Source organism: Candidatus Accumulibacter contiguus, assembly GCF_036625285.1.
Classification (GTDB): domain Bacteria; phylum Pseudomonadota; class Gammaproteobacteria; order Burkholderiales; family Rhodocyclaceae; genus Accumulibacter; species Accumulibacter contiguus.
Map to the genome: position 1 here is coordinate 1,879,713 of NZ_JAZKUC010000001.1, position 454,393 is coordinate 2,334,105.

Below are 454,393 nucleotides of genomic sequence, written 5' to 3' on the forward strand. Positions count from 1 at the left end.
TTTATGAAGCAAGCGAACAAGCCCAACAACGAAATCGATCGAGTAGATTAATCCGCCGCTCGCTGCTACGAAAGTGCGTCCCGCAAACTGAATGCATCGGTTTGCGGGACGCCGACCTTAATCGCCTGTGCTCCCTGTTCCGTTAGTCGATCGGAACATTTTTCCCTTTGGCGCCAGCGGTCTTGGGAAGCGTGACTTCGAGGACGCCGTCCTTGAAAGCCGCTTTGGCCGCATCTGAATCGACTTCGGCGGGCAACCATATCGAGCGGGAGAAAGCGCTCGAACTGATCTCGCGTCGCTTGTAATCGCCTTTTTCTTCCGCGGCCTCCTTCTTGCTCTGGGCCTGGATGGTGATCGAATCCGCGGTGAGCGAGATTGAAATGTCCTCCTTCTTGACGCCCGGCAATTCCGCACGCACCAGAATTTCATTGGCGCGATCGATCAGATCGACCGCCGGCGCTCGAAGCTCAGCCAATTCAGGCCATTCGCGTTCGAAGGATCGCATCCAGCGGCTTGGGAAAAGACCTCCCATCATGCGATCCATGAAACGTTCCATCTGCTCAAAGCGATCTTCGAAACTCTTGAAAGGAGCGAGAGCGCCACGCTGAACTGCCACAGCCTTTCCGCCCTTCTCTTCTTTCGCTTCCGATTTGTTTTCCTTCTCGGTCATGACAATCTCCTTTATGAACACTGCCCCATCGCTCGCCGACGGGAACGAACAGCACGCTTATCGGCTGGTCTACCCGGCAATCTGTGAGACAAACGACGAAAAAACGACCTTCAACATCGCAAGATCTGCGCACCTCACAGGCTGCCCCCTGCAAACCCAGCATTCTTGCAGCGAGCAATCTTCCCCAAGCATCCTGCTTCGCCCTTGGATGTCTCCATATCAGGATAGTGGCGGAGATTCAGAAATCAAGTCCCGCAATGCGAATGCGTACCGACAGGGTGCGAAGTATTTCGTGTAGAATCAAGGTTTGATTTTCTTTCGGGTAAATTTCTCCTTCATGTCGCGCAAGCATAGACCACCATTGTCGCGTCCCACGCCAGCGAGCACTCCCGTATTACCCGAAACACACGCCAGGCAGGTTCTCGACGCGGGCCGCTATCGTGAGGCGGTCGAACTCTACAAGAACCTGCTCAAGCAAGAGCGTCGATCCGAATGGCTTGAAGGCTTGGCGGCAAGCTATGCCGGTCGGGCCAAGGAGCTGGCGAGCAAGGGCATGCTGCAGGAGGCGCTGGTGGTCTGGCGCAACCGCGCCAGTCTGTGCGGCAAATCGCTGGCCGAGGGCCCCTACCTCGACTGGTTGCTGCGTACCGGCGCGCATGACACGGCACTGCGCCTGCTGACGCCGACAGGCGATGCTGCGGGAACCGTCGACGCCGACCTGGAAACCCGTCTGGCGGCGGTGGCGCTGACCGCACATGAGAGCGTCCTCGCTCAGCTCGCCGCCGAAAGTCCGCTGCGCCGTCATCGCGCGGCAGCACAGGCGGCCATTGCCGCCTGCTGCCGGGCTGATCTGGCCGACCTGGACGAGCAATTGCGCGGCATTCCCTTTCGCTCTCCGTATCGTGATCTGCGCTTCATCCTCAAGGCACTGCTACTGGTCGGCAACGACGCTGCCCAGGCGGCCGGCCTGATCGCCCGCGTTACCGTCGACGGCCCCTTCGAGAATCTGGCAGCCGTCGTTCGTGCCGGCGTCCTGCCGGGCAAACGCTGGCTTTTGGCTCTGCTCGATCTCGACGAAGAGGGCCGGCACTTGCTGCTGGAAATCAAGGGTTGCCCGGAGAACCGGCGCTCGCTGCTGCTCGAAGTTGCCGAACTGGCCAGGACTGGCGTACCACCGACGCCGACCAGGGTGGTCGACCTCCTGCTGCGCCGCAGCCGCGGCCTGCCGGAAACGGCAGCCAGGCTTTGTCGCCGTCTGCTGCCTTATGCGGACAAACGTCTGGCGGAGTACCGGAATGCTTTCGGTCCGCTGGGCGAAGCAGAGAGCGAGTGCATCCTGGCTCTCGCCGCCGAATGCCGGGGCGCAACCAATCACAGCGAATCGCACTGGTTGCGCGCTGTCCGCCTGTTTTCGACGGAGGAAGCGCCGCTGCAGGCGGCCTTGATCCTTCGCCATCTCTTTGATCTGATCGTCGGCGATGAGGACGCTTCGGACTATGATGACGAGTGCACCACCTGGCTCGAACGCAGCCTGGAACTCGACCCGGACGACCGCGCCACGCATCTGAAGCTGATCCGCCTGCACCGCCAGGGACAGGACCTGAAGGCGGCGCGTGCGTCTGTCGAAACGGCTCTCGCGCGCTTTGCCAACGATCCGGCAGTGTTGCTCGAAGCCGTCGAAACGGCGCTGGCCGGCAATGCCTTCAAGAAAGCGGTGACGCTCGCCAAACGCCTGCTCGATCTCGATCCGATCAATTCGAAGGTGCGGGCGCTGATCGGTCGAGCGCACCTGTCGCATGCCCGCAAACAGATTCGGCTGCACCGACCGGAAGCGGCCGGCAAGGAACTCGACCTCGCCGACGAGTGGCTCGCTACCGCAGACGAACGCAGCGTCAGCAAGCTGTTGCGTGGGCTGAGCGCCACCGATGCGCGAGCGACCGTGCTGTTGCGGGAAGCCGTCGGCGAACTGGGAGGCAAACTGCTCGCTGCCTGGCACGTCCTGCTCGAAAGTATCCGGGTCGGCAGCCAGCCAGCGGGAGAACTGCGCCGGGCGGCGCCTGACCTGTCGGGAATGCCCGTGCCTCGAGAAGTGCTGACCGTCATGCACGCCATCAACGCCCTGGGCGGAAACGAGTCGAAGGCACTGCGGACCGTCCTCGACACCCTGCGGGCGCCGCTGAAACGCGCTGCTGCTGGCGATTTCAGTGAATCCGAACGAATCTCGATCTGCGAGACGCTGTTGAGCCGGGAAGAACTGGTGCTTCTGCAGGCCTACGCGGATGCCGGTTTGCGGCGCTGGCCCGAGCGGCCGCTTTTTGTCTATCTGGCGACCTTTGCCAAACACGGCAAAGCAGCGTTTTTCGCGATGTCGGAGCGCGAGCGACAGGCCCTGGAAGATGCGCTGAAGAAGGCCCTGGAGGACGGCGATCAACGGACGGTGCTGCGAATCCGCGATCTGATGGGGCCGCCAGGCTATTTCAGTGGCGATGATTCGGACGACTTCGACGACGACGATGACTTCGGCGATTCAGTAAACGAATTGCCTGCGAATCCACGGGATGTGTTCGATCTTTTTATGTCGATGGGTGGACACAACGAAGTGATCCGCATGGCCCGCGAGGTCCTCCCCGACAGCAAGTTTCGTCCGCTCGAGCGCGCTGCCGGCGGCAACCGGAAAAAGCTGGCCGAAATGCTGATCGAACTGCTGGTCGAAAGCCTTGCGGACATCGATCTGACTTCTTTCATCGCTTCCCCGTCGGGCGGACTGCCGAAGCCGAAGCCTCACCCGCCCGCGCCAAAGCAGCCCGTTCAGGACGATCGTCAGAAAGGGCTGTTCGATGATTGACCCCTACCGCGTTCTTGGCGTCGACCTGACGGCGGCTGACGAGACGATTCGTGCCGCTTACCTGACAGCGATTCGCGAATCGCCCCCGGAACGTGACCGCGAGCGCTTCGAGAGCGTGCGCACGGCCTATGAGGCGATCTGCAACCATCGTCGGCGGCTGGCGCACACGCTGTTCGACCATTCGCTGCCGAGCATCGATGATCTGTTGAGCGCCGTCAGCAGCGATTTTGCCCCGCAGCCACCGACCGAACGGCGGCTGCTGCGGTTATTGGGGGCGAAATGAACTCGCCGGTGATCGTCCTCGACCCCGAGGAAAGAGAGCGTCTGGTAGACGATTTCCGCAACGGTCTCGAGCGGGCCGCCAGGCATCGCGAGGCGTGGGGGCGGCCGGATGACGAGGCGGCCGGCGACGCAGAGACTTCGGTCGACCTGGCCACCCTGCTCAGCGAGATGGCGGTTCTGAAGAGCGAATTGCGACTGCAATCGCGCCAGTTCAAGAATACTCTCGATGAGTTGCGGGCTTTTGGCAACGACCTGCGTCAACACAGCGAACGCCTGCAGCGTGATCTCGAACGGGCGCGCGAGCAGGCGGCATCGATCCAGGGACAGACCGAGCGGCAGTTTCTGCTTGCCCTGCTGGATCTGCGCGATCGCCTGCAAAGCGGCGTCGACGCCGCCGCAAGGCCGCCGTCGTCGTTCCTGGCACGTCTGGTTCCCGGGCCGGCGCGTTTCGCGGCAAGCCTGGCGGAGGGCCAGCGGCTCACCCTGCAGCGCCTCGACGACCTGCTCGCCAGCCATCGGGTGCGGCCACTGCCGGTGCTCGGCGAGATCCTCGATCCGCAACGAATGCGTGTGGTCGGCGTTGAAGCTGCCGGCGGTTCGTCAAGCATCCCGGATGGCACCATCCTGCGCGAGGTCAAGCGCGGGTTTCTCCACAACGGCGAGTTGCTGCGTGTCGCCGAAGTCATTGTCAGCAAGAAAGCAACGAACACATGACGGAAATCATTGTCGGTATCGATCTCGGTACGACCAATTCAGAAGTGGCCGTCGTCCGTGAAGGACGTGTCGAGGTCATTCCGGTGGCACCCGGTGTACGCATTCTGCCCTCGCTGGTCGGTGTTGCCGACGACGGCAGCCTGCTGGTCGGCGAGGCAGCGCGCAACCAGTATGCGCTGCACCCCGAGCGCAGCGTACGTTCGATCAAGCGTCGGATGGGTGAGTTCACCTCGGTACAGATGGCCGGCAAGGATTACAGCCCGCAGGAAATCTCGGCGATGATCCTGCGCCGACTGCGGGACATCGCCGAGGCGCACCTTGGTGAGCCCGTGGGCAAGGCGGTGATTACCGTGCCCGCCTATTTCTCCGATGCGCAACGCCAGGCGACGCGCGAAGCCGGCGAAATCGCCGGTCTGGAGGTGGTACGCATCATCAACGAGCCGACAGCAGCGGCGCTGGCGTATGAAAGCTGCCACAGCGGCGCGCGCAAGGCTCTGGTCTATGACCTCGGCGGTGGCACCTTCGATGTCTCGGTGGTCAACCTGGAGAGCGATGTCGTCGAAGTGCTGGCCAGTCACGGCAACAATCATCTCGGCGGCGACGACTTCGACCAGAAACTGATCACCTTCGCGATCGATCATTTGCGCGAACGGCACGACATCGATGTCGGACAGCATCCACTGGCCATGGCTCGCCTGCAGCACGCCGCTGAAGCGGCCAAGATCGTCCTTTCCAGCGAACCTTACGCCACGCTCTCGGAAGAGTTCCTGCTCGAGAAGGACGGGGTGCCGATCCACCTGTCGGTCGAAGTCTCGCGCAACGAATACGAGGAGATGATCGAACCATATATCGCCGAGACCCTCGATGCCGTGCATATCGCCTTGAGTGGTGCCGGATTGACGGTCGCCGACATCAATGAAATCCTGCTCGTCGGTGGAGCGACACGGACACCGCTCGTCCAGCGCCGCCTCGAGCAGGAACTCGGGATGCAGCCGCGCGCCGAAGTCGACCCCGATCTCTGTGTCGCGATGGGCGCCGCCATCCAGGCAGCCGTCATCGCCGGCGGCCAGGCCCCGACCGTACTCATCGATGTAACGCCCTACACCTTCGGTACCAGCGCCCTCAATTATTTCAATGGGGAAATGTATCCCTTCTGCTTCGTGCCACTGATTCGCAAGAACACGCCGATTCCGGTCTCAAGGAGCGAGGGCTTCTGCACCATTTTCGACGGTCAGAGCAAGGTCGACATCCACGTCTACCAGGGCGAGGACCCGGACGCGCTGAACAACATCGAGATCGGGCGATTCACCATCGAGGGCCTGCGCGATGCGCCGGCCGGTAACCCGCTGATCACGACCTTTTCGCTCGATGTCAACGGCATCCTGCAGGTGACTTCGCGCGAGAAGGAAACCGGCCTGGTGCATTCGATTACCATCGACAATGCCATCAGCCGCTTCACCGGCGACAAGCTGGCGGAAGCGCGGGAACGCATCGACGGCTTGTTTGGCGAGCAGGAAGGCGCCGACAAGCGGCCAGCCGCTACTACCGCCGAGGCTTCACCTGCCGACGACAGCAGGCGCCTGCGCGTCGAAGCCGGCGCCCTGATCGAAAAGGCCGAGCGTCTGCTGGCCAAGGCGGGTACGGAAGATGCCGAGGATCTGGTGAATGGCATCGAAGCTGTCAAGGACCGAAACAATGGATCGGACGCCGACCTGAAAGCGGCGATGGATGCACTTGCCGACCTCCTGTACTACCTCGATGCCTGAACCGCTGAATCGCTGCCCGGCGTGTCGTGCGCGCCTGGCCGAAACGGCTGTCTGTCCGCGTTGTGGCTGTGATTTCTCGCTCGTCCGGCAGGCGATGACGCAAGCGGCGCGCCTGCTTGAACGAGCGCTGTGTTCTCTCGCCGTGGGTGATCGCGCAGCAGCCCGTCGTCAGGTCGAGGCCTCGTTGTCCTTGCACCGGCAGCGACTGGCGCAGGCCATCAGGAACTTCCTCGACGAAGACCATGCCGAAAGCGGGCCGGCGGAACCGCAGCTCCGCTTGCCATCGGCAGACCTTCAGGCGGTAGTCGATCCGGCCGGCGTCAGGGAAGACCAGTGTGTCAACCGGGATGCCGAAGTATTGCCGATGTAGCCGATCGGCAGGTCACCAAGGAGCCTCCCTGGCAGCCGCTGATCGAAGTGGATCCGGCTCGCGAAGTGCATTGCGGTGGTAATCGGCAAGAACGGTCAGACGCTGAGGTCCACCTGCTGAATGCTGCCGACACCGCCACTTTCCTGCAGGAAGACGCCGCTGCTGCGGATCTGCCCAAGGGTTTGGTTGCTGCCGTCGCGTAGATCGTAGGGGGTGGCGACGCGGGCCAGGCTGAGTGCGCCGACATTGGCTTCCTTGAGGCTCTGCACCTTGCCGCCGCCATTGGCATCGGGGGTCCAGACGCCGAGTTGGGCAAAGGCTGCGTCGTTTTCGTCGATCCAGCCGTTGCCATCGCCGTCGAGTGTGGCGAGGTCGGCAAAACCGTCGCCACTTCTGGTCCCGAAAAGTTCGCCGCCATTGTTGATCCGCCCGTCGTGGTTGCGATCCAGGGTCAGGAAACCGCTGCCGGAGGCGAGACGGTTGATGCTCTCGGCGGTCCCGTCGGCGTCGAGATCGAACTTGAAGCGCTGGTCGCCGAGTTGGGCGGCGGTACCCGCAAAATTGAGCACCAGCGGATCCTTCTTCTGGCGCGTCGCGTCGCCAAGGCGCAGGCTGACATCGCTTTCCTCGTGGTAACTGCGCGACATCTCCAGTTGCAGGTCGAAGCGAATTTCCTTGCCATCCGTGGTCTTGATCACCCCGTTGGCGGCGAACGAGGTCTGCTCGAATTCGCTGTGGGATGCGTGGTAGTCATATTCGACGCCGTAACCGGCCGGAGGCTGCGCAGCAGCAGCGCCTCCAGCCTGGGCGGCAGGTGCCACCTCGGCTGGCAGGTCAGTCGCTGGCGCAGACACCGAAGCCGCCGGCGCATGCAGCTCGGCAGCATCAAAGATGCGCACGTCTTCTCCGGTCAACATGCGAACGAGTGCTCTCATCAACAGCAGACGCGGATCGTTCTCGGTCTCGTCGGCGCTGTTTGCCAGTGCATCCGCCTGCGATGCCGCCTTGCCGGCATCGGAAAGAGTGACCTGATCAGCAGCAGCACGAGAATTAGTATCTGTCCAGAAATAACTTGTACAACTTATACGAGTAGGCGACGATCTCGTCATGAGTAATGACGAGCTAGTTGAAACGATCCGTAAGAAGTTCGAGCGCGTGTCCACGGTTTTGGATGAGCGGGGGCGTCGTGTGTGGGCGTTGGCGGAAGCCGAGGCGCTCGGTTACGGCGGACAAAGCATCGTCGCTAAAGCCACGGGGCTATCGCGAATGACGCTGTATTCGGAAAAATGCGGTCATGCCCAGGACGACCCGGCGGGTTCTCGTAGACACGTCCGAAAAGCAGGGGGTGGACGCAAGAAGCTGATCGAGCACGAGCCGACATTGCTCTCGGCGCTGGAAAGATTGGTGGAACCGACCACCCGGGGAGACCCTGAGAATCCTTTACGGTGGACCTGTCTGAGTACCCGTCAACTGGCGGCGGCCCTTGAACAACAAGGCCACCGGATTGGTCGTCAGACCGTAGCGGTTTTGCTGGATAAGTTGGGCTATAGCCTTCAGGGAAATCAAAAGACCAAGGAAGGCACCGTCCATCCGGACCGGGATGCTCAATTCCGTTACATTCACGGTCGAGTCGAGGATTTCCAACGACGGGGACAGCCTGTGGTTTCAGTCGATACCAAGAAAAAGGAACTCGTCGGGGACTTCAAAAATGGAGGCCGAGAGTGGCGCCCCAAAGGAAACCCCGAACCGGTTCGCGTTCATGACTTTATCGACAAGACCCTAGGCAAAGTGAATCCCTATGGCGTCTATGATCCAACGGCAAACACCGGTTGGGTTAGCGTTGGGGTCGATCATGACACCGCCGAGTTTGCGGTGGAAACGTTACGACGGTGGTGGGAAAAGATGGGACGAATTCGTTATCCCGGGGCTACCGAACTGTTGGTGACTGCGGATGGTGGTGGCAGCAATGGGGCGAGAGTACGGTTATGGAAGGTCGCTTTACAGCGTCTGGCCGACCAAACCGGCCTATGCATCTCGATCTGCCATTTTCCACCGGGAACTAGCAAATGGAATAAGATCGAACATCGGATGTTCAGCTACATCAGTATGAATTGGCGAGGAAAGCCTCTGGTCAGCCATGAGGTCATCGTCAATTTGATTGCTGCCACCACCACACAAGCAGGCCTAAAAATTGAGGCGGAGATGGATACCAACACCTACGCGAAAGGCATACACGTGACTGATGATGAACTCGATAAAGTTCACATAGAACGCTCCGAGTTTCATGGTGAATGGAACTACACCATCCGGCCATCGGTTTGAACTTGTACAACTTATTTCTGGACAGATACTTATCACCTCCCTCGAAGTCCGGCCGTTGAGCCCCGATCCACATGCGCGTCGATTCACGGACTTCCGTTTGTTGCGCTGCCACATGCGAAGAGAGCATTTGCATCTCGGAACTGGCGATTTTCATGGTGGCTGCCTGAGTAGATTGGGGGGTACTCCCTAGAACGGCAGACTGCGGGTTTTCTTAAGCAGAGATTCAGTTCAGATCGATCGCATAACGCTTGAGGTCATCGAGGCCGACGATCAGGAGTGCGGCTTCGTTGGTGGCGTTGAGAACGACGCGCGGCGCCTTGCCGGCGTGCAGGGCTTCGCGCCAACGGGCGGCACAGAGGCACCAGCGGTCGCCGGGGTGCAAGCCGGGAAAGCCGAATTCTGGCCGCGGCGTCGACAGGTCGTTGCCACGCGCCTTCGAGAATTCGAGGAAGTCGGCGGTCAGCAGCACGCAAATGGTATGGCTGCCGAAGTCTTCGTCGCTGGTATTGCAGCAACCGTCCCGAAAAAATCCGGTCACCGGCTTCTCGCTGCAGGATCCCAGAGGCCCGCCGAGAACGTTGCGCTGGCCGCCGCCCATGTCGTCGGGCTTCATGCCAGTTCGTCGATCCAGGCTTGCTGGATGGCCTCAAGGATTTTCTCGCCACAATGTCTGAAATCATCGTCAAAGCCGGGCAAGGCCAGCACCCAATTCATCAGGTCGACAAAGTTGATCTTCAGCGGGTCGAGCTCTGGATGCGCTTCGGCGAGTTCGATGGCTATTTCGTTGATGTCGGTCCATTTCATCGATGGCCCTCCTTGGTCATGTTGATCGAGTAACGCGGGATCTCGATCAGCAGCGGCGTTGCGTTGACGATCGCCTGACACGACAGGCGTGAATTCGGTTCGAGACCCCAGGCCTTGTCGAGCAGGTCGTCCTCGACCTCGTCGGAAGGTTCAAGCGCGGCAAAGCCTTCACGGACGATGACGTGACAGGTGGTACAGGCGCAGGACATCTCGCAGGCATGTTCGATGGCGATGCCGTTCTCGAGCAGGTTCTGACACAGCGATTCACCGGGTCGCGCGTCGATCACCGCGCCATCAGGACAGAGTTCGATATGCGGCAGAACGACGACCTGGGTCATACGGTCTCTTCCGTCTTCGCCACGACTGCTTCGCTGTCCAGCTCGCTGATGTTGCGACCGGCGAAAGCACGCCGGATCGATTTGTCCATGCGCCGTGCCGCGAAATCCTTGGTGTCGGCTTCGAGGTCGTCGATCGCCAGCATGATCTGGCGGCGCTTGTCGCCGCGTGCGGCTGCTTGCAGCTTGACGATGTCGCTGTCGATGCGTGCCAGTTCGTCGGCACTGAGCAATTCCCGGTCGTTGGTCAAGGCGGAACGTACCGCTTCGATCAGCCGTTCGGCATCGACCTGCATTTCCTTGAGCGCGCGCTGCAGCGCGTCGTCCTTGACGTGCAGCAGCGAGTCCTTGAGCATGCCGGCGATCTCGTCATCGGTCAGTCCGTAGGAAGGCTTGACGACGATACTGGCTTCGACGCCGGAAGTCTGTTCGCGAGCAGTCACTCCCAGCAGGCCGTCGGCGTCGACCTGAAAAGTGACGCGAATGCGGGCGGCGCCCGCGACCAGTGGCGGAATACCGCGCAGTTCAAAGCGCGCCAGCGAACGGCAATCGCTGACCAGTTCGCGTTCTCCCTGCACGACATGCACGGCGAGCGCCGTCTGGCCGTCGCGGAAGGTGGTGAACTCCTGCGCGCGCGCCGTCGGAATCGTCGAATTGCGGGGAATGATCTTTTCGACCAGACCGCCCATGGTTTCGAGACCCAACGATAGCGGTATCACGTCGAGCAGCAGCCAGTCTTCGCCGGCCAGGCCGTTGCCGGCCAACAGATTGGCCTGTTTGGCCGCTCCGATGGCGACGACCTTGTCGGGATCGAGATTGTTCAGCGGATCCTGGCGGAAGAAGTCACCAACGGCGCGCTGCACCTGCGGCATGCGCGTGGCGCCGCCGACCATCACCACGCCCTTGACCTCGGTAACCGACAGACCAGCGTCACGCAGCGCTTTTTTGACCGGCTGCATGGTCTTGGCGACCAGGGTCTGGGTGATCTCGGCAAAGATTTCGGTGGTGAGCGTCAGATCGACCTGCTCGCCACTGTTTAAGCGCGCGTTGATCTGGGCAAGGCCGTGAAAGGTCAGGTATTCCTTGGCTTCACGAGCGCGTGTCAGGAGCATCCGGGCATCCTCGACCGACAGGGGTTTGAGTCTGGCTTCTTCGAGGATCCAGCAGAAGATGCGATGGTCGAAATCGTCACCGCCGAGCGCCGAGTCGCCGCCCGTCGCCAGCACCTCGAAAATGCCGCGCGACAGTCTGAGGATCGAGATGTCGAAAGTGCCACCGCCGAGGTCATAGACCGCATAGACGCCTTCGGCAGCGTTGTCCAGCCCATAGGCAATCGCTGCCGCGGTCGGCTCGTTGAGCAGGCGCAGTACCGGCAGTCCGGCGAGTCTGGCGGCGTCCTTGGTGGCCTGGCGCTGCGCATCGTCGAAGTAGGCGGGAACGGTGATTACCGCGCCAACGATAGATCCGCCCAGTGAGGCCTCGGCGCGCAGACGCAAGGTGTGCAGGATCTCGGCCGAAACTTCGACCGGACTCTTCAACCCGGCAGCGGTGTGCAGGCGCAGCATGCCCGGTGTGTCGTCGAAAACATAGGGCATGCTCTTGTGATGAGCGACGTCCGCCAGCCCGCGACCCATGAAGCGCTTGACCGAGACGATGGTGTTGCGCGGATCGACGGCCTGCCTGGCCGCGGCTTCGTAACCGACTTCACTGCTGCCGTCCGGCCGATAGTGCACCACCGAAGGCAGCAGGGGACGCCCGAGTTCGTCGCTGAGGACGATGGCCAGGCCGCTGCGCACCGTCGCAACCAGGGAGTTGGTCGTCCCCAGGTCGATGCCGACAGCCAGCCGGTGCTGGTGCGGCACTGTGGATTCGCCTGGTTCCGCAATCTGTAATAAAGCCATGAAAAAGTCCTGGTACGTGTTGCTGGTGATTTGGCGCAGCAGTCTGGATGACGAACTACTCCTCGCAAGCCGCCATCGCGTCGTCGATCTCGCCGAGCAGCTTCTCCAGGAACATCAGTCGCCGCACGCGGTCGGCGGCCTGCTCCAGATCATGCTGATCGTCCAGTAGCCGGGCGACTTCCTCGTAACGTTCAAGCAGATCCCGCTGCAGACGATGGTGCAGATGCTCGAGTTCATGGTGTTCGCCAGCGCTGCGCGCTTCGGCAACCGCCTCGCGCCATTCCATCTGTTCGACCAGGAAATCGGCGGGCATCAGGGCATTGTTCTCGCTGCCGAGATCATGCGCCGCCAGATGCAACAGGTATCTGGCCCGCGGCAAGGGCTTCTTGAGCGTCTGGTAGGCTTCATTGACGCGCGTCGCCCATTGCAGCGACAGCCGTCGCTCGGCGTCACCGGCACTTGCAAAGCGATCCGGATGCACTCTCGTCTGCATCTCGATATAACGGCGGTCGAGCAGTGCCGCATCCAGCCGGAAGGCAGGCGGCAACTCGAACAAGGAAAAGTGGTCGGCGTTGAAGTCCATTATTTTCGGCGGCGCGTCTTCGCACAGGTAGCTGGCCGTCAAGCCTGTCGCATGCCCGGCTTGCCCAAGCTCAGACGTTGAAACTTTCGCCGCAGCCGCAGGCGTCCTTGACATTCGGGTTGTTGAAGCGGAACCCCTCGTTCAGCCCCTCACGTGCAAAGTCGAGTTCGGTACCGTCGAGGTAGGGCAGACTTTTCGGATCAATCAGAACCTTTACACCATGCGACTCGAACTCGATGTCGTCCGGGTGCGCGACATCGGCAAACTCGAGTTTGTAAGCCATTCCCGAGCAGCCACTGGTACGCACGCCGACACGCAGCCCGATCCCCTTGCCGCGCTTGAGCATGAAATTCGCAACGTGGCTCGCTGCCCGTTCAGAAAGCGTCACTGCCATGCAAAAACCTCCTGCTGTACTGTGGTCTGTCAAGCCGAAACCTGTTCGCTGTGCTTTTTCTTGTAATCGGCGACTGCCGCCTTGATCGCATCCTCGGCAAGAATCGAGCAGTGGATCTTGACCGGCGGCAAAGCCAGCTCGTCGGCGATCTGGGTGTTCTTGATGTCCAGCGCCTGATCGATGGTCTTGCCCTTGACCCACTCGGTCACCAGCGAAGACGAAGCGATCGCCGAGCCGCAACCGTAGGTCTTGAACTTGGCGTCTTCGATGACGCCGCCCTTGCCGACCTTGATCTGCAGCTTCATCACGTCGCCGCAGGCGGGTGCGCCGACCATGCCGGTGGCCACGCCCTCCTCTTCCTTGCCGAACGATCCGACATTACGTGGATTTTCGTAGTGATCCAGAACCTTGACACTGTACGACATGTTGTTTCTCCTTCAATACATTCATCAATGAGCGGCCCACTGAACCGAACTCAGGTCAACACCGTCCTGCACCATTTCCCACAGCGGCGAGAGTTCGCGCAAGCGGCCAATCTTGTCGTGCAGGAGCTTGATCGCATAGTCGATGTCCTCCGCACTGGTGAAACGGCCGAGGGTAAACCGGATCGAGCTGTGCGCGAGTTCATCCTCACGGCCAAGCGCACGCAGGACGTACGACGGTTCGAGCGAGGCTGATGTACAAGCCGATCCCGACGATACCGCGAGATCCTTGATCGCCATCAGCAACGATTCGCCTTCGACGTAGGCGAAACTGATATTCAGGTTGTGCGGCACCCGCCGTTCCATGTCGCCATTGACATAGACATGCTCGATGTCCGACAGCCCTTTGAGCAGGCGATCGCGCAGCATGCGGATCCGCTCGTTCTCGGCGCCCATCTCCAGGCGTGCCAAGCGGAAAGCCTCACCCATGCCGACGATCTGATGCGTCGGCAGCGTGCCGGAACGGAAGCCACGTTCGTGGCCACCGCCATGCATCTGCGCATTCAGGCGAACGCGCGGTTTCCGCCGCACGTACAGCGCGCCGATCCCTTTCGGGCCGTAAGTCTTGTGCGCCGAGAAACTCATCAGATCGACCTTGAGTGCCGCGAGATCGATCGCCACCTTGCCGGTCGCCTGCGCCGCATCGACATGAAAGAGGATTCCCCTGGCACGGCAGATCTCGCCGATCTCGGCGATCGGCTGGATGACCCCGATCTCGTTATTGACCAACATCACCGAGACGACGATCGTATCCGGGCGCAGTGCCGCCTGGAACATATCCAGGTCGAGCAGGCCGTCGTCCCTGACGTCGAGGTAGCTGACTTCAAAGCCCTGCCGCTCGAGTTCGCGGCAAGTATCGAGAACCGCCTTGTGCTCGGTCTTGACCGTCACCAGATGCTTGCCCTTGCCGGCGTAGAACTGTGCCGCGCCCTTCAGCGCCAGGTTGTTCGACTCGGTCGCGCCCGAGGTCCAGACGATCTCCTTGGTGTCGGCATTGACCAGCCTGGCCACTTCTTCTCGTGCTTCCTCGACCGCAGCTTCGGCCTCCCAGCCGAAGGAGTGCGAGCGTGAGGCAGGGTTGCCGAATTTCTCGACCAGATAAGGAATCATCTTCTCCGCCACGCGCGGATCGACCGGCGTCGTGGCCGAATAATCGAGATAGATGGGCAGTTTCAGCATTGCTCTTGCTCCGGGTTGTCCATGTTCTTGCAGATCATCAGTTGGTCTTCGGGCGCTCTCAGGCGCTCATCGCACTCAGCCGCTGCAAGCCCGCGATGGTGGCCTGCAGCGTATTCAGAAAGCCGGCGACCTGTTCCTTGCTGTTGCCGCGACCGAGGCTGACACGCACTGCGCCACGCGCCAGTTCGGGATCGACCCCCATCGCCCGCAGCACATGCGAGGGCTCGGGGTTGGCACTCGAACAGGCTGCACCGCTGGCTACCGCGTAGCCGGCACGGTCCAGATGTCCGACCAGAGTTTCACCATCGAGTTCAGGGAACGAGAAATAAACGGTGTTCGGCAGGCGTTCGGCAGCCTGGCCGAAGAGCGTCGCACCGAGGCCGAGGAGGCCGGCTTCGAGCTGCCCGCGCAATTCGAGCAGACGCTGTGCCAGCCTTACCCGGCGCTCTGTGGCGAGAGTACAGGCGACGCCGAAACCGACGATTGACGCGACGTTCTCGGTTCCCGAACGTAATCCGCGCTCGTGGCCACCGCCGGCAATCAGTGGCTCCAGTTCGACACGCTTGTCGAGCACCAGGGCCGCCGCACCCTTGGGGCCGCCGATCTTGTGCGCCGACAAGGTCAGCGCATGCACTCCGGCAGCATTGAGACGACGAAAATCGACAGCCAGCTTGCCGACCGCCTGCACCGCATCGGTATGAAACCAGGCGCCGGCCATGCGCGCGCAATCGGCGAGCGATTCGACATCCTGCAACACGCCGGTTTCGTTGTTGGCCAGGATCACCGAAACGATCTTCGGTTTTCGGGCCATCACCTCCGCGAAGTGGCCGACATCGACTCGGCCGTCGGCGTCGACCGCCAGTTTCTCAAGCATCCAGCCGCGTTTGCACAATTGCTCGGCGGGCTTGATCACACACGGGTGCTCAATCGCGCTGACGGCCAACAAGCCAGGCTTCAGACAAGCGGCGGCGCCCTTGATCAGCAGATTGTTGGCTTCCGAACCGCCACTGGTAAACACCACTTCACTGGCATGCGCACCGACCGCCGCAGCGACCTGACTGCGCGCCTCGTCGATCGCCCGCCGCGCCGCCCGACCATACTCGTGCCGGCTCGAGGCATTGCCGAACTGCGCCGAAAGATAGGGCAGCATCGCCTCGAGCACCGCCGGATCAGTCGGGGTACTGGCATTGTGGTCGAAATACACGGGCGCGAACATGGCGGTCGACACTCAACTTTCGAGGGCCACGGCCTTGGCACGTGCCCGCGGCCTGTTGCGGCGCGCATCATGGACCACAGCGACCTGGCCGCCGGTTTTCTGGAGTTGCTGATTGACCAGCTCGGCCAGCGTCACCGAACTGAGAAACTCGTACATCTTGTCGTTCAGCGTCGACCACAACTCGTGGGTCATGCAGCGCTCGTCGTCGCGGCAGTTCTCGCGGCCACCGCATTGCGTTGCATCGAGTGGCTCATCGACGGCACGAATGATGTCGGTGACCGTCATTTCACTGGTTGGCCGCGCCAGACAGTAGCCGCCACCGGGGCCACGCACGCTTTCGACGAGGCCGTAGCGGCGCAGCTTGCCGAACAACTGCTCCAGATAGGAAAGGGAAATTTTCTGACGATCGCTGATTCCGGCCAGAGACACCGGCCCTTCACTGCAGCGCAATGCCAGGTCGATCATCGCAGTCACTGCGAAACGTCCTTTGGTGGTTAGTCGCATGGCTCCTCCACGGGTATTAGTAGTTGATCAAGTTTGTACACTATAGAGACCATTCGAAAATTAGTCAACTATTTTACTCAAGTATTGGGGGTCAAACTGGTCTGTCGTGACCAATTCGCCCTTGACCTCGATGCCGGCCTCATCGAGTTTCCTGAGCAACAGCTCAAAACGCCGGTCAAGCTCGACCGCATGGTCGAGAAGTCCATGAATCGCCTTGGCCAGCGGGTCATCCTGATCGCCAGCCAGGGCATAAGCCGAGAAACCGAGTTGCCCGGCCATCTGCTCGCGCTTCTGTGCCTGCACGCTGTCGATGATACGCGCCGGATTGCCCACCGCGGTGGCTCCTGCCGGCACGTTCTTGACAACCACGGCATTCGAGCCGACCTTGGCCGACGCACCGATGATGATTGGTCCGAGCACCTTGGCGCCGGCGCCGATCACCACGCCGTTCTCCAGCGTCGGATGCCGCCGGCCCTTGTTCCATGAAGTGCCACCCAGGGTGACGCCGTGGTAGAGGGTGACATCGTCGCCGATGACGGCGGTTTCGCCGATCACCACACCCATGCCGTGATCGATGAACAGACGCCGCCCGACCGTTGCTCCGGGATGGATTTCGATACCGGTAAAAAAACGCCCGAGGTGCGAAACCGCGCGACCCAGCCAGCGCAAGCGGTGCACCCATAACCAGTTGGCCAGACGATGCGCGACCATCGCATGCACACCCGGATAACAGGTCAGCACTTCCCAGGAGGTACGGGCAGCAGGGTCACGGTCGAATACCGATTGAATGTCTTCGCGCAGGCGGCTGAACATGAGAGGGAAGTCCTTGAGCGAAAATCCTTGAGGGCAAGATGTAATCATACAATACCCTACTGATTTTATCTACTATTATGCGCGCAGCCGCTGGTACTGCCGGCCGTCCTGCGCTCCTCGGCGACCTGTCGTTCGATTGCATCGAGCAGTCCGCGCAGGATGTTGATCTCGTCGCGTTCAAGCTCGGCGCGTCCGAACAGGCGCCGCAACTTGGGCAGCAGCCGTCGTGGTCGCAAGGGGTCGAGAAAACCGCTGCTCACCATTACCCGCTGGAGATGCTCATAAAAGCGTTCGACTTCCTGATGGCTTGCCGGTGGCGAGGCAAAAGGAACCGCTTTGCTGAGCACCGGTGGACAGCCGTCGAAAGCCGCCAGGCGCAGCTCGTAACACAGCAGTTGCACCGCCGAAGCCAGGTTGAGTGAGGTGTACTCCGGGTTCGCCGGGATGAACACCGTACGCTGACAGCGTTGCACCTCGGCGTTGGACAGCCCGGCGGTTTCATTGCCGAACAACAGTGCCACTTCGCCCTCGGCGGCCCTGGCAAAAATCTCTGCCCCGGCCAGGCGCGCCGGCAAAGGCGGTGGCCCGAGGTTGCGATGCCGCGCCGAGATCGCACAGGCAAACACGCAATCGGCCAGTGCTGCGTCGATGCCTGTACACACCTCGGCAGACACGAGAATGTCTTCGGCGCCAGCGGCGCGGGCCACTGCCTGGTCGTCCGGAAAGCGCTTCGGATTGACCAGCAGCAGACGCGAGAGGCCCATCGTTTTCATTGCTCGTGCGGCGGCACCGATATTGCCGGGATGGCTGGTGTGCGACAGGACGACGCGGACCCGATCGAGTGGCGAGACCGAAGATTGAGACCTGGCAGGCCGGTTCATATTAGAATCGGGACTCCTCCACACCAATCGGGCCGCAGCAGCCACCCGTCAGGTTCTTCAAAAGCCATCCATGCATCCAGTTCTCAACATCCTCATCAAGGCGGCGCGCCGTGCCAGCAAAATCATCAATCAGGCATCAATGGACCTTGAGCACCTGCAGATCACCACCAAGCGCCAGAGCGATTTCGTCACCGAAGTGGACAAGAAAGCCGAAGCGGCGATCATCGAAGTGCTGCGCGAGGCGTATCCGGAATACGGCATTCTAGCAGAAGAGTCCGGCCAGACCGCCGGCATCGCCGCTGGCAGCGAGTATCAGTGGATCATCGATCCGCTTGACGGCACCACCAACTTCATCCACGGTCTTCCGCAATATGCGGTTTCGATTGCGCTCGCACACCGCGGCCAGATCACCCAGTCGGTGGTGTATGACACGGCCAGGAACGAGATGTTCACCGCCAGCAGAGGCGGCGGCGCCTTCCTCAACGAACGCCGCATCCGCGTCAGCAAGTGCCTGAGACTCGAAGACGCGCTGATTGGCACCGGTTTCCCCTACCGTATCTACGATCACATCGACGCCTACCTGGCGATCTTCAAGGAACTGGCACGCAAAACCGCCGGCATGCGCCGCCCCGGCGCTGCTTCCCTCGATCTGGCCTATGTGGCCTGTGGTCGATTCGACGGTTTCTGGGAATTCGGCCTCTCGCCCTGGGACATGGCCGGTGGTGCGCTGTTGATTTCCGAAGCTGGCGGTTTGATCAGCGATCTCGCCGGTAATGAAAACTACCTGCAAACCGGCAACATCATCGCCGGCACGCCAAAGGTCTTCGCGCAGTTGCTACAGGTGATCGACAGCCATCGGACGGCGGGTCTGGCGGCGTGATGCACGATATTACCCGATATAGCAGACGACTTCGCCAGGTTCGTCGATGTCGCGCGCCCTCAACGGTCTGCCACTGATCATTCGTACCCTCGACTTTTCCAGGCACCCCCGATCACGACCTCGGCCGATCCGATTTTTGCCGGCCTCGGAGCAACGATTTCGCTTTCAAACCCCGGCTGGGGGATTTTCTCGCAAGGATGGAATCCGACCGGCGGCGCGAGTTGCTTGGGGGGCCTGAGCAGCGGAGGTTGCGCAGTGATCCGGGGTAACTGTGGGAATACTTACCTCAATGGGCCATTGAACGACACCTACCTTCCCACTGCCGATGGCGAGCGCCTGCTGGCGAACGAACTCTTGCAGCTTACGCAAGTGCCCGAACCAGCATCTCTGGCTCTCTTTGGCCTCGGCCTCGCTGGCCTCGGCTGCAGCCGCCGCAAGAAGGCGTAAGGCCGCAACACGCTGAGCAAACCCCGCTTCGGCGGGGTTTGTCTTTTGTGAGCCCGGTGGCCTGCGCCCGACCCTTCAACGCCGCAGATACGACAGCGCCTTCGGCAGCACCACGTTGTTGCCGAAGCCATCCTCGCCGTAGCCAACCCTGGCCAGGGCGTCCACATCGGCCAGGACGCGCTTGTCGCCGATGAAGGTGACGGTCAGGTCGGTGCGGATGTCGAGTTGTCCCGTGGCCTGCAGGCGTGCGATCTCGGCGACGGTGTTTTCGAGGACGCCGCCCTCACGGCGACCGATCTCTTCGGAGATCTCAAGCGGCTGGCGGTAGAGAATCACCTTGCCCTCCCCGGCCAGCCGATGCACGATGGCCAGCACGGCGGCAGCGATGGCCGAAGGTTCCAGAGCGCCGTCCTGGTCGGGAGGGACGCGGGCGATTTCCGCCGCCAGCCAGCGCCGCTTGCGCGCATTGATGGTTTCGTTGGCGCGGAAAAGGTCGAGCGGCGAGCCGGCGTCAAACAATTTGCCGTCCAGATCCATCTGCACCTCGCTGCCGTAATGCGCGACGATGCGCGCCACCAGATTCGATGGCCGCACGTGGAAGCCCCGGTAGCTGGGCACCGGAACCTCCAGCCGCCCCGGCTCGGCGTAGCGGCGCAGGATGTTCTGGCTGAGGCGCTGGCCGCCGTCGAGAAAATCGCTCGAGAAAGCCATGGCGTAGGCGAACAGGGTGGCCATGATGGCGTCGGTATCGACCACCGGCCGTTCGCACAGCAGACCGTCGCCGGTCTGCGGGCTGACGTGCCGTTCGTAGTAGTGGGCCAGGTCAGTGGCGATCTTGAGCAGATGATAGATGACGCTGGCGTGGCCGCGCAGGAACGACAGATCCGGGTCCAAGGTCTCGACCCAGGTTCTGGAAACGTGGGTATCGTACAGTGACTGCAGATTGTGGAAACGGAAGCCGAGCTGGCGCAGACGTTCCTCGCTGACCGGATCCGGAAAACAGTGCGCATAGTCCTGCGGCGGCACGCGGGCCGAAGTGCGCAACAGCTCGCTTTCCGCCGCCAGATTGAGGAACTCCGTTGCCAGGTAGGTGACGGTGATGCTCACGTCGGCGGTGATGCGGTCGTCGCGGTTGCGGGCCAGGCGACCAGAAGGCAACTGTTCGGCAAAATCCTCTGGCGTCGGAGCGATGTCGGCGATGTCGACGCCGAGCAGCCGCGCTTCCTCCAGCAGACCGGCAGCGACCGCAATGACGACGCCACCGACCAGGCGCAAGCGTTCGCCAGTCGCCGCGTGGAAATCGGCGTCCACCGTCAGCAAGCTGTAGGTCGGCAGGCGACGCTGCACGTGGGCCAATACCCGGCCGATGCGCGCGAAGTTGCGCAGCGCCGCGACGATGGCCCGCAAGCGGCTCCAACGGAGGTTCTGGGAAGCACCGTACTCGTCGAGCAGCTCTTCCATCTGGCCCGATTCGAGCAGCAGCCGACCACTCAGCAGCCGCGTCAGGGCGACCTCGCCGACACCCCTGGCAGTCAGGCCGCGGGCGAGTTCGAGCAGTGTCCGGCCGCGTGCGCGGATCAGCTCGCAAAACTGCTGGTCGTCGATCAGCCGCTCTCCCGTCTCCGCGGCGGAGAAGTCGCGACCGCTTGCATCGTTCATGATGAGCTTTCCCTCTGCTGGCGCGGGAGTACGCGCGAATGTTCGGCATTTTCCGGGTTTCGCGCCAATGGGCAAGTCGCTTCAGCGCCTTGGGTGTGTCAGCGAGAGGAAGGGAAAATTCAACTACCGCTGACGCGACTTTCACAGGAAGGCTCATCACTTTTCCAGGCATTGCTGCGGCACGCCGTCGCAGTCCCTGGTCAATTCCTCGGATGGCGGGAACAACCGTTTGAGTCCGCTGATCATCAGCTTTGCGTCGCCTGTGTTTGACGTCTCGTACATCTACGACAACTATGGAGACTCCGGCGTAACAGGGTTCGCGAGTGCCTTTGACAGCAGCCACACGCTTCTGGAAACGATTGCATCGCCGGACAATGGATACGGGAACGATCTCGTTTCGTTCTCGGCATCCGGCATTTCGTCGATCGAGATTACCAACCCCTTCGATGGATGGTTATTCGCCATCGACGATCTGAAGTTCAGCGTTCCGGAGCCAGGATCGTTGGCCCTTCTGGGCTTGGCCCTGGTCGGGATCGCCGGTTCACGCAAGCGCAAGGCCGCTTGAGCTGTTTTCGCCCATTTCGCCCCGGTCTTGTGCCGGGGTTTTTCTGTGCCGGGAACTGACTCTGCACGCAAAGCAGTCAGGCAGCCACCTTACGCTGCCTCCGGCAACTTCGAGCAGCGACGCCACTGCAGTCGGCGTGCGCGCCTCATAGACCGGACGTACCCGGAAGAGCAGGTTCGTCAGCGCTGTCTGGTGTGCCAGGTCTTCTCTGGCGCTGCACGGCAGGCTCGTCACGCGCCCGGACGGCGCCAGCCAGCCGGCAGCCCTGTACTCTTCGCCCACTGTCGTCGCCGATGCCAGGGCCAAGGGTGCCGAGAACCCGATCATCCTCGTTTTTCTGCCGAAGGGACATAGCTACGCGCTCGGCAATGCCATCGTGAACCTTGAAGCGGCCAAGAACACCTTCAACCGCAAAGGGACGTCGAACACCGAAGAAGGACGCGACGTTCGATGGAAAGACGTCAGCGCAACGCCAAGAAAGAAATATTGCCCCGTGAACCCGTACGGCCGGCCCACAGAATCGCAACGCGACACTCGATAGCCTGATAATTGACGCTGGATTACGCGCGGCACATAATCCATAATGAATTCATTGCGGGTCGTCGCCCGACAGAATCGGCAGGCAATGGCTCTCCACGGTTGATCATTTGTTTGCACCACGATGGCGCGACTCTCCCATTCATCAACACCAGCCACACCCATTTTCGTCCAGCAGGAGCCGCCATGAGGCCTACCCCATCCCCCTTCACCTCTGCAGATCGGGCTTTCAGGTACACACTCGCCGGGCTGGCCGGAGCGCTGCTTCTGGTCAGCACGGCATGCGAGAAGGAAAAGGCGGCGCCGCCAGCGGCGCCGGCCGTAGAGATCGTCACCGTCTCGCAAAGGGACGTACCGATCTACCTGGAATGGATCGGCTCACTCGACGGCAACGTCAATGCCGTCATCCGTCCGCAGGTCACCGGCTACCTGATCAGGCAGAACTACCGCGAAGGAGAGCTGGTGAAGCAGGGACAGCCGCTCTTCGAGATCGACCCGCGCACTTTCGAGGCTGCCGTCGAAGAGGCGAAGGGACTGCGTGCCCAGCAGGCGGCGCGTTATGAAACGACGCGGGCGAACCTGGCCCGCATCAAGCCCCTGGCGGCGATGAACGCCGTCAGCCAGAAGGATCTCGATGACGCCACCGGCGCCGACCTCTCGGCCAAAGCCTCGCTTGAAGCCGCCGAGGCATCGCTCAAGACGGCCAGGCTGAACCTCGGTTTCACCCGAATCACTTCGCCAGTCACCGGCATCGCCGGCATCGCCAAGGCCCAGATCGGCGACCTCCTGAGCCCGAGCATGACGACGGAGCTGACGACGGTGTCGACCGTCGATCCGATCAAGGTCTACTTCAACATCAGCGAACGCGAATACCTCAAGGTCGCCGCCGCCGCAGCCGCTTCCGGCAAGAAGACGGAGCATGTCCCCTTGCAGCTCATCCTTGTGGATGGATCGATCTACCCGCATCAGGGCAAGGTCGCGGTGCTCAACCGGCAGGTCGATCCGACGACGGGCACCTTCAAGGTCGCAGCCCTGTTTGCCAATCCGGACAACCTGCTTCGTCCTGGCCAGTACGGCAAGGTCCGCGCCACGATGTCGGTGGACAAGGGCGCGCTGCTGGTTCCCCAGCGGGCCGTCACCGAAATGCAGGGCAAGTACCTGGTGGCGGTCGTCGGCGCCGACAACAAGGCCGATGTCCGGCCGGTGACGGTCGGTGAACGGATTGCTTCGGAGTGGATCATCAGCAAGGGCCTGCAGCCAGGCGACAAGGTGATCGCCGAAGGTACCCAGAAAGTCAGGCCGGGGATGACCGTGAATCCGAAGCCCTTTGTCCCGGCAGCGCCAACGGCCGCAGCAGACCCGGCCAAGCCCACCGAGAAACCGGCAGCCCCTGCGCCAGCCGCCAAGGATTAAGCGACCATGTCCAAGTTCTTCATCAACCGGCCGATCGTCGCCATGGTCATTTCGATCCTGATGACCATCATCGGCCTGGTCGCCATGGCGGGCCTGCCGATCGCGCAGTTCCCGAACATCGTTCCACCGACGATCCAGGTCAACAGCACCTACACCGGCGCCGACGCGCTGACCGTCGAGCAGGCGGTCGCCACGCCGATCGAGCAGCAGATGTCGGGCGTCGACAACATGGACTTCATGTACTCGATCAACGCCAACAACGGCCAATCGACCCTGTATGTCACCTTCGACGTGGCGACCGACGCCAATACCGACCAGCTCCTGGCCCAGATGCGGGAGGGCCAGGCCGAGTCACAACTGCCATCCGACGTGCGCAACTACGGCGTCACGGTACAGAAGTCGACCTCGTCGCCGCTGATCATGTTCGCGCTCTATTCGCCGAACGGCACCTACGACAACGTTTTCCTGGCCAACTATTCGTACATCAACATCAACGACCAGATGACGCGCGTCAAGGGGATCGCCAGCGTCACGGTCTTCGGCGCCGGCCAGTACGCGATGCGCCTGTGGGTGCGGCCCGATGTCCTCGCCAAGCTGAACATCACGATTCCCGAGATCGTCAACGCCATCAACGCCCAGAACACCGTCAATCCGGCAGGCCAGGTCGGTGCCGAGCCGGTACCGGCAGGTCAGGAGTTCACCTACGCGGTGCGTGCGCAAGGACGCCTGGTCAGCGAAGAGGACTTCGGCAAGGTCGTGCTGCGCGCCAACCCCGACGGCTCGATCGTTCGCGTCGCCGATGTCGCGCGTATCGAGCTCGGCGCGCAGACCTACAATATGCAGGGCCGCCTCAACGGCAAGCCGGCCGCCCTGGTGGCGCTGTACCAGATACCGGGCGCCAACGCGCTCGACGCGGCGAACGGCGCCAAGGCTCTGATGGAGAAGATCAAGCAGGGCTTCCCACCCGACCTGGACTACGTTATCGCTCTCGACACGACGCTCGCCGTCACGGAAGGCATCAAGGAAATCGAGCACACGCTGTTCGAGGCGCTGGTCCTGGTCATCATCGTCGTCTTCATCTTCCTCCAGGGCTGGCGTGCGACGCTGATCCCGCTGCTCGCCGTGCCGGTCTCGCTGGTCGGTACCTTCATGCTCTTCCCGATGTTCGGCTTCTCGATCAACACGCTGTCACTATTCGGTCTGGTGCTGGCGATCGGCCTCGTCGTCGATGACGCCATCGTCGTCGTCGAGGCGGTCGAGCACCACATCGAGCACGGCCTTTCAGCCAAGGACGCGACGCTCAAGGCAATGGACGAAGTCACCGGGCCGGTGATCGCCATCGCCGTCATCCTCGCCGCGGTTTTCGTGCCGACCGCCTTCATTCCCGGTATCACCGGCCAGCTCTACCAGCAGTTCGCGGTGACCATCGCCATTTCGGTGATCATCTCGGCGTTCAACGCACTGACCTTGAGTCCCGCCCTGTGCGCGCTGCTGCTCAGGCCGAAAGTCAAGGGCAGCGGTCCGTTACAGAAATTCTACGACGGGTTCAACCGCGTCTTCGGACGAATCACTAACGGCTACGTGGGGACCTGCCGGATCGCGATACGCAAGAGCCTGGTCAGCCTGATTTTCCTGGTCGGCGTCGCCGCAGTCGCCGGACTGTTCGGGAAGACCCTGCCGACCGGCTTCCTGCCCGACGAGGACCAGGGCTATGTCTTCGCTGGCGTCCAGTTGCCCGACGCCAGCTCGCTGCAGCGCACGTCCGAGATCGCCCGTCAGGCCGAGGAGATGATCATGGGCGTACCCGGGGTCAAGTACGTGACGACGGTCGTCGGCTACAGTATGCTGAGTCAGGTGCAGAACACCTATAGTGCCTTCTTCTTCATCACCTTCGAGGATTGGGCGCTGCGCAAGAAGCCCGAGGAACAGTACGCGGCGATCAAGGCCGAACTGACGAAACGACTGTCGGGCATCAGCGGCGCGATCGGCTTTGCCTTCCCGCCGCCGGCGATCCCGGGCGTCGGCGTCTCCGGTGGTGCGACCTTCGTCCTTCAGGATCGTGCCGGCAAGGATCTTGCTTTCCTCGCCGAGAACACGACCAAGTTCCTGGAAGCCGCGCGTAAGCGCCCCGAACTTGCTGGCGCAACGACCACCTTCCGCCCGGTCGTGCCACAGCTATTCATCGAAGTCGACCGCGACAAAGTCCTCAAACAAGGGGTCAACATCAGCGACGTGTACAAGACGCTGCAAAGCTTCCTGGGCAGCGGCTTCATCAATTACTTCAACCGCTTTGGACGCCAGTGGCAGGTCTACGTCCAGGCTGAAGGCGAATACCGTACCAACATCGAGAATATCGGTCAGTTTTACGTGCGCAACAAGGACGGCCAGCCGGTCCCGCTATCGGCGCTGACCTCGGTGCGCAGCATTGCCGGACCCGAGTTCACGATGCGCTACAATCTCTATCGGAGCGCCCAGATCAACGCCTCGGCGGCGCCCGGTTACAGTTCGGTGCAGGTGATGCGCGCACTTGAGGAGGTCTTCGCCGAAACCATGCCGAGTGAAATGGGCTACGACTACATGGGTATGTCGTTCCAGGAGCAGAAGGCGCAGAAAGGCATTTCGCCGGTCGTCATCTTCGCTTTCTCGCTGCTCTGCGTCTTCCTGATCCTGGCGGCGCAGTACGAGAGCTGGTCGCTGCCGTTCTCGGTCCTGCTGGGCACCCCGATCGCCATCGCCGGCGCTTTCGCCGCGCTGCTCTTGCGTGGCCAGGAGCTCAACGTCTATGCGCAGATTGGCCTGGTAATGCTGATCGGCCTTGCCGCCAAGAACGCCATCCTGATCGTCGAGTTTGCCAAGATGGAGTACGAGAAAGGTGAGCTGTCACTGGCCGATGCGACGCTCAAGGGTGCGCAGTTGCGCTTGCGACCAATTCTGATGACTTCTTTCGCCTTCATCCTCGGCTGTGTGCCATTGGCGATTGCCAGCGGTGCCGGCGCCATTTCGCGGCAAGTGATGGGCGGCGCGGTGATCGGCGGCATGCTGGCAGCGACCGGCATCGCGATCTTCCTGGTCCCGGTGACCTTCTACGTCGTCGAGAAACTCGGCCACAAGGGGGAAACCAATGTCTCTCACGCCGAGAGTGGAGAAGCCACTGCCCCGCACGCGGCCACAGAAGAACAGCCAGCCAGCACCGGCAAGGAGGGTAAGGACCATGCGTAACATCGTGATTGCCCTGCTGGCGCTGTCTGCCAGTGGCTGCATGGTCGGACCCGATTACCTGCGCCCGGCCGTAGACACCCCCACCGCCTGGCGCCTGAGCGATCAGACGGCTCTTGATCTGGCCAATACCGCCTGGTGGGAACAGTTCGGCGATCCGGTGCTCAATGATCTGGTCGGCACGAGCCTGCGTGAAAACAAGGACCTGCTGATCGCCAGCGCGCGCATCGACGAGTTCGTCGGTCGCTACGGCATCGTTCGTGCGCCGCTGTTCCCGCAGGTCGGCGCCAGCTTCGAAGCCAGTCGGCAGCGGAGTTCGATCTCGGCCCTGGACGCCGGCAGCAGCACCTACAACAGCTACCAGGCGGTATTCACTGCCAGTTGGGAAATCGACATCTGGGGCCGTATCCGCCGCCAGAGCGAAGCCGCGCGGGCACAGCTCCTGGCCAGCGAGGACGCACGGCGTGCCGTCATCCTTTCGCTGGTCGGCAGCGTGGCCGGCGCCTACGTCAACCTGCGCGACCTCGATCGCCAACTGGAAATCGCCAGGGCGACCGCGAAAAGTCGCGGCGATTCCTACGACATCTTCAAGCAGCGCTACGCCGGAGGCGTCATCTCGCTGCTCGAACTGAGCCAGAACCAGTCCCAGTACGAGGAAGCCCTGGCCACCATCCCGAGCATCGAAAAGTCGATCGCCCAGCAGGAAAACGGCCTCTGCGTGCTGCTGGGTCGCAACCCTGGACCGATCGCCCGCGGCAGGAACATCGATCAACTGAGCGTGCCTGCCATCCCGGCCGGTCTGCCATCCGATCTGCTCGAGCGCCGCCCTGACCTGCAGCAGGCCGAACAGAACCTGATTGCCGCCAATGCCCTGATTGGCGCCGCCAAAGCGGCCTATTTTCCGACGATCTCGCTGACCGGCCTGTTCGGTTATGCCAGCAGCAGTCTTGGCAAGCTGTTCGACAGCGAGTCGAAGGTCTGGCAGTACGCCGCGCCGATCAGCATGCCGATCTTCACCGCCGGGGCCATTGCCGGTCAGGTGCAGGCCGCGGAAGCGCAACAGCAGCAAGCACTGTTTGCGTATCAGAAAGCCATTCAGCAAGCGTTTCGCGAGGTCAATGACGCGCTCGTTGATCAGGACCGGACCGGTGTGCAGTTACAGGCGCAGAAACGCCAGGTAGGCGCGCTGCAAGAGTATGCGGGAACGGCCCGGCTGCGCTACGAGAATGGCTACACCAGCTACATCGAGGTTCTCGACGCCGAACGCAGCCTGTTCAATGCCCAGCTACAATACACGCAGACGCAGCAGACCCGTTTGCAGGCAATGATCAACCTCTACAAGGCCATGGGCGGCGGCTGGGTGGTCGAGGCGGACAGGATGGCCAGCGTGGGCAAGGCACAATGAAACGGCACCCCGGGGTAAGTGTTCACCGAGCAGCAGGCCGATTGCCTCGTGATTGGCATCTTGCGGAACCGTGAACGGTATTGCAGGGCTCGACCGAACGTTTGGGGATTCTCCGGCGCAGTGAAAGCAGATATCTCGAAAGGAATGCGAAATGGGCAAAAAAGGCAAGTCGGCAAAGAAAAGCAGGACCGAGCGGGTCGTCAATCCGGACATGCCGTCCGGGACGGTGGCGGAAGAAACGCCAGAAACGACCGAGACCCCGGAAAAACCGGTGAAGAGGATGTCCAACAAGATTTACCTCAAGGAACTCGAAAAGCTCGAGGCCGAACTGGCCCATCTCCAGTCGTGGGTGATCAAGCAAGGCCTCAAGGTGGTGATCGTCTTCGAAGGCCGTGACGGCGCCGGCAAGGGTGGCACGATCAAGGCCATCACCGGCCGCGTCAGCCCGCGCGTCTTCCGGGTTGTCGCCCTGCCGGCGCCGACCGAGCGCGAAAAGAGTCAGATGTACGTGCAGCGCTACCTGCCGCACCTGCCGGCCGCCGGCGAGGTCGTGATCTTCGACCGCAGCTGGTACAACCGCGCCGGTGTCGAGCGCGTCATGGGCTTCGCCAGCGAAGAACAGGTGGAGGCTTTCCTCAAGGGGGCACCACTGTTCGAAAAGCTGATGGCTTCGGGGCTCAACAATATCCTCCTGCTCAAGTACTGGCTGGAAGTCGATATGGACGAGCAAACACGCCGCCTCGAAGCGCGTATCACCGATCCGCGCAAGCAATGGAAGCTCTCGCCGATGGACCTCAAGTCCTACAGCCACTGGTACGACTACTCGCGCGCCCGTGACGAGATGTTCAGGGCGACCGATACGGAGTGGGCACCGTGGTTCGTTGCACGCTCCAACGACAAGAAGCGTGTGCGCCTGAACATCATCAAGCACATCCTGAGCAGCATTCCCTACGAAGTGGTCAAGCAGCCGAAGATCACCCTGCCCAAACGGCAGAAACCGGGCGATTACCAGGAAGTCAAGCTGCCGCTCAAGTATGTCCCGGAGGTTTACTGACGCCGGCCTGAGGGGTCAGAGAAGGACAAACATCGAAGGAACTCATCCATCCCCAGTATCGACAGGAGATAGCCATGACCGAACCACTCAACGATCCCGATGGCCCGGCGCTACAGCCGATCGGGATTCCTCAACAGCCGCTCGCCGGCAGGAAAGCGCTTGTCATCGGCATCGCCAACAAGGACTCAATCGCCTATGGCTGCGCACGCGCCTTCCGCGCCTGCGGGGCGGATCTGTCGATTACCTACCTCAACGACAAAACGAAGCGCTACACCGGCGAACTCGCTCAGGCACTGGGCGTTGACGACGCGCTTTACTTGCCGTGCGACGTGCGTCAGCCGGGCCAGCTCGAGGCAGTTTTCGAGACCATTGAGCGGAAATGGGGCAAGCTGCACGTCGTTTTGCATTCAATCGCCTTTGCACCCATGGAAGACCTGCATGGCCGGGTCGTCGACTGCTCGCGTGACGGTTTCCTGATGGCGATGGACGTCTCGGTGCACTCGCTGCTGCGCGTTGCGCATCTGGCCGAGCCGCTGATGGAGAAGGAAGGTGGCAGCATTTTCACGATGAGTTACTTCGGTGGCGAGAAGGTCGTCCCGCACTACGGGATCATGGGGCCGGCGAAGGCAGCGCTGGAGTCGGCTGCACGGTACCTGGCTGCAGAGTTGGGACCGAAAGGCATCCGCGTCAACGTCATCTCGCCGGGACCGGTGATGACCCGGGCGGCATCAGGAATCGATCGCTTCGACGAACTCCTGGCCAAGACCAAAGAAAAGGCGCCGACCGGAAAACTGGTTACCCCCGATCAGGTTGGCCTTGCGACGGCCGCTCTGGCGTGCGACTTCGCCTCGATCGTCACCGGCGAGGTTCTCTATATGGACGGCGGTTACAACATCATGGGTTAGTCGTTTCGCCCCTCCCGCCTCCACCCTCCAGCGCAAAGAGCACACAGATGAGCCCGGAAACCCTCCAGAACCGCTGCTTCGACGAAATTCACATCGGCGATACGGCGAGTATCAGCCATACGCTGACCTTGCAGGACGTGCAGCTTTTCGCTGCGGTTTCAGGCGAGATCAGTCCGACCCACCTCGACTCCGAACTGGACAAACAGCTCGGCCCCGGCGATCTGAGCGCGCACAGCATGTGGCTGGGCGCCCAGGTTTCCGGACTGCTCGGTAATCAGCTTCCCGGCCCGGGCACAGTGTACGCCGGGCAGGATCTCGAGTTCCACGCGCCAGTCACCATCGGCGAACAGATCACGCTGAGCATCACGGTGCGTGAGAAGCATGCCGAAACCCGTCGCGTCACTTTTGACTGCCGCTGCGTCAATGCCCGCGGCGAGACGGTGATGACCGGCTCTGCCCGCGTCATCGCGCCCAAGGTGAAAATCACCATGGAACGCCCGGACGCTGCACAGGTATCGATCCAGAGCCACGACAACCTGGAGAATTTTGTCGGGCGCTGCCGGCAACTGCCGCCGGTAGCCGTCGCGGTGGCACATCCCTGTGACGAATCTTCTCTTGGCGCCGCCCTCGAAGCCAGCCGCGAGGGCCTGATCGAGGCCATCCTGGTGGGTCCGCTGGCGCGCATCCGTACGCTTGCCGAACAACAGGGTTTCGACCTCACCGGCATCCGCCTCGAAGACGTGCCGCACAGCCATGCCGCGGCCTTCCGTGCCGTTGAACTGGTCCGCCTCGGACAGGCTGCAGCGTTGATGAAAGGCAGCCTGCATACCGACGAACTGATGGCCGAAGTGGTCAGCAGGGAAACCGGCCTGCGTACCGAACGGCGCATCACGCACGCCTTCCTGATGGACGTGCCGACCTACCACAAGCCATTGATCGTCACCGATGCGGCGATCAACATTTCTCCCGATCTCGACACCAAGCGCGACATCTGCCAGAACGCGATCGATCTGGCGCATGTCCTCGGCATCGCCCGCCCCAAGGTGGCGATCATCTGCGCGGTCGAAACGATCAATTCCCGGATGGCGTGCACCACCGACGCCGCCTCGCTGTGCAAGATGGCCGACCGCGGCCAGATCTCCGGTGCCATTCTCGATGGGCCGCTGGCACTCGACAACGCAATCAGCAAGGAAGCTGCACGGATGAAGAAAATCGATTCCCCGGTTGCTGGCGATCCGGATATCCTGGTCGTCCCTGATCTCGCGGCCGGCAACATCCTCGCCAAGCAACTGACCTTCATGAGTCATGCCGACGGCGCCGGCATCGTTCTCGGCGCGCGTGTGCCGATCATCCTGACCAGCCGTGCCGACAACAAGCGGACCAAGCTGGCTTCCTGCGCGGTTGCCTGCCTGATGGCCAGCGTGCCGATGGTGGATGGCTTGACGAAGGGCGGAGGCTGAAATGGAACAGGTGATTCTGGTCATCAACGCCGGCTCGTCAAGCCTGAAGTTCTCGGTTTTCGAGCTGCCGGACACGGGTGAGATGCGCGTCAGGGCGGTCGGCCAGGTAGAAGGTCTCGGCACGGCCCCGCGCCTGAAAGCGAAAGATGGCAGTGGCCGGAGCATCGCCGATGTGCGCTGGCCAAACAGCGAAATCACGAACCATGAAGAGGCTCTGCAGGAAATCGCCACGCTCCTGCGTTCACGCTTCGCGGGACAGGTTCTGGCCGGTGTCGGCCACCGCGTGGTGCATGGTGGGCCGGATTATTCGGCACCGCTCCTGATCACGCCACAGGCGATGGACGCGCTCGCGGCTTTCGTGCCGCTCGCGCCCTTGCACCAGCCGCACAATCTCGCCGCGATCCGCGCGGTGCAGGCCGTGCAGCCGGAGTTGCCACAGGTGGCCTGCTTCGATACCGCCTTTCACCGCACACAGGATATGGTCGGACAGTTGTATGGTCTGCCCTACGAATACTACGAGCGGGGTATCCGGCGTTACGGCTTTCATGGTTTGTCCTACGAATACATTGCGGCAACCCTGCCGACGATCGCGCCTGAAATCGCCAGCGGGCGGGTCGTGGTGGCGCATCTCGGCAGCGGTGCGAGCATGTGCGCGCTGCTCAACGGTCGCAGCGTCGGCAGTTCGATGGGCTTCACCGCGCTCGACGGCCTGATGATGGGTACTCGACCGGGCAACATGGACCCCGGAATCGTCCTCTACCTTCTACAGCAGGAGGGTCTCTCCGCCAGACAGATCGAAGACCTGCTCTACAAGCGCTCCGGCCTGCTCGGCCTGTCCGGCATCGGTAATGACATGCGCGTTCTGCTGGCCAGTGAGGAACCGCGCGCCAGATTGGCGATCGACCACTTCATCTACCGCATCAAGCGCGAACTCGGCGCGCTTGCAGCGGTGCTCGGCGGCCTCGACGCCCTGGTGTTTACCGCCGGCATCGGCGAGAACAGCGCCCGCATCCGGCAACTCGTCTGTGAGCAGGCGCAATGGCTGGGAATCGACCTCGACCCGGCAGCCAATGAACGGGGAAGCGCACGTATCAGCAGCGCCGGCAGCAGGGTATCGGCATGGGTGGTACCAACCAACGAGGAACTGATGATCGCGCGCCATACCCGCAAGCTCCTCGAACTGTGATCCACCTTCGCCAGGCAAGCACGAAGTAACGTCATTTTTGACCCCCACGCACTCAGTCGAGACAAAGGACTCGCATGACCACCTCACTTCCCCGACATAACGGTATTCTCTTGCATCCCACCTCGCTGCCCGGACCGCATGGCTCTGGCGACCTCGGCCCGGCGGCGTATCATTTCGTCGACTGGCTGGTTGGCGCCGGCCAGTCGGTATGGCAGGTACTGCCACTCGGCAGTGTCGGGCCAGGCAACTCGCCGTACATCAGCCCTTCAGCTTTTGCTGGCAATGAACTGCTGATCGATCTGTGCCAGTTGCGCGACGCCGGCTGGATCAGCGAGGCCGATCTCAGGTCGCTCCCCGCTTTTTCTACAGGGCGGGTCGATTACGACGCGGTACGGCACTTCCGGATTGCCCACCTGCGACGTGCCGCCAAACACTTCTTCAGCCACCAGAGCGTTGGTCAGCGCCTGGCCTTCGAAGGCTTCTGTGCCGCTGCGCGTGGCTGGCTTGACGACTATGCGCTGTTCATGGCACTCGACATCGCCCACGGCGGTGATGACCGGATGTGGCAGGATTGGCCTGCGCCGCTGGCTCAACGCCAGCCGGCAGCGCTCATTGAAGCCCGGCGCCAGCATGCCGAAGAAATCGACTTCTGGAAGTTCTGCCAGTGGCGCTTCTTCGAGCAATGGTCGGCGCTCAAGCACTACGCCAATGCTCGCCACATCGAACTCGTCGGCGACCTGCCGATCTTCGTCGCCGCGCACAGCGCCGATGTGTGGGCGAATCCACAGCTATTCGACCTCGACAAGAAAGGACATCCACGCGTGGTGGCTGGCGTGCCCCCGGATTACTTCAGCGCCACCGGGCAGCGCTGGGGCAACCCGCTGTACCGCTGGTCGGCACACGCGGCTGAAGATTATCGCTGGTGGGTCGAGCGGATGCGGCAAACGATGAGGCTTTGCGACGTCGTGCGCATCGATCATTTTCGCGGTTTCGAGTCATTCTGGGAAATTCCTGCCGCGGCCAAGACAGCCGTCAACGGGATCTGGCGGCCCGGCCCGGGCGAAGCCGTGTTCAACGCCATGCGCCGCGAGCTGAGCGACGCGCAAGGTCGGCTGCGCATCATCGCCGAGGATCTCGGCATCATCACCCCCGCAGTCAATGCCCTGCGCCTGGCCATCGGTCTGCCCGGCATGCGCATCCTGCAGTTTGCTTTCGACGGCGACGCCAAAAACCCCTACCTACCGCACAACTACGAAGCCAACACGGTGGTCTATACAGGCACCCATGACAACGACACCAGCCGCGGCTGGTGGGAGTCGCTCAGCCACCCGGAGCAGGATTATGTGCGCTCCTACCTGGGTGTCGGCGACGAAAGCAGCGAAGAAATACACTGGCAACTGATCCGCCTCGCCTGTTCCTCGGTCGCCTCGCTGTGCGTCATTCCCATGCAGGACGTGCTCGGCCTCGATTCGACACACCGCATGAACGCGCCGGGCCTCGGCGAGGGATCCTGGGAGTGGCGCTTCAGCTGGCAGCAGGTCGATGATACGCACTCCAGACGCCTTGCTGAACTGGCGCGGCTATACGGGCGACGGCGAGCTTGAGTGCTCCTCAACGACCTTCTTTTCATGCCGGCCGCATCGAAACGCTTGCCGATATCATCCGCCGGAAAGCCGCGTCCCCCGGACTTTTTGAGAAGTCAGCTCGTGCTCACAACGAGATGGGGAATGTTAGTCCAGTCTCGCCAGCGTCGACTTGGCCAGAGGGGGATTCTTGGCGAAATATTTCTTGATCCCCGAGAAAATCGCTTCGGCCATCTTGTCCTGGTAGGAGTCATCGTTCAGCCGCTTCTCTTCTTCGGGATTCGAGATGAAAGCGGTCTCGACGAGGATCGAGGGAATGTCGGGGGCCTTGAGAACGGCGAAGCCGGCCTGCTCGACGCTGGCCTTGTGCAGCCGGTTGATGCCGCCGATCTCGCCAAGAACGGCCTTGCCCAGCTTGAGGCTGTCGTTGATCGTTGCGGTTTGCGAGAGGTCGAGCAGCGTACGGGCCAGGACGGGATCCTTGACGTCGATATTCACGCCGCCGATCAGATCGGCAGCGTTTTCCTTCTGCGCCAGATAGCGTGCAGCGGAACTCGAAGCGCCACTCTCCGAGAGAACGAAGACCGACGAGCCGTTGGCATCCGGGCGGACGAAAGCGTCGGCATGAATCGAAACGAACAGGTCGGACTGAATTCGCCTGGCTTTCTGCACCCGTGCATGCAATGGAACGAAGAAATCCGAGTCGCGCGTGAGCACCGCGCGCATGTTGGGTTCGGACTCGATCTTGGCCCGCAAGCGCTTGGCCACCGCCAGTGTGACGTTCTTTTCCAGGCTGCCGCCGCTCCCGACGGCTCCCGGATCCTCGCCGCCATGTCCCGGATCCAGGGTGATGGTTACCAGGCGATCGACCACCGGCCGGCCATGACGCCTGGACGCAGCTTTCTGCTCGGCAACTGGCTGTGGCTCGGATTTCAACTCTGGTTTCAACTCGGATTTCAACTCGGATTTCAACTCGGATTTCGTTTCCGCCCTGGCTTCTGCAGGTAGCTCCGGACGGGTATCCGGTTTGCTGGTGGGCCGACTTTCGAGCGCTGCGGGTCGAGGCTCCTTGTTGTCAAGCAGCGAAAGCAGCGGATCGGGCGGGTTCAGGGGATACACGTCGACAACCAGTCGATGCCCGTACCCCCCCACCGGCGGCAGGACGAAAACCTGCGGATTGACCTCGCCTTTGAGTTCCATGACCAGGCGGACGACGCCGGGCTTGTAACGCCCGGCCCGCAACAGCTTGATGTTGGGATCGTTGGCAGCGACCTTGTTTCCCAGGCTTTCGAGCACATTGTTCAACTCGATGCCTTCGAGGTCGACGACCAGGCGCTCCGGGTCCTTGACGATGAAATGGGTATATTTCAGGGGGGATCCGTGTTCGATCGCCACCCGCGTATAGTCTGGTGCCGGCCAGATGCGTACCGCCAGAACGCCCGGGTTGCGGTTGGCAGCGGCGGTCGACAGCGGACTGACCGTCAGCAGTAAGGACGCACCGGTAAACTTGATCAGCTTGCGGCGTCCGGCCAGCCGCTCTGCAGCGCTTTCAGACATTCTTTTCCCTCCACGCTAGACGCAAAGACACCGAGCAGCCGCCCACGCTCGGCAAACTGGAAGCGAACGACCAGATCGGGGAGCGGTACGTAGCCAGCAGCCTTTTCAGGCCACTCGACCAAGCATATGGCATCGTCGCGGAAGTACTCGGCAAGCCCTGCATCCAAAAACTCTTCTGGAAAGTTGAAACGATAGAAATCAAAGTGATACCAGTATATCCTCGAAATCACATAAATTTCAACCAATGTATAGGTCGGACTTCTGACCGGCCCTGCATGATGGCGTGCACGCAACAGTGCGCGCACCAGCGTCGTCTTGCCGGCGCCGAGGTCGCCATCGAGCCAGACCACCATGCCAGGATGGAGCAGCGGTGCCAGTTGGCGGCCAAAGGCAGCGGTCGCCACCTCATCTGGCAGGTGCAGGGTCAGCGTAGATTGCTTATCATCCGGATCATGCACGCAGGGAACTCCCAAACAGGCGCGAGTCTGGCAGAAGGCCAGACCGATTATGCCCAGGTCGTCAGACGGATCAGGCAATGCGCACAGGAACTCGGCTTTGCCTCGATCGGCATTGCCCGCGCTCAGGTTGCCACGGCCACGCCGTGGCTGATGCGCTGGCTGGCACTCGGCCGCCACGGCGAGATGGATTATATGGCCAAACACGCCGCCTTGCGCGCCGCGCCAGAGCTCTTGTTGCCGGAGGTGCTATCGGTCATTTCGGTCCGCCTGCCCTACTGGCCTGCAGCCGCCGATGCGCAGGTGCAACTCGCCGACGGCGAACTCGCCTACGTCTCGCGCTATGCGCTGGGGCGCGACTATCACAGAACGGTTCGCAGCCGACTACAGAAGCTCATCGACCGCCTCCGTCACGAAGCCGCGTCGCTGGGACTGGCCGCGCCTTTTGCCTGCCGTGCGTTTTCCGATTCGGCCCCGGTCATGGAGACCGAGTTCGCAGTGCAGGCGGGCATCGCCTGGCGCGGCAAGCATACGCTGTCGTTGACGCGCGAGGGATCTTGGCATTTTCTCGGCGAGATCTACACCACCCTGCCGCTGCCACCCGACCAGGCGATCCATGATCACTGCGGTGACTGCCGGCGTTGCCTCGATGCCTGCCCCACCGCGGCGATCGTCGCACCCTACGAAGTCGACGCGCGCTTGTGCATTTCCTACCTGACGATCGAATTGCCGGGAGCCATCCCGGTAGCGCTGCGTCCCTTGATCGGCAACCGTATCTACGGCTGCGACGACTGCCAGTTATGTTGCCCGTGGAACCGCTTCGCCCGGATTGGCGATGCCGATTTTGCAGTTCGCAATGGTCTCGATGCGACGCCACTGACCACCCTCTTCGCCTGGAGCGAAGACGAATTCAACACGCGCCTGGCGGGCAGCGCGATTCGCAGGATCGGACACCAGCGCTGGCTGCGCAATATCGCCGTCGCGCTCGGCAACGCCCGCAGCTCGCCGGCGATCGTCGCGGCTCTGGCAGCGCGCCAGAACGACCCATCACCGCTGCTGCGCGAGCATGTCGCCTGGGCACTGGCCGAGCAGGCCGGTCGGCATCGTGAGCCGCTCGACGACGTTCACGGTCACGGCTGATTCGCACAGGCAGCGTCCTCACCGACCCATCCCAGCACTCACATATTGGGATAGTTGGGCCCGCCGCCGCCTTCAGGAGCTACCCAACGGATGTTCTGCGTCGGGTCCTTGATGTCACAGGTCTTGCAGTGCAGGCAATTGGACGCGTTGATCTGCAGGCGCGCGCCCCCGGCCTCCTCGACGATCTCATACACGCCCGCCGGGCAGTAACGCTGCTCCGGTGAAGCATATTCCTTGTAATTGATCGAGATGGCCTTGGTACTGTCGAGCAACTGCAAATGTATGGGCTGTTCTTCCTCGTGCGCCGTGTTGGAGACGAAGACCGATGACAGCCGGTCGAAAGTCAGCTGGCCGTCCGGTTTGGCGTACGGGATGGGCTGATAGCGGGCAGCCGGGGCGAGTTGCTCATGGTCGCTGGTCTTGTCCTTGAGTGTAAAGAACATGCGGCCACCGAAAAGATTCTGCTGAATCCAGTTGAATGCGCCGCCCATGAAAGTGCCGAACTTGTGCAGGGCCGGACCGAAATTGCGTGCCCGGTAGAGTTCGGCATACAGCCAGCTGTCCTTGAAGGCCTGCTCGTAAGCCACGAGATCGCTGCGCCCCTGGTCTCCGGTCTGCAGCGCCGCATGGACCGTCTCGGCGGCCAGCATTCCCGACTTCATTGCGGTGTGCACCCCCTTGATCTTGGCGAAATTCAGCGTACCAGCATCACAGCCGAGCAGCAACCCGCCAGGGAAAGTCTGTTTCGGCAGGCTGTTCAGCCCGCCCTTGGTAATCGCCCGCGCTCCGTAGCAAAGGCGCTTTCCCCCTTCGAGATACGGTCTGATCTTGGCCTGCGACTTGAAGCGTTGAAATTCCTCGAAGGGTGAGAGATAGGGGTTGGCGTAATTGAGATCAACGATCAGGCCCACCACGACCTGATGATCTTCCATGTGGTAGAGGAATGAACCCCCGGTCGCGCCGTGCTCGCTGAGCGGCCAGCCGGCGCCATGGACCACCAGCCCGGGCTGGTGTTTCGCGGGATCGATCTGCCAGAGTTCCTTGATCCCCAGACCATAGTGCTGGGCGGTTGCGTTGGCGGCAAGATCGTAGCGGGCGAGCAGCTCCTTGCCGAGCTGGCCGCGTGCCCCCTCGGCAAACAGCGTGTATTTGGCGTGCAACTCGAGGCCAGGCTGGAAACTGTCCTTCTCTGCGCCGTGCTTGTCACGGCCCATGTCGCCGGTAGCCACGCCTTTGACCGAACCGTCGTCGTGGTAGAGAATCTCGGCCGCGGCAAAACCTGGGAAAATCTCGACCCCCAGCGCCTCGGCCTGCCCGGCGAGCCAGCGACAGAGACTGCCGAGACTGATGATCCAGTTGCCGTTGTTGTGCATCGGTGCCGGGACGGCAAAATTGGGCAGCTTCACTGCCGAGGTCTCGCTGCGATAGAGATAGACCTGATCCTCGCTGACCGGGGTCTTCAGCGGGGCTCCTCTGTCCTGCCAGTCGGGCAGCAGTTCATCGAGCGGCCGGCTCTCGAAGAGGGCGCCCGAAAGGATGTGGGCACCGACCTCCGACCCCTTCTCCAGCACCATCACCGCCAGGTCTGGATTCAGCTGTTTGAGGCGAATCGCTGCGCTCAAACCCGCCGGACCCGCGCCGACAATCACTACATCATAGTCCATTGCTTCACGTTCCATCACCACTCCTCCAGGTTTCTCAATCGCTCCGGGCCTGACCGAAGGCCCCCCGATACCGGCTTGGTCGCTGGTCCGATGCACTCTCATCAGCCGGCGCACACCCCCTTGTATCGTATACCCCAGTCCGGGTATGTGGTCAACGTCTGGGCAGTGCAAGGAAAGGAATCGGCCTGGGGAAGCGGGAAACGGTCATGACTTTCATGATCGGGGAGCCTGGAAAAGTCATCACCGTCAGGCCAACGGCGGCAACCGCCAGGCCGGAAACTCGGCGCGGAAAGTGCTGCCCTCGCCGACCCTCGACTCGATCTGCAGGGCTGCCTGATGACGTAGCAGGATGTGTTTGACGATGGCCAGACCGAGACCGGTGCCGCCGGTATCGCGCGAGCGACCCCGGTCGACGCGGTAGAAGCGTTCGGTCAGGCGAGGCAGATGTTCGGCGGGAATGCCGACGCCGGAGTCATGCACGGAAAAGACGCCGACCCGATCGCGGGTTCCCCATTCGATGCGAATCTTGCCGCCGGCCGGCGTGTAGCGAATGGCGTTGGAAACCAGATTGCCGAAAGCGCTGTGCAATTCCTTGCGGTTTCCCCGCAAGGCCGGACCGTCGCAACGAACTTCGAGGCCATGCCGGCCTTCGCTGAGGCTCTGCGCTTCGGACAGCAACTGGGCCAGCAGTTCGTGCATGTCGACATTCTCTTCACTTGCTGGTGCATCCTCCGCTTCGAGCCTGGACAAAGTCAGCAGATCATCGACCAGACTCAGCATGCGTTTTGTCTGGTCACTCATGATGCGCGCGAAGTGCAGCCGCTGCTCGGCACTCATCGCGCCATCGTCGGTGAAGTGTTCCAGAAAACCACTGACCACGGTCAGGGGCGTCCGCAGTTCGTGCGACACATTGGCGACGAAGGTGCTGCGCATCGCTTCGACGCGGCGAGCATCGGTCACATCGAGGCTGATCAGCAGATGGCTGTGCTCCCCCAGGGGTACGGCCCGGATGGCATAGACGCGGCTGCGCACCGCCGGCGACTGGAGGATGAAGGGAGAATGGCCGTCGGGGCTATCGAGGTAATCGGCGAAGCCTGGTGTGCGCACCAGTTGCTCGATGATCGCGCCGCCATCGCGCGGCAGCTGAACCCCCAGATGTTCGCCGGCGGTACGATTGCTCCACTGGATCTGGTGACTGGCGTTGAGGATCACCAGGCCATCAGGAACGGCGTCCATGGCCTCCTGGAACGATCGCAGTCCGGCCTCGACCTCCTCGACCCGGCAGGCGTCCTGGTGCAACCTGTGCGACAGCTTGACGAAGACCTCGCCCCAGGCACCACCGGCGTCTGGCACATTGGCGTGCTCCGGGGCATCGAGCCACGCCGCCAGTATCGTCAGCCGCCGGGTCTGCATCAGAACGATCAGCAGCAGGCCGAGCGCCGCTGTCGCCCAGCCCCAGGTTGCACCATTGATCACCCCGAGCAGCAGCGCCAGGCCAACGATCGGCAGAACACCGGTCAGCAGGATCTTCGAGAAACCCGATCCGGCAGCTCTCACGGCACCTGTGGCTGGGATGCGGGCGAGGTGCTGAGCTTGTAACCGGTACCGCGCACGGTCTCGACCATCTGCTCGGCGGCTGGCCCGAGGGCGACACGTAGCCGCCGGATGTGGATGTCGACCGTGCGGTCTTCGATATAGACGTGATCGCCCCAGACGTTGTCGAGCAGTTGCTGGCGCGTGTAGACGCGTCCGGCATTGGCCATCAGGAAACGCAGCAGCCGGAATTCGGTCGGGGTCAGGGTGATCCGCCGGCCCGTAACGCGCGCTTCGTGGCTGACCGTGTCCAGCTCGATCGGACCAGCACTCAGCGTGCCCTTGACAAACTCTGGGGCGCAGCGGCGCAGTACCGCCTGCACGCGCGCCAGCAGTTCCTTCGGGCTGAAGGGCTTGACGATGTAATCGTCGGCGCCGCCTTCCAGCCCGGCAACACGATCTGCTTCCTCGCCACGTGCGGTCAACAGGATGATCGGCATGCTGCGCGTTCGTCGTTCGTTGCGGAGCTTGCCAATCAGCGCCAGCCCGGACTTACCGGGCAACATCCAGTCGATCAGCGCAATGTCGGGCAATGTTTCACGCAACACCGTTTCGGCCTCTTCGGCGGTGTCGGCACAGACCGGCTGGTAGCTGCCGCAGACGAGCGTGAAGCGCAGAAGCTCCTGAATGCCTTTGTCGTCCTCGACGACGAGCACCATTGGCAGGCTGGAAACCGAGGTGTTCATGCCTTCTCCGCTTTCCTGGCGGCGCTGCCGGTGTGCCGAACGTCGATGCCGCTGACGGTGTAGATGACGTTTTCGGCGATATTGGTCGCGTGATCGCCAACCCGTTCGATGGCCTTGGCGATCCAGATGATGTCGAGCGCTTCGCCGATCGTGCGCGGGTCTTCCATCATGTAGGTGACCAGTTGCCGCAGGATCGAGTTGAAGACGGCGTCGATTTCCTTGTCCGCCTGGATCACCTGGCGGGCAGCATCGACATCCATGCGGGCCAGCGAGTCGAGCGCACCCTGGAGCATCGTGGTGACCAGACCCCCGCAATGATGCAGGTCGGTCAGTCGCGGGATGCGCTGGCTGCCGGCGCGATGCAGCTTGCGCGACTTGTTGGCGATTTTGGCCGCCTTGTCACCACTACGTTCGAGGTCGGTCACGATTCGCGAGATGGCCATCACCAGCCGCAGATCGCGAGCGGTGGGTTGCCGGCGTGCGATCAGCAGCGTGCAGTCCTCGTCGATGTCGACTTCAAAAGCATCCACCTCACTATCGGTGCGGATGATCTCCTGCATCGCCTCGATATTGCCGGTGTTGAAGGCATCGATCGCTGCCATCAACTGCCTCTCGACCAGACCACCCATCTGCAGGATGCGGGTACGGATGCTTTCCAGTTCGAGATCGAACTGCTTGCTGAGATGACTGCTCATGGAACTGGCCTCATATTTTGAAAAAGTGGAGTCACGCATGCGGGATACGAAAAGCATGTGGCTGCAGGAAGGCAGGTCCGGCCTGGCGGCATCAACCAAAGCGCCCGGTAATGTAATCCTCGGTGTGCTGCTGTTTTGGCTTGACGAACAACTCCCGGGTATTGCCAAACTCGATCAATTCACCGATATACATGAATGCCGTGTAATCGGAGATGCGCGCCGCCTGCTGCATGTTGTGGGTGACGATCGCGATCGAGTATTCGGACTTGAGTTCGTTGATCAACTCCTCGATCTTGGCAGTGGACAGCGGATCCAGTGCGGAGGTCGGTTCGTCCAGCAGCACGACATCGGGTTTGACCGCAATGGTGCGAGCGATACACAAGCGCTGCTGCTGGCCACCCGACAGCGACAGGCCGCTCTGTTGCAACTTGTTCCTGGTTTCTTCCCACAGCGCCGCTTTGCGTAAGGCCCATTCGACGCGCTCGTCCATGTCGGATTTTGCCAGAGGTTCGTAAAGCCGCACACCGAAAGCGATGTTTTCGTAGATGGTCATCGGGAACGGCGTCGGCTTCTGGAACACCATGCCAATCCTGGCACGCAGCAGATTCACATCCTGCTTCCTGTCCAGCAGGTTACTGCCATGGAAGATGATCTGCCCTTCCGCGCGCTGGCCCGGATAGAGATCGTACATGCGGTTGAAGGTCCGCAACAGGGTGGACTTGCCGCAACCGGAAGGACCGATGAACGCCGTGACTTTGTTTTTCAGAATATCCAGGGAAACCTGGTTCAGACCACGGAAGTCGCCGTAATAGAAACTCAGGTCACGGACGGCCAGAATGGCTTCGCCGTCGACAGCTTGTTGAAGGGCGGACATTGATTGGAAACTCCGGGTCTAGTCTGAGGATTTCTTGCGGAACAGGACGCGTGCGACGATGTTGATCGCGAGCACCATCAGGGCAATCAGCAGCGCACCGCCCCAAGCCAGGTTCACCCAGTTGTCGTAGGGGCTCATCGCGAACTGGAAGATCACCACCGGCAGATTGCCCATCGGTTGTGACATGTCGGTACTGTAGAACTGGTTGTTCAGCGCGGTAAACAAGAGCGGCGCGGTTTCTCCGGTGACACGGGCGATGGCCAGCAGGATACCGGTCAGCACACCCGCCTTGACCGCGGGCAGGGTGACTTTCAAGGACACCTGCCAGTGCGGCGCGCCGACCGCGAACGCCGCCTCGCGCAGGCTGCCGGGGACCAGCAGCAGCATGTTCTCGGTCGTTCGCACCACCACCGGAATGGCGATCAGCGACAAGGCCAGCGACCCCGCCCAGCCGGAGAAGCCGCCCAGGGTCGCCACCGCCAAGGCATAGACGAACAGTCCGACGACGATCGAAGGCGCCGACAGCATGATGTCGGTCACGAAACGGGTGGTGGCGGCGAATCGGGATCTACTGCCGAATTCGGCCAGGTAAATGCCGGCGAGAATACCGATCGGTGTGGAGACCAGGGTGGTGACGCCAACGATCAGCAGGCTGCCGACGATGGCATTACGCAAACCGCCGCCTTCACTGCCGGGTGCCGGAGTGTCCTGGGTGAACAAATCCCAGCTCAGCGCCGCGAAGCCGTTATAGAACAGGGTCCACAGGATCCACAGCAGAGCGAGCAGGCCGAAGGTCATCGCCGCCATCGACAGGCCAATGCCGATGCGGTTGGTCAGGATGCGACGGGAATAGCGATTCATGGCAGGGCTCCTTGCTACCTTCTCATATCCCTTGCCTGGCAATGCCGCGCCGAACCAACCAGCGGGAGATTGCCAGCACGACAAAGGTGATGACGAAAAGGACCAGACCAAGGGCGAACAAGGCGGAAATATGCAGGCCAGGGTTGGCTTCTCCGAATTCATTAGCCAGCGTCGAGGCGATCGAGGTTCCCGGTGCGAACAGGCTGCCGACGATGCGGTTGGCGTTGCCGATCACGAAGGTGACGGCCATCGTTTCTCCGAGTGCCCGGCCCAGGCCCAGCATGATGCCGCCAATGACGCCGACGCGGGTGTAGGGCAAGACCACACCGGTGACGACTTCCCAGGTGGTGCAACCGATGCCGTACGCCGATTCCTTGAGTTGTGCCGGCACGGTTTCAAAGACGTCACGCATCACCGAGGCCACGAACGGAATCACCATCAGCGACAGTACGATGCCGGCGGTGAGAATACCGACGCCGATCGGCGGACCGGCAAACCAGCCGCCGATCACCGGCAGGTCGCCGAAGAGCGTTTGCAGATACGGTTGCACATGTCTGGCGAACAGCGGCGCAAAAACGAACAGCCCCCAGATGCCATAGATGATCGAAGGCACCCCGGCCAGCAGTTCGATGGCCGTGCCGAGCGGACGGCGCAGCCAAACCGGGCAGGTTTCGGTGAGGAACAGGGCAATGCCGAAACTCACCGGCACGGCGATGAACAGCGCAATGACCGAGCTCACCACGGTGCCGTAAATGGCGCTGAGCGCGCCGAACTGCTCTTCCGGCACGTTCCAGACATTGGTCCACAGGAAAGCTGCGCCGAATTCCCTGAACGCCGGTAGCGCTTCGAGAGCCAGGGCGATCAATATGCCTGCGAGTGCGGCCAACACAATCATTGCGAACAGCAGCGTCACCTGATGGAAGATCGTGTCCTGCAGCTTGAACTTCCTGACCTGTCGGGCCTGAAGATCAAGGCTTACTGGCTGGCTGGTCATCATCACGGCGCTCATGGCGATCATTCCTCACGTGGAGAGGCGGTTTCCAAAGGTCGCCGCCGCAACAGTTTGCGGGCAGGTTTCGCCCGACAACCTTATTTGATGTTCTTCATCTCGGTTTCGACCATCTTTACCACGCTCGCAGGTAGCGGCACGAAACCCAGATCCTCGGCCATCTTCTGGCCGTTGTTCAGTGCCCAGCCAAAGAAGTCGACCACGCCTTTTTGCTTGGCAGCATCGGCACCCTTCTCGTAGGCAAGAATGTAGGTGGCGCTGGTGATCGGCCAGGCGTCCTTGTGAGCCTGGTCAAGCAGGTCGGGAGCCATGCCCTTGACCTTGAAGTTGGCGCCGGCGGCAGCCGCCTCGATGGCGTCCTGGGTTGGGACGATGTAGTGGCCGGACTTGTTCTTCAGGGCCACGAAGTTCATCTTGTTCTTGGTGGCATCGGCGATGTCGACATAGCCAATGGCACCGGCAATCTTCTGCACGTTGGCAGCGACACCGGGGTTGCCCTTGCCGCCGACGCCGTTGGCAGGCCAGTTCACCGTATTGCCGGCACCGACCTCGCTCTTGAACGACGCTGACTGCCTGGCCAGGTAATTGGAAAAAACGTAGGTGGTGCCGGAGCCGTCGGAACGGAAAGCCACGGTAATGGCCAGATCAGGCAGTTTGAGACCAGGGTTCTGACTGGCAATGGCCGGATCGTTCCATTTCCTGATGGCACCGCGGAAGATCTCGGCGGCCAAGGGACCATCGAGTTTCAGTTTGCCAGACTCTATACCGGGAACATGGATCACGATGGTCACGCCGCCCATCACGGTCGGGACCTGTACCAGACCGGCAGCGTCAAGATCAGGCTCGCTCAGCGGGGCGTCGGTGCCGCCGAAGTCCACGGTCCTGGCCTTGATCTGCTTGACGCCGCCGGAAGAACCGATGCCCTGATAGTTCACCCGGTTTTTGGTGGCAGTCTGATAGGCCTCGGCCCACTTGGTGTACACGGCATAAGGGAAGGTGGCGCCGGCGCCGGTAATGTCGGCAGCCAGCGCGGAAAAGCTCAGAGACAGAGCTGCGGCCAGGGTAGACAGCTTGCACAGGGTGCGATGGGATTTCATTTTTCAATCTCCAGACAGTAAGGTCGTCAGTTGGGTATTGCGGCAGTCTATCGGTCGATCATTGCGGGATTGTGACGACGGCGATCAGCGGCAAACCCGAAACCAGCCGGTGTCATGCCTCGTCCGCTTGCCTGGGAGTCGTGTGCCGAATGTCGATGCCGCTGACGATATAGACGACATCCTCGGCGATGTTGGTTGCGTGATCGCCAACCCGTTCGATGGCCTTGGCGATCCAGATGACGTCGAGCGCTTCAGCAATCGTGCGCGGCTCTTCGAGCATATAGGTCAGCAGTTGCCGCAGGATGGCGTCGAAAGAGGTATCGACCGCCACGTCCATGCCGATGACCTGGCGAGCAGCATCGACGTCCCGCCGAGCCAAGGAGTCGAGCGCTGCCCGCAGCATGTCAGTGGCGAGCCGTCCGCAATGGTCCAGGTCGGACAGTCGCGGGATGCGTCGATCACCGGCCAGACGCAGCGCCCGCGACATGGTGGCAATCTCGCAGGCCTTGTCGCCGATCCGCTCGAGGTCGGTCACGATCCGTAAAATGGCCAGAATCAGGCGTAAATCGCCCGCCGCGGGTTGCCGGCGGGCGATCAGCAGTGTGCAGTCCTCGTCGATACCGACTTCATCGGCGTTCACCTGGCGCTCATCGTCAATCACCTGCTGCAGGGCCTCGAGATTTCCGCTGCTGAAGGCCTCGATCGCCGTCAGCACCTGTCTTTCGACCAGGCTCCCCATCTGCAGGATGCGGCTACCAATGTTTTCAAGTTCGAGGTCGAACTGTTTGCTGAGGTGATCACTCATGGGTCTGGGCTCGTGTTCGTGGGCGGGGTGAACGGCCAGAGAATAGGTCTGTCATGTTACGAAAAGATGACAGCCGCCCGAGGGAGCAGCAGAACGCTGGCGTGAGCCCTAGCTCATGTCTTGCCGCGTCGAGCACCGGCGTGCCATGGCGGCACGCGTAAGTGTCAGTCGTGCTTGAAGTCGAATTTGGCCTCGATCGCCTGCGAACTGCCTGGCTTGCGAACCTGCACCATGATCGTGTAGGGAGTTTTCTCTGGCATCCGGAAATAGTTGCCGTAACTTATGGCACTGCCGATCTCCATGAGTTCGAGTTTCTTCGTTTCGACCCCGGTTACCGGATTGGCGACGCGCGCCTCGACTTCGGCATCCTTGATGGCGGCTTTGTTATCGCTGTTACGCAACGAAATGTTCAAGTGGTAATAGGCCTTGCCGCTGGGGATACCCCCATGCATCGAACTCTCGTAGTCCGGAGTCGGATGCCGTGCGCGTATCGATTCCGCGGACACAATGCCCAGATCGATTTCGGTCCCCGCGATGACCTTGTGCATGCCATCGGCTCTCATCGCCGGCGCAGCCGCCACAGCCGCCGCAGTGCTCCCTGTTTGCACGGTGCCCTTGTTGAACATGTAGACGATCGCGCTGCGTATTTCGGCGTCGGTAAGGTCGGCCTGGCCGCCGCGGGCAGGCATGCCGCCATGCCCCTGGATCGCCGACCGCACGACGACATCGAGCCCCTCTTTGACGCGTGGTATCCAGGCTTCCCGATCGCCGATCCTTGGAGCGCCGCCCTCGCCCGTCTGGTGGCATTTGACACACCGTGCCTGCACGATCTGCTCGCCGGTACGCTCGGGTACCCGGGCCGTTCTGCTGACTGGCTCCGTCCAGTTGCCGCCCGATTGATTCACCATGTAGGTAATCGCGCGCTCGATTTCGGTATCCGTGAGATTGGTATTTCCGCCATGCGGCGGCATCTGCCGGATGCCATTGAGCGCATTTTTTGTGAGCCCGGTCAGGCCCTGGGATGCACGTTTTGCCCAAGCCTGCTTGTCACCGATCTTCGGCGCGCCATTCGCGCCACTGCCGTGGCAGGCGAAGCAGGATTCCTCCACCACATCCTTGCCACTGCGCTCGACGCCCTGCGCCGCAGCCGTGACGGGCGCGATGCTCGTAGTCAACGCGAAGATGGTGGGTATCGCAAATCGCTTCAGTACCGAGTCGAGCGTGCGATCAATTACCGCGTGAGTCCTGTGCGTCATGAGCATTCCCCTTTTCTTGACGATGCCCACCGGCCGCACTGCGATCCGGAGGACGAAAAATTAATCTGAAAGTCGTGTCAGCGACTCACAAATCCTGCCCTGAGCTTTGTCGAAGGGCTCCCCTCCCCCTCACGGGGGAGGGGAAAACGGCCATGACTTTCATGATCGGGGTGCCTGGAAAAGTCATGACCGCCAAGAATAACAACGCCAATTTCAAAAGTATAGCCAAGGGAAGACGGAAAATCCAACCGCATCGGGGATGCGAATCAAGGAAGGGTCGCGAGCAGCCGGGACCGCTATAATCGCGCTTCCGGCGGATCAGCCTCACGAACCGGACAAGCATAGGACAGTTTCTGTCTGGATTACACCGGACGGAAATTTCACCTTGACCTTGCCGCGCATGGCGCCGGGTCACGAGGTTCTGGCCTGAATGGTCCTGGTGCGGGCGGAATCTCTGGTGAAGATGCGGCATGCCGGCAGGCGGCGATTGACTTCGCTTGCCCGATGCGAGGATACTCTCAATGGCATCATTGAATTTCCGGATCCTGCCGCAGGGCAGTATCGGCCACGGCCCTCCGGCCGACATGCTGCCCATCTGGCATGGGATCAGGGAGTTACAAGTTTCGATCCAAATCACTGAACGACATCGGGGCTCAATCATGGCAATACTCAAGGAATTCGAAGAACTGGTGGTGACCTCACGGCCCGGCCAGGCGGCCGGCGGTCGTCTGCACGAGATGCGTGAGGCTTCGGTGTGCTGCCTGGGACCACATGGCCTGCACCGCATGGCGTACGTCGAGTGGGGCGACCCGGCGAATCCACGCGTGTTGATCTGCGTACACGGCCTGACCCGCAACGGCCGCGATTTTGACGTACTGGCCAACGCCCTGGCCAACGATTACCGGGTCGTCTGCCCGGATGTCGTCGGGCGTGGGCGCAGCGATCGCCTGTTCGTCGCCGACGACTACGGCCTGCCCATCTACGCCAACGACATGATGACGCTGATCGCCCGCCTTGCTGTCGACTCGGTGCACTGGTTGGGAACTTCGATGGGCGGCCTGATCGGCATGTTTCTTTCGAGCCTGCCGGGTTCGCCAATCAGCCGACTGGTGCTCAACGACGTCGGACCGACGATCGGTATCGACGCCCTGCAGCGCATTGGCGAATATCTCGGCAAGGCCCCGGATTTCGCCGATCTGGCCACAGCCGAAGCCTACGTGCGCACTGTTTGTGCGCCGTTTGGCGCCCTCACCGACGCGCAGTGGCGCTTCATGACCGTCGTCGGCACACGTGCGAAACCTGACGGTGGCTTCGAGATGAACTATGACCGCGCTATCGCCCAGCCCTATCAGAAGGCCTTCCTCGAAGCCAAGGAAATCAACCTCTGGCCGATGTACGACGCGATCCGCTGCCCAACGCTGGTGTTGCGCGGCGCGCAATCGGACATCCTGCTGCACGATACCGCCGCCGAGATGACGACCCGCGGGCCGCAGGCCCAGCTCGTCGAAGTGCCGGCGGTCGGGCATGCGCCGATGTTCCTCGAGGAATCACAGGTGCGCATCGTCCAGAACTTCCTGCTCGCCGATCCGGGCTGAGCGCAGACCTTGCCGTATACAGGGCGCCACCTACTTCCCATGAAAGTCGCGTCAGCGACTCACGAATCTCCCCTCTCCACTCGCAGGAGAGGGGTCGGGGGAGAGGGAAACGGTCAGGCTTTCATCATCCGGGGTGTCTCACCAAGCCATGACCGTTTGGGTATGGTGGCGCGCTTGTTCCCTGTGGTCTTCCCGCCATGAATCTCGCGCATCTGCTCGCCCGCACCGCCCGGGTCTTCCCGGAGCAGCCGGCGGTCGCGCTCGGCAAGAGCGAACTGTACTCGTACGGCGAATGGTTTCGCCGTGCAGCGACGATCGCCGGCGGTCTGCGCGCTTTGCCGGGTTTGCAGACTGGCGATCGGGTCGCGCTGTTCATGGCCAATTGCCCGCAGTACCTCGAACTGCTCTACGGCATCTGGCATGCCGGCCTGGTGGCCGTGCCGATCAACCACAAGTTGCACGCGCGTGAAGTCGCCTTCATCGTCGACGATTCGGCGGCTGCGTTGCTGTTCGTTGCTGGCGATCTGGGCGAAGAGGAGCGCATTTGGCGCGAGAAAAATCCGGACCTGCGCATCGTTTCGGTTGACGACGCCGCCTATCGGCGACTGACCAGCACCGACCCGATCGCCATCGTAGCGCGCGCACCCGACGATCTGGCCTGGCTTTTCTATACCTCGGGAACCACTGGCCAGCCGAAGGGCGTGATGCTCTCGCAGCGCAACCTGCTGGCAATGACCCTGACCTACTTCCCGGACGTAGACCAGGCCACGCCATCCAACAGCATCCTCTACGCCGCGCCGATGTCGCACGGCGCCGGCATGTATAACTTCGCGCATGTGCTGGTCGGCGCGCGCCATGTTGTCCCCGAATCGGGCGGCTTCGACGCGCAAGAGATCCTGTCGCTGTCGCGTCACTTCGGCCAGGTGTCGCTGTTTGCCGCACCAACGATGGTCCGCCGCCTGGTCGACCATGTCGCCGACCAGGACGCCGACTGCAGCGGCATCAAGACCATCGTCTATGGTGGCGGACCGATGTATCTCGAGGACATCCGGCGTGCGCTCGATGTTCTTGGCGACCGTCTGGTGCAGATCTACGGACAGGGCGAAAGCCCGATGACGATCACCGCGCTGTCGCGCCGGCACCTGGCAGATCGCGCTCACCCGCGCCATCGCGAACGCATCGCTTCGGTCGGTGTCGCGCATAGCGTCGTCGAGGTCGTCATCGCCGATACCGACGACCAGCCCTTGCCTGCCGGCACCACCGGCGAGGTACTCGTACGCGGCGAAACCGTGATGCAGGGCTACTGGCGCAACCCGGAAGCGACGGCAGCGACGCTGCGCAATGGCTGGCTGCATACCGGCGACATCGGCAGCCTCGATGCCGACGGCTTCCTGACGCTGAAGGACCGCTCCAAGGACGTAATCATCAGCGGCGGCGCCAACATTTATCCGCGCGAAGTCGAGGAAGTACTGCTGCGGCACGCAGCAGTGGCCGAGGTCTCGGTGGTCGGCCGGCCCAACGCCGAGTGGGGCGAGGAAGTGGTCGCCTTCATCGTTTGCCAGCCGGGCGTCTCGGCACCGATCGCCGAACTCGATCGCCTGTGCCTGGATTCGATTGCCCGCTTCAAACGGCCAAAAGACTACATATTTGTCGCAGCGCTACCCAGGAACAACTACGGCAAGGTGCTGAAGACCGCATTGCGGCGCCACTGGACTCAGCAAGGAGGAAACGGATCATGAGCGGACGCCTGCAGGACAAGGTGGCCATCGTCACCGGCAGCGGCTCGATCGGGCCGGGATGGGGCAACGGCAAGGCAATGTCGGTATTGTTCGCGCGCGAGGGCGCCAGGGTCGTCGGCGCAGACATCGATGCCGAAGCGGGCGCAGCGACGCAGCAAATCATCGACGATGAAGGGGGAACCGGCATTTGCGTCGTCGCCGATGTGGCTCGCGCCGCCGATGTCGAGCGCCTGGTGGCGACGGCACTCGACACCTACGGGCGCATCGACATCCTGGTCAACAACGTCGGTATTGCCGTCGTCGGCGGTCCGGCGGAACTCGACGAGGCGACCTGGGACCGGCTGATGAGCATCAACCTCAAGAGTGCCTACCTGACCTGTCACCACGTGCTGCCGGTGATGATCCGCCAGCACGCCGGCGCGATCGTCAACAATGCCTCGGTGGCCGTTCTCGGCTGGGCCGGCGTCAACTACGGCTTCTACGCAGCCAGCAAGGGGGCGATGGTGGCGATGACGCGGACCATGGCCATCCGGCACGCACCCGATGGCATCCGCGCCAACTGCGTCCTGCCCGGACTGATGAACACGCCGCTGGTACATGCCGCGCTCACCCGCGTCTATGGCGAGGAAGGCGACATCGCCAACCTGATCCGCACGCGCGACGCCCAGTGTCCGCTCGGCCACATGGGCGACGCCTGGGATACCGCGCATGCGACGTTGTTCCTGGCCTCCGACGAAGCCAAGTATATCACCGCCACCGAACTCGTCGTCGATGGCGGTCTGTCGGCGAGATTCGCTTAGCCGATGCTTCATCAGGACGTCCGAGGAGCGGTACAGGCACCTATGCGACATCGCGGCGAGGTCGACGTCGAGCAATTCGCCCAAGGCACTGTGCCACACCAGCCAGTTCCAGGTCGCCAGTTCAGAGCCGGGCCGCCCCATTCTCCCGATGTGATTGCAGGCGCGCGCTACTGCGCGACATGAACATGATCGAGCTGACGGCTGCGCTGCGGCGCAGCGGCGGCCAGCGCCTTTTGCAACAACTCTTTGCCCGCCGCATCCAAGCGGCTCTGCTGCCGGTAGGCCAGGAAAAAGCGCAGTCGTTGCGGGCGGGAAAAATAATACGGCGCTGCCGCATCCAGACACGCGAGGTCAGCGGCGCGTTCGGCCACGCTCAGCGGACGGACTAGCAGGCGGCCACGTGGGGCGTCAATGACTGAAAGCTGGGCGAGAGCATTGTTCGCGATGACGAGGTTGCGCCAGAACAGATCACGGTGGAGAAAATTTCGTGCGTGCATCGCGCCTACCAGCCGGGCGGTCTCCATCAATAGATCGCGTGTAGCGCGGTGCTTTTCGGCGATTGGCAAGAGAGGCAGTTGATCACGGATAAAAGTGTCGAGCCCGGTCGGTTCAGGAATGCCTGCCGTGATAAGAAACGAGCGCCACAGCCATCCCCAGCGGCGCTCTTCGCCGAAAGCGACAGGGTAGGCCCGGCTCAAGCCCCATTCGCACAAGCGGGACAGGTTGCGGAATTCGCGCTCGACCATGGACTCGCCAAACAGCATCCCGCGGAAAACCCGGCTGCGAAGCTGCGCCCAGCGAGTGACCCAATATTTCTTGAGGAACAAGAATTCCGGGCCGGAGGAGCTGGGGGCCTTTATTCGCCGCACTTCGCTGCTGCCGCTCGTGCGGACGATCGTGCCGGCGGTCAGGGCAAATATCGCCTCCACCGAGTATAAGTCGGCGGCGCGCAATGCTTCCTCCCACCCGGGTGCGAGGTAGGTGCGTTGGGTGCGAAGCATGGCGCGCTGGCTTCAGCGCGGCGCGCGCTCGAAGACGGCCAGATGCAGGTTGTTGATGAGGTCGAGCCGGAAATTTTTCACCAGCCGGAAACCATATTCCGCAAAGTAGGCGGACACCTCGGCGAGCGACGTGTTGAAGACCGTCAGTTTCCTTCCGCGCAACTTGCGGATTTCTTGCTCCAAGGCGCGCAAGGTCCTGGGATTGAAATACGACATCGCCACATGCCGGCGTGCGACCCGACACAGTTCGCCGACGACCTTACGGCGCAGTTCCGCGTTGGGCAGGTGATGAAAGAAACGGAAGCAGACGATGGCGTCGAAACTTTGATCCCGCTGCGAGAGTTGTTCGATATCCTCCTTGAAGATCTCGACCTTCAATCCGTTGGCAGCCGTGGTTTCGCGGGTGATCTGGCGCATCGGATCGGAGTAATCCCCCGCGCTCATTTCGTAACCGAGCTGGCCGAGCAACACCGTCACGCGTCCACCGCCACAGGGCACGTCTAGTACCCTGGCGGGTTTCGGAATCAGCTGGAAGGCGCGAGCGACGAGTCTTAATTCGGGGATATTGCGCCGCGCGTCCCGGTTGGCGTAGGCACGGGCCTTGACTTCGGTGTACTTGGACTTGGCGCCGTAGGCAACGTCGGATTCGGTCATGGAATTTCCAGCAACAATTCGTCGCGCTGGCATAGGACACCCCGCAGCACCCGCGGAGTATAGCTTCCCTCATCAACTGCGGTCAATCCAGGATTTGGCCGCTGGGCCGCGGCGAACCCTGACCTGGCAAGGACGGCTATAATCGTGCCTCCGGCAATTCTGCTTCATGAACCCGACAACCCACACCTTGCCAAGGCGCCTGCGAAATCGATTCTGCTGCTGTGCATGGCGGTGATACTCCGCATCGTGCTTTCGGAATAGTCCGCCGCCGATGAGATGACATGATTGACTGGACTCTGAATCCCGACTACGCGACAGGCGAAGCCGTCTGCCCGTTCAGCGACATCGATCGCGTCTTTGCGCTCGACGGCGAGCTGATTACCCACGATTCGTTGAGCCGCGTGCTGCGCGTCTCGATTGATGGGAAGCGCTACTACGTCAAGCGCTACACCGGCTCCGGCAAAAACCGCACACGCCGCTGGTTCGGCCTGCGTCGTTGGCTGGGCCCACCGCGCGTACGTGCCGAATGGCAGAACCTGCTGACCTTTCGGGCCTGGGGAATCCCCACGGCAACGGTGGTGGCCTATGGGCTGGAGCGTCGCTGCGGTGCTTTTACACGCGGCGCGGTGGTGACCGAGGAAATTCCCGACACCATGGATCTGGCACAGATGAACTATCGGAACGATCCTCGCCTGTCTGACCGACGCTGGGTTGCAGAGGTCTCCAGGCAGATCGCTGACATCGCGCGAACGCTGCACGCAGCGCGCTTCGCACACAATGATCTCAAGTGGCGCAACCTTCTGGTGGATGGCAGATCGACGGTCTATCTGATCGACTGTCCGAGCGGTGGCTACTACCGCGGCGTTGTTCTTGACTACCGGATCATCAAGGATCTGGCCTGCCTGGACAGGCCGGCCAGGCAGCGATTGTCGCGCACCCAGCGCTTGCGTTTCTATCTGGCCTATACGCAGAAGCCGCGCTTGACCGATCAGGATCGCAAGCGAATCCAGCGAATCGTCCAGTTTTTCGATGGCCGGGAGCAATTCCGCTGGCCGGCCGGCTCCGCAGATCGCTGATCAAACAACGATCGAGCCAGCCGCACCAACGGTCACGGCGAACGCAAAAAGGCCACTCCGAAGAGCGGCCTATGTGTTTGATTCGATTGGTCGGGGCGCCGGGATTCGAACTCGGGACCCCTTGCACCCCATAAAACACGTTTCCCGTTTCTTCCGGTTTCTGTACGTTCGCACATAACCTAGATTATCTATTCAAATCAACCTACAAGCGTTAGACTTGTGCGCACCGTGTTTCGCATGGTTTCACCGCTTGCCGGTGGGAAACCGTACCGCAAACCGTACCGCTGATCCTGGAACCGTACCGCGACCAAGCAGCCAAGGAGTCCAAATTTGACAGGAGTATCACCATGGTTGAAAACAAGCTCACCGACAAACATCTGAGGGTCGTAAAGCCTGGAGACACCGAGCAACTGTTCGGCGACGGTGGCGGCCTCTGGATTCGCGTTCTTCCCCACTCGAAGGGTGGCGCCATCAATTTCTACTATCGCTTCCTGTTCAACGGCAAGGAACGGCGCTACAACTGCGGCACCTACCCGGCCACCAGCCTGGCCAAAGCCAGGGAAAACCGGAACGCAGCCCGCAACCTGGTGAGGTCCGGCCTCGACCCCGTCGTCAAGGAGGAGCATGAGCGCTCCGCGCGCTCAGCAACACAGGCGATGGAAAGCATGGAAAAGACCATCACAGCGCTCTTCGAAGACTGGAAGCGAGTGTACCTCTGCGCTCACCGAAAGGACGGTGGCCGTGCGGTCGAAGCCGCCATCCGCCGCGATGTGCTACCGGTCATCGGAAACATGCGGGCCAAGGATGTCCACCTTCCCCACATCGTTCAGGTCATTGACCGGATTCTTGCGCGCGGCGCTCGGCGCACGGCCAATGTGGCCTTGTCCCTGATGCGCCAGATGTTCCGGCATGGCATGGGCCGCGGCATTGTCACCACGGACCCCACGCTCGCCCTTTCCAAGAAGCAGGCCGGCGGCAAGGAAACGCCTTCTGATCGGAACCTGTCTCCAGGCGAGATCCAGGAACTGGCGCACAAACTCCAAGAGTCTGACCTGCACCCGCGCATGCAAGCGGCGGTCTGGCTACTCCTGGCCACCGGGGCTCGCGTCGGAGAATTGCACAAGGCCCGCTGGACGGATATAAACGAGACGCAAGGGCTCTGGGTCATACCCAAGGAGAACTCGAAGAACGGCATCAGCCACACCATTCACCTGTCTCAATTCGCGACGGAGCAACTCAACACTCTCAAGAAGGTCAGCGCCGGTCCCTACCTCCTGACCGGCCGAAATACCGAGAATCCCCTGTCGGACAAGACCATCTCAAGGGCGATCCGCGACCGGATCGGCGCTGACTCGCTCAAGAATCGAAAGCCGAGGACTGCAAGCTTGTTGCTCGCAGGGGGTGAATGGTCGCCACACGACCTCCGCAGGACCATGGCATCCCGCATGGGCGATCTTGGTGTCGAGCCTCACGTCATCGAGCGCTGCTTGAACCATGTTCAGCAAGGCATTGTTGGCGTATATCAACGCCAGGAATACATGCAGGAACGGAAGGCTGCTTTTGAGCAGTGGGGTGGGCAATTGATAGAACTCACCCAAACTCTGGTGAGGGAACAGAAATGACGACACCAACAGATTCGTTGTCAACAGATCGCTTTCCAAGCAGCCTGCCAACATGGATAAAGAATTGGGCAAGACAGTGCCGGGACGGTGAGAAACCGGAGAACGATGATTTCCCCAAACTGATGGAGGATGACATCGGAAACCTTTGGCGACTCCTAAGCAACCCCGCAGTAGCCCTTGGTTTGGAGAAGTTGGACCGCGGTAAATCGGCTGACGATAGCAAATACCAGAGCCGCGTTATTGAGCTTCTAGAGGAAACCTTGCACTTCCACTGGGTATCCAAGCGACGTGTTGTCGAAAGCCCGAGCAGACAGAGAGAGAAGTTGACGCGCTTGGCCCAAGATGTCGACCACATCGCAGAAATGATCGAGAGCTTCAAGGATTTTCTAGGGCCAGCGCTGAACATTCGGTACTTGCTAAAGCGCTTCTCAATGGAGCAAGCAACTGGCTTTGTTAGGAAGCGAATGGGCCTTGGAGCACCCGCGTTATTCCCGACAGACGGCAGCCAGGTTCTGCTAACCGACCTTCTGGTTACGTTTTCCGAGGATGTGAGAGATGAACTTTCTTTTTGGCCAAGACGCATCAATGGCCTGGACGGCGGTAGAGATGCCCCAGTTCGCTACCAAGTCAAGCGGATAAAAAGATTGTACAGAGACCTCTTCGGTGGCGACAACAACGCGCTGATTGCAAGCATGCTCAGCGCCATAAACGATAAAGATATCGAGGAGGAGCGAGTCAAGAAAACAGCAATCTGAGAGGGAAAAATCTGCGCTGAGTAAGACAGGTTTTTCCCTGACCAGCGCGGCGCGTGTCAATAGTATTCCTACTGTTCAATCTCTTGGAGAACAGTGATGACCCACGAATACTGGCGCGAGCGTCAAGTCCGAGACGCTACCAAACTTTCTCGATCGACCCGTTGGCGGCTTGAAAGCCAGGGCAAGTTCCCCCGCCGACGCCAACTTTCCGCAAACGCGGTAGGCTGGCTCCGCTCCGAGGTCGAAGCCTGGGTGGTTTCCAGGGAGCCTGTGTGTGGGAGGCGGTCATGAGCCCATTGAACCCCACACGGCGCTATGCCGCTCAAGCGCATGTCAACACTCCCGTGCACCGCGCCTGCCGCATTAACCGCCACCTCGCCTGGCGCGTCAGCGATTTCCAGACGGACCTTCCCGGAGCCCTTGAGGTAAGTCGTTGATTCATGGCAAGAAACCAGAAAATCGGCAAAAATGTAGGCATGTAAATATAATAATAGCTATTTACAAACAATGTGCTATTGGCTATTATTGTCGGCATGTACATCGCCCGCGTCCCCAACCGAAAGTCCAGGCCGGCCATCCTGCTTCGCGAGTCCTATCGCGAGGGAGGCAAAGTCTGCACACGAACCATCGCCAATCTGACGAACTGGGCACCGGAACGAATCGTCGCCATGGAACGTCTGGTGAAGGGCGAATTCGACGACTGGTCGGGAGAGATGACCAGCGGCGAGATTTTTGGGGTGCTGTTTGCCCTCAAGCAGTTGGCCGACCAGGTGGGCCTCACGCGGGTGCTGGGCAGCGCTGCGGAAAGCAAGCTCAACCTGTTCCTGATTCTCGCGCGTATCGCGCATGGTGGCTCGCGGTTGTCGGCGGTACGCTGGGCGAAACAGCACACGGTGGCCGATGTGTTGGCGGTGGAGGCGTTCGATGAGGACGACCTCTATGCCGCGCTGGACTGGCTGGCGAGCCAGCAGGAACGCATCGAGCGGGAGCTTTACCAGGCCTATGTCAAGGCGCAGGGCCAACCGCCCGTGCTGGTGCTTTACGACGTCACTTCGAGCTACTTTGAAGGGGAATGCAACGAGCTGGGGCAATATGGTTACAACCGCGACGGCAAGCGCGGCAAGCCGCAAATCGTCATCGGTTTGTTGACCGCGGAGGACGGGGAGCCTCTGGCCGTGCGGGTCTTCGAAGGGAATACCGCGGACCCGACGACGGTGGCCAGCCAGATCACGATCCTGAAGGAACAATTCGGCATTGCCGAGGTGGTGATGGTCGGCGATCGGGGAATGATCAAGGCCAAGGGGAAAGCCGCGCTGTCGGTACAGGGCTTCCGTTATATCACGGCGTTGACGGACGCGCAGATACGCACCTTCCTCAAGGAGGGGGTGCTGCAGACGGATCTCTTCGATGCGCATCTGTGCGAGGTGGAGCACAACGATAAACGCCTGATCGTGCGCCGCAACGAGACTGTGCGGGTGCGCGAGGAGCGTCGGCGGGAGGACAAGCTGGCGCAGTTGCAAGCGAAGGTCGCCGAACGTAATGCCTTCGTCAAGGACTCCAAGCGCGCCAGCGCGGCAGCAGGCCTGGCCGCCTTGCAGCGCTGGACCAAGAGCCACAAGCTCAGCGCGTTTGTCACCCTGACGCTGAAAGAACGCGTCATTGTCTGTACCATCGACGAGGAGGCCAAAGAGCAAGACGCTCTGCTCGACGGCTGCTATCTGCTGGAAACCAATGTGCCGCTCACCTTGATGGACGCGAAGACGGTCGATGCGCGTTATCGCGATCTGCAAAAAGTCGAGCGCAACTTCCGCACCGTGAAAACCACCTTTCTGGAAATTCGCCCGATCTTCCTGCGCAAGGCCGAGCGGACCAAGGCGCATGTCTTCGTGGCGATGCTGGCCTTAAAAATCACGCGGCGGTTTGAAGCGGCTCTGCGGCAGACCTTCGGCAGCACCGAAGACGACCCCGCCGCCATCACCCCGGACGACGCCCTGGTGGCCCTCGGACGATTGACCTATCTCTACACCACCGACCGCAACGGTCAGCGTCACACGCATCTGCCACGCCCGGACGATCAACAGGCCAAAATCCTCAGCGCCATCGGTCTGTCCTTCCCGCTCAAGGCCAAAGCCGACAAGCTCGCCGCGTAGGCAGGCGCCGCTTTTGCGGCATCGGCTATTTTTTTAACAAAAACCGATAGTTACAGCATAACTGCGCTTGCTGGCTGGGGGAAGATCCGCCAGAATTTGCTGAACGGGGTGAAGCCATGAAGCGCGCCATACTCACCGACGAGCAAATTCGCTCAACCATGTTCGAGATTCCCGATCTTGGTCTGGTGCTCGCCTTTGGCCCGGAAATCGCCAGCACGATGATCGAGGCACGCCGCCTCGTGGCAGCGCATGGCAACCAACTCTGTTACTTCGGCTGGCCTGACGGCACGACTGTCTCATGGGAACGCACCAACCCTCAGCAGCCGCTCGACAGGGACGGCTTGGTTCGTGCCTACAAGCGCTTTCAAGAAACTGTCCGTCCGCTGATGGAGGCGCAAAATGGGAGCCACTGATCTACAAATGGCGCAGCGCTTCCTCGACTGTCTGGCGCCGGATGCTACCTTCACGTTTCAGACCTTCGACGACAGGAAGCCCGTTCGGCAGAACCTGGCCTATATACGACACGGGTCGCTTGAACAGCATGCCGACAAGCTGACGGCTCTTAACCAGGACGGTGCTGGTGTCTTCGTCACGGTGAATGAAACCGACGGCAAGGGGCGAGCGACGACCAACATCGTTCGAGTCCGCGCGACGTTCGTCGATCTTGACGGTGCGCCACTGGAGCCCGTCACGGCGCACCCCATTCCGCCCAACATTGTCGTCGAGTCGTCGCCTGACCGCTGGCATGCCTATTGGCTGACTGTCGACTGCCCCTTGAAGGATTTCAAGATCGCCCAGAAGCGCCTGGCAAGTCAATTCAATGGTGACCCATCAGTTTGCGACTTGCCGCGCGTCATGCGGCTTCCCGGCTTCCTCCATCAGAAGGGCGAGCCGTTCATGACCAAGATCATCTTCCCGAGTTGGTCATGATCGATCCACAAATCCAAAAAGTGAGGCTCCAAGATCTGATGGCTAGCCTCCAGCCACTACCCACGCCGAATCAGACGCCCCGCAATCATCGTCAGGCGGCAAACTCGTCATGGCCCCCTAGCCAAACCACTGATCCACGAAAAGTTTGCGTCGAAGGTGAGCGCAACAACCACATCGCCAGGCTGGCAGGCAAGTGGCTGCATGTTGGCAACACCGTTGAGGATGTGATCACCTTGGCTCTGGCTGCAAACGATAACTTCGACCCGCCGCTTGATGAGTCCGAGGTCATCGCCACATGCCAAAGCATTGCCAGAACGCACGGGCGAAACAACCCTATCGGGCCAAGCCTTGACGACACAGATCCAGAGCCACTGTTCGTGTTCAAGGACTTCAAGGCCTCACGCTACCTCTTCACGGACCCACCACCGCGTCGTTGGTTGTTCGCGGACGTCATCCCCTGTGGGAAGGTCATCCTCTTGGTCGCCCCCGGAGGTACCGGAAAGAGCATGTTCTCAATCCAACTCGGTGCCAGCATTGCGACGGGCCTCCCATTTGCCGACGTATGGGAAGTCGGCGAAACAGGCGGTGTATTGTTGCTGCTGGGCGAGGATGATGATGAAGAATTGCACCGTCGGACTTTCAACATCTGCAACCAGTTAGCTCCTCGTCAGGAAACTGACGCTATCCCAAGACTGGGCGAAAACCTTATCATCAAGTCGATGGTCGGTGAAGATAACCTGCTGACCACTGCCGACTCCCAGTCGAAAGAAGTCAGACAGACCCCGCTGGTGAATCGTTTGATCCTCGCGGCAAAGCAAATCCCAAACCTCAAGCTGATAGTGATCGATCCCGCTTCACGCTTTCGCGGTGGAGACGAAAACGCCTCGCAGGATGTCACCCGCTTTGTCGAGGCCGTCGAGCGCGTGGCACAGGCCACGGGCGCTGCCGTTCTGATCATCCATCACGCCAACAAGGGCAGTATGAGTTCCAGTGAACCAAGCCAGTCGGCGTCTCGGGGCTCATCGGCTCTGACGGATGGGGTTCGCCTGCAGATGAATCTGGCAACGCTGGATAATAACGGCGCCAAGAAACTCGGAATCCCCGAGGAGCAGCGAAAAAGTCACCTGATTCTTAGCATCACCAAGACGAACTACAGTGCGCCCCAGCAAGACATTATTCTGCGCCGCAGCGAGGGAGGTTATCTGACCAATGCCAAGCTGACACCAAGCAAAACCCCAACGACAGATGCAGTGGATGCCAGTATCATCCAACTTGTCCAGAGTGAAGCGGTGGCTGGGAAAAGGTACAGCAAGACAGGGTTTGCGAACACGTTCGGGGGTCTCAACAAGAAACTAAAGGTGGGCAACAACAAGGTGAGAGACCGCATTTCAGTGCTTATTTCATCCACAAGACTGGTGGAAGAAAACGGAAAGTTGGCGCTTCCAAAGCTCTGAGCACCAAAGGTGACACGGGACATCCACCGCAAGAGGGGGGATGGTCAGATATCCTGATGCATCCGGATAAACAGGAGTATCGGGATTTTAGGCTTTATAATCAGCGAGTTATGTCGGATGCCCCGATATCGCGCCATCACCTTTTTCCGCATACAAATCAATAGGTTATGACTGATGCCCCCTGTATATAGGCAGTGCCGCCATCAGGGCGGCACCCTATGCATCTATGGTTGGCCTCGACAGACGATCGATAGCAACTCGTCGTCCGACATGGCCGCATACTTTGCCTGAACCCGCGCAGCACTGCCGGACACCTCGATCCTGCGCACCTCTGGTTCATAGAAGCCGCAGAGCTTGGCCACCTGAACCAGGCCGCTGATCATCGCCGCTGGGTTCTGCTGCTCACGCGCCATCTCGATCGCGCTCAATATTCCGGCGATCACTTCTTCCTTCTTCCTTGGTGATCTCGAACTTTGCAGCGTTCTCGGCACGACGCAAGGCGATCTGAGCGGCAATGCGGTTATCTTTCGTTAGCCGGCAGGCCATCACCTTCGCAGACTTCTCGGCGTAGCCTGCGGCCCTCGCTGCTCGCGCTGCATTGCCGTCAGCGCAGTAGGCATCGACGAACGCGAGTTGCCTCGTAGTCAGCGGACTCATCGCCTGCCTTTATTGATGCATCCGAATCGACGCGCCCATCTCCTATGACGCCCACCCATTGACGTTCTCCAAGGTTACAGTAACTGTCATTTTATACAGTTTTCTTTCCGTAATTCTACTTTGCCACATTTCTAAAATGGTTGAAATACAGGCTATTGAGCTACATATCTAATGCTCTACCACATAAGGAGTATGACGATGAAATCGCCAAATTTATTTATTTGGGATCGGGCGTGCGGTGGCCAGCTGCTGCGAGAATCTGACCAGCCATTTTCAGTCGTTCCGGGAGTGTTTCCGCAGTAAAACGCGAAGCACGGCCGAGCAAGCTGAACAGTACTTGCGGGGCCTTTTTCAAAGCCCTCGTGCGAACCTGGAACAGATGAGCGAGACGGTGGCGGAGACCGAGTATTACAGCCTCCACCACATGTTGAGCGATGCTGCATGGGACTTTGAGAATGTGCGTCGGGAGACGGCGCGACAAGCGGACGAGTGGATCGGTGGGCCAGAGACGGGACTGTTGCTCGATGAGTCTGGGGTCCAAAAGAAGGGCGACCATTCAGCGGGCGTGGCCAGGCAGTACAACGGTCGCCTGGGTAAGGTCGAGAACTCGCAGGTTGGAGTGTATGCCGCCTTGGCACGAGGGTCGCAGGCGGCGATCATCGACTTCGAATTGTTCCTTCCAGAGCGTTGGGTTGAAGACGCCAAGCGTTGCCAGGAAGCGGGGATTCCGGAATCGGCACGGGTCTTTCGGACTAAGCCGCAGATGGCTGCCGAGATGGTCAAGCGGGCACGAGCCGCCGGGGTGCGCTTTGGCTTCATCGGTGCCGACGGCCTCTATGGCCACGCGACTTGGCTGCTGTTTGATTGGGACGATGCAGGTGAGGTATTCGCCACCGAGGTGCACAGCGACCAGCAGTTTTACTTTACCGATCCGGGAAAGGCGTGGGTACCGGCCTGGGAAGCCCGCGAATGGGCCGCGCGCCTGAAACGAAAGGAGTGGCACCCGGTGATCCTGCGCGACGGGGAGAAGGGTGAAGTGCGCGCGATGTTTGCCCATACCCGCGTGTGGATCAGTCATCCGAACAGCGCACAGGCCCGCCAATGGCATCTCCTGGCACGCCGCGATGGCAAGGAGGTGAAGTTCATGCTCTCCAACGCGGCGCCCGACACGCCACTTCGCGAGCTGGCACGCATGCAGGCACAGCGCCACTTCATCGAGCGCGCCTTCGAGAATGCGAAAGGTTGCTGTGGGATGGCCGACTACCAGGTACGCAAGTGGCGGGCTTGGTACAACCACATGGCGCTCGTCTGCGTTGCACTACTCTTTCTCGTCAAGGAGCGGCGGCAACACTCACCCTACGCCGAGTTACTGTCCTGTGCCGATGTCGTCGACATGCTCGTGGCGCAGCTCCCGGTGAAGATTCACGGTCGCGAAGACCTCGTGCGAATCATCGCCGAGCGTCATGCACGGCGACAAAGCGCCCGCGACAGCGCCTACCGAAGGCAGCCGCCAGCACCCAAAAATGCCATTAGAATCTGTTAATGTAGAAGTAATCAAAGGTGACTTTACAGTAGCTTTTTGGGTCGCTAGCGATGGTGCGGCAACAGATCGCCTGCTGTCGACAGTGCTGGCGCTGTCTGCCGCCTGCGTTGGGCCTCCGTATCTGGCTCGGATGCTCTATACCCTTGCTCCCCGTGATTCCAGTAAGAGGCCTCGGACCGGGTACCACGCTGTCATCTGATCGTCAGTCGATCAACACCCGAACGCCTTGGCCTTCCCTCCAAACCATCACCCCTACGCCGATTGTCTAAGCGCCCTCGGATAAGTTCTCCGATCTTCAGAAGGCTACGGGCCTCGGCAAACCGGGCACGGAAGCACGGAGAACTTTTTGATGACCGCTTAATCGGGTCGCTTCAAGCATAAAATAGCTTCCTATTGGCCATTGGTCGGATTGGAGGAGTTTACGCAGATGTTTGACTTCTTGAAGAGTGCGGAAGAAAGGCGCGCGGAGCAACAGTCAGACGCGATCACCCTGCTTCTCGATGCAATCAAGGCCGATGATAGTACGCGCGTCCGAGCCTTCCTACAAAACGGCTGGAGCCCCAACGCGTGCATCGAATATGACTGGGTAACAAACCTGTACTCCCTTGAAGCTGCCAATCCAATCAATACACGCTCTACAGGGGATCCTCTCCTGTTCTTGGCTATTCGACATGGCGCCTGTACGGTCGGGAACACTCTATTGCACCATGGTGCCGACCCCAATTACCCGGTGCTGGGTAGAAGCAGTGTCGATGTAATGGAGCTTTCGGCGGTGGTGCATAACCCGCATAATAGCTTTATTACACCGCTGCTGTGGGCACTCCGATGGAACAGCCCCGACAGCTTTATCAACGATCTGTTATCAGCAGGCGCTATTATTGAACCCGAAGGACCATGCGGCAGCCTCTCCGCACTGTGGCATGCGTGCTATTGGGGAAAGCCTAGCTTAGCCATGCTCTTCCTTCAAGGAGGAGCCAATCCAAACGGCTCTCCATTAGGCTATAGCACGCCGCTCCAGATTGCGCTTACGAGGCTTCTTTTTTCAGGCACACCACTTAACCAAGATAGCGCAGCGCAAATCACGGCTAGTTTGCTAGAATTTGGAGCCGACCCAAATCTTAGGGGTACCGATGACCCAACGATACCGATAAATAGTGCGATTGAAAACGGATGCCGTGGCGCTGCGCTCGCACTAATAAATCACCCTGAAATCGATTTGGATTGGTGGTTTGAACCCGAAGCAGGTGAGATTGTAAAGAAACCTAGTCGCAGGATTGGAGTTGGCCCTCTCACCCATGCAATCGAGAAAGACGATATTGATCTGGCCTCTTGTATCCTAGCTGCAGGGGCCAACCCAAATACTTGGTGCTCGGATGGAATTTCACCGCTGGTGGCGGCTATCAACAACAATTCATTGGACTCTATCCAATTGCTGCTTGCCAACGGTGCCTATCCCCAAGATGTCGGTTGGCACGGTAAATGTGCACTTGACTATATCGATGAGAGAACTTGTGAGACCGTCAAATGGGCCGTCCGCCAGTGCCTGTCAACAATACCGACCAGTTGGGGTAGCGCAAAGGATTTGTCAGAATGGGCAGAAAAACTTCGATCTGAGAGAGAAGGACGTTTCCAAGAGTTCTTTCGCAACAGGATAAGCACAGCCGAACAGGAAAGGCTGCGCCTTGAGGAGAGGCGTCTCCAGAGGGAAGCCTGGAACAGCGAAATTGAGAAAATGGGGCATTTATGGGTTCGTCGTATACGATCAAATGGACCTACTAATGGCAACATTATTGTTCATGATGAGTTTCTAGAGAGCGAGGAAAGCGATAAATTCTCAGTATTTGGAAGGTTTTCTGAATACACTGGCAATGTAAGCCGCAACAGTCATGGTGATCCGGTTCGCGAATTGATGTCGGTGAGCCAAGTGCGCCGATTCAACAAAATTTATATTCTACAATGTACATCTCCGGTCGAGTCTGAGATGGACCGTGACGATGCGTTGCAGGGTTATCTTCAATGGAAAAAGGAGCGGCGAGACGGGTTCGGCAATTTTCCCACGTTGGTTGTGGTTGATGACCCTTCGGTGTCAGCTCGAAACGCAGATAGCTACGAAACAAATGAGGTTTCTGACAATGAAGTACCGTCATGCGATGCCACTGAAGCCCAGTTTGCACTGGTCCGGAAGACCGTTGCGGACAGACTGAACAAAATTATTCTGGATATTCCTTACTCTTTTGTTTCCACTAAAAATCAAGTTTGGTTCTTCGTATGGCGTGATAAGCTTCACATTATTTCAGAATATCTTCCGGCCTGTTGGCATTTGCATACTTGGGAATACATCCATGTGAATTACAGCGCCATAGCAAGCGAACCTGGCACAAGCGGCTTGAGCAAATCGATACAGCGGTTTGATATCGCCGTTAAATCCTATGCAGACAACGATGAAATTGAGATGATTACTATATTGGAGAGAGATCTGGGGCTAAAGCGAAGATTATGGAAGCTAGGGCCGTTAATAGAGAATAGGGAAACGATGCACAGATGGCAATTACGTCCGTTTACTTTGGATCTTGCAACAAAACTCGATCTGCTAGGCTTTAGGTTGACACTGGCTCCAAGAAAACAAGACGGGAGCAGTTTAGGGTTTGAGAAAATAATCGTTAGTGACGTGTATTTCGGCGAGATTGAGATAAGCGTAGAGTATTTAGGTGGTTCACAAAATTTTTGTTCGGTTACGGCCGAACGTTTTCGGGATGGCTACCTAGAAAGATGGGAGGGATACCCAGGCGGAGATGACATCGGGGAAATGATTCAGAATCTTCTGATAAACGAAGCGGGCCTCAGAAGACTTTTTTTGAAGAGACGGGTTATGGATAGGCTCGGGAAGGCTCCTGCTGCGAGGTTTGAGGAAATCTATAGATAAGTCGTTCATGAGGGATGTTTGAAAACAAGCGATATAAATTAAACCCGATTGCGGTCACCACCTTCGCAGGGCGGACGAACTCAATAAAAAAAATTTTCCAGCCAGTTTCACCTAAAATTTTGAAATAACGGTTGTCCTCATGCAGATACAATGGGGTTTGTTCGCGATCGAATGCCTGTGTCTTTCCGCAAGTGCCACGCTATGAGCATACCCTTATACAGGACTCTCTATACCAGTCGGTTCCCCTTGACTTAGTGCGAGCCTGAAGCCGACCACGTGATAGAGGTTGTCGGTAGGCACATTCCTGCTGCGGGAGGCGCTACGAGCGCAACCGACCGGGTCCCAGCACGACCCGCCGCGCAGCACACGTTCTTTGCCAAACGGCGGGCCGTGCGGGTCGGTCTGCGGTCGCGCTTGGTATTTGGCATACCAATCCGCACACCATTCATTGGTGTTACCGTGCATTTCATAGAGACCCCACGGATTTGCCGGCAACGAGCCAACTGGGACGGTCCGCTCGCGGCTCCGCTCCTTCCGTACACCGGCGTAGGGATAATTGAGGTTGCAGTTGACTTGGTCCAGTGTGATGTTGTCGCCGAACGAGAATGAGGTCGTTGTACCAGCACGGCAGGCGTATTCCCATTCGGCCTCGCTTGGCAGCCGTGCCAGTAGCCCCGGCACCCGCCTGTTAAGTTCATCGATGAACGCCATCACGTCTAACCAACTAACACTCTCAACCGGGTTGCGTGGGTCATCCTGGAATTGACTAGGATTCCATCCCATCACTGCCTGCCAGAAAGCTTGTGTGGTGGCCGTGTCAGCCAGCCAGAAGCCCCGGCTTAACGTTACTTGGTGCAGCATTTCGTTGTCACAACGTTCTGTTGCGCTTTCTGGCGAACCCATCAGGAAACGCCCCGCAGGGATCCAGCGAAATACTTGGCGTAGGTCGTCAAGACCAAGCACCGCCCAACAGCCGAACTGATCGTTGCCCGACTCTTTTGCCCAGAACCCAGGTAAGCAATCAGCAAAGTGGGCTGCGTTGGTGTCGCGAGTCGGCAGGGTGAACATATGCAAAGGCCCCGAAAGTGAAGAAATTCAGATTCGTAATGCCGATTATCTTTGACTGCGGCACCCCCAGTCAATGCTCTATTGCTGCATTGGGATAGTCGCTTCTTTCATGGCCACGCCTGGGTTGCGCAAGGTTTTTCCATGCCCTCTGCTACGGTTCAGCATTGGTAACTTGAATTATAGATTTCTTGCCTAAGTTGTTTATTTTATAAAATAACGCTCTTTGTGGTGACACATTAAGGCATTAGAAGTCAATAAGTTATCTGCTATCTGTCGAACTCAGGTGGCAAGGACATAAATTAATTTTTGCAAAAATTAGGGCGCACCCGCTCGCGCCCTTACCCCAATGCTCTCAACGTAACGCGCCATTGTCATAATTTGATCAACGGTCAGATACCCGGTTGCACGTCGGGCAGGCTCCTGGCAAAATGCCTATCCCCTTGATACCCAGGTAAGATTTTATATGCCAAGATCTTTATGTCAATGTCGTTGACTCGTTCTCTAACTTCCTTTTTTCTCAAGCTTTTTTCATTCAGTCGCGTTTGACGGAGAAGGCTTTCTCCCGAACAGGCATCCTCAGTTTTCCCCGCCTGATCGCCTGCCTGCTCGGTGGGTACACGTCCAAAGTGCAGTCTGAACTGGACGCCTTCTTCGCCAACCTGGCGAACCGCGCCGACCTGGCACGAGAAGTCTCGGCGCAGGCCTTTGCCAAAGCCCGGAAGCAGGTGTCGGCCGCCGCCTTCTCGCTTCTCAACGATCATTTCCTCACCCTGGTCGATGCGCAGTTCGGCTTTCCTCTCTGGCACGGGCTGCGCGTCGTCGCCGGCGATGCCACGGACTTGCACCTGACCCTGTTCGGCAAGACCCGTGACGGCAAGCGCTCCGTCCGCCACAAGATCGAGGCCAAAGGCTTCGCGCTCTATCTGCCCGGGATCGAAATGACCCTGGCCGCCAGGCTCTACTCCACCGACGTCGGCGAGCGCCAGATGCTCTTCGAACACCTCGACAAACTCCGCCACAATGACCTCCTCGTGCTCGACCGCGGTTACCCAGCCTACTGGCTCTTCGCCGCCTTGTGGCAGCGAAAACTCCATTTCTGCATGCGGGTCGACAGCCTCAATTTCAACGTCATCAAGACATTCCGCCGATCCGGCCTGCTTGAGCAAATCGTCACCCTGCCAGCCCCCTGCAAACAGGACGCGCTCGATTACGAAATTGCCCGCACTCCTTGCCAGGTTCGACTCATTCGCCAGGTGTTCGGCCACAAGGTGCGCGTTCTCGTGACCTCGCTCCTCGATCTGGATGCCTACCCCGCCGCCGCCTTCGGGGCGCTCTATCACTCCCGCTGGAGAATTGAGGAAGCCTTCAAACGGCTCAAGCACCGTCTGGCCCTCGAACACCTGTCGGGCATGTCCTGGCTGGCCGCACAACAAGACTTCGGCGCAAAAATCCTCTGCGACAACCTCAATGCCCTGGCCGTCCATGCCGCCAGTGAATCCCTCGATCCCAATACCCGCGCACGCTACTTCATCAACCGCGGCGACACCTTCTCTCGCATCAAGCGCACCCTCGGACGCTGGCTCCTCCAGGGCATCAATGCTCTCGACAATGTCGCCTCCGTCTTCGACGAACTCATCAAGAACCTCGTCCAGATAAAACCAAACAGGTCATCTCCCAGAAATTTCACCAAAAAACCACATTTATCACATGCTTACAAAAACGGGGTATGACTATGTTCTGATAGGTTGAGAGCATTGGCCCTTACCCATCCCCCCTTCCCACAAACCCGCCCGCCGGTTCGGATTCGCTTTCTCTTCCCCGAAAAAGGAGTCTCTTTAGCCTCTAGATCAAGAGACTCCTTTTTCTTCGTCCGTTCTCCGGACAAACGTCGTTCCCCGTTGCGTCGGTCTGGCGCTGCGCTCAACGTAGCCGCCAGCCTTCCCCGTAGTCGAGGTCCAGGACAACCGCCCTGATCCTCACACCCGTAGCGGCATCGTCTCCTCTGGAGCGGTGCCGCTTTCCATTGGTACCTTCAAAAGGAGCAACCCCATGAAAACCCAGGTTCAACCCATCCCCCTCACGCCGACCGTTGCCGAGAGCGAAACGCGCCTCATCAAGAGCGCCGCGCTCGTGACCTTCCGCTTCGTGCGCGCGACGATAGCAGCCGCCAAGACGGTGCCCGGCATCGTCGGTCAAGCAGCCTCCGATGTCCGTGACGCGTGGGAGGAGTCCTCCCGCCCAAACGCCTGAAGGAGAAAGATCATGCTGACCACCGGTTTCACGATCTTTCTCGCGGGCGCACTGCTGCTGGCGAAACTCCCCCGGCGAACCATGCTGCGGGCACTCAAGCACGACCTGCTGCTCGACCTGGCGGTGACGCTGCTGGTCCTTCTGATTCACTGGGGCACCTTCAGCGGTGTGATGGCAGCGACGGTGGCGGGTCTGCTGACCAGCCTGGCGACCTCGGGCCTGAAACGCCTGATCGGCTACGCGGACGGCCAGAACTACTATCCGGGACGCATCCGCCTCGACGTGTGAAACGCGGCAACCAGTCGCTGCGCTGGGTCCTCCTCGCTGCCGCCACCGGTGAAGCCGGACGCCAGGGGGTCCGCCTGATCCTGCGTTACAGCCTGCGCCTGCTGAGATAGCCTGCAGGCGATCTTTCCCTTCCTTCCATCCCTTTCGCGCCCCAGTCCGGGTCATCCCCGGCTGGGGCGTTCCTTTTTGGAGACTCGCAATGAACGACATCTATCAAAGCATCACCGACAAGATCATCGCCGAACTGGAAGCCGGCGGCGACGATCCGTTCCCGCGCAATGCGCTCTCGCAGCGCCCCTATCGCGGCATCAATACCATCGTCCTGGGCCTGGAAGCGTTCTGCCGCGGCTACACCACTCACCAGTGGCTGACCTTCCGGCAAGCGCTGCAGCTTGGCGGCCATGTCCGCAAGGGCGAGCGCAGCTCGGCCATCATCTACTACGAATTACGGCAGGTCGAGAAGGCCGACAGCGAAGCACTCGCCGAGGGCGACGATTCCGAGAAGCGGCTCCTGCCGCTGCTCAAGGTCTTCCACGTCTTCAATCTGGACCAGGTCGATGGCTTGCCCAATGAATACCGGGCGGCGCCGGACACGGGACCCGCCTGGGAACCTTCCGAGATCGCCGAGCGGATCATCGAGTGTTCCAGCGCCGAGATTCGTCATGGCGGCTTCCGGGCCTTCTACTCGCCCCCCAACGATCTCATCTACCTGCCGCTCCGTTCCTCCTTCAGGGACCAGGCGAGTTACTACAGCACGGCACTCCATGAGCTTTGCCACTGGACGGGCCACGCCTCTCGCCTCGGCAGGAAGCTCGGCAAGCGCTTTGGCGAATCGGCGTACGCGATGGAAGAGCTGATCGCCGAGATGGGCGCGGCCTTCCTGGCCGCGCACTGCCGGCTTGAAGTTCAGGTGCAGCACGCGAACTACATCGCCAGTTGGCTGGAAGTCCTCAAGCGCGACAAGCGCGCGGTGTTCACCGCTTCCGCGCAAGCCCAGAAGGCAGCCGACTATCTGCTTGAACACGCCGGGCTGATCACCCCGGCCGACGCCATGCCGCTCGCTGCCTGAAGCGTACAGACGCTGTGGGCAATTCTGTGGACAAAGCTGAGGACAGGCTGTGGAGAGCCGGCTCATCCACAAATTCTGTGGATAGATCGTCGAAAAAGCCTGTGGAAACCTCCCGGATTTCCCGGCTGCGCTGATCTCCCGTCGGTGCTGCTGACGTATTGGGCAATCTCTTCACCGATACGCGATCTGTCCCTGCACCCCAGGGCGCTGGGCAGGCTCTGCCGGTGACCGGCATGGCTTCCCGCAATCACCACAAGACTGTTGGGCGACATTGATGCGGTCAATAAATCTGACAACGTCGCAACCCTGATCGCCGCCATTCCGGCGGTTCCCTGACAACGCCCGACCTGGCCCTGTGCCGGTCGGGCGTTGTCGTTTCTCGCGTTCCTTTTTGGAGTTCATCATGGAAAACACGTCCCATTCAACCAATCCCTTCCGTCGCCTGTTCCAGATCGATGTGTCGAAGCACGTCGAGAAGAAAGGCCTGTTCTCGTACCTGAGCTGGCCCTTCGCCGTGGCACAACTGCGGCTCGCCGATCCTGACGCCAGTTGGGAGGTGCGCCGCTTCGACGGGCTGCCGTACCTGTCGAGCGATCTCGGCTTCTTCGTCGAGGTCGCGGTGACGGTGCAAAGCGTGACACTGAGTCAGATTCATCCGGTCCTGGACAACAAGAACCGGCCGATCCTGGCGCCGACGCCGTTCGACATCAATACCTCGATCCAGCGCTGCCTGGTCAAGGCCATCGCGTTACATGGGCTGGGGCTTTCGATCTACGCTGGCGAGGACCTGCCTGACCTGGAGGATGCAGGCAACGCCAGCAAGACCGGCGAGGGAAGCCCCGAGGTTCCGGTACCTGTGGTCAAGCCCAGGCGCACCGCTACAGCGGCCAAGGTCACGAATCTGCCAACCAAGGAGGATCGTGAAACCCCGCAGCCGGGATCCGAGCATTTCCTGACCGCTGCCCAGAAGAAGTTCATCGAGCGGCTGATCGCCGAGACGGGCACCCAGGTCGCACAGTTGCTGGCGTACTTTGGCTTCGACTCGCTGGAGACCATTCCCAGGAGCGAGGTGACCCGTGTCATCGCGGCACTTGAAACGAAGAAGCGGAGGGCCGCGTGATGACCACCATCGTCAAACTGGTCCAGGGCAGCCCGGAATGGCACGAGCACCGGGCGAAGTATCGCAACGCCTCCGAAACCGCGGTGGTAATGGGGGCATCTCCGTGGCAGACGCCCTATCAACTGTGGGAACTGCGCACCGGTCGCCGGCAGCCCGAGGTCAATGCGGCCATGGCGCGCGGTACGGCGCTGGAGCCACAGGCCCGCGCTGCCTACGAGGCTCTCACCGGCCATGTCATGCAGCCGCTGGTATTGGCTGACGGTTTGTACTCAGCGAGTCTCGACGGGCTGACCTTCGACGGCGATCTGATTCTGGAGATCAAGTGCCCGGTGAAAGGATGCGCTTCAACCCTCTGGAAGGCCGTTGCCGATGGCCAGATTCCCGCACACTACGACTGGCAGATCGAACACCAGTTGATGGTATCGAAGGCGACAATGGCGCATCTGTACGTCTTTGACGGTGAGCAGCAGGAGGGCCTCCTGTTCGAAGTGGCGCCGGACCCCGCTCGCTGGAAGCTGATACAACAGGGCTGGGACGGCTTCATGCGCTGCCTGGAATCGGACACGCCACCGGAACTGACCGAGCGGGACAAGGTGATCCGCAAGGACGAAGACTGGCGGCTGGCGGCAGAGGCGTACGTGAGCTTGAAGCGTGACGCCGATGCACTGGTTGCACGACTTGAGTCAGCGAAGGATCGTTTGCTCGAACTGAGCACCCATCCGAGCGAGGCCGGTTTCGGTGTCTCCGTGACTCGCTTCTGGAAGCAGGGCAACGTCGATTACAAGCGGGTGTCCGAGCTACAGGGCGTCAATCTTGAGGCCTATCGGCAGAAAGGACGGTTCGAGACACGCGTATCAATCGGCCGGTAAATCGGGAAGCGGTACGGTAGCAGTTGGCAAACCGTACCGCCAACCGTACCGCAAAACAAGAAACCGGCACTTGGCCGGTTTCTTTCTTACTCTAAGCTCTTGATTCGATTGGTCGGGGCGCCGGGATTCGAACTCGGGACCCCTTGCACCCCATGCAAGTGCGCTACCAGGCTGCGCCACGCCCCGACAAGTTTTGATTATAACCGAAAATGCTTCACTACTCGCATGGACGCAGCAATTCTGCGATGCTCAACAGCTCGGCGCGCAGCACTTCAGGTGCCAGGAGAGATGAACTGGCACCTGACTCTGTCCCGGCATCGTCGAGCCGGTTGCGCGCGCCGCTGATCGTGAAGCCCTGGCTGTAAAGAAGCTCCCGAATCCGACGCACCAGCAGAACTTCATGATGCTGGTAATAACGGCGGTTGCCTCGGCGCTTCACTGGCTTGAGCTGCGAGAATTCCTGTTCCCAGTAACGCAGGACGTGCGGTTTGACGCCGCACAGCTCGCTGACCTCGCCAATCGTGAAGTATCGCTTGGCTGGAATAGCCGGCAAAGGCTCTTGCCCTGGTTCTTTATGACTGACTTCCATCATAAGCGTGCTCCACCTCGGCCTTCAGTTTCTGACTGGCATGAAAAGTAACCACTCGTCGTGCGGTGATCGGAATTTCTTCACCGGTCTTGGGATTGCGGCCTGGTCGCTGCGGCTTGTCGCGTAACTGAAAGTTTCCGAATCCCGAAAGCTTTACCCCATCACCACGCTCCAGGGCATTCCGGATTTCTTCGAAAAAAGCCTCGACCATGTCCTTGGCCTCACGCTTGTTGAGGCCGACCTTCTCGAACAACAGGTCGGCGAGTTCTGCCTTGGTAAGCGTCATTCCTTTCCCTTCTCAGACGCGCAGCTGCGCTGCAAATGCCGCTTGCAGATAGGTCACCAGTTGCTGCATGGCGGCCTCGACTTCGGCTTCGAGCAACGTTTTTTGAGTATCTTGCATCATTATGCGGAAGGCAAGGCTTTTCTTGCCGACCTCAACCCCGCGCCCGACATAGACATCGAACAGACGGATTTCCCGCACGATGGCTGGCCGATTGGCAGCCAATCCAGCGATCAGTTGCTGAAGTTCCAGTGCCAGATCAACGACTACCGCCATATCCCGTATGACCGGCGGCTGACGGGAAACCTCGGCGTATTGCGGAACCCGGGCCATCGTCACGGCATCGAGATCAATTTCGAAAAACACCGGCGGCAGCGGCAACTCATATTTCTGCTGCCACTGTGGATGCAATTCCCCGATAAAACCCACGGCCTTGCCAACGACCATCACCCGCGCACTCCGGCCAGGATGCAGCGCGGGATGCAGCGCTTTGTCGAAGCGGACGTCGATCGGCGCGAGCAGCAGTTCCAGGTCAGCCTTGACGTCAAAGAAATCGACGTTGCGCGCTGCACAGCCCCACTGCTCCGGAAAGGCAGTGCCGTAAGCCAGTGCGGTCAGCTTCCAGGGCTGACGAAAACCGGCGACCGGACCACCCTGCGGATCGCGGAAGAAACAGCGTCCGGTCTCGAACAGGCGAACACGGCTCTGCCTGCGCTTGAGGTTGCTTGCCAGATTGGCCAGCAGCCCCCCGAGCAAGGACGAACGCATGACGCTCAACTGGCTGGCGATCGGATTGGCCAGTCGAATGAGCTGATCGTTGCCGGCAAAATCGGCTTCCCAGGCTTCTTCGACGAAGGCGAAGTTGACCACTTCCTGATAGCCGCAGTCAGCCAGCATCTGTCGAACACGCGCCAGAGGCCGCGCCTGCTCGGTCTGCGGCAACATCGACAGCAAACCCTGCGGAGCCGGCGACGGAATGTTCTCGTAGCCATGCAGGCGGGCGATCTCCTCGATCAGGTCTTCCTCGATCTCGATATCGAAACGATGGCTCGGCGGCGTGACGATGAAATCGTCACCGTCGCGGGCAAACGACAGGTCGAGACGAGCAAACAGCTCGGCTATGCGCTCGCTCGTAAACGGCACCCCAAGCACCTTGGCAACCCGCGCCGGGCGCAGGCGAACCGGCTGGCGCACGGGCAAGGTAGCCAGTGCCTCACTGACTGGCCCGGCCTGGCCGCCGCAGATATCAATGACCAACTGGCTTGCGCGCTCCAACGCACGCCGTGTACCGCCAAAATCGACACCACGTTCGAAACGATGTGAGGCGTCCGAAACGAAGCCGTAGCGACGGGCACGGCCGGCGATCGCGGCTGGCGCAAAGAAGGCGGCTTCGAGGAACACCTCGGTAGTCGCCAGAGTAATGCCGCTTTCCTCGCCGCCCATGATGCCCCCCATCGCCAGCGGACGTTGATCGTCAGCAATCAACAAGACGTCGGCCTGCAGTTGCAGCTTCTGCTCGTTGAGCAGCAGGATCGTTTCTGCCGGGCGCGCCATCCTGGCGTGAATGGTCCCGCTCAGACGGGTATTGTCAAAAGCATGCAGCGGCTGTCCCACTTCGAGCATCACGTAGTTGGTGATATCGACCAGTGCCGAAATCGGGCGGATACCGCTGCGCTCGAGACGACGGCGCATCCAGTCCGGCGTCGCGGCTCTGGCATCGACCCCGGCGATCACCCGGCCGCAGTAGCGCGGGCAAGCTTCGGGGGCGTCCAGCAAGAGCGCGCGCGTGCTCTCGATGGTGGCTGCAACTGCCGTGACTTCGATAAAGCGGGCCGGAGTACCGGTCAGCGCCGCGACCTCGCGAGCAAGCCCTTCGAGAGACAGGCAGTCTGCCCGGTTCGGCGTCAGCTTGAGGGTCAGCAGACGATCATCGAGATCAAGATGGCGGCGGATATCCTCGCCTGGCGGCGCATCGTCGCCTAGCACCAGCAAGCCAGAGGCGTCTTCCGCAATACCCAGTTCCCTGGCCGAGCAGAGCATGCCAAACGACTCGACGCCGCGCACCTTGGCGACCTTGATCCTGAAGCCACCCGGCAATTCGGCACCGGGCAGTGCGCACGGCACCTTGATGCCAGCAGCCGCGTTGGGCGCTCCGCAGACGATTTGCAGCACCTCGCCGGTACCGACATCGACCCGGCAAACATTGAGGCGGTCGGCGTCGGGATGCTTGTCGACAGCGAGCAGATGGCCAACGACGACCTGGTCGAAGAACGGTGCGACCGTCTCTTCCTCCTCCACTTCGAGGCCAGCCATGGTCAGCAGGTGCGAGAATTCATGACCCGTGCAAGCGGGATCGACGAAACTGCGAAGCCAGGATTCAGAGAATTTCATGACGGCTCAATGTCCGGAGGAAGGTCATACGAACTGCCGCAGGAAGCGCAGGTCACCATCGAAAAACAGGCGCAGGTCATTGACCCCATAGCGCAGCATCGTCAGTCGATCGGGCCCCATGCCGAAGGCAAAACCGAGATACTTCTCGGGGTCGATGTTGACGTGCCGCAAGACATTCGGATGGACCATGCCGCAACCGGCAATTTCCAGCCAGCGCCCCTTCAAGGTACCGCTCATGAAGGCCATGTCGATCTCGGCCGAGGGTTCCGTAAAAGGAAAAAACGAGGGGCGAAAACGCACCTGCAGATCATCGTTCTCGAAAAAACGGCGCAGGAAATCGCTGATGACCCCCTTCAAGTCAGCAAAGCTGACGTTCTCGCCGATCCACAGACCTTCGACCTGATGAAACATCGGCGAATGCGTGGCATCGGAATCGACCCGGTACACGCGTCCCGGCGCAATGACCCGAATCTCCGGCATGCTTTCCCGACCGGCATGTCTGGCGACATGCGCCTGCATGTAGCGAACCTGGATCGGGCTGGTATGCGTACGCAGCAATACGCCCTCGGCTACCCCGCCCGCCTCATCCTGCAGATAGAAGGTGTCGTGCATCGAGCGGGCCGGGTGATCCGCGGGGGTGTTCAGCGCCGTGAAGTTCTGGAAGTCGGCCTCGATCTCGGGGCCGTCGGCGACTTCGAAACCGATCGAAGCAAACAGGGCCTCGATACGTTCGAGTGTGCGCGTCACGGGATGCAGGCCACCGCGTGCCTGTCCGCGACCCGGCAGGGTCACGTCCAGCGCTTCCTCGGCCAGACGCGCCTGCAACGCCATCTGCCGCAGCGCTTCGCGACGCGCAGCGAGTGCTGCTTCGACCGCGTCCTTGGCGTGATTGATGGCCGCACCAGCGGTCTTGCGCTGGTCCGGCGGAAGTTTGGCCAATCCCTTGAGCAATCCAGTGATCTCGCCGCTCTTGCCGAGGTAACTGGCCTTGACTTGCTCAAGCGCGTCAGGGTCATCGGTCGCCGCAAAGGCGGCCGACGCTGCGTGGACTATTTGATCGAGGTTGTGCATGGTTCACCGAAAAAAAGGAGGCTTGCGCCTCCTTTCTTGACGCTCGTACCGCCTAGGGGGCGAGTTGGGCCTTGGCCTGCACGGCCAGAGCAGCAAAAGCCGGCTTGTCGAAAACGGCCAGATCAGCCAGTACCTTGCGGTCGACCTCGATCTGCGCCTTCTTGAGACCATTCATGAAAGTGCTGTACTTCATGCCGAGTTCCCTGGCTGCTGCGTTGATGCGCGCAATCCAGAGGCTGCGGAACTGACGCTTCCTTTGCCGGCGGTCGCGGTAGGCATACTGCCCGGCCTTCATGACCGCCTGTTTGGCGACACGGTAGACGTTTTTGCGGCGACCGCGGTACCCCTTGGCCAGGTCGAGAATTTTTTTGTGGCGCGCGTGCGCCGTTACACCACGTTTGACGCGAGGCATCTTTGATCTCCCTAAGCGTAAGGCAGCATGGCACGAACCATGGCCTTGTCAGCGTGATGCACCTCGGTCACGCCGCGTAACTGGCGCTTGGTCTTGGTGTCCTTCTTGGTCAGAATGTGTCGCTTGTACGCATGCGAACGCTTGATGCGGCCGCTGGAACTGATCGTGAAGCGCTTTTTCGCTCCACTCTTGGTCTTCATCTTGGGCATTGAATGCTCCTGTTTATAAACATGCTGGCGGGTGTCCCCCGACGGGAGCACTTTCGACCCGGCAGCACTTGTGTTTCACCGTTTCTCTACAAGCGGTTGAATCGGTGGCTACTTTCTCTTGCTCGGGGTGAGCACCATGACCATCTGGCGGCCTTCCATCTTCGGCATCTGCTCAACCAACGCCAGTTCCTGCAGATCGGTCTTGATCCGTTCGATCTGACGCATGCCAATATCCTGGTGCGCCATTTCCCGGCCCCGAAAGCGCAAGGTCACCTTGACCTTGTCTTCTTCATCAAGGAAGCGAATCATGTTGCGCAGCTTGATCTGGTAGTCGTTCTCGTCGGTACCGGGACGAAACTTGACTTCCTTCACCTGTACCTGCTTCTGCTTGAGCTTCTGCTCGTGCTGACGCTTCTGTTCCTGGTACTTGAACTTGCCGAAATCGACGATGCGGCAAACCGGCGGCTGTGCCATCGGGGCAATCTCGACCAGGTCGACTCCCGCTTCCTCGGCCAGTGCCAATGCCGCCCTGACACTCATGACTCCCAGCTGCTCGCCATCTACCCCGACGAGACGAACTTCCGGTGCGTTGATTTCTTCGTTAACGCGTTGCGCCTTTTGCAGTGCGATGGGTCCACTCCTTGTTTCGACAAAAGTTAAGCCGTGCCACTTCGCGCCGCAACTTCATCCAGAAGTTGTCTGGCCAGAGCCTCGATGGACATTTGCCCGAGATCCCGACCCCCGCGTGTTCGCACGGCTACCAGATTGGCTGCCACTTCCTTGTCGCCGACGACAATTTGATAGGGCAACTTGTTCAAGCTATGTTCGCGTATTTTATAGGTAATTTTTTCGTTGCGCAAATCACACTCGACACGCAGACCAGCCTGACGTAGTGTTTTTGCAACATGCGCAGCGTAATCGGCCTGCTTTTCCGAGATATTCAGGACCACGATCTGCACCGGTGAGAGCCACAAAGGCAGCGCACCCGTGCAGTTCTCGATGAGCATTCCGATAAAACGCTCCAGCGAACCCAGAATAGCGCGATGCAGCATCACCGGCGTGTGGCGTGAATTGTCGTCGCCGACAAATTCGGCGTCGAGACGCTGCGGCATCGAGAAGTCGACCTGCATCGTGCCGCACTGCCAGGATCGCCCAATGGCGTCCTTGATGTGAAATTCGATCTTCGGACCGTAAAAAGCCCCCTCACCCGGCAATTCCTCCCACGCCAGACCGGAGGCCTTGAGTGCGGCGCGCAAGGCAAGTTCAGCCTTGTCCCATACCGCATCCGAGCCGACGCGCTTTTCCGGGCGCAATGCCAGCTTGACCGTCACCTCGTGAAAACCGAAATCGGCATACACTTTGCGCACCAGATCATTGAAGACAGTGACTTCGTCCTGTATCTGATCCTCGGTGCAGAAAATATGGCCATCGTCCTGGGTGAAGCCGCGCACGCGCATGATTCCGTGCAGCGCACCCGAGGGCTCGTTGCGATGGCAGGAACCAAATTCACCATAACGCAGGGGGAGGTCGCGGTAACTGCGCAGCCCGGTGTTGAAAATCTGGATGTGTCCTGGACAGTTCATCGGCTTGATCGCGTACTCGCGCTTTTCCGACTCGGTGGAGAACATGTGGTCCTTGAAGTTCTCCCAGTGCCCGGATTTTTCCCAAAGGGTACGGTCGAGAATCTGCGGACACTTCACTTCCTGGTAGCCATTGTCCCGATAGACGCCACGCATATACTGTTCGACTTCCTGCCAGATCGTCCACCCCTTTGGATGCCAGAACACCATTCCCGGCGCTTCGTCCTGAAGATGAAACAGGTCGAGTTGCCGACCGAGCCTGCGATGGTCCCGTTTCTCGGCCTCCTCGAGCATGTGCAGGTAGGCCTCCTGATCTTCCTTCCTGGCCCAGGCCGTCCCGTAGATCCGCTGCAGTTGCTCGTTGCGATGGTCACCGCGCCAGTAGGCGCCCGCCAGTTTCATCAGCTTGAACACCTTCAACCTGCCCGTCGAAGGGACGTGCGGGCCGCGGCAGAGGTCGACAAAATCACCCTCGCGATAGAGCGAGACTTCCTGACCGGGCGGAATGGCATTGATCAGTTCCGCCTTGTAGTGTTCGCCGATCGACTGGAAGAAAGCGATGGCGTCGTCGCGCTGCCAGACCTCGCGCTGCACCGGCAGATCACGCCTGGCGAGTTCTGCCATGCGCTTCTCGATTGCCGCCAGGTCGTCAAGCGTGAACGGACGCTCGTAGGCGAAGTCGTAGTAGAAACCGTCTTCGATGACCGGACCGATCGTGACTTGCGCCGCCGGAAAGAGTTCCTTGACCGCGTAAGCCATCAGGTGCGCCATCGAGTGACGGATGATCTCCAGGCCCTCGGGATCCTTCTCGGTGATGATGCCAAGCTGCACGTCAGTGGTGATCTGGAATGAGGTGTCGACCAGGCGACCATCGACCTTGCCCGCCAGGGCGGCGCGCGCCAGCCCGGCACCGATGCTCTGCGCCACCTCGGCAACCGTGACAGACTCTGCGAACTCCCTTTGTGAACCGTCAGGCAGTGTGACAACCGGCATATGATAACCTCAGCAAGAAATGAAAAAGCCAGAGACCCGGCCTGGCTTGCGTGTCTTCGACCGGCAAAGCCGGCTTTTCCGGCCAATCCTGCCAGCATGTCGCAAATGCTGGCCAGACAATCGATGCAGGCATCAGGACGGCCGGCGCTGCCGCAAGCCGCAACGGCCCCGCCCGCGAGCGCAGCAGTCTAACATACCCCAAAGGTGCCTGCCAAAGGAGCGAACCGATTGCAACAGGCAGAGTCCCCGCCGACTGCGAGCGCCTAACGGTCATGACTTTTCCAGGCACCCCCGATCATGAAAGTCATGACCGTTTCCCTCTCCCCCGACCCCTCTCCAGCAAGTGGAGAGGGGAGTTTCGTGAGTCGCTGACGCGACTTTCACATTAAGGGTCATGAGGAGCGTCGGGCCTGACCAGTTCGATGCAGAAATCGCTCTCATAGGGAGGCACATGCACTTCGATGATCGAGCCCGGGGCCACCTGCAGCCGCACCCCAGTAACATCGGCATGGACCGGCAGCAGGCTCACCCCACGGTCGACCAGGACCATGCTGCGGATCTCGGCCGCGCCTCGCAGCGCCAGGAATTGCGCCACCCGCAGCAGCGAATGGCCGCGGTACAGCACGTCGTCCACCACCACCACGGTTTTTCCCGAAAGGTCGGCAGCGGTCTCGGCAGGATCTTCCCTGAGCAGGGTTTGCGGGTAGAGCAGCGTGAGATCATCACCGTAACGCTTCACCTCCAGTTGCAGTCGTTGGGCAGGCCGGACTCCCAGCCGCAGCAGCCGTTCGGCCAGCAAACTGGCGAGTGGCACACCACGCCGGAGAATACCGATCAGGACCACGTCGCTGCGTCCATCGAGCAAGCCCAGCAGTCGACCGGCCATGCCATCGAGCACGTTCGCCAGTTGCTGCTGGTCGTAAAGACAGGTGTGATCGTTCATCCTGATTGCCTGCGCTCAGGACTGCCTGCTGGCGGAGCGGTCTGCGGCCAGCGCGAGCGAGTGCAAGGCCTGCGAAACCGTTACCGGATACGCCGGCGCCGGATCCAGACTGCGCAAGGGATCGGGCAAACGGGCGAGACCGTCGCACACGCGCGCGCGGATGTCCGCAAGAGCAGGCGATTGCTTGACTCTCCGCCCCTGCCGCATGGCCGGGATCAGCAGATCGTCCTGCTCGTGGCTGTTGCTGGCGACCGTCAGCAGGTCTCCGGACATCCTGCCATCCGCCCCGTACGCTCGCCGGATCTGTTTGCGCCCGGGCCAGGTGGCCTTGCCTTCCGAGCGTTTGCGACGCGGCGAACCGGCATATTCCTGCAGCTTGTAGGCGCAATCGAGATAGGGTTTGTCGGCGGAGGTATTCATGCGCGTTCCGACGCCAAAGCCGTCGATCGGCGCGCCACTTTGCAAGAGATCGCGAATCCGGTATTCATCGAGATTGCCGCTGGCAAAAATTCGCACCTCCGATAGCCCACCAGCATCGAGGATCGCGCGCACGCGTCTTGCGTGCTCACCCAGATCACCGCTGTCGAGGCGCACGGCCTGGATGCTCGGAGCAGCCAGTTTTGGCATCAGCGCCACCAGCTTGCGTGCCGCCTCTTCCGTGTCATAGGTGTCGATCAAGAGCGTCGTGCCGCCGGGCTGCGAACGGGCAAAATTTTCGAAGGCCTGCGTTTCGCTGGCATGCGCCTGGATATACGAATGCGCCATCGTCCCGAAGAGCGGAATTCCCCAGCGCATGCCGGCGAGCACCGTCGCCGTACCAGTGAAGCCGGCAAGATAACTCGCACGCGCCGAAAGCAGACCGGCCTCGGCGCCATGTGCGCGCCGCAAACCGAAGTCTACCAGCGTCCGGCCCGCGGCGGCGAGCACGCAACGGGCAGCCTTCGCTGCGACCATGCTCTGGAACTGCAGCAGGTTGATGATCCGCGTCTCGACCAGTTGCGCCTCGCGCATCGGCGCTATGATGCGCAACAAGGGTTCATCGGGAAATACCAGCGTACCCTCGGGCAAGGCATCAACATCGCCGGAGAAGCGCCAATCGGCCAGCGAACCGACGAAATCGCCCCGGAAACGACCGCAGTGCTGTAGCCACTGCAATTCATCGGCCGCAAAACAAGCCTGCTCAAGATACTCGAGAACTTGCTCAAGTCCTGCGGCAATCAGGAAATTGCGCTCCTCCGGCAGCTTGCGAACAAAGAATTCGAATACCGCCACCTCGTTCATGCCGCGCTCGTAATAGGCCTGCAGCATGGTGAGTTGATACAGATCGGTCAGCAGAACGCTCTCGCGGTTCATGGCTGCCCCTTGTCCAGCCTTGCCATGCCGGGTGCTCGCCGGGTGATCGTCGATCGTGCCCGCCAGTGTGTCCGGAAACCAGTCTGCCCTTTCTGGCAATCGATCATGGTCCATCCCTCCCGTCGGCAGTTCAGTTCGGCAGCGGCGCGAACAGTGCAGCAATGTCGTCGCGACCGAACTTGGCATCGACCCCGCGGTCTGCCGAGAGAATGCGTTCGGCAAGTTCAGCCTTGCGCTCCTGGAGGGCCAGGATCTTCTCCTCGATGCTGCCGGCAACGATCAACTTGTAGACGAAAACCGGCTTGTCCTGACCCAGACGATGCGCGCGATCGGTGGCCTGGTTTTCCGCTGCGGGGTTCCACCAGGGATCGTAGTGGATGACCGTGTCGGCCGCCGTCAGATTCAGTCCGACACCACCCGCGCGCAGGCTGATCAGGAAGATCGGCACTTCGCCGGCCTGGAAGCGGCGCACCTGCTCCTCGCGGTCGCGGGTATCGCCGGTGAGAATCACATAGTCGAGGCCGACCAGCTTCAATTCCTTTTCAATCAGTGCCAGCATGCTGGTGAACTGCGAGAACAGCAGGATGCGCCGACCTTCCTCGACCTGCTCCGGCAACATCGTCATCAACAGATCAAGTTTGGCCCGCTCCTTGATTTTCTGGGCGGCCTTGGCCTTGACCAGACGCGGGTCGCAGCACACCTGGCGCAGCTTCAGCAGCGCGTCGAGGATGACGATCTGGCTGCGGTTGAAGCCCTTGCTGGCAATTTCCTCGCGAACCTTCTCGTCCATCGCGACGCGCACGGTCTCGTAGAGATCGCGCTGGCTGCCGACCAGTTCGACCTTGCGCACGATGATCGTTTTCAGTGGCAACTCGCGCGCCACCTCTTCTTTCTTGCGACGCAGGATGAATGGGCGAACCCGGCGCGCGAGCAGGTCACGGCGCTGGGTATCCCCCTGTTTTTCGATCGGCGTCCGCCAGTACTTGGTAAAGGTCTGGTTGTTACCGAGAAACCCGGGCAACAGGAAGTCGAACTGACTCCACAGCTCACCCAGGTGATTTTCCAGGGGGGTGCCGGTCAGGCACAGACGATGCCGGGCGACGATCTTGCGCACCACTTCGGCACCCTGGCTGCGCGCGTTCTTGACCGTCTGCGCCTCGTCGAGAATCAGCAGATGATAGCGGTGCCGAGTCAGCTCCGCGGCATCGCGCCAGAGCAGCGGGTAGGTGGTCAGCACCACGTCGTGCCGCGTGATTTCGGCAAAACGGCTCTTGCGCTCGGGGCCGTGCAGCGACAGGATCGACAGACCCGGTGCAAAACGCGCCGCCTCGTTCTTCCAGTTGAAAATCAGCGAAGTCGGCAGGACGATCAGCGCCGGATGATCGAGCCGTCCGGATTCCTTTTCGAGCAGCAGGTGCGCCAAGGTCTGGGCCGTCTTGCCGAGACCCATGTCGTCGGCGAGGATTCCCGCGAGATTCTGTTCGCGCAGGAATTGCAACCAGGCCAGACCTTCGGTCTGGTAGTGACGCAGTTCCAGCCCCAATCCGGCAGGCGGATCGATGTGGCCGATTCCCTGTGCGGCCGTCAACTGCTCGGCGAGCGCCAGCACATCACCCTGTCCCTTGAACTGCCAACGACTGCTGTCGTTGAGTTCCGCCAGGCGCGGCGCGTCGAAGCGCGACAGACGCAGGCTGTTGCCTCCGGGAAAGTTGTCGAAGAGATCGATCAGCGTCGCTGCCAGCGGCTTCAGACGCCAGGCCGGCGCACACACGCGCAGGCTGCCCGGCGTCACCAGTTCGATCATCTCCTGGTCGGCGATTTGCGCCAGCAGACCGGCGTCGAGCCAGCGTGCGTCACGCCGGAACAGGGCGGCGAGCAGCGGTGCCAGCGGCAGACGTTCGCCTTCGACGATGATGCCCATGTCGAGGTCGAACCAGCCGCCCTCCGCTTCGACGAGATCCGCGTCCCAGGCCTCGACATCGAGCAGACGATGGCGAAAATCCTCGGCGAACTCGACCTGCCAGCCGGCTGCGCGCAGACCCGCCAGTTCATCGCGCATGAAGAGAGGCCACATACCCTCCTCAGCGAGGCCATAGGCATTTTCCGGCGGCCGTCCAAAGGTGTGCAGCACGTAGCCCGCGACTTTCTCGAGGCCGGAGTCGGCCAACTCGTCCATCCACTGCTCTTCGAGAGCTCGCCGACGCTCGACCTGGACCGTTTCCCCGCTGGCCAGCATCGTGAAATCGCGCGCGTCATCGGGGATTACCTCGACATCGGCATAGCGAAAAACCGGCAGGGCGACATCGAAAAGCCCTCCCCCGTAGTTCGCAGGGTATTCACGCCAGCTGCGGTTGCCATGCGTCTTCAGGGTCTGCAGACGCAACACCGGCAGCGGCTCGGCAACGATGCTGCGCATGCTGACGCTGGCCTGTTCGGGGTCGCTCGGCAACTCCAGCGACGATTCGGCGAGCGCTTCGCCAACCAGTGCCACCGCCGTCGCCGACAGCGGCGGCAGCGAGAACAGGCGCGCGACGACCGCCGGATTGCCACGCACCTGCAGCGGGCCGAGCTGGTGCTTTTCGAGATCGACGTACCACGGAGCCTGCAAGGGAACGACCAGGCTGGCTGCGGGTTCGGGCATCAACACCGGCAGCTGGCGCCCATCGCCGCTCGCTCGCCAGCCAACCGTAGCCGGACGCGCCGCCGCCAGCAGCAAGGGCGAAAAGTCATCCTCGCGGCACAACCGACCGGTCTCTGCCATCAGTTGCAGCGCCTCGCCGCCGTGCCGGGGCGTCAGGCCGAAGGCCCGCAAACCGGTGTCGAAGGAACGATCGGCCCACAACAGGCGGAGAATCGGACGATCGTCGTCACTGACGAAACGCGGTGGCTTGCTGAGTGCGCGATCGATGCTCCACAGTTCGTCCGCACCCTCGGGATCGCGGCCCTTGCGTACGGTGACCCCGAAGCCGCGCGCATCCGGCGTCCAGTGCAGAACGTAGAAGATCTGCTGGCGACTGCTGGCGGGATTGCGATCCTTCTTGCTGACCGCCACGGCCACCCGACGCAACTCTTCGGTCCACGAGAGCACGCCGGGATCAGTCTTGTCCGGGGTATCCGGGTCGTCGACCGGCTTATTCAGCATGCGCGCCCTGCCGGCAGCCAGTGCTACTGCGGTGCCACATCAGGAGGTGAGGCGAACTGGTCAAACATGTTTTCAAGATCAGTCGCGAAAATTGCCGTACTTGATCGGAAAATCGCTGATCGCCTTGGTGACCATGGCGATGCAGGCTTGCAGCTCATCACGCTTGGCGCCGCTGACACGCACTGCGTCGCCCTGGATCGAGGCCTGCACCTTGATTCTGGAATCCTTGATCAACTTGACGATCTTTTTCGCCAGTTCCGACTCGATGCCGATCCTGATCTTCAGTTCCTGCTTGACCTTGTTGCCGGAGACGCGCTGCACCGGCTGATCTTCGAGGCGCTTGGTACTTTCCTTCTCCTTCTTCTCCATCGCCGGAAAGAGCAGGTCCTTGATCTGGCCGAGCTGGAAATCGGAATCGCCGTAGAGGGTGATGAGCCTGTCTTTCTCGTTCAACTCCACCTGGGCACTGGTCCCCTTGAAGTCGTAACGATTGTCGATCGCCCGCTTGGTCACGTCTATCGCATTGTGCAGTGCAGCCATGTCGGCTTCTGAAGAAAAATCGAATGAAGGCATTGGGCATCCAGTGGAGAGTTTGTCGGGAAGATCGGTAGCAACAGGCGCGAGCCGCGGCGCATCCAGGTTCCGCAGTGGCAAACATGGTGAAAGGCAAGGCCGCGGTCAATCTGTCCATTCACATTTTCCAGAGTTTTTCCAGGATCGTTTTGGCAATGAAGCCGACCATACCGAAGGACAGCACGAAAAACAACACGATCGTTCCGGTCCTGCCGGCCTTGGCTTTCCAGGCAATCTCGCCAATGATGAAGAGCATGAAGAGCATGAATGCCCCGACCCCGAAGGTCATGCCAAAATCCGAAATCTGCTCTTCCGTCAGCCCGAACATGACGGTTTATCTCCTGATCATCTCTTGCGACTCGCCAGATTGGCGGCAATGCGCATGCGCAATGCGTTCAACTTGATGAAACCACCCGCATCCTTCTGGTCGTAGGCACCGGCGTCGTCCTCGAAGGTGGCGATCGTCGAATCAAACAGCGAATCGGTCTTCGAATCGCGACCGACGACGATGACATTGCCCTTGTAGAGCTTGACCCGCACCCAGCCATTCACCGACTGCTGCGTATGATCGATCAGCGTCTGCAGCGCCAGCCGCTCCGGACTCCACCAGTAGCCGTTGTAGATCAGGCTGGCGTAGCGCGGCATCAGGTCATCCTTGAGATGTGCGACTTCGCGGTCGAGGGTGATCGATTCGATCGCCCGGTGTGCCGGCAGCAGAATCGTGCCACCGGGAGTTTCGTAGCAGCCGCGCGACTTCATGCCGACGTAACGGTTCTCGACCAGGTCGATGCGGCCGATGCCGTGCTTGCCACCGAGCTGGTTGAGTAGCGCCAGCAGCGCATCCGCCGGCATGCGCCGGCCGTTGATCGCCACCAGGTCGCCCTTCTCGAATTCGAGATCGAGATACTCGGCTGCGTCGGGCGCCGCTTCTGGCGACACCGTCCAGCGCCACATCGATTCCTCGGCTTCGGCTGCCGGATCTTCGAGATGGCGGCCTTCGTAGCTGATGTGCAGCAGGTTGGCGTCCATCGAATACGGCGAACCGCCCTGCCGGTGCTTCATTTCGACCGGTATGTCATGGCGCTCGGCATAGGCCAGCAGTTTCTCGCGTGACAGCAGATCCCACTCGCGCCACGGCGCGATGATCCGGATGTCCGGGCGCAGCGCGTAGGCGCCCAGTTCGAAGCGGACCTGGTCGTTGCCCTTGCCGGTCGCCCCGTGCGCCACCGCTTCGGCGCCGGTCAGGTTGGCAATTTCGATCATCCGTTTGGCGATCAACGGTCGTGCGATCGAGGTGCCGAGCAGATACTCGCCCTCGTACACGGTGTTGGCGCGGAACATCGGAAAGACGTAGTCACGAACGAACTCCTCGCGCAGGTCCTCGATGTAGATATTTTCCGGTGCGATGCCGAACTTCAGCGCTTTCGGACGCGCCGCTTCCAGTTCCTCGCCCTGACCGAGGTCGGCAGTGAAAGTCACCACCTCGCAGCGATAGGTATCCTGCAACCACTTCAGGATCACTGAAGTGTCGAGTCCGCCCGAATAGGCGAGAACGGCTTTCCTGATGTCGCTCATCACTGCTCCCTGCTTGAATTGGTTTGCGAAGCGCCGCCCAGCACCAGATACTCCAGCAACGCCTTCTGCGTATGCATGCGGTTCTCGGCCTCGTCCCAGACGACGCTGCGTGGCCCATCGATGACTGCCGCCGCGACCTCCTCACCGCGATGTACCGGCAGACAGTGCATGAACAGCGCCTCGGGACGCGCGACGCGCATCATCTCGGTATCGACCTGCCAGGCGGCGAAGGCACGCCGACGCGCTTCGTTCTCGGCCTCGAAACCCATCGAGGTCCATACATCGGTGGTCACCAGATCGGCCAGGCGCGCGGCGTCCATCGGATCGGCGAACTGTTCGAAGTGATCGTTGCCATGCAGGCCAGCCCGGTCGGCAGCCACTTCGTAGCCCGGCGGAGTAGACACCTGCACCTTGAAATCGAGCACCTCGGCGGCCTGCAGCCAGGTATTGCAGACATTGTTCGAATCGCCGATCCAGGCGATGGTTTTCCCCTGAATCGGACCACGATGCTCGACGAAGGTGAAAATGTCGGCCAGAATCTGACAAGGATGATACTCGTTGGTCAGGCCATTGATCACCGGTACCCGCGAGTGGTCGGCAAAGCGCTGGATGATCGCCTGCTCGAAGGTTCTGATCATCACTACGTCGCTCATGCGCGAGATCACCTGCGCCGCGTCTTCGATCGACTCGCCGCGCTGCAACTGCGAGTCGCGGCTATTGAGGTAGATTGCCGAGCCGCCGAGTTGCTGCATGCCGGCTTCGAACGACAGGCGGGTGCGGGTGCTGGCCTTCTCGAAAATCATCACCAGGGTGCGATCGCTGAGCGGCCAGTACTTGCGATAAGCCTTGAACTCGGCCTTGATCCAGCGCGCGCGCTCCATGAGATGATCAAACTCCGCACGCGTGAAGTCCTTGAACTGAAGAAAGTGTTTTACGCTGTGCATGGAAGTCTCTAGGGAGTTTCGAGGAAATCGCGAATCAGTCTTGCCAGACGCGATACCAGCTCACGCGCTTCATCGATACTGAAGTTCAGTGGTGGCAACAGACGCACCACCTTGTCGGCAGTGACGTTGATCAACAGGCCGGCGTCCAGGCCACGCACCACCAGTTCGCCGCAGGGGCGATCAAGCTCGATACCGATCATCAGCCCCTGGCCGCGGATCGTCACCAAACCTTTGCAGCCGGCCAGCGCCTGCGCCAGATCTTCGCGGATGGCCGTGCCGACGGCAAGCGCACGGTCGATCAGCCCCTCTCGCTCGATGACTTCGATGGTCGTCAAGGCGGCGGTGGTCGCCAACTGATTGCCGCCGAAGGTCGAACCGTGATTACCCTGCTGGAACAGACCACTCGCCCGCCCGGCGACCAGACAGGCACCGATCGGCACACCGCCGCCGAGGCCCTTGGCCAGGGTCACCACATCCGGAGTAATGCCCGCGTGCTGAAACGCGAACCAGTGCCCGGTACGACCCATGCCGCACTGCACCTCGTCGCAGATCAACAGCCATTGCCGATCGTCGCAGAGCGCCCGCAAACCTCGCTGAAAATCGATGTCGGCGGAGTTGATGCCGCCCTCACCCTGGACGATTTCCAGCATCACCGCGACGATGTTCTTGTTGTACCGGGCAATTGCCCGAATCGCTTCGAGATCGTTGTAGGGAACCCGCACGAAGCCCGACACCAGCGGCTCAAAACCCGCCTGCGCCTTGCGGTTGCCGGTCGCCGAAAGGGTTGCCATGGTGCGGCCGTGGAAAGCCCGCTCCATGACGATCGTCGCCGGATCGGCAACGCCCTGCTGATGACCATACAGGCGCGCCAGCTTGATCGCCGCCTCGTTGGCTTCACAACCCGAATTGCAGAAAAATATCTCGTCCATCCCCGACAGCGCAGCCAGCTTGTCGGCGAGTTGCTCCTGCTGCGGAATACGGTAGAGATTCGACGAGTGCAGCAAACGCCCGGCCTGCGCAGCGATCGCCGCAACCAGCGCCGGATGATTGTGCCCCAGAGTGTTGACGGCAATCCCAGACAGGGCATCGAGGTAGACCTTGCCGTCGTCATCAGTCAGCCAGCTGCCTTGGCCATGGCTGAAGGCGACCGGCAAGCGGGAATAGGTATTCATCAGGTGCGACATGGACCACTCATTGCGGAGGCTGTTAAACTGAAACGGCGGCTTGCGCCGCCGGATAACGAGACACGCACTCGAACCCCAGACCTGTACGCCCCGGCAGACTTCACAAAGCCTGACTCGCCGGAAAACAAGTCTTGGATTCTACGGCAAAAGCATCCTCATGTACAGGACTTGGCAGTCGCGAGCGAGCCGGACGATCACGGCAACCGGCCATCAATGATCAACAGTTCAGCTTCGCGAGCGTAGCAATCAGCACTTCGTGCGTGCTGCATTTGCCGCAACGACTCTTGCCGGTACGGCCGCACGCCCAGCGGTCTGTACGCGTTCGGGCGGTGCGCCCCGCAACCCGGTCCCCGCCGGTTGAAAAAACGGAATCAGTTGCTTCCTGCCGTTGCCGATCAGGTCGGCGCGTCCCATCTGCTTCAAGGCTTCGCGCAGCAGTGGCCAGTTTTCGGGGTCGTGATAGCGCAGGAAAGCCTTGTGCAGGCGGCGCTGTCGGGCACCACGGACGGTTTCGACGAGATCGGAATCGCGGCCGACCTTCTTCAGCGGGTTCTTGCGGCTGTGATACATGGCGGTGGCAATCGCCAACGGCGTCGGCAGGAAGGTCTGTACCTGATCGAGGCGGAAATGGTTACGCTTCAACCACAATGCCAGGTTGAGCATGTCCTGGTCGGTGGTGCCCGGATGCGCGGCGATGAAATACGGGATCAGATATTGCTCCTTGCCGGCCTCCTTCGAAAACTTCTCGAACAGGATTCTGAACTGCTCGTAGGAACTCATTCCGGGCTTCATCATGTGCGCCAGCGGCCCGTCTTCGGTGTGCTCGGGGGCAATCTTGAGGTAGCCGCCGACATGGTGGCTGACCAGTTCCTTCACATACTGCGGGTCGCGCAGCGCAAGGTCGTAGCGCAGGCCGGAGCTGATCAGCACCTTCTTCACCCCCGGCAGCGCCCGCGCCTTGCGGTAGAGCTGCAGCAGCGGCGTGTGGTCGGTGTCGAGGTTCTCGCAGATGCCGGGGTAGACGCACGACAGGCGGCGGCACGCCGATTCGATCTTCGGGTCCTTGCACGCCAGGCGGTACATGTTGGCGGTCGGCCCGCCGAGGTCGGAGATGATGCCGGTGAAACCCGGCGTCTTGTCGCGAATTTCCTCGATCTCATGCAGGATCGATTGCTCGGAGCGGCTCTGGATGATGCGGCCCTCGTGTTCGGTGATCGAGCAGAAGGTGCAGCCGCCGAAGCAGCCGCGCATGATGTTGATCGAAAAGCGGATCATCTCGAAGGCCGGAATCTTCGCATCGCCATAGCAGGGATGCGGCCGGCGCTGGAATGGCGAGGCGAAGACGCCGTCCATTTCCGCTGTCGACAGCGGAATCGGCGGCGGGTTGAGCCAGACATCGCGCTCGCCATGCGCCTGGATCAGCGCGCGCGCATTGCCGGGGTTCGATTCGACATGGAAGGTGCGCGAGGCATGTGCGTAGAGCACCGGGTCGGCGGCGACCTCTTCGTAAGACGGCAGGCGAATCGCTGTGCGCGTCCGATCGAGCTTCGGCATGCGCAGGTGCGACTGGAACTGCATCTGGATCACCTGCGTCCGGGCTGCTCCAGAGCGACTCTCCGACAAAGCCGGCCGGGACGCACAGGCGGCTTCCTTGCCAGCCTCCGGGGTCATTGCGTACGGGTCGGCGTGGCGAACCAGCAGGCCCGGTGTATCGACCTCGCTCGCATCGATCTCGGCCCAGCCGGCGGCGGGCAGCCAGCCGCGCGGGACCATGAACGCAGTGCCACGCAAATCGCGGATCGTGGCGATGGGCTCGCCGGCCGCGAGACGGTGCGCGAGTTCGACGATCGCCCGCTCGGCGCTGCCGAAAATCAGCAGATCGGCTTTCGAATCCGGCAGCACCGAGCGACGCACCTTGTCCGACCAGTAATCATAATGGGCAATGCGGCGCAGGCTGGCTTCGATCGAGCCGATCACTACGTTGCTGCCGGGAAAGGCTTCGCGACAGCGCTGCGCATAGACGACGACGGCATGATCGGGCCGCTTGTTCGCTTCACCGTTCGGGGTATAAGCGTCGTCGGAGCGTGGCTTGCGATCGGCGGTGTAGCGATTGACCATCGAATCCATGTTGCCGGCGGTGACGCCGAAGAACAGATTCGGCTTGCCGAGCGCCCGGAAAGCCTTTGCCGACAACCAGTCGGGTTGACTGATGATGCCGACACGAAAACCCTGCGCCTCGAGCAGACGCCCGATCAGCGCCATGCCGAAACTCGGGTGATCGATGTAGGCGTCGCCGGTGACGAGGATGATGTCGCAGGAATCCCAGCCGAGGAGGTCCATTTCGGCACGCGACATCGGTAGATAGGGTGCGGTGCCGAAGCGGCTGGCCCAGTATTTGCGGTACGAAAAGAGATTCCGGGGTGCGCTGCTGCGCGAGGGGCAGCTGAGAGTATTCATGGGACGATTCTACAGGAACAGGCCGCTCCTCGCCCTGGTGAGGAGAGAATTCGGCGAGTAGCGTGGTCCGCCTTCTGCAAGGGCCGTGACGGATTGCTGCACTGCAGCTTGCCATGCACCAAATCTGTCTGTATGGTCGCTGCCTCAAGGTTATATCGTATACGATCTTCGGAGTTTTCACGCTCGCGCATGCCATCGCTCCTGGAACTTGTCGCTGCCCAGAAAATGCCACGCCTCAGCGCGTCGGATCACGTCGCGCAGACGCTCAAGAAGGCGATTGTCGACGGCTTGCTGCCGGCTGGAGAGTTGCTTCGCCAGGACGAGATCGCGATGCATTTCCACGTCAGCAAGATCCCCGTTCGCGAAGCACTCAAGCACCTCGAAGCCAAAGGCCTGGTGACCTTCCTGCGCAACCGCGGCGCCGTGGTGGCCTCGCTGTCGTCGGCCGAGATCGACGAGTACATGGAAATCCGGGCGATGCTCGAAGCACGCGCGGCGCGCCTCTCGGCGCCGCTGATCAGCGACCAGGCGATCGAACAGGCACGCCGGCATCTCGACGAATTCGACCAGGCCGGCGACGCCGCTCGCTGGGGCGAGCTGAACTGGCTGTTTCATTCGACGCTCTACACGGCCGCCGGAAGACCGATCCTGGTCGCCGAAATCCGTTCGCTGTACAACAAGGTCGAGCGTTACGTGCGCGCGCTCTTGTCGATGACCACCGGAATGCCCAATACCCTGCGCGAACACGCCGAAATCCTCGACGCATTCGTCCGCCGGGATCCCGACGCGGCGGCAGAACTCACTCGGGCGCATGTGCTCGATGCGGGTGCGTCACTTGTCAGTTACCTTACAGACCAACGTAGCAAAGGAGGAAACAAATGAACAAACAGATCCTGGCGGCCGGCTGCAGCCTGCTCTCCCTCGCGGTCAGCAATGTCTACGCCGATCACCTGGTGGCCATCGCCGGACCGATGACCGGTCAGTACGCCTCGGCGGGTGACCAGATCCGGAAGGGCGCCGAGATGGCGATCACCGACATCAACGCCAAGGGCGGCGTCGTCGGTGAGAAACTGAAGCTGGAAATCGGCGACGACGCCTGTGATCCGAAACAGGCCGTCGCCGTCGCCAACCAGATGGTGAACAAGAAGATCATCTTCATGCATGGCCACTGGTGCTCGTCATCGACGATCCCGGCGTCCGAAGTGTACGTCGAGGCCAACATCCCGGTGGTCACCGTGTCGACCAACCCCAAGGTCACCGACCGCGGCCTCAAGAACATTTTCGCCATTGCGGGTCGGGACGACCAGCAGGGCCAGGTGGCCGGGGCCTACCTCGCCGAGAAGTTCAAGGGCAAGAAGATCGCCGTGGTTGACGACAAGAGTGCCTACGGCAAGGGCCTCGCCGACGAAGTCGCCAAGGCGATGGAAGCCAAGGGCGTCAAGCCGGCCCTGCGCGAATCGATCACCGCCGGTGAAAAGGACTATTCCGGGCTGGTCAGCAAGCTCAAATCCGCCGGCGTCGAAGTCATCTCCTACGGCGGTTATCACACCGAAGTGGCGCTGATTCTGCGGCAGGCGCAACAGGCCGGCCTGAAACTGACGGTGATGGGCGGTGACACCATGTCCAACACCGAACTCGCGACCGCCGCCGGCCCCGAGGCCAACAACGTCCTGTTTACCTTCGGTCCGGACGCGCGCAAGAACCCGAGCGCCGCCGCCGTGGTCAAGAAGTTCCACGACGCCAAGATCGAACCGGAAGGCTACGTCCTCTACGCCTACGCCGCTTTCCAGCTCTTCGACCAGGCCGCGACCAGGGCCAAGAGCACCAAGTATGCCGACATCGAGAAAACGCTGCGCAGCGGCAGCTTCGACACCGTCATTGGCAAGCTGTCGTTCGACGCCAAGGGAAACAGTTCGGCGCCGGCCTTTGTCGTCTACCAGTGGAAGGATGGCAAGTACGACTACGTGAAGAAGTAATCCTGCAGCACCGGCAGGCCACCGGCAAGCGTCCGCCCCCGTCGGCGGACGTTTCGACAACCCCGCGCGACACCTGGTGTCGACGCCAAACCGACCGGAAGACAGCATGCGCGCCACTACCCACCTACTCCGCCAGCGTCTGCGCGAATATCACCGTATCGACGAAGCCCAGGTCATCGAGCAACTGATCCCTCTGGCGCGCTTCACCCCTTCCGAACAGCAGGGCATTCGTGAACGGGCAACGCCACTGGTGCAGACGGTGCGCGACAGTCGCCTCAAAAGCGGAGGCATCGATGCCTTCCTGACCACCTACGACCTCTCGTCGCGCGAAGGCGTGGTGCTGATGTGCCTCGCCGAAGCGCTGCTGCGCATCCCCGATGCGGCGACCGTCGATCGTCTGATTCGCGACAAGATCGGCAGTACCGAGTGGGAGAAGCGGCTCGGCACCTCGCACAGTACTTTCGTCAATGCCGGCACCTGGGCGCTGATGCTCACTGGCCGCATCGTCAATCTCGACAACGAGGACCGCAATCTGCGCGGCACCCTCAAGCGCCTCGTCGCGCGCACCGGCGAACCGGTGATCCGGCAGGCGGTGATTACCGCCATGCGCATTCTCGGCAAGCAGTTCGTGATGGGCCGCAACATTCATGAAGCGCTGGAGCGCGCCCGCAACGCCGAAAAAGCCGGCTACCGCCACTCCTACGACATGCTCGGAGAATCGGCGCGCAGCAGCGCCGACGCGCTGCGTTACTTCGAGTCCTACCGCGCGGCGATCCGGGCGATTGGCGACGCCGCCGCCGGCCGCCCGGCATACGAAGCGCCGTCGATCTCGATCAAGCTCTCGGCGCTGCATCCGCGTTACGAAGTCGCCAACGAGGGTCGCGTTCGCCACGAATTGTGGCCGGTCGTCAAGGAACTCGCGCTCCGTGCCAAGGCGCGCAACATCGGCTTCACGATCGACGCCGAAGAAGTCGATCGTCTGGAAATGTCGCTCGACCTGATCGAAGCACTCGCCACCGACGCCGAACTGGCCGGCTGGAATGGCCTCGGGCTGGCCGTCCAGGCCTACCAGAAGCGTGCGCTGCCGCTCATCGACTGGCTCACCGACCTGGCCCACCGCGCCGACCGACGTCTGATGGTTCGCCTGTGCAAGGGTGCTTACTGGGACGCCGAGATCAAGCTCGCGCAGGAGCGTGGCTTGCGCGATTACCCGGTATTCACCCGCAAGGCGTCGAGCGACCTCTCGTATCTGGCCTGTGCCCGACGCCTGTTCGCCCACCCGGAGGCCTTCTACCCGGCCTTCGCCACGCACAACGCACACACCCTGGCGGCCGTCGCCGAGATTGCGATCAGTGCCGGCGGCAGCGACGAATGGGAATACCAGCGCCTGCACGGCATGGGCGAAGAACTCTACGACCAGATCGTCGGCGGGGACCAGCTGGGACGCGCCTGTCGCGTCTATGCCCCGGTCGGCAGCCACGAAGACCTGCTGGCGTACCTGGTGCGCCGCCTGCTCGAGAACGGCGCCAACTCGTCTTTTGTGAACCGCATCGCCGACGCCAGCCTGCCGATCGACGCGCTGCTCAATGACCCCGTTGAAAGGACCGCCGCCCTGGCCGTCAAGCGCCAGACACGCATTCCCTTGCCGCGCGACCTCTTCGGCGCTGAACGCATCAATAGTGAAGGACTGGACATGAACGACAAAGCCACTCTCGAAGACCTGCGCAGCAGCATCGAACAGAGCCTGCGCGTCAGCTACACCGCCGCGCCGCTGATCGATGGCCGGCAGCGCAGCGGCGACAGCAAGGTCGTGCATTCGCCGGCCGACCAGCGCGACGGCGTCGGGCGCGTGATCGAGGCCAGCGTCGCCGACGTCGGTGAAGCCTTTGCTGCCGCGCAGGCGGCTTTTCCGGCCTGGGAAGGCACGCCCGCCAGCGCGCGCGCGTCACTCCTCGACCGCGCCGCCGATCTGCTGCAGGGACGCCTGCCGGAACTGGTCGCCCTGATCGTTCGCGAAGGCGGCCGCACGCAGGCCGACGCCGTCTCGGAAGTGCGTGAAGCGATCGATTTCTGCCGCTACTACGCGGCACAGGCCCGCGAGAAGTTTTCCGGGCCGATCCCGCTGCCCGGCCCGACGGGCGAGCAGAACAGCCTCTCCTTGCACGGCCGCGGCGTCTTCGTCTGCATCAGCCCGTGGAATTTCCCGCTGGCGATTTTCGTCGGCCAGATCGCCGCGGCGCTGGCCGCCGGCAACACCGTCGTCGCCAAACCGGCCGAGCAGACACCGCTGGTCGCCGCACTGGCCGTCGAACTGCTGCATATCGCCGGCATCCCGGCTGGCGCGCTCAACTTCCTGCCCGGTGACGGACGCATCGGCGCCGCGCTGGTCGCCGACCGCGCATGCGCCGGCGTCGCTTTTACCGGATCGACCGAGGTCGCGCGCCTGATCGCCCAGACGCTGGCCGGCAAGGACGGCCCGCTGGTGCCGCTGATCGCCGAAACCGGCGGCCAGAACACGCTGATCGCCGATTCGTCGGCATTGCCTGAACAGATCGTCCGCGACGTCGTCGCCTCGGCTTTCAACTCGGCCGGGCAGCGCTGCTCGGCGCTGCGCGTCCTGTATATCCAGGCCGACATCGCCGACCGCGTCTGCGAATTGCTCGCCGGCGCCATGCAGGAATTGTGCATCGGCAACCCGGCCGACATCGCCACCGATGTCGGCCCGGTGATCGACGAAGCGGCGCGTGCGCTCCTGGTGGCACACGCACGCTGGCTCGACAGCTTTGCGACGCCGATTTTCACCTGCCCACTCGACGAGGAAGCCACCCGGCACGGCACCTTCTTCGCACCGCGTGCCTACGAGATCGACAGTATCGCCCGCCTCGAACGGGAAGTCTTCGGGCCGATCCTGCATGTCGTGCGCTGGCGTGCCGAAGACCTCGACCAGGTCTGCGTGGCCATCGCCAATACCGGCTACGGCCTGACGCTGGGCATCCACAGCCGCATCGACGAAACCATCAAGCGCATCACCGACCGCCTGCACGTCGGCAACACCTATGTGAACCGCAACATCATCGGCGCCGTCGTCGGCGTGCAGCCCTTCGGCGGTGAGGGACTCTCGGGCACCGGTCCGAAGGCCGGCGGCCCGCATTATCTCTATCGCTTTGCCAGCGAGCGCACGCTCAGTGTCGATACCACCGCCGCCGGCGGCAACGCCGGGCTGATGGCGCTCGACGAAGGCGAGTGAACCACCCTCCGGCATTGGCAAGTTGCCTGCGCGCGTTATCTTATGGCACCCTGCGACCATATGACGACTCTATCGGGAGAAAGACATGTCCGCCACCGTTGAAGAACTTGAGGCCGAAGTGCTTGGCCTGCCTGCTGTCCAACGAGCTCGCCTGGTGGAGAAGCTCATCGCCAGTCTTGACGTTGAACCAGATGTTGAAAACGCTTGGGCGGAAGAAGTTGAAAGACGCCAGGGAGAGATAGAGCGTGGAACGGTGCCGCTGCTCCCCGGCGCTGAAACTCTCTCCCGCTTGCGGGCCGAATTTCAATGAAGTATTCGCTGCACCCTGAGGCGGAATCGGACCTTCGGGAAGCGGCTGAATATTACAGGGAGCGAGCCGGACCTGCTCTTTCGCAATCACTTCTTGCCGAGTTTGAGCGCGCGGTTCAACTGCTGATGCAGCGTCCGCTGCTTGGAGCACTGTGGCTCTACGGGAAGCGGCGATTGAATATGAGGCACTTCCCCTACGCCATCGTCTATATGATCGCCACAGAAGAAATTCGTGTACTGGCTGTCGCCCACCATAGCCGATCCCCCGGCTATTGGCGGAAGCGAAAGTCGCAGCCAAACCCTTAAACAGGTGAAGTTCGGACGCTGAACTATCTCATTACTGGACCCCCATGTTTGAACTCGATTCTGAGGTGCGATCATGACAAACAAAACCCATCTCTTCGTAAGCCTCTCTCCGGGAGCGATGCAGTTGATGAATACGCAACTGCTAGCAGTTCCATGCGGAACGGTTGACTTTCCCTTTCCTGATTACGTCATAACCTTTCGTCTGGATCGTTCAATCCCAGGGCAGGATTGCCGGCTGGACCATCTCGGCTCGCGAGACGAAACACGAGCCAAGATGGCGCATGAATTCCCGAGTGGCCTGCTTCCCGAGGACGTCACGCGGCTTGTCAATTTCGCGTACGAGGAAGCTTTGAGGTGTTTTGAACGGAATTGCTCCATGGCAGCCATTGGCATGTGCGGCCGCACGATTGAGACAGTCCTTGCGTCCTTGTACGCAAAGCAATTCGGCAAGCATCCATCAGAAGAGCAGAACCCTCCCGGACTCAACGCCATGATTAACAAGTTACGGAAGGAAGGGTACCGCTTCCCGGCCGGTATCAAAGAACGCATGGAAGTGATCGCTGTACATCGGAATATGGCAATCCACGGAAATATCGTGCTTCCAAGCCAGGATGAAGCACGAAGCACGATTTACCTTACGAAGGATGTTCTTCAACTGATCTCCCACAAGGCAACGAATGAGAGTGGGACCGATGAATCAAATACCTAACAGGTCCGTAAACCGGATCGCCATACAGCTACTCTTGTTGCCACTCCGAATTCCACATTCGCTTCATGCGCGCTACAGCTGCCTCGACTGAGACCATTCATCTCAATCGAGAGGATGCACTTGGTACGGCTCGTAGAAGCTTCAAAGAGTTACCGATAGCCCAGTAAAGCCGTGACCTGCGGTCACATCGCACGCAACAAGGAGGAGGACCATGGCTCTCGCACTTCAACAACTAATCAACGGACTGACCCTGGGGGCCGTCTATGGCCTGATCGCCATCGGCTACACGATGGTCTACGGCATCATCGGGATGATCAATTTCGCGCATGGCGACATCTACATGGTCAGCGCCTTCATCGCCGTGACCGTGTTCACGATGCTGGCCGGCTTCGGGATCAGTTCAATCCCGCTCTCGCTGCTGCTGGTGCTGCTGGTCGCCGTGCTGTTCACCTCGGTCTATGGCTGGACGGTCGAACGCATCGCCTACCGGCCGCTGCGCGGTTCGACGCGACTGGCGCCGCTGATCTCGGCGATCGGCATGTCGATCTTCCTGCAGAACATGGTGCAACTGACGCAAGGGGCACGTGTCAAGCCGATCGCGCCGGTTCTCGTCGGTGGCATCGATCTGCTGACGGTCGACGGCTTCACCGTCCGCCTCGCCTACTCGCAGATCCTGATCGTTTTCGTCACCGTCGCGCTGATGGCCGGCTTCACCTACCTGATCACCCAGACTTCCTTCGGCCGCCAGCAACGCTCGTGCGAGCAGGACCGGACGATGACCGCGCTGCTCGGGATCAACGTCGACCGCACGATCTCGCTGACCTTCATGCTCGGCGCAGCGCTCGCCGCCGTCGCCGGAGTGATGGTCACGGTCTATTACGGCGTCGTCGATTTCTTCATCGGTTTCGTCGCCGGCATCAAGGCCTTTACCGCCGCCGTCCTCGGCGGTATCGGCTCGCTGCCGGGAGCGATGCTCGGCGGCCTCCTGATCGGCCTCATCGAAGCATTCTGGGCCGCTTACCTGTCGGCCGAGTACAAGGACGTGGCCACCTTCAGCATCCTCATCCTGGTGCTGATGTTCCGCCCTTCCGGCCTGCTCGGCCGTCCTGAAGTGGAGAAAGTCTGATGTCCGCGCTCGTTCTCGCCCATCCCGGCGTCACCCCGGCCGAGCGCCTCAAGGACGCCGCGGCGCTGGCCCTGATCGCCCTGCTGCTCGGCATCCCGATGATCGGCCTGAGCACCGTCGACCAGGGCGGCGCGCTGCGCATCACCACCCGCTGGCCGGCGCTATTTTCATTCGTCGCCGTTTGCTTCGCCGGCCGCCTGTTGCTGCGCTATACCCTCGACCACCTGCGGGCACGCCGGCAGGCACGCGAACAGGCAGCGGAAGCGGTCAGCGCGCGCAGCCTGGCGAGCAGCCCACTGCTGACCTGGGTCGGCTGGATCGCACTCGGCGTCTCGCTGGTGCTGCCGATCGTTTTTTCCGAGAACCGCTACGTCGTCGATACCGCGACCACGGTGCTGATCTACGTGATGCTCGGCTGGGGCCTGAACGTCGTCGTCGGTCTGGCCGGCCTGCTCGATCTCGGCTATGTCGCTTTCTACGCGGTCGGCGCCTACACCTACGGCCTCTTGTCCACGCAATTCGGCTGGGGATTCTGGCAGGCGCTGCCGGTCGCCGGCGCCATGGCGGCGAGCTTCGGGATCCTTCTCGGCTGGCCGACGCTGCGCCTGCGCGGCGATTACCTGGCAATCGTGACGCTCGGCTTCGGCGAGATCATCCGCGTCATCCTGGTCAACTGGACCGAGCTTTCGGGCGGCCCGAACGGCATCCCCTCGATCCCGCGCCCCTCGTTCTTCGGCCTGCCTTTCAAACCGCCTGGCGACGATCCGACCTTCGCCTCGTTCTTCGGTCTCGAATATGCCCCCAACCACCGCATCATCTTCCTCTATTACCTGATTCTCGCGCTGGCGCTGCTCACCAACGGCTTCGTCTCAAGAATGCGCCGGCTACCGATCGGCCGCGCCTGGGAAGCGATGCGCGAAGACGAGATCGCCTGCAAGGCGATGGGCATCAACGCGCGCAACGTCAAGCTCTCGGCCTTTGCCATCGGGGCCATGCTCGGCGGTTTCGCCGGCGTCTTTTTCGCGGCCCGGCAGGGATTCATCTCGCCCGAATCCTTCACCTTCAACGAGTCGGCGATCATCCTGGCGATCGTCGTTCTCGGCGGCATGGGCAGCCAGCTCGGTGTCGTCCTCGCCTCCCTGGTGCTGGTGCTGCTGCCCGAACTCGGGCGCGACTTTGCCGAATACCGGATGCTGCTCTTCGGCGCGGCGATGATCCTGATCATGGTCTGGAAACCCGGCGGCATCCTCTCGCACCGCGAACCGACGCTGCGCTACCTCGCCGACGGCGGCCGCCGATGAGCGCCGCCCCGCTCCTGAGCGTCGAGCGCCTGAGCATGCGCTTCGGCGGCCTGCTGGCCATCGACGACCTGTCGCTCGACGTCGCCGCCCGCCAGATCACCGGCGTCATCGGACCGAACGGCGCCGGCAAGACCACCTTCTTCAACTGCCTGACCGGTTTCTACAAGCCGAGCCAAGGCAGCGTCCGCCTCAACCACCCGCAACGCGGCGTGATGCGCCTCGAACAGCTCGCCAGCCACCAGGTCGCGCGCACAGCCAAGGTGGTGCGCACCTTCCAGAACATCCGCCTGTTCCCGAAGATGACCGTCCTCGAAAACCTCATCGTCGCGCAGCACAACGCCCTGCAGCACGCCTCGCGTTTCTCGCTGGCCGGCCTCTTCGGCTTGCCCGGCTATCGCCGCGCGGAAGCGGCAGCGATGGACAAGGCGGTCGGCTGGCTCAAACACCTCCATCTGATCGACCAGGCAGACACCGCCGCCGGCGACCTGCCCTACGGCATGCAGCGGCGCATCGAGATCGCCCGCGCACTCTGTGTTGACCCGCTCCTGCTCTGCCTCGACGAACCGGCGGCCGGCCTCAACCCGCGCGAATCGGCCGAACTCAACGAACTCCTCAAACACCTGGCGCGCGACGAAGGCATCGCCATCCTGCTGATCGAGCACGACATGAGCGTGGTGATGAATGTCTCGGACCACATCTGCGTCCTCAACTACGGCCGCAAGATCGCCGAAGGCCCGCCGCTGCAGATCCAGCGCGATCCGAACGTGATCAAGGCCTATCTCGGCGAGGAAGATGCCGACGAACTGCAGGCCGACGAGTCGCATGCCAAGGAAGCCCTGCCTCCGGAGGCCCGGCGATGATGCTGCAACTGTCGGGCGTGCATGCCCACTACGGACACATCCATGCGCTGCACGGCGTCGACATCGACGTGCAGGTCGGCGAAGTGGTCACCCTGATCGGGGCCAACGGCGCCGGCAAGTCGACGCTGATGATGGCGATTTTCGGCCAGCCGCGCGCATCGGGCGGACGCATCGTCTTCGACGGCGAAGACATCACCAGTCTGCCGACGCATGAAATCGCCCGCCGCGGCATCGCGCTGGTTCCCGAAGGCCGGCGCATCTTCTCACGCATGACGGTGATGGAGAACCTGCAGATGGGCGCCGTGCTCGGCGAGGAGATGAACTTCGCGGTCGACTTGAAACGCATGTACACGCTCTTCCCGATTCTCGAGGAGCGCTGCCAGCAGCGCGCCGGCACGCTCTCGGGTGGCGAACAGCAGATGCTGTCGATCGCGCGTGCGCTGATGAGCCGGCCGCAACTCCTGCTGCTCGACGAACCCTCGCTCGGCCTGGCACCGCTGTACATCAAGAAAATCTTCCAGATCGTCCGCGAACTCAACCGCGAGCACGGCATGACCCTCCTGCTCGTCGAACAGAACGCGCACCACGCCTTACGCGTCGCGCACCGCGGCTACGTGCTGCAACATGGTCAGATCATCCTGTCGGGTAGCGGCCGGGAGCTGCTGGCCAACCCGGAGGTACACGCCGCCTATCTCGAAGGCGGTCACGCCGCGACGGCGACCTGAGCCTCATGGACAGCGGCAAGGCGCCGCCGCGCTGGCTCCCTTTTCTGATCCTCGGCGTCGGCCTGCTGGCGATCTCCTTCGGCGCCATTCTGGCGCGCTTTGCCCAGGGCTACGGCTTGCCGTCCCTGACCATCGCCACGCTGCGCCTCGGCCTCGCGGCGCTGATCATCACCCCGATCGCCCTCTGGCAGTCGAGCCGGACACTGCGTACGCTGAGCCGCGGGCAGATCCTGCTGACCTGCGGCGCGGGCTTCTTCCTGGCGCTGCATTTCGCCACCTGGATCACCTCGCTCGAATACACCTCGGTGGCCAGCAGTACCGCGCTGGTGACGACCAATCTGTTGTGGGTCGGCATCGCTTCGTTCCTGCTTTTTGGCGACCGCCCGAGCCGCCTGATGCTCGTCGGCATCGTGATTTCCCTGTCCGGCAGCGGACTGATCTTCTGGAGCGACAGCCGGGCAAGCGCCCCCGGCAGCAATCCACTGCTCGGCAACCTCCTCGCCATTGTGGGAAGCTGGTGCTTCTCGGCGTATCTCCTGATCGGTCGCCGCCTGCGCGCCAGCCTGCCGCTGCCGGCGTATGTCTGGCTCGCCTACGGCAGTGCCGCGATTCTGCTGGTTCTTGCCTGTCAGAGCAGCGGCACGCCCTTGACCGGATACAGCGACGCCGCTTATCTGGTGGCCCTGGGCATGGCGCTCGGCCCGCAGTTGCTCGGCCACACTTCGTACAACTGGTCGCTCAAACATGTTTCGCCGACCTTCATTGCGGTGGTGACGCTCGGGGAGCCGGTGGGAAGTGCGATGCTGGCGTGGGTCTTTTTCGGGGAAGCATTCGCGCTATGGCAGGGAGTCGGGTTTGTGATGCTGCTGCTCGGGATTTATCTGGCGGCGCGGGGGGAAAGGTAGCAAGCGAAGTCAGAGCCTCTGGAAACACGGCACGACGGTGTACCGTCCCAAACGGGTTCCCTTGATCATTGGATGCGCATTGGCGGTATGGGCAAATCTCTGCAGCCGAAGAAAAAAACGTGCGCGCTCCCTCGCTGCTCAACGCAGCGACCTGAGCATGTCGGAACCTGACCGGCCAAACTGCTCTCTGCCGGCTGCCTACGTACGCCAGTCTATACCAGGGCGTCGAACGGGCTCCGAACACCTCGCCCGCCGCGCCTGAGCACATGCGTGTAAATCATCGTCGTGCTCACATCCGCATGGCCCAGGAGTTCCTGCACGGTGCGAATGTCGTAGCCGCTTTCGAGCAGGGAAGTGGCAAACGAGTGGCGAAGCGTGTGTGGGGTCGCTGGCTTGCTGATTCCGGCATGGCGCAGCGCATCGCGCATCGCACGCTGGATGCTCTGCGCTCCCACGTGGTGTCGGCGCACTGCCCCCGAGCGCGGATCGACCGATCGTTTGGCGGCGACAAACACATACTGCCAGGCCCATTCACGCGCGGCGTTCGGGTATTTTCGTTCGAGCGCCCATGGCAAATACACTTCGCCAAAACCGTCAGCGAGGTCCGCTTCGTGCAGCGTCTTTACCCGCGCCAGATGCTCGCTGAGTGGAACAAGCAGCTTTTCGGGCAGCATCGTCACCCGATCCTTGAACCCCTTTCCCTCCCGCACCAGGATCTCCCCGCGAGCGAAGTCCACGTCCTTCACCCGCAACCGCAGGCACTCCATGATGCGCATCCCGGTACCGTAGAGCAGTCGGAGGATCAGACCCACGGTTCCTTCGATCGGCGCCAGCAGACGCTGAACTTCTGCCGGGGTCAGAACGACCGGCAGACGTTTCGTAGCCTTCGCCGACTCGACCTCATCCAGCCACGGCAGCTCAGTCTCCAACACTTCCTTGTAAAGGAACAATAGAGCGCTTTTCGCCTGGTTCTGGGTGGATGCAGAAACACGCCCCGCGACGGCAAGGTGAGTCAGAAACGCCTCCACCTCGTTTGCTCCCATTTCCCGCGGATGACGTTTGCCGTGGAAGAGAATGAAACGTCGCACCCAATCGCTATAAGCCTGCTCGGTCCGTATGCTATAGTGCTTGACACGGATGCGGTCGCTGAGCTGTTCCAGCAGCCGCCTGGGGGGGCGAGAAGCGCCGCCGGCATTGACGCAATTGCCCGAACTTTTAGTGAACGTGTCCATTGGGCACCTCCTTGTTTCGGTTGGAAATTTGCCGATAACTGTTCATGAGTACAGTATAATGACGCAAAGTAAATCGTGAAGTAGGATGTCCACTTCACGTTGGCGCGCGAGAACAAATGGGTCATTAATTAGTGTGAAGGTAGATTCCCTTATGACACTTTGTGCAGAACAGACCGATAACCGATAACCGACAACAGGAGAGGATAAATGAAAACAAAAAAGCTGTTGTATGTCGCTATTGTTTCCACATTACTTAGCACAGGATGCTCTACGGTGCATATAGCACCCGACGTTGCCAAATTCTCCACTGCTATGGAGTCCACGACGGGACAGGTAATCAAGCGATATGAAGGCGATGCGATCGAAGAAAAATACCGCGCCGAGCTAAACGAGGCCATGGTCGCCAACAATGTGACACTCATGCCAGTTGGGTGCATCGAACCTCTTCGATTCGATCAACGCATCGATTCGGAGAAACTCGATGACTTCTCCAAACATTGTGCGCTGAAGCAGGCGCGACGTGACAGAAGCGAGCCGAATCCGCCCATCAGACCACCCTCGGATGGCCCGGGTGCCCAAGGGTACAACGCGCGCCGGTTATCACTTGCGTTGCAGCGTTATTCCAAGTCTTTACTCGCCTTGGCGCAAGCAGACACCCCGTCCAAATTGGGCAGCAGTTTCACGAATGCGAGCACGGCCGTATTTGGCTTGATCGACGAAGCCAACAAATTTCAAGGTTCTCCCCCTCCGTCGGATCGCACCACAGCAATCCGTAGCGCCAATACCGACCTTATCGGTAGCCTGCTGACGGAAGTTTTCGAGGCGCGCCGCTACGCGATGCTGTCGTCCATCGTAAAAGATGCTGACAATTCGGTGGAGATCGCCGCGGTCGCCCTCGCCAGTTGGGCAGAAGAGACAGAACTCGCCGATCTGCAAGCACGCTACGATAGCCTGAAAAATGCTTTGGGCAATGCGGCTCGAGCCGAAGGGGCCGGCAACTCATCGCTTGCTAAAGCGGAACTCACCCGCGCACGGAGCGCCTACGATGCGGTTGTTGAAGGAGAAGGCAAAGCGACCTGGAAAATGTTCTTTGATATCGCGAGAACCCACAGAGCCATTCTTGACAGTTTTGACAATCCAGGAGATCCCAAACAACTGGCTGAAGCGAATGGGCGAATCAACAGTCTTGCCGAGAAAGTCGAAAACGCAAAGGCAGCCAAGAAGAAAAGCTAACTAGGAGGATAGGACAATGACGAACAATCAATCTATCGTTAAGCGGAAACTAGAGATTACACGGCAGTCCCAAGAGCGGTTCGACGCCTACGCTCGCGAGTTGAGCACGCAGATTTTCAATGCTCAGATCATGGGTGACACCGCAAGAGAGACCATGCTTGAAGCAACGCTAAAGAAAGCTAAAAAGGACATGGAGGACATGCGCCAAGCGTTGAAGAAGGCGCTATTGAGAGACGATTTAGTCGATGAACTAGAGTCTGGCCTCAAGGACAAGGCCGACGCAGCTGACAAGCTCCTAAAAGACATGGAACAACTGGGCGCGACACTAGATCGCATCGCAGAAGGCGCCCGTGTCTTGACTGGAGCTCTGAGACTCGTGAAAAGCCTGATCTGACGCCAACTCCTGCCGAAGGTCGGAAGCCCACAGCGGCGAGGATCATTAATAGCGCCAACAAAAGCCTACAACCGACCGCAAAAAGTGCCGCTCGCTACGCTCGCCGCACTTTTTGCGGCGGCTGAGGCTGGCGTTAGACCAATCATCATCAAAAAGGAGAATCGTATGTCCCTGATTACAGTAAGTCAGCTCCACACTGCGTTCCCGCGTTGCAAGAGTCCTGATGTTTGGGCGGCAGCGCTCATTCCAGCCCTTGAGAAATACAATATTAATAGCAAAGCACGTATCGCATCATTCCTTGGGCAAATTGCTCACGAATCTGGTCAGTTTAATACCTTGCAAGAGAATCTGTCTTATACGGCTGCAAGGTTAATGCAAGTATGGCCAAAACGATTTCCTACACTTGAGTTTGCTCAACAGTTCGAACGGAATCCCCAGAAGCTTGGTAGCTACGTCTACGCGAATCGAATTGGAAATGGGCCAGCTTCTTCTGGAGATGGATACAAATATAGAGGTCGCGGACTTATTCAGCTTACCGGGCGATCGAATTACGCCTCGGCATCCGCAGTTCTTGGTGTGGATCTGTTGACTATGCCCGATCGGTTATTGGAGGCTCCACTTGCCTCCATGTCCGCAGCTTGGTTTTGGGCGTCTCATGGCCTTAACGAGCTAGCAGATGACGAAACGGATGATAACGATTTGGAAGACTTTACAACAATTACAAAAATAATAAACGGTGGTACAGCAGGCATAAAGGAGCGATTCCAGCTATTCAAGGCGGCTGAATCTGCAATTGCGTAATGGTCTAACGTGCGCCTCCAGCGGACCCCGCGCCAAAGGCGCGCGGGTCCGCTGAGGCTTGGCGTTAGGTTCTCGAAGGGGACGCGATATGCAAGAGTTGTATGAGGCAATCCTTGGCGAAAAAAAATCGTATTTACTATCTCACCAAGTTTGAGCAGTTTGACCAGCAGCCTCTGGGATTAATAGCAAGCTGGAACTGGCCTGCATTTTTTTGCGGCGGGGTTTGGGCCATCTACCGCAAGATGTATGGTTGGTTCTTTGCGTTCTGGGGCATCGCCACGGTCTCCAGCGTTTTGGAGAAAGCAGGTTCACCGGGAATCGGTGCGCTAGTATTTTTTGGGCCGTGGATTGCTTTCACCGTCTACGCCAACTCCCTTTATCACGGCAGAGTGAAGAAAAAAATAGCGATGGCGCAGTTATCGATCAAGGACACTCCAAAACTCCTTGAGTACTTGAAATACAAGGGCGGCGTTCATACTTGGGTCATTTGGGTTTTTGGGTTGCTTCCCATTATCGGCATACTTGCAGCAATCATCATACCCATGCTGCAACCAGTCCCGACGCCACATTCCAGTTCATCCAAAAACCCAATTACAAGGCAGTCGCAGAGCGCGTCAAGTCCGAGCTACGAGTCTGAGGGCTGGACGCAGGAGAGCACTGGAAGCACCGAAGTAGGCCCATGGCTGGATTACTCCCCGCCAGGTACGCGTTTCTGTCGATATGCCGATCGGACAATCTATCGCGTCTACCCGCCCGGGGTTAAGCCCGATGCGGAGAAAGCCAATCCATTTTGTGTTGGCGATAGCACTCTGCGTTTTAGGGGACAGACCACGGTTTCCGAAAAAGGACCAACTTCATGAAGCGCAAAGTCTACGTTGAGACCTCCGTCATTAGCTACCTGACCGCACGCCCCAGCAAGACCATTATTGGCGCTGCCCATCAGCAAATAACGCTGGCTTGGTGGGAGCTATGCTCGGACTATGAACTTTTTGTTTCTCAATCTGTTTGGCAAGAGTGCGCCGCTGGCGATCCGGTGGCTGCGGAGAAAAGGCTTGCGGCACTTGAGGGGATACCCGTCCTCGCGGTAACGCAAGACATGATTCGCTTGGCCGGATCGCTTATCGAGCAAGCCATCATTCCTGCCAGGGCGATCGAGGATGCGCTCCATATTGTTGTTTCGACACTGCATCACGTTGATTTCCTTCTGACCTGGAATTGCCGTCACATTGCCAATCCAGTGATTCAGGAAAAGATCGCCGTGTATCTTGAACAGTTCGAATTGTTCCTCCCGATCATATGCACCCCCGAGGAACTTCTTGGAGGAAGTGACGATGACTGACGAAATCATGATGGAAGTCCATGGCATCAAGGATGCGATTGGCGCCAAGTATGGCAATAATCTGGACGCACTGTTCAAAGAGATACAACGTGGCGAGGCCAGACTGAAGGCGGCCGGCGTCCAGATTGTGCCTCCCCCCGCCAATCCAACAAATTTGCCCAACACTGCATTGCAGCGGACTCGCTTCGCTCACCGCTGAATTTGGACGTTAGATTTCGCCATGGACCATCGCGTACTCTTTCTCAGAACGCTGCAAGACATTGAGGAGCGATCGAAATCGCTCGACCCCTATGTCATTCTTGGAGTATCCGCGCTCGTCCGAAAATTATTCTTGGAGAAGCACTCCCTTGTCGATTCGGTCAACCAACACTATCGCCAAAAACTCAAGTTCCGAGTGGGCGCTGGGCTCGCCCCAGACGCGAATAGTTTTCCTCCGGGTTCCTTTTGGTCACAGCAAGACAGCCTTGACCCCGAAACTTCGCCCCCCGGCATTCCGACGCTGGAGCTTGGTCGCAAAGAGTTCTTTCAGCATGTAGTGGTCGTAACGTCTGGCCACGCTCACACGCTGAAGGAAGTAATTCGTTATGTAGCTCACGTGTCGGGAGGCGTCCACTTAGGTACGCCAGAAAATATCAAAGAGCAAGCGCTGCATAGCATCGACCAACTCTTTCTCGTTGGCGGCCACTCAATGGCTATACGGCAATTGCTGGCTGTTTCGCGCGTCATCGTAAAGACTCTCGAACCGCTGAAACTGGCGGTCGCGAGTGACCTCAAAATCTAACATGGCGCTCAACCTCGCTCCCTTCGGTCGCTGGACGCTGCGCGATAAAGCCGCGCAGCGCCGGTTAGCTTTACGTTGGGCGGCAGAGGAGCGGTAAGGTGGACATTGAGCCGTTGCTAGATCAGCTCCGAGCCGTTTCGAACGATGCGCTTCTCGCTGCGCTGCGCGACCACAAGCTCGTCATTGCAACTGACAAGTTTGCAACTGCATTTCAGTGCGTGGCAGCCTGCCATGAGTTGTCGATGATGGAGGGGCGTTCGGGTGGTCCTCCGGGAGTTCCAGATCTTGCACTCCGTGGGGGTCGGTTGCGCGCTGGAGTCGTCTTCATGGTCTTTACGACACTTTGCTACATGAGGAGTGAGCACCTTGAGCGCGGGCTGGATGCAGTCCCTCTAGATTCAGCTCTTCGGCCATTTCGCGACATCTACCGAGCGGGCTGCTTGAAGCTTGGTGAAGACACGCTGGTCCAGCATATCCGGAACTCCATGGCACATGGCAGCTTTCAACTCGGGAAAGCCTATGAGATCCAGTTCGTAGACAGGTCTTGGCGGGAGACGTTGCCCGTTCCCCAGCTCCTTGAGCTTTGCGAGCACGTACATCGGCTTTATCACGAGGCCTTCAGCAAGCCCGTTCCGCGCCCCCCTCATTGGTCAAAGTATGGTCGCCACTAGCTGCCGCCCAACAACCGGTTCCAGCGGACGGTCCGCTGCGCGGACCGCCGCTGAACCGGAGCGTTATGCGTCAAGGGATGCTCCGGAACACTGGGTAGGCATTCGCGGCAGCCGAGCACCGTCCGCTGTTCGCCGCTGATTGGGCAACGGCCGAGTGAACTGAATCATGATCAGGGAGGACACATTGTGAATTTCGTTCAGACTGCGAAGCTTGGCGCCTTCGGTGCAGTATTGTTTCTGTCGTATGGTCTATGTTTTGTTCAAGCCGCACCTATTGTGCTCGATTTTGAAGATTTATCTCCGAGCACCCTTGATGTCATCCCCGATGGATATCAGGGTTTCGAGTGGAGAGGGGTTGGCGAAATAGTCAACCTGAGCATGGCATTCTATGCGCCCACACTGCGTGGTGAATGTTCAACAACTGGTGGCATATTTGCTGGAGGTTACTGCAATGGCACTACGTCGGGCAAGTACGTGGCATTTCGAGGGACAGGCACTGGCGCTGCCACAATTAGGAGAGACCGAGCCTTCAATTTCGAAAGTGCTTTCATTACGTCACCCTGGAACGACGGGGAAGACTTGGTTGTTCGAGGGTTTCGAGACGGGATTGAACTGTATCGTGATCTTTTCGTTATAGACACGGTATCGCCAACCAGGATTGAGTTGAACTATCTGAACATTGACACCTTGACTTTCCAAGGAACTGGGGGCGTGAATGCTGGCTATGGCTCTAGTGGAGAAGGCATAGTAATCGACGACTTTGCATACAGTGATTACTCTGTTCCTGAGCCCAACACCGTGCCGCTCCTCGCCGTCTCACTTGCCGGTCTCTGGCTGGTTCGCCGCCGCAGGATTGTGCAAATTGGCGCATAAGCGCGCGCTGAATCGGACGCTCAACCAGCGACGCTGCGCTTGCCGGTTTCGCGGCGGTTTGCGCTGTCGTTATGCCTCTTGAGTTGCGCCAATGACCGCTCTCGTCTTCGCCCTCCAACCCGAGCAAGTTTGTATCGCCATGGACACCCTCGTAATCGGCGCCGATGACAGAATGCCCATGTCTTTTCAACGCAAGTTCTTGTCTGTTCCAGCGTCCGATTTGGTTGTCGCCGGCACAGGCCACGCAGGTTTCATCAACGGATGGTTTCAGCATCTTCAGGCCAATCTCCATGGAGCGACGATTGACGACCTGAACGAAGAAGCCCCGAGCATCTTTCGTGCATCTGTCAGTGCCGAAGGCGGTTTGGGTGGCCTTACTGCCACCATATATCACTTTGGCTACTCAGTCCGGGAACATCGGTATGCTGGTTATGCATATCGCTCAGAACATGGCTTTCGTTCCGACAGACTTCAGTATGCCCTTGGGTACAAGCCCGTTGTCTCAGTCACGCCAAACGACGACATTCGCTTCCCCGACTTTCTCATTGACATCATATTGGAGCAGCAGCGCCAAGATCGCCTTCTTCCAATAACCGAAAGAGTGGGCATAGGCGGCGAAATTGAATTTCTAGTTATGTCGGATCGCTCAATCCATGTTGAAACCGTACACCGTTTTTCGTCGTATGAAGCCGAGTCAATTCACATTGAACAACGCGCAGAGGCATAACCCTGCGGTCCACCGGACGCTGCGCGATAGAGCCGCGCAGCGCCGGTGACCTCCACGTTGGACGGCACGGTATTCGTATGGATAGGTCAGAGATCCTCGAAGCTATCAACCGTCTGGCCAAGGAAAACGGTGGCAAGGGACCAGGGAGTGCTTTGGTCCAGAATCGCACCGGAATCCGAAAGGCGGATTGGTACCCCCACCTCTGGCTTCGATGGGGTGACGCACTATTGGAGGCTGGTTACGCACCCAACCAATTCCAAACAGCTTTCAGCGACGAGTGTTACGTCGCGCGGTGATTCAGACTGTGTGGCCCAAGGTGTTCGAGGCTGAGACAGAGGCAAAGTCCCACGCTGGAGGGGGAGGAAGGTATACCTGGGGCAGCGTGGGACGGAGGGAGACTACGGAAGGTTGTAGGGAGGCGTCTTCCAGGGGGTTTCGGGGTCGTAGAGATTCATCTGCCGGTGGTGGTGACGGCGTAACTGCACGAGATAACGGGTCTCGCAAGCGGCGGCGAGCTGGTGAAGAAAATCGCTGAGAGCCGAGGCCGTTTCGTCGGAGAGGCCATCGGGGAAGAGGGAGTCGAAACGGCGGCGCTTCATCGCAATTCCTCGATGGCCAATTGCAGGAGATCGTCAGGCAGATGATTGAGTCCACGCGGCACCGCCAGGCGCATGGCGGTGCGCAGAATGCGCCCGGCGTGACGCGGCAGGCCCTTGCTGGCTTGCCGCAGGATCTCGAGACCCGAATCGGCGAGCAGCGTATGGGAGCACCCGGCGCTCTTGAGCGCGTGGGCGATCAGTTGCGCAAAGCGTTCGCGCTCGATGACCGGGCGCATCTGAACGCGCGCCTGAATGCGCCCGGCGAGCGCTGCATAGGGCGCCCGTTCGAGCGTCTGCGCCAGCGCCGGATGGCCGACGAGCCAGACGGTGATCAGATCGCGCGAATCGAAGGCGAAGTTGAGGAAAGCCGGGAAATCGCGAAAGAACTCGGGCGGCAGGTTCTGCGCCTCGTCGAGAATCCACAGCGGCAGGAGTTGCTTGCCGTCGGCCAACTGATGGATCTGCGCCTTGATGTCGCGCCACAGTTGCGCCCGGCGATAGCTGGGTGGCAGGCCCAGTGACAGGGCCAGACAGCGATAGATATCGAGGCGGCCGAAGTCGGTCTCGGCATGGTAGATGACCTGATAGCGATGCGGATTGAGCTTCGCGGTCAGGAGCCGCAACGCGGCGGTCTTGCCGACGCCGGCTTCGCCGGTCAGCAGGCCGACGCCTGGCGAGTGCAGGAGCCACTGGAAGCGTTCGGCGAGTTGCGCCAGCGCACCGTCATCCCAAAGATCGGTGGCTTCCTTGCCCAGCGGCGGATGGCGCAAACCAAAGTGTTGCAGGTCCATCTTTAATCTCCTTTCGCGTCGTAATACTGCTGATGGACCAGTTCGATCAGGTTCGCGCCGGACCTCTCGATCTTGCCGGCGTCCACCGGCCCGGGTTTGCGTCGCTGGCGATGGAGATTGGCCAGCGCATCGAGCGGCGTGGCCAAGCCGATCGACTCGCCCTGCTCGTCCTCGACACCGACCACGATTTCAGTATGCGGATCGACGACCAGGCAGACGGTCTTGCCGGACAGTTCGAAGGGCACCTCGAAGCGCTTGCCCTGATACGACACCGTGCCGTCCTTGCGGACGCGGCGGCTGACGCGATGGTGGAACAAGGCATCGAGCTTGGCGGCCAGCAGTCCGAGCGGGCGAATCTTCGACAAATCCTGCTGATAACGGGCCAATGGCGTGATCCCGTCCAGACCCTCATGCGGGCGGCGGTGATAGACCTGTTCCAGCCATGCCCACAGGCGCGCGTTGACGTCCTCAAGACCGGTGATGTGACGCTCGTCGAGTTCGGATAGAAACTCGCCGCGGCAGGTCCGGTGCCAGCGCTCCAACTTCCCCTTGCCTTCGGGCGCATAGGGCCGGCAATAAATCAACTGAATACCCAGGCGGGCGCAGATCCCTTGCAAGGTGTGGGCGCGGTAGGCGGCGCCGTTATCGACGACCAGTTTGAGGGGAATGCCACGTTTCAGGATCGCCTGCTTGAGCACGCCCTCGATGTCCAGTGCCGTTTCCCCGGGGCAGAAGGCGCTGTGGGCGAGCAAACGTGAGGCGTCATCGAACAGCGAGACGAGATACGCTTTGGCAAGCTTCCCGCCGATGGGGACCTGTGGGCCGTGCATCACGTCGCTGTACCAGATCGCGCCGGCCGAAGCGGCGACGAAACTGCGCCTCTCCTCGGGCAGGCTGGCCGAGCCGGTCATGCGGGAAAGACCGTGTTGCTGGAGCAGACGGTGGATCGTCGATCGCGACAGACTCCCGCGAGCGACGGTTCCAGCGGTTTCGAGCAACTGCCGGATCTGGCGAATCGAGCGCCGGGGATTATCCCGCTTGGCTGCCAGAATCGCGGCCTGGATGGCCTCGGAAAGCTTCGATTGCCCGCGGTCGGCGCGCGCCTTCGGCATCAGGCCATCAAGGCCTTGGGCTCGGTAGGTGTAGTACCACCCTTGAATCGTCTTCTCGCCCAGATGGCGCCGACGGGTGCCGGGAATGGCGTACTCCCGTTCGGCCAGCTCACGGATGATCTGCTGCAGTTCTCCTCGCTCCAGCCGCTCTCGGCTGACCAGCGGACCCAGGACGGACAGGCGAAACAAGGCTTTCGGGTCGATCGGTTTCATGCGGACTCCTTTGGGTGAATGGGAGTCGTGATGAGAACAGAACGGCCACGTTATGACCACGGCAAACTGTGTGGGGGCCCCGCCCGGGCGGGGCCCCCACTGTCCGCCACTCGTTCGGGGTCAGGTCATCAAGGGACGCTCAGCTCGTGATCAAGGATGGCCATGGCCCGCGCCAGACCCAGGCTTGCGAACACTTGGCGCCAGAGAGCGTCGAATCCTGCCGCCCGTCCGAGTTCGGCAAAGCGGGCGCGCAGATGAAACTCGAAGAGATCACTGCGCGCCTTCAACCACTGCCACCAGCGATCGACGGTGCGCTCGTCAGGTCCGCCGTAGTCCGCGCGATGGCCTGCCGAGCATCCTTTCAATCGTGGTTTCAGGGCCTCTTGCTGCACCGACCAGTCATACCAGCGCCGCGGTGCGATGCACTCCGGTAGGCGCGAACACGTGCGCTGGCATCCGCTGCAAAGGTAGCGGCAGATCGGCACCGGATTGAGCGACCGCTGCTCCAGTTGCCGACCGGCCTTGCGCTCATAGTGCCCGTGCCGCCAAAGGAGCTTGATGCCGCAGTGGGGGCAGCACCGCGGCCGGTAGTGCTCGGGGTTGGCCTTGACTGCCTCGATATGCTGCTCAAGACTGGTGATGCCGATTACAATTCGTCGCATGGGCTGGGCTCCTTTCTATCCGGGTGGTCTCGATAACTTCCCACGATAGCAGAGGTGTCCCAGCCCTTCCTCTTCCCCCTTCGTCCCGACCTCTTTCAGGCAGTGCTTCTTTCTTCTTCCCGACCGTGCGCGGGATATTTCGAGCCCTTAGACCTCAGCCAGGGGAGGACGTAACAGACGAGCGGCTGATCAAAAGCTACATTGATCTAACCAGGGAGTTGAAGCACCTTCCGCTTTCGGGCGAGCTTCGGCGCAAAGCGAGTGCCGATAAGGCTTTCCCAAATCACAGCGCGTTTGCCCGCTTCGGCGGAAAAGAGAACTTGCTAGACGCGGTTTCTCGTTACTGCGAGGCTCACGCCGGCCATGAAGATATTGTGGCGCTGTTGGGACATCGCGGTTCTGGAACTACCAGCCCTATCGATCGGGAAAAAACGGTGGAAACGGGTTTCGTTTACCTGATGAAATCCGGCCGGCATCATAAGATCGGCCATACCGTTTCGGTCGGAAGCCGAGAACGACAGCTAGCAATCAAAATCCCTATTGCTCCAACAACCATTCACACAATCGAAACAGACGACCCGTCCGGTGTCGAGGCGTATTGGCATCGTCGTTTTGCAGAAAAGCGAGGTCAAGGTGAGTGGTTCGATTTATCGCCCGATGACATAAAGGCATTCAAGCGGTGGAAACGAATCGTTTAGCACCGTCCAACCCGGCGTTCAAAGCGACCTGCGCGAAAAGCCGCGCAGGCGCCTCAACTCCACGTTAGCATTCTCAAGCCACCATATGATTGTCATCCTCGATTCAAACATTTGGCTCGCCGAGCTAGGACTAAATTCATCGCTAGGGGCTGTCACCCGCTTCTACCTTCGGCAACAGAGCGCACGTATCGCCCTTCCTGAAGTTGTCAGACTAGAAGTGCAACACAACTTTCGGAACCGTCTAAAGGAGTTCGTTTCCGAGATTGCCAAGAACCATCGACAGTTGCTTGCCATTTTTGGATCACTAACAGAGGTTGTGTTGCCGGATGATTCTCAAATAGATGAAAAGGTCGGGCAGATATTTTCCGATCTCGGCGTCAGCCTAATCGAGGTCCCGTTTTCTATTGAGAGCGCACAGAGCTCCTTCCTCAAAACGGTTAACAAGGTTCCCCCGAGTGACAAGACTCAGGAATTCAAAGACGGTGTTCTTTGGGCCGACTGCTGCCGCCTGCTTGAGGAAGACGACGTTAGCTTAGTTACTAATGACAAGGCATTCTTTGCGAACAGAGACTTCACCAAGGGGCTAGCTGCAAACCTTGCTGATGAAGTTTCTAGCAAGCCAAAGGCGTTCAAGATATTTGCGTCGCTCTCGGAATTGATCGCCGAGTTAAAGACCGAGTTAGGTATTGATAAGAAAGTTCTACTTGATGCCCTTTTTACCAACAAAGGGACGAGCATTGAGGGGCTGCTAACGCGCACGAACTACCGACTCGGTGAGACTTACCAAGTCGAGTATTCAGCCTACGTTACCGAGAATCCAAATCTGCTGTACCTGGAGTTCACAGTTGAAATCGTCGCCCACGATGCTACAGCGGAGGGCCGCCCGGATGGATCTCTAGTATTGCGGGGTGATGCCAACCTCAATACAGAATCTGCTACCTACGAAAGTATCCGCGTTTGGGAAGAGGAGCTTTCATACAACGAGCAAGACGGCGGGCATCGAACGTCAAACAAAACGCTTTACGCAGTCGGAAACATAGTGCTTGGACACAAGGAGGTTTCCCATAGTGTCAGACACAAGCTCGCGTGAGTATAAGAATGCTAACCCATCATTCCACCGGACCTGCGCGAGAAGCCGCGGGCAAAGCTTGGGTAGAGTAGAGGACAGGCTTTCGCCTGCCCTCCCTCATCAAACCGTGCATGCGATTTTCCCGCACACGGCTTTCCGATGCTCTTCACGCCACGGCATGCGCCGAGTTCCAGCCCGCCTTCGTAGGAACTTTGTATAGCCCGTAGCGCCCGTAGAGATGAGCACTTGGAAACCGGCGGAAACCAGTTCCTCGGTCCTTCACCTGATGACGCTTCATCAAATGGGTTCGCAACCGGTCTTCCGCGTGGTATCTGACTTTGCTCATCGCCAGACTTGAGTTTCGATAGTGGAAGTAGTTTGCCCAGCCTCGCAGGCTGCGGTTGACGTTTCCCACGATATCTCTCAAGGGGATGGGGGTCAGTTTCCGGCCCGTGAGTTCCGTCAGCCTCGCCTTGATTTTCTTCAGCGATTTGTCTGCTGGCCGGACATTCGGGTACGGTTTTCCAGTCTTGGCCCCTCGACTCATCTGAATCGTGAAACCCAGGAAGTTGAAGCTTGCTTGGGTGGCGTCCACGATGTGGGTCTTCGTCTCGTTGAGGCTGAGGTCCAGACGGTCCAGGACATGACGCACCACTTTCAGCGGTTCCTCTACCTCTTTTCGGCACAGGATGACAAAGTCGTCCGCGTAACGCACGAGATGTGCGGATAGCTTGCCCTTCAGGTGCTGCCGTTGCCATATTCGGTCGAGAATATGCAGGTAGCAGTTGGCCAAGAGCGGGGAGATCACGCCGCCCTGCGGCGTGCCTTTGCGATTGGCTTTTCCACCACCTACGGTCTTCTTCACTCCGTTGTCGTCTTCGCCGATGACCGGGGCTTTGAGCCATTGCTTGATGAGGTGCAGAATCCCCCCATCGACAACACGCTCGGCCACCACGGCCAGTAGCTTGGCATGCGGAATGCTATCGAAGTACTTTGATAGATCGGCGTCTATGACTTGAGTGTAGCCGGCCCATAACGTGTGGGCGATGTCATCCACGGCATCGTGGGCCGACCTCCTGGGCCGGAATCCGTACGAGTGCTCACAGAAGTCGGCTTCAAAGATCGGTTCGATGATGAGTTTCACCGCCATTTGTGCGACCCGATCGCGGAGCGTCGGTATCCCAAGCGGGCGCTGACTGCCATCCGCTTTGGGAATCATGACGCGCCTTACCGGCTGGGCGCGGTAGGTCTTGTCTTTCAGATCACGGGCCAGGTCCCGCAGAAACGTCTCTACCCCGATTCCGCTCTCGATGGCCTCGAAGCTGATCCCATCCATACCGGGACTGCCTCGGTTCGACCGGACAAGCCGCCAGGCATGACTGAGGATGTCTTCCCGGTAGAGCTTGTCGTAAAGCGCGTAAAAGCGATAGGCTGGTTCTTGCTTGGCCTTGGCATACAGCTTCCTCTGTAGCGTCCTGATCGTGTCCGGGGTGGTTAGCGACATGGCAATCCCTCGATCCTCCGCTCTTCGGTTGCACGAACAAAGTAGGGTCCCTTCCCTCGTCCGGGGTTATGTTGTCCCACGAACTCAGACGGTACTATGAACCCCTCCGACTCCCGCCTGCAGCCGCTGCGCTTTCGTTGCCTTATACGCAGCAGTCGGTGGTCTCCCCACCTCCGCAGACGGGCCTCCAGCACTGGGCAGTAAGTCTTCAAGAACATGCCATCCCTGCTACCCCGGGAGTCGATTGACGCCACTTCCGTTATTCCAGCGCCCATCCAACGGCCTTCCCCTTCTGACCACAGGGTCGGCTCCTCCACATAATTTACGAGGCTACTCATAGGTTCACTTGCGTTACGGCCTGCTCTCTTGCTGTTGGAAACTCACGACCCCGTGTCGCCACGGCGCCGCTTCCTCATGCTACCGGGGCGTACGGACAACTCCCCAGACGGGACTTAAACCCGCTAGACTTGCTGCTGTTACTGCGAACGGTCAAGTCTTGCAATCATGCATCCATGCCCAACCCTGCGCTCCAGGCGACCGGCCGCATAAAGCCGCGGCCATCGCCTGAGCTTTCACGTTAGCCAGCATCATTCGCCAATAGTATTGCGCCCGCACCAATCCAATCCAAACCATTTATTGGCCTGACGGCACATATTCTCCTGTAATGTGTCCGTCGTTACCTAGGAGAGAGCATGACTACCTCAGCCGAAAACATCACGTTCATTCTTGTGCGTGGCGTCATCGCGCTGGCTATTGTAGGTGTTGGCTTTTTCTGCATTAGCCAGGGGATTCATTATTTCGCGCTTCCTCGCCTTGAAGCTGAACAAATCCACCTGTCCTTTGTGGGGCTTGAACTTTCCGCCAACGGGTTAGGGGCAGTAATATTTAGAACCGGCGTCGCCCTTTGCTTTGTTGGAAAGAGGGCGGCGCCAGCGCGAATTGAGGCACGACGAAGTACCGAAACCGTTGGCTCGAACAGCGAGATCCCTCGTCCATTGCCAGTCCAAAGTGCAGTGGCGGCACCTTCAATTCTCTCCTCAGATTCGCCTGTTCCCTCTAAATATCTGCAGAAGGAGCCGATCACCGCTGGTACCCCGCCAACCGATCCACCTGAGTTGTTACTGCGACAGGTCGCTCCTCAGTCACGCTCGGGAACTGAGGTATCCCTTCTGGGAAGGGAATTTTCACCTGCGCCAAGTCTCCCTCTCTACCCCCGCCCACCGGAACATCAAACTTCGTCTACCTATTCCTCTACGAAAACAACGGATGAATCTGTGGTGTTCGGGGGTTTCGAAAACAAGGACCGCCGGAATCGCAGCGATTCCGAGCCCCCACCTCCTCTGGATCCTCTGGATGACATGCGCTTTTGACTAGCGCATCTGTCGAGCAATCCCCACGCTCCCTCTTGAAGGCAGCGAAGAGATTGAAAATGAAACGCGACGCTACCGGTGCCAATGGGCAAGTAAGCACAATGGCGGTAATCGTTCACTCCCCCTATGCTGCTGCCGGGATGGCTGGGAGCGGCGGGAGCGGCAAGCCCTTGCGCGCGGCTGCGATGACGGTGCCGAGGTAGCGCCAGGAGGATGCCCCACGACGGCGGCAGGTTTCGATGACGCTGGCCAGGAGCGCGAAGGCGCGAGACCCCGCTTCGGAGCGGGTACCGTGGCTGATGTGGCGTGCAATCACCCAGTGGCGCAGCGCCTGTTCGGCAGCGTTATTGGAGAGTGGCAGAGGGGGCTCGGCGACCGGGCGCAGGATCACGTCCCAGTCGTAGAGAAATTCGCGCACGACGCTGCGTAGCGCCGGGTGGGCATCCATCCAATGCGCCTCGCATAGGTGCCGGAGCCGCGCGATGTCGACCGCGTAGCGCACAGGCAGCCCTTCCGGCGGCGGATCGATCCTCGCCGCGTAGATGGCGTCCATCAGCGTTTGCATGAGGCCTTCCATTTCCTTGCCGACCCCGGCCACCCGTCTATCGGTCGATTCGGCCAGGCCTCGCAATTTGCGCATCAGATGCGGCCAACAGCGCAGGCGGTTTTTCCAGGCGCGGTAGACCCCGTAGCCATCGCTGATGAGAATGCCGTGATAGCCGTCTTGCAAGGCGTTCTCCAGAATTTCCGCGGTGCGCGGGCCAATGAGGAACCGCACCGTGTGGGTCGTGACCAAAGCCCACAGCCACAGCAGCAGGCCGGATTCCTTCCATGAGGTTTCATCCACATTCAGTTGCGGCGCCTGCACGAGGTCCGCTACCAACCTGTCCTCCAGCGGGAAACTGGCGCGCCCCGCTTCCCGGATCGTCTCGTCGATCACGCCGGTGCTCAGCATCAGGCCGAATAATTCCATCAGCCCCTCGCGAATACGCGCCCGCGACAGGCGCATGCGCAGCCCGAGGAAGACGAGGACTCCGGCCAACTGGGGGCCCACCAAGCGCCACTCGCCCAGCTCGACCTTCTCCCACTGGCTGTCCGGCGGCGCCCGCCAAGGCTGCGCACGGCTGACATGACCACAGGTACACTCCACTTCGAGCAGGAGATGACGCGTGACACGGAACAGCAGCCCTATCCTGCCTTCTGCCGGCGGGGCAATGTCGATTTCGTCCCAGCCCGTGTAAGCCTCTGACTTGGCGTCCGCCGCCAGCGCTAGCCCACACGCCGCACAGTTCTCCGGTCGGTGCTCGCAAGTGGCGGTGACCGTCAGTTTCTGGGTACGGCCAAAGCCCTGACTGCCGAGCGGCTTGCCGGCCTTCTTCTTTGCCGCCTTCGGCGCTGAGGGGGACTTCTCTTCCGATTGGGCCGTCTCTTCCCTTACCTCCCCGGTTTCCGTCTCCCCTTCATCCGCTTCTACCGGGTTGGTCTCGCTTGGCGAATCCTGGCCCACCTCCGCGTCGCTGGCTCTCTCCCAAGGGGCCTGGCTCGTGGGCGGGCGCGAGCTGTTGTCCGGGTTTTGGTTCAGCCGATCATGTAACTCTTTGACGTCGTCCAGCAAACGCTTCGACACCTCCAGCAATCGCTCCGCCGGCAGCTTCTTCAGCCACTCGTCGTTCATTTGCAGAAGGTCGTGCTTGCGCAGGTGCATCGCGTCGTGTCGTCGTTACGTTACGCCAATTATGACATAGAACTTGCCGCTGCGCGTGAATTTTTGCGGGGGTGTGAACGGTTACGAAAGCTCTCTATATTTAGGGGGCGAATCTTTACGTTATGGAATAGAGGCATGCCCCAACACCTCTTGCCCGGACACTACGTATAAAGTATCTCCATTCACTAATCGCCCTATTATTCCAATCTTTAGTGATCGAAAACACTCGCAGTTGGAGCGAAACCCAAAACGGTGAGTTCTAACATCAAGTACTAAAGTGGCTCGTCCATTTTTCTTAAGCGTCAGCCATGGCTGCTCCAAGTCCGCTTCACACGGAAAGTAATCCCGGATAGCAACAACAATGCCGTCAGCATCGTTACGCAGGGTAAACGTTGGATCTAACGAAGTGGAGTCGCAAGATGCAAAATCAATCAACGACACGCCTGACAACAGCGTTCCCGTAGATGAGACCGGTGACCGCTCTTCCTTGCACCCTAAGAAAAACAGCACCCCAAAAAGAAATACTACGCTCAGTCGCATTGCTATATTCAATTTGTTACCCGGCCAGATGGGGTAAATGTATCCCACCTACCGGGCTTCCCGATATCAGGAAATCGATTAAATGGAAAACCATCACCTACCGGAGGATATGGTTTATCAAGATCAGTTCCCCATGGGGTAGTCCAGGTTCGCTCATCCGGGGCGACCACAATGCCGTCTCTTTCCTTGGCTAGTCGCTCGGCAATAAGCGCTCAGCAAAAAGTCATCCGATATTTAGATCCGAAGCCGTCCAGAATTTCTGTGACGTCGGCCTCCAGGAGAGCGGCGCTCCTGGCTTTGAACGCCATCCACTCGTACTTCATCTTGTGCCAGAGCTTCTCGATGCGGTTCAACTCCGGGCTGTAAGGCGGCAGGAAGTAAAGCGTCAGGCCCTTGCCCTTCAGTAAAGCCAGCAGAGGCTGGATTTCCTTTGCCTTGTGGATCGAAGCATTGTCCAGGATGACCGTCAGAGGCTTTCCGCTGCATTCCAGAAGGAGACCGAGGAAGCCACCAAAAGCAGCCGCGGTCGTGGTCTCCCAGAACTTGGCGGTGAACAACGTCCCGTTCGAGATCAACGCACCGAGCACATTCAAGCGCTTTCCGCGCTCGGCCGTAATGAGGTGAACCTCTCCCTTTTCGGTCCACGCCGTCCGGTTGGGTTGCGCCTGTGCAAAGCCGGCCTCGTCCACATATGCCAAATTGGTTTCGCCAGTCCTTGATTTTTCAACCAATTGCTCTATTTCTGCCTGGGCTTCCCGGAATTTCATTTCGTCCCGTTTTTTTTAGACTATGACGGGTCCTTTTCCAGACGTAGCCTTTCTCTGTCAACGCGCTTTGCACCAGCCACACCGACACCTGTACGCCATGCTCCTCTAACAGCCGGTTCCTCAACTGAGGTGCCGTACAGGCCTCAGCCGTCGCCCAAGCGCAGAGCACCTGCTTATGCGTTTCCGATAGCTTGCGAGGTGCGCCGCTGCGCGGCAGGTCGCGCAGCCCGGTGACCCCTCGTGCCAGCCAAGCATCCCGGTGGCAGGCCACGGTCTCTTTATGAATTTTCTGCGCGGTCACTACGGCGCTGATCGACAGCCCCTTGTCGAGGAGGAGTACGGTCCGCGCTCGCCGGCGTTCGCGCCAGTCGCTGCCGCGCTCGTCGATCTGCGTCAACTGGCGGCGTTTTTCCTCAGTGAGGGCTAGGGTCTTGGCTGTGCGGGACATCGCGAGGCTTCCGGAAGGTGGGGGTGGCAAGTATACAGGCATAAAGCGGGGGACTTATCTGGAACCGCTTAGAGTTATCTCCTTGCCCTGTTCTACAAGCATCTAAGATCACAGGCTCTTTAGGTTTAGAGCGTGTTAAAAAACCTAACCTCTTGATTTATAATGATGGCTCATCCGGAAGGCGGGAAGAGAGGCCTGTCTGACCCGGGAAAATATTCCATCCGTTTAAACACGCCATTATCTATCCATTATATGAGCAGAGCAACCTACGATTCCGATCTGACGAACGAACAGTGGAAAATAATAGAACCGTTCTTGAATGAACGCCATCCGCTCGGGTGGGGGAGACCTCGTCTCGTGAACACACGAGAGGTGGTCAATGCTATTTTTTATCTCCTGAAGACCGGATGTCAATGGCGGAGTTTGCCTCATGACTTTCCCCCATGGCCGGTCGTATTTTACTACTTCAAGAAGTGGCGTAACCAAGGGACCTGGGCGCAATTGAACCAGGCGCTGACCCAGCAGTGCAGAGAAACTGCGGGACGCGATCCCGAACCGACTGCTGCCACGATCGACAGCCAGAGTATCAAAGGAACCTCCGAATCGGGAGGGGAGGAAAGCGGCTTTGACGGCGGGAAAAAGGTCAAAGGGCGAAAGCGTCATATCGTAACGGATACAATGGGTTATGTGATTGGCGCCACGGTTCACGCGGCCAACAAAGCGGATACGACAGAGGCCCCGAGTGTGGTCACACCGGTTTTCGCCGTGCATTCAAAAATACGAATTTTATTCGCTGATCTTGGCTATCAGGAACCTTTTCGAAAATGGTTGAAGGACACTCTGAATATCAAAACGGAGGTGGCACCGAAAGAGCCCGGCTTCAAGCCGGCGCGTAAGCGTTGGGTAGTAGAAAGAACATTCGCTTGGATTAGTCGGCAACGACGAATGTCTCGTGACTACGAGCGTACCACGGAATCTAGCGTGGCGATGATTTATATTTCTATGATTAGAATTATGTTAAAGCAGCTTTCACCTGTTCCAAGTCCTTGGCATAGCGCGTCTTCCATTGTTAAAATATAAAACATAATCAAATATGGTTTTTTAACACGCTCTCAGTCGTCAGACGCTGCACAACTATCGCGAGAGCTATCGGCTATTTGGGGTGAATGGTCTGCTGCATGGCTACAGCCCGAGCCGCAGTGTGAGCAAAGAGCGGCAAGGTCGGCTGCATGTCGGCCAACGTCGGCCCGGCTCAAAGGCTCGCGAACTCGAAGCCTTCCGACGTACCGAGAAGAGTCTGACCGAGGAAGTGACCCAAGAGGAACTGGCGTGGGATGGCGAAGCGACGGCGAGCTATGCGCTGGAGGAGACGGCCATCGAAGAGGTCGTGCGAGTCGATCGGCCGACTACAGAAGAGGTCTTGGGTGTCGATCCGCCGACTGGCGAAGCGATGCCGGTGGGGGATGAGCCGATCAGCTCGGCAGCAGCGGAGCAGCTCTCACCGGAACGTGCTCCCGCACCCGTGATCGAGCTTCCCTATGCGGATCACCATGACTGGGAAGCCAGCCGCTATGCCGGCATTTTCCCTGTCTTGCTGGTGCTGATGAGCCAATGGCAGTGGATGGAACGGCTCTTTCGGCTGTTCGGCCACGGTTGGCGGATTTTTCACGTGTTCGTACTGATGGCGGTGCGCAACATCCGTTCCATCGAGCAGCTCAAGCATGAGCGGCGTGAAGAGGCGGGACGGCTCCTGGGTTTGGGGCGGCTACCCGCTCTCGACACGTTGTGGACCTGGTTCCATGAGGTCGCCGACAAGTCTCGGGCCGGGGCGCTGCTGAAGGAATTTTTCGCTGACCAGATCCGCTGCGGACGGGTCGGCGCCCGACTGTGGTTTACGGACGGCCATCTCTTGCCTTATACCGGACAGGAGAAGGTGCATGCAGCCTGGAGCACGCAGCGGCGGATGCCGATGCCCGGACAGACCAATCTGGTCCCCTGTGACGAACGGGGGCGCATCGTCACTTTCGAGATTCAGGAAGGCAAGGGAGACCTGCGCGCCCAGATTCTGAAGCTCAGCGAGTATGCGCGAGAACAGTCACTGGGAACCCCGCCGGTGCAGGTCTTCGACCGGGAGGGCGACGGCCTGGAATTTTTCAGCAAACTGGTGCGCAGCCGTACGCCCTTCATCACCTGGGAGAAGAACGCCAATCAAGCGCGGCTCATGGCCTTGCCGGCGGCAGACTTCACCCACCGCGTGCAGATCAACGGCACGGAATATCGCCTGCTCGAAGAGACTCGAGCGTGCCTCTACTCACCCGAAACCGATCCCGACACCGGCACGGTCGAGCCGGCGCACGCTTTCGACCTGCGCCGGCTGGTGTTGTGGAATCTGCGCAGCCATCACCGCATCAGCGTGCTGTGCTGGGAGGGTGACCTTCAGCTCTCGCCGGAAGTAGTGCTCACCGCGATGCTCAGTCGCTGGGGCGCCTCGGAGAACACCTTCAAGCACATCAAAGCGCGCCATCCCTATCATTACCATCCGGGTTTTGGGCTCGCCGAGAGTGACAAACAGGACATTGCCAATCCTCGGATCAAGGCGCTTGCGCAGCAGATCGCGACTATCCAGGGGCATCTCGCCAAACTCTACAAGCAACAGGCCAAGACTCAACCCCGCTTCAATCAGGATGGCAGTGAGCGCAACAACAGTCGGCACCGGCGACTCGCTGAAGCCATCACCGTGAGCGAAACGCAACTCAAACCACTCCAGTCCGACAAGGCCCAGTTGCCCGAGCGCGTCGATGTCGCGGGGCTGTCCGATTACCGCTCCTTCAAGGCCATCGACAACGAAGGGAAAAACCTCTTCGACTTCGTCACCAGTTCGGTATGGAATGCGCGTCGCCAGCTTCTCGATTGGCTTGACGACAGCTATGCCAAGGAGAGCGATCGGGTGGACCTCCTCTACGCGATCTTCAACTGCCATGGCTGGATACGCAGCGACGAGCGCTGGGTGGTCGTGCGCCTGGAGCCGCTACAGCAACCCGCTCGCCGCTATGCCCAAGAACAACTGTGCCGCAAGCTCACCGGCCTCGGTGCCAGAATCCCCGGCGGAAAATGGCTGCGCATTGAGGTCGGCCACTCTCCGGTATGAGTTGCCCATCGCCTACGCATTGTCCAAAAATCGAGGGAGGTTTGAGCCGATTCCGGGAGGTCTGAGCCCTGGGTCTTGAGCGTATTGTTGTTCTCATTTTCGATCTTCCAGCGACTGCGCCCGGCCGCGACGAGGGAGACCACGTTTTGCTCACTGACTCGTTCGGAGGTGGCCCAGGCGTTGCGGTACAGTACCTTGCCTTCGGCATTCGTGGTGGTCAGTTCACACCAACCCACGAGCAGGGCGTCCTGCCCATCGCGCAGCGGTAAGTCATTGAGCCAGCGATAGGTATCGGTCAGGCGCTGTTTTCCGGTCCAGCGCGTACTGACCTGCGTAGGGATCTGCCCAGTGCGTTCGAAGTCGGCGATCCACTCGTAGAGCAAGGGATGCGAGGGGGGCAGGCAGACGAAGACAAACGCGCAGCCCTGGGCAAGCACTGCTTTGCAGAACGGCGGATGACAGTACAGATCGTCGCCCAGCACGGTGGTGCCCCAAGCGGCGATCTGTGGCCCCCACTGTTGCAGCCAGCGGGTACCCGCATTGAGTTCGCAGTCCTGCTTGACCAAACCGTCTTGAGGCCGGATGAATTCCGGGGGCAGCGCAAATACCGCCGATTGTCCCGGGGCCACGATCACCGGTGTGAGCGCGCTGTGGTGGTACTGGGTCTTGCCGTTGGCCAGTGTCCGCGTCGAGCACCCCGGACAGTGGATCGACTCGGAGCAGTGATATTCGGTCCCGTCCAGCGCCACGAGCAGTCGTCCATCGGCCGCGGTAGGGTTCCAACGAACCGTGCTGGTGCAGTGCTTCGACGAGATCGACAAACACCGGCGCGAGATGAGCGGGCGACACCGGATCGAGCAGGTTGCAGATCTGCTGGGTACTCGGAATCTGATGCACGCCGAATAGCGAACTGGCGTTGTTGCACCCGAGTTCCTTTTGCATCCGCTGCTGATCGTCCAGAAACGACGGACTTTGCATGAAAAACACGGAAAAGGCGCTCAGCCCGGGGTCTCCCATCACGTAACGCTGGTGGTTGCCACCCCGGCGTGTGTCCGGCAGGCTGAACAAGGCCTCGCGAATCCGTGTCACCACGTCAGACACCGAGAATTCAGGGGTATCCGAGGTCGCAGAAATAGCAGGTTTGAGAACCATAGGGGAGTCTTCCAGTACGCTCAAAAAAGCCTTCATAATACTACGGGATTAAATTTGGAACTGCTGCAGCCGGAGCGTGGGAAGGGATAGTGTTTGTCTCTTGTGGCATAATGAGTGCTCCTTGTTGTAGAAGTTCTTGAAGCCGCGCGGGCAGACCGGGCGGCTTTTTCTTTTGGGTGGTCGTCAAGCCCTGGCCAGCGCCCGCACGGCGTCGGTCAGTTCGCGCAGCAGCGCGTTGGTCTCGTCCTGCCGGCGTGTGACTTCGGTTTCCAGGTTTTCGATGTGGCAGACCACCAGAGTCATGTTCTCGGCGATCTGCTCCACTTGGTTCAGCAAGAGCAGGCCGACCTGGAGCGAAGCCGGGCAAGCGGCCACCCCTTTGTTTTCGACCCTCGCGGCAAGTGAATCTTCGGCGGCTTCCAGTAGGTGATGTGATAGCCGTTGAGCAGCCCGGCCATCTCATTGATGCCACCGTTTGGAAAAACATGGTTGTCCGGCATCGAAGCTCCGCCTGTTGCCGGGGCGCGGGGGGTTTTTCCGGGTGCGATCATGCCGTCACCTCGCCGGCAATCAGGCGATCTACTGCGGCTTCGTCCCACAACAGCCGCCGGGAAGGCAGCTTGACCGGCACCAGTTGAAAATAATGCCCGTGTCGGCAGAAACTCGCGCGCAGAGTCTGCGGCTTGACGGCCAGCCGGCGGGCGGCGGCTTCGGTAGAAAGCTTTGCACCAGCGCGGGGGCTAGGTGCGGCGGTTAGGTTCATTCGACGACTCCGGTTGGGTGAAGTCGTCGTTTTATTTCAATACATTAATCATATTTTACCGTGCGGGAAACGGGAACACGTGCGGGAAGCTTTCTTTTCACGCGGGAAGCTTCCCAAGCCTTCGCCACTCTGCGCAGCGGTTCCCGATGCTGCCAAGAGTCACGGTATGAGGGTTTGCATCGCCGTCGATCCAGCGCAGCGAATCGCGGTTAGGTTGCGAGGCTGAAATCACGTCTCTCCGTCCGTTTTTCTTGAGCCAGGCCATGATGCTCCTCGCGGTAGGCTTTGCCCCGTGGTCACTGACGATTCGCTGCCAGTTCTCCAGCACCTCAGCCTGCCAGGCCACCAGCCCAGTAGTGGCTGGCGTCGTCGTCAGCGGCGCGGCTTCCCCGAACGTCCGAACTTCAAGGAACGCCCACGAAATAACTTCCCGGTTTTATGCTGTTGAATTTGGCAGGATGGTGTAATTCCATGGGGGCAGTAGTGCATCGGCGACGATGCGCAGGGATGCCTTGAGATCAAGCGCCGCTTTCCGTCCGGTTTCGTAGACGCGATCGATAATATCGACGGTGACCTGAAGTCCAGTTCGAGTCTGGGTACGCTCGATCAGTTGTTTGACCAGAGGCACGCTTTCAAATACGACGCCTTCGCAAGCGCGCGTGACATGGGGGAAGACGCGGTGCTCAATCGGATTGTGCTTGGAGCAATACGGCGGGAAGTGGGCGATCCGAATTTCCAGCTTGAGCCGATTGGCAAGCGCTTGCAAGTCCTGCTGAAACAACGGCGAGCGTGAGGGGTTGCTGCCACCGCCATCGCACAGAATCAATATCTTATCGGCATTGGGATGATCGTGACGTCCGTGCAAAGACCACCAACGTTCCACGCTGTCACACGCGAACTGCGTGGTGTCATGACTCGTGCCCAGATTGACATGGGCTTTGTTCAAACCGATGTCGTACAAGCCATGCGGTACGACTTTGCCTTCGCTATAGCTGGGAAAGTCATGATCCAGCACGGCCAGGGTCTCTCGGGTCGGATCTTCCCCCAGCCAGCAAGCGCAGTTATGCTGTAACTATCGGTTTTTGTTAAAAAAATAGCCGATGCCGCAAAAGCGGCGCCTGCCTACGCGGCGAGCTTGTCGGCTTTGGCCTTGAGCGGGAAGGACAGACCGATGGCGCTGAGGATTTTGGCCTGTTGATCGTCCGGGCGTGGCAGATGCGTGTGACGCTGACCGTTGCGGTCGGTGGTGTAGAGATAGGTCAATCGTCCGAGGGCCACCAGGGCGTCGTCCGGGGTGATGGCGGCGGGGTCGTCTTCGGTGCTGCCGAAGGTCTGCCGCAGAGCCGCTTCAAACCGCCGCGTGATTTTTAAGGCCAGCATCGCCACGAAGACATGCGCCTTGGTCCGCTCGGCCTTGCGCAGGAAGATCGGGCGAATTTCCAGAAAGGTGGTTTTCACGGTGCGGAAGTTGCGCTCGACTTTTTGCAGATCGCGATAACGCGCATCGACCGTCTTCGCGTCCATCAAGGTGAGCGGCACATTGGTTTCCAGCAGATAGCAGCCGTCGAGCAGAGCGTCTTGCTCTTTGGCCTCCTCGTCGATGGTACAGACAATGACGCGTTCTTTCAGCGTCAGGGTGACAAACGCGCTGAGCTTGTGGCTCTTGGTCCAGCGCTGCAAGGCGGCCAGGCCTGCTGCCGCGCTGGCGCGCTTGGAGTCCTTGACGAAGGCATTACGTTCGGCGACCTTCGCTTGCAACTGCGCCAGCTTGTCCTCCCGCCGACGCTCCTCGCGCACCCGCACAGTCTCGTTGCGGCGCACGATCAGGCGTTTATCGTTGTGCTCCACCTCGCACAGATGCGCATCGAAGAGATCCGTCTGCAGCACCCCCTCCTTGAGGAAGGTGCGTATCTGCGCGTCCGTCAACGCCGTGATATAACGGAAGCCCTGTACCGACAGCGCGGCTTTCCCCTTGGCCTTGATCATTCCCCGATCGCCGACCATCACCACCTCGGCAATGCCGAATTGTTCCTTCAGGATCGTGATCTGGCTGGCCACCGTCGTCGGGTCCGCGGTATTCCCTTCGAAGACCCGCACGGCCAGAGGCTCCCCGTCCTCCGCGGTCAACAAACCGATGACGATTTGCGGCTTGCCGCGCTTGCCGTCGCGGTTGTAACCATATTGCCCCAGCTCGTTGCATTCCCCTTCAAAGTAGCTCGAAGTGACGTCGTAAAGCACCAGCACGGGCGGTTGGCCCTGCGCCTTGACATAGGCCTGGTAAAGCTCCCGCTCGATGCGTTCCTGCTGGCTCGCCAGCCAGTCCAGCGCGGCATAGAGGTCGTCCTCATCGAACGCCTCCACCGCCAACACATCGGCCACCGTGTGCTGTTTCGCCCAGCGTACCGCCGACAACCGCGAGCCACCATGCGCGATACGCGCGAGAATCAGGAACAGGTTGAGCTTGCTTTCCGCAGCGCTGCCCAGCACCCGCGTGAGGCCCACCTGGTCGGCCAACTGCTTGAGGGCAAACAGCACCCCAAAAATCTCGCCGCTGGTCATCTCTCCCGACCAGTCGTCGAATTCGCCCTTCACCAGACGTTCCATGGCGACGATTCGTTCCGGTGCCCAGTTCGTCAGATTGGCGATGGTTCGTGTGCAGACTTTGCCTCCCTCGCGATAGGACTCGCGAAGCAGGATGGCCGGCCTGGACTTTCGGTTGGGGACGCGGGCGATGTACATGCCGACAATAATAGCCAATAGCACATTGTTTGTAAATAGCTATTATTATATTTACATGCCTACATTTTTGCCGATTTTCTGGTTTCTTGCCATGAATCAACGACTTACCTCAAGGGCTCCGGGAAGGTCCGTCGGGTGTAAAGCGTGCCGTTCCGGTAAAAATTGCCGAGCATCTCTTTCTTCTTGGTGTCCATGGAGAGTACGGGCTGACCAGCCGCCAGGTACGCGGCCTTGAGCGCTGTGATGTTTTCAAACTGCGGGTTGCGCTCAGGGTGCTGCTTGAACGACGTCTTCTTCTGCGCCTGACGGCGAACAAAGCCATGCTGCTTCAGCAACTGGCGAACAATCCGGCAACTGACCGGGGTTCCCGTCGCGCTAATGCGCCGGGCAATCTCCGGCTGGCGCAGATGGGTCCAACGAATGGCGTGCTGCGGACAGCCCGCCGTATGCTCTCGAACGACGTCCAGAAACGTCGTCGATAATTCGGGCGTCAGGTCGAGCTTACGCTTCCGCCCACCGCCTTTTTTCGGAGCTTATCCCCCGTCGCCTCTTCCGCTATGTCCAGGTCGGCCAGTCCTTGTCGGATCGTCTTGCTATCGATCTCAAACAACTGCGCGATGTACTGCTGGCCCCCATGCCCCAACTTGTCAGACTCCACCGCCGCGTACCGGCGACGATCCTTTTCCGATAGTCGCCGATAGAATTCCTTCATTCGCCGCTCTACGTCTTCCCGGTAATAGCCCACGCTGCATTCCCTTTGGAACGCCCACGAAATAACTTCCCGGTTTTATGCTGTTGAATTTGGCAGGATGGTGTAATTCCATGGGGGCAGTAGTGCATCGGCGACGATGCGCAGGGATGCCTTGAGATCAAGCGCCGCTTTCCGTCCGGTTTCGTAGACGCGATCGATAATATCGACGGTGACCTGAAGTCCAGTTCGAGTCTGGGTACGCTCGATCAGTTGTTTGACCAGAGGCACGCTTTCAAATACGACGCCTTCGCAAGCGCGCGTGACATGGGGGAAGACGCGGTGCTCAATCGGATTGTGCTTGGAGCAATACGGCGGGAAGTGGGCGATCCGAATTTCCAGCTTGAGCCGATTGGCAAGCGCTTGCAAGTCCTGCTGAAACAACGGCGAGCGTGAGGGGTTGCTGCCACCGCCATCGCACAGAATCAATATCTTATCGGCATTGGGATGATCGTGACGTCCGTGCAAAGACCACCAACGTTCCACGCTGTCACACGCGAACTGCGTGGTGTCATGACTCGTGCCCAGATTGACATGGGCTTTGTTCAAACCGATGTCGTACAAGCCATGCGGTACGACTTTGCCTTCGCTATAGCTGGGAAAGTCATGATCCAGCACGGCCAGGGTCTCTCGGGTGTAAAGCGTGCCGTTCCGGTAAAAATTGCCGAGCATCTCTTTCTTCTTGGTGTCCATGGAGAGTACGGGCTGACCAGCCGCCAGGTACGCGGCCTTGAGCGCTGTGATGTTTTCAAACTGCGGGTTGCGCTCAGGGTGCTGCTTGAACGACGTCTTCTTCTGCGCCTGACGGCGAACAAAGCCATGCTGCTTCAGCAACTGGCGAACAATCCGGCAACTGACCGGGGTTCCCGTCGCGCTAATGCGCCGGGCAATCTCCGGCTGGCGCAGATGGGTCCAACGAATGGCGTGCTGCGGACAGCCCGCCGTATGCTCTCGAACGACGTCCAGAAACGTCGTCGATAATTCGGGCGTCAGGTCGAGCTTACGCTTCCGCCCACCGCCTTTTTTCGGAGCTTATCCCCCGTCGCCTCTTCCGCTATGTCCAGGTCGGCCAGTCCTTGTCGGATCGTCTTGCTATCGATCTCAAACAACTGCGCGATGTACTGCTGGCCCCCATGCCCCAACTTGTCAGACTCCACCGCCGCGTACCGGCGACGATCCTTTTCCGATAGTCGCCGATAGAATTCCTTCATTCGCCGCTCTACGTCTTCCCGGTAATAGCCCACGCTGCATTCCCTTTGCTGTTTTCAGAACAACCAAGCAAGCAAGTGGCATGCCCGAGCGCACAGTCAAAACGGGAAGTTATTTCGTAGGCGTTCCTTTGCTGTTTTCAGAACAACCAAGCGTAACTACTCAGGAGTCCTCCGCCAAGCGGACAGGCTGAAGCGTGGCGACGCTCAGGTACTGGAATTTTTGCTCAGAGCGAACGTCCAAGCTTTCAAGAGAACCCAGCATTGACCTCGCAATGGATAGGCTTCGTACAGGTGAGTGGGCATGGACGAGATTCCCGACCTTGAACGACTGAGTGTTGCCGAGAAGGATGATCTGATCCGCGAGCTTTGGCCCTTACGTGCGCTGGTGCGGCAGTTGAGGGGAGAAGTGGAGAAGCTGCAGGCGAAGGTGCAGGAACTGGAAGGTCGAGGGGCCAAGAATAGCCACAATTCGAGCAAACCACCGTCCTCGGATGGGCTGGCCAAGCTGCCGGCCAAGCCCCGTTCGCTGCGCAAACCGGGGCAGCACCCGAATGGCGGACAGCCGGGGCATACTGGACACACGCTCCAGAAGGTAGAAAAGCCGGATCGAGTCGTCGTGCATTTGCCCGCGGCCCACTGCCACGCGTGCCAAGGCCCCTTGGGGGAAGCGACGATGGCCGAGAGCCGGCAGGTGTTCGATCTGCCGCCGTTGCGCTTTGAGGTCACCGAGCATCAAGTTTGGGCGGCGACCTGCGCCTGCGGCGAGGTGTGCCGTGGCGAGTTCCCGGAAGGCGTTTCTTCGCCGGTCCAGTACGGGCCGGCGGCGTTGGCGGCAGCGGTGCATCTGACGCAACACCACATGATGCCGGTGCAACGCACGTCGGAGCTGATGGACGATTTCTTCGGACTGCCGATGGCCGAAGCCACGGTACTCGCCGCCTCACAGGAGGCCGGGGTCCGGCTGACGCCGACGGTGAGCACCATCGGCCAGGCCCTTCAAGTCGCCGATGTCGCGCACGCCGATGAGACCGGGCTGCGTGTCGCCGGCTCGCTGCACTGGATGCACGTCCTGGCGACCACGCTGCTGACCTGGGTCGCCTGCCATGCGAAACGCGGCAAGCAGGCGTTCGATGCCCTGGGAATTCTGCCCGGCTTCCTGGGCACCCTCATTCACGATGGCTGGAAGCCTTATCGTGACCTCCTCTGCAAGCACGGTCTGTGCAATGCCCATCACTTGCGCGAGCTGACCTACCTCTTTGAGGATCTCGGGCAAGCCTGGGCCGGCCGCATGATCGATCTCCTGCGGACGGCCTGTCATGAGGTCGGTCAGACCGGCGCGCCGCTGCCGGAATCCCGCCGGGCGTTCTTCCTGTCCCGCTACGCCGACATTCTCAGTGAAGGGGAAGCCCTCAATCCCCGGGCTCCACCCTCGGGCAAACGCGGGCGTCCCCGGCAAAGCAAGGCGACGAACCTCCTCCTGCGCTTGCGCACCTACACCGACGATGTCTGGCGCTTTGCCACGGATCCCGGCGTTCCGTTCACCAACAACCTGGCCGAGCAAGCCGTGCGCATGTCCAAGGTCAAACAGAAAGTCTCCGGCGGCTTCCGGACCAAGAAGGGGGCCGATGCCTACTGCATCATTCACTCGTATCTCGCAACCATGCACAAGCAGGGCGCCAATCTCTTCCACGCCCTGATCCTCACTTTCCAGGGCCAGCCCCCTCAGCCTCGCCTCGCTTGAGCTTCGGCGTGGTCGCCCTGAGTAGTTACAACCAAGCAAGCAAGTGGCATGCCCGAGCGCACAGTCAAAACGGGAAGTTATTTCGTAGGCGTTCCCAAGTGCACAGCCAAGCTCCGAGAGAAAAGTTCGCGCCTCGCCTTGGGTCAGCTTGAAGTCTTCCGAGCTTGCGCCTCAACGCGGCCGTGATACTGCGCTCACATTTCAAGCGCTTGAGCATGAACCCATCAGACGCCGGCCAATCTGCATCCCTTGGGGGATGCGGGTACACGGCAGCCGCTATGGTCCCAGGCAGCAGCGCGGCGTCAATCATTCCTTCGTCACCCGGCAACCAGACGATTGCAGTTCTTCTTGGTTTCACTGCGGCATTCCTTCACTGCGCTCCTTCGTTTGGGGTGCCGCACCAGCCGGGTGAAGGGTTCCCGGTTTTCTCCCCGTCGAGATAGGCGCGGCAAAACTCGGTCAGGCCGGATGTTCTCTTCGAGCCACAGCCAAGCGCAGGCCGGCGGCAGACAGAACGGCCAGCAAGGTTTCGAGTGTCGGGTTGCCTTTGGGGGAAAGTGCTCGGGAAAGGCTTTCGCGGCGCAGGCCAGCGCGTGCAGCTACCTCTTGCATTCCTTGGGCATGGGCGACGTGGCGCAAGGCGCGCAACAGGGCTTGCTTGCCGCCGGGTTCCTCTGCTTCCTCCAGTGCTGCGGCGAGGTATTCATCAGCAAACGCCGGGTCTTGGCGCAGCAGTTCCACCATTGCATCATCGTGGGGGCGGGCGGCTTTCATGGTGCATTCCTCCTTTGCCAGTCCTGCCAGTAGCGGACGGCGGTTTCAATGTCGGCTTGCTGGCGGCGCTTGTCGCCACCGATCAGGAGCAACAGCACTCGCCGGCCGGCTTGGGCGTAATACACGCGGTAGCCGGGGCCGTGGTCTATCCTCAATTCCCATACGCCATCGTTCAGGGGCTTGTGGTCACCAAAATTGCCGGCAGCCATTCGTTGCACCCGGACGGCCACCCGTGCGCGGGCATTCCTGTCCGCCAGCTTTGCCAGCCATTCCTGGAACGGGTCACGTCCGTCTGCCGTCTGATAGTCGAGAAGATCGAACACAGGTTCGTAACGCATATGTTACAAAAGTTCCGCAGTGGAGTAAAGCTCAAACCACGACACGTAAGCGCGCCTCGGCTTCGGCGGGCTGCTCGATACCTGCCTCGTTGAGAATCCATGCCTCAATCTTGGTGTGCCACATGCGCAGCAGGTCGAGCGGGCGCACACGGTAATGCTTCTCGGCGGTCGCGCTTGGCTTGTGGCCCATGATCTGCGCCGAGACTCCAGCCGGGCATTCCACCCATTCGGCGAGGGTGCCAAAGGAACGGCGCAGGCCGTGAATGCTGAGTCCTGGCAGACCGGCAGCGGTCAGGGCCTGTGCATGATGCGCGGTTCCTGAAGCCTTCCAGATGCCGCCGTGGGGCTGCTGAATACCCATTCATTGCGACGGGGCAGGGCGGCCAGTAGCGTGGCAACGTAGGGCATAAGCGGGATAGTGCGCTCGCCCTCCACCTTGTCCTTGATCGTCATCGCCTTCCACTGGAAGTCCACATCTTCCCATTGCAAGCCGGCCACCTCTTCACGGCGCGCGCCAGTCAGCAGCGCAGTCTGGAGATAGGCGGCGATGACGGGATTCTGAATCTGGCGCACGGCGGCGAACCATGCCGGCAACTGCTCACGCTGCAAGCAATCGTCCTTGGCGGATTTCTTCGGCAGTTCGTCGCGGGCCATGCGGGTGATGCAGGCGTCGGGCCGTACTTGGTCCCGGTACTCGGGGCGATCGCTGCACCAGTTCAGGAAAGCGCGCAGCAGAGAAAAGGCAAGGCGGGTATGGGTCGGGCGCTTGGCGGCTTCATCCTGAAGCCAGACGCGTACCCGGTCAGCGTCGATCTGCTCCAGAGGAAGCGTTAGCAGCGGGCGCAGAATGCCCGGCAGCGTCTTGTCACTGTCGCCAGGGTGCCGCCCTTTGGTGCGTGCTGACGGTCGCATGGTCTCCGATATGGCTCTGACTCCAGCGCGGGGCGCGCGCTGCAAGGTAGGCTTGCCAGGCGTCGAGTGCTGGCGTTGCGATACGCTCCGACTCGATACGCTTCGCCTCTGCTTCGGCACGCTTCGTTTCTGCTTCAACGATGCGGTCGCGCTTCTCTTGGCGCGGGTCGATGCCTTGGTCAATCATCGTTTGCAGCCGGCGCGCTTCGTCGCGTGCGGCTGAGAGTGTCCATGTGCGAATGTCGCCGATGGTCACGCGGACAGTTTGCCGGTTCAGCTTGGATTCAAAGATGAACGACTTCGCGCCAGCGGTCACACGAACGGCCAGCCGCGGCGCGTCGGTATCCCAAAAGAAGGATTGTGCTTGCCCCTCTGGCAGCGTCAAACGGCGGATTCATTCAGGCGTCAGGCGTTCGCGGTTCATGTCATCGGCTCCGGATTTGGCTCCATGGGTGATTCCATGTAGCCACTATCTAGCCATTTTACAGCAATCCGCTTCAACGTCAAGCAACGCCTATTTACCTAACTTGCTTGTTTTTAAGCTGTTTTCTGTATTTCATGAGTGCCGTTCAACGTCGAAAAATGCCTAGACCGATGGATTGTGATTCCAGTGGTCACGGGTTCGAATCCCGTACATCGCCCCATCAAAGCCTGATGGTCGGCCGCAGCACTTCGCGCGGCCAGCCAGTTTCGGAATGCGGTCAGGCTGCCGAAATCGGCCAGCACGTTGGCGCGTCCCGGCCTTTTCCAACAGCCTGTCGACTTCGCTCCCTACATCGTTGCGGTCCCTGATTCCTTCCAGCTTGGCCATGCGACGTTCCAGTGCAGCAATTCTCATTTTGGCAAAGGTGGCCTTCTGTTCTCCTACCGAGCACCTGCAAATGAGCCAGATTCAGGGAGTGGCCCCCACTTATGGCCGGCAGAAAGGCACTTTCCGGCGAACTCGCTCCATTGCTTGAGTCAAAATGAGAATTGTTGACCCTGGCGGCACCGTCAAATCTCCTATCCATCCCATGCCGTCCCAAGATACAATTGCCGGATCATGTTCAAATGGCATTGCTCCGATCAAACACCACCTCAGCACCCTATCCGCTACTTTTCTCGTCGTGGCCAGCATGTTGGGCACGGGGATCCTTACCACCACAGGGATCATACTGTCCCTTCTCAAGACGCCGGAAGCGGTAGTCCTGGTCTGGGTGATGGGTGGCATCCTGGCCTGCTTCGGCGCCTATTGCTACGGGGTCATCGTCAAGGTTTTGCCCAGGAACGGTGGTGAGGCGATCATCCTGCGGGAATTCTTCTCCCCAGTCCTGGGAGAAATAGCCGGCTGGACATCCTTTGTCGTCGGTTTCGCCGCCTCCAACGCAGCCACATCCCTGGCACTCTCTGCTTATCTGGACGCCGCACTACCCCAATTTGCGCAGCCACCTGCGCTGGTAGCCTGCTGCGCTCTGGTCCTGGTGACAGCGTTGCACAGTGTCGTAGGGCCGTCAGGCATACGAATCCAGACCTTGCTGGCCATCATCAAATTTTCTCTCTTCGCCGGCCTCGGCTTTTATGGATTGATGTTGGCCTCGCCCCCCACTCCGGTCGATGTCGGATCGGCCTCCCGAATGGCGAGCTTCGGCCCCGAATGGGGAGTGGCCATGATGCTGGTCATGTTCGCCTATAGCGGTTGGAACGCTGCTATTTATGTCGCCGAGGAAGCTGCCAACCCGGGGCGCACGGTGCGCAACGCCATGATCATTGGATCGATCATCACTCTTCTCCTTTATGTTACCCTCAACCTGGCTCTACTAAATAGCCTGCCGACGCACGAGATTGATGGTGTCATCCCGGTCATGGCTATCCTGGTCAAGTCTCTCTTTGGTATTCAGGCCTCAGCCTGGTTCTCCGGAATCGTCGCCTTCGCGCTGCTCTCCTCCCTCGGCGCCTCCGCCTTCATCGGACCACGGGTACTGGCGACAGTGCTCTCCTGGATGTCACCGCAGCGAAATCTGAGTTCTTCGCCCCCCGCCCAGGTTTCTCCGCAGCTTTGCTGGCTTCAAGCGGGGCTCTCCATCCTGATGGTGATCACCGGCACCTTCGAGCAGATCCTCACGATAATGGGCTTCCTTCTCGGCGTTTTCCCGGTACTCTGTGTACTTGGCATGTATCGCATCAGAGAAAAGACGCCCGCCGTCGCCCGCTATCTATTTGGCCCTTTGTTTGTTGGCGTCATGAGCGCGATCCTGATCCTGGGTGCAGTGCAACGTCCCGCGGAAGTGAGCATTGCGCTGCTCCTGGTGTTCGCTTTTTCTCTCTTGCGCTTCGGGAAGTACCGATTCGCCTGATTCCCTGATTCCTGGAGTTTCCTGCCCATGCCTCGCTCACCACTCTGCCATCGCTGTCTGGTATTGATCGCGCTCTTCTTGGCGCTGTTGGGTGCCGGCGGATTTGCAAGCGCCCGTCCTGTCGATTCGCTGGCCCGTGCCTACGCTGGCCTGCCGGACCCTCGGCAGCCCACCTTGAACAGCGTCCCGGAGGCCGGCGCCGCCTACCGACAGGCAGTAGACAAGTCATGGACCGCTTACCGCAGCAGAACCGGTCAACCGGCGGCAACCTGGGCAGCCAAACACATCACCCCGGCGGCGGGTGGCACGGTTTTCTACCCATTCGCTGGCCCAGACCTGGTGACGGTTGCCCAGTTATTCCCGGAAGCTGACCGCTACGTTCTAGTGGCCATGCAGCCTGCACAGCCGCCGCTAGACCCATTGCAGTTATCGGAAGCCGCACGCCGCAATTTCTACCGGAAGTTCAGCAGCGAGTGGCAGAAGTTCGGCCGCCTTGGTTTCTTTCGCACCAACGATCTGGATGCCGATGTCCGCGACAAGCAGGCCAGAATAGGTCTCACAACCACCCTGATGGCCTTTGCTGTCCGCTTGGGATATGAAGTGATAGAGGTATCTCCTATCTCTCTGAACCCAGAAACCGGGGAATTCGAGCCTCTCGTGAACGCACGCACGGAGGCGTGGAATTCCGTCCGGCTCACCCTCTCCCGGGCCGGGAAAACCGTTCGGGTAGATTATGTCCGCATGGACCTTTCCAATTCCTACCTGGAATCCCACGAGTCATCGCGAGTCTGGATGGCGCGCATGACACGCCATCCCGTCTTCCTCAAGGCAGCCTCCCACCTGCCTCAGAATTCCGGCTTCTCGATCATACGTGATGCCATTGTGATGAACGCCCCACTGCTTGTGCAGGATGAGACAGGTATTGACTATCGCGAGTTGGGCAAGATCGGCGACGTGGCCTTGTATGGCCATTTCGAACGGCCTCATCCCCTGTTCAATCCGAAGTCCCAGCAATCCCTGGCCGCCGCTTATCGTGTCAGCAAGATCAGCGGCGAACTACCCTTTTCCTTTAGTTACCAGAAGGCTAGCAGCCAGCGATGTCTCCAGGTGGTTCGGCGACGGGTCGCGGCGACTACGGCGCAAGCTTACTGAAGACCCGGAGAGAGAAGTCCCGAACCAGAGTATTGAAATCATCGGCAGCATCGAAGAAAAGTGCGTGACCGGCGTTCTCAAATACTTTTATTTCAGCGAGATCAGGCCCGCGCTTCCGGCTCAGAGCGGCTGCCTGTTCCCGCAGACGGGGCGTCACCGCGTAGAGGACCGGGACCACCTGCCGGCTGACGATATCTCGCCAATAGGTGCGCGGATAGGGCTGGGCGATCAATTCCATTGCAGCCTTGGGCGGGACCCCCAGGGCTGAGGCCAGTACCACCTGGCGTAATGCTGGCGGCAGTGGCTGGTGGAAGATGGAATCGCAGAAGCCGGTGAGATAAGGGACACGTCGTAAGGGATCGGTCAGATGGTCCTGGCGTCTGGAGGGCCGAGACGGCGGAGGATTGCCCTCGCCTATCGAGTTGTCTATCAGGATCAGGCCCCGCAACCGGGCAGGCCGAAATTGCTCGATAAAATCAAGGGCTTCCAGCACACCCAGAGACCAGCCCGCCAGGATGAAATCTCCCACACCAGCCGCCACCAGCAACTCATCCATATCGCGGAGGCGAATCTCGGGGCGATGCGACCCTTGGTACACCTGGGAAAGCCCCTGGGAACGAGGGTCAAAGGCAATCACGCGGAACTCTCCGGACAAACCAGCCATCTGCGCTTCGAAAACCGCCGCAGGCATGAGCCAACCGGGAACAAACAGCAGGGTACGCTCCCCTGAACCGGCTTCCAGGTAGTGGAGCCGCAAACCATCGGAAGTCTGAAAGTACCTGTCCATGGAGGCTGCCAGACCCATCGCGCTGAAAACTCCCAAAGAAATAAACACCCACAGCCGCCTCAGAGCCACGCTGAGGGCTGTTCTGGTGATGTGATGGCGAAAGTCTCTCATGATCTCCCTTCGCGCCGCCCGGCCGATAGGCGGACGGATTGATTCCTCTGGGGGAAAACGACATGCCGTCAATGGCCACAGGCATGGCCACAAAGGGTCACGCGGTCCAGGAATATGAGTGAGCTTGCCGCGCTCGATGCGCAGCTGCTGCAGCGAAAGTGGCGCGCTCAAAGCTGGTACTCGTCTGCTGGGCGGGCGCCGGCCATGGCCATGTCCACCGCCTTCCTGGTCAGGTGCGATGCAAAAAGCTCGATGAAATCGTATTCGAAGCGACGGATGTGGGTTCCCCGCCGCAAGCCGATGCGCGTCGTATTCGAACCGAAGAGATGCTCGGCGGGCATCGCCTGCAGGCCGGTATCACGGGTCGGATCAAAAGCCATGCGAGCGATGATCCCCAGTCCGAGGCCGAGTCCGACGTAGGTCTTGATCACATCCGCATCGATCGCGGTGAGTACCACATTGGGGGTCAGCTCGGCCAGTTCGAAGGCCTTGTTGATGCGCGAGCGCCCGGCAAAAGCCGAGTCGTAGGTGATCAATGGCCAGCGTGCCAGCGCTGCCAGCGACACCGGCTTCTCGGCAAGGATCGGATGCCCATCGGGAGCGATGACACAGTGTACCCACTGGTAACAGGGCAGCATCACCAGTTGCGGATACTGGTCGAGCGCTTCGGTGGCGATGGCGATCTCCGCCTCACCTTGCAGCGTCCACTCGGCGATCTGGGTCGGATGTCCCTGGTGCAGTGACAGGCGAACCCTGGGATGCCGGTCGACGAAGTTCTTGACGACGGCTGGCAGCACGTAGCGCGCCTGGGTATGCGTGGTGGCAATCACCAGGCTGCCGGAATCGCCGTCGGCATATTCCTCGCCAACTCGGCGGATGTTCTCGGCTTCGCGCAACATGCGTTCGGCAATCTCGAGCACTGCCCTGCCGGGTTCGGTGATCGCCGTCAGGCGCTTGCCGCCCCGCTCGAAAACGGTCACCCCGATTTCCTCTTCGAGCAGCCTGATCTGCTTGGACACCCCCGGCTGCGAGGTATACAGCGCCTCTGCAGCCTCCGAAACATTGAGACCACGACGCGCCACTTCGACGAGATAACGGAGTTGCTGGAGTTTCATGGCCATTGCACGAACCAATTGGTTATAAGAATCTAACCGAATATTCTTATTCGATCAAATGCTGCGCTGTTACCATGCGCGAGTTACTTATTTTGCGGCGCGCCATGGACTGGATGTACACCTTGTCGGGTTTTGCCGTCGGCGCCATCGTCGGTCTCACCGGCGTCGGCGGCGGCTCGCTGATGACGCCCTTGCTGGTGTTGCTGTTCGGCATCCACCCGGCGACGGCGGTCGGTACCGACCTGCTCTATGCGGCGATCACCAAGGCCGGCGGCACCGTCGTGCACACCCGCAAAGGGCACGTCGACTGGCGCATCACGCGGCTGTTGGCGAGCGGCAGCATGCCGGCAGCGCTGCTGACGATCTGGGCGCTGTCTTTTCTGCCCAAGCAGAGCGCGTCCGTCTCGCAGATCATTTCGGTATCGCTCGGTGTCGCCCTGCTGCTGACCGCTGCTGCGATCATCTTTCGCAACCAGCTGCAACAGCAAGCGCTGGCACAAGCCGACGATGTCGCACACACCCGCTTGCGGGCGCCGATCACGGTTGCCTTCGGCGCCCTGCTCGGGGTGCTGGTGACCATCTCCTCGGTCGGTGCCGGTGCGCTCGGCGCCGCCGTGCTGTTCTACCTCTACCCCAGGCTGCCGGCGATCCGCATCATCGGCAGCGATGTCGCCCACGCGGTGCCGCTGACGCTGCTTGCCGGCCTCGGTCACTGGCTGATCGGCAGTGTCGATTGGTCGCTGCTCGGCAGCCTGTTGCTCGGATCGCTGCCCGGCATCTGGCTCGGCAGCCACGCCTCGGCGAAAGTGCCTGACCGCATTCTACGTCCGATTCTCGCCGGCATGCTGGTGCTCATCGGCAGCAAGCTGATTGCCCAGTAGGCCGACCAGCGCCTCATTGACCCAAGGAGCGAGCGATGTATCGCTACGATAGTACCGACCAACAGATCATCGACGAACGCGTCACCCAGTATCGCGACCAGATCGCCCGCCATCTGGCTGGCGAACTCTCGACCGACGAGTTACGCCCCTTACGCCTGCAGAATGGTCTCTACATTCAGCGGCACGGCCCGATGCTGCGCATCGCCATCCCCTACGGCATGCTTGCCGCAGCGCAGCTGCGCAAGCTGGCTGAAATCTCGCGCCGCTACGACCGCGCCGTCGGGCACTTCACGACGCGCCAGAACATGCAGCTCAACTGGCCGCAGTTCGAGGAAACCCCGGCGATCCTCGGCGAACTGGCGAGCGTGCAAATGCATGCCGTGCAAACCTCGGGCAACTGCGTGCGCAACATCACCAGCGACCATTTCGCCGGCATCGCTCCCGACGAACTGACTGACCCACGCCCCTATTGCGAACTGCTGCGGCAATGGTCGACCTTCCACCCGGAATTCGCTTTCCTGCCGCGCAAGTTCAAAATCGCCGTCAATGCCGCGGCAGAAGATCGGGCCGTGATTCGTGCGCACGACATCGGCCTCGACCTCGTCCTCGATGACGACGGCGAAATCGGATTCCGGGTCTTTGTCGGTGGTGGTCTCGGCCGCACGCCGATTCTCGGCAAAGTGCTTCGTGACTTCCTGCCGCGCCGGCATCTGCTCTCGTACCTGGACGCCATCCTGCGCCTGTATAACCGCTACGGTCGTCGCGACAACATGTACAAGGCACGCATCAAGATTCTCGTGCAGGCGCTCGGCATCGAGGAATTCAGCCGTCAGGTCGAAGCCGAGTGGGCGCAGCTCAAGGACGGCCCGACAACCGTGCCAGACGCCGAGTTCACGCGCCTTGCCGGACATTTCAACCCACCCGCCTGGGACACGCTGCCGGCAGAAGACCCGGTACACGCCGCCCGGATCAGCACCGACCTGGCCTTTGCCAACTGGGTCAGGCGCTGTGTGCATGCCCACAAGACGCCGGGCTACGCCGCCGTCACCCTTTCGCTGAAAGCGCCAGGGGTTGCTCCCGGCGACATCAGCGACGCGCAGATGATCGCCGTTGCCGATCTTGCCGAACGTTTCAGTTTTGGCGAAGTGCGCGTCAGCCATGAACAGAATCTGGTCCTCGCCGACGTTCGCCAACGCGATCTCCACGAAATCTGGCAGATCGCTCGCAGCCATCGCCTGGCGACCGCCAACATCGGCCTCTTGACCGACATCATCTGCTGCCCCGGCGGCGACCTCTGCGCGCTCGCCAACGCGCGCTCGATCCCGATCGCCGAAGCGGTCAACCAGAAATTCGACGACCTCGACTACCTCCACGACATCGGCGACATCTCGCTGAACATCTCCGGCTGCATGAATTCCTGCGGCCACCACCATGTCGCCAATATCGGCATCCTCGGCGTCGACAAGAACGACGAGGAGTGGTACCAGATCACGATTGGCGGCCAGCAAGGCAATACTGCGGCGATCGGCAAGGTCATCGGCCCCTCGTTCTATGCTCAGGAAGTGCCCTCGGTGATCGAAGCGCTGATCGCCGTTTATCTGGAAAACCGGACCGCCAGCGAGCGTTTCATCGACACCTTGCAGCGGATCGGCATCGAGCCGTTCAAGGTCCGCGCTTACGCCGGTCGCGATCGGCGCAGATCCGCCAAGGTCGATAGCCGGGAAAGGGAGGTCATCCATGCCTAGGATCATCAAGAACAGGTGCATCGTCGAAGACCACTGGCAGGTCCTCACCCTCGCCGACGGTGAAACGCCGGAAGCGATCACTCTGCCCGCCGCGCCGGTGCTGCTGCCGCTCGCGGTCTGGCGGGCACGCCGCGACGAAATCATCGCCCGCGACCAACCCCTCGGGGTCTGGCTCGACAGCGACGAAGGGCCGGAAGCGCTGGCTGGCGACATCGACCGCTTTGCCGTGATTGGCGTCAACTTTCCGAAGTTCACCGACGGCCGCAGCTACTCCAGCGCCCGCCTGCTGCGCGAACGCTATGGCTACGGCGGTGAAATCCGTGCCCTTGGCGACGTCCTCCAGGACCAGCTCTTCTACATGCAACGTTGCGGTATCGACGCCTACGCACTACGGGCCGACAAGGACATCGAGAAGGCGCTGGCTGGTTTGTCGGTTTTCAGCGAGGCCTACCAGGCAGCGGCCGACCAGCCGCAACCGCTGTTCCATCGGCGCGCAGCGCAGGCATCGGCATGAACGTCCAGCTCAAGCTCGACGACCCGGCGCTGCTCGACGCGCTGGCCGCCCGCGTCGATGCGGCCAGCGCGCTGCTGCACGAGATCGCCGACAACTTCTCGCCGGCGGCTTTCGCCAGCAGTCTCGGCGCCGAAGACATGGTGCTGACCGACCTGATCGTCCGCGAAGTTCCAAAGATCGAGATCTTCTCGCTCGACACCGGTCGCCTGCCGGTCGAAACCTACGATCTGATTGCCGAGGTCAGGAAGCACTACGGTCTGGCGCTACGCCTCTACTATCCACGCCACGATCTCGTCGAGGCCTACACCCACGCGAACGGGATCAACGCCTTCTACGAGTCGGTCGAACTGCGCAAGGGCTGCTGCCTGGTGCGCAAGGTCGAGCCCCTGCAACGCGCGCTGGCTGGCCGGAAAGCCTGGATCACCGGCATGCGCGCGCAGCAGGCCCCGACCCGCGACGGCCTGCCGATCCGCAGCGTCGACACCGCCAACGGTGGCCTGGAAAAGTTCAACCCGCTCGCCGACTGGAGCGAACGCGAAGTGTGGGCCTACCTCAAGCTCAACGAGGTTCCCTACAATGCCTTGCACGACCGATTCTACCCGAGCATCGGCTGCGCGCCGTGCACGCGGGCCGTCACGCCGGGAGAAGATGTCCGCGCCGGCCGCTGGTGGTGGGAAAACCCGGAATCCAGGGAATGCGGCTTGCACATCAAGCGCATGTAAAAAATCCAGAAAGAACGAGCTTGCCCGGCAAGCGTGCTGAGAACCCCGAAGGTCAACCATGCGTACTGAAACTCTCTCGAAAGTCACCCCAGTCAAGCTTTCTCACCTCGACTGGCTGGAATCCGAGGCCATCCACATCATGCGCGAGGTCGCCGGCCAGTGCAGCAACCCGGTGCTGCTCTTCTCCGGCGGCAAGGATTCGATCTGCATGCTGCGCGTCGCCGAAAAGGCATTCCGCCCGGGCCGCTTTCCGTTTCCGCTGCTGCATGTTGACACCGGCCATAACTACCGGGAAGTCACCGACTTCCGCGACCGGCGTGCGCGCGAACTCGGCGAGCGGCTGATCGTTCGCTCGGTCGAGGACTCGATGGCACGTGGCACCGTCGTCCTCAAGTCACCCGACGAACCGCGCAACAAGCATCAGTCGGTGACACTGCTCGAGGCGATAGAGGAATTCGGCTTCGACGCCTGCATCGGTGGAGCGCGTCGCGACGAGGAAAAGGCGCGCGCCAAGGAACGTATCTTCTCGTTCCGCGACGAGTTCGGCCAGTGGGATCCGAAAAACCAGCGACCCGAACTCTGGGATCTCTACAACGCACGCAGCTTCAAGGGCGAGAACATCCGCGTCTTTCCGATCTCGAACTGGACCGAGATCGACGTCTGGCAATACATCGAACGTGAGCATCTCGAACTGCCATCGATCTACTTTGCACATCGCCGCCCGCTGGTGCGCCGCAGCGGCGGCCTGCTGCCGGTCACCGAGGTGACACCGGCAAGATCCGGCGAAACGATCGAAAACCTGATGGTCCGCTTTCGCACCGTCGGCGACATCACCTGCACCGCGCCGGTGGAATCCGACGCCGATAGCGTCGCCAGGATCATCGCCGAAACGGCAATCACGACGATCACCGAGCGCGGCGCTACCCGCCTCGACGACCAGACTTCCGACGCATCCATGGAACAACGCAAGAAGGAAGGATATTTCTGATGTCCGCGATCGAAAGACTTCCCAGCGCCGCCGTCCCCGACAATGGCCTGCTGCGCTTTCTGACCTGCGGCAGCGTCGACGATGGCAAGAGCACCCTGATCGGCCGCCTGCTGTTCGACAGCAAGACGATTCTCGCCGATACCCTGCATGCCATCCAGCGGACCTCGGCAAAACGCGGCCTGGATGTCGTCGACCTGTCCTTGCTGACGGACGGCCTGCAGGCCGAGCGCGAACAGGGAATCACCATCGACGTGGCCTATCGTTACTTCACCACCGGTACGCGCAAATACATCATCGCCGACGCTCCCGGCCACGAGCAATACACACGCAACATGGTCACCGCCGCCTCGACCGCCGACCTGGCCATCATCCTCATCGACGCTCGCAAGGGGGTGTTGACGCAGACCCGCCGCCACTCCTATCTGGCGCATCTGCTCGGCATTCCGCATATCGTCGTGGCGGTCAACAAGATGGATCTCGTCGACTACTCACCCGCGACCTTCGCACAGATTCGCAGTGACTATCTGACGTTTGCTGCCGGGCTGGGTCTGACCGACGTACGCTTCATCCCGATGTCGGCGCTGCAGGGCGACATGATCGTCGAGCGCGGCGAGCGCCTCGACTGGTACAACGGCCCGACGCTGCTCGAGATTCTCGAAAGTGCGCCGGCCATCCACAGCGCCCACGCCGAGAAATTCCGCTTCCCGGTGCAATACGTCTGTCGTCCACAGGATTCTGCAAACCCGGAACTGCACGATTATCGTGGCTTCATGGGCCGCGTCGAATCGGGCGAACTGTGCGTTGGGGATGCGGTCACGGTGCTGCCTTCCGGACGGGAAACGCGCGTCAAGGACATCCAGGTGCTCGGCGAATCGCTGGACCGAGCCGTGGCCGAACAGTCGGTGACGATCCTCCTCGAAGACGAGATCGACATCTCGCGTGGCGACATGATCGTCAAGAGCGGTGAATTGCCGAAGGTCGCCAAGCAGATCGACGCGATGCTCTGCTGGCTGTCGGAGTCGCCGCTCGATCCTCGCCGCAAGTACCTGCTGCGCCACACCACCCGCGACAGCAAGGCGATGCTCGCCGGCATCGCTTTCCGCGTGGACATCAACAGCATGCAGCACGAAGTGGCCGAGCGGCTGGTGATGAACGACATCGCGCGCGTCCGCTTCAAGCTGGCGCAACCGATCTTCGCCGACCTCTACACGGAAAGCCGTGGTACCGGCGCTTTCATCGTCATCGACGAGTCCTCGAACAACACCGTCGGTGCCGGCATGATCGTCTGACCGCTCGTACCTACCATGGACATCCACGGCAAACCCATCGCGGAACGAATCGACTGGCTGTTCGGCCTCGCCGACCGCCACAGCACGATTTTTCGTAGCCCGGAAGCCTGGCTGGCGCGCGAACGCTATCTGGCCGAGCACCCAACGGCGATCGCCGTGCTCAAGTGCATGGACGGCCGCATCAACATTCCGATCGCCACCAACACTCCGGTCGGTATCCTGATGCCCTTCCGCAACCTCGGCGGCATTTTCGACCTCGGCTGGCCACATCTCGGCGAGGTCCTCGCGCACCACGTGCAGCGCGTGGTCAGTGCCGGCCGTCATGTCGTCTTCCTGGTCACTTACCACTACTCGCAAGGCGATCCCAGGCGCGGCTGCGCCGGTTTCCAGTACGACACGGCAGCGGCGGTCGCGCACACCTACGAGATCCGCCACCAGGTCGAACACATTTTCGGGAGCGATCATGGCACCGTCTATCCGCTGGTCTGCGGCTTCGAAACCGACGAGGATGCGCTGGTGATTCACGGCACAGCCGGCGACAAACTCGACCTGGCAACCTTGACTTCGAGCGACCGGGCGACCCTCGAACTGCGCCTCGCCGCCCTGCTGCCGGACATGCCGGCACGCATGCGTGCCGACCTGCTGCCGCTGCTGTACGGCAACCTGGCCCATATCGAAGAAGTACGCGCGCAAATTCGCCGTAACGAACGCCTGCTCGACATTGAACACCGCGAGTGGATGATCTGTCTCGGCCGTGGCTTCGACTTCCTGCACACGCCCAACATCGCCCTGATCATCGGCCCCTATAGCCCGAATCTGGATGTCCCGATCCGCCGCGCGGCCGGCATCATCGAAGCCAATATGCAGGCTGGACGCATTCCGGACGACGGTTTTCTGCTGCTGGCCTCGGTACCCTACGATGAAATCGGCGTGGACCGCGCCCGCGCCGAACTCAAGTCGCGCTTCCTGTCGAGTTTCGCGGCAGACGTCATTCGCGCCGAATTTCCCAGGCTTGGCGAGCAAATGAGCATGCGTACGGCGGTGCTCGACTGGCGCTCGCGAACCCTGGAAACGATCGCGACCGGACAATGAAGGCCATGTCCGCTCATGCCCGTCTGATTTTCGGCTTTCATTCGGTTCTCGCCAAACTGCGTCACGACCCGGCTGCGGTGCGCGAGATCTATGTCGATTCGGGTCGCCACGATGCGCGTCTGCGCGACCTGCTTGGTCACGCAGAGTTCGCCAGGGTACGCGTACTGCCGGTGGAGTCTGCCCGCCTCGAAGCGATCGCTCCCGGCGCCAGGCATCAGGGGGTCATCGCCAGCGTCGATGCAACCCAGCGCCACCTGGCACTGGACGATGTTCTCGATACGCTCGATGAACCGGCCTTCCTGCTGATCCTCGATGGCATCCAGGATCCACACAATCTCGGGGCCTGCCTGCGCGTCGCCGATGCCGTCGGCGCGCACGCGGTGATCGCTCCCAAGGACCGTGCTGTCGGTCTGACCCAAACGGCAGTCAAAGTGGCCAGTGGGGCTGCCGAGACCGTACCGTACATCACGGTCACCAATCTGGCTCGCACCCTGCGTGCACTCAAGGAACGCGAGATCTGGGTGGTCGGTACCGACGACGAAGCAACAGAAGATCTGTATGGCGCACAGTGGCCAATCGCCTGCGCCTGGGTGTTGGGCGCCGAAGGCGATGGCCTGCGCCGCCTGACTCGGGAAACCTGCGATCAACTGGTACGCATCCCGATGCTCGGGTCAGTGGCCAGTCTCAACGTCTCTGTGGCCACCGGCGTCTGCCTTTACGAAGCGCGGCGGCGTCGGAGCAGCCAGGAAACCGGCAGGAAGTAGCCCGCCGCCACTTCCTGGCGCTCAGGTCTTGTACGAGTAACGGTAGACGTAGCCCTTGTAGCCATATCGATAATTCTGGCGGCTGACGTTGAGGTCGTTGAAAACGAAGCCCTTGACCTGGACGCCCGCCTGATTGAGCCGTTTGACCGCCTGTTCGAGCTCGCGAATCGGGTGTTTGCCAGCTCGGGCAATCATCAGCGTCGCTCCGACATGACGCCCGATGATCGCTGCATCAGAGACGGCAAGTACCGGCGGCGCATCGACGATCACCGTGTCGAAATTCGCAGCGAGTTCGGCCAGCAGCACCTCAAAACGCGGATGCATCAGCAACTCGGAGGGATTGGGCGGAATATGCCCAGTCGTGACCGCCGACAGCATGGGCACCGCAGTGGTCTTGAGAATTTCTTCCAGCGATGCCTGTCCGGCAACATACTCGGACAGGCCAGGTGCACGCTCGATGCCGAATTCCTTGTGGAGGTGCCCCCGGCGCAGGTCGGCGTCGACGATCACGACACGTTTGTCGACCTGTGCGAGGACGGCGCCCAGGTTCTTGGAAATGAAGCTCTTGCCCAGACCCGGACTTGATCCGGTGATCAGCAAGGAGTTGCGCTGCGCGTCGAGGAGCGCGAAGTGAAGCGTCGTGCGCAGTCCGCGCAGACTCTCCACTGCGTCATCCTCCGGATAGACGACCGCCAGAAGTTCGCCGGCGCCGCCGCGCGCCTTGCGATGCAACTCGACCTCGGTCTTGCTGTGTGGCACCGTTGCGTATACCGGCAGACCGAGTTGTGCTTCGATGATCTCCGGGTCTTCGACCACCACGCGCAGCGAACGCAGTACCCAGATCACCACCATGCTGACCAGCAGGCCGAGCAATAGCGCGATGGCCAGAATGGCGATCGGACCGGCGCCAACCGGCTTGCGGCCGACCGCAGCTGGGTCGATGACGCGAACGTCGCCGATCGTTCCCGCCTTGGTGACCCGCAACTGTTGGGCGGTATTGAGCAACTCGGTATACAACCGGTTGGAGACTTCCACGTCACGAGCGAGGCGCAACACCGTCTGCTGGGTATCGGGCAAGCGCGCAACCTCGGCGTCGAACTGCTTGCGGCGTTCATTGAGGCGCTGCAGCTTGTTTTCCACCGCCTCGATCCGCGGATGCTCCGGCTTGAATAGCTGACGCAGTTCGTCACGCTCCTGCTTCAGTTGTACAGCGGCGTTTTCGACGTCAACCAGCGACTTCAGGATCGCTTGGGTCTCGAGGCTCAGATCGAGAGAACCGCGGCTCTGACGATAGTTGTTGTACGCCGCTTCAGCGCTGTCCAGTTGCGTTTTCAGCGCGGGCAGCTGGGTTTCGAGGAACTTCAGCGTTTTCTCGGCTTCGGCCGATCGCCGCTCGACATTCTGGCGAACATAGGTGTTCTGGATGTCGTCGAGGACGAGACCGATCTCGGCCGGGTCCTGCCCAAGCAGGCTCAGTTCGAGGACACCCGACTTCTTGCCGCGTTCCTTGACCGAGTAGTTGCGACGCAGATCGTCAATCGCCGTTTCCGCGGAGAGCTTCCTGAGCCGGAACTGCGTACCCGGCCGCGCCCTGAGTTCCGCGACGAAGATCGCGTAGCCCTGCTCACTGGCACGCGTCCCGGCCTTGCCTTTGAGGACCAGTTGATCATCCTGATCGAAGACCTCGAAAGCCCCGCCTTCCCCGGCGATCAGGGTGTGTTTCTGGTCCAGTTGCGGCCGCGGGACATCGAGCGAGTCGACCTGAATGCGTTCCCCCCCCCAGGCGAAGCTGGAGAGACCCAGCCACGGGGAATTCGGTTCATCGCCCTCGTAACGCCTGGCCAGCACGCTGCCAAGCAGGGGTAGCGTCCTCGGCACGGCAACGATGTCGAGCTTGAGCTTGGCTACCACCCGTCCGAGGACCATCCGCGAGCTGAGGATTTCGATCTCGGCAGAAACCGTCGTATCGTCACCCAGAAGGGGTTGCAGGGCCTTCAGCGAACCGACCCCGGAGCTTTTTTCTTCGACCTGCAGCAGACCGTCCGCCCGGTAGATCGGCTTGCTGACAAACACCCAGGTCAGACCGATGGCCAGGGCCAGCAGGCTGATCGCCGCAATCAGCCAGCGGTAGTCCATGAGTACGGCAATGATCTCGCCAAGCGCCAATCCTTCATCCACCTCTTCGGAGGAGATCTGCGGCAGCGGCTGCATTGCGGCTGCGGTCATGCCAGGAAGAGCGTTGGTATTGGCAGAGAGTCTTGACTGGTCGTTGTCCATTGGTCGTCCGTGGTCGCAGCCGCCCGACAGCGGGCTTGGCGGTTAAGCAGGGTGAGCCGGCAGTCGCTCGCCGCCGACGCGTTTAGTCAGCGAGCCACCCGGAAAGCGGCCCGGTTCAGGATCAGCGTGTCGGTTGTCGCCCGCCGAAGAGTGGGTAATAGGTCTGGCTGGTCAGATTGAGCATCTGCGCCGTCGGCAATATGTTGGCGATCACGCGCTGCCAGCGAACAATCGGTGCGGTGTCGACGTAAATGATGTCGCGAGGCCGCAACGGAAAGCGATCGGCGAGCAGCATCGCGTCCGGCAGGCTGGCATCGAGATGAAACAACTCCGGTGTATCGCTGTTGCCGCGCATGACATAGACCCAGCGCGGATCGGCGGTTGTCTGATTGATGTAGCCGGAATCGCTGAGCGCTTCGGCAAGCGTCGAACGTTTCTTGTTCATCACCAGCGAACCCGGTTTGGCGACTTCGCCAAGCACGAACACCTTGTTATAGCTGCGGTCGGCGACGTTGACGATGTCGCCCTGCTCCAGCAGCGCGTTCTGCTCCCTGGCACCGTAGTCATACATGGCCTGAATATCGACCAGGTAGGTTGTGCCGCGCCGGGTGAGCAGCACGCGGCTGTAGTCCGCATCGGGCGTGAAGCCACCGGCACGATTGACCGCATCGAGAACGGTCATCGGAATGTCGGTCACCTGCTGAATACCCGGCTTGGCGACTTCACCGACGACGTACACCTGCTGGCTGCGGAATGCCACCATGCGCACGTCGAGCTGAACCTTCTCGATGTATTTGGCCAGTTTGGTCGACAGAATCGACCTCACCTCGCTGGTCGTCTTGCCGGCAACCTTGATGACGCCCGCGTAGGGAAAGAAAATGGTCCCGTCTTCGGCGATCACGGTGCCGGCCTGCTCCGCCGTACGAAAGCTGCCGGCAGGAATGGTCAGTTCCGGGTGGTCCCAGACGATGATCGAGATGATGTCACCAGCGCCGAGTCGGTATTCGGGCACCGGACCTGGCTGATCGCCTGAAAAGCGAGGATTGTTTTTCTCCGCCACCTTGGCTGAGCTGGTGCCGTCACCCACTGGCGGCCGAGCCGCCTTGAACATGTCGATGATCAGTTCGGCAGTGATCTGCTTGATCTTGACGTTGGCGGGAGCCAGCGTGTCACCCTGCTGTATCGGCAGTCGGACATCCGACTCATCGCGGTGACTGTACGCCTGGTTACCGGGAATGATCGTGCAGCCCGCCAGTGTACTCACGGCAAGACACGCCAGGATCTGGTGGATCCTGGCAAGTGGGGCCGGAGACACATTCATGCTGAAGCTCATATCTGATCCTAAATTCGGTTCTGATCCTCAATTCGGTTTCTAGGCCGCTCTCGACAACAGAGCGCCGCGCAGTGTACATCGGGCGACACTCTCCCGCCAAGTCATCAGCGTTCGCTGCCGGAGCAGTCCGCTGCAACAGAGGCTCTCCGAGCGCACCAAAAAGTGACTGAACGGGAGAGGGATGAGGGTGCTTCCGGGGATCTTCCCAACCACAGAGCAAGGATAAGGATAAGGATAAGGCCAGTCGACGCGCCTGCCCGTACTATATTTTACATTCCTGCGAATGTACGGAATGTACGATCGATCAAGCCATTCAACCGAGCTTGCCGACCCAGGGCTCGAGGGCTTCCTCGATCAGCTGCAGCGCTTCGGCGTGTGCCTCGTCCCCTCGCCGATACGGGTCGGGAATCTCCGTCTTCGTCCAGTGCCCGAGCAAGAAGGTCTTGCCACGCGCCGTTGGGTCCATCGCCAGCACGGCATCCCGGTGATGTGTTTCCATCACCAGAACCAGTTCGGCCCAGCGGAGTCGCTCGCGAGTGAGCTGACTGGCACGATGTGTACTGAGGTCAACACCACGAGCGTTCATCATCGCGCAGGTTGCTTCTTCGGCCGGGTGATTGACCAGCGCGCCGATGCCGGCCGAGCGTGCTTCAACCCGCTTGCCCACCCTCTCGATGCGCTGACGCAGAAGGAACTCTGCCGCCGGGCTGCGGCAGATGTTACCGGTACAAACGGTGAGAATCCTGTTGAACATGTCAAATCACCCATACCCTGGCGGCAGGCTGAGTCCAAAGCCAGCTCCCTCGTTGTGGACCATGCGCTGGCCGCGCTCCATCGAGCAGATCAGGGTGCTTCGCACGCCACGACGTTCCGCCCGTCGGCTGCCTCCCCCAATCATTGCCGAGTAGGAAGTCCGAAGGTCGTTCTCGACTTTGCGACCGAGGAACAGCCTCACCTCGACACCCTGCTGTTTGGCGAGGCGTCTTTTGATGCGCAGCGCATCGCGCTGGATTCTGCCGATCAAGGGATCATCGCCTTCGGCAGGAATGTGCACCACACAGTAGACCCGGCATTCGTCGCCGCCCGACGTGCCCATCTGGTGAACACTCACCTGGTAATCATAGTCATTGCCGAGTCCCTCGGTAATCACGCCAAGAACTTCCCGACATCTCTCCTTGCGCAGATAGCCAATGAAGATACCGCGTGTCTGGACCGACGGCAGGCCCAGCGAGCCATTGATCCGCCGCAGCCAGGGCACCATCCGCCATGGCCGCAGAATCCCCAGGAAATACGCGCCGAATACCCCGAGAAACAGCCAGAACATCAGATACTCGGGCACGCCGATCAACAGACCATAGATGCCGATCAGACCCAGGACCAGTTGTATGGCCACAGCCAACGCCACCACGTCACTGACGCGATACCCGGCGCGAACGAAGAGGTGATGCAGATGGTGGCGGTCGGGACGAAACGGCGACTTGCCCAGCCAGATGCGGCGGAGCATGACACCCACGGTGTCCATCAGCGGCAGTGCGAACAACCACAGGGCAGTGACCGGAGTCATCGCCGCCCGGCCCGCCTCCTGTGACTGCACGATGAACAACCAGGCAAACAGGAAGCCCAGCAGCATGCTCCCGTTATCCCCGAGAAAAACTCGCGCCCGGCGGTTGCCGGGGTAGCGCAGATTGTAATAGAGAAAACCACCGACACCACCCATCAGGGCAATGATGAAAAAAACATGGGCATTATTGCCACTGCCATGGGCAACCATGGCGGCAAGCGCCAGACTGACCAGACTCACCGAACCGGACAAACCATCAATGCCATCGATCATGTTGAGGGCGTTGATCAGGCCGATGGTTGCGAAAATTGCCATGGGAACGGATAGCCAACCAAGTTCAACGTGCACGCCAGGAAAAAGCTCTCCAAGCGTCCTCAGCTCAGCGCCGCCGATCAGGACCATCGACAGGGCAACGAGGGCTTGAATCAGCAAACGGGGCTTGAAGCCGAGACACCAGATGTCGTCGGCAAGACCGGTCAGAAAAATGGCTACGGCGCCGACCAGAAGCCCTGGCAAGGGAAGAATGCTGAAATCCACGAAAAACCATTTGCCCAGCAGAGGCATGCTGATGACCACCGCGATCACGCCAAAGCCGCCAACGAACGGTGTGCTGGTTTCGTGCTGCTTGTGCCCGCCGGGTCGATCCATGATCCCCAGATGACTGGCGAGCGCGGCACTCAGCCAGATGGCCACACAGGATATCAACAGACACACAGCGAATAGAAAGGCCAATTGCATGACCACCTCCACAATATTCCGACAGGATGCCAATCCCGGCGGGACAAGCCACTCCCTCATTGGTTCCAGAGTCTGGACACAAACAGAGCCCTCGCGGGCTCTGTTTTCACACCCCGATGGCGCTCTCGCGCCGAGAAGTCCTCAGACTGGCTCAGACACGACGACGGCGACCCAGGAACAGACCGACGAGGCCGATGCCTAACAGTGCCAGCGATGCGGGTTCGGGGATGATCTGTACGTTGTAGTTGCCTGTGTACGATCCATATGCCGTGAAAACAAGCGATGGGTCGGCACGAAACCCGTACAGATACTCATGCTTGGAGCCAAGAGTCACCTCGACTACCTCACTCACCTTCGAACCTGCAGGGACCGTCACGCCCGGAAACAGGATTTGAAGGATTGCCGTCGCGTCAAGGAAGCCCGCCAGTCCGATATCGACCGTGTGACCATCGATTTCCACATAAGAAATGTTGGGATCACTTACAAATTGCCAGGGTTTTAAACCGCTGCCAGTCGGCACATTCAGGAAGCTATTGACGATGGCGTTCAACTGAAGCTGGGTCAAGGAAGCACCTACCGATGCCGCTGCATCCCCGACATAACGAAAGGTCAGTTCCGTGGCGCTCCCATCCGGGTTCTTCCAGTCTCTCTCATCCAGGCTGCTCAGTGTAATGGGCTTGCCATTGACTGTACCAGTCAACTGGCCCTGAGAAACACCAAACTTCCCCAACTCGACGTTGCCACCCGGGGCTGCCGCATTGCCGGCCAACGCCTGTGCAAGCGTTCCTGTGTTCTTGGTGAGCAAACCCGTCGTAATGGAAGGGTCAGGCGTATTGAAAAGAGCCGTAACCCCTCCCGTACTGTAGCCACTAATCGGAACCGGCGCTGCCCACGACACTGCCGAAGCGGCCATACCGAGAACGGCCAAAGCCACCTTTGTCTTGCCATGCGATACATTCATTGATAACTCCTTCACTTCAGTCACCACCCTTTTCAGAAACTGGTTGATGAGGGTTTAAATGGGCTTCACAAGTCTTGGTCTCCGGGTATTTCCTGGGAGATTCCCCATCCCATCAGCAAAACCTGACCTGTATATATCGTAGCAAAATTCGTGCCAGAAAACAAATACCCTTATAAACCAGACACTTAAGAATTCAAAACTTGGCTGAAGTCGCTGAAGTGTAAGAAAAACTGACACTCCGCACCGCCATTTCTCCTCTCTTCCCATCAAAGAATCCAACTGTCCCCCCAGTGCTCACCTGCCTGACCCCTGTATGTCTACTATAGTACCAGCCAAGGCGTTTTGCAGGAAAATCGGTGTCCCCGCCGTCAGGCAGGATTCCGTCTGAAGCACCCGAACTGGCCCCGAACGTCAGCGTTGCGAAGTGTGCAGCCGAGCGCTTCTTCCTGCGCCGCGACGACCACGGTGACCTTGCGAGCAAGGCGCTCCGCGCGCTATAGTGACGGCGCGAATGGGAGAGCGCGGCAGGAGGTCGCCGCCGAAGGCGCAATCCACCCGGAAACGCTCAGGCAAAAGGACCGTTCGTGAATGGAACTCTGGAGAGCGGCGCACGCGTCTGGCGAAGCGCCCACCGATGGGGCAGGCTGCTACTCACCGATTCACGGTGGCAGCCGGATAATCTCTCAGGTACATGGACAGGGGGTGAACTCGATACGGGTTCGCCCCTTTTTTGTTTCCGGCATGCCCTTCGATCCATCTTACCGACAACTTGAGACAATGATGAAGAAAACGGTCCTTAACGAAAGCCACCGCCGCAGCGGCGCAAGAATGGTCGATTTTGGCGGTTGGGAGATGCCTCTCCACTACGGTTCGCAAATCGAGGAACACCACGCCGTCCGCCGTGACGCCGGCATGTTTGATGTCTCGCACATGTGTGCCGTCGATGTCGAGGGCACTGATGCCGGTGCTTTCCTGCGGCGTCTGCTCGCCAACAACGTCGAGCGCTTGAAGATTCCCGGCAAGGCCCTGTACAGCGCCATGCTCAACGAAAGCGGCGGGGTCATCGACGACCTGATTGTCTACTACCTCGACGCCAGCCGTTTCCGTGTCGTGATCAATGCCGGTACTGCCGATAAGGATCTCGCCTGGATGCGTGCCCGCCTCGACGACTGGCAGTTGACAGTCAGCATCACGCCGCGTCGTGAGGGTGCCCATGCGCTGGCGATGCTTGCCGTCCAGGGACCGAACGCCCGCCAGCGCGTCTGGCAGGTGCTGCCGGAATGCCGTGCCGCCAGTGCAGCCCTGAAACCGTTTTTTTCCACCAGCGTCGGTGACTATTTCATCGCCAGTACCGGCTACACCGGTGAAGACGGCTACGAGATCACCCTGCCCGCCGAACAGGCCGAGAGTCTCTGGAGGAGGCTCAGCGAGGCCGGCGTGCGGCCATGTGGCCTGGGTGCCCGCGATACGCTGCGCCTCGAAGCCGGCATGAATCTCTACGGCCAGGATATGGACGAAACCGTTTCACCGCTCGACGCAGGCCTCGCCTGGACAGTGGACCTCGTCTCGGAACGCGACTTCGTCGGCAAGGCCGCCCTCCTCGCGAGGCCACAGCAATACCAGTTTCTTGGCCTCTTGCTGCTCGATCGCGGCGTGCTGCGTGCCCACCAGCCGGTCCATACGGCGTACGGTGCCGGTGAAATCACCAGCGGCAGTTTCTCCCCGACGATGCAGCAATCGATCGCCCTGGCCCGCCTGCCGCTCGCCGTGGCGATTGCTGATACGGTTCAGGTCGCGGTTCGCGATAAACTGCTCAGCGCCCAGGTAGTCAAGCCCTGCTTCGTCAGAAATGGCAATATTCTCGTTTGATTGCCGATCGCCAATCGCAAGACTTCAGCAAGACTTCAACCTCTCAGGAGAACAGATGAACATCCCCGCCGACCGCAAGTACACCAGCACTCATGAATGGATCCGCAGCGAAGCCGACGGCACCATCAGCATCGGCATTACCGGGCATGCACAGGAACTGCTCGGCGACCTGGTATTCATCGAACTGCCCGAAGTCGGCAGCGAGCTGGCCGCCGGACAGGAAGCTGCAGTCGTTGAATCGGTCAAGGCCGCCGCCGACGTCTACGCGCCGCTGGCGGGGACCATCGTCGACCTCAATCAGGCGGCGGTAGACGCACCCGAAACGGTCAATCAGGACGCCTATACGGTCTGGCTGTTCCGGATGCGGCCGGCGGCAGCCAGCGACATCGATACCCTGCTCGATGCTGCCGCCTACCAGCAGATCATCGACGCCGCTTAGGCCAGAACCCTACCGGAAAACACCATGGATGCCCATTCCCTTTCTCCGACGCTCGCGGCGCTCGAACGGCGCGACGATTTCATCAGCCGCCACATCGGCCCCAGCGCGAGTGACATCGCCGCCATGCTGGCCAGCATCGGCGCCAGCAGCATGGAACAGTTCGTCGAACAGACCATCCCGGCGACGATTCGACTGGCGACGCCACTGGCTCTCGCCGAGCCGCGTCCGGAAAGCGAAGCGCTGGCGGCCCTGCGCGCCATTGCCGGCCGTAATCGCGTGCAGCATTCGCTGATCGGAATGGGCTACTCAGACACGCTGACCCCGGCGGTGGTACTGCGCAACGTGCTTGAAAATCCAGGCTGGTACACGGCCTACACTCCCTACCAGGCAGAAGTCGCGCAGGGGCGCCTCGAAGCACTGCTCAACTACCAGCAGATGGTGATCGACCTCACCGGCCTCGAACTCGCCAACGCCTCATTGCTTGACGAGGCAACCGCGGCAGCCGAGGCAATGAGCATGACACGCCGGGCCAGCAAGTCGAAGTCGAACCTCTTTTTCGTTGACGTGGCCTGCTTCCCGCAGACCATCGACGTGCTCCAGACTCGCGCCGGTTTCTTTGGCTTCGAACTGGTCTTTGGTCCACCGGACGAGGCGGCGCAACAGGAGGTCTTCGGTGCGCTGTTCCAGTATCCGAACGATCACGGCGAAATCAGCGACCTGAGCGGTCCGATTGCTGCCGTCAAGTCACGCGGCGGCATCGTTGCCGTCGCCTCCGACCTGATGGCCTTGGTACTTCTCCGCTCGCCGGGCGAAATGGGCGCCGACATCGCTCTCGGATCGTCACAGCGTTTCGGCGTCCCGCTCGGTTTCGGTGGTCCGCATGCCGCATTCTTCGCCACCAGGGATGAATACAAGCGTGCGGTCGCCGGCCGCATCATCGGGGTATCCGTTGATGTCCGCGGCAAGCAGGCGCTGCGCATGGCACTGCAAACCCGCGAACAGCACATCCGTCGCGAAAAAGCCAACTCGAATATCTGCACCGCCCAGGTCTTGCTCGCCAACATGGCCGGCATGTACGCCATCTATCACGGCCCGCACCGCCTGCGCAGCATCGCCGCACGCATCCACCGCCTCGCCGCAATTCTTGCCGAAGGCTTGCGGCGTGCCGGAATCACCGTCCTCACCAGGTACTTCTTCGACACCCTGCGCGTCGACCTGGGCAGCCGAGCGCTGATCGCCTACCAGGCCGCCAGCGAGGCAGGCTACAATCTTCGCCAGGTCGCCCCAGGCATACTCGGCATCGCCATCAACGAGAAAACCTCGGCGACCGACATCGCCAGGCTGATCAAGCTGATCACCGGGGTCAACGCCGACCTCAAACCACTCGACGAGCAACTGCGACAGACCGACCCGACCTTGCCGGCAAGCCTGCTGCGCCGGGACGCGATCCTCACGCATCCGGTTTTCAATACGCACCATACCGAACATGCGATGCTGCGCTACCTCAAGAAGCTGCAGAACCGGGATCTGGCGCTCGATCACTCGATGATCCCGCTCGGGTCCTGCACCATGAAGCTCAACGCCAGCAGCGAGATGATTCCGATCAGCTGGCCGGAATTCGCCGACATCCACCCCTTTGCCCCGCTCGATCAGGCGCAGGGTTATCTGCAGATGATCAGCGAGCTGGAATCCTGGCTCAAGGCGATCACCGGTTTCGACGCCATCTGCATGCAGCCGAACTCGGGGGCGCAGGGAGAATACGCCGGCCTGGTTGCCATCGCACGTTATCACGCCAGCCGTGGCGAAGCTCAGCGCAAGGTGTGCCTGATCCCGAAATCGGCGCACGGCACCAATCCCGCCACCGCGCAGATGTGCGGGATGCGCGTGCTGGTGGTCGATTGCGACGATGCCGGCAACATCGACCTTGCCGACCTCACGGCCAAGGCGGCGCAGAACGCGGCCAATCTCGCCTGCCTGATGATCACCTACCCTTCGACGCATGGCGTCTTCGAGGAAGCGGTGAAGGATATCTGCGCCATCGTTCACGAACATGGCGGCCAGGTGTACATGGACGGCGCCAACCTCAACGCGCAGGTCGGTCTGAGCTCGCCGGCACGAATCGGCGCCGACGTCAGCCACATCAACCTGCACAAAACCTTCTGCATCCCGCATGGTGGCGGCGGTCCGGGGATGGGACCGATCGGTCTCAAGGCGCATCTCGCGCCATTCATGGCCAACCACCGCGTGCAGCCGATCAGCGGTCCACATGCGGGTCAGGGCGCCGTCGCCGCAGCGCCCTGGGGATCGGCTTCGATCCTGCCGATTGCGTGGATGTATATCGCCATGATGGGCGGCAGCGGACTGACCCGTGCCACCGAAGTGGCCATCCTCAACGCCAACTACATCGCCAGCCGCCTGCAGGCACACTACCCGGTGTTGTACTCTGGCAGGAATGGACGGGTGGCCCACGAATGCATCCTCGACATTCGCCCGCTCAAGGCGGTGACCGGAATCTCCGAGATCGACATCGCCAAGCGGCTGATGGACTATGGCTTTCACGCACCGACGGTCAGCTTCCCGGTCGCCGGGACGATGATGGTCGAGCCGACCGAATCGGAAACCAAGGCCGAACTCGACCGTTTCATTGCCGCAATGGTCAGCATCCGCAACGAGATCCGCCAGATCGAACGGGGCCACTGGCCGGCCGATGACAACCCGCTGAAGCACGCACCCCATACCCAGGCCGACCTCGTCGACCGCCACTGGAACCGGCCGTACACCCGACAGGAGGCCGTTTTCCCGCTGCCACAGGTGGCCGAGAACAAGTTCTGGCCGAGCGTCAATCGCGTCGACGACGTATATGGCGACCGTCACCTGTTCTGTACCTGCGCCCCGATCGATGAAATCGGCGAGCGCAACAACCCACATCCGGAGACATGAGCATGCGCGCACCCATCCATGAGTTCAGCGTCAAACTCCTCACAGGAGGCCAGCAGTCGATGGCCGACTACACCGGCAAGGTTCTGCTGATCGTCAACACCGCCAGCCATTGCGGCTTCACGCCACAGTACGCGGGTCTCGAAGCGCTTTACCAGCGCTACCGGGAGCGCGGCCTGGTGGTTCTCGGTTTTCCCTGCAACCAGTTTGGATCGCAGGAACCAGGGGATGCAGAGGAAATTGCCGGCTTCTGTCAGAAGAACTATGGCGTCAGCTTCCCGATGTTTGCCAAGATCGAGGTCAACGGCGACGACGCCCATCCGCTCTACCAGTATCTGAAGAAGGCCGCACCTGGCCTGCTTGGCAGCGAAGCAATCAAATGGAACTTCACCAAGTTTCTGGTCAATCGCCAGGGGGAAGTGAATGAACGCTATGCCCCGGCTACCGCCCCGGAGTCCATCGCCAACGACATCGAGAAACTGCTCTGATGCTGCTGGCTGCAGCGAATGACGAAGATCGGCAGGCCTGGCCTCATGCCCGCGCCTGATTTCAGCGCCATGCTGCGCTGGCCGAACGTGCCGGCCTGCTACGGCTGGTTGTCGCTGGACCGGCGTGGCCGCTGGCGACTGCGCGGCGAGGCGCTTGGCCATGCCGGCCTCAACGACTTCCTGAACCGCCAGTACGCGCATGACCAGGACGGCAACTACTTCGTGCAGAATGGCCCACAACGGGTGTTTGTCGAATTGGAGTACACGCCGTGGGTACTGCGCCTGGTTGCGACAGACCGCCTGGAAACGCATACCGGCGAGGATGTCAGCACGATCCGTGGCGCCGCCCTCGATGACGAAGGGAATCTGCTGATCGAGATCCCGGAAGGAATCGCCTTGCTCTGCGACCGGGATCTGCCTGCCCTGCGCGACTGCCTGCACTTGCCGAATGGCGAGTCCGCTGACGATGCGAGCTTGTTCGAAATCATTGCGCAGCCGCTTGCCGGCCGGACCGCGCTGACCCTCGACTGGGTAGGCCAGCGCGTGCCGGTGGTCTCGGTACGCCGGTCCGATGTGCCCGGACGCTATGGCTTCGTGGCTTCCCCGCAAACGGTCATGACTTTGCAAGACACCCCCGATGATGAAATTCATGACCGTTTCCCCTCACCCCTGACCCCTCCCCCGCGAGGGGGGAGGGGAGATTCGAGAGTCGCTCGCGACTTTCATAGTAACGGCGATGGCGGGAGCAACGGCTGCGATAAACCCTGGCGGGATGGACTAATGATTGATGTTGGCGAATAATTGCGCGCTGTCCGCCAACCGCGGATCCGACATTCCTGTGTCGGGCCGTTTCTTAGCCGAGGTTTGTGATGCGCTACCAGGTTTTTGTGGAAGAAGAGGAAGGCTCCGACACTGGGGGGGATCTGGGCAATTTCGATCAGTTGGATGAGGTCTGGGCCTTCATCCAGAGCCGCCTGCCTACCGGGGTTTTCAGTGATCGCCGCCTGGTCTGGGTGAAGGATCGAGAAGCCGATGCTGACGTTTCCTTTTCCTTGACGACCGAGCTATGGGCCGAGCATTGCGAAACACCGCTGGCCTTCGCTCGCTGCTTCAAGATGTTTCTTGCCTTCAAACACGAGTAGGCCTTGCTAACCAGAGAGACCACGCCCAGCGCGATCGTGAGGTATCTCGATCAGTATGTCATTGGCCAGGATGAAGCCAAGAAGATTCTGGCCGTTGCCGTCTACTCGCATTACCGGAAAATCGCCACCTTCGCCAAGGACAAGGGGTCGTTCGCCAAAAGCAACGTCCTGCTCGTCGGACCTTCCGGAACCGGAAAAACCCTGCTCTGCGACACCTTGTCCAGGATGCTCGATGTACCATTCGTGACTGCCGATGCGACTTCGCTGGCGCAGACCAAGTATGTCAATGAAGAAATCGAGGCGGCTTTGCAGCGGCTGCTGGAGAAGGCGGACGGGAACGTCGAGAACGCCCAGCACGGAATCATCTTCATCGATGAAATCGACAAGCTGAAAGCGACGCCAGCCGAATCGCGGGCCACTTCCGGCGAGAGCGTGCAGCACGCGCTGTTGAAAATCATGGAAGGTTCGCCGGTAAAGCTGAAGAACAATCAGTACATCGATACCAGCAATGTCCTCTTCATCTGCGGTGGAGCCTTCGTCGGTCTCGAAAAGATCATGTCCAAGACGCATGGTTTCGGGTTTATCGCCACCTCGACTGACGACAACCAGAACATCCTCGACCGACTGAACCAGCGGGTGAAACCGACCGACCTGTTCGAATTCGGGCTGATTCCGGAATTCACCGGCCGCCTGCCGGTGATCGCCAACCTGCACCCGCTGAGCAAGGCGATGCTGGTGAGCATCATGAGCGTGCCGAAGAACTCGATCTATCGACAGTACATCGAAATCTTCCGGGGCGAGGGCGTGGAGTTGAGTATCGGCCAGCGGGTGTTCGAGCAGATTGCCGAAATCGCCATCGAATACAAGACCGGCGCGCGCAGCCTGCGCGGCATTTTCGAGGAACTGATCACGCCGATTCTCTACGTCGTACCGGACAAACCCGAGATCTGCAAGGTTGAAATCCGCTCGCTCTTCGAAGATGCCCGTTTTTTCAGAAGGAAGTAAGCACGGCAGCCGGCCAGCGCCTGCCTGCCGACGCACAACGATTTTTTCCGGATCGCGGCTGCGGCCCCGTTGCTGGCGGATTCCGAAGCTCGCGGTGTTCAGCGTGCTCGCTTTCTATCTGATCGAACTCATTGGAATCAGCATGTTCCAGGACAATCTGCTCTACTACCCAAGGCGAGCGGTCGATTGGCCGCATTCGTCGATTCACCGATACCTACGGCTGGGATTGCTGAATCCGGACTGGGCATCGGCTGCGCGCGACGAGGGTGGGTTCGGCGAGTGATGGCGAGGTGTTGGGGTTCGCAAGTTCACCCCAACCTACGGTTTCTCAGCCTACGGCACGAGTTGCAGGCCGTTTTCCTCACACCATTCCCGCAGTGCCGCCTCGGTTGCCTTGGTCTCGTAGTCGTACCAGGCTTGCAGACAAGCTTTCCGTTCGAGGAAATCCTTGAAGCGCGCATACGCGCCGCGGCGGTCGAAGAATGCGGCGATGGTGTCCGACGATTCGGGGAGTACTTCGTCCGCGAAGCGCCAAACCAGGTCCTTCCCGAGGTCGAGGTCGTACTTGTGCGGGACGGCGACGTACAGCGTGGCATCGTCGATGTCCTCGGGCAGTTCCTCTTCGAGGTGGTGGCTGGACGAAGCCCAGTGCAGGCGTCCCGTCTGGCGCGAGACGAACGCGGAGTGCTCAGATGGCGCGGCGGCGCTGACCCAATCGAAGGCGGAGAGGAGATCGTCGTAACGGATGCAGGTACGAGATTTCGGTTCGGCAGGCGGTGATTTAGTCATGATCGGTCAGCGCCTTTCTCTGACCGCCATCTGCTCGTGCAAGGTCCGCTTTGCCGGCTTGAGCGGCGTGCGGCTGACCGTCCAGCCGGACTGCATCGGCGGTGTCAGCGCCCGGAAACGCGTTGCCAGCCAGCCAAAGGCACGATACAGCGCGGGGCGCGTATACAACGCCGCCCAGCCTGACCAGACGGCGTCCACCAGTCCGCTCTTTGCTGCGCCCTGACCGAGCATGGGCGTGTGACCAGGGCGTGCGTCGTGCTGTGCCTCAGCCCGCAGACGGATCAGCAGGTCGGGAATCGGAATCTTGACCGGACAGACCTCGCCGCAGGCACCGCAGAGACTCGAAGCCGTCGGCAGGACATGCGTGGCGGCGAGACCGAGCATATGTGGCGAGATGATTTCACCGATCGGACCGGGATACGTCGTGCCGTAAGCGTGGCCACCGATGCGGGTATATACCGGGCAATGGTTCATGCAGGCGCCGCAACGGATGCACTGCAGTGTCGATCGCATCTGTTCGTCGCTGTAGGCCTGGGTGCGACCATTATCGACCAGTACCAGGTGCATTTCGCGCGGCCCATCCTTTTCACCCGGTTTGCGCGGGCCGCTGATCATGTTGAAATAGGTGGTAATCGCCTGCCCGGTCGCCGAGCGCGTCAACAACCCGAGCAGCGGTGGCACGTGTTCGAGCTTCTCGACGACTTTTTCGATGCCGGTAATGGCGATATGCACGTCGGGAACGGTGGTGCACATGCGGCCGTTGCCCTCGTTCTCGACCAGGCACAGGGTGCCGGTTTCGGCGACGGCGAAGTTCACTCCCGAGAGGCCGATCTCGGCAGTCATGAACTTCTCGCGCAAGACGGCGCGGCCGATGCCGATCAGTTCATCGACCGAATCGGTGTAAGTGGCGCCCGGCACTTTCGCGGCGAACAGGCGGGCGATCTCCTCTTTGGTTTTGTGGATCGCCGGCATGATGATGTGCGAGGGTTTTTCGCCATCCAGCTGGACGATGTATTCGCCCATGTCGCTCTCGAGGGCCTCCATGCCGGCGTCGGCCATCGCGTGATTGAGCTCGATCTCTTCACTGACCATCGACTTGCCCTTGACCATCAGCTTCGTTGAATGTCGCCGGGCGATGTCGATGATGATCCGGTTGGCCTGTTCCGCGTTCTCGGCCCAGTGCACCTGCACACCGTTCTCGGTCAGCTTGCGCTCGAGTTGTTCGAGCAAGTCGGGTAGCCGAGCCAGGCTGTACTTGCGGATATGCTCGGCAAGCGCACGCTGCTTCTCGAACAGTGCGGCGTCGGGAAATTGCACTGCGCGTTTGTTGATCAGGAAATCCATGGCGCCGCGGAAGCTGCGACGCAGATGCTCGTTGGCGACTGCCGCCGCGGCGCGCTGCTTGAATTCACTGGCGGGAACGAACTGTAGTGGCTTGGCGTTCATTGCAGTTTCTCCTCTTCGCCTTCTTCTCCCTCTTCGAGCAGCAACAGGACGATCAACTCTTTCGGGCCATGCGCACCGTAGGCGAGCGTCACCTGGATGTCGGCGGTCTTCGACGGACCCGAGACGAGCAGTGCGTTGGTCGGCATGTGCTCACTCCAGCCCTGCTCGGTCATTGCCGCAAAGAGATTGTCGTACAGTTGCCTGGCGTCCAGCAGAGCAAAATGGATCGGCGGCACCAGCGACATCAGACGCGGTTCGCTGGCGTCCGGCCAGATGATCAGCGTACCGGTCTCGGCAATGCCGCCGCGCGTCGAGGTCAGACTGGCGTCGGTGTCGTGGAAGAGTTCCTTCTTCCACCCATCGACTGCTCGATCATAAGCTTTCAGCCCGCCAATCCCGGCGGCCTGCAGCGCCGCCGCATGCGGTTCGGCATGCAACAAGGAACGAACCCCCTTGGCCACGCACAACTCGCGCAGTTTATTCGGCCAGTCGGCGTGCGTCGTCGGAAGCACCTCTCCATGCCAGAAAGCCATCTTCTCGCAGAACAGTTCGATACGCTCGGCACGACTGCTGTCCGGCCTGCCGGCACGGCTCGCGGCATGGAAAGCATGCACGTCGGGCAGCAGTGGTGCCTTTCCCTGCGGTGCCGCACGCAATCGTTGCAGGATATGGTCACGCGCACTCATTGCCGCCCCCTCTCGCCAGCACTGCGTTGCCACAGGAAAGTTGCCAGATGCTGGCCCTGCAGGCCATTCCCCCGCTTCTGCAGAGTGTGGTTGAGGTTGAGCATGCAACCGCAGTCCGCCGAGACGAAGGTCTGTGCACCGGTTTCCTGGATGGCCTCGACCTTGTCGCTGGCCATCGCCGACGAGATCGCCGGGTGCTTGAGCGAGAACGTGCCACCGAAACCGCAACATTCGGATTCGTGGGCATGCAGGGCGACTTCGACTCCTGGCAACTGGCCAAGCAGTGCACGTGCATGCAGGTGCGTACCCATTTCGCGACGGGCGGCGCAGGAGGTATGCAGCGCCACACGAGCCGGCGCGCCCTGATCGCTCAGTCGAACCTTGACGACGTGCAGAAGAAACTCCGAGAGCTCGAAAATCCGCTCGGCAAGCGCTCTGGCCTCGGACAAGAGGCGCGCATCGTCGGCGAAAATCCTGGGGTAATGGTGACGCATCATGCCGGCACAGGAACCGGAAGGAACGATCACTGGCCACGGTTCCGGAAACAGGCGCAACTGCGACAACGCCACTGCGCGTGTCTGCTCGGGAAAGCCACTGCTGTGCGCCGGTTGTCCACAGCAGGTCTGATCGGCCGGGAAATGGACCTCGATTCCCTCGCGCTCGAGCAGGCGGAGCGTATCCATGCCGGCCTCCGGACAGAATAGATCGATCAGACAGGTCCCGAAAAGATAGACCCTGGCCGGCTTCTCGGGGTATTGGCGGCTGCCTGTTTCTTCCATGGCGGACTCCTCTTGTCGCAGTAAGGAAAAGTGGTAAGACCAATTTTTCGTACTCTAAGACCGCCCGTCCGATTTGTCAATGTCCGCACTGCTTCCGGCGCCAGCAAATCAGTCCGAGGGTTCTGCCAGAAATATCGATCGTCCTGGCCGACGATCACTGGTAAGACCACTGGATTCCTGCAATAATCCCGAGCAGGCCAACCCGATAGACAGACCCGCATGAGTTACAGCAAGCTCAATCTGCCGCGCATCCCCGACGCCATTGCTCATCAACTCGAGACGCGCATTCTGGAGGGTTCACTGAAACCGGGCGACCGCCTGCCGGCCGAGCGAGAACTGGCGGTGGAACTGGGAGTCTCCCGCCCCTCACTGCGGGAAGCGATCAAGAAACTGGTTTCGCGCGAGCTACTGGTCAGTCGTCAGGGCGGCGGCACCTACGTCACCGACCGGCTCGACTCCAGCTTCATTGATCCCTGGCAACAATTGATCGATCAGCATCCGTTCCTGCAGGACGACGTGCTCGAATTCCGCCATCTACTTGAGGCGTCGGCGGCCGAGCTGGCCGCACAACGGGCAACCGATGCTGACCTGCAACGTCTCGAAGAAGCGTACATCCGCTTGGACGCAGCCTATCTCGGCGAAGATCGGAGTGCGCAGGTCGCCGCCGATGTCGCTTTTCATCTGACGGTTGCCGAGTCAACGCACAATGCCTTGTACGGTCACCTCCTGGGCAGCATCCTGCGCCTGTTGCACGAGCATGTCCGACGCAGCCTCCGGGAAATGGCAGTCCATCCCGACACCGGTCGGCAATTGATGAAGCAGCATCAGGCCATCCGCGATGCGATCGTCGAGCGCAAACCCGAGGCCGCGCGGCTGGCCGCGCAAACCCACATCCACTATGTCCGTCAACGCCTCAGCGATGCTGCACGCTCGGAAAAACGCCAGCAACGATCGCTGCGACACCTGAGTTGATCGTCATGAGGGTTGGCGGCGCCAGCAGCAGCGACGGGGCCGCGGCAGCATGCTGCCGGGGCCGATCCGAGATCCGTCCTGCTACACTTTTTCACGCATCAGCCGGGCCTTCTCGCGCACCCAGTCGCGCTCTTTTTCGGCTTCCCGCTTGTCGTATTGCTTCTTGCCCTTGGCCAGGCCGATCTCGACCTTGATGCGGCCACGCTGGAAATGCAGGTCGAGCGGCAGCAGGGTGTAGCCGGCGCGTTCGACCTGACCGATCAGTTTGCCGATCTGCCGGCTGTGCAACAGCAACTTGCGGGTGCGAACCGGATCCGGCTTGACATGCGACGACGCCGCCAGCAGTGGCGTGATATGCATGCCGAAAAGAAACACTTCGCCGTTACGGATGACGACATACGCTTCCTTGATGCTCGCCCGGCCACCCCGGATCGCTTTGACCTCCCAGCCCTCCAGTGCGATACCGGCCTCCAGCTTCTCTTCGATGAAGTAGTCATGAAAGGCCTTCTTGTTGGCGACGATGCTCATGGTGCCGTTTCTCGGGTAGTCAGGGTTCGGGAGTGCTAGAATCCTCGATTCTACAGGATTCACGAGGTGTGGCAGCGAATGGCCATGGTCAAGAAATCGGTACTGATCGAGCGTTCCTCGCAACAGATGTTCGATTTGGTCGACCGCGTCGAGGACTACCCGCAGTTCCTGCCGTGGTGCAGCCTGACACACTGCGAATTCCGCGACGACACCAGGACGGTGGCCACCCTGCACATCAACTACCGCAACGTCAAATCCCACTTCACGACCGTGAACAACAAGGAGTCGCCGTTCTCGATGAAAATCACGCTGGTGGATGGTCCGTTTCGCCGGCTTGACGGGGTTTGGCATTTCAAACCGCTCGCCGCACACGCTTGCAAGATCGAGTTCCAGCTCTCCTACGAGTTTTCCAGCAAGATGTTCGAAAAGGTCATCGGGCCGGTCTTCAGCCAGATTGCCAATACCTTTGTCGACGCCTTCGTGAGGCGTGCGTACGACCTGCATGGAGCCGTGCCGAATGCCTGAGATGCTGCATGTAGAAGTGATCTATGCCCTGCCGACGAAGCAGCAGCTCGTCAGCTTGCGGCTACCGCCGGGCAGCACGGTGCGTCAAGCGATCGAGGCGTCGGGACTGCTGCAGAAGTACCCTGAAATTGATCTGGCGAAAAACAAGCTGGGCGTTTTCGCGAAGCTCAGCAAGCCCGACGCAGTCCTGCGCGATCACGACCGTGTCGAGATCTACCGGCCGTTGCTTGCCGATCCGAAGGAAGTGCGCAAGCAACGGGCAGCCGCGGGCAAGGTCATGAAAAAAGGGGCCGGTGAGAGCGAGGCCGAGTAGCTCGCCTGCCGCTCACTTACAGTGGACCTGCACGGATTCGCGAGCTTTGGCGATCTCCTGCGCACGCTGCGCGTCATCCATGAAGTAACGTTCGCCCTTGCTGTCGCGCAGCGCCAAGCGTTCGCCGGACTCCAGGACCTGCAAGGCACGGCGTGCAGTCTCGCAGTCTTCCTGTTTTTGCGTGCTCGCGCGCTGTTCCTTTTCGGCCTTCTCGGCAGCTTCCCGAGACTCCTTCTGACGCTTGCGAAATTCCAGTTCGCGATCGGCCGCCGTCTTGCCGGCTGTGGCGTTCGCTGCCGGTGTTTCCGCCTCGATCTTGCGTTGCTGCCGGGCCTTGCCGGTGGGCGGCATGTCGGAAATCACGGTGCGGTTGTTTTCATCCTGCCATTGATAGATCTGGGCTTGCGCCGCAATCGCAAACAGCAGGCTGGCAGCAGTCAGTAGGGAGCGTTTCATGGTCATTCAGTGGTTAGGGGGCACGCTGTATAATACGTTTTTGTGACCTCGGATCAAAGGCCATGCGTTTAATCCCAAAGGCGCTGACGTTCGACGACGTTCTGCTCGTTCCCGCCCATTCGTCGATCATGCCGCGTGACGTCACCCTCAGGGCACGTCTGACCCGCAATATCAGCCTCAATCTGCCACTGGTCTCCTCGGCCATGGATACCGTCACCGAGAGTCGCCTGGCGATCGCCCTGGCGCAGGAGGGGGGAATCGGGATTGTCCACAAGAACCTCAGCCCCAAGGCACAGGCCGCCGAAGTCGCCAAGGTCAAGCGTTTCGAATCCGGCATTCTGAAAGATCCGATCACCGTTCCGCCGAACATGTCGGTCCGTGACGTGCTCGCACTGACCCACCTGCACAAAATCTCCGGCGTACCGGTGCTCGATGGCCAGCGCGTTGTCGGCATCGTCACCAACCGCGACCTGCGATTCGAAACCAGGCTCGACCAGCCCGTCCGCAACATCATGACCCCGCGCGATCGCCTGGTCACGGTGCGTGAGGGAGCCACGGTCGAGGAAGGCAAGGCACTGATCCACAAACACCGGCTGGAGCGCGTTCTGGTGGTCAATGACGCATTCGAATTGCGCGGCCTGATCACCGTCAAGGACATCATCAAGACCACTGAACACCCGGACGCCAGCAAGGATGCGTCCGGCCGCCTGCGGGTCGGCGCTGCCGTCGGCGTTGGCCCCGGCACCGAGGAACGCGTCGAACTGCTTGCCGAAGCGGGTGCGGACGTGCTGGTCGTCGACACCGCGCACGGGCATTCGCAGAGCGTTCTCGACCGCGTCCGCTGGATCAAGAAGAACTTCCCGATGGTCGAAGTGATCGGCGGTAATATCGCCACCGCCGACGCCGCCCTGGCGATGCTTGCGCACGACGCCGACGGCGTCAAGGTGGGCATCGGTCCGGGCTCGATCTGTACTACGCGCATCGTCGCCGGCGTGGGTGTACCGCAAATCACCGCCATCCAGAGGGTCTACGATGCCCTCCAGGGCAGCGGCGTACCGGTGATCGCCGACGGCGGCATACGTTACTCCGGCGACATCTCGAAGGCGATTGCCGCGGGCGGTGATGCGGTCATGCTCGGCGGCCTGTTTGCCGGAACCGAAGAGGCTCCCGGTGAAGTGGAACTGTTTCAGGGACGTTCGTACAAGTCCTACCGTGGCATGGGCTCGATCGGGGCCATGGCCGCGGGTGCCGCTGACCGATATTTCCAGGACGCCACCGCCAATGTCGACAAACTGGTGCCGGAAGGGATTGAAGGCCGGGTTCCCTACAAGGGATCGGTGCTCGCCGTCATTCATCAGTTGATGGGCGGTCTGCGCTCGTCGATGGGCTATCTCGGCTGCCGGACGATTGAAGAAATGCACGCCCGGGCCACTTTTGTCGAAATCACTTCGGCGGGGGTTCGGGAATCGCATGTTCATGATGTTCAGATCACCAAGGAAGCTCCGAACTACCACGTCGATTGAGCAGCAGTCGATGATCGGCGGGCGGCGGCAGGCCGCCCGCGTCATTTGAGGCATCATCATGTCCCATCAAAAAATTCTGATTCTCGACTTTGGCTCGCAGGTCGCCCAGCTGATTGCTCGCCGCGTCCGCGAGCAGCAGGTGTATTGCGAGCTGCATCCCTACGACGTCACGGCACAGTTCATTCGCGACTTCAGACCACAGGGAATCATTCTCTCCGGAGGGCCGAATTCGGTCTACGAAGTGGCGGACTTCAAGGTCCCGTCGCTGGTGTTCGAGCTTGGCGTACCCGTGCTGGGCATCTGCTACGGCATGCAGAGCATGGCCGAGCAGTTGGGCGGCAAGGTCGAGGGTTCCAGCCGACGCGAATTCGGCTATGCCGAAATGCGCGCACGCGGCCACAGCGCGCTGTTCAAGGGCATTGAGGATCGCCGCAATGCCCAGGGCCACGCACTCCTCGACGTCTGGATGAGCCATGGTGACAAGGTCACCGAATTGCCGCCTGGCTTCCAGGTCATCGGCAGCAACGAATCGACGCCGATCGCGGCAATGGCCGACGAAAAACGCCGATTCTACGCAGTGCAGTTTCATCCGGAAGTCACGCATACCCTCAAGGGCAAGGAAATCATCGGCCGCTTCGTGCGCGACATCTGCGGTTGTGGAAATGACTGGAACATGCCCGATTACGTCACCGAGGCAGTCGACAAGATTCGTTCGCAGGTGGGCGCCGAAGAGGTGATTCTCGGTCTTTCGGGCGGTGTCGATTCCTCGGTCGCTGCGGCACTGATTCACCGCGCAATCGGCGACCAGCTGACCTGCGTCTTCGTCGATAACGGCTTGCTGCGCCTTCACGAAGCCGAGCAGGTGATGCACACCTTTGCCCGCAATCTCGGCGTCAAGGTGGTGCATGTCGACGCGACGGCGCAATTCATGGGCCACCTGCAGGGCGTCTGCGATCCCGAGCAGAAACGCAAGATCATCGGTCGCGAGTTTGTCGAGGTGTTCCAGGCCGAGGCCGGCAAGCTCAGGAACGCCCGCTGGCTGGCGCAGGGAACGATCTACCCCGACGTGATCGAATCCGCCGGAGCGAAAACCAGGAAGGCGCACACCATCAAGAGCCATCACAATGTTGGTGGTCTGCCCGAACAACTGAACCTCAAGCTGCTCGAACCGCTGCGCGAGCTGTTCAAGGATGAAGTACGCGAACTCGGCGTCGCGCTCGGGCTGCCGCATGACATGGTCTATCGCCACCCCTTCCCCGGTCCTGGTCTGGGGGTGCGCATCCTGGGCGAGGTGAAGCCCGAATTCACCGACCTGCTGCGCCGCGCCGACGCCATTTTCATTGATGAGTTGCGCGCCACCGGATGGTACGAGAAAACCAGTCAGGCTTTCGCCGTTTTCCTGCCAGTCCAATCCGTGGGGGTCATGGGGGATGGTCGAACCTACGAATACGTCGTCGCACTGCGCGCCGTCGAAACCCAGGACTTCATGACCGCGCAGTGGGCAGAGCTGCCACACCACCTGCTGGGAAAGGTCTCGAACCGGATCATCAACGAGGTGCGTGGCATCAACCGGGTGGTCTACGACATTTCGGGCAAACCGCCGGCGACGATCGAGTGGGAGTAGTAATGACGGCGGGCAATCTGATCAATTGATGGGGTCAGATACCCCATCGATTGTCGGTTACCATCGATCATGCCTTGAACACGTCGTCGAGCCCGGTGGCATCCAGCAGGCCGAGACCCCAAGTCTCCAGTTGCTCCGGGGTTGCTTGCCCAAGGCGCTCGTGCACCCAGCTGGGCAAGGGGCCAAAACGACGTTCGAGTTGCTTTTGCAGCTACTCTACTCCGACCCGTGTTTTGTTTGCAACACCGATTCATGTGCTACACTTGTTTATGTGTTTAATCCGAGAATCTACTATGACCAGTGTAAATTTTACGGGATCCGTCGATCGTGAGTTGCTCAAGCGGGCCAAGGTCATCGCCGCCAAGGCGGACACTTCAGTCAACGCGCTTTTCAACGCCGAACTGCGTTATCTGGTTGTCGGATCCGCCAATAACGGGCGTATTCCTGTTTGAAGACCACAAGATCGCTCGTGCCAACTTCCTGCTGCCTGACCATTGCCGCAAGGTCAGCACCCGTGCCTTTCTGCGGTTTCTTGAACAGAAGGGCTGGGTTGCGTCGGCTGTCGATATCGAAACCCGCGCCATACAGGCCGGACGAGCCTTCTCCACCCTGCGCTTCCCGCCGGCGTAGCAGAGTGACATCGATCCAACCTGCCGCCGAGAGCACAAACTCCGCCATTCTTCCGACGACCTCATCGCGCTTGCTTCTGCAGATTCCACTCTCCACCGAAAGTTGAGATCAATCGACTCTGACCCCATCGATTCTGACCCGGTGGGACAACCCGGGTTCGTTCCGCAGAGCACTTGCGCCAGATCGTGTCAGAGGGAGGCTGATCAGTGTGCCTTGAACACCTCGTCGTGCCCGGCGGCATCCAGCAGGTCGAGGCCCCAGGTCTCCAGTTGCTCCGGGGTTGCTTGCCCAAGGCGCTCGTGCACCCAGCTGGGCAAGGGGCCAAAACGACGTTCGAGCAGCTTTCGCAGCAAGGCGCTTTCGCCTTCCTGTCGGCCTTGCTGCAGGCCCTCCTCTTTCCACTGTTTGGTCCATCCTTCGACGGTTTCGGCAAGCATGGTGTCGATCTCCTGTAGTTCGTCGACTTCGGGTACCTCCTGTCCGGGCATCAGCCGTCGGAGGACAATGCGGTTGATCCAGAACTTTGGACAAGGCTCACTCTTGCCTACAGACGGGCAAGATGTTAAGTTTCTACCTGGATAGATGCTTACGCACAAAGGTGAACAGATGGCCAACGAAGAGACTACTCGGCTGACGGTGACGTTTTCGCGCGAAACAGATCTCGCATTGCGGGCTTACCTTGGTGCCCAGGGAATGCGTAAGGGAGATCTCTCGAAGTTCATCGAGGACGCGGTACGTTGGCGGATGTTCGACCAGGCGGTGCAGGGCGTGAAGGCCCGCAACGCCGATGTCAGTGCTGATGAGTTGCAGGCGGCGATCGACGAGGCCTGCGCCAGCGTGCGTAGCGAGATGTGGCCGACGCTGTCAAAAGCATCGTAGTCGGGATGCGCTTCATCCTTGACACCAATATCCTGATTGCGGCCCTGATCACGCGGGGAACACCACCCGATCACTTGTATGAGGCTTGGCGAGACGGACGCTTCACGCTCATCACATCAGAACTGCAGATCGAAGAAATCCGCCGTGTCACCCGTCGCGAGGGCATCCGCTTTCGGATTCACCCCGCCGAGGCGGGGCGGCTGGTCAACGATCTCCGGCGCCTGGCAACGCTCATCGAGCGCTTACCGACGATCGATGTTTCGCCCGATCCCTACGACAATTTTCTGTTGGCGATGGCCCAAGCAGGTCAAGCCGATGTGCTCGTCACGGGTGATAAGCGAGACTTACTCGCCTTGTCATGTCATCAGGGAACGCACATCCTAACGGCCCGAGAGGCTCTGAGTTTTCTAAGGGTTTAATCCGATGACGCGGTCGATCATTAACCCGACGCTGGCCCGCTAATCACGCTCGCCTACGTCGACGCACTGGACCTGCTCTGCAAACCGGCTTGGTCCAACCAGATCGCTCACGCCAACTTCCTGCTGCCTGACAATTGCCGCAAGGTCAGCACCCGTGCCTTTCTGCGGTTTCTTGAACAGAAGGGCTGGGTTGCGTCAGCCGCCGGCATCGATACCCGCGCCATACAGGCCGGACGAGCCTTCTCCAGGCTGCGCTTCCCGCCGGTATAGCCCGATCCCCTTTCCGCATAGCCAGCCCAGAAGTGTCGGAAAATTTTACACACACCCTCCATCTAGCGCTGGCATACCGAGTTATGTCATTGTTTCGTATAGATAAACCAATTCTGGCATGAAATCTGCTTAATTGTTGTCACTGCAAAGTCCCGTGTAAATGTGCAGTTTGGGCTTGGCGGATTCCATTAAGTTTTTTTCAGGAGAATGATATGAACAAGAAGCCCGGTTTTTCCCCACGCCTGATTGCAATGGCCTTGGCACTCGGTGCTGCGGCAAGCAACGCCAATGCTGGCGTTCTGGCCCAGGGGGTGCTGGAGATTAAGAATTTCTTTTTGACTGACACCGCCGGCACCCCTCTCAAAGAGAGCGACTTCGCTGCGTTCGTTGCTAATCACAACACGGATGCGTTCGCCAAATTGAACGGAGTGACAGTTAGCGACTCTCGTTCTGATAACGTGTATCCCTACACGATGGATCTGCCGCAACAATCCGTTGGCGCCAACCCGTACGGCGAGAATGATTACACGCACCGGCCCCCGATATATTCGACCAACTATGCCCGGACCGACACCTTTCTGAGCGGAAACTCGATTAATTATGATAAGTCAGATACCTTTCCAGGCTCAGGCTCAGCAACTGGAGTGACGGCTCAGGTAGTCGGCGAAGTCTCGCTCAACACGACGGGGGAGGCCACCACGCAGGCGAACCTCGGCCTCCAGGCAGACTTTGTGTTGCCTACGACTCGCAAGATCCGGTTACAGTTCGACGCCGACGACTATCTCCTGGCTTTCCTCGGCCCGCTTGCGAAGGTTCCAGGCTCCACTGCTTTTGCGAGTTCCAGTTGGTCAGCAGCCCTTACCGGTGACGATGGTACCAGTTACACCTTCGCGCCGAATGGCGTCCTGGACGCCGGCGAGCTCTTGGATCCTTGCTCATTGAATACGAGTAGGAGCAGGCTCATCAACGGGGTTTCCACGTATTCCTGCATCGGTTCGTTCGCAGTCGAATCACCGACCTTGACAGCGGGCGTTCTTTATCAGTTGGCCATCCGTCATACGATTTCGACCGATGCCGATAAGCTGGTACCCGAGCCGGGAACTCTCGCGCTTCTTGGTGCCGGGCTGGTGGCAGGGATGTTTGGGGCAACTCGCAGGCGGCGTGAGCAAGCCTGAGTAGATTCAGCAATATTCAGCAGCACTGATGGCGCGGGGCTGACCAGGGTCAGTTCCCGCTGTCCTCATTTTGGGATGACTGTATTGCGCGATGGCTCCTGAGCCAGTCGTAGCGCCCTGGAGCCAGGATCGCGCCCGGATCGAGAGCCAACTTCAATCGGTCGACGACATCGCAAAAGCCATCATCCCGTTGCGATGCCAGCAGCCCCATTCCGCGCACCGAGCTACGATACAAGGGGTAGCCCAGTTCGAATAGGCTGCGCACCCCGGCCTCGTAACACTCGACTCCCCGCCTGGTCTCCGCTTCGTCTTCCGCATCGAAGTCGATCGTGTACACTGCCGCCAGCGCGCGACCGTTGATCATGTTCACGGTGACGTGACAGTCGAAGCCGAAGCGGGCGAACAGCGCATCCATCTCCTGGTTGAGCAGGGCGAGATCCTCCCGCCGGAACGGAATGATCGGCGCCATCCACATCAGGCCGATCCGCTCTCGCGCGAGATCGCTGTCGTCGGAAAAGTCCGCCGGCACGCCCGCCTGGTGGCGCCAGTAGCATCCGCGCAGGAATGCCCCCGTCGGTACGCCGCTGTGCATTCCCGCGAGCGCCGAACCCAGCCGAATCTTCTTCTCCAGGCCGCGAAAGGGCGCGAGATGGCCGAACCGGCGCACGAACCACTGTCCGGCGGCCAGGAGGTGCCGGGGCAGGAAGATCACCTTGGCATCGACATTCGCCAATGCGTGCTTCAACAGCTTCTTGTGCAGCGCGACCTGGCGCGAAGTGCCATAGAACGCCCCCGACATCGACCAGGCACCGATTCCTGCTTCCTTGCGCAGCGCGGCCCTGACTTCCGGTGTCAGACGCGCCTGAGCAGGGAGTCGGTCGCGGGGGAACGGGGCGTCGGAAGCCAAGGCTCTCAGATCGTTGCCGATGTGGGGCACGCTTTGCAGAATCCGGTTCAGCCGGAGTTTTTGCAGCCGGGGAATGGCTTCGAGGAGGTCCTGGTCCTCCTTGAAGAGCACGATGTACGGGCAGAAAGACTCCGGGATCGGCTGCAGCCATAGTCCGAGCTGGGTGACGATTCCGAAGTTCGACTGGGTGAAGATTCCATCGAGGTACGGGCCGATCCCGTACGGGTAAAGGTGGGTGGTCTTGGCACCGGGGTAGTGGCCGAATCCCGTGCGCAACACCTCCCCGGTACCGAGAACCACTTCCATCCCCGAGATCGTTTCGAAACGGTTGCCGTAGGGACTGTGTCCGAAGCCACGTTCGACGATGTTGCCGATGAAGCTCGAATTCGGCCCCGCACCCGTGCAATCGATCCAGAACGGCACGCCTTGCTCGGCCAGGTAGCGGGAGAGCTGTCCCTGGGTCACTCCGGGCTCGATGACGGCGTAGCCCAGCTCGGTGTCAACGTGTTCGATGCGGTTCATTCGCCCGAGGTCGACGATGACCTGTCCGTCGTAGACTGCGCAGGCGTCGCCGTAGCCCCAGTTCTGGCCGGTGCTGATCGGATACAGCGGCGTTCTGCAGCGGCGCGCGATTCTCACGACCTTCACGACCTCGTCCCGCGTACCCGGTTTCAGAATGGCTGCAGGGCGCCGGGAGGATGACGATGTACTGCGGGCATAATGGTCCCGCACCTGCTCATCGGCAAGCACATGCACGTCGCCAAGCAGCGCCCGCCAGTCACGAAGCGCACCGGACAGGTCGCTGCGTGGATCGAATGCACTGATGAGGGGAGTCGCGTCGTCTTTAGGCACGTGGCATTTCGTCCATCGATGATGACCGGGAGTCTGCTGCAAGAGGGAATGACTTCGTTCGCATGGAGTGCCACCGAGGTCAAGGACAGGAAATCCAGGGCTACGATCGAAAGTATATGAGCCCACATCAAACGGCGTCAATCTCGCGTCTGGCTCCGAGTGCGAATGAGGTTCTTGTGAGCAACAGGCAAAGGGCTCCTGACATGGGTGGCCGAAGCGGCGGAATCTGCTGGGCTTCCCGGGGATGGGTGTGTGATAATCCGAGCATTGCAATCTGGAGCGCGCCGATGTCCACCCAACTGCGTTTGCCCGTGCAACCTTCCCGGGCTGAAACCATCCATTGCTGACTGACGCCTTCCTGGCCGCTAGAAACATCGCGCGACAACGACGGCGTTCTGCGTTCGCGCTCGCCGCCATCGCTTTCGGGGTGGCTGCCCTGATCGTCGCGAACGGTTTCATCGACTGGATCATGTTCAAACATCGGGAGACCACCATCACCTCCCAGTTTGGCCACATTCAGGTCAGCCGAAAAGGGTATTTCGAAGAAGGGATGGCCGACCCGTTTGGCTACCTCCTGCCGAAGAGTTCGCCCGTACAGGACGTCATCGAACGGCTCCCGGAGCTGCGTGTTCTCGGCAGACGTCTGGCTTTCAGCGGCCTGGTGAGCAAAGGCGATGAAACCGTTTCCTTCGTTGCCGAGGGAGTCGAACCGGACAAGGAGCAGATCCTGAGCAGTTCGCTGCGGATCCCCAAAGGTGCCAACCTGTCGGCCGATGACCCGAACGGAATCATCCTGGGTCTGGGCCTCGCCGCGAACCTCGGCATCGACGTCGGGGATACGGTGGTTCTCATGGCGAACACGGCAACGGGCAGTGTCAATGCGGTCGAATGCCGGGTACGGGGTTTTTTTGCGACCATGTCGAAAGCATACGACGACGTCGCTCTCAGGGTGCCGCTGACGATCGCCCATAGGCTGTTGAAAGTGGATGGCGCCCACACCTGGGCATTGTTGCTGACAGAAACCGAGCAGGCCGGTCCAACCTTGAGAACGCTGCGCCAGCGCTTTGCGAACGAGAGCCTGGTATTCACCGAATGGATCGAACTCGCAGATTTCCACGTCAAGGCGGTTTCCCTCCTCGCCAAACAGGCGGGCGTGATGAGAGTCATCATCGCCGTGATCATCGTGTTGAGCATTTTCAATACGATGATGATGAGCGTCATGGAACGGACGGGAGAAATCGGCACGGCCATGGCTCTCGGACTGACACGCCGCGGAATCCTGCGCATGATCGTCGTGGAGGGTGCGATGCTCGGCATTGTCGGCGGGCTCCTCGGTCTGGCGTTGGGCACCCTTCTTGCCTGGGTCATCTCCCGCATCGGAATCCCCATGCCTCCTCCGCCAGGACAGTCCTGGGGGTTCCTGGGCGAGGTCATGGTCACGGGCCGGCTCGCCGCCGACGCATTCCTGCTGGCAGTGGGATCGACACTCGTCGCAAGCATCATTCCGGCACGGACCGCTTCGGGAATGGTCATCGTCGACGCGCTGCGGTTCAACCGCTGAGCGCTGCCCACAGATCGAGGAAGACCCGTGTTCAAGCTCGCACTCCGCAATCTTCTCGGGCACAAGCTGCGTACGGGAATGACGTTCGGTGCAGTCCTCTTTGGCGTCATCAGCCTCGTCCTTTCCGGCGGATTCATCGAGGACATGTTCATCCAGCTGCGCGAGGCAGTGATTCACTCGCAGTTCGGTCACCTCCAGATCAACGCGCAGGGGTTCTTCGAGAAGGGAGCGCGGGCGCCGGACAGATTCATGATCAACGATGCCGATCCGCTGCGGCAGCAGGTCGCCAAGCTGCCGGGCGTGGCTGACGTGATGGCGCGGGTCAGCTTCTCGGGCCTTCTCAACGCCGGTCGTACGGACCGTTCGATCATCGGCGAGGGCATCGAGCCAAACCGGGAAAGCAAGCTGGGCACATTCATCCGCATCGAATCGGGTCGTGCGCTCATCGATCAGGACCGCTACAGCATCATCGTCGGAAAGGGCCTGGCTGACGCGTTCAGGATTGGGGTTGGGGATCGGGTCACGGTTCTGGTAAGCACTTCGGGTGGTGCGCTGAACACGCTGGAGTTCGAAGTCGTCGGAACGTTCAGGAGCTTTTCCCGGGATTACGATGCGCGCGCGGTACGCATTCCCTTGGCCGCCGCCCAGGAGCTCTTGAATGCCAACGGTGTCAATACCCTGGTCGTCTCCCTCACCGACACCCTCGACACGGTGCGGATCGCCGAGTTACTCACGGCTCAACTTGACCCCGAAAAGTTCGAGATCAAGAAATGGAACGAGTTGACCGATTTTTACGACAAGACCGTCACGCTCTACGACCGGCAGTTCGGCGTGCTGCGCCTGATCGTCCTGATCATGGTTTTGCTCGGCGTCGCCAACAGCGTCAATATGAGCGCTTTCGAGCGGGTGGGGGAATTCGGAACCATGATGGCGCTCGGCAATCGCCGGATCGACGTATTCCGGCTGGTGATCACGGAGAACATTCTGATCGGGATGATCGGCAGCAGCACTGGCTTGCTGATTGGTATCGTCCTTGCTTTGGTGATCTCGGCCATTGGCATTCCCATGCCACCCCCGCCAAGCAGCGAGGTCGGCTACATGGCGCAGATTCGAGTCGTGCCGAAAGAACTCATGCTGGCTTTCGCCATCGGCCTCGTCGCCACCGTCAGCGCTTCCATCTTCCCGGCACGACGCGTGACCCGCATTCCGGTCGTGGACGCGCTGCGCCAGAACGTCTGACTGGCTGGCCCGCGAAACCCTTGCTGCTAGGCTTCGAGTCCCACCTCCTGGAAAGTCAGGCCAAGCTTGCCCAGCACTTTTGACACCGTGCGTTGCAGGAATACCTTGTTGCGAGCACCGAACTCGGCCATCTCAAAGGCATTGCGCCAATAAACCGGATCGTTTTCGCGGAAGCGGATCATTTCGGCGAATTCCGGTTCGAAGCTGCAATAGCCAATCGTCTTGATGTCGATGGCGGTCATGATCGAAAGCACTTGATTGTTGGTCAGGATGGGCGAGGAATCCCGTTCCGGCATCAGGCTTTCCCGTTCGAGTTCGCCCAGAATTGCCGCCTTGTCGGGACGCCAGGCGACGAAGGGCAGCACGTATTGCGGAATACGATCGGGGTCCTTGCCGGTGCCGTCCCAGAACAGTTTCTGGTCTTCCTCGGTAAAAATGTCGGCAATCTTGAAACCCGAACGGCGCTCCATGCGGTCGGTCAGGGTGCGCGAACACATGTCCTCGAACGGCATGACATAATACGAATGGAACTGCATGATCAGTTCCTGTGCGAAATCAACACCCGCCAGAACCAGCGGAATATTCATGTCATAGGCAAAATAAAAGCCCAGCATCTGATTCAGCGTACCATCCAGCCGGTCGACCGTCTGATAGCTGCCCTTCATCTCGACGTTCTTCAGCGTATAGCAGTACAGCGTCTTGTAAACCGACGAACGCGGCTTGTAGACGATATGGTCGAGGTCCATCTTGGCAGCTACTTCCTTGCAGCGATCCAGCGACAGCTTGGAATAGAAGCCGTTGTCCCAGGTCATCAGCAGAACGCGGAGGCCGGGGTGTTCCTTGCGCAGGCGCGACAGCATATAAACACTGTCCTTGCCGCCGCTGAACAGAACCAATGCGTCATACCGGTCGCGGCCCTTGCCCTGATGGCTTTTCAGCAGGTGGTCCAGTTCCTTGCGCTGATGCTCGACGTACTTCTTCTGCCAGACGGTTTCCTCGTCATTGGCGCGCAACTTGTTGTGTTCGTGGCACAGATTACAGACGCCGTCGGTCAGCGTGATGTAGGGCACGCGTGAGGAAATCACGCATTGGTTGCAGCGCGCGGCTATCGTGCGTTTGAACAGGCCGCGCAATCTGGGCCAGATGTTCTGCGCAACAAAATCAAACTGACGCAGGTCATTGAGGATTTGCTGGTCGATATCCTTAGCCATGGAGTCACTCCGAAAGGACGAATGGACGAATAGACGAATAGTGGGATGAGCGCGAGGTCAGTCGGCCTTGACGGTCGGTGTCGGCGGAATCACCCGCTGATGCACACGAATATGGTTCTGGCCGAATTTTTGACCATCCAGGGCGTTGACCGCCAGTTCGGGGTCAGGTGCTTCCAATTCCACATAGGCATAGGGCTCATGGGTCGGATTGACCCAGTCCGCGTGCAGATCAACCGAAACGACCCGGCCAAAGGGGCTGAACAGATCACGGATGAACGCTTCGTCTGCGCGAAAGGGAAGGCTGCTGATGAAAATGGTTGACATATCCAACTCCCATGCAATCCGGTTGAAATCGACTTCTCCCGCCATCTGGATCAATTGCCTTGGCGTACAAGACCCGAGGCCTGGCTGAAGCAAGACCACTGTCCCCCTCCTCGCCCGAGGCGTTGAAGAATCGCCAAGGAGATGAGTCGATGTGGAGTGAATCAAGCCTTCCTCGGCTTTTCGTCCTGCAAGGCCTGGGCTTGAGTCTACCAGTTTTTCGGCTCTATGTCGTTTGGTTGCCCATGGTTCTGCACACCCATCGATCCTGGCGGCGAATGCGGACACACCAGTGCAAAGCCAGACATGACGAGCCAAATTCCGGGCGCGCGTACTGGTTCCCCCGCACGCGCGCCCGGACCAGCGCAGCCAAAGTGGTCGGCTACATCATCCCGAGTGTCCTGGGCAGCCAGGTCGACAGGATCGGTACATAGGTCACCACCACCAGGAAGGCGAGCATCGACAGCAGCCACGGCCAGACGGCCACGGTCAGGTCGGTAATCCCCATCTTGGTAATCCCCGATGCGACATAGAGGTTGAGTCCGACCGGCGGATGGCACATGCCGACTTCCATGTTCACCACCATCAGGATGCCGAAGTGCACCGGATCGATTCCCAGTTTCATCGCTACCGGAAAGAGGATCGGCGCGAAGATCAGCACGATCGACGAGGGCTCCATGAAATTGCCGGCCAGCAGGAGGATGATGTTGACCGCCAGCAGGAAGGCGATCATTCCGAGACCGTGACCAAGCATCCAGTCCGCCAGCGCCTGCGGGATGTTCTCGTTGGTCATGATGAACGAGAAGAGCACGGCATTGGTGATGATGTACAGGAGCATCGCCGACATGTTCGCCGAGTTAAGCAGCACCCGCGCCACGTCCTTCATCGACAGATCCTGGTACACGAAGACCGCCACGAAGAAGGCATAGACCGCGCTCATCGCCGCCGCTTCGGTCGGAGTGAACATGCCGCTGTAGATACCGCCCATGACCACCACGATCAGCAACAGACCCCAGACCGATTCGCGGAAAGCCTTCCAGCGCTCGCCGAGCGTCGCCTTCTGCATGCGCGGGTAGTCGAACTTCATCGCCCGATACCAGGTCACGCCACCGAGGACCATCGCCAGCCCGATACCCGGAATCACACCGGCCATGAACAGCGCGCCGACCGAAGTATTGGTCGCCACGGAATACATGACCATCACGATCGACGGCGGGATCAGGATGCCGAGCGCCCCCGATGTGGTGATCACGCCCGCCCCAAACTTGTTCGGAAAACCGGCCTTGACCATCGCCGGCATGAGGATCGAGCCAATCGCCACCACGGTCGCCGGCGACGAGCCGGATACCGCGGCGAACAGGGCACAGGCCAGCACTCCGGCCAGGCCAAGACCACCGTACCAGTGCCCGACCATGCTGGTCGCGAACTTGATCATTCGTCGCGCCACCCCGCCGTGCGTCAGGAAGTTGCCGGCCAGGATGAAGAACGGAATGGCCATGATCTCGAACTTCTCGATACCGGTGAACAGCTTCAGGGCAACCGACTCGAGCGGTACCTGCGTAAACATGAACAGGAAACTCAGAACCGTCAGGCCGAGCGAGATTGAGATCGGCATGCCGGTCAGCATCAGGACCAGCAGAATGATGAAAATGATCGAAGCGTTCATGATTGCTTCCCTCCCTTGTCTGACTGGTCTCCCGACTGATCTTCGGGGTGGCGTTTCTTGTAGGTCAGGTCATGCGGATGCAGGTTGTCCTCCATCTTGAACGCATCGATCTCCTCGGCGATCGTCTGCTCATCGATTCCGTCGACATGGCCGTGATCGTGATGCGGCAACTCGCCGGTTCTCAGGAAGCCCACCGTCACTTGCAGGAAGCGAAAACACATCAGGCTCGAACCGAGCGGAATGGCGCTATAGACGATCCACGTCGGCCACTCCAGATCAGGCGTCGTCGGTCCTTCGGGAACATCGCCCGGATCCCAGCCAAGGAAGGTATAGGCCGCGTGGTGCAGGCCGTTTTCCCACACGAAGTGGCCACCAAGCGTACCAACGATGCCGGTGAACAAGGCGCCCGCGAGCAAACCGAAAACCACGAACTTGGCACGCGTGCGGCCGGTCATGCGGTTGATCAGCACATCCACGCCGACGTGAATGCCGGTGCGAACGCCGTAGGCTGCACCAAACTTCGCCATCCAGACGAACATGATGATGCACAGTTCCTGCGCCCAGCCAAAGTTCAGCGACAACAGCCAGTCCTGCAAGCCGGGAATCGACATCCCCGACAGATAGCGATGCACGACGGACGCAAAAATGATCGTCGTCGCCGCCGCCATGAGGAAAGTAATCAGCCATTCCTCGAGGTGATCAAGTATTTTCATCTGGAAAACTCCCAATCTGCCTGAAAAAAAGCCCGCTGGGCCAGGCGTCCCAACGGGCTCTTTGCGCAACCGAACCTAGAACTTGGTCGGATCGAAACCGGTTTCCTTGTAGACCGACTGCAGGAGATCCTTGCCGATGCGCGATTCCATCTTCACATGCACCGGCGCCAGTGCCTTCTTGAAGGCCGTCCGTTCTTCGGGAGTCAGCACATAGACCTGCGTCTTGCCGGTTTTCTTGACGGCTTCCAGATCCTTGTCGTTCTGCTCCTTGGCAATCTTGTTGGCGTAAGCGGTCGATTCCTTCATCGCCGCTTCGAGCTGAGAACGCACGTCGGCCGGCAATCCCTCCCAGAACTTCTTGTTGGCGATCACGGCATAGCCCAGATAACCGTGCTCGGTCAGTGCCAGATGCTTCTGCACTTCAAACATCTTTTGCGTGTAGAGATTGGAAATCGGGTTCTCGGTACCATCGACCACGCCGGTCTGCAGCGCCTGATAGACTTCGGAGAAGGCCATCACCTGCGGCAGGGCGCTCAAGGCGCGGATTTCCTCTTCGAGCACCTTCGACGACTGGATGCGCAGCTTCTTGCCCTTCAGATCAGCCGGCATCTTGATCGGCGTATTCGCTGAAAACGACTTGAAACCGTTGTCCCAGAACGCCAGGCCCACCACCCCTTTCGGCTCCAGCTTCTTGAGCAGGCTTTGCCCGATCGGACCCTGCGTCACCTTGTGCAGCTCGGTATAGTTGTCGAAGATGTAGGGCAGGTCGAAGAGTTCGAATTCCTTGACCCCCAGCGGACCAAACTTGGCCAGCGACGGGGCGAGCATCTGCACGGCGCCGAGCTGCAGTGCTTCCATTTCCTCCTTGTCCTTGTACAGCGTCGAGTTGGCGTACACCTCGACCTTGACCTTGCCTTTGCTGAGTTCGCCGGCGCGTTTGGCGAAGAACTCGGCGGCCAGGCCCTTGGGCGTGTCATGCGCCACGACATGGCTGAACTTGATGACGATCGGTTGTTGTGCGAGCACGCCCAGGGGCGTTGCAGACAGTGCACAGGCGGCCAGACCGAACAGCAGCTTGGAAAACTTCATTGATTGTCTCCTCCATTAGATTCATGTGAATTTGGGTACTGCGCGTCCTGCAGGCGCCAATATCGCAAGAAACAGCTCGAATGAATATTGTGGAAATCCGTAATGCTGGGGGGAGAGAGGCCTACAGGCCTGCCGGATCTTGATCAGGGAGGCGATGTACTGCAGTCGTGTCCGGCTCAATTCGCGGGACGGCGGCTGCGCGCGGTTTCGAGGTGCTGGCAAAGACGCTCGGCGCCTTCGAGCAGGCGCGGCGTATGGCGCTGAATCAGGTCGGGCGGGACGAAGAACAGGTTGCCGCGTGCGACGGCGGTGATCGAGGTCCAGCGCTTCCAGTCGTCGAGCCACTCGGGCCGTGCTTCGTCCATGCCGCTGGCGACGATCACCTCGGGGTTGGCGGCGATGACCGCTTCGACAGTCACCGTCGCCGCCATCGTTTCCAGCTTGCCGAAGACATTGTCACCGCTGCAGAGATGGATGACGTCGGAGATGATCTGGCGGCGGCCGACGGTCATCAGCGGCTGTTTCCAGATCTGGTAGAAAGTGCGTATCGGCGGCAGGCCGCCGTAGCGCTTCTGCAGGCCTGCGAGCCGCTGACGGAAATTCTCGGCCGCGCGATCGGCGACTGCTCTGCTGCCGGCCAGCACACCGAGACGCTCGATCTCGCCAGCCACGTCGGCGAGATGATTGGGCTGCGACAGATAAATCGGAATCGCCAGGCCGCGCAGTCGGTCGAGGTGCGCTGCGGCATTGCCGCTCTGCCAGGCGATGATCAGGTCCGGCCGCAGCGCGGCGACGCGTTCGAGGTCGATCCGCGAGTAGCCGCCAACCCTCGCGATCTTGCTCGCCGCCGCTGGATACTCGCTGAAATCGACGGTACCGACGATGCGTTCGCCGGCACCGGCGGCAAACAGCGTTTCGGTCAGGTGTGGTGCCAGGCTGACGATGCGTTTCGCCGGCTGCGCCAGGCGCAGCGTGGCGCCGCTATCATCGACGACGCTGATCCCGGCCTGAACCAGTTGGCAGAACGTCAGCAGCCAGATGGCAAGAAGCTGCGGCCAGCGCGCGCAGGGCATGTCAAGGGCTCCAGTTCGCGAGGGCGCTGCCGAACCGCTGCCATTCGGCCTCGCTGCCGGGCAGGCCAAAGCGGAGCAAGCCGTGTGCCGGAAAATGCCGGGTCAGGATCGCCTGCCGGGCCAGATGTTCGAAGAGTGCCGAGGCATGCGCTGTCGCGACGGTGGCGAACAACGCGCAATGGCTCACCTCGCCAAGGGGCGCCAGCAAGGACGCCAGCCGTGCCGAAGCCAGGGCCAGGTCGCGCCGCGCCAGCGCCTGCCAGGCGCCATCGGCGAGCGCTTGCCGGGCAACGGTACGCGCCGGACCCGACAAGGGCCAGGGACCCAACACCTCCCGTAGTCGTTCGAGTTTGTCAGGCGCGCCGAAGACAAAACCGACGCGCGCACCGGCAAGGCCAAAGAATTTGCCCAGCGAACGCAGGACGATCAGATTCGGCGCTGCCGGGCCGCCGGCGAGGGCGGTGACACAGTTCTCGGGGTCGGGGTCGCCAAACGCTTCGTCGACGATCAGCCAGCCGCCGCGCCGCTGCAGTTGCGCGGCGGCTTCGAGCAGCGCTGCGGCCGGCAGCCTTCGACCGGTCGGATTGTTGGGATTGCAGAGCACGATGATCGGTGTCGCGGCGGCCAGCGCCCGCGCCAAAGGGGCATTCTGCAGGCGACGCAGCTTGTGGCCGGCGCGTTCCCAGGCTTGCGTGTGCTCTTCGTAGATCGGTGTCAGACACGCGACGACGACCGGCGGAAACAGCGCCGGCAGCCACTGGATCGCCGCCTGCGATCCCGGCAGCGCCAGCAAGCGATCGTTGCCGTAGTAGGTCGCCGCCGCCGCTGTCAGGCCATCGTCGTCTTCAGGCAGGCGATGCCAGCAGGCCGGGTCGATTGCCGGCAGCGGATACGCGCCAGGGTTGATACCGGTCGACAGATCCAGCCAGTCGGCCAGCTCGCATTTGCAGAAAGGCGCGTACTGCCGGGCGGCGGCGCGCAGGCGACCGCCGTGCTCAAGCACGCAGCAGCCCCCAGGCGAGCAGCACCGCCAGCCACAACAGCAGGCTGCGACGAACGAGCGTCAGCGCGCGGGCAATGTCCTCGCCGCAGGCTGGCCGCCCTTCGCCAAGACGTGGCCGTTCTTCGAGCCGGCCGTGGTAGACCGCTGCACCACCGAGCGCGAGACCCAGACTGCCGGCGCCGGCGGCCATCACCGGGCCGGCGTTCGGGCTTTTCCAGTGCGGCGCCTGTTCTCGCCAGCAGCGCAGGGCCGCGCGCGTGCGCCCGCAAATGGCGTAGGACAAGGCGGTCAGACGCGCGGGGATGAGGTTCAGCAGATCGTCGATGCGCGCGGCAGCGCAGCCGAATTCGCTGAAGCGCTGATTGCGGTATCCCCACATCGCGTCGAGCGTGTTCGCCAGCCGGAAAAGAACGGCACCCGCTCCGCCAAGCAGCGCGAACCAGAAGAGCGCACCGAAAACGGCGTCGTTGCCATTCTCCAGCGTCGATTCGATGCACGCCGACGCGACGCCGGCGCTGTCGAGTTCTTCGGTCTGACGCGAGACCATCCAGCCGACGTGCCGGCGTGCCGCGCAAAGATCGCCCTTCGCCAGATCATCGGCGACACGCCGGGCATGCTCGCCAAGGCTGCATCCGCCGAGCGCCAGATAGAGCAGGATGGCGTCGATCAGCGAGCGTGGCAAACCGGGCGGCATCGCCAGCAGGAACAGCAGGGTGATCGCGACGCCTGGCAGAAGCAGCAGCCAGCAGGCCAGCAGACCGCGCAGGCGGCGCCATTCGCCGGTATTCAGGGCACGCTCGCAGGCACTCGCCAACGCCCCGAAACCGACCAGCGGATGCCAGCGCCGCGGCTCGCCGAGCAGTCGGTCGAGCCCGGCGCCAACGATCGCCGCCAAGGGCAACAGCAGCGACGCTGGCATTTCAGCAGCAAGCAGGGGTAGGGAAAACATGATAGGCATGCGACAATCGCGGCGACGAAACCCGGATTCTACGATGTTTCAATCCACGCCCTTGACGGGCGAAACACACGGAAGATGTGACGCCTCTCCCGTGTTTGATTATCCCCCTGAAGGGGGAGGTTTCCAACCAGAGTTTCTTTTTTGATGAACAAGCCCCCTACCCCCAGCCTGATGGTCCAGGGCTGCACTTCCGATGCCGGCAAGAGCGTGCTGGTGACCGCACTGTGCCGCATCCTGCATCGCCGTGGCGTTCGCGTCGCGCCCTTCAAACCGCAGAATATGGCGCTCAATTCGGCGGTCACCGTCGATGCCGGCGAGATCGGTCGCGCGCAGGCGCTGCAGGCACTCGCTGCCGGCCTGCCGGCGCACTCCGACTTCAATCCGGTGCTGCTCAAGCCGGCGACCGACAAGCGCGCGCAGGTGATCATCCACGGCAAGGCGCTGCTCGACCTCGACGCGCGCGACTACCACGCCTACAAGCCACGCGCCATGCAGGCGGTACTCGAATCATGGCAGCGCCTCTGCGCACAGTACGAGTGCCTGCTCGTCGAAGGCGCCGGCAGCCCGGCCGAGATCAATCTGCGCGACCGGGACATCGCCAACATGGGTTTTGCCGAAGCCGTCGATTGCCCGGTGATCCTGATCGCCGACATCGATCGCGGTGGCGTTTTCGCGCATCTTTGCGGCACCCTCGACCTGCTCTCGCCGTCCGAGCAGGCGCGCGTCAAGGGCTTCGTGATCAATCGCTTTCGTGGCGACATCGGGCTGCTCGAGAGCGGCCTGCGCTGGCTCGAAGAACGCACCGGCAAGCCGGTTCTCGGGGTTCTGCCGTATCTGCACGGCCTCTATCTCGATGCCGAGGATGCCGTGCCGCGCGCCGTGGAGAACAAAGCGGCGAGCGGCCTGCGGGTCGTCGCGCCAGTGTATCCGCGCATCTCGAACCACAACGATCTCGACCCGCTGCGTTTTCACCCGGAAGTCGATTTTCGCTTCGTCGGGCCAAACGCAGCACCGCCGCCCTGTGACCTGATCGTGCTGCCTGGTTCAAAGGCGGTACAGGCCGATCTCACCTGGCTGCGTGCGCAGGGCTGGGACGGGTTCATTCGTCGCCACCTGCGCTACGGCGGCAAACTAATCGGCATTTGCGGCGGCCTGCAGATGCTCGGCCGCGAACTGCACGATCCGCAGGGGCTTGAAGGCCCGGCCGGCAGCATGCCGGGACTCGGATGGCTGGACTATGAAACGCGCCTGGCCGCCGAGAAGACACTGGAGAATGTCCGTGGTGAACTGCTGCTTCCCGGAGCCGCTGCGGTCGCCGGTTACCGCATCCACATGGGCGTCACCAGCGGCGCGGCACTGGCCCGACCGGCGGCCCTCCTCGCCGGCCAGCCCGATGGCGCACTATCGAACGATGGACAGATTCTCGCGACCTACTGTCACGGCTTGTTCGATTCTCCGCCAGCGCTATCGGCGTTGCTGACCTGGGCCGGATACCGGCCAACCCAGGATTTCGACCCGCATCGGCGCCGCGAACAGGACATCGACCGCCTCGCCGACGCCGTCGAGCAACATATGGATCTGCAGCGCCTGGCGGAGTGGCTGCCGGCGCAGGCCATCAGCTAGCTATTCGTCGCTCTCTTCGCCGCGCACCAGCAGCAGCGAGGTATGCCCCTTGCGCACCAGGCGGTCAGCGACGCTGCCGACGAAGAAGCGCTCGATGCCGCGCCGCCCATGCGTACCGACGACCACCAGGTCGGCCTGCCATTCGCTCGCCGCATCGATGAGCATGTCCGAAACATGCTTCTGCTCGGATTCGACTAGCCTGATTTCCACCTCGATCCCGGCCGCACGTGCCTCGTCGGCAAGCCTGCCGAGAAAACCCTGCGCGCCGAGGCGCAGACGCGCTTCGGTCTTGCCCACGCTGTTTGGCAGCATCATCGCCAATTCGCGTTGTGCAAGAATCGTCTCGTCGATCGCGTGGCAGATCGCCAGATGTGCACCGCTGGCCTTGGCAAGTTCGACCGCCGCCCGCATGACCTGGCTGGTCATGAAGCTCTCATCTACGGCCACCATGATTCGCTTGTACATTTCTCTTGGCTCCTGGCAAAGTTGTCGGACAGGGCCAACAATACCACTGATCCTTGGCCAGCAGCAGCGAGTGTCTGCTACTTGAGGGTCAGCGGCAGGCCCGCCGCCACCAGAGTCACCCGTTCGCACACCGCCGCCACCCGCTGGTTCAGCCGACCCTGCTCGTCGGCAAACAGCCGCGACAGTGCTGCCATCGGCACGATGCCGCAACCGACTTCGTTGGAGACCAGGATGATCCGCCCCGGAAGTTCCGGCAGCAGGTCGATCAGTGCCTGCGTCGCGCCGGCGAGGCGCTGGCAATGCACCGCTTCGCCGGCTTCCGCCTGGTTCGCCGCTTCGCCGGCAAACAGCAGATTCGACAACCACAGCGTCAGGCAATCGACGAGCAGGCAGACCTCGGGCGCCGCATGCCGGTGCAGGGCAGCGGCCAGTTCGAGCGGTTCGACGACCAGACCCCATTCAGGACAGCGCCGCGCCCGGTGATGTTCGATACGCCGCGACATTTCGGCGTCGAGCACCAGCGCCGTCGCCACGTAGATGACGCGCAATCCGCTTTCGCTGGCCCGGCGTTCGGCCAGGAAACTCTTGCCCGAACGGGCGCCGCCAATGATCAGTTCTCGCATGCCACGAAGCTTAGCACGACCGGGGGATGCGTATAATCGGTGCCTTTCTTCCCATCTGGCCAACGCATGCATTTCTCCATTCCGCCCACCGCCGTCGTCCCTGAGTTACAGGCCCGCATCGACGGCAAGACCAAACCACCCGGCTCACTGGGTCAGCTCGAACGTCTGGCACTGCAGATCGGACAGATACAGCAGTCCTTGACGCCGAGTCTCGAGCATCCTCACCTGCTGGTCTTCGCGGGCGACCACGGCGCAGCGCGCGCCGGCATTTCGGCATTCCCGCAGGAGGTGACCTGGCAGATGGTCGAAAACTTTCTTGCCGGCGGCGCAGCGATCAATGTTTTCGCCCGCCACAACGGCCTGCAACTGCAGGTCATAGACGCCGGCGTCGCACATGACTTCGGCACGCGCGCCGGTCTGGTCGACGCCAAGATCGCTTTCGGAACGTGCAACTATCTCGAAAGGGCGGCGATGAGCACGGCCGAGCGCGATGCCGCGCTGGCCCGCGGCGCGGCCATCGTCGGTGCGCTGGCTGATCAGGGCTGTCGGGTGGTCGGTTTCGGCGAGATGGGGATCGGCAATACCGCCGCCGCTTCGCTGCTGACGCATTCTCTGACCGGCACGCCGCTGACCGATTGCGTCGGGCGGGGTACCGGCCTCGACGACTCGGGTCTCGCCCGCAAACAGACGCTGCTGGCACAGGCGGTGCAGCGCGCAGCCTTGTCACCCGGTGCCGACGCGCTGCGCGTGCTCGCCGAGTTCGGCGGTTTCGAAATCGCGATGATGAGCGGCGCGATGCTCGCCGCTGCCGAGCGCGGTCTGCTGCTGCTGATCGACGGCTTCATCGTCACTTCGGCGCTGCTGGTCGCCGCTGCCATCGCACCGAATATTCGCGACTATTGTGTCTATTGCCACCGCTCGGCAGAGCCGGGCCATCTCGCACAACTGCGCGCCCTGCACGCCGAACCGCTGCTCGACCTCGGTCTGCGTCTCGGCGAGGGCACTGGCGCCGCACTGGCCTGGCCGCTGGTGCGCGCTGCTGCCGCTTTCCTCAACGAAATGGCCAGTTTTTCCTCGGCCGGCGTCAGCGAGCAGGCCTGAGCGGGGTCAGCTGTATCGCCAAAGGCGGCAAGCACATCCTATGAAAACAGCGGTACTGGGTGCCGGCGCGGTCGGCTGTTACTACGGTGGCATGCTGGCGCGCGCGCGGCGCGAGGTGGTGCTGATCGGGCGGCCGCAGCATGTCGAGGCGATCAAACGCGACGGCCTCTACATGGACACGCAGAACTTCCAGGAGCATGTACGGGTCGCGGCCACCATCGAGGCGGCCGGCCTCGTTGGCGCGCGCATGGTGCTGTGCTGCGTGAAGTCCACCGACACCCTGCAGGCTGCGGTGGAGATGGCTCCACACCTTGCCGATGATGCCATACTGCTGAGCCTGCAGAACGGCTACGACAATGCCGAACGCCTGCAGGCGGCACTGGGGCGGCCGGTGCATGCGGCGGTGGTATATGTCGCCACCGAGATGGCGGGGCCGGGCCACCTGCGCCACCACGGGCGCGGCGAGCTGGTGATCGGTCCTTTTGCCGGCAGCGCCGAGGTGGTGGCCGAGTTCGCCGTCGCCGGCGTGCCGGTGCAGGTCTCGGACAATGTGGCCGGCGCGCTGTGGGCCAAGCTGATCATCAACTGTGCCTACAACGCGTTGTCGGCGATCACCCAGTTGCCCTACGGCCGCATTGCGCCGGGCGAAGGCATTGCCGGCGTGATGGCGGACATCGTCGCCGAATGCCTGGCCGTGGCGCAGGCCGACGGCGTCGTGGTGCCGGGCGACATCCACGCTGCGGTGGCGGGCATCGCACGTTCGATGGCGACGCAGAAATCCTCCACCGCGCACGACGTGGCGCGCGGCAAGCGCAGCGAAATCGATCACCTGAACGGCTACGTGCTGCGCCGGGGCGAGGCCCTGGGCATTGCCACGCCGGTCAATCGCGTACTGCATGCCCTGGTGCGGCTGCTGGAAGCACGTGCGCCCGACTGCGGCCGCTGAGGGTGGCAGCACTCAGGCCGCCAGCGCGGGGGTGCTACCGCGACCCTCGGGAATTCGCCGATCTACGAGGATGGCAATGCGTTTGGACATGTCGATGTCGCAGGTTTCGGTTAAAGTGACTCGATGGCTCTGACCTGTCTGGTCAGAATGTAAACCCATGGATGGGAGCGAGCTATGCAAACCTGGCAAATGCAAACGGCCAAGGCGCAATTCTCTGATCTGGTCAAACGTGCGGCCGACGAGGGGCCGCAGGAAATCACCGTGCACGGTCGTTCGGTCGCGGTCGTCATCTCGCGCGAGTTGTTCGATCGTTTGAGCGGCAACAGTGAATCGCTGGTGGACTTCATGGGTCAGTCGCCGCTCTACGGACAGGAGGACATCGACTTCGAACGCGACCGAAGCCTGCCGCGCGAGGTGGACTTTTGAGCTAGCTGATCGACACCAACGTCCTGTCCGAGCTGCGCCGCAAGCAGCCCGACCCGCAGGTCGTGACCTGGTTGCAAGCGCGGCCGCCTCAGTCGCTGTTTCTGAGCGTGCTGACACTGGGCGAGATCCGCAAAGGCATTGACTGTGGCGACGGACGGCTTCACTCCGAAAGGCCGCAAGTGGAAGAATGACTCACAGCCTTTCAGCTCAATAGGGCTTCACCGATCAGCGCCGTCACTTCCTCTTCGATCAGCTCGATGCCGATCCGCTTGCAGAAGCGCCGTTCCTTGTCGTTGGGGTCGGCGATCAACGCCCAGCCGGCGGGCTCGGTGGCGGCGTCGTGGAGCAGGTCGGAGAGAACCATGCGCTCGGAATCGCGATTGAGGCGCATGCCGAGCAGCAGATAGCGTTTGCCGCGACGCCGCGTCTTGATGAACGCGGGCACGGCGAAGCCGCCCATCAGTTCGGTGATGTAATCGACATAATCGGCGTCGGAGGCGATGTAGCTCGGCTGCGGCCTCGGCGCGCCCATCGGCTTGAAGAGGACGGGCAGGGTCGCATCGGCCTGCTCGGGAGGGATCTCGCGGTAGCTGCTGCCGTCCGAGACATACAGCTTGAAGCGATAGTCGGTGCCGCCGATGCGTGCACAGCCGAGAATCAGCAGGTGCGGAATTCCGCCATACGAATCGAGCAACTGCGTGTCGCGGTTGATGTCGATCACATAGGGAGGGTGGAGCGTCGCCAGCCACTCGTGCACCGCCGCGCGTGTCCAGCGCGTTTCGCCATAAGTCGTATCGAGGAAGCGCGTCACTGCCGCCCGGCCGCGCTTGAGTTCGACATTCATTGCCGCGCGCGGAAATTCGTACATCAGTTTGGGCGCCATCGGCGAGCCATTGTTCATCGCCAGGATGAGTTGCTCGCTGCTGGCAGGCATCGTCCGGCTGTCGAGAGTCGACGTCACGTCTGCAAGGACGCCGGGGCCAAGGTAGGGAACGATGCTGCCGTCGGTGAGGCCGGATTGCCATTGCGTGAGAAGGTGGGTGAAGGTCATTGTGCGTACTCCGGGTGAATTTACCCTGCTCACGCAAGAAGCGAGCCAAGTCTTCCTGCCAACCATTGTGCGGCTGACGAACCGGAGTTTGACGCCAGTGTAGGTTTTGCGACAAGGGCGGACAGAGCGGCAACCCGGAGCAGGCCGGCCCTAGAAGCGCGCCCGCCGCACCCGGTAGAGGCCGCCGATGACCACGTACTCATCCTCGCCACGCAGCATGCCGGGCAGCAACTGGCTGAAGAAGGCCAGCTTCGGCAAGGGCACATCGACGGCGAGCAGGTCGTCGCCGAATTCGCCGGCGCGCTCGCGCGAGCGCGAGAAGGAATTGATGTTGTTGAGCAGCAGCACCTTGTCGCCCTGGTGATTGTCATCGACGGTTTCGTGCTCGGAGAGCCGGTTGACGCCCCGGTACAGCCGCAGGTGCGTTCGCTGCGGAAACTGCCGGGCCAGTTCGTACTGGCTGTAAGCGTACAAGAGGTCGAGCTGTGACTCCAGCGCGTTGGTGCCGCGCAATCCCTGCGCGCGCATTTCCACATAGCGCTGCCAGGCGCGGCTGCCCGGTTCGCGCAGCGGTCCGCCGTGGTGGCGCGGACAAAGCCCGAAGCGTGACTCGACCCAACCTTTCAATACCGCCGCCTCGCGGCTCTCGGCGTCGAAGGCCCAGCCACGCAGCACGCGCAGGTAACTGGCCTTCGCCCGCGCACTCGTCTGGCCGGCGGAGAGCCCGGCATCTTCGGGCTGCTGCAGACGAAAGTGCTTCTGCATGTAGCCGGCAAAGCGCTCGGCGCGCTCCGGTGTTTCGGGAATGTCATCGAGAAGCGCCCACAGCGGTTTGTGCAGGTCGGCGATTCCGTCGATCTGCAAGCGGGTCGGATGCCGTTGAAAGGTCAGGCCACCGAGGATTACGGCCGGCAGATTGCAACGGTTGATCGGCAGTCGGGCCAGGCGCGGCAGTGTCGGGCAGTGTTCGCCCGTCTTGTCGGGAGCGCGACAAACGTCTGCGGGAATGTCAGACACCGGCGTCTCGTCGGCTTTCGACGGAATCGCCGCAAGCCTTGCCAAATCTGGGTTTCAGCGCATCCGGCGGGATCTGGCACGGTCTGTGCACCAGCCCTGTCAGGAGCGCGGGATTCTTCCCTGCTTCAGCGGATTTCAACGCAGCAATTCAATCAAGGAGATTGCATCATGGCAAAACTTCGTCAGGCCGCCATCTATGGCAAGGGCGGTATCGGCAAGTCTACCACCACACAGAACCTCGTCGCTGCTCTGGCCGAGGCAGGCAAGAAAGTGATGATCGTCGGCTGCGATCCGAAGGCCGACTCGACTCGCCTGATCCTGCACAGCAAGGCACAGAACTCGGTCATGGGTCTGGCTGCCGAGGCCGGTTCGGTCGAGGACCTCGAACTCGAGGACGTGATGTCCGTCGGTTACGGCGGCATCAAGTGCGTCGAGTCGGGCGGCCCGGAACCTGGCGTCGGCTGTGCCGGTCGCGGCGTCATCACCGCCATCAACTTCCTCGAAGAAGAAGGGGCTTACGACGAGGATCTCGAGTTCGTCTTCTACGACGTGCTCGGTGACGTGGTTTGCGGCGGTTTCGCGATGCCGATCCGCGAGAACAAGGCGCAGGAAATCTACATCGTCTGCTCCGGCGAGATGATGGCCATGTACGCCGCCAACAACATCGCCAAGGGCATCGTCAAGTATGCCAACTCGGGGGGTGTGCGCCTTGCCGGACTGATCTGCAACAGCCGCAACACCGACCGGGAAGACGAACTGATCATCGCGCTGGCCGAGAAGCTGGGCACCCAGATGATCCATTTCATTCCCCGTCACAACGTCGTGCAGCACGCCGAGATCCGCCGCATGACCGTCATCGAGTACGACCCGACGGCACCACAGGCGGATGAGTATCGTGCCCTGGCGAGGAAGATCGTCGACAACAAGAACTTCGTGATCCCGACGCCGGTGACCATGGACGAACTCGAGGCACTGCTGATGGAGTTCGGCATCATGGAAGCCGACGACGAGTCGATCATCGGCAAGACCGCCGCCGAACTTGCCGCCGAACTCGCCGTCGCTTGACTTGCGCGGGTCTGACCCGTTGATCGCAACCCGCGGGGGCCGTGCGCGCATGAGTGCCGGCTCCCCAAAAGGAGAAGCAGGATGTCTGAATTGACACGTGAAGAAACCGAAGCCCTGATCCAGGAAGTACTCGAGGTCTATCCCGAGAAAGCCAGAAAGGACCGCGCCAAGCACCTCGCGGTCAACGACCAGTCGATCGAGCAATCGAAGAAGTGCATCACCTCCAACCGCAAGTCCCTGCCCGGCGTGATGACCGTCCGCGGCTGCGCCTACGCCGGTTCCAAGGGCGTCGTCTGGGGTCCGATCAAGGACATGATCCATGTCTCGCATGGTCCCATCGGCTGCGGCCAATATTCACGCGCCGGCCGACGCAACTACTATGTCGGCACCACCGGTGTCGACACCTTCGGCACGATGAACTTCACCTCCGACTTCCAGGAGAAGGACATCGTCTTCGGCGGCGACAAGAAGCTGGCCAAGCTGGTTGCCGAGATCGAGCAGTTGTTTCCGCTGCACAAGGGCATCTCGGTACAGTCCGAGTGCCCGATCGGCCTGATCGGCGACGACATCGAGGCGGTTTCGAAGAAAGCCGCCAAGGAGATGAACAAGCCCATCGTGCCGGTGCGCTGTGAAGGCTTCCGCGGCGTTTCGCAGTCGCTCGGCCACCACATCGCCAACGACTCGATCCGTGACTGGGTCCTCGACAAGCGCGATGGGCAGGGTTTTGACGCGACACCCTACGATGTTTCGATCATTGGCGACTACAACATCGGCGGTGACGCCTGGGCATCGCGCATCCTGATCGAGGAAATGGGCCTGCGCGTGGTTTCACAATGGTCCGGCGACGGCACCCTGGCGGAGATCGAGAAAACGCCCAAAGTCAAGCTCAACCTCCTGCACTGCTACCGCTCGATGAACTACATCAGCCGTCACATGGAGGAGAAGTATGGCATTCCGTGGCTGGAGTACAACTTCTTCGGACCGACCAAGATCGCCGAGTCGCTGCGCGCGATTGCCGCGCATTTCGACGACTCCATCAAGGAAGGTGCCGAGCGCGTGATCGCCAAATACCAGCCGATGATGGACGCGGTGATCGCCAGGTACAAGCCGCGCCTGCAGGGCAAGACGGTGATGCTCTATGTCGGCGGCCTGCGTCCGCGGCATGTCATCGGCGCTTACGAGGATCTCGGCATGCAGGTCATCGGTACCGGCTACGAGTTCGCGCATAACGACGATTATGACCGCACGATCAAGGAAATGGGCAACGCCACCCTGCTCTACGACGACGCCACCGGCTTCGAACTGGAGGAGTTCATCAAGCGCATGCAGCCCGACCTGGTTGGTTCCGGAATCAAGGAGAAGTACGTCTTCCAGAAAATGGGCATCCCGCTGCGCCAGATGCACTCCTGGGACTATTCCGGTCCGTACCACGGCTACGACGGCTTTGCCATCTTCGCCCGCGACATGGACATGGCAATCTCCAACCCGTGCTGGAGCAAGCAGACACCGCCGTGGAAGAAGCGGCCCGAAGTGCCTGAAGCAAGCGAGCTGAAGAAGGTCGCCTGAGAGAAATTTCCCTCAACTTGTGCTTGGCGTCCACAAATGGGTGGCGCCGGCAAAGGAGATGAAGATGCAAGCCGTAGATGATATCAAACCCTGCTATCCGCTGTTCCGCGACGACGATTACAAGACCTCGTTGAAGAACAAGCAGGAACTGTTCGAAGAACGCCATTCCCCGGAGAAGGTGCAGGAGGTTTTTCTCTGGACGACCACCCAGGAATATCAGGATCTGAATTTCAAGCGCGAGGCGCTGACCGTCGATCCGGCGAAGGCCTGTCAACCGCTCGGCGCCGTTCTCTGCGCGCTGGGTTTCGAGAAGACGCTGCCCTATGTACATGGTTCGCAGGGCTGCGTGTCCTATTTCCGCACCTATTTCAACCGCCACTTCAAGGAGCCGATCTGCTGCGTCTCGGATTCGATGACCGAAGATGCCGCGGTGTTCGGCGGCCAGAAGAACATGTTCGACGGTCTGGAAAACGCCAGGGCGATCTACAAGCCGGAGATGATCGCGGTCTCCACGACGTGCATGGCCGAGGTGATCGGCGACGACCTCAACGCCTTCATCAACAACGCCAAGAAGGAAGGGCATGTGCCGCAGGAATTTCCGGTGCCTTTTGCGCACACACCGTCCTTTGTCGGCTCGCATGTCACCGGCTGGGACAACATGTTCGAAGGCATCATCCGTTCCTTCACGCTGAACAGCATGGCCGACAAGGTGCCGGGCAAGAACGGCAAGCTCAACTTCGTTCCGGGCTTCGAGACCTATCTGGGCAACTTCCGTGTCATCAAGCGGATGATGGCCGAGATGGGGGTCGATGCGACGCTGCTCTCCGATCCGACCGAGGTGCTCGACACGCCCGCCGACGGCGAGTTCCGGATGTACGCCGGCGGCACCACGCAGGACGAGATCAAGGACGCCCCGAACGCCATCAGCACGCTCCTGCTGCAGCCCTTCCAGCTCGACAAGACGAGGAAGTTCGTCGAGAACACCTGGAACCATGAAGTGCCCAAGCTGAACATTCCGATGGGCGTGGACTGGACCGACGAATTCCTGATGAAGGTCTCCGAGCTGACCGGCAAGCCGATCCCCGAATCGCTGGCCAAGGAGCGCGGCCGCCTGGTCGACCTGATGTCGGACTCGCACGCCTGGCTGCACGGCAAGAAGTTCGCCCTCTACGGCGACCCCGATTTCGTAATGGGAATGGTCAAGATCCTGCTCGAATGTGGTGCCGAACCAACGCACGTCGTCAGTCACAACGGCACCAAGCGCTGGCTCAAGGCGATCGAGAAGCTGCTCGCCGAGAGCCCCTTCGGCACCCACGCCAAGGCCTACAGCGGCATCGACCTGTGGCATCTGCGCTCGCTGTGCTTCACCGACAAGCCGGATTTCCTGATCGGCAACAGCTACGGCAAGTTCATTCAGCGCGATACGCTGCACAAGGGCAAGGCCTTCGAGGTGCCGCTGATCCGCATCGGCTTCCCGCTCTTCGATCGTCATCATCTGCATCGCCAGACGACGATCGGCTACGAGGGTGCCATGCAGGTGGTGACGACGCTGGTCAATGCGGTACTCGATCGTCTCGACGAAGAGACGATGGGCATGGCGACTACGGACTACAACTTCGACCTGGTCCGCTAGGCACGCCAGGCACGTTCCACGGGAACGCTCCGCCGTTCCCGCCGCCAACCGCGAAGGAAAGTCTCATGGCCAACATCATGGTCCGCAAGGATGCCGCCGGCGCCTACTCGTTCTACCTGCCCAAGCGTGATCTGGAGGACGCCATCGTATCGATGGAGTTCGACACTTCCGAGAAGTGGGGCGGCGAGATCCGCCTCAACAATGGCGGCGCCTATTACATCGAACCGCAGGCCTTGCCTGCGCGTTTCCCGATCTCGCTGCGCGCCAGGCGACTGGACGCAGCCGAGTAAGAAATCCACGGAGAATCATCATGGCAATGAAAATCATCCAGGCCGAATGCACGTCGTGCGGCGACTGCAAGCCGGTCTGTCCCACCAGCTCGATCACCAGCAAAGCCGGCATCTACAAGATCAATGCCGACACCTGCAGCGAGTGCGAAGGCGAGCACGATTCGCCGCAGTGCCTCGACGCCTGCCCGGCGGGCGAGGCCTGCATCGTCTTTATCTAGCTTGCCCAGGGAGACGCTGATGTCGCAGTCGATTACCCGTGAAGCCGCCTTGCGCATCGCGCTCGCCGCGCGCGAGCTGGGTGATCTGTCGGTCGGGGAGCTGGTCTCGGCTCTGGTCTCAAGACTGGAGCTGCCACTGACCGAGGTCAAGCTCACCAGCATGACCGTGGCCGATCTGCAGGTTCTTCTGCAGGGTGATGAGGTCGTCGAAACGGATATTCCGAAAGATCGGCTCAAGCAGGCGGTTCGCCTGCTTTGGGGCGAAGGCCTTGTCCACAGCGATCTGCCGCCGCTGGCGGGCTACAGCGATGGCGACATGCCCGGCTCGATTCGCGTCGCCTGTGCCTCCAACCGTGAGGACTTGCTCGATGGGCATTTCGGCTCCTGCGAGCGCTTTCTCGTCTATCAGGTCTCGCCGGCCGAAGTGCGCCTGATCGGCGTGCGGCCGACACTCGAAGCGGATCACGCCGAAGATCGCAACGTCGCACGCGCGGCACTGATCGATGACTGCCAGATCGTTTATGTGCAATCGATCGGCGGTCCGGCGACGGCCAAGGTGGTGCGCGCCGGGGTACACCCGGTAAAAGTGGCAGGTGGAACGGCGCTGGCAACGCTGGCGCAGTTGCAGCAGGCCTTGCAGCATCCACCGCCCTGGCTGGCGCGGATCATGGGTGTCGAAGCCAGCTCGCTGGCGCGCTTCGCGGCGAATTTCGCTGCCGAGGACGCATGATTAGCGTGTCGGAGAACAGTCAATGAAGAGGGTATCGCGCTGGGACGAGCTGTCCCACCGGGTCGCCGAACTGTGTGTACGGATTCCCGCCACGGTCGGACCAGCGGTACTGGCCCGACAACTGGCGGTATTGGCACCCGATCTGGCGTTTCGCGAAGTCCTGTCGCGCGGCGGCTGGTATCGCCTGGGTGGCGTGGTCGATGCCGAGGGTGCCCATGTCGCCGACGATCTGGAAGCCTGGGCCGAGCGCGAGCTGGGCGCGCACGGTGACGACATGGCAGCACTATGCGACGACTATATCGACCGCGGCCTGCGCGCCACCCGCCTGACCGGACGAACGCATTATTTCGTCGCCGCCATCGGGTCCGGCGCAACAGACTTCGTTCAGCTCGAAATCGAGGAACTGCAGGAGATGATCTGTCATCCGTTGTTCACCGATGACAGTCTGCCTTCGGGAGTCGAGGAACTCGTCGATCCACGCCGTAGTCACGCCACCTGCGGTGCCGGCGCCCAGCCTTTGGGCGCACCTTTTCTGGCCATGCGACGGCTGATGCCGGTCGCCACCTTCCTTGCCCGCATGCGCCAGCAAAAGCCGGAAGCGCAACCGATCCATCGCTTCGTCGCCGCCTGGGAGGCAAGCAGCGCCGGCACGGCAACGCAATTCTCCAACCACTGGGTGATCGCCGTTCGCGAGCATCTCGACCGCTACCGGCAGGCCATCCTGCATGCCACGCCGGTGGCGGCGCTGAACGGCACGCCAGCAAAGTTTGTCGCCGCATTCGGCATGCGCGGCCTGCCTCTGCGTGATGCCATGCTGCGCTACGACAAGGCCATCGGTTACCCGATGGCCTGGTTCTTCCACATGCTGACGACCAAGAGCGCACCGCACACCCTGGCCAATGCCGTGATCGACGATGTGCAGGCCGGTTTTCATTACCTTCCTGATCGCGACGTGCAGGTGGTCAAGGAGTGGCTGTACCAGCCCTACGGCTTCTGATACGCTGCGCGCTGCGGCAAGTCGTTTGCCTGCCTGCGCCATCACTCATGGGCCAACTCTGCTTAACCAACATCCGGGGCGGCGCCAATGATCCGAGAAAACGAATACCATTATGCCGTTATGCTCAGGACGGTACGCCAGTGAAGACCGTACGATTTCTCCAGGAACAACCCATTTTCGGCGGCGTGGACGACCAGGCGATGCAGTCGATCATGCTGCTGATGCGTGAACTGAGTTTTGCCGCTACAGACATGATTGTTCAGGAGGGAGAAGACGGTGACTCCCTCTTCGTGATCTGCAGCGGCTCGGTTGAGGTCTTGAAAGCCTGCCCCACAGCGAACAGCGAGTTCGGAAAGCGCATCGCCGTCTTGAGGGTCGGTGATGTTTTCGGCGAGATGGAATTGATCGACTTGCAGCGCCGCTCGGCAACGGTGCGCGCACTTGAACCGGTGTCGGTGCTGGCATTGTCGAACGCCGATCTCTTCCAGATCTACGAGTCTGACCTGCCGACCTTTACACTGATTGTCCTGAACCTGGCCAGGGAACTGAGCCGTCGCCTGCGCAGCATCGACGATCTGGCGGTGCGCTACATGCCCACCAACAGTCGCCCAGACTCTTCGTGAGGACTCGCAGTCACCCCGCAGTCGCACCTTCCTTGATGTGAAAGTCGCGTCAGCGACTCAAGAATCTCCCCTCTCCACTCGCGGGAGAGGGGCCGGGGGAGAGGGAAACGGTCATGACTTTTTCAGGCACCCGATCATGGAAGTCATGACCGTTCGCCTCCCGCTTCCCCGCCTTGCCCCTGGAAAGCCTGCAAATTGCCGCCCTGCGGCGGCGAGCGCTCACTTGTTGAGTTTGCTGATCTTGTTGCCCTGCAGGCCGATCCCCGCCATCAACCCCTTCTGGCTGAAAATGAAGGCGTAGATATCGTCCTGCATGGTGGTGGTGGTATGGGATTTGCCCATTCCCTCGTCGATGACCACGATGCTCGGACCGATGCCGACTTCGAAGCCTTCGTTGGCATCGAGCGCTTGCAATGCCTTTTCATTCATGAAAAACATCGCATAACCGTATTTTTGCGCCCCCGCCTGCAAGCCATACGACGCGCCGGCGGTGCTGTAATGGCCCACGGCCTTGCCGTCCCGCCACAGAACGCCTTCACCGTACTGGCCGCCGACCACCAGGCCAGCCTTGGTGATACTGGGGAAAACCAGTACCGCAATGGCCTTGGCGTTGAGTGCCCTGGCCGCAGACACTTTGGCAAGCAGTCTGTTGAGCGCTGCCTGTGATGCACGGTCGAGTTCGGCTGTACTTTCCGCAGCGGCAGGAAGCGCGATGAGTGCGGACAGGAGGATGGCAAGCGCCATGAGGAATGAGCGCGCAGGATTGGCGTACATGATGGTTCCTTTGTGAAAATACGATGGAAATCCCATTCTGCCACCAGAACCGAATTCAATCCACCAATCGAAGGCTGCAAGGCTGGCGCCCCGCTGCGTCCAGGCCCGTGCATCTGGAACGGGAAGGTATCGGCTTCCTTCGTCTTGCGGATTTTTCTGCGTAGGCTAGACTCGCATGGCCAGAACCACCACGGGAACAGTCATGAAACCAGAAAGAAAATCCATCGATGAGATCGAACTGCTCGAGCAGATGCTGCTGGTGCGCGCCTATGAGGAGATGATCGTCGAGAGCAGCGCTGCCGGCAAGGTACCGGGCACCTGCACCTCGGTTGGCCAGGAAGCGGCCGGGGTTGGCGTGGTGAGCGCGCTCACCGCCGACGACCTGATCCTCACCAACCACCGCAGCGCCGCGCATCTCCTGGCACGCGGCGCCGACCCCGGCCGCCTGCTGGCCGAAGTGATGGGCCGCCGCGACGGTTACTGTCAGGGCAGGAGCGGCTCGCTGCACATCTCGGTACGCGAACTCGGGGTGGTGCTGACCTCGACCATCGTCGGCGGCGAACTCTCGCTGGTCACCGGCGTCGCGCTGGCGCAGAAAATGCTTGGCCGGCCGGGAATCGTCGCCTGCTTCTTTGGCGATGGCGCGGCTTGCGAAGGCATCTTCCATGAGTCGCTGAATCTCGCATCGGTGTGGGATCTGCCGATTCTCTATGTCTGCGAGAACAACCAGTGGCAGGCTTTCGTGCATCGTCGCGAGACCATGAAGAGCGACCATATCGCCGAATGGGCAGCGCCTTATGGCGTCGATGGCGCGACCGTCGATGGCAACGACGTCGCGGCCGTGCGTGCCGCCACCCTTGCCGCGGCGGCGCACGTGCGCGACAGCAGCCGGCCTTTCCTGCTGGAAACCTATACCTATCGCAGCCGCGGCCATTTCGAGCCGGACGACCAGGCGTACGTCGATCCTGCCGAACATACCGCCTGGCTGGCCCGTGACCCGATCGAAGCCTGCCGCCGACGTCTGCTCGGCAACGGCCGGCTGACCCCCGAAACCGCCGCGGCGCTGCAGCAGCGAGTACAGCAGCGGATCGCTGCTGCACTGGCCTTTGCCGAAGCCTCCCCCTTCCCCGACATCAGCGAGATGACCCGCGACGTTTACGCCTGAGGATTTCCCATGCCAATCCAGACTCCCTACGAAACCATCGCTGCCGCGATCGCCGAGGAGATGCGCCGCGACCCGACGGTGTTGATGTTCGGCGAAGGCGTCGCCACCAAACGCCACGATCTCTTGAGCGAATTCGGCAGCGCGCGTATTCGCAACACGCCACTTGCCGAGGCCATCATCGCCGGTACTGCCGTTGGTGCCGCAGCCAGCGGGCTGCGACCGGTGATCGACCTGCTCTTCGCACCCTTCCTCTGCTACGCGATGGACCCGCTGGTCAACAGCGCCGGCAAGCTGCGCTTCCTGTCCGGCGGCCAGTTTTCCTTTCCGCTGGTGACCCTGGCGATGACCGGCTCCGGCTGGGGCGTCGGCGCGCAGCATAACCACAATAACGAGGCCTGGTTCGTGCACAGCCCCGGCATCAAGGTGGTGATGCCGTCGAACGCCGCCGACTGCAAGGGTCTGCTCAAGGCAGCCATCCGCGACGACAACCCGGTGCTCTTCTTCATCGATCTGGCGCTGCTTCACCAGCCCGGCGAGGTGCCCGAGGGCGAGCATCTGCTTGCCCTCGGCACGGCGGCGACGCTTCGTAGCGGTACCGATGTCACTCTGGTGTCCTACGGCAAGACGGTAGGCAACTGCCTGGCGGCGGCGACGACCCTCGCCACCATCGGGATTGCGGCCGAAGTGATCGATCTTCGCAGCCTCAAGCCGCTCGACGAGGACGCCATCCTGGCTTCGGTGAGGAAGACCGGACGCCTGGTGGTAGTACATGAAGCGGCGCGGATGGCCGGCCTTGGCGCCGAAATCGCCGCGCTGGCCGCAGAAAAGGCCTTTGCCGCACTCAGGGCGCCGGTGCTGCGCCTCGGTGGCCCGGACGCGCCGGCCGCCGCCAGTTTTCCGCTGGAACAGGCTTACGCACCTTCTGCCGCCGCCATCGGCGCCGCGGTGCAATCACTCTTTCGCTGATGGAGCGGACTCGCGCCAGCGATTCACCGGACAGACCGCCCGAACGGGCTATCCTTCCCTGGACTCCACTACAGGAGAGAACTCATCGCGCCGCAGACCCTGCTCGCCGTTCGTCATGAATAGCCGGAACAACTCGGCAAGCGAGCCGACCTGCAACTTTTCCCGAATACGGCTGCGATGGAATTCGACCGTTTTGACGCTGACGCAGAGAGCCTCGGCGATGGCGCGCGTCTGCCGGCCCTCGAGGATGTGCTCGAGCACCTCGCGCTCGCGGACGGACAGCAGCGCCAGGCGCTCCGCCAGGTCCGGCGGCGAATGCGGGGGGGCGGCCATGCCGCAGCGCTGCTCGGCATCGGCGCGCAGCGCATGGCAGGTTGCCAGCACCAGGCGCTGCTCGTCATGCGGCTTTTCGATGAAGTCGAATGCGCCCTTTTTCAACGCACGCACTGCCATCGGGATGTCGCCGTGCCCGGTGAGAAAGACGATCGGGATGCGGCAGCGCCGCTTGTAAAGCTCGTCCTGCAGGTCGAGACCGCTCATCACCGGCATGCGGATGTCGAGGATCAGACAGCCCGAGCACTCCGGGCTGAAGTGCTTGAGGAAAGCCCGCGCCGACTTGAAAAGCTGCACTTGCAGGCCGGCCGTGCGCAACAGCATTCCCAGCGAGTCGCGCACCGCCTCGTCATCGTCGATCACGAAAACCGTCTGTTCGATTGCCGGCTTGTCGCTCATCCATCCTCCGCGGCGATCGTGAAGTGGAAAATCGTCCCACCGCCTGGATTCGGGTCATGCCACAGGCGCCCGCCATGCGCTTCGACCACCGAGCGGCAGATCGACAGGCCGAGCCCGAGCCCTTGCGGCTTGGTGGAGCGAAATGGCGTGTACAGATGCTTGTACATCGCCGCGGGTATTCCTTCGCCATTATCGCTGATCGATACGGTGATCGCGCCAGCGGACTGCCGACCGGTCGAGACGGTGAGCCGGCGACGCGCCTGGGCAAGTGGCCGCATCGCATCGACCGCGTTCTCGAGCAGATTCACCACCACCTGTTCGAGCAGGAAACGATCGGCGAGTATCGGCGGCAGGTGCTCGCCCAGGACGACGTTGACGACGACGCAGTGGTCCTCGATGCGCGCTTCCATCAGCTCGATCGCCTCGCGAACGATGGCGTTCAGTTCGCACAATACCGGCTGGGGGTGTTTGCTGCGAACGAAGTCGCGCATCCGCGTGACGATGTTGCCGGCGCGTATGGCCTGGCCGCGTGACTTCTCGATGGCGTGCACCAGTTCCGCGCGGTCCATTGTTTCGTTCGCCAACAGGCGCAGACAGGCGTCATTGTAGCTGGCGATCGCCATCAGCGGCTGGTTGATCTCGTGCGCCAGTGCAGAAGTCGCTTCGGTGAGCGCAGAAAGGCGCGACGTACGGTACAGCATGTCCCGGTTCTCGCGCCGCAAAAACTGCGCGTGGCGCCGATCCGAGATGTCGGTGACGACGATCAGGGTCACCGCGCTGGTGTCCTGCCAGGGTATCGGGCCGAATTGCACGAGATACCAGCGACCGCTCGCCGGGTCGCGCCGTTCTTCGGAACTGAAGCCGAGGGAGGGATACAGCGCGCCGCGGCGGTCATGGCCATCGCCACCGGTCAAGTATTGCGGCAGGTCGGCAGCACCCAGACCATTCGGCTCTGCGCCGATCATCTCCGCCAGGCGTCGATTAGCGTACAGGATCCGTCCGCTGTGTGCGTCCACCACATAGACAGCCGCGTGCATTTCGTCGAGCACGCGCACGAAACGCTCGTCGGCGCGCTGCATCGCCAGGCGCAGCCGGGTCAGCAGGATGACGAAAACGACGAAGACCACCACCATCACGAGGCCATCCCAATAGAACAGTTCCGGCCGCGCGTAGCCGTGCGATGAACTGAAGCTGAACAGCCAGCACAGCCAGCACAGGCAGGCAGCGGCAGCGATCGACAGCCCTGCATAGCGTCCTGCGCTCCAGGTGGCGAGCGCGACCGGCAGCAGGTAAAGGCTGCCGAGTCGCAGCTCGTAGCCACTGAGGTAGTCGAGAGCGCCGATCCATGTGGTGAGTAGCAGCGCCAAAGCGAGCCACCTGCCGGCGCCTGCATGCCTGATCCGGGCACCGCCCGGCAATCCCTGCGGCGGCAAGGTCATCGGGCGATTCATGGCGACCACCGCGAGATGGGGGGTGTCTCTGCTTGAGGCCGGTCGGTGCATGGGCAAATCATTGGCAAGTCTGGCGGCAAGATCTAGTGCCAACCCTAGTTAGGACGCTGATCGGCGACACTTATACTCCAACTCTTCACCGTTGGCGATTCCCGGCGCAGCGGTGATTGGCAGGACATCCTGCCATTCTTCCCGGATACAGGAGGTGGCAGTGGATCAAATCCCGGTTTTTCTCCAGGCCTTGCTCGATCAGACCGGGGCTGTGCATTTCACGTTCGGTAACCTGGTGATGGTGATCATCGGTTGTACGATGATCTATCTGGCAATTGCCAAGCATTACGAACCGCTGCTGCTGATCGGCATCGGCTTCTCGTGCATCGTCGCCAACGTTCCCGGCCCACCAGATGATGTACCGGGTGGACAGGCGATCTCGGCGCTGCTCTATGTCGTCAAGGAGGGTGGGCTGTTCCACTACGCCTACCAGGGCGTGGCCTTGTTGATCATTCCGCCGCTGATCTTCCTCGGTGTCGGCGCCATGACCGACTTCGGACCGATGATCGCCAATCCCAAGCTGGTCATTCTCGGCGCCGGCGCGCACCTGGGAATCTTCGTTGCACTGATTCTCGCCAAACTGCTCGGCTTCAGCCTGGCCGAGGCCGGCGCCATCGGCATCATCGGTGGCGCCGACGGCCCGATGGCGATCTTCGTCACCGTCAAGCTGGCGCCGCATCTACTCGGCCCGGTCTCGGTGGCCGCCTATTCGTACATGGCGCTGATGCCGATGATCCAGCCGCCAGTGATGCGGCTGCTGACTACCAAGGCCGAACGCCAGATCAGCATGGAACAATCGCGCAAGGTGAGCAAGCTGGAGAAAATCGCCTTCCCGATCGTGATCGCGATCATCGTCAATCTGTTTTTCCCGCCAGTCGCGCCGCTGATCACCATGCTGATGCTCGGCAATCTGTTCAAGGAAACCGGCGTCGTCGATCGCCTGGCCAAGACCGCTGCGGGTGGCCTGATGAATGTGATCATCATGATCCTGACCGTGGCCATCGGCTCCACCATGGCGGCGGACAAGTTCCTGACGCTGCAGACACTGGAAATTGTGGGACTTGGCCTGGTCGCCTTTCTGTTCGGCACCGGTTCTGGCGTGGTGACGGCAAAGATCATGAACCTGTTCCTGAAGACCAAGATCAACCCGCTGATCGGCTCGGCCGGAATCGCTTCGGTGCCGATCGCGGCGCGCGTGTCGCACATCGTGGCGTACCAGGAGAACCCGAAAAACCTCCTCATCTACCACGCGATGGGTCCGAACCTCGCCGGCGTCTTCGGCACCGCCATTTCCGGCGGCATCATGCTCGCGCTGATCGGTGTCGGCTGAACACGCCATGCCGACCCTACCCTTTCCACATCGAGGACCGCGAACATGAATTCCCTCATTCCCGACACCCTGCAAGGCGCGCTGCTCCTCAGCCTGATCGACTTCTTCCTGAGCTTCGTGGTGATCTCGTTCATCGGCCTGGTACTCTCATGGTTCCCGCTGCTCAACCGCGTCGGCACCTGGGTGTCGCACAAGCGCCCGTCCGCCCCCGCATCCAAGAAGAAAGCGCCGGTTCAGGCGTTCGTTGCAGAGCAGGAGATTCCGGTCGAGGATGTCGTCGCCATCGCTGCCGCGATAACTGCCATGGTCGGAGATCATCATATTCTGCATATCGAGCCGCACAACGCTGAGTGGAGCACGGCCGGCCGGGTTGCGCATCATCACTCGCATCTGCCGAAGCACTGATCCCCTGGCCTGGGTGTCTCGGTTGAGGATGCCCTGTCCAAACGGTCATGACTTTGCAAGACATCCCCGATGATCATGACCGTTTCCTTCTCCCCCAAACCCTCCCCCGCGAGTGGGGAGGGGAGATTCGTGAGTCGCTCGCGACTTTCATAGTAAGGCCTTGCATCCCCATCCGCGTTTGCATGCTTGACCGCGTCATCATCGGCAGGAGCTGGCGGGGGGAGCGGTGGAGCGCTCGTCTGTACGGATGGCGGCACGATCTGAGCAGGTGCTGGTCGAGGCATCTTCGCAAGGTTCTCCTGAAGATGGCCGACAATCCCCCATGCTGCGGCCAGCATGACGATCAAAAACCAGAACATCATCATGACCTCAGGTATCCCGACCATTTCCAGCGAGATCGTTCCCCCTGCCCACTCACAACATCGATTTTCCCTGGTCGAGAACCTTGTCGCAGATCTTCTTCGTGAGCTGTTTCTTCATCCCTCCGAGGTCGAGCTGACTGCCATCGCTGCTGCTCAGAATGCCCTTGGCACCGCTACTGTAGCCACTGTCGGAGGAGGTGGAGGATCCACCCTGGAGCTTGCTCATCAACGAGTCCTTGACCGAAGCCGCCTTGTTGCCGCCGAGATAATTGTTCTTGATGCAGAACTCCAGCAAGCCCGCGACGTTGCTGGCGCTGCCCGAGGTGATGGATGGCCCGGACAGTGCCCCACCCAGGCCACCGAGATTCCCGAGTCCACCGGACGATGCGCTGCTTTCCTCCTTCTTGAGCAGATCTCCAAGCTGCGCGTGCGCGGCAGAGATGGACAACAAAGCGGCGATCGACATCCCTGCGATCGTGATCCGACAGCTGCGTACGTTCATGTTCGAACCCCATTGATTGGTTGTGGAAGAGTTCACCGCTTTATGGTAGTGCATTGCTGGCGTACTGCCAATCGTTCGTGGGCCCTTACCATCCTCAAAGCCGGCACCAAAATGGCGGAAAGCGGATGCTCGTAACCAACCAGTAACCGCAGGCGCCTAAGGCGGCCGTCAGCTACCCGCCGCGTTGCCCCGTGTTGGCTGGACATCACCCCGACTCGTCAGCGCATACACCATATCGCCAACGGAGCGCCGGAAGGATTCGTTTTCGACGAACTGCTTGTAGACCTGCGTGTCGTCCCTGAGCAGGATCTGCATCACCCTTCCCAGGGCCTGATCGTGAGCCATACGTGCCGTATGCGGTGTATTTTCCTTGGCGTTCCGGTAGGCCGCGTCTGCGGCGACCTGTGGCGCGATGTCGTCGCGGATGCGCTTTGTCACGCGATCGCTATCTGTAAACAGGGTGCCGAACTGGTCGTTGAAGGTTTTGAGGATGTTGCTCAGGCGGTCCAACTCTGGCTCGGGCTTATGACCACAGGCATCAGTCGGCAGGGGTTCGATCTCCGCATCCGTATCCTCCAGTACGATCTTCTGCACCGACTTCTTCTCCACGCGGTAGCTATCCATGTCGATGGCTTCGAGGATGCCTTTAGCGAGGTCTTCCTCCTGCGGCGCGGGCAACTTAGGTATCAGCAGATTTAGCAGGATAGAGAGCTTCTCCCACTCCGCATTGCTGTAGGCAATCACCGATGACAGAAAACTGTAGGTGCGGCAGAACATTTTGGCCTTGCTCTTGAAGTCCACTTGTCCTTCTTCGTCAAGCGTGCCGGTGTATACCGCCACGCACGCATCGAGGATCGGATCGAGCTTGTCGCGATCCTCGCCGCCGAGGAACAGTTCCACCACTCGTTGCATTTGTTCCGGGGAATACACCTGTGTCGCATCCAGCACCGCCTTGAGGTCGTGCAGCTTGTTGGGATCCGTTTCCTCCGCGAGCAGTGTGGTGCGGAAGTAGTCCTGAAACGCAACAGTGATCGCCTCGCTGTTGTTCTGGAAATCGAGCACGAAGCAGTCGTACTTCTGCGGGTGCCCGCGGTTCAGCCGCGACAGGGTCTGCACCGCCTTGATCCCGGCCAGCAGCTTGTCCACGTACATCGTGTGCAGCAGCGGCTCGTCATAGCCGGTCTGGAACTTGTCGGCGCAGATCAGGAAGCGGTAGGGGTCGGACTGGATCTTCCGTGCGATGTCGCCGCTCGCGAAGCCGTTGAGCGACGCCTCGCTCACCTTCGCTCCGCCGTACTCGTGCTCGCCCGAGAAGGCGACGATCGCCTGGTACGGGCTCTTGCGCTCCCGCAGATACGCCTGGAAGGCGTGGAAGTACTGGATCGCCCGCTCGATGCCGCTGGTGATCACCATCGCCCGCGCCTGCCCGCCAATCTTCTCGGCCGCCAGCACCTGCGCGTGGAAGTGGTCCACCATGATCTCGGTCTTGAGGCGGATCGCGTGCTCGTGGCTCTCGACGTAGCGGCGCAGCTTCCGGTTCGCCTTGCGGGTATCGAACTCCGGGTCGTCTTCGCTCATCTTGATCAGCCTGTAGTAGCTGTCTACCGGCGTGTAGGCCTTGAGCACATCAAGGATGAAACCTTCCTCGACCGCCTGCTTCATCGTGTAGCTGTGAAACGGCCGATGTCTGACGCGCCCTTCCGCGTCGGGCGGCAGCGGCTCGCCGAACATCTCCAGCGTCTTGTTCTTGGGGGTCGCGGTGAAGGCGAAGTAACTGGCATTGGCCAGCATCTTGTGCGCCGCCATGCGCTTTTCGAGCGCCGCGTTCACCGTGTCCTCGGGGTCGGGTCCCGCGTCGTCGTCTTCCCCCAGCGCACCGAGCGCCTGGCTCATCGCCGCCGAGGTTTTGCCGCCCTGGCTCGAATGCGCTTCGTCGATGATGATGGCGAAGGTCCTGCCGCTCTCGGTGGCGATCTCGTCGAGGATGAAGGGAAATTTCTGCACCGTCGAGACGATGATCTTCTTGCCGTCCTGAATGAACTTGCGCAGGTCGCCCGAACGCTGGGCATGCCCCACCGTCGCGCCCACCTGCATGAACTGCTTGATCGTGGTCTGGATCTGGTCGTCGAGCAGGCGCCGGTCGGTGACCACGATCACCGAGTCGAAGACCTCCCTGTTCGCCTGATCCGTCTGATCACCGTCGCGCTGCAGGCCGATGAGCTGGTGCGCCAGCCAGGCGATCGAATTCGACTTGCCGCTGCCGGCCGAGTGCTGGATCAGGTAACGCCTGCCCGCCCCGTGGGCGCGCACATCGGCCAACGCCTGGCGCACGACGCCGAGCTGGTGATAGCGCGGCCAGACCTGCCGACGCTTCTTTCTGCCCGTGCGCGGATCCTTCTCCTCGACGATCTGCGCGTAGTTCTCGAGGATGTTGGTCAGACCCGCCGGGGTGAGCACCTCCTTCCAGAGGTAGTCGGTCTTCAGGCCGTGCGGGTTGGGCGGGTTGCCGGCGCCGTCGTGGGTGCCCTTGTTGAACGGCAGGAACCAAGAACCCCTGCCGCGCAACTCGGTGCACATCTGCACCTCGCTCTCGTCGACCGCGAAGTGCACCACGCAGCGGCCGAACTCGAACAGCCGTTCGCGCGGGTTGCGATCGCGCCGATACTGCTCGACGGCATCCTCGACCGTCTGTTTGGTGAGGCTGTTCTTCAGCTCGAAAGTGGCGATCGGCAGGCCGTTGATGAACAGGCACAGGTCGAGCGCGCGGCGCGTCTCGTCGCTGCTGTAGGCGAGCTGGCGCGTGATCGAGAAGCGGTTCTGCGCGTGCCGCGCCGCGGCGCGGGCGTTGCCTTTCGATGCCGTGCCGTAGAACAGGTCGAAGTGCAGCGGCCCGTGCGCCACGCCCTTGCGCAGCACGTCGATGACGCCGCGTTTGCCGATCTCGGCAGAAAGGCGGGCGAGGAACTTGAGGCGGTTGATGTCGCTGGCGTCGTTCGCGTCGGCCAGCGCCAGCTTCCTGAAGGCGTCGGGCTGGGTGGCGTGCAGGAAGGCGAAGAGCTGCGGCACGTCGAGCGCGTGCGCGCGGTCGTAGTCCTGCGCGCTGCCGGCGATGTAGCCGGTGCCGCCGTAGGGCGCGCGCACTTCCGCGGCGGTGTTCGGTGCGATGGCAAGGCCATCCACGCCGGTCATGTGGCGCATGATCAGGCTCTCCAGGCCCTTCTCGCTGGTGTCGGTTGGCATGGCGTTACAGTTTGGCCTTCAGGATGCGATCAACACGAACGAAGCTGGGCAAGTGCTTCTTCAGTACAGCAGGGTCAAGCTTCGCCAGCAACTCGAAGGAGCGCTTGCCCTTGCGGTAAGCGTTTGCGCAATTGCGGGACGCGTGGACCAGCTTGTCGTGTACCTCGTGCCGATTCCGGTTCTCCAGGTTGGTCAATGGAGGCAGTGCATTCTCTTGCAGACTGTGGCCGTAATGCTCCTGTAGCGCCCGCCGGTCCGTGACGATCCAGGTCTCCATGCAGGTCGTCATGAAGAGGACTTGCTCGTCGCTCGCGCCGACAGGCTTGTCCCATTGGTCGCGGCGATTCAGATGCTCCCAGGTTCGTTCGAGATCCTCCACGGGCTCCTCGCTATCCACGAGCATGGCGATGTAGTCGCCCACCTTTCGAAGGGCGTAGGCGGTCTTGAAATCATCGAAGACCGATCCGCGCCCACCGCAAGCGCTGAGTCGAGGCATTCGTCCCGAGAATCCCGCTTTCTCGAACAACTTCCGGAACCCCTCGCGGCAGCGAATCTGGTCCTCCTTCGATTCGCCGCCTTCCACGTACAGATGCGCACTCACCAGCGATTTCCCCCGATCTCGCCTTTGGTCCAGAGCTGGCCGAGCCGATACCTTTTCAGCCACTCGGCAAGGTCGACCGTGTTCAATCGTTCCATGATCGTCTGTCCCTGCGTCCTGGTACAGACGACCACCGCATCGGGCGTTTCTGTCATCGTATCGACCAGGATATCCGAGTGGGTCGTGACGATGATCTGGGTTCGCTGCGAGGCCGCTCGCAACAGATCCCCCAACTTCGGCAGGATGTCGGGATGCAGTCCCAGTTCCGGCTCCTCGATGCAGATCAAGGGGGGCGGTTCGGGATCGCAAAGAATTGCCAGAAGGCAAAGATACCGCAACGTGCCATCGGAAAGGCGCGTGGCGGGAATAACGAAATCTCCCTCCGTGAAGAACACTTGCACCGTGCCCCCCTCCACCAGGACATCGAAGTCGTGGATACCATCATAGAGGTCATTCAAGCCGCTGAGGATCGCCTTCTTGGCCGCCGGAAAGCGCGTTTTCAGCCGGTTCAGGAAGAGGCCGAGGTTTGAGAAATCGGCTTCCCACTTAAAGCGGGACAGTCATGCTACCGATAGAGTCTGAGGATGAAGGGAGCTGAGGAGATGGGAACTGGTTGCCGCATCTCCTGTATCATCAGTTTTATGACAAAAAAACTCTACGACTCAAGCCATACGGACAACCAGCCGCGTCATTTTTGCCGCACTTACAGACCAGGGAAAACGAAGCCTGCGTGCAGTGGGGGAATTAATTCATCGCCCGAAAAGCAGTGTTCATCGCCACCTGCAAGCGCAAGCCCGTAGGAACCGACATCCTGAATCGGGGTTTTGGGAAACCGAAGAGGGGGAGGCATGGCTGAGATTGCTGGTATTTGCTGTGCTGTACACGTTCGGGCTGCAACATCATGTGGGGGCGGGTGCCTTGTCGGATTTCTTCCAATTGATCCGCCTTCATACCCATGTGGGGGTGTCTCCCAGCGCCTTGCAGACCCAACTCAGCCGGATGGAAGCGCTGTTGCCCCTGTTTCAGCAACAGTGTGAAGCCTCGGTACCGACGCGGACACGCCAAGCGGTGGTGGCCGCGGATGAGACGTTCTTTGGGGAGATTCTGATCTTGGTGCTGATGGATTTGTCCTCGGGCTACCTATTGCTGGAGTCGATTCAGAAGGACCGGGGTTTCGATACCTGGTTTGCCCAGGTGACCCCGCGCCTGGAAGCACTGGGTATCGAAGTCAACCACGCCATCAGTGACCGGGCGAAGGCCCTGATCAAATTAGCGGTCACAGGCTTTGAGTGTACCTCGGGCGCGGATACGTTCCACGAGCAATATGGCCTCAGTCGCTGGTTGTCACCGGCCTTGGGACGTCGAAAAGCCAAGGCGGATCAGTGCTGCGAACTGGCCCAGAAGGCCCTTGATCAGCCGTCGCGCGGAGCCAGTACCGAGGAAAAGGCGGCTTTGGCGGCACAACAGGCCTGTGCCTGGGAAGCCCGCGCGCAAGTGGAACAGGCGCAGCAAGAGTACCAGAAGCAGTTGCTGGGAATCGCCGAGGAAATCCATCCCTTCTCCCTGGAGGAGAATACTCGCACGACGGCGGAGAGCGTAGTGGCAGGACTGGAAACGCGAGCACAGGCCCTGGAAACTCTGGCGGCGCAACAAGGGATCCAGGATACCCGTTCCGCCCTGAAGAAGTTCCGTGCCCAGATCGGCGCCTTATCGAGTCACGTCAGCTTTTGGTGGCTTTGGGTAGAAGAAATCCTGCTGGGCTGGTCTCTGGATGAAGCGACTCGGCAATGGCTGACGAGCAAGCTGTTGCCCGTACTCTATTGGCACTACCAAATGCGGAAAACGCAAAACAGGGTTCACCGGAAACGGTATCAGGAGGCTTGGCAGCGAGCATTAGAGGCCTGGAAAGCAGACCCGTTCCATTCGGGATTCTCCGAGAGTGAGTTGCAGCGCTGGCTAGAATGGGGGGAATGGATGGTGCGACAGTTCCATCGCAGCTCCTCCGCCGTCGAAGGGCGCAATGGCCGCTTGTCCCAGTTGTATCATAACGGGCGAGGTCTGACGAAATGCCGCCTGGCTGCGCTAACGGTTATCCACAACTATGGGGTGAGACGTAGTGACGGCACTATCGCAGCCGAACGTCTGTTTAGCACCTCTTTCCCTGATCTTTTCGATTGGCTGCTCAACCAGATGGGGGAACTTCCCTTACCGAGGAAGTCCCGCCACCGGGTTGTGCATAACCCATTGAAGTTAGAGATTGTCCCGGCTTAAGTGGGAAGCCGAGAAATCTTCTTCGAGCACGTCGTTGCGATTGTCGGATCTTTGCGGTTCGCGGAATACTGCATTCCGCCCAAACGCCCATTCCCGGTAGATGCGCACGCGCTCGTAGTTTTGGGCCAGCCAGGCCAGTTCCGGATAGGCTTCGGGGTCGCGCCGTTGTGCCAGGATCGAGCGATCCGCTTCGATCGACGCCCTGGTCAGACCACGTTTGCCATGGCCACTTGTATTGACGACCGGCTGGCCGTGCTGGTAGCGGTAAAAGAAGTCAACGTCTGGCTGCCCCGCCTGCGGGCGCGCTCGCTCCACACGCTCGTCCTCAAGGGAAAATGCCTGCGCCACCGAACGGAACGAGAGCAGATGGCGCAGCGGTATCGAGTCTTTGGCGTCTCTCACGACGCAATCGACCGACGCCGGCTCTTTCGTCCCGCCCTTCCATATCCATTCCCCGACGCCGCCTCCCTTTCGAGTCACCTCCCGAAGTTCCTTCGGAGCCGAACGTATCAGGCTGATCGCTTCAAAAAGATTCGACTTGCCGCTGCCGTTGGGACCAATGAGGAGATTCAGCGCCTGGAGTTCAATGCCAGGATTGTCAGTGCCGAAAGACAGAAAATTTCTTGGCGCCAGATGGCGGATCAAAATGCAGTTGCTCGGGTCGGGCATGGTTCAAGTCTCCTCAGCGTCAACTTCATCCAGATTGCCAGCGTCGTTGAGCATTTCGCCAACGACTTCTGCAGATATGTCAGGCGCAACTTCGTCGGGCAGGCGCGTCGCCGCCTCGCGCACGTCGAGCTTGCCGGTCACGACGTCGGCGACGAGGCGAGTGCGGTATTCGCGGAGCAGGTCGATTTCGCGTTCGAGGCGATCTATCACCACCTCAATCGGATGGGTTTCGGCCCCAATACGCTCGACGACTGCTTCCTGCTCTCGCTTCGGGGGCAACGCCAGATAGTAGTTTCTTATCGTAGAGATGTTCACGTGGGGCGCGGTTGCGCCCATCACATCCTGAAGGGCCTGCCCGTATGTGGATCGACTATTCAACAGCCACATTACAAACTTGCTGCAGTGTTCGGTCGCAATCCTGAAGACCATCATGCGCTGTGATATGCACAATTGGGCGGCCGCCGGTACGCACGCCGCGATTCCGAAACGTTCGCCCTCTCTTGAATAGAGAATATCTCCTTCTTGAGGTTGTAGTCGCGTCGTCCAACGCGCGTAGTCGCGTGAAGAGACCTTCTTCGCTTGGTCGACAAGAACAACCCCAGCGACAATATCGGCAGTTCGGATCGCCGGATGCGTGCCGGCGTCTGAATACCTCGGCGTCGCATGGAGGCAGTCTACGATATTCAGGGCTACAAACTTCAGCCGCCATACCCGCCAATGCTGCGGAATGTCGCCGAGCCAGGGGATGCCGGAGGGTTTGAGGGGGACGGAGGGGTCGAGGCCGCGGGTGACGGCGCGGTGGATGATGGCCTGCTTCTGCTCGTTGAGCAGCGCGATCACCTTCCGCTTCGCCCGGATTGCCCGCTCCAACCGCCCGTTCGCCCAGTCCAAAAACCGCACGATCGCCGCCTGCTCTGCGGGTGGTGGGAGCGCGACGGGCATCCGCTTGAAGTGCGAGAAGTCCAAGCCCTGGCGAAGTCCCGAGCCGTAGCCGTAAATGGCCTTGCTCATATCCCAGACGTTGAGGAACTGAAAACCAAAGTCGGGACTGACACCTGTGTTCACTCGCAAGGCTAAGTAGGCTGATGTGATGATGCCACGATCGCGGACCATTCCTACACGGAGGCTGGTATGGTCATTCTGAAGATCGGTGGTGCGAAGGACGATGTCGCCCGGATTGACGATCTGATAGGTTTCGAACGATTCAGGTACTAGGCCGTGGAGTTTCTCCGCAGGCTTGATGACGATGCGACCATAGCTGAGAGAAAGCACGGTCTTCTCCTTCATGCCGTGGTTGCGTTCGCGATTGGGCACGAAAGCACCAAACGCGGGCCGGTTTTCCCAATGGCTCGGCACCTTCCCGAGCCACGGCAACCCGGACTCCTTGTACTCCGCATACGGCCTGAGGTCGGCGATCATGGATCCCCCACCACCGCTCGCCGGGCGGCGCTCTCGCGGGCGTGCTCGATCGCCTGGTGCAGCCGCGCACGCAGCAAAGGCAGCGGCGGCAACTCCGTCAGGTACTCGCTGACGCGGATCGATTTGGCATCGAGCTGCAGCAATTCCACCTGCTCGGCGTCTGCGGACGCGCACAGGATGAGTCCGATCGGGGCTTCCTCGCCGGGAGCGCGTTCGTGCTTGTCCAGCCAGCGCAGGTACAGTTCCATCTGCCCGACATGGCCCGGCTGGAAGGATTCCAGCTTCAGTTCGACGGCGATCAGCCGGCGCAGATGACGGTGGAAGAAAAGCAGGTCGAGATGAAAATCGTCCCTGCCGACGCTGATGCGCTTTTGCCGGGCGACGAAGGCGAAGCCGCTGCCCAGTTCCAGCAACACCCCCTCGATCTCGCGCAGGATGGCGCTCTCGAGGTCGCGTTCGCTGTAGGCGCCCTTGAGTCCCAGCAGGTCGAGCAGGTAGGGATCGCGAAAGACGATGTCGGGGCTCATCTGCCCGTCGCGAAGTCTGCCGATCTCCGCCGCGATGACGTCTTGCGGCTTCTTCGACAGCGCGGTGCGCTCGAACAACAGGCCGCCGATCTTCTGGCGCAGCGTGCGCACGTCCCAACGCTCGATGCGGCACATCTCCGCGTAAAAATCGCGGGCCAGCGGATCCTTGAGCGGCAACAGCTCGACGAAATGGCTCCAGCTCAATTGTGTCGACAGCGTCGACACAATCTCCTGGTTCGTGAAACCCTGACAGAACTGAATGGCGCGATAGAGCGAGCGGAGGGTAAAGGCCTGCCCGAATTCGACGGTCAATTCGCGTGACACGGTCGCGAGAATGCGTTTTCCGTACGGCGCCCGCTCATCCTGAAGACTCTCGGCGAGGAGTCGACGCCCGAGATGCCAGTACAGCAGCGTCGTGGTCGAATTCGCAACTGTGGCAATCCGCTGGCGGGCGGACTGGATCAGTTCTCTCAAGTCAGTGAGGAGCGCCGCCTCATCCACGACGACAGGCACCTGTGCCCTGGCGGTATGCCCGGCGTGCTCTTGCCTCCCGGTCTGTAGCGCAGAGGGCTTGAGTTCCTGGGGCAAAGTAGTGGACTTCTTCTTCATCGCTGACCGACCCTGAGCAGACCATCCAGCAAGCCCTCGGCCTCCTTCTCGATGGCCAGGATGTCGGCGCTGATCTCTTCGAGCGTGCGCAGCGGCGGCGGCTTGTAGAAGTGGCGCGTGAAGCTGATCTCGTAGCCGATCTTGGTGGCGTCGTCCCTGATCCACGCGTCGGGCGTGTACGGCAGCACCTCGCGGCGGATGAAGGCTTCGATGCCGCCGTCTTCGAGCAGCGGCACCTGCTCGGTATCGCGCAGGTCGGCATCGGGCTCGTACTCGACGATGGCGGGCCTGCCATCCACGCTCACCGCGTAGAGGCCGCGCAGCGGCTCGGCCCTGACCTTGCCGGGCTTGTGCACCCTGGAGATGACCGGCGGTGCGCTCTCGACGCGCCAGCTCACGGCTTTGAGGATCTGCTTGAGGTCGGCGGCGGCGAGTTTGATCCCGGCCGTCTTCAGCGCGGCGTCCACGCGGTCGCGGAAGACGTTGTGATCGTCGAAGAGCGCCTCGCCCAGCAGCACGCGCAGCCGGGTAGCCACGTCGACCAGGCGGCCGTCGCGTTCCCAGGTCCTGGCGTCGAGCAGCTTCTTCTTCTGTCGCTCGGGCAGGCCCCTCTTCGTGCCGCCTTCGTCGTCTTCGCCTTCGGGGTCGTCGCTGCTGCCCCAGTCGGCGAGGCGCTTCTCGAGCGCGACGGAAACCGCCGAGAAACGGCTGAACAGGTCGTCGCCGAACTCTTCGTAGAGCGCGGCGCGCAGGTCCTCGTCGCCGGAGTTGAAGCGCAGCGTTTCGATGGCCTTGAGCGAAAGCTGGCTGTGCAGGCGCAGCGGGCGCTCGACGGTGACCTTCCAGTAGCCGAAAGCGGCATTCGGGAAGATCTTCGACTCGGGCGTCTCCGCGAAGTCGAGGAAGCAGCGGCTGATGCGCTCGATGTCCTCAAGCGAGAGTTCGCAGTTCTTCTTGCCGAGGTTTTTGCGCAGCGGCTTGAACCACTGGCTGGCGTCAATGAGCTGCACCCGGCCCTGGCGGTGCGCAGGCTTGCGGTTGGACAGCACCCAGATGTAGGTGGCGATGCCGGTGTTGTAGAAGAGGTTGAGCGGCAGCGCGACGATGGCTTCGAGCCAGTCGTTCTCGATCAGCCAGCGGCGGATGTTGCTCTCGCCCTGGCCGGCATCGCCGGTGAACAGCGAACTGCCGTTATGCACCTCGGCGATGCGGCTGCCGAGGGCCGACTGGCCGTTCATCTTGGATGCCATGTTGGCGAGGAAGAGCATTTGCCCGTCGCTCGAACGCGTGACGAGCGACAGCTCCTCGCCCTGGTGCATGACCTTGAAGCGCGGGTCGCGCATGCCGTCCTTGCCGCCCATGGCTTCCAGGTCCTTCTTCCAGCTCTTGCCGTAGGGCAGGTTGGCGAGCATGAAATCGAACTCGCGGGCGGGGAAGGCGTCGTGCGCCAGCGTGGACCACTCGGCGCCGCCGACGATGTGCTCGGCGCTCTCGCCTTCGCCCTTCAGCAGCATGTCGGCCTTGCAGACGGCGTAGGTCTCGGGGTTGATCTCCTGGCCGTAGAGCAGGCACCTGACCTGCTGGCTGCGCGCGGCGGCGATCGCCGTCAGCGTCTCCTCGGCGACGGTGAGCATGCCGCCGGTGCCGCAGGCGCAATCGTAGAGCAGGTAGGTGCCGGACCGGATCGCGGACTCGATCGGCCGGAACACCAGATTCGCCATCAGGCGAACCGCGTCGCGCGGCGTCCAGTGCTCGCCCGCTTCTTCGTTGTTCTCCTCATTGAACTTGCGCACCAGTTCCTCGAAGACCGTTCCCATCGAGTGGTTGTCGATGCCGGCCGGCGAGAGGTCGATGTCGGGGTCGAGGAACTTGTTGATCAGCGTGCCGATGGCGTCAGCCCTCGACAGCGTCTGCAACTGGTTGCGGAATTTGAAGTTTTCGAGGATGTCCTGGACGTTGGGCGAGAAGCCGTTGAGGTAGTCCTCAAAGTCCGCCAGAAGCTGTTGCTGGCTTCCTCTGGACTTGAGATCACGCAGGGTGAACTTCGATGTGTTGTAGAACGCTTGACCCGCAGCATCACACAGCGCGGCGCGTTGCTCGGTGATATGCGCCTCGTCGAGCATTCTCTTGGTGGCGAGCACCTGCTCCTTGGCCGGCTCAAGCACCGCGTCCATGCGCCGGATGACGCACATCGGCAGGATCACGTCCGGGTACTTGCCGCGCTTGAAAAGATCGCGCAGGACGTCGTCAGCGATGCCCCAGATGAAGGAGACGATTTTGTTGTGCGTTGCCTGAGCCACTTTTGGGGCGCTCCTTGCATGTAACTGCGCAGCATATCATGGGCGACACGGTTGATCCCCTCGCCCCGTCCCAATCGCGGGAGCGGAATGGCCGCTCAAGTTTGCACACCGGCCATGCAGCATCGAAAGTCCGCCTCGTATCATGGGTCGGCTTCTGGCCGATTGTACTCATAGAGTATCGTTGCCGATAGCGGCCGCACACCGAAATCTCGTTGTCGCACAAGACCTTCAAGGCAGCAGCGCCAGCGCCAGATGGTCTTCGGCGGCATGGGCGATCACCGTCGCGGGCAGCAGGTTCATGATGCTCACGTCGTCGTGACGGCTGCACGCGATGTGCTCGCCGATGGCTTCGAAGGCCAACTTACTGGCCGGCACTGCAAGTCGACAGACAGAAGTGCATCGGCGCTTGCCCGTAAGCAAAACTACCGCACAGCCGACACGCTATTTCAATCGAACAACTCGGCGTGCGTGCCCGCACGCACAAAAACGACCAGACCGGTCTTGCCGCTGTCGTCGAGCTTGTAGGTGAGCAGGAAATCGCCACCAATATGGCATTCCCTGTGGCCTTCCCAATGACCGAGCAAGGGATGATCCTGCCATTCCGGTCCCAGGGGTGCCGTATTGGCAATCAAGAGAAGCATGGCCTCCTTGAGCCGATTCATGTCGTAACGGCCAGCCCTGGACAAGCGTTCCCAGTCTTTCAGAAAGGTCTTCGCATAGTCTGCCGCACGCGGCAACAGCGCGCGTTTACTCGCGGCTGTTCTTTTCGAGGTCATCAAACTGTTCGGTGGCCGTAGCAAAGCGTGCGCGGTGCGTGTGGGCAATTTCGTCGGCTTCGGCCATCGCACTGCACGTTTCGGCATTCGGTAGCTTGAGCGCGAACGGGAGTTGTTTCTCGGCCGCCACGCGGGTCAGAAACACGCGCACCGCGTCGGAAAGCGACAGTCCCATCGCGGCCAGCGTTTCCGTAGCCTGCGCCTTGATTTCTTCGCTCACGCGAACATGCACCATTGTCGTAGCAGCCATCATCGCCTCCGTCAATCAGTGAGATAGTGTCTGAACGAAAAGTCTAAAAACGCCTTTACTACAAATGCTTAGGAACGTTCAAAAAACAACCTGCGGAAATTCATTGCTGGACTGGGAAAACGGTGGGATTCCATTGATCAGCTTTCGCAAATTGTTATTGAAACGTTCCTTAGGTGCTACTTTACAAAACGAAGATTTTGGCATTTGAAGTTCATATGCATAAATATGACGAAGTTTGAGCCGTTTAACCCCAAATATCTCTAGTGCATAAAATATTCGTTTCTGAAAAACCCACTCAAAGCCTTGCGCGGCAAGGCTCTTGGAATTTCCGTTCAGACACGAGATACATTGTATTGCAATTGACCGCCCAGCGTAGCACGAAGCTGCCGCGGCTCGCGTTGGATCGCTGGATCGACCGAGCGACAGGGTGTTCGCCGAATGCAAAAGCCGCTCGGACGGCTCAGGCTGCTCATCCCGAAGCAATGCAGGTCGCCTCGCCACTGAACCGGGCATGACGCGTGCTGAACGCCTGCTACCCGACGGTAGCAAGAAAATAACCAGCATCATGGCGAGCCATCCTCGGGCCCGAAACACAGCGCACGATCGCAGCACTCGGCGCAATGCGGTGCCTTGCAGATCGGTACCCCGGCGTGCTCGCAGAGTTGCCGGTAGAAGAACTTCTTCCATTTCATGTCGCCGCTGTTCTTCGCCGCCAGGCCGGGGAAGTTCTCGCGCAGCAAATCCGACAAGGCCTGGCGGTTGGGCAGACCCATGTCCTGCCAGAGATGCTTCTCTCCCATCGCCGCCGTGGCGATCGCATGACACAGCCAGGCACCCGCCTCGTCGGGTCGGGCACGGGATTCCAGGAGCAGTTCGACGAGGTCGTGAAACTCGTCGTCGCCAGGTTCCGGGGCCGGAACACCGACAGCGGGTTCCCACACCGTGCCAGGGAAATACGTCGCCAGCAAAGCCCGCAGGCGATCTTCCGACAAGCCTCGCAGCAGCGGCTGGCGGCATGCTGCCAGAGACTGGCCAATGACGCCGACGAACGCGAGTGTGCACAGGTCTTGCTTGTGCGGCGTAGGCGGCCACGGATTCTTGGTCGGATCGAGCATATGGGATTTCCCGGCAGCAGATACACCACCCTACGCAAGAGCCGTGCCCATACGCTGGTGATGGCGCGTGCATCCCTGGAAAAGCGCTACCCATGCGGCTCTGCGGCCAGTCGTGGAGCAGCCGCGTAGCGGCAACTCTCCTGCCTCCTGACCATGTCGCAATGTCTCAATGTCGCAAACCCGACAATCGCACCCTCGCTGCAGTCATGCAGAATCAATCACTTGGCGCTGGCACGCGGATTGCACTAGCACAGTCAACCAAGGACCGATGCCATGAAGACTGCCGAAATCGCCGAGTTGCTGAACGAGCCCGCCTGTGCGCACAACAAGAACGAGAAATCCGGTTGTGCCCGGACCAAGCCGGGCGCGACGGCCGGCGGCTGTTCGTTTGACGGCGCACAGATCGCTCTGCTGCCGATTGCCGATGTCGCGCACATCGTGCACGGGCCGATCGCCTGTGCCGGCGCTTCCTGGGACAACCGCGGCGCGCGCTCTTCAGGCCCGACACTCTATCGAACAGGCATGACCACCGACCTCACCGAACAGGACGTGATCATGGGTCGCGGCGAAAAACGCCTGTTTCATGCCATCAAGCAGGCCATCGACGACTACTCGCCGAAAGCGGTATTCCTCTACTCGACCTGCGTGCCGGCCTTGATCGGCGACGATCTCGAAGCCGTCGCCAGGGCAGCCAGCGAGCGCTGGGGGGTGCCGGTGGTGCCGGTCGATTGCGCCGGCTTCTACGGCACCAAGAATCTGGGCAACCGCATTGCCGGCGAGGCCATGTTCAAGTACGTGATCGGCACCCGCGAGCCCGAGCCGGTACCCGCTGCGGCGCAGCGGCCGGGAATCCGCGTGCATGACGTGAACCTGATCGGCGAATACAACATCGCCGGCGAATTCTGGTATCTCGCGCCACTGTTCGACGAACTCGGCCTGCGCATTCTCTGCACGCTCTCGGGCGACGCACGCTTCCACGAGGTGCAGACCATGCACCGGGCGGAAGCGTCGATGGTGGTCTGCGCCAAGGCGCTGCTCAATGTGGCGCGCAAACTCGAAGGCGAATTCGGCGTACCCTTCTTCGAAGGCAGTTTCTACGGCATCACCGACACCTCGCAGGCCTTCCGCGACTTTGCGAGGCTGTTGGCCGACCCCGCTCTGAGCGCGCGCACCGAAGCCATGATCGCTCGCGAGGAAGCCAGGATTCGCGCCGCGCTCGAGCCCTGGCGGGCGCGCCTGGCGGGCAGGCGCGTGCTGCTGTACACCGGCGGCGTCAAGAGCTGGTCGGTGGTCTCGGCACTGCAGGATCTGGGCATGACGGTCGTCGCCACCGGCACCAACAAGTCGACCGAGGAAGACAAGGCGCGCATCCGCGAGATCATGGGCGACGAAACGCGGATGATCACCGACGGCAGCCCGAAAGCCGCAATATGCAGGTCGTTGACGCCGATGGGCTGGCCCAGCTTTTCCAGGGCGGCGCGGATGCTGCCGTAGTGGTAGGCCTCCCGCTCGCCATAGGGCAGGACGCTCAGGCGGCTGCAGAAATCCTCGACCACGGAAAGGTTGCGGGCGGGGTCGCTGCTTTTCTCGGCACCATGGACCAGCTCGGCGAGGGTGATGGCTGAGACGGCCAGGCGGCCGTAATGGCGGTTGAAGGACGCCAAAGCCTCGATCGGACGCCGCTTGACGACGTAGATGACGATGTTGGTATCGAGCAGGTGGGTCAGCACGGGTTAAAGGCATTCCCGATCCGGCTGCTCCTGGATGGCCCGTTCCGGCAGAAAATCGTCGGTCACGGTTTTTTCGCCCAGGAAAAAACTGTCCCACGCCGCTTCGGCGGGGGCAATGATGCGCTCCTGGCCGACGGCCCGCACATCGACCTTCTTGATTGAATCCGGAAAGCGCAGCTCGGCGGGCAGGCGAACCGCCTGGGTGCGATTGTTGGTGAAGACGGTGCTGGCAGGCATGGCTGGCTTCCGAAATGCTATATACACGAACAATATACATTATTCAGGGCCAAGGTCAAGATTCAAACACTGAATTTGCGGCGGTGTAGCCTTCCCTCTCTCAAGAAACACACTCCAAGTGACTGATTAAAGGCATGTTTTTAAGCGGCGTCGGGAATTGGAACGAGTTTCAGGCCGAGTTTCTGGGCGCGCCGGGCAAGGTGATGCATGGCGCGCTGGCGGTACCGCTCCTCGTAGTAATCCTGTCTCTTGTCCGTGTATTTCTCGCCCTTGGTCAGCAGCGTGTGGATCAAGCGTGCCAGCTGAGTATTTCCACTGCCTCGTCATCGAGGGTGTCTTCGAGGCGGACGCCTCGGGGGCGGCGACGTTTCACGAAAGCCGTGCCCCCGACCAGAAGTGGCTCAACGAAGTGCAGGCCAAGGTCCGCCGTCGTCTGCTGCGCGCGCTGGCCCGGCGCGGTGTGCTTGAGCCGGAAGACGCCGAAACGATGGCGAACTGGGAGCACGGGGGCGGCTTCTCGCTCGACGCCGGCGTGCGCCTCGAAGGGGCCGACCGCCAGGGCCTGGAACGGCTGTTGCGTTATTGCGCTCGACCTGCCTTTGGGCTGGAGCGCTTGCGTGAAATCGACGCCGAACACCGGGTCTATGAGAGCGTCAAGCCGGGTCCCGGCGGCAGCGTTCGCTGGATGCTCACGCCGCTCGAACGGTTCGAGCGTCTGGCGGCGCTGATTCCACCCCCGCGCCGTCATCGGCATCGGTACTACGGCGTACTGCGCCCAACGCACCGCTACGCGCACAGGTCACCGCGCTTGTCGGCGTGCCAGAGAGTCCGACCGCGCCGCTTCTTACAGCGACTGAGACGGAGACTGAGCCAATCGCGGCGCAAATCACCGCCCCAGGCGCGTCGTCCGACAGCGAGGAGCAGGCAAAGGAAGCGCTCCTGTGTCGCGCGGCCCGCTACGCCTGGGCGTTGCTGCTCGCGCGGATCGATGAGGTCTTTCCGCTCGTCTGCCCACGCTGTGGCGGCGAGAGGCGAATCATCGCCTTCCTCACCGACGCCTGCGCCGTGCGCGAGATCCTCTCGCACTTAGGCGAGCCGACGTCACCGCCGCCGATCGCGCCGGCCCGGGGCCCGCCGCTGTGGGAGATCACCGATGCCGAGCAGGGCGAGTTCGGCCCGCCCGCTCAACCGGCACCGGACGACCCATTCGATCAGCGCATCGCCTGGGAAAGGCCGCACGAAGACGATCCGATCGGGCTCGTCAGGGAGCGCTTGCACCATGGGTTGCCGCGGCGGCCTAGTCAGCCACCGCGGCGACCCATGGCCATCATGGCCATCCTGATGCTGCGGTTCTGGCGAGGTTTTCAGGCTCCGTCGGCACGCTTTCCCCGAATCACGACTGCTGTCAGGGCCTATCAGAGCCTGGAACACTGGCGGAAGTGGCGTTGGATATCCTATCCTTGCGAAGCGTCTTTCCGCTCACGCCCGCGAGCCGCTCGATCTCTTGATGGGCAAGACCTTGGCTTTTCAGCCACAAGGCTTCCATCTTGCGCCGCACATGGGGATGCGGATGGTGAAAGCGCTCGTGTGCCAAGACTCGCGCCTCTGCTTGCGAAAATGTCAATTTCAACATGGCCGCACGTCCCAAGAAGAAGTCATGCCCCCAATTCTACATCCCAGGAGACACGACAGTTAAAGTCGTTTATGACCGAGCTTGGTATAACGATCTCTTGCTGTGCGCCGCGAAACGCGGGGTGGCCGAAGACGGTGGTGAGCAAGGTGATTGCGCGGGTGCTGCCGGTGGTCATGGGCGGTCCCGTCTACTGCGAGGGAATCAGTGCGCGCAATCGGTCCGTAGTCTGCGTGCGATCCAATTGGGAGGAGGCGACATCCAGCAGCAACGCTTCCCACGCATCACTGTCGGGCGCGGGTTCGATGCCGTTTAGACGCAGAAACACGATGGCGGAGGCCATCGCAACACGCTTGTTTCCGTCGTTAAACGGATGATTGCGGCAGAGGTAAAAAAGATAAGCCGCCGCGACCTCGATCAAGTCAGCGAATGGCGAAGCGCCAAACGCGGTAGCTTGCGGCGCGGCAATCGCGGATTGCAGCAAGCCTGCATCGCGCACCCCCGCCAAGCCGCCGAACGCAGCGACGACTTGGTTGTGAATTTCGCAAACATCGGCTAGAGCAAGGTGGATGCAATCATCCGGCGTGTTGCTCACGCCAGCTTCCGCAGGGTTTTGGCGTAATCCTTGACGGTTTGGCGGATGGTGTTGTTCATCACCTCCGCGGGCGCGGCGTTGCGTATGGGCGTAATGACCACGGCGCCGCCGTCATGCACGGTCACGTTCACCTGATCCCCAGCTTTGAGGCCGGTAAGTTCGCACAGCGCGGTGTCAAGGATCAAGCCTTGTGAGTTTCCGACTTTGGTGATGGTTTTGAGCATGGTCAGCCCCTATAAAACAATGTTTAACGCAGGTATTCTACGATAGTTGTCGAACCCGCACAACGTAACATAACTATTTGTTTTTAAAAACGGTTATGTGGATCGAGCAAGCTATGCCGCCTGCCGCGGCAGACGCAACGCCGCGTCCGAGCGCTTCGGTCTGTGGATTTCCTTCTATCCATTCGACCAGGAGGCCTATCTCAAGATCGTGGCGCATTGGCTGCAGTCCTTTGGCTGCGCCCGCGACGAGATCGTTCGTGCCGAGCGCGATGCGCTCAACTGGGCGCTCGAACGCGGTTCGCGCAGCGGACGCGTCGCCTGGCAGTTCGCCAGGGACTGGGCCGGCCGGCAACTCGCTGTGCCGGATCGCCAGAGGCGACCGCGCAGCGCGCCGTCCACCTCGCCAACGACCGCGCGCAAGCGCTCGCGGAATGTCGCTTGAGCCGCCGCAGGGGGCGATTAAGCGCCCGATGACCCAGGTGACCGAAGTGGCGGCGGCAGTGATGCTGCGCGGCGATCCGGCGGCGCCCGAGTTTCTGCTGGCGCAACGTCCGCCCGGAAAGGTTTATGCCGGCTACTGGGAATTTCCGGGCGGCAAGATCGAGCCTGGCGAGACGGCGCGCACGGCGCTGGTTCGTGAACTGCAAGAAGAACTCGGCATCACCGTCGAGCAAGCCTGGCCATGGGTCTGTTGCGAATTCAGCTATCCACACGCGACGGTTCGCCTGCGCTTCTTTCGCGTCAACACCTGGCACGGCGAACTGGCGGCGATCGAGCACAGCGACCTGGTCTGGTTACCGGCCGGTGCGGCGGCGAGCGTCGCACCGATCCTGCCGGCCAACGCTCCAATCCTGCGCGCGCTGGCGCTGCCGTCGCTATACGCACTGAGCAATGCCGAGGAGTATGGCGTGGCGGCCGAACTGGCGCGGCTGCAGAACGCGCTGTCGAACGGACTGCGCCTGTTCCAGGTGCGCGACAAAACGCTGCCGCCAACGCAGCGGCACGCTTTTGCGCGCCAGGTCGTGGCGCTGGCGGCCAGGCATGCGCAGGTGGTGGTGCTGATCAACGACGACCAGGAACTCGCCCGTACGGTCGGCGCCGGGGGAGTGCACCTCTCGTCGCAGCAGCTCTGGCAGATCGAACGGCGCCCGGATTTCGCTCGCGTCGCCGCCTCGTGTCACGGCGCTGCCGACCTGGCACGCGCCGCCGGACTGGGACTGGACTTCGTCGTCCTCGGCCCCTTGCTGCCGACGGCCAGCCACCCCGGAACAGCCGGCATCGGTTGGTCAGCGTTCGCGCAGCTCGTCGAACGCTCGTCGTTACCGGTCTATGCGCTGGGCGGCTTGCAGCCCGAGATGCTCGAAACCGCGAGGAGCCGCGGCGGACACGGCATCGCGCTGCTGCGCGGCTGGCGGTAGATCAGTGGTAAAAGTCGCGCCAGCGAATCAAGAACGGCTGAGAATCTGCACGCTGCGCGCCGCCACGGGGGTGCTGATCTCGCGCATGTGGGGAGCAAAGGGGGCCTGCGTGCTGCTGTCGCAGATCTGCTGCCAGACCCCTGCCGGCAGCAGGAAGGAAGCCTGGTTGTCGTCGCGGTTGATCAGGCATAGCAAGGTTTCGCCATCCTGTGCTTTGCCCACGGCTGGCCGGTCGGGGGCGAGTTGCAGACCGAAGGTGCCCAGTTTTTTCGACTCCCAGTCGGCGTGGCGCATCGGTCTGCCCGCAGGATGCCACCAGACCACATCGGGCTGCCCGTCGACCATCGCTTCGCCGGTCAGCCAGCGGTGTTGCCGCAATTGCGGGAAACGCCGGCGCAAGTCGATCAGCCCGGCGACAAAATCGATCAACTCGGCATCGGCGTTCTTCCAGTCGAGCCAGGTCATTGCATTGTCCTGGCAATAGGCGTTGTTGTTGCCGGCCTGTGTGCGTCCGATTTCGTCGCCACTCTGCAGCATCGGCACGCCCTGAGACAGCATCAGCGTGGCGAGGAGCGTGCGCTGCAGGCGCCGGCGCCTTTCGAGCACTACCGGATCAGTGCTTACGCCTTCCTCGCCGCAGTTCCACGCGTGGTTATGGCCGTGTCCGTCGCGATTCTCCTCGCCATTCAATTCATTGTGTTTCTTTTGATAGCTGACGAGATCGCGCAGGGTGAAACCGTCATGCGCGGTGATGAAATTGATTCCCGCCTGGGGCGCACGTCCGCTGCTACCGAAGACTTCTCGTGAGCCAGCGAGCCGTTGTGCCAGTTGTCCGGCGCCTGCCTCATGCGTCAGCCAGAATGCGCGTACGTCGTCGCGGAAGCGATCGTTCCATTCGCTCCAGCCCGGCAGAAAGCGGCCGAGGTGATAACCGTCCGGTCCGATGTCCCAGGGCTCGGCGATCAGCTTGACGCGCTGCAGCAAAGGATCCTGCCGGAGTGCGGCAAGAAACGCGCTGTCGCGTGTCAGCGTGGCTGCGAGGTCAAAGCGGAAGCCGTCAACGTGCATGACGCCGACCCAGTAGCGCAGCGCATCCATGACCATTTGCAGAACGCGTGGATGGGCGAGATTCAGGGTGTTACCGCAGCCCGTGAAATTTTCGTAGCGGTTGAGATGGTCGGGCGGCAGGCGGTAATAGCTCGAGTTGTCGATGCCGCGAAACGACAGGATCGGGCCCGCTTCGTCGGATTCGGCGGTATGGTTGAAGACCACGTCGAGAATGACTTCGAGGTGGGCGGCGTGCAAGGAACGGACCATCGTCTTGAATTCGGCAATCACCGACTGCCCACCGATCCGCGCTGCATAGCGCGGCTCGGGCGCGAAGAAAGCGAGCGAGTTGTAGCCCCAGTAATTGACAAGACCCTTTTCATCCAGGTGTCTCTCGTCGAGAAAGTGGCACACCGGCAGCAGGTTGATGGCAGTGACTCCGAGTCGCTGGAAATGCTCGATCATCGCCGGCGTGGCAAGACCGGCGTAGGTGCCGCGCAGAACCTCGGGAACGCCGGGGTGTTGCCGGCTGCTTCCCTTGACATGCGCTTCGTAAAGAACCGTGCTTGCCAGGGGTATCAGGGGTGGGGCGTCGTCGCCCCAGTCAAATCGTTCGTCGACGACACAAGCCGCCAGGCAGTCCGCCGGGTCATGATGCTTCCGCCAGGAAAAGCGGCCGACCACTTCGCGCGCGTAGGGATCGAGCAACAGGCGCCGGTGATCGAAACGCTGGCCGCGCTTGGGCGCATCCGGGCCATGCACCCGGTAGGCATAGCGCAGTCCGGGTTCAGCGCCGGCCAGGTAGCCATGCCAGACCTGGTCGGTACATTCGCGCAGCGGTAGCGTGCGCATTCGCTCGCCGTCGAAGACACACAACTCGACGCGCTCGGCGTGCGCTGAAAAGAGGGCGAAGTTGACGCCGTGTCCGTCCCAACAGGCGCCGAGCGGCCACGGCCGCCCGGCTTCGAGATCGGCGCGGTCGCTCACGCGATCCATTCGAGGTACAGCGCGGCGAGTGGCGGCAGCGTCAGATTCACCGACCATTCGCGGCCGTGCGCCGGCACCTGCTCGGCATATACCGGATCGAAGCCATTGCCAACGTTGCTGCCGCCGTAATACTCGGAGTCGGTGTTGATCCGTTCGAGATACCTCCCCGGCATCGGTACGCCGATCCGGTAGCCATGCCGAACGACCGGCGTGAAGTTGCCGACGTAGAGGATGGCACGGGAACGATCGCGCGACCAGCGGACGAAGGCGACCACCGAACACTCGGCATCGTCGGCGGCCATCCATTCGAAACCGGCCGGCTCGAAATCGACCTGGTGCAGTGCTGGATTGTTGCGGTAGATGCCGTTGAGATCGCGGATGAGATTGCGTATGCCGGCGTGCAGCGGAAAGTCGAGCAGCCCCCAGTCGAGCGAACGATCGTGATTCCACTCGTTCCACTGGCCGATCTCACCGCCCATGAACAACAGTTTCTTGCCCGGATGCGCCCACATGTAACCGTACAATGCACGCAGGTTGGCGAACTTCTGCCAGTAGTCGCCGGCCATCTTGCTGATCAGCGAGCCCTTGCCGTGCACCACTTCATCGTGCGACAGCGGCAGGATGAAGTTTTCGGTGTAGGCGTACATCATTCCGAAGCTGAGCTGATTGTGGTGATAGCGGCGATGCACCGGGTCCTTGGTCATGTAGTCGAGAACGTCGTGCATCCAGCCCATGTTCCATTTGTAGTGGAAGCCGAGTCCACCCATCGAGGGGGGACGGCTGACCATCGGCCAGGCGGTCGATTCCTCGGCGTAGGTGGAAGCGCTCGGGTGCTCCTGGCCAAGAACCTCATTCATGCGGCGCAGGAAAGCGACGGCCTCGAGGTTCTCGCGGCCGCCATGCACGTTCGGCAGCCATTGCCCCTCTTCGCGGCTGTAGTCGCGGTAGAGCATCGAGGCGACGGCATCCACGCGCAGGCCGTCGACGCCGTAGCGTTCGATCCAGAAGAGCGCGTTGCCGATCAGGTAGTTGCTGACTTCGCGGCGGCCAAAGTTGTAGATCAGGGTGCCCCAGTCCTGATGCATGCCCTCGCGTGGATCGGCATGCTCGTACAGCGCGGTGCCGTCGAAGCGGCCGAGACCGTGTTCGTCGGTCGGGAAATGCGCCGGCACCCAGTCGACGATCACGCGCAGTCCAGCGTCATGGCAGGAATGGACGAAGTTGCGGAAACCGGTCGGGTCGCCATGGCGGGCAGTGGGGGAGTACAGCCCCAGCGGCTGGTAGCCCCAGGAGCCATCGAAGGGGTGCTCGGAAATCGGCAGCAATTCGAGATGCGTGAAGCCGAGGTCGACCACATAAGGGATCAGGGTTTCGCTCAGCCGCCGCCAGTCCGGAAAGCCGCCATCGTCAGCCCGCCGCCAGGAGGCCAGATGCACCTCGTAGACCGACAACGGTGCGCCCAGTTCGTCTCCGGCCGCTGCCGGCGCGGGTTCCACGGGTTCGGGCAGGGCGCAGACCATCGACGCCGTCGACGGACGCATCTCGGCCTGAAAGCCGTAGGGGTCGGATTTGAGCGGCAGCAGATAGCCATCGCGCGCGCGAATTTCGTATTTGTAGTGCGCGCCGGCGCCTACTCCCGGCAGAAAGATTTCCCAGACCCCGCATTCCCGGCGCAGGCGCATCGGGTGGCGACGGCCGTCCCAGGTATTGAAATCGCCGACGACACTGACCCGTTGCGCGTCCGGTGCCCAGACCGCGAAGACCGTTCCGGCCACACCATCGATTTCGCACAGATGCGCACCGAGACGTTCGAAGGGCCGCAGGTGTGAGCCTTCGGCCAGCAGCCAGACGTCCATTTCTCCGAGCACCGTCGGGAAGCGATATGGGTCATCGGTTTCCTGGACCCCTTCTTTCCAGACGATCCGCAGGCGGTAGGGAAAACTGCCGCGACGGCGTGGCATCAGCCCTTCGAAGAAGCCTTCGACTTCCTCGATCTCGATGTGCTTCAGTTCAGCAACCTGCTTTCCGGTCTTGGCATCAAGGACGGTCACCGAGAGCGCTCCCGGTTGCAGACTGCGAACCCATAGCCCTCCGTCGGCGTCGGTGTGCATTCCGAGGACCGCATAAGGGTCACCGTGTTCTGCCCGGCAAAGGGCGATGATCTCAGCATGGTCAAGCATTTTCGACTTCCTTACTTATGTGTGTGAATCTTCCAGGTATCGTTGGCATAGTCAGCGATCGTTCGATCAGCCGAGAAGGGACCCATCCCGGCGACGTTGAGAATTGCTTTGCGCTGCCACTCGGCAGGCGTCAGATAGAGGGCATCGACGCGCGCCTGTGTGGCGATATAGTCCGCATAGTCGGCGAGCAACAGATAGTAATCCCCATAGTGAACCAGGCAGTTGAAAATGTCATGGTAGCGCGAGCGTTCGCCGGGGGAGAAAAAGCCGCTATCGATCCGGTCGAGCGCCTCCTTGAGGCCGGCATCATTCCGGTAAAGATCCGTCGGCTGATAGCCGGCCTGCCGGATGGCGCTGACCTGTGCCGTGTTGTTGCCGAAAATGAAAATGTTCTCGGCACCGACGTTGTCGCGAATCTCGATGTTGGCGCCATCCTCGGTGCCGATGGTCAGTGCGCCGTTGAGCGAGAGTTTCATGTTGCCGGTGCCCGAGGCCTCGGTGCCGGCCGTCGAAATCTGTTCGGAGAGATTGGCCGCCGGCATGATCAGTTCGGCAACGGAAACGCCATAATTGGGGATGAAGACGACCTGCAGCAGATCACGGGAGCGCGGATCGTTGTTGACCACCGCAGCGACGTCGTGAATCAGCCGGATCACCTGTTTGGCCATGTGATACGACGACGCCGCCTTGCCGGCGAAAATCACGCTGCGTGGTGCACACCCTTCGGTCATGCCGTTGAGAATCGCGTTATAGCGGGTGATCACGTGCAGCACGTTGAGCAACTGCCGCTTGTATTCGTGGATGCGTTTGACCTGCACGTCGAACAGGCTGTCGGGATTCAGGGTGACACCGACTTCACGGGCGACGTAGTTGGCCAGGCGTTGCTTGTTGCCGCGTTTGGCTTCTGCGAAGGCATTTCGGAAACCTGCATCGTCAGCGCTTGCCCGTAAATCGTGCAGGCGGTCCAGATGCAGGCGCCAGTCCCGGTTGCCAAGACGTTCGTCGAGCAGGGTGGATAGGGCAGGATTGGCTTGTGCCAGCCAGCGGCGTGGCGTGACGCCGTTGGTCTTGTTATGGAAGCGTTCGGGGTAGAGGCGGGCAAAGTCGGCAAAAATGGTCTGCACCATCAGGTCCGAGTGCAACTGCGAAACGCCATTGACCCGGTGACTGCCGACGATGCACAGGTTCGCCATGCGCACGCGCTTGTCCTTGTCATGGCCACCGCCGTCGTCGATCATCGAGACGCGCCGCATCAGGTCGATGTCTCCGGGGTAGAGACGAACCACTTCATCGAGAAATTCCTGGTTGATGCGGTAGATGATCAGCATATGGCGCGGCAACACGCGCTGCATCAGAGTCACCTTCCAGGTTTCCAGGGCCTCCGGCATCAGGGTGTGATTGGTGTAGGAGAAAATGCGTCGGCATTGATCCCAGGCGGTGGCCCAGGCCATCCCGTGCTCGTCGACCAGGAGACGCATCAACTCGGCAACGCTGATCGCCGGGTGGGTATCGTTGAGATGGATGGCCACCTGCTCGGCCAGATTGCAGAAGCTGCCGTGCTCGGCCAGATGGCGAACCAGGATGTCCTGCAGCGATGCGGAAACGAAAAAGTATTCCTGGCGCAGACGCAGTTCGCGACCAGCCGAAGTGCTGTCATTCGGGTAGAGGACCCAGGAGATGTTCTCGAAACGATTCTTGAACTCAGCGGCGCGCTGGTAGTCGCCGGTATTGAAGGCCCCGAGGTCGATATGCGACGGCGCTGCCGCTTTCCACAAGCGCAAGGTGCTGACCCGCTCGGTGCCGTGACCGGGGATGACGTAGTCGAAAGCCTTGGCTTCCACGGCATCGGCGGCATGCCATTCCGCCCATTCTCCGTGATGTTCGGCATAGCCTCCGAAGCGCACGGTATAATGCTTGTTGGCGCGCGGGAACTCCCATGGCGAACGATCCTGCAGCCAGGCTTCCGGCTGCTCGACCTGCTGGCCGTTGATAATCGACTGCGCAAACATGCCGTATTCATAGCGGACGCCATAGCCCCAGGAGGGCAGTCCCAGGGTGGCCATCGAATCGAGAAAGCAGGCCGCCAGCCTGCCCAGACCACCGTTGCCGAGCGCCGCGTCAGGCTCGCATTCGATCACCTCGTCGAGCGACGGGCCGGGTGGTGCGAACAACGCCGCTGCCGGATCACGCAGATCGAGTGCCGCTAGGGCATTGTTCATCGCGCGGCCGATCAGGAATTCCATCGACAGGTAATAGACGCGTCGTGCCTTGTTATTGCGATCGGTGTTCTGCGTGTTGACCCAACGTTGCGCCAACTGCTCGCGCGCCACCTGCGAAAGTGCCTGATAGAGGTCGGCCGTGCTGGCTCTGGAGGGCTCGGCAGCAACGGTGGATAGCAGTTTGTGCTCGATTTCAGTGCGCAGTTTTTCGCTTTCTGGATCGGTTTGAGCGGCATCGGACATCAGGCGGATACTCCAGTAAAGTTCATGGGCAAGCTTCGCTGTCGGCCAGGGCATGGGCAGCACCAAGCAGGGCCGGCGTTGGAGAAAGCATTACATAGGTTGGAATTGCGGCCAGATAGGCAGCGAATCGCCCTTTGGCCTCGAAACGGGCGCGAAATGGTGAGTGATCAAATAATTCCCCTAGTCTTGGGATGATACCACCACCGACATACATGCCACCCTGGGCGCCGAGCGTCAGCGCAAGATTTCCCGCAACGGAGCCCAGCATTGCGCAGAAAGTGTCGATCACCGCCCGGCACTGGAGATCGTTGCCGGCGACGGCACGCGCGACGATTTCAGCTGTCGACAAGGGTTCACCGCGGCGGCCGTCGACTTCAGCAACCAGACGATGCAGCAAAGGCAGGCCGCTGCCGGAAAGCAGGCGCTCGGCAGAGACATGGTCAAACTCAAGTCGGGCGAGGGCAAGGATCGTCGACTCGCGTGCGTCGGCAGGGGACAGTGAACAATGGCCGCCTTCGCCGGTCAGCGCCAGCCAGTGGCCACGATCGAAAAGCACCCCCGAGACACCAAGGCCGGTTCCGGGTCCAAGCACTGCTTTGGGGGCCAACTCGATCGGCTCGCCGCCGCCGACCTGATGCAGATCGGCGGCGTCAAGTTGCGGCAGCGACAGGGCCAGGGCAGTGAAGTCGTTGAGCAGCAGCAGGCGATTCAGCCCGAGTCTCGCCTTGAGGTCGGCGCGCGCGAAGGTCCAGGCGCCATTGGTCAATCCGACCACTTCATCATGAACCGGGCCGGCCAGCGCGATCGCCGCCGCCTGCAAACCTGGGCAGCCGACTTCAGTGAGGTAGGCCTGAATCGCTTCTGCCGGTCCGGCGAAGTCGGCCACCGCGAGTATGCGTACCCGCTCCGGTGAGCCGGATTCGTCGAGCAGCGCGAAGCGGGCACGCGTGCCACCGATGTCGGCGACCAGCATTGCATACGGCGTCATGGCAGTGCCTGCTCAGAGTCAATAGAGGGGAAAGGATCGGTGATTCTCATGTGGTTGAACAATGATGATGCAGCTGAGCCTGTCGTTTCGATCAGGCGGCTGCTGCAGGTTGAAGATGAATGCCAGGTCGAAGAGATGAGCACGCCCCGAATCTTCGCACCAAATACGGTATTTTTCAAAGACCCGGCCAGCCTCTGCGGCTCTCTCCCCGGTACCGGCATCCGTTGTCCGGGAGTCTCTCCGGTCCACACGGGTTCTGTCAAGCCGGGACTGGCCGAATCAGCACGCCACAGCCATTGGGCAGGCATGGCTTTCGTTTCTTGCAGAGCAAGCATTCCCCCAGGGTTCTGCCCTAACCGGCTGTCGCAACAGCTCGGGCAGACCCGGGGCTTCCGGCCCAGCCGTCAGCCGCCCGCTCTGGTGCTTGTGGCGGAGAATAATGGATCAGAGCGTGGCGAGATAGCTCCTTGCCATTTCCGCGATCGCCTGCGCCTTGTCCAGTCCGTTGATGCAGCGGCGAGCATTGACGAAATCCGTTTTATGGATATCGACGTAATCCGAGAGCTTCCGCCCGGAGAATGTCCCGGTCTTGAATCCGTGCACCAGAACGAACAGGGCGACTTCAGGTTTTGAGGCCAATTGCGGGTGATTGACCAGATCCAGACCCAACAACTGAGCGTATTTTTCGTAGTTATTCTTCCAGGTCAGCTGTACATAACCGCGACCATAATAAGGATAATATCTTGACGAGGGAAGGTGTGTTCTGAGGTAGGTATCCGGGTCCTTGAGCCAGAATGCCTCGCTGACCGGCTGGAAGCGATGCGCCGTTTCGTGATCGACTGTCGCCAGCACGTAGGCGATCTGGGTCTTGATGCCGAGACCCTGGTTTGCGCACTCGCTTTTGATGGCGGCTATCGTGCCCTCCTTGGTGGAAAAGTCATGCTGGGCATCGATTGGCGTGACTTGATCAAGGATCCCTTGCAGCTTTGCAACATCTCCCGCGTCGATCGTGAGCGGATCGCCCAGCTTGAAATCTTCCACGCATTCGGCCCAGGCATTGCGGGTTTTCGGCCCATACAATCCGTCGATATCCCCCAAGGGATAGCCAAGCTTGGTCAAGGCAGTCTGCAGTTCGCCAAGCCTGTCCTCGTCCAGATCGTGGATCGGGATCGAAGAGCCTGCGGGAAGGGTGGTCAGTTTCGTGAGTTTCATATCGGTTCTCCCTCAACCTGTTTGCTGCAGTTAATATAGACGCATTCTTCCTCAATATCATCCCAATCCGACTGCAGGCCCTCCGTGAATCACGCGCATCTGATCAGAAGCCTGAGCGAACTGCTCGGCGCCGAGAATGTGCTGACTGCCGCTGATAGCATGACTGCGTACCTCGGCGACTGGCGGGGTCGCTATCGCGGTGCGGCGCTCTGCGTCGTGCGGCCAGCGACTACCGCGGCAGTGGCGGCGGTGGTCCGGGTCTGTGCCGAGGCCGGCGTGGCGATGGTGCCGCAGGGCGGCAATACCAGTCTTTGCGGGGCGGCGACGCCGGGGTCTGACGGCCGGTCGGTGCTGATCAGCCTTTCCCGGATGCGGCGCGTGCGCGCGATCGACACCCTCAACAACACCATCACCGTCGAGGCCGGTTGCGTACTGCAGACGGTGCAGGAGGCGGCAGCCGAGGCAGGTCGGCTGTTTCCGCTGTCACTGGCGGCCGAGGGCAGTTGTCAGCTCGGCGGCAATCTGTCTACCAACGCCGGCGGCGTACAGGTGCTCCGCTACGGCAACACCCGCGAGCTGACGCTGGGCCTTGAAGTGGTGCTGCCGAGCGGCGAAGTCTGGGATGGCCTGCGCGCCCTGCGCAAGGACAATACTGGTTACGACCTGAAGCATCTGTTCATCGGCGCCGAGGGAACGCTGGGGATTATCACCGCGGCGGTGTTGAAGCTCTTTCCGAAGCCGCGGTCGACCGCCACCGCCTGGCTGGCGATCGCTTCGCCGGCGCTGGCGGTGCGCTTGCTGGCCGAACTGCAGGCACAATTCGGCGCATCGTTGACCGCCTGCGAACTGGTCTCGGAGCAGGCACTCGATCTGGTCCGCAAACACCTGCCGGGAGCGCATCCCAGTGTGTCGGCAAGCCCCTGGCATTTGTTGATCGAACTTTCCGGCAGCAGCGATGAGGCGGCGCTACGCGAAGCGCTGACCTCCTTTCTCGCCGCTGCGCTCGACCAGCGCATGCTCGGCGATGCGCTGCTGGCGCAGAGCATCGAGCAGGCCCGCTGTCTGTGGGCATTGCGCGAGAATATCGGCGAAGCGCAGAAAATCGAAGGCCAGAGCATCAAGCACGATGTTTCTCTACCGATTTCGCGCCTTCCGGAGTTTGTCGAGCGCGCCGACCGGGCGCTTCTGCTGGCTTATCCGGAAATTCGCATCGTCACCTTCGGACACATCGGCGACGGCAATCTGCACTACAACCAGTCGACATCGGCAGCCGGTGAGAACGCGGCTTTCCTGGCTGCGCAGCCCGAAGTCAACCGGATCGTCCATGACCTGGTGCATGAACTCGGCGGCAGCATCAGCGCCGAACACGGCATCGGCCAGTTGAAGCGCGTCGAACTGCTGCGCTACAAGAGCCCGGTCGAAATCGAGATGATGCGGGCGATCAAGCGCACCCTCGATCCGCAGGGCTTGATGAATCCTGGCAAGGTGCTGTGAGTTCCATTGGTCAATGCAGCGTCGGTGACGTCGTCTGCAACGCATCGCTGAAGAGGGAGTCGATGGCCGGCGCGTCGAAACGGTACTCCCGATTACAGATGTCGTCCTTGATGAGCACTTCGCCATGCTCCCGCAGGACGGCATAGACTTCAGCGGGGCCGAGCGAACGTAGCAGGAAACGCACTTTTTCCCAGTCCTCGGGGCAGTTGTGGACGACGATCCGCGCCGGAAAAAGGCGAACGGTTTCTTCCGGAAAGAGGCGGCGCAGCAGTTCCTCGGCAGGCAGCGACAAGAGTTCCGCAGTCTTTACCGTGGCTGCCAGCGCCTCGACGCGCGCCCAGCCGTCCGCGTCGCGCTGATCGGCAGATGGCAATTTCTGCAAGAAGAGTCCGGCCGCCGCGCTGGAAGAAGCAGCCAGAAAGAAGCGCGCAGGCAATTGTTCCGACTGCCCGAGGTAGTGCTCGAAGACCTCGGCGATGCTCTCGCCGTCGAGTGGCACGATGCTCTGATAGGGCTCACGCATCGACGGCATGTCGAGCGAGAGCAGCAACTGGCCGTCGCCGAGCAGTGCCGGAACGGAATGTTCCTCCGGTTGTGTTGCACACCTGGCCATGCCGCGAATCTGCAACTGCTCGTCGCAGTCGATGACCAGCAGCGACACCGGGCCGTTTCCACGCATCTGGATCGTCAACCGGCCAGGTTGCTTGAGCTTGTCGCCGAGCAGCAAAGTAGTGGCGCTCATTTCCCCGAGCAATCGGCGAACCGGCGCCGGGTAGTCGCGATTCTCGATCATTTTCCGCCACGCCGGTCCGAGGCGAACGACGGCGCCAAGGATGTCGAGATCGTCGAGCAGAAAGCGGCTCAGGTAGTCGTCGAGCATGTTTCCGGATCAGATCTCAAGAGACAGCGAGCATTCTTTCCAGCGCCAGCTTGGCGAGTGCCCGCTCATGCTCGGGCACCGTGATCTGGTTGACCACCTGGCCATCGGCCAGGTTCTCGAGCGTCCACGCCAGATGCTGCGGGTCGATGCGCTGCATCGTCGAGCACATGCACACCGTCGGCGCCATGAACTGCACGATCTTGCCCTCCTGCCGGACTTCTTCGGCGAGACGGTTGACCAGATTGAGTTCGGTGCCGACCAGCCAGCGCGTGTTTGGCCGGGCCTCCTTGACCGTTCTCACGATGTGTTCGGTCGAGCCGACGAAATCCGATTGCCGGCAGACCTCGAAGCTGCATTCCGGGTGGGCGATGACCAGGCCGTCGGGATGCTGATTGCGAAAACGCAGGATGTGCGCTGGCTGGAACATCTGATGGACCGAGCAATGGCCTTTCCAGAGCAGCAGTCTTGCTCGCCGGATCTGCTCGGCGGTGAGGCCGCCCATTTCGAGATCGGGGTCCCAGACCATCATCTCGTCGAGCGCGATACCCATCTGAAAGCCGGTCCAGCGCCCGAGGTGCTGGTCCGGAAAGAAGAGAATCTTCTCGCGACGCGCAAACGCCCAAGCCGCAATCGTGCCGGCATTCGACGAGGTGCACACGATGCCGCCGCGTGCGCCACAGAAGGCCTTGAGATCGGCCGCCGAGTTGATGTAGGTCACCGGCGTGACCTGTTGATCCACGTCGAGCACTTCGCCGAGCTCGCGCCAGCAGCGTTCGACCTTGGCCAGATTGGCCATGTCGGCCATCGAGCAGCCGGCTGCCAGGTCAGGCAGGATGGCGATCTGCTCGGGCTTCGACATGATGTCGGCGACTTCGGCCATGAAATGCACGCCGCAGAAAACGATGTAGCGGGAATCGGTCTGTGAGGCGAGGCGAGAGAGTTTCAGCGAGTCGCCGGTAAGGTCGGCGTATTGATAAACATCGGCGCGCTGATAGTGGTGACAGAGCAGCACGACTTCCTTGCCGAGGCGCGCGCGCGCGGCACGAATGCGCTGATGACAGGCATCGTCCTGCAACTGGTTGAATTTGTCGAAGTGGATGGTCGCGCTTTGCATGATGGTGGTACTCGAATCGATGTCAGGAAAGCCAGGCCGAGCTGGCAGCGTTCAGCTATGCCAGGGCAGGCCGGCGTGACGCCAGCCGCCGATCTTGCCCCGCTGGCCGCTGGCGTCCTTGTCCCCCTCGAAGCCCTCGAGCACATTGTAACAGTCGCGCGGCGTGGCCTGGCTGACCAGCGCGGCCGCTTGGTGCGAACGCGCGCCGCTGCGGCAGATGAACATCAGCAGGGCTTCGCGATCGGTCTGCTGCGTCAGTTGCGCCAGGAAATGACTGTTGGGCCGGTTCTCGGGGTAGCTCATCCACTCGATCTCGACGGCGCCGGGGATGCGTCCGACCCAATCCCATTCGGCACGCGTGCGCACGTCGACCAGTTTGGCGCCGGGCGCCAGTTGCCAGACCTTGTACGCCTCCTCCGGCGTCAGTGCACCCGCGTACGGGAGGCCAAGTTCGCGCCCGCGTTCGTGGGCGAGTTGCAGCAGATCGGTCAATTTTCCCATGGTGTCCGCTAAAGTATCTGTTGAAGGACGCCCGACAAGACGCCCGATAAAGCTCGGAGTATAAATCACTTGAATCGTTCGCAGGGCGGGCTGCTTTCTTCTGTAACGCACCGTTGCAGTGCGTGGATCGATTTGGCGCACCGCCGTGGTGCAATGAAAAAACCTCAAGAACGCGCCAGAACCTTGTGGCACAATGAAAATCCACCGGGACAGTGATTGGCACGTTTTCTGCTAATCCCCCCCGCACCCCTATTTTTCTACTATCGCCGGCGAGCCCGGCACCTCTTCAGGAGATTTTGCAATGGCAAGCCCGCAAGATGTAATCAACATGGTCAAGGAAAACGAGGCGAAGTTCGTTGACTTCCGCTTCACCGATACGCGTGGCAAGGAGCAGCACGTGACGGTGCCGGTCAGCGCTTTTGGCGAGGACAAGTTCGAGAACGGCCACGCTTTCGATGGTTCGTCAATCGCTGGCTGGAAAGGGATTCAGGCTTCGGACATGCAGTTGATGCCCGATCCGAGCACCGCTTATGTCGACCCCTTTTTCGATGAGACCACCGTGGTCATCACCTGCGACGTGGTCGATCCGGCGGACGGCCGCGGTTACGACCGCGACCCACGTTCGATTGCCAAGCGCGCCGAAGCCTATCTCAAGTCCAGCGGCATTGGTGACACCGCCTACTTCGGACCCGAACCCGAGTTCTTCATTTTCGATTCGGTATCGTGGAGCGTCGACATGTCCGGTTGCACCCTGAAGATTTTCTCGCAGGAAGCGGCTTGGACGAGTGGCGAAAAGAGCGAGAGTGAGGGCGGCACGGGTCACCGTCCCGGGATCAAGGGCGGCTATTTTCCGGTGCCACCGGTCGACAGTCTGCACGACATCCGTTCGGCGATGGTGCTGACGCTCGAGTCGGTCGGGGTGCCGGTTGAAGTGCATCACCACGAAGTCGCGACCGCCGGCCAGTGCGAGATCGGCACCCTGTTCAGCACGCTGGTCAAGCGCGCCGACTGGACGCAGGTACTCAAGTACGTGGTTCATAATGTCGCGCATCAGTACGGCAAGACCGCGACCTTCATGCCGAAGCCAATCGTTGGCGACAATGGTTCGGGCATGCATGTCCATCAGTCGATCTGGAAGGATGGCAAGAACCTGTTTGCCGGCAACGGTTACGCCGGTCTGTCGGAAATGGCGCTGTTCTACATCGGCGGCATCGTCAAGCACGCCAAGGCACTGAACGCGATCACCAACCCCGGTACCAATTCGTACAAGCGCCTGGTGCCGCACTACGAAGCGCCAGTCAAGCTGGCTTACTCGGCCAAGAACCGTTCGGCTTCGATCCGCGTGCCGCATGTGGCCTCCGACAAGGCCAGACGTATCGAGACCCGCTTTCCGGACCCGATCGCCAACCCCTATCTGTGCTTTTCCGCCTTGTTGATGGCCGGTCTGGACGGTATTCAGAATCGTATTCACCCTGGCGATCCGGCAGACAAGAACCTCTACGATCTGCCGCCCGAAGAGGATGCCAAGATCCCGACCGTTTGCGCCAGCCTGGAAGAAGCGCTCGAATCGCTGGACAAGGATCGTGAATTCCTGACCCGTGGCGGAGTCTTTTCCGATGACTGGATCAGCGCCTTTATCGAACTCAAGATGGACGAGGTCAACAAGGTGCGCATGACCACTCACCCGGTCGAATTCGAACTGTACTACAGCTGCTGATCGGGCAGTGCAGGGAGGAGGACGGGCTTGCCCGTCCTTTTTTTGTCTACCGATCGTCCGCCCACCGCGTTAATATTGGCTCGATCCATCTCTTGCCGTCGCCTGATGTTCAGGATGAGGCTTGCCAGTTTTCCTTCGCGAGGGCTGGCTGCGACAAAGGAATACGACGACGATGAAACTGCCAGCCCTGTGTCTTTCGATTGCACTGCTCACGACAGTGTCGGCGTATGCGCAGGACATCTACAAATGTGCCGATCCCGACGGGCGGGTCACCTACTCGAACGTGCCGACCAGGAGTTGCCGGAAACTCGTCCTCGATCCGGTCAACCTGGCGCCGGCTCCGGCGGCCAGGCCGCCGGCTGCGGCAGCGAAAACGCCGACGCCAGGCAATTTCCCGAAGGTGGACGAGCAGACGCAGAAGTCGCGCGACGGCGATCGTCGACGCATCCTCGAGAATGAACTGGCGGCAGAGCTGAAGAATGCCGAACAGGCGAAGAAGGACCTTGCCGAACAGGAAGGCATCATTCTGCCGAGTGAACGCATGCAGGGTGGGGCGATCAGTGGTGGCAAGGTGCAGGAACGGCTGCAGGCCTACAAGGACAAGGTTGCCTTGCACCAGCGCAATGTCGAGGCCATCCAGAAAGAAATCACCAATCTGCGCTGATCGTCAGGGTCTGTTGCCGCCCCTCCATGCCGATGCCTGAAATTCAGGGACATCCCTTTGCCGGGCTGGATCTGCTGTCGTCGGCGGTGGTGCTGCTCGACGCGAGCCTGGCCATCCGCTACCTGAATCCGGCAGCCGAGAACCTGCTGGCGATCAGTAACAAGGTCTTTGCCGGCTGTCCGCTGGAAAACGTCATGGAGTGCCCGCCGAAACTGCTGGCAGCGCTCGACAGCGTTCTCAACCAGGGCTGGGGCTACACCGGGCAGAAAATCGGCTTGCGGCTGGTGGGTGGCGAGGTCTTGCAACTGAACTGCACGGTCAACCCGGTCGATTCCCCGGAAGCCAGCCTCCTGGTCGAATTGTGGCCAATCGATCAACAGTTGCGAGCGACGCGGGAAGAGCGCCTGGTCGAGCAGCAGCATGCCAATCGCGAGTTGATACGCAACCTGGTGCACGAAATCAAGAACCCGCTCGGCGGTATCCGTGGTGCGGCGCAACTGCTGGAGCGCGAACTCAACAATCCGGGTCTGCGCGAGTACACACAGGTGATCATCAAGGAGGCCGACCGCCTGCAGGATCTGATGCGGCGCCTGCTGTCGCCGCATCGCCCGATGCAGCCGGGACCGGTGAACATTCATGAAATCCTGGAACGTGTGCGCAGCCTGTTGACTGCCGAATTTCCGACCATCCTGAGCGTTTGTCGCGACTACGATACCAGCCTGCCGGAACTGGTCGGTGATCGGGAACAATTGATCCAGGTCTTCCTGAACATCGCCAGGAATGCAGCGCAGGCAATTCGCCGGCAAGCGGACGGGAGTGTCGCCGCACCGGGGCAGATCACGCTGCGTACCCGTGCCGCGCGCCAGGTCACTTTGTTCAAGCGCAGATACCGGCTGGCACTCGAAGTGCAGGTGGTCGACGATGGCCCGGGGATTTCCGAGGACATTCGCGAACGTATGTTCTATCCGCTGGTTTCCGGTCGCGAGGGCGGTAGCGGCCTCGGGCTGACACTGGCGCAGAGTTTTGTGCAACAACACCAGGGGACGATTGATTGTGAAAGCAAGCCGGGCCATACCTGTTTCACGATTCGCCTGCCGCTCGTCTGAACCGGCTGGCAGGTTTCTTGCTAGCAAGCAATGATAATTGACAAGCTGCCTGAGGAATCGATGAAACCGGTCTGGATCGTTGACGACGATAAATCAATTCGCTGGGTTCTCGAGAAGACCCTGGCGCGTGAAAAAATCGCTTTCCAGAGCTTTGCCTCGGCGACTGAAGCGCTGGCGCAACTAGACGCCGGCGGCGAAGCACCACAGGTGCTGGTTTCCGACATCCGCATGCCGGGTCAGTCGGGACTGGAATTGTTGCAGTTGTTCAAGGAACGCTTCCCGACTCTGCCAGTGATCATCATGACCGCTTACTCCGACCTGGAGAGTGCGGTGTCGGCGTTTCAGGGGGGGGCTTTCGAATACCTGCCGAAACCCTTCGACGTCGATCAGGCTCTGGAACTGATTCGGCGGGCGATTGGTGAAAGCATGCACCAGAGTGGTGCACCCAACGAGGAGGGATTGACGCCGGAAATTCTCGGCCAGGCACCGGCGATGCAGGAAGTCTTCCGCGCCATTGGTCGCCTGAGTCAATCGAGCGCGACCGTTCTGATTACCGGCGAGTCGGGTTCCGGCAAGGAACTGGTGGCGCGCGCAGTGCATCGCCACAGTCCGCGTGCCGACAAGCCCTTCATCGCCATCAATACCGCGGCGATTCCCCGCGACCTGCTCGAATCCGAACTCTTCGGTCATGAACGCGGCGCCTTTACTGGTGCGGCGGCGCAGCGACAGGGCCGTTTCGAGCAGGCCGAAGGGGGGACGCTGTTCCTCGATGAAATCGGTGACATGCCAGCAGAATTGCAGACACGGCTGTTGCGCGTGCTGTCGGACGGACATTACTATCGAGTCGGTGGCCATTCGCCGTTGAAAACCAGGGTTCGCATCATTGCCGCGACGCATCAGAACCTCGAAGCGAGAGTCAGCCAGGGACTTTTTCGCGAGGATCTCTTTCACCGCCTGAACGTGATCCGCGTGCGCCTGCCGAGCCTGCGCGAACGACGCGAAGACATTCCGATCCTGGCGCGCCACTTTCTGCACCGGAGCGCGCAGGAACTCGGCGTTGAAGGCAAGCGCTTTTCGGATGCTGCCCTGAAGCATCTGTGTTCGCTCGATTTTTCGGGGAACGTGCGGCAACTCGAGAATCTCTGTCACTGGCTCACGGTGATGGCGCCGGGGCAACTCCTGGAACTTGCCGATCTGCCGCCAGAACTGCGTGAGGCCGTGCCGGCGACGCCGGCCAACGACTGGGAAAGTGCGCTGGCGAACGAGGTTGAACGCCTGTTGGGCAGCGACCCGGGGCAGGTACATATGAAGTTGACGCACGCTTTCGAACGTGTCCTGATCAACCGTGCGCTGGCCCATACCGGTGGGCGGCGAATCGAGGCCGCGCAGGCACTCGGCATCGGCCGTAATACCATCACCCGCAAGATTCAGGAACTTGGCCTCGACAGCAGCGGCGCGAGCGAAGATCGGGAAGGTTCATCCGCACGATAATCGGCGATAATGGCGGCCTTGCCTGTGATGACGAAACCATGGACCATGCCTGCCGCCCTTGCCAGATCGATGCTGCCCGCCTGAGTCTGCTGCTCGGCCCGGCGCAGTGCCGCTTCACGGTCGAGACACTGCGCGAGTGCAGCTCGACCAGTACTTTGCTGCTCGAACGCGCCCGTCAAGGAGCCCCCAGTGGTGCGCTGCTGGTTGCCGATCAGCAGACGGCCGGACGTGGTCGCCGCGGTCGTAGCTGGCTGTCGTCTCCGGAAGCCGGTCTGACCTTCTCTCTTTTGTGGCATATCCCCGGGGACATGGCGCGGCTGGCGGGACTGTCGCTGGCGGTTGGCGTCGCTGTCGCACGTTCGCTCGAAGCCTGTGGCGTCGCCGGTGTCGGACTGAAATGGCCAAACGACATCCTCCTCGACGGCGGTAAGGTCGGCGGCATCCTGATCGAACTGGAGGCCACGCCGGGAGGCATGCTGGCGGTGATCGGCATCGGCCTCAATCTGCAAATGCCTGCCGTCGGCGCAGAGGAACTGCAGGAATTCCTGCATCGCCCGGCAGCACTGGCACAGCGCTTGTCGCCGGTGCCCGAGCGCCACCAATTGCTGGCGCAATTGCTGCTCGATCTTGCCGCCGTTCTCGACGACTTTTCCGCGACGGGTTTCCCCGCGCTGCGCAGCGAATGGCAGGCGCGTCATGTCTGGCAGGATCGTCAGGTGCGTCTGCTCAACGGCGGGCTGCTGGACCGCGAGGGGATCTGTCTCGGCGCCGATGCCGACGGCGCACTCCTGCTACTGACGGCGAACGGAGTCGAGCGCTGCCTGTCCGGCGATCTGTCGCTGCAGGTGGCATGAACATCGCCATCGACGCCGGCAATAGCCGCATCAAATGGGGCGTCCATGACGGCAGCCGGTGGCTGGACAACGGCGCGCTGGCGACCGCCGATGTCGCCTGGTTGAGCGAGGCCGCCGACGAATGGCCGGTGGCGCGGGTGGTGATCTGCAACGTCGCCGGCAGCGAGGTCGCTACAAGCATCACGGCTCTCCTCGCCGGGCGGCACTCCCAGGTCTCGTTCCTGCACGCCAGCGCCGAGGCCTGCGGCGTGCGCAATACTTACGAACATCCCCGGCAACTCGGTGCCGACCGCTGGGCGGCGCTGATCGGTGCGCGCGCCTTGCTCGGCAGCGCCTGCCTGGTGGTCTGTGCCGGAACGGCGACGACCGTCGACCGGCTAGATGCGGCCGGAGTGTTTCGCGGCGGGCTGATCCTGCCGGGTTACGACCTGATGCGGGCGGCGCTGGCGAGCAACACCGCGCAGTTGCCGCTCGCCGATGGCGTTTTTCGCAGCGAGCCACGCAACACCATGGACGCCATCGTCAGCGGCTGCCTGCAGGCGCAGCTCGGCGCCGTCGAGCGGATGTTTTCGGCAATCGCCACCGAGCCCGGCGCCCGCTGCCTGTTGACCGGTGGCGCCGCCGCGCGTCTCGCAGCACACCTGTGTATCCCCTTCCAGTTGATCGACCATCTGATCCTCAGCGGACTGGTGCGCTATGCCGAATCCCTTTGATCCCTTGCGCCTGTAGACAGGAGACGCCGCATGCCGACCCACCTCTTGACGACCCTGCCCGCCTTTCTCGCCTACTTCGCCGTGGCAATGGGTTTGCTGGCGCTGTTCCTGCTGATCTACCTGAATGTCACGCCGTACCACGAGGTGACGCTGATTCGCACCGGCAACGCCGCGGCAGCGGTCAGCCTGGCAGGTGCGCTGCTGGGTTTCGCGATGCCGGTGGCCAACGTCATTGCCCATAGCGATACCCTGGTCGACCTCGCCTGCTGGGGAGCGATCGCCGGCGTCATCCAGATCCTGGCCTATCTGGTGGCCCGTTTGACACTGCCGCAACTCCATCAGGACATCCCGGCCGGACGCATCGCACCGGCGATATTTCTGGCGGCCGTTTCGCTCAGCATCGGCCTGATCAACGCCGCCTGCATGACCTACTGACCGATCCACCCCATCCCCGGTGCTCGCCAGCGCAGCGCCGGCTTGCCAACCTTGTGATCAGGAGATTGCCATGGCGCTCATGGACTTCATCAAGAAACAGTTCGTCGATGTCATTCACTGGACGGAAGACGGCGATGGCGTGCTCGCCATGCGCTACCCGATGCAGGACTTCGAAATCCAGTATGGGGCGCAGCTGACGGTACGCGAGTCGCAGATGGCCATCTTCGTCAATGAAGGGCAGATTGCCGACGTTTTCGGACCTGGTCGCTACCGATTGACGACCAGCACCCTGCCGCTGCTGACCAACCTCAAGAACTGGGACAAGCTCTTCGAATCGCCCTTCAAGTCGGACGTCTATTTCTTTTCGACCCGCCTGCAGCTCGACTGCAAATGGGGAACGCCGAATCCGATCACCATTCGCGACAAGGATTTCGGAATGGTGCGGATGCGCGCTTTCGGCATCTACTCGTACCAGCTGAGCGATGTGCGCAAGTTTCACAGCGAGATTTCCGGTACGCGTGCGCAATACACCGTCGTCGACCTCGATGGCCAGTTACGCAATCTGGTGATCAGCTCGATGACCGACCTGTTCGGCGAATCGGGCCTGCCTTTCATCGACATGGCCGCCAACCAGGACGAACTGAGCCGGACCCTCAAGGGCAAGCTGGCAAGCGTTTTCGAACGCTACGGGCTGACGCTCGACAGCTTTGTCGTCCAGAATGTATCGCTGCCCGAGGAACTGCAGAAGATCCTCGACAGCCGCATCGGCATGAACATGCTCGGCGACCTTGGGCGCTACACGCAATACCAGGTGGCCAACAGCATTCCGCTGGCGGCGCAGAACGAGGGAGGCATTGCCGGCATCGGTGCCGGTCTCGGTGCCGGACTCGGCATCGGCCAGACGATGACGGCGGTGATGGCGCAGACCATGCCGGCCGGGACCGCGCCGGCGGTGCAGCCGGCAGCATCGGCAAGCGCTGCCGGCAATGCCGACGAACTCGTCGCGACGCTCGAAAAGCTGCATGGCCTGGTCGCCAAGGGAATCCTTTCACAGGCCGAGTTCGACGCCAAGAAGGCCGAATTGCTCGGCAAGCTGGTGTGAGCGCCGGCTAGGAGCAGGTGCCGGCCGTTCGCTCATGAAGACCGCCCGCTGCCCGTCCTGCGGTGCACCGGTCGCTTTCCGGTCGGCGACCTCGATCTATGTCGTCTGTGAGTTCTGTCGCAGTACCCTGCTGCGCAGCGGCGAGGATCTGCAGAACCTCGGCCGCATGGCCGAACTGCTCGAAGATCGCTCGCCGATCCAGATCGGCAGCACCGGCACTTTCCGCAAGCACCCGTTCACGGTCATCGGCCGCATCCAGTTGCAATACGAAGCCGGGATCTGGAACGAATGGCACCTCCTCTTCGACGACGGGCGCACGGCATGGCTGGCCGAAGCCGCCGGCGAGTGGCTGGTCAGCGCGCAGGTCGCGGTCAGCGACCCGCTGCCGGCATTCGCGGCACTGGTGCCGGAGATGCCGGTCATCCTCGACGGACGCACCTTCACCGTCAGCAATCTCGTCACTGCCCGCTGCATCTCCGGGCAGGGCGAGCTGCCGTTCAAGGTCGCTGCCGGCTACGATGTCCATAGCGCCGACCTGCGCGGGAACAATCGCTTCCTGACCATCGACTACAGCGAGACCCCGCCACTGGTCTTCGTCGGCCAGGCCGTTGCCTTTGCCGATCTCCAGCTCGCAAACCTCAAGGAGCCGGACGATCAGGCTGCCGGCGCTGCGCCACAGGTCGCTGCGCGCGCCTTCAATTGCCCGCACTGTGCGGCGCCACTGTGCATCCATTCGCCAGCCATCGAAAGCGTCGCCTGCGACAGTTGTGGATCGATCATCGGCGTCGACAACGAAAACTTCAAACTCCTGGCCAAGGCCGCGCAGGCGCTGCGCGAAGTGCCCTGGCTGCCGCTCGGAAGCCGGGGCAAGCTGGGCGACAGCGAATGGGAAGTGATCGGTTTCATGCGCCGCAGCAGCAGCTCGCAGGGCAGCGATGCGGTGTGGTCGGAATACCTGTTGTTCGACGGGCAGCAGGGTTTCGCCTGGCTGATCGAAGATCAGGGACACTGGAACTATGCGCGCACACTTTCCAACCCACCCTCGGTCGGCAGCGGGCAGACGAAGTTCAAGTATCAAGGGAACGAGTTCAAGCGCTACAACCATGGCTCGGCCGAAGTGATCTATGTCGTCGGCGAGTTCTACTGGCGGGTTGCCGTCGGTGAGACCTGTACCGTCGACGATTATGTCTGTCCGCCGCGAATGTTGTCGCGCGAGGTGACGGCGAAGGAAGCGAACTGGTCGCAGGCCGAGTATCGGCCGGCCGACGAGATCCGTACTGCTTTCGGCGTCAAGGCGCCGCCACCCCGCCAGATCGGAGTCTATGCCAACCAGCCGAACCCGCTGCTGGAAACACATCGCCGCGCTTGCCGACTGTTCTGGCAACTGGCGCTGGCAGCGACCGTCGTGCAGCTCGTTTTCTTGCTGTTCTTCGCGTCACAATCGGTACTCAAGCAGCGCATCGTGCTTTCGCCACAGAACGAAGAGGCGACGCTGAGCAGCCAGGAATTTGTCCTCAAGAGCCGCGCACGCGCGCTGCAGGTCCGCCACAGCACCGATGTCGCCAACAACTGGCTGTCGGTGAACACCACCCTGGTCGAGAAGAACAGCGGCGAGGCCTACCAGGGAATGCAGGAAATCAGCCACTACCAGGGCGTCGATGACGGCGAGAGCTGGTCCGAGGGTTCGGCGTCCGACGAAATGGTGTTCACGGCCGTGCCGGCAGGCACCTACTACCTGGTCATCGAGTACGAACTCGGGAAAGACAATGTGTCGGCAGTGGTCGACACCCTGGAGGTCATCCGTGACCCGGTGGGCTGGTCGAACTATGTGCTGCTGCTGATCTTCCTGGTGATCTTCCCCTTGTGGTCGCGTTGGCGCAAGGGTTCCTTCGAGGCACGGCGCTGGAACGAGAGCGACCTGGGTGGCGAGGCAGACTGAGGTGCGATTGCCATGATCAGGAGCAACTGGATCGCCGGCCTGCTGGCATTGTTTTTTTTCTCGTATGCCCAGTATCAGGGCTGGAGTCTCTTTGCCCAGGATGCCGCCACCCAGACCGCGCGCGTCGCCGGCGGCGGACGCAGCTATCACAAATAATAGGTGTTCTGTTTGCTGGTGTTGGATTTCCTATCCTTCAAGAACCCCTGACAATGCGCGAAGTCGACCACTGCAAATAGGAATCCCCATCATGAAAGGGCGGCACCCGCAGCCGCCCCGATTGATCCGTTCAGACTGCGCGCAACGGATATGCTGGCGTACGGCGTCGACGAAACAGACCCATTCCCGCGAGGCCGGTGCCCAGCAGTGCGAGAGATGCCGGTTCCGGAACTGCGATGCCATCGAAGGAGACTTCTCCCACCATGATCCAGGGGTAGTCCGAGGCCGCCTGCTGGAAGAACTGCAGGTCCACACTCGACCCGGTGATGCTCAGTCCCGAGAACGTGTAGGCACGCGGTGCCGGATTGCCATCCAGCGCAATCGCATAGTTGGTCGCATCCACCGAGATCGAGGAGGGATGCCAGACGCCACCCGCGCCTGCCGAGTTGTCCACCCAGACAGTAACCGAGTTGATCGTGACCATACCGCCAAAGTCGAACGTCACCACCGGGTTGTTTTGAGCAAAGGCCTGGCTACGGTCCCAGCCTACCCAGGGAGTTTGTTCGCCGTACTGATTCCAGTTGAGCGCGGGCGAGACGCCATCGGTGAGCTTGCCGGTACCGCCACTCAGGAGAGCATTGGTCGTGTCACAAACGCCGGCGCAGGACGAATAGGTGAAATCGCGATAGTTGTAGCTGCCGTGTGCACCGTTGTTCATCGAGTAGCTGGAGACCGTCAGTGGCGCAGCCACGGCTGCAGCCGGGATCAGTACAAGGGCGAAAATTGCGGAGCTGGCCGCCATGGCACGCAGGGTAGGATTCTCAAGGGGTTGCACGTTCGGTTCTCCCGGTCTCGTAGTTGATACCTTACGAATGGATTGTTGAATGGATACAAAATATTCAGGACGGCAACAGATGTTAAGCAAGAAACGCGCCTTTCTGGTAATTGTTATTTTCTACAACAACTTGCGCGCAATTCCGCGGCACGGCGAAGAACACGATGTAAGATTTTTCGACACCTCGCGGTTCGGCATTGGCAACGCAGGGGAATGCCGGCCTGAGCACACGGGGTTCCAGAGTCATTCGCCAGGCGCTTGGCGCAGATTCAGTTGAAATCCCGGATACGCACTTCTTCGCGAGGCGGCGCACCGCGCTCGACCGTCACGCGCAGAATGTCGATCGTCCGGCCGTCCTGGGTGGCGACGATGAAACGCCAGTCGCCGGGTGCTGGATTGAGTACCCATGAGTAGCCACGAAAGCCGCGATCGCGGCCGCCGGTGCTCTGGAAAGGCCGGCGGTAGACCAGCCGCCAGCCAGCGGCTGCATGGACTTCCCAGCGGTGTTCGAGGGCCGCCGTCACGCCGAGTGGAGCGAACACCGCCGATACGCCGTACAGACGGCCACCTTCCGGCACATGCACGGTGCTCGCCTGATCGCGCCACCATTGCCACCACGCCGCCCGCTCGATTTGCAGCGTGTAACTGCCGTCCGCCTGCACGAACTCCTGTCCGACCGCCATTTGCCGCTTGACCAGCGGCACCGGCGCAATCATGTCGAGGCTGAAGGCCAGCGTCAACAGTGCAGCCAGGCTCCAGGCCGGACCGCTGCGTCCCGGTCGTCCCGGCGCCAGCCAGCGCAGGAGCAGCGTCAGGAGCAGGCCGGCGGCTGTCGATGCGTAGAACCAGAGGGGATTCAGGCTGCCCAGGGCATGCGGCAGCGCGAAATTGAAGAGCAGGATCGCATTCAGCGCAAACAAGGCCCAGGTCAGCGTGAAGCGCTGCCCGTAGTGGTCGCCGGCAAACTCGTTGCCGATCAGGAGGGCACCGAGAAAGGCCGCGGTGAGCCAGGTGCCGAGGTGTCCGGAACTCTTGAAGTAGAGAATGAAAAGCGCCGAGAAAATCCCACCGAAAAAGAACTGCAGCAGGAGATAGGGTGCCTGCCAGATGAGCGAGCGGAAGCGGCCGCGCAGCGACTTCTCGGCCTCCGGTGCCGCGACCCCGCGCTCTTCCCGGCGCGCCAGCCAGAGCGTCAGCAGCGCGGCGCCGAACAGGAAGGCACCCAGGCGCCAGAAATCGACGACCCGGATGCGCTGGCCGATGGTCAGCGCATCCCAGACGAAACCGCCGAGAAAGGCGGCCACCGGATAGAATTGCCGCAGGAAATTCCAGACCTGGATCGAATTCATGGAACCCTTTGCCCATCGGCAGGCCGGCAATGCGCACGCTCCCGTTCGTTCACCGCTGCTCCACTCTTGCCGGACGCCGCCTACGTGACCCGGAAATAGGCAAGCTGAGCGCGCAAATCGCTGGCCATGGCGTCGAGTTCGGCGGCGCTGTCGGCGTTCACGTGCATGATCGCCGTCGTCTCTTCGGCCATCTGCGATACCTGTTCGACGTTGCGAGCGATATCGTTGGCAGCAATCGCCTGCTCGTGGGTCGCGTGCGCCACTTCGCCGGCACGGCTGCGCGATTCGGCGGCTTCCCCGCTGATCGACTGCAGCATCCCGGCGACCGCATGGACTTTGGTGAGGGCACGGTCGGTCTTCGGCGTCACTTCCTGCATGCCATCGACCGTCTGCCGGGTTTCACTCTGGATCTGCTCGATCACAGCGAATTGAAACCACGCACGGTGAACGAATCATTCATTCTGTTTTCTCTCCCTCGAAAAGTGGCAAAGTGTAGCTTGATCCTGCAATGGATAACGGTTACATCCAGTTTGCCGTGGAATACGCAGCTACAAAGGGGCGAAACCTTTTTCAGGTCGCACGGCGATGGAACAAGTTCTTGGCTTCGCTTATTCCTGCACGATTCATCGCGAAAGAAAAAACCACATAGGCGATAATCCCGACGGCAATCAGCACCATCAGATTGGCAAGTGCTGACCACGGGAGGATCTGGCGAACAAGCGCCACCGAGGCATACATCAGTCCGCACGCCATAGCTGGTCTGGCCAGTGTGCTCGCTATTTCCTTCCCTGTAAGATCCATGTACTTGCAGGCTCTCAGCAGATTGAAAAGGAATACCGCTGGGAACGTCAGCAGCCATGCCAGACTCAGGCCTGTCAGGCCGAACTGAGTTCCCAGCGCAAATGCGCCGCACATGACTGCCGCTGTGATGCAGGTAATTCTGAAACTAGCATCTGCACGCCCTACAGCCTGCAAGCCGGCATGCATGATCGGCGACAGAACACGCAACGGCATGATGAGACATAGCAGGGCAAGAGGGAAGGCAGCTTCCATCCATTTCTCGCCGAGTAGTGCCTGGACGAGTTCCGGAGAAATACTGGACATGCCCCACATCACAGGAAAAGATACGAAGCTGATGCCCCGCATCCCTTTCAGAAGATAGGGTCCCACAGATTCACCACCCCGTTTAACCTGTGATAAGGATGGGTAGACGATCTGGTTCAGGATTGCCGAGAGTCGAGAAGCAGGCAAAGAGGCCAGATCCATGGACACCGAATAAACTCCCAAATCGTGCTTTCCTAAAAACTTGCCGACAATGAACACATCCGCCTGTGAATACAATAACCAGACCAACTGGGTGCCGGCAACATTGAATCCGAAATTAAACATGCTGCCACAGCCGGAAAATCTGAAGACAGGCATTCCCGAAAATGGATGGGCAATATTCAGGCCGATTGCCCGGATTACGGTCTGAAAGACACTGCCCCACGCCAAAGCGAACACACCGTACCCCAGATAAGCCATGACCAGCGTGACTAGTGCACCCCCGATGGCTGAAACAAGATCGGTGATCGCCCTGCCGCGAAACTTCATTTCCCGGTTGAGCAACGCGGAGGGTACTACAACAAACGCTGCCGGAAGGAATTGCAGCGCAATGACCTGCACGACCAGTTGCAGCCGATCATCGCCGAAAAAACCTGCGGCAACGGGAGCAACCAACACCTCCATCAAGAGACACGCGACACTATTGGACAAAACGACAATGCCGAAAATCTGCCGAATCTGTAGCAGCGACAAGTCTTTGCTTTGCACCAGCGCTGGTCCGAGCCCGATTTCCGCAATCATCGCGAGCATAGTGCTAAAGATGCTCGCCAGTGCCATCAGTCCATAATCTTCTGGATTGAGGAGTCGTATGACAAATATCGTTATCGCCCAGGTAAACCCTTGCGAGGCCAGGCGCCCAAATACGGTCCATTTGAGTCCCGTCAGAACTTGCGTACGAAGGTTCACCACTTGCAATCTCCAGTGACTGGCATTCGCACATAGTCGAGTAGCATCAACATGACGAAACGGTCATGACTTTTCATGATCGGGGTGTCCGGAAAGGGTGTCCGGAAAAGTAACGACAGTTTGCGGGACTGGCTATCGGATTCGTTGCTGTTGTTCTAGCTTTCGTTTTTCAAACAGGACATGAACCCAGTTCGGATGTTGTTTCAGGAATGGAGCCTGCACGCTCCTTGCGTAAAAAGCAGCCCTTGCAAAAATCTTCTGCATCAGGCTCCGCTCAGTTGGCTCTTTGAGAGGGGCACCGCAATGCACACAGGGTTCAGCTTGCGAGTACGTTCCATATGGATTTCCAGCCATGTCCATCAGTAGGCATGCAACAAAATTCGTATCCGTATCAGCTACCCCGACAAAGGACATTTTTGCGACCTCGCACTCTGGGAACAGGCTTCGCAATCGACTTTCGTCAAATCTGTTGACATGGCCCCAGGGAGGATTTTTCTTGCCACAGACATGGCACGTTGTACGACCAAGCCGGATGTCTTGTTTGTAGGGAACGCCTATCAGCACGTACCGGTTTGAAGTGCGACTCAACTCGCTACAAGCCTTACCAAGCAAGTTCGTAGGTATGTGCTCGAGCACTTCAGCGCAGAAGACAAGATCGAAATAGGCATCTGGAAAACTCAAGCCGGTAACATCGCCAGCCACGCATTCAATTCTTTCGTCGTCTATCCGGGGTTGTTCCAGATCCAGCGCTGTGACCCGAGTCCCACGCTCTGCCAATAGCTTCGAAAGGAAACCGTCTCTCGCACCGATATCCAGAGTATTTGCGATGTTGCCTGGCAACAGTCCCATTAGATCAGCGACTCTTTCTTGCTCTCTATCCGTATTTCGATAATCAGTTAGATCCATTACAACCCCTATAGCCGGTGATCAGTGGTCCCAGATGAGTCCTCCCAAATTCATGCGGCGGAATTCCTCAGCGTGCTGCTGTTGAAATATCGGAAGACTTGTTCAAGGATGCTCATGAGCATTGGTAGCCGATAAGATCCTCTCCCGACTCCATTCTCAATCGGCGAGCTGTCCCGATCGCAATCGTGGATTTTGCCACAGATTCTTGACGAGTCTTGCTCCGAAGCGAAAGCGAGTCTGATCCCACGGGGTGAAACGCGGCAGTTGCATCCGATCGCTTGCCGCATCGGCAACTCCCCAAGCGGTTGTCAGTGCGGCGTCGAAATCCAGGCTGCGAATGATTTCTACATCCTCGGCCCTGTAATCGAGACTTGGCTTCCCATTGGGGTAGGCAAACAAACCCACTCGCTCCTGCAGTAAGGACTCCAGAAATCGCTTGCTCTCGATCATTTCGGTATAGACCTCGGCGGGTTTCTGCCTGGCGAGGATCGGGTGCGTGACGGTGTGCGCCCCAATCGACATGCCGGCTCGGCGCATCATCTTCACTTGTCGAGAGGTCAGCATCAGGTCCGATGGCAAGCTGCCGCCGGCCACTGATGCGAGGTAATCGACTGCCTTGAGGCGTTCTGGCGCTTCCCGATACTTGACGGCATTCAGGATGCTCATGATCGCCTGACGAACGGCGGCAGCGGAGTTCAACTCATGCACACCAAGGCCTTCTCCCGAAAGATCAAGCTTCGTTTTGCCGCAATGGCGAACAGTCTCGATGATCGAGTCATTCCACATCCGGCCACCATCGAGATAACCCGTGGCGATAAAGAAGGTGGCGGTCAAACCATGCGACTGGAGAACCGGCATTGCCACAGTGAAATTATCGGCGTACCCGTCATCGAAGGTAATCGCTGCAGCCCTCGGTGGCAGCGAGTGCTCATTCAAGCGAGTTATCGCCTGGTCGAGAGGAAGCACATTGAACCATTCCTTCAGCCACCTGATGATTTGCTCAAACTCTGCCGCATCAGGATCCCAGTTCAGAACCGGATCCCGGTGCGCGAGAACGCGATGAAAAATCAGGATCGACAGGCGTCCGCCTTGCCCGCCAGGCGATAGAACACGAGCCAGTGCTTTCACGATCATTTCAGTGCCTGCTGCGTCTCTACAGAAAGAGAAGAACTGGCAGACCCAAACACGCCTGCTGCCTGAGATCCACTTTCCCTCAGCCAGCGTTGAGTGACCACGAGGACGACCAGAATATTGTAAGGCAAGTCAAAATAGGCGAGGCTCAGGAATGTCCCTCCGACAAGGTAACCAACCAGGGCAACCTGACACATCCCGGCGAGTTGATAGACCCACAGCACCTCGGGTCGATTTCTGGTCTGCTTGCGCAGTTGCCCAGCGACGCGAAGAGTCAGCACCCAGATCAGAACGAACAGCGACAGGCCGATGTAGCCATGCTCTCCGAGGACGGAGAAATAGATACTGTGTGCGGCTCGGATCACGGTGACTCCCGGCTGGGCATACATCCCGCCGGTCGCCCAATCATACATCGCAAACCCAGCACCCGTTGGTCGATGGTTGGCCACATTGATGGCCGTCTGCCAGGCCTCCAGCCGTCCCATCGAAGACTCGTCTTGCTCATACGTTTGTATCGTCGCCATACGCCGTTCCCATGAGTCAGGCATGAAAACAAGCAGCGCAGTAGCGACAGCAAGGATCATCAAGCCACCCAGCATCTTTCGATCGGCGCGATACCATAACACCAGGCCCATGGCGGAAATCGCCAAGAGCCCTCCCCGCGATTGCGTCCCCAAGGCTGCGATCGCGCACAGCAACATCAGCACCAGCAGGCCGAAACGCACTTTGGGGTGGGTGGAAACCGTCCGCAAATAGTTCATCAGAGGAACGACCATGATTAGGGCGACAGCACATGCGTTGTTGTCCTCGAAAAACCCGCCTGGAGGCCCCCATACCCTCTGCGATCCCCCAGTCAGAATGGTAAAAATCCCGCCCTTGAAACCGAAAAAACCGACCGAGAGCACATTGACCCAGAGAAACAGCTCGATATGTTTCCGCTCGTGCAAGGCCATCAAGGCGATGCCAGTCATCAACTGGATTTTCAAGATTTTGTTGAGCTGAACCCAGGACCCTGCCGGATCGAATGCGAAAGCAGTAGTCAGACATATCCATATGACAAACGCAAACAGCACGCCCACCGGCGGACTCCACGCCATGCGCAGTTTATCGCGCGTAGTCAGCAACGAAATCAACACCGTACCCGCTGCTGCAGCGGCAAGCGGCAGTTCGGTGGCAAAGCCAAAAGCCAGCTTGTGCGGGTTCATCACACTGAGCCACGTCCACAACATCACGCCAACCCAGGTATGACGAAACACAAAGGGCAGGACTGCCAGGACGATGCTCACTACCAGCAAGTCACGCATGCGAGCTTTCCGAACGCCTGTCGGGGCGCGGCTCTGCCACGGCCTGACGTTCCACATTGGCCCGCCCATGATCCAGATGGGCGCTGGGAGAACTGTCCCCAGCCGCCCTTTCCTTCCTCTGCTTCACGATCCGGGGAGGCAAACTCAAGATTCCCTCCTCTCGCCAGCAACGCGGCGATACGTGTCCAGCCACTGGGCTCGTACCCGCGTCCAAGCAAATCGCTCGGCTTGTCTCAGGCCGGCCTGCCTCAGACCTGCGGCCAGAGAAGCGTCCTGTAAAACACGCAGAAGTTCTCGTGCCATGGCCTCGTGATCACCGATTGGGACCAGCAGGCCGGAAACGCCCTGCTCAATCATGTCCGGGATCCCGCCCGCACAGGTACTCACTACCGGAACACCACTTGCAAATGCCTCGAGGATCGAGATCGGCATGTTGTCTACGGTACTCGGATTGAGCAGGCAATCCGCAGTGGCGTACAGTGCCGGGATATCCGAGTTTTCAATGCGACCGGAAAAGCGCACACGCTCCTGCAGGCCCAACTCCGCAACCAGCGCCTGCAAGCGAAACAGTTCCGGGCCACTCCCGGCAACGGTCAGCCGGGCCCGCGGAAAGGTGGGCAGTATACGCGCGAAGGCACGTATTGCTGTCGGCATGTCGTACCAGGGTTCCAGATTACGGGTGACCACCAGATGCGGAGCATCACCGAAGGATCGCTGTGGAACCGGCGCAAAGCGCGAAAGATCAATGATGTTCGGGATTACTTCGGCAGTTAGTCCGTATCGGGAAAACACCCGCTGCAGGAATGCCGAAGGCGTGACTCGCAAGGATACCTTGGCCAGCATGCGGAGCACGTGTCGTGGCGCATGCGCCAAGAACTTGTCGGCATACCCACCCCGGTAGTTGATGATCACGGGAGTGTTGCGCAGATGCGCGATCCATATTGCCGGAGCTGCAATCAGATGCCATGCCCAGCCGGAATTGGCCAGAACATGCATCACCCCTGCTCGCCCGGCGGCCTGCCAGAGATGCAGCAGATATGGCAGAAGACGAAAGCCCGCGCGCACCACGGGCAGGCGGCCAATCCACTCAGGCCGATAGGGTGAATTGGTACGCACCAGCGCCACATCCAGGCCCTCGGCCCGCAGCAGGCGGACGAGCTGGTCGCATTGACCCGCCATGCCACCGGACGGCGGCGGTAGCGGTCCGACCACGCAAATCGCTGGCCAGCGTCCGTCGATGTCCAGAACCTGTCGCGTGTCACTAGCCATTGTCACATTCCCGACCCAGAAGCTGGTTGATGACAGAAGTTTTCAGTTTGCGTTCCTCTCTCTGACAACACATTGTGCGCACTCAGCCATGGAGTGAATTCCCTTAGAATATTCTGGCGAGGTATCTGCGACGAGGAAGTATGTCACGGGTCACGGGCAAGGGGTCAATGGGAACGTTATCGAAACAGCCTCTTGCTGCGCTTCTCGGGTCCATTTTTTGTATAGAATACACAGGCTTTGAAATTCATAGCAGTCAATCAACTGCAACCGATGAAGTTCCATGGGGCTCCATTTGTCCAGGGAAATGGGTACCGACGCAGTCGGTTTGCAAACCGTGTTGACGGTAGCCTGTATTTCGGGCTTGGGACCAGGACTACTCATTCCCAATAATCCCGTGTTACGCAAAGAGGCGCCAAGTCGCTTGGCCGCCACACGGTGACTGCGCTTCCGACCCCTTTGGCGCGTGCTGATCAGGTCTTCAACAACGCCACCGAACTGCAGCTGCAACTTTGGGTGAGTGCCTGATTGCACAAATATTAACAGGATAAGGCAGGTACTGAATGGCGAAGATTTGCGGCTTCATCAGCGATGACGTTCGACCCGAGGCGGTGGATGTGACGCTGCAGGCCATGCTGGGAACGATGAAACACGATGATCGGGAACATCGGGAGTTCTGTTTCCCGTTTGCGGGTGGCGGACTGGCCATACTGCAGAGCAATGTCCTGGGAATATCCAACCTCGCCTGGACCACGGACCGAGCTCGGTGTGTAGCATTGTCCGGGCAGATCGTCGATCATGACCGCGGCGACGGAGAACTCGGCGTCCGCCGTGGGGACGGCACGGGGAGACCGGACTCCGAATTCCTTCTTGCCGCCCTCGAAAAGCATGGCCTCGACGCGTTGCCAGGCTTGAAGGGAGAGTTCGCCGCAGCCTACTATGATGGCCCGGGCAGATCCTTGACCATCGCCACGGACGCACAGGGATTCTACCCTCTTTACTATTACGCCGGCAGGGGGGGCTTATGGTTCGCCTCCGAGGTCAAGGCGATCCTCCAGGTGATCGAGCCATGGGAGCAGGGGCAGGACTGGGAGGCTTGGGCCGACTTTTTCTACATCGGTCACATGATGGGCCAGAGGACGCTAGTCAGGGGCATCTCCATGCTGGACTCAGGGCAATGGGTACGCTTCCGGCAGGGAGCGGTCACGAGTCAGAAATACCACGACTTTACCCAGGTCGGGTTGATCGATCCCACCGAGGTCTCTACGGAAAAGATCGCGTCTCTATTCACCCAGGCCGTCGCCAGGCGTGTGCGGAAAGGCATCCCCAATACGGTATTGCTTAGCGGCGGCTTCGACTCCCGATTCACTCTCGGCGCCCTGGCCTCGCTGGGCGCGGAGATTCGGGCGGTCTCGATGGCCCATGATGACGAACATCGGGGCCTCGATGGAGCACTTGCACAACGAGCCGCGGCATTACTGGGGATCGAATGCGAACTGCGACCGAGCCGAAGTGGCTATTACGCGTCCGGTGATTGGCTGAATGTCTACCACATCCTGGACGGCATGGTGCCAAACCGCAACTTGTTCATTTCGCAAGTATACCCGGAGCTGCGAACGGACATGGGGATGGTTTGGGACAGCCTCGCCTTGGACCTCAGTTTCGGGGGATACCACGGTTACTCCACCAATGATGAGGTAAACCTTTCTCGCTTCATCGCCGAAGCGTCTACGCAAAGAGACATCCTGAAAAGTGTCTTGCAACCAGAAATATTCGCTGCGCTGGACGCGAGATTTGAGGAAAGGATTAGGGCGGAGTTCGAAAAGATTCCGGAATCCGAAAGCAGGTTCATCCTGTTCCTGCTTCAGAACCGGGTCCGAAGACGAACCGCGGTCAATCCCTACCAGGCTTACGCGAGCCAGGTCGAGGCGGTCACCCCGACGGTCGATGCCGACTTCCTGGGCTACCTGCTTTCGATTCCAAACGGAATGAAGCTGGGGCACAAGCTGTACATTCAAACCCTAAAGGAACATTTTCCGAAGCTGCTGAAAACCCCGGTGTGCAGCGCCGGTGAAATTTTCTTCGCCATGAGCGATCCGGGCCTGATTGCCAGGCATTTCGACTGGAAGTTCCTGGCCAAGACGCAACTCGCGAAATACCCGGTTGCGTACCGCTTCGCCCGGAAATTCCAGACCGATAATTCGCCCCTCTCGGAAAACGACCTCGTGACCCAGAAAGCCCTCAAGGACGCCGATTTCGACCGGCCGTTCTACCGCTCGGCCGCGCTGCGGGAAGCCTTCGCAAAGTATTGCCAAGGCGCAACCGAACACCGGCGGCTGTTTCTGTCGGTGTACTATCTCGAACTGTGGCACCGCATGTTCTTCGACCGGAACTCAAGTCAATTGGATGTGGCGCCGACCCGTCCGGCCTGATGCTGGCTGACCTTGCTTACCACGTAGCGATACTTGCCGCTCGGCTCGGCTGCGATCGCGTCCAGATATTCGATGTCCAGTTGTACCCCCTCGCCAAGCCTTGCACGAAAAGCGGCTCGGATCGTCGACTCGCTCGCTTGCTGCCGGAAACTGGTATCAGTGACCAGTTGCAGACGACAGTGCAACAGCGTTTCCTGGATCACCTTGAAGCCGTTCACCCCGGGCATGTCCCGCAACACCATGGCAATTGCGATGGCGAGCACTATCGAGCCGTCTGCAGCCAGCAGTACATCATTGGTGCGGCCATGTACTTCTTTCAGTAAGGGCAGGCCACGGCCACAGGCGCATTGTCCTTCTTCGAGCACCGCCACATCGCCGTTCCTGTAGCGGACGAACGGGAAACCGGTGCTGTACAGATGTGTCACCACCACTTCGCCCGGCACACCCGGCGGCGAAGACTGTCCATGCTCATCGACAACTTCGACGATGATGTCTTCGGCTGTGATATGCATTCCTCCCTGCGGGCAGGCATGGGCGATGAAACCTGAATCGCGGCCACCATAGCCATTCGCAACCGGACAGCCGAAGACTCGCTGTAGCACGTCGGCCTGCTGTGGATACAAGCGCTCAGCGGTGCAAAATGCCACCTTGATGCCAAGATCACTCAGGCGGATTCCTTGCTGCTCGGCACGCTGAGCGATCAGGGTCATCGACGAAGGGTATCCGAACAGCATTGTTGGTCGAAAGCTCCGAATGTCCGCGATAAAGCGATCCATATCGGCTTGCGACATCGCAGACGAGGGCAGCAGCTTGCTGCGCAACAGCCGATCACGCAACTGTTTCAAGCGATCCTGCCTGGTCAATTCGATCGGGCTGGACCAGATTACCATCTCCCGGTCGCCGATATCGACATCCCACCAGCGGGTGGCACGCCATTTGGCGGCAACGTCGTGGCTAACGCGAGTCTTGCTGATATTGAAGCGTAAAGGATCGCCAGTCGATCCCGTAGTGGAAAACAGCCTGACCGGCTCCGGCAAGCGGGAACGCAAGCGGTCGAATTCGCTGCGGATGATGTCCTTGGTGAGCAGCGGCAAACGTCCCAGATCGCTGATGGCACGGATATTTTTTGGATCGAAATCGAGCGAGCGAAACAGGTCGTGATAGTACGGCACATGCAACGCGCATTGTGTGAGGAATTCGCGTAGCCTGGCCAGTTGCAGGGCGAGAATTTCCTCTGGCTTGAGCCACTGGCTGCGCTCCAGATCACGTTTTACTGTCAGCGTGGAGTGTTTCTTCAATTTCTCGTGCAGCGGGAACAGCAGGTTTGCGGCAAACGATGTGTAAATCCCCATCAACCCTCCATGACCATCAATAACGAGAGCCAGCGGCGTGCATCAGCCAACGGGTGCCAAGCCTTGGCGAAGCTTGGCGTCCAGGTAAGCATCGATACCGGAGAGGTGGGCCTTCCAGCTATAGCGCGCCAATACCTGCTGGCGAGCGGCAAGGCCGATTGCGGCAGCGCGCTCGGGCTCCCGCAACAGTCGTTCAATCTGTGAGAGATACTCGGGAACACTTCCCGCCGTCAGGAAATCTCGCTCGGGAATGGCATCGACTGCGACCGAGCACTCTTGCGAAGCAACAACGGGCAAACCCATGGCCATCGCTTCAAGGACTTTGTTCTGGATCCCGCGTGCCAACCGGAGGGGGGCGACGACGACGGCAGCGTGCCGCAGATAGGGGCGGACATCAGGGACGGTCCCGGTGACCACGATTTGTCTCCTCGCCAGCGCCTGAACCGCAGGAGTTGGGCTGCGTCCGACGATATAGAAGCGCAAGCTGGGCCAGTTCTGCTCCAACTGAGGCAACATTTCCGTCGCGAACCAGGTCACTGCATCAATGTTCGGCCAATAGTCCATGGCGCCGGTAAACACTACTGGCAGATCTTCCTCACGGTACGGTGAAGGAAACACGTGCTCTGGCGAGAAAAAGTCCGCATCTACACCGTTACACATGGCTTCGACCCTGTCCGCGCACTCGGGAGCCAGGCGACAGAACAAATCAGACTCGTTGTCGGTGACGAAAAATGATCGCTCTGCCTGCATCGCCACAGAACGTTCAAAAGCCAACAGGTGCTTGCCTTCCCGCCGGTAGAGCCAGGACATCGGCCAACGGTGCTTGGAGGCATATTGCGTCCACTTGGCCGAGTCGACGTCGACAAAATCGATCAGTTTGCGCAAATGGGGAGAGCCCTGGACATAGCTCGCCATAACCGAAGAAAAGATGACTGTCGTATCGATCTCCTGTTCTCGCAGCGTGCGATCAACCCACGCCTGCAGAGCAGCATTGCGATAATAGGGAAGCGTCAGCGCCTGTTGAGTAAGCAGGCCCCTGAGGCTTGCGAGCCTGGCAATGCTCGGCACCAGACGGGCAACGTGCAGGTCGACGCAATACCGAGACAAGGCACTGATATGAACCTCGTCCTGCGGGTCGTCGATAAAGGTGCCCAAAAAAACGCGGTGTCGAGCCGCCAAATGCTTGAGCAAGTGATAGGAGCGAACCTTGTCGCCCTTGTTGGGAGGATAAGGGAGCCGGTGTACAAGATAGAGGAGATTGGCCATGTGATCGCTCAAACCGGGTTATGCAAAGATGCAACTATCTGGGCCGACGCGAGGTGGCGTCTCGATGGCGACTCGGAATCAGGACAGACTTCGGTCATACCTGGCCAGCGCCCGACGGTAAGCGTCCCGATAGCGTGCAACACTGTTCACCCAGGTGCGCTCGACCTCGACAAAGCGGCGCGCCTGCGCACGAATCTGCGACCAGGACGCCCGCCGCGCCATGATGTCCTCGATTGCCGCTTCAAGCGCAGCGACATCCCCTGCACGGAACAGAAAGCCCGTTTCACCGTGACTGATCAACTCGCGATGTCCGCCGACATCGGAAGCAACGAAGATTCGTCCCTGCGCCATTGCCTCGAGTGGCTTCAGCGGGGTGACCAGTTCGGTAAGCCGCATCGGCAAGCGCGGAAAGGCCAGCACGTCGATCAATTCGTAGTAGCGTTGCACCTCGGTGTGCGGAACACGGCCGGTGAAAATGACATGACCCGGCATACCTGCAGCCGCCACCTGCTCCTTCAGCTTGCTCTCCTGCGGGCCACCACCGACCAGCAGCACGCGCAACTGCGGATGCCGTGGCAGCATCCGTCGTACCGCCTCAACCAGCAAATCAAGGCCTTCATAGCCATAGAAGGAGCCAACGAAGCCCAGGACGGTCGTGCCATCCAGCCCCATCGAGCGGCGAAGCTCAGAATCCGCCTCGACGCCAAACCGGAACAGGTCAACGTCCACGGCGTTCGGGATTACCGTGATACTTTCCGGTGACAGGCCTCGCAGCACCATATCGCCACGCAGACCCTCACAAATTGTCGTCACATGGTCAGCATGGCGAATCGCGAAGGTCTCCATCGCCCGTGAGGCACGATAGCGCAAGCTACCTTCAATGGTTGTGCCATGATCGACCGCAGCATCCTCCCAGAAAGCTCGCACTTCATAGACCACCGGCAAACGGTGGCGTCGCCCGACCCACAGACTTGGCAAGGCATTGAGAACCGGCGAATGGGCATGAATGATGTCCGGTTGTGTGGCCCGAATCAGTTGCTGCAGGCGAGCTGCAGTCAGTCGCATCTGGGCAAGCAAGCCGGAGCCATCGGCATTTGCAGTGCGATGGAAAAGCCAACCATCGACTTCCTCCTGCAACAATGTCCCCGACCCCTGTTTGGGTGTCGTCAGATGAACCGTTTGCCAACCCTGCGCGCGCTGCGCGCGCAGGATGGCCAGCGTGCGGAAAGTATAGCCGCTATGCAGCGGCAAGGAGTGATCGAGGACATGCAGAATTCGCATGCTCATCCCCGTACCTGCGGCTCGGTGGCACCGAGTACTGAGTCCGCCGAGGTGTCGAGCACATTACGCAGGAATGCTTCGAACATCAGCACGGTCCACAAGGGCGAACTGTAGTCGCTCGCTCCCGACTGATGGGCATCGACCAGGTGCTGCAGATAATCCGGATTGAACCAGCCGGTCGCCGCCAGGCGCGGGCCAAGCACGGCTTGGCGAACGCGCTCCCTGAGAGGACCGCGAAACCAGCGGGCCAGCGGCACGGCAAAGCCCATTTTCGGGCGGTACAGGATGTCCTGTGGCAAGCGTGGCTCCATCGCTTTTTTTAGCAGGAATTTGCCTTCCTGGCCGCGCACCTTGAGCGATGAGGGCAGCGTCGCCATCCATTCGACCAGTTCGTGATCCATCAGCGGCTCACGCACTTCGAGCGAGTGTGCCATGCTGGCACGGTCAACCTTGGTATTGATGTCACCCACCAGATAGGTCTTGAGATCGAGGTACTGGATCATGGCCAGAGGATCGTCGGTGTCCGCCCGCCCCGCATGGTAGCGAAAAACGTCCTCGGCGCTGTAGCCGTCGATTTCTTTGCGGAAACGATCGGTAAAAAGCTCGCGGCGCATCGGGCCACGCAGGATCGAAACGGAATGGAAGTAGGCTTCCACCGCAGTTCGCCCCATGCCTTGAAACGTCGTCTTGGCGCGGAACATGCGCGGCGCCCAGTCTGCTTTCGGGTAGACACGGCCGAGCAGACCAAACAGCGGTCGGCGCACGCTATGCGGCATTGCCGAGCGCAGGCGCTCTTCCATGAGGTGTAGACGATAGCGGCGATACCCCCCGAAAGTCTCATCGCCCCCATCGCCCGAGAGGGCCACCGTCACATGTTTCCGTGCCAGTTGGCAGACCCGGTAGGTCGGGATCGACGAGCTGTCGGCATAGGGTTCGTCGTAGAGTCTGGCCAAGGTGTCGATCAGATCGAAGTCGTCGCTGGCGACCATTTCGCTGTGATGGTTGGTTCGATAACGGTTGGCAACCGTTTGAGCAAACGCGGCTTCGTTAAACGCCGGGTCATCAAAGGCGATCGAACAGGTATTGACCGGCTCGGCCGAGAGCCCGGCCATCAGCGCGACGACTGCACTCGAGTCGACACCACCGGAAAGGAAGGCGCCGAGCGGCACTTCCGAGATCATGCGCAGGCGAATCGACTCGCTGAGTTTCTCGTCGAGTTGTGCGCAGGCATCCGCTATCGAACACTGGTTGTCGAGACGGAAACGCAGATCCCAGTATTCTTTGGGCTGTGCAACCGGCAGGCCGCGGCGTAGCGTCAGCGTATGACCTGGCGGCAGCTTTCTGGCCTGCCGGATGATGGTTCTCGGCTCGGCCACGTAACCGAGCGCGAAGTATTCTTCGACTGCCAGCGGATCGATGTCGCGAGCCAGGCCGCCATGGGCCAGCAGGGACTTGAGTTCTGAGCCAAAAAGCAGGATCCCGTCCGGCAGCAGCGCATAGTAGAGAGGCTTGACCGCAAGCCGGTCGCGTGCCAGGAACAGCGTTTCGCGGTTGCGATCCCAGAGGGCGAAGGCAAACATGCCGCGAAAACGTTGAACGCAATCCTCGCCCCAGGCTTCCCAGGCGTGCACGATGACCTCGGTATCGCTACGGGTGTGGAAAACATGTCCGAGTGCCAGCAATTCGGGGATCAGTTCCTGGTAGTTGTAGATCTCCCCGTTGAACACCACGCAAACGCTCTGGTCTTCGTTGTAGAGCGGCTGCTGACCAGTCGACAGGTCGATGATCGAGAGCCGCCGGTGCCCCAGGCCAAGGCCTGGTTCGACATGCAAAGCACCCTCATCCGGGCCACGATGGTGCTGCGACTCGTTCATCCGCATGAGCACGGCGCGATCGATGTCACGCCTGCCCCGAGTATCGAAAATTCCGGTTATGCCGCACATGGTTTGTCTATGTATTCTCGTAGTCAGTGAAAATCTGCTGCTGGCGCAGGCGCATTGTCGAAACGGATGCCAGGCAGGGGGTGGACACGGCATCCGCTGGCGCCGATGGACGATGCACCGCCGCGCATTGCCGGAACCAGGCTAGCGTTGATCACAGAATTCCTCGTATACCGCCTGGTAACCCGCCAGCATTGTCGGCAGGCTGAAACGTCTGACCGCCATCGCGCGCGCATTGCTTCCTTGTGCAGACAGCATCGCTGGCTCAGCAAGATAGCGGCTCAACAAGCGTGTCAAGGCATCGACGTCACCCGGCACAAACAGTTGGCCGTTGACGCCATCTTCGACGAGTTCAAGATTGCCACCGGTAGCTGTCGCGACGAGTGGCAGACCACTGGCCATCGCTTCCAGGAGGGTATTCGAGATGCCCTCCGCCAACGAGGGCAGGACAAAGAGGTCGAAGGTACGCAGCATCTCGGCAACGTTGCTGACACTTCCCGGAAACCAGGTCAGCGCTGAAACGCCCAGGGAATCGGCGAGGCGAATCAGGTTTTCACGCAATGGGCCATCGCCCACGATCACCAGCCTTGCCCTTGACCCGGTCTGAGCACCGTCTCTGACCAGCTTGGCAAATGCCCGCAACAGGGTTTCCTGATCCTTGACTGCCTGTATCCGGCCGACGGTGCCAATCACCATGGCATCCGGACCGGCAAATCTCTCCGGAAGAAACTGCCGTGAACGAAGTGATGAGGGGCAGAAATGCTCCGTGTCGACGCCGTTGATGATCTGGGTCACGCGTTCAGAGGCAATGCGCACGCGCTGCACCAGATAGTTCCTGAGATCACTGGATACCGTGATGTAGCGGTCGATCAACGGCGAGTGCATCCGGCGCAGCAAGACTGGCTTGATTCTTTCCCCATTCAGATCTCTCACATCCCAACCGTGCTCACCATGAATACAGTGCCGAACACCAGCCAGTCTCGCCGGTAACAAGGCATCGAGCCCGGACTGGTTGCGCGAATGAACGATCGTTGGCCGGAGCTGGCGACACAGGTGAAAGATCCCTTGCCTGAGCCGCCAGACCCCGATACGCGAACGGTGCAGGGCAATCACCGGGGTATCGGAGCGGGTCACTCGCAGGCGAAAGTCCGAAAAATCTTCGACACATGCCACCGCGTGACGAAAACGGGATTCCGGCAGATGGTTGATCAGGTTCACCAAGCCATTCTCCAGACCACCCGTGCGCAGGTGATGGATGACATGCAGAATCAGCGGTCTGGTCTCCTGTTTCATGCACGTTCCACACATTCTGGCGGCAAGGCAGAGCGCTCCCGGAATGTCCCGAAGTGCCGGACACACATGTTCATCAGCGGGCTTCCCTGGTCTGTCGCAACGTGCTCTCGATGATCGACCCTGCCGCACCCGCAAAAGCCTCGAGCGTGGCATCCGCCTCGCCAGCCTGATGCTGAAGTGCGTAAATGATGATCACCGCCGAATCGTCGCCCTTGCCGGTCAGCCGCGACAACGCCGTATACACTTTGGCCAAAACGTCGCTCGCAGTCCAGTGGCCGTTAATCCAATACCACTGCCAGACCACCATGCGTGCGTTTCCGGACGAACGCAACTGGGCAGTACGAACCGTGAGTGCCTGCTGGTTGAACATGATCTCTCTCTTTCCACTGCCCACTCTTGCCCATAGGGGATCCACACTGGCCACCAGGACGTTCGTCGAACTGACCAGTTTGCGCTGCTGGTCCTGGTTGCGGTAGTAGCCGAGAAAAAGTCCTGCCACACGGCCGCCGTTCTCAAAGGTCGATTGCGTACTCGCCGAGTAGTTCTCGAACCTGGGCCGCCAGTCGGGCAAGCCTTGTGGGGCATTCTGCCAACCGGCGATCGGCCCGAGCGGGGAAAGCTGGCTGAGCGGGGGAGCCGTGTCGCGATCGATCTGCCATTGCGCGAGCGGCCAGACCGCGGCCACCAGCACGGTTGCGACAGCGGCCAGCCGCACCGCGGAATCCGTACCCGCAGCGGCCACTGCCAAGGGTTTTGCCGATCCTGACGGCAGATCATCTTCGCGCCAGCGCGCACCGATCCAGAACATGGCCATGATCACGAAGCCAAAAAATACCCAGCCATAAATCAAATGGTCGACGCCGACAGCCAAGGTATTATCCGACAGATGGCCGATCATCACGATCATGTAGGCACGCCCCCAGTTGGCAACGATCGGCACCAGGAAGGAGATACCGACAAAGAGTAGTCGCCGTTTCAGGGAGTGATACGTCAGATAGGCAAACAGGGTCCCCACGGTGACCGAAGCGATGAGGTAGCGAACACCACTGCAAGCCTCGACGACCGACCAACTGCCCGAGGGAATCACCAGGTTCTGGCCTTCGCTGTATACCGGTATACCGGTGAGGCGCAAGCCGAGTACCGTAAACTTGGCCGTCCATTCCATCAGTTTCGGCTGGGTAAAGTCGCCGAAAGGTACGGCAAAGAACAGGAACAACAGTGGAAATGCGATGCTGCGTGCGACCACCGGGCCGAGTACTGCCAATACGGCGAAAACCAGCATGAAGACCAGTGCAAACTGGGGAACCACATTGACCGTTGCCACCTCGCCCAGCAGCCAGGCAAAGCCGGCAGTTGCCAACAGGAGAACGGCCGGATAGCAGTGCCTGGGAGCCAGCACGGCAATTCTCTCGCGTATTCGCCAGATCAGCCACAAGGTAATCGGCGGCACGATGAAGCCGTGGGCATAGGTGCCGCTACGCACCCAGATGTCTACCATCGAGAGCGCAGTTTCCCGAAAAATTGCCAGAATCGCGGCCAGGGTCAGGACCACTGCGGGAAGCGCCACTCGCCAGCCCGGGTGAGGGAGCAAGGACGTCGGGCTGGGGGTTTGGTTCATGAACTTGCTTTCCACAGGCACGGAGGTACGGTCATCAGCGATCGGTTCCAGAGGATCGGCGCAGACAGGAATGGCCATCGAGCACACTCAACCCAGGTTACGGACAATGAACGGCCCCAGCCAGTTGGCAAGGCCGATCGGCAGCCGCCGCCAGGCGTCGATCAGGAGCCGGTATTTGACATTCGACGGATTATTCTGCGGGATGGCATCGCGCCCATACAGGCAATATTCGTAAGCCAGCGGCTGCGGCTCGAAGCCCCAGTTCTTCTTGAAGGAAAAGGAACCCGTGCCCTGCTTGCTGCGACCATAGTCGAAAACCTTCAGCCCACGCTCGCAGGAACGGCGCATCAACTCCCAGTACTTGAAATCGTTGGCCGCGAGCTCGCGAGCGGCCAAGGCGTCACCGGCGTAATAGGGCAGCACCTCGTCGCGAAAATAAAAGCTCAGCACGCTGCTCAGCGAACACCCCGTGCCGTCCACGACGGTCAGCACTTCGCAATCGGCAGCGAACACCTGCTGCAGCGCTTCGAAATAACGACGGGGCATTGCTGGCGTGCCATGACGGTGGACGTTGTCGGCGTAAAGCGCGAAAAACCGCCCAGGATCGGCGTCAATCTCGCTGCGCAAACCGTTCTTGATCCCCTTGCGCACCATCGCGCGTTGCTTGCGCGGGATGGCCAGCATGTTGGCATCGACCTCGGGAGCAATGGCCTTGCGGAAGCGGACGTAGAGATCCTGGCGTGGCCATTCCGGATGGCGCGGCTGAATGTTCCGCAGTTCCAGGTGCGCAACCCCAAGGTGTCTGGCGATCGCCTGTGCTTCCCATTCCAGCGCCTCGGCGGCTGCCGGACTGGTGACTGCCACCCCGCCATAGACCGCAAAGGGCAGGGAGACCAGTGAGTTTCCGAAGAGCAGGCTTTTCACCTGTGCCAGCGGCAGAACACCCTCGATGGCACCGGCACGCTCGGCGAAGAGAAAGTATGTGCGATGACCGAAGACCTCGTGCAGGATTCTCTGCCAACCGGACTTGTGGAAAAAGGTGGCCTCCGGACACGCCTCAACGAAGGCGTCCCAGCGTGCAAGCGCGGCCGGGTCGCCGGGGTTCAGGCGCTGGACGCCGAGTGGGGCTGCCAGTCCGGCAGAACGGGGAACTTTCTCGATGCCGGGGTTCATTGCTTCACCACCGGCTCCGCTAGCGGACTATCGAGAAACACCCGATCCACCCTCCCCCATTTGAAATCGGCGATCAATCGCTGCAGGCGCCCTTCGGTGTACTGCAGATTGACGTAGTGGCGAAAGCGCGTCTTGGCACTGATGCCGGTAATGCGCGGCTGCCCGGCATCGATTTCCCAGGGATGAAAATAAAAGATTGCCGGCTGACGATCGCGCTGGTTGACCTGTTGCAGCAGCCAGCGCGACAGCGCATAAGGCAGCAGTCGGAAGTAGCCACCACCGCTGGCTGGCCAGTTGCGGTCAAAGAAGCGCGCGGTGGTCACCGGCAGTTCCAGCAGGCCGGCGCGTACCCGATGCGCGAAGCGCGGCGCATCCGGCATCCCGTAGTGATCATGGTGAATCGGGTAAATGCTCGAACTGTAGCGGTAACCGGCACGTTCGAGGCAGTCGAAAGCCCAGAGATTGCCTTCGCCAATCGAAAAACTCGGCGCCCGATAGCCCCTGACTTCCTGACCCGAGATATCTTCCAGCAGTTTCTTGGCCAGTTCGATGTCCGCAGAGAAAGTGGCTTCGGTCAGATCACTGACACGCTGGTGACCGTAGCCGTGACTGGCCAATTCATGGCCATCGTCGACAATGCGCCGAACGAGACGAGGATAGCGTTCGGCGATCCACCCCAGTGTGAAGAAGGTTGCCTTGGTCTGATTTGCTTCGAGCATCAGCAGGATCCTGTCGACATTCCGTTCGACCCGGCATTCACGTAGATCCCACTGCTCCCTGGGGATATAGGGAGCGAGCGCGGAGACCTGGAAGTAGTCTTCGACGTCGATGGTCAATCCATTGGTGATCGACTGGCCTGGCATCTCGCATGACTCGTCGATTCTAGCTGCTGCGCTGCGCATGATGAGCCATCAGCCAGGTAAAGAGATCAGCGGCGATTCGCTCTGCCGCGTGGCCGTCCCAGAACTCGGGCACACGACCGGTCTTGCCGGCGCCAGCAAGGATTTCGTCGACACCGCAGCGGATCGCGCGCGGTTCACAACCGACGAGGGTATTGGTTCCTTGTACGACGGTGATCGGGCGTTCGGTATTTTCCCGTATCGTCAGGCAAGGCACCCCAAGAGCAGTGGTTTCCTCCTGCAAACCTCCGGAATCGGAGAGTACGAGTTTCGCACCCGCCAGCAGGCCGAGCATCTCCAGGTAACCCTGCGGCGGCAAGAGGACGATACGATTGCTGGCGAGCAGTTCGCCCAGAGCGAAGCGATCGATGTTGGCGCGCGTCCTTGGATGCAGGGCAAAGACCAACGGCACCTTGTCGGAAACTTCGCGCAACACGGTCAGCAAGGGCGCCAAGGTTTCCTCACGATCCACGTTTGACGGGCGATGCAGGGTGACTACACCATAACCGCGCGGATCGTCGACCACAGCAGGATCGAAACCGGCCATCTGCAGGGTCTTCGCTGCGGGGCAGGCGAACTCGCGATTCGACAGCAGCGAGTCGATCATCACGTTGCCAACGAAACACACACGTTCCTCGGCAACCCCTTCGCGTGCCAGGTTGGCGTGCGCGCTGCGCTCGGTGGTGTATAGGCGGTCGGCGATCTGATCGGTCAGAACACGGTTGATTTCCTCCGGCATCCCCCGATCGTAGCTGCGCAGCCCGGCCTCGACATGCACCACCGGCACCGCCTTCTTGGCACAGACCAGGGTACAGGCAAGGGTCGAATTCACATCACCGACGACCAGCACACAGGATGGCTGCTGCGCATCGAGCACTGGTTCGAAACGTCGCATCACTTCCGCGGTCTGCAGGGCGTGGGTTCCAGACCCCACCTCGAGGTTGATGTCAGGATGCGGCAGACGCAGGTCGACGAACAGGCGATCGTTCATGTCCCTGTCGTAATGCTGGCCGGTATGAACGAGCAGCGTCGGCAGCGCCGGACGGTGGGCAGAAAAAGCGCGCAGAATCGGTGCCATCTTCATGAAATTCGGGCGTGCACCGACGACGCAGATCACCGGACCCAGCATAGCGGGCCATGCCTCATTAGCCAAGATGACTCCCTTTCAAGGTTTTGCCCGGGCAGCATCAACCAGTTGCTGGAGCAAGGAAAGAAGTGCTGCATTGTTGCGTTCGAGACGGAACATGCTGCGCTCAATGCGTATCAGGCGCTGCTCGGCCTGCCCATTTTTCAGATCCGAAATCACGCGTGCCGCCTGATCTGCCGTGCTGGCATCCAGGGTCAGTCGCGACAGGTCGATGTCGGGAATGCTGTTGTCCGTCGCTTGCGGGCTGCTTGCCGCATGGCCGGCGTCGACCGGCAAGGGCAATGTCGAAGCCGATTGGGTCTCGTCCTTGATCTCTTTCGCGACTTCCTCGACATCAGCACGCGAGAATTCATTCTTGCCATTGAGAAAACCGGACAGTAGAAGACGGTCGCAATGCGCATTGATGCGTCGAGGCACACCCCCGCTGGCCTCGAACAGCGCCTCGAAAGCCCCCGCATCAAAACGTGGCGAGCCTTTCGATCCAGAACACCGGAGCCGGTGCTCGATATAGGCCTGGGTTTCCTCCTGATCCATCGGACCAATGTGACAGGCGGCAATCACGCGCTGACGCAATTGCTGCATCTGCGGGCTTTGCATGATCTTCCGGAACTCCGGCTGGCCGATCAGGAAACTCTGTAACAGGGCCTGCGTACCAAACTGGAAATTCGAAAGCATGCGCAGTTCTTCAACTGCCCGCGGCGTCAGGTTCTGTGCCTCATCGACAATCAGCAGGCAACGCTTCCCCTGACGAGTGACATCCACCAGAAAGGCCTCGAGGGCAAGCAGCATGTCGGACTTTCCCAGATTCCGGGTCCCGACGCCAAAAGCCCCGGCAACCATCCGCAAAATGTCTTCCGCGTCGAGTTGCGTACTGACCAGTTGAGCGGCCACCACCTTCTCGGCATCGAGGTCGTTGAGCAAGCCACGTACGATCGTCGTTTTACCCGCACCGACCTCGCCAGTAACGACGATGAAGCCTTCGTTCTGATTCAAGCCATACTCGAGGTAGGCCATCGCACGGCGGTGCTGTTTGCTGGCGAAATAGAATGCGGGGTCAGGATTCAGCTGGAAAGGCTTGCTGGTCAAACCGTAGAAGGACTCGTACATAAGGGAGGTTCAGAAATTGTAGGAAAGCGCGCCGGTCAGCGCGTTTTCCGTATAGCCGGATCCGAGCCCAGCGCCGGAGATTGCCCCACCATCGGAAATCACCCGTCGTGCGCCGATGTTCGCATGCGTCTTCGGCGAGATGGTGGTAGTGAACAGCAGATACGCCCCCTGCGTTCTGGTGTCAGACTGGTTGCTCCTCTGACTGATGCTGCGCTGCTGGTTGAGCGAGAGCGAGAGCGACGACAAGCCTGTCAACTGATGCCCCCAGACGATGCCAAATCCGCGTTGCGTGATCTGGTTCGACAGCGAAAATTCATCGGTCAGCCCGTTGACCAGACCCAGCGGCTGTTGCCTGGTTTCGTTTGCGTTCAAGGTCACGGTATTCCGGACGCCGAGCAAGGCAAAGGAGAGCTGTTGTGACTCCTGCAGGGTGGGGCGATTCGTCAGGTACCCATTGACCACCGTGCCGTCGGCCGGAACTCCTCTGCCCTGGAGAATCTGGGAGACCTGCGAGTTGATCGTTTCCGGCGAGGCGCCCGGATTATTGGCGGCGATGATCGCATAATAAGCATTGTAGTTGCTGCCCTGCCCGGTATTCCCGACACCTGCCGGCTGCGACGAAATATTCCTGCTGGCCGTGTAGGTGATCAATGAACGTGCCATCCGATGGCGGAAATTGACGTCGTAGCCATTCCCGAAAAAGCGCTTGCTGTTGGTCGCCGAGAGTTCGGTACGCGGGCCGGGCGTCCACACCAAGCCGAAACCGTGGGTGGTATGCGTCTCCTGGTTCAGACTGACGTAATTCTGCGACTCCTGCCCGCCAATAACGGTAAACCGAATCTGTGGATTGAAGCGATACGAGAGGCTGGCCTGATACTTGGTGTCCTCATAGTCCTTGAGCTGATAGTTGTTGGTCAAGCGATTTGCTTCAAGTGCCCAGCCAAGAGCAGACCAGCGAGTGGTGCCGTTGAGCTTGCCCGACCACTCGCTTGAAGTGGTGTCAGACACCAGACCTGACTGCGAGCTGGTGGTCGTCGCTCGGTAGCGCAGGAGATACTCGGTCGAAGAGAAAAATTTACCTTTGATATACGGAGAGATCGAGTAACTCGATGTTTCAGTCTGGTTGTTATTGACACTGGCATTGCTCGGGGAAACCGTTCCAAACGCCGAAATGTACTGCTGCGTGATGCTCCCGGTGGCGTCGATGAATAACCAGCCCTCCACTGCTTCCAGCATTCCAACCGCACTGAGCGCATTCTGATGGTTATTGGAAGCCGACTTCTGCCCAAGCAGCCGATCGGTGTTCGAATGGCTCGGCGTGTAGATTTGCTCGGTAAGCGTATAGCTCAGTCGCAGACTGGTGCGAGCACCCTTGCCATCGATCGAGATACCCGGCGAGATGGCGGTCACCAGATCGCTCTTCCTGTCGGTGGAAGTCAAAAATACATTGTCGGTCAGGGTTTCCGTTACCGCTATGGTCGGCGTGATCCGCCAATTCTCTGCATGTGCCGAAACGCCCATGCACAGCAATGAAAAACCAAGCAAGGATGCCGAGGCCTGGCAGCAGCGGCCAGAGCTTCGGTCGTGAAAGCGCCGGCCCATCGCTGAACGCCCCCCCCCGCTTTCAGCACATGGCACGCACCCCGTCTGTTCAAGAGCCATCTGAACCATAGCCATAGCCATAACCGTAGCCGTAACCGTAGCCGTAACCATCCTGGGTGGCTGTGCGCGCCTGATTGAGCAGCATCAGCTTGACCGGGCAGGACTCGATGGCTGCCAAAGCGTGCTTGACGTCACTGCGAGCAGTACGCTCGGCTTTCACCACAACGACCACCTGCCCCATATGGCTCGCCAGCACCCTTGATTCGGTGGTCATCAGCAGCGGTGGCGAATCGAAAATGATGATCCGGTCCGGGTAGCGATTGGCCATTTCGTCGAGCAGGCCGATCATGGCTTCGCTGGCCAGGAGTTCGGTCGCACGCGGATGCTGCGTGCCACTCGGCAGGATACTCAGCTTATCCACGTTGGTTCTCATCAAGACCTGCGACAGTGCAATCGACTCATCCGTCAGCACGTCGAGCAGGCCCGGTGCCGGGGGCAAACCGAGCATCTTGAGCACGGAGGGCTTCGGTACATCCGCATCGACCAGCATGACCGTATTGTCCAATTCCATGGCGATGCTCATCGCCAGGTTGATCGCGGTAAAGGTCTTGCCCTCGCCGGAAATCGCACTGGTCACCATGATCAGGTTGCCCCGCTTGATCAGTGTGGCGCCCTTGCCCATGGCGTTGGCAATCAAGGGCCGCTTGATGACCCGATATTGATCTGCAATCTGGGATCGCGGTGCGTCCGGGCTGATCAGACCGGTGGCTGCAAGAGCATTCAGGTCAAGCTCGATCCGGCGAGACTGTGGCACACTCGCAGACACGGTGGTCGAGGAAGGAACGACCTGCGGCCGCGCCAGGGTCGACTGTGGCTGGGCGGCAACCGGGGCGCCCAAATCGGATGCTGGTGGCTCATGCGCAGCGATCGGCGCAGGTATCTCGACCCCTGCCTTACGCAACTGTTCCAGACGCTTCGCCGCTTGTTCAATGAGGCTCATCAGTTTTCCTCAGGCAGTACGGGCGGAAAGAAGGAAAAAAGCGAGAATCCCCGCTCCATAGACACCGAGGAGCGAGACACAGGCCGCAGCAAAGCGAAGCAAGTCCTTCCTTTCGCGGCTTTTCCTCCCCTCGTCAGCGACCAGGGAGACGGTTCCCAGGAGCGGCAGGCCGCATGCTTCCCTGAGAGAACGTGCCTCAAAAAATACTGGACGTAGCTGACTGGCCGCAAAAGTGACCGCCACTCCGGCAGCCAGTGCGAGGAGCAGTGTCAGCGGGAGAAACAGGGCGCGATTGGGAGCGACTGGTTTCGGAGACGCCCGCGGCGGATCGATCAGGCGGAAATCAACCCCGGCGACGTTGTCCATCTCGCTCCCGAGGGTGGCCGATTCACGCCTTTGCACCAGTTGTTCGTAATTCTTCTTGTTGATCTCGTAGTCGCGATTGAGCTGCGCAAACTCGGCTTCGATCTGGGGTACGAGAGTGACTGCAGACTTCAAACGATCGTAACGTGCCTGATACTCGGCAACCCGGGTCTGCAATGCAGCGACTCTCGCCTCGGTTTCAGACAGGGAAACTTTCAGTTGCTGATACACGGGATTGGTATTCACCGAAGAGTCCGGATTGGTAAGCGCCGTCTTGCGGCGAGCAACGATCTCCTGCTGCTTCTGCTCCTCCAGTTCCTTGATCAGGCGGCGGGTACTGACCACGTCCGGATGCTTCTCGGTGAAACGCTGCAGCATCGCGTCCTGATTGCGCTTGAGGACGTCTATACGACTGTCGATTTCTGGAATCGACACGCCAGCAATTGGTTCTTGCGAGGCTTCCGGCAGCAAAACCGGCTCCTCACCAAGGATCTGGCGTTTCAAGGCGTCGCGGGAATGTTCCGCCTCGCGCAATTCGAGGCGGCTCTGTTCGAGGAGGGCAGCAGCGGCACTCATACGACTGAAGTGATCCTTGCCCTCTGCACTCTCATTCCCCAGGTTACGCAGCTTGAATTGCTTCAGCCGCCCCTCGGCCTCCTCAAGTTTCTTCTCGTACGCTGCGATCTCTTTGTCCAGGAATTTGCGGGCCGATTCCGTATCCTTGCGCGAGTCGCCGAGATTGGACTCGACAAAGATCGATACCAGCGACTGCACCACACGCTTTGCCTGCTCCGGCTGGGTGTCTCGATAGTTGATCGTATAGATGTTGTCACGCGTCGTATTGTTGATCTTCAGCGACGCCATCAAGGCCTCTGCCAGCGCATCCCGCTCGCTTTTCGACTCGATCTTGAGGTCGAGATCCGCCATCCGGATCAATTTTTCCACATTCGGTCGGGTAATCAAGGTACGACTCAGCATCATGACCTGCTGATCCACGTTGGGCTGTGTCACCAGGCCGGTCATCAGCGGCCGGAGGATCGTTTGGGTATCGACATAAATACGTGCGGATGCCTCGTATTTGTCGGGAATGGCCAGAACCGCGGCAACACTGGCCGCGCCAACGACCCAGGCGACGATAATTCCCAGCCAGCGGCGCTGCCACATGCCACGCAGGATCGCGGTCGCTTGTCGAAGCAGTTCATCCATCGGATTCAGACTTTATCAGTAGCGGTTGATGGGGCACCCGTTGCATCACGCAACAGAAGGGAAGTCAGGTATTCCAGAGCAGGCCAGAGAGCGATCAAAACCAGCTCTGCGGAATGATCAGTATATCGCCGGGTTTCATGTCCACATTGGCCGAGACGTCCCCACGCCGGATCAAATCCGTCAGACGAACGCTGTACTGCTGCCTGCTGCCATCTGTACCAGCACGCACCACCGAGGCCCCGTTACCATCGGCGAAATCGGTCAGACCACCGACCGCGATCATCACGTCGAGCAGTGTCATGTTCTGACGGTACGGTAGCGCCTGCGGCTTCGATGCCTCCCCGACAACCCGAATCTGCTCACTCTGGTTTCCTACGAAACTGGTGACCACGACCGTCACGACCGGATCCCGAATGAAGGTCCCAAGCGCCTTCTCCATGTCCCGTCCCAGAGCCGTCGGGGTCTTGCCCATGGCCGGCATGTCCTCGATCAGCGGGCCTGCAATCATTCCATCTGGACGCACAGGGACAGACATCGAGAGTTCCGGATTGCGCCAGACAATGATATTCACACTGTCGCCAGGCCCGATGATATAACGATAGTCTGCCGAAGCTGCCGAGGCTGGTGCCGGAGGATACGACGAGCACCCCACCAGCAGCGATCCCAGCACACCGAGCAAAATCCAACGAAACAAAACGCCAGTCACATCATGCAGGCGTGTAACAACCATCATGCTCTCCTTTGTAGTCGCCAACTTGGAAACGGTTTCCCGCAGGTTTACGGCAAGTCTCGACGATGTTGCTCCGACGGGTTGCGTCAAATGCGCCACAGTATAGTGGAATTGGCCGGGCGAACAAATGTATGCCCAAGTCCCTTGCTGCTTCCTGCCCGCTCAAGTGGGTCAATGGGTCGGCACCGGAAGGCTTCGAGCAGGCGCAGGATACGTGCTGGACGGGCTTGCACAAGAGAAATAACGCACATTTCCCCAAATTTCCATCATCCGACAAGGCAGCAAAGCCACGGACAGTACGATAACATACCCATATCGGTATCGATTACCGTTACTTGACATGCTCAATCTCATCAATTCTTTCGGTCAAACATGAAAATTGCCTCGTGGAATGTCAACTCACTCAAGGTCCGCCTGCCGCAACTGCTCGCATGGCTGGCTGCACAGCAAGCAGACGTCGTTTGCCTGCAGGAAACCAAACTTCAGGACCAGGACTTCCCGAGTCAGGAAATCGCGGCCATGGGTTATCACGTCGCTTTCTCGGGACAGAAAACGTACAACGGTGTTGCCCTGCTGACGCGCGCAACGCCGACGGATATCGTTTTCGGCAATCCGCTCTATCCTGATGAGCAGAAGCGCCTGCTTAGCGCAACCATCGGCGGCATTTGTGTGGTCTGCGCCTACGTCCCGAATGGACAAGCCATTGGCAGTGACAAGTATGCTTACAAGCTCGAGTGGCTGGATGCACTCGCCAGGTGGATCACCGAAAAACTCGACGCCAATCCACAACTCGTCCTGGCTGGCGATTTCAACATTGCACCGGATGACCGGGACGTGTACGACCCGATCGCGTGGGCCGGGCAAATCCTGTGTTCGGAGCCGGAACGTGCCGCTTTACAGCGTTTGCTGAATCTCGGACTGACCGACAGCTTTCGCCTCTTCGCCCAAGCCGACAAGAGTTTCTCGTGGTGGGACTACAGGATGCTCGCTTTTCAGAAAAACCGGGGGCTGCGGATCGACCACATCCTGCTGTCCAGACCCCTCGCCGATCGCTGCAGGGCCGCCGCAATCAGCCGGGAAGTACGCAAACTCGAACGTCCGTCGGACCACGCACCGGTAACCGTTGAATTGGCCGACTGATGCCCGCCACTCAGGAATAGCTGCCGCACGCGCTACTGGCGCTCTATCTTGAGGCTGTTGGCCAGGCGAATGTAGTCGTCAACCGACAGATCCTCGGCGCGACAGGCTGGTGAAATGCCAAGTACTGCCAGCAGGGAATCGTCAACCAGGCCACTGAGACTGTTGCGCAGCATCTTGCGCCGCTGTGCGAAGGCCGCCGACACCAGCTTGGCGAACAGGGGGGCGTCGATCGCCGACAATGCTGCTGCTGGACGCGGAATCAGACGCACGACTGCCGAATGTACCTTTGGCACGGGATTGAATGCCTCTGGCGGAACATCAAGCAGCCTGTCCATCACGAATCGGTACTGCAGCATCACCGACAGGCGCCCGAATTCGCCACTGCCGGGTGCCGCGACCATGCGCTCGACGACTTCCTTCTGCAGCATGAAGTGCATATCGCGCACGCAGTTGCCAAAGCCGGCAAGATGAAACAGGAGCGGCGTCGAAATGTTGTAAGGGAGATTGCCGACGATGCGCAGGCCAGTACCTGCGGTGTTGGCCAACTCACCGAAAGCGAAAACCAGCGCATCGCCTGCGTGCACCGTCAGCTTCCCGGGCGCATACGCCTGCCGCAGCCGGGCGACGATATCGCGATCGATCTCGACCACATGCAGATGGTCGAGCCGCCGCAAGAGCGGGCCGGTCAAGGCGCCCAGCCCGGGACCGATCTCGACCAGCAGGTCGTCCCGCTGCACCGCCAGCAGATGGACGATGTCGGCGATGAGCTGCTGATCGACCAGAAAATTCTGGCCAAAGCGCTTGCGCGCGACATGTGGTCTCATCCGATCAGCCCTTGCTGCGGGCTCGTTCCACCATCTCGATTGCCTGCTCGATGGCCACCAACAGGCTGCCGGGATCCGCTTGCCCGCTGCCCGCGAGTTCGAGCGCGGTGCCATGATCAACCGAAGTGCGGATGATCGGCAGACCCAGAGTGACGTTGACGCCATGACCAAAACTCGCGTACTTGAGCGCCGTCAGCCCCTGGTCGTGGTACATCGCCAGAACGCAGTCGCCGCGTGCCAGCACCGGCGGTGAAAACATCGTGTCGGCCGGTAGCGGCCCGAGCAGTGTCATGCCTTCTTCGGCTCGCAGCCTGTCGAGCACCGGGATGATCACGTCGATTTCTTCGCGGCCCAGGTAGCCGCCTTCGCCAGCATGCGGATTCAGCCCGGCAACCAGGATGCGCGGTCGGGCGATGCCGTACTTGCTCCCCATCTCGCGATGCAGGATGCGCAGCGTTTCTGCAACGGCGGCGTCGGTCACGGCGGCCGGCACATCCCTGAGCGGCAGATGCGTCGTCACCAGCGCCACGCGCAGACCGCCACCGGCCAACATCATCACCACCCGGCGCGTGCCCGTCCGCTCGGCCAGGTATTCGGTATGGCCGGTGAAAGGAATTCCGGCATCGTTGATCACCCCCTTGTGCACCGGCGCGGTGACCATCGCGGCAAATTCTCCGGACAGGCATCCGGCGAGCGCGCGGTCGAGCAGCGCCAGCACGTACGGCGAATTGGCTGGAGCCAAGCGGCCGGGATGGACTTCGGCCGCCAGGGGTAGGTGGAGAACGTCCAGCGTACCCGCCCGCGGCGGCAGCGACGGATCCCAGTCACGCAAGCGGTCGGGCAGGTCCAGCGCTGCCGCTCTCGCCGCGAGCAGAGAACGATCCGCGAGGACGACGATGCGTGCGGGAAACGGCCGTTGGCGCGCGCGCTCAAGCAGGCGCAGGCAGATCTCGGGACCGACTCCGGCCGGTTCGCCGGCCGTGACGGCAATCGCTGGCAAGAACCCCATACGCTCAGCCTTCCTCCAGGCGAATTTCCACATACGCCCGGTCGCGTGCCTGGCGTAGCCAGTCCTGGTAGGCCTCGTCGCGCTTGCGTTCACGCAGCGTCTGACGCGCCGCCGCGCGTTGCCGCTCACTCGACACGTCCTGGACACGGCGCTCGAGCACTTCGATCAGGTGAAAACCGAAAGGCGACTGGACCGGTTGACTGAGTTCACCCGGCGTGAGGAGATTCATTGCCCGCTCGAACTCCGGGACGGTGTCGCCAGGGTAGATCCAGCCAAGATCGCCGCCTTTGGAAGCCGACCCATCCTGTGAGAAAAGCCTGGCCAGCTCGGCAAAGCTTTCACCGTGCCTGATCCGCGCCTGCAAACCCTCCAGCTTGTGCCGGGCCTCCGACTCCGAGACGACTTCGTTGACCTTGATCAGGATGTGCCGCGCGTGCGTCTGCTCGACCGCCTGTGCTGCACCGCCGCCGCGTTTGGCCAGGAGCTTGATCAAATGGAAGCCGTTCGAACTGCGCAGCACCGGCGACACCTCACCTGCCTTGAGCTTGAGACTTGCCTCGGCAAACATCGTGGGCAGGCGATCCAGCGAACGCCAACCGAGATTGCCTCCCTTCATGCCGTCCGGAGCATCCGAATAGGCAGCCGCGAGCTGCGCAAAATCCTCGCCCTTGCTTGAACGGTCGAGTACCTGCTCGGCTTTGGCACGCAGCTTCTGAATCTGCTCTGGACTTGCCGACTCAGGCGCTCGCAGCAGAATATGCGCCAGCTGGTACTCTTCCCCGGCACCTCCCTGCCCGGACGCACCGGCGAGGTAGTTGTCCACTTCACCGTCGGAGATGAAGATCTTGCTCTCCACCTCGCGCTCGCGCAGGCGGGCAATCGTCATTTCCGCGCGAATCTCTTCACGAAAACTCGCAAACGTTATCCCGTCCCTTTCCAGTGCCGCCCGGAACTGGGCGAGCGAAAAATTGTTGCCGGCAGCAATACGCTGCAGCGCCTGTTCAAGTTGCGTATCGTCAATGCGCAGGCCCATGTCGCGTGCCTGCTGCAACTGCACCTTGTCCATCACCAGACGTTCGAGCATCTGCTTTTCGAGCACATTGCGCGGTGGCGGCGACATGCCCTGCCGCTGCAACTGACCCAGCGCAGAGTCGAGGCGCGAACGCAACTCGTGCTGCGTGATCACTTCGTCATTGACCACCGCAACGATACGGTCGACTGCGATCGGCTGGCCAGGTGTCCGAGTCTGTGCCATTGCCATCCAACCAGGCAGGTGGCCAGAAGCACGCTGCGAAACAGAATAATCATCTCTACACCTACCATTCAGCCAAAGCTGGATCAGTTGCCGGTTGACCCACAGCGTATCCGGGAACCCTGCGCTGGAGAACAGTCAGCGGATTCGTGCCGATGCTCGACAAACCAGTCAAGTCGAGTTGCACGAAGAACTGCGTGGTCGAATCGGCCTGGGTTGTCTGGATACGATGGGCCACCGTACGCAGCACCCAGCAACCCGCGTGGTACTCCAGCCCGCCAATGATCTCGACCGGGGTGGAATTGATCAACGAATAATTGTAGCGACCGACCGCCTGCCAGCGAGCGTTGATCGGCCATTGCCCGGAAATGTCGAACTCCTTGATCGGCGTCGCTGCATCGACATTGTAACGGTAACCGGCATTCAGCACCTTGCCAGGCCCCGGCAGATAACGCGTACCCAGCGAATAACGCTGGAAGCGCTGATCGTTGATATCGTACTGCACGGCAGCGTCAGCGTACAGGCGTGGCAACAACTGGCCACTGAATGCAGCCAGCAAATCGGACTTGTCCCATTTGCGGTCGCTCGTCCTGGCCTGCGTTCCCGGCAGGACGACCCGGTTGTCGGCAAAATAGAAGACTTCGCCAACCATCGCCCGCATGATTTCGCTCCCGGAAGATGGATCGACGAGACGGGAAGCCACTGCAGCGGTCAATTGGTTGGCGTTATTGATGCGATCCCAGCCGGAAAACTGGTTGTCGGCAAATATCTGCGCAAAATTGAAGTCGGCAAGAGCGGTGTCGAAAACCGGGATGTTGTTCTGGTTCTGGTATGGGATGCTCAGGTAGAACAAGCGCGGCTCCAGCGTCTGGGTATAGTCACGACCGAACCAGTTGCTCGATCGCTCGAAAGTCATCCCGGAATCGACGCTGACAATCGGCAAGGTGCGACTGATCGAAGTGGGAAGAACCGTTGCCGATGTCGGATAAGATAGTGAGTACTCGGTAAAGTTGACCCCCAGGCGCGGGATTACATACCACCCCGGAGTAATGTAGGGTAATGACACCTGCGGCTGCAACACGATCCGCTGCCCTTCAACCTTGTCTGCGTCGGGGTGAACGAAAGCAGTGTATTGCCCGAAGAAAGCGCTGTCGGTGGAGAACAGATCCGGCTGTCTCGCGTTCACCGTAATCTGCGGCAACAAGCGATACGGCTTGGCCACCGGATTCTTCGGGTCGGGCTGCAGCGTCTGGAAAGACTGCAGATTGGCAGTCGCGTTCCACCAACCACCACCACCGTAATTCAGTACCCCCTGCTGCAGGAGCTGTGTCTTCGAGGTACTGGTGATTTGACTGGAGAGATCGGTGTAGTAGTTGTTGTCCGAAACCTTGGTGTAATTGATCGTCCCGGAGAACCCGTTGGCCAGGGTCTGGTTGTGATTCAGCACCACGCCCCAGCGGTCAGTGTTCGTCTTCCGGTCGTCCGGGAGGTATTCGGCCAGAGCCTCGCCGCGATACGTTCCACCATACGCCGCGTTGAGATAGCGAAAGTCGGTGCCGAGCTGAAAGCCGCGTTTGCTGAGAATCCGGGACTCGACTGTCGCGTCCATGTTTGGCGCGATATTCCAGTAGTACGGCAGGACGAACTCGAAGCCGCTATCACTGCTCGATCCATAGCGCGGGATCAGAAAACCGGACTTTCGTTCGTTGTTCAGCGAAAAGGAGGCCCACGGGGAATGCAGGATCGGCACCCCGAGAAAGTGCACCGTGGCGTCGTCACCGCTGCCCACATCATTATCGTAGTCGAGCTTCAACTCGGCAAAACTGAGATACCAGTCGTCGTTGCCCGGCTTGCAGGTCGTGTAGGTGGCAGAGGTCATACGATACTGATTTTCCCCTTCGAGATCGATGCGCTCAGCCTCACCACGCGCCTCCGTCAACTCGTTTGCCGGCTTTGCTGGACTCTTCAGCTTGGTCTGCCCGGGCTTGATGCCGAGCACGCGCGGTGCGGCGAAACCGGTCTCCGATTCGTCCTGCACCTCAGCCCAGGGCGAAGGCGATTTCTTGCCGGCCGGCGTCGCCGTCGCAGCCTGCCGTTTGACGAAGTACGAAGCCTGGTCGAAGAAACCGACCTGATCCGCGATTTTCAGACGCGCCTTCGGACCGGAAATGAGGTCTTCACCTTGTTCGATGCGCACATTCCCGATGGCCTCGACCTCGTCGTCAACCGGCCAGTAGGTCAGGCGGTCAGCAGTCAACACCGTGCCGACCTTGCGCAATTCCGCGTTCTCTTCGGCCACCACCTCGCGGTCCACGACACCCGAGATTCGCTGGGCGCTCAGGAAAACCGGTCGTGGCACCTTGCTCTCCGACGCTGGCGGCAGCATCTCCGGTGCCATCCGTAATGACAGCGATCCAGCCTCGGGCACCGGCTCAGCCGGCGAGGAAGCAAGGCGTGAGGACCCGGCTCGCGAGGGCACCGCAGACACGAGAGGCTTCGCCGCCGTCGTCGGCGCACTGTCCACTGGCGAAGCGATCTCTGCCGCAACCGGGACGTTCGCGGCAGCTCTTTCTGCCGGCGATTTGCGCAGTTCGGCCTCGGCCTGCGGCGCCGGGGCAGGCGGTTCCGGCATCGGCCGTGTCTCGACGTTCGCGGCAGCTCTTTCTGCCGGCGATTTGCGCAGTTCGGCCCCGGCCTGCGGCGCCGGGGCAGGCGGTTCCGGCATCGGCCGTGTCTCGACGTTCGCGGCGGCTCTTTCTTCCGGCGACTTGCGCAGTTCGGCCTCGGCCTGCGGCGTCGGGGCAGGAGGTTCCGGCATCGGCCGTGTCTCGACTACTGGTGCCTGCACAGACCTGGCCTCTGCAGCAGGCGGGTCAGAAGGTACCGCGACCGGTCTGGCAACCGGCTTCACCGGCGGCAAACCGAGCAGGACTGGATCGACCCGGAACGGTACCGAACTCTGCCCCCGTACCTGGCCAGCAAAGCTTGCAGCAAGTGTGCCGACCACACTGCAGCAGAAGATCAGGGTCAGCGGCTTGCGCCGAGAAGGAAAGGTCATTCCGGAGTGGTCGGTAAAGGATACGTCAGGTTGTTCTTTCGGAAGGCGCTTTGCGGCACCGATCGGATGATAAAATCCATTCATTTTAACATCATCGTCCAACGGACATGATTTTTCCAGGCACCCTGCAATCACGAAATTCATGCCTTTATCCTACCCCCAACCCCCAACCCCCAAGCCCTCTGCCATTGTCGAGGGAAGATTCGTGAGTCGCTGACGCGACACTTCCACGCCAAGGAGAAACGGCATGCCGCGTACTGCATTGCTCCGTGACTGGGTGCAAACCCTTTTCGAACCGGAATTCCCTGTCGCCGAGATCCGTATCGAACCCGCCTCGGCCGACGCCAGCTTCAGGCGCTACTTTCGCGTCACGCTGCCGGATCAGAGCACGCGGATCGTCATGGACGCGCCGCCCGAAAAAGAAGACTGCCATCCCTTCGTGCATATCGCTTCGCTGTTTCACGAGGCGGGTGCACATGTCCCCGAAGTCATCGCCCACGATCTTGCGCAGGGTTTTCTGCTGCTTTCTGACCTCGGCAGTACCACCTACCTGAGCGCCCTGCAGGACAGGAAGACAGCGCCCCAACTCTATCGCGACGCCAACAGCGCTCTCGTGGCGATACAGTTGGCCAGCCGGCCCGGAGTCCTTCCCGAGTATGACCACAGCCTGCTCAGCCGCGAACTCGCGCTCTTTCCCGAATGGTATCTGGGCCGGCATCTTGGCCTGACCCTGGATGCCGGAATGCAGAGCACGCTTGACGCAGTTTTTGCCGCGCTGCTCGCCAACAATCTGCGACAGCCACAAGTTTTCGTCCATCGCGACTACCATTCGCGCAATCTGATGGTCATTGGCGGAAGTTTCCCGGCCAACCCAGGCATCCTGGACTTCCAGGATGCCGTCCATGGTCCGGTGACCTACGATCTCGTCTCGCTCTATCGCGACGCCTACATCGAGTGGCCAGAAGAACAGGAACTCGATTTCCTGATCCGCTACTGGGAAGCAGCGCGCCAGGCCGGGCTGCCGGTGCACGCCGACTTCCATGACTTCTACCGCGACTACGAATGGATGGGCGCACAGCGCCAGCTCAAGGTGCTGGGTATTTTCGCCCGCCTCTGCCACCGTGACGGCAAGCAGGATTACCTCAAGGACATGCCGCTGGTGATGCGCCATCTACGCCGAGCCTGCGAGCGCTATGGCGAATTGCGAGCTCTCGCGCGCCTGCTCGACACGCTCGAGAAGCGAACAGCCGACGTCGCTTACACCTTCTGATGAAAGCGATGATTCTCGCTGCCGGTCGCGGTGAGCGCCTGCGGCCACTCACCGACACGACGCCAAAACCACTGCTGCGTGCCGGTGGCAAGGCGCTGATCGTCTGGCACCTGCACCGCCTGGCGGCAGCCGGCTGGCGCGAGGTGGTGATCAACCACGCCCACCTAGGCGAGCAAATCGAAGCGGCGCTCGGCGACGGCAGCGCCTTTGGCCTCAGCATCGCTTACTCGCGCGAACCAGCCGGAGCCCTGGAAACCGCTGGCGGCATCGCCGCCGCACTGCCACTGCTCGGTGAACAACCGTTTCTGGTAGTCAACGGCGACATCTGGTGTGACTGGGATTTCGCTCGCGCCCACCTGGCGGCGCAAGCGCTCGACCAGTGCCGTGCCCACCTGCTGCTGGTCGACAACCCGCCGCACCACCCCGAGGGCGATTTCCGCCTCGCCGGTGAGACCTTGCTGAGTGCTGCCGACACGCCCGGAGATGCCCTGACCTACGCCGGCATTGGTGTCTTCTGGCCGGATTTCTTTGCCGCCGTCCCCGCCGGCGCGGCGATGAAGCTACGCCCGCTGCTCGATGACGGCATTGCCCGGGGAGTCATCCGCGGCGAACGACACCACGGCCGCTGGGTCGACGTCGGCACCCGCGAACGTCTCGCCGAACTCGATATGGAGCTTGCAGAAGCGCATGCATCACCAACCCTACTCTGATCGCCGCCAGCAGCTTCTGGCTCGCCTCGGTGATGGCGTCGCCGTCATTCCCACCGCACCCGAGCGTCTGCGCAACCGCGATGCGCATTACCCGTATCGTTTCGACAGCTATTTCTGGTATCTGAGCGGCTTTCCCGAGCCCGAGGCAGTGATCGTGCTGCTTGGCGGCAAGCAAGCCCGGTCGATCCTCTTCTGCCGCGAGAAGAACGATGAGCGCGAAGTCTGGGACGGCTTCCGCTACGGACCACAAACCGCTGCCGAGGCCTTCGGCTTTTCCGAAGCGCATCCGATTGCCAGTCTCGAACAGAAACTGCCCGAGTTGATCGCCAACCGTAGCGTCCTCTGGCACTCGCTCGGCCACGACGCCGATTGGGACCGCCGCATTGCCAATGCTCTGAATTCGGTTCGCGCCGAGAGTCGCAGCGGCACACGCGCACCCGGCGAAATCCGTGATCTGCGCAACTTGCTCGACCAGATGCGACTGATCAAGGACGCCCACGAAATCGACTGCATGCGCCGCGCCGCCGACATCGCTTCGGCCGGCCACGCCTGCGCCATGCGCGCCTGCCGGCCAGGCATGGCGGAATACGAACTGGAAGCCGAACTGAGCTACGAATTCCGCCGCCGCGGTGCCGACGGACACGCCTACACCCCGATCGTCGCCGGCGGAAGCAATGCCTGCATCCTCCACTATGTCGAAAACAACCGCTTGCTGGCCGCGCATTCGCTGGTACTGATCGATGCTGGTTGCGAGCTTTCCGGGTACGCATCTGACATTACCCGGACCTTCCCGGTCAGCGGTCGCTTCAGCGCGGCGCAACGCGAAGTTTACGAAATCGTCCTCGCCGCCCAGCAGGCAGCGATTGCCGCGGTGCGTCCCGGGGTATCGTTCATGGATTATCACCAGGCGGCGCTGCGCGTTCTCACACAAGGCCTGATCGACCTCAAGCTGCTCACCGGCAGTGTCGACGGCGCCATCGAGAGTGCCGCGTACAAACCCTGGTATATGCACCGTACCGGCCACTGGCTGGGTCTCGACGTCCACGACGTCGGCGAGTACCGCAAGAGCACTGCGGAAGAGGACTGGGTGAGCCTGAGTGCAGGCATGACCCTGACCGTCGAACCCGGCCTGTACCTGCGTCCCGCAGCGAATGTCCCGAAATCTCTGCATGGCATCGGTGTGCGCATCGAAGACGATCTGCTGCTGACTACCGACGGCTGCATGGTCTACAGCAGTGCGCCAAAATCGGTCGCCGAAATCGAAGAAGTGATGCGCCATGACTGAGACCATCGATGCGGTCGATATTGCCATCGTCGGCGCCGGTCCGGTCGGCATGACGCTGGCGCTGGCGCTGGCCGGTGGCCCGTTCAGTGTGTTGCTGATCGACAGCCGCCGGCGCGGCGCCTGGGCCAGTGACCCGCGGGCGCTGGCTCTATCGTACGGAACCAGGCAACTTCTCGAAAACCTCGGAGCATGGAATGTCAACGCCGGCACGCCGATCGAGACCATCCACGTCTCGCAACGCAGCGGCTTTGGCCGCACGCTCATCGACGCGGCGGACTACGACATTCCAGCACTGGGCTACGTGATGCGTTACCGTGATCTGGCGGCCAACCTGGATGCCCGCATCGAATCTTCACGGCTACTGAACGAATGCGCAGTCATCGCCATCCGCCTCGCTAGGGAAGCCGCCGAGATCACGCTGGACGGTGGTAGCGACGGCGGCCCGCGCTGCATCTCTGCACGCCTCGTCGTCCATGCCGAGGGCACTCCCGGCAACGATCCCGACGTCAGGGTGTACGATTACCGGCAGCATGCCGTCGTTGCCGAAGTCCGCCCGCTCGCTGCGCACGTTCGTCGGGCATGGGAACGTTTCACTCCTGACGGCCCTCTCGCCTTGCTACCCTTGGGTCAGGACTACGCAGTGGTGTTCAGCGTGCCGCCCGAAAAGGCCAGCGAGTTGCTTCAGCTCGACGAAGAACACTTTCTCGCTGCCCTGCGCGCACCCTTTGGCGGTCACGTCGATTTCGTAGGCAGCGGCTCACGCGCCAGCTTTCCGCTCGCGCTGCGCATCCGCCAACAGCTCAGCGCTCCCCGACAGGTGTGGATCGGCAATGCCGCGCAAAGCCTGCACCCGGTCTCCGGACAGGGCTTCAACCTCGGCCTGCGTGATGCCTGGGAACTGGCCGAAACCTTGCGCACCAACATCAGCAGCGACGCCGGCGAGGCAAGCACCCTGGCCACCTACGCCCGACGCCGGCGCATCGACCGCAGCGCTAGCATGGCGTTTACCGATGGCCTGGTCCGCCTCTTTTCCAACGATCTGGGGCCACTGCGGGTGGTGCGTGGGCTGGGGCTGCTGACCCTTGACCTGCTGCCACCGCTACGCCACTTTGTCGCCCGTCGCATGATCTGGGGAGCCAGGGCCTGGCCTTGAACGCGCGATCTGGTGGCCTGTCGATCCAGCGCATGCAGCTTCCCAGCAACCGAATGAAGCCCGCCGGCGTATTTCGCTTTGTTGCCGATTCGGCTAGACTTCGCCGCTTCTCCAGCCGCTGGCTGACGCGATCTTTTCCATTCACCTCCCTGACGGCGCCATGCAGCGAACAAACAAGACAATCCAACTGATCGAGTTCAAGGGAACCACGTTACCGGTGGTCGTGGTCACTCTGCGCACCCTGCAGCCGGAAGCACTAGCCGAAGCGGCCAGCAGGCTCTTCGGTGATGATGACTTTTTCGACGGTGACGCCGCATTGCTCGAACTGGCGCAACTCGCCGATGTACCCGAGGCCGACTGGCGGCGCGTCAAACAGGTGCTGAAGGCACACGGACTGAACGTCATTGGCGTACGTGGCGGAAGCGAAGAACTCCGCTACAGCGCGGCCTTTGCCGGCTTGCCGACCTACGCTGCCGGCGAACGTGCGATCCCTGTGCACGACAATACGGCCGCACCACCACCGCCCGTCACCGAGCCAGCCCCCAAAGCGCCACCACCGACGCCCGCAGCCGCGAGCGCGCCAGCGCTGTTCATCGACCGGCCATTGCGTTCGGGACAGCAGGTCTATGCACGTGGCGGCGACCTGGTGGTTCTGGCAGCGGTCAATGCCGGCGCCGAGGTCATTGCCGATGGCCACATTCACATCTACGCGCCCCTGCATGGTCGCGCACTTGCCGGTGCCAGCGGTGCTGCCGGGGCACGAATTTTCTGCACCCGCTTCGATGCCGAACTGGTTTCGGTGGCCGGGTTGTACCGGACCTTCGATGGCGGGGTTCCGGTCGAGCTGGCCGAGAAACCGGTGCAGATCAGGCGCTCGCAAAAGCCTGGTGAAGAAGCGAGCACCCTGATCGTCGAAGCATTGCGGATCGACTAGCGGCGATGACGCGCGCGGCCAAGCTCCGGCAACCTGTAGAGCCAGGTAACAGAATACTCATTCTGCGGGTAGAATCTTTTCTTTCACTTGCGGGGAAAAATCCGTGACACGTATCGTCGTCGTAACGTCCGGCAAGGGTGGAGTCGGCAAAACCACCACCAGCGCCAGCTTCGCTTCGGGCCTCGCCCTGCGTGGATACAAGACTGCCGTCATCGATTTTGACGTCGGCCTGCGCAACCTCGACCTGATCATGGGCTGTGAACGCCGCGTCGTCTATGACCTGGTCAATGTCCTCCATGGCGAATCGACACTTACCCAGGCATTGATCAAGGACAAGCACTGCGATAACGGCAATCTCTTCGTGCTGCCTGCTTCGCAGACCCGCGACAAGGATGCGCTGACCGAAGAAGGCGTGGAAAAGGTTCTCAAGGAGCTCGAACACATGGGCTTCGATTACGTCGTCTGTGATTCACCGGCAGGGATCGAGCGTGGTGCGGTGATGGCTCTGACCTTTGCCGACGAAGCACTGGTAGTCAGCAACCCGGAGGTTTCCTCGGTGCGCGACTCCGATCGTATCCTCGGGATCATCCAGGCCAAATCGCGGCGCGCCCTGCTCGGTGGCGAGCCCGTCAAGGAACACCTGCTGATCACCCGCTATTCGCCGAAGCGCGTCATGGAAGGTGAGATGCTGTCCTTCAAGGATGTGCAGGAGATCCTGCGCGTGCCGATCATCGGCGTCATTCCCGAATCCGAAGCGGTGCTGCAGTCATCGAACGCGGGCACCCCAGTGATCCATCTGACGGATACTGACGTCGCCGGCGCGTACCTCGACGTGGTTGGCCGCTTTCTCGGCGAGACCATCCCCCTGCGTTTCGTCGACTATGAGAAGCCAGGTCTCTTGAAGCGACTGTTCGGGGGTAGATGAGCATGTCCCTGTTCTCCCTGATCTTCGGCAGCAAACCCAAGACGGCAGCGATTGCCAGGGAACGCCTGCAGCTGATCATTGCCCACGAGCGCAATGGCAGCATCAGCACGCCGGATTTCCTGCCGGCCTTGCAACAGGAGCTGATGTCCGTCATCGCGAAGTACGTGTCGGTCAACCCTGAAGACATCAAGGTGTCGTTGGAAAAACAGGGAAATTTCGAAGTGCTGGAAGTCAACATCGTCATGCCGGAAGGTGGCAGGAAACTCTGATTGCTCGCTTGCAGGAGCAATCGGCGGCAAATTGACGAGAATCAAGTGCTGCATTCCAGGCATGCCTATACTGCGTATTTCGCTCGACGAGGGTTCGCATGCCGCGCCAGAAAATTCCCCAACTGATTTGTCCCGCCGGCAGCCTGCCGGCGCTCAAGGCGGCGGTCGATTACGGTGCCGACGCGGTTTATCTCGGTTACCGCAACGACACCAATGCGCGTAATTTCGCCGGCCTCAACTTCGATCAGAAAGCCATGCTCGAAGGCATCCGTTACGCGCAGTCGCGAGGCCGCGGCGTGCTGATGGCGATCAATACCTTCGCTCAGCCCGGACGCGCCGCCGACTGGCAGCATGCCGTCGATGGTGCGGCCGGACTCGGCGTCGATGCGGTGATCCTGGCCGACGTCGGCTTGCTCGACTACGCCAGCAGGCGTCACCCTGGCCTGCGTCTGCACCTCTCGGTGCAGGGCTCGGCAAGCAGCTACGAGGCGGTCAATTTTGCCCACCGCGAGTTCGGCATCCGGCGCGCGGTGCTGCCGCGCGTGCTGACGCTGGCGCAGGTCGAGATGGTGATCCGCAACACGCCGGTGGAGATCGAGGTATTCGGATTCGGCAGCCTGTGCGTGATGAACGAGGGGCGCTGCTGGCTGTCTTCGTACGCTACCGGCGAATCGCCGAATACCGTCGGCGCGTGTTCGCCGGCAAAGTACGTGCAGTGGGACCGCTCGCCGGGACAGATGACGACCCGCCTGAACGGTATCCTGATCGACAGCTTCGGCGACGACGAGCCTGCCGGTTACCCGACACTGTGCAAGGGGCGCTTCGAGGTGGACGGCGAAACCTACTACGCACTCGAAGAACCGACCAGCCTCAATGTCCTGGAAATTCTGCCGAAGATCGCCAGTATCGGCGTCGCGGCGATCAAGGTCGAAGGACGGCAGCGCAGCCCGGCCTATGTCGCGCAGGTCACCCGCGCTTTGCGCGCGGCGCTCGACGAACTCGCCAGGGACGCGCGGCACTTTCATGTCAAGCCAGAGTGGCAGGCTGAACTGGCACGCGTCGCCGAGGGCAGCCAGGTGACACTCGGCGCCTATAACCGCCCGTGGCGATAGGGAGGCACAATGAAACTCGCTCTCGGACCACTGCTCTACTTCTGGCCGAAACACGAGGTCTTCGAGTTCTATGCCGAAATGGCGCAGAATCCGGCGATCGACATCCTCTATGTCGGCGAAGTGGTTTGCTCACGCCGCCAGCAACTCCGCGTCGCCGACTGGCTGGGACTGGCACGCGACCTCAGTGACGCCGGCAAGGAAGTGGTCATTTCGGCACAGGCACTGCTCGAATCGGAAAGCGATCTGAAGGCGCTGCGTCGTCTGCTGGACGAACTCAGCGAAATTCCGCGCTGCCAGTTCGAGGCCAACGACCTCGGCGCGGTGAACATCGCCGCCGGCAGGCCTTTTGTCGCCGGCCCCCATCTGAACATCTACAACGAAGTGACGCTGGCCACTTTTGCCCGCTACGGGATGCGCCGCTGGCTGCCGCCGCTGGAGGGTGACCGTCGGCTGATCGAAGCGCTGCATCGCAGTCGCCCGGCTGGTGTCGAGACCGAGGTCTTCGTTTTCGGCAAACTGCCGCTCGCCTACTCGGCACGCTGTTTCACCGCACGTCGCTATCACCTCAACAAGGACGACTGCCAGTTCAAGTGTCTCGACCACCCCGAAGGAATCACGCTGCGCACCCGTGAAGGGCAGCCGTTTCTGGCCATCAACGGCATTCAGACGATGTCGGCACAGACCTACAACCTGTTGGCGCAGATCCCCGAACTGCTGGCGATGGGCGTCGAGGTCATCCGCATCAGTCCGCAGCCGCAGACCATGGCAGCGATCATCACCGCTTTCGACAGTGCACGCCATTCGCAGGCAGTCGAACCCGATCCCGTCGGCTGGGCATGCGAAGGGCTGGTCAACGGTTACTGGTTTGGCAAACCCGGCATCGTGCAGCAGACTACTGTCGCAGCACGGCAAGGAAGCTGTATATGAACAATGGTTTTTCGATTCCCCGTTTCAGGCTGCCGATCCTGGTCTCGGCGATCGGCGCACACCTGCCGCAATGGCCACACTCGCTGGCGCTGGCAACGGCGCTCAACGCTGCGGCCAAGCTTGGGGTGCTCCCCGCGGACAATCTGGCGCAACTCGAAGGGCGCTGCTTCGTCATCGAAGTCCTCGACGTCGGTGGGCAGGCATCTTTCAACTATTACAAAGGCATTTTCCGGCCGCTGTTCAAGGTTCCGGAAGTGCCGGATCTGTGCTTTCGCGCCAACCTTTCGGCTTTTCTGCAACTGCTGGTGCGCCAGGAAGATCCGGACACGCTATTCTTCAACCGCGAGCTGTCGATCGTCGGCGATACAGAACTGGGTCTGTTGGTCAAGAACATGCTGGACGCCATCGAGTGGCCGCCACTGCCGAAGGCGCCGATCTTCCGCCACTGACCGGGTGCAACCAGAGTTGCTGGTCCACCGCGCCCTTGTCGAGGGCGTAGCCTGCGCACTCGGCGCCGGTCTGCTGTGGGGGCTGGTGTTTGTCGTTCCCCTGATGCTGCCCGACTATCCACCGGCAATGCTTTCCTTCGGTCGCTACCTCGGTTTCGGAATCATCGCGCTGCTGCTCGCCTGGACCGACCTGCCGCGCCTGCAACAATTGCAGCGGCAGGACTGGCGGATGGCTTGCGAACTGGCGCTGGTCGGAAACCTCCTCTACTACCTTTTTCTCTCGGCGGCGATCCAGCTCGCCGGAGCCCCCTTGCCGACGATGCTCATCGGCACGCTGCCGATCGTCATTGCGCTTGTCGCCAACTTCGGTGCCGAAGCCCTACCCTGGCGTCGCCTGCTGCCTTCGCTGGCGGTGATCGCGAGCGGCATCGCGCTGGTGAACCAGCATGAGATGGCGCTGCTCGATGGCCAGCGCAGCCACCATGACCATCTCCTGGGAGCGCTGCTCGCCATCGCTGCAGTACTTGCCTGGACCTGGTACCCGGTACGCAATTCCCGCTGGCTGCGCCAGCGACCGGCGCTCGCTTCCGGTACCTGGGCGATCGCCCAGGGCCTGGCGACGCTGCCGCTGGCGGTCATCGGCATGGCTGGTGCCGGCCTGTACTTGCATGGGTCGAGCAGTTTCGACTATCCACTCGGACCACAAGCGCTACGCTATGTTGGCCTGATGCTGACCCTGGGACTGTGCGCGTCTTGGCTTGGTACGCTGCTCTGGAATCGTGCCAGCAAGCTGCTGCCGACCGCTCTCACCGGCCAGTTGATCGTTTTCGAAACGCTCGCCGCTTTTGCCTATGCCTTCATCTGGCGAGGCGCGCTACCCGGCAGCACGGCACTGATCGGTATCGTCTTGCTGATCGGCGGCGTGATTCTCGGGGTACGAGTATTTCGGCCGGCCTGAAGGGTGAAGATATCTGCCAGGATGATCCGCGGAAAGAATGCGGACTTCCGCGCGGAGTCAGCGGAGCCAGTTGCCAAGCACTTGTAGTAGCGGATTGACGTTGGCGGCTACACCGCTGCCGCGGATGGTATTGATCAGGGCTTGCAACTGGTCCGCTGCGCTTGCTGATGTAGTCGCTTGAGTGGCTTCACTGTGGCTGGCGGTGGTGCTGGAACTTGAGTTGCGAGCGCGAATGCCGACGCTGGCATTCGCGCTTGCCTGGGAAGCAATGTCGGTGACGCTGCCGCCATAGAGTTGACTTGCCTGGTTTGCCTGTTCACTGCTGCCATACCAGGCGGCGACGCTGCCATTGAACATCACATAGTGACGCGGCGATGCTCCTGTTGCCGCCTGTGTTGTGAAGCGAGTCGGGTCGATACCCTGGTTTTTCGTCACTTCGGCGTGGGCCGTGAGATTGAGTGACTTTGCCAGGGCGGCTGCCTCTTCGAGTCTCTGGAGAGCGCCCGGGCCCTTGGCGGCAACATTGGCGTCCCGAGTCCAGTCATAGGCGGTTCCCAGCCCACCGGCAATCAGGTCATCGAAATCGATCCCATGGTCCGAACCGGTTCCCTTGTACAGATCATAGGGCTTGTAGCCAATGCCTGCGGCATCGAGTTGCCTGCCGAGATCCTTGAGATCACCAAGGCTGATTCCAAGCTGCTGCGTATTGCGCAGGATGCTCTCTGCGGAGAAGGCCGAGGCAGTCAATCTGTTCCCTTGCTCGTCGAGGTACACCATTCGCAACGGGACACCGTTGGAATTCAGGTCGACGCCGAGACGCCCGGAAACGAAGCTGGCCTCTTTTGCCTCCTTTCTTTCGGCAAATTTGACCGTATCCACAAGCAGGTCGGCAAAATTTGCCGCGCTGGAGTTGTTCTTGGGAGCCGTGATGGCTGTCGATGCCAGATTGGTGACGGCTGTCGCAGAAGTAATTTCCATCGTGCGCCTTTCGAAATAGATTCTCTTGCACAGCAAATTTTATGCCAGGCAAAGTAGCAGGATGAGGCAGCCCTTCGCCACCGGGCGCCGATGCGCACTGCTGTCAATCGCTGCCGCTGCCCGCACGACTGGTCGCCAGTTCAGACAATTTGGCGGAATCCACCAGCAGGTCTTCTCCTTCCCTGGTCAGCACCCCCTTGGTTTGCAGCACCTGAAAAGTGCGCGTGACGGTTTCACGGGTCAAACTCACCATGATGGCGATCTCCTGGTGCGTAGGTGCCTTGAGAATGCGCCGGTTGCCATCACTACCCATGGTCAGGAGTTCCAGATGCGCGCAGATGCGTTGCAAGGGATTGTTCAAACCCAGAATCTGGCGATGGTTCACCTGGATGCGCACTCTTTGTGCCAAGCGCCGACACAGTGCCTCGGCCATCGAAGGCGTTGAGAACAGCAAGGGCCGAATCTCGGCTCCCGGTACAAACACCACCTGGGATGCGCTATTGGAGATCACCAGTTCCGGCTGCGTCTGACCGTCGATCAGGGCCAACTCGGCAAAATAGTCGCCTGGGTCGATGAAATAGAGGCCGACTTCCCTGCCGTCGAGGGTAAAGTCAATTGCCTGAAGGCGCCCATTGACCAGGAAGCAGAGGTTGCGAGGAGCACTCGATTTAGGCAGCACCACCTCTCGTTTGGCGAAGGTCTGGGTACTGGCCTGACCGGCAAGTCGTTCCAGCTGATCTGCAGGAAGCGAGTTAAGTAGCGGAAATTGCTGCAAAAGAAGGGGATGTACAGCCATGACGGGGATTATATCGCTTGTTTTTGCCCGATGCCGGTATTGCTGCGCCTGAGCGCATCCTGGCGGTTTCCCGGTAGGCGGGCGATTGGCATCTGGATGGCGCGCATGCACCCACCATCGAATCGCTGTCAGTGGACGTCCCACAGCTGTCTGGCGTATCCTGCAAACCCTAACCAGGAAAGCTGATGGCAGACTTACTGCTGAATTATCTTGAAGGAACCGAGGGCGCCGGCAAGGTGCTGGCGCACGCGCGACTCCTGGTCAAGCTGGAAGGTCTCTACCAGGAGATCGTTCCGGCACATCTGGGCGAGGCCAGTTGCGTGGCCAATTACAAGTCGCGAGTCGTGGTGATTCACGCCAGCAATGGCGCAGTGGCCACCAAGCTGCGCCAGATGGCGCCAACGCTCGCCGACGAACTGTCGAAGCGGGGGCTCGAATGCACCAGCGTGCAGGTCAAGGTACAGGCCCGGCCAGAGCGTGCCGCGACCCCTGCGCCGACGCAGAAGCCACTCAGCACCAGGACCAGCCAGGAATTGACGGCATTGCGCGATGCGCTGCCGGCATCGGCATTGCGCACGGCGGTCGAAAACCTGCTGGCGCATTCAGCTAGACAGGAATGACGGCAACCCGTTCGAGGATCAGCAGCGCGAAAATCAGCAGTGCAACGATCAGCGAATAGCGAAACAGGCGCCAGGAAAACTGCAGATAGCGCGCGTCCCGAGTGAAAAGGAAGGCCAGCACGCCGCCGGCGACGGTGAGTACCGTCAATACCCCCAGCAGACGCAACAACCACATGTATTCAGAAAGCCGGCAAGGTCAGCCAGCGGGAGACGGTCGCTGGTGCCAGTTCGCGATTTTCGAAGCTGACGTACTCCCATGCCGCCGGGGTGGCCAGGAGTGCCCGGGCCAGCGCATTGTTCAGCGCATGCCCGGATTTATGAGCGCTGAATGAAGCCAGCAAGGGGTGGCCGAGCAGGTAGAGGTCGCCGATCGCATCGAGTACCTTGTGCTTGACGAATTCATCGCTGTAGCGCAGACCATCCGCGTTCAGCACGCGATACTCGTCAAGGACGACGGCGTTTTCCAGGCCCCCGCCTTGTGCGAGACCGTTTTCGTGCAGCCACTCGACCTCCTGCATGAAACCGAAGGTACGCGCCCGCGCCACTTCACGGACATACGAGTGCTCGGCAAAATCGATGGTCACCTGCTGACCGGTGCGATCGATTGCCGGATGGTTGAAACCGATCGAGAAAGACAGGCGGAAACCATCGTATGGTTCGAGGCGTGCCCACTTTTCGCCGGAGGAGTCCATTTCGCGGACTTCGATCGGACGTTTGATCCGGATGAAGCGCTTGGCGACCGGCTGTTCTTCAATTCCGACCGACTGAATCAGGAAGACAAACGGCGAGGCCGAGCCATCGAGGATCGGTACTTCGGCGGCATCGAGGTCGACGAAGGCGTTGTCGACCCCCAGGCCCGCGAAAGCCGACATCAGGTGTTCGATGGTCCCGACCTTGGCGCCGTTACGCTCCAGGCACGAGCACATGCGCGTGTCGCCGACGAGCAAGGCCGACGCTGGCAGGTCAAGCACCGGATCGAGATCAATTCGCCGAAAGACGATACCTGTCCCGGAAGCGGCCGGACGCAAGCTGATGTTCACCTTGACGCCGGAATGCAGACCAACGCCTGCGGCGCGGACCACCGACTTGAGAGTTCGCTGCTTTAACATCTGTCTGAAATAACGGTGGAATTGGCGGATTCTAGCACAGGCTGGCCGGCCCAGGAACCCGCCAATCCCCACAGGAGAGTGACGACCACTTGCCAGGCCTAGTCCGCCTGTTTCCTCAGAAAGGCCGGAATATCGTAGCGATCGACACCGCTATTGGCCAGCGCTTCGACGGTTGCACTGCGCCCCTTGCGGACGATCGCCGGAACCTGATCGAGCGACGAGTAGTCAATGTTCGGACCATGCGCGAAACGGCCGTCGGTACCGGTGCCCTGGTTGATCGAGCTGTTGATCACTTCGAAGCGTTTGGCCTGTGCCTGGCCAAGACCGGTGGCCACCACCGTCACCCGGATGTCCTCGCCCATATTTTCGTCATACACTGCGCCGAAGATGATGTGCGCGTCGTCAGCCGCAAAGGCGCGAACGGTGGTCATCACTTCATTGACTTCCTTCATTTTCAGGGAACGCGTGGCGGTGATATTCACCAGCACACCCTTGGCGCCGGACAGGTTGACACCTTCGAGAAGCGGCGACGAAACGGCGCGTTCGGCAGCAATTCGCGCCCGGTCGACACCCGCAGCGTTCGCAGAGCCCATCATGGCCATTCCCATCTCGCCCATGACCGTCCGTACGTCCTCGAAGTCGACGTTGACCAGTCCCGGGAAGTTGATGATTTCGGCAATGCCGCCGACGGCGTTACGCAAGACGTTATCGGCGGCCTTGAAGGCGTCATCCATGGAAACATCATCACCGAGAACGTCCATCAGTTTGTCATTGAGGATGACGATCAGTGAATCGACATGCTTCTGCAGTTCGGCAATCCCGACGTCCGCCACTTTCAGGCGCTTGCCTTCGAAACCGAAGGGCTTGGTGACCACGGCGACGGTCAGCACCCCGAGTTCGCGGGCCACTTCGGCAACGATCGGCGCGGCACCGGTACCCGTTCCGCCCCCCATGCCGGCGGTGATGAATACCATGTGCGCACCTCTGAGCGACTCGACGATGGCTTCGCGCTCCTCGATCGCAGCGCTACGCCCGGCTTCGGGCTTGGCACCAGCGCCGAGGCCGGTCTTGCCTAGTTGCAGCTTGTGAACGGCAATACTGCGGCCGAGCGCCTGGGAATCGGTATTGGCGGTGATGAAGTCCACGCCATTGACACCCTCGCGGATCATGTGATCGACGGCGTTGCCACCGGCACCACCGATCCCGATCACCTTGATGACGGTATCCCGTTCGCCTTCTTCCTTGTCGATGATTTCAAACATGGTCGTCTCCTCTGCAAAAATAAAAAATCAATAAACTTGTAAAAAACCGGTAATTCTGGTCCACGATCCGATCAGAAATTCTTTTCGAACCACGACTTCATGCGGCCGAAGACCTGTTTGACATCGCGGGTTTCCCGTACCTTCAAGCCACGCTTGCGTTGCGTCTGTGCTTCCAGCAGCAATCCACAAGCGGTCGCAAAGCGGGGGCTCTGCACCACGTCGGAGAGGGCACCCTGATACTTGGGTACGCCCAGCCGGACCGGCATATGGAAAATTTCTTCGCCAAGCTCGATCATCCCTGGCATCACCGAAGCGCCGCCGGTCAGCACGATGCCGGAAGACAAAACGTCCTCGAAACCGGAGCGACGAAGTTCCGCCTGAATCAATTCGTACAGTTCCTCGACGCGTGGCTGAATGACATCCGCCAACGCCCGGCGCGACAGCTTGCGTGAAGGACGGTCGTCCACACCGGCAACGTCGAGGACGTCTGCCGGGTCCGCGAGATGGGCAAGCGCACAACCATACTTGCGTTTGATGTCCTCGGCCTCGCGTGTTGGCGTACGCAGCGCCATCGCGATGTCGTTGGTGATCTGGTCACCGGCGATCGGAATGATCGAAGTGTGACGAATGGCTCCCTGTGTCCACACCGCCAGATCGGTGGTGCCACCGCCGATGTCGATCAGGCAGATCCCGAGATCCTTTTCGTCTTCCGAGAGGACGGCACAGCTGGAGGCAAGCGGTTGCAGCACCAGATCGTTCACCTCCAGCCCACAGCGGCGAACGCATTTGACGATATTCTGAGCCGCCGAAACCGCACCGGTAACGATGTGCACTTTCACCTCAAGGCGAAAGCCGCTCATGCCGATCGGCTCGCGGATGCCATCCTGGTCGTCGATGATGAATTCCTGCGTCAGAATGTGCAGGATTTCCTGGTCGGCAGGGATTGGCATGGCGCGCGCCGTCTCGATCACCCTTTCGACGTCCATCGTCGTGACTTCCTTGTCCTTGATGGCGACCATTCCGTTCGAGTTGAAGCTCCGGATGTGACTGCCGGCGATGCCGGTATACACGTCGCGAACCTTGCAATCGGCCATCAGTTCCACTTCCTGCAGAACACGTGAAATAGTGGCGACGGTCTCCTCGATGTTGACCACGACCCCCTTTTTCAGCCCTTTCGATTCCTGGGAACCCATGCCGATGACGTTCACTCGCCCTTCCGGAGTGAGTTCGGCGACCAGCGCCACAATTTTCGAGGTGCCGATGTCGAGTCCAACGATCAGATCCTTGCTATCCCTGCTCATTTCTTTCCTTTGACTTCTTGACCTGCACTGGCCGGAAAGCGCAATGCGAAACCGTTTGGATACCGCATATCCACCGCCATTGGCCGCCCACGGCGGGCGTCCGACAAGGTCGGGTAGTAGTCGACGAAACGCTGCAGGCGCATACGGATCGGCGCCTTTGCCTGTTCGCGACCGAGTTCAATCAACATGCCATCCTCCAGTTTCAGGAGCCATGCCAGGCGCGGCGACAGCGCCACCTGCGCCGGCAGTCGGCCGCTTGGTTTCAGGATCTGTACGAACTCCTCGTAATGCCGCAGGACCTCGCCCGAGGAGCCAATCGGCCCACTCAGCCGCGGCAGCACCTGCTCCCGCGACAGCGAGGCCGGAAAAAGTTCGCCATACGTATTGACCAACTGCCCCTCCCCATCGCCCCAATAGGCCGCTGCCTGATGTTCCTCGATACGGACCTCGAGACGTGCCGGCCATTTTCGCCAGACCTCGGCACGCCGTACCCAGGCCAATTGTTCCAGCGACCGACGCAGTGCGTCCACATCGACGGTAAAGAAATTGCCACGCAGCAGTTCCGACAGCGATTGCTCGATTTCGCTGCGTTGTACCTCCTGCAATTCGTTGATCACCTGCAATTCGGCCAGAGGAAACAGACGCAGGCGCGGCGTTCCCCAGACAACGGCGGCAACCAGCAAGGCAGCAGTGCCCGCCAGGAAGAGCAGATCCGAGACAGCCATCAGCAGGTGCGGTTTGTGCCACATCGCTCATCCCAGGGTGGCAAGTGCAAGCACGCGCACCACCAGTTCGTCATAGCTCATGCCGGCAGCACGCGCAGCCATCGGCACCAGCGAGTGGTCGGTCATCCCTGGCGAGGTGTTCACCTCAAGGAAGTAGGCCCGACTTTCGCCCGATACCTTTGCCTCGTCCATCAGGAAATCGACCCGCCCCCAGCCGCGGCCGCCAAGGATCCGGAATGCTTCGAGTGCCCGCTGGCGAAGTTCGTTTTCCAGGTTCTCCGGGAGACCGCAAGGGCAACGGTAAGCGGTATCGTCGCGCAGGTATTTGGCTTCGTAATCGTAGAACTCGCTAGCCGGCTCGATTTTGATGATCGGCAGCGCCTGCTCGCCGAGGATGGCGACTGTGTATTCGCCGCCAAGGATCGCACGCTCGGCGATCACCAGCGAATCATGCCTGGCTGCTTCTGCATAGGCTGCCCCCAGATCGCCGACCCGCTTGACTTTACTGATGCCGATCGATGACCCCTCGCAGGCTGGCTTGACGAACAGCGGCAGCCCCAATCCTGCCGCCAGCTGCGCGAGGTCGCTGGCAGCATCGAGCAGCGCGTATTCCGGCACCGGCAGACCTGCGGCACGCCAGAGCAACTTGCAGCGCCATTTGTCCATCCCCAGCGCCGAGGCCATCACACCACTGCCCGTGTAGGGAATGCCCATCAGTTCGAGTACCCCCTGGATCGTGCCATCTTCGCCATAGCGCCCGTGCAGCGCGATGAACGCACGCTCGAAAGCCGCCAGTTCGTCGAGCTTGCGCTCTGCCGGATCGAAGGCATGCGCGTCAACGCCCTGCCGCCGCAAAGCCGCCAGCACGCGGCTGCCGCTGTTCAGCGACACCTCGCGCTCGGCGGAACGACCTCCGAAAAGTACCGCAACCTTACCGAAATTCTGGACGTCCATTGCCCTCACCTTACGCGGCAGCCAGTTTGCCGGGAACCGAACCGATCGAGCCGGCGCCCATCGTCATCACCACATCGCCATCACGGGCGACATCGAGGATCGCTTGCGGGAGATCGCCAATGGCCTCGACGAACAGCGGTTCGACCTTGCCGGCAACACGCAGCGCACGTGCCAGCGCTCGACCATCGGCAGCAACGATCGGCTGTTCACCCGCGGCATATACTTCGCTCAGCACCAGCGCGTCTACACCACCCAGCACCTTGACGAAATCGTCGAAGCAGTCGCGCGTCCGGGTATAGCGATGCGGCTGAAAAGCCAACAACAGGCGACGACCGGGGAAAGCACCACGCGCAGCCGCGAGCGTCGCTCGCATCTCGACCGGGTGATGACCGTAGTCGTCGACCAGCGTGAATTGCCCGCCAGCCGGCAGGACAATCTCACCATAGCGCTGAAAACGTCTACCGACTCCTCTGAATTCAGTCAATGCCTTGGCGATGGCGGCATCGGCGATACCCAGTTCACCAGCGACCGCAATCGCTGCCAGGGCGTTCAGGACGTTATGCCTCCCCGGCAGATTGAGCGTGACCGACAAGCGGTTGACGCTGCCGTTGACGCGCACACAATCAAAACGCATCTGACCATCGACCGCGGTGACGTTCTCTGCATAGCAACTGGCCGCAGGATCGAGACCGTAAGTGACGATCTGCTTGCTGACCAGGGGCATGATTTCACGGACGTTGGCGTCGTCAGCACAGAGTACCGCCACGCCATAAAAGGGCAGGCGGTTCAGAAAATCGACGAAGGCCTGCTTGAGCCGGCTGAAATCATGACCATAGGTCTCCATGTGGTCTGCGTCGATGTTGGTGACGATCGAGATCACCGGCGAGAGCAACAGAAACGACGCGTCGGACTCATCGGCCTCGGCCACCAGAAAATCGCCGGATCCCAGACGGGCATTGGCGCCGGCGGCGTTGAGACGGCCCCCGATGACGAAAGTCGGGTCCATGCCGCCCTCGGCGAGAATCGACGCCACCAGACTGGTCGTCGTCGTCTTGCCGTGCGTGCCGGCGACGGCAATTCCCTGCTTGAGCCGCATCAGTTCGGCCAGCATCTGCGCGCGCGGCACCACCGGTACCTTGCGGCTGCGTGCTGCGATCACCTCTGGATTGTCGGACTTGACCGCGGAAGAAATCACCACCGCATCCGCGGCAGCGACATTCGCGGCAGCATGCCCGACCACGGTGCGCACGCCGAGAGCAGCGAGGCGCCTGATAGTCGAACTATCGGCCAGGTCCGAGCCGCTCACCGAAAAACCGAGGTTGGCCAGCACTTCGGCAATACCGCTCATGCCGGCACCGCCGATGCCGACGAAGTGGATGTTCTTGACCTTGTGTTTCAATTGACCAGCTCCTCGCACATCCGGGCAAGCTCCGCCGTCGCCTCGGGTTTGGCCAGTTCACGGGCTCTTTCGGCCATTTCCTGCAAGCGGCTGCGCGGACACTTGCAAAGTTCGCTGATCGATTCTGGTGTCATCTGGTCCTGTGGCAGCAGGATGGCGCCGCCAGCCAGCGACAGAAAATTTGCATTGAGTGTCTGATGATCGTCCACCGCGTGCGGAAAGGGAATCAGAACACTGGCCACGCCGGTGGCAGCCAGTTCGGCGACTGTGAGTGCACCAGCACGACAGATCACCAGGTCAGCCCACTCGTAGGCGCCAGCCATGTCTTCGATGAAAGCGACGCAGTGCGCCTGCACCGCAGCGGCTGCATAATTTTCCTGCAATTGCGCCAGATGCCTGGCGCCGGCCTGATGCACCACCAGCGGCCGCTGTTCGGCATCGATCAGGGCCAGACCCTGGGGTACGATTTCGTTCAGCGCAACGGCACCCTGGCTGCCGCCGAGGACCAGCAGATGCACCGGCGCTTCGCGTCCGGCAAATCGCTGTGCCGGCGCCGGCAGATGATTCATCTCCGGACGCAGTGGATTGCCGACCCAGACGCCACTCGGCAGCGCATTCGGAAAACCACAGGCGACCCGCTTGGCAAATCTGGCGAGCACCCGGTTGGCCAGACCGGCGATCGAATTCTGTTCATGAATGATCAGTGGGCGACCGAGCAGCGCCGCCATCAGGCCACCGGGAAAGCTGACGTAACCGCCCATTCCGAGAACCACATCCGGTCTGACCCGGCGAATCTCGCGCCGCGCCTGCCAGCATGCGGCAAACAGACGGAACGGAAGCTGCAGTTTGCGCAGCAGCCCCTTGCCGCGCAAGGCGGCAAAACGAACCCAGGCCATCTCGTAGCCATGCGCGGGAACGAGCTTCGCTTCCAAGCCATCCGGAGCGCCCATCCAGACCACATGCCAGTTTCGGCTCTTGAGCAGATCAGCCACCGCCAGGGCCGGAAAGACGTGTCCGCCGGTACCCCCCGCCATGACCAGCAAGGTTCTGCTCATGCCGGAACTCCGGTGCGAGGGCTGCCCGGCAAAGTAGAGGCGACAAGGCTGCGCATACGCATGCCGCTCATACCTTGGCTCCGCGCATCAACTGGCGATTTTCCCAATCGATTCTCAAGAGGACCGCCAGGGCCACGCAGTTGGCCAGGATGCCTGAACCGCCAAAACTCATCAGGGGCAGCGTCAGTCCCTTGGTCGGCAGCAGACCCATGTTCACGCCCATATTGATGAAACTCTGCACCCCCAGCCAGACGCCAATCCCCTGTGCCACCAGCGCGGAATACAGACGCTCAAGGGCCACTGCCTGACGACCGATCGCAAAAGCGCGCTGGATCAGCAGGCCGAACAAGACGATGACCACCAGAACGCCGACAAAACCGAGTTCTTCGGCGATCACCGCGAGCAGAAAATCGGTGTGCGCCTCGGGCAGGTAGAACAGCTTCTCGACGCTTGCGCCGAGGCCGACGCCGAACAGCTCGCCCCGCCCGAAGGCAATCAGGGCATGCGAAAGCTGGTAGCCGCGACCAAAGGCGTCCGCCCAGGGATCCATGAAACCAAAGATGCGATCACGCCGGTAAGGTGAAAAAATGATCAGCGCGGCGAAGGCGGCGGCCAGGACGAGGATCAGGATGACGAACAGACGCGCCCGCATCCCCCCGAGGAAAAGAATTCCCATGGCTATCGAGATGATCACCACGAAGGCGCCGAAGTCGGGTTCCTTGAGCAGCAGGATGCCCACCGCGACCATCGCGCTGGCCAGAGGCAGGAAGGCTTTTTTGAGATCATGCATGTGCGGCATCTTGCGGGCGGTGTAGTCCGCCGCATAAAGGACCGCAAACAGCTTCATCAATTCGGACGGCTGCAGATTGACGATCCCGAGCGGAAGCCAGCGGCGGGCTCCGTTGACATCGCGGCCAATCCCGGGAATCAGCACCAGCGCCAGCAACGCAAAGCCGGCAACGAAGAGCCACGGCGACCATCTTTGCCAGGTCGATAGCGGGATCTGAAAGGCGACAGCGGCGGCGACCAGCGCGATGATCAGAAAAACCGCATGTCGTACCAGAAAATACGCCGGCTGATTGCCGGTCTGGCGGCCGGCCTCGGCCGTCGCCATCGACGCCGAATAGACCATGACCATGCCGATCACCAGCAGCATCAAGGTACCCCACAGCAGCGCCAGATCGATTTCCGACGGCAGGCGGCGCGGCGAGTCCAGAGTTCCCAACATCAGGCAGCCTCTCTTTCGATGGCACGCACGGCGGCAACGAATGCTTCGGCACGATGCGCGTAGTCACGATACATGTCCATGCTGGCGCAGGCCGGAGAAAGCAGCACGGCATCACCAGCTTGCGTTTGCGTGGCGCACCAGCGAACCGCCGCAACCATGTCGGTGCAATATTGCAGGGGGATGCGACAACCCTCGAGGGCAGCGGCGATGAATGGAGCATCGCGTCCGATCAGTGCCGCGGCACGCGCATGCTGGTCGATGGCAGTTCTCAGGGGCGAGAAGTCCTGGCCCTTGCCGTCGCCGCCCAGGATGATCGCCAAGGGGCGACCGAGGCCTTGAATTGCCGCCAGGGTTGCACCGACATTGGTCCCTTTCGAGTCGTCGAAGTAGCTGACACCATTGATTTCGGCGACCCACTCGACGCGATGCGCAAGACCGCTGAAGGCCGTCAGCGCCGGCAACACCGAGTGCGGCTCGATACCGATCGCCTCGCACAAGGCCAGCGCCGCCATCGCGTTGGCTGCGTTGTGGCGCCCGACGAGTTTCATGTCGGCGAGCTTGACGAGCGGGTCGCTGCCACGAACGATGCAGGCATCGACCAGCCCGTAGTCACAGCGGCGCGCTGGCTGATCGAGACCGAAGGTCACTACCTGGCGCCCGTCACGGGCTGCCGCCAGGCTGCGGGCATCGTCGCGATTGAGGACCATGATGCCGTTGCCCTGGAAAATGCGCGCCTTGCTGGCGGCGTACTCTTCGAGACCGTCATAGCGATCGAGATGATCCTCGCTGACATTGAGCAAGGTCGCGGCCGCGGCTGCCAGCGTCTGCGTCGCTTCGAGCTGAAAACTCGACAGCTCCAGCACCCAGACGGCCGGCAGTTCGTTGCTGTCGATTGCGCTCATCAAGGCGTCCAGCGCCGCCGGGCTGATGTTGCCGGCAACCGCCGTGCTGCGACCGGCGGCACGACACAGAACACCGGTCAGAGCGGTGGTGGTGGTCTTGCCATTGCTGCCGGTAATTGCAATCACCCGCGCCTGCGGCGACCACTGGCGGAGGCCCCAGGCAAACAGTTCGATCTCGGACACCACCGGGACGCCAAGCGCTGCCGCCTTCTGAACCAGCGGTTCCTGCCTGGGGACGCCGGGAGAAATGGCGATCAGTTCGGCCCCGGCAAAAGTCGCTGGCGTAAACGGGCCGGCAAACAAGGTCGCCGCGGGCACTGCCGCGCGCAGCGCGGCGGTTCGTGGTGGAATCTCGCGGCTATCGGCGACGCGGACGACCGCGCCCTGCCGCGCCAGCCACCTGGCCATCGCCAGTCCGCTTTCGCCGAGGCCGACGACGAGTGTCCGCTTTCCCTGAAGGTCCATGTCAGCGCAGCTTCAGGGTTGACAGGCCGACCAGCACCAACATGATGGTGATGATCCAGAAGCGGACGACTACCTGCGTCTCTTTCCAGCCGCCGAGTTCGAAATGGTGGTGCAGCGGCGCCATGCGGAAAATCCGCCGGCCCCCGCTCCACCGGTAGTAGAGAACCTGGGCAGCCACCGACAGTGTTTCGGCCACAAAAATGCCACCCATGATCGCCAGCACGATCTCCTGGCGGACGATGATGGCCACGGTGCCGAGCGCTGCACCCAGTGCCAGTGCGCCGACATCCCCCATGAACACTTCCGCCGGGTAAGCGTTGAACCACAGGAAACCGAGCCCGGCACCTGCCATCGCCCCAAGGAAGATCGCCAGTTCACCAGCGCCCGGGATGTACGGCAGGAACAGGTACTTGGCATAGACGGCGTTGCCGGCGACGTAGGCGAAGATGGCCAAGGCGTTGGCGATCATCACCGTCGGCATGATCGCCAGGCCATCGAGGCCATCGGTCAGGTTAACGGCATTGCTGGTGCCGACGACGACCAGATAGCTGAGGACAATGAAGCCGAAGATACCGAGTGGATAGGAAACGGTCTTGAAGAAGGGAACGATCAGCTCCAGCTGTGCCGGTCCGCTGGCAGTCAGGCCGAGATAGAGTGCCACCACCAGACCGATTGCCGATTGCCAGATATACTTCCAGCGAGCCGGCAGACCTCGCGGATTGCGATGCACCACTTTTTGCCAGTCGTCGTACCAGCCGATGCCGCCGAAGCCAACGGTCACGATCAGCACCACCCAGACATAACGATTGCTGAGGTCACCCCACAACAGCGTGGTAATGACGATGGCGATCAGGATCAGGGCCCCGCCCATGGTCGGCGTACCGGATTTGATCAGGTGCGTTTGCGGGCCATCGCGCCGCACCGCCTGGCCGATCTTCTTGGCGGCCAGCCAGCGAATCACGCGCGGTCCGGCAATGAAGGAAATGATCAGCGCGGTCATCGCAGCCAGCACCGTGCGCAAGGTGATGTACCCGAACACATTGAAAGCCCGCACGTCCTGTGCCAACCATTGCGTCAACAGCAGCAGCATTACTTGCCCCCCTCGGGTGCCGGAACACTGATGGCGTTCGCCACCCGTTCCATGCGCATGAAGCGCGATCCCTTGACGAGGACGGTCGTCTCCGGTGTGAGTTCAGCGGTCAATGCTTCGATCAGCTGGTCGATATGCGTATGGTACTCACCACCGGAACCGAAGTTGTGAGCGGCAAGTGCACTGGCTTCACCCAGCGCGAACAGGCGATCGATTCCCTGGCTCTTGGCGTAGCCGCCGATCTCGTCGTGAAACTGGGCGCTCATCTCGCCGATCTCACCCATGTCGCCAAGCACCAGCACCTTCTTGCCGATCGTCGCCGCGAGCACATCGATGCCGGCGCGCACCGAGTCGGGGTTGGCGTTATAGGTATCGTCAAGCAGCACCGCGTCATGCAGGGCAGTGCGTCGCTGCAGGCGGCCCTGGAGACCACGAAAGCTGGCCAGCCCCGCCTGCACGGCGTCCAGCGAGACGCCGGCCGCCAGACAGGCAGTGGCAGCGGCGAGGGCGTTGCGCGCATTGTGCTGGCCCGGCAGGGCCAGCAGGACCTCGAACCGACCCTGTGGAGCGCAGACGCTGAGGCGATTATCCAGACCATGCAGGGTGGACTTGCCAGTGACATCAGCCGCCTGCTCCAGACCGAAAGTCATCACCCCGAGTCCGCGACTCTGGGTGCGCCACAAATCGGCCCATTGGTCGTCGGCATTGAAAACCGCGATGCCGTCTTCATCGAGGCCGCTGTAGATGCTGCCCTTTTCGCTGGCGATCGCTTGCAGCGTACCCATTCCGGCGAGATGGGCGCGCTGTGCATTGGTCACCACGGCAACCGTGGGACGGGCGATGCCCGCGAGATAGGCAATTTCACCGGGACGATTCATGCCCATCTCGATGATCGCCGCGCGATGAGTGGCGTTGAGCCGGAGCAGGGTCAAGGGCAGGCCGATGTCGTTGTTGTAATTACCCTGCGTAGACAATACCGCCTCGGCGAAGGCCGCCTGGAGGATGCTGGCGATCATCTCCTTGGTCGTGGTTTTGCCGTTACTGCCGGTCACGGCGATCATAGGCAGCGTGAAACGGCTCCGCCAATCGGCGGCCAGGGCACCCAGCGACAGCCGCGTCTCGGCCACCTGCAGCAGTGGCAGGCCCAGCGCGCGCAGGCTTTCGGCAGCGTCTGCAGCAACGATCGCGGCGACCGCACCACGCATCTGGGCTGCCGCCACGAATTCGTGGCCGTCGAAGTTCTCCCCGCGCAGCGCAACGAAAAGCTCACCTGCAGCAATGCTACGGCTGTCGGTCGACACACCGCAGAAAGTCACGTTGTCGCCGATCAGTCTGGCGGCCGTGGCACGTGCCGCAGCGAGGAGATCCATCATCTTGTCATCTCCTGGCGGGCAGCGAGGGCGGCACGCGCCTCGCCAGCGTCCGAAAACGGCCGACGCACAGCGGCGATCTCCTGATAGGATTCGTGCCCCTTGCCGGCAATCAACACCACCTCGGCCGGATGCGCCAGGAGAATGGTGCGGCGAATCGCTTCGGCGCGATCGGCAATGATTTCAACGCCGGTGGCAGCAACGCGGATATCGTCAAGAATGGCCTGCGGATCCTCACTGCGCGGATTGTCACTGGTCAGCACAACGCGGTCGGCATGGCGGACAGCAACATCTCCCATCAACGGCCGCTTGCCGCGATCCCGATCACCGCCACAGCCGAAAATGACGGTCAGACCGGCACCACGGGCAATGGCCATCGGACGGAGCGCGAGCAAGGCGCTTTTCAGGGCATCCGGGGTATGGGCGTAATCGACGATGACCAAGGGTTCGTTGCCACCGCCAATCTTCTCCAGGCGGCCTGCCGGCGAATTCAGCGTGGCAAGACGCTCGGCGACCGCCTGCGGAGTCAGGCCGGCGTCAAGCAATACCGCCGCCACGGCGAGCAGATTGGAGACGTTATAACGGCCGAGCAGGCCGGTCTCGACCAGAGCGCGACCGCTCGGGGCGCAAAGCCGGAAACGCAGACCGTCGATGGTTTCTTCGACATTCTCGGCGCGGATCGTTCCCTGCCGGTCGTCGGGCAGATTTTGCTGGGTGTAGCCAAGCACCTTGGTCGCCGTACTCAGCGCGGCCAGTTCACGCCCGTAGGGATCGTCAAGATTGCTGACCGCCAGACGCAGTCGCGGCCAGGTGAACAATCTGGCTTTGGCCTCTGCATAGTCCGCCATCGTGCCATGGTAGTCGAGGTGATCGCGCGTCAAATTGGTGAACACCGCGACGTCAACGCGAACGCCGTCGAGACGTCCTTCGGCAATGCCGATCGAACTTGCTTCGAGCGCACAGGCTTGTGCTCCCGCATCGGCAAAATGGGCCAGGCAGCGCATCAACGTGGTCGCTTCGGGTGTCGTGAAACCGGTCTCGACCATCTGACCGGGCAAACCCGCACCCAGCGTGCCGATGATCGCGCAGCAGCGCGGGTGGCTGGCACCGATCCACTGCGTGACGCTGGTCTTGCCGTTGGTACCGGTGACCGCAAGCAGCGACAGGCGCTCACTCGGATGCCCGTAGATGGCGTGCGCCAGCGGTCCGCAAAGCGCACGCAGACCGATGATCGGCAGATTGGCAATTCTCCAGGCGCTGTTCCAGGCGAAATCAGCCGTGCTGGTGGTCGTCGCCTCCCAGAAGACCGCAGCAGCGCCGTTGGCGATGGCCTCGGCAATGTAGCGGCGGCCGTCGGCAAGATCGCCGGGATAGGCCAGAAACAGGTCGCCGGGAAGAACCTGGCGGCTGTCATCCGTGACACGATTCGGCACGACGCCAAGCGCTGCCAGCCGCGCCAAGCTTGCGCTGGCAGCGTCACTGCGTGCGAGAGTCGCCTGCGTGCTCACAGCCTCGCCTTGGGTGTCGGCGCTTTCGGGCTTTGCGCGACCACCAGCGGCACGTCCGGCGCAATGCCGAGGGTCCGCAAGGAGCTTCCCATGACGGAGGCAAACACCGGTGCCGCAACATCGCCACCATAGTGTTTGCCGGCACCCGGCTCGTCGATCATCACCGCGACGATCAGGCGCGGATCCGATGCGGGCGCAAAACCGACGAAAGACGAAACGTACTTGTTCGCATAGCGACCACCGACGAGCTTGTGTGCCGTACCCGTTTTGCCGGCCACACGATAGCCGGGAATCTGCGCCTTCGGCGCCGTTCCGCCTGGCAGAACAGCCATTTCGAGCATACTGCGCACCTCACGCGCGGTCTTCGGGCTGAATACGGCCATACCGCTGGGCGTAGACGACTCAACCTGGGTCAGCGAGAGGGGCAGCACGTCCCCATCGCGTGCAAAAGCCGTATAAGCGCGCGCCAACTGGATCAGGGACACTGAAATGCCATGCCCATAAGCCATCGTTGCCTGTTCGATTGGCCGCCAGTTCTTCCATGGACGCACCCGGCCACTCACCTCGCCAGGAAAGCCCAGGCGTGGCACCTGGCCAAAACCGACATCGTCGAACATCTGCCACATTTTCTGCGACGGCAGCATGGCCGCAATCTTGGCTGCACCGACATTGGAGGATTTCTGGATGACCTCGGCGACACTCAGCGCGCCGTGGGGATGCGCGTCGGAAATCGTCGCATTGCCAATGGTCAGGCGTCCTGGCGCGCAGTTGATGATCGTGTCGGAACGGACCTTGCCCGCCTCAATTCCCAGGGCGATAGTGAAAGGCTTGAGTGTCGAACCAGGTTCGAAGGTATCGGTCACCGCACGATTGCGCAACTGGCTCCCGGACAGACCCTCGCGATTGTTCGGGTTATAGGTTGGCCAGTTGGCCAAGGCGAGGATCTCACCTGTCCTGACATCGACCACGACGACGCCACCAGCCTTGGCATTGTTGTCGGCAATCGCCTGCTTCAGGTGGCTGTAGGCCAGATACTGAATCTTCGAATCGAGCGCCAGCCGAATCTCCTTGCCATCCTGCGGCGGCTTGATCGAGCCGACGTCCTCGACGATCTGGCCGCGCCGATCCTTGATGACGCTACGGCTACCGGGCTGGCCCAGCAGTTGGCGATGAAACGCCAGTTCGACACCTTCGAGTCCCTTGTCGTCAACGCCGGTGAAGCCGACCATGTGCGCAGTCATTTCACCGGTCGGATAGAAGCGACGGTATTCCTTGTCCTGGCCGATGCCAGGCAACTTGAGCGCCGCCACCTGGTCGGCCACGGCAGGCGGGATCTGGCGGCGAAGAAAAACGAAGGTTTTGTCGGTGTCCAGTTTGCGGGTCAGCTGCTTGACGTCGGTCTCCAGCAGAGCGGCCAACTGCCTCGCCTGCACAGGCGTCAGCGTCGTTGCTGGCGGAATCGCCCAGATCGACTTCATCGGCGTCGAAATGGCCAGGACGTCCCCGTGCCGGTCGGCAATCCGTCCGCGCGAAGCACTGATTTCGATATCGCGCCGATAGCGGGATTCGCCCTTTTCCTGCAGGAAATCATTGTTCAGGGTCTGCAGGTAGAATGCTCGTCCGATCAGCACGCCGAACGAACCGAGAATCAGCAGAGCCATCAGGCGCGAGCGCCAGAGCGGCAGGCGCATCTGTAATAATGGGCTTTCGGCGAACTTGTGCGCCACTTGACCTTTGAAACGCATCATTGCGGCAAGCCTCCGGTGGGGATTGCGGTGATCACGTGGCCCGTTTCCGGCGCACGCATCTTCAGCTTCTCGCGAGCAATTTTCTCGATTCGTGGCGCCGTTCCCCAGGTCGAGAGTTCCAGTTGCAACTGCCCGAACTCGACCTCGAGTTGCCGCGCATGCTCCTGCTCGGCCTCAAGCGCCTGAAAAATCTTGCGCGCCTTGTGCTGTGAAGTCACTACGGCCAGGCTGCAGATCACCACCGCCAGCAACAGGAAAATATTCAGGCGAACCATTTCAGGCGGCCTCCCTGGCCCTGGCCAGTTTCTCGGCGACGCGCATCACCGCACTGCGCGCCCGTGGGTTCGCAGTGACTTCCGCAGCACTCGCTCGACGCGGCTTGCCAATCAGGCGAAGTCCTGGCTGCGGCAGTTCATTGGCACGCAAGGGCAGCTTCCTGGGCAAGCAGTCAGGCGCCGCCTGCTCACGCATGAAGCGCTTGACGATCCGGTCTTCGAGCGAGTGGAAACTGATCACCACCAGGCGCCCTCCTTGTTTCAAGACGGTCATGGTCTCGGGCAGGACTAGCGCGAGTTGCTGGAGTTCTTGATTGATATGAATCCGTAGAGCTTGAAAGGTACGCGTCGCCGCGTCCTGCCCGGGCTCGCGGGTCCACACGGCCGCGCGTACAAGGGCGGCAAGTTCCCCCGTGGTTGTAAGCGGCCGCTCTCCCCGAGCAGCCACAATCTTCTTTGCAATCTGGAAAGCAAACCGTTCTTCACCATAATTCCTTATGACCTCCGTGATCTCCTGCACACTGGCCCGTAGCAGCCACTGTGCGGCGGTCTCACCTTGTGTCGTATCCATCCGCATATCGAGCGGCGCGTCGTAGCGAAAACTGAAACCGCGTGCTCCCTCATCCAGTTGCGGCGAAGAGACCCCGATATCGAGAAGCACGCCATCGACGCCCTTCTCTACTGCAACACCTGCCTGCCGTAAGGCATCGACCAGATCGGCGAAACGGCGATGCATGACGAGCAAGCGCCGATCCTGGATTGCGCGGGCCAGTTCCACCGCCTGCGGATCACGATCGAGTGCCAACAGACGACCGTTCGGCCCGAGTCGTTCGAGAATTGCTCGCGTATGGCCACCCCGACCGAAGGTGCCGTCGACGTAGGTTCCTGCGGGCTTGATCTCCAGAGCTTCAACCGCCTCCCGCAGCAGAACGGTTTGATGCTGCAATGGCGCGCTCACAGCGCCAGATCTTCGAGACCGGGAGGCAGGAACTGATCGCCAAGAGCGAAAACAGCCTCCTGTTGCTTTTGCCAGCCCGCGTCCGACCAGATTTCGAAATGGCTCCCCTGGCCAACGAGCCAGACCTGCTTCTCGAGTTGTGCAAACTGGCGCAGTTCGGGCGCGATCAACAGGCGACCGGCAGCATCCATGCTTTCCTCGCGGGCGTTACCCACCAACAGACGCTTGATGGCCGCTGCCTGCAGATTGAAACTCGAAGCCGACAACACCTTGTCGCGGATCGGTTCCCACGCAGGTTCGGGATAGAGCAGCAGGCAGCGGTGCGGGTGGGCGGTCAGGACCAGTCGGCCGCTGGCAGCAGACGCAAGCGCCTCCCGGTGACGCGCCGGAATGGCGAGCCTGCCCTTGGCATCAAGACTTAACGCTGCCGCACCCTGAAACATCAAACCAACCCTTGCTGTCCGCCCATCAAAACCGACATTTTCCCACTTTTCGCCACTTACTCCCACTTTAAGTTAAGGACTCGCCTAAAGCAAGAGGTACAGCTTTACATTTCTCAATGGCTACAAGGACTTATGAGCGACTTTTGAGGTAGTTAGAAAGGAGATTACTTGCTATAAAACAATGCTGCAATCACCACACTTAAAGTAATTTCTCAAGATTGCTTCCTAAGTGTTGGTACAAACGACGAGATGGAAGCGAACATTTGGCAGCGATGCAACATGCGAGCGAACACTGGAGCAGGGACAGCGATCGCTGCCCGCCATGCCGGAAAGGTGGAACAGTAGGAAAGTGGGAAGCCGGTCGATAAGCCGGGTTCTGTCGTGGACAGCCATTCCTCTAGACGTACTGTTACCAGCACGCTCAAGCAGCCTACCCGGAAGCAGCGCGAGCCACGCCCATGCTTCCCTATTTGGCCTTGCTCCGGATGGGGTTTACCGTGCCGTCCGTGTTACCACGGCCGCGGTGAGCTCTTACCTCGCCGTTTCACCCTTGCCTGCTCCCACATGCGCGAGAACATCGGCGGTTTGATTTCTGTGGCACTTTCCGTCACCTCACGGTGCCCGGTCGTTAACCGGCATCCTGCTCTGCGGAGCCCGGACTTTCCTCTCGGCTCAAGGTTTGCACCTATTGCCCAGCGGCTGCCTGACCGACTTCCCATGCGGATTATACGCTCCACCAAGCAAGTTGCCGGGGCTCATCACCAGCAGTGGATGCAGTCTACAATGGCCGTCCGGATTGGCCGAATCCACCTGCAACACCCAGTACGATCCGTTGATGATGGATAATGCGCAGTCCGCAACATTCCTGGCTTCCTTATGCCTTCCCGTTCGCCGCTCTTCCCCACAACACCTGTCCGCCGCTTTCGAGACTGGCATTTTCCGGCAATCCGCCTGGCCATCGGGCTGACGGTGGCGAGTAGTCTCTCTTTCGCGACCGAGGCGCCGCTATGGTTCGCTGCAGAGCGCCCAACGCTTGCTGCCCAGCAGGCCGTGGAGCTGCTTGCCGAGGCAGATGCGGACGGTCTGGAAGCACAGGACTACAACACCGATTGGCTGCGAATGGCCATCGAAAATGCAATCAGCGGACAGGCACTGGCAGAAGATCAGGTCGCCAGGATCGATCTCGCCCTGACTGCGGCGATGCGGCGCTTTCTCACCGACCTGCACTTCGGGCGCGTCGATCCGCATCAGCTTGGCGCAAACTATAGCCAGGCAGCTGGAGCTTTCGACGTCGATTTCTTGCTGACTTCGGCGATCACCGATGACCGTCTCGCCGAAGCTGCCCGCAGCGTGGCGCCCGCCCTGCCGCAGTACGTTGCTTTGCGGGAGGCGCTTGCCCGCTACCGCGAACTGGCCGGCCATCCCGCCTGGCAACAGGATCTGCCAGCGCTGCCCAAGGGCAAACTGAGGCCCGGCGAAAAATACGCCGGCATTGCGGACCTGTGGCAGCGACTCGAATTACTCGGAGACCTGCGCGCCGACATCGTGCCGCCAGCACGCTACGAGGGAGCCATCGTCGAAGGCGTGCAGGCATTTCAGGAACGGCATGGCATGGTGCCCGACGGCGTGCTCGGAAAAGATACCTTCGGGTTACTGCATGTGCCGCCGGCAAGCCGCGCCCGCCAGCTCGAACTGGCGCTCGAACGGCTGCGCTGGACGCCGCTGCTGTCAGCGCCGCGTACGATCGTGGTCAACCTTCCGGAGTTCATGCTGAGTGGATATCATGTCCGTGACGGCAGGATCGAGATCAAGACCGCGATGAAGGTCATCGTCGGTACGGCACGCAAGTCCCCGACCCCGCTTTTTGATGCCGAAATGCGCTTCATCGAGTTCAGCCCCTACTGGAACGTCCCACCATCGATCGCCAGGAGCGAAACCTTGCCCAGGCTGCGCAGCGATCCAGGCTATTTCGACCGACAGGGCTTCGAATTCGTCGACAGCGAAGGCCGCGTCATCAGCGGCTTTTCCGGGGCCAATCTCGACGCAGTGCAACGCGGCCAGATGCGCATCCGTCAGAAACCCGGGGCAGGCAATGCCCTCGGCGATATCAAATTCGTGTTTCCCAACAAGGACAACATCTATCTTCATCACACACCGACACCACAACTCTTCAAACGCGACCGGCGCGATTTCAGTCACGGCTGCATTCGCGTCGAGGCGCCAGTGGCGCTGGCGAAATTCGTCCTCGCCGATGCACCGGAATGGAGCGAAGCGCGCATCGTGCAGGCGATGCGCAAAGGCAAATCCACGACCATCCGCCTGCAGGAAGAATTGCCTGTGGTCATCGCCTACCACACGGCAGTCGTCCGGGATGGGCGGGTGTATTTTTTCCCCGACATCTACCGGCAGGACCCGCTTCTTGACGCTGTCCTGCGCCAGAACCGGCTCGCCTTCCGGCCTTCCCACACCATCAACATTGCCGCTGAATCAACCCGTTAGCCTTGCCAAGGAGCAGTCATGCCGAAGCCTCACGCACGTCGCCTGTTTCTCGCTCACGCCGCTCGTCTGGTCATCGCCGGCGCCGCACTGCCGCTGGCAAAGCCTGCACTGGCAGCCCTGCCGAATGCGCGCCGCCTCGAGTTTGATCACACCCATACCGGCGAACGCCTCTCTGTCGTATTTGCCATCGGTGATCGCTATCTTCCCGAGGGGCTGCAGCGTCTCAACTTTTTTCTGCGGGACCATTACTCGGGTGAAATCGGCAGCATCGACCCGCAATTGTTCGACCTGCTTTTCCAGCTCCGGCAAGAGCTGGACTGCGAGCAGCCTTTCCAGATCATTTCCGGCTACCGTTGCGCCCAGACCAACGCCAGGTTGCGCAGCACCGGCAGCGGTGGAGTGGCGAAGCAGAGCCTGCACATGCAGGGCAAGGCCATCGATCTCCGCCTTGCCGGCGTTCCCCTGGTCGATCTGCGCGACGCCGCGATCTCCCAGGGTGCCGGCGGAGTCGGCTTCTATCCGCACGACCAGTTCGTTCACCTCGACACCGGCAGGGTGCGTTCCTGGTAGTCGGGCAGCGGGTCACGCGCCGACCCGACACTTGCCATGGGTATAGGGATGACGCTCAAGGCGTTTTCGGAGGATCGGCGCGGACCAGCTGAATCACGCCTTCCGCGAAACGGTGCGTGAAAGGCGTACTCGAGTCGATCCCTTCCGAGTAGTCGAGGATACGGTACGCGGGAACACCTCGTTCGCGCTGCAGCTGCAGTGCCCGCCGCTTGAAAATCAATCCGGATTCCCCATCGCCACCGGTGCGAAAGCTCTTGGCGCGCATCGAGATACGGTAGGTGTCGGCATCAAGCATCCTCTCCTCAATCGTCCAGTTGGGTGCCAGAGGATCGTAGATGGCATAGGCGGCAACCGCAGCAGCAACGGCCAGCCCCAGATAAGCGGCATTGCCCGCATATTCCTTGACCGAATAACCGACCGCTCCGGCGATTACGGCGGCCCGGAGTGGCTCCACGCTCGGCATCGGATTCTGCGATTCTTTGAAGGAATAGTCAGACACATGGCTGCTGTCTGGACGCGGCCGCAAGTACCAATCGACGTTTCCACAGCCACTCAGCAGGATGAGCAGCAAGAAACCTGCAGGCACACGCATGCTCATGTCTTTGCCGATCAAAGGTACTTGAAAAGGCTCAGACCGCTGATCTGTACAAAAGACTTCTGCGCGGCTTCCAGGCTGACCTGCTGCATCGTGAAATCGGTGATCGCCTTCGCATAATCCAGATCCTGGAGGTCCGACAAGGTCTGCGCATACTGAATATCCAGCGCTTCGGAGTTGCTGCTCAGGCCGTCCAGTTCCTGCAGGTACCCACCCACGGTCGTATGCACGCGGCTGACATTGACCAGCACCTGATCGAGATTGCTGAGGTGCCCCTGCAACTGGCTGGAGAAGTCGGTTCTTGTCGTTCCCGACGTCTGCAGCGGCGAACGCAGCAGGCCGATCAGCTCCTGCATGGTCTGAAAAACGCTCTTGTTGACGCTTGGCTTGATCGTGAAGGTATCACCGGCAGCAGGCACACCATTGATCACCACCTGTGCGCCGAAGTCAACGGCCGGGATGGTGGTGACCAGAGGAATGGCCTGTCCCGAAACAAAGGGCAGCACCGCGCTGACTGCCTTGGCAGGCAAGGCCGTACCTGACGAGTCTGGCGTCGAAGCATCGAACAACTGGTAACTGGTGACGCCTGCGACCGAGGAGAACTGCAGCTGTAGCGAGAAATTTCCCGTCCCTTGCCAGGGGAAACCGGAATTCAAGGCACTTTGCCATTTCTGGAGATCGAGCACCGAACCCGGTTCAATGATCCCTGAACCCTGGTTGGAAAAACCTCCGCCGCCAGTGGCTGCCGTCGAAAAGGTGCCATTGCCTTCCCGGATATTCATGAACAAATCGCTGCCAGCGACATTGATCGGCATCTGTTGAGTCGAACTCACCTGCAGCAGACGCTGGCCATCATCACCTGCGTAAGTAACCGATGAGGTCGCACTGCCGGCAAACGGGATCGTTGCCCCCTGGTACCCTGAAAACAGGTAATCGCCTTCGGCACCACGACTATTGGCAAGCCCGAGCATCCCGTCAAAGCTCGCCTCCAGATCAATGGCGATGGCCTGGCGATCGCTGTCGGACAGGACCGTATTGCCCGCCTGAATGACCCGCTCACGAGCGCTCTGCAGCAGATCGGTCAAGGCGGCGAGCTGGCTGTCGACCAGACCAAGCCGCGCGGTCGCGTCACTCTGGTTACGCGCGTATTGGACGCCGACGTCCCTGGATTGCGAAACGGACAGTGCTCTGGCGGCGGCGACAGGATCATCCGCCGAAGTCAGCATGCGGCGCCCGCTGGACATTTGATTCTGCAGCCTGAGGAGCTGATTCTGACCGCGATCGATGCCGCGCAAACCAGTGCTGTAGGCTTGACTGGTACTGATACGCATATGACGCTCCTTGATGTGAAAGTCGCATCAGCGACTCACGAACCTCCCCTCCCCACTCGCGGGGGAGGGGTTGGGGGAGAGGGAAACGGTCATGACTTTCATGATCGGGGGTGCCTGGAAAAGTCATGACCGTTAGGCCGCCATTTGCAGAATCGTCTCGAAAAGACTGGATCCGATTTGCAGGGCCTTGGCCGCGGCCTGATAGGCCTGTTGATAAAGAATCAGATTGGCTGCTTCCTCTTCGAGATTGACCCCCGAGAGCGATTCGCGATTGTTTTGGGCCTGCGTCAGCAGGGCCTGCTGCGCCGCGCCGCTGACCTGTATCTGATTGGTCTTGCTGCCGGTCTGGCTGACCAATTGCGCATACGCTTCCTGGAAGGAGGAGGATTTCCCGGACATCGTCTGCTGCGTCTGGAGTTGAGCGAGAACCAGCGCGTTACGCCCATCGGCGAGCGCACCGGAATTCCTGGCAATGCTAAAGGTATCGCCATTGTTGGGCACACCAGTAAGGGTAAAACTGAAACCGGGCGTACTCGTAAGCGGGTCGAGAAACGCAATCGTCGCCCCGCTCGTATAAGGGACGACATCCGTGCTCGCAGCAATCACCACCGGAGCGGCACCATTGATCGAAACTTGCGCACCCACCGGAAAGTTCTGCAGCTTGCCGCCCTGGTACACCAGCGACATCGGCATTCCTGCCACAGCCGTCGCATAGCCTGCTGCGACACTGCCTGCCGAGACCTTGGCCAATCCGGTATTGGTCGCCCCTGTCGAGGTGCGGATTGGCCCGGCAGCCGTGATCAGACTGGCGTCCGCCACAACCGCCGGATTGACCGTGATCTTACGGGCAGCGTCGCGGGTTGGCTGGATGAGATAGCTCGACCCTTCCAGCAGGGTCGGGGAAGGATCCAGCGTGAATCCTTGCGGATCGCTTGCCAGATTGGTATTGAGTACCCCGAGGTCAGCCCCGCTCCATTGCTTGTTGTCGGACAGACGAGTCAGCGTCACCCCGCTCGCGTCTGCGCTCAGCCGGTAATCGCTGCTCCCGAGATCGGTATAGAAGTTGCCGTTGAACGGGGGAGGGTTGACAAAAGTGGCGCTGACTGTCGGGCTACCAGGCGGATTGTTCGTATTCGCAATCACCTTCGGCGGCGAAACCAGGAACAGATCCGGTGTAAAACTGCTGAGCGCAGGGGGCGCCGGAGAGATCTGCGACTGACCGAGCAGATCCTGCCCAAGAGCGCTCTGCGCATTGAAGGTGAGAGCCAACGAGGCCGCGTTGCGGCCCAGTTCATTGCTCGCCTGATCGAGCGATTCGCTCCGGAAAGCCAGCAATCCGCCGAGCGACCCGCCACTGAGCAGCGACTCCGGGATCTCGTGGTCACCAGTCACGCTTTCCTGGCCGACCACCCGCCGCGAAGGATCGCCCGGCGATCGCATGGTCGCGAGATCCATCGTGATCGAGCCGGCGACCAGTTGCTGGCCGCTACCGATGAATACATTGTAACTGCCATCGCTATTGGTCGTGGTCTTTGCCTTGATCAGCTTGTTCAGATCCAGAACCAGCTGGTCGCGGGTATCCAGCAGGTCGTTGGCGGGTTGGCTGGTAGCAGCCTGGGCAACGGAGATTTGCTGGTTCAGCAGTGCGATCTGTTTGATGTTGGCATTGATGCTGGTGACGGTTGCCTCGATTTGGCCATTCACCCCGTCGTACATCTGGGCGAGTTGGTCGCCCATCGACTGATAACGAGTGCTCAGCGTCTGTGCGTTGGCGATCATGATTTGGCGGCTCGCCAATTGGGAAGGATTGGCCGCAACCTCCTGGGCACTCGTGAAGAAACCCTGTAGTGCCGGCGACAAGCCAGTGGTCGGATCGGCGAGCAGGTTGTTGATCTGGGTGATTTGAGCGGCATAGCTGTCGAGTTGACTCGTACTGCTCTGCGAACGATTGACCTGGTCGTTCAGAAAGCGGCTGTACATGCGTTCGACCGTCACGACATGCGTGCCCTGCCCGAAAAAGCCGCTACCCGTCTGCTGGGCAAAATTGCTCGCCTGGATCGTCCGCTGCCGCGAAAACCCTGGGGTATTGACGTTGGCGATATTATGTTCGGTAGTTTGCAGACCGAACTGGGCGGCCTGCAGAGCGCTGAGACCGACACCGATGATTCCTGAGCCCATGGCATGAGTTCCTCTTCGACTATTCTGTAGACGGCACCTGCAGCGATAAATTTAGTCCCGGCGCGTGAAATTGCTCAGGCCATTAGAAAGTGTTGATGAATTCACGGCCCCGTTGCGATTGCGGCGCAGATTTTCTCTTTATAACCCAACATTGGCTTAACGTAAAACCGAAAATTTGGCCGCGCGAAGTATAGGCAGCAATGGATCACAGTCTTGAATCCGGCCCCGGATCGTGCGTTGCTTGGGTACTGGATTTTTTTCGAGACGAGATTGAAAGCGGAATCGCAACACGATCATCGGCCTTCGGCAAATGCGCTTGCCGCGAGACCACATGCCCTGCCGGTCTATGTTGCCTACGACATTTCCGACCGCCGCCGCCGAAACTGTCTGCGACGTCTGCTACTCGGTTTCGGTGAGCCGGTGCAGGAATCGGTGTTTCTGTGTTGGCTCGACGCCACGCGCCAGCAGCGCTTCGACAGGCTGCTCGATACGTTTCGACGGTTACCGCACGTCGGCGACGAGCGCATTGACTGCATTCGGGCACGTGCCGATTCGGTGCCGCCGCCGGCCAGGGAATGGGTGATCGAATGAGCGGCGTGTTATATATCGATCGTCACGGCGTCAAGGTCGGCGCCTCGCAGGGACGACTGACCCTCAAGGTCACGGGAGAAGAAGAACTGGCGCTACCCCTGCATCAGGTCGAACAGGTGATCGTGCTTGCACACGCGCACTTCAGCCACGACGCCATTGCGGTTCTGCTGAGGGAGGGCATCCCGGTGATCTTCTCCTCGCTACGCGGCGGTTTTCGCGGCAGCCTGCTGGGAAAGCCCGGCCGCCAGATCATGCTCCGCAAGCAGCAGTACCAGGCGATGGACGATCCAGTCCGGTGCATGACTGTCGCCCGCGCACTGGTGCAGGCGAAACTTCGCGGTCACGGCCGGCTGCTGCGGCAGTGGCGCGTCCCTGGACGGCACGAGATCGCCGACGGGCTGCTGGCCAGCCACCATTGCCTGGATCTGGATCGCCTGCGTGGCCATGAGGGTGCCGCGGCGCGGGCGTTCTTCGACGGTTTGCGTCAGCATCTGGAAGGCAGCCTTTTCGTTTTCGAGCAGCGCCGTCAGCATCCGCCGCCCGATCCGGTCAATTCCGTGCTCTCGCTGGTTTATACCCTGCTGCTCAACGAGGTCGAGGTGGGTGCTACCGCAGCCGGGCTCGACGTCTCAGGAGGGTTCTACCACTCCGCCGAGGATGGCCGGCCAACACTGCTGATGGACCTCGTCGAACCACTGCGGCCGCTCGCCGACCGCTTCAGCGCCAGGCTACTGAAGTCGGAACTCGCTCCCGACGACTTTCAGACCGAGGGCGACCGCTGCCTGCTGCACGATGGGCGGCGAGGAGTGGTTTACCGAGCCTGGGAGCGCTTGCTTGCGGGAAGCATTGCCTGGCGGGGCGAGAGTTTGTCGTGGCGCAGGCTCATTCACCTGCAGGCGCGAGAACTGGCGCACTGGCTGGGCGGCACGACCGGTGCTCCGCGTTTCTGGCATCTCGACGACGCCTGATGCGCGCGCGGGCATGGTAGGCTGACGCCGTCGCCTCGCTCCTTGACCATTCGACAGGTTTCTTCGACGTTCACCCCGCTGCAAGGTATTGACCGAGTCAAGGAACCTGCACCCGCGAAGTCATGGTCAACAACGACCCCGCGTGATACTGTAGATACGCGGCTATACATCGTGGAGAAACCATGCATGAAAGTACATCTGGCCAAATGGGGCAACAGCCTGGCGGTACGCATCCCTGGCGAGTGTGCCCGCCAGGCGCGTGTCAAGGCGGGCGACGCTCTGGAAATCGAAGTCACGTCAACAGGCGATCTGCGCTTGCGCCCCATGGCGACGGAGTCCTTCGATAAAGCGGCGTTCCTGAAACAGGCGCGGGCACTGCGCGCCAATTTACCGATCGGCGAACCGGTTGTCGAGGCGATGCGGCAAGCCGATCGTTTCTGATGATCTACGCCGACACCAGTGTCTGGGTGGCTTTGTTGACACCGGAGACAGGAACGGCGCGGGTGGAACAGTGGTTCGAAGATCTATCCGAGACGCTGGTCAGTGCCGACTGGACACTGACCGAGTTCCACAGCGCCATTGCCCTCAAGACCCGCATCGGCCAACTGCTCAGCCGACAGGCCAAGGACGTGCTCGTTCTCTTCGAGCAACTCAGCGCCGGCGGACTGACCTTGACGCCCGTCTCGCGGGTCGCTTACCGCGCAGCGGCGGCTCTGGTGGATGATTTTGAGCAGGGGCTTCGGGGCGCCGATGCCTTGCACATCGCCGTCGCCCAGGAGTTGGGAATTCAGCGTTTCGCTACCCTGGATCACAAGCAGGGCGTCAATGCACGACGCCTGGGCCTCACCCTGGAATTCGGCTAAGTCCATGGCCTTCGACCAAACCACAAGAAATCGCCTGCAGCGTTTCGTCAACGAGGTGCGCAAGGAACCTGGCAAAGGACCGGAGACCACCTGTGCGTCGCCCTGAGAGATTATGGCCGGGCGGCGAAGGCGACCTCCCAGGGCCGCCTGTTTGCCCAGGATGCGCTGGAAGGCTTGCGCCTGATCGACCTCACTCGCGAAGCCTTCGATTTGGTGGCGATGAATCCGCCGTTCGGCGCGCTCGGCACCGGCGTCAAGGACTTGCTGGCCAGAGCCTATCCGGGCAGCAAGAACGACCTGCTGGCGATCTTCGTCGAACGTGGGCTGCAACTGTTGCGCCCTGGCGGTCGCATGGGCGCACCTCACGCAGCCGTTTCTTCCTCTCCAGCTTCCAGAAATGGCGCGAGGCGGTGGTGCTCGGTATCGCCACGCGGGAAGTCATGGCCGACCTGGGGTACGGAGTGATTGTCGTGGCGCAGGCTCCATTCACCTGCAGGCGCGAGAACTGGCGCACTGGCTGGGCGGCAAAACCGCTGCTCCGCGTTTCTGGCATCTCGACGACGCCTGATGCGCGCGGGGACGTGGTAGACTGACGCCGTCGCCTCGCTCCTTGACAATTCGACAGGTTTCTTCGACGTTCACCCCGCTGCAAGGTATTGAAAGAGTACAGGAAGAATTTTCCGAGGAATGATGGAAGCATTGTTGGCCCGGTTCTTGCCCCCGTTCACCTTTTCCGCCCCGGAAAGGCAGGCGGGGCAAGGGTTCCAGAAGGCACTGTCCGTCAGACCTGCCCGTTGATAGGGCTTTGTGACATAGACCTCACGGTCTTCGGGCAGGCCGGCCAGTTCACGCGGCTTGTAGTTCATCAGGACGGTCGCGGAGATCTCGTACAGTCGTGTCCAGCCGGCCTGATCAAGGTCACGCCGGCGGCTCCAGAGATCACGCAACTCCGCATCGAGTGGGTGGTTTGCGCTCATGCGTCAGTAGCGGGATTTCAGCCAGGTCAGCAGTTCGATACGCGCCGGCTGCGGCATGACCCCGATCTTGCCCTTGAGACGCTCACCGCTCACCACTAAGCGGTTGTGAAGAAGTCTTCCGACATTTCAACAGCTAATCCATGAGGAAATGCCGTCTCGGAATGTCGGAGAACTTACCCAAGACCGCTTACCGGCTCCAGGCAAATTAATCAACACGCTTTTAAGCGCTTAGCGCCTGCCGCAGCATCGGTCCGCTGATGATGCGAGCCAGCTTGTCGGCGTACATCGGGTCAGTGGCATAGCCCGCCTGCTGCAGGGAACGCGCAAACTGCGTGCCATCCTGCTGCCCAATGACCCCGGCAAAGCGGGGATTACTGCTCAGGACTTTTGCATAGTCGCGAAAGGCCTCGGCATACGAACCATAGACGCGGAACCTGGCGCGTACCGATTGTGCCTCTCCCTTGACGAATTCGGTGGTCTGCACTTCGGCTGTCGGTCCCGACCAGCTCCGCCCGGCCTTGATCCCGAACAGATTGAAGCTTGGCGAACCATCGGCGGCCTTGATCTCACGTTTGCCCCAGCCACTCTCGAGTGCCGACTGTGCGACAAGAAAATGCGCGGGCACGCCGGTCAGCGCTGCCGCCTCGACAGCCTGCGGCCAGACGCGATCGACAAAAGCACGCGCACCGGATGACGTGCCGGCCGTGCTCAGCGCGCCGCTGTTTGCCACGGGGAGTGCGGCTGTGCTGCGCTGGGCTCCGGTCATGGACCTGATGGTCGCCGTACTCGCCTTGATCTGCGCAGGCAACGACTGCTGCAGCAGTTCGAGGGGAGAAGTCGCCGCAGCCGCAGTGCCGGCAGTCATCTGTCGCGCCAGCTGCTTTTCGATCAATGCGGCGAAACCCAGCGGCGTTTGCGCAGCGAGATCCTGCGCCATTTGCTGGTCACCGATAGTGGTGAAAAAGCGGCTCTGATCGCTGTCGAGCAGCCCACCGACGGTAGACGCATCACGCATGCTTTTCAACATCAGGTGCAGCAGCATGCCTTCGAACTGTCGCGCGGCCTGCCGCACGCCGGCTTGCGGATCCGCTCGGAGTCTGGCGCGCAGATCGCCGCCCAGGGTCGGATCGATCGCCAGACGATTGACGCCGAGATTGGCGGAATTCATCAGTGAAGGGCTCCCCTTGGTGTTCTGCTCGACATGGGTTCAGATGATTTCGAGGTCGGCGCGCAGCGCGCCCGCAGCTTTCATCGACTGCAGGATGGACAACAGATCCTGCGGGCCGGCGCCCAGCGCATTGATCGCCTTGACCACCTCGGCAAGACTGACGCCCGCTTTCAGCTGGATCAACGCCCCTCCTCCCTGTTTGACCTCGATCTCGCTCTGTGTCGTGGTGACCGTCTGTCCGCCAGCCAGCGCGTTGGGCTGACTGACTTTCTGCTCGCTATTGATGATCACCGACAGATTACCATGCGCCACCGCGCAGGAGTCGATGGTGACCGTCTGGTTCATGACCACCGAACCGGTACGCGGATTGATGATCACCTTGGCGACGGTTTGGGTCGGGCGCACTTCGAGAGACTCGACTCGCCCCAGGAAAGCCACCCGGCTATTCGCTTCCTCGGGAGCGAGCACGCGAATCAGGCGACCATCCACCGCCTGCGCTGTACCCGGACCAATCTCCCGGTTGATGACCTCGACCACCCGCTGGGTGGTCCCGAAGTCGGTCGTCGCCATCTCGTAATGAATGAATGCGCCCTGCCCGAGTGCCGTCGGCACCTCGCGTTCGACGGTGGCACCGCCCACCACTCGCCCGGCAAGCAGGTGGTTGACCACCACCTTGCTCCCGGCCGCTGCGGCTCCCGCGCCGGCCACCAGCAAATTGCCTTGCGCCTGTGCGTAGATCTGCCCATCGGCACCTTTCAGCGGCGTCATCAGCAGCGTCCCGCCACGTAGACTCTTGGCGTTGCCCATCGACGACACGGTGATGTCGATCTGCTGCCCAACCCTCGCAAAGGGAGGCAGGTTGGCAGTCACCATCACCGCGGCGACGTTCTTGAGCTGCAGAGATTGCGTCGTCGGCAAGGTCGTCCCGAGTTGCGCCAGCATGTTGATGATGCTTTGCGTGGTAAATGGAGTCTGCGTCGTCTGGTCACCACTACCATCCAGGCCCACGACCAAGCCGTAGCCAATCAGCTGGTTGTTGCGTACCCCCTGCACCGAAGCCAGGTCCTTGATCCGCTCGGCCGCGGCCGGAGCGCAGAACAACGCCGCCAGGACCGCCAGCATGGCTGTCCGACGCAGCTCCCTGCCGGCTCGAGTATTCATGATCCATGCCATCGCCGGTTCTCCTCAGAAGGGCAGGAAAGTCAGGAAGAAGCGCGCCAGCCAGCCCATGACCTGCGCTTCACTGATCGCGCCGCTTTCCTTGTATTCGATGCGGGCATCGGCAATCTGGGAAGACGCAATGGTATTGGCGGCATTCACGAAGTAGGGATTGACGATTCCCGACAGGCGGATGTATTCCTGCCCATGCCCGATCGCCACCTGCTTCTCACCGGAGACGAGCAGGTTGCCGTTCGCCAGCACCTCGATGACCGTCACCGTGATGGTGCCGGTAAACACGTTGTTGGCGGCGGCCTCCCCCTTGCCGGCAGCCGTGTTGCTGCTACTGCCTTTCAGTTCAATCAGCGACTTGCCGGGCAGATTGACGTTTGGTCCGGACGAGGCGCTGATGCTGCCGGTTTTGGAGAGGCTGTTGTTCGACTTGGTGGCCGCCGAAGTATTCTCGGTGATCGTCACCGTGATCGTATCGCCGACATAACGAGCGCGCCGGTCTTCGAACAGTGTTCGCGATGTTCCGGCCTGGTAAATGCTGCCCGTCGCCGCGAGGCTGGCAGCGAGCGCATCGGGCCGCTGCGCGGGGCGTGCGCTCATCGGTTGATGGACGTTGGTTGGCGGCACCGTCGTACATGCCCCCAGCAGAAATACAGGCAGCATCAGCAGCGGCCTCGCGACGAGCCATTTACTCATGATCATCCTCCTACAACTGGGTCAGACGCGCCAGCATCGCGTCCGAAGTCGACACCACCTTGGAGTTGAGTTCGTAGGCCCGCTGCGTCTGGATCATCATCACCAGTTCCTGCGCCACGTTCACGTTGGACGCCTCGACGAAGTTCTGCAGGACGACTCCGGAACCATTGGTTCCCGGCGTATTGGGAGTTGGAGTACCACTCGATGCGGTCTCCAGGTAGAGATTGTCGCCGACGCTCTGCAAACCACCGTTGTTGATGAAGGTCGCCACCTGAATGGTCCCGATCTGCACGGTTGCTGGCGAATTCGGCTGCGTGATGCTGACCACGCCATCGGTCCCGATGGTGATCGTCACGGCATTCTGTGGAATCGTGATCGCGGGCTGCAAGGGATAGCCATTGGCCGTAACGATCTGCCCCTGATTGTCTTTCTGAAACGAACCATCGCGCGTATAGGCGGTGGTGCCATCGGGCAGCAGAACCTGAAAGAAACCGGCGCCGTCGATCGCCAGATCGAGGCTGTTACCGGTTTGCTGGAGCGAACCCTGCGTGAAGATGCGGCCCGTAGACACCGGTGTCGTCCCGAGGCCAATCTGCAGACCATCGGGAATCTGGGTGGTCTGTGACGACTGGGCTCCCGGCTGACGCAGGGTCTGATAGAGGAGATCCGCGAAAATGCCGCGCGCCTGCTTGAAACCGTTGGTGCTGACGTTTGCCAGGTTGTTGGCAATGATGTCGATTTGCACCTGTTGGGCATTGAGGCCGGTACTGGCGGTCCATAGCGAGCGGATCATCGGTATTCCTGTCAGGCGTTGATCGTGAGAATCTGGGTGGCTGCGCGCGCATTGCTGTCCGCCGTCTGCAACATCTTGATCTGCATTTCGAACTGGCGCGCCAGACTGATCATCCGCACCATCGAGTCCACCGAGTTGACGTTGCTGCCCTCAAGCGCCTCCGGAACGAGCTTGACGTTCTCGTCGGCAACCGTCTCGTCGCCGTTGCGGGTGCGGAAGAGTCCGTCATCGCCGCGCACCAGATCGTTCTCCGGCGGATTGACCAGCTTGATGCGGCCGACCGCGCTGGCGTTGTTGATTGCCCCTGCGCCGAGCCGCGGGATGCTCGATACCGTCCCGTCCGGAGCAATCGTGATGTTGTTGTCCGGCGGCAGCGAGATCGGCCCGCCCTCGCCGAGCACGTTGAAGCCCGAACTGGTCTGCAGCACCCCATTGGCATCGGTCTTGAGATTGCCGGCACGCGTATACGCCTCGCGACCGTCGGCCCCCTGCACGGCGATCCAGCCGGCGCCGTTGACCGCGACGTCGAGTGGCCGCCCGGTAACCGTCAGCGGACCCTGTTCGAAGACATTGGCCAGCGACGCATCGACTGCGAATGCCCGCGTCGGCGCACCCGCGCCAAGCACCTGCGCGGCGCGGAAACGGTGCTCCATGGCACGATAAGCAATCGTGGTGACATTGGCCAGATTCTGCGCAACGCCGGCCTGCTGCAGGAAAGCCTGTTTGGCGCCACTCATTGCGGTGTAGATCAGACGATCCACGGTCTTCGTCGCTTTCTTCCGCTGTTGCGCTTAATGTGAAAGTCGCGTCAGCGACTCATGAATCTCCCCTCCCCACTCGCGGGGGAGGGGCCGTGGGGAGAGGGAAACGGTCATGACTTTCATGATCGAGGGTGCCTGAAAAAGTCATGACCGTTAGCGCAGGTTCACCAGGGTCTGCATGACCTGATCCTGGGTCTTGATCGTTTGTGCATTGGCCTGATAGTTGCGCTGTGCGGAGATCATGTCGACCAGTTCCTTGGTGAGATCGACGTTCGAGTCTTCCACCGTCGCCGACTGGATCACGGCGCGCGTTCCTGTCCCCGGCGCACCGAGCAATGGCGGGCCTGAGGTCGAAGTCTCACTCCATTCATTGTTGCCCAGATTCAGCAGACCGTTGGAGTCGCTGAAATTGGCAAGCACGACCTGCCCGAGGTTGCGCGACTGACTGTTGCTGTAGCGACCCTGCAGGATTCCGTCTCTCGAAACGCCCACGCCCACCAGACTGCCAGCGGCATACCCCCCCTGGATCAGGCGATCGACGGTCGAATCATTCCCGAACTGGGTGGTGTCGGTGTAATCGATGCTTCCCGGCGACCAGGGCGTGGTGGCACCGTCCGTCAGATCCCATTCAGGCATCGGAATGGAGTACAAGGGGTCTCCTGCAGCCGGTGCTGGCACCACGCTCGTCAGCACCCCCGTGGTATCGAATACCAGACTCCGACCCCCTGGAGCAGCATCCGCAGACACCACCCCATCAAGCGTCGCATAGATGTCCCAGGTACCGGGAGTTGCCGTACGAACGTAGTAAGTGCTCAAGTTGTGCATCACCCCGAGGGTGTCGAAAACGTTCAGGGCGGTCGAGAAATTATACGATTGCGTATTGGCCGGATCGAAGGTCGCCACCAGCGGGATCGGGTCGAGGGCGTTGAGATTGAGCACCGCGCTGATGTCTCCCGCCAGCGGATCGCTGGTTGCCCGCGGCGGAATCTGGCTGGCAGACAACTGTATCTCGACCGGGTTGGTCGGGGAAATGTCACCATTCTCAGCGACCGGATAACCGGTCAGACGAAGGTTCTTGTCGTTGATGACGTAACCTTCCTTGTCGAGGTGAAACTGGCCGTTGCGTGTATAGGTGATTGCCCCTTCATGACTCATGCGAAAATAGCCGGGACCATTGAGTGCCAGGTCCAGGGGATTGCTGGTAGTCGTCAGATTACCCTGGGTGAACTGTTGCTGGACCGCCGAAACCGTCACCCCGATACCGATCTGCGAACCGGACCCGATACCCAGCGAAGCCGCGTAGAGATCCGAAAAGTGCGCATCCGCTCTCTTGAAACCGACGGTGGCGACGTTGGCGACGTTGTTGCCGATCACATTCAGCGACGCGGCCGACGCATTCAGACCACTCAAACCCTGTTGGAAACTCATGGTTGACCCCCTGCTCCTAGAAAATCTGCTGTACCTTGTTGAAATCCACTCTGCCCAGCCCAGCGAGTTCAAGCTGGAAAGCACCTTTGTCCCTGACCAAGGCAGAAACCGTACCCAACTGCATCGTTTCTGCGGCCACGCTTTCGCTGCCACGCACGGCAGTGATCGTGAAACTGTAGGTGCCTGGCGGTGCTGCCGTACCGGCATCGGTCTGGCCATCCCAGGTGAAGCTGAAGCTGCCGGCCTCGCGCGCACCCAGGTTCTGACTTTGCACTACCTTGCCAGCGGCATCGAGGATCGACAGCGTCACCTTGTCGGCCGGGCCGGCAAGATTGGCACCGCCGCCGGCTTCACCGTCGCTCAGAGCAAGCCGGGAGCCGGGGACCAGAACGTGCTTGCCAAGCAGCCCCGCCGCCTGCATCGACTGGCCGTCGTTGAAGTTGCTCAGCAAGGTCTGCATCGTCGCGTTCAGATTCTCGATACCGGTCACCGTACTGATCTGCGAAATCTGCGTGGTCACCGCAGCATTGTCGAGCGGGTTGAGCGGATCCTGATTCTTCAGTTGTGTCACCAGCAACTTGAGAAAGCGGTTCTGGACTTCCTCACTGCTCGAACTCGCATCGGCTGTTCCGGCCTTTGACTGGGCATTGATCGCCGCAAAGACGTCGCTGCTTGAGTTGACTGATTGCACGGTGTTCATGCGTTCCTCCTGTTCGATGGCTACTGACCAAGCGTCAGCGTCTTGAGCAGCAGCTGCTTGGCAGTATTCATCACTTCGACGTTGGTCTGGTAGGCGCGCGATGCCGAGATCATGTTGGTCATTTCATCGACCACGTTCACATTGGGCATCGCGACATAGCCTTTTTCGTCGGCCGCAGGATTGCGTGGGTCATAAACCATGCGCCCCGGACTGCTGTCCTCGACCACCTGCGTGACCCGCACCCCTTGTGCCGCAGCGTTGCCCATCGGTGTTGCCGCAAATACCACCTGTTTCGCCCGATATGGCTTGCCGTCCGAACCGAGCACGCTGTCCACGTTCGCCAGGTTGCTGGCAACCGCGTTGAGGCGTATCGCCTGCGCGGTCACTGCACTGCCGGCCACGTGAAAGGTATTGAACATGCTCATGGTGATTAGGGCTGCAAGGCCGCGAGCAGGGTCTTGACCTTGCCGCTGAGAAAGCTCATGCCAGCCTCATAGTGAATGGCGTTTTCGGCAAACTGCGTCCGCTCCACATCCATATCGACAGTATTGCCATCGGCACTCGCCTGGCTGGCCTGGCGATACATCAGGCGCACCGCGTCAGCTTCCGCACTGCCCTGAAAATGGCGCGCAGAAGTAGTTGTCAGGTGCAGCCTGCCTTCCCCTCTGCCAGTAACGGCATTCTTCAGCGCTGCAGCAAAATCGAAGTCCCTGGCCTGATAGTGCGGAGTATCGGCGTTGGCGATATTCCCCGCCAGAACCTGCTGCCGATTGGCACGCAGCGTCAGCGCCTGCTGCTCCACGAAAAGCGTGCTGTCCAACTTGCCGACCAAGGTAGTCTCCTCTGAAGAAGTAATGATCAGCACCAAAGCAATACTCATGCCATATCTGCAGCTGCTGCTGGCAACGGCTTCGCTGTCGCTCTGCACGAACATTACGGCGGCAGTTGCCGGATTTCCGGCAAATATTGCCGCTGACCGCAAATTGCCGCGGCCCAAAGGACAGGAAATCTAACGGCACCAGCGCCTTTTTGAGTGGTAGCGGAGTCAAGTGAGGGTAAGGATCAGGCCAATACCGGCGGTATTCCTTTGCCCTCGGCGACCCGTACGTGCTACGGTTGGTGTTCCCCATCACCAGCCGGAGGGTACCAGCATGGCTTTCAATCCAGCATCGCGCGTTCAGGACTATCTGGTGTTCGGTGAGTTCGGCGACGTCAACCCATCGATCACCGACTCATCCACCTACACCTTCCTGAGCCCCGAGCGAATGGCGGAACTGTTCGAACACGAAATCGAGGGCTGCTTCCTCTACTCGCGCCATTTCAACCCGACCAACAAGTATCTGGCGAGCGCGCTGGAGCGGATGGAAGACGGCGAATCCGCGCAGGTCATGGCGTCGGGGATGGGCGCGATCAGCACCACGCTGATGACGCTGTGCGGCGCCGGCGACGAGATCGTCTGTGGTCGCAGTATCTACGGAGGCACCTATGCCTTGCTCAAGAATCTGTTGCCGCGCTTCGGCGTGAACACCCGCTTCGTTGACCTCTGCAACCACGACGCCGTGCGCGCCGCGATGACCCCGCGTACGCGCGTCCTGTACTGTGAATCGCTGAGCAATCCGCTGCTGGAAGTCAGCGACCTGCCGGCGCTGGCGGCCATCGCGCACGCCGGCGGCGCGCGGCTGGTGGTCGACAACACCTTCACGCCGATGATTCTGTCGCCACTCCGTCACGGGGCCGACATCGTCGTGCATAGCCTGACCAAGTTCGTCAACGGCACCAGTGACTGCGTCGCCGGTTGCGTCGTTTCGTCGCACGAATTCATCGCCCGACTGAACGATATCAATGCCGGCCCAAGCATGCTCCTCGGTCCCGTGCTCGACAGCACACGCGCCGCCAGCATCCTGAAAAATCTCCACAGCCTGCACGTGCGCCTGCGCCAGCACGGTGCCAACGCCCTCTATCTGGCGAGCCGCCTCGAAGCGCTGGGCTACCCGGTGCACTACCCGGGGCTGGCCAGTCATCCGCACCACGCACTCCTGGCGCGGCTGATGAACCACGGCTACGGCTGGGGCGGAATGATGACGCTCGACGCCGGCAACCATGCTGCCGCCAATCGCCTGATGACGCTGCTGCAGCGCGACAAGGTCGGCTACCTGGCGGTGAGCCTCGGGTACTTCAAGACGCTGTTCACGACACCCGGCCACAGCACGTCTTCCGAGATCCCCCTCGATGAACGCGCGGCGGCGGGCCTGAGCGACGGACTGATCCGCTTTTCGATCGGCCTCGACGAAGACATCGCTCAGACGATGAACCGCATCGAAGACTGTCTCGCCGAGGCCAACGTGATGCCCGCGGCCGGCGCTGGTCTCTGATCCGTTCGCTGAGTCGGCGCCGGTGACTCCGAAGGTCGCGAGGCTGAGGGTGGTACCCTGCATGCTGCCTTGCGCGCGCTGCCTTGAATCCTGCCGATCGGGCGGTAAACCTGTAGAATACAGTCCCGGGCCTGTAGCTCAGTTGGTCAGAGCAGAGGACTTAGCGAGGTCATTCCGAACATCGTCGGATGTCGGGCTGGCCTCAAGGGTTGCCCGTGATCAGTTTCGATCTGGTGGCGGGTAGAACTGGTCAAATTCGGTGAACGCTAACTCCATCAGGACATGCCAATACCGAGCCAAGCCCCGGCAGGAAGGGGAAAGGTGTAGAGACTAGACGGCCAGCCTGTAACGGGAAGGTATAGTCCAGACCACAAACTCGGATGAGGCGACGAAAGCCGTAGTGGTAAGCATAATCCTTTGGTCCAGGGTTCAAGTCCCTGCGGGCCCACCAAACAAGAAGACCAACCCCTCATCGGGTTGGTCTTTTTTTGCGTACTCCCGCGTGTTTGCGCGGGTTCGTGCGGGTTCCTGTGGACTTCGGCGCTTCGCGCGGGCGCCCGGATTTGGCCGTTTTCACTCTCTCTTGGCCATTTTTCTCTCCGGCCTCGCTGCCCGCTGGAGACCGAAGTCCACGAGTTCACGAAATTGCACCATTATGAATCAACAGCTTATACGTGGTCCAATCAAGCGGTTGATTCGTGGCATTGGTAGGCGGAGGGGACAGCGGCGCCGTTCCGACGAGCGCGAAATGCCGTCAGGCTATTAGCTGGCGGGCCGTTTTCGGCTAGGTCCGGCCGTTGCCCCGGGTGGAAAGAACCCGGGGCAACGGCCGTTTGCTACTCCAATTGCTGACCAAGAAGTTCAAACCCCAGCGGACAGCAGTCTTGCCGAAGCAGCTATCCGCGTTCAGGGAAGGCGCGCCCAAAGGCAAGGCGGTTTCGGCGCGCGGCATCACTGCGCCGTCAGGGCGATTTCAGCGGCAGACTCGCCTTCCGTCAATAATACGGCACGGGCCAGCGATTACCTCTTTCTCGGGCACTACAACAACTTCTTTCTTCGGTGCAACGACGACTTCTTTCTGTGGTGCGACCACGACTTCCTTCGCCGGCTCCGCGACGGGCCTACGCACTTCCACTGCGCCCTCGCGACCGACGCATCCGGCATGCCGGACCCCTTCGGCGCATTCCACAGCAACGGCAGTGCTGGCAGCTGCAGTCATGAGCACGGCAGCCGTCAGGGATACCACAAGACTCTTCATTTTCGTTCTCCAATCGATCAAGTGGCTGGAAACTAATCGTACATCGTTTTCATCAACTTTGCTTACCGGAGGGTGTGCGTGGACGTGTTCAGAGCGGAGAGCGAAGGCTGGCGGGAAGCCACCTCTCAAAATCGTATTCGTCTGCGAAACGGTCGATTCCATGCTGCCAGACTCAGGCCATGATCAACGAATCCGTGACGAGATCCAATGCCATGCGTGCCATCAGTGACCAACCCACGACTTCGCGGTTGAAGAGATAGAGTACGAACAGCCAGCGCTCATCCTTCCACCAAACAAGACGACGCCCCCCTCGTTGGGTTGGTCTTTTCTCCTTGCGTACGCCCGCGTTTTCACTAAGGTTCGCGCGGTTCCTTTACACTTCGGCCCTCCACTCGGGCGCCCGGAGTTGGCCTTATTCAATCGCGCCGGGCCACTCTTCCCTCCTGAGGGGCTCACCTTGCGGGAAATTGCACGGTGTGTGGTGCGCGGCGTGCATACAGACATGGAGGGCTCGAATTCGGTCAAGCGCAGGACGTGTGGCCCGCTGAGGACTCCGAGCAGCACTTCGATCACGACGACGGGCACTCGCGATCCCTCGCGCGTCTGCGCCAGCAGTGGAGCGACCACCGCTGCGACGGAGATGACGAAGATCGGGTGTTGGCCAAGCATCGGAGCAGGGCTCCGCGATTCATGGGAAAGAGCCGCGGCGCGCCAGCGGCCTCGCCCGCGCTCAACGACTCACGACAAGGGCTGCGGCCGCTGCCGTGCTCGGCATTTCGACGTCAGCGCGCTCTTCGGCTGTTACTGATTAAGCTTGGTGATCTTGGTGCCCTCCAGACCCACGCCCGCCATCAGCCCTTGCTGGCCGAAGACGAAGGCATACGCGTCGCTGGTCAGCGTCTCCGATGTGAGCGACTTGGCCTTGCCCTGATCCAGGACGACGACACTCGGGCCGACGCCGACCTGCAAACCGCCCGCGGCATCCAAAGCCTGCAACGCCCGCTCGTTCATGAAGAACAACGCGTAGCCGAAGGTCTGCGCGCCCGCCTGCAGTCCGTACGATACGCCGGCGGTGTTGTAGTGCCCGGCGAAGCGTTCGCCCCGGAACATGATGCCGTTGCCATATTCACCGCCGATCAGGAACCCCGCCTTCGTTACCTCCGGAAACACCAAGACGGCGACCGCGCGCTTTGCGAGCGTGGCAGCGAGGGGATCTTGCGCCTCGAGGCTGCTCAGGGCCGCGCGCGCGTTGGCTTGCAGTTCGGGATGGCCCTGCGCCGCGGCCGGCGCGGAGGCAACAGCGATCCCCAGCGCTCCGGCGAATGCGCAAGTCCACGCCCGAACGACCGCCAGCGAAGTTCGTCCACGGGCTCTTGCCAGAAAGCTCGCCACGATCGCAGGGACAGACAAAAATCGATAACTCGGAATCGCTTGCATTGGGCCTCCCCGTTGTCTGGTTTTCACAATTTGCGCGTCGATATGTATAGCTTAGAATATGATCCAACCCTCGCGCAATGGGCGACCTACTTCATCGACTCTTAATGGAGAACACAAGAAATGGCCATATTCCCCGAATTTTCGGCATCGCATCGGCGGTGGCAATCGCAATGTTGAAACGCACACTGCTCAGTGGCGCCATGGGCGTCGCCATGGCCGCCGCGCTGCTGGTCGGCTGCAACAAGCCCGCCGACCCCGTCACGCAAGCGGCGAAGAAGGACGTCGCAGCCGGGGTGGCCGCGCCGAGCCTCGCCGAGGTCAAGGCGATCGCCGAGGAAGGCTTCGTCTACGGCCTGCCGATCGTCATGAACTACGCGGTCATGTATGAATACGTGATCGACAAGAACTCGGGCCAGTGGAAAGCACCGTTCAACCAGATCCACAACGAGGCCCGCGTCTTCACCTACCAGGACACGGCAATCGTGACGCCCAACAGCGACACGCCCTACTCGTTGCTGTGGATGGACCTGCGCGCGGAGCCGCTGGTACTCTCGGTGCCGGCGGTGGACAAGAACCGCTACTACTCGGTGATGCTGAACGACGGCAACACCTTCAACTACGGCTACATCGGCAGCCGCGCCACCGGCAATGACGCCGGCGACTACCTGGTCGTCGGGCCGAACTGGAAGGGCGAAACACCGGCGGGCATCAAGAAGGTGTTCCGCTCGACCACTGATTTCTCGCTCGCCGCGTACCGCACGCAACTCATCGACGCCAAGGACATGCCCAACGTCGAGAAGGTGCAGGCGGGCTACAAGGTTCAGCCGCTGTCGGCGTATCTCAAGCAACCGGCTCCTCCAGCGGCGCCGGCGATCGATTTCCCGAAGATCGACAAGGAGATGGTGAAGACCAACTTCTTCGATTACCTGGACTTTGCGCTTCAATTCGCGCCGGCCGGGCCCGAGGAAGAAGCGATCCGCGCCAAGCTCGCCAGCATCGGCATCGGCCCCGGCAAGAAGTTCAACTTCAAAGACCTTTCGCTTGAGCACAAGGCCGCCATCCTGCTGGCGATGAAGGAAGGCGACAGCAAGGTCGAGAAGTACCTGGAGGCCGGGCAGAAGGACATCAACGGATGGAAGGTCGGCTCGCTGTTTGGCGACCGCGCGTTCTACAACGGCGACTGGCTGAAGCGCGCCGCGGCCGCCAAGGGCGGCATCTATGGCAACGATGCCGTCGAAGCCATGTATCCCCTCACCAAGACGCTGGCGAACGGCGAAGTGCTCGACGGCAGCAAGCACAAGTACACGCTGACCTTCGCCAAGGACCAGTTCCCGCCGGTCAACGCCTTCTGGTCGGTGACGATGTACGACGGCAAGACCCAGTTCCTGATCAAGAACCCGATCGACCGCTACCTGATCAACTCGCCGATGCTGCCGGCGATGAAGAAGAACGCGGACGGCTCGCTCACGCTCTATGTCCAGAAGGACTCGCCCGGCAAGGACAAGGAGTCGAACTGGCTGCCCGCGCCGGACGGCCCCATCTACCTGGTGATGCGCCTGTATTGGCCGAAGACCGAGCCGCCGTCGATCCTGCCGCCTGGTGCGGGCACGTGGAACCCGCCCGAAGTGAAGCGGGTGGGAACATAGGAGTGCCAGCGGCCCACCCTCGTTCCGGAAGCTCATGCTGGCGGAACGAGGGTGGCGCGGGCCAACGCGAGCCTCAGAGTTGGTACGAGAGGTGGGTTCGCGGTATTCGCCTCGGGCCGCCCGTCCTGGCAAGCCGGCGCAGGTGCACCTCATGTTCACTGAGCAGCAAGCGCAAGTTTCGTGGCCGAACAGATTTCGCGCTTGTCGCGTAACGTCCGCATCCTCGTAGATTAAGCCTTGTAACGGGTCGGCTCGACCTGCCAACATGCCGCGCGTATCGGCCGAAAACCGGCCATCACTGTGTAAGTGAATACAGCAAGCACCGCCGGCAAAACCTAGGAGTAACTGCGGTGAACAAAACTGTCGAAAAGCTGAAGGAAGAACTTCTGGCCGTATTGCCACCAACCATCTTCTTCTTGATCGCTCTGCACATCGTCGGTTTGGTCAGAGTCCTTATGGCAAAGGGCACGGGGCTGCCGGTCACTTCGTCGGCCCAAATCGCGCTCGCCGCGCTGATCATTGGCAAGGCGGTCTTGCTCGCCGACCATTGGCCGCCAATCAATCGATTTCCAGAGAAGCCGTTGATCTACAACATCGCCTGGAAGACGGTCATTTACTATGTTGTCGCAAGCTTCATCCATTATCTGGAGCGGGTTTATGACTTCACCAAGGAGGCTGGAGGAATCCTCGCCGGCAACGAGAAGCTGCTGTCCGAAATCGTGTGGCCGCATTTCTGGGCGCTCCAGATCATCCTGCTTGTCGTCATTCTCAACTCTGCGTGATCCGGGAACTGGGCCGAGTGCTGGGCGAAAGACGCATGATTCGAATGTTCTTTCAGCAACCCGCCGCAGCGAGTATAGAAGAGCGTGACGACTTGCGTGCACCGATCTCCGCGACTCCCAAGAGGTGAGTGATCCGGTGGGAAAAGGCAGAGAACTCGTTGCCGCCCATGGCGGCGGCATGCCAACGACCGGCTTCTTTGCGTGCGAAAGGCTGCAACGAGTCGTTATGCAAAGCTTTGCCTAAGGACCCACTGCCGCCGGTGGCGCCATCAGCGGCTCACAGTCTGGAACAGCATCGAGCGGTCGCCCGGTGCGGTTACTCAAGAACAGCAGCGCGCCATGGCCCGGAGGACAAAACCATCCTACTATCCTATTCTGTGACGGGCGTCTAGACGAGCCTATTTCGCAGGCGTATCGTGCGCCACGGCAAGCGCCTGCCGCATTTCCTCCCGATGAGCGGCTGTTAGTTGCTCCGGCTTGACCGTGTACGTCACCTTGTCGACCGTCCCCGTGAAGCGGAACGGCAGCGTGTAGCTCTCGTCCACCGGCGAGCGCGTATCCAGCCGATGTCGAGCGACTCGTCGATCGACATCAGGAACGGGATGGTGTGCTCCATTTTCTGCTGCGACAGCACGCGGCCGTCGACCGTCAGCGTGCCGGTGCCGCCCTTGCCGAGGCCGGGGCCGTCGTACTTGAAGTCGAACACGATGGTGTGCTTGCCGGGCAAGAGCGAACGGCCGAGCCAGTCCTCGCCGCCGACGCCACCCTCGAAGCGCGTGCGCTTGAGATTCAGCAGGTTGTAGACGAACACCGGCTTGCCCTTCTGCAGGTACAGGCCGTAGCCGCCGAAGCGCCCGCCCATGGTCGCGATCATCCCCTCGGCGCCTTCCTTGGGCACCGTGATCTCGGCGGTGATCGTGTAGTCGCGGTTGAGCAGCGCCGGCGCATTGGCCACCGGGATGCCGGCGTTGACGCCGCGGTAGGTGAAGGTCGTGCGACCGGCCGCGCCGCTCGGGCGCGGCGTCAGCAGGCGCGGCAGCACCGAGTTGTCGAGCGGGAAGACCTGGTTCTTGTTCGCCTCGGCGATGAACGCCGCCTGCAACTCCTTCAGCTTGTCGGGGCGCTGGGCCGCGAGGTCGTTGGCCTGCGAGAAGTCCTCGGCGATGTTGTAGAGCTCCCACTTGTAGTCCTGCACCGGCGGCAGCGCCTTCGTGCCGACGAGCCAGGGCGGCTCGGGCGGCGTCGTCGCCGCGTACCAGCCGTCCTTGTAGATGCCGCGGTTGGCGAAGATCTCGAAGTACTGCGTCTGGCGCTTCGACGGCGCATTCGCGTTGGCCTTCTTGAAGGTGTAGGCCATGCTCACGCCCTCGATCGGCTTCTGCTTGATGCCGTCGACCATGTCGGGCGCGCGGATGCCGGCGGCTTCGAGGATGGTCGGCACGACGTCGATCACATGGTGGAACTGGGTGCGGATGCCGCCGACGTCGTCGATATGGCCGGGCCAGGAGATGGCCATGCCCTGGCGCGTGCCGCCGAAGTGCGAGGCGACCTGCTTGACCCACTTGAACGGCGTGTCGAAAGCCCAGGCCCAGGGCACCGCCATGTGCGGGTAGGTCGCATCCGACCCCCAGGATTCGTAGTAGCGCAGGTACTCGAGCTCGGGCAGTTCGAGCACGCCGTTGTAGACCGTCATGGTGTTCGGCGTGCCCATCATCGAGCCTTCGGAGCTCGTGCCGTTGTCGCCGTTGATGTAGATGATGAGCGTGTTGTCGAGCTTGCCCATGTCCTGCACGGCCTGGATCACGCGCCCGATCTCGTGGTCGTTGTAGGCGGTGTAGGCGGCGAAGACGTCGGCTTGGCGCGTGACGATCTTCTTCTGCACCGCGGACAGCGACTCCCACTTCGGCAGGCTGTCCGGCCAGGGCGTGAGCTGAGTGTTGGCGGGATCACGCCCAGGCGCTTCTGGTTGGCGAAGATCTGCTCGCGCAGCTTCTCCCAGCCCTGGTCGAAGAGCTTCATCGCGCTGATCTTGTCGATCCACTCCTTGGTCGGGTGGTGCGGCGAATGCGTCGCGCCGGGCACGTAGTAGACGAGGAAGGGCTTGTCCGGCGTCGCGGCGTCGAGTTCCTTCATGTAGCGGATCGCGTCGTCCGCCATGTCGGTGATCAGGTTGTAGTCCTTCTGGCCGACCCACGGGAATACCGGCGTCGTGTTGCGGAACAGGTAGGGCGTCCACTGGTCGGACTCGCCGCCCATGAAGCCGTAGAAGTACTGGAAGCCCATGCCCGTCGGCCACTGGTCGAACGGCCCGCCAGCGCTGTACAGGAACGCTGGCGTGTTGTGGTTCTTGCCGAACCAGGAAGTGGCGTAGCCGTTGTCGGAGAGGATGCGCCCGATGGTCGCATTCTCGGTCCCGATGACCGAGTCGTAGCCCGGAAAGCCGGTGGCGAACTCGCTGACCTGGCCGAAGCCGACCGCGTGGTGGTTGCGGCCGGTGATCAGCGCCGCGCGCGTCGGCGAGCACAGCGCGGTCGAATGGAACTGGGTGTAGCGCAGGCCGTTCTTGGCGATGCGGTCCAGCGTCGGCGTCGGGATCACGCCGCCGAAGGTGCTGGGCACGCCGAAGCCCGAGTCGTCGGTCATGATCAGCAGCACGTTGGGTGCGCCCTTTGGCGGCACCACGGTCGGCGGCCACCAGGGCTTGGAGGTCTTCGCGTCCTGCGTGATCACGCCGCCGAACTTTGGTGGCGGCGGCGGCAACTGGTTGCCGGGAATGGTGGTGCTGGCGCTGGGCGAACCCAAAACACCCGTGACTTGCTGCGCCGATGCAAACCCCACGAAGCCGAGCGTAGTTATTCCGAACAGCGCTAGCCCAAGACATTGCCTTTTCATGAGTCGCTCCAGTTGTCTGAATGGAATTGCCACCACTTTACTAGACACTATGCCGCCGGTTGAAATTCTGCATCCCCAACTCTACCCGAGAAACGCTACCGGCATACCGGCGGCAGCGTTGCGGATTGTAGAACATCTCAATGAAGTTCAAAACATCGCGGCGTGAAGCGCCCCGGATTTCCTAGACACACAACATCGCTCCTCTCAGCAACCTGCCGTTGGAGCATCGAAACGACAAATGGCCGCAACGAAGACCATGTAAGGCTTTCCATAAGAGTCGTCAGCTGCCAGGGGACTTCGACTTGCCCTATCTTGAGAAAAGTGTCGATTTTCTCCCTTTGGCTGAGTGGCGGTTCCCCGACCGAGGCGGGCATGACGCCCACCACTACATACTCTACATCTTATTTCAACCCCAGCACCACCGGCCCCGAGACCGGATCGGTGACACCGAGACCGCCGCCCAGATCTTCCAGTGTGTCGCGGAACGAGTCGAGTGTGGCGATCATGTTGGGCCGCGCGTTGGCAAGCGAATCCATGTCGTCCCATTCAGCAATGATGCAGTAGCTTCTGTCGCCGGTCTGCAGCATGTTGACCCGCCTGAGGCCGGGCCAATCGCGTGAGACCTTCTGATGCGCGTCCAGGAATTCTTGCTCGCGCCCCGGCTTCACCCGGAAGCGCACGACGTTGAAGGCGGTCATGAGGCTTTCTCCTTGTTGTCGGTAGGCGGAATGGGGTGACACACGCCGTCCATCGACGAGCGTTCGGTAGAAAATCCGGCGTTTCCGCTCTGCGTTGCATACGGCGGCCACGTCGAATAGACCTGGGTACGGCCGATCAGTTCCGCTGCACGTCCTCGCCAACCACACCCATCCGCTCCCGCCGCTCCTCCCACAACACCGGCGGACTGATCGCCAGCTCATGCACGGTGACGTGAGAAGGCAAGGTCTCATCCAGGATGGCCGCCACGATGTCAGGCGCGAGCGTGGTCAAGTTGTGGAAGCTACCAGGGTCAGGCCACGATTGACGAAGTCGCTGGCGGCAGCCCGTACGGCGCGACGACAATTGCCGGCGGACAGTGCCAGCGTCGGCCGAGCGTAAACGAACTCGATGACGCGCGGTTCCAGGGGAAGCTGATGGCCGAGACCGCCAACAATCTGTCTAGCTGAGTCAGTCCGCCGCACCTGGCGGGATCATCAGGATCGGGTGACGCCAACGTGGCGTTTGCCCGATTTTTCCGTCAATCGGCCCGCCATTGCGGCAGCCGCCAATCGAATACCAGAGCCAGTCCGCGCAGGACGGTCGCAAGCGACGCTCCGGCCAACAGACCCACCCAGCCGGTCAGGCCCAGCTGATCGGCAGCAACTACCACCCAGCCGCCGGCAAACGAACATACAGCATAAGGTCGATGATCGCGGAACGCCTGCGGGATTTCGTTGCACACGATGTCGCGCAGGACGCCGCCGAACACAGCAGTGACCATCCCCATCAGCACGGCAACGATGGCCGGCATGCTGGCCGCGATGGCGAGTTGGGTGCCACCGGCGGTAAATAAGCCGAGTCCTATGGCATCGGGCCACTGCATCGCGCGCTCGGTCAGCGCGAAATGCCGCGCCTGCAGGAAGAACATCGACAGGACTGACAGGGCGAGAAGTACCCATAGCCAGACAGAATGCTCGACCCAAAAAAAGGGCCGGCGGTCGAGCAGAATGTCACGTAATGTGCCACCACCGAAGGCGCTCAGCCCGACTACGATGCAGACGCCCACCGCGTCCAACTTCTTGCGCGCAGCCTCAAGCAGGCCGGAGATGGCAAAGGCGAGGATGGCCGCCGCCTCGATGGCAAACTGTGCTGTCGACAAGGGGGATGCGTCGGAGACCATGTGCTGCGTCTTGCAAGCTCTAAAGGTGACTGGACCGGGGAAAAGCGATGCTGCGCCGGTTTGGATGGTTTTTGCCGCCGGCGCATTGTAGGGAAAAAACATGCGACCATGCGGGCTCGCGCGAACATTAGCCGCCCTCAACCGGACATTGTCGACCAACCGTCATCATCCGGTTTGGAGCCAACCCTGTCCGTGATTCAGGGAACGTCATCGTTGGCCCAGGACCTGCCAGTGAGCAGTCGTCTTGAACCGTCGCTAAACTATCATACCTGCACTTCATGCGGCAATAGCGCGAAAGTCAACAAGAGGTCGCTTTCAGCGGATGGGTAAAGGAAAGAACGGGCATTGCCCTGACGGATCTTCCCCCCTCGCTCTAATAATTTCAAGCACTTAGCTCATTTGTAGGCATGTAACGGTACTAATGTTTTCAAGCACTTAAACAGCTACGGGGGGAAGACCCGCCTGAGCGTGATCTGGCTGATGGAACTGTTCTGCCTTGCTTCCATCCAATTGCAATAAACGTTACAACCTGCGGCACAGAAACGGAGTTCCTATGGAAGCCCACCTACACACCATGAGCAACTTGTTTGCCCAGCTCTGATTACCGGCTGACCCGACGGCAATTGACGACTTCATCTCTGCATACCGACCCCCCGGCAGCGGCGTTGCACTTTACCGCGCTCCGTTCTGGACGGCGACCCAGAGGGCCTTCCTCAAGGAGGAGATAATGGAGGCCGCGGACTGGGCTGGCGTTATCGACGAGCGCACATTCCGCACCCCAGTCGGGCCACGCCAGGGCATTTTTTGAGCGTACATTTCGCTAGACATCGCGCCCGGATTCTGGCACGCTAGGCGTAGACGCGCCTGGTGCTCTAACTCGCTTTCACTTTTTTTGTCAGTGGGAGAGAGCCAATGGCCGAACCGTTTGGCGCGAACGGGGTGAGCGCGCCGCAGGAAATCTCGGTAGCACAGGTCAATCACCTACCCCTCGTGGCCCACTTTGCGCGGCGCTTGGGGCTGGTGGAGATTGTCAATGAGCTGGTGCCCACACAGATGGAGGTCGAGCCCGGTGTGATTGCCTTGGGCCTGGTGCTCGACACCCTTTCCGGGCGTAGTCCGCTCTACCATTTGCAGACGGCCTTCGGGGAATGTGACCGGGCCCTGTTGTTCGGCCAGGAGCTGCCGGAGGAGTACTTCAGCGATGACAATGTCGGACGGATGCTCGATGGCTTCTTCGAGGCGGGCACGCAGCGGATCTTCTCGGTGCTGTCGGTGAGGGCGTTGGAGAGCTTCCCCGTGTCAGCCCACCACGTTCACTTCGACACGACCTCGATCAACGTTTTTGGCGACTACCTTGGCGCCCAAGAGGAAACGGCGCCGTTCAAGATGGCCCATGGCTACAGCAAGGACAAGCGTCCAGATCTGAAGCAGTTCGTGCTCTCGCTGCTATGCGTGGAGGGCAACGTGCCTATCTTGGGCAAGATCGAGGACGGCAATGCCTCGGACAAGGCCATCAATCACCGTCTCCTCAGCGAGATCTCCGGACACATGCACAAATACGGGGTCGAGGCGGATGCCTTTGTCTACATCGCCGACTCGGCGATGGTCACCGATGCCAATTTGGCGCAGCTTGGCGAGCGCACGCTGTTCATCTCCCGCCTGCCGGCCACCTACAACGAGCACGAGCGGGTAATCCTCGCCGCCCTCGAGGCCGATGACTGGCAGACGGTCGGGCACCTCGCCCAAACCGCCCCCACGAAGAATCGTCCCGGCGCGTCCTACCGCCTCCATGAGGGCTCACTCGGTTACGATCGACGGGAAAGCCTATCGGGCAGTGGTCGTGCACTCCAGCGCGCATGATCGACGCCGCCTCAAGCGCTTGGAGCGAGAGATCAAAGCCTCGCGCAGCGAGATCGCGCAGGTGGCGAAGGAGACCGAAAAGCAGACCTTCTTCTGCCGCCCCGATGCCGAGGCGGCCGCAGCGCAGGGCCGCACGCTCCGCACCGCCTATCACCTTCTCGAGGTGGGGGTGGAAGAGCGCCCACGCTTTAGCCCGGGGCGCTCCAAAAAGGGCACCCCGCGTCTCCCCGTGGCCATCGACTATGTCCTGCGCACGCGCATTGCGGAGCAGCAGGAGGCCATCGCCCAACGCCAGCAGATGGCCGGTTGCTTCGTCCTGCTCAGCAATGTCCCTGCCGATGGCGAGGCCGCCTACAGCGCCGAGCGCATCCTCCGCACCTACAAAGAACAGCATGGCATCGAGAAAAACTTCGGCTTCCTCAAGGACGATCAGATCGTCAACGCCCTGTTTCTCAAACGCCCCGAGCGAATCGAAGCGTTGGGCTTGATCCTGTTGATCTCCCTGCTCCTCTGGCGGCTCATCGAGCGGGTGATGCGCACGGAGCTCGAAGCACGCCAAGCGACTCTCCCGGGGTGGGACAACAAACCGACCGCACGTCCCACAGCCTACATGGTGACGTGGAAGTTCAAGGGCGTATTGCTCCTCTGCTTCGGGGGACAACGCCAACTCGCCAAACCACTCACCGACACTCAGATCGCTTTCCTGAGCGCGTTACAGGTCCCCTCCAACTGCTTCACGCAATACCCCAAAGACGGATAGGTTTTCCGCAATATGCCTATCCGGTTAACTCAGGAAGAACACGAAACGTGGTTTGAAGCCGTGCGCGACGTTCCCTCAGCCCCAGGATGCCCGCGCCTTACCCCGAAATCCACACGTCCTCTAGCTTGTGGGCGCGCCACTGCTGGGTGCGCACGCGGCGACAACGCCGCACGACTAGCGGTGGTAGTTACCGCAGTCAACCGGATGACATACTCCGCAAAAAATCCCGCTCCTTTTCATCGTGGGGGTGCGGAATGTACGATAGGCAGTTCGGGCAGGCGGGCGATCTGCGCCAGGACCGACGGCGGCGTGGCGGGAAGGCGAGGGGATATGTTCATCATGACTCCGGTTTATTCCTTGTGGACGGGGTGTGAATGAACGCGCTGGTCGCCGGAGAAGGCAAGCTCAAACCCGTTCTCTCGGGCCACGTTTTCCAATGGTTGAGGCCCACCGGAGCTACGAAGGCGGACCAGCCCATTGGCGAGCAACGACGCGATCTCGCACCGACGCTGCGCTGCGGTCATGTGCTCCGGGGGCAGATGGGTGACTGGGCAATTGCTGCGCGCCGTTGCGCTCTCGACTCGCGAGGTTGCACTTCGTCTGATGTCTCGCATGGGTATCGGTCCTTATCCGTCCAACTCGCTTGAAGCGTCATTGTCCGGATGAACCGCTACCCACACCACGAGGGAGTTTCGGGCAGTTGCGGAGTGCTGCGGGTGGCCGCGAAAAGCGGCGAGGAAAGCGTTGACAGTGTCGCTGGTAGGGCTACCAGCGGGCGTTCTATATAATGGCAGGCAAGACAAACCAACAAAAATGTCACAGGGTTCCTGCCTTCCTCCAGAGGTGAAGCATTCAAGCTTCGCCGTTTCAAATCAAGAGTAGCGGGCACGACTTTGCGCCGCCGTGCGCACCATTCAACCGAGGACGACGCGCCGCAATGAAGGTCTTTTCTCCCGCACATTTCTTGCGACACATCGCCATGCCGACGCTTCAGCAATTTGCCGAAGCGCACGTTCTCGGGCCCGATCTAAGTATCTGTCCAGAAATAACTTGTACAACTTATACGAGTAGGCGACGATCTCGTCATGAGTAATGACGAGCTAGTTGAAACGATCCGTAAGAAGTTCGAGCGCGTGTCCACGGTTTTGGATGAGCGGGGGCGTCGTGTGTGGGCGTTGGCGGAAGCCGAGGCGCTCGGTTACGGCGGACAAAGCATCGTCGCTAAAGCCACGGGGCTATCGCGAATGACGCTGTATTCGGAAAAATGCGGTCATGCCCAGGACGACCCGGCGGGTTCTCGTAGACACGTCCGAAAAGCAGGGGGTGGACGCAAGAAGCTGATCGAGCACGAGCCGACATTGCTCTCGGCGCTGGAAAGATTGGTGGAACCGACCACCCGGGGAGACCCTGAGAATCCTTTACGGTGGACCTGTCTGAGTACCCGTCAACTGGCGGCGGCCCTTGAACAACAAGGCCACCGGATTGGTCGTCAGACCGTAGCGGTTTTGCTGGATAAGTTGGGCTATAGCCTTCAGGGAAATCAAAAGACCAAGGAAGGCACCGTCCATCCGGACCGGGATGCTCAATTCCGTTACATTCACGGTCGAGTCGAGGATTTCCAACGACGGGGACAGCCTGTGGTTTCAGTCGATACCAAGAAAAAGGAACTCGTCGGGGACTTCAAAAATGGAGGCCGAGAGTGGCGCCCCAAAGGAAACCCCGAACCGGTTCGCGTTCATGACTTTATCGACAAGACCCTAGGCAAAGTGAATCCCTATGGCGTCTATGATCCAACGGCAAACACCGGTTGGGTTAGCGTTGGGGTCGATCATGACACCGCCGAGTTTGCGGTGGAAACGTTACGACGGTGGTGGGAAAAGATGGGACGAATTCGTTATCCCGGGGCTACCGAACTGTTGGTGACTGCGGATGGTGGTGGCAGCAATGGGGCGAGAGTACGGTTATGGAAGGTCGCTTTACAGCGTCTGGCCGACCAAACCGGCCTATGCATCTCGATCTGCCATTTTCCACCGGGAACTAGCAAATGGAATAAGATCGAACATCGGATGTTCAGCTACATCAGTATGAATTGGCGAGGAAAGCCTCTGGTCAGCCATGAGGTCATCGTCAATTTGATTGCTGCCACCACCACACAAGCAGGCCTAAAAATTGAGGCGGAGATGGATACCAACACCTACGCGAAAGGCATACACGTGACTGATGATGAACTCGATAAAGTTCACATAGAACGCTCCGAGTTTCATGGTGAATGGAACTACACCATCCGGCCATCGGTTTGAACTTGTACAACTTATTTCTGGACAGATACTAACCATCGATTGGAGCCTTCCAGCAGACGCGCTCCCGGCGAAAGTCACCGAGGCCGTCGAGGCACTCGAGGCGTCCCTTGCCGAAACCAGCCGTTCGCCGCAGGAGTTGGCGCGCCTGGCGCACAGCATTCATCTTTGGTACGACGACCTGCGCCGGGTGCACCTGATGTCCAACGATCTCGCGGTCAATGAATTCGGCTACCCACTTAAGCCGGGACAGTGATGTTGCCGTATTCAGAGGAAGGAGGCGGTAGAAACTGGTTGCTGTATCCCTGTATCCTTCCGACCATGACAAAAAAACGCCACCACTCAAGCCATACGGGCGGCCAGCCGCGCGATTGTTGCTGGGATCGCTGCCAAGCAAAGCCTGCGCGCATTGGGGAAGGTGGTTGGCCACACGAAAAGCAGCGTCCACCGACACCTGAAGGCACAGTTTCGCAGGAACCGGCCCCCTGAATCGGGATTGTGGGAAACCGAGGCTGGAGTTGCCTGGCAGAGATTGCTGGTGTTTGCCGTGCTGTACTCGTTCGGGTTGCGGCCCCATGTGGGGGCGGATGCCTGATCGGATTTTTTCAGGCTGATCCGCATGGATACCCACGTGGGCGTATCTCCCGGAGCTTTGCGGACGCAACTCCGTCAGATGGAAGAGCTATTGCCCGCCTTCCCGCAGATCTGCGAAGCCTCTGCCCCTGCGCCGACACAAAAAGCTGTATTGGCGGCGGATGAGACTTTCTTTGGGGAGATGCTGATCCTGATCTTGATGGATTTGTCCTCCGGCTATCTGCTGCTGGAAACTCTACAGGACAACCGCAGCTTTGATACGTGGTTTGCTCAAGCGGCCCCCCGGTTGGAAGCGCGGGGGATTCAGGTGGGCCATGCGATCAGTGATCGGGCCAAGGCGCTGATCAAACTGGCGGTCGTAGGCTTTGAGTGTGCTTCGGGCGCGGATACGTTTCATGAACAATATGGCCTCAGCCGGTGGTTGTCTCCGGCTTTTGGTCGGCGCAACAGGGCATCTTGGACCCCCGTTCTGCCCTGCGGAAGTTTCGCGCCCAGATGGATGGCTTATCCAGCCACATCCGTTTTTGGTGGCTTTGGGTAGCGGAAATCCTGACCCAATGGGCAGTGGACCCAGCCACCCAGCAGTGGCTGACGGACCCCCTGTTACCCGTGCTGTATTGGCATCATCAGATGGACAAGACCCCAAACCAAGTTCACCGGAAACGTTACCGGCAGACATGGCAGAAGGCAGTGCAGGCCTGGGAAGCCAACCCATTCCACGTCGCGTTGTCCGATCGTGAGCTGCAACGCTGGCTTACTTGGGGAGAATGGATGGTGCGCCAATTCCATCGTAGTTCATCCGCCGTTGAGGGGCGCAATGGTTGCCTTTCCCAGATGTACCATAACGGGCGTGGGTGGACGGAAAGGCGTCTGAAGGCTTTGACGGTCATCCACCACTATGGGTTGAGACGCCATGACGGAACTACGGCGGCCGCACGCTTGTTTGGTACATCGTTCCCTGATCTTTTCGACTGGCTGGTCAGCCAGATGGGGGAACTTCCCATGCCTCGGAAAGCCCGCCAACGGGTCGTGCGTAACCCATTGAAATTGCAATCTGTCCCGGCTTAAGTGGGTAGCCCGAAGATGGGTTTGCGCCGCCGACGCGTTCACGCCGACCGGCATCAGGATTACCGCGAATCCTTGATCAGTCTCGCTTTCTCGGCGACGGCGAGCGAAGACATCATGCTATCCGTGTAAGCGATTGCCCTGGGCGGCAAGTATTTCACGGTGAATCGCCGCAGTGCTCAGGTATAATTCGTGCTTTGCTCAGAGTGATATGCTGTGACTGCAGATAATCTCGTCGAGATCGGTGATCTCGACTTTGCCTATGAGGATCGATCGATCCTCAAGGGCATCAGTCTACAGATCCCGCGCGGCAAGGTCGTGGCCATCATGGGTGGTTCCGGGTGTGGCAAGACCACTTTATTGCGGCTGATCGGCGGACAGCTCAGGCCGAGCCGCGGGGCAGTATTGGTCGACGGCCAGTCGGTTCCCGAACTGAAGGATGATGATCTCTACGAGCTGCGCCGGCGCATGGGCATGCTCTTCCAGTTCGGTGCGCTGTTCACCGACATCTCGGTATTCGACAACGTCGCCTACCAGATGCGCGAGCACACCGACCTGCCGGAAGAACTGATTCGCGACATGGTGTTGCTCAAACTCAACGCCGTTGGCCTGCGCGGCGCGCATCATCTGATGCCGGCCGAGCTTTCCGGTGGCATGGCCAGACGGGTAGCGCTGGCACGGGCGATCGCTCTCGATCCGATGCTGATCATGTATGACGAGCCGTTCGCCGGTCTCGATCCGATTTCACTGGGCGTCATCGGTCAGTTGATCCGCCAGCTCAATGACGCACTGGGCGCGACGACGATCATGGTCACCCATGACATTCAGGAGTCCTTGCTGATCGTCGATTTCATCTATTTCATGTCTGAAGGAAAAATCGTCGCGCTCGGGACACCGGACGAAATCCGGGCCTCCCGGCATCCCTTCGTCCATCAGTTCGTTTTCGCGGAGGCAGACGGACCGGTACCCTTCCACTATCCGGCAGATCCTCTTGCTCGGGAACTGTTGGGGAGAGGCGCAAATGGACGCTCCTAGCCAGCGCCGGGGCTCCATCCTGCCGGCCATTGCCGGTCTGGGGCACCGCGTCAACGACGCCCTGCAGCGCCTGGGCTTTGCGACCCGTTTTTTTTTCGTGCTGCTGCGTCACTCCGGACAGTCCTTCCGTCGTCTGCACCTGACGATCCGCGAGATTTATTTTTCCGGTTTCCAGTCGCTGCTGATCATCATGGTCTCCGGACTGTTCATCGGCATGGTGCTGGGCATGCAGGGTTACGAAACCCTGCAGCGTTACGGCTCGGCCGATGCACTGGGAATTCTGGTGGCTCTGTCGCTGGTCCGAGAACTGGGCCCGGTGGTGGCTGCCCTGCTCTTCGCCTCGCGCGCCGGCTCATCGATTACGGCCGAAATCGGGTTGATGAAGGCGACCGAGCAACTCACCGCAATGGACATGATGGCGGTCAATCCGATTGCCCGTGTGGTGGCGCCCCGTTTCTGGGGAGGCGTCATCTCCATGCCCTTGCTGGCGGCGCTTTTCTCTGCCACCGGGGTCTTCGGCGGCTATCTGATCGGAGTCATTTTCATCGGCGTCGATGAAGGGGCATTCTGGTCGCAGATGCAGGCTTCGGTTGATTTTCGTCACGACATCTGGAGCGGTATCGTCAAGAGTTTTGTTTTCGGGATTGCCGTTTCCCTGATTGCCGTTTTTGAGGGGTACGACGCGCAACCAACCGCTGAAGGCGTGTCAAGCTCGATCAAGGGTACAGTCGTCAAGTCGGCCTTGGCGATTCTGGCGCTCGACTTCGTATTGACCTCGTTCATGCTCCGGGAGGCTTGATGAGTCGCAAGTTACTCGACCTGTGGGTCGGTTTTTTCGTTGCCCTGGGCTTGGCTGCAGTGCTTTTTCTGGCACTGAAAGTCGGCAATCTCTCCGCAGCAAACTTTTCCGATACGTACTCACTGACGGCCAAGTTTGTTAACATTGGCGGATTGAAGGTGCGTGCCCCGGTCAAAAGCGCCGGTGTCGTCGTTGGCCGGGTGGCCGAGGTCCGTTTCGACCCGGAAACGTACGAGGCCGTGGTAAGCTTCACCATCGACGCACGCTATCGTTTTCCGAAGGATACCTTTGCCTTGATCCTGACCGCCGGCTTGCTCGGCGAGCAGTACATTGGACTGGATCCGGGCGGTGACGAAAAGATGCTCCAGAACGGCGACACGATCGCCAAGACACAGTCGGCAGTGGTCCTGGAAAAACTGATCAGCCAGTTCATGTTCAACAAGGCTTCCGAAGGGCAGAGCGATAAATAACGCAAAGGAGAATCAGTGAAGCCATCCCTTTCAAACTCGGTATCTTGCCTGGCCTGTGCAGTAGCGATCCTTGCTGGCAGCGGCTGCGCGACCACTGCGAACAACCCCAAGGATCCATTCGAGGGCTTCAACCGGGCGATGTTCGCCGTCAATGAAGGCCTGGATGTCATCGTCAAGCCCGTCGCACAGGGCTACGACGCGGCGGCTCCGCTGCCCGTGAAGGTCGTCATCGGCAACTTCTTCGGCAACATCTGGGACGCCTGGACGGCGGTGAACAATCTGCTGCAGGGCAAGGCTGGGCAGGCAGTTTCAGACGTCGGCAGGGTCCTGATCAATTCCACCGCCGGTATCGGCGGCGCTTTCGACGTCGCTTCCGAAGTGGGCCTGACCAAGCATTCCGAAGACTTTGGCCAGACACTTGGCAAGTGGGGAATCGGTGACGGCCCCTACTTCTACTGGCCAATCATCGGACCGCGCACGACGCGCGACAGCTTCGGCTGGCTGGCCGACACCTATTTCGACCCGGTATGGCGCATCGACAACATCGCCTGGCGCAACAGCCTCGTGGCGACGCGATATATCGACCGGCGCGCAAGCCTGCTGCCTTCCGACAAGGTGGTCGAGGAAGCCGCTTTCGACAAATACGACTACATCAGGGACGCCTACCTGCAACATCGCCGCAGCGAGATTTTCGATGGCGCGTTGCCGCACGAGCTGTCTGACGATGACTCGCTCCGCTAGACCGCTCAGGCGCAGCGTCAAGCATCACTCACCATTTGCCAGGAAATGCCCATGAAGTCCCTACTGTCGCTGCTGTTTGGTCTGTTGCTCGTGCTGGGTTCCGCCAGTGCGCAGGAACTGGCACCGGACGCCATGGTCCGGCAGGTCACCGAGGATGTATTGACCGTCGTTCGCCAGGACAAGGACATCCAGAGCGGCAATACCCGGAAGGCCATCGATCTGGTCGAAAGCAAGGTTCTACCGTATTTCAATTTCCAGAGAATGACCGCGCTGGCGGTCGGAGTAGACTGGAAGAAAGCGACTCCGGAACAGAAGAAGCGCTTGTCCGAGGAATTCAAGACCCTGCTCGTGCGTACCTACTCGAACGCGCTGACTTCCTACAAGAATCAGACAGTGGTCTATAAGCCGAGCAAGGTGGCGGCCGGCGACGCCGAAGCGGTGGTCAAGACCGAAATCGTGCAGCCGGGAAACCGGCCGGTTCAGCTCGATTACTCGCTGGAGAAGCTGGGCGACAGCTGGAAGGTATACGACGTCATCGTCGCCGGGGTCAGCCTGGTGACCAATTATCGCGACACCTTCAAGCAGGAGGTCAGTAACAACGGCATCGACGGGCTGATCACGATGCTGAGCAATCGGAACAAGCAACTCGAATCCGGCAGGAAATGATCGAACAGGCAGAGGGCGGCCTGCGCGTCATCGCGCCGATGGTCATCGCCAACGCCCGCACCCAGCTTGAGGCCGGGCGCCTTGTCTTGCGGGCACGCATGTTGCCAACGGAGGTCGATCTTTCAGCGGTCGCCGAAGTGGATTCCTCGGCCCTGAGCGTACTTCTGGCCTGGCTGCGCACGGCCGATGCGCACGGCTTTGCCCTGCGCATTACCCATCCGCCGGCAAATCTGATCAGCCTGGCGACGCTTTACGGCGTCGCCGAACTGCTCCCGCTCGCCTGAGCAGGTCCGCAAATTCTCCGTCGAAAAACGTAATTCCATGCGCGTCGCAGTTGCAATTGAGCGCGTTGAAAAGCGCTTTGGCTCCCTGCTGGCACTGGCCGGCGTGTCGCTGCAGATCGCCGAAGGGGAGTTCTTTGGTCTGCTGGGACCCAACGGTGCCGGCAAGACCACCTTGATCTCCTGCCTGGCTGGTCTCTCCCGTCCAGATGCCGGCAAGCTGATGGTGATGGGGCATGATGTGCTCAGCGATTACCGCAGCGCACGCCGCCTGCTTGGCGTGGTGCCTCAGGAACTCGTTTTCGACCCGTTCTTTTCGGTACGCGAAACCCTGCGCATTCAGTCCGGCTATTTTGGAATTCGCCACAATGAAGACTGGATCGACGAGATTCTCGCCAACCTGGATCTGACCGCCAAGGCAGATACCAACATGCGCCGCCTGTCCGGCGGCATGAAGCGTCGGGTTCTCGTCGCCCAGGCACTGGTGCATAAACCGCCGGTGATCGTTCTCGACGAACCGACCGCCGGGGTCGACGTCGAACTGCGGCAGGGCTTGTGGCAATTCGTCCGGCGCCTGAATCGCGACGGGCACACGGTGATCCTGACCACGCATTATCTCGAGGAAGCGGAAGCCTTGTGCGGACGGATTGCGATGCTCAAACAGGGGCGTGTGGTGGCTCTGGATACGACCAGCAACCTGCTGGCACGCTTCGCCGGCCACACTTTGACCCTGCGCCTGGCGCCTGCCGCGAGCTTGCCAGCGATGCTCTCTGCGCGCGCAACACAAAGCGAGAGCACCTGGACCTTTCCTCTTGGCAATCTCGGCGAGATCGAACCGTTGCTCACCGCCGTGCGCGAGGCCGGTTGCGTGATTGACGATCTGCGCCTGACGCAGACCGACCTGGAGGATGTGTTCCTGGGCGTGATGCAGAGCAGTGACCGCCGGAAGGAATCCGCACCGTGATATCCGGTTTCCAGACCCTGCTCTACAAGGAAGTGCTGCGCTTCTGGAAGGTGAACTTTCAGACGATAGCCGCGCCGGTGCTGACGGCAATGCTCTATCTGATGATTTTCTCGCATGTCCTCGAAGCGCACGTGCAGGTGCATGGTGTCGCCTACACCAGTTTTCTGGTTCCCGGCCTGGTGATGATGTCGGCGCTGCAGAATGCCTTTGCCAACAGTTCTTCGAGTTTGATCCAGTCGAAGGTGACTGGCAGCGTGATTTTCGTTCTCTTGCCACCGATCTCCTACGTCGAATTCTTTCTCGCCTATGTCGTCGCGGCGATGCTGCGCGGCTTGATGGTGGCCCTGGGCGTGCTGCTGGTGACGATCTGGTTTGCCGTGCCGACCTTCGTGGCACCGTTATGGATTCTGACGTTCCTCGTTCTCGGTGGCGGAACGATGGGAGCACTGGGCATGATCGCCGGCATCTGGGCTGACAAGTTCGACCAATTGGCGGGTTTTCAGAATTTCCTGATCATGCCGCTGACGATGCTCTCCGGCGTTTTCTACTCGCTGCATTCGCTGCCTGAATTCTGGCAGCAAGTATCGCGTTTCAATCCCGTCTTCTATATGATCGACGGTTTTCGCTTCGGATTTTTCGGCGTCTCCGATGTGCCGCCAGAAAACAGTCTGGCGGTCGTTGGCATGAGCTTCCTGCTGGTATCTGCGGCGACGCTGGCGCTCCTCCGCAGTGGTTACAAACTGAGGTCCTGAATCATGATGCAGCCTGAACAAATCCAGAACATCATCGCCGCAGGTCTGTCCTGCGAGCATCTGCAAGTCGTGGGCGACGGCCATCACTTCGAGGCGCTGATCGTCAGTGCCGAGTTCGTCGGCAGAAATCGCGTGCAGCGGCAGCAGCGCGTCAACGAAGTGCTGCGCGGGCATTTCGACAGCGGCGAACTGCACGCCCTGTCGATGAAAACCCAGACCCCTGAAGAGTGGAGTGCGGCGCGTGGATAAGCTGCTGATCCAGGGCGGTACGCCGCTCCGTGGAGAAATCGCCATTTCCGGTGCCAAGAATGCGGCGCTGCCGATTCTCTGCGCCAGCCTGCTCGCGCCCGAGCCGCTGCATCTGAGCAATGTGCCGCGGCTCAAGGACATCTCGACGATGCTGCGCCTGATCGAGCAAATGGGCGTCATGGTTGCTCACGAGGGCGACGATGGCGTGCTATTGAACAGCCTCGGCCTCAACAACCCGCTTGCCCCGTACGACCTGGTCAAGACCATGCGCGCCTCGATCCTGGTGCTCGGCCCCTTGCTGGCGCGTCATGGTGAAGCGAGGGTATCGCTGCCGGGCGGCTGTGCGATTGGTGCCCGGCCGGTGGAACAGCACATCAAGGGCTTGCAGGCGATGGGTGCCAGAATCCATGTCGAGCACGGTTACATCCATGCCACGGCAGGTGCCGGAGGCCTCAGGGGGGCGCACATCGTGACCGACATGGTCACCGTCACCGGTACCGAAAACCTGATGATGGCGGCGGTCCTCGCCGAGGGCGAAACGATCATCGAGAATGCGGCGCGTGAGCCAGAGGTGGTCGATCTGGCCAACTGCCTGATTACCATGGGCGCGCAGATTTCCGGTGCCGGGACCGACAAGATTCGCATCCGCGGCGTCACACGCCTGCACGGGGCCGCGCATCCGATCATGGCCGATCGCATCGAGACCGGTACCTATCTTTGTGCCGCAGCAGCGACCGGTGGCAGCATTCGTCTGACCGGGACTTCGGCAGCCTGCCTTGACGCCGTGGTCGACAAGTTGCTCGACGCCGGCTGCGAGATCGTTACCGAGCGCGCAGCGATCACCCTCAAGGCACCGCAGCGGCTCAAGGCAGTCAGCATTCGCACCTCGCCCTATCCGGCCTTTCCGACCGACATGCAGGCGCAATTCATGGCCATCAACTGCGTTGCCGAAGGGTCCGCAGTGATCCGCGAAACGATTTTCGAAAATCGCTTCATGCACGCCGTCGAACTGATCCGCCTCGGTGCGGACATCAAGATCGATGCCAGCAACGCGATGGTCACCGGCGTCGAGCGTCTTCAAGGCGCGACGGTGATGGCCACCGACCTGCGCGCATCTGCCAGCCTGGTCATCGCCGGGCTGGTGGCGCAGGGTGAGACGCTGATCGAGCGGATCTACCATCTCGACCGGGGTTACGAACGGATCGAGGAAAAACTCGGTCAGATCGGAGCGCAGGTCAGGCGGATTCGCTGAGACGACGACGCCTGACCGTCACCATGGCCGCTCCGTGCACACCTCCTGTCGGTGCTGGCGACCATTGGTTCGAGCGTTACCAGCGCCTGGTGGGCGCCCAGAATTGTGAAATAATGTCCGACAGCCCCCTTCGGTCACGATCACAAGCATTGCATGCCCACCCTCCCAGGAAATTCTCTGCCCGAAAAGCCACTACTGCTCATCGTTGATGACGATGCGCTGATCTGTGACACCTTGAGTATTTCGCTGAGCCCGCTTTTCGAAGTGCTCACCAGCCATTCGCGTCCGCATTGTCTGCAACTGCTTCGACAATTGCGCAGAGCGCCCGAACTGGCGCTGGTCGACCTCGGCCTGGCACCCGTACCGCACCGTCCCGATGAGGGTTTTGCGCTGATTGCCGACCTGCTCAAGCTTGCACCCAGGATACGTATCGTGGTCCTCTCCGGACAAAGCGACGAGGGTAATGCACGCCATGCACGAACGCTCGGCGCTGCCGATTTTGTCGCCAAACCGTGCAGCCCCGGCGACCTGCAGCAAGTCCTCACGGGCGCGCTGGAGTTTCGTGCGGTGGACAACGGGCGCCACGAGGGCTCATCGCCACTGCTCGGCAACAGCCCGGCCATACAAAAACTGCACTTGCAACTCCTGCAATATGCTGACTTACCGTTCCCGGTGCTGATCGAGGGGGAATCGGGCAGCGGCAAGGAGGTCATCGCTTCCAGTTGTCTGCATTACGATACCAGTCGTCGCTACCGGCCATTCCTGGCGATCAATTGCGCCGCGATCTCGCCCAACCTGGTTGAAGCGACCTTATTCGGCTACTCCAGAGGTGCTTTCACCGGTGCAGTAACGAAGAAAGCCGGCTATTTCGAAGACGCTGCCGACGGCACGCTTTTCCTCGACGAGATCGGTGAACTGGCACTCGATCTCCAGGCCAAGCTGCTGCGAGTATTGGAAAATGGCGAGTACCAGCGCGTCGGCGAAACCCAGAAGCGTGTCAGCCGGGCGCGCATCATTGCCGCCACCAACCGCGACCTGCGCAAGGAGGTCAAAGCGGGCAACTTCCGTGCTGATCTCTACCATCGGCTGTCGGTCTGTTCAATCGTCGCCCCGCCCTTGCGCGAGATGGGCGACGACCGGTTCGTCCTTCTCGACCACTTCCGGCAACACTATGCGGCACAAACTCAGCAGCAGCCGTTCAGCCTCTCTGCAGAAGCGGCAGAATTGTGGTGCAGCTACCCCTTCCCCGGCAATGTCCGTGAGCTACGCAACATCGTCATCCGCTTGACCACCCGGCACTCGGGTCGGCTCGTCGACGCCACAGCGCTGGCCGCAGAACTCGATCTCCCCGACGAACCGCAGGAGTTCACGGTGAATTCGCCCAGCGGTGCGGATGCACTGACCAGCGATGCGCTCATCGCTGCGGCAATGCATCGCCTGCGGCAAAAAGATCCCTTCAACCTCGATCGCCTGCTCGATGCCACGGAGCGCGGCTACATCGAGGCCGCGTTGAAGCTGGCGCACGGGAATGTCAGTCAGGCGGCACGCCTGCTCGGCATCCATCGCACGACGCTCTACAATCGCATGGAATCCTCGGCGCGGGAGCAGTGATGTACCTGGATCATTTCGGATTGCAGCAGGCGCCTTTTCGCATTACACCGCACACCGAGTTCTTTTTCGCAGGGGCCCAGCGAGGTGCCACGCTCGAGGCGCTGATCTATGCGATTACCCACGATGAGGGAATCGTCAAGGTCTGCGGTGAGGTCGGTAGTGGCAAGACGATGCTCTGCCGGATGCTGCTCGAAAAACTTCCGGGCCACGTCGAGACGGTCTATCTGGCCAACCCCTTGCTGTCGCAGGACGAAATCCTCCTGGCCATTGCCGGGGAACTGCGAATTGTGACGCCGCCGCTGCAGCAAGGGCATGCTCATTTGCTGCTGCGTTCGCTGCAGGAACGTCTGCTGGAAATCTACGCTGACGGTCGCCAGGTGGTCGCCCTGATCGACGAGGCGCATGCCATGCCACCGGCAGCACTCGAAGAAATTCGTCTGCTTTCCAACCTGGAATCGAGCCGGCACAAGCTGCTGCAGATCGTGCTCTTCGGTCAACCCGAGCTGGATCAACGCCTGGGTGAAACCGCCATGCGCCAGCTCAACGACCGCATCACCCATCATTTCAGGCTCGAACCGCTGCACCGCAACGACGTCGCCGTCTATCTGATGTTCCGTCTGCGCGCTGCCGGCTACCACGGCCCGGATCTGTTTACCCAGGGCGCCATTCGATTGATCAGCCGGGCCTCCGAGGGGCTGACCCGGCGCATCAACATTCTTGCCGACAAAGCCCTGCTTGCTGCATTTTCCGAAGGGCTGCATCAGGTCAATGGCAGGCAGGTCCGGGCGGCAATTCGCGACGCCCGGTTCCAGCGCATCGCTGGCCCGGCGCGCGCACGCTGGCTGTGGGCTGGCGCCGCCACCGCCCTCTGCACGACAGGCGGTCTGGCCTATCTCGCCGGCAGCCACCATGCCAGCAGCCTACCGGCAGCAGCGGCGATCGACGCAGCAGCATGGGCTATGACCAGGCCGCTGGACAGCACGACCTCGCCCGTTTCTTCCGTGGCAGCGCCTGAGCCGGTTTCCCCAATGACGGCAACACTCGGTGCTACCAAACCAGGCACGCTCGCCGAGCGAATTGCCGCGACCGAGGACTGGCTGACGCAGACCCCGGACAGTCATTATTTCATTCAACTGTTGATGACTGACGCCGGCAGCCAGCAGGAGGTGAGCGATTTCATCATCAAGCACATGAGGACGCTCGATTTACGGCAAGTTCGGGTTTATCGTTCACGGTTCGGCGGCAGAGAAAGACTCAGCGTCATCTACGGCGACTACCCTTCCCGCGAACAGGCGAACGCGGCGCTGGCGATGCTTGGAGAGATCAGCCCGTCGAGCAAGCCCTATGTGCGAGCGGTCGCCAAAGTTCGCTCGCAGCGGCTCTCGCGAGCCCCGATGGACAATCCTTAATACACTAAAAATCATGTACTTGTATCGACGTGTCGGCATGGTATCATAAACCACCCTTTGACTGGATCAAGCTTGAGCGTGTCCATGAACAAACTGCGCATACTGCGCATTCCTGGTTTCATCTCTCTTGCACTGCTGCTCTGCGCCTGCACACCGACCACGCTGAGCAAGGGGCCATCGGCCGGACATCTGCAGGCCGACAGTGTGTCCAGGAGCCAGGGGGCAATTCCCCAGCCCGTTCAGCAAAGCGTCTCACTACCCAGGCCGAAAGTCACCGGCAAGACGGAAACCTACAGCGTCGTCGTCAACAACGTGCAGGTTCACGACCTGCTGTTTGCCCTCGCCCGGGATGCCAGGCTGAACGTAGACATCCATCCTGGGCTCACCGGGCTGGTGACCCTCAACGCCATTGACCAGACGCTGCCACAATTGCTCACCCGCATTGCCAAGCAGGTCGACATGCGCTTCGAGATGGATGGCCCGAACCTGGTGGTGATGCCTGACTCGCCATACCTCAAGAATTACAGGGTCGATTACGTCAATATCGCCCGCGATGTCACGGGAACGGTATCGACCAGTACGCAGATTTCGACCAGCTCGCTGACGACCGGTGGCGGGGGTGCCGCCGGCACCGGCAACACTTCGCGCATCCAGATCGACAACAAGTCGAAAAACCGCTTTTGGGAAACTCTCGAGAAAAACCTGAAAGAACTGCTGCACGAAACCGACAAGATTTTCCCGGAAGGCTCGACCGAAACGGTGACCGAGCAAAGCTCATCACAGAGCACGACCGGCACCGGTGCGCCTGCTGCAAAAATCGCCGCTGCTCGCGGCAGCCAGATCGTGCCGTCGCTGGCGGCCAGTCCGAATCCCGCGGCAGTGCAGAACGCTGGCGCAACGATCGTCAAGCACATGACCTTCCGCGAAGCGGCGTCGGTGATCGCCAATCCGGAAGGCGGGGTGATCACTGTCAGGGCCACCGCCAGGCAACATGAAAAAGTGCAGGAGTTCCTCGATCGGGTCATGAGTGGCGCAAGAAGGCAGGTGCTGATCGAAGCGACGATCATCGAAGTCACCTTGAGCGATGGCTACCAGCAAGGTATCGAGTGGAGCCGCCTGACCAGTGGAACCGACTACAGCATCAACAAACCGACGCTGACGACCAACGTGCCCAGTGCCGTGACGCCGTATGTCATCAAGTACAGACAGATCAACCCGCTGAATCTGCTGGCAACCGTGGAGCTGTTGCGTGCTTTTGGCACCGTCAAGGTACTCTCCAGTCCCAAGCTCGCGGTGCTCAACAACCAGACGGCAACGCTCAAGGTTTCTGAAGATTTCGTCTACTTCAACGTCAAGCAGGACGTCGTTCCCGGCAACACCAACACCAACGCCACCGTGACCACGACGACGACGCCACAGTCCGTTTCCATCGGCTTTTTCATGAGCCTGACCGCACAGATCAGTGACAACGGCACCGTCACCCTGAGCGTTCGGCCATCGATTTCGAGTATCGCCGAACTGAAGCAGGATCCCAATCCGGAACTCGCCAAGAACAACATCAAAAACCTGGTGCCGCAGATTCGCATGCGCGAGATCGAGTCGATGATGCGTGTCGAGAGTGGCGACATCGCGGTTCTCGGCGGCCTGATGGAAGACCGGCTCGATAACCGTGACGGTCGCCTGCCAGGCCTCGGCGACATCCCGTTTCTTGGCGAGGTGTTCAATACCCGCTCAAACTCCTCGGCCAAGTCGGAACTCGTCGTTCTCCTGCGCCCGACGGTAATCCGGGACGCTTCGGTGGAGGGCGACTTCAGCAGCTTCAGGGAGTCCCTGCCGAACCGGGAGTTCTTCAGGAACGACCAGGTCTACCGGCCTTTCTCGCCGCCTGGCCAGCCTCCGGAGCCGCTGCAGTGAGCCTGCTGATGGATGCGCTGCGTCGCGCCGAAGAAGCCAAACGGCAGGCCGCCAGCCCGACCGGCAGCGACGACCCGCTCGAACTGAGCCTAGACCCGCTGGAATCAGCACCGTCTGGTCCTCAGCCCTGGACACTGCCGCCGCTCTCCAGCCCCCCCGATGCAGACGCCACGGGCCCGGCAGCCGAAGCCACCCGGTCGCCGCCGAGCCGACCCCTGCCGGGACCGACACCGGCCGACCCCCGCAGTAACGACGCCGCGGCACGGGCAGCGGCAAGAAATGTTTTTGCCGTCAAGCAGGCACCGCGGTCGCGCACCGCCCTATGGCTTTTTCTCGGGCTCGGCGGCATCGCGACGCTGGCGATCGGCGTCTACTTCTGGTGGCAGTTACAGGCCATCTCCGCAGGCTCGCTGGCCAGACCACTGGTCGCCACCTTGCCGGCCGCCCAGCCGCCAGGTCCGCCGCGGCCGCCACCGCTGATGGCGGTGGCAGAGGCACCTCCGGCCCGGCCGCCAAGCGCTGCGGGCTTGCCGCGCCCAGAGCCAGCGCCGAGCAAGCTTGCAATGCATCCGGAGCGGCTGCGCAGGGGTGCAGCGAGTGCCCATCAAGGCGAAGCTGCGGGCGTCTTCCGTCCGGGTAGCCAGCGGGCCATCCAGAACCAGACGCTGAGCCTGGCCTACGAAGCATGGCAGGCAAATCGGCTCGGTGACGCACAAGGCGGCTACGAAGAGGTACTGCGTAGCGACGCCAGGAATTCGGACGCGCTCCTCGGCCTGGCGGCGATCGCCACCCGCCGCGGCCAGTTCGAGCGTGCGCAGGAATTGTACCTGCAGGTCCTCGAGTCCGACCCCGGCGACGTCAGCGCGCAGGCGGCACTGATCAACCTGCGCGCGCAAAACGACACGGGTTCGTCCGAAAGCCGTTTGAAGACCCTGCTCGCCAGCCAGCCGGACTCGTCGGCTCTGCATTTCACGCTGGGCAATCTGTACGCCCGGCAGGGTCGCTGGAGCGACGCGCAACAGGCGTATTTTCAGGCCTATGCGGCGGACCCCGATAACGCCGACTACATTTTCAACGTCGCGGTCAGCCTGGACCATCTGCGCCAGAGCAAGCTGGCAACACAATACTACCAGATGGCGCTGAGCGTCGCTGCAACGCGGCCTAGTGCCTTCGACCGGCAAGCCGCCGAGAAACGCATCCTTGAATTGCAACCGTGATCCTGCCCGCGTGCAGCGATCCTTGCATGCGCTTGCCCAAGAGTCATGGCTTTGTCAGACCCACTCGATGATGAATTACACGAACTCTCCTGCCGACCATTCCCATTCGCGGCCGCTGGGTCAGATCCTGATCAGCAAGGGCATCCTCAGCGAGGATCAGTTGCGCATCGCCTTGCTGGAGCAGGTCAAGTCGAATCACCCGATTGGCAAGCTCCTGGTCTCACTCGGCTTCGTCTCCGAGGCGACGCTGCGCGACGCGCTCTCTGAAAGCCTGGGCAAACAGGGTGTCGATTTATCGAATGCGATTATCGATCCCTCGGCGCTGAAGCTGGTCCCGCGCGACCTCGCCAAGCGTCACCATGTGCTGCCGCTCGACTACGATGCAGAACATCTGCGGTTGACGGTAGCCATTGCCGACATCAACGACATCGTTGCACTGGACAGGATCCGTAGCCTGTCCGGCGATGAAATCGTGATCGACACTCTGCTCGCCGGCGAGAGCGAAATCGATCGCAGCATCGACCAGTGCTATGGTCATGAGCTGTCGATCGACGGCATCCTGCACGAAATCGAAACCGGCGAGATCGACTTCCGCAGCCTGCAGTCTTCCTCTGACGAGTACAGCCAGCCGGTCGTCCGCCTGATTGACTCGATCCTGACGGATGCCGTCAAGCAGGAATCTTCCGACATCCATTTCGAGCCGGAAGCGAGATTCCTGCGCATCCGCTACCGGATCGACGGCATGCTGCGGCAGATTCGCTCGCTGCACAAGACCTACTGGCCAGCGATGGCGGTGCGCATCAAGGTTCTGTCGGGAATGAACATTGCCGAAACGCGTGCCCCCCAGGACGGCCGCATCTCGCTCAACATGCGCGGCCGACAGGTTGATTTTCGGGCTTCGGTACAACCGACGATTCACGGCGAGAACATCGTTCTGCGTATTCTCGACCGTCAGAAGGGGATCGTTCCGCTCGCAGGACTGGGTCTTTCCGAGACGCAGCTCAACCAGCTCAAACTGATGATCGCCCGTCCCGAAGGAATCGTTTTCGTGACTGGGCCAACCGGCAGCGGCAAGACGACAACACTCTATTCGGTACTCAACCACATCAATTCCGAGGGCGTAAACATCATGACGCTCGAAGATCCTGTCGAGTACCCGATGACGCTGGTCCGGCAGACCTCCGCTGCCGACTCGGTGAAGCTCGATTTCGCCAATGGCATCCGCTCGATGATGCGTCAGGACCCGGACATCATCCTGGTTGGCGAAGTACGCGATGCCGACACCGCCGAGATGGCGCTGCGTGCAGCAATGACCGGTCACCAGGTGTACTCGACGCTGCACACCAATTCGGCACTGGGGGCCATTCCGCGCCTGCTGGATATCGGCATCCTGCCGGACATCATGGCCGGCAACATCATCGGCATCATCGCGCAACGGCTGGTGCGGCGTCTCTGTGTGCACTGCAAGATCCCCTACCAGCCCGAAGCGCACGAGACTCGCCTGCTGGGCAACCCGGCCGATGCACCGCGGCCGGTCATCTACCGGCCAGGCGGCTGTGAACGTTGTGACTTCCAGGGGTATCGTGGACGCTTGGCGATCATGGAGTTGCTTCGGATCAACGGCGACATGGACGAACTGATCTCTCGTCGCAGCACCCTCCGCGAAATGCGCCAGCTCGCCGACCGCCAGGGTTTCGTCAGCCTCGCCGATGACGGTCTGCGCCGCGTTCTCGACGGATCCACCGCGCTCGAAGAAGTCGCTCGGGTCGTCGACCTGACCAACCGGATGTAGCCGCCGTGCCGCTCTACACCTACAAGGCGGTCAGTCCCGAGGGACGCATGGTTCTGGGCAGGATGGACGCCATCAACCTCGTGGATCTGGAAATGCGACTGCGGCGCATGCAGCTTGACCTGGTCAACGGCGAGCCGCTCAGTACCCGCAGCGGGCTTGCCAGCAACAAGGTTCCGCGCCGGGAACTCATCCACTTCTGCTTCCATCTGCAGCAACTGGTGCGTGCCGGCGTGCCCATCCTGGAAGGCTTGACTGATCTGCGCGACAGTCTCGAACACCCGCGCTTCCGCGAGGTGGTGGCCAGCCTGATCGAATCGATCGAAGGTGGCCAGAAACTCTCTCAAGGCATGGACAGTCATCCGAGCGTCTTCAACAAAGTCTTTGTCAGCCTGATTCGCGCCGGCGAAGCCACTGGCCGCTTGCCGGAAGTCTTGCAGAGCCTCGACGAATCGCTGAAGTGGGAGGACGAACTCGCATCGCAACTGAAGAAGATGATCGCCTACCCGGCGTTCGTCGCCGCGACGGTTCTTGCCGCCACTTTCTTCCTGATGGTCTTCCTGGTTCCACAGCTCAAGATGTTTGTGAAAAACATGGGGCAAGTCCTGCCGATGCAGACGCAGATCCTCTTTTTCATTTCCGACCTGATGGTCGCCTATTGGTACCTGCTACTGCTACTGCCGGTACTGGCGGTTCTCGGGCTGCGAATACTGCTGCACAGCAATCCCCTGGCACGTTTCCGGTTCGATGGCCTGAAGCTGAGCCTGCCGATACTTGGCGACATCCAGCGAAAGATCGTCCTCTCGCGTTTCGCCAACACTTTCGCCCTCCTCTACGCCTCCGGAATACCGATCCTCGAGTCGATCCGAACGACGCAGGACGTCGTCGGCAACCTGGTCATTCGCCAGGGTCTGGAGCGTGTCGAACAACTGATTGGTGATGGACAGAACGTGACGGCTGCCTTTCGCAGCACCAGCTTCTTCCCGCCGCTGGTGATCCGTATGCTGCGCGTCGGCGAAAGCACCGGCGCGCTTGACGAGGCACTCCTGAATGTCAGTTATTTTTATACTCGTGACGTCCGGGAATCGGTCCAGAAAATGCAGCAGTTGATTGAACCGCTGCTGACCGTGGTGATGGGCAGCCTGCTCGGATGGATCATGCTGTCTGTTCTCGGGCCGGTCTACGACGTGATCAGCAAGATCAAGGCCTGAGGCCATGCCCGCCCGCCGCCTCATCTATCTCTGTGCGCATCGGCTGACGGCCTTCCACTGGCGAGCCGGGGTGTTGACCAACGAGGGCGTTTTCGAAGCCACGGAAGCTGGCAGGCTGCAATTCACCCGCTACCTTGCAGAACATTCGAAGAGCATCTTTACCCTCCTGGCCAATGTCTCGGAAGAAGGTTTCCACATGGAAACGATCCCCTTCCTGCGTGGTGAGGACCGACGCTCGATCATCACGCGCAAGCTCGGGCAGCAGTTTTTCAATGCTTCACTGACCACATCGATCTCGCTCGGACATGAAAAATCCCGGCGCAGAGACGAGCGCATCATGCTTGCCGCACTCACCAACAAGGAGGCCTTCGCTCCCTGGCTGGCGGCTCTGGCCGGTGCCGAGGTGGCCCTCGCCGGCGTTTATTCGCTGCCCTTGCTGGGCCCCTTGCTGCTCAGGAAAATTGGTGTTCTGGACGAGCGCTGCCTGTTGCTGACGATTCAGGACCAGAGCATCCGGCAGACCTACGTGGAAAAGGGCGAACTGCATTTCAGCCGCCTCACTCCTCTGCAAAACTACAGCATTGACGGCATTGCGCAGATATTTTCCAGTGAAGCGCGCAAACTGCAACAGTACCTCGTCAGTCAGCGCCTCCTTGGTCGCCAACAGCCGATCAGCGCGTATCTTCTCGTGCATGCGAACGCCAGAAATGCCATCGAGAGGCATTGTGTGAACAGCGAAACCTTGTCGTTTGCGATCCTCGACATGGAGGACTGCGCGCGCATCTGCCACCTCAAAACACCGCCACCGGATACTCGCTGCGAGACCCTCATCCTCCATCTCCTGGCCACTGCCCCGCCAGGTGCCCAGTTTGCCAGCGACCAGCAGCGCCACAACTATCATCTCTGGCTGATCCGCTCGGTTCTCCAGAATACGGGCGCAGTCGTACTGCTCGGCTGCCTGCTGTGGTCCGTCAAACAGTTCCACGATGCCTACCAGCTCAAGCGGGAAGTGGCAATGATCCAACAGGAAACCACTCTGGCCCGCCAGCGCTACGATGACATCGTCAAAACCTTCCCGGCGATTCCGACCTCCACCGAGAACCTGCGTCGAGTCATCGATCGCTACGTCGAGCTGGAAAAAGGCAGCACCTCGCCCGAGTACCTGTGGCGTGAAATCAGTCACGCCCTGCAGGGCGACGCATCGGTCGAAGTCGAGGGCATCGATTGGAGAGTGGCTGCGTTGGCGTCGCGTGAGGCCGCCACGGCAGAGGCGCTGCATACGCCTCCTGTCGGCAGCGAGATCGCGATCGTGCACGGCACTCTGCGGCCAGGTCCGGACAGCCATCCAAGGCAGGTACTCAGCGTTTTCAAGCAACTGGTCGAAACCCTGAAGCGCAATCCGAAACTGCAGGTGGAGGTACTGCAACAGCCTTTTGACCTGGATTCGGGCAAGTCGCTCAAAGGTGGTGATGCGGCGGTCGACGACCTGCGGCCGCGCTCGTTCAAACTGCAGATCCAGAAGACGGCCGGCTCATGAAAATCGACCTCACCGACCTTCGCAAGCTGCAGGCGAGCATCCTGGCCAGCGTGGCGATGTTTGCCGCAGCGCTGGCGGTGCTGTATGTCTCGCAGCACACCCTGGACAGCGAACAACTCGCCAGGCTGGTCGCCACCGCACAGCGCGAAGAGGCGGACGGCAAGCTCAAAAGGGTGCGTGACGAGGAAAGCGAGATCAGGCAGAAGTCAATTCTTTTCAACAAGCTGCAAGAGCGTGGCATGATTGGTGAAGAGCAGCGTCTGGACTGGGTGGAACTGCTCAAGGACATTCGTGACACACGTCGCCTGCTTGATCTGCAGTACGAGATTTCTCCACAACGTTTGCTCGACAGCAACTCGGCCGGCGATTTTTCCTTTGCCGTCAGTACCATGAAAGTGCAGCTGAAATTGCTCCACGAAGAGGATCTGACGCGGCTACTCGGCGATTTGCGCAGTCAGGCGAAGGCGCTGATCCTGATCAAGGCCTGCGCCGTCGAGCGCCTGCCGGCCAACGCTGACGAACGTTGGGGTGGCCGAGAGAATCTTCTCGCCAACTGTGAAATCGACTGGCTGACCTTGCACGAAGTGAGCCGGAAGTAGGGAAGGAGAGGCCAGTCCATGACCAGGTTCGCGCGCGCAGCAAAGCAAACCCTCTGTATGGGGCTGGCTGGCTGGCTGCTGGCGGCTCCGGCGGTCACTGCCGAGGAGGCTCTGGGTCGTCTGTTCTTCACCCCCGAACTCCGCCAGCAGCTCGATCAGCAGCGCGAGAGGAACACACTCGACAAACCGCAGATCATGACGGTTCCGACGCTCACGGTAGACGGCATCGTCACCCGCAGCAGCGGCAAGCGCACGACCTGGATCAACGGCAGCCCACAGCATGAGAATGAGACCGGTAACGGCTTGACCGTGACCCAGCGGCGCGGCGATCCGGGAAGATTGGTGGTGCAATCCGGTGTTTCACCGAACGTCACGGCGCGCATCGGCGATACGCTCAACCGTAACACCGGCGAAGCAAACGACCTGCTGAATGGTGGTCGGGTGCTGGTACATTCGCGGCCACTGGCGACGAAGTAAGCGCATGCGCAGAAGACCTCGTGCGATGATCGACTGGCGGTCGCGCATGCTGGCGAGTCGGCCAGGTGCCGGCAGGGCAGTTTACCGGCAGCGCCAGCGTGGCGTCGCCATGCTGGCAATGCTGACCCTGCTGACTCTTTGGGGGATGTACCTGTTTCTCGGTCAACTCAGCACATTCCAGGTCAGGATGGGGCGTACGCAGAGTGCTTTGGCAGCAATGGCAGAGGCAAGAGACGCCCTGATCGGCGATGCAATCTCGCGCTCACCTGTCAGCGATGCAGGATATCTGCGCTTGCCCGACCTGGGTGCCGATCTCGATTCCGGAGTCGGTTGGGTGCCGGCTGAGGGCGGCCCTTCACCCAGCTTCCTGGGCAACCAGAAAGATCTCTCGGTAATCGGAAAATTTCCCTGGAAAACCAAAACCGGCCAACTGGCCTCTCCGCCCCTTCGTGATGCGCAGCAAGAATGTCTATGGTATGTAGTTTCAGGGCGTTTCAAGATCGTCCCCAAGACGGACGCAATGAATTGGGACACAGCAGGGCAGATCGACATCATCGACAGCAACGGAAATCTCATTGCTACTAACCTTGCCGCGCTGCTGGTGGCTCCAGGGCAGGCGCTCGACGGCCAGAACCGTGCGCTGGCCGATCCCATCTATACCGAATGCGGGGGCAACTACGACGCCCGCAATTATCTCGATTCCTTCAATGCCACTGAGTCCACCAGCGCTCAAGTCAACTACTTTGCCGGCAGCACGAACCACAGGCTTGCCCCGAATACCAACAACAAGCGTTTCGTGATCGCCGACAGCGACCACTACAATGACCTGTTTCTCTACATCACGGTTGACGACATCTTCAAGCCCTTGATCCGCCGCAACGACTTCAGCGATGCCATCGGCAGGCTGCTCGACGATCCAGCATTCCAGAACCACTTGCGAAGCATCGATGTGACTGGCAGCAAGGGCACCGACAAACTCAGCTGCAGCAGCTTTGCCCCGGATGACGACTTCTGTAACAGTTGGAAAGAGATGCTGTTTCTTGCGCAACTCTCTCCGCCGTCGCAGATCACGATCAACGGCTTGCCGTCTTCGCAGATTTGCAGCCGAGTCCTGATTTTCGGCGGCCGCAAGACGGTCGGCCAGATTCGCAACACGGCAACCGAAAAGGCGGACAAGAACAACTACCTGGAAGGCAACAACCTCACTTCGTTCAATGTACCCAATGCGTCTTCGACAAGCTTCAGCGGCAGCACAGGGAATTTCAACGCGGCCAGCCCGAGTACCGATCTCGTCAGGTGCCTGCCATGAATAGCTTGCCCTGCCAGACTCCGACTAGGCAAGGATTCACTTTGACCGAACTGGCAGTCGTCCTGGTCATCATCTCTATCCTGATCGGCGGGCTGCTGCTACCCTTGTCGTCGCAGATCGAGATGCGCAACAGCAATGACACCAAGGCAGCCATGGCCGAGATCCGTGAGGCGCTGCTGGGCTATGTCGCCGTCAACGGTTACTTCCCCTGCCCAGCTCTACCGACCATCGCCAGCGGCAGTCCCAATGCCGGACTTGCCGGCGCCCGCAATGCCGGCGCCTGCGTCAATCCTGCCGGGGTGTTGCCATGGGCAACACTGGGAGTGGCAGAAAAAGACGCCTGGGGACGGCGCTATAGCTACCGGGTGACCCCGGAATTCAGCAACGCCCCTCCCCTGCCCCTATTCAAACTCTCGTCCACCGGCGACATCAAGGTCTCGTCTTCAGCCGGCGGCATCGCTGTCGCCACCGCCGTACCGGCAGTCGTGATCTCGCACGGCAAGAATGGCAACGCAGCCTTCACCGCAGAAGGAACACAGTTACCCGCAGGCAGCGATGTGGATGAACTCGAAAACCGGGTCTTGATCACGTCTACAGGCACATGGTCGGACGCTTCCGTTGCGAAGGAGTTTGTCAAACGAGCGGCACCGACTGCCACTTACGACGATGAAGTCGTGTGGATCTCCCCTGGTGTCCTCTTCAACCGCATGATCACTGCCGGCAAACTGCCTTGATGACTGCCGGCCGGACCTTTCTTGACCGGCTGCGCAACGCCGGCATCGCTGACACCGACAATGAAGAACTGCGTCTGCAGAAGTCCCTGCTGTTTTTTGCAACTGGTCTGATCTGCCTGGCCTCGGTCGTCTGGCTGTTTCTCTACTGGCAACTCGGACCCCGGTTCCCTTCCAACCTGTCTTTTGCCTTGCAGTTGCTGCTCGTCGGCAATCTGCTCATTTACCTGAAAACGCTCAACTTCAATGCCTTCCGCTGGATCCAGTTGTCGCTGTTCCTGTTCACACCCTTCGTCGCGCAATGGAGCATCGGCAGTTTCATCACCGCCAGCGGCATCAGCCTCTGGGCCTTGCTGGCACCGATCGGCGCGGTACTGTTCATTGGCCCGAGAGAGTCGGGGGCCTGGTTTTTTGCCTATGTATTTCTCACTGCGCTTTCTGGCGCCTTCGACTACTACCTCGCCGACTCGCTGAGTGTGACGCAGCACAAAGTGCCGCTGCAGACCACCGCATTCTTCTTCGCCCTCAACTTTGCGGCCGTATCGACCATTGTCTTTCTGCTGCTTCGCTACTCGGATTCCGAAAAGCACCGGGCCCAGCAACGCCTGCAGGAAGCCCACCGACTGCTGCAAAGCGAACAGGATCGCTCCGAACGCCTCCTCCTGAACATCCTTCCCGCGCCGATCGCCAGGCGCCTGAAGAACAGCGACCAGACGATTGCGGATGGCTTTGCCGAAGTCTCGGTGATGTTCGCCGACATCGTGAGCTTCACCCGCGTTGCCGAAGGTCTGACCCCCCAACAGGTCTTCGCCATGTTGAACAAAATCTTCTCCTGCTTTGACGAACTCGCCGAAAAGTATGGCCTCGAAAAGATCAAAACCATTGGTGATGCCTATATGGTCGCCGCCGGTCTCGACGCTGCGGTCGGCAATCCAGCCGAGGCCTTGGCCGATATGGCGCTGGAAATGTGCAATCTGCTTCGCCATGACTTCAGTATCAACGAGATGCATCTCGAACTGCGCATCGGCATCGGTACCGGCCCGGTGGTTGCCGGCGTCGTCGGCAAGAAGAAATTCATCTACGACCTCTGGGGTGACACGGTGAACATCGCCAGCCGGGTGACCACCGAGGGCATTCCCGGCATGGTCCAGGTCGATGAGCGAACCTATCGACGCCTGCAGCAGAGCTTCACTTTTCAGGAACCCCGGACCATCTATCTGAAGGGCAAAGGAAACATGGTCGTGCATCGCCTGATCGGCCGCCGCACCGCAGGAAGCGTTTAAACGGCTGGCATGCCCGGCCGCAGTCGCTGCAACTCGAAGCACACCTGGCCCGGGACATTGCTTGCCAGTCGCAATTCGTAGCCGCAGCTTTCCGCCTGTCGAGCCGCGTGATAGAGCCCGACCCCAAGACCGTTCTCGGAGGGCACGGGCGCGCGCAGCAGATCGCCAAGAAGGCTCGGGTCAAGCGCACTGCCGGTATCGCAGATGCGCAATACCGAGGCGTCGGTGTTGATCGCGACGCGCACCTGCACAGAGCCATCCGCTTGCGCCTTCTGCAGCGCGTTCTGCAACAGATTGTCGGTAACGCTGTCGAAAAGCGCAGCCGGCAGCAAGGCATCGGGGTCCAGGTCTCTGGCAAGGAAAATGACTGGCGAAGTGGCGTAACGCTGCTGCTGGATCTGCCACCACATCGCAAGTGGCAGGACGCCACCCACCTCGGTTTGTGGCTTCTGGAGCTTGGCCAGGGTCTGCTGCAGGCGTTGTGTGATCTGTGGCAACTGGTGCTGCAACAAGCGATCGAGCCGGCCATCCTGGCCATTCATCGTTTGTGCCAAGTAACACAGATTGCTCAGCGATTGCAACAGGTTCTTCACATCATGCGTGAGGCGAGCGCCGGTTTCATGGATCGCACGCAGATAGCTCACCTGCTGCAACTCGCGAGCGCGCAACTTGGCGATGTAGTGTTCGTTGGCGAGTTGCGCCAGCAGATGAAAATGCCAGACCAGCGCCGGACTCAGCTTGTGGCGAGTGTACAGCGTGAGTTGCAGGGCTTGTCCCGAAAAATCATGATGAAAGCGCGACTCCCTGCCAAAGGCGCCGCTGCGCGCTCCGGCAGTCCAGCTGCCACCATCGACCCACGGTAGATCGAGCATCTCCGCGAGAGCCTTTGCCAGGAACTGGTCCGGCTCACTTTCGTTGCCGGCCAGGGTCGTCAGGCGATGTAGCCACGCTTCAAACGGCAGGCCGATGCTCAACAGATAGCGCGAAAAGAAGACGCCAATACCGGTGAAGCCGGGCCGCGTATTCCAGGTCCAGCCGATCAGCAACAGCAGCAGGGCAATCGAGATCAAGGCGTTGAGTACCGCCTCGAGATACCCGGACTGGCGCATCAGCATGAAAGACAGACTACCGAGGATCAGGACGGCAATCAACAGAAAGATGAACAGGCTGTAGAACAGGTCGATCATCCTGCCGCCGGGCCGATCGCTTTCCCGCGAGAGTGGCAGCAGCAACAACATCACCAGCAAGAACAGAGGCATTCCCCAGGCGAATTCGCGATCCAGCGCCGGACCGGTCAAGGCGGCATTGGGTACCACCTGGGGTACCAGCCAGAGCAGCAGCGCGGCCAGCAGGTAGGCAAAGGCGACCAGGTAGAATATACGGGTCGGTCGATGATCGATGAACATCACCCGCCCGCCGACCAGGGCAGCCAGCATGACCACCCAGACGATCAACAGCCACCAGCCGTACCAGGCGACGCCGCAGCCGAGCACCAGGGCAAGCACCGCCAGCCCGCTCAAATCGACACTTCGTTCGGCGTAAGTGAATGGTTGCCAGAGAATGAACAGTCCGACACTCATCAGCCAGCACGGCAAACCGATCGTCGTATTGGCCCCGGCGACCAGCGCCAGGTGCAACACCCCCAGCAAGGAAATCAAAAGCCAGCGCTGGCGCTGACGCAAAGCGCCACCCATGCGCTGGAGCAGGGTCATGCAGCGCTCCTGCCGACTGCCGGCGGCCCGATTCGCAAGCCTGGAATCAGTCCAACTCTGGTCAGGGGTGTCGAAAAACCGACAGGTCCAAAGACCCTGGCGGACAAATCGCCGGTACTTTCCCGGCACATATCCGGGCACCAACGCGGGCACCAACGCGGGCACCAACGCGGGCACCAACGCGGGCACGAAACGTGCTTTGAATGGAACACCATATTCGACAGTCGCCGGAGAATGACATGAACCAGCCAAGCAAACAACAGTCAGGCTTTACTCTCGTAGAGATTGCCATTGTACTCGTCATCATCGGCCTGCTGCTCGGCGGGGTGCTGAAGGGACAGGAGTTGATCAACAGCGCCAAGGTGAAAAATCTGATCAATGACTTTCGCACCGTTTCGACCCTGATCTATGCCTACCAGGATCGTTTCAAGGCCTTCCCGGGCGACCAGAATCAGACGCAACTGACGGATGCTTTTGGCGCCAATACCGCGATTCAATGCACGATAACTGCCGGTAGCTGCGTACCGAACAACGGTCGCATCGACGGCGCATGGAATGCGACCACCGTCAACAGTGAGAGCTTCATGCTCTGGCAGCACGTTCGCTTCGCCAATCTGGCCACAGGCCCCACGGCAACTGCTGCTGCCGATTACCGCCCGACCAATGCCGATGGCGGTTTCATCGGTATCGAGGGAGTGATTACCGACAGTGCCGGCGTTCCGACGCCATACATTTCCGGCATGCGTGGCTCGTTTTTTGTTTGCTCGGATAGCATCCTCGGCCGCCATGTCAAACAGATCGATACCACCATGGACGACGGCAATACCGCTGGCGGATCGGTCCAGGCGGTAACGAATGGTGCCGCTCGCGGCACTGCAGCCGTGGCGACCCAAGCCATCCAGGATGGCACCCCGTATACGGTCTGCGCCGCCTTCTGAGCAGGGATCGTCGCCCGGCGAATGCGATCACACCGTACTGCCGGCTCGGGATGAGTGCTCCAAGGGCTTCTGCTATACTCGCCCCATGATCACCACTACAACCTCATGAGCCCAATACAGCCCTCGCCGAAAGCGCTCGACCTGGCCCGCCAGGTTCTGCACATAGAAGCCGACGCCGTACTGGCGCTGGTCGACCGCATCGATGGCGACTTCATGCAGGCACTGCTGCTGATTCTCAATTGCCATGGGCGCGTGATCGTCAGCGGCATGGGCAAGTCCGGTCATGTCGGACGCAAGATCGCTTCGACCCTGGCCAGCACCGGCACCCCCGCCTTTTTCGTTCATCCGGCCGAGGCCAGCCATGGCGACCTCGGGATGATTACCCGCGACGACGTACTGATTGCGCTTTCCAATTCCGGCGAGAGCGCAGAGTTGCTGGCCATCTTGCCGAGCATCAAGCGTCAGGGTGCCAGGCTGATCAGCATGACCGGCAATGCGCAGTCGTCACTGGCGATCGAAGCCGATGTGCACCTGGATGCCGCAGTTGCGCAGGAAGCGTGCCCGCTCAATCTCGCACCGACCGCCAGTACCACCGCCGCCCTCGCCCTCGGCGACGCGCTGGCGGTAGCCCTGCTCGATTCGCGCGGTTTTGGCCCGGAAGACTTTGCCCGTTCCCACCCTGGCGGCTCGCTCGGTCGTCGCCTTCTGACGCATGTGCGCGACGTGATGCGCGTCGGTTCGGCCATTCCGACAGTGCTTGCCGGCACCAGCCTGCCTGATGCCATTCGTGAGATGTCACGCGGCGGCATCGGCATGACCGCCGTGCTCAGCCCCGAACGACGGGTGATCGGCGTCGTCACCGACGGCGACCTGCGGCGTGCCTTCGCCATGAACCTGGACCTGCGCACCCTGTCGGCAAGCGACATCATGGGGCGAGAGCCGCGTTTGATCGGTCCCGATCGGCTCGCTGTGGAAGCTGTCGAGATGATGGAGCAGCACAAGATCAACCAGTTGCCCGTGGTCGACGGGATGGGCATTGTCGTCGGCGCACTCAATATGCACGACCTCTTCAAGGCCAAGGTCATCTGATGCCAGACGATTCCGAACACGACGACGCCAGGGCGCGCGCGCGCCGGATCAAACTGATGGCTTTTGACGTCGACGGGGTACTCAGCGACGGTTCCTTGTTCTACAGCGACTCCGGGATCGAGATCAAGGCCTTCAACACGCTCGACGGGCTTGGCCTGAAAATGCTGCAGCAGGCCGGGATCAGGGTCGCCATCATCACCGGCCGGCGTGCTCGCTGCGTCGAGCTGCGAGCGCAGGACCTGGGCATCCAGCACCTCTATCAGGCGGTCGACAACAAGCTCGATTGCATGCGTTCGCTACTTGCCGAACTCGGACTCGCTGCCGATGATGCCGGTTACATGGGCGACGATGTGCTCGACCTGCCGGTGATGACCGCATGTGCTTTCTCTGCGACGCCGGGCGATAGTCATGTGCTGGTACAGCGTTATGCAGCGCTCACCACCGCACGTCACGGCGGCCGCGGTGCAGTACGCGAAGCCTGTGAGTTCATTCTCGATGCGCAAGACAAGCTGGCTGCCGCGCTGGCACCGTATCTGACGATGACCGGCCGATGAGGAAGTGGAGTAGCGCGCTGCTGCCGCTGAGTATTCTGCTCGTTCTGGTCGCCCTGACTACCTGGCTGCGCTACGTCACCGAGTTCCCGGAAGTGCGCAATGACGGCAGGAATCGTCACGATCCCGACTACATCATCAGCGATGTACGGGGGCGCAAGCTCGATACCGCAGGAAACCTGCTGTACATACTGACCGCTGACGAGATTCGTCACTACCCTGACGATGATACCACCGACCTGCTCAAGCCGACGCTGATCTACCTGGACCCCAAGCGACCGCCAGTAAGCATCCACTCGGTGCATGGCCATACGAGTTCGCAAGCCGAGCGAATCGAGCTTTGGGAACAGGTCGAGATACACCGTGCCGCGACCGCCAAAGACGGGCCACTGGTGGCCACGATGTCCGAGTTGACGGTGCTGACCGACGAGGAAAGGGCTTTCACCAAGAGCAGAGTGCTGATCACCCAGACCAACTCCTGGGTGCAAGGTGTCGGCATGCAGGTCAACAACAAGTTGCAGACTTACCTGCTGGAATCCGCGGTCACCGGACAAATCGAAAGCCATTTCGCCAGGAAGAAACCTCTGACATGAACAAGATCCATTACGGTGCCTGCGCGAGCAGCCTCCTGCTCGCTCTTTCCCTGCCGGCGCAAGCCGAGCGCGCGGACCGCGACAAGCCGATCCACCTGGAAGGGGACCGCCTGAGCATCGATGACATCAAAAACGTCAAGATTCTCGAGGGTAATGCGGTCCTGATCCAGGGCAGCATGGAGCTTCGCACCAGTCGCCTGGTGGTTACCCAGGACGCCGATGGCTTCCAGAAAGCCGTCGCCACTGGTGGTGCCAACGGGCTTGCGCATTTCAGGCAGAAGCGGGAGGGCGTCGATGAATTCACCGAAGGCGAGGCCGAGCGCATCGAATACGATGCACGCAGCGAGATCACGCAGTTTTTTGTTCGCGCCTGGGTCCGCAACGGCCTGGACGAGGTCAAGGGGGCGTACATCTCCTATGATGCACTCAACGAAAAATACCTGGTCACCACCGCTGGCGGCACCAGCAAAAGCGCCACCGGCACAGGGCAGGCACGCGTGCGCGCAATCATCCAGCCCAAAGCCAAGAACGTAGAGCCCTCTCCAGCGGACAAGAAGAGCGAGCCCCTGACCCTCAAACCCGCTGCAAAAATCAGCCCCAGAGCCGACTGAAGCGAGCTGCCACATGGCACGAAGGACCGTGTCAAAAGAAACCCCGGCCATTTTGGTGCGGCGCAACAAAATGCTTGACATGGCTCAACGAAAGTCTATAATGCAACGCATGGTGCAGTGCAGCAAAAAGATCGTCAAGCGGAATGGCGCGGCGATCGGTGAGTTAACCATTGCACATGTTGTGTTGTGCCCCCACTTTAATCGAGGAGATTGACCATGTTCAACACCCCAGAACAATTCGCCGCCGCCAACAAAGCTTCCGTTGATGCGATGCTGACCCTTGCCAATACCGCGCTGGCCAGTGCCGAGCGCATTGCTGCGCTCAACCTGAATACCGCCCGTTCGATGCTCGAGGATGGCGTTGCCAACGCCAAGGCGATGCTTGGTGCCAAGGACCCGCAGGAGTTTTTCTCGCTGCAGAGTTCGCTGGCACAACCCGGCCTCGAAAAGGCCGTGGCCTATTCCCGCAGCGTCTATGAAATCTCGGCGCAATCGAAGGAAGAGATCTCGAAACTTCTCGAAGCACAATTCAGTGACTTCCAGAAGCAGGTTCTCGGTCTGCTCGAAAAGGCAACCAAGAATGCCCCCGCTGGCTCAGATGTTGCGGTTAACGCCGTCAAGTCGGCGATCGCCGCAGCGACCTCCGCTTTTGACAGCATGAACAAGGCTGCCAAGCAGGTGGCTGATATTGCAGAAACGAACGTCGCCGCAGCAACCAACGCCACCGTCAAGGCAGTTGGCACCGCCGCTGCAGCCGCCAAGAAATAGGCCTGTTAGCATCCTGCATACGCCTTACCATTGCCATTCACGGAGAACTCCATGAGCACCATCGACCTCGAACAACTCGCCCAGAGCCAGAAAGCCAACGCCCAAGTCATGATGACGCTGGTCCGCACGGCCTTCCACGGTCTCGAACAATTGTCAGCACTCAACCTCGCCGCCAGCCGCGAGCTGTTCAACAGCACTGCCAGCGGTGCGCAACAACTGCTGGGCGTCAAGGATCCAAAAGAGCTGAGCAACATCGCCGGTTCTCTGGCCCGCCCCAACGTCGACAAGCTGATGGAGTACTCCCGCAGCCTCTACGATCTGGCAGCCAACATGCAGCGCGAAATCACCTCGGTGATGGAAGATCAGTACAGCACCATGCGGCACAACGCTTCCGGCCTGATCGACAAGGTCGGTGTTGCCAACCCGATCTCGAGCGATGTCTTCGGCGCAGCGATGAAGCAGATGATGACGGCTTCGAGCACGGCCTTTGAAAACATCTCGCAGATGGCCAAGCAGATGACCGACATCGTCGACACCAATGTCAAGGCGGCTACCAACGCCACCGCTCAGGCTGCTGCCGCCCTGACCCCGAAGAAGTAATCCGCCCCCTGGCACCTGACTTCCGCAAACCCCGGCTACGGCCGGGGTTTGTTCGTTTACAGGATCAGGCCCGCCATTGCCAACGGATGCCCCGCCTCTCTACCTCTTGCCGTATCGACTCCATGGCTGCGTCAACGAGTGGCGGAGCCCCTTCGACCCCGAGTTCAAGATAACGTCGCTGCCCCTCGTCGGACATCGACGGCAGGCTGTACAGCCGCAAGGCAGGAAAGTCGGCGACGATTCGCTCCATCAGATCGAGCAGCGCACTCTCATAGGCATTCGCTCCAGTGAGCAAGAATGCCTTGTCCACGCAAGCCTGCGGGGCGAACAAAGGCGCGTAGAAAGTATCGAGCACCCATTCGGCCATCGGATGCGCCATTTGCGGAAAGCCCGGCAGGAAGTGGTGATCGCGTACGCGAAATCCGGGAATGCGGTTGAACGGGTTCGGAATGATCTCTACACCGCGCGGGAAGGTGCCCAGGAGCAGGCGAACGTCGGTGATCTCGGCGCCAAAGCGGGCGCGGATTTCGTGCTCCGCATCGGGATGCAGGACCAGATCGACGGAGAGCGCCGCCGCCGCCGCTTGCCGGGTGTGGTCGTCGGGCGTGTTGCCGATGCCTCCGAAACAAAAGACCACGTCCCCGGCAGCCAGGCTGCGCTGCAGCGTCGCCGTGATGCGTGCGCGTTCGTCGCCCAGATATTCGGCCCACGCCAGGCGCAAACCACGCACCGACAGCAGTTCGGCGATTTTCGCAAAGTGCCGGTCAACGCGTTTCCCCGACAGGATCTCGTCACCGATGATGATTGCCCCGAAACTCATGCTCACTCCTTCAACGGTTCACAGGCCTTCCCACATCTTCTGCAAGCGCTTGCTCGATACCGGTACCGGCGTGCGCAGTTCCTGCGCGAATAACTGCACGCGCAATTCCTCGAGCAACCAGCGGAACTGTTCGAGCCGCACATCACTCACCCCCTGCCTGGCCAGCACACTGGCACGGCGCTCGTAATTTGTCCAGAGCGGTGCGAACTCGGCCAGCAGGCGTGCATCCCGAATTGCACCTGGAACACCGCCCGCCTTCAGTTTGTCGAGACGCAGGGCGATCGCCTGGAAGTAGCGCGGATACTGCTGCAGGCGTTCGAAAGGCGTCTCGGCAATGAAACGTTTGTGGATCAGGCGCGCCAATTGTCCTTCGATATCCTGCAGCGTACTGGCGAAGGCCTTGAATGCCGGCAGCTTTTTCTGCAGCGCCTGCCAGTCGCCGAGAATCTGCCCGAGCAGACGGCAGATCTCCTGCGCCAGCAACCCGAGCCGCGGCTTGGCTTCGAGGCAACGCGCGCGGAAAGTGGCCGCATCGTTCGGCCAGGGATCGAGCAGGCACGCACGTGCGAAGCTCAGATCGATCAACTGCCGCCGCAACTCATCGAGCGTACCGAGCGCCATGAACTGCAGTGCCATCTGGTTGAGCCCCGGCAGATTTTTCTCGAGATACTTCTGCTGTTCGCGAAACTGCAACATGAACAGTCGCAACAGCCCGGCTGCATGCGCCTGGCGCGCCTCTTCGGGAGAATCGAAGACGCACAGCGAGACACTGTCGCCATCGTCGACCAATCCAGGGTAGCCGAGCAGCCGTTGTCCGCCGCCCACCCCGATTTCCATCCGCTCGGGCAGTTCGCCAAAGGTCCAGTCGCTCATTCCCGAGTACTCGCCAGGCGTTTCGTGCAGCTCGGAGAACTCCTGCTTCGCTTCACGACCCCACTCGGCGCGCAGATCGCTGAGGCTACGGCTCATTCCGAGCTGGCGCCCGTTTTCGTCGAGCAGGCGGAAATTCAGGGAGAAATGCGCGGGCAAGGCGTCGGGGCGGAAGGCATCGGGCGTGATCTCCCAGCCGCGCGCGTTGAGTCCTCGCGACTGCAGGATGAAGGCGATCAAGGCCATTACCAGCGGCTTGTCCGAAGGCGACACCTGCGCGACGAACTCGGCCGCGAAGTCGGGCACCGGCACCAGTTTGGCACGCAAGCGCTGTGGCAGCGTCTTCACCAGCTGCACGACCTTTTCCTTGAGCAATCCCGGCACCAGCCACTCGCAGCGCGCGGCCGGAATCTGGTTCAGTTGCGCCAGCGGCACGCTCAGCGTCACCCCATCGCGCGCGCTGCCGGGGTCGAAGTGGTAAGCCAGCTCATAATCGACGCCGCCGAGCCGCAGTTGATGCGGAAAGGCCTCGCTGGTCACGCCGGCAGCCTCGTGCCGCATCAGGTCTTCGCGCTGCAGGTACAGAAGACGTGGCGTGGCGCGCTCGGCGTCGCGTCGCCACTTGTCGAAACTGGCACCGCTGTAGATGCCCGCGGGGACGATCCGATCGTAGAAGGCAAAGATCAGCTCGTCGTCGACCAGCACGTCGGGCCGGCGTGACTTGTGTTCGAGTGTCTCGATTTCGAGCATCAACTGCTGGTTGTGCTGATGGAAGGCCCAGCGCCGTTCGAACTCTTCACTGACCTCGCCGCCGACCAGCGCCTGGCGGATGAAGATCTCGCGCGCCTCCTGTGGATTCAACGGCCCGAAGTTCACTCGCCGGCGCGCATCGACGACGATGCCATACAGGGTGATCCGCTCGAAAGCAATCGCCTGCATCGCCTTCTTCTCCCAGTGTGGGTCGAAGCAGCTGCGCTTGAGCAGGTGTGCGCCGACCTGCTCAAGCCATGCGGGTTCGATGCGCGCGACGCAGCGCGCGAAGAGCCGCGTCGTTTCGCTGATCTCGGCGGCGACGATCCATTTGCCGGCCTTCTTCTGCAGCGTCGATCCCGGATGGATCAGGAACTTGATGCCGCGCGCGCCGAGGTAGTGTGCAGATTCTTCCGACTTGCATCCCAGGTTGCCGAGCAGGCCGGCGAGCAGCGCGCGATGGATTGCGTCGTAAGTCGCCGGCAACTGGTTTTCCTGCCATTGGTGCTCGGCTGCGACGGCGTGCAACTGGCTGTGCACTTCGCGCCACTCGCGCATGCGCAGGGCCGAGAGGAAATGGTCGTGACAGGCCTCGACGAGTTTGCGCTGCGACTTGCGGTGCTCGAATTCGGCCTGATACCAGTCCCAGAGCCTGAGCCAGGAAAGAAACTCCGACCTCTCGTCGGCGAATTTCCGGTGCGCGGCGTCGGCCGCCCCCTGTCGCTCCTGTGGCCGCTCGCGTGGATCCTGTACGGAAAGTGCGGCCGCAATCACCAGCACCTCGCGCAGGCAGCCTTCGTCGCGAGCAGCGACGATCATCCGCGCGAGCCGCGGGTCGAGCGGCATCTTCGCGAGTTCCTGGCCGGTCGCGGTCAGCGCATGCTCGGCATTCACCGCACCGAGTTCGAGCAGCAACTGGTAGCCATCGCTGATCGCCTTGCGCGGGGGCGCCTCGATGAACGGGAAATCCTCGATGTCGCCGAGGCGCAGCGCCTTCATGCGCAGGATCACCCCGGCCAGCGACGAGCGCATGATTTCCGGATCGGCAAATGCCGGCCGCAGCGCGAAGTCCTGCTCTTCGTAGAGACGGATGCACACCCCTGCCGCCACCCGGCCGCAGCGCCCGGCCCGCTGGTTGGCCGAAGCCTGCGCGATCTTTTCGATCTGCAGTTGCTCGACCTTGTTGCGATACGAGTAGCGCTTGACGCGCGCCAGACCCGAATCGACGACGTAGCGGATTCCCGGCACGGTCAGCGAGGTCTCGGCCACATTGGTCGCCAGCACGATCCGCCGACCGACGTGCGGCTTGAAGATCCGGCTCTGTTCCTCTGCCGAAAGGCGAGCAAACAGTGGCAGGATCTCGGTGTGTGGCGGGTGGTGCTTGCGCAGCGCCTCGGCCGCCTCGCGGATCTCGCGTTCACCCGGCAGAAACACCAGCACGTCGCCCGGCCCGACGCGATGCAACTCATCACAGGCGTCTGCGATCGCATCGTAGAGATCGCGTTCGTCGTCGGGAGCCGCTTCCTCCTTCTCCACCTGCAGCGGGCGATAGCGCACTTCGACCGGATACAGGCGGCCCGAGACCTCGATGACCGGCGCAGCGTCGAAATGCTGCGAAAAACGCTCGGCGTCGATCGTCGCCGAAGTGATGATCAGCTTCAGGTCGCGCCGCTTCGGCAAGAGCTGCTTGAGGTAGCCAAGCAGAAAGTCGATGTTCAGGCTGCGTTCATGCGCCTCGTCGATGATCAAGGTATCGTACTGTTCGAGCCAGGGGTCACCCTGCGTCTCGGCGAGCAGGATGCCGTCGGTCATCAGCTTGATGAAGGCGTCTGGAGAAGTACGGTCGCTGAAACGAATCTTGTAGCCGACGAGCGTGCCGAACTCGCTCTGCAACTCCTGTGCGATACGCGCGGCGGTGGCGCGCGCAGCGATTCGGCGTGGTTGCGTGTGACCGATCAGACCGGTCGTTCCGCGTCCAATGTCGAGACAGATCTTCGGGATCTGGGTGGTCTTGCCTGAACCCGTTTCGCCACAGACGATCACCACCTGATGCCTGACGATCAGCGCCGTGATCTCGTCGCGGCGCAGGTTGACGGGCAGATCATCGGCAAACTCCGGCCGGGGTAGCCGTGCGCGGCGGGCGACGACGGCCGCCTGCGAACGGTCGAGCAGGCGGTCGCTTTCGGCCTGCAGCGCATCGCGTTTCGTCCCGAAGAGGTGCCGGAGATCGCGCGCCAGCGAGCGCAGCCGGCGCTGATCGAGCGCCAGGCAATCGGCAAAGGGATTGGCTGGCTGGCGGGTGTGCGAGGAAGATGCGGTTTTTGGGGTCATCGGTCAGCGAAGCAGGCGTACAACCGAGTTGAAAAGGGTTCTCGATTCGTCGATTGACAGGGTCCAAGTCGACAACAGATACTGTCGAAGGACTGTCAAGACTACCACCTTCTTGGATTGCCAAGCGCGCAATGCCTCTCGCAAACCGATTTCTTCCCGCCTGGCTAAGGAACTAGGTTCATGCGCATCGATGAAAGCCTCTTCTTCGGCAACCTCGGCGCCGTCGAACTTCGCCTGACTCAGCAACTGGAAGCGTCCCCCGCAATCCGCGACCTGGTGCTGGTGATGAGCGCAGTCAACCGGATGGATGCCACGGCAGTAGCGGTCTTCAGCGAACTCAACCAGGCCCTCGCCGAACGAAACAAGCGCTTGCACCTTGCCGAGGTCAAGGGGCCGGTCCAGGACCGGCTGATGAAGTCGCCCCTTTGGGCATCGCTATCCGGAGAGGTCTTTCTGTCGGCCAATGAAGCTTTCGAGAAACTCGGCGGTCAGCCCCACTGACCATCAGTGGCGCAGGCAGGCAGCGAAGCGAGCGAGTATCCCTGGCCCGGTGGATGAATCGTGGGGATTGCGCCAGCACCTGCTGGCACCGTTGGTGCTGACGCCTGGCGACGTGCCGCGAAGCCGGGGTGATGCCACGACGGGGTCAAAAAATTTCGCGGGCGCCGCTACGCGGCGCCCAGTGATCAGCGCGGCAGCGTTTCAGTGGCCAGCGGCGCAGCGCGCAGCGGTTCGATGGGGGCACCACGACACACCCGGAAGCCGATGAGGTCGTAACGGTCGTCCGGAGCGAGGTCGACGCGGTTCGCCGCGCGACAGTACCTCGGGTTATTGCTCCAGGACCCGCCGCGCAGCACGCGGGACACGCCTTCGTCTGGTCCCGACGGATCCCTTGCCGGATCTGCAGAATACGGGGCGTAGCGGTCCTCGACCCACTCCCAGACATTGCCGGCGGTGTCGTGCAGTCCCCAGGGGTTCGGATGACGATCCCGCACCGGCGTCGTCCTGCGTCCCCGGCAGTTGGCCTTGTCCTGCGCGAAGTCCTTCCCCCACCAGTACGCCGTATCCGTCCCGGCGCGGGCGGCGTACTCCCACTCGGCCTCGGTCGGCAATCGGTAGGCCTGGCCCGTCTGCTGGCTCAGCCACTGCGTGTAAGCCCTGGCGTCGTGCCAACTGACGTTGATGACCGGGCGATCGGCACGTCCCCAGCCGCCATCCGACGGGTATTCGACCTCCTTTCCGTGGCGCTGCTGGTCCCACACGTAGTAGTCGTACTCGCGGAAGGTAAGCTCGTACCTGCCGAGAGCGAACGGCCGGGACAGCGTCACCTGATGCGCGACGTCGTCCTTGCCGCAGGTCGCGCCTTCGACGTCGTCGCGTCCCGCCAGACAGCCCATCGTGAAGCTTCCCGGCGGGATGTCCACCATCTCCGGCAGCAGCGGATGGCCGGCAAGCGACCTCAAGAACCAGAGCGGCTTCTGCACCGCGTAGTCGAATGGCAGGTTGTTGCGGCTGGCCCACCATACGCCTTCGCCCACGCTGCCGAACACCCCCAGCAGGACGACGAGCTTCATCGCTCCGGACCAGCGACTCCACAGCACGAAGCGGCGTTCTTCCGCACCGAGCAGGTCGATGCGCAGCCGCCGGTAGCGCCAGAGGTCGTACCAGCCGGCAAGGTTCCACCAGCGTCCGAGAGAACCGCTGCGGCCCCACTGCTCGGCCTGGAAACGAAGCTGCTGCCGAAGCATGTCGCGATCGCGGTTCTTCTCGATGTAGTCGTGGAGCGTCGGCCAGTAGCCGATCGCCTTACCGGTCTTCGGATCCTTGACGCGGGCGCGGATCAGCGTCTCGTGGATCAGGTCGACGTACTGCTGGTCCTGCTCGGTGCCGATCGTGATCAGCCGCAGCGAACCGGCGTGCGTTGGCGCGGCGACGTCGGCGCGGCGCTCGCCGGAGAGCAGTCGCAGCACGCGCTCGCCGGCCGCCGCCTTGCCGTCACCGGCAATCCTCGCCGCTTGGTCGCGCGGGATGCGCTGCCGCGTGTGGCGGCCCTCGTCGTTGATGCGGGTCAGCCACAGCAGCAGTTCGAGCGCCGATTGCCTGCCCTTGGCGACCTCGCCGTCGATGCGCGCCAGCAGCGCGTCGGCCTGCGCACTGAGCATGCCGGCGATGCCGTTCGACTCGCGGTAGCGCTCGCCGCTGAGGACATTTCCCTGGCGCTGCTGCCAGAGCGTGTAGAGCGCGTTCTCGACTAGCGGCAGCGAACCGATCTCGTCAAGCGCGTTTGCGAGGATCGCCGTGCTGACTTCGCTGACGTCGAGGCCGGCGAGCCGCGCCGGTTGCTCGATGACTTCGCGCAACCCGTGCTCGGAGATCGTCGGCAGGAAGTAGCGCTTGCAGAGGCTGTTGTAGATTTCCTGCAGGCGCGGCAATTGTTCGAAGCGATCGAGGAAATCGGCGCGCACGGTACTGATCAGGAACAGCGGACACTCGGGGTCCTGCAGCGCCCCGGCGAGCAGGGCGTCGAACTGCTTGCGCGCTGCCGGGTCGGCGAAGGTGAACAGTTCCTCGAACTGGTCGACGATCAGCAGGAATGCGGTCTGCTCTTCCCGTGCGTCGCGCAGGTCGAGCGCCAGTACGCGTGCGCGCTCGTCCTGTGCGAAGCGCTGCGCGCGGGCGCGGGTGTCGCGCCGCTCGCCGGCGGCGATCAGGGCGTGCTCGACGACCTCCGCCAGCTTCTCCAGCGGGTCCCTGCCCGGCATCATCGGCCCGAGGATTCGCCAGCGCTCGCAGCCGGTGCGCGCCCACAGCGCTCCCTGTTCGATCATCGGCAACAGGCCGGCATTGACCAGCGACGACTTGCCGGCGCCGCTGTTGCCCTCGATCTGCAGCCAGCGGCAGAAGCCGGCGCCGCCGGCGCGCAGCCTGTCGGGGTCGGCCGGCTGCTGCTCGCCGAGGCACGCGAGCGCCTCGAGGGTTTCCTTGCGGCGTCCGAAGAACAGCCGGGAATCCTTGCTGGTGAAGGCGTTGAGGCCGACGAAGGGGCAGCCTTCGATGGCCGGCGGCGAGTCGAGGCGGATGGCGCGCGCCCGGATGGCGTCGAGCAGTGTGGCCGGCAGCGCCTCGGCCGCCCGCCAGCGGGTGGCCTGGAAGAGGACGAGAAACGGCGGCAGCGTCTCCGGCCTGGCGTCTTCGAGGAAGATCGGGAACAGCGGCAGGCGCTCGGCGTCCTTCGCCGGCGCCAGGTGGCGGATCAGGGCCACCTGCACCTCGGCGCCGACCCAGCGGCGCACGCCTTCCCTGCCGATGAGAACGACGAACGCAGAGCAGCCGTGCAGGGCCTCCTGCAGGCGCTCCAGCCACCTGTCGCCGGTGCGCAGCGAATCGTCATCCTTGAAGACACTCAGCCCGGCCTGTTCGAGCGCCGTGCGCAAGGCGATCGCCACCGTCTGGTCAGCGCGGCTGTAGCTGAGAAAGACGCGTTCCGTCGTCTGCTGGTCGGCTGGCGGCATCGCTCACCCCTCCTGATCGGCAAGGAACGGCTGCTGCCGGCCGGTGCCGGCCAGGGTCCTTTTCATCTCGCCACCACCTGACTGACGCGCTGGGCGTGTGTCGGCAAATCGAACCGGTTCGGGTCAAAATCGTCGCCCAGCCACTCGATCATCTCCTCGTGATCCTCGTGCTCCGGATCCTTCAGGACGTCGAGAAGATTCGCGTAGCCATAGACCCCACCGCAGTCCTCCGGTGGACAAGCGCCTTCGCCGGCGACCAGCACGGCGCGCGGCGCCGCCGGGTCGGGCGGCAGGCGCGTCTCGATGGCGATGGTGTGCCACCAGTCGTCACCGAAGTCGTACCAGTAGCGAAACTTGCGCTGTCGCGCCAGCAACTCGCCGAGCGTCGTGGTGTCTTCGGGAAGCGCCGGCTGCCCACCGAACATGTTGTCGTCGAGGCTGGGCATGCCCACCACCCGGCCGGCCGCCCGGAACTCGTGCAGGTGGTCGTCGTCCCAGCCCATGGCCTCCTGGATCACGCGGTGAAACTCCCAGAAGGTCAGATCCTTGTCGACCTCGACGCGGCGCCAGATAGCCGGTTCCCAGGAGTCGAGGCTGATCTTGAGGCGCAGGCGGCCACCGGCGTTCTTCGCTGTGTGCTCATGGTTGCAGTACCTTGGTCGATTCCTCGCCGAACTGGCTGACCACGCGCACCGCCACGCGCCTGCCGGCCCGGAAAGGAATGGGATGGGAAACGAAGCCATACAGGCGGTCGAAGGCTTCAGCGTCGATTTCGATCCTGACCCAGGTGCCGGTGTCGGCGACGACCAGATTGACGTGGCTTTTTTTGGTTGGCCAGGTATTGCGGCTGGTGTGGCCGAAGACGTGCCGCGTGCTGCCCTGCGGGTTGTAGTGGTTGAGAATCGGCAGCACGCGCTCGCGTTCGGCGGCGTGCGCAACGATGCCGCGGTTGATGCTCTCGACGACCGGCTGCGGGTCTTCGTAGATCACCAGGCGCTTGTAGATCGGGTTGTCTTCGCCGACGACTTTGAGCTTTTCCTCGTACCAGCGCTCGACGATCTGCCTGACCTGCTGGAAGAGACGCAGGTCGGCCCGCTGCGCTTCGTCGCCGTGGATGCGCCGCAGGTAGTCGCGGGTCAGCTTGTAAATGACGGTCTGGTCGCGCAGTTCGTCGAGCTTGAGGCGCATCGTCTGGCGGTCTGCCGAGACGGCGGTGCCGAGCGTGGTTTCGACCGGCAGGCGGGTGGTGTCGAGGCAATAATCGGGCGTGCCGGTGAAGTCGGCGGCAAGGTGGTCGCTGTCGGTCTGCAGGCGGTAGCCGGTTGGGGAAGCGGATTTCGAGGCTGTCGCGCTCACGCAGCGCGCGCAGCGTGGCGTATTCGGGCGGCTCGGTGTGGCTGCTCTGGCCGGCCTTGAACAGCTTGAAGGGGATGCCGATGATGTGCGCGTACTCGGGCGGGAACTTGCCGGTCTTCGGGTCGATAAAGTAGTAGCGGCGGCGCAGCGCCCGGCCGGCAAGTTGGGCGCGGCTTCGCCGACGGAGGTTTCCTGCACCTCGCGACGCTGCGTACGCTGCCCCTTGCGCGGGAGTTCTGCCTTGCAGTTTTCGTAGAGGTTTTTCAGGACCGGCTCGTCGATCGCCTGGCTGCTGTCGTCGATCGGCAGGAAAGGAATCTTGATCAGCCCGGCTTCGATCGCTTCGATCAGGCCGAAGTCGCTGACCACCCAGGGAAACAGCGAGTACGCCGGAAACCCCGAGCCGGAAAGGTAGTAGGGAGTTGCCGACAGATCGTAGACCACACGCACCTGAAAGCGCCGGGTGCAGGCGCGCAGGCCGGAGAACCAGACGGCGGCGCGTTCGTTTTCGGTTTCCGAATTGTCGAGTTCGGTATCCCTGCCCTTGGCGCGCGGCAGGTAGCAATGGTGCGCTTCGTCATTGATCACCAGCAGCCGGCGCCCGGCCTTGAAGCTGCCGAGAACGCGGCGCAGCACCTGGTTTTCGTCCTCTCGGCTTTCCACTTTCCTGCCATCTTCGCCGCGCTCTGAAGATGTGTACCGGTGTTCGATTTTTCCGCGACTTCGTTGAGCCAGATCGCGGCCTCGACGGCTTCCTGCTGCGCGAAGAACAGCTTCTGGTGCGCGGCCCGCTCGGGGTTGGCAAACCAGTAGTCGAGCAGATCGCGCGTGACGCGGCTGGTAACGCCCCGGTAGCCGGAGTCACGCCAGGTGCGCAGTTCGTCCCGAAGCCGGTTGATCAGGTGTTCGCCGTACTCGGCCTGGAAGTCGTTCAGGTCGAACATGCTGCCCTGGTTCTGCTGGCCGATCGGCACCTGCGGCACATCCGGCGTGAAGAGGCGGCGGCCCGGGCGAATGTCCCGGTAGTTCAGGTTGCCCTGGGCGTCGGTGGCATAGTGCCGGGCCGGCTCGTCATAGGGGGAATTCAGGATGGGATTGTCCGCAGAGAGCATGGCGAGCGACGTAACCGGCTGGTAGGTGGGGCATTCTAGCAAACCCCTTCCGGTCGGCGACATCGGCGATGGTCAGCGTACTGGCATGAGGCCCCATCCAGGTGCATACTGCTGGAATGAACCAACGTCTGCGCTTTCTTCTCTGTCGAGAAGAACCGTTGATGACCGCGCAACACCGTGCCACCTTCCTGATCGTCGACGATTCACGCGAAGACCTCGATGGTCCGAAAGGGTCGATTCTGGAACCTCCTGGAAACCGCAGCGATGAATCCCTCAAGAGCCGGGCCGACCCAGGCGACGACCGGACCATCTCCAACCCGCGGCGCCCTGCGTCTCGTCCTCATCTACGCGATCTTTGCCGGACTCTGGATCGTGCTCTCCGACAAGGCGGTGGCTTGGCTTTTCCAGGATCCGAACCGGATCCTTCTCGCCAGCACGCTGAAGGGCTGGCTCTTCGTCGCCGTGACGTCGATGCTGCTCTATGGCCTGGTGCGCGGCCTCCTCCAGCAAGCGCTGGACTGGTCGCGGCGCGAGCAGGAAGCGCGTGAGGAGGGCCTCCGCAGCCAGCAATTCCTCGCCTCGATCGTCGAGGCGTCGACCGACGCCATCTTCGCCAAGGATCTCGAAGGTCGTTACCTGGCCTTCAGCCAGGGAGCGGCCCGACTGATCGACAGGAAAGCCGAGGAGATTCCGGGCTGCGACGACACGGCGCTCTTTCCGCCAGAACAGGCCGCGATGCTCCGTGCCAACGACCGCCGGGCAATTGACGAAAACCGGATCAATACGTATGAGGAAACGCTTTCCACCGCCGATGGGGCACGCACCTTCCTGGCCACCAAGGGGCCGCTGCGCGATGGCGATGGAAAGGTCATCGGACTGTTCGGTATCTCCCGCGATATCACGGAGCGCAAGCAGGCCGAGAACAAGCTGCGCGAACAGGAACGGCTACTGGCAGATTCGCAGGCCATCGCGCATGTCGGTAGCTGGATGGTGGACATCGCGTCCGGCCAGGTGATCTGGAGCGAAGAATCCTTCCGGCTGTATGGTCTGCCGCCGCGGCCAGGTGAATCGCTGAGCTTCGATCGTTTCGTCGACCTGCTGCATCCCGACGACCGGCCGCGCATGCACGACTGGTCTGCCGCCTGCCTGGCAGGACAGCGCATGTCCAGTCTGGAATTTCGCACACGCCCGATCGACGGGGTGAGCCGCTGGCTGCTCGGCCACGGCGCCCTCGAAAGGAATGCCGACGGCAAGCCCTGGCGCATGATCGGAACGGTGCAGGACATCACCGAGAAGAAGTTAATGAGCGACGAACTCGCTCGCCATCGCCATCACCTCGAACAACTGGTCGCCGAACGGACCGCCGAACTGGCGGAAGCAAATCTCGCACTGACGCAGCGTGCCGAGGAAATCACCGACCTCTACGATCGCGCACCCTGCGGCTATCACTCGTTGGCCGCCGACGGGACGATCATCGCGGTCAACCAGACTGAACTCGACTTGCTCGGCTACTCCCGGGAAGAGTTCGTCGGCCACAAGGTCGGCGAGTTCATGACCGCCGAAAGCCGCGCGCTGTTCAATCAGCGCTTTGCCGTCTTCAGCCGCAGCGGCCGCGTACGTGATCTGGCTTTTGACTGGCTGCGCAAGGACGGCAGTATCCTGCCGGTGCTGATCAGCGCCGACCTGGTGCGCAATGCCGCGGGAGAGTTCCTCTTCAGCCGGTCGACGATGGTCGACAACAGCGAGCGCAGCCGGCGCGAGCGTGAGATCGCCGAGATGCAGGCGGAACTCGCGCGCCGGGCCGAGGCGGCCGAGGCCGCGAACCGGGCCAAGAGCGCGTTCCTGGCCAACATGAGTCACGAGATCCGCACGCCGATGAACGCCATCATCGGCCTGACGCACCTCCTGCGGCGTACCGGAGCGACGGCGGCACAGGCCGAGCGACTCGACAAGATCGACGGCGCCGCGCAGCACCTCCTCGCCATCATCAGCGATGTCCTCGACCTGTCCAAGATCGAAGCCGGCCGATTGCAGGTGGAGAGCACGGATTTCCATCTCTCGGCGATTCTCGACAGCGTCGCTTCGATCATCGGCGAATCGGCACGCCGCAAGGGCCTGCGGATCGACCTCGAACGTGATGCCGTGCCGCTGTGGTTGCGCGGCGACCCGACGCGGCTGCGCCAGGCACTGCTCAATTACGCGGGCAACGCGGTCAAGTTCACCGACCACGGTTGGATTGCCCTGCGCGCCAGGCTGCTCGAAGAGCAGGATGACAAATTGCTGGTGCGCTTCGAGGTCGAGGACACCGGTATCGGTATTACCGACGATCAGAGCGCGCGACTGTTTCAGGCCTTCGAACAGGCCGACACCTCGACGACGCGCAAGTACGGTGGCACCGGCCTCGGACTCGCCATCACCGCGCGCCTGGCACACCTGATGGGTGGCGAAATCGGCGTCAAAAGCACGCCCGGCGTCGGCAGCACCTTCTGGCTGACCGCCCGCCTGCTGCGCGGTCGTGGCATCGTGCCCGTCAGTCCGACCCTGGAGATTGCCGATGCCGAGGTCAGGCTACGCCAGCGTTGCGCGAGGAAACGCATCCTGCTGGTGGAAGACAATGCCATCAACCGCGAGGTGGCAGAGGAACTGTTGCGTGCCGTCGACCTGGCGGTAGACGCGGCGGCCGATGGTGAGCAGGCGCTGGCGATGGTACAGGGCACCGACTACGATCTGATCCTGATGGATATGCAGATGCCGAACATGGACGGTCTGGAGGCTACCCGTGCCATCCGCACCCTGCCCGGCTGGCAAACCAGACCGATCGTGGCGATGACCGCCAACGCCTTCGACGAGGTCCGCCGTGCCTGCGAGCAGGCGGGCATGAACGACTTTGTCGGCAAACCGATGACTCCCGGCCTGCTCTATGCGGCCTTGTTGAAGTGGCTGCCTGACGCGATGGCTCATGAGTCGCTCGCGACTTTCATAGTGACGGACAGCGGAATGGCGCCAGCATCGGCGGTGACGCTACCGGCAACGCCAGCGTCACCAGAAGCGGCTGAAGCCGCCATGGCACGCCTGACCGCTTTGCCCGGCATGGACACGGAGGAAATTCTCGTCGCCCTGCGTGGCAACACCGGAAAGTATCTGGCCCTGATCGGCAAATTTCTCGCCTCGCACGCCGATGACATGTCGCTGCTGGCGGCGAGCCTGGCCGAGGGGGATCACGTCAGCGCGATACGCGTGGCGCACACCTTGAAGGGCAGCGGCGCCCTCATGGGAGCCAGGCGGCTGGCGGAACTGGCGGCGCGCCTGGAGCAGATGCTGCGCGCCAACGACGACCTGCGGGCTCCCGACGCTCCGCTGCGTGCCGCAATGGATGCCGTCGGCGGCGAAGTCGCAGCGCTGGCCAGGGCGCTCACCCCAGGGCCGGCATCGATTGCCGCACTCACCGGCCCGCTCACACCGGAGTGACGAGCGGGATCGCGAGCGGACCGCCGGCGCTACGCGACCATCCCTTCACGCGTAGTCCACGCTGACATTGTCGCTCCCCAACCATTCGCGTATCGCTGTCAGCAGGTCGTCTTCGAGGCGAACCCGGTTGGCGTCGCCGAAAGCCAGTTCGCAGGTCGCGTTCCCGTTTCGATACGCCAGCCGCACCGGGCAATCGCCGGGAGTGTAAGGCGCCAGCAGGGTTTGCAGGCGGTGTACGGCGGTGCGCGCGTTGCTGCCGCTGGCCTGGCCGTTGAGCGACAGGCGCAGATGACGGGCAAAACGGCCGCGCGCTTCGGCGAGCGTCAACAGACGTTCGGCAACGATTTTGACGCGGCCTTCGCCGGCGAAATCATCGCGCTGGACGCGGCCTTCGATGATCAGCACCTCGTCTTCCCTGATCTTGGCACGTTCGGCTTCGAGCAGTTCGTTGAACACCGAGACTTCGAGTGCGCTGGTGCCGTCGTCGAGCTGGATGAAGGCCATCTTGCCACGTGCCGTGAATTTGCTGCGGACGCCGACCACCAGGCCGGCGAGCCACTGCGTTTCCTTCCTCGCTTCGAGCGCGGCCAGCGGCTTGCGCACGAAGTGCGACACCTCGGCCTGAACGCCATGAAAGGGATGGCCGGAGAAGTAGAAACCAAGCGCCAGCTTCTCTTCGTTGAGCTGCTGTCGCTCACTCCAGCGTGGCACTTCGACATACCTCGGGCCCAGTTCGTCCCTCTGCTCGCCGGCATCGAAGAGGTCGAACAGGCTGACCTGCATGGCGTTGCGCTCGGCCTGTTCGGCGGCTTCCATGGCGATGCCGACCGAAGCCAGCAGACGCGCGCGATGCCTGTCGAGCGAATCGAAACCGCCGGCACGAATCAGGGCTTCGATGGTGCGACGGTTGACCAGGCGTTTGTCGGCGCGTCGACAGAAATCGAACAGATCCTTGAACGGACCGCCGGCCTCGCGCGCCCTCAGGATCGCGTTCACCGCCTGTTCGCCGGTTCCCTTGACGGCGCCGAGACCGTAACGAATCGTGCTGCGGTCCACCGGCGTGAAGCGGTATTCGGAGGCATTCACATCCGGCCCGAGGATGCGCAGGCCATTGGCGATGGCGTCGTCATGAACGATCTTCACCGTGTCGGTGACGTCCATGTCCGACGACAGCGTGGCCGCCATGAAGGCGGCGCAATGGTGTGCCTTCAGCCAGGCGGTGTGGTAGGTGACGACGGCGTAGGCGGCAGTGTGCGACTTGTTGAAGCCGTACTCGGCGAATTTCTCCATCAGGTCGAAAAGCTGCATCGCCAGCTTTTCGTCGTAACCCTTCTTCCTCGCCCCTTCGCGCATCAGGTCGCGGTGCAGGGCCATCTCTTCGGCCTTCTTCTTGCCCATCGCACGCCGCAACAGATCGGCGGCGCCGAGCGTATAGCCGCCGATGATCTGCGCGATCTGCATCACCTGTTCCTGATAGACGATGACCCCATAGGTCGGTTCGAGGCAGACCTTCAGATCGTCGATGTAATAGTCGATCTTCTGCTGGCCCTTCTTGCGCAGGATGAAGTCGTCGACCATTCCGGAACCGAGCGGTCCCGGCCGGTACAGCGCGAGCACCGCGATGATGTCCTCGAAGCGATCGGGAGCGAGCTTCCGGACCAGTTTCTTCATGCCCTCCGATTCAACCTGGAAAATCGCGGTGGTATTGCCGTCCTTGAGAATCTGATAGGCGAGCGGATCGTCGAAGGAAAGCGCAGTCAGATCGGGACGCTGGCCACTGAGTTTCTCGACGTAGTCGAGCGCCAGCTTGATGATCGTCAGGTTGCGCAGACCCAGAAAGTCGAACTTCACCAGCCCGACCTTCTCGACATCGTCCTTGTCGTACTGGGAAACCACCGAACCGCCGCCGTCGGCCGAATAGACCGGGCAGAAGTCGGTGAGTTTGCCGGGCGCAATCAGCACGCCGCCGGCGTGCATGCCGACATTGCGCGTCAGATCTTCGAGGCGTGCGGCCAGATCGAAGAGATTGCGGACCTCTTCCTCGTCGTCGATCCTGGCCTTCAATTGCGGCTCGGCGACGATCGCCTTGGCCAGCGACAGCGGCTTGTTGGTCTCGACCGGGATGAGTTTGGAAAGCTGGTCACAGAAGTTGTACGGCAGATCGAGGACGCGGCCGACGTCACGAATCACCGCTTTCGACGACATGGTGCCGAAAGTGACGATCTGCGAGACCGCTGCTGCCCCGTACTTCTGGCGCACGTACTCGATCACCCGCCAGCGGTTGTCCTGACAGAAGTCGATGTCGAAGTCGGGCATCGACACCCGTTCGGGGTTGAGAAAACGTTCGAAGAGCAGCGCGTAGCGCAAGGGATCGAGGTCGGTAATCCCCAAAGCGTAGGCGACGACCGAACCCGCACCCGATCCGCGGCCCGGCCCCACCGGACAGCCGTTGTGCTTGGCCCAGTTGATGAAATCGGCAACGATCAGGAAGTAGCCGGGGAATCCCATCTGTACGATGGTGTCGGTCTCGAGCTGCAGGCGAGCGTCGTAGGCCGGGCGCTCTGCGAGACGTTCGACCGGGTCAGGAAAAAGCTGCTGCAGGCGCAGCTCAAGGCCGGCAACTGCCTCCTGGCGGAGATAATCGTCGAGCGTCACCCCGTCCGGGGTCGGAAAAGCCGGCAGGTAGCTCTTGCCGAGAATGATCTGCAGATTGCAGCGCTTGGCGATCTCCACCGAGTTCTCGAGCGCTTCGGGAAGATCCGCAAACAACTCGACCATTTCGTCGGGCGACTTGAAATACTGCTCCTCGGTATACAGGCTTGGGCGGCGCGGATCACCGAGCATATAACCCTCGGCAATGCACACCCTTGCCTCGTGCGCCTTGAAGTCTTCGCGTTCGAGAAACTGGATCGGATGCGTGGCAACCAGCGGCAGTTCAAGATCGGCCGCCAGATCGGCGGTGACGGCGACCAGCGACTCCTGCTGCGCCTGGCCATAGCGCTGCACTTCGAGGTAGAAGGCAGCAGGGAACAGTTGCTCCCAGCGGCGCGCGCGCTTCGCAGCCTGTTCGTGGTTGCCCTGTAAAAGGGCTTCGCCGACGTCGCCGGCAGCGGCACCCGAGAGAGCGATCAACCCATCGACACCGATTTCCTGCAGCATCCGGCGCGTGATTTCGGCCCGCCCACGCACCCGCGGCGCCAGGTAGGCGCGCGACAACAGCTCGCAGAGCTGCAGATAGCCCTGCCGCGAGCGACAGAGCAGCAGCAGACGATAGGGGCGGTCGGGGTCGCTGTCGTTGGCAATCCAGACATCGCTGCCGAGCAGCGGCTTGATCCCCTGACTGCGCGCCGAGGTATAGAACTTGACCAGACCGAAGAGGTTCGCGAGGTCCGTCAGCGCCAGTGCCGGCATGCCGTAGCGGGCAGCACGGGCAACCGCATCGGCAAGACGGACGATGCCGTCGGTGATCGAATACTCGCTGTGCAGGCGGAGGTGGATGAACGGGGCTTCAGGCATCCGGCCATTTTACCCCGAGGCGAAACGACAAACGCGATGATCGCTATGCTGCCGGCAGTCGTTGCGCTGTCGCACTGCTGAATTGCTGGCCTGACCCGGATCGATCAGGCAATCGGTGTGCTAACTGTTCACCCAGTCGATGATCGCCTGCCATTGCTCCAGATCCTTCGCTGCACGGGATGCCGAAAGGTCGAACATGGTCATCCCGTGCATCGTTGTCTGCACGTAGAGCTGCGTACTGCGCAGATGGGTGAGGACCGGCAGGTCGTACTTCGCGAGAAAGCGCTCCAGCTCGGCGGCAGAGCGGGTACGCGGATCGACGCGCATGCCGACCACGGCAACGAAAGCCTGTTCGTTGCGGATCGCTTTCTCGGCCAGCAGCGTCTCCAGGAAATGGCCTGTCGCAAGAATGTCGAACAGCGAGGGCTGCAGCGGAACGATGACCCGATTGACCTGTTTGACGACGGTGTCGAGCGCTTTGCCGTGCAAACCAGCGGGCGTGTCGAGAATCACATGCGTGGTGCCCTTCGGTGGTTTGGCGGTTTTTCCGGGCTCGATCTCCCAACTCCGAATCTGTGGCAGGATCGATGGCCGCAAACGCAGCCATTCCCGCGACGACTGCTGACGATCGACGTCACCGAGCATCACACGCTGGCCACTGCGTGCGAGATGACCGGCCAGATTGATGGCCAGCGTCGACTTGCCCGACCCGCCCTTGGGATTCGCAATCAGGAAGGATTTCATTGTTTATTGTCCTTGTCATGGTTGGTGGCAAGCCGGCGAAGCTCATCACGCACCAGATTGATGTGCTCGCGCAAAGTGTAAAGCAGATCGCTGAAGGCCAGTGGAATATTCAGCGCACTAGCCCCTTCGTCGATACGATCGAGATGGCCCACGTACTGCTGGTGGCAAGCCGGGTCATAGTGATGACGCAGATCGTTTTCTAGGAACTTCAGATCACCGTAGTAGCGAAAGATTTTCGAGCGCACACGCCAGCTATAGATCGCCGGCGCGAATTTCAACAGCGGTAGCGACAACATCAACAATGGCAGGATCATCACGAACAGGCGCTCGACCAGCACCGCCAGCCAGAAAGGCAGATACACCTGCAGAAACGGAGGCCCCGACTTGTAGTAGTGCTCGGCATCTTTCGATAGCGGAAAGCTGTGGTCCTTGTAGGCCGGGAATTCGCCGGCACGCTGGAAAAAGCCTCCCTTGCCGTTGACCTCGCTCATCGCCTGCAGCAGCAGACTCGCCAACGCCGGATGCAGGTCGTCACGAACGATGATATTGGCCGTCGTCGCCAGCAGCAGGGTATCGCGTGGCGGTACATCGCGCACCAGATCGACGACCCCACGCGGCAGCACGATCTTCGAGAGGAACGGAAAACGGCGCAGATAGGCTTCGGCCTGGCTCAGGCTGACCACCCGCAGGCCCGGCGAACGCAGCATCACCTGCACGACCGGCGCTTCCTGGGCGGCAACGATGAAGGCAGCATCAATCTGCCCCTGCTGCAGGGCTTCGGCGGCGGTCAGGCCGGCAATCGGCAAAAGGTTGGGGCTGTTGGCCGGGATCTCGTTGGCCTCCAGCAAGCTCAGCGCGAGCCCGCGAATACCGCTGCCCTCCTCACCAACGGCGATCCGCTGACCCGCCAATTGGTGCAGTTTGTCGACACGTCGTTCTCCGCGATAGAACACCCACACCGGTTCGTAGGAAACGCTGCCCAGTGAACGCAGCGGACCTTCTTCTTCGTCCTCGCCAACGGCTGGTGACACAATGCCGCCCTGCACGAAGGCGATGTCGGCCTCACCCTTTTCGATACGTTCGAGGTTCTGGTGCGAACCCGCAGAGGTCCGGATGTCGAGCGTGACGCCTTTGGCAGCCAGCAGGACGGCGTAGCGCTGGGCATAGGCATAGTAGGCACCGGTGTCGCTGCCGGTGGTGATGGTGATGCGTCGGGGCGGCTCGGGCGCGACGAACTGGTAGGCGACGGCCAGACCGATCGCCGTGATCAGGACGATCGGCCAGGCCGTCGCCAGCAAATAGCGCAGGGCAATCAGCCGGGCGCGCAAATGCTGCATCAGGGCAGCAGGATGGTCGATCCGCTATGTTTGCGCGCTTCGAGGTCACGATGTGCCTGTGCCACTTCTGCCAGGGGGTAAGTCTGGTGGACCTCGATTTTCACCTGCCCGCTACCGACCACGTCGAACAGTTGGGCGCCGAGCGCGAGCAGATCCTCGCGCTTGGCCGTGTAATGCATCAGTGTCGGCCGGGTCAGAAACAGCGAACCCTTCTGCGACAGCAACAGTGGGTCGAAGGGCGGCACCGGACCGGAGGCATTGCCGAAGCTGACCAGCATCCCACAGGTGCGCAGGCTGTCGAGCGAACCGGCAAAGGTATCCTTGCCGACCCCGTCATAGACCACGGCCACGCCCTCGCCGACGGTGATTTCACGGACCCGGCGGGCAAAGTCCTCGCGTGTATAGTCGATGACGTGATCGCAGCCATGCGCGGCGGCCAGCGCCGCCTTGGCCGCGGTCGACACCGTACCGATCACCGTTGCACCGAGCGCCTTGGCCCACTGGCAAGCGATCAGACCGACACCGCCGGCAGCCGCATGAATCAGCACGCTGTCACCGGCCTGGACGCGATAGGTGCGGCGCAGCAGATAGGCGCTGGTCAGACCCTGCAACATCATCGCCGCCGCGGTGCGAAAATCGATCGCATCCGGCAACTTCAGCAGACGGTCGGCGGGCAGGCAGCGGACCTGGCTATAGGCGCCGACCGGACCCCCGGCGTAAGCGACGCGATCGCCGGGGCGCAGCTCGCTGACGCCGGCGCCGACCGCTTCGACGACGCCCGCAGCTTCCAGGCCGAGACCGTTCGGCAACTGCAGCGGGTAAAGACCGCTGCGATGATAGATGTCGATGTAGTTGAGGCCGACGGCCTGATGGCGTACGCGCGCCTCTCCAGGCGCCGGTTCGGCGACTTCAAGCTCTTCCCAACACATCACATCGGGGCCACCGGTGCGGTGCATACGAATGGCAAATGGCATGGCGATCTCCTCATTTGACGTAACGCGACAGTCTAGTGTGGCGCCCGCTTCTTAGGCAAGTGCAAAAAAGCCCTTGCGGGCTGCCATTTGACCCCCTAAGCGACCGGTGTTCCACAGACTTATCCACACAATCGGTGGGCAAAGAGGCCAGATATCCACCGCTCTCCCCACTGCGCGCCCGTCAGGCCGGCGTCAGCCGGGCGTACTTGAGCGCCAGCCACTTCATGCCGCCGGCACCAAAGTTGACCTGCACGCGTGCTTCGGACCCCGACCCTTCGGTGGCCACGATGACCCCGGCACCGAACCGGGCATGGCGCACGTTCTGGCCGATCCGCAGACCGCCGACTGCGGTCTGCGCCTCCCCGCCGGGGCTGCCGGTCGGGCGGGCAGAAACTTGGCCGCCGCCGCGGTTGATCCTGCGCAACAGCGTTGCCGGCAGTTCTTCGAGAAAGGACGAAGGCAGGCAGTAGCGCGTCTGCCCGTGCAGCAGGCGCGTCTGCGCGTGGCTCAGATAGAGACGGCGGCGGGCACGCGTCAGGGCAACGTACATCAGCCGTCTTTCCTCCTCCAGGCCGTCGCGCTCCTGCGCCGCGTTCTCGTGCGGAAAAAGACCCTGTTCGAGGCCGGTGATGAAGACCACATCGAACTCGAGTCCCTTGGCAGCATGCACGGTCATCAACTGCACCGCCTCCTCGCCTTCGCCGGCCTGATGCTCGCCGGCCTCCAACGAGGCGTGCGCAAGAAAGGAAGCGAGCGGACCGCCATCCGGCGCCACTTCGCCGTCACTCGACGAATCACTTGGCGAGCCACTCTCTTCGTGCAGGAACGCAGTTGCGGCGTTGATCAGTTCATCGAGGTTCTCGAGTCGGTCCTGGCCTTCCTTGTCGGCCAGGTAATGCTGGCGCAGACCGCTCTTGTCAATCAACTGATCGATCACTACCGGCAGGGGAAGATCGCGGGTTTCGCTGCGCAGTGTCTCGATCAGGCGAACGAATCGGGCCACCGCGCTCCCGGCCTTGCCGGCGAGGCTCGCGGCCGCGTTGTAGAGGCTGGAATTCGTCTGCTGTGCCGCATCCTGCAATGCTTCGATACTGCGACCGCCGATCCCGCGCGTCGGAAAGTTGACCACCCGTGTAAAAGCCGTATCGTCATCGGGGTTGGCGATCAAGCGCAGGTAGGCCAGCGCATGCTTGATCTCCTGCCGGTCGAAGAAGCGCAGGCCGCCATGTACGCGATAGGGTATTCCCTGCGTGAACAAATGGTGCTCGAGGACGCGTGACTGTGCGTTGGAGCGATACAGCAGGGCGATCTGATGGCGTCCAACACCTTCGCGGACGAGTTCGGACAGCTCTTCGACGATGAAACGCGCCTCGTCGACATCCGAATACGCCTCAAAGACACGGATCGGTTCGCCAGCGCCGGCTTCGGTCCATAGCTTCTTGCCCAGCCGACCGCGATTCTGCTGGATCAGGGCATTGGCGGCGTCGAGGATATTGCCATGCGAGCGGTAATTCTGTTCGAGCCGAATCACGTTCGGCAACGCGAATTCGCGCTGCAGGTCGCGCATATTGCCGATCTCGGCACCGCGGAAAGCGTAGATCGACTGGTCGTCGTCGCCGACCGCGAACAGACAGGCAGCACTGCTTTCCGGAATGACGCTGCCGCGTCCGGCGAGCAGCTTCAGCCAGGCATACTGGAGGCGGTTGGTGTCCTGGAATTCATCGACCAGGATATGCCGAAAACGCGCCTGATAATGCTGGCAGAGCGGCTCGTTGCGTTGCAGCAGTTCGTACGAGCGCAGCAACAGTTCGGCGAAGTCGACCACCCCTTCGCGCCGACACTGCGCCTCATATTCGGTATACAGCTCGACCCGGCGGCTGGTGAATGCGTCGTACGCTTCGGCCTGGGCGGCGCGGAGGCCCTGTTCCTTGTGCGCGTTGATGAAGTGCATCAGCTCGCGTGGCGGAAACTTCTGGTCGTCCACATTGAGGTTCTTCAGCAGGCGTTTGATCGCTGCCAACTGGTCCGCCGCATCGAGAATCTGAAACTGCGCGGGCAGCCCGGCCTCGCGGTAGTGCGCGCGCAGGAGGCGATTGCAGAGACCGTGAAAAGTGCCGATCCACATGCCGCGGGTGTTGATCGGCAGCATCGCCGCGAGTCGCGACTGCATTTCCTTTGCCGCCTTGTTGGTGAAGGTCACCGCCAGGATGCCCTGCGGCCCGACCTGCCCGGTCGAGATCAGCCAGGCGATGCGCGTGGTCAGGACGCGCGTCTTGCCGCTGCCGGCACCGGCAAGAATCAGGGCATGTTGCGCTGGCAGCGTGACGGCGGCAAGTTGTGGCGCGTTGAGATGGGCGAGCAGATCGGACATGGCGAAGGGTTTCCCGACAAGGCAGCCCTGATTATAACGGGCGCGCTGTGCTGGCTTCGGCTTTGCCGCAATGCAAACGGGGGCGGGCGGCATCGGTGCGTGGCATTGCTGAGCACAGCGGAGTGGAGTACCTTGTTGATCCATCAAAAATGCACCTGCTCGGAGAAGGAAAAAATGGCGAAGTTGATCCCAGCCGAGATGATCGAAAAAACCCTGAAGGGAATCGTGATTCCAGCCAGACCGCAGGCACTGCTCCATCTCCAGAACGAACTCAAGAAAGACGACCCGGCCCCGCGGGTCATCGTGCGTCTGATCAGCGGCGACGTCGGCCTCTCGGCGGCCGTGCTCAAAACGGTGAATTCTCCTTTCTTCGGCCTGTCCAGAAAAATCAGCTCGGTTGCTCAGGCGGTGAGCCTGCTGGGCATGAAAGCCGCTGCGCAAATCGTCACCGGACTGGTGTTGAGGGCTGCCGTGGGGGGCAAGGAACCGTCGCTGGAACGTTTCTGGGACAGCGCCGAAAAAGTTGCCGGCATTGCCAGTTACATCGCATCGACCATCCCCAGGGGGCCTCGCGACGACGCCTACTGCTTCGGACTGTTCCACGACGTGGGCATTCCGATCCTGATGCAGAAATTCCCGGATTACCGGCAGACGCTGGCGCTGGCGGACAAGGACAGCAGCCGGCCATCGACCGCCGTGGAAGATGAGCGGCACGCGACCGACCATGCGACCGTTGGCTATCTGGTGGCCAAGGGCTGGTTCCTGCCCGAGGCGATCTGCGAAGGCATTCTCTACCATCATGATCCCCTGGTCTTTGACGACAAGGACAGCGTCAACCCGCAGGCACTGACCCTGATCGCAATCAACGCCATGGCCGAGCATTTTCAGGACGACTACTTTTTCATGCGCGGCAACAGCCGCTGGGGAATGATCGGCGCACGCGTACTCGATCATCTGGGACTGCGGGATGACGAGTATTGCGACCTGCGGGAAGATTTGATCAGCATGTTCAAATGAACGACCTCACCCTTCCGCGCACAAGTCATACTGCCGATCGAGGCATTGCGGCGCCTGGCGAGGGGAAGAAGATTCCGGCTTCGGTGACCATCACGTCGAGCGGCTGATCGTGCGGCTCGGGGTGGATCGACTCCAGCCGGGCCAGTTCAAAACCGACACCAACCGCAAGCGGACGCGGCGAGAGCGAAGCCAGCGTGCGATCGAAGTAGCCGCCGCCGTAGCCGATACGATGGCCGGCGGCATCGAAGCCATTCACCGGGATCAGCAAGGCTTGCGGGATCAGGAAATCACCTGCCGCCGGCGCCGGGATGCCATGCTGGTCGATGACCATCGCCGTGTCTGGCGACCAGGCGCGAAAGGCCAGCGCCCGGTTTTCATCGATCACCACCGGCAGCAGCGCCGCGAAGCCTTGCCGACCATCGCCGACCCAGCTTTCGATCAGCGGCCTGAGGTCGGGCTCCTTCCTGAACGGCCAGCAGAAACCGACGCGCATTCCCGAGAACTGTGGAAAACCGGCTTGCAGGAGCGCACGGATGTGCCGGCAATGGCCATCCCAGGCGTCGGCCGGCAAGGCCAGCCGACGCTCGATCAGCAGCTTGCGCAGCGCACGCCGGTCGGCAACGATTCCCGGCATCAACCCGGCAGCCATGTGATATGCTCAAATGCAGTGTGTTTCGAGAAACCCAGCTTATCATGAAGTTCCCTCAGTCGATCCTGCTCGTCCTCATCCCCCTGTTTTTGGCACCCACCCTGGCCTTCGCGCTGACGCCCGACGAGCAGTTCCTGGCCGCGCGCGACGCTGCACGCGCCGGCGACCGGGCCAAACTGGAACGTCTGGCGCCTTTGCTGCAGGACCATGAACTCGAAGCCTACGTCGAATACTGGCAGCTTCTCCCGGACCTCAAGGACAGCGAGCCGGCGACTGTGCAGGCCTTCCTCAGCCGCCACGAAAACAGCTACATCGCCGAGAAACTGCGCACTGACTGGCTCCGCCAGCTCGCCAGAAAACAGCAATGGTCGCTCTTTGACAGCGAGTATCCGCGCCTGGCGCAAGCCAACCAGGAACTCGCCTGCCAGGCGCTGCAGAGTCGGCGCGCGCAGGGCGACGCGCGCGTCCTCGACGATGCCCTGCCGCTCTGGCTGACCCTGCTCGAACCACCCGAACCCTGCTACCCGGTCCTCGAAGCGCTGATCATCGACAAGCGGGTGCTGGCCGATGCGGTATGGGCGCGCATTCGCCGCCAGTTCGAGGCCAACAAGATCGCAGCCGCCCTGTACACGATGAATTACCTGCCCGCCAGCCAGATGCCGGAAAAGAAGCTGGCACAGACGGTCGTCGACACGCCACTCCCCTGGCTGGGGCGATTGCCGGGCGATTTCTCGGGTAGTCGCGGGCAGCGCGAGCTGGCGGCACTGGCGATCCAGCGCCTTGCCCGCAATGATCCGCGGATGGCCGCCGATCAACTCGAGAAAATCGGGGGATCGATGAAGTCTGGGGAAAAGGCCTGGGCATGGAGTCAGATCGGCTTGCAGGCGGCACAACGGCATCTGCCGGAAGCCATGGAGTGGTACCGGCAGGCCGGCGACGCACCCCTTTCCGACGAGGCCGCCGAGTGGAAGGTGCGCGCTGCGCTGCGCGTGCAGGACTGGGGCAGCGTTCGCGCCAGCATCGAAAGGATGCCGCCGGCGCTGGCCGCGCAACCTGCCTGGGTGTACTGGCTGGGTCGCGCGTACCGCGCCGGCGGACGCCTGGAAGACGCCAACACGCTGTTCGCGAAGATCGCCGGACAACCCGACTTCTACGGCAGCCTGGCCAACGATGAACTCGGCCGCAGCACCATGACCCCGCCCAAGGCATCACCGCCGAGCCGGGAAGAGCTGGCGCAAGTCAGTGCCATTCCCGGCGTGCGGCGTGCGCAGACCTTCTTTCGCCTCAACCTGCGCAGCGAGGGCAGCAAGGAATGGAGTTGGGCTCTGCGCAGCATGAGCGATCGGGAACTGCTGGCGGCCTCCGAAATCGCCGTGCGCGCGGGCAATTATGACCGTGCGATTGCCGCCGCCGACCGCACTCGCAATGAACACGACTACTCGCTACGCTATCTGGCGCCCTACGGCGACCAGGTTCGGCCGGCCGCGCGAAACCAGGCGCTCGATGACGCCTGGGTGTATGGCCTGATGCGCCAGGAAAGCCGTTTCATCAGCAGCGCCAGATCGAACGTCGGCGCTTCCGGGCTGATGCAACTGATGCCGGCGACCGCCAAATGGGTGGCCAACAAGATCGGTCTCAAGGATTTCCAGCCGGCCAGGGTCAACGATACCGAAACCAATGTGCTGCTCGGCACCACCTACATGCGCCTGGTCCTCGAAAGCCTCGACAATCACCCGGTGCTCGCCTCGGCCGCCTACAACGCCGGCCCCGGTCGGGCGCGCAGGTGGCGTGCCGAGCGGCCGATGGAAGGCGCCATCTATGCCGAAACCATTCCCTTCAGCGAAACCCGCGACTACGTAAAGAAGGTGATGAGCAATTCCGTTTATTACGCGGCCCTCTTCGATGGCAAACCGCAAACCCTCAAGAACCGGCTTGGCGTGATTGCGCCGCGCACAGGTGGCGAGGCGAGGATCGACGATTTGCCCTAAAATGACGGTTTTCTGACATTCAATTTACCGGTAGGACACTATGGAACTCGAGAACGTGTTGTTGATCGGCGGGAGTGGTTTTGTCGGCGGTTGGATTGCCAGCCGCCTTTCGGAACGTGGTATCCGGGTGACCATACCAACCCGCCATCGTGACAACACCAAAAAGCTGACCATGCTGCCGACGATCAGCATGGTCGAGGCCAATGTGCACGACCCACAGGCACTCGTCCGGTTGATGCGCGGTCAGGATGCGGTCATCAACCTCGTCGGCATTCTCCACGATCATGATTCGCGCCTGCCGTATGGCAAGAGTTTTGCTGCAGCGCATGTCGACCTGCCGAGAAAGATCGTCGCCGCGATGCGGCAAAGCGGCGTTCGCCGCCTGGTACACATGAGCGCGCTCAAGGCCGCCACCAACGCGCCATCGGAGTATCTCCGTTCGAAAGGCGAGGGCGAAGCGATCGTCCACGCCGCCATGCAGGAACTGGAAATCACGGTGTTTCGTCCTTCGGTCATCTTCGGACCGGATGACGCCTTTCTCAACATGTTCGCCAAGCTCATCAGGCTGTTCCCGATCCTGCCGCTTGGCGGTGGCACGGCGCGCTTCCAGCCAGTCTATGTCGGCGACGTCGCAAGCGTTTTCACCGACTGCCTGGGTAATGGCGCGTCTGTTGGCAAGACTTACGAGCTCTGTGGACCGAAGGTCTACAGCCTGCGCGAACTGGTCGAGTACACCGCTCAACTGGTCGGCAAATCCCCGAGGATCATCGATCTCGGGAGCGGTGGCTGGGCGTACCTGCAGGCCGGTCTGATGTGGCTGCTGCCGAATCCGCCGCTGTCGCCCGACAACCTGCGCTCGATGGAAGTCGATAGCGTCAGCGATGGCACGCACGACTATCCCGGCTGGCATCCGGAAGCCCTCGAAGCCGTGGCGCCCGGCTATCTCTCGCCCAACGAGATAGTCCAGCTACGTCTCGACCGCTTTCGCTACCGTGCCGGTCGCTGAGCCAATGATTTAAGCACGAGTCGCGGCAAGCATGCAGATCTTCGCCGTTGGCGGTGCGATTCGCGACGAGCTGCTGGGCTTACCGGTCCAGGATCGCGATTACGTGGTCGTTGGTGCCACCGCCGAGGAGATGCTGGCACGCGGTTTCAAGCCGGTGGGCAAGGATTTCCCGGTCTTCCTGCACCCGCATTCACATGCAGAATATGCGCTGGCGCGCACCGAGCGCAAGACCGGTCACGGCTACCAGGGCTTTGCCTTTCATACTGCCCCCGAGGTCACCCTGAGCGAGGATCTGGCGCGCCGCGACCTGACCATCAACGCCATCGCGCGCGCTGCCGACGGTTCGCTGATCGACCCCTATCGCGGCATCGACGACCTCGCTGCGCAAGTCCTGCGTCATGTCGGCCCGGCTTTCACCGAAGACCCGGTGCGCGTTCTTCGCCTGGCGCGCTTTGCCGCACGTTTTCCCGAGTTTACGGTCGCCCCGGAAACCCTGGCGCTGATCCGCAGCATGGTTGCCTGCGGCGAGCTCGACCATCTAGTTGCCGAACGCGTCTGGCAGGAACTCGCCAAGGGCCTGATGGAAGTCCGCCCGTCGCGCATGTTCGAAGTCCTGCGCGCCGGCGGCGCACTGCTCCGCCTGCTGCCGGAACTCGACCGTCTCTTCGGGGTCGCGCAGCGCGCCGACTACCATCCGGAAGTCGATACCGGCGTGCATGTGCTGATGGTCGTCGATCAGTCGGCGCAGCGCGCTTGCGCCCTGCCGGTCCGCTGGGCAGCGCTGCTGCACGATCTGGGCAAGGGCAGCACACCCGAGACCGATTTGCCGCGCCATCCCGGTCATGAGGAACGCAGCGTCGAACTGGCTGGCGAAGTCTGTGCGCGCCTCAAGGTACCGGTGGACTGTCGTGATCTGGCACTGCTGGTAGCACGCTACCATGGCAAAGTGCACCGTGCTCACGAGCTGACGGCGGCGACGATCGTCAGGCTTCTGGAAAATACCGACGCCCTGCGCCGGCCCGGCCGCTTCGAACAACTGCTCGAAGCCTGCGCCTGCGATTTTCATGGCCGCCTCGGCTGGCAGGAGCGCCCCTACCCGGCTCCGGATCTTTTCCGACAGGCGCTGCTGGCGGTGCACAGCGTAAACGCGGCGGCAATCGCGCGTGCCTGTCCCGACCGCACACAGATTGCTGCACGCCTGCACGCAGCACGCGTCGCGGCAGTCAGGCAGGCCTTGTCGGTACCGGTGACTTGAGCAAGCCGCAGCAAGGCCGGCATCATCGTCAACACGGCAAAGAAAACTGGACGGCAAGCCGCCGAGTGCTATAATGCGCGCCGCACGACGCAGCCACGCCTGCGGCGTGCGACGAGCATCGCGAACCTGGCCGTAACTCTCAAGCCCCCTGCCTTCTGGTGTCGATTCATTCAGCGCCGTTCTGGCACAAAGCTTTTGCTGATGGGTGCTGACTCCTGTGCATCGAACAGAGTCTGTGTCTCAGCTTTTTCGTTGGTTGGCGTTGCCTTTTTGCTTTAGCAGCGCGCTATGCCGTTACGGCAGTGCGCAGCGCATCCACACGAAAGAAAAAATGAATTTTGCAGAAATCGGCCTCCACCCGGCCATCCTCAAAGCACTCACCGATTCCGGCTACAGCGAACCGACAGCAGTTCAGCAACAAGCCATTCCCGCCGCCCTTGCCGGCCGCGACCTGATGGTTTCCTCGCAGACCGGTTCCGGCAAGACCGCCGCCTTCATGTTGCCGGCACTACATCTCTTTGCCTCGCAGCAACGCCCGGCGACGGCCCGCACCAACGCTCCGGAGCGCCGCCCAGGGCCCGCCCGCGGCCATGATCGCCATCGTTTCCAGCCGGCGCAGCCGCGCATGCTGGTACTGACACCAACCCGCGAACTCGCGCTGCAGGTCACCGCCGCCACCGAAAAATACGGCCGCCAGCTTCACCAGGTGCGAGCAGTAGCCATCCTCGGTGGCATGCCGTACCCGAAGCAGATGGAACTCCTCGGCCGCAACCCCGAGATCCTGGTGGCCACGCCGGGTCGTTTGATCGACCACATGAGTTCCGGCAAGATCGATTTCTCGCAGTTGCAGATCCTGGTCCTGGACGAAGCCGACCGCATGCTGGACATGGGTTTCATCGAGGACATCGAAAGGATCGTTGCCGCGACGCCGAGCGCGCGCCAGACGATGCTGTTCTCGGCGACGCTCGACGGGATGGTTGGCGACATGGCGCAGCGCATGACGCGCTCTGCGCTGCGCATCCAGGTCGATGCAGCTTCGGCGAGGCACGACCACATCGAACAGCGGATGCACTTCGTCGACGATCTGGCACACAAGAACCGCCTGCTCGACCACCTGCTGCGTGATGCCACGATCGACCAGGCGCTGGTGTTCACCGCCACCAAACGTGATGCCGATACCGTCAGCGATCGCCTCAACGTCGCCGGCCTAAATGCCGCGGCGCTGCATGGTGACATGCATCAGGGTGCGCGCAACCGCACCCTCACCGCGATGCGTCGCGGTCAGTTGCGCATCCTCGTCGCCACCGACGTCGCCGCCCGCGGCATCGATGTACCAACGATCACGCACGTCTTCAACTACGACCTGCCAAAGGCTGCCGAAGACTATGTGCATCGCATCGGCCGTACCGGTCGTGCCGGCCGCAGCGGTCTGGCGATCTCGCTGGTCCATCACGCCGAGCAGTTCAACGTCCGGAAGATCGAGCGTTTCACCAAGCAGATGATTCCGGTCGAAGTCGTTGCCGGTCACGAGCCGACGCGTCGCGCCCCTTCGGCGAATCCTCGTCCGACCAGCAAACCCGCCTGGAAGAGTGGCGAGAAGCGCAACTTTGGTCAGCCCGCCGGACAAGCCGACAGTCGCTTCAGCAAACCGTCCGCTCCGAGACGCGACGGCGCAGCACGCCCGTCCTACCACGACTCCGCGAAATCCGGTGCTGGCGCCAGCACTGGCCGCCGTAGCTACGGCGATCGCTGATCCATCCTCGCAGCTTCTCGGAAAGCCCGCCTTGTGCGGGCTTTTTTGGCTGCCTGCCGGCGGCTGAAACCATCCGCCGAAAAAGGGAACACCCTTGCAACTGCCTTGCTTTATCAAAGTTCTTGCTATAGATTGAAGGCGTGTTATTTGGTGCCCAAACGCAAATCGATGATGGTGGGACCACCAAGCTAACCGAAGCAAAATCCGAACACACGAATCTCCTGTATGAGTTCTCTGCCCGAGATTGACCCGTCGGGTTTCGAGGCGGTTGCTTGCCGCGTCATCCATGCTTCTGCGCTATCGTCCAGCAGGTTTGGCACCGCGCTTTGGCCCTAGCGGCAAGGAGAATTGGCGATGTTAGTTCCCGTTGACAACGTAATCCGGTTTCCCGAAGCAACCCGGGGGTCGACCACCGAGCTCGATCGTCCCCAGACCCTCGTCAAGGCACGCGACCTGATGGCTCAAAAGCTTTGCGATGCCCTGCGTTCATTGCTTCCCCGACTCGAGGAGGAACTCCTCGCCCGCGGCGACGCCTCGACTGGACGCTTGCAGCGGGAGCTGTATTACGGCACACGAGACGTGCTCCATGAAAAGGCACAGCTCCTTGAAAGTTGTCTGGCAAGCGCATGGTTGAAACTGTGTGAATCATGGCTCCAGCCTGCTGACAAAGCCAAGGCATCTCGCGCCATCAGCGAACCGACGGAGCTGCAATTGCTCGATTTCGGCGCAATGGACCAGGAGCTGGCGGTCAAGGCAATCGCGTCCCGCCTGCAAAGTGCTTGCGACGAAGACCTGTTTGGCGCCGGTCATCGGCTCGCCTTTCTCTGTGGTCAGACGGAAAGTCAAGGGCTCATCGAGGATCTCATCGCCCAGGCGCTGGACAAGGCACTCGTGGACGCAGGCGTGGTCGGAATGGCGCAACTTGAGCTCCTGCATGCCATGGAGAATCATGCAGTCGACCTCTTTGGTCCAACGATCCATGATCTGAACCTCTTCCTGGCTGGCCGTGGCGTACTTCCGAAGCTACGCCGCAGTTACTCGGCATCGACTGCCGACAAGAAGCAGTCGAACGAGAAAGATACCGAAAACACTACCGAATCTGCCGATCTGTTTGCTCTCCTGCAAAAACTTGTGGCTCCGCCGTCCACAGATGGCGGAGGTACTGCCGTTGCCTTGCCAATGCCGGCTACCCAGAGCGGCGGTCCAGCCGCCGGCGTATCTCCGCAGGGAGGCACCCCTGGCCAGATGGCCGTGGCGATGGAGCAGGTCATGGCTGCTCTGCATACCCTGCAAGGGGCGGTACCGGCCCCGAGCGCAGACGTTTTGATGCCCAACGTGCTGCGGGATTTTCGCGCCAGTGACACCGGCCAGAGTCTTGGCTATCTGCAAGCGGTGACGGTCGATATCATCGCCACCCTGTTCGACTTCATTTTCGACGATGCTTCCGTCGCCGATCCGATCAAGGCGCTGGTTGGACGCTTACAGATTCCCGTGCTGAAGGTTGCGATGCTCGACAGGACCTTCTTTTCCAGCAAAGCACATCCGGCCCGGCGTCTGCTGGACGGCATTTCGCGGGCAGCCGTTCGCTGCGGTCCACAGGCGGGTCACGATGATCCGCTGTACGCGCGTATCGCGGAAATCGTCGAACGGCTGCAAAACGAGTTCACTCAGGATACCAGTCTGTTCGATCTGCTCTGTGTTGAACTGGACGCTTTCCTCGAAGGACAGGAAACCGCCGCCGATGACCGTGCAGTCCAGGCGGCTCCACTCGTCGCTGAACAGGAGCAGCGCGAACTGGCCGCCCTGGCCGCCGATCAGGTTCTCGCGAACTGGCTGGCCACGCCGCTGCCTTCTGCCGTGACCGATCTGCTGAATCATGAATGGCGCAAGCTGCTCATTCGGCACCATCTGAGCGGCGACGACATCGCCTGGGGGGTGGCCATGAGTACCGTTGGAGAATTGGTGGCAAGCGTGCAACCCCAACCGGATGTGCAGAGCCGGAAACGTCTCGCGGCGCGCTTGCCGACCCTGGTTCGCAGAATCTGTGAGGGCCTGGACAAGTTGCATGTGACTGACGATCGCCGTCTTGCCCTCACTGACCAATTGTTCACTCTCCATGCTGCGGTACTGCGCGGCGCAGCACCACCGGCGGCGAGCACGCGACCGATTGTCCCGGCAGCGGCTCCGGTCCCGGCACAGATCGCCAGCGAACATATCGACTGCGGCGAAACCCATCTGGAACGGGTTTTCCTCTCCCCAGGCACGGCGCCTCCACGCTCGGAGCGCAGTGACCACGCCCAGTCCTTGGTGGAAGGGCTGCAGCGCGGCGATTGGCTTGAGTTTGCGAACCCCGAGAGCGGGCCGGTACGTTATCGACTGTCCTGGATCAGTCCGCAGCGGGGCATCCTGCTATTGACCAACCCCCAGTCACCACGGGCGATGTCGGTGTCGCCAGACGCACTGGCAGTACAGATCGAGCGTGGCGAGGCGACCATTCTGGCGGCCGAACCGATGTTCGATCGTGCCGTTAACCGCGCACTGGAGACGCTGAAGGCTGGCGGCCGAACCGATGTTCGGCTAACCGCGCACTGGAGACGCTGAAGGCGGCTTAGGCTACATCAGAACGATGTCGTATTGCTCCTGCGAGTAGCTGGGCTCCGCCTGCAGTGAAATCGGTTTGCCGATGAAGTCGGAGAGCATGGCCAGACCTTGCGATTCTTCGTCGAGAAAACGGTCGATCACCGCCTGGTTGCCGAGCACGCGATATTCGCGCGCGTTGAACTGGCGGGCTTCGCGCAGCAGTTCACGCAGGATTTCGTAGCACACGGTGCGCGCCGTCTTGACCTCGCCACGCCCGCCACAGGTCGGGCACTCCTCACACAACACATGCGCGAGTGATTCGCGCGTCCGCTTGCGAGTCATCTCGACCAGGCCGAGCGCGGTGAAACCATTGACCGTCAGACGCGTATGGTCTCGCGCCAGCGCCTTGTTGAACTCACAGAGGACTGCGCTGCGATGCTCATCGTTCTCCATGTCGATGAAGTCGATGATGATGATGCCGCCGAGGTTGCGCAGGCGCAGTTGACGGGCGATCGTCTGTGCGGCTTCGAGATTGGTCTTGAAGATGGTGTCGTCGAAGTTGCGCACGCCGACGAAGCCGCCGGTATTGACGTCGATGGTGGTCATTGCCTCGGTCTGGTCGATGATCAGGTAACCCCCGGACTTCAGATCGACACGGCGCGCGAGGGCTTTCTGAAGTTCGTCTTCGACACCATGCAGGTCGAACAGCGGCCGTTCGCCGACGTAGTGTTCCAGCAAGGGAGCGACCGTCGGAGTGTACTCGGCGGCAAAACTGGTGAGCCGCTGGAAGTTTTCGCGCGAGTCGATGACGATACGCGCAGTCTCGGGGTTGACGAAATCGCGCAATACCCGCTGTGCCAGCGATAATTCCTGGTAGAGCAATGAAGGGGGTGCGGCGGTGGTCGATTGCGTCAGGATGTCGCGCCAGAGTTTGCGCAAGTACTCGATATCCTTGGCGAGTTCGGCCTCGCTCGCGCTCTCTGCCATGGTGCGGACGATGAAGCCACCAGCTTCGTCACCGGGTACCAGGCGACCCAGTTTCTCGCGCAGCGCTTCACGTTCGGACTCCCTCTCGATACGCTGCGAGATCCCGATGTGCTTGTCCTGCGGCAGGTAGACCAGCATGCGCCCGGCGATCGATACCTGCGTAGACAGGCGTGCCCCCTTGCTGCCCATCGGGTCCTTGATCACCTGCACGAGGATGCTCTGCCCCTCGAACAACAGGCGCTCGATCGGTCGCAGCGGTTCGTCACTCGGACGCGGCTCACGGATGTCGGCAACGTGCAGAAAGGCGGTACGGCCGAGGCCAATGTCGATGAACGCCGATTGCATGCCCGGCAGGATGCGAACGATGCGTCCCACGTAGACATTGCCAACGAAGCCACGACTGGCGCTGCGTTCGATGTGCAATTCCTGCACGACGCCCTGATGCATGACAGCGACGCGCGTTTCCTGCGGAGTAAAGTTGATCAGGATCTCTTCGGACATGGCGGAGCAATCTGGAGAATGAGAGTAAGATGAGGTTTTCCACATTCTACCCCGTGACGAAGCTCTCCCGGATGCCTGTCTCCGCAGCCTTGACCTCTCGCGACTTGCCGATCCCTGAATTGCTCGCTCCCGCAGGTTCGTTGACGATGTTGCGCACCGCCCTGGCTTTCGGTGCCGACGCCGTCTATGCGGGCCAGCCGCGCTACAGCCTGCGGGTACGCAACAACGATTTCGGAGACCTCGCCATCCTCGGCACGGCCATCGGCGAGGCACACGCTGCCGGCAGGAAGCTCTATGTGGTCAGCAACGTCCTGCCGCACAATCGCAAGGTCCACAGCTACCTGAACGACATGGCGCCGGTCGTCGCGCTCCAGCCTGACGCCCTGATCATGGCCGACCCCGGGTTGATCGACCTGGTGCGCGAGACCTGGCCGCAGATGGCGGTCCATCTCTCGGTGCAGGCCAATACCGTCAACTTTGCGGCGGTTCGTTTCTGGCAGAAGCTCGGCATCCAGCGGATCATCCTTTCTCGCGAGCTGTCGCTCGACGAAATCGCCGAGATTCGTCAGGAATGTCCCGACATCGAGCTCGAAGTCTTCGTGCACGGCGCGCTCTGCGTCGCATATTCAGGGCGATGCCTGCTTTCCGGATACTTCAACCATCGTGACCCCAATCAGGGCACCTGCACCAACTCGTGTCGCTGGGATTACCAGCTCAAGGCGGGCAAGGCGGATGCGGCCGGCGATGTGCATGCCGCCCAGCCACCCAATTCAGCGAATTTTCCAGATCAACGACCAGGGAAGGGTGTCTGGCTGCTCGAGGAGAAAGAGCGGCCGGGCGAACTGATGCCGATCGAAGAGGATGAGCATGGTACCTACCTCATGAACTCGAAGGATCTGCGGGCCGTCGAGCATGTCCGGCGCCTGACCGAGATCGGTGTCGACTCGCTGAAGATCGAGGGGCGCACCAAGTCTCCCTACTATGTGGCGCGCACCGTACAGGTCTATCGCCGCGCCATCGATGATGCCCTTGCCGGGCGGCCATTCGACCCCGGACTGCTCGGCGAACTCGAGGGACTGGCCAATCGCGGCTACACCGACGGTTTCTACCAGCGTCACCACGAACACGAGATGCAGAACTACCTGCGCGGCCATTCCGAATCGGGGCGCAGTCTCTACGTCGGCGACGTCCTGGCATGGGATGCTCCGCACCAGTTGGCGCTGATCGACGTGAAAAACCGCTTTTCGGTGGGTGATCGCCTCGAGATCATCCATCCCTCGGGCAACCACCGGCTGACTCTCGAACGGATGCAGCACATCGACGGCAACGAAATTCGCGTCGCCCCCGGCAACGGCCATCGCGTGTGGATTCCCCTGCCGAGCGAATTGCCGGGAGCGCTGCTGGCGCGCTTCATCTAGATTCCACCACCATGTCTGCTCCTCATCTCTTCGTCGACATCTCGGCACACGGCTTTGGCCACCTGGCGCAAACGGCACCGGTACTCAACCGCCTGCTGCAGCAGCTACCGGATCTCTGCATCACCATCCGCAGCGATCTGCCCACAGCCAGAATGCAAGCCCGCCTTGTGGCTCCTTTCCAGCATCTGGCGGACAGCAGCGACTTCGGTTACGTAATGCATGACGCGATGTGCGTCGACCTGGCCGCGACGGCCCGCGCCTACCGCAAACAGCATGCCGACTGGGAAGCCCGCGTGGACCGTGAAGCGCGTCTTCTCGCCGAACTACAACCCCGACTGGTGCTCAGCGATGTCGCCTACCTGCCGCTGGCTGGCGCCGCACGCGCCGGTATCCCCGCGCTGGCGATGTGCTCACTCAACTGGGCCGGGCTGTTTGCCCATTTCTTCGCCAGCGAGCCCTGGGCGGCACCGATTCTTCATCAGATGCTGGCGGCGTACAACGGGGCCGAATGCTTCCTGCGACTGACTCCCGGCATGGCCATGAGCGAACTGTCGCGGGTCCGCCGCATCGGCCCGGTTGCCACTCTCGGCAATGACTGTCGCCAGGCCGTGCGTGCGCAACTGCGCTGTGCCAGTGACGAGCGACTGGTCCTGATCGCCTTCGGCGGCGTCAGCCAGCGGCTACCGCTTGCCGACTGGCCACAGATCGCCGGCGTACGCTGGCTGGTCCCGCAAGACTGGCAGGTGGCACAGTCCAACTGCAGCGATTTCGAGCCGCTCGACCGACCGATGACCGACCTCCTGTGCTCGGTCGACGCGGTGATCGCCAAACCCGGCTACGGCACATTCAGCGAAGCCGCCTGCAACGGCACACCGCTCCTCTACGTGCGGCGGCACGACTGGCCGGAACAGGATTGCCTGATCGACTGGCTGCACAAGCACGCCCGCTGCCGGGAAATCAGTGGAGCGGACCTGCTGGCTGGCCGTCTCCAGGAGGCGCTTGATCTCTTGTGGCAGCAAACGGCACCACCACTGCCCTTGCCATCGGGCACGCAAGAAGCGGCTGCCGCACTACTGCCGTGGCTGACGGTGGATGACGGTTAAGCATCCGGGCGGGACCAGGACTGTCCTTCGACGTAAGAAATGGCGTTAAATTGCCCGAATCTTGCACATGACCGAAATCTCGGGCATGATTCGTGCCCATGCTCGAGATGACATTCCACTTTCCACTTGCCAAGCCGATCCGTGTTCACTGCCTAGAGGCCTCGCCAAAGACTCGCCGCCCCGCGGCGGGTAATCCGCGCTAGGATGGGGCTCGGCTCGCTGTTTCGCGTCATCCGCGAGCTCCTGCACGAGGCGGCACGCGACCTCGCACCCACCCTGATCGTGGTCGTCCTGTTCCAGGTGTTTTTCATCCAGCGCATGCCCGACAGCCCGGCTGCGCTGATCGGCGGCTTTGCCATCGTCCTCCTCGGCCTGGCGCTTTTCGTCAAGGGGCTCGACGCGGCGATCTTTCCGGCCGGCGAGACGATGGCTTTCGACTTTGCCCGCCGCGGTTCGTTTCTCTGGCTGGTCTTCTTTGCCTTCTTCGTTAGTTTTGCCTCGGTGGCCGCTGAACCGGCGCTGATGGCTGTCGCCTACAAGGCGGAGGCGGTATCGGGGGGCAGCATGGGTGCGCTGACGCTGCGCATGGTGGCGGCGCTCGGTGTCGGCATTGCGGTGGTATTCGGCGTCTGGCGTATCGTCCTCGGCCACTCGATCGGCAATTACCTGATTCCGGGTTATCTGCTGGTCATCGCGCTGACCGTTTTCTCGCCGCCACAACTGGTCGGTCTGGCCTTTGATTCCGGCGGCGTCGTGGCCTCGACGGTCACCGCACCGCTGCTCACCGCGCTTGGGGTGGGTCTGGCGACCAGCATCCGAGGACGCAATCCGTTGCTCGACGGTTTTGGTCTGATTGCCTTCGGTGCGCTGGCACCGATGATCATCATTCAGCTCTACGGCATCCTGTTCTTTGTTCCCGCAGCGGCCGGCACGCCGGTGGTGGTGATGCCGAGCGACGATCAGCATCAGTATGCGCTTCTCGAGATGCTGATCGATTTCGGGATCATGGTCAGGAACCTGCTGCCGATCATCGCCGTCGTGCTGTTCTCGAGCTTCGTCATCCTGCGCCGCCCGCTGGCCGATCCCAGGGGCCTGGCGGTCGGCATGTTGCTGGTGGCGGTCGGCCTGTTCATGTTCGACGAGGGGCTGCAGGTCGGTCTCTTCCCGCTTGGTGACGAGATGACCAACGGCCTGATGCGCGACGGGGTCGCAATGTGGGCGGTCTACCTCTACGGCTTCCTGATCGGTTTTGCGACGACCATGGCCGAGCCGGCGCTGATCGCGCTATCGATCAAGGCCGACGAGGTCAGCCTCGGGCAGCTCAAGGGTTTCTGGCTGCGCTGTCTGGTCTCGGTGGGTGTGGGCATCGGCATCGTCATCGGCTGTGCACGCATCATCGACGGCACCAACATCGCCTACTGGCTGATTCCCGGCTACCTGCTGGTGCTGGCGATGACCAAATTTGCCCCCGACTTCATCGTGCCGATCGCCTATGACTGCGGTGGCGTGACCACCTCGACGGTGACCGTGCCGCTGGTGACCGCACTCGGCGTCGGGCTGGCCGAGCGAACGCCGGGCCGCGACCCGATGATCGATGGTTTCGGTCTGATTGCTTTCGCCTCGCTGCTGCCAATGGTCATTGTCATGTCCTATGGCATGCTGGCCAGCTGGTTGCTGCGGTCGAGAAAATCTGTCAAGGAGAACGGCCAATGAAATTCTCTGCAGTGGTGCTGATCGTTCCGGACGAAGACGAAAACCGGGCGGTCGAAATTCTCAAGGAGGCCGGAGCCACCGGCATCACCATCCTCAAGGGCAAGGGTCTACGGCACAACGAGCGCAAGACCTTTCTCGGTCTGGGTCTGGAGCGCAAAGAGTCCTTGCTGTTGAGTGTGGTCGAGAAGCAGCTCTCGATGCGCATCCTGAGGGCGGTCAAGATGCAGATGAAGATGGACCTGCCGGGAGGAGGACTGGCCTTTTCGCTGCCGCTGGGCAGCGTGGTCGGCATCGGCCTGGCGCAAATGCAGGCCTTCCAGCGCGAAGTCGAGGAAGATCTGTGAGCACCTCGCGGCCATCGGCCCGTCCCCTGGCTGATCACGATCATGGACTAAAGGAGAGTTTGCCATGTTGGTTGCCGGAATCATGAAGACAAACGTTATCACCATCAGCCCGCTGGCCACCGTTCGGGAGGCACTGCTGCTGATGAAGAAGAGCGGCGTCAAGTCGCTGGTGGTCGACAAACGCCATTCGGGCGACGCCTACGGCCTGATCGCTTACCGCGACGTCGCCAGGGCGGTGATCGCCGAGGATGGCGACATCGATCTGCTCAATGTCTATGACATTGCCCAGAAACCGGCGCTGCAGGTTTCCCAGCATCTCGAAATCCGCTATCTGGCGCGACTGATGATCCAGTATGCGGTGAAAAATGTGCTGGTCATCGACAACAACGAGTTGCAGGGCTTCGTCTCGGATACCGATGTGGTGAGTCATCTGATCGATCGCGCCAGCAGCGGCCGCTAACACCCAGAGCGTGATGGAAAAAATCATTCACCGCTATTCGGCTTTCTTTCCGCGCTGGTGCCAGGCTTTTGGTGACCATGTACCTGACCCCGGCGGCGAAGGGCGTGCGGTCGAGTGGCTGGTGGGCGCCGACTGCGTCGGCGTGATCGTCCTGCCCGAGATTCGGCACCTGTTGATGCACGAACTACTCGGCCAGCACCAGCCCGAACTCGAGTTCCGCCAGAGGTCCGTGCGACTGAACCGGCGGGACTACGATGAGGTCGAGGTTCTCGGGCATCCCGGCTATACGGCCTTGCGCGAACTGCTGCTCGGCAGTGAAGCGGCGCACATGTTCCTGACCTACCATCTGATCTACCCACCCGGAACCCGGATCATCACCGTCTCACGCAAGCCGCCGCTCGGGCTGCTCTACAAGGAAATGGCCCCGCTGCCGATTACCGTTTGCGAGTGAATCACCGGCGGTGGATCGACCTGCGACCCCTGCTGAGCCGCGTGCGGTCGCCAGCCGAGAATCAGGAGCAGCGCGAAGAAGCCGGCGACGTAACCCAGCGGAACATGCCAGCCATGCAGCAGCCACTTGCCGGCCGACCTGGCCTCGGGGAAGAGATTGGCCAGTGCCACCCCGGCCGACGATCCGAACCACAGCATCGAGCCACCGAAACCGACGGCGAAGGCAAGAATGCCCCAGTCGTAGCCCCCCTGCTTCAGGGCCAGCGCGGTGAGCGGGATGTTGTCGAACACCGCCGAAACGAAGCCCAGGCCCAGCGCCGTCTGCCACGAAGCCAGCGGCAACTTCTCGACCGGCATCATCGACGCACAACTCACCAGCGCCAGCAGAAAAACGGATCCTTTGATGGCCTCCGGAAGCAGGCTCCATTCCGGCTTGCGCAGCGGCACCGCCAGCAGCAGTGCCACCCATACCGCCACGCCGAGAAAGGGAAAATGGTCAGCGGCCTCCGGGAACCGGATGTTGACCGTGACATTGGTGCCGATCGCGGTCCCCAGCATGAAACCGACGATGCCGACCCGCGCCCAGTCGACATGTTGCGCACCCTGCAGGTTGCGCACGATCGGCTGGTGAGCGTGCTGTTGCAGCGCAGCCGGGATGCCGGACACCACCAGCGCCACCGCCGACGCGAGAAAGGCATGCGTGACGTCGAGCGGGCTGACGCCGGCGATCCACATCATGGTGGTGGTCGTGTCACCGATCACGCTCCAGGCGCCACCGGCGTTCGAAGCGGCAACGATGGCCGCCAGGTAGCCGACATGCAGCCGGCGCTTGAAGACGCTGGCCGCCACGGTGCCACCGATCAGCGCTGCCGCGATGTTGTCCAGGAAGCTCGAAAGAAGCCAGATGATGGCGAGCAACACGAAAGGCCCCAGCCAGCTCTCGGGTAGCAGTCTCGGCAGCACTTCCGGCACGCCGCTGTCCTCGAAGTGACGCGCCAGCAGCGCGAAGCCAACCAGCAGGCAGAGCAGGTTGACCAGCAGCACCCATTCGTGCGCCATGTGGCCGGCAAAGCCGCCGAGCCCCGCGCCGGTCCTGAAGCCGGTGACGGCGATCTTGTACAGGGCGATCACCACCAGCCCGGTCAAAGCCACCTGGAGCACCCGATGGTGGAACAACGCGACGCCCAAAAGCGTCGCCGCGAACAGGATGAACTCCACAGGGATGCCGAGCACCTCCGAGCCGTCGGCAGCCTGCACCGGCAATGCCTGGCAGCAGACAGCCAAAGTCAGCCACTGCGTATTCATGAGTCCACCGAGCGTCCTGCGCATTACTCTCCTCTGTCGAGAAAAACCACTGTGGTAAGCTTGTCGCCTACACTCGGAACAGTCAAGCATTTTCAGGTCGCCTGCTGGCCTGTGCACCGTCAGTTGCCACGCCGTACTGGTTCCGACAGTCGCAAACCGCCTGAGGAATTCGCCATGCGCAAGGTTCTTGTCCCAGTCGACGGTTCAGCCGCCGCCCATCACGCCGTGCGGCACATCATCGCACTGACTGGCACCTGCCCCTCGATTGAGGTCGTCCTGCTCAATGTTCAACCGGAAATCGACGACTGGAGTGTACGCCGCCTCCTCAAGAAGGAAGAGGTCGAGGCAATGGAGGAATGCCGGGGTGGCGACACCTTGCAGCAGTACCGCGAGGTGCTCGATGCTGCCGGCGTCCGCTTTACGCCGCTGGTGGAGATCGGCCCTGCCGCCGAGATCATCGCCAGAGTCGCCAGGGAGCAGGGATGCGACGGCATCGTCATGGGCAGCCGCGGCCTGGGCGCAGTGTCCAGCGTACTGCTCGGCTCGGTCAGTAGCCGGGTGCTCGAGATCACCGACCTGCCGGTCACGCTGCTGAAATAGCCTTGAGACGGCTACGCTGATGCGCCGCCAGCCGCTCTGCGCAGGCAATCTTCATGTCATGTTTCTTGCCCTTAACAAGCCAAACCAGGCCAAATCCTTCAGCATCTCAGCAAAGTCGGAGAGAACGGCTCCGCAATCGCCGCAGGCCGTGAGCGCCCTGCAGATCGGGCGTTGATGCCCGGGTTGCAGGCAGCAAATTCGGGATTGACAGCGGCTTCCACGGCTCGGCATACTCCGGCCGTGCCGACGAATCTCCTGTCCATGCCGGGCAGGCGGAAGAAGATTCGCGGCCTCCGTCTCTACCCAAAGGGGGTTTCATGCACCACCATCCTGACGCCTTGTGCCGGTCGATCATGTCGGCACCGCCGGCCGTGCTCAAGCCGACCGACTCCATGTCATTGGCCCTGCAGACCATGGTCGAACAACGGCTACCGGCACTGCCGGTCGTCGACAGCGACTACCGCTACCTCGGCATGCTGCCACGCAGCCGGCTGATTGCACTCGCCATGCCGCGAGTCATCTCGCACCAGGACGAGCAACATCCCTTGAGCCACCTCCTGCAGGTCGGCTTCATCCAGGATACGCTGGCCGACCTGCAGGAGCGGGTGGATGCCGTCGCCAACGATCCCGTGAGCCGCCACCTGGACACCGAGGTGCCGGTTCTTGATCCCGACACGCCGCTGATGAACGCCATGCTCTTCCTCCACCGGCAGCGAAACGTCCTGCCCGTCGTCGAGAACGGGAAACTGCTCGGTATCGTTTCAGTCTGGGATGTTCTCGCCCGCATCGGGAGGGTCAAGTAATGCACACAGCAGCTTCCGGGGTCATTTTCGGCCTCAATCCCTTGTGGCTGGCGACCGTGGTGATGATCGTCACCTATGGCGTAATCATCAGCGAACGGCTGAACCGCTCGATCATCGCATTGCTTGGTGCAATGCTGATGATCATGTTCGGCCTGCTGACTCAGGAGCAGGCCGTCGCCGGCGTCGATTTCAATACCATCGGCCTGCTCGTCGGGATGATGGTCATCGTCTCGATCACCCGCAAGTCGGGGGTTTTCGAGTATCTGGCGATCTGGTCGGCAAAACTGGTGAAGGCCAACCCGGCGGGCATCCTGGCCATGCTTGCCGTGGTCACCGCGGTCGTTTCCGCCTTGCTCGACAATGTCACCACCGTACTCCTCGTCGTTCCGGTGACGCTGGTCATCACCGAGGCGCTGAAAGTCAATCCCTATCCCTTCCTGTTCTCGCAGATCCTGGCGTCGAACATCGGTGGTACAGCGACGCTGATCGGCGATCCACCGAACATCCTGATCGGCGGCCAGGTCGGTTTGTCGTTCAACGACTTCGTGATTCACCTCTCGCCGGTGATCGTCGTGATCCTCCTCGTGCATGTCATCTCGATTCACCTCATCTGGGGACGCAGCATGGCCTCAACGGCCGAACTGCGCGCGCGGGTCATGGCCTTCGACGAAAGCGAGGCGATCACCGATTCGCGACTGCTGAAACGGGCTTCACTGGTGCTGGCCCTGGTGATCGTTGCCTTCGTCATGGCACGGTCGCTGGGGCTGGAATCGGGCACCATCGGCATGGCGGGTGCGGCGCTGCTGTTGATGCTCGACAACCTCGGCAAGTCGGCCGAGCACCAGTCGGAGAACGTCGTCAAGGTGTACAACGAGATCGAATGGATCACGATCTTTTTTTTCGTCGGGTTGTTCATCGTGATTGCCGGTGTCGAGCACGCCGGTCTGCTGCGCCTTCTCGCCGACAAGCTGCTCGCCGCCACCGGCGGCGATTTCAAGGTCACGGGCTACAGCATCCTCTGGTCATCGGCGTTCCTGTCGGCGATTGTCGACAATATCCCGTTCGTGGCCACGATGATTCCCCTGATCAAATCGATGGCGCCTGCATTCGGCGGCGCGGACGCGCTGATGCCGCTCTGGTGGTGCCTTTCGCTGGGCGCCTGTCTCGGCGGCAACGGCACGCTGATCGGCGCCAGCGCCAACCTGACCGTCGCCGGCATCGCCGAGCGCAACGGCATTCCGTTCCGCTTCATGACCTACACCAGGATCGCCTTTCCGCTGATGCTGATCCATGTCGCGATCTGCAACGTCTACGTCTGGTGGCGGTATTTCTGAACCACCGGTTCCGCCGCCGGTCTGCAGCGAAAGACCGCGGTGGAATCGGTCACCAGGATCAACCGGATCGGGCAGCGCTTCTTGGGATCACCGTATCTGAGGACGGCACGCCGGACAGGGTGGTGTCGTCGATTCTGAAGAAGGCCATGAGATCCTGGAGCTGACTGGCCTGCCCCGCCATCTCCTCGGCGGTGGCAGCGAGTTGTTCGGATGCCGAAGCGTTCTGCTGTGTGGCCTGATTCAATTGTCCCAGGGCGCCGTTGATCTGCATCACGCCGCTGGATTGTTCCGAGGAGGCGGCGGCGATCTCCTGCACCAGTTCCGAAGTCTGGCGAATAGTGGGCACCATCTGCGTCAGCAGATTCCCGGCGAGATCGGCCTGTTTCACCGAGGATTTGGCCAGGTTGCCGATTTCCTGCGCAGCGACTTGCGAACGTTCCGCCAGTTTACGCACTTCCGCGGCGACGACGGCAAAACCCTTGCCATGCTCGCCGGCACGGGCCGCCTCGATCGCAGCATTGAGGGCCAGCAGATTCGTCTGATAGGCAATATCGTCGATGATGCTGATCTTGCCGGCAATGCTCTTCATGTCCTCGACCGTGCAGCCGACAGCCGTGGCGCCTTCAGCCGCCTCACTGGCCGCCTTGGCGGCAAGCTTGCCGGTGAGTTGGGCATTTTCCTTGTTCTGCGCGATGGACGCGCTCATCTCCTGCATGGACGCGGTGGTTTCCTCGACCGACGCGGCTTGCTCGCTGGACGAATGCGCAAGGGAACTGGCTGTCGCGGAGACCTGTCCCGCCGCGTTGCTCAGGCTGTCGGCCGCGGTGTGCACCTCGCCGATAATCTGTGTCAGCTTGCCCTGCATCTCCGCCAGCGCCCGCAGCAGATCCCCGGTTTCGTCCTGCGCGCCGGTCTGGATGGCAGTACCCAGCTCGCCGCCGGCAATCATGCTGGCCGTTCGCACGGCTTCGACCAGAGGAGCGACTATTCTGCCGGCCAATACCAGCGCGATCGACACGGCCACGACCAGGCCCAGCAGAAACAGGCCGAGATTGGTGGCGATCAAACTCGACACGCGCTTGTTCGCTGCGGAAACCATTTCGTCCCCTTTGCTCTTCTGCTCTTCGAGAAACTTGCTGAGTGCAGCGTCGATTTCCAGGAAGCGCTTGTCTGCCGCCTGCATCATGCCGGTGCCCATGGCAATGTCGGATTGCGCCATGTCGATGGCCTGCACCACATTCTTGCGGTAACGCGCCAAGGGCTCCTCAAGTGCGGCAATCGCCTTCTTTTCGTCCTCATCGAGGTCGCTGCGTTCGCGGAATTTCTTGAGCAACTGTATCGCGCCATCGGCGTGACCCATGATTACAGCGGCGTCTTTGGCAATGCGCTCCTCATTGAAATTGCCCAACATGGTGAACAATCGGTAGGCCGCAATGTTCGCGTCGAGCAATCTGCCACGGCTGTCATTGACGGCGGCGAGGTGCTGCATGCCTTTTACCCCTATGGCATCGAGCGTTTGCTGCATCGAGCGCAGACCGAAGTAGCTGAAGATGCCCAGAAGCAGCATCATGGTCAGCGGCACGAGCGAGGAAACGACGATTTTTGCCTTGATCTTCATGCTTTTCTCCGTGAAGGAAGAAGGCTTGCTGGCGGTGGCATCGGGGCCGTCGCGCAGCGCCATCAGCCCCGGCAGCCCGATCAGCGCTTATAGACACCGGCGCAAACGATGTTCTCGCCGGTTTTCTCGCAGTAGGCCGACTTCGGCAACACTTTCTTGCTGACCGGATCGGTGAACTTGTAGTCCTGCCAGAACTTGCCCTTGCTCGTGGCCAGAGACACCCGTTCCTTGATGAACTCCTTGCCGTCGGCGTCGGCCAGATCGATCAGGTCCTTGCCGACCTGTTTTTCGTTCTGACCGTGGGCAATGCACTTCCCATGCATGTCATAGACAACCGGATAGAGATCCCGGTCGACCCATTTCTTGTCCTTGCCGGTGATTTCCTTCAAGGTCGCCGTGCGATCGGCGCCGAGTGCCTTGACCGCTTTGGCCACCATGGCCTCGGCTTCCTTTGGCGTGGCAAAGTTGTCGGCGGCACAGGCGACCGACGAAATGACCGAAACCACGGCAGCCGCGAGCAATGACTTAAACATGATCTTTCCTTTCTGAAGTGCCAACAAAAACGGCGCAGACCTTTGTTGCGCCACCTGGCCTGTCACTACGGACAGCCATTACAGGGAAGAGGGAAGACCCATGTTTTCCCCCCGGAAACATGCCCTCTGCCCGCACGGGTACCGATCTGACATGGAAACGGCAAACAGAGATCAGGATCGGTCAGTGACTGCACGATCACTGCATACTTCGGGTATCGGCACACCAGCGGGGTTCTTTAGGCGAAGATCTCGAAAAGTTGCGACATCTCCCTACATCGGGACTGCCGGTGTGCTAGAAAACCTACCCTTGTAAGGTCCTGGACACCCGCATTGCGATCTGAAGTATTCAGCGATGTGCCGAGGCGGTTATAATTGGCGCCAGCCTGGCAGCGCCACGGGTACTGCTGGCCGGTGCCACCAGGCACTGTTTGCTGGCAGGCGGGTGAGGGCTGCAGCGCAGCTCCGCCAATAATGATGAAGCCGGCCCCTCGCCGGTTTGTTCACCGTGTTCGTTGATGTTCGTGGAGTGCCATGCGGATCCTGCTCTGTAACGATGACGGTTATTTCGCTCCGGGGATCGAGCATCTGGCGCGCGTGCTGGCGGATGTCGCTGAAATTACCGTCGTGGCTCCCGAACGCGACCGCAGCGGGGCAAGCAACTCGCTGACGCTCGATCGCCCCTTGTCGCTCAAACGCGCGGCCAATGGTTTCTATCACGTCAATGGCACGCCCACCGACTGTGTTCATCTCGCCGTCACCGGCATGCTCGACGGGCTTCCGGACATGGTGGTGTCGGGAATCAACATGGGTGCCAACATGGGCGACGACACGATCTATTCGGGTACCGTCGCGGCGGCGACCGAGGGGTTCTTGCTCGGCATTCCGTCCCTGGCAATTTCGCTGTGCGGAACTCCCGGCGAGCATTTCGCGAGTGCGGCGCGGGTGGCCCGCGAACTGGTCGACCTGTTGCGGCGACAGGCGCTGCGCGAGCCGGTCTTGCTCAACGTCAATGTTCCCGATGTGCCCTACGCGCAACTGCGCGGCACCGTTGTCACCCGCCTCGGCAAGCGCCACAAGGCGGAGCCGGTGGTGCGCACGCTGTCGCCGCGCAATGAGACCGTGTTCTGGGTCGGTGCTGCCGGTGCCGCTGCGGATGCCGGCGAAGGCACCGATTTCCACGCGGTGCGCAACCATCAGGTGTCGGTGACACCACTGCAGGTCGATTTGACCCACAACACGCAGTTGCCGCTGTTGCGCGCGTGGCTGGCGCGATGAACACGCCAAGGGCCAATACCGGTTTTGGCATGACTTCGCAGCGCACGCGCACGCGCATGATCGAGCGCCTGCGTGAGCAGGGCATCGTTGACGAAGAGGTGCTGGCGGCGATCGCCGCCGTGCCGCGGCATGTGTTTGTCGAAGAAGCGCTGGCTTCAAGGGCTTACGAGGATACGGCACTGCCGCTCGGCTACTCACAGACGATCTCGCAACCCTATGTGGTGGCGCGCATGATCGAAGCGCTGCGCGCCGGCCGCGAACTCGGCAGGACGCTGGAGATCGGCGCCGGTTGCGGCTATCAGGCAGCGGTGCTCGCGCAACTGACCCAGGAGGTCTATGCGGTCGAGCGAATCGCGCCGCTGCTCGACAGGGCCAAGCTCAATCTGCGCGCGATCAAGGAGCTCAAGGTGCGCTTGAAGCACGCCGACGGCCAACTCGGCCTGCCCGAGGCCGCTCCTTTTGATTCGATCATTGTCGCAGCAGCGGCGGCGCGGGTGCCGCGTGCGCTTTTGCAGCAACTCGCACCTCATGGCAGGCTGATTCTGCCTTTGGGCGTGTCGGCACAGCAGCTTGCCCTGATCGAACTCAGACCGGAGGGTTTTGTCGAAACCCGCCTGGATGCTGTGCGTTTCGTTCCGTTGCTATCAGGAGTCGAATGAAGGACCAAGGGATTTTCCGTTGCCACGCTGCTGCTCTGGCCTTGCTGCTCGTTCTCGCTGGTTGTGCCAGCATCACGCCAGCGCCGCTGGATGAACGCAGTGCGGCCGCCAAGCCAGCGGCAGCCATTGCCAGTAAGGACATGTACCTCGTCAAGAAGGGGGACACGCTGTATTCGATCGCTCTCGATCATGGACTGGATTACAAGGATCTGGTCGCCTGGAATGCCATCGAGAATCCGAATCGCATCCTGATCGGACAGTCGCTGCGGGTCAGGGCGCCAGCTTCTGCAGTCGCCGGCGATGCCGTCGTGGTGCGGCCGATTGGCACCGGAGCAGCGGTCGAGCAGCGCCCGCTTTCTGGTGGCGCCGCTGCTGCGGGCGCTCCGGGTGGTGACCCCGTGCTGAAACGTGAACCGAAGGCGGGCAAGGAAGCGTACTCGGAGCAGGCGCTGGCGCGGGCGCAAGCACAGCCGAAAACGGCCGAGCCAGTCGTGGCCGCTGTGAGCAAGGCCGAAGCCAAGCCGGAACCCAAGCCAGAAGCTCCAGGTGAGGCAAAATCCGGTGATATGGCAGCAGCCGGCAGCGAGGAAATCCCCTGGATCTGGCCGGCCAGCGGCAAGTTGATCGGCACTTTCAGCGAGGGCGGCAACAAGGGCATCGATATCAACGGCAAGGCCGGTGATGCCGTGCTTGCTGCCGGTGGCGGCAAGGTCGTGTATAGCGGTACCGGGCTGCGCGGTTACGGCAAGCTGGTGATCGTCAAGCACAACAATACTTACCTGACCGCGTACGCGCATAACCAGAATGTGCTGGTGAAGGAAGGCCAGAGTGTCAGCAAGGGACAGAAGATCGCCGAAATGGGCAATACCGACGCCGATCAGGTCAAGCTGCACTTCGAGATCCGGCGCCAGGGCAAGCCGGTCGACCCGCTCAAACACTTGCCGCAGCGTTGACCATGTCCGGCGCTTTCGATCCTGATGCTGATTCCTTCGGCGACGATCTGGAGCAGCCGGATCTCTTTTTAGAGGAACCGGTATTGGCGCCGGACTTCGCACCGGGCGGGGGCTCACCCGAGGCCGAGTTGCTCAATGACGTCACCCAGCATTACCTCAACGAGATCGGAGCCAAGCCCCTGTTTTCTCCGGCCGAAGAGGCGGTATGGGCGCGGCGGGCACGCGCCGGTGATTTCCTGGCCCGCCAGAAAATGATCGAGCACAATCTGCGCTTGGTGGTCAATATCGCCAAGCACTATTTCAACCGTGGCCTGCCCTTGCTCGACATGATCGAGGAGGGAAATCTCGGCCTGATCCACGCGATCGAAAAATTCGACCCCGAGCGCGGCTTCCGTTTTTCGACTTATGCCACCTGGTGGATCCGGCAAAGCATCGAGCGCGCGATCATGAATCAGTCACGAACGATTCGCCTGCCGGTGCATGTAATCAAGGAAATCAACCTCGTGCTGCGCGCCATTCGCCATCTGGAGCTGGCCAACGGGCGGGAAATCTGCATCGACCAGATCGCCCATCTGATCGATCGGCCGAGCGACGATGTGCGCCGCGTGATGGCCCTCAACGAGCGTATCGCTTCGCTCGACGCACCCTTGCAGGTCGACCCGAGCCGATCGTATGGCGATGCGCTGGCCGACGAGAGCCTGCTCGATCCGGATGAACTGTTGCAGTCCAACGAGCTTGGCGACTTGCTGAAAAAGTGGGTCGGGCAACTCTCCGAAAAGCAGCGGCAGGTTCTGCAACGTCGTTACGGTCTCGCGGGCAAGGAGGCCTGCACCCTGGAAGAAATTGCCTTCGACCTGAAACTGACACGCGAGCGGGTTCGTCAGATCCAGATCGAGGCGCTCGATCACCTGCGCCGTGTCATCCGGCGCGAAGGCGGCACCGCCGACAACCTGCTCTGACGGCCACGGCAGTAGATCAACGCGCTTCGGCAAGCCTGTTGTGCGCCGTGCGTAGCGCTTCGGCGAGTTGAAAGACCGACATCGCGTAGAAGCTTGATCGGTTGTAACGGGTGATTACGTAGAAATTGTCGAAGCCGAGCCAGTATTCGGTGGCCGCTCCCGGCGTCACCAGGTCGATCAGGGCCGCTGTGCGATCGCCGTCAGCAGCGGCGACTGCGACCACCCCCTCGGCGGCCATCTCGCGCACCGTCAGCGCGGGCTTGATCCCGGCCGCGAGCAATCCCGCCGGATCGCCGCTGACACTTGCCGGTACGGCAACCGGAGCGCCGCTCTGCCAGCCATGCTGCTGCAGAAAACGGGCAACGCTGCCGATGGCGTCGATGCTGCTGCTGCGCAGGTCAATGCGGTCGTCACCGTCGAAGTCGACGGCAAAGCGGCGCTGGCTGCTGGGCATGAACTGCGGGATGCCGATGGCACCGGCGTAGGAACCCTTGATCTCGAGCGGGCTGACGCCGTTTTCACGCGCCAGCAGCAGAAACTGCTCGAGTTCGCCGCGGAAGAACTCTGCGCGCGGTGGGTAATGGAAGGCGAGCGAAGCGAGCGCTTCGAGGACGCCAAAACTGCCCATGTTCTGGCCATACACGGTCTCGACGCCGATGATCGCCACGATCACTTCGGCCGGTACGCCGTAGATCGCCTGTGCGCGCTGCAGGGTAGCGGCATGTCTTTGCCAGAACGAGAGGCCGCCACCGATGCGCAGGCTGTTCACAAAGCGCTCGCGATAGCGTTGCCAGGAGCGCTGCTTTTCGGGAAAGGCCGGCGGGCGGATGGCGCGCAGCACCGTGGCGTTCGGGTGGATGGCGGCGAACTGCCGCGTCAGGTGGGCGACATCAAAGCCGTGCTGTTCGTGCATGCCGATGATGAACGCCTGGACCTCCGGTTCCTGGCTGAAGCCGGCCCCCGGCTGACCGTGGCCAGGCAGGGACAGCAGACAGCCGAGCAGCCCGAGCGTCGCGAATGATTTGTTCAAAGCTCTTTTCTCCTTGTCGGTGGCAGGCGGCGCATGCATTGTTGCAGCCGTCGCAGTGGCTCGTCGCCGCTGCGACCGTAGCGCAGTTGGGCATAGCAATCGGCGGCCTCGCTGGTGAGTGCAGCCAGTTCGGGTCGTTCGCGCGCGACCCTTTGCGCGAAAGCGAGTGGGCCTTCCCATGCGGCGCGGCAGACTCCCCGGCGTGCCAGTTGTGCGCAGTAGCGTTGCCAGGCACGCTGTACCGGATCGACGCGGCGACGTCGGGGTAGTGTCCACAGTGTGACGATCAACAGCGCCAGTCCGCAGAGTATGGCCAGCGACGCGGTCATGCTCTGCCAGTCGGGGTCGCGCAAGCCGATCCGTGACAGCAGTTCGCGCTGGCGTTGCGGATTGTAACCGAGCACCCATTGATTCCAGCTGTTGTTTGCCGCCTCCCAGCGGTTGCGCAACTGGCGCAGCCAGTCCCTGTCGAGCCGGATGATGCTCGGCAAGGGCTCACCCTCGGGCAGCGCGGCAAGGATCCCCTGTTCGATGCGTGACGGGGCGACGGCAGCCGTCGGATCGATACGCACCCAGCCCTTGCCGGCAAGCCAGATTTCAGCCCAGGCGTGGGCGTCGGATTGGCGGACGACGAGGTAGCCATCGACCGGATTGAGCTCGCCGCCCTGGTAGCCGACGACCACTCGCGCCGGAACCCCGGCCGCGCGCATCAGGAAAACGAAAGCCGATGCGTAGTGTTCGCAGAAACCGCGCCGCGTGCCGAACAGGAATTCATCGACGGCGTCCACGCCGAGCAGCGGCGGGCGCAGCGTGTAATGGAAATCTTCCTTGCGGAACATCGCCAGCGCTGTCGCGGCGATCTTTTCCGGCGGCAGCGACTGCCACTCGCTGGCCAGGGCGCGGGCGCGCGGATTGATTTTTTCCGGCAGCGTCAGTGCCTGTTGCAGGATACCTGGCGCCTCGATGCGGTTGGCACGGTAGTCTACTGCAGAGATGAAGGACACGCGGCTGCGAATGCGCAGCCGTTCGCGCGCCAGTGCTTCGAAGGTGGGCGCCAGGGAACTCTCGGGCGGCAGGCTGGTGACGACGTCGAGCGCCAGCAGCCAACGCTGGTTGTGCGCTTCGAGAATGCTGGTGTAGGCATAGGAAGTGCCACTGGCCTCGATTACCGGTTCCGGTTTCGGCAGCCCGGCTGCTGGCGTTGCGGCTCGCCAGGTGATTCCGTCATAGCTGTCGAAGACCGGGCCGCGCCAGTAGAGATCGGCCTTTTCCGGCGTCTCGCCGGCGAAGCGGCTACGAAAGGCGATCGCGCCCGACTGGATCAGATTGCTGATCGAACCCGGCGACATCTGCTCGGACAGGCCACTCAGCCCGGCATGGGCGTCCTCCGGCAATCCCCAGAGCGGACCCGTGACGCGCGGGAAAAGCAGATAGAGAATCAACAGGAAAGGCAGGGCCTGCAGCAGCAACAGGGAGGCCTGCCGGGCAATCGCCGTGATCGGCTGGGCACCGCCATGCAGCCGGATCAGGGCGCCTGTCAGCAGGGTCATGGCGACCAGCAGCCAGAGACCGGTGGGAATGCTCTGCGAATAGAAATAGTGGGTCAGCAGGAGAAAATAACCGAGCATGACCATCACCAGGGCATCACGCCGGTGGTGCGTTTCCAACGGTTTGAGGGCCATGAACAGGACCAGCAGGGCGACGCCGGTATCCTTGCCGAAGAGGCTGTGGAATTGCCAGGCGACACCCGCGACGCCAGCGATCACCAGCAGGGCCAGCGACCAGCGCGGTGGCAGCGGGCGACGCCGTTGCCACAGCCAGACGCGCCAGAGCATGGCGCTGGCGACCAGCAGCGACAGCCACAGCGGTAGATGCCCGGCATGGGGTGCGGCGGTTGCCAGCGCACCGGCGAGCAGCCAGGGCACCGTGCCGTGTTCGAGCGCGTGCGACGGCTGGCTGCTCATGGCGCCGCACCGTACAGCGCCAGGGCCTGCAGGCAGTTCGTGCGATGTGCGCTGCCCTGCGCCGGCGCGATCTGCAGCCCCGGGAGCGTCAGACCGTAGCGCACCTGCTGTTCGTCGGCGGTCATCACCCAGCCGGTCAGGATCGACAGGCGATCCTCCTGGCCGCACTCGGGCGGCGTCAGAGACCAGTCGAGCCACAATTCATCGCTGGCCCCGCCGGCAAACTGCTTGACCAGCAGCAGTTGCTCATCGGAGCGGCGGGCCACCGCTTTCCAGGCGATGTGTCGGGTCGGGTCGCTGGGCTGGCGTGCTCGCAGACCAGCGAAGTCCTCCTGCCCGCTGTCGCCGTGGTGATGGTCGGCCTGCGCGCCCGCTGACGGGCCTGGCAGGGGTGTCCGCAACGGCCTGGGATAGACCATGCACGACCACAGCGGGTGCGGGTAGCTCCAGGCGTGAAACAGACCCAGCGGGTAGCGCGTGGCAAGCGTCACACGCCCTGGATCGAGGCGGCCACGTCGGGCGGTGCTGTAGGGAACGGCCACGATCACGCGCCCTTCGGAGGGAACGTCAACCGTGACTCCCGGCTGCTCGCCAAAGGAAAACTCGAGGGCGCGCCGCGACTGCCTGCGGGCGTTATCCAGTTGCAGCGGGAAGCGTGCCAGATCGCCGGCAAAGACTGCTTCGGCGCGCCCCGGAGTCAATCGCAGGCCGAACAGATTGTGAAAGGTGTGCACCATCGCCACTACGCCGAGGCCGGCGAGCAGAAAAATCAGCGCGTGCCCGAGGCTCAGGTTGTAGTTGATGGCGCCGATCAGCATCACCGCGAGAACGCCGGCAAAAAGGACACCGGCGCGCGTTGGCACGATGAAGATTCGGCGTTGCCCGAGCACGATCGGCAACTGCTCGTCACGTGCCAGACGGAACAACCAGCGCTGCAAGGCTGCAAGGCGGATGATCATGACCGTTAGGGGAGTGGCAGCGATCGAATCAGGGCGGCGATATCTTCGGCACCGGCGTGGCTGCCGCTGAGCAGCCGCAAGCGATGGCAGGCGACGGCGGGCAGCACCGCCTGCAGATCTTCCGGCAGGACCATCTGGCGACCGTCGCTGAATGCCCAGGCGCGTGCCACGGCGAGCAGTGACAGGGCAGCGCGCGGGCTCAGGCCATGCACCAGACGGGCGTCCTGGCGTGTCGCCTCGACCAGCGCCTGCAGGTAGTCAAGCAAGGCCGGCGAGCTGTAGACCGTGCTCACTCGTTGTTGCAGCGCAGCAAACTCGCCGGGGCCAAGGCAGGTCGACAGCGTCGGCAACTGTTCGCGGCGGCCACCGCTCTCGAGCAGCGCGCGTTCGGCGTCGTGGTCCGGATAGCCGAGTTCGATGCGCAACAGAAAGCGATCGAGCTGTGATTCGGGCAAGGGGAACGTGCCGATCTGGGTCGAAGGGTTTTGCGTGGCGATCACGAAGAACGGTTCCGGCAGCGGTCGCGTTTCTCCCTCGGTGGTCACCTGCCCTTCTTCCATGGCTTCGAGAAGGGCACTCTGCGTCTTTGGGGTGGCGCGATTGATTTCGTCGGCGAGCAGCACCTGTGAGAATACCGGGCCGGGGAGAAACCGGAAATTGCCGCTCTCTCGGTCGAAGATCGAGACGCCGAGGATGTCGGCCGGCAGCATGTCACTCGTGAACTGGATGCGCGCGAACTGGAATCCGAGCACCCGCGCCAGGGTGTGCGCCAGCGTCGTCTTGCCGACGCCCGGCAGATCTTCGATCAGCAAATGGCCTTTTGCCAGCAGGCAGCATAGAGCCAGGCGGGTTTGCGTGCTCTTGCCGAGGATCACCGCGTTGGCGGCGGCAAGGATTCTGGTGACCGGGGAGGGTCTCGTCGTCGGGAGGATGGGCTGCATGGTTTGTCGCATGGCTTGTCGTGGTGGCGCAATTGGGATGATAATAAACCATCAGCCGATAACTCGATTTCCCGCAGTTTCCACTGTTCCTGACAGTGACACTCTGCGATAGAAAGGCCATAGTGACCAGCACCGCATTCATCACCCATCGCGACTGCCAATTGCACGACATGGGTTCGTATCATCCGGAAGCTCCCGAGCGTCTGAACGCGATCAACGACCATATGATTGCGCAAGGCCTGGATTCGTATTTCGTTTATCATGATGCTCCATTGGTCACTTTTCAGCAGCTCCATCGCGTCCATACCGCCGCGCATCTGGAACGGCTGAAGCGGGCTTCACCCGAGTTGGGCATCGTACACCTCGACCCGGACACAGCCATGAACCGGCACACCTGGCAGGCGGCTTTGCGCGCTGCCGGGGCAGGGATCAAGGCGGTCGACCTGGTGATGGCCGGTGAAGTCGAGAACGCCTTCTGTGCGGTGCGTCCGCCGGGACACCACGCCGAGCGGGCGGCAGCGATGGGCTTCTGCTTCTTCAACAATATTGCCGTGGCGGCAGCACATGCGCTGGGAGCACATCACTTGTCGCGCGTCGCGATCGTCGATTTCGACGTCCACCACGGCAATGGTACCGAGGATTGCTTCAAGGGCGACCCGCGCGTACTGATGGTCGGCACCTTCCAGCATCCGTTTTACCCCTACAGCGGCACCGAACACCCGGCCTTCAACATGTTGAATGTGCCCCTCAGCCGGGGAACCGACGGAGAGGAATTCCGGAATGTGGTAAGCGACATCTGGATGCCGCGTCTACGCGAGTTCCAGCCCGAGATGATCCTGATTTCGGCAGGTTTTGACGGCCACTACGAGGACGAGATGGGTGGCTTGAAACTGCTCGAGAAAGACTACGCCTGGGTCACTGTACAACTGAAGCAGCTTGCCGAAGAATTCGCACAGAAGCGGATCGTGTCGATACTCGAAGGGGGTTACTCACTGTCGGCTCTGGCGCGCAGCGTGGTCGCCCATATTCGGGTGCTGGCCGAGATATGAGCGTACCGTGAAAGTCGCGGAGCGTTGCCGCTTCGCATTCTGCTGGCGGCCACCGTTTTTCATCGCCATGGCGGCGCCTTTCGGTTAGAATCCAGTGTTTCATTTCTACCGGGAAAACCCCCCGGTGAGTTTCCCAGGCTCCCTCCAAGACCATGATTACTGGATCGATTGTAGCGATTGTCACACCCATGCACGCCGACGGGAGTCTCGACCTGCCCGGCCTGCGCCGTCTGGTCGATTTCCACGTACAGGAAGGTACCGACGCCATCGTCATCGTCGGTACGACCGGCGAGTCACCGACGGTCAACCTCGAAGAACACTGCGAACTGATCCGTGTCGCCGTCGAGCAGGCGGCTGGTCGCATTCCGGTGATCGCCGGCACGGGTGCCAATTCGACTTCCGAAGCGGTCGAGCTGACGCGCTTTGCCCGACAGGCCGGCGCCGATGCTGCGCTGTCGGTAGTACCGTATTACAACAAGCCGACACAGGAAGGACTGTATCGCCACTTCCGGACGATCGCCGAAGCCGTCGATATCCCGGTGATTCTCTATAACGTACCGGGCCGCACGGTCGCTGATCTGGGCAATGACACCGCGCTGCGTCTGGCGGAAATCCCGAACATTGTCGGCATCAAGGACGCCACCGGCAACATGGATCGCGGTATCGAGCTGATCGCGCGCGCGCCTGCCGGTTTTGCCGTGTATAGCGGTGATGATGCGAGTGCCTGTGCCTTGATTCTGATGGGTGCGAGCGGTGATATCTCGGTGGTCGCCAATGTTGCGCCGCGCCTGATGCACGAAATGTGTGCCGCCGCGCTGGCTGGCGACGCCATCAAGGCGCGAGCATTGAATGCTCGCCTGCTCGGCCTGCATCGGCAAATGTTCTGCGAGGCGAACCCGATCCCCGTCAAGTGGGCGTGCCAGGAACTGGGTTTGATCGATGCTGGGCTGCGACTGCCACTGACGCCGTTGTCGCCGGATTGTCACGCCCGTGTCCGTGCCGCCATGGATCAGGCGGGCGTACTTGTCTAGATTTCAGTTCAGGGTGGTCAAATGAGTCTTGCCGTATTGCGCTGTCGAGCCGCGCTTCTACTGCTGCTGCTCGCGGGTTGCGGTGGTTCCCTGCTCGAACCCAAGCGAATCGAGTACAAGACGGCTGCGGCCACCAATGTGCCGACGCTGGAAGTGCCTCCTGACCTGACCTCACCCACGCGCGATGACCGCTATGCCGTGCCGGACACCATTGGCAAAGGGACGGCCACCTACTCGGCGTACACCGCCGAGCGTTCGCCGCAGGCGCGGGCACAGCAGAAGAGCGAAGTCCTGCCCGAAGTAGACCGGGCGCACATCGAACGTTCCGGCAATCAGCGCTGGCTGGTGGCCGCTGGGGCGCCGGACAAGCTCTGGGGGCAGGTCAAGGACTTCTGGCAGGAAACCGGTTTTGTGATCAAGCTCGAACTGCCTGATGCCGGGGTGATGGAGACCGACTGGGCAGAGAACCGCGCCAAGATCGAGCAGGACTTCATCCGCAACCTGCTCGGCAAGCTGATCGACTCGGTCTACTCGACGGCCGAGCGTGACAAGTTCCGTACCCGTCTGGAACCGGGAAGTACGCCGGGGACCACCGACATCTTCATCAGTCATCGCGGAATGTACGAGATTTACGTCACCGAGGGCAGGGATCAAACCAAGTGGCAGCCACGTCCGGCCGACCCGGAACTCGAAGCCGAGATGCTGCGTCGTTTGATGATTCGCCTGGGAAGCGACGAGAAGCGCGCTGCCGAGGCCGTCCGGGCGGCGCAGGAAAAGCCCGTCGAGCGAGCACGGCTGACGCGAGGTGCCGACGGGGCAGGTACCCTAGAGGTCGAGGAATCGTTCGATAGAGCCTGGCGGCGAGTCGGTCTGGCGCTGGACCGTGTGGGTTTCACGGTCGAAGACCGGGATCGTTCCAGGGGCCTTTACTTCGTTCGTTATGTCGACCCCGAAAGCGACAACCAGAAGAAGGAAGACACCTTCTTGTCGAGGTTGAATCCCTTCAAGGGCAGTTCTGCCGACAAGGTACAGATTCAGTACCGCATCTTCGTGCGTGAGGCAGGCAGCCTGTCGACAGTCCAGGTGCTATCGACCGAGGGTGGTATTAGCCAGTCCGATACGGCAAGGAAGATCCTCAATCTGCTCTACGACCAGTTGAAGTGATCCGTTTCGCGTCTCTGGGTAGCGGCAGTCAGGGTAACGCCCTGATTGTCGATGCCGGCGAGACGAAAGTGTTGCTCGACTGCGGCTTTTCGGCACGCATGGCGACAGCCAGATTGGCCAGGCTGGGCACTGCCCCCGATGAGTTGACCGCGATCGTGGTGACGCACGAGCATGCCGATCACCTGGAGGGGGTTTTCGCTTTTGCCCGCAGTTACCAACTCACGGTGTATCTTACGCACGGCACGCACGCCGCAGCATCCCAGGGCAAGACTGCCTTGCCCGAATGCCGGCTGATCGACGGTCAAACGCGCTTTGCCATCGGCGGCCTCGAAGTGCAGCCCTTCCCGGTGCCGCACGATGCGCGCGAACCCGTACAGTATGCGTTCAGCAACGGTCAGCAGTGCCTTGGCGTTCTCACCGACAGCGGCTCGATCACGCCCCACATCGTGGAGGTTCTGGGTGCCTGCGACGGGCTGGTACTGGAGTGCAACCACGATCAGGCGCTGCTCGCTGCGTCGAATTATCCGGCGCGGCTCAAGCAGCGAATCGGCGGGCGCTTCGGTCATCTGGAGAACGATCAGGCGGCAGACTTCCTGCGGCAGGTCGATACCCGGCGCTTGCAGCATGTGCTTGCGGCACACCTGAGCCAGCAGAATAATCGGCCGGAACTGGCCGCCAGGGCACTGGCGTCAGCGCTGGGCTGCAGCGAGAACTGGATCGGTATCGCCGACCAGGAAGGCGGCTTCGGCTGGCGGCAGCTGGTCTGAACGATGCGTCTCGTTTCCAGGCAATGAAAAAGCCGGCTTGCGCCGGCTTTTTCATTGCCTGGAAAGGACAGACCGATTACTTCTTCATTGCGTCTTTGGCTGCGTCGGCAGCACCTTGGGCAGCAGCACCAGCAACTTCCTTGGCCTTGTCTGCGGCGGCTTCGGCGGGCTTGGCGGCTTCGGCGGGTTTGGCGGCATCGGCGGCCGGAGCAGCAGCCGGAGCAGCAGCCGGAGCGGCAGCAGGGGCAGCAGGAGGAGCGGCCGGAGCAGCGGCGGCAGGAGGAGCGGCCGGAGCAGCAGCCGGTTTGGCTTCTTCCTTCTTGCCACAAGCGGTAACGGCCAGAGCGATCAGCGCAGCAACGAGGAGAGAATTTTTCATAATGGGGTTCCTTATCGACAATGGAATGATTACAACGAGCCAAAAGCTTAATGGTTGACCGGCGAGCACGTCGACCAATTGTTAATTTTAGCACCGATCCGCCGGGCGGCGCCCATTCTCCTGAGAAAGGGGTGTGATTCAAAGTGATGCAAGCCCCATAATTTCAGCATTTTCTACTGATCCACCGGAGGGGACACCCATGCTAGCCATTGACCGCGACCTGATGTGGCTGGAGCGCCTGAATCGTCATCCGGTATTGCGTGCCCCTATGGAAAGCTTGCTGAGCGTAGTGGAAGACGCTGCCGGAGACTTGGAGAAGGCAGATGCAGCGGAACGTGGAGTAGAGAACTTTGTGCACGCGCAGCCTACAGATCACGCGGACGATGGTAGCTGGCGAATCTGGGCAGCCCGCGACCGGTCAGTTCGCGATAGCGGAAGGTAATCAAGGTGCCTACCGGTGGCGGCTGGCGACGGTCTGCGTCGCTGAGACCAGTGCCGAGCATGAACTCGACACCGCCAGCGGTCCGTACACGCAGGGCGCCCAGCATCCCGGCATACTTGCCGCGGCCGGGCTGATGGCCGATCACCGTCGCCTCGGCATCGTGCCACGCTTTCAGCTTGAGCAGGACATCGCTGCGACCGGTGACGTACGCGGCATCCGCGCGGTGCAGCATCAGTCCCTCGCCACCGCCTCGGACAATCTGTTCGAGCTTCTTTTCGAGCGCCTCGCGAGAGCCGAATTCCCATTGCTCCACCGCCTGCAACCAGGGCAGCGCCAGCCTGGCGGTCAACTCGCGCAGGGCCAGCGCCCGTTGACGAAAAGTGCCGGGCGACTGCGGCAATTCGAAAACCAGATAGCGCACCTGCTGCCATTGCGAGTCATCCGGCGTTTGCCGACGGACGATACCAGAGAGCCGCTCGAAATCGCCGCGGCCAATCCATAACTCGCCGTCGAGCGGCTGCGCCGGGAACTGGGCGACAAACCAGGACGGAACCTGGATCGTATGGCCCTTGCGCGTGCGTAGCGCCTGCCCATCCCAGAATGCGCGCACACCGTCGAGTTTCTCGCTGACCAGATAGAGTGCGACATCGGCCTGACCTTGCTCGGTTTCAGCCAGCAACAGCGGCAGACTCTCCGCTGCCGGCAAGGGCAGTGCGGTGCCAAGCAGAGCAGCCCACGCCAATGACTGAACGATCGGATTACCACGCATGGCTTCATCCTCCTGTAAACGTCGTGACGAAAAATCGCGGCCTCAAGGCGCGACGGGACCCACCGGGATCTTCGACGCCGCGTGCGCGACCTCGCGCACGAAGCGTGGCACGAGATAGCCCGGCAAACGCGCGAGCAACGCTTCGTGCAGGCCATGCACGCTTTGCTCGGCGACCTCGAAATGCGCGGCGCCTTGCACGTGATCGAGCAGATGCAGGTAATAGGGCAGCACGCCGATTGCGAACAGGCGCTCCGACAGATCTGCGAGCACCTGCACGTCGTCATTGATTCCCGCCAGCAGCACCGTCTGATTGAGCAGCGTGATCCCGGCATGGCGCAAGGGTTTGAGTGCGGCGGCCACCGAATCATCGAGTTCCTGCGCATGATTGGCATGCAACACCAGGCTCACCTGCAGGCGGGTATCGGCCAGCAGGCTGAGCAGCGCGGGGGTGATGCGTTGTGGAATCACCACCGGCAAGCGGCTGTGAATGCGCAGACGGCTGACCTGCGGGATCGCCTCGATCTGGCCGATCATCCACTGCAAATGGCGGTCCGCCACCGCCAGCGGATCGCCACCCGACAGGATCACTTCGCTGATCGAGTCATCGCGGCGGATGTAGTCGAACGCCTTCGACCAGTCCGCGCGCGACGCTTGTTTTGCCGCGTAGGGGAAGTGGCGGCGGAAACAGTAGCGGCAATGGATGCCGCAATGGCCGGTGACGATCAGCAGCACGCGTCCGTGGAACTTGTGGATCAGCCCCGGCACCTTGTTGGCTTCGGCCTCTGCCAGTGGGTCGCAGCCAAAGCCGGGTTGCGGCCTGCTTTCGGCGATCAGCGGCAGCACCTGCTTGAGCAGCGGATCGTCGGGCGTCGCCGGCTGCATGCGCGCGACGAAGGAACGCGGGCACGCGCAGGGAGAAAGCCTGACGGCGGTCGATGGCCAGGGCCTGCGGAGAAAGGCCGAGCAGCTTCAGCAGTTCGTCGCCATCGCTGATCACCGTCTGCAGCGCCCCTTGCCAGGGCTCGGCCTGCGCATCCTCGCCCTGCCATTGGCCGGGCTTCGCGCTATCATGGCGCCCTTCATATTTATCGACGTCTCACGAGGGATGCAATGGCGAGCTATTCTACCAACGAATTCAAATCGGGCCTGAAGGTCATGCTGGACGGTGACCCCTGCATGATCCTCGAAAACGAATTCGTCAAACCCGGCAAGGGTCAGGCTTTCAACCGCGTCAAACTGCGCAACCTGAAGACCAACCGCGTCTGGGAAAAAACCTTCAAGTCCGGCGACTCGCTGGAAGGGCGCCGACGTCTTTGACCGCGAAATGCAGTACCTCTACAACGACGGCGAGTTCCACCACTTCATGGAACCGGAAAACTTCGAGCAGCATCAGGCCAGCAGCAGCACCGTCGGTGACGCTGCACTCTGGCTCAAGGAGCAGGACCCTGCACCGTGACGCTGTACAACGGCACACCGCTGGCAGTGACCCCGCCAACTTCGTCGAACTGGAAATCGTCGAAACCGAGCCCGGCGTCCGTGGCGACACCGCCACCGGTGGCAACAAACCGGCGCGCCTGTCCACCGGCGCCACGGTCAAGGTGCCGCTGTTCGTCAACCAGGGCGAAATCATCAAGATGCGATACGCGCTCGGGTGAATATGTGTCGCGCGTGAAAGCGTAATGCTTTCGCGAATGCGGAGCCCTCCCCCTGACGTCGATGTCAACGGTTGACTGGCGACCCGGCGCACCGCTCGCAAACCTGCGCCGCCGCGCGCAGATCGTGGCGCAGATTCGTGCCTACTTCGCACGCAGCATGTGCTCGAAGTGGAAACACCGCAGCTCTGCCCGACCACGGTCACCGATCCGCACCTGCACAGCATGCAGGTGCCGGCCACGGTTACCTGCAGACCTCGCCCGAATACGCGATGAAGCGCCTGCTGGCCGCGGGCAGCGGCTCGATCTACCAGATCGCCCGCGTGTTCCGCGCCGATGAAATGGGGCGCCGGCACAACCCCGAGTTCACCCTGCTCGAGTGGTATCGCGTCGGCTTCACCCCGGATCAGCTGATCGACGATGTCGCCGCCGTTGCCTGCCTCGCGCTCGGTGAAACGCGCTGCGTGCGCCACCGCTATCGCGACCTGTTCCGCACCCATCTCGGCCTCGACCCGCTGAGCTGCAGCGTCGATCAACTGCGTGCCGCGGCGAGGCGGCACCTCGACCTCGCCTTCGACGAGGCCGACCGCGACACCTGGCTGGAATTGTTGATGAGCCAGGTCATCGAACCGACAACTCGGCATCGACACGCTGAGTTTTGTGGTTGACTATCCGCCCTCGCAGGCCGCCCTCGCCCGCCTGCACCTGGACGACGAAGGCCAGGGTGGCATCGCGTTTCGAGCTGTATCATCGCGGCGTCGAACTGGCCAACGGCTATCACGAGCTGCTCGACGCCGACGAACAGCGCGCACGCTTTGCCGCCGACCTGCGCGAACGCGAGGCGCTGGGCCTGCCGGCCATCCCCATCGACGAGCCACTCCTGGCGGCGCTGGCATCCGGCCTGCCCGATTGCAGCGGAGTCGCGCTCGGACTTCGACCGCCTGATCATGCTCGCCGTCGGCAGCGATTCTCTGCGGGAGGTGATCGGTCGGCGAAGCGGGCAACCGGCGCTTCGATGTCCTGCAGGCGCCCGACGATCCGGCGCGCTTCATCCTCTACGAGGCCTATGCCTCGGCCGCCGACGCAGCCGCACACAAGGAGACGGCGCATTATCTCGCCTGGCGAACGGCGGTCGCCGACATGATGGCCGAACCACGGCGGGGTGAGCCGATGAACGGGCTGTTTCCCGCATGAGCGACGCCTTCCCGGCTCTCCCGTCGATCCCGGGCTTCGCGATCGCCCGCCTGCCACGCATCGAATTCGGCAGCGGCGCCCTGGCCCGCTTGCCGGACATCGCCGCCGGCTACGGCCGCAATCTTCTGCTCGTCACCGGCCTGCGCTCCCTGGCCGAATCCGTGGCGGGCAAAAGGCTGTTCGCGCAACTTGCGCAGCGCGGGCTGTCCTGGGAACAGGTGAGGGTATCCGGCGAGCCGTCGCCGGAATGGATCGACGCAACCGTCGCCGCCTGGCGGGAAAGACCCTTCGACTGCGTTGTCGGTATTGGCGGCGGCAGCGCGCTCGATGCGGCGAAAGCGATCGCCGGACTGTTGCGGCCCGGCAACTCGGTGATGGAGCATCTCGAAGGGGTCGGCCCGGAACTGCCCTACCTGGGACCGGCAATTCCCTTGATCGCCGTTCCGACCACTGCCGGCACCGGCTCGGAGGCAACGAAAAATGCCGTGTTGAGCGTGCCCGGCAGTTTCAAGAAGTCCTTCCGCGACGACCGGCTGGTCGCCGAATGGGCAATCGTCGATCCGGATCTACTAGCCGCCTGCCCGCCGGAACTGATCGCTGCCGACGGCCTCGACGCCTTCACACAGCTCCTCGAATCCTTCGTGTCGACACGTGCCAACCCGCTGACCGATGCGCTGGCCCGCTCGGGGATCATGGCCGCGCGCGCGGCGCTGCCGGCGCTGCATCGGCAGCAGTCCGCCGCGGCGCGCGCGCAGATGGCCTACGCCTCGCTGCTCTCGGGCATCTGCCTGGCACAGACCGGGCTCGGTTCGGTACATGGCCTGGCCTCGCCGCTCGGTGCCTTCTTCCCGATTCCGCACGGTGTCGTCTGCGGCACGCTGGTGGCCAGCGCGACCGCCCGCAACATCACCGCCCTGGAAGCCCGGGAACCGGATAACCCGGCGCTGCCCAAATATGCCGAGGTCGGCCGTCGCTTCGCGATGCAGAAGGGTCTCAACGGCCCCGACGCACGCCGCTTTCTGGTCGACACCCTGCGCCGCTGGGAACTGGAACTGGCGCTTCCCCGTCTGTCGGCTTACGGCATCGGCCAGGACGATCTGCCGCGCATCGTCGCCGCCAGCCGCGGTTCCAGCATGAAGACCAATCCGATCGTGCTCAGCGACGCCGAGCTGACGGAGATTCTCGCCTCGCGGCTCTGACTAACGGTCATGACTTTTCCAGGCGCCCCCGACCATGAAAGCCATGCGTCGCTGACGCGACTTTCACATGAATAGTGAGATAATGACAGTTACGGCGGTCTGAGTTACCGCCATTCCATCGCGCCGGTCTTTGCACCGGCGCAACGTAAGTTGCGAGGGCTTCCGCCTCGCGACGGTGATCCTGAAAACGGGAGAGACCGCTGAAAACGAATACGCACGCGCCGAACAGGCGTCTGTCGATTCGTCGTTTTGTCGCCATCCTGTTGCTGGCCTGCCCGCCCTGGGCATACCAGGCTTTGGTGCACGCCCATGCACTGGCACAGGTCGCCGCCAGACCGCTGCCGATCCCGGCCGATACTCCCCTGCATGCCCTGCTTGCCTCGCACCGGGGGCAGCCCGTGCTCATCAACTTCTGGGCGTCGTGGTGCGAACCATGCCGCCAGGAAATGCCGTCGCTGCAACGCCTCGCCGACCGCTGGCGGGCACGTGGCCTGGCGGTGATCACCGTCGCCGTCGCCGATCAGCGCCAGCAGGTCGATACTTTCCTCTCCGAGAACGCCCTGCAACTCGTGGTCATCGACGATCGCGAGCAGTTCATCAGTCGCGCCTGGGGCGCGCGCATGCTCCCGAGCAGCCTCATCATCGATCGTCGCCATCGTATACGGCTGCGCGGCCAGGGTGCCATTGACTGGGATTCCCCGGCGATCGACAAAACCCTGCAAGCCCTGCTCAAATAACCGAGGATACCACCATGGACCGTCGCCAATTCATCACCACCACCACCAGCTTGCTGACCGCCAGCGCGCTTGCCGGATGGCGCCCGGCAGCTGCCTCCGACAATCCCTTCCAGCCTTCGCCGACCCATGGCTGGCGCGTCTTCGAAGTCAGCACGCGTGCCGAACTGGCCCCGACCGAGAGCAGCACAGGCGTCTGGCTGCCGCTGCCATCGATCGATGACCCGACCTGGATCAAGACCATGGGCAACGTCTGGCAAGGCAATGCCGTGACTGTTCA

The 454,393-nt window shown here is 61.1% G+C and carries 424 protein-coding genes, 1 tRNA gene, 1 other RNA gene, 14 pseudogenes and 2 riboswitches (1 of these 442 running past the window's edge); of the genes and pseudogenes, 220 read left to right on the forward strand and 220 right to left on the reverse strand.

From position 1 onward, the window contains the following. Positions 1-142 precede the first annotated feature (142 nt). Positions 143-670, reverse strand: a complete 528-nt coding sequence (locus tag V5B59_RS09220) for an Hsp20/alpha crystallin family protein (RefSeq protein ID WP_332351821.1) — start codon at positions 668-670, stop codon at positions 143-145. Positions 671-1,031: 361 nt separating this feature from the next. Between V5B59_RS09220 and V5B59_RS09225 the strand changes: the two genes are divergently transcribed. The 5 genes from V5B59_RS09225 to V5B59_RS09245 are packed head-to-tail and all read left to right on the forward strand — an operon-like array spanning position 1,032 to position 6,647. Continuing rightward, positions 1,032-3,515: a hypothetical protein gene (locus V5B59_RS09225; RefSeq protein WP_169069503.1), complete on the forward strand. Its 2,484-nt coding sequence runs from the start codon at positions 1,032-1,034 to the stop codon at positions 3,513-3,515. Beyond that, positions 3,508-3,798, forward strand: a complete 291-nt coding sequence (locus V5B59_RS09230) for a DnaJ domain-containing protein (RefSeq protein WP_169069504.1) — start codon at positions 3,508-3,510, stop codon at positions 3,796-3,798. Before V5B59_RS09225 ends, V5B59_RS09230 begins: the two co-directional genes overlap by 8 nt. Then, the gene (grpE, locus tag V5B59_RS09235) at positions 3,795-4,511 is read left to right on the forward strand and encodes a nucleotide exchange factor GrpE (RefSeq protein ID WP_169069505.1); all 717 of its coding nucleotides are present in this window, start codon (positions 3,795-3,797) and stop codon (positions 4,509-4,511) included. Before V5B59_RS09230 ends, grpE begins: the two co-directional genes overlap by 4 nt. Further along, entirely contained in the window at positions 4,508-6,277 is a 1,770-nt protein-coding gene (locus V5B59_RS09240) for an Hsp70 family protein (protein ID WP_169069506.1), read from the forward strand. Before grpE ends, V5B59_RS09240 begins: the two co-directional genes overlap by 4 nt. Next, on the forward strand, positions 6,270-6,647 hold the full coding sequence (locus V5B59_RS09245) for a hypothetical protein (RefSeq protein ID WP_034909228.1): 378 nt from the start codon (positions 6,270-6,272) through the stop codon (positions 6,645-6,647). The genes V5B59_RS09240 and V5B59_RS09245 overlap by 8 nt, the downstream gene beginning before the upstream one ends. Positions 6,648-6,742: 95 nt before the next feature. On the opposite strand, the gene V5B59_RS09250 is transcribed toward V5B59_RS09245, so the two are convergent. Continuing rightward, positions 6,743-7,564 carry a VCBS repeat-containing protein gene (locus V5B59_RS09250; protein WP_169069507.1) on the reverse strand — a complete coding sequence of 274 codons (822 nt, stop codon included), beginning with the start codon at positions 7,562-7,564 and terminating at the stop codon, positions 6,743-6,745. A gap of 190 nt (positions 7,565-7,754) precedes the next feature. Between V5B59_RS09250 and V5B59_RS09255 the strand changes: the two genes are divergently transcribed. Continuing rightward, positions 7,755-8,969, forward strand: coding sequence for an ISAzo13 family transposase (locus V5B59_RS09255; protein WP_332351424.1), 1,215 nt, complete (start codon positions 7,755-7,757; stop codon positions 8,967-8,969). Positions 8,970-9,192: 223 nt separating this feature from the next. Here V5B59_RS09255 and V5B59_RS09260 read toward each other — a convergent pair whose 3' ends face one another. The 12 genes from V5B59_RS09260 to V5B59_RS09315 all read right to left on the reverse strand — a co-directional run bounded on the left by V5B59_RS09260 (position 9,193) and on the right by V5B59_RS09315 (position 18,061). Next, positions 9,193-9,582: a DUF2237 family protein gene (locus tag V5B59_RS09260; RefSeq protein WP_034910419.1), complete on the reverse strand. Its 390-nt coding sequence runs from the start codon at positions 9,580-9,582 to the stop codon at positions 9,193-9,195. Beyond that, positions 9,579-9,773: a Fe-S cluster assembly protein IscX gene (gene iscX / locus V5B59_RS09265; RefSeq protein ID WP_169071643.1), complete on the reverse strand. Its 195-nt coding sequence runs from the start codon at positions 9,771-9,773 to the stop codon at positions 9,579-9,581. Before iscX ends, V5B59_RS09260 begins: the two co-directional genes overlap by 4 nt. After that, positions 9,770-10,111, reverse strand: a complete 342-nt coding sequence (gene fdx, locus V5B59_RS09270) for an ISC system 2Fe-2S type ferredoxin (RefSeq protein WP_169071642.1) — start codon at positions 10,109-10,111, stop codon at positions 9,770-9,772. The genes iscX and fdx overlap by 4 nt, the downstream gene beginning before the upstream one ends. Continuing rightward, positions 10,108-12,009: a Fe-S protein assembly chaperone HscA gene (hscA, locus tag V5B59_RS09275; RefSeq protein WP_332351822.1), complete on the reverse strand. Its 1,902-nt coding sequence runs from the start codon at positions 12,007-12,009 to the stop codon at positions 10,108-10,110. Before hscA ends, fdx begins: the two co-directional genes overlap by 4 nt. Before the next feature lie 55 nt (positions 12,010-12,064). Beyond that, positions 12,065-12,592 (reverse strand): Fe-S protein assembly co-chaperone HscB, encoded by a 528-nt coding sequence (gene hscB, locus V5B59_RS09280; protein ID WP_034910414.1) that lies wholly within the window; start codon positions 12,590-12,592, stop codon positions 12,065-12,067. A 70-nt stretch (positions 12,593-12,662) separates the two neighbouring features. Continuing rightward, positions 12,663-12,986 (reverse strand): iron-sulfur cluster assembly protein IscA, encoded by a 324-nt coding sequence (iscA, locus tag V5B59_RS09285; protein ID WP_034910409.1) that lies wholly within the window; start codon positions 12,984-12,986, stop codon positions 12,663-12,665. A gap of 29 nt (positions 12,987-13,015) precedes the next feature. Next, positions 13,016-13,411, reverse strand: a complete 396-nt coding sequence (gene iscU / locus V5B59_RS09290) for a Fe-S cluster assembly scaffold IscU (RefSeq protein WP_034910408.1) — start codon at positions 13,409-13,411, stop codon at positions 13,016-13,018. A 24-nt stretch (positions 13,412-13,435) separates the two neighbouring features. Further along, a complete protein-coding gene (locus V5B59_RS09295; protein WP_332351823.1) occupies positions 13,436-14,647 on the reverse strand; it encodes an IscS subfamily cysteine desulfurase in 1,212 nt (403 codons plus the stop codon). Between the two features lie 58 nt (positions 14,648-14,705). Then, positions 14,706-15,863: a cysteine desulfurase family protein gene (locus V5B59_RS09300; protein ID WP_169071649.1), complete on the reverse strand. Its 1,158-nt coding sequence runs from the start codon at positions 15,861-15,863 to the stop codon at positions 14,706-14,708. Between the two features lie 12 nt (positions 15,864-15,875). After that, positions 15,876-16,367 (reverse strand): Fe-S cluster assembly transcriptional regulator IscR, encoded by a 492-nt coding sequence (gene iscR / locus V5B59_RS09305; protein WP_034911736.1) that lies wholly within the window; start codon positions 16,365-16,367, stop codon positions 15,876-15,878. A gap of 60 nt (positions 16,368-16,427) precedes the next feature. Then, the gene (cysE, locus tag V5B59_RS09310) at positions 16,428-17,180 is read right to left on the reverse strand and encodes a serine O-acetyltransferase (RefSeq protein WP_034911739.1); all 753 of its coding nucleotides are present in this window, start codon (positions 17,178-17,180) and stop codon (positions 16,428-16,430) included. 65 nt (positions 17,181-17,245) lie between these two features. Next, positions 17,246-18,061 carry an RNA methyltransferase gene (locus tag V5B59_RS09315; RefSeq protein ID WP_169071641.1) on the reverse strand — a complete coding sequence of 272 codons (816 nt, stop codon included), beginning with the start codon at positions 18,059-18,061 and terminating at the stop codon, positions 17,246-17,248. Between the two features lie 70 nt (positions 18,062-18,131). On the opposite strand from V5B59_RS09315, the gene V5B59_RS09320 reads away from it, so the two are divergent. Beyond that, positions 18,132-18,941, forward strand: a complete 810-nt coding sequence (locus V5B59_RS09320; protein ID WP_169071640.1) for an inositol monophosphatase family protein — start codon at positions 18,132-18,134, stop codon at positions 18,939-18,941. Positions 18,942-19,304: 363 nt separating this feature from the next. Continuing rightward, positions 19,305-19,388: pseudogene (locus V5B59_RS26190) on the forward strand (PEP-CTERM sorting domain-containing protein); the annotation flags it as partial. 75 nt (positions 19,389-19,463) lie between these two features. Here V5B59_RS26190 and V5B59_RS09330 read toward each other — a convergent pair. Beyond that, positions 19,464-21,047, reverse strand: coding sequence for an HPr family phosphocarrier protein (locus V5B59_RS09330; protein ID WP_169071639.1), 1,584 nt, complete (start codon positions 21,045-21,047; stop codon positions 19,464-19,466). A 229-nt stretch (positions 21,048-21,276) separates the two neighbouring features. Here V5B59_RS09330 and V5B59_RS09335 point away from each other — a divergent pair, with 229 nt between their 5' ends. From V5B59_RS09335 to malQ, 9 genes are all read left to right on the forward strand, one after another. After that, positions 21,277-21,612: a PEP-CTERM sorting domain-containing protein gene (locus tag V5B59_RS09335; RefSeq protein ID WP_248595026.1), complete on the forward strand. Its 336-nt coding sequence runs from the start codon at positions 21,277-21,279 to the stop codon at positions 21,610-21,612. Between the two features lie 723 nt (positions 21,613-22,335). Further along, positions 22,336-23,562, forward strand: coding sequence for an efflux RND transporter periplasmic adaptor subunit (locus V5B59_RS09340; RefSeq protein WP_169071637.1), 1,227 nt, complete (start codon positions 22,336-22,338; stop codon positions 23,560-23,562). A gap of 6 nt (positions 23,563-23,568) precedes the next feature. Next, positions 23,569-26,781, forward strand: a complete 3,213-nt coding sequence (locus V5B59_RS09345; protein ID WP_169071636.1) for an efflux RND transporter permease subunit — start codon at positions 23,569-23,571, stop codon at positions 26,779-26,781. Continuing rightward, a complete protein-coding gene (locus tag V5B59_RS09350) occupies positions 26,774-28,183 on the forward strand; it encodes an efflux transporter outer membrane subunit (protein ID WP_169071635.1) in 1,410 nt (469 codons plus the stop codon). The genes V5B59_RS09345 and V5B59_RS09350 overlap by 8 nt, the downstream gene beginning before the upstream one ends. Positions 28,184-28,394: 211 nt before the next feature. Continuing rightward, the gene (gene ppk2, locus V5B59_RS09355; RefSeq protein ID WP_169071646.1) at positions 28,395-29,237 is read left to right on the forward strand and encodes a polyphosphate kinase 2; all 843 of its coding nucleotides are present in this window, start codon (positions 28,395-28,397) and stop codon (positions 29,235-29,237) included. Positions 29,238-29,311: 74 nt separating this feature from the next. Then, complete coding sequence (gene fabI / locus V5B59_RS09360) at positions 29,312-30,142, forward strand: enoyl-ACP reductase FabI (RefSeq protein ID WP_169071634.1); 831 nt, start codon at positions 29,312-29,314, stop codon at positions 30,140-30,142. Between the two features lie 47 nt (positions 30,143-30,189). Continuing rightward, a complete protein-coding gene (locus tag V5B59_RS09365) occupies positions 30,190-31,602 on the forward strand; it encodes a bifunctional enoyl-CoA hydratase/phosphate acetyltransferase (protein WP_169071633.1) in 1,413 nt (470 codons plus the stop codon). Between the two features lies 1 nt (position 31,603). Beyond that, complete coding sequence (locus tag V5B59_RS09370; RefSeq protein ID WP_034909002.1) at positions 31,604-32,788, forward strand: acetate/propionate family kinase; 1,185 nt, start codon at positions 31,604-31,606, stop codon at positions 32,786-32,788. Between the two features lie 74 nt (positions 32,789-32,862). Then, positions 32,863-34,392 (forward strand): 4-alpha-glucanotransferase, encoded by a 1,530-nt coding sequence (gene malQ, locus V5B59_RS09375; protein ID WP_169071632.1) that lies wholly within the window; start codon positions 32,863-32,865, stop codon positions 34,390-34,392. 126 nt (positions 34,393-34,518) lie between these two features. Here malQ and V5B59_RS09380 read toward each other — a convergent pair whose 3' ends face one another. Together V5B59_RS09380 and tsaE are read right to left on the reverse strand one after the other, a co-directional pair. Next, the gene (locus V5B59_RS09380; protein WP_169071631.1) at positions 34,519-35,928 is read right to left on the reverse strand and encodes an N-acetylmuramoyl-L-alanine amidase; all 1,410 of its coding nucleotides are present in this window, start codon (positions 35,926-35,928) and stop codon (positions 34,519-34,521) included. After that, a complete protein-coding gene (tsaE, locus tag V5B59_RS09385; protein ID WP_169071630.1) occupies positions 35,883-36,386 on the reverse strand; it encodes a tRNA (adenosine(37)-N6)-threonylcarbamoyltransferase complex ATPase subunit type 1 TsaE in 504 nt (167 codons plus the stop codon). The genes V5B59_RS09380 and tsaE overlap by 46 nt, the downstream gene beginning before the upstream one ends. Here tsaE and queG point away from each other — a divergent pair. Further along, positions 36,381-37,523 carry a tRNA epoxyqueuosine(34) reductase QueG gene (gene queG / locus V5B59_RS09390; RefSeq protein ID WP_169071629.1) on the forward strand — a complete coding sequence of 381 codons (1,143 nt, stop codon included), beginning with the start codon at positions 36,381-36,383 and terminating at the stop codon, positions 37,521-37,523. The two genes, tsaE and queG, sit on opposite strands and share 6 nt — an antisense overlap. 38 nt (positions 37,524-37,561) lie before the next feature. Here queG and V5B59_RS09395 read toward each other — a convergent pair whose 3' ends face one another. From V5B59_RS09395 to V5B59_RS09440, 10 genes are all read right to left on the reverse strand, one after another. After that, positions 37,562-39,202, reverse strand: a complete 1,641-nt coding sequence (locus V5B59_RS09395; RefSeq protein WP_332351825.1) for an electron transfer flavoprotein-ubiquinone oxidoreductase — start codon at positions 39,200-39,202, stop codon at positions 37,562-37,564. A 231-nt stretch (positions 39,203-39,433) separates the two neighbouring features. Then, positions 39,434-40,744, reverse strand: a complete 1,311-nt coding sequence (gene phoR, locus V5B59_RS09400; protein WP_169071628.1) for a phosphate regulon sensor histidine kinase PhoR — start codon at positions 40,742-40,744, stop codon at positions 39,434-39,436. Continuing rightward, complete coding sequence (gene phoB / locus V5B59_RS09405) at positions 40,741-41,466, reverse strand: phosphate regulon transcriptional regulator PhoB (protein WP_211203503.1); 726 nt, start codon at positions 41,464-41,466, stop codon at positions 40,741-40,743. Before phoB ends, phoR begins: the two co-directional genes overlap by 4 nt. Beyond that, a complete protein-coding gene (gene phoU, locus V5B59_RS09410) occupies positions 41,463-42,161 on the reverse strand; it encodes a phosphate signaling complex protein PhoU (protein ID WP_034917698.1) in 699 nt (232 codons plus the stop codon). Before phoU (V5B59_RS09410) ends, phoB begins: the two co-directional genes overlap by 4 nt. Positions 42,162-42,252: 91 nt before the next feature. Further along, positions 42,253-43,035 (reverse strand): phosphate ABC transporter ATP-binding protein PstB, encoded by a 783-nt coding sequence (gene pstB / locus V5B59_RS09415; protein WP_034917701.1) that lies wholly within the window; start codon positions 43,033-43,035, stop codon positions 42,253-42,255. An 18-nt stretch (positions 43,036-43,053) separates the two neighbouring features. Further along, complete coding sequence (gene pstA, locus V5B59_RS09420) at positions 43,054-43,896, reverse strand: phosphate ABC transporter permease PstA (RefSeq protein ID WP_034917702.1); 843 nt, start codon at positions 43,894-43,896, stop codon at positions 43,054-43,056. 22 nt (positions 43,897-43,918) lie between these two features. Continuing rightward, positions 43,919-44,905 (reverse strand): phosphate ABC transporter permease subunit PstC, encoded by a 987-nt coding sequence (pstC, locus tag V5B59_RS09425; protein WP_169071627.1) that lies wholly within the window; start codon positions 44,903-44,905, stop codon positions 43,919-43,921. An 80-nt stretch (positions 44,906-44,985) separates the two neighbouring features. Further along, the gene (gene pstS / locus V5B59_RS09430) at positions 44,986-46,002 is read right to left on the reverse strand and encodes a phosphate ABC transporter substrate-binding protein PstS (RefSeq protein WP_034911038.1); all 1,017 of its coding nucleotides are present in this window, start codon (positions 46,000-46,002) and stop codon (positions 44,986-44,988) included. Positions 46,003-46,114: 112 nt separating this feature from the next. Further along, the gene (phoU, locus tag V5B59_RS09435) at positions 46,115-46,807 is read right to left on the reverse strand and encodes a phosphate signaling complex protein PhoU (protein WP_169071626.1); all 693 of its coding nucleotides are present in this window, start codon (positions 46,805-46,807) and stop codon (positions 46,115-46,117) included. Between the two features lie 164 nt (positions 46,808-46,971). Further along, complete coding sequence (locus tag V5B59_RS09440; protein WP_169071625.1) at positions 46,972-48,093, reverse strand: c-type cytochrome; 1,122 nt, start codon at positions 48,091-48,093, stop codon at positions 46,972-46,974. Positions 48,094-48,722: 629 nt separating this feature from the next. On the opposite strand from V5B59_RS09440, the gene V5B59_RS09445 reads away from it, so the two are divergent. The 3 genes from V5B59_RS09445 to V5B59_RS09455 all read left to right on the forward strand — a co-directional run bounded on the left by V5B59_RS09445 (position 48,723) and on the right by V5B59_RS09455 (position 52,197). Continuing rightward, entirely contained in the window at positions 48,723-49,658 is a 936-nt protein-coding gene (locus V5B59_RS09445; protein ID WP_211203502.1) for an alpha/beta fold hydrolase, read from the forward strand. A 197-nt stretch (positions 49,659-49,855) separates the two neighbouring features. Beyond that, complete coding sequence (locus tag V5B59_RS09450) at positions 49,856-51,397, forward strand: AMP-binding protein (protein WP_169071624.1); 1,542 nt, start codon at positions 49,856-49,858, stop codon at positions 51,395-51,397. Then, positions 51,394-52,197 carry an SDR family NAD(P)-dependent oxidoreductase gene (locus V5B59_RS09455; RefSeq protein ID WP_169071623.1) on the forward strand — a complete coding sequence of 268 codons (804 nt, stop codon included), beginning with the start codon at positions 51,394-51,396 and terminating at the stop codon, positions 52,195-52,197. Before V5B59_RS09450 ends, V5B59_RS09455 begins: the two co-directional genes overlap by 4 nt. Positions 52,198-52,364: 167 nt before the next feature. On the opposite strand, the gene V5B59_RS09460 is transcribed toward V5B59_RS09455, so the two are convergent. Together V5B59_RS09460 and V5B59_RS09465 are read right to left on the reverse strand one after the other, a co-directional pair. Further along, positions 52,365-53,150, reverse strand: coding sequence for a lipopolysaccharide kinase InaA family protein (locus tag V5B59_RS09460; protein ID WP_169071622.1), 786 nt, complete (start codon positions 53,148-53,150; stop codon positions 52,365-52,367). 60 nt (positions 53,151-53,210) lie between these two features. Further along, positions 53,211-53,852: a class I SAM-dependent methyltransferase gene (locus tag V5B59_RS09465; protein WP_288130107.1), complete on the reverse strand. Its 642-nt coding sequence runs from the start codon at positions 53,850-53,852 to the stop codon at positions 53,211-53,213. Between the two features lie 281 nt (positions 53,853-54,133). Here V5B59_RS09465 and V5B59_RS09470 point away from each other — a divergent pair, with 281 nt between their 5' ends. The 8 genes from V5B59_RS09470 (at position 54,134) to V5B59_RS09505 (ending at position 61,839) form a co-directional block, all read left to right on the forward strand. After that, positions 54,134-54,928 (forward strand): lipopolysaccharide kinase InaA family protein, encoded by a 795-nt coding sequence (locus tag V5B59_RS09470; protein ID WP_169071619.1) that lies wholly within the window; start codon positions 54,134-54,136, stop codon positions 54,926-54,928. Between the two features lie 347 nt (positions 54,929-55,275). Beyond that, entirely contained in the window at positions 55,276-56,550 is a 1,275-nt protein-coding gene (locus tag V5B59_RS09475) for a tyrosine-type recombinase/integrase (protein ID WP_169071618.1), read from the forward strand. Continuing rightward, positions 56,547-57,305 (forward strand): hypothetical protein, encoded by a 759-nt coding sequence (locus tag V5B59_RS09480; RefSeq protein ID WP_332351826.1) that lies wholly within the window; start codon positions 56,547-56,549, stop codon positions 57,303-57,305. The genes V5B59_RS09475 and V5B59_RS09480 overlap by 4 nt, the downstream gene beginning before the upstream one ends. A gap of 96 nt (positions 57,306-57,401) precedes the next feature. Next, positions 57,402-57,596 carry a helix-turn-helix transcriptional regulator gene (locus tag V5B59_RS09485; RefSeq protein ID WP_169071616.1) on the forward strand — a complete coding sequence of 65 codons (195 nt, stop codon included), beginning with the start codon at positions 57,402-57,404 and terminating at the stop codon, positions 57,594-57,596. 242 nt (positions 57,597-57,838) lie between these two features. Next, a complete protein-coding gene (locus V5B59_RS09490; protein ID WP_332351692.1) occupies positions 57,839-59,455 on the forward strand; it encodes an IS1634 family transposase in 1,617 nt (538 codons plus the stop codon). A gap of 116 nt (positions 59,456-59,571) precedes the next feature. After that, positions 59,572-59,868 carry a hypothetical protein gene (locus V5B59_RS09495; RefSeq protein WP_034912193.1) on the forward strand — a complete coding sequence of 99 codons (297 nt, stop codon included), beginning with the start codon at positions 59,572-59,574 and terminating at the stop codon, positions 59,866-59,868. Next, a complete protein-coding gene (locus tag V5B59_RS09500; protein ID WP_332351827.1) occupies positions 59,855-60,385 on the forward strand; it encodes a DNA-primase RepB domain-containing protein in 531 nt (176 codons plus the stop codon). The genes V5B59_RS09495 and V5B59_RS09500 overlap by 14 nt, the downstream gene beginning before the upstream one ends. Beyond that, positions 60,382-61,839: an AAA family ATPase gene (locus V5B59_RS09505; protein ID WP_034912202.1), complete on the forward strand. Its 1,458-nt coding sequence runs from the start codon at positions 60,382-60,384 to the stop codon at positions 61,837-61,839. Before V5B59_RS09500 ends, V5B59_RS09505 begins: the two co-directional genes overlap by 4 nt. Before the next feature lie 224 nt (positions 61,840-62,063). Here the strand turns inward: V5B59_RS09505 and V5B59_RS09510 are convergent, their stop codons facing one another. Together V5B59_RS09510 and V5B59_RS26195 are read right to left on the reverse strand one after the other, a co-directional pair. Further along, the gene (locus tag V5B59_RS09510; protein WP_332351828.1) at positions 62,064-62,282 is read right to left on the reverse strand and encodes a hypothetical protein; all 219 of its coding nucleotides are present in this window, start codon (positions 62,280-62,282) and stop codon (positions 62,064-62,066) included. Beyond that, positions 62,242-62,496, reverse strand: a complete 255-nt coding sequence (locus V5B59_RS26195) for a terminase small subunit (RefSeq protein WP_034912208.1) — start codon at positions 62,494-62,496, stop codon at positions 62,242-62,244. Before V5B59_RS26195 ends, V5B59_RS09510 begins: the two co-directional genes overlap by 41 nt. Positions 62,497-62,734: 238 nt before the next feature. Between V5B59_RS26195 and V5B59_RS09515 the strand changes: the two genes are divergently transcribed. Beyond that, positions 62,735-64,039: an IS701 family transposase gene (locus tag V5B59_RS09515; protein ID WP_332351419.1), complete on the forward strand. Its 1,305-nt coding sequence runs from the start codon at positions 62,735-62,737 to the stop codon at positions 64,037-64,039. 427 nt (positions 64,040-64,466) lie between these two features. Beyond that, on the forward strand, positions 64,467-66,962 hold the full coding sequence (locus V5B59_RS09520; RefSeq protein ID WP_332351829.1) for an ankyrin repeat domain-containing protein: 2,496 nt from the start codon (positions 64,467-64,469) through the stop codon (positions 66,960-66,962). Between the two features lie 213 nt (positions 66,963-67,175). Here the strand turns inward: V5B59_RS09520 and V5B59_RS09525 are convergent, their stop codons facing one another. Then, positions 67,176-68,030 (reverse strand): formylglycine-generating enzyme family protein, encoded by an 855-nt coding sequence (locus V5B59_RS09525; protein WP_332351830.1) that lies wholly within the window; start codon positions 68,028-68,030, stop codon positions 67,176-67,178. Positions 68,031-68,572: 542 nt separating this feature from the next. On the opposite strand from V5B59_RS09525, the gene V5B59_RS09530 reads away from it, so the two are divergent. The 6 genes from V5B59_RS09530 to V5B59_RS09555 all read left to right on the forward strand — a co-directional run bounded on the left by V5B59_RS09530 (position 68,573) and on the right by V5B59_RS09555 (position 73,626). Next, positions 68,573-69,760, forward strand: a complete 1,188-nt coding sequence (locus tag V5B59_RS09530) for an IS4 family transposase (RefSeq protein WP_332351557.1) — start codon at positions 68,573-68,575, stop codon at positions 69,758-69,760. A 319-nt stretch (positions 69,761-70,079) separates the two neighbouring features. Continuing rightward, on the forward strand, positions 70,080-70,280 hold the full coding sequence (locus V5B59_RS09535) for a hypothetical protein (RefSeq protein WP_169072245.1): 201 nt from the start codon (positions 70,080-70,082) through the stop codon (positions 70,278-70,280). 12 nt (positions 70,281-70,292) lie between these two features. Next, on the forward strand, positions 70,293-70,568 hold the full coding sequence (locus V5B59_RS09540) for a hypothetical protein (RefSeq protein ID WP_034909542.1): 276 nt from the start codon (positions 70,293-70,295) through the stop codon (positions 70,566-70,568). A gap of 199 nt (positions 70,569-70,767) precedes the next feature. Further along, positions 70,768-71,637 carry an ArdC family protein gene (locus V5B59_RS09545; RefSeq protein ID WP_169069647.1) on the forward strand — a complete coding sequence of 290 codons (870 nt, stop codon included), beginning with the start codon at positions 70,768-70,770 and terminating at the stop codon, positions 71,635-71,637. 403 nt (positions 71,638-72,040) lie between these two features. Continuing rightward, entirely contained in the window at positions 72,041-72,757 is a 717-nt protein-coding gene (locus V5B59_RS09550) for a DUF1071 domain-containing protein (RefSeq protein ID WP_169070552.1), read from the forward strand. Then, positions 72,757-73,626 carry a YqaJ viral recombinase family protein gene (locus V5B59_RS09555; RefSeq protein WP_169070551.1) on the forward strand — a complete coding sequence of 290 codons (870 nt, stop codon included), beginning with the start codon at positions 72,757-72,759 and terminating at the stop codon, positions 73,624-73,626. Before V5B59_RS09550 ends, V5B59_RS09555 begins: the two co-directional genes overlap by 1 nt. Before the next feature lie 109 nt (positions 73,627-73,735). Here V5B59_RS09555 and V5B59_RS09560 read toward each other — a convergent pair. From V5B59_RS09560 to V5B59_RS09645, 18 genes are all read right to left on the reverse strand, one after another. Then, positions 73,736-73,812: transfer RNA gene (locus V5B59_RS09560), tRNA-Pro, on the reverse strand. Positions 73,813-73,843: 31 nt separating this feature from the next. Beyond that, entirely contained in the window at positions 73,844-74,215 is a 372-nt protein-coding gene (locus tag V5B59_RS09565; RefSeq protein WP_034915710.1) for a MerR family transcriptional regulator, read from the reverse strand. Next, positions 74,199-74,501 carry an integration host factor subunit alpha gene (locus V5B59_RS09570; RefSeq protein WP_034915708.1) on the reverse strand — a complete coding sequence of 101 codons (303 nt, stop codon included), beginning with the start codon at positions 74,499-74,501 and terminating at the stop codon, positions 74,199-74,201. The genes V5B59_RS09565 and V5B59_RS09570 overlap by 17 nt, the downstream gene beginning before the upstream one ends. Positions 74,502-74,513: 12 nt before the next feature. After that, positions 74,514-76,889, reverse strand: coding sequence for a phenylalanine--tRNA ligase subunit beta (gene pheT / locus V5B59_RS09575; protein ID WP_332351831.1), 2,376 nt, complete (start codon positions 76,887-76,889; stop codon positions 74,514-74,516). A gap of 24 nt (positions 76,890-76,913) precedes the next feature. Continuing rightward, the gene (gene pheS, locus V5B59_RS09580) at positions 76,914-77,960 is read right to left on the reverse strand and encodes a phenylalanine--tRNA ligase subunit alpha (RefSeq protein ID WP_034915704.1); all 1,047 of its coding nucleotides are present in this window, start codon (positions 77,958-77,960) and stop codon (positions 76,914-76,916) included. A 52-nt stretch (positions 77,961-78,012) separates the two neighbouring features. Continuing rightward, on the reverse strand, positions 78,013-78,372 hold the full coding sequence (rplT, locus tag V5B59_RS09585) for a 50S ribosomal protein L20 (protein ID WP_034915702.1): 360 nt from the start codon (positions 78,370-78,372) through the stop codon (positions 78,013-78,015). An 11-nt stretch (positions 78,373-78,383) separates the two neighbouring features. After that, entirely contained in the window at positions 78,384-78,581 is a 198-nt protein-coding gene (gene rpmI, locus V5B59_RS09590; RefSeq protein WP_034915699.1) for a 50S ribosomal protein L35, read from the reverse strand. Between the two features lie 108 nt (positions 78,582-78,689). Next, a complete protein-coding gene (gene infC / locus V5B59_RS09595) occupies positions 78,690-79,211 on the reverse strand; it encodes a translation initiation factor IF-3 (protein WP_169070556.1) in 522 nt (173 codons plus the stop codon). Between the two features lie 26 nt (positions 79,212-79,237). Continuing rightward, a complete protein-coding gene (gene thrS / locus V5B59_RS09600; protein ID WP_332351832.1) occupies positions 79,238-81,154 on the reverse strand; it encodes a threonine--tRNA ligase in 1,917 nt (638 codons plus the stop codon). A gap of 385 nt (positions 81,155-81,539) precedes the next feature. After that, positions 81,540-82,097, reverse strand: coding sequence for a bifunctional pyr operon transcriptional regulator/uracil phosphoribosyltransferase PyrR (locus V5B59_RS09605; RefSeq protein ID WP_034909947.1), 558 nt, complete (start codon positions 82,095-82,097; stop codon positions 81,540-81,542). A 15-nt stretch (positions 82,098-82,112) separates the two neighbouring features. Further along, the gene (locus tag V5B59_RS09610) at positions 82,113-83,450 is read right to left on the reverse strand and encodes a nicotinate phosphoribosyltransferase (protein ID WP_034909949.1); all 1,338 of its coding nucleotides are present in this window, start codon (positions 83,448-83,450) and stop codon (positions 82,113-82,115) included. 130 nt (positions 83,451-83,580) lie between these two features. Then, entirely contained in the window at positions 83,581-86,592 is a 3,012-nt protein-coding gene (locus tag V5B59_RS09615; protein WP_169070550.1) for a DEAD/DEAH box helicase, read from the reverse strand. Positions 86,593-86,670: 78 nt separating this feature from the next. Next, positions 86,671-87,165: a YajQ family cyclic di-GMP-binding protein gene (locus V5B59_RS09620; RefSeq protein ID WP_034915380.1), complete on the reverse strand. Its 495-nt coding sequence runs from the start codon at positions 87,163-87,165 to the stop codon at positions 86,671-86,673. A gap of 118 nt (positions 87,166-87,283) precedes the next feature. Next, positions 87,284-87,493, reverse strand: a complete 210-nt coding sequence (locus V5B59_RS09625; RefSeq protein WP_034915382.1) for a DUF2788 domain-containing protein — start codon at positions 87,491-87,493, stop codon at positions 87,284-87,286. A gap of 17 nt (positions 87,494-87,510) precedes the next feature. Beyond that, positions 87,511-88,740, reverse strand: a complete 1,230-nt coding sequence (locus V5B59_RS09630; protein WP_169070549.1) for an argininosuccinate synthase — start codon at positions 88,738-88,740, stop codon at positions 87,511-87,513. After that, entirely contained in the window at positions 88,740-89,684 is a 945-nt protein-coding gene (argF, locus tag V5B59_RS09635; protein ID WP_034909798.1) for an ornithine carbamoyltransferase, read from the reverse strand. The genes V5B59_RS09630 and argF overlap by 1 nt, the downstream gene beginning before the upstream one ends. A gap of 8 nt (positions 89,685-89,692) precedes the next feature. Next, positions 89,693-90,868, reverse strand: coding sequence for an aspartate aminotransferase family protein (locus tag V5B59_RS09640; RefSeq protein WP_169070548.1), 1,176 nt, complete (start codon positions 90,866-90,868; stop codon positions 89,693-89,695). A 246-nt stretch (positions 90,869-91,114) separates the two neighbouring features. Further along, the gene (locus V5B59_RS09645; protein ID WP_169070547.1) at positions 91,115-93,325 is read right to left on the reverse strand and encodes a YgiQ family radical SAM protein; all 2,211 of its coding nucleotides are present in this window, start codon (positions 93,323-93,325) and stop codon (positions 91,115-91,117) included. 189 nt (positions 93,326-93,514) lie between these two features. On the opposite strand from V5B59_RS09645, the gene V5B59_RS09650 reads away from it, so the two are divergent. The 11 genes from V5B59_RS09650 to V5B59_RS09700 all read left to right on the forward strand — a co-directional run bounded on the left by V5B59_RS09650 (position 93,515) and on the right by V5B59_RS09700 (position 104,789). Next, on the forward strand, positions 93,515-94,207 hold the full coding sequence (locus V5B59_RS09650) for a GntR family transcriptional regulator (protein WP_169070546.1): 693 nt from the start codon (positions 93,515-93,517) through the stop codon (positions 94,205-94,207). After that, on the forward strand, positions 94,204-95,301 hold the full coding sequence (locus V5B59_RS09655) for a branched-chain amino acid ABC transporter substrate-binding protein (RefSeq protein ID WP_034917188.1): 1,098 nt from the start codon (positions 94,204-94,206) through the stop codon (positions 95,299-95,301). The genes V5B59_RS09650 and V5B59_RS09655 overlap by 4 nt, the downstream gene beginning before the upstream one ends. 106 nt (positions 95,302-95,407) lie before the next feature. Next, positions 95,408-98,548: a bifunctional proline dehydrogenase/L-glutamate gamma-semialdehyde dehydrogenase PutA gene (gene putA / locus V5B59_RS09660; RefSeq protein ID WP_169070545.1), complete on the forward strand. Its 3,141-nt coding sequence runs from the start codon at positions 95,408-95,410 to the stop codon at positions 98,546-98,548. An 85-nt stretch (positions 98,549-98,633) separates the two neighbouring features. After that, a complete protein-coding gene (locus tag V5B59_RS09665) occupies positions 98,634-98,858 on the forward strand; it encodes an addiction module protein (protein ID WP_169070544.1) in 225 nt (74 codons plus the stop codon). Next, positions 98,855-99,163 (forward strand): type II toxin-antitoxin system RelE/ParE family toxin, encoded by a 309-nt coding sequence (locus V5B59_RS09670; protein ID WP_169070543.1) that lies wholly within the window; start codon positions 98,855-98,857, stop codon positions 99,161-99,163. Before V5B59_RS09665 ends, V5B59_RS09670 begins: the two co-directional genes overlap by 4 nt. Before the next feature lie 73 nt (positions 99,164-99,236). Continuing rightward, a complete protein-coding gene (locus V5B59_RS09675; protein WP_169070542.1) occupies positions 99,237-99,872 on the forward strand; it encodes a DUF4145 domain-containing protein in 636 nt (211 codons plus the stop codon). Between the two features lie 211 nt (positions 99,873-100,083). Then, positions 100,084-100,998 (forward strand): ABC transporter permease subunit, encoded by a 915-nt coding sequence (locus V5B59_RS09680; RefSeq protein WP_169070541.1) that lies wholly within the window; start codon positions 100,084-100,086, stop codon positions 100,996-100,998. After that, positions 100,998-102,299: a high-affinity branched-chain amino acid ABC transporter permease LivM gene (gene livM / locus V5B59_RS09685; RefSeq protein WP_169070540.1), complete on the forward strand. Its 1,302-nt coding sequence runs from the start codon at positions 100,998-101,000 to the stop codon at positions 102,297-102,299. Before V5B59_RS09680 ends, livM begins: the two co-directional genes overlap by 1 nt. After that, a complete protein-coding gene (locus tag V5B59_RS09690) occupies positions 102,296-103,159 on the forward strand; it encodes an ABC transporter ATP-binding protein (RefSeq protein WP_169070539.1) in 864 nt (287 codons plus the stop codon). The genes livM and V5B59_RS09690 overlap by 4 nt, the downstream gene beginning before the upstream one ends. After that, complete coding sequence (locus V5B59_RS09695) at positions 103,159-103,884, forward strand: ABC transporter ATP-binding protein (protein ID WP_169070555.1); 726 nt, start codon at positions 103,159-103,161, stop codon at positions 103,882-103,884. The genes V5B59_RS09690 and V5B59_RS09695 overlap by 1 nt, the downstream gene beginning before the upstream one ends. Before the next feature lie 5 nt (positions 103,885-103,889). Further along, positions 103,890-104,789 carry a DMT family transporter gene (locus tag V5B59_RS09700; protein WP_169070538.1) on the forward strand — a complete coding sequence of 300 codons (900 nt, stop codon included), beginning with the start codon at positions 103,890-103,892 and terminating at the stop codon, positions 104,787-104,789. Positions 104,790-105,001: 212 nt separating this feature from the next. Here the strand turns inward: V5B59_RS09700 and V5B59_RS09705 are convergent, their stop codons facing one another. Then, a complete protein-coding gene (locus V5B59_RS09705; protein WP_332351833.1) occupies positions 105,002-106,021 on the reverse strand; it encodes an integron integrase in 1,020 nt (339 codons plus the stop codon). Between the two features lie 207 nt (positions 106,022-106,228). Between V5B59_RS09705 and V5B59_RS09710 the strand changes: the two genes are divergently transcribed. From V5B59_RS09710 to V5B59_RS09740, 7 genes are all read left to right on the forward strand, one after another. After that, positions 106,229-107,254 carry a hypothetical protein gene (locus V5B59_RS09710; protein WP_332351834.1) on the forward strand — a complete coding sequence of 342 codons (1,026 nt, stop codon included), beginning with the start codon at positions 106,229-106,231 and terminating at the stop codon, positions 107,252-107,254. Positions 107,255-107,270: 16 nt separating this feature from the next. Further along, the gene (locus V5B59_RS09715; protein ID WP_332351835.1) at positions 107,271-107,648 is read left to right on the forward strand and encodes a hypothetical protein; all 378 of its coding nucleotides are present in this window, start codon (positions 107,271-107,273) and stop codon (positions 107,646-107,648) included. Positions 107,649-107,813: 165 nt separating this feature from the next. Beyond that, positions 107,814-108,449, forward strand: coding sequence for a glycoside hydrolase family 19 protein (locus V5B59_RS09720; protein ID WP_332351836.1), 636 nt, complete (start codon positions 107,814-107,816; stop codon positions 108,447-108,449). A 113-nt stretch (positions 108,450-108,562) separates the two neighbouring features. Then, on the forward strand, positions 108,563-109,309 hold the full coding sequence (locus tag V5B59_RS09725) for a DUF2628 domain-containing protein (RefSeq protein WP_332351837.1): 747 nt from the start codon (positions 108,563-108,565) through the stop codon (positions 109,307-109,309). After that, positions 109,306-109,788, forward strand: a complete 483-nt coding sequence (locus V5B59_RS09730; protein ID WP_332351838.1) for a type II toxin-antitoxin system VapC family toxin — start codon at positions 109,306-109,308, stop codon at positions 109,786-109,788. The genes V5B59_RS09725 and V5B59_RS09730 overlap by 4 nt, the downstream gene beginning before the upstream one ends. Continuing rightward, positions 109,781-109,987, forward strand: a complete 207-nt coding sequence (locus tag V5B59_RS09735) for a hypothetical protein (protein WP_169070181.1) — start codon at positions 109,781-109,783, stop codon at positions 109,985-109,987. The genes V5B59_RS09730 and V5B59_RS09735 overlap by 8 nt, the downstream gene beginning before the upstream one ends. Before the next feature lie 21 nt (positions 109,988-110,008). Beyond that, complete coding sequence (locus V5B59_RS09740) at positions 110,009-110,569, forward strand: hypothetical protein (protein ID WP_332351839.1); 561 nt, start codon at positions 110,009-110,011, stop codon at positions 110,567-110,569. A gap of 398 nt (positions 110,570-110,967) precedes the next feature. On the opposite strand, the gene V5B59_RS09745 is transcribed toward V5B59_RS09740, so the two are convergent. Continuing rightward, on the reverse strand, positions 110,968-111,168 hold the full coding sequence (locus tag V5B59_RS09745) for a hypothetical protein (protein WP_332351840.1): 201 nt from the start codon (positions 111,166-111,168) through the stop codon (positions 110,968-110,970). A gap of 258 nt (positions 111,169-111,426) precedes the next feature. On the opposite strand from V5B59_RS09745, the gene V5B59_RS09750 reads away from it, so the two are divergent. Further along, on the forward strand, positions 111,427-112,113 hold the full coding sequence (locus tag V5B59_RS09750) for a PEP-CTERM sorting domain-containing protein (protein ID WP_332351841.1): 687 nt from the start codon (positions 111,427-111,429) through the stop codon (positions 112,111-112,113). Between the two features lie 91 nt (positions 112,114-112,204). Continuing rightward, a complete protein-coding gene (locus tag V5B59_RS09755; protein WP_332351842.1) occupies positions 112,205-112,840 on the forward strand; it encodes a hypothetical protein in 636 nt (211 codons plus the stop codon). A gap of 398 nt (positions 112,841-113,238) precedes the next feature. On the opposite strand, the gene V5B59_RS09760 is transcribed toward V5B59_RS09755, so the two are convergent. The 4 genes from V5B59_RS09760 to V5B59_RS09775 form a co-directional block, all read right to left on the reverse strand. Next, on the reverse strand, positions 113,239-113,439 hold the full coding sequence (locus tag V5B59_RS09760) for a hypothetical protein (RefSeq protein WP_034916119.1): 201 nt from the start codon (positions 113,437-113,439) through the stop codon (positions 113,239-113,241). Continuing rightward, complete coding sequence (locus tag V5B59_RS09765) at positions 113,436-114,230, reverse strand: ExeA family protein (protein ID WP_034916122.1); 795 nt, start codon at positions 114,228-114,230, stop codon at positions 113,436-113,438. The genes V5B59_RS09760 and V5B59_RS09765 overlap by 4 nt, the downstream gene beginning before the upstream one ends. 2 nt (positions 114,231-114,232) lie before the next feature. Then, positions 114,233-115,555: a helix-turn-helix domain-containing protein gene (locus tag V5B59_RS09770; RefSeq protein WP_332351843.1), complete on the reverse strand. Its 1,323-nt coding sequence runs from the start codon at positions 115,553-115,555 to the stop codon at positions 114,233-114,235. Between the two features lie 128 nt (positions 115,556-115,683). Beyond that, on the reverse strand, positions 115,684-116,217 hold the full coding sequence (locus tag V5B59_RS09775) for a DUF6431 domain-containing protein (RefSeq protein WP_034916126.1): 534 nt from the start codon (positions 116,215-116,217) through the stop codon (positions 115,684-115,686). A gap of 218 nt (positions 116,218-116,435) precedes the next feature. Between V5B59_RS09775 and V5B59_RS09780 the strand changes: the two genes are divergently transcribed. Both V5B59_RS09780 and V5B59_RS09785 read left to right on the forward strand, forming a co-directional pair. After that, a complete protein-coding gene (locus V5B59_RS09780) occupies positions 116,436-116,915 on the forward strand; it encodes a GIY-YIG nuclease family protein (protein ID WP_332351844.1) in 480 nt (159 codons plus the stop codon). 85 nt (positions 116,916-117,000) lie between these two features. Then, positions 117,001-118,005 (forward strand): PIN domain-containing protein, encoded by a 1,005-nt coding sequence (locus V5B59_RS09785; protein WP_332351845.1) that lies wholly within the window; start codon positions 117,001-117,003, stop codon positions 118,003-118,005. Positions 118,006-118,150: 145 nt separating this feature from the next. On the opposite strand, the gene ltrA is transcribed toward V5B59_RS09785, so the two are convergent. Then, positions 118,151-119,488, reverse strand: coding sequence for a group II intron reverse transcriptase/maturase (gene ltrA, locus V5B59_RS09790; RefSeq protein ID WP_332351545.1), 1,338 nt, complete (start codon positions 119,486-119,488; stop codon positions 118,151-118,153). A 692-nt stretch (positions 119,489-120,180) separates the two neighbouring features. On the opposite strand from ltrA, the gene V5B59_RS09795 reads away from it, so the two are divergent. Then, a complete protein-coding gene (locus V5B59_RS09795) occupies positions 120,181-120,858 on the forward strand; it encodes a hypothetical protein (RefSeq protein WP_332351846.1) in 678 nt (225 codons plus the stop codon). 124 nt (positions 120,859-120,982) lie between these two features. Here V5B59_RS09795 and tnpC (V5B59_RS09800) read toward each other — a convergent pair whose 3' ends face one another. From tnpC (V5B59_RS09800) to V5B59_RS09810, 3 genes are all read right to left on the reverse strand, one after another. Then, positions 120,983-122,563: an IS66 family transposase gene (gene tnpC, locus V5B59_RS09800; RefSeq protein ID WP_332351847.1), complete on the reverse strand. Its 1,581-nt coding sequence runs from the start codon at positions 122,561-122,563 to the stop codon at positions 120,983-120,985. 752 nt (positions 122,564-123,315) lie between these two features. Next, on the reverse strand, positions 123,316-123,870 hold the full coding sequence (locus V5B59_RS09805) for an IS630 family transposase (protein WP_248594647.1): 555 nt from the start codon (positions 123,868-123,870) through the stop codon (positions 123,316-123,318). Then, positions 123,827-124,318, reverse strand: a complete 492-nt coding sequence (locus V5B59_RS09810) for a helix-turn-helix domain-containing protein (protein ID WP_332351848.1) — start codon at positions 124,316-124,318, stop codon at positions 123,827-123,829. The genes V5B59_RS09805 and V5B59_RS09810 overlap by 44 nt, the downstream gene beginning before the upstream one ends. Before the next feature lie 252 nt (positions 124,319-124,570). Here V5B59_RS09810 and V5B59_RS09815 point away from each other — a divergent pair, with 252 nt between their 5' ends. Next, entirely contained in the window at positions 124,571-125,398 is an 828-nt protein-coding gene (locus tag V5B59_RS09815) for an IS5 family transposase (RefSeq protein WP_332352185.1), read from the forward strand. A gap of 82 nt (positions 125,399-125,480) precedes the next feature. Further along, positions 125,481-127,466, forward strand: coding sequence for a putative transposase (locus V5B59_RS09820; RefSeq protein WP_332351849.1), 1,986 nt, complete (start codon positions 125,481-125,483; stop codon positions 127,464-127,466). Here V5B59_RS09820 and V5B59_RS09825 read toward each other — a convergent pair. The 9 genes from V5B59_RS09825 to V5B59_RS09865 form a co-directional block, all read right to left on the reverse strand. Further along, entirely contained in the window at positions 127,367-128,215 is an 849-nt protein-coding gene (locus tag V5B59_RS09825) for a hypothetical protein (protein WP_332351850.1), read from the reverse strand. The genes V5B59_RS09820 and V5B59_RS09825 overlap by 100 nt on opposite strands. 586 nt (positions 128,216-128,801) lie before the next feature. Then, on the reverse strand, positions 128,802-128,993 hold the full coding sequence (locus V5B59_RS09830; RefSeq protein ID WP_034919799.1) for a hypothetical protein: 192 nt from the start codon (positions 128,991-128,993) through the stop codon (positions 128,802-128,804). Between the two features lie 172 nt (positions 128,994-129,165). Beyond that, entirely contained in the window at positions 129,166-129,381 is a 216-nt protein-coding gene (locus tag V5B59_RS09835; RefSeq protein ID WP_034919797.1) for a hypothetical protein, read from the reverse strand. A 436-nt stretch (positions 129,382-129,817) separates the two neighbouring features. Beyond that, the gene (locus V5B59_RS09840) at positions 129,818-130,429 is read right to left on the reverse strand and encodes an ISAzo13 family transposase (RefSeq protein WP_332352186.1); all 612 of its coding nucleotides are present in this window, start codon (positions 130,427-130,429) and stop codon (positions 129,818-129,820) included. Between the two features lie 74 nt (positions 130,430-130,503). Continuing rightward, positions 130,504-132,120: an IS1634 family transposase gene (locus tag V5B59_RS09845; RefSeq protein ID WP_332351692.1), complete on the reverse strand. Its 1,617-nt coding sequence runs from the start codon at positions 132,118-132,120 to the stop codon at positions 130,504-130,506. A gap of 104 nt (positions 132,121-132,224) precedes the next feature. Beyond that, the gene (locus tag V5B59_RS09850) at positions 132,225-132,614 is read right to left on the reverse strand and encodes an ISAzo13-like element transposase-related protein (RefSeq protein WP_332352187.1); all 390 of its coding nucleotides are present in this window, start codon (positions 132,612-132,614) and stop codon (positions 132,225-132,227) included. Then, positions 132,611-132,832: a hypothetical protein gene (locus V5B59_RS09855; protein WP_248594609.1), complete on the reverse strand. Its 222-nt coding sequence runs from the start codon at positions 132,830-132,832 to the stop codon at positions 132,611-132,613. The genes V5B59_RS09850 and V5B59_RS09855 overlap by 4 nt, the downstream gene beginning before the upstream one ends. Positions 132,833-132,907: 75 nt before the next feature. Next, on the reverse strand, positions 132,908-133,861 hold the full coding sequence (locus tag V5B59_RS09860; protein ID WP_332352159.1) for an ISAzo13 family transposase: 954 nt from the start codon (positions 133,859-133,861) through the stop codon (positions 132,908-132,910). Continuing rightward, on the reverse strand, positions 133,858-134,079 hold the full coding sequence (locus tag V5B59_RS09865) for a hypothetical protein (protein ID WP_248594609.1): 222 nt from the start codon (positions 134,077-134,079) through the stop codon (positions 133,858-133,860). The genes V5B59_RS09860 and V5B59_RS09865 overlap by 4 nt, the downstream gene beginning before the upstream one ends. Positions 134,080-134,380: 301 nt before the next feature. Between V5B59_RS09865 and tnpC (V5B59_RS09870) the strand changes: the two genes are divergently transcribed. Continuing rightward, positions 134,381-135,820 (forward strand): IS66 family transposase, encoded by a 1,440-nt coding sequence (gene tnpC / locus V5B59_RS09870; protein WP_169072211.1) that lies wholly within the window; start codon positions 134,381-134,383, stop codon positions 135,818-135,820. A gap of 459 nt (positions 135,821-136,279) precedes the next feature. On the opposite strand, the gene V5B59_RS09875 is transcribed toward tnpC (V5B59_RS09870), so the two are convergent. The 4 genes and pseudogenes from V5B59_RS09875 to V5B59_RS09900 form a co-directional block, all read right to left on the reverse strand. Next, positions 136,280-136,594, reverse strand: coding sequence for an addiction module antidote protein (locus V5B59_RS09875; protein WP_169071158.1), 315 nt, complete (start codon positions 136,592-136,594; stop codon positions 136,280-136,282). Next, on the reverse strand, positions 136,591-136,932 hold the full coding sequence (locus V5B59_RS09880) for a type II toxin-antitoxin system RelE/ParE family toxin (protein WP_169071159.1): 342 nt from the start codon (positions 136,930-136,932) through the stop codon (positions 136,591-136,593). The genes V5B59_RS09875 and V5B59_RS09880 overlap by 4 nt, the downstream gene beginning before the upstream one ends. A 31-nt stretch (positions 136,933-136,963) precedes the next feature. Beyond that, positions 136,964-138,238: pseudogene (locus tag V5B59_RS26200) on the reverse strand (tyrosine-type recombinase/integrase). Between the two features lie 192 nt (positions 138,239-138,430). Beyond that, entirely contained in the window at positions 138,431-138,655 is a 225-nt protein-coding gene (locus V5B59_RS09900; RefSeq protein WP_034919791.1) for a hypothetical protein, read from the reverse strand. Between the two features lie 154 nt (positions 138,656-138,809). Here V5B59_RS09900 and V5B59_RS09905 point away from each other — a divergent pair, with 154 nt between their 5' ends. Together V5B59_RS09905 and V5B59_RS09910 are read left to right on the forward strand one after the other, a co-directional pair. Beyond that, positions 138,810-140,177, forward strand: coding sequence for an APC family permease (locus tag V5B59_RS09905; RefSeq protein WP_034919789.1), 1,368 nt, complete (start codon positions 138,810-138,812; stop codon positions 140,175-140,177). Positions 140,178-140,240: 63 nt separating this feature from the next. Further along, positions 140,241-141,329, forward strand: coding sequence for a hypothetical protein (locus V5B59_RS09910; RefSeq protein ID WP_169071160.1), 1,089 nt, complete (start codon positions 140,241-140,243; stop codon positions 141,327-141,329). Here V5B59_RS09910 and V5B59_RS09915 read toward each other — a convergent pair. Both V5B59_RS09915 and cysB read right to left on the reverse strand, forming a co-directional pair. Beyond that, positions 141,310-142,227, reverse strand: a complete 918-nt coding sequence (locus tag V5B59_RS09915) for an alpha/beta fold hydrolase (RefSeq protein WP_169071161.1) — start codon at positions 142,225-142,227, stop codon at positions 141,310-141,312. The genes V5B59_RS09910 and V5B59_RS09915 overlap by 20 nt on opposite strands. Positions 142,228-142,394: 167 nt before the next feature. After that, positions 142,395-143,342, reverse strand: coding sequence for an HTH-type transcriptional regulator CysB (cysB, locus tag V5B59_RS09920; protein WP_169071162.1), 948 nt, complete (start codon positions 143,340-143,342; stop codon positions 142,395-142,397). 104 nt (positions 143,343-143,446) lie between these two features. On the opposite strand from cysB, the gene V5B59_RS09925 reads away from it, so the two are divergent. Genes V5B59_RS09925 through rlmB form a run of 8 tightly spaced genes read left to right on the forward strand, consistent with a single transcriptional unit; the run spans position 143,447 to position 151,337 of the window. After that, a complete protein-coding gene (locus tag V5B59_RS09925) occupies positions 143,447-144,223 on the forward strand; it encodes a sulfite exporter TauE/SafE family protein (protein ID WP_332352188.1) in 777 nt (258 codons plus the stop codon). Positions 144,224-144,258: 35 nt separating this feature from the next. Further along, positions 144,259-145,968, forward strand: coding sequence for a nitrite/sulfite reductase (locus V5B59_RS09930; protein ID WP_169071163.1), 1,710 nt, complete (start codon positions 144,259-144,261; stop codon positions 145,966-145,968). Further along, positions 145,961-146,482 (forward strand): DUF934 domain-containing protein, encoded by a 522-nt coding sequence (locus tag V5B59_RS09935; RefSeq protein ID WP_169071164.1) that lies wholly within the window; start codon positions 145,961-145,963, stop codon positions 146,480-146,482. Before V5B59_RS09930 ends, V5B59_RS09935 begins: the two co-directional genes overlap by 8 nt. Continuing rightward, positions 146,479-147,204, forward strand: a complete 726-nt coding sequence (locus V5B59_RS09940; RefSeq protein WP_169071165.1) for a phosphoadenylyl-sulfate reductase — start codon at positions 146,479-146,481, stop codon at positions 147,202-147,204. The genes V5B59_RS09935 and V5B59_RS09940 overlap by 4 nt, the downstream gene beginning before the upstream one ends. A 58-nt stretch (positions 147,205-147,262) precedes the next feature. Continuing rightward, complete coding sequence (gene cysD, locus V5B59_RS09945) at positions 147,263-148,192, forward strand: sulfate adenylyltransferase subunit CysD (RefSeq protein WP_034916867.1); 930 nt, start codon at positions 147,263-147,265, stop codon at positions 148,190-148,192. Next, positions 148,192-149,481, forward strand: a complete 1,290-nt coding sequence (locus V5B59_RS09950; protein ID WP_169071166.1) for a sulfate adenylyltransferase subunit 1 — start codon at positions 148,192-148,194, stop codon at positions 149,479-149,481. The genes cysD and V5B59_RS09950 overlap by 1 nt, the downstream gene beginning before the upstream one ends. A 15-nt stretch (positions 149,482-149,496) precedes the next feature. Beyond that, positions 149,497-150,573 carry a carboxysome shell carbonic anhydrase domain-containg protein gene (locus tag V5B59_RS09955; RefSeq protein WP_169071167.1) on the forward strand — a complete coding sequence of 359 codons (1,077 nt, stop codon included), beginning with the start codon at positions 149,497-149,499 and terminating at the stop codon, positions 150,571-150,573. A 5-nt stretch (positions 150,574-150,578) separates the two neighbouring features. After that, positions 150,579-151,337 (forward strand): 23S rRNA (guanosine(2251)-2'-O)-methyltransferase RlmB, encoded by a 759-nt coding sequence (gene rlmB, locus V5B59_RS09960; RefSeq protein WP_169071168.1) that lies wholly within the window; start codon positions 150,579-150,581, stop codon positions 151,335-151,337. A 21-nt stretch (positions 151,338-151,358) separates the two neighbouring features. On the opposite strand, the gene V5B59_RS09965 is transcribed toward rlmB, so the two are convergent. The 5 genes from V5B59_RS09965 to V5B59_RS09985 form a co-directional block, all read right to left on the reverse strand. Next, positions 151,359-153,563 (reverse strand): polysaccharide biosynthesis tyrosine autokinase, encoded by a 2,205-nt coding sequence (locus tag V5B59_RS09965; RefSeq protein WP_332351852.1) that lies wholly within the window; start codon positions 153,561-153,563, stop codon positions 151,359-151,361. 172 nt (positions 153,564-153,735) lie between these two features. After that, complete coding sequence (locus tag V5B59_RS09970; RefSeq protein WP_211203460.1) at positions 153,736-154,935, reverse strand: polysaccharide export protein; 1,200 nt, start codon at positions 154,933-154,935, stop codon at positions 153,736-153,738. A gap of 325 nt (positions 154,936-155,260) precedes the next feature. After that, on the reverse strand, positions 155,261-155,701 hold the full coding sequence (locus tag V5B59_RS09975) for a low molecular weight protein-tyrosine-phosphatase (protein WP_169071171.1): 441 nt from the start codon (positions 155,699-155,701) through the stop codon (positions 155,261-155,263). Between the two features lie 6 nt (positions 155,702-155,707). Next, the gene (locus V5B59_RS09980) at positions 155,708-157,201 is read right to left on the reverse strand and encodes an undecaprenyl/decaprenyl-phosphate alpha-N-acetylglucosaminyl 1-phosphate transferase (RefSeq protein ID WP_332351853.1); all 1,494 of its coding nucleotides are present in this window, start codon (positions 157,199-157,201) and stop codon (positions 155,708-155,710) included. A 196-nt stretch (positions 157,202-157,397) separates the two neighbouring features. Further along, on the reverse strand, positions 157,398-158,231 hold the full coding sequence (locus tag V5B59_RS09985; protein WP_332351854.1) for an NF038130 family PEP-CTERM protein: 834 nt from the start codon (positions 158,229-158,231) through the stop codon (positions 157,398-157,400). Positions 158,232-158,709: 478 nt separating this feature from the next. Further along, positions 158,710-158,798, forward strand: a riboswitch (glycine riboswitch). Continuing rightward, positions 158,799-158,914, forward strand: a riboswitch (glycine riboswitch). A 70-nt stretch (positions 158,915-158,984) separates the two neighbouring features. Between V5B59_RS09985 and gcvT the strand changes: the two genes are divergently transcribed. From gcvT to V5B59_RS10025, 8 genes are all read left to right on the forward strand, one after another. After that, positions 158,985-160,076, forward strand: coding sequence for a glycine cleavage system aminomethyltransferase GcvT (gene gcvT / locus V5B59_RS09990; protein ID WP_169071175.1), 1,092 nt, complete (start codon positions 158,985-158,987; stop codon positions 160,074-160,076). A 55-nt stretch (positions 160,077-160,131) separates the two neighbouring features. Further along, complete coding sequence (gcvH, locus tag V5B59_RS09995) at positions 160,132-160,515, forward strand: glycine cleavage system protein GcvH (protein ID WP_034916852.1); 384 nt, start codon at positions 160,132-160,134, stop codon at positions 160,513-160,515. A 24-nt stretch (positions 160,516-160,539) separates the two neighbouring features. After that, complete coding sequence (gene gcvP / locus V5B59_RS10000) at positions 160,540-163,455, forward strand: aminomethyl-transferring glycine dehydrogenase (protein WP_169071176.1); 2,916 nt, start codon at positions 160,540-160,542, stop codon at positions 163,453-163,455. A gap of 2 nt (positions 163,456-163,457) precedes the next feature. Beyond that, positions 163,458-163,940 (forward strand): glutathione peroxidase, encoded by a 483-nt coding sequence (locus tag V5B59_RS10005; RefSeq protein WP_034916851.1) that lies wholly within the window; start codon positions 163,458-163,460, stop codon positions 163,938-163,940. A gap of 45 nt (positions 163,941-163,985) precedes the next feature. Further along, the gene (locus V5B59_RS10010; RefSeq protein WP_169071177.1) at positions 163,986-164,741 is read left to right on the forward strand and encodes a DUF2946 family protein; all 756 of its coding nucleotides are present in this window, start codon (positions 163,986-163,988) and stop codon (positions 164,739-164,741) included. Between the two features lie 68 nt (positions 164,742-164,809). After that, positions 164,810-165,082, forward strand: a complete 273-nt coding sequence (locus V5B59_RS10015; protein ID WP_034916849.1) for a hypothetical protein — start codon at positions 164,810-164,812, stop codon at positions 165,080-165,082. A gap of 3 nt (positions 165,083-165,085) precedes the next feature. Beyond that, positions 165,086-166,087, forward strand: a complete 1,002-nt coding sequence (clpX, locus tag V5B59_RS10020; protein WP_034916847.1) for an ATP-dependent Clp protease ATP-binding subunit ClpX — start codon at positions 165,086-165,088, stop codon at positions 166,085-166,087. 94 nt (positions 166,088-166,181) lie between these two features. Continuing rightward, positions 166,182-166,370, forward strand: a complete 189-nt coding sequence (locus V5B59_RS10025; protein WP_034916845.1) for a hypothetical protein — start codon at positions 166,182-166,184, stop codon at positions 166,368-166,370. Between the two features lie 50 nt (positions 166,371-166,420). Here the strand turns inward: V5B59_RS10025 and V5B59_RS10030 are convergent, their stop codons facing one another. Genes V5B59_RS10030 through V5B59_RS10045 form a run of 4 tightly spaced genes read right to left on the reverse strand, consistent with a single transcriptional unit; the run spans position 166,421 to position 169,787 of the window. Further along, the gene (locus V5B59_RS10030) at positions 166,421-166,876 is read right to left on the reverse strand and encodes a hypothetical protein (RefSeq protein WP_169071178.1); all 456 of its coding nucleotides are present in this window, start codon (positions 166,874-166,876) and stop codon (positions 166,421-166,423) included. A 6-nt stretch (positions 166,877-166,882) separates the two neighbouring features. After that, positions 166,883-168,322 carry a LutB/LldF family L-lactate oxidation iron-sulfur protein gene (locus V5B59_RS10035; protein ID WP_034916843.1) on the reverse strand — a complete coding sequence of 480 codons (1,440 nt, stop codon included), beginning with the start codon at positions 168,320-168,322 and terminating at the stop codon, positions 166,883-166,885. Further along, on the reverse strand, positions 168,319-169,008 hold the full coding sequence (locus tag V5B59_RS10040; RefSeq protein ID WP_169071179.1) for a LutC/YkgG family protein: 690 nt from the start codon (positions 169,006-169,008) through the stop codon (positions 168,319-168,321). The genes V5B59_RS10035 and V5B59_RS10040 overlap by 4 nt, the downstream gene beginning before the upstream one ends. Then, positions 169,005-169,787, reverse strand: coding sequence for a (Fe-S)-binding protein (locus V5B59_RS10045; protein ID WP_169071180.1), 783 nt, complete (start codon positions 169,785-169,787; stop codon positions 169,005-169,007). The genes V5B59_RS10040 and V5B59_RS10045 overlap by 4 nt, the downstream gene beginning before the upstream one ends. 219 nt (positions 169,788-170,006) lie before the next feature. Between V5B59_RS10045 and V5B59_RS10050 the strand changes: the two genes are divergently transcribed. Then, a complete protein-coding gene (locus V5B59_RS10050) occupies positions 170,007-170,759 on the forward strand; it encodes an FCD domain-containing protein (RefSeq protein WP_034912748.1) in 753 nt (250 codons plus the stop codon). An 81-nt stretch (positions 170,760-170,840) separates the two neighbouring features. On the opposite strand, the gene smpB is transcribed toward V5B59_RS10050, so the two are convergent. Further along, positions 170,841-171,287: an SsrA-binding protein SmpB gene (smpB, locus tag V5B59_RS10055; RefSeq protein ID WP_034912751.1), complete on the reverse strand. Its 447-nt coding sequence runs from the start codon at positions 171,285-171,287 to the stop codon at positions 170,841-170,843. A gap of 78 nt (positions 171,288-171,365) precedes the next feature. Between smpB and V5B59_RS10060 the strand changes: the two genes are divergently transcribed. Together V5B59_RS10060 and V5B59_RS10065 are read left to right on the forward strand one after the other, a co-directional pair. After that, the gene (locus V5B59_RS10060; protein ID WP_034912754.1) at positions 171,366-171,812 is read left to right on the forward strand and encodes a type II toxin-antitoxin system RatA family toxin; all 447 of its coding nucleotides are present in this window, start codon (positions 171,366-171,368) and stop codon (positions 171,810-171,812) included. Beyond that, the gene (locus V5B59_RS10065) at positions 171,805-172,125 is read left to right on the forward strand and encodes an RnfH family protein (protein WP_034912757.1); all 321 of its coding nucleotides are present in this window, start codon (positions 171,805-171,807) and stop codon (positions 172,123-172,125) included. Before V5B59_RS10060 ends, V5B59_RS10065 begins: the two co-directional genes overlap by 8 nt. Before the next feature lie 12 nt (positions 172,126-172,137). Here the strand turns inward: V5B59_RS10065 and V5B59_RS10070 are convergent, their stop codons facing one another. After that, positions 172,138-172,581, reverse strand: coding sequence for a DUF4124 domain-containing protein (locus V5B59_RS10070; protein ID WP_034912759.1), 444 nt, complete (start codon positions 172,579-172,581; stop codon positions 172,138-172,140). Between the two features lie 62 nt (positions 172,582-172,643). Here V5B59_RS10070 and guaB point away from each other — a divergent pair, with 62 nt between their 5' ends. Together guaB and guaA are read left to right on the forward strand one after the other, a co-directional pair. Then, on the forward strand, positions 172,644-174,104 hold the full coding sequence (gene guaB, locus V5B59_RS10075) for an IMP dehydrogenase (protein ID WP_034912761.1): 1,461 nt from the start codon (positions 172,644-172,646) through the stop codon (positions 174,102-174,104). Between the two features lie 58 nt (positions 174,105-174,162). Next, positions 174,163-175,728 carry a glutamine-hydrolyzing GMP synthase gene (guaA, locus tag V5B59_RS10080; RefSeq protein WP_288131504.1) on the forward strand — a complete coding sequence of 522 codons (1,566 nt, stop codon included), beginning with the start codon at positions 174,163-174,165 and terminating at the stop codon, positions 175,726-175,728. 67 nt (positions 175,729-175,795) lie between these two features. Here guaA and V5B59_RS10085 read toward each other — a convergent pair whose 3' ends face one another. The 3 genes from V5B59_RS10085 to V5B59_RS10095 form a co-directional block, all read right to left on the reverse strand. After that, positions 175,796-175,939 (reverse strand): DUF4351 domain-containing protein, encoded by a 144-nt coding sequence (locus tag V5B59_RS10085; RefSeq protein ID WP_169071208.1) that lies wholly within the window; start codon positions 175,937-175,939, stop codon positions 175,796-175,798. 179 nt (positions 175,940-176,118) lie between these two features. Beyond that, positions 176,119-176,406, reverse strand: a complete 288-nt coding sequence (locus V5B59_RS10090; RefSeq protein ID WP_169071181.1) for a hypothetical protein — start codon at positions 176,404-176,406, stop codon at positions 176,119-176,121. Positions 176,407-176,561: 155 nt separating this feature from the next. Further along, the gene (locus V5B59_RS10095; RefSeq protein WP_211203461.1) at positions 176,562-176,846 is read right to left on the reverse strand and encodes a DUF4351 domain-containing protein; all 285 of its coding nucleotides are present in this window, start codon (positions 176,844-176,846) and stop codon (positions 176,562-176,564) included. Between the two features lie 118 nt (positions 176,847-176,964). Between V5B59_RS10095 and V5B59_RS10100 the strand changes: the two genes are divergently transcribed. The 3 genes from V5B59_RS10100 (at position 176,965) to V5B59_RS10110 (ending at position 179,101) form a co-directional block, all read left to right on the forward strand. Next, entirely contained in the window at positions 176,965-177,237 is a 273-nt protein-coding gene (locus tag V5B59_RS10100) for a ribbon-helix-helix domain-containing protein (RefSeq protein WP_169071182.1), read from the forward strand. A gap of 5 nt (positions 177,238-177,242) precedes the next feature. After that, the gene (locus V5B59_RS10105) at positions 177,243-177,656 is read left to right on the forward strand and encodes a putative toxin-antitoxin system toxin component, PIN family (RefSeq protein ID WP_169071183.1); all 414 of its coding nucleotides are present in this window, start codon (positions 177,243-177,245) and stop codon (positions 177,654-177,656) included. 482 nt (positions 177,657-178,138) lie between these two features. After that, positions 178,139-179,101, forward strand: coding sequence for an EDSAP-1 family PEP-CTERM protein (locus tag V5B59_RS10110; protein WP_332351855.1), 963 nt, complete (start codon positions 178,139-178,141; stop codon positions 179,099-179,101). A 49-nt stretch (positions 179,102-179,150) separates the two neighbouring features. Here the strand turns inward: V5B59_RS10110 and V5B59_RS10115 are convergent, their stop codons facing one another. Beyond that, positions 179,151-180,860, reverse strand: a complete 1,710-nt coding sequence (locus tag V5B59_RS10115) for an FAD-binding oxidoreductase (protein WP_169071185.1) — start codon at positions 180,858-180,860, stop codon at positions 179,151-179,153. A gap of 340 nt (positions 180,861-181,200) precedes the next feature. Here V5B59_RS10115 and V5B59_RS10120 point away from each other — a divergent pair, with 340 nt between their 5' ends. Together V5B59_RS10120 and V5B59_RS10125 are read left to right on the forward strand one after the other, a co-directional pair. Next, positions 181,201-182,421: an ABC transporter permease gene (locus V5B59_RS10120; RefSeq protein ID WP_169071186.1), complete on the forward strand. Its 1,221-nt coding sequence runs from the start codon at positions 181,201-181,203 to the stop codon at positions 182,419-182,421. A gap of 27 nt (positions 182,422-182,448) precedes the next feature. Next, a complete protein-coding gene (locus V5B59_RS10125; RefSeq protein ID WP_169071187.1) occupies positions 182,449-183,660 on the forward strand; it encodes an ABC transporter permease in 1,212 nt (403 codons plus the stop codon). A gap of 26 nt (positions 183,661-183,686) precedes the next feature. On the opposite strand, the gene V5B59_RS10130 is transcribed toward V5B59_RS10125, so the two are convergent. The 8 genes from V5B59_RS10130 to cbiB all read right to left on the reverse strand — a co-directional run bounded on the left by V5B59_RS10130 (position 183,687) and on the right by cbiB (position 191,685). Further along, positions 183,687-184,871: a hypothetical protein gene (locus V5B59_RS10130; RefSeq protein WP_169071188.1), complete on the reverse strand. Its 1,185-nt coding sequence runs from the start codon at positions 184,869-184,871 to the stop codon at positions 183,687-183,689. 57 nt (positions 184,872-184,928) lie between these two features. Continuing rightward, the gene (locus V5B59_RS10135; protein ID WP_169071189.1) at positions 184,929-185,240 is read right to left on the reverse strand and encodes an RNA recognition motif domain-containing protein; all 312 of its coding nucleotides are present in this window, start codon (positions 185,238-185,240) and stop codon (positions 184,929-184,931) included. Between the two features lie 334 nt (positions 185,241-185,574). Then, on the reverse strand, positions 185,575-186,858 hold the full coding sequence (locus V5B59_RS10140; protein ID WP_169071190.1) for a TRAP transporter large permease: 1,284 nt from the start codon (positions 186,856-186,858) through the stop codon (positions 185,575-185,577). Continuing rightward, on the reverse strand, positions 186,855-187,571 hold the full coding sequence (locus tag V5B59_RS10145) for a TRAP transporter small permease (protein ID WP_034920228.1): 717 nt from the start codon (positions 187,569-187,571) through the stop codon (positions 186,855-186,857). The genes V5B59_RS10140 and V5B59_RS10145 overlap by 4 nt, the downstream gene beginning before the upstream one ends. Positions 187,572-187,646: 75 nt before the next feature. After that, a complete protein-coding gene (locus tag V5B59_RS10150; RefSeq protein ID WP_034920225.1) occupies positions 187,647-188,660 on the reverse strand; it encodes a TRAP transporter substrate-binding protein in 1,014 nt (337 codons plus the stop codon). A gap of 176 nt (positions 188,661-188,836) precedes the next feature. Then, entirely contained in the window at positions 188,837-189,733 is an 897-nt protein-coding gene (locus V5B59_RS10155) for a cobalamin-binding protein (protein ID WP_034920223.1), read from the reverse strand. A gap of 1 nt (position 189,734) precedes the next feature. Beyond that, entirely contained in the window at positions 189,735-190,736 is a 1,002-nt protein-coding gene (gene cobD / locus V5B59_RS10160; RefSeq protein ID WP_169071191.1) for a threonine-phosphate decarboxylase CobD, read from the reverse strand. Beyond that, a complete protein-coding gene (cbiB, locus tag V5B59_RS10165) occupies positions 190,729-191,685 on the reverse strand; it encodes an adenosylcobinamide-phosphate synthase CbiB (protein ID WP_372703749.1) in 957 nt (318 codons plus the stop codon). The genes cobD and cbiB overlap by 8 nt, the downstream gene beginning before the upstream one ends. A gap of 153 nt (positions 191,686-191,838) precedes the next feature. Here cbiB and V5B59_RS10170 point away from each other — a divergent pair, with 153 nt between their 5' ends. Continuing rightward, on the forward strand, positions 191,839-193,317 hold the full coding sequence (locus V5B59_RS10170; protein WP_169071192.1) for a cobyric acid synthase: 1,479 nt from the start codon (positions 191,839-191,841) through the stop codon (positions 193,315-193,317). Here the strand turns inward: V5B59_RS10170 and V5B59_RS10175 are convergent, their stop codons facing one another. Both V5B59_RS10175 and cobU read right to left on the reverse strand, forming a co-directional pair. Beyond that, on the reverse strand, positions 193,318-193,782 hold the full coding sequence (locus V5B59_RS10175) for a universal stress protein (RefSeq protein ID WP_169071193.1): 465 nt from the start codon (positions 193,780-193,782) through the stop codon (positions 193,318-193,320). It lies immediately after the preceding gene. 77 nt (positions 193,783-193,859) lie between these two features. Next, positions 193,860-194,405 carry a bifunctional adenosylcobinamide kinase/adenosylcobinamide-phosphate guanylyltransferase gene (cobU, locus tag V5B59_RS10180; RefSeq protein WP_034920213.1) on the reverse strand — a complete coding sequence of 182 codons (546 nt, stop codon included), beginning with the start codon at positions 194,403-194,405 and terminating at the stop codon, positions 193,860-193,862. A 66-nt stretch (positions 194,406-194,471) separates the two neighbouring features. Here cobU and cobT point away from each other — a divergent pair, with 66 nt between their 5' ends. From cobT to V5B59_RS10200, 4 genes and pseudogenes are all read left to right on the forward strand, one after another. Next, positions 194,472-195,506 carry a nicotinate-nucleotide--dimethylbenzimidazole phosphoribosyltransferase gene (gene cobT, locus V5B59_RS10185; protein ID WP_169071194.1) on the forward strand — a complete coding sequence of 345 codons (1,035 nt, stop codon included), beginning with the start codon at positions 194,472-194,474 and terminating at the stop codon, positions 195,504-195,506. A 40-nt stretch (positions 195,507-195,546) separates the two neighbouring features. Then, on the forward strand, positions 195,547-196,452 hold the full coding sequence (locus V5B59_RS10190) for a ketopantoate reductase family protein (protein ID WP_169071195.1): 906 nt from the start codon (positions 195,547-195,549) through the stop codon (positions 196,450-196,452). A gap of 174 nt (positions 196,453-196,626) precedes the next feature. Beyond that, positions 196,627-196,878 carry a type II toxin-antitoxin system Phd/YefM family antitoxin gene (locus tag V5B59_RS10195; RefSeq protein ID WP_169071196.1) on the forward strand — a complete coding sequence of 84 codons (252 nt, stop codon included), beginning with the start codon at positions 196,627-196,629 and terminating at the stop codon, positions 196,876-196,878. 5 nt (positions 196,879-196,883) lie between these two features. Further along, positions 196,884-197,021, forward strand: a pseudogene (locus V5B59_RS10200) (VapC toxin family PIN domain ribonuclease); the annotation flags it as partial. 59 nt (positions 197,022-197,080) lie between these two features. On the opposite strand, the gene V5B59_RS10205 reads toward V5B59_RS10200, so the two are convergent. After that, on the reverse strand, positions 197,081-197,929 hold the full coding sequence (locus V5B59_RS10205) for an SIR2 family protein (RefSeq protein WP_169071197.1): 849 nt from the start codon (positions 197,927-197,929) through the stop codon (positions 197,081-197,083). A gap of 150 nt (positions 197,930-198,079) precedes the next feature. Continuing rightward, positions 198,080-198,946 (reverse strand): NAD(+)--dinitrogen-reductase ADP-D-ribosyltransferase, encoded by an 867-nt coding sequence (locus V5B59_RS10210; RefSeq protein WP_169071198.1) that lies wholly within the window; start codon positions 198,944-198,946, stop codon positions 198,080-198,082. A 168-nt stretch (positions 198,947-199,114) separates the two neighbouring features. Here V5B59_RS10210 and nifH point away from each other — a divergent pair, with 168 nt between their 5' ends. The 8 genes from nifH (at position 199,115) to V5B59_RS10250 (ending at position 206,068) form a co-directional block, all read left to right on the forward strand. Then, positions 199,115-200,011, forward strand: coding sequence for a nitrogenase iron protein (gene nifH, locus V5B59_RS10215; RefSeq protein WP_169071199.1), 897 nt, complete (start codon positions 199,115-199,117; stop codon positions 200,009-200,011). A gap of 81 nt (positions 200,012-200,092) precedes the next feature. Next, the gene (gene nifD, locus V5B59_RS10220) at positions 200,093-201,577 is read left to right on the forward strand and encodes a nitrogenase molybdenum-iron protein alpha chain (protein WP_169071200.1); all 1,485 of its coding nucleotides are present in this window, start codon (positions 200,093-200,095) and stop codon (positions 201,575-201,577) included. Between the two features lie 64 nt (positions 201,578-201,641). Next, positions 201,642-203,210 carry a nitrogenase molybdenum-iron protein subunit beta gene (nifK, locus tag V5B59_RS10225; protein ID WP_169071201.1) on the forward strand — a complete coding sequence of 523 codons (1,569 nt, stop codon included), beginning with the start codon at positions 201,642-201,644 and terminating at the stop codon, positions 203,208-203,210. 65 nt (positions 203,211-203,275) lie between these two features. After that, positions 203,276-203,500, forward strand: a complete 225-nt coding sequence (gene nifT, locus V5B59_RS10230; protein WP_169071202.1) for a putative nitrogen fixation protein NifT — start codon at positions 203,276-203,278, stop codon at positions 203,498-203,500. A 20-nt stretch (positions 203,501-203,520) separates the two neighbouring features. Then, complete coding sequence (locus V5B59_RS10235) at positions 203,521-203,718, forward strand: 4Fe-4S binding protein (RefSeq protein WP_169071203.1); 198 nt, start codon at positions 203,521-203,523, stop codon at positions 203,716-203,718. Positions 203,719-203,737: 19 nt separating this feature from the next. Further along, on the forward strand, positions 203,738-204,448 hold the full coding sequence (locus tag V5B59_RS10240) for a dinitrogenase iron-molybdenum cofactor biosynthesis protein (RefSeq protein WP_169071204.1): 711 nt from the start codon (positions 203,738-203,740) through the stop codon (positions 204,446-204,448). 22 nt (positions 204,449-204,470) lie between these two features. Beyond that, complete coding sequence (locus tag V5B59_RS10245) at positions 204,471-205,445, forward strand: hypothetical protein (protein WP_169071205.1); 975 nt, start codon at positions 204,471-204,473, stop codon at positions 205,443-205,445. A 47-nt stretch (positions 205,446-205,492) separates the two neighbouring features. Continuing rightward, positions 205,493-206,068 (forward strand): cyclic nucleotide-binding domain-containing protein, encoded by a 576-nt coding sequence (locus V5B59_RS10250; protein ID WP_332351856.1) that lies wholly within the window; start codon positions 205,493-205,495, stop codon positions 206,066-206,068. Between the two features lie 219 nt (positions 206,069-206,287). Here the strand turns inward: V5B59_RS10250 and V5B59_RS10255 are convergent, their stop codons facing one another. After that, the gene (locus tag V5B59_RS10255; RefSeq protein WP_169072056.1) at positions 206,288-206,842 is read right to left on the reverse strand and encodes a YSC84-related protein; all 555 of its coding nucleotides are present in this window, start codon (positions 206,840-206,842) and stop codon (positions 206,288-206,290) included. Between the two features lie 202 nt (positions 206,843-207,044). Between V5B59_RS10255 and V5B59_RS10260 the strand changes: the two genes are divergently transcribed. Beyond that, complete coding sequence (locus V5B59_RS10260) at positions 207,045-208,007, forward strand: thiamine pyrophosphate-dependent dehydrogenase E1 component subunit alpha (protein ID WP_169072055.1); 963 nt, start codon at positions 207,045-207,047, stop codon at positions 208,005-208,007. A gap of 9 nt (positions 208,008-208,016) precedes the next feature. Continuing rightward, positions 208,017-208,973, forward strand: a complete 957-nt coding sequence (locus V5B59_RS10265) for an alpha-ketoacid dehydrogenase subunit beta (protein WP_332351857.1) — start codon at positions 208,017-208,019, stop codon at positions 208,971-208,973. Between the two features lie 48 nt (positions 208,974-209,021). Here the strand turns inward: V5B59_RS10265 and V5B59_RS10270 are convergent, their stop codons facing one another. Together V5B59_RS10270 and V5B59_RS10275 are read right to left on the reverse strand one after the other, a co-directional pair. Next, on the reverse strand, positions 209,022-209,705 hold the full coding sequence (locus V5B59_RS10270) for a response regulator transcription factor (RefSeq protein WP_332351858.1): 684 nt from the start codon (positions 209,703-209,705) through the stop codon (positions 209,022-209,024). Next, positions 209,702-211,156: a sensor histidine kinase gene (locus tag V5B59_RS10275; protein ID WP_169072054.1), complete on the reverse strand. Its 1,455-nt coding sequence runs from the start codon at positions 211,154-211,156 to the stop codon at positions 209,702-209,704. The genes V5B59_RS10270 and V5B59_RS10275 overlap by 4 nt, the downstream gene beginning before the upstream one ends. Positions 211,157-211,445: 289 nt before the next feature. On the opposite strand from V5B59_RS10275, the gene V5B59_RS10280 reads away from it, so the two are divergent. Together V5B59_RS10280 and V5B59_RS10285 are read left to right on the forward strand one after the other, a co-directional pair. Continuing rightward, complete coding sequence (locus V5B59_RS10280; RefSeq protein ID WP_211203541.1) at positions 211,446-212,537, forward strand: sodium ion-translocating decarboxylase subunit beta; 1,092 nt, start codon at positions 211,446-211,448, stop codon at positions 212,535-212,537. Between the two features lie 45 nt (positions 212,538-212,582). Further along, positions 212,583-212,942, forward strand: coding sequence for a hypothetical protein (locus V5B59_RS10285; RefSeq protein WP_169072052.1), 360 nt, complete (start codon positions 212,583-212,585; stop codon positions 212,940-212,942). A 414-nt stretch (positions 212,943-213,356) separates the two neighbouring features. Here the strand turns inward: V5B59_RS10285 and V5B59_RS10290 are convergent, their stop codons facing one another. The 4 genes and pseudogenes from V5B59_RS10290 to V5B59_RS10305 all read right to left on the reverse strand — a co-directional run. Beyond that, positions 213,357-213,806: a DUF2501 domain-containing protein gene (locus V5B59_RS10290; RefSeq protein ID WP_169072051.1), complete on the reverse strand. Its 450-nt coding sequence runs from the start codon at positions 213,804-213,806 to the stop codon at positions 213,357-213,359. A 168-nt stretch (positions 213,807-213,974) separates the two neighbouring features. After that, entirely contained in the window at positions 213,975-217,046 is a 3,072-nt protein-coding gene (locus tag V5B59_RS10295) for a type I restriction endonuclease subunit R (protein WP_169072050.1), read from the reverse strand. Between the two features lie 4 nt (positions 217,047-217,050). After that, on the reverse strand, positions 217,051-217,647 hold the full coding sequence (locus V5B59_RS10300) for a DUF4276 family protein (RefSeq protein ID WP_308240202.1): 597 nt from the start codon (positions 217,645-217,647) through the stop codon (positions 217,051-217,053). Further along, a pseudogene (locus tag V5B59_RS10305) lies at positions 217,644-218,186 on the reverse strand (AAA family ATPase); the annotation flags it as partial. The pseudogene V5B59_RS10305 and the gene V5B59_RS10300, both read right to left, overlap by 4 nt. Positions 218,187-218,379: 193 nt before the next feature. Here V5B59_RS10305 and V5B59_RS10310 point away from each other — a divergent pair. Next, entirely contained in the window at positions 218,380-219,915 is a 1,536-nt protein-coding gene (locus V5B59_RS10310; RefSeq protein WP_332351228.1) for a DUF6399 domain-containing protein, read from the forward strand. On the opposite strand, the gene V5B59_RS10315 is transcribed toward V5B59_RS10310, so the two are convergent. The 9 genes from V5B59_RS10315 to V5B59_RS10355 all read right to left on the reverse strand — a co-directional run bounded on the left by V5B59_RS10315 (position 219,895) and on the right by V5B59_RS10355 (position 227,580). Then, positions 219,895-220,584, reverse strand: coding sequence for an AAA family ATPase (locus tag V5B59_RS10315; RefSeq protein ID WP_169071324.1), 690 nt, complete (start codon positions 220,582-220,584; stop codon positions 219,895-219,897). The two genes, V5B59_RS10310 and V5B59_RS10315, sit on opposite strands and share 21 nt — an antisense overlap. 3 nt (positions 220,585-220,587) lie before the next feature. Continuing rightward, a complete protein-coding gene (locus V5B59_RS10320; RefSeq protein WP_169071325.1) occupies positions 220,588-222,003 on the reverse strand; it encodes a restriction endonuclease subunit S in 1,416 nt (471 codons plus the stop codon). After that, positions 222,000-223,139, reverse strand: a complete 1,140-nt coding sequence (locus tag V5B59_RS10325; RefSeq protein WP_169071326.1) for a PDDEXK nuclease domain-containing protein — start codon at positions 223,137-223,139, stop codon at positions 222,000-222,002. Before V5B59_RS10325 ends, V5B59_RS10320 begins: the two co-directional genes overlap by 4 nt. Then, entirely contained in the window at positions 223,136-225,439 is a 2,304-nt protein-coding gene (locus V5B59_RS10330; protein WP_169071327.1) for a type I restriction-modification system subunit M, read from the reverse strand. Before V5B59_RS10330 ends, V5B59_RS10325 begins: the two co-directional genes overlap by 4 nt. A 228-nt stretch (positions 225,440-225,667) precedes the next feature. Beyond that, positions 225,668-225,799 carry a hypothetical protein gene (locus V5B59_RS10335; RefSeq protein ID WP_256436002.1) on the reverse strand — a complete coding sequence of 44 codons (132 nt, stop codon included), beginning with the start codon at positions 225,797-225,799 and terminating at the stop codon, positions 225,668-225,670. Between the two features lie 86 nt (positions 225,800-225,885). Continuing rightward, complete coding sequence (locus V5B59_RS10340; protein WP_034915882.1) at positions 225,886-226,215, reverse strand: type II toxin-antitoxin system YafQ family toxin; 330 nt, start codon at positions 226,213-226,215, stop codon at positions 225,886-225,888. Continuing rightward, positions 226,187-226,465 carry a type II toxin-antitoxin system RelB/DinJ family antitoxin gene (locus V5B59_RS10345; RefSeq protein ID WP_211203477.1) on the reverse strand — a complete coding sequence of 93 codons (279 nt, stop codon included), beginning with the start codon at positions 226,463-226,465 and terminating at the stop codon, positions 226,187-226,189. Before V5B59_RS10345 ends, V5B59_RS10340 begins: the two co-directional genes overlap by 29 nt. Before the next feature lie 78 nt (positions 226,466-226,543). Further along, positions 226,544-227,032 (reverse strand): hypothetical protein, encoded by a 489-nt coding sequence (locus V5B59_RS10350; RefSeq protein WP_288129492.1) that lies wholly within the window; start codon positions 227,030-227,032, stop codon positions 226,544-226,546. After that, positions 227,029-227,580: a nitrogen fixation protein NifQ gene (locus V5B59_RS10355; RefSeq protein WP_332351859.1), complete on the reverse strand. Its 552-nt coding sequence runs from the start codon at positions 227,578-227,580 to the stop codon at positions 227,029-227,031. The genes V5B59_RS10350 and V5B59_RS10355 overlap by 4 nt, the downstream gene beginning before the upstream one ends. A 273-nt stretch (positions 227,581-227,853) precedes the next feature. Between V5B59_RS10355 and nifE the strand changes: the two genes are divergently transcribed. Continuing rightward, positions 227,854-229,074 carry a nitrogenase iron-molybdenum cofactor biosynthesis protein NifE gene (nifE, locus tag V5B59_RS10360; protein WP_248594985.1) on the forward strand — a complete coding sequence of 407 codons (1,221 nt, stop codon included), beginning with the start codon at positions 227,854-227,856 and terminating at the stop codon, positions 229,072-229,074. On the opposite strand, the pseudogene V5B59_RS10365 reads toward nifE, so the two are convergent. The 3 genes and pseudogenes from V5B59_RS10365 to V5B59_RS10375 all read right to left on the reverse strand — a co-directional run. Continuing rightward, positions 228,966-229,310, reverse strand: a pseudogene (locus tag V5B59_RS10365) (type II toxin-antitoxin system VapC family toxin); the annotation flags it as partial. The gene nifE and the pseudogene V5B59_RS10365 overlap by 109 nt on opposite strands. A gap of 3 nt (positions 229,311-229,313) precedes the next feature. Beyond that, a complete protein-coding gene (gene vapB / locus V5B59_RS10370) occupies positions 229,314-229,547 on the reverse strand; it encodes a type II toxin-antitoxin system VapB family antitoxin (protein ID WP_169071330.1) in 234 nt (77 codons plus the stop codon). A 140-nt stretch (positions 229,548-229,687) separates the two neighbouring features. Then, entirely contained in the window at positions 229,688-229,840 is a 153-nt protein-coding gene (locus V5B59_RS10375) for a hypothetical protein (RefSeq protein ID WP_169071331.1), read from the reverse strand. A 2-nt stretch (positions 229,841-229,842) separates the two neighbouring features. Here V5B59_RS10375 and V5B59_RS10380 point away from each other — a divergent pair, with 2 nt between their 5' ends. Beyond that, a complete protein-coding gene (locus tag V5B59_RS10380) occupies positions 229,843-230,637 on the forward strand; it encodes a transposase (RefSeq protein ID WP_169071332.1) in 795 nt (264 codons plus the stop codon). A gap of 315 nt (positions 230,638-230,952) precedes the next feature. Here the strand turns inward: V5B59_RS10380 and V5B59_RS10385 are convergent, their stop codons facing one another. The 3 genes from V5B59_RS10385 to V5B59_RS10395 form a co-directional block, all read right to left on the reverse strand. Continuing rightward, complete coding sequence (locus tag V5B59_RS10385; RefSeq protein ID WP_169071333.1) at positions 230,953-231,180, reverse strand: hypothetical protein; 228 nt, start codon at positions 231,178-231,180, stop codon at positions 230,953-230,955. 187 nt (positions 231,181-231,367) lie between these two features. Then, positions 231,368-231,772: a type II toxin-antitoxin system death-on-curing family toxin gene (locus V5B59_RS10390; RefSeq protein ID WP_034916807.1), complete on the reverse strand. Its 405-nt coding sequence runs from the start codon at positions 231,770-231,772 to the stop codon at positions 231,368-231,370. After that, entirely contained in the window at positions 231,769-231,996 is a 228-nt protein-coding gene (locus tag V5B59_RS10395; protein ID WP_034916808.1) for an AbrB/MazE/SpoVT family DNA-binding domain-containing protein, read from the reverse strand. Before V5B59_RS10395 ends, V5B59_RS10390 begins: the two co-directional genes overlap by 4 nt. Before the next feature lie 145 nt (positions 231,997-232,141). Here V5B59_RS10395 and V5B59_RS10400 point away from each other — a divergent pair. Together V5B59_RS10400 and V5B59_RS10405 are read left to right on the forward strand one after the other, a co-directional pair. Beyond that, a pseudogene (locus V5B59_RS10400) lies at positions 232,142-232,438 on the forward strand (DUF815 domain-containing protein); the annotation flags it as partial. A 28-nt stretch (positions 232,439-232,466) separates the two neighbouring features. Continuing rightward, positions 232,467-233,414 (forward strand): Nudix family hydrolase, encoded by a 948-nt coding sequence (locus V5B59_RS10405; RefSeq protein ID WP_332351860.1) that lies wholly within the window; start codon positions 232,467-232,469, stop codon positions 233,412-233,414. 27 nt (positions 233,415-233,441) lie between these two features. On the opposite strand, the gene glgX is transcribed toward V5B59_RS10405, so the two are convergent. From glgX to V5B59_RS10430, 5 genes are all read right to left on the reverse strand, one after another. Continuing rightward, complete coding sequence (glgX, locus tag V5B59_RS10410; protein WP_332351861.1) at positions 233,442-235,457, reverse strand: glycogen debranching protein GlgX; 2,016 nt, start codon at positions 235,455-235,457, stop codon at positions 233,442-233,444. Next, on the reverse strand, positions 235,445-237,628 hold the full coding sequence (gene glgB / locus V5B59_RS10415; RefSeq protein ID WP_169071337.1) for a 1,4-alpha-glucan branching protein GlgB: 2,184 nt from the start codon (positions 237,626-237,628) through the stop codon (positions 235,445-235,447). The genes glgX and glgB overlap by 13 nt, the downstream gene beginning before the upstream one ends. 11 nt (positions 237,629-237,639) lie before the next feature. After that, the gene (locus tag V5B59_RS10420) at positions 237,640-240,090 is read right to left on the reverse strand and encodes a glycogen/starch/alpha-glucan phosphorylase (RefSeq protein WP_034912941.1); all 2,451 of its coding nucleotides are present in this window, start codon (positions 240,088-240,090) and stop codon (positions 237,640-237,642) included. A gap of 22 nt (positions 240,091-240,112) precedes the next feature. Then, complete coding sequence (gene glk, locus V5B59_RS10425) at positions 240,113-241,078, reverse strand: glucokinase (RefSeq protein WP_169071338.1); 966 nt, start codon at positions 241,076-241,078, stop codon at positions 240,113-240,115. Positions 241,079-241,522: 444 nt separating this feature from the next. Further along, positions 241,523-242,290, reverse strand: coding sequence for a glycoside hydrolase family 19 protein (locus V5B59_RS10430; RefSeq protein WP_034912933.1), 768 nt, complete (start codon positions 242,288-242,290; stop codon positions 241,523-241,525). An 84-nt stretch (positions 242,291-242,374) separates the two neighbouring features. On the opposite strand from V5B59_RS10430, the gene V5B59_RS10435 reads away from it, so the two are divergent. After that, entirely contained in the window at positions 242,375-243,784 is a 1,410-nt protein-coding gene (locus V5B59_RS10435) for an FAD-binding oxidoreductase (RefSeq protein ID WP_308240165.1), read from the forward strand. Positions 243,785-243,794: 10 nt separating this feature from the next. Here the strand turns inward: V5B59_RS10435 and V5B59_RS10440 are convergent, their stop codons facing one another. From V5B59_RS10440 to V5B59_RS10450, 3 genes are read right to left on the reverse strand one after another with little or no spacing between them, the layout of a single operon-like run. Next, positions 243,795-244,664 carry an Hsp33 family molecular chaperone HslO gene (locus V5B59_RS10440; protein ID WP_034912931.1) on the reverse strand — a complete coding sequence of 290 codons (870 nt, stop codon included), beginning with the start codon at positions 244,662-244,664 and terminating at the stop codon, positions 243,795-243,797. A gap of 16 nt (positions 244,665-244,680) precedes the next feature. Beyond that, entirely contained in the window at positions 244,681-245,778 is a 1,098-nt protein-coding gene (gene nadA, locus V5B59_RS10445; protein ID WP_169071339.1) for a quinolinate synthase NadA, read from the reverse strand. 51 nt (positions 245,779-245,829) lie between these two features. Continuing rightward, the gene (locus tag V5B59_RS10450; RefSeq protein WP_169071340.1) at positions 245,830-246,279 is read right to left on the reverse strand and encodes a rhodanese-like domain-containing protein; all 450 of its coding nucleotides are present in this window, start codon (positions 246,277-246,279) and stop codon (positions 245,830-245,832) included. Positions 246,280-246,580: 301 nt separating this feature from the next. On the opposite strand from V5B59_RS10450, the gene glnA reads away from it, so the two are divergent. The 10 genes from glnA to V5B59_RS10500 all read left to right on the forward strand — a co-directional run bounded on the left by glnA (position 246,581) and on the right by V5B59_RS10500 (position 256,456). Next, positions 246,581-247,996 (forward strand): type I glutamate--ammonia ligase, encoded by a 1,416-nt coding sequence (glnA, locus tag V5B59_RS10455; protein WP_169071341.1) that lies wholly within the window; start codon positions 246,581-246,583, stop codon positions 247,994-247,996. A 172-nt stretch (positions 247,997-248,168) separates the two neighbouring features. Further along, positions 248,169-248,660 carry a DUF4124 domain-containing protein gene (locus V5B59_RS10460; RefSeq protein WP_034914681.1) on the forward strand — a complete coding sequence of 164 codons (492 nt, stop codon included), beginning with the start codon at positions 248,169-248,171 and terminating at the stop codon, positions 248,658-248,660. A 26-nt stretch (positions 248,661-248,686) separates the two neighbouring features. After that, positions 248,687-249,766, forward strand: a complete 1,080-nt coding sequence (glnL, locus tag V5B59_RS10465) for a nitrogen regulation protein NR(II) (RefSeq protein ID WP_372703798.1) — start codon at positions 248,687-248,689, stop codon at positions 249,764-249,766. A gap of 60 nt (positions 249,767-249,826) precedes the next feature. Next, the gene (gene ntrC / locus V5B59_RS10470; RefSeq protein WP_169071342.1) at positions 249,827-251,257 is read left to right on the forward strand and encodes a nitrogen regulation protein NR(I); all 1,431 of its coding nucleotides are present in this window, start codon (positions 249,827-249,829) and stop codon (positions 251,255-251,257) included. Positions 251,258-251,295: 38 nt separating this feature from the next. Further along, positions 251,296-252,111: a biotin--[acetyl-CoA-carboxylase] ligase gene (locus V5B59_RS10475; RefSeq protein WP_169071343.1), complete on the forward strand. Its 816-nt coding sequence runs from the start codon at positions 251,296-251,298 to the stop codon at positions 252,109-252,111. Further along, the gene (locus V5B59_RS10480; RefSeq protein WP_169071344.1) at positions 252,108-252,824 is read left to right on the forward strand and encodes a type III pantothenate kinase; all 717 of its coding nucleotides are present in this window, start codon (positions 252,108-252,110) and stop codon (positions 252,822-252,824) included. Before V5B59_RS10475 ends, V5B59_RS10480 begins: the two co-directional genes overlap by 4 nt. A 30-nt stretch (positions 252,825-252,854) precedes the next feature. Next, positions 252,855-253,259, forward strand: a complete 405-nt coding sequence (locus tag V5B59_RS10485; RefSeq protein WP_211203478.1) for a DUF350 domain-containing protein — start codon at positions 252,855-252,857, stop codon at positions 253,257-253,259. A 70-nt stretch (positions 253,260-253,329) separates the two neighbouring features. Continuing rightward, the gene (locus V5B59_RS10490) at positions 253,330-254,361 is read left to right on the forward strand and encodes an SPFH domain-containing protein (RefSeq protein ID WP_169071345.1); all 1,032 of its coding nucleotides are present in this window, start codon (positions 253,330-253,332) and stop codon (positions 254,359-254,361) included. Between the two features lie 34 nt (positions 254,362-254,395). After that, positions 254,396-256,300 (forward strand): DUF4178 domain-containing protein, encoded by a 1,905-nt coding sequence (locus V5B59_RS10495; RefSeq protein WP_169071346.1) that lies wholly within the window; start codon positions 254,396-254,398, stop codon positions 256,298-256,300. Between the two features lie 12 nt (positions 256,301-256,312). After that, complete coding sequence (locus V5B59_RS10500; RefSeq protein ID WP_332351862.1) at positions 256,313-256,456, forward strand: hypothetical protein; 144 nt, start codon at positions 256,313-256,315, stop codon at positions 256,454-256,456. A gap of 130 nt (positions 256,457-256,586) precedes the next feature. Here V5B59_RS10500 and V5B59_RS10505 read toward each other — a convergent pair whose 3' ends face one another. From V5B59_RS10505 to V5B59_RS10540, 8 genes are all read right to left on the reverse strand, one after another. Further along, on the reverse strand, positions 256,587-257,291 hold the full coding sequence (locus tag V5B59_RS10505; RefSeq protein WP_308240166.1) for a PEP-CTERM sorting domain-containing protein: 705 nt from the start codon (positions 257,289-257,291) through the stop codon (positions 256,587-256,589). A gap of 269 nt (positions 257,292-257,560) precedes the next feature. Then, positions 257,561-258,640, reverse strand: coding sequence for a DUF2914 domain-containing protein (locus tag V5B59_RS10510; RefSeq protein WP_169071347.1), 1,080 nt, complete (start codon positions 258,638-258,640; stop codon positions 257,561-257,563). Between the two features lie 80 nt (positions 258,641-258,720). Then, on the reverse strand, positions 258,721-259,062 hold the full coding sequence (locus tag V5B59_RS10515) for a hypothetical protein (protein ID WP_169071348.1): 342 nt from the start codon (positions 259,060-259,062) through the stop codon (positions 258,721-258,723). A gap of 148 nt (positions 259,063-259,210) precedes the next feature. Further along, complete coding sequence (locus tag V5B59_RS10520; RefSeq protein WP_288130117.1) at positions 259,211-260,653, reverse strand: lipopolysaccharide biosynthesis protein; 1,443 nt, start codon at positions 260,651-260,653, stop codon at positions 259,211-259,213. 129 nt (positions 260,654-260,782) lie between these two features. Beyond that, positions 260,783-261,556, reverse strand: a complete 774-nt coding sequence (locus V5B59_RS10525) for a class I SAM-dependent methyltransferase (protein ID WP_169071350.1) — start codon at positions 261,554-261,556, stop codon at positions 260,783-260,785. A gap of 156 nt (positions 261,557-261,712) precedes the next feature. Further along, positions 261,713-262,690 (reverse strand): polysaccharide deacetylase family protein, encoded by a 978-nt coding sequence (locus V5B59_RS10530; RefSeq protein WP_169071351.1) that lies wholly within the window; start codon positions 262,688-262,690, stop codon positions 261,713-261,715. Continuing rightward, positions 262,687-263,991 (reverse strand): putative O-glycosylation ligase, exosortase A system-associated, encoded by a 1,305-nt coding sequence (locus V5B59_RS10535; RefSeq protein WP_169071352.1) that lies wholly within the window; start codon positions 263,989-263,991, stop codon positions 262,687-262,689. Before V5B59_RS10535 ends, V5B59_RS10530 begins: the two co-directional genes overlap by 4 nt. A 144-nt stretch (positions 263,992-264,135) precedes the next feature. After that, complete coding sequence (locus V5B59_RS10540; protein WP_169071353.1) at positions 264,136-265,260, reverse strand: glycosyltransferase family 4 protein; 1,125 nt, start codon at positions 265,258-265,260, stop codon at positions 264,136-264,138. Between the two features lie 560 nt (positions 265,261-265,820). On the opposite strand from V5B59_RS10540, the gene V5B59_RS10545 reads away from it, so the two are divergent. After that, positions 265,821-267,689 carry an asparagine synthase-related protein gene (locus tag V5B59_RS10545; protein ID WP_034911252.1) on the forward strand — a complete coding sequence of 623 codons (1,869 nt, stop codon included), beginning with the start codon at positions 265,821-265,823 and terminating at the stop codon, positions 267,687-267,689. Here the strand turns inward: V5B59_RS10545 and V5B59_RS10550 are convergent. The 11 genes from V5B59_RS10550 to V5B59_RS10600 form a co-directional block, all read right to left on the reverse strand. After that, positions 267,656-269,044, reverse strand: coding sequence for a phenylacetate--CoA ligase family protein (locus V5B59_RS10550; RefSeq protein ID WP_372703552.1), 1,389 nt, complete (start codon positions 269,042-269,044; stop codon positions 267,656-267,658). The genes V5B59_RS10545 and V5B59_RS10550 overlap by 34 nt on opposite strands. Positions 269,045-269,083: 39 nt before the next feature. Further along, positions 269,084-270,307: a TIGR03087 family PEP-CTERM/XrtA system glycosyltransferase gene (locus tag V5B59_RS10555; RefSeq protein ID WP_332351863.1), complete on the reverse strand. Its 1,224-nt coding sequence runs from the start codon at positions 270,305-270,307 to the stop codon at positions 269,084-269,086. Between the two features lie 78 nt (positions 270,308-270,385). Next, positions 270,386-271,588, reverse strand: a complete 1,203-nt coding sequence (locus V5B59_RS10560; protein ID WP_034910303.1) for a TIGR04063 family PEP-CTERM/XrtA system glycosyltransferase — start codon at positions 271,586-271,588, stop codon at positions 270,386-270,388. 2 nt (positions 271,589-271,590) lie between these two features. Continuing rightward, the gene (locus V5B59_RS10565; protein WP_169069865.1) at positions 271,591-273,531 is read right to left on the reverse strand and encodes an XrtA/PEP-CTERM system amidotransferase; all 1,941 of its coding nucleotides are present in this window, start codon (positions 273,529-273,531) and stop codon (positions 271,591-271,593) included. 141 nt (positions 273,532-273,672) lie between these two features. After that, entirely contained in the window at positions 273,673-274,821 is a 1,149-nt protein-coding gene (locus tag V5B59_RS10570) for a TIGR03088 family PEP-CTERM/XrtA system glycosyltransferase (protein WP_034909812.1), read from the reverse strand. Positions 274,822-274,894: 73 nt separating this feature from the next. Beyond that, complete coding sequence (gene xrtA / locus V5B59_RS10575; RefSeq protein ID WP_211203339.1) at positions 274,895-276,439, reverse strand: exosortase A; 1,545 nt, start codon at positions 276,437-276,439, stop codon at positions 274,895-274,897. 87 nt (positions 276,440-276,526) lie between these two features. Continuing rightward, entirely contained in the window at positions 276,527-277,612 is a 1,086-nt protein-coding gene (locus V5B59_RS10580; RefSeq protein ID WP_169069864.1) for a FemAB family XrtA/PEP-CTERM system-associated protein, read from the reverse strand. Continuing rightward, positions 277,609-278,475: an XrtA system polysaccharide deacetylase gene (locus V5B59_RS10585; protein ID WP_169069872.1), complete on the reverse strand. Its 867-nt coding sequence runs from the start codon at positions 278,473-278,475 to the stop codon at positions 277,609-277,611. The genes V5B59_RS10580 and V5B59_RS10585 overlap by 4 nt, the downstream gene beginning before the upstream one ends. A 19-nt stretch (positions 278,476-278,494) precedes the next feature. Continuing rightward, positions 278,495-279,640, reverse strand: a complete 1,146-nt coding sequence (wecB, locus tag V5B59_RS10590) for a non-hydrolyzing UDP-N-acetylglucosamine 2-epimerase (protein WP_169069871.1) — start codon at positions 279,638-279,640, stop codon at positions 278,495-278,497. 36 nt (positions 279,641-279,676) lie between these two features. Next, positions 279,677-280,765 (reverse strand): XrtA/PEP-CTERM system-associated ATPase, encoded by a 1,089-nt coding sequence (locus V5B59_RS10595; protein WP_169069863.1) that lies wholly within the window; start codon positions 280,763-280,765, stop codon positions 279,677-279,679. 9 nt (positions 280,766-280,774) lie between these two features. Further along, complete coding sequence (locus V5B59_RS10600) at positions 280,775-282,253, reverse strand: TIGR03016 family PEP-CTERM system-associated outer membrane protein (protein WP_332352189.1); 1,479 nt, start codon at positions 282,251-282,253, stop codon at positions 280,775-280,777. On the opposite strand from V5B59_RS10600, the gene V5B59_RS10605 reads away from it, so the two are divergent. Further along, positions 282,165-282,353 carry a hypothetical protein gene (locus tag V5B59_RS10605; RefSeq protein ID WP_248594756.1) on the forward strand — a complete coding sequence of 63 codons (189 nt, stop codon included), beginning with the start codon at positions 282,165-282,167 and terminating at the stop codon, positions 282,351-282,353. The genes V5B59_RS10600 and V5B59_RS10605 overlap by 89 nt on opposite strands. Before the next feature lie 63 nt (positions 282,354-282,416). Here the strand turns inward: V5B59_RS10605 and V5B59_RS10610 are convergent, their stop codons facing one another. From V5B59_RS10610 to V5B59_RS10620, 3 genes are all read right to left on the reverse strand, one after another. Then, on the reverse strand, positions 282,417-283,367 hold the full coding sequence (locus tag V5B59_RS10610; RefSeq protein WP_034908994.1) for an XrtA-associated tyrosine autokinase: 951 nt from the start codon (positions 283,365-283,367) through the stop codon (positions 282,417-282,419). Positions 283,368-283,376: 9 nt separating this feature from the next. Continuing rightward, on the reverse strand, positions 283,377-284,936 hold the full coding sequence (locus tag V5B59_RS10615) for an XrtA system polysaccharide chain length determinant (protein WP_169069861.1): 1,560 nt from the start codon (positions 284,934-284,936) through the stop codon (positions 283,377-283,379). A gap of 94 nt (positions 284,937-285,030) precedes the next feature. Continuing rightward, positions 285,031-285,666 (reverse strand): XrtA/PEP-CTERM system exopolysaccharide export protein, encoded by a 636-nt coding sequence (locus V5B59_RS10620; protein WP_169069870.1) that lies wholly within the window; start codon positions 285,664-285,666, stop codon positions 285,031-285,033. A 372-nt stretch (positions 285,667-286,038) separates the two neighbouring features. Here V5B59_RS10620 and xth point away from each other — a divergent pair, with 372 nt between their 5' ends. Beyond that, positions 286,039-286,806, forward strand: coding sequence for an exodeoxyribonuclease III (gene xth / locus V5B59_RS10625; protein WP_169069860.1), 768 nt, complete (start codon positions 286,039-286,041; stop codon positions 286,804-286,806). Between the two features lie 32 nt (positions 286,807-286,838). On the opposite strand, the gene rsmA is transcribed toward xth, so the two are convergent. The 4 genes from rsmA to lptD all read right to left on the reverse strand — a co-directional run bounded on the left by rsmA (position 286,839) and on the right by lptD (position 292,949). Next, positions 286,839-287,630, reverse strand: a complete 792-nt coding sequence (gene rsmA / locus V5B59_RS10630; RefSeq protein WP_034908942.1) for a 16S rRNA (adenine(1518)-N(6)/adenine(1519)-N(6))-dimethyltransferase RsmA — start codon at positions 287,628-287,630, stop codon at positions 286,839-286,841. Between the two features lie 4 nt (positions 287,631-287,634). Next, positions 287,635-288,639: a 4-hydroxythreonine-4-phosphate dehydrogenase PdxA gene (gene pdxA / locus V5B59_RS10635; RefSeq protein WP_034908945.1), complete on the reverse strand. Its 1,005-nt coding sequence runs from the start codon at positions 288,637-288,639 to the stop codon at positions 287,635-287,637. A 4-nt stretch (positions 288,640-288,643) separates the two neighbouring features. Beyond that, entirely contained in the window at positions 288,644-289,894 is a 1,251-nt protein-coding gene (locus V5B59_RS10640; RefSeq protein ID WP_332351864.1) for a peptidylprolyl isomerase, read from the reverse strand. A 61-nt stretch (positions 289,895-289,955) separates the two neighbouring features. Continuing rightward, positions 289,956-292,949, reverse strand: a complete 2,994-nt coding sequence (lptD, locus tag V5B59_RS10645) for an LPS assembly protein LptD (protein WP_332351865.1) — start codon at positions 292,947-292,949, stop codon at positions 289,956-289,958. Positions 292,950-293,196: 247 nt separating this feature from the next. Here lptD and V5B59_RS10650 point away from each other — a divergent pair, with 247 nt between their 5' ends. From V5B59_RS10650 to V5B59_RS10700, 11 genes are all read left to right on the forward strand, one after another. After that, a complete protein-coding gene (locus tag V5B59_RS10650) occupies positions 293,197-294,219 on the forward strand; it encodes an aminoglycoside phosphotransferase family protein (RefSeq protein ID WP_169069857.1) in 1,023 nt (340 codons plus the stop codon). After that, positions 294,219-294,929, forward strand: coding sequence for an N-acetylmuramate alpha-1-phosphate uridylyltransferase MurU (gene murU, locus V5B59_RS10655; protein ID WP_034910999.1), 711 nt, complete (start codon positions 294,219-294,221; stop codon positions 294,927-294,929). The genes V5B59_RS10650 and murU overlap by 1 nt, the downstream gene beginning before the upstream one ends. Then, a complete protein-coding gene (locus tag V5B59_RS10660) occupies positions 294,907-296,214 on the forward strand; it encodes an aminopeptidase P N-terminal domain-containing protein (RefSeq protein ID WP_034910997.1) in 1,308 nt (435 codons plus the stop codon). Before murU ends, V5B59_RS10660 begins: the two co-directional genes overlap by 23 nt. Further along, positions 296,207-297,367: an FAD-dependent monooxygenase gene (locus tag V5B59_RS10665; protein WP_169069856.1), complete on the forward strand. Its 1,161-nt coding sequence runs from the start codon at positions 296,207-296,209 to the stop codon at positions 297,365-297,367. The genes V5B59_RS10660 and V5B59_RS10665 overlap by 8 nt, the downstream gene beginning before the upstream one ends. Positions 297,368-297,527: 160 nt before the next feature. Beyond that, complete coding sequence (gene minC, locus V5B59_RS10670; RefSeq protein ID WP_169069855.1) at positions 297,528-298,301, forward strand: septum site-determining protein MinC; 774 nt, start codon at positions 297,528-297,530, stop codon at positions 298,299-298,301. 103 nt (positions 298,302-298,404) lie between these two features. Then, positions 298,405-299,226 (forward strand): septum site-determining protein MinD, encoded by an 822-nt coding sequence (gene minD / locus V5B59_RS10675; RefSeq protein ID WP_034910990.1) that lies wholly within the window; start codon positions 298,405-298,407, stop codon positions 299,224-299,226. Between the two features lie 2 nt (positions 299,227-299,228). Then, the gene (gene minE / locus V5B59_RS10680; RefSeq protein WP_034910988.1) at positions 299,229-299,495 is read left to right on the forward strand and encodes a cell division topological specificity factor MinE; all 267 of its coding nucleotides are present in this window, start codon (positions 299,229-299,231) and stop codon (positions 299,493-299,495) included. A 98-nt stretch (positions 299,496-299,593) separates the two neighbouring features. Further along, positions 299,594-300,607 carry a ubiquinone anaerobic biosynthesis protein UbiU gene (gene ubiU, locus V5B59_RS10685; protein WP_169069854.1) on the forward strand — a complete coding sequence of 338 codons (1,014 nt, stop codon included), beginning with the start codon at positions 299,594-299,596 and terminating at the stop codon, positions 300,605-300,607. 9 nt (positions 300,608-300,616) lie between these two features. Further along, positions 300,617-301,534: a U32 family peptidase gene (locus V5B59_RS10690; RefSeq protein WP_169069853.1), complete on the forward strand. Its 918-nt coding sequence runs from the start codon at positions 300,617-300,619 to the stop codon at positions 301,532-301,534. Further along, entirely contained in the window at positions 301,531-301,983 is a 453-nt protein-coding gene (ubiT, locus tag V5B59_RS10695; protein WP_034910110.1) for a ubiquinone anaerobic biosynthesis accessory factor UbiT, read from the forward strand. Before V5B59_RS10690 ends, ubiT begins: the two co-directional genes overlap by 4 nt. A gap of 16 nt (positions 301,984-301,999) precedes the next feature. Then, positions 302,000-302,941 carry a DMT family transporter gene (locus tag V5B59_RS10700; RefSeq protein ID WP_248594750.1) on the forward strand — a complete coding sequence of 314 codons (942 nt, stop codon included), beginning with the start codon at positions 302,000-302,002 and terminating at the stop codon, positions 302,939-302,941. A 57-nt stretch (positions 302,942-302,998) separates the two neighbouring features. Here V5B59_RS10700 and V5B59_RS10705 read toward each other — a convergent pair whose 3' ends face one another. Together V5B59_RS10705 and V5B59_RS10710 are read right to left on the reverse strand one after the other, a co-directional pair. Continuing rightward, positions 302,999-303,919, reverse strand: a complete 921-nt coding sequence (locus V5B59_RS10705; RefSeq protein WP_169069851.1) for a hypothetical protein — start codon at positions 303,917-303,919, stop codon at positions 302,999-303,001. Between the two features lie 103 nt (positions 303,920-304,022). Next, a complete protein-coding gene (locus tag V5B59_RS10710) occupies positions 304,023-304,715 on the reverse strand; it encodes a Crp/Fnr family transcriptional regulator (protein ID WP_034910114.1) in 693 nt (230 codons plus the stop codon). A 185-nt stretch (positions 304,716-304,900) separates the two neighbouring features. Between V5B59_RS10710 and V5B59_RS10715 the strand changes: the two genes are divergently transcribed. Further along, on the forward strand, positions 304,901-305,335 hold the full coding sequence (locus tag V5B59_RS10715) for a DciA family protein (protein ID WP_169069849.1): 435 nt from the start codon (positions 304,901-304,903) through the stop codon (positions 305,333-305,335). On the opposite strand, the gene V5B59_RS10720 is transcribed toward V5B59_RS10715, so the two are convergent. The 18 genes from V5B59_RS10720 to rnpB all read right to left on the reverse strand — a co-directional run bounded on the left by V5B59_RS10720 (position 305,322) and on the right by rnpB (position 323,842). Beyond that, positions 305,322-305,510, reverse strand: coding sequence for a hypothetical protein (locus V5B59_RS10720; protein WP_034913323.1), 189 nt, complete (start codon positions 305,508-305,510; stop codon positions 305,322-305,324). The genes V5B59_RS10715 and V5B59_RS10720 overlap by 14 nt on opposite strands. A gap of 4 nt (positions 305,511-305,514) precedes the next feature. Further along, positions 305,515-306,444, reverse strand: coding sequence for a UDP-3-O-acyl-N-acetylglucosamine deacetylase (lpxC, locus tag V5B59_RS10725; RefSeq protein WP_034913326.1), 930 nt, complete (start codon positions 306,442-306,444; stop codon positions 305,515-305,517). 98 nt (positions 306,445-306,542) lie between these two features. Continuing rightward, positions 306,543-307,706, reverse strand: a complete 1,164-nt coding sequence (ftsZ, locus tag V5B59_RS10730; protein WP_169069848.1) for a cell division protein FtsZ — start codon at positions 307,704-307,706, stop codon at positions 306,543-306,545. 71 nt (positions 307,707-307,777) lie between these two features. Continuing rightward, positions 307,778-309,007 (reverse strand): cell division protein FtsA, encoded by a 1,230-nt coding sequence (ftsA, locus tag V5B59_RS10735; RefSeq protein ID WP_034945042.1) that lies wholly within the window; start codon positions 309,005-309,007, stop codon positions 307,778-307,780. Next, positions 309,004-309,756 (reverse strand): cell division protein FtsQ/DivIB, encoded by a 753-nt coding sequence (locus tag V5B59_RS10740; protein ID WP_169069847.1) that lies wholly within the window; start codon positions 309,754-309,756, stop codon positions 309,004-309,006. The genes ftsA and V5B59_RS10740 overlap by 4 nt, the downstream gene beginning before the upstream one ends. A gap of 3 nt (positions 309,757-309,759) precedes the next feature. Continuing rightward, on the reverse strand, positions 309,760-310,686 hold the full coding sequence (locus V5B59_RS10745) for a D-alanine--D-alanine ligase (protein ID WP_034915718.1): 927 nt from the start codon (positions 310,684-310,686) through the stop codon (positions 309,760-309,762). Positions 310,687-310,696: 10 nt separating this feature from the next. Further along, positions 310,697-312,085, reverse strand: coding sequence for a UDP-N-acetylmuramate--L-alanine ligase (murC, locus tag V5B59_RS10750; RefSeq protein ID WP_169069846.1), 1,389 nt, complete (start codon positions 312,083-312,085; stop codon positions 310,697-310,699). Next, a complete protein-coding gene (murG, locus tag V5B59_RS10755) occupies positions 312,082-313,140 on the reverse strand; it encodes an undecaprenyldiphospho-muramoylpentapeptide beta-N-acetylglucosaminyltransferase (RefSeq protein WP_034910773.1) in 1,059 nt (352 codons plus the stop codon). Before murG ends, murC begins: the two co-directional genes overlap by 4 nt. 67 nt (positions 313,141-313,207) lie before the next feature. Continuing rightward, entirely contained in the window at positions 313,208-314,368 is a 1,161-nt protein-coding gene (gene ftsW, locus V5B59_RS10760) for a putative lipid II flippase FtsW (RefSeq protein WP_169069845.1), read from the reverse strand. Continuing rightward, complete coding sequence (gene murD / locus V5B59_RS10765) at positions 314,368-315,735, reverse strand: UDP-N-acetylmuramoyl-L-alanine--D-glutamate ligase (RefSeq protein WP_169069844.1); 1,368 nt, start codon at positions 315,733-315,735, stop codon at positions 314,368-314,370. Before murD ends, ftsW begins: the two co-directional genes overlap by 1 nt. A gap of 1 nt (position 315,736) precedes the next feature. Next, on the reverse strand, positions 315,737-316,825 hold the full coding sequence (mraY, locus tag V5B59_RS10770) for a phospho-N-acetylmuramoyl-pentapeptide-transferase (RefSeq protein WP_034917238.1): 1,089 nt from the start codon (positions 316,823-316,825) through the stop codon (positions 315,737-315,739). After that, entirely contained in the window at positions 316,825-318,198 is a 1,374-nt protein-coding gene (locus V5B59_RS10775; protein ID WP_169069843.1) for a UDP-N-acetylmuramoyl-tripeptide--D-alanyl-D-alanine ligase, read from the reverse strand. Before V5B59_RS10775 ends, mraY begins: the two co-directional genes overlap by 1 nt. Beyond that, positions 318,195-319,703, reverse strand: a complete 1,509-nt coding sequence (locus V5B59_RS10780; RefSeq protein WP_169069842.1) for a UDP-N-acetylmuramoyl-L-alanyl-D-glutamate--2,6-diaminopimelate ligase — start codon at positions 319,701-319,703, stop codon at positions 318,195-318,197. The genes V5B59_RS10775 and V5B59_RS10780 overlap by 4 nt, the downstream gene beginning before the upstream one ends. Then, on the reverse strand, positions 319,700-321,451 hold the full coding sequence (locus tag V5B59_RS10785) for a peptidoglycan D,D-transpeptidase FtsI family protein (RefSeq protein ID WP_169069841.1): 1,752 nt from the start codon (positions 321,449-321,451) through the stop codon (positions 319,700-319,702). The genes V5B59_RS10780 and V5B59_RS10785 overlap by 4 nt, the downstream gene beginning before the upstream one ends. Next, positions 321,448-321,726 carry a cell division protein FtsL gene (gene ftsL, locus V5B59_RS10790; protein WP_169069840.1) on the reverse strand — a complete coding sequence of 93 codons (279 nt, stop codon included), beginning with the start codon at positions 321,724-321,726 and terminating at the stop codon, positions 321,448-321,450. The genes V5B59_RS10785 and ftsL overlap by 4 nt, the downstream gene beginning before the upstream one ends. Before the next feature lies 1 nt (position 321,727). Next, on the reverse strand, positions 321,728-322,672 hold the full coding sequence (gene rsmH, locus V5B59_RS10795) for a 16S rRNA (cytosine(1402)-N(4))-methyltransferase RsmH (RefSeq protein WP_169069839.1): 945 nt from the start codon (positions 322,670-322,672) through the stop codon (positions 321,728-321,730). Positions 322,673-322,680: 8 nt separating this feature from the next. After that, positions 322,681-323,127: a division/cell wall cluster transcriptional repressor MraZ gene (gene mraZ / locus V5B59_RS10800; RefSeq protein WP_034920297.1), complete on the reverse strand. Its 447-nt coding sequence runs from the start codon at positions 323,125-323,127 to the stop codon at positions 322,681-322,683. A 349-nt stretch (positions 323,128-323,476) separates the two neighbouring features. Continuing rightward, an RNA gene (rnpB, locus tag V5B59_RS10805) (RNase P RNA component class A) lies at positions 323,477-323,842 on the reverse strand. A gap of 161 nt (positions 323,843-324,003) precedes the next feature. Here rnpB and V5B59_RS10810 point away from each other — a divergent pair. Together V5B59_RS10810 and V5B59_RS10815 are read left to right on the forward strand one after the other, a co-directional pair. Continuing rightward, a complete protein-coding gene (locus tag V5B59_RS10810) occupies positions 324,004-325,626 on the forward strand; it encodes a L,D-transpeptidase family protein (RefSeq protein ID WP_332351866.1) in 1,623 nt (540 codons plus the stop codon). Positions 325,627-325,644: 18 nt separating this feature from the next. Next, entirely contained in the window at positions 325,645-326,196 is a 552-nt protein-coding gene (locus V5B59_RS10815; protein ID WP_169069838.1) for a YcbK family protein, read from the forward strand. A gap of 55 nt (positions 326,197-326,251) precedes the next feature. Here the strand turns inward: V5B59_RS10815 and V5B59_RS10820 are convergent, their stop codons facing one another. The 3 genes from V5B59_RS10820 to flgK form a co-directional block, all read right to left on the reverse strand. Next, on the reverse strand, positions 326,252-326,659 hold the full coding sequence (locus tag V5B59_RS10820; protein WP_169069837.1) for a hypothetical protein: 408 nt from the start codon (positions 326,657-326,659) through the stop codon (positions 326,252-326,254). Between the two features lie 146 nt (positions 326,660-326,805). Continuing rightward, positions 326,806-328,122: a flagellar hook-associated protein FlgL gene (flgL, locus tag V5B59_RS10825; RefSeq protein WP_169069836.1), complete on the reverse strand. Its 1,317-nt coding sequence runs from the start codon at positions 328,120-328,122 to the stop codon at positions 326,806-326,808. 132 nt (positions 328,123-328,254) lie between these two features. Beyond that, positions 328,255-330,300: a flagellar hook-associated protein FlgK gene (gene flgK / locus V5B59_RS10830; protein ID WP_169069835.1), complete on the reverse strand. Its 2,046-nt coding sequence runs from the start codon at positions 330,298-330,300 to the stop codon at positions 328,255-328,257. A gap of 270 nt (positions 330,301-330,570) precedes the next feature. On the opposite strand from flgK, the gene cas2 reads away from it, so the two are divergent. The 5 genes from cas2 to V5B59_RS10855 all read left to right on the forward strand — a co-directional run bounded on the left by cas2 (position 330,571) and on the right by V5B59_RS10855 (position 333,187). Further along, the gene (gene cas2 / locus V5B59_RS10835; RefSeq protein ID WP_248594749.1) at positions 330,571-330,891 is read left to right on the forward strand and encodes a CRISPR-associated endonuclease Cas2; all 321 of its coding nucleotides are present in this window, start codon (positions 330,571-330,573) and stop codon (positions 330,889-330,891) included. After that, a complete protein-coding gene (cas1, locus tag V5B59_RS10840; protein ID WP_169069834.1) occupies positions 330,888-331,859 on the forward strand; it encodes a CRISPR-associated endonuclease Cas1 in 972 nt (323 codons plus the stop codon). Before cas2 ends, cas1 begins: the two co-directional genes overlap by 4 nt. A 186-nt stretch (positions 331,860-332,045) precedes the next feature. After that, a complete protein-coding gene (locus V5B59_RS10845) occupies positions 332,046-332,300 on the forward strand; it encodes an AbrB/MazE/SpoVT family DNA-binding domain-containing protein (protein ID WP_169069833.1) in 255 nt (84 codons plus the stop codon). Beyond that, positions 332,300-332,722, forward strand: coding sequence for a type II toxin-antitoxin system VapC family toxin (locus V5B59_RS10850; RefSeq protein ID WP_169069832.1), 423 nt, complete (start codon positions 332,300-332,302; stop codon positions 332,720-332,722). The genes V5B59_RS10845 and V5B59_RS10850 overlap by 1 nt, the downstream gene beginning before the upstream one ends. 174 nt (positions 332,723-332,896) lie before the next feature. Continuing rightward, entirely contained in the window at positions 332,897-333,187 is a 291-nt protein-coding gene (locus tag V5B59_RS10855) for an Eco57I restriction-modification methylase domain-containing protein (protein ID WP_211203338.1), read from the forward strand. A gap of 173 nt (positions 333,188-333,360) precedes the next feature. On the opposite strand, the gene V5B59_RS10860 is transcribed toward V5B59_RS10855, so the two are convergent. The 10 genes from V5B59_RS10860 to flgB form a co-directional block, all read right to left on the reverse strand. Continuing rightward, positions 333,361-333,669 carry a hypothetical protein gene (locus V5B59_RS10860; RefSeq protein ID WP_169069831.1) on the reverse strand — a complete coding sequence of 103 codons (309 nt, stop codon included), beginning with the start codon at positions 333,667-333,669 and terminating at the stop codon, positions 333,361-333,363. Between the two features lie 250 nt (positions 333,670-333,919). After that, complete coding sequence (gene flgJ / locus V5B59_RS10865; protein WP_169069830.1) at positions 333,920-334,867, reverse strand: flagellar assembly peptidoglycan hydrolase FlgJ; 948 nt, start codon at positions 334,865-334,867, stop codon at positions 333,920-333,922. Positions 334,868-334,906: 39 nt separating this feature from the next. After that, entirely contained in the window at positions 334,907-336,040 is a 1,134-nt protein-coding gene (locus V5B59_RS10870) for a flagellar basal body P-ring protein FlgI (RefSeq protein ID WP_211203337.1), read from the reverse strand. Between the two features lie 12 nt (positions 336,041-336,052). After that, positions 336,053-336,733 carry a flagellar basal body L-ring protein FlgH gene (locus V5B59_RS10875; RefSeq protein WP_169069829.1) on the reverse strand — a complete coding sequence of 227 codons (681 nt, stop codon included), beginning with the start codon at positions 336,731-336,733 and terminating at the stop codon, positions 336,053-336,055. 10 nt (positions 336,734-336,743) lie between these two features. After that, a complete protein-coding gene (gene flgG, locus V5B59_RS10880; protein WP_169069828.1) occupies positions 336,744-337,526 on the reverse strand; it encodes a flagellar basal-body rod protein FlgG in 783 nt (260 codons plus the stop codon). 11 nt (positions 337,527-337,537) lie between these two features. Further along, complete coding sequence (flgF, locus tag V5B59_RS10885) at positions 337,538-338,287, reverse strand: flagellar basal-body rod protein FlgF (RefSeq protein WP_169069827.1); 750 nt, start codon at positions 338,285-338,287, stop codon at positions 337,538-337,540. A gap of 153 nt (positions 338,288-338,440) precedes the next feature. Further along, a complete protein-coding gene (gene flgE / locus V5B59_RS10890) occupies positions 338,441-339,715 on the reverse strand; it encodes a flagellar hook protein FlgE (protein WP_034909514.1) in 1,275 nt (424 codons plus the stop codon). Between the two features lie 16 nt (positions 339,716-339,731). After that, positions 339,732-340,415 carry a flagellar hook assembly protein FlgD gene (locus V5B59_RS10895; protein ID WP_169069826.1) on the reverse strand — a complete coding sequence of 228 codons (684 nt, stop codon included), beginning with the start codon at positions 340,413-340,415 and terminating at the stop codon, positions 339,732-339,734. A 20-nt stretch (positions 340,416-340,435) separates the two neighbouring features. Further along, complete coding sequence (gene flgC / locus V5B59_RS10900; protein WP_169069825.1) at positions 340,436-340,840, reverse strand: flagellar basal body rod protein FlgC; 405 nt, start codon at positions 340,838-340,840, stop codon at positions 340,436-340,438. A gap of 5 nt (positions 340,841-340,845) precedes the next feature. Beyond that, on the reverse strand, positions 340,846-341,247 hold the full coding sequence (gene flgB / locus V5B59_RS10905) for a flagellar basal body rod protein FlgB (protein WP_169069824.1): 402 nt from the start codon (positions 341,245-341,247) through the stop codon (positions 340,846-340,848). A gap of 22 nt (positions 341,248-341,269) precedes the next feature. Here flgB and V5B59_RS10910 point away from each other — a divergent pair, with 22 nt between their 5' ends. Both V5B59_RS10910 and V5B59_RS10915 read left to right on the forward strand, forming a co-directional pair. Next, positions 341,270-341,428, forward strand: a complete 159-nt coding sequence (locus V5B59_RS10910; RefSeq protein WP_169069823.1) for a hypothetical protein — start codon at positions 341,270-341,272, stop codon at positions 341,426-341,428. Positions 341,429-341,566: 138 nt separating this feature from the next. After that, a complete protein-coding gene (locus tag V5B59_RS10915; RefSeq protein ID WP_169069822.1) occupies positions 341,567-342,787 on the forward strand; it encodes a PLP-dependent transferase in 1,221 nt (406 codons plus the stop codon). A gap of 2,059 nt (positions 342,788-344,846) precedes the next feature. Here V5B59_RS10915 and V5B59_RS10925 read toward each other — a convergent pair. After that, positions 344,847-345,482 (reverse strand): YSC84-related protein, encoded by a 636-nt coding sequence (locus V5B59_RS10925; RefSeq protein WP_169069821.1) that lies wholly within the window; start codon positions 345,480-345,482, stop codon positions 344,847-344,849. A 170-nt stretch (positions 345,483-345,652) separates the two neighbouring features. Here V5B59_RS10925 and V5B59_RS10930 point away from each other — a divergent pair, with 170 nt between their 5' ends. Both V5B59_RS10930 and V5B59_RS10935 read left to right on the forward strand, forming a co-directional pair. Then, positions 345,653-347,128: a DUF1254 domain-containing protein gene (locus V5B59_RS10930; protein WP_169069820.1), complete on the forward strand. Its 1,476-nt coding sequence runs from the start codon at positions 345,653-345,655 to the stop codon at positions 347,126-347,128. A 350-nt stretch (positions 347,129-347,478) separates the two neighbouring features. Continuing rightward, positions 347,479-347,910 carry a hypothetical protein gene (locus V5B59_RS10935; RefSeq protein WP_308240078.1) on the forward strand — a complete coding sequence of 144 codons (432 nt, stop codon included), beginning with the start codon at positions 347,479-347,481 and terminating at the stop codon, positions 347,908-347,910. A 398-nt stretch (positions 347,911-348,308) separates the two neighbouring features. On the opposite strand, the pseudogene V5B59_RS10940 reads toward V5B59_RS10935, so the two are convergent. From V5B59_RS10940 to V5B59_RS10950, 3 genes and pseudogenes are all read right to left on the reverse strand, one after another. Next, positions 348,309-350,802, reverse strand: a pseudogene (locus V5B59_RS10940) (arylsulfatase). Positions 350,803-351,203: 401 nt separating this feature from the next. Next, positions 351,204-351,500, reverse strand: coding sequence for an antibiotic biosynthesis monooxygenase family protein (locus V5B59_RS10945; RefSeq protein ID WP_169069818.1), 297 nt, complete (start codon positions 351,498-351,500; stop codon positions 351,204-351,206). Between the two features lie 136 nt (positions 351,501-351,636). After that, positions 351,637-351,795 (reverse strand): annotated as a pseudogene (locus V5B59_RS10950) (LacI family transcriptional regulator); the annotation flags it as partial. Between the two features lie 5 nt (positions 351,796-351,800). Here V5B59_RS10950 and V5B59_RS10955 point away from each other — a divergent pair. Then, positions 351,801-351,968 (forward strand): annotated as a pseudogene (locus V5B59_RS10955) (NAD(P)H:quinone oxidoreductase); the annotation flags it as partial. Between the two features lie 71 nt (positions 351,969-352,039). Here V5B59_RS10955 and V5B59_RS10960 read toward each other — a convergent pair. Then, entirely contained in the window at positions 352,040-352,840 is an 801-nt protein-coding gene (locus V5B59_RS10960; protein WP_408612911.1) for a trimeric intracellular cation channel family protein, read from the reverse strand. A 454-nt stretch (positions 352,841-353,294) separates the two neighbouring features. Between V5B59_RS10960 and V5B59_RS10965 the strand changes: the two are divergent. The 29 genes and pseudogenes from V5B59_RS10965 to V5B59_RS11105 all read left to right on the forward strand — a co-directional run. Next, positions 353,295-353,489 (forward strand): annotated as a pseudogene (locus V5B59_RS10965) (DUF2789 family protein); the annotation flags it as partial. Between the two features lie 104 nt (positions 353,490-353,593). Then, the gene (locus tag V5B59_RS10970) at positions 353,594-354,541 is read left to right on the forward strand and encodes an IS1634 family transposase (RefSeq protein WP_169069816.1); all 948 of its coding nucleotides are present in this window, start codon (positions 353,594-353,596) and stop codon (positions 354,539-354,541) included. Next, a complete protein-coding gene (locus V5B59_RS10975) occupies positions 354,522-355,301 on the forward strand; it encodes an IS1634 family transposase (protein WP_169069815.1) in 780 nt (259 codons plus the stop codon). The genes V5B59_RS10970 and V5B59_RS10975 overlap by 20 nt, the downstream gene beginning before the upstream one ends. A gap of 1,085 nt (positions 355,302-356,386) precedes the next feature. Further along, positions 356,387-357,601 (forward strand): ISAzo13 family transposase, encoded by a 1,215-nt coding sequence (locus tag V5B59_RS10980; protein ID WP_332351424.1) that lies wholly within the window; start codon positions 356,387-356,389, stop codon positions 357,599-357,601. Beyond that, positions 357,564-357,854: a hypothetical protein gene (locus tag V5B59_RS10985; protein ID WP_332351867.1), complete on the forward strand. Its 291-nt coding sequence runs from the start codon at positions 357,564-357,566 to the stop codon at positions 357,852-357,854. The genes V5B59_RS10980 and V5B59_RS10985 overlap by 38 nt, the downstream gene beginning before the upstream one ends. 363 nt (positions 357,855-358,217) lie before the next feature. After that, on the forward strand, positions 358,218-358,733 hold the full coding sequence (locus V5B59_RS10990) for a hypothetical protein (protein WP_332351643.1): 516 nt from the start codon (positions 358,218-358,220) through the stop codon (positions 358,731-358,733). Further along, positions 358,688-359,260 carry a DUF6399 domain-containing protein gene (locus V5B59_RS10995; protein WP_332351642.1) on the forward strand — a complete coding sequence of 191 codons (573 nt, stop codon included), beginning with the start codon at positions 358,688-358,690 and terminating at the stop codon, positions 359,258-359,260. Before V5B59_RS10990 ends, V5B59_RS10995 begins: the two co-directional genes overlap by 46 nt. Before the next feature lie 213 nt (positions 359,261-359,473). Further along, positions 359,474-360,292, forward strand: a complete 819-nt coding sequence (locus V5B59_RS11000) for an ABC transporter ATP-binding protein (RefSeq protein ID WP_169069981.1) — start codon at positions 359,474-359,476, stop codon at positions 360,290-360,292. Then, positions 360,279-361,091 carry a lipid asymmetry maintenance ABC transporter permease subunit MlaE gene (gene mlaE, locus V5B59_RS11005; RefSeq protein WP_169069982.1) on the forward strand — a complete coding sequence of 271 codons (813 nt, stop codon included), beginning with the start codon at positions 360,279-360,281 and terminating at the stop codon, positions 361,089-361,091. The genes V5B59_RS11000 and mlaE overlap by 14 nt, the downstream gene beginning before the upstream one ends. Further along, positions 361,091-361,561: an outer membrane lipid asymmetry maintenance protein MlaD gene (gene mlaD / locus V5B59_RS11010; RefSeq protein ID WP_169069983.1), complete on the forward strand. Its 471-nt coding sequence runs from the start codon at positions 361,091-361,093 to the stop codon at positions 361,559-361,561. Before mlaE ends, mlaD begins: the two co-directional genes overlap by 1 nt. A gap of 15 nt (positions 361,562-361,576) precedes the next feature. Further along, entirely contained in the window at positions 361,577-362,302 is a 726-nt protein-coding gene (locus V5B59_RS11015; protein ID WP_169069984.1) for an MlaA family lipoprotein, read from the forward strand. 45 nt (positions 362,303-362,347) lie between these two features. Then, positions 362,348-362,968: an MlaC/ttg2D family ABC transporter substrate-binding protein gene (locus V5B59_RS11020; protein WP_372703566.1), complete on the forward strand. Its 621-nt coding sequence runs from the start codon at positions 362,348-362,350 to the stop codon at positions 362,966-362,968. After that, positions 362,965-363,252, forward strand: a complete 288-nt coding sequence (locus V5B59_RS11025; protein WP_248594774.1) for an STAS domain-containing protein — start codon at positions 362,965-362,967, stop codon at positions 363,250-363,252. Before V5B59_RS11020 ends, V5B59_RS11025 begins: the two co-directional genes overlap by 4 nt. Before the next feature lie 37 nt (positions 363,253-363,289). Beyond that, on the forward strand, positions 363,290-364,213 hold the full coding sequence (locus V5B59_RS11030; RefSeq protein WP_169069986.1) for an ABC transporter ATP-binding protein: 924 nt from the start codon (positions 363,290-363,292) through the stop codon (positions 364,211-364,213). Further along, complete coding sequence (locus V5B59_RS11035) at positions 364,213-364,965, forward strand: ABC transporter permease (protein WP_169070092.1); 753 nt, start codon at positions 364,213-364,215, stop codon at positions 364,963-364,965. The genes V5B59_RS11030 and V5B59_RS11035 overlap by 1 nt, the downstream gene beginning before the upstream one ends. Positions 364,966-364,968: 3 nt before the next feature. Then, positions 364,969-365,214 carry a BolA family protein gene (locus V5B59_RS11040; RefSeq protein WP_169069987.1) on the forward strand — a complete coding sequence of 82 codons (246 nt, stop codon included), beginning with the start codon at positions 364,969-364,971 and terminating at the stop codon, positions 365,212-365,214. Then, complete coding sequence (murA, locus tag V5B59_RS11045; RefSeq protein ID WP_169069988.1) at positions 365,207-366,466, forward strand: UDP-N-acetylglucosamine 1-carboxyvinyltransferase; 1,260 nt, start codon at positions 365,207-365,209, stop codon at positions 366,464-366,466. The genes V5B59_RS11040 and murA overlap by 8 nt, the downstream gene beginning before the upstream one ends. A 153-nt stretch (positions 366,467-366,619) precedes the next feature. Then, entirely contained in the window at positions 366,620-368,077 is a 1,458-nt protein-coding gene (locus V5B59_RS11050; protein WP_169069989.1) for a sigma-54-dependent transcriptional regulator, read from the forward strand. Beyond that, a complete protein-coding gene (locus V5B59_RS11055; RefSeq protein WP_211203354.1) occupies positions 368,077-369,486 on the forward strand; it encodes an AAA family ATPase in 1,410 nt (469 codons plus the stop codon). The genes V5B59_RS11050 and V5B59_RS11055 overlap by 1 nt, the downstream gene beginning before the upstream one ends. Positions 369,487-369,570: 84 nt before the next feature. Next, positions 369,571-371,400 (forward strand): type II secretion system protein GspD, encoded by a 1,830-nt coding sequence (locus V5B59_RS11060; protein WP_211203355.1) that lies wholly within the window; start codon positions 369,571-369,573, stop codon positions 371,398-371,400. Further along, entirely contained in the window at positions 371,397-372,617 is a 1,221-nt protein-coding gene (locus V5B59_RS11065) for a tetratricopeptide repeat protein (RefSeq protein WP_169069992.1), read from the forward strand. The genes V5B59_RS11060 and V5B59_RS11065 overlap by 4 nt, the downstream gene beginning before the upstream one ends. Before the next feature lie 67 nt (positions 372,618-372,684). Further along, entirely contained in the window at positions 372,685-374,409 is a 1,725-nt protein-coding gene (locus tag V5B59_RS11070; protein WP_169069993.1) for a GspE/PulE family protein, read from the forward strand. 5 nt (positions 374,410-374,414) lie between these two features. After that, positions 374,415-375,617, forward strand: coding sequence for a type II secretion system F family protein (locus V5B59_RS11075; RefSeq protein WP_169069994.1), 1,203 nt, complete (start codon positions 374,415-374,417; stop codon positions 375,615-375,617). A gap of 4 nt (positions 375,618-375,621) precedes the next feature. Beyond that, on the forward strand, positions 375,622-377,154 hold the full coding sequence (locus V5B59_RS11080) for a hypothetical protein (protein ID WP_034917756.1): 1,533 nt from the start codon (positions 375,622-375,624) through the stop codon (positions 377,152-377,154). Then, positions 377,151-377,753: a hypothetical protein gene (locus tag V5B59_RS11085; protein ID WP_169069995.1), complete on the forward strand. Its 603-nt coding sequence runs from the start codon at positions 377,151-377,153 to the stop codon at positions 377,751-377,753. The genes V5B59_RS11080 and V5B59_RS11085 overlap by 4 nt, the downstream gene beginning before the upstream one ends. An 18-nt stretch (positions 377,754-377,771) precedes the next feature. Next, a complete protein-coding gene (locus tag V5B59_RS11090; RefSeq protein ID WP_169069996.1) occupies positions 377,772-378,230 on the forward strand; it encodes a hypothetical protein in 459 nt (152 codons plus the stop codon). A gap of 109 nt (positions 378,231-378,339) precedes the next feature. Further along, a complete protein-coding gene (locus tag V5B59_RS11095) occupies positions 378,340-379,539 on the forward strand; it encodes a hypothetical protein (RefSeq protein ID WP_169069997.1) in 1,200 nt (399 codons plus the stop codon). Further along, entirely contained in the window at positions 379,536-380,273 is a 738-nt protein-coding gene (locus V5B59_RS11100; protein ID WP_034917766.1) for a prepilin-type N-terminal cleavage/methylation domain-containing protein, read from the forward strand. Before V5B59_RS11095 ends, V5B59_RS11100 begins: the two co-directional genes overlap by 4 nt. Then, entirely contained in the window at positions 380,273-381,553 is a 1,281-nt protein-coding gene (locus V5B59_RS11105; RefSeq protein WP_034917768.1) for an adenylate/guanylate cyclase domain-containing protein, read from the forward strand. The genes V5B59_RS11100 and V5B59_RS11105 overlap by 1 nt, the downstream gene beginning before the upstream one ends. Here the strand turns inward: V5B59_RS11105 and V5B59_RS11110 are convergent. Next, complete coding sequence (locus tag V5B59_RS11110; protein ID WP_169069998.1) at positions 381,550-383,265, reverse strand: ATP-binding protein; 1,716 nt, start codon at positions 383,263-383,265, stop codon at positions 381,550-381,552. The genes V5B59_RS11105 and V5B59_RS11110 overlap by 4 nt on opposite strands. A gap of 239 nt (positions 383,266-383,504) precedes the next feature. Here V5B59_RS11110 and V5B59_RS11115 point away from each other — a divergent pair, with 239 nt between their 5' ends. The 7 genes from V5B59_RS11115 (at position 383,505) to V5B59_RS11145 (ending at position 388,415) form a co-directional block, all read left to right on the forward strand. Next, on the forward strand, positions 383,505-384,203 hold the full coding sequence (locus V5B59_RS11115; protein ID WP_034917772.1) for a prepilin-type N-terminal cleavage/methylation domain-containing protein: 699 nt from the start codon (positions 383,505-383,507) through the stop codon (positions 384,201-384,203). Between the two features lie 105 nt (positions 384,204-384,308). Next, positions 384,309-385,292 carry a KpsF/GutQ family sugar-phosphate isomerase gene (locus tag V5B59_RS11120; RefSeq protein WP_169069999.1) on the forward strand — a complete coding sequence of 328 codons (984 nt, stop codon included), beginning with the start codon at positions 384,309-384,311 and terminating at the stop codon, positions 385,290-385,292. After that, positions 385,292-385,846: a KdsC family phosphatase gene (locus tag V5B59_RS11125; RefSeq protein WP_169070000.1), complete on the forward strand. Its 555-nt coding sequence runs from the start codon at positions 385,292-385,294 to the stop codon at positions 385,844-385,846. Before V5B59_RS11120 ends, V5B59_RS11125 begins: the two co-directional genes overlap by 1 nt. Further along, positions 385,843-386,436 (forward strand): LPS export ABC transporter periplasmic protein LptC, encoded by a 594-nt coding sequence (gene lptC, locus V5B59_RS11130; protein WP_034915799.1) that lies wholly within the window; start codon positions 385,843-385,845, stop codon positions 386,434-386,436. The genes V5B59_RS11125 and lptC overlap by 4 nt, the downstream gene beginning before the upstream one ends. After that, entirely contained in the window at positions 386,433-387,047 is a 615-nt protein-coding gene (lptA, locus tag V5B59_RS11135; RefSeq protein ID WP_169070001.1) for a lipopolysaccharide transport periplasmic protein LptA, read from the forward strand. Before lptC ends, lptA begins: the two co-directional genes overlap by 4 nt. Before the next feature lie 216 nt (positions 387,048-387,263). After that, complete coding sequence (locus V5B59_RS11140) at positions 387,264-387,815, forward strand: phasin family protein (protein WP_211203356.1); 552 nt, start codon at positions 387,264-387,266, stop codon at positions 387,813-387,815. A gap of 51 nt (positions 387,816-387,866) precedes the next feature. Continuing rightward, positions 387,867-388,415 carry a phasin family protein gene (locus tag V5B59_RS11145; protein ID WP_034915789.1) on the forward strand — a complete coding sequence of 183 codons (549 nt, stop codon included), beginning with the start codon at positions 387,867-387,869 and terminating at the stop codon, positions 388,413-388,415. A gap of 64 nt (positions 388,416-388,479) precedes the next feature. Here the strand turns inward: V5B59_RS11145 and V5B59_RS11150 are convergent, their stop codons facing one another. Together V5B59_RS11150 and hrpA are read right to left on the reverse strand one after the other, a co-directional pair. After that, entirely contained in the window at positions 388,480-389,235 is a 756-nt protein-coding gene (locus V5B59_RS11150) for a competence/damage-inducible protein A (protein ID WP_034915787.1), read from the reverse strand. A gap of 18 nt (positions 389,236-389,253) precedes the next feature. Further along, entirely contained in the window at positions 389,254-393,186 is a 3,933-nt protein-coding gene (gene hrpA / locus V5B59_RS11155; protein ID WP_169070003.1) for an ATP-dependent RNA helicase HrpA, read from the reverse strand. A gap of 180 nt (positions 393,187-393,366) precedes the next feature. Between hrpA and V5B59_RS11160 the strand changes: the two genes are divergently transcribed. Further along, entirely contained in the window at positions 393,367-393,687 is a 321-nt protein-coding gene (locus V5B59_RS11160; RefSeq protein ID WP_169070004.1) for a sodium-independent anion transporter, read from the forward strand. 185 nt (positions 393,688-393,872) lie between these two features. Here V5B59_RS11160 and V5B59_RS11165 read toward each other — a convergent pair whose 3' ends face one another. From V5B59_RS11165 to V5B59_RS11180, 4 genes are all read right to left on the reverse strand, one after another. Continuing rightward, complete coding sequence (locus V5B59_RS11165; protein ID WP_169070005.1) at positions 393,873-396,698, reverse strand: SUMF1/EgtB/PvdO family nonheme iron enzyme; 2,826 nt, start codon at positions 396,696-396,698, stop codon at positions 393,873-393,875. Positions 396,699-396,760: 62 nt separating this feature from the next. Further along, positions 396,761-397,441 (reverse strand): plasmid pRiA4b ORF-3 family protein, encoded by a 681-nt coding sequence (locus tag V5B59_RS11170; protein ID WP_332351869.1) that lies wholly within the window; start codon positions 397,439-397,441, stop codon positions 396,761-396,763. Next, on the reverse strand, positions 397,338-398,717 hold the full coding sequence (locus V5B59_RS11175) for a hypothetical protein (protein WP_169070006.1): 1,380 nt from the start codon (positions 398,715-398,717) through the stop codon (positions 397,338-397,340). Before V5B59_RS11175 ends, V5B59_RS11170 begins: the two co-directional genes overlap by 104 nt. Beyond that, positions 398,639-399,166, reverse strand: coding sequence for a hypothetical protein (locus V5B59_RS11180; protein ID WP_034911629.1), 528 nt, complete (start codon positions 399,164-399,166; stop codon positions 398,639-398,641). Before V5B59_RS11180 ends, V5B59_RS11175 begins: the two co-directional genes overlap by 79 nt. Positions 399,167-399,430: 264 nt before the next feature. On the opposite strand from V5B59_RS11180, the gene V5B59_RS11185 reads away from it, so the two are divergent. Beyond that, positions 399,431-402,634 (forward strand): PAS domain S-box protein, encoded by a 3,204-nt coding sequence (locus V5B59_RS11185; RefSeq protein WP_332351870.1) that lies wholly within the window; start codon positions 399,431-399,433, stop codon positions 402,632-402,634. Positions 402,635-402,679: 45 nt separating this feature from the next. On the opposite strand, the gene dnaE is transcribed toward V5B59_RS11185, so the two are convergent. The 5 genes from dnaE to V5B59_RS11210 all read right to left on the reverse strand — a co-directional run bounded on the left by dnaE (position 402,680) and on the right by V5B59_RS11210 (position 411,576). After that, positions 402,680-406,150: a DNA polymerase III subunit alpha gene (dnaE, locus tag V5B59_RS11190; RefSeq protein WP_169070008.1), complete on the reverse strand. Its 3,471-nt coding sequence runs from the start codon at positions 406,148-406,150 to the stop codon at positions 402,680-402,682. 120 nt (positions 406,151-406,270) lie between these two features. After that, positions 406,271-406,894 (reverse strand): ParA family protein, encoded by a 624-nt coding sequence (locus tag V5B59_RS11195; RefSeq protein ID WP_034909855.1) that lies wholly within the window; start codon positions 406,892-406,894, stop codon positions 406,271-406,273. Beyond that, positions 406,891-408,231 (reverse strand): TAXI family TRAP transporter solute-binding subunit, encoded by a 1,341-nt coding sequence (locus V5B59_RS11200; RefSeq protein ID WP_169070009.1) that lies wholly within the window; start codon positions 408,229-408,231, stop codon positions 406,891-406,893. The genes V5B59_RS11195 and V5B59_RS11200 overlap by 4 nt, the downstream gene beginning before the upstream one ends. Further along, positions 408,231-409,205: a quinone oxidoreductase family protein gene (locus V5B59_RS11205; RefSeq protein WP_169070010.1), complete on the reverse strand. Its 975-nt coding sequence runs from the start codon at positions 409,203-409,205 to the stop codon at positions 408,231-408,233. The genes V5B59_RS11200 and V5B59_RS11205 overlap by 1 nt, the downstream gene beginning before the upstream one ends. 181 nt (positions 409,206-409,386) lie before the next feature. After that, entirely contained in the window at positions 409,387-411,576 is a 2,190-nt protein-coding gene (locus V5B59_RS11210) for a UvrD-helicase domain-containing protein (RefSeq protein ID WP_169070011.1), read from the reverse strand. A 174-nt stretch (positions 411,577-411,750) separates the two neighbouring features. On the opposite strand from V5B59_RS11210, the gene V5B59_RS11215 reads away from it, so the two are divergent. Continuing rightward, positions 411,751-412,593, forward strand: a complete 843-nt coding sequence (locus V5B59_RS11215) for an HDOD domain-containing protein (protein ID WP_332351871.1) — start codon at positions 411,751-411,753, stop codon at positions 412,591-412,593. A gap of 25 nt (positions 412,594-412,618) precedes the next feature. Here the strand turns inward: V5B59_RS11215 and V5B59_RS11220 are convergent, their stop codons facing one another. Further along, complete coding sequence (locus V5B59_RS11220; RefSeq protein ID WP_169070013.1) at positions 412,619-413,242, reverse strand: 5-formyltetrahydrofolate cyclo-ligase; 624 nt, start codon at positions 413,240-413,242, stop codon at positions 412,619-412,621. A 44-nt stretch (positions 413,243-413,286) separates the two neighbouring features. Between V5B59_RS11220 and V5B59_RS11225 the strand changes: the two genes are divergently transcribed. The 5 genes from V5B59_RS11225 to V5B59_RS11245 all read left to right on the forward strand — a co-directional run bounded on the left by V5B59_RS11225 (position 413,287) and on the right by V5B59_RS11245 (position 421,845). Next, positions 413,287-415,230 (forward strand): lytic transglycosylase domain-containing protein, encoded by a 1,944-nt coding sequence (locus V5B59_RS11225; protein WP_332351872.1) that lies wholly within the window; start codon positions 413,287-413,289, stop codon positions 415,228-415,230. A 40-nt stretch (positions 415,231-415,270) separates the two neighbouring features. After that, complete coding sequence (locus V5B59_RS11230) at positions 415,271-416,236, forward strand: complex I NDUFA9 subunit family protein (RefSeq protein ID WP_169070014.1); 966 nt, start codon at positions 415,271-415,273, stop codon at positions 416,234-416,236. Between the two features lie 31 nt (positions 416,237-416,267). Further along, positions 416,268-417,491, forward strand: coding sequence for a multifunctional CCA addition/repair protein (locus tag V5B59_RS11235; protein WP_169070015.1), 1,224 nt, complete (start codon positions 416,268-416,270; stop codon positions 417,489-417,491). A 331-nt stretch (positions 417,492-417,822) separates the two neighbouring features. Beyond that, positions 417,823-419,244 (forward strand): DEAD/DEAH box helicase, encoded by a 1,422-nt coding sequence (locus V5B59_RS11240; protein ID WP_169070016.1) that lies wholly within the window; start codon positions 417,823-417,825, stop codon positions 419,242-419,244. Positions 419,245-419,598: 354 nt separating this feature from the next. Then, a complete protein-coding gene (locus V5B59_RS11245) occupies positions 419,599-421,845 on the forward strand; it encodes a DUF1631 family protein (RefSeq protein ID WP_332351873.1) in 2,247 nt (748 codons plus the stop codon). Positions 421,846-421,857: 12 nt separating this feature from the next. On the opposite strand, the gene rng is transcribed toward V5B59_RS11245, so the two are convergent. Continuing rightward, positions 421,858-423,312, reverse strand: a complete 1,455-nt coding sequence (gene rng, locus V5B59_RS11250; protein WP_169070067.1) for a ribonuclease G — start codon at positions 423,310-423,312, stop codon at positions 421,858-421,860. Between the two features lie 71 nt (positions 423,313-423,383). Here rng and yegQ point away from each other — a divergent pair, with 71 nt between their 5' ends. The 6 genes from yegQ to V5B59_RS11280 all read left to right on the forward strand — a co-directional run bounded on the left by yegQ (position 423,384) and on the right by V5B59_RS11280 (position 428,801). Continuing rightward, positions 423,384-424,730: a tRNA 5-hydroxyuridine modification protein YegQ gene (gene yegQ / locus V5B59_RS11255; protein WP_169070096.1), complete on the forward strand. Its 1,347-nt coding sequence runs from the start codon at positions 423,384-423,386 to the stop codon at positions 424,728-424,730. An 11-nt stretch (positions 424,731-424,741) separates the two neighbouring features. Then, on the forward strand, positions 424,742-425,833 hold the full coding sequence (locus V5B59_RS11260) for a hypothetical protein (RefSeq protein WP_169070068.1): 1,092 nt from the start codon (positions 424,742-424,744) through the stop codon (positions 425,831-425,833). 204 nt (positions 425,834-426,037) lie between these two features. Beyond that, positions 426,038-427,546 (forward strand): DUF1538 domain-containing protein, encoded by a 1,509-nt coding sequence (locus tag V5B59_RS11265; protein WP_169070069.1) that lies wholly within the window; start codon positions 426,038-426,040, stop codon positions 427,544-427,546. Further along, entirely contained in the window at positions 427,543-427,890 is a 348-nt protein-coding gene (locus V5B59_RS11270; protein WP_169070070.1) for a P-II family nitrogen regulator, read from the forward strand. The genes V5B59_RS11265 and V5B59_RS11270 overlap by 4 nt, the downstream gene beginning before the upstream one ends. An 82-nt stretch (positions 427,891-427,972) precedes the next feature. Beyond that, on the forward strand, positions 427,973-428,350 hold the full coding sequence (locus V5B59_RS11275) for a CBS domain-containing protein (RefSeq protein WP_248594781.1): 378 nt from the start codon (positions 427,973-427,975) through the stop codon (positions 428,348-428,350). Positions 428,351-428,363: 13 nt separating this feature from the next. Beyond that, positions 428,364-428,801, forward strand: coding sequence for a hypothetical protein (locus tag V5B59_RS11280; protein WP_034913544.1), 438 nt, complete (start codon positions 428,364-428,366; stop codon positions 428,799-428,801). Here the strand turns inward: V5B59_RS11280 and V5B59_RS11285 are convergent. Further along, positions 428,759-430,129 carry a citrate transporter gene (locus V5B59_RS11285; protein ID WP_248594782.1) on the reverse strand — a complete coding sequence of 457 codons (1,371 nt, stop codon included), beginning with the start codon at positions 430,127-430,129 and terminating at the stop codon, positions 428,759-428,761. The two genes, V5B59_RS11280 and V5B59_RS11285, sit on opposite strands and share 43 nt — an antisense overlap. 150 nt (positions 430,130-430,279) lie before the next feature. On the opposite strand from V5B59_RS11285, the gene V5B59_RS11290 reads away from it, so the two are divergent. The 3 genes from V5B59_RS11290 (at position 430,280) to V5B59_RS11300 (ending at position 432,842) form a co-directional block, all read left to right on the forward strand. Further along, entirely contained in the window at positions 430,280-430,705 is a 426-nt protein-coding gene (locus V5B59_RS11290) for a universal stress protein (RefSeq protein WP_169070072.1), read from the forward strand. A 317-nt stretch (positions 430,706-431,022) separates the two neighbouring features. Next, positions 431,023-431,508: a CBS domain-containing protein gene (locus V5B59_RS11295; protein ID WP_169070073.1), complete on the forward strand. Its 486-nt coding sequence runs from the start codon at positions 431,023-431,025 to the stop codon at positions 431,506-431,508. After that, positions 431,508-432,842 (forward strand): ArsB/NhaD family transporter, encoded by a 1,335-nt coding sequence (locus tag V5B59_RS11300; RefSeq protein WP_332351874.1) that lies wholly within the window; start codon positions 431,508-431,510, stop codon positions 432,840-432,842. Before V5B59_RS11295 ends, V5B59_RS11300 begins: the two co-directional genes overlap by 1 nt. Before the next feature lie 58 nt (positions 432,843-432,900). On the opposite strand, the gene V5B59_RS11305 is transcribed toward V5B59_RS11300, so the two are convergent. Next, positions 432,901-434,460 carry a methyl-accepting chemotaxis protein gene (locus tag V5B59_RS11305; protein WP_169070074.1) on the reverse strand — a complete coding sequence of 520 codons (1,560 nt, stop codon included), beginning with the start codon at positions 434,458-434,460 and terminating at the stop codon, positions 432,901-432,903. Positions 434,461-434,540: 80 nt separating this feature from the next. Beyond that, positions 434,541-434,993: a cache domain-containing protein gene (locus tag V5B59_RS11310; protein WP_034913557.1), complete on the reverse strand. Its 453-nt coding sequence runs from the start codon at positions 434,991-434,993 to the stop codon at positions 434,541-434,543. Between the two features lie 531 nt (positions 434,994-435,524). Between V5B59_RS11310 and surE the strand changes: the two genes are divergently transcribed. The 4 genes from surE to rpoS are packed head-to-tail and all read left to right on the forward strand — an operon-like array spanning position 435,525 to position 438,839. Next, positions 435,525-436,268, forward strand: coding sequence for a 5'/3'-nucleotidase SurE (surE, locus tag V5B59_RS11315; protein ID WP_169070075.1), 744 nt, complete (start codon positions 435,525-435,527; stop codon positions 436,266-436,268). Continuing rightward, positions 436,265-436,927, forward strand: coding sequence for a protein-L-isoaspartate(D-aspartate) O-methyltransferase (locus tag V5B59_RS11320; RefSeq protein ID WP_169070076.1), 663 nt, complete (start codon positions 436,265-436,267; stop codon positions 436,925-436,927). The genes surE and V5B59_RS11320 overlap by 4 nt, the downstream gene beginning before the upstream one ends. Further along, the gene (locus tag V5B59_RS11325) at positions 436,924-437,880 is read left to right on the forward strand and encodes a peptidoglycan DD-metalloendopeptidase family protein (protein WP_169070077.1); all 957 of its coding nucleotides are present in this window, start codon (positions 436,924-436,926) and stop codon (positions 437,878-437,880) included. Before V5B59_RS11320 ends, V5B59_RS11325 begins: the two co-directional genes overlap by 4 nt. A gap of 2 nt (positions 437,881-437,882) precedes the next feature. Beyond that, positions 437,883-438,839 carry an RNA polymerase sigma factor RpoS gene (rpoS, locus tag V5B59_RS11330; protein WP_169070078.1) on the forward strand — a complete coding sequence of 319 codons (957 nt, stop codon included), beginning with the start codon at positions 437,883-437,885 and terminating at the stop codon, positions 438,837-438,839. Positions 438,840-438,855: 16 nt separating this feature from the next. On the opposite strand, the gene mltB is transcribed toward rpoS, so the two are convergent. The 4 genes from mltB to V5B59_RS11350 are packed head-to-tail and all read right to left on the reverse strand — an operon-like array spanning position 438,856 to position 443,733. Further along, positions 438,856-439,908 carry a lytic murein transglycosylase B gene (gene mltB / locus V5B59_RS11335; protein WP_169070079.1) on the reverse strand — a complete coding sequence of 351 codons (1,053 nt, stop codon included), beginning with the start codon at positions 439,906-439,908 and terminating at the stop codon, positions 438,856-438,858. After that, the gene (locus V5B59_RS11340) at positions 439,866-441,833 is read right to left on the reverse strand and encodes a transglutaminase TgpA family protein (RefSeq protein WP_034912025.1); all 1,968 of its coding nucleotides are present in this window, start codon (positions 441,831-441,833) and stop codon (positions 439,866-439,868) included. The genes mltB and V5B59_RS11340 overlap by 43 nt, the downstream gene beginning before the upstream one ends. After that, complete coding sequence (locus tag V5B59_RS11345) at positions 441,830-442,792, reverse strand: DUF58 domain-containing protein (protein ID WP_034912029.1); 963 nt, start codon at positions 442,790-442,792, stop codon at positions 441,830-441,832. Before V5B59_RS11345 ends, V5B59_RS11340 begins: the two co-directional genes overlap by 4 nt. Positions 442,793-442,797: 5 nt before the next feature. Further along, entirely contained in the window at positions 442,798-443,733 is a 936-nt protein-coding gene (locus V5B59_RS11350) for an AAA family ATPase (RefSeq protein WP_034912037.1), read from the reverse strand. Between the two features lie 122 nt (positions 443,734-443,855). Here V5B59_RS11350 and V5B59_RS11355 point away from each other — a divergent pair, with 122 nt between their 5' ends. The 4 genes from V5B59_RS11355 (at position 443,856) to V5B59_RS11370 (ending at position 447,744) form a co-directional block, all read left to right on the forward strand. Next, positions 443,856-444,782, forward strand: coding sequence for a histone deacetylase family protein (locus V5B59_RS11355; protein WP_034912041.1), 927 nt, complete (start codon positions 443,856-443,858; stop codon positions 444,780-444,782). A 152-nt stretch (positions 444,783-444,934) separates the two neighbouring features. After that, positions 444,935-445,813 (forward strand): 4-hydroxy-tetrahydrodipicolinate synthase, encoded by an 879-nt coding sequence (dapA, locus tag V5B59_RS11360; protein ID WP_034912047.1) that lies wholly within the window; start codon positions 444,935-444,937, stop codon positions 445,811-445,813. Between the two features lie 21 nt (positions 445,814-445,834). Continuing rightward, positions 445,835-446,977, forward strand: a complete 1,143-nt coding sequence (bamC, locus tag V5B59_RS11365) for an outer membrane protein assembly factor BamC (RefSeq protein ID WP_034912053.1) — start codon at positions 445,835-445,837, stop codon at positions 446,975-446,977. After that, on the forward strand, positions 446,977-447,744 hold the full coding sequence (locus V5B59_RS11370) for an MBL fold metallo-hydrolase (RefSeq protein ID WP_169070098.1): 768 nt from the start codon (positions 446,977-446,979) through the stop codon (positions 447,742-447,744). The genes bamC and V5B59_RS11370 overlap by 1 nt, the downstream gene beginning before the upstream one ends. 76 nt (positions 447,745-447,820) lie before the next feature. Here V5B59_RS11370 and V5B59_RS11375 read toward each other — a convergent pair whose 3' ends face one another. Continuing rightward, positions 447,821-448,123 (reverse strand): hypothetical protein, encoded by a 303-nt coding sequence (locus V5B59_RS11375; RefSeq protein ID WP_034912071.1) that lies wholly within the window; start codon positions 448,121-448,123, stop codon positions 447,821-447,823. Positions 448,124-448,322: 199 nt separating this feature from the next. On the opposite strand from V5B59_RS11375, the pseudogene V5B59_RS11380 reads away from it, so the two are divergent. Continuing rightward, positions 448,323-448,466 (forward strand): annotated as a pseudogene (locus V5B59_RS11380) (ISKra4-like element ISTvi1 family transposase); the annotation flags it as partial. Between the two features lie 22 nt (positions 448,467-448,488). Here the strand turns inward: V5B59_RS11380 and V5B59_RS11385 are convergent. Together V5B59_RS11385 and epmB are read right to left on the reverse strand one after the other, a co-directional pair. Further along, a complete protein-coding gene (locus V5B59_RS11385; RefSeq protein WP_169070080.1) occupies positions 448,489-449,334 on the reverse strand; it encodes a DNA ligase in 846 nt (281 codons plus the stop codon). A gap of 42 nt (positions 449,335-449,376) precedes the next feature. Continuing rightward, positions 449,377-450,216 (reverse strand): EF-P beta-lysylation protein EpmB, encoded by an 840-nt coding sequence (gene epmB, locus V5B59_RS11390; protein ID WP_332351875.1) that lies wholly within the window; start codon positions 450,214-450,216, stop codon positions 449,377-449,379. Between epmB and V5B59_RS11395 the strand changes: the two genes are divergently transcribed. The 7 genes and pseudogenes from V5B59_RS11395 to V5B59_RS11425 all read left to right on the forward strand — a co-directional run. Beyond that, positions 450,215-450,484 (forward strand): hypothetical protein, encoded by a 270-nt coding sequence (locus V5B59_RS11395; protein WP_332351876.1) that lies wholly within the window; start codon positions 450,215-450,217, stop codon positions 450,482-450,484. The genes epmB and V5B59_RS11395 overlap by 2 nt on opposite strands. Beyond that, positions 450,445-451,014, forward strand: a pseudogene (efp, locus tag V5B59_RS11400) (elongation factor P). The gene V5B59_RS11395 and the pseudogene efp overlap by 40 nt, the downstream one beginning before the upstream one ends. 36 nt (positions 451,015-451,050) lie before the next feature. After that, positions 451,051-451,972, forward strand: a pseudogene (gene epmA / locus V5B59_RS11405) (EF-P lysine aminoacylase EpmA); the annotation flags it as partial. Further along, a pseudogene (locus tag V5B59_RS11410) lies at positions 451,971-452,180 on the forward strand (antibiotic biosynthesis monooxygenase); the annotation flags it as partial. The pseudogenes epmA and V5B59_RS11410, both read left to right, overlap by 2 nt. Beyond that, a complete protein-coding gene (locus V5B59_RS11415) occupies positions 452,177-453,379 on the forward strand; it encodes an iron-containing alcohol dehydrogenase (protein WP_169070083.1) in 1,203 nt (400 codons plus the stop codon). The pseudogene V5B59_RS11410 and the gene V5B59_RS11415, both read left to right, overlap by 4 nt. Before the next feature lie 299 nt (positions 453,380-453,678). Continuing rightward, entirely contained in the window at positions 453,679-454,116 is a 438-nt protein-coding gene (locus V5B59_RS11420) for a TlpA family protein disulfide reductase (RefSeq protein WP_169070084.1), read from the forward strand. A gap of 14 nt (positions 454,117-454,130) precedes the next feature. Next, positions 454,131-454,393 carry the beginning of a transglutaminase-like domain-containing protein gene (locus V5B59_RS11425; protein ID WP_169070085.1) on the forward strand. It continues 841 nt past the right edge of the window, so only the first 263 of its 1,104 coding nucleotides appear in the window; the start codon lies at positions 454,131-454,133; the stop codon falls past the right edge of the window.

What these genes read in the sequence shown, in the direction of transcription:
- V5B59_RS09220 (WP_332351821.1), bottom strand. Translation starts at nt 670, where the DNA reads ATGACCGAGAAGGAAAACAAATCGGAAGCGAAAGAAGAGAAGGGCGGA.
- V5B59_RS09230 (WP_169069504.1), top strand. Translation starts at nt 3,508, where the DNA reads ATGATTGACCCCTACCGCGTTCTTGGCGTCGACCTGACGGCGGCTGAC.
- grpE (WP_169069505.1), top strand. Translation starts at nt 3,795, where the DNA reads ATGAACTCGCCGGTGATCGTCCTCGACCCCGAGGAAAGAGAGCGTCTG.
- V5B59_RS09240 (WP_169069506.1), top strand. Translation starts at nt 4,508, where the DNA reads ATGACGGAAATCATTGTCGGTATCGATCTCGGTACGACCAATTCAGAA.
- V5B59_RS09245 (WP_034909228.1), top strand. Translation starts at nt 6,270, where the DNA reads ATGCCTGAACCGCTGAATCGCTGCCCGGCGTGTCGTGCGCGCCTGGCC.
- V5B59_RS09250 (WP_169069507.1), bottom strand. Translation starts at nt 7,564, where the DNA reads ATGTTGACCGGAGAAGACGTGCGCATCTTTGATGCTGCCGAGCTGCAT.
- V5B59_RS09255 (WP_332351424.1), top strand. Translation starts at nt 7,755, where the DNA reads ATGAGTAATGACGAGCTAGTTGAAACGATCCGTAAGAAGTTCGAGCGC.
- V5B59_RS09260 (WP_034910419.1), bottom strand. Translation starts at nt 9,582, where the DNA reads ATGAAGCCCGACGACATGGGCGGCGGCCAGCGCAACGTTCTCGGCGGG.
- iscX (WP_169071643.1), bottom strand. Translation starts at nt 9,773, where the DNA reads ATGAAATGGACCGACATCAACGAAATAGCCATCGAACTCGCCGAAGCG.
- fdx (WP_169071642.1), bottom strand. Translation starts at nt 10,111, where the DNA reads ATGACCCAGGTCGTCGTTCTGCCGCATATCGAACTCTGTCCTGATGGC.
- hscA (WP_332351822.1), bottom strand. Translation starts at nt 12,009, where the DNA reads ATGGCTTTATTACAGATTGCGGAACCAGGCGAATCCACAGTGCCGCAC.
- hscB (WP_034910414.1), bottom strand. Translation starts at nt 12,592, where the DNA reads ATGGACTTCAACGCCGACCACTTTTCCTTGTTCGAGTTGCCGCCTGCC.
- iscA (WP_034910409.1), bottom strand. Translation starts at nt 12,986, where the DNA reads ATGGCAGTGACGCTTTCTGAACGGGCAGCGAGCCACGTTGCGAATTTC.
- iscU (WP_034910408.1), bottom strand. Translation starts at nt 13,411, where the DNA reads ATGTCGTACAGTGTCAAGGTTCTGGATCACTACGAAAATCCACGTAAT.
- V5B59_RS09295 (WP_332351823.1), bottom strand. Translation starts at nt 14,647, where the DNA reads ATGCTGAAACTGCCCATCTATCTCGATTATTCGGCCACGACGCCGGTC.
- V5B59_RS09300 (WP_169071649.1), bottom strand. Translation starts at nt 15,863, where the DNA reads ATGTTCGCGCCCGTGTATTTCGACCACAATGCCAGTACCCCGACTGAT.
- iscR (WP_034911736.1), bottom strand. Translation starts at nt 16,367, where the DNA reads ATGCGACTAACCACCAAAGGACGTTTCGCAGTGACTGCGATGATCGAC.
- cysE (WP_034911739.1), bottom strand. Translation starts at nt 17,180, where the DNA reads ATGTTCAGCCGCCTGCGCGAAGACATTCAATCGGTATTCGACCGTGAC.
- V5B59_RS09315 (WP_169071641.1), bottom strand. Translation starts at nt 18,061, where the DNA reads ATGAACCGGCCTGCCAGGTCTCAATCTTCGGTCTCGCCACTCGATCGG.
- V5B59_RS09320 (WP_169071640.1), top strand. Translation starts at nt 18,132, where the DNA reads ATGCATCCAGTTCTCAACATCCTCATCAAGGCGGCGCGCCGTGCCAGC.
- V5B59_RS09330 (WP_169071639.1), bottom strand. Translation starts at nt 21,047, where the DNA reads ATGAACGATGCAAGCGGTCGCGACTTCTCCGCCGCGGAGACGGGAGAG.
- V5B59_RS09340 (WP_169071637.1), top strand. Translation starts at nt 22,336, where the DNA reads ATGAGGCCTACCCCATCCCCCTTCACCTCTGCAGATCGGGCTTTCAGG.
- V5B59_RS09345 (WP_169071636.1), top strand. Translation starts at nt 23,569, where the DNA reads ATGTCCAAGTTCTTCATCAACCGGCCGATCGTCGCCATGGTCATTTCG.
- V5B59_RS09350 (WP_169071635.1), top strand. Translation starts at nt 26,774, where the DNA reads ATGCGTAACATCGTGATTGCCCTGCTGGCGCTGTCTGCCAGTGGCTGC.
- ppk2 (WP_169071646.1), top strand. Translation starts at nt 28,395, where the DNA reads ATGCCGTCCGGGACGGTGGCGGAAGAAACGCCAGAAACGACCGAGACC.
- fabI (WP_169071634.1), top strand. Translation starts at nt 29,312, where the DNA reads ATGACCGAACCACTCAACGATCCCGATGGCCCGGCGCTACAGCCGATC.
- V5B59_RS09365 (WP_169071633.1), top strand. Translation starts at nt 30,190, where the DNA reads ATGAGCCCGGAAACCCTCCAGAACCGCTGCTTCGACGAAATTCACATC.
- V5B59_RS09370 (WP_034909002.1), top strand. Translation starts at nt 31,604, where the DNA reads ATGGAACAGGTGATTCTGGTCATCAACGCCGGCTCGTCAAGCCTGAAG.
- malQ (WP_169071632.1), top strand. Translation starts at nt 32,863, where the DNA reads ATGACCACCTCACTTCCCCGACATAACGGTATTCTCTTGCATCCCACC.
- V5B59_RS09380 (WP_169071631.1), bottom strand. Translation starts at nt 35,928, where the DNA reads ATGTCTGAAAGCGCTGCAGAGCGGCTGGCCGGACGCCGCAAGCTGATC.
- queG (WP_169071629.1), top strand. Translation starts at nt 36,381, where the DNA reads ATGCACGCAGGGAACTCCCAAACAGGCGCGAGTCTGGCAGAAGGCCAG.
- V5B59_RS09395 (WP_332351825.1), bottom strand. Translation starts at nt 39,202, where the DNA reads ATGGAACGTGAAGCAATGGACTATGATGTAGTGATTGTCGGCGCGGGT.
- phoB (WP_211203503.1), bottom strand. Translation starts at nt 41,466, where the DNA reads ATGAACACCTCGGTTTCCAGCCTGCCAATGGTGCTCGTCGTCGAGGAC.
- phoU (WP_034917698.1), bottom strand. Translation starts at nt 42,161, where the DNA reads ATGAGCAGTCATCTCAGCAAGCAGTTCGATCTCGAACTGGAAAGCATC.
- pstB (WP_034917701.1), bottom strand. Translation starts at nt 43,035, where the DNA reads ATGTCCGCCCTTCAACAAGCTGTCGACGGCGAAGCCATTCTGGCCGTC.
- pstA (WP_034917702.1), bottom strand. Translation starts at nt 43,896, where the DNA reads ATGAATCGCTATTCCCGTCGCATCCTGACCAACCGCATCGGCATTGGC.
- pstC (WP_169071627.1), bottom strand. Translation starts at nt 44,905, where the DNA reads ATGAGCGCCGTGATGATGACCAGCCAGCCAGTAAGCCTTGATCTTCAG.
- pstS (WP_034911038.1), bottom strand. Translation starts at nt 46,002, where the DNA reads ATGAAATCCCATCGCACCCTGTGCAAGCTGTCTACCCTGGCCGCAGCT.
- phoU (WP_169071626.1), bottom strand. Translation starts at nt 46,807, where the DNA reads ATGAGTGATCACCTCAGCAAACAGTTCGACCTCGAACTTGAAAACATT.
- V5B59_RS09445 (WP_211203502.1), top strand. Translation starts at nt 48,723, where the DNA reads ATGGCAATACTCAAGGAATTCGAAGAACTGGTGGTGACCTCACGGCCC.
- V5B59_RS09450 (WP_169071624.1), top strand. Translation starts at nt 49,856, where the DNA reads ATGAATCTCGCGCATCTGCTCGCCCGCACCGCCCGGGTCTTCCCGGAG.
- V5B59_RS09455 (WP_169071623.1), top strand. Translation starts at nt 51,394, where the DNA reads ATGAGCGGACGCCTGCAGGACAAGGTGGCCATCGTCACCGGCAGCGGC.
- V5B59_RS09465 (WP_288130107.1), bottom strand. Translation starts at nt 53,852, where the DNA reads ATGACCGAATCCGACGTTGCCTACGGCGCCAAGTCCAAGTACACCGAA.
- V5B59_RS09470 (WP_169071619.1), top strand. Translation starts at nt 54,134, where the DNA reads ATGATTGACTGGACTCTGAATCCCGACTACGCGACAGGCGAAGCCGTC.
- V5B59_RS09475 (WP_169071618.1), top strand. Translation starts at nt 55,276, where the DNA reads ATGGTTGAAAACAAGCTCACCGACAAACATCTGAGGGTCGTAAAGCCT.
- V5B59_RS09480 (WP_332351826.1), top strand. Translation starts at nt 56,547, where the DNA reads ATGACGACACCAACAGATTCGTTGTCAACAGATCGCTTTCCAAGCAGC.
- V5B59_RS09485 (WP_169071616.1), top strand. Translation starts at nt 57,402, where the DNA reads ATGACCCACGAATACTGGCGCGAGCGTCAAGTCCGAGACGCTACCAAA.
- V5B59_RS09490 (WP_332351692.1), top strand. Translation starts at nt 57,839, where the DNA reads ATGTACATCGCCCGCGTCCCCAACCGAAAGTCCAGGCCGGCCATCCTG.
- V5B59_RS09495 (WP_034912193.1), top strand. Translation starts at nt 59,572, where the DNA reads ATGAAGCGCGCCATACTCACCGACGAGCAAATTCGCTCAACCATGTTC.
- V5B59_RS09500 (WP_332351827.1), top strand. Translation starts at nt 59,855, where the DNA reads ATGGGAGCCACTGATCTACAAATGGCGCAGCGCTTCCTCGACTGTCTG.
- V5B59_RS09505 (WP_034912202.1), top strand. Translation starts at nt 60,382, where the DNA reads ATGATCGATCCACAAATCCAAAAAGTGAGGCTCCAAGATCTGATGGCT.
- V5B59_RS26195 (WP_034912208.1), bottom strand. Translation starts at nt 62,496, where the DNA reads ATGAGTCCGCTGACTACGAGGCAACTCGCGTTCGTCGATGCCTACTGC.
- V5B59_RS09520 (WP_332351829.1), top strand. Translation starts at nt 64,467, where the DNA reads ATGTTTGACTTCTTGAAGAGTGCGGAAGAAAGGCGCGCGGAGCAACAG.
- V5B59_RS09525 (WP_332351830.1), bottom strand. Translation starts at nt 68,030, where the DNA reads ATGTTCACCCTGCCGACTCGCGACACCAACGCAGCCCACTTTGCTGAT.
- V5B59_RS09535 (WP_169072245.1), top strand. Translation starts at nt 70,080, where the DNA reads ATGAAAACCCAGGTTCAACCCATCCCCCTCACGCCGACCGTTGCCGAG.
- V5B59_RS09540 (WP_034909542.1), top strand. Translation starts at nt 70,293, where the DNA reads ATGCTGACCACCGGTTTCACGATCTTTCTCGCGGGCGCACTGCTGCTG.
- V5B59_RS09545 (WP_169069647.1), top strand. Translation starts at nt 70,768, where the DNA reads ATGAACGACATCTATCAAAGCATCACCGACAAGATCATCGCCGAACTG.
- V5B59_RS09550 (WP_169070552.1), top strand. Translation starts at nt 72,041, where the DNA reads ATGGAAAACACGTCCCATTCAACCAATCCCTTCCGTCGCCTGTTCCAG.
- V5B59_RS09555 (WP_169070551.1), top strand. Translation starts at nt 72,757, where the DNA reads ATGACCACCATCGTCAAACTGGTCCAGGGCAGCCCGGAATGGCACGAG.
- V5B59_RS09565 (WP_034915710.1), bottom strand. Translation starts at nt 74,215, where the DNA reads ATGGAAGTCAGTCATAAAGAACCAGGGCAAGAGCCTTTGCCGGCTATT.
- V5B59_RS09570 (WP_034915708.1), bottom strand. Translation starts at nt 74,501, where the DNA reads ATGACGCTTACCAAGGCAGAACTCGCCGACCTGTTGTTCGAGAAGGTC.
- pheT (WP_332351831.1), bottom strand. Translation starts at nt 76,889, where the DNA reads ATGAAATTCTCTGAATCCTGGCTTCGCAGTTTCGTCGATCCCGCTTGC.
- pheS (WP_034915704.1), bottom strand. Translation starts at nt 77,960, where the DNA reads ATGCACAACCTCGATCAAATAGTCCACGCAGCGTCGGCCGCCTTTGCG.
- rplT (WP_034915702.1), bottom strand. Translation starts at nt 78,372, where the DNA reads ATGCCTCGCGTCAAACGTGGTGTAACGGCGCACGCGCGCCACAAAAAA.
- rpmI (WP_034915699.1), bottom strand. Translation starts at nt 78,581, where the DNA reads ATGCCCAAGATGAAGACCAAGAGTGGAGCGAAAAAGCGCTTCACGATC.
- thrS (WP_332351832.1), bottom strand. Translation starts at nt 81,154, where the DNA reads ATGCCGGTTGTCACACTGCCTGACGGTTCACAAAGGGAGTTCGCAGAG.
- V5B59_RS09605 (WP_034909947.1), bottom strand. Translation starts at nt 82,097, where the DNA reads ATGAACGATCACACCTGTCTTTACGACCAGCAGCAACTGGCGAACGTG.
- V5B59_RS09610 (WP_034909949.1), bottom strand. Translation starts at nt 83,450, where the DNA reads ATGAACCGCGAGAGCGTTCTGCTGACCGATCTGTATCAACTCACCATG.
- V5B59_RS09615 (WP_169070550.1), bottom strand. Translation starts at nt 86,592, where the DNA reads ATGCTGAATAAGCCGGTCGACGACCCGGATACCCCGGACAAGACTGAT.
- V5B59_RS09620 (WP_034915380.1), bottom strand. Translation starts at nt 87,165, where the DNA reads ATGCCTTCATTCGATTTTTCTTCAGAAGCCGACATGGCTGCACTGCAC.
- V5B59_RS09625 (WP_034915382.1), bottom strand. Translation starts at nt 87,493, where the DNA reads ATGTTCGGGCTGACGGAAGAGCAGATTTCGGATTTTGGCATGACCTTC.
- V5B59_RS09630 (WP_169070549.1), bottom strand. Translation starts at nt 88,740, where the DNA reads ATGAGCGACATCAGGAAAGCCGTTCTCGCCTATTCGGGCGGACTCGAC.
- argF (WP_034909798.1), bottom strand. Translation starts at nt 89,684, where the DNA reads ATGCACAGCGTAAAACACTTTCTTCAGTTCAAGGACTTCACGCGTGCG.
- V5B59_RS09640 (WP_169070548.1), bottom strand. Translation starts at nt 90,868, where the DNA reads ATGTCGCACCTGATGAATACCTATTCCCGCTTGCCGGTCGCCTTCAGC.
- V5B59_RS09645 (WP_169070547.1), bottom strand. Translation starts at nt 93,325, where the DNA reads ATGAATACTCTCAGCTGCCCCTCGCGCAGCAGCGCACCCCGGAATCTC.
- V5B59_RS09650 (WP_169070546.1), top strand. Translation starts at nt 93,515, where the DNA reads ATGCCATCGCTCCTGGAACTTGTCGCTGCCCAGAAAATGCCACGCCTC.
- V5B59_RS09655 (WP_034917188.1), top strand. Translation starts at nt 94,204, where the DNA reads ATGAACAAACAGATCCTGGCGGCCGGCTGCAGCCTGCTCTCCCTCGCG.
- putA (WP_169070545.1), top strand. Translation starts at nt 95,408, where the DNA reads ATGCGCGCCACTACCCACCTACTCCGCCAGCGTCTGCGCGAATATCAC.
- V5B59_RS09665 (WP_169070544.1), top strand. Translation starts at nt 98,634, where the DNA reads ATGTCCGCCACCGTTGAAGAACTTGAGGCCGAAGTGCTTGGCCTGCCT.
- V5B59_RS09670 (WP_169070543.1), top strand. Translation starts at nt 98,855, where the DNA reads ATGAAGTATTCGCTGCACCCTGAGGCGGAATCGGACCTTCGGGAAGCG.
- V5B59_RS09675 (WP_169070542.1), top strand. Translation starts at nt 99,237, where the DNA reads ATGACAAACAAAACCCATCTCTTCGTAAGCCTCTCTCCGGGAGCGATG.
- V5B59_RS09680 (WP_169070541.1), top strand. Translation starts at nt 100,084, where the DNA reads ATGGCTCTCGCACTTCAACAACTAATCAACGGACTGACCCTGGGGGCC.
- livM (WP_169070540.1), top strand. Translation starts at nt 100,998, where the DNA reads ATGTCCGCGCTCGTTCTCGCCCATCCCGGCGTCACCCCGGCCGAGCGC.
- V5B59_RS09690 (WP_169070539.1), top strand. Translation starts at nt 102,296, where the DNA reads ATGAGCGCCGCCCCGCTCCTGAGCGTCGAGCGCCTGAGCATGCGCTTC.
- V5B59_RS09695 (WP_169070555.1), top strand. Translation starts at nt 103,159, where the DNA reads ATGCTGCAACTGTCGGGCGTGCATGCCCACTACGGACACATCCATGCG.
- V5B59_RS09700 (WP_169070538.1), top strand. Translation starts at nt 103,890, where the DNA reads ATGGACAGCGGCAAGGCGCCGCCGCGCTGGCTCCCTTTTCTGATCCTC.
- V5B59_RS09705 (WP_332351833.1), bottom strand. Translation starts at nt 106,021, where the DNA reads ATGGACACGTTCACTAAAAGTTCGGGCAATTGCGTCAATGCCGGCGGC.
- V5B59_RS09710 (WP_332351834.1), top strand. Translation starts at nt 106,229, where the DNA reads ATGAAAACAAAAAAGCTGTTGTATGTCGCTATTGTTTCCACATTACTT.
- V5B59_RS09715 (WP_332351835.1), top strand. Translation starts at nt 107,271, where the DNA reads ATGACGAACAATCAATCTATCGTTAAGCGGAAACTAGAGATTACACGG.
- V5B59_RS09720 (WP_332351836.1), top strand. Translation starts at nt 107,814, where the DNA reads ATGTCCCTGATTACAGTAAGTCAGCTCCACACTGCGTTCCCGCGTTGC.
- V5B59_RS09730 (WP_332351838.1), top strand. Translation starts at nt 109,306, where the DNA reads ATGAAGCGCAAAGTCTACGTTGAGACCTCCGTCATTAGCTACCTGACC.
- V5B59_RS09735 (WP_169070181.1), top strand. Translation starts at nt 109,781, where the DNA reads ATGACTGACGAAATCATGATGGAAGTCCATGGCATCAAGGATGCGATT.
- V5B59_RS09740 (WP_332351839.1), top strand. Translation starts at nt 110,009, where the DNA reads ATGGACCATCGCGTACTCTTTCTCAGAACGCTGCAAGACATTGAGGAG.
- V5B59_RS09745 (WP_332351840.1), bottom strand. Translation starts at nt 111,168, where the DNA reads ATGTACGTGCTCGCAAAGCTCAAGGAGCTGGGGAACGGGCAACGTCTC.
- V5B59_RS09755 (WP_332351842.1), top strand. Translation starts at nt 112,205, where the DNA reads ATGACCGCTCTCGTCTTCGCCCTCCAACCCGAGCAAGTTTGTATCGCC.
- V5B59_RS09760 (WP_034916119.1), bottom strand. Translation starts at nt 113,439, where the DNA reads ATGAAGCGCCGCCGTTTCGACTCCCTCTTCCCCGATGGCCTCTCCGAC.
- V5B59_RS09765 (WP_034916122.1), bottom strand. Translation starts at nt 114,230, where the DNA reads ATGGACCTGCAACACTTTGGTTTGCGCCATCCGCCGCTGGGCAAGGAA.
- V5B59_RS09770 (WP_332351843.1), bottom strand. Translation starts at nt 115,555, where the DNA reads ATGAAACCGATCGACCCGAAAGCCTTGTTTCGCCTGTCCGTCCTGGGT.
- V5B59_RS09775 (WP_034916126.1), bottom strand. Translation starts at nt 116,217, where the DNA reads ATGCGACGAATTGTAATCGGCATCACCAGTCTTGAGCAGCATATCGAG.
- V5B59_RS09785 (WP_332351845.1), top strand. Translation starts at nt 117,001, where the DNA reads ATGATTGTCATCCTCGATTCAAACATTTGGCTCGCCGAGCTAGGACTA.
- ltrA (WP_332351545.1), bottom strand. Translation starts at nt 119,488, where the DNA reads ATGTCGCTAACCACCCCGGACACGATCAGGACGCTACAGAGGAAGCTG.
- V5B59_RS09795 (WP_332351846.1), top strand. Translation starts at nt 120,181, where the DNA reads ATGACTACCTCAGCCGAAAACATCACGTTCATTCTTGTGCGTGGCGTC.
- tnpC (WP_332351847.1), bottom strand. Translation starts at nt 122,563, where the DNA reads ATGCACCTGCGCAAGCACGACCTTCTGCAAATGAACGACGAGTGGCTG.
- V5B59_RS09805 (WP_248594647.1), bottom strand. Translation starts at nt 123,870, where the DNA reads ATGAAATTCCGGGAAGCCCAGGCAGAAATAGAGCAATTGGTTGAAAAA.
- V5B59_RS09810 (WP_332351848.1), bottom strand. Translation starts at nt 124,318, where the DNA reads ATGTCCCGCACAGCCAAGACCCTAGCCCTCACTGAGGAAAAACGCCGC.
- V5B59_RS09815 (WP_332352185.1), top strand. Translation starts at nt 124,571, where the DNA reads ATGAGCAGAGCAACCTACGATTCCGATCTGACGAACGAACAGTGGAAA.
- V5B59_RS09835 (WP_034919797.1), bottom strand. Translation starts at nt 129,381, where the DNA reads ATGAACCTAACCGCCGCACCTAGCCCCCGCGCTGGTGCAAAGCTTTCT.
- V5B59_RS09845 (WP_332351692.1), bottom strand. Translation starts at nt 132,120, where the DNA reads ATGTACATCGCCCGCGTCCCCAACCGAAAGTCCAGGCCGGCCATCCTG.
- V5B59_RS09855 (WP_248594609.1), bottom strand. Translation starts at nt 132,832, where the DNA reads ATGAAGGAATTCTATCGGCGACTATCGGAAAAGGATCGTCGCCGGTAC.
- V5B59_RS09865 (WP_248594609.1), bottom strand. Translation starts at nt 134,079, where the DNA reads ATGAAGGAATTCTATCGGCGACTATCGGAAAAGGATCGTCGCCGGTAC.
- tnpC (WP_169072211.1), top strand. Translation starts at nt 134,381, where the DNA reads ATGGACGAGATTCCCGACCTTGAACGACTGAGTGTTGCCGAGAAGGAT.
- V5B59_RS09875 (WP_169071158.1), bottom strand. Translation starts at nt 136,594, where the DNA reads ATGAAAGCCGCCCGCCCCCACGATGATGCAATGGTGGAACTGCTGCGC.
- V5B59_RS09880 (WP_169071159.1), bottom strand. Translation starts at nt 136,932, where the DNA reads ATGCGTTACGAACCTGTGTTCGATCTTCTCGACTATCAGACGGCAGAC.
- V5B59_RS09900 (WP_034919791.1), bottom strand. Translation starts at nt 138,655, where the DNA reads ATGGCCAAGCTGGAAGGAATCAGGGACCGCAACGATGTAGGGAGCGAA.
- V5B59_RS09905 (WP_034919789.1), top strand. Translation starts at nt 138,810, where the DNA reads ATGAGAATTGTTGACCCTGGCGGCACCGTCAAATCTCCTATCCATCCC.
- V5B59_RS09915 (WP_169071161.1), bottom strand. Translation starts at nt 142,227, where the DNA reads ATGAGAGACTTTCGCCATCACATCACCAGAACAGCCCTCAGCGTGGCT.
- cysB (WP_169071162.1), bottom strand. Translation starts at nt 143,342, where the DNA reads ATGAAACTCCAGCAACTCCGTTATCTCGTCGAAGTGGCGCGTCGTGGT.
- V5B59_RS09925 (WP_332352188.1), top strand. Translation starts at nt 143,447, where the DNA reads ATGGACTGGATGTACACCTTGTCGGGTTTTGCCGTCGGCGCCATCGTC.
- V5B59_RS09930 (WP_169071163.1), top strand. Translation starts at nt 144,259, where the DNA reads ATGTATCGCTACGATAGTACCGACCAACAGATCATCGACGAACGCGTC.
- V5B59_RS09935 (WP_169071164.1), top strand. Translation starts at nt 145,961, where the DNA reads ATGCCTAGGATCATCAAGAACAGGTGCATCGTCGAAGACCACTGGCAG.
- V5B59_RS09940 (WP_169071165.1), top strand. Translation starts at nt 146,479, where the DNA reads ATGAACGTCCAGCTCAAGCTCGACGACCCGGCGCTGCTCGACGCGCTG.
- cysD (WP_034916867.1), top strand. Translation starts at nt 147,263, where the DNA reads ATGCGTACTGAAACTCTCTCGAAAGTCACCCCAGTCAAGCTTTCTCAC.
- V5B59_RS09950 (WP_169071166.1), top strand. Translation starts at nt 148,192, where the DNA reads ATGTCCGCGATCGAAAGACTTCCCAGCGCCGCCGTCCCCGACAATGGC.
- V5B59_RS09955 (WP_169071167.1), top strand. Translation starts at nt 149,497, where the DNA reads ATGGACATCCACGGCAAACCCATCGCGGAACGAATCGACTGGCTGTTC.
- rlmB (WP_169071168.1), top strand. Translation starts at nt 150,579, where the DNA reads ATGTCCGCTCATGCCCGTCTGATTTTCGGCTTTCATTCGGTTCTCGCC.
- V5B59_RS09965 (WP_332351852.1), bottom strand. Translation starts at nt 153,563, where the DNA reads ATGACCGCAGCCGCAATGCAGCCGCTGCCGCAGATCTCCTCCGAAGAG.
- V5B59_RS09970 (WP_211203460.1), bottom strand. Translation starts at nt 154,935, where the DNA reads ATGAATGTGTCTCCGGCCCCACTTGCCAGGATCCACCAGATCCTGGCG.
- V5B59_RS09975 (WP_169071171.1), bottom strand. Translation starts at nt 155,701, where the DNA reads ATGTTCAACAGGATTCTCACCGTTTGTACCGGTAACATCTGCCGCAGC.
- gcvT (WP_169071175.1), top strand. Translation starts at nt 158,985, where the DNA reads ATGATGAAGAAAACGGTCCTTAACGAAAGCCACCGCCGCAGCGGCGCA.
- gcvH (WP_034916852.1), top strand. Translation starts at nt 160,132, where the DNA reads ATGAACATCCCCGCCGACCGCAAGTACACCAGCACTCATGAATGGATC.
- gcvP (WP_169071176.1), top strand. Translation starts at nt 160,540, where the DNA reads ATGGATGCCCATTCCCTTTCTCCGACGCTCGCGGCGCTCGAACGGCGC.
- V5B59_RS10005 (WP_034916851.1), top strand. Translation starts at nt 163,458, where the DNA reads ATGCGCGCACCCATCCATGAGTTCAGCGTCAAACTCCTCACAGGAGGC.
- V5B59_RS10010 (WP_169071177.1), top strand. Translation starts at nt 163,986, where the DNA reads ATGCCCGCGCCTGATTTCAGCGCCATGCTGCGCTGGCCGAACGTGCCG.
- V5B59_RS10015 (WP_034916849.1), top strand. Translation starts at nt 164,810, where the DNA reads ATGCGCTACCAGGTTTTTGTGGAAGAAGAGGAAGGCTCCGACACTGGG.
- V5B59_RS10030 (WP_169071178.1), bottom strand. Translation starts at nt 166,876, where the DNA reads ATGACTAAATCACCGCCTGCCGAACCGAAATCTCGTACCTGCATCCGT.
- V5B59_RS10035 (WP_034916843.1), bottom strand. Translation starts at nt 168,322, where the DNA reads ATGAACGCCAAGCCACTACAGTTCGTTCCCGCCAGTGAATTCAAGCAG.
- V5B59_RS10040 (WP_169071179.1), bottom strand. Translation starts at nt 169,008, where the DNA reads ATGAGTGCGCGTGACCATATCCTGCAACGATTGCGTGCGGCACCGCAG.
- V5B59_RS10045 (WP_169071180.1), bottom strand. Translation starts at nt 169,787, where the DNA reads ATGGAAGAAACAGGCAGCCGCCAATACCCCGAGAAGCCGGCCAGGGTC.
- V5B59_RS10050 (WP_034912748.1), top strand. Translation starts at nt 170,007, where the DNA reads ATGAGTTACAGCAAGCTCAATCTGCCGCGCATCCCCGACGCCATTGCT.
- smpB (WP_034912751.1), bottom strand. Translation starts at nt 171,287, where the DNA reads ATGAGCATCGTCGCCAACAAGAAGGCCTTTCATGACTACTTCATCGAA.
- V5B59_RS10060 (WP_034912754.1), top strand. Translation starts at nt 171,366, where the DNA reads ATGGCCATGGTCAAGAAATCGGTACTGATCGAGCGTTCCTCGCAACAG.
- V5B59_RS10065 (WP_034912757.1), top strand. Translation starts at nt 171,805, where the DNA reads ATGCCTGAGATGCTGCATGTAGAAGTGATCTATGCCCTGCCGACGAAG.
- V5B59_RS10070 (WP_034912759.1), bottom strand. Translation starts at nt 172,581, where the DNA reads ATGAAACGCTCCCTACTGACTGCTGCCAGCCTGCTGTTTGCGATTGCG.
- guaB (WP_034912761.1), top strand. Translation starts at nt 172,644, where the DNA reads ATGCGTTTAATCCCAAAGGCGCTGACGTTCGACGACGTTCTGCTCGTT.
- guaA (WP_288131504.1), top strand. Translation starts at nt 174,163, where the DNA reads ATGTCCCATCAAAAAATTCTGATTCTCGACTTTGGCTCGCAGGTCGCC.
- V5B59_RS10090 (WP_169071181.1), bottom strand. Translation starts at nt 176,406, where the DNA reads ATGGCGGAGTTTGTGCTCTCGGCGGCAGGTTGGATCGATGTCACTCTG.
- V5B59_RS10095 (WP_211203461.1), bottom strand. Translation starts at nt 176,846, where the DNA reads ATGCCCGGACAGGAGGTACCCGAAGTCGACGAACTACAGGAGATCGAC.
- V5B59_RS10100 (WP_169071182.1), top strand. Translation starts at nt 176,965, where the DNA reads ATGGCCAACGAAGAGACTACTCGGCTGACGGTGACGTTTTCGCGCGAA.
- V5B59_RS10105 (WP_169071183.1), top strand. Translation starts at nt 177,243, where the DNA reads ATGCGCTTCATCCTTGACACCAATATCCTGATTGCGGCCCTGATCACG.
- V5B59_RS10110 (WP_332351855.1), top strand. Translation starts at nt 178,139, where the DNA reads ATGAACAAGAAGCCCGGTTTTTCCCCACGCCTGATTGCAATGGCCTTG.
- V5B59_RS10130 (WP_169071188.1), bottom strand. Translation starts at nt 184,871, where the DNA reads ATGGCTAAGGATATCGACCAGCAAATCCTCAATGACCTGCGTCAGTTT.
- V5B59_RS10135 (WP_169071189.1), bottom strand. Translation starts at nt 185,240, where the DNA reads ATGGCGGGAGAAGTCGATTTCAACCGGATTGCATGGGAGTTGGATATG.
- V5B59_RS10140 (WP_169071190.1), bottom strand. Translation starts at nt 186,858, where the DNA reads ATGAACGCTTCGATCATTTTCATCATTCTGCTGGTCCTGATGCTGACC.
- V5B59_RS10145 (WP_034920228.1), bottom strand. Translation starts at nt 187,571, where the DNA reads ATGAAAATACTTGATCACCTCGAGGAATGGCTGATTACTTTCCTCATG.
- V5B59_RS10150 (WP_034920225.1), bottom strand. Translation starts at nt 188,660, where the DNA reads ATGAAGTTTTCCAAGCTGCTGTTCGGTCTGGCCGCCTGTGCACTGTCT.
- V5B59_RS10155 (WP_034920223.1), bottom strand. Translation starts at nt 189,733, where the DNA reads ATGCCCTGCGCGCGCTGGCCGCAGCTTCTTGCCATCTGGCTGCTGACG.
- cbiB (WP_372703749.1), bottom strand. Translation starts at nt 191,685, where the DNA reads ATGTTTTCCCTACCCCTGCTTGCTGCTGAAATGCCAGCGTCGCTGCTG.
- V5B59_RS10170 (WP_169071192.1), top strand. Translation starts at nt 191,839, where the DNA reads ATGAACAAGCCCCCTACCCCCAGCCTGATGGTCCAGGGCTGCACTTCC.
- V5B59_RS10175 (WP_169071193.1), bottom strand. Translation starts at nt 193,782, where the DNA reads ATGTACAAGCGAATCATGGTGGCCGTAGATGAGAGCTTCATGACCAGC.
- cobU (WP_034920213.1), bottom strand. Translation starts at nt 194,405, where the DNA reads ATGCGAGAACTGATCATTGGCGGCGCCCGTTCGGGCAAGAGTTTCCTG.
- cobT (WP_169071194.1), top strand. Translation starts at nt 194,472, where the DNA reads ATGCATTTCTCCATTCCGCCCACCGCCGTCGTCCCTGAGTTACAGGCC.
- V5B59_RS10190 (WP_169071195.1), top strand. Translation starts at nt 195,547, where the DNA reads ATGAAAACAGCGGTACTGGGTGCCGGCGCGGTCGGCTGTTACTACGGT.
- V5B59_RS10195 (WP_169071196.1), top strand. Translation starts at nt 196,627, where the DNA reads ATGCAAACCTGGCAAATGCAAACGGCCAAGGCGCAATTCTCTGATCTG.
- V5B59_RS10205 (WP_169071197.1), bottom strand. Translation starts at nt 197,929, where the DNA reads ATGACCTTCACCCACCTTCTCACGCAATGGCAATCCGGCCTCACCGAC.
- nifH (WP_169071199.1), top strand. Translation starts at nt 199,115, where the DNA reads ATGGCAAAACTTCGTCAGGCCGCCATCTATGGCAAGGGCGGTATCGGC.
- nifD (WP_169071200.1), top strand. Translation starts at nt 200,093, where the DNA reads ATGTCTGAATTGACACGTGAAGAAACCGAAGCCCTGATCCAGGAAGTA.
- nifK (WP_169071201.1), top strand. Translation starts at nt 201,642, where the DNA reads ATGCAAGCCGTAGATGATATCAAACCCTGCTATCCGCTGTTCCGCGAC.
- nifT (WP_169071202.1), top strand. Translation starts at nt 203,276, where the DNA reads ATGGCCAACATCATGGTCCGCAAGGATGCCGCCGGCGCCTACTCGTTC.
- V5B59_RS10235 (WP_169071203.1), top strand. Translation starts at nt 203,521, where the DNA reads ATGGCAATGAAAATCATCCAGGCCGAATGCACGTCGTGCGGCGACTGC.
- V5B59_RS10240 (WP_169071204.1), top strand. Translation starts at nt 203,738, where the DNA reads ATGTCGCAGTCGATTACCCGTGAAGCCGCCTTGCGCATCGCGCTCGCC.
- V5B59_RS10245 (WP_169071205.1), top strand. Translation starts at nt 204,471, where the DNA reads ATGAAGAGGGTATCGCGCTGGGACGAGCTGTCCCACCGGGTCGCCGAA.
- V5B59_RS10250 (WP_332351856.1), top strand. Translation starts at nt 205,493, where the DNA reads ATGGGCCAACTCTGCTTAACCAACATCCGGGGCGGCGCCAATGATCCG.
- V5B59_RS10255 (WP_169072056.1), bottom strand. Translation starts at nt 206,842, where the DNA reads ATGTACGCCAATCCTGCGCGCTCATTCCTCATGGCGCTTGCCATCCTC.
- V5B59_RS10260 (WP_169072055.1), top strand. Translation starts at nt 207,045, where the DNA reads ATGAAACCAGAAAGAAAATCCATCGATGAGATCGAACTGCTCGAGCAG.
- V5B59_RS10265 (WP_332351857.1), top strand. Translation starts at nt 208,017, where the DNA reads ATGCCAATCCAGACTCCCTACGAAACCATCGCTGCCGCGATCGCCGAG.
- V5B59_RS10270 (WP_332351858.1), bottom strand. Translation starts at nt 209,705, where the DNA reads ATGAGCGACAAGCCGGCAATCGAACAGACGGTTTTCGTGATCGACGAT.
- V5B59_RS10275 (WP_169072054.1), bottom strand. Translation starts at nt 211,156, where the DNA reads ATGAATCGCCCGATGACCTTGCCGCCGCAGGGATTGCCGGGCGGTGCC.
- V5B59_RS10280 (WP_211203541.1), top strand. Translation starts at nt 211,446, where the DNA reads ATGGTGATCATCGGTTGTACGATGATCTATCTGGCAATTGCCAAGCAT.
- V5B59_RS10285 (WP_169072052.1), top strand. Translation starts at nt 212,583, where the DNA reads ATGAATTCCCTCATTCCCGACACCCTGCAAGGCGCGCTGCTCCTCAGC.
- V5B59_RS10290 (WP_169072051.1), bottom strand. Translation starts at nt 213,806, where the DNA reads ATGAACGTACGCAGCTGTCGGATCACGATCGCAGGGATGTCGATCGCC.
- V5B59_RS10295 (WP_169072050.1), bottom strand. Translation starts at nt 217,046, where the DNA reads ATGCCAACCGACACCAGCGAGAAGGGCCTGGAGAGCCTGATCATGCGC.
- V5B59_RS10315 (WP_169071324.1), bottom strand. Translation starts at nt 220,584, where the DNA reads ATGCCCGACCCGAGCAACTGCATTTTGATCCGCCATCTGGCGCCAAGA.
- V5B59_RS10320 (WP_169071325.1), bottom strand. Translation starts at nt 222,003, where the DNA reads ATGATCGCCGACCTCAGGCCGTATGCGGAGTACAAGGAGTCCGGGTTG.
- V5B59_RS10325 (WP_169071326.1), bottom strand. Translation starts at nt 223,139, where the DNA reads ATGAAGAAGAAGTCCACTACTTTGCCCCAGGAACTCAAGCCCTCTGCG.
- V5B59_RS10340 (WP_034915882.1), bottom strand. Translation starts at nt 226,215, where the DNA reads ATGACCTCGAAAAGAACAGCCGCGAGTAAACGCGCGCTGTTGCCGCGT.
- V5B59_RS10345 (WP_211203477.1), bottom strand. Translation starts at nt 226,465, where the DNA reads ATGGCTGCTACGACAATGGTGCATGTTCGCGTGAGCGAAGAAATCAAG.
- V5B59_RS10350 (WP_288129492.1), bottom strand. Translation starts at nt 227,032, where the DNA reads ATGATGCTGGTTATTTTCTTGCTACCGTCGGGTAGCAGGCGTTCAGCA.
- V5B59_RS10355 (WP_332351859.1), bottom strand. Translation starts at nt 227,580, where the DNA reads ATGCTCGATCCGACCAAGAATCCGTGGCCGCCTACGCCGCACAAGCAA.
- nifE (WP_248594985.1), top strand. Translation starts at nt 227,854, where the DNA reads ATGAAGACTGCCGAAATCGCCGAGTTGCTGAACGAGCCCGCCTGTGCG.
- vapB (WP_169071330.1), bottom strand. Translation starts at nt 229,547, where the DNA reads ATGCCTGCCAGCACCGTCTTCACCAACAATCGCACCCAGGCGGTTCGC.
- V5B59_RS10385 (WP_169071333.1), bottom strand. Translation starts at nt 231,180, where the DNA reads ATGTTGAAATTGACATTTTCGCAAGCAGAGGCGCGAGTCTTGGCACAC.
- V5B59_RS10395 (WP_034916808.1), bottom strand. Translation starts at nt 231,996, where the DNA reads ATGCTCAAAACCATCACCAAAGTCGGAAACTCACAAGGCTTGATCCTT.
- V5B59_RS10405 (WP_332351860.1), top strand. Translation starts at nt 232,467, where the DNA reads ATGACCCAGGTGACCGAAGTGGCGGCGGCAGTGATGCTGCGCGGCGAT.
- glgX (WP_332351861.1), bottom strand. Translation starts at nt 235,457, where the DNA reads ATGGATCGCGTGAGCGACCGCGCCGATCTCGAAGCCGGGCGGCCGTGG.
- glgB (WP_169071337.1), bottom strand. Translation starts at nt 237,628, where the DNA reads ATGCTTGACCATGCTGAGATCATCGCCCTTTGCCGGGCAGAACACGGT.
- V5B59_RS10420 (WP_034912941.1), bottom strand. Translation starts at nt 240,090, where the DNA reads ATGTCCGATGCCGCTCAAACCGATCCAGAAAGCGAAAAACTGCGCACT.
- glk (WP_169071338.1), bottom strand. Translation starts at nt 241,078, where the DNA reads ATGACGCCGTATGCAATGCTGGTCGCCGACATCGGTGGCACGCGTGCC.
- V5B59_RS10430 (WP_034912933.1), bottom strand. Translation starts at nt 242,290, where the DNA reads ATGAAACTCACGAAACTGACCACCCTTCCCGCAGGCTCTTCGATCCCG.
- V5B59_RS10440 (WP_034912931.1), bottom strand. Translation starts at nt 244,664, where the DNA reads ATGCTCGACGACTACCTGAGCCGCTTTCTGCTCGACGATCTCGACATC.
- nadA (WP_169071339.1), bottom strand. Translation starts at nt 245,778, where the DNA reads ATGCAAAGCGCGACCATCCACTTCGACAAATTCAACCAGTTGCAGGAC.
- V5B59_RS10450 (WP_169071340.1), bottom strand. Translation starts at nt 246,279, where the DNA reads ATGGGAAAATTGACCGATCTGCTGCAACTCGCCCACGAACGCGGGCGC.
- glnA (WP_169071341.1), top strand. Translation starts at nt 246,581, where the DNA reads ATGGCAAGCCCGCAAGATGTAATCAACATGGTCAAGGAAAACGAGGCG.
- V5B59_RS10460 (WP_034914681.1), top strand. Translation starts at nt 248,169, where the DNA reads ATGAAACTGCCAGCCCTGTGTCTTTCGATTGCACTGCTCACGACAGTG.
- glnL (WP_372703798.1), top strand. Translation starts at nt 248,687, where the DNA reads ATGCCGATGCCTGAAATTCAGGGACATCCCTTTGCCGGGCTGGATCTG.
- ntrC (WP_169071342.1), top strand. Translation starts at nt 249,827, where the DNA reads ATGAAACCGGTCTGGATCGTTGACGACGATAAATCAATTCGCTGGGTT.
- V5B59_RS10475 (WP_169071343.1), top strand. Translation starts at nt 251,296, where the DNA reads ATGGACCATGCCTGCCGCCCTTGCCAGATCGATGCTGCCCGCCTGAGT.
- V5B59_RS10480 (WP_169071344.1), top strand. Translation starts at nt 252,108, where the DNA reads ATGAACATCGCCATCGACGCCGGCAATAGCCGCATCAAATGGGGCGTC.
- V5B59_RS10485 (WP_211203478.1), top strand. Translation starts at nt 252,855, where the DNA reads ATGCCGACCCACCTCTTGACGACCCTGCCCGCCTTTCTCGCCTACTTC.
- V5B59_RS10490 (WP_169071345.1), top strand. Translation starts at nt 253,330, where the DNA reads ATGGCGCTCATGGACTTCATCAAGAAACAGTTCGTCGATGTCATTCAC.
- V5B59_RS10495 (WP_169071346.1), top strand. Translation starts at nt 254,396, where the DNA reads ATGAAGACCGCCCGCTGCCCGTCCTGCGGTGCACCGGTCGCTTTCCGG.
- V5B59_RS10500 (WP_332351862.1), top strand. Translation starts at nt 256,313, where the DNA reads ATGATCAGGAGCAACTGGATCGCCGGCCTGCTGGCATTGTTTTTTTTC.
- V5B59_RS10510 (WP_169071347.1), bottom strand. Translation starts at nt 258,640, where the DNA reads ATGAATTCGATCCAGGTCTGGAATTTCCTGCGGCAATTCTATCCGGTG.
- V5B59_RS10525 (WP_169071350.1), bottom strand. Translation starts at nt 261,556, where the DNA reads ATGGATCTAACTGATTATCGAAATACGGATAGAGAGCAAGAAAGAGTC.
- V5B59_RS10530 (WP_169071351.1), bottom strand. Translation starts at nt 262,690, where the DNA reads ATGATCGTGAAAGCACTGGCTCGTGTTCTATCGCCTGGCGGGCAAGGC.
- V5B59_RS10535 (WP_169071352.1), bottom strand. Translation starts at nt 263,991, where the DNA reads ATGCGTGACTTGCTGGTAGTGAGCATCGTCCTGGCAGTCCTGCCCTTT.
- V5B59_RS10540 (WP_169071353.1), bottom strand. Translation starts at nt 265,260, where the DNA reads ATGGCTAGTGACACGCGACAGGTTCTGGACATCGACGGACGCTGGCCA.
- V5B59_RS10545 (WP_034911252.1), top strand. Translation starts at nt 265,821, where the DNA reads ATGGCGAAGATTTGCGGCTTCATCAGCGATGACGTTCGACCCGAGGCG.
- V5B59_RS10555 (WP_332351863.1), bottom strand. Translation starts at nt 270,307, where the DNA reads ATGGCCAATCTCCTCTATCTTGTACACCGGCTCCCTTATCCTCCCAAC.
- V5B59_RS10560 (WP_034910303.1), bottom strand. Translation starts at nt 271,588, where the DNA reads ATGCGAATTCTGCATGTCCTCGATCACTCCTTGCCGCTGCATAGCGGC.
- V5B59_RS10565 (WP_169069865.1), bottom strand. Translation starts at nt 273,531, where the DNA reads ATGTGCGGCATAACCGGAATTTTCGATACTCGGGGCAGGCGTGACATC.
- V5B59_RS10570 (WP_034909812.1), bottom strand. Translation starts at nt 274,821, where the DNA reads ATGAAACAGGAGACCAGACCGCTGATTCTGCATGTCATCCATCACCTG.
- xrtA (WP_211203339.1), bottom strand. Translation starts at nt 276,439, where the DNA reads ATGAACCAAACCCCCAGCCCGACGTCCTTGCTCCCTCACCCGGGCTGG.
- V5B59_RS10580 (WP_169069864.1), bottom strand. Translation starts at nt 277,612, where the DNA reads ATGAACCCCGGCATCGAGAAAGTTCCCCGTTCTGCCGGACTGGCAGCC.
- V5B59_RS10585 (WP_169069872.1), bottom strand. Translation starts at nt 278,475, where the DNA reads ATGCCAGGCCAGTCGATCACCAATGGATTGACCATCGACGTCGAAGAC.
- wecB (WP_169069871.1), bottom strand. Translation starts at nt 279,640, where the DNA reads ATGCTGGGTCCGGTGATCTGCGTCGTCGGTGCACGCCCGAATTTCATG.
- V5B59_RS10595 (WP_169069863.1), bottom strand. Translation starts at nt 280,765, where the DNA reads ATGTACGAGTCCTTCTACGGTTTGACCAGCAAGCCTTTCCAGCTGAAT.
- V5B59_RS10605 (WP_248594756.1), top strand. Translation starts at nt 282,165, where the DNA reads ATGGCGGTCACCAGATCGCTCTTCCTGTCGGTGGAAGTCAAAAATACA.
- V5B59_RS10610 (WP_034908994.1), bottom strand. Translation starts at nt 283,367, where the DNA reads ATGAGCCTCATTGAACAAGCGGCGAAGCGTCTGGAACAGTTGCGTAAG.
- V5B59_RS10615 (WP_169069861.1), bottom strand. Translation starts at nt 284,936, where the DNA reads ATGGATGAACTGCTTCGACAAGCGACCGCGATCCTGCGTGGCATGTGG.
- V5B59_RS10620 (WP_169069870.1), bottom strand. Translation starts at nt 285,666, where the DNA reads ATGGTTGTTACACGCCTGCATGATGTGACTGGCGTTTTGTTTCGTTGG.
- xth (WP_169069860.1), top strand. Translation starts at nt 286,039, where the DNA reads ATGAAAATTGCCTCGTGGAATGTCAACTCACTCAAGGTCCGCCTGCCG.
- rsmA (WP_034908942.1), bottom strand. Translation starts at nt 287,630, where the DNA reads ATGAGACCACATGTCGCGCGCAAGCGCTTTGGCCAGAATTTTCTGGTC.
- pdxA (WP_034908945.1), bottom strand. Translation starts at nt 288,639, where the DNA reads ATGGGGTTCTTGCCAGCGATTGCCGTCACGGCCGGCGAACCGGCCGGA.
- V5B59_RS10640 (WP_332351864.1), bottom strand. Translation starts at nt 289,894, where the DNA reads ATGGCACAGACTCGGACACCTGGCCAGCCGATCGCAGTCGACCGTATC.
- lptD (WP_332351865.1), bottom strand. Translation starts at nt 292,949, where the DNA reads ATGACCTTTCCTTCTCGGCGCAAGCCGCTGACCCTGATCTTCTGCTGC.
- V5B59_RS10650 (WP_169069857.1), top strand. Translation starts at nt 293,197, where the DNA reads ATGCCGCGTACTGCATTGCTCCGTGACTGGGTGCAAACCCTTTTCGAA.
- murU (WP_034910999.1), top strand. Translation starts at nt 294,219, where the DNA reads ATGAAAGCGATGATTCTCGCTGCCGGTCGCGGTGAGCGCCTGCGGCCA.
- V5B59_RS10660 (WP_034910997.1), top strand. Translation starts at nt 294,907, where the DNA reads ATGCATCACCAACCCTACTCTGATCGCCGCCAGCAGCTTCTGGCTCGC.
- V5B59_RS10665 (WP_169069856.1), top strand. Translation starts at nt 296,207, where the DNA reads ATGACTGAGACCATCGATGCGGTCGATATTGCCATCGTCGGCGCCGGT.
- minC (WP_169069855.1), top strand. Translation starts at nt 297,528, where the DNA reads ATGCAGCGAACAAACAAGACAATCCAACTGATCGAGTTCAAGGGAACC.
- minE (WP_034910988.1), top strand. Translation starts at nt 299,229, where the DNA reads ATGTCCCTGTTCTCCCTGATCTTCGGCAGCAAACCCAAGACGGCAGCG.
- ubiU (WP_169069854.1), top strand. Translation starts at nt 299,594, where the DNA reads ATGCCGCGCCAGAAAATTCCCCAACTGATTTGTCCCGCCGGCAGCCTG.
- V5B59_RS10690 (WP_169069853.1), top strand. Translation starts at nt 300,617, where the DNA reads ATGAAACTCGCTCTCGGACCACTGCTCTACTTCTGGCCGAAACACGAG.
- ubiT (WP_034910110.1), top strand. Translation starts at nt 301,531, where the DNA reads ATGAACAATGGTTTTTCGATTCCCCGTTTCAGGCTGCCGATCCTGGTC.
- V5B59_RS10705 (WP_169069851.1), bottom strand. Translation starts at nt 303,919, where the DNA reads ATGGAAATTACTTCTGCGACAGCCGTCACCAATCTGGCATCGACAGCC.
- V5B59_RS10710 (WP_034910114.1), bottom strand. Translation starts at nt 304,715, where the DNA reads ATGGCTGTACATCCCCTTCTTTTGCAGCAATTTCCGCTACTTAACTCG.
- V5B59_RS10715 (WP_169069849.1), top strand. Translation starts at nt 304,901, where the DNA reads ATGGCAGACTTACTGCTGAATTATCTTGAAGGAACCGAGGGCGCCGGC.
- V5B59_RS10720 (WP_034913323.1), bottom strand. Translation starts at nt 305,510, where the DNA reads ATGTGGTTGTTGCGTCTGCTGGGGGTATTGACGGTACTCACCGTCGCC.
- lpxC (WP_034913326.1), bottom strand. Translation starts at nt 306,444, where the DNA reads ATGTTAAAGCAGCGAACTCTCAAGTCGGTGGTCCGCGCCGCAGGCGTT.
- ftsZ (WP_169069848.1), bottom strand. Translation starts at nt 307,706, where the DNA reads ATGTTTGAAATCATCGACAAGGAAGAAGGCGAACGGGATACCGTCATC.
- ftsA (WP_034945042.1), bottom strand. Translation starts at nt 309,007, where the DNA reads ATGAGCAGGGATAGCAAGGATCTGATCGTTGGACTCGACATCGGCACC.
- V5B59_RS10740 (WP_169069847.1), bottom strand. Translation starts at nt 309,756, where the DNA reads ATGTGGCACAAACCGCACCTGCTGATGGCTGTCTCGGATCTGCTCTTC.
- V5B59_RS10745 (WP_034915718.1), bottom strand. Translation starts at nt 310,686, where the DNA reads ATGGACGTCCAGAATTTCGGTAAGGTTGCGGTACTTTTCGGAGGTCGT.
- murG (WP_034910773.1), bottom strand. Translation starts at nt 313,140, where the DNA reads ATGAGCAGAACCTTGCTGGTCATGGCGGGGGGTACCGGCGGACACGTC.
- ftsW (WP_169069845.1), bottom strand. Translation starts at nt 314,368, where the DNA reads ATGTTGGGAACTCTGGACTCGCCGCGCCGCCTGCCGTCGGAAATCGAT.
- murD (WP_169069844.1), bottom strand. Translation starts at nt 315,735, where the DNA reads ATGGACCTTCAGGGAAAGCGGACACTCGTCGTCGGCCTCGGCGAAAGC.
- mraY (WP_034917238.1), bottom strand. Translation starts at nt 316,825, where the DNA reads ATGCTGCTGCTGTTGACGCAATGGTTGGCACAGGACGTGCGGGCTTTC.
- V5B59_RS10775 (WP_169069843.1), bottom strand. Translation starts at nt 318,198, where the DNA reads ATGATGGATCTCCTCGCTGCGGCACGTGCCACGGCCGCCAGACTGATC.
- V5B59_RS10785 (WP_169069841.1), bottom strand. Translation starts at nt 321,451, where the DNA reads ATGATGCGTTTCAAAGGTCAAGTGGCGCACAAGTTCGCCGAAAGCCCA.
- ftsL (WP_169069840.1), bottom strand. Translation starts at nt 321,726, where the DNA reads ATGGTTCGCCTGAATATTTTCCTGTTGCTGGCGGTGGTGATCTGCAGC.
- mraZ (WP_034920297.1), bottom strand. Translation starts at nt 323,127, where the DNA reads ATGTTTCAGGGTGCGGCAGCGTTAAGTCTTGATGCCAAGGGCAGGCTC.
- V5B59_RS10810 (WP_332351866.1), top strand. Translation starts at nt 324,004, where the DNA reads ATGCCTTCCCGTTCGCCGCTCTTCCCCACAACACCTGTCCGCCGCTTT.
- V5B59_RS10815 (WP_169069838.1), top strand. Translation starts at nt 325,645, where the DNA reads ATGCCGAAGCCTCACGCACGTCGCCTGTTTCTCGCTCACGCCGCTCGT.
- V5B59_RS10820 (WP_169069837.1), bottom strand. Translation starts at nt 326,659, where the DNA reads ATGCCGAGCGTGGAGCCACTCCGGGCCGCCGTAATCGCCGGAGCGGTC.
- flgL (WP_169069836.1), bottom strand. Translation starts at nt 328,122, where the DNA reads ATGCGTATCAGTACCAGTCAAGCCTACAGCACTGGTTTGCGCGGCATC.
- flgK (WP_169069835.1), bottom strand. Translation starts at nt 330,300, where the DNA reads ATGGGCTCAGGAATCATCGGTGTCGGTCTCAGCGCTCTGCAGGCCGCC.
- cas1 (WP_169069834.1), top strand. Translation starts at nt 330,888, where the DNA reads ATGAGCGGCGTGTTATATATCGATCGTCACGGCGTCAAGGTCGGCGCC.
- V5B59_RS10845 (WP_169069833.1), top strand. Translation starts at nt 332,046, where the DNA reads ATGAAAGTACATCTGGCCAAATGGGGCAACAGCCTGGCGGTACGCATC.
- V5B59_RS10850 (WP_169069832.1), top strand. Translation starts at nt 332,300, where the DNA reads ATGATCTACGCCGACACCAGTGTCTGGGTGGCTTTGTTGACACCGGAG.
- flgJ (WP_169069830.1), bottom strand. Translation starts at nt 334,867, where the DNA reads ATGAATTCCGCCAATCTCGGCGTCAATCGTCTGGCGATCGATCCGACC.
- V5B59_RS10870 (WP_211203337.1), bottom strand. Translation starts at nt 336,040, where the DNA reads ATGGCATGGATCATGAATACTCGAGCCGGCAGGGAGCTGCGTCGGACA.
- V5B59_RS10875 (WP_169069829.1), bottom strand. Translation starts at nt 336,733, where the DNA reads ATGAGTAAATGGCTCGTCGCGAGGCCGCTGCTGATGCTGCCTGTATTT.
- flgG (WP_169069828.1), bottom strand. Translation starts at nt 337,526, where the DNA reads ATGATCCGCTCGCTATGGACCGCCAGTACCGGCCTCAATGCCCAACAG.
- flgE (WP_034909514.1), bottom strand. Translation starts at nt 339,715, where the DNA reads ATGAGTTTCCAACAGGGTTTGAGTGGTCTGAATGCGTCGGCCGCGTCG.
- V5B59_RS10895 (WP_169069826.1), bottom strand. Translation starts at nt 340,415, where the DNA reads ATGAACACCGTGCAATCAGTCAACTCAAGCAGCGACGTCTTTGCGGCG.
- flgC (WP_169069825.1), bottom strand. Translation starts at nt 340,840, where the DNA reads ATGAGCATGTTCAATACCTTTCACGTGGCCGGCAGTGCAGTGACCGCG.
- V5B59_RS10910 (WP_169069823.1), top strand. Translation starts at nt 341,270, where the DNA reads ATGATCAGCACCAAAGCAATACTCATGCCATATCTGCAGCTGCTGCTG.
- V5B59_RS10915 (WP_169069822.1), top strand. Translation starts at nt 341,567, where the DNA reads ATGGCTTTCAATCCAGCATCGCGCGTTCAGGACTATCTGGTGTTCGGT.
- V5B59_RS10925 (WP_169069821.1), bottom strand. Translation starts at nt 345,482, where the DNA reads ATGCAAGCGATTCCGAGTTATCGATTTTTGTCTGTCCCTGCGATCGTG.
- V5B59_RS10930 (WP_169069820.1), top strand. Translation starts at nt 345,653, where the DNA reads ATGTTGAAACGCACACTGCTCAGTGGCGCCATGGGCGTCGCCATGGCC.
- V5B59_RS10945 (WP_169069818.1), bottom strand. Translation starts at nt 351,500, where the DNA reads ATGACCGCCTTCAACGTCGTGCGCTTCCGGGTGAAGCCGGGGCGCGAG.
- V5B59_RS10970 (WP_169069816.1), top strand. Translation starts at nt 353,594, where the DNA reads ATGGCCGAACCGTTTGGCGCGAACGGGGTGAGCGCGCCGCAGGAAATC.
- V5B59_RS10980 (WP_332351424.1), top strand. Translation starts at nt 356,387, where the DNA reads ATGAGTAATGACGAGCTAGTTGAAACGATCCGTAAGAAGTTCGAGCGC.
- V5B59_RS10985 (WP_332351867.1), top strand. Translation starts at nt 357,564, where the DNA reads ATGGTGAATGGAACTACACCATCCGGCCATCGGTTTGAACTTGTACAA.
- V5B59_RS10990 (WP_332351643.1), top strand. Translation starts at nt 358,218, where the DNA reads ATGGATACCCACGTGGGCGTATCTCCCGGAGCTTTGCGGACGCAACTC.
- V5B59_RS10995 (WP_332351642.1), top strand. Translation starts at nt 358,688, where the DNA reads ATGGATGGCTTATCCAGCCACATCCGTTTTTGGTGGCTTTGGGTAGCG.
- mlaE (WP_169069982.1), top strand. Translation starts at nt 360,279, where the DNA reads ATGGACGCTCCTAGCCAGCGCCGGGGCTCCATCCTGCCGGCCATTGCC.
- mlaD (WP_169069983.1), top strand. Translation starts at nt 361,091, where the DNA reads ATGAGTCGCAAGTTACTCGACCTGTGGGTCGGTTTTTTCGTTGCCCTG.
- V5B59_RS11020 (WP_372703566.1), top strand. Translation starts at nt 362,348, where the DNA reads ATGCCCATGAAGTCCCTACTGTCGCTGCTGTTTGGTCTGTTGCTCGTG.
- V5B59_RS11025 (WP_248594774.1), top strand. Translation starts at nt 362,965, where the DNA reads ATGATCGAACAGGCAGAGGGCGGCCTGCGCGTCATCGCGCCGATGGTC.
- V5B59_RS11030 (WP_169069986.1), top strand. Translation starts at nt 363,290, where the DNA reads ATGCGCGTCGCAGTTGCAATTGAGCGCGTTGAAAAGCGCTTTGGCTCC.
- V5B59_RS11040 (WP_169069987.1), top strand. Translation starts at nt 364,969, where the DNA reads ATGATGCAGCCTGAACAAATCCAGAACATCATCGCCGCAGGTCTGTCC.
- V5B59_RS11050 (WP_169069989.1), top strand. Translation starts at nt 366,620, where the DNA reads ATGCCCACCCTCCCAGGAAATTCTCTGCCCGAAAAGCCACTACTGCTC.
- V5B59_RS11055 (WP_211203354.1), top strand. Translation starts at nt 368,077, where the DNA reads ATGTACCTGGATCATTTCGGATTGCAGCAGGCGCCTTTTCGCATTACA.
- V5B59_RS11060 (WP_211203355.1), top strand. Translation starts at nt 369,571, where the DNA reads ATGAACAAACTGCGCATACTGCGCATTCCTGGTTTCATCTCTCTTGCA.
- V5B59_RS11070 (WP_169069993.1), top strand. Translation starts at nt 372,685, where the DNA reads ATGATGAATTACACGAACTCTCCTGCCGACCATTCCCATTCGCGGCCG.
- V5B59_RS11080 (WP_034917756.1), top strand. Translation starts at nt 375,622, where the DNA reads ATGCCCGCCCGCCGCCTCATCTATCTCTGTGCGCATCGGCTGACGGCC.
- V5B59_RS11085 (WP_169069995.1), top strand. Translation starts at nt 377,151, where the DNA reads ATGAAAATCGACCTCACCGACCTTCGCAAGCTGCAGGCGAGCATCCTG.
- V5B59_RS11090 (WP_169069996.1), top strand. Translation starts at nt 377,772, where the DNA reads ATGACCAGGTTCGCGCGCGCAGCAAAGCAAACCCTCTGTATGGGGCTG.
- V5B59_RS11095 (WP_169069997.1), top strand. Translation starts at nt 378,340, where the DNA reads ATGCTGGCAATGCTGACCCTGCTGACTCTTTGGGGGATGTACCTGTTT.
- V5B59_RS11100 (WP_034917766.1), top strand. Translation starts at nt 379,536, where the DNA reads ATGAATAGCTTGCCCTGCCAGACTCCGACTAGGCAAGGATTCACTTTG.
- V5B59_RS11105 (WP_034917768.1), top strand. Translation starts at nt 380,273, where the DNA reads ATGACTGCCGGCCGGACCTTTCTTGACCGGCTGCGCAACGCCGGCATC.
- V5B59_RS11110 (WP_169069998.1), bottom strand. Translation starts at nt 383,265, where the DNA reads ATGACCCTGCTCCAGCGCATGGGTGGCGCTTTGCGTCAGCGCCAGCGC.
- V5B59_RS11115 (WP_034917772.1), top strand. Translation starts at nt 383,505, where the DNA reads ATGAACCAGCCAAGCAAACAACAGTCAGGCTTTACTCTCGTAGAGATT.
- V5B59_RS11120 (WP_169069999.1), top strand. Translation starts at nt 384,309, where the DNA reads ATGAGCCCAATACAGCCCTCGCCGAAAGCGCTCGACCTGGCCCGCCAG.
- V5B59_RS11125 (WP_169070000.1), top strand. Translation starts at nt 385,292, where the DNA reads ATGCCAGACGATTCCGAACACGACGACGCCAGGGCGCGCGCGCGCCGG.
- lptC (WP_034915799.1), top strand. Translation starts at nt 385,843, where the DNA reads ATGAGGAAGTGGAGTAGCGCGCTGCTGCCGCTGAGTATTCTGCTCGTT.
- lptA (WP_169070001.1), top strand. Translation starts at nt 386,433, where the DNA reads ATGAACAAGATCCATTACGGTGCCTGCGCGAGCAGCCTCCTGCTCGCT.
- V5B59_RS11140 (WP_211203356.1), top strand. Translation starts at nt 387,264, where the DNA reads ATGTTCAACACCCCAGAACAATTCGCCGCCGCCAACAAAGCTTCCGTT.
- V5B59_RS11145 (WP_034915789.1), top strand. Translation starts at nt 387,867, where the DNA reads ATGAGCACCATCGACCTCGAACAACTCGCCCAGAGCCAGAAAGCCAAC.
- V5B59_RS11150 (WP_034915787.1), bottom strand. Translation starts at nt 389,235, where the DNA reads ATGAGTTTCGGGGCAATCATCATCGGTGACGAGATCCTGTCGGGGAAA.
- hrpA (WP_169070003.1), bottom strand. Translation starts at nt 393,186, where the DNA reads ATGACCCCAAAAACCGCATCTTCCTCGCACACCCGCCAGCCAGCCAAT.
- V5B59_RS11160 (WP_169070004.1), top strand. Translation starts at nt 393,367, where the DNA reads ATGCGCATCGATGAAAGCCTCTTCTTCGGCAACCTCGGCGCCGTCGAA.
- V5B59_RS11165 (WP_169070005.1), bottom strand. Translation starts at nt 396,698, where the DNA reads ATGCCGCCAGCCGACCAGCAGACGACGGAACGCGTCTTTCTCAGCTAC.
- V5B59_RS11170 (WP_332351869.1), bottom strand. Translation starts at nt 397,441, where the DNA reads ATGGCTTCGTTTCCCATCCCATTCCTTTCCGGGCCGGCAGGCGCGTGG.
- V5B59_RS11180 (WP_034911629.1), bottom strand. Translation starts at nt 399,166, where the DNA reads ATGCTCTCTGCGGACAATCCCATCCTGAATTCCCCCTATGACGAGCCG.
- V5B59_RS11185 (WP_332351870.1), top strand. Translation starts at nt 399,431, where the DNA reads ATGAATCCCTCAAGAGCCGGGCCGACCCAGGCGACGACCGGACCATCT.
- dnaE (WP_169070008.1), bottom strand. Translation starts at nt 406,150, where the DNA reads ATGCCTGAAGCCCCGTTCATCCACCTCCGCCTGCACAGCGAGTATTCG.
- V5B59_RS11195 (WP_034909855.1), bottom strand. Translation starts at nt 406,894, where the DNA reads ATGAAATCCTTCCTGATTGCGAATCCCAAGGGCGGGTCGGGCAAGTCG.
- V5B59_RS11200 (WP_169070009.1), bottom strand. Translation starts at nt 408,231, where the DNA reads ATGCAGCATTTGCGCGCCCGGCTGATTGCCCTGCGCTATTTGCTGGCG.
- V5B59_RS11205 (WP_169070010.1), bottom strand. Translation starts at nt 409,205, where the DNA reads ATGCCATTTGCCATTCGTATGCACCGCACCGGTGGCCCCGATGTGATG.
- V5B59_RS11210 (WP_169070011.1), bottom strand. Translation starts at nt 411,576, where the DNA reads ATGTCCGATCTGCTCGCCCATCTCAACGCGCCACAACTTGCCGCCGTC.
- V5B59_RS11215 (WP_332351871.1), top strand. Translation starts at nt 411,751, where the DNA reads ATGGCGAAGTTGATCCCAGCCGAGATGATCGAAAAAACCCTGAAGGGA.
- V5B59_RS11220 (WP_169070013.1), bottom strand. Translation starts at nt 413,242, where the DNA reads ATGGCTGCCGGGTTGATGCCGGGAATCGTTGCCGACCGGCGTGCGCTG.
- V5B59_RS11225 (WP_332351872.1), top strand. Translation starts at nt 413,287, where the DNA reads ATGAAGTTCCCTCAGTCGATCCTGCTCGTCCTCATCCCCCTGTTTTTG.
- V5B59_RS11230 (WP_169070014.1), top strand. Translation starts at nt 415,271, where the DNA reads ATGGAACTCGAGAACGTGTTGTTGATCGGCGGGAGTGGTTTTGTCGGC.
- V5B59_RS11235 (WP_169070015.1), top strand. Translation starts at nt 416,268, where the DNA reads ATGCAGATCTTCGCCGTTGGCGGTGCGATTCGCGACGAGCTGCTGGGC.
- V5B59_RS11240 (WP_169070016.1), top strand. Translation starts at nt 417,823, where the DNA reads ATGAATTTTGCAGAAATCGGCCTCCACCCGGCCATCCTCAAAGCACTC.
- V5B59_RS11245 (WP_332351873.1), top strand. Translation starts at nt 419,599, where the DNA reads ATGTTAGTTCCCGTTGACAACGTAATCCGGTTTCCCGAAGCAACCCGG.
- rng (WP_169070067.1), bottom strand. Translation starts at nt 423,312, where the DNA reads ATGTCCGAAGAGATCCTGATCAACTTTACTCCGCAGGAAACGCGCGTC.
- yegQ (WP_169070096.1), top strand. Translation starts at nt 423,384, where the DNA reads ATGCCTGTCTCCGCAGCCTTGACCTCTCGCGACTTGCCGATCCCTGAA.
- V5B59_RS11260 (WP_169070068.1), top strand. Translation starts at nt 424,742, where the DNA reads ATGTCTGCTCCTCATCTCTTCGTCGACATCTCGGCACACGGCTTTGGC.
- V5B59_RS11265 (WP_169070069.1), top strand. Translation starts at nt 426,038, where the DNA reads ATGGGGCTCGGCTCGCTGTTTCGCGTCATCCGCGAGCTCCTGCACGAG.
- V5B59_RS11270 (WP_169070070.1), top strand. Translation starts at nt 427,543, where the DNA reads ATGAAATTCTCTGCAGTGGTGCTGATCGTTCCGGACGAAGACGAAAAC.
- V5B59_RS11275 (WP_248594781.1), top strand. Translation starts at nt 427,973, where the DNA reads ATGAAGACAAACGTTATCACCATCAGCCCGCTGGCCACCGTTCGGGAG.
- V5B59_RS11280 (WP_034913544.1), top strand. Translation starts at nt 428,364, where the DNA reads ATGGAAAAAATCATTCACCGCTATTCGGCTTTCTTTCCGCGCTGGTGC.
- V5B59_RS11285 (WP_248594782.1), bottom strand. Translation starts at nt 430,129, where the DNA reads ATGCGCAGGACGCTCGGTGGACTCATGAATACGCAGTGGCTGACTTTG.
- V5B59_RS11290 (WP_169070072.1), top strand. Translation starts at nt 430,280, where the DNA reads ATGCGCAAGGTTCTTGTCCCAGTCGACGGTTCAGCCGCCGCCCATCAC.
- V5B59_RS11295 (WP_169070073.1), top strand. Translation starts at nt 431,023, where the DNA reads ATGCACCACCATCCTGACGCCTTGTGCCGGTCGATCATGTCGGCACCG.
- V5B59_RS11300 (WP_332351874.1), top strand. Translation starts at nt 431,508, where the DNA reads ATGCACACAGCAGCTTCCGGGGTCATTTTCGGCCTCAATCCCTTGTGG.
- V5B59_RS11305 (WP_169070074.1), bottom strand. Translation starts at nt 434,460, where the DNA reads ATGAAGATCAAGGCAAAAATCGTCGTTTCCTCGCTCGTGCCGCTGACC.
- V5B59_RS11310 (WP_034913557.1), bottom strand. Translation starts at nt 434,993, where the DNA reads ATGTTTAAGTCATTGCTCGCGGCTGCCGTGGTTTCGGTCATTTCGTCG.
- surE (WP_169070075.1), top strand. Translation starts at nt 435,525, where the DNA reads ATGCGGATCCTGCTCTGTAACGATGACGGTTATTTCGCTCCGGGGATC.
- V5B59_RS11320 (WP_169070076.1), top strand. Translation starts at nt 436,265, where the DNA reads ATGAACACGCCAAGGGCCAATACCGGTTTTGGCATGACTTCGCAGCGC.
- V5B59_RS11325 (WP_169070077.1), top strand. Translation starts at nt 436,924, where the DNA reads ATGAAGGACCAAGGGATTTTCCGTTGCCACGCTGCTGCTCTGGCCTTG.
- rpoS (WP_169070078.1), top strand. Translation starts at nt 437,883, where the DNA reads ATGTCCGGCGCTTTCGATCCTGATGCTGATTCCTTCGGCGACGATCTG.
- mltB (WP_169070079.1), bottom strand. Translation starts at nt 439,908, where the DNA reads ATGCATGCGCCGCCTGCCACCGACAAGGAGAAAAGAGCTTTGAACAAA.
- V5B59_RS11340 (WP_034912025.1), bottom strand. Translation starts at nt 441,833, where the DNA reads ATGAGCAGCCAGCCGTCGCACGCGCTCGAACACGGCACGGTGCCCTGG.
- V5B59_RS11345 (WP_034912029.1), bottom strand. Translation starts at nt 442,792, where the DNA reads ATGATCATCCGCCTTGCAGCCTTGCAGCGCTGGTTGTTCCGTCTGGCA.
- V5B59_RS11350 (WP_034912037.1), bottom strand. Translation starts at nt 443,733, where the DNA reads ATGCAGCCCATCCTCCCGACGACGAGACCCTCCCCGGTCACCAGAATC.
- dapA (WP_034912047.1), top strand. Translation starts at nt 444,935, where the DNA reads ATGATTACTGGATCGATTGTAGCGATTGTCACACCCATGCACGCCGAC.
- bamC (WP_034912053.1), top strand. Translation starts at nt 445,835, where the DNA reads ATGAGTCTTGCCGTATTGCGCTGTCGAGCCGCGCTTCTACTGCTGCTG.
- V5B59_RS11375 (WP_034912071.1), bottom strand. Translation starts at nt 448,123, where the DNA reads ATGAAAAATTCTCTCCTCGTTGCTGCGCTGATCGCTCTGGCCGTTACC.
- V5B59_RS11385 (WP_169070080.1), bottom strand. Translation starts at nt 449,334, where the DNA reads ATGCGTGGTAATCCGATCGTTCAGTCATTGGCGTGGGCTGCTCTGCTT.
- V5B59_RS11395 (WP_332351876.1), top strand. Translation starts at nt 450,215, where the DNA reads ATGCGCGCGACGAAGGAACGCGGGCACGCGCAGGGAGAAAGCCTGACG.
- epmB (WP_332351875.1), bottom strand. Translation starts at nt 450,216, where the DNA reads ATGCAGCCGGCGACGCCCGACGATCCGCTGCTCAAGCAGGTGCTGCCG.
- V5B59_RS11415 (WP_169070083.1), top strand. Translation starts at nt 452,177, where the DNA reads ATGAGCGACGCCTTCCCGGCTCTCCCGTCGATCCCGGGCTTCGCGATC.